General features: G+C 54.2%; 406 protein-coding genes (2 of these 406 cut by a window edge). 221 read left to right on the top strand and 185 right to left on the bottom strand.

What is annotated here, in order from left to right:
• Positions 1-2,935 carry the 5' portion of a PAS domain-containing protein gene (locus OLTU_RS27705; protein ID WP_218110322.1) on the bottom strand. 254 nt of this gene lie to the left of the window's left edge, so only the first 2,935 of its 3,189 coding nucleotides appear in the window; it begins with the start codon at positions 2,933-2,935; its stop codon lies off the left edge, out of view.
• A gap of 276 nt (positions 2,936-3,211) precedes the next feature.
• Between OLTU_RS27705 and OLTU_RS27700 the strand changes: the two genes are divergently transcribed.
• On the top strand, positions 3,212-4,423 hold the full coding sequence (locus OLTU_RS27700; protein WP_141735969.1) for a sensor histidine kinase: 1,212 nt from the start codon (positions 3,212-3,214) through the stop codon (positions 4,421-4,423).
• Here OLTU_RS27700 and OLTU_RS27695 read toward each other — a convergent pair.
• On the bottom strand, positions 4,386-5,279 hold the full coding sequence (locus OLTU_RS27695; RefSeq protein WP_141735968.1) for an alpha/beta fold hydrolase: 894 nt from the start codon (positions 5,277-5,279) through the stop codon (positions 4,386-4,388). The two genes, OLTU_RS27700 and OLTU_RS27695, sit on opposite strands and share 38 nt — an antisense overlap.
• Before the next feature lie 211 nt (positions 5,280-5,490).
• On the opposite strand from OLTU_RS27695, the gene OLTU_RS27690 reads away from it, so the two are divergent.
• Complete coding sequence (locus OLTU_RS27690; RefSeq protein ID WP_141735967.1) at positions 5,491-6,423, top strand: macrolide 2'-phosphotransferase; 933 nt, start codon at positions 5,491-5,493, stop codon at positions 6,421-6,423.
• 7 nt (positions 6,424-6,430) lie between these two features.
• On the opposite strand, the gene OLTU_RS27685 is transcribed toward OLTU_RS27690, so the two are convergent.
• Positions 6,431-7,024, bottom strand: coding sequence for a hypothetical protein (locus OLTU_RS27685; RefSeq protein ID WP_141735966.1), 594 nt, complete (start codon positions 7,022-7,024; stop codon positions 6,431-6,433).
• Positions 7,025-7,191: 167 nt separating this feature from the next.
• Between OLTU_RS27685 and OLTU_RS27680 the strand changes: the two genes are divergently transcribed.
• A complete protein-coding gene (locus tag OLTU_RS27680) occupies positions 7,192-7,827 on the top strand; it encodes a hypothetical protein (protein WP_141735965.1) in 636 nt (211 codons plus the stop codon).
• On the opposite strand, the gene OLTU_RS27675 is transcribed toward OLTU_RS27680, so the two are convergent.
• A complete protein-coding gene (locus OLTU_RS27675; RefSeq protein ID WP_176737021.1) occupies positions 7,824-8,600 on the bottom strand; it encodes an alpha/beta fold hydrolase in 777 nt (258 codons plus the stop codon). The two genes, OLTU_RS27680 and OLTU_RS27675, sit on opposite strands and share 4 nt — an antisense overlap.
• A 149-nt stretch (positions 8,601-8,749) precedes the next feature.
• Here OLTU_RS27675 and OLTU_RS27670 point away from each other — a divergent pair, with 149 nt between their 5' ends.
• A complete protein-coding gene (locus OLTU_RS27670) occupies positions 8,750-9,319 on the top strand; it encodes a GNAT family N-acetyltransferase (protein ID WP_141735963.1) in 570 nt (189 codons plus the stop codon).
• On the opposite strand, the gene OLTU_RS27665 is transcribed toward OLTU_RS27670, so the two are convergent.
• Positions 9,283-9,672, bottom strand: a complete 390-nt coding sequence (locus OLTU_RS27665) for a DoxX family membrane protein (protein ID WP_141735962.1) — start codon at positions 9,670-9,672, stop codon at positions 9,283-9,285. The two genes, OLTU_RS27670 and OLTU_RS27665, sit on opposite strands and share 37 nt — an antisense overlap.
• A gap of 89 nt (positions 9,673-9,761) precedes the next feature.
• On the opposite strand from OLTU_RS27665, the gene OLTU_RS32545 reads away from it, so the two are divergent.
• Both OLTU_RS32545 and OLTU_RS27655 read left to right on the top strand, forming a co-directional pair.
• Positions 9,762-10,058, top strand: a complete 297-nt coding sequence (locus OLTU_RS32545; RefSeq protein WP_218110321.1) for a DUF4105 domain-containing protein — start codon at positions 9,762-9,764, stop codon at positions 10,056-10,058.
• 433 nt (positions 10,059-10,491) lie between these two features.
• A complete protein-coding gene (locus OLTU_RS27655; protein ID WP_141735960.1) occupies positions 10,492-10,926 on the top strand; it encodes a hypothetical protein in 435 nt (144 codons plus the stop codon).
• A gap of 69 nt (positions 10,927-10,995) precedes the next feature.
• Here OLTU_RS27655 and OLTU_RS27650 read toward each other — a convergent pair whose 3' ends face one another.
• From OLTU_RS27650 to OLTU_RS27640, 4 genes are all read right to left on the bottom strand, one after another.
• Positions 10,996-12,072 carry an RICIN domain-containing protein gene (locus OLTU_RS27650; protein ID WP_176737020.1) on the bottom strand — a complete coding sequence of 359 codons (1,077 nt, stop codon included), beginning with the start codon at positions 12,070-12,072 and terminating at the stop codon, positions 10,996-10,998.
• A gap of 179 nt (positions 12,073-12,251) precedes the next feature.
• The gene (locus tag OLTU_RS32540; RefSeq protein ID WP_218110320.1) at positions 12,252-12,854 is read right to left on the bottom strand and encodes a hypothetical protein; all 603 of its coding nucleotides are present in this window, start codon (positions 12,852-12,854) and stop codon (positions 12,252-12,254) included.
• 105 nt (positions 12,855-12,959) lie between these two features.
• Positions 12,960-13,343 (bottom strand): DoxX family protein, encoded by a 384-nt coding sequence (locus tag OLTU_RS27645; protein WP_141735958.1) that lies wholly within the window; start codon positions 13,341-13,343, stop codon positions 12,960-12,962.
• A 46-nt stretch (positions 13,344-13,389) separates the two neighbouring features.
• Entirely contained in the window at positions 13,390-14,280 is an 891-nt protein-coding gene (locus OLTU_RS27640) for a sigma-70 family RNA polymerase sigma factor (protein ID WP_141735957.1), read from the bottom strand.
• Between the two features lie 382 nt (positions 14,281-14,662).
• Between OLTU_RS27640 and OLTU_RS27635 the strand changes: the two genes are divergently transcribed.
• The 3 genes from OLTU_RS27635 (at position 14,663) to OLTU_RS27625 (ending at position 16,381) form a co-directional block, all read left to right on the top strand.
• Positions 14,663-14,923 (top strand): hypothetical protein, encoded by a 261-nt coding sequence (locus OLTU_RS27635; protein ID WP_141735956.1) that lies wholly within the window; start codon positions 14,663-14,665, stop codon positions 14,921-14,923.
• 140 nt (positions 14,924-15,063) lie between these two features.
• Positions 15,064-15,678 carry a hypothetical protein gene (locus OLTU_RS27630; RefSeq protein ID WP_141735955.1) on the top strand — a complete coding sequence of 205 codons (615 nt, stop codon included), beginning with the start codon at positions 15,064-15,066 and terminating at the stop codon, positions 15,676-15,678.
• A 100-nt stretch (positions 15,679-15,778) separates the two neighbouring features.
• Positions 15,779-16,381, top strand: a complete 603-nt coding sequence (locus OLTU_RS27625; protein WP_141735954.1) for a hypothetical protein — start codon at positions 15,779-15,781, stop codon at positions 16,379-16,381.
• Positions 16,382-16,441: 60 nt separating this feature from the next.
• Here OLTU_RS27625 and OLTU_RS32535 read toward each other — a convergent pair whose 3' ends face one another.
• The gene (locus OLTU_RS32535; RefSeq protein WP_218110319.1) at positions 16,442-16,642 is read right to left on the bottom strand and encodes a hypothetical protein; all 201 of its coding nucleotides are present in this window, start codon (positions 16,640-16,642) and stop codon (positions 16,442-16,444) included.
• A gap of 137 nt (positions 16,643-16,779) precedes the next feature.
• Entirely contained in the window at positions 16,780-17,388 is a 609-nt protein-coding gene (locus OLTU_RS27620) for a hypothetical protein (RefSeq protein WP_141735953.1), read from the bottom strand.
• Positions 17,389-17,685: 297 nt separating this feature from the next.
• Here OLTU_RS27620 and OLTU_RS27615 point away from each other — a divergent pair, with 297 nt between their 5' ends.
• The gene (locus tag OLTU_RS27615; protein ID WP_141735952.1) at positions 17,686-18,153 is read left to right on the top strand and encodes a hypothetical protein; all 468 of its coding nucleotides are present in this window, start codon (positions 17,686-17,688) and stop codon (positions 18,151-18,153) included.
• Between the two features lie 86 nt (positions 18,154-18,239).
• A complete protein-coding gene (locus OLTU_RS27610; protein WP_141735951.1) occupies positions 18,240-18,923 on the top strand; it encodes a hypothetical protein in 684 nt (227 codons plus the stop codon).
• Between the two features lie 274 nt (positions 18,924-19,197).
• Here the strand turns inward: OLTU_RS27610 and OLTU_RS27605 are convergent, their stop codons facing one another.
• Positions 19,198-19,806, bottom strand: coding sequence for a hypothetical protein (locus OLTU_RS27605; RefSeq protein WP_141735950.1), 609 nt, complete (start codon positions 19,804-19,806; stop codon positions 19,198-19,200).
• A gap of 601 nt (positions 19,807-20,407) precedes the next feature.
• On the opposite strand from OLTU_RS27605, the gene OLTU_RS27600 reads away from it, so the two are divergent.
• From OLTU_RS27600 to OLTU_RS27590, 3 genes are all read left to right on the top strand, one after another.
• Positions 20,408-20,620, top strand: a complete 213-nt coding sequence (locus tag OLTU_RS27600) for a GNAT family N-acetyltransferase (protein WP_141735949.1) — start codon at positions 20,408-20,410, stop codon at positions 20,618-20,620.
• A gap of 460 nt (positions 20,621-21,080) precedes the next feature.
• A complete protein-coding gene (locus tag OLTU_RS27595) occupies positions 21,081-21,824 on the top strand; it encodes a hypothetical protein (RefSeq protein WP_218110318.1) in 744 nt (247 codons plus the stop codon).
• Entirely contained in the window at positions 21,824-22,879 is a 1,056-nt protein-coding gene (locus tag OLTU_RS27590) for a nucleotidyl transferase AbiEii/AbiGii toxin family protein (RefSeq protein ID WP_141735947.1), read from the top strand. Before OLTU_RS27595 ends, OLTU_RS27590 begins: the two co-directional genes overlap by 1 nt.
• Positions 22,880-23,112: 233 nt before the next feature.
• Here the strand turns inward: OLTU_RS27590 and OLTU_RS27585 are convergent, their stop codons facing one another.
• Complete coding sequence (locus tag OLTU_RS27585; protein WP_141735946.1) at positions 23,113-23,553, bottom strand: nucleotidyl cyclase domain-containing protein; 441 nt, start codon at positions 23,551-23,553, stop codon at positions 23,113-23,115.
• 198 nt (positions 23,554-23,751) lie between these two features.
• On the bottom strand, positions 23,752-24,213 hold the full coding sequence (locus OLTU_RS27580; protein WP_141735945.1) for a hypothetical protein: 462 nt from the start codon (positions 24,211-24,213) through the stop codon (positions 23,752-23,754).
• Positions 24,214-25,108: 895 nt separating this feature from the next.
• Here OLTU_RS27580 and OLTU_RS27575 point away from each other — a divergent pair.
• A complete protein-coding gene (locus OLTU_RS27575) occupies positions 25,109-26,272 on the top strand; it encodes a hypothetical protein (RefSeq protein WP_218110317.1) in 1,164 nt (387 codons plus the stop codon).
• Positions 26,273-26,317: 45 nt separating this feature from the next.
• Here the strand turns inward: OLTU_RS27575 and OLTU_RS27570 are convergent, their stop codons facing one another.
• The 3 genes from OLTU_RS27570 to OLTU_RS32530 are packed head-to-tail and all read right to left on the bottom strand — an operon-like array spanning position 26,318 to position 29,275.
• Positions 26,318-27,532: a WD40 repeat domain-containing protein gene (locus OLTU_RS27570; RefSeq protein WP_141735943.1), complete on the bottom strand. Its 1,215-nt coding sequence runs from the start codon at positions 27,530-27,532 to the stop codon at positions 26,318-26,320.
• On the bottom strand, positions 27,510-29,114 hold the full coding sequence (locus OLTU_RS27565) for a hypothetical protein (RefSeq protein ID WP_141735942.1): 1,605 nt from the start codon (positions 29,112-29,114) through the stop codon (positions 27,510-27,512). Before OLTU_RS27565 ends, OLTU_RS27570 begins: the two co-directional genes overlap by 23 nt.
• A complete protein-coding gene (locus tag OLTU_RS32530; RefSeq protein ID WP_218110316.1) occupies positions 29,090-29,275 on the bottom strand; it encodes a hypothetical protein in 186 nt (61 codons plus the stop codon). Before OLTU_RS32530 ends, OLTU_RS27565 begins: the two co-directional genes overlap by 25 nt.
• 48 nt (positions 29,276-29,323) lie before the next feature.
• On the opposite strand from OLTU_RS32530, the gene OLTU_RS32140 reads away from it, so the two are divergent.
• Entirely contained in the window at positions 29,324-29,482 is a 159-nt protein-coding gene (locus OLTU_RS32140; protein ID WP_176737019.1) for a hypothetical protein, read from the top strand.
• Here the strand turns inward: OLTU_RS32140 and OLTU_RS27560 are convergent.
• Positions 29,456-29,920 (bottom strand): VOC family protein, encoded by a 465-nt coding sequence (locus tag OLTU_RS27560; protein ID WP_141735941.1) that lies wholly within the window; start codon positions 29,918-29,920, stop codon positions 29,456-29,458. The two genes, OLTU_RS32140 and OLTU_RS27560, sit on opposite strands and share 27 nt — an antisense overlap.
• A 373-nt stretch (positions 29,921-30,293) precedes the next feature.
• Positions 30,294-30,953, bottom strand: coding sequence for a hypothetical protein (locus OLTU_RS27555; protein ID WP_141735940.1), 660 nt, complete (start codon positions 30,951-30,953; stop codon positions 30,294-30,296).
• Positions 30,954-31,262: 309 nt separating this feature from the next.
• Between OLTU_RS27555 and OLTU_RS27550 the strand changes: the two genes are divergently transcribed.
• The gene (locus OLTU_RS27550; RefSeq protein ID WP_141735939.1) at positions 31,263-31,640 is read left to right on the top strand and encodes a VOC family protein; all 378 of its coding nucleotides are present in this window, start codon (positions 31,263-31,265) and stop codon (positions 31,638-31,640) included.
• Between the two features lie 657 nt (positions 31,641-32,297).
• Complete coding sequence (locus OLTU_RS27545) at positions 32,298-33,494, top strand: helix-turn-helix domain-containing protein (RefSeq protein ID WP_141735938.1); 1,197 nt, start codon at positions 32,298-32,300, stop codon at positions 33,492-33,494.
• Between the two features lie 203 nt (positions 33,495-33,697).
• On the opposite strand, the gene OLTU_RS27540 is transcribed toward OLTU_RS27545, so the two are convergent.
• Complete coding sequence (locus OLTU_RS27540; RefSeq protein ID WP_141735937.1) at positions 33,698-34,084, bottom strand: collagen-like domain-containing protein; 387 nt, start codon at positions 34,082-34,084, stop codon at positions 33,698-33,700.
• A 66-nt stretch (positions 34,085-34,150) separates the two neighbouring features.
• On the opposite strand from OLTU_RS27540, the gene OLTU_RS27535 reads away from it, so the two are divergent.
• Positions 34,151-34,855 (top strand): hypothetical protein, encoded by a 705-nt coding sequence (locus OLTU_RS27535; protein ID WP_141735936.1) that lies wholly within the window; start codon positions 34,151-34,153, stop codon positions 34,853-34,855.
• 105 nt (positions 34,856-34,960) lie between these two features.
• Here the strand turns inward: OLTU_RS27535 and OLTU_RS27530 are convergent, their stop codons facing one another.
• Both OLTU_RS27530 and OLTU_RS27525 read right to left on the bottom strand, forming a co-directional pair.
• Positions 34,961-35,386: a hypothetical protein gene (locus OLTU_RS27530; RefSeq protein WP_141735935.1), complete on the bottom strand. Its 426-nt coding sequence runs from the start codon at positions 35,384-35,386 to the stop codon at positions 34,961-34,963.
• Entirely contained in the window at positions 35,383-36,132 is a 750-nt protein-coding gene (locus OLTU_RS27525) for a helix-turn-helix domain-containing protein (protein WP_141735934.1), read from the bottom strand. Before OLTU_RS27525 ends, OLTU_RS27530 begins: the two co-directional genes overlap by 4 nt.
• Before the next feature lie 820 nt (positions 36,133-36,952).
• Between OLTU_RS27525 and OLTU_RS27520 the strand changes: the two genes are divergently transcribed.
• The 25 genes from OLTU_RS27520 to OLTU_RS27410 all read left to right on the top strand — a co-directional run bounded on the left by OLTU_RS27520 (position 36,953) and on the right by OLTU_RS27410 (position 56,019).
• Positions 36,953-38,845, top strand: coding sequence for a hypothetical protein (locus tag OLTU_RS27520; protein WP_141735933.1), 1,893 nt, complete (start codon positions 36,953-36,955; stop codon positions 38,843-38,845).
• A gap of 61 nt (positions 38,846-38,906) precedes the next feature.
• Positions 38,907-40,613: an AAA family ATPase gene (locus tag OLTU_RS27515; protein ID WP_141735932.1), complete on the top strand. Its 1,707-nt coding sequence runs from the start codon at positions 38,907-38,909 to the stop codon at positions 40,611-40,613.
• Positions 40,614-40,623: 10 nt separating this feature from the next.
• Positions 40,624-42,183, top strand: a complete 1,560-nt coding sequence (locus OLTU_RS27510; RefSeq protein ID WP_141735931.1) for a pre-toxin TG domain-containing protein — start codon at positions 40,624-40,626, stop codon at positions 42,181-42,183.
• A gap of 12 nt (positions 42,184-42,195) precedes the next feature.
• Positions 42,196-42,630, top strand: a complete 435-nt coding sequence (locus OLTU_RS27505) for a pentapeptide repeat-containing protein (RefSeq protein WP_141735930.1) — start codon at positions 42,196-42,198, stop codon at positions 42,628-42,630.
• A 48-nt stretch (positions 42,631-42,678) separates the two neighbouring features.
• Positions 42,679-42,918 (top strand): hypothetical protein, encoded by a 240-nt coding sequence (locus OLTU_RS32525; protein ID WP_218110315.1) that lies wholly within the window; start codon positions 42,679-42,681, stop codon positions 42,916-42,918.
• Between the two features lie 52 nt (positions 42,919-42,970).
• Positions 42,971-43,351, top strand: coding sequence for a hypothetical protein (locus OLTU_RS27500; protein WP_218110314.1), 381 nt, complete (start codon positions 42,971-42,973; stop codon positions 43,349-43,351).
• Between the two features lie 149 nt (positions 43,352-43,500).
• Entirely contained in the window at positions 43,501-43,656 is a 156-nt protein-coding gene (locus tag OLTU_RS32520) for a hypothetical protein (protein WP_218110313.1), read from the top strand.
• Between the two features lie 688 nt (positions 43,657-44,344).
• On the top strand, positions 44,345-46,573 hold the full coding sequence (locus OLTU_RS27495) for a hypothetical protein (RefSeq protein ID WP_141735928.1): 2,229 nt from the start codon (positions 44,345-44,347) through the stop codon (positions 46,571-46,573).
• A 351-nt stretch (positions 46,574-46,924) separates the two neighbouring features.
• Positions 46,925-47,416, top strand: a complete 492-nt coding sequence (locus tag OLTU_RS27490) for a hypothetical protein (protein ID WP_176737018.1) — start codon at positions 46,925-46,927, stop codon at positions 47,414-47,416.
• Positions 47,403-47,864, top strand: a complete 462-nt coding sequence (locus OLTU_RS27485; protein ID WP_141735926.1) for a hypothetical protein — start codon at positions 47,403-47,405, stop codon at positions 47,862-47,864. Before OLTU_RS27490 ends, OLTU_RS27485 begins: the two co-directional genes overlap by 14 nt.
• 464 nt (positions 47,865-48,328) lie before the next feature.
• On the top strand, positions 48,329-48,556 hold the full coding sequence (locus OLTU_RS27480) for a hypothetical protein (RefSeq protein WP_141735925.1): 228 nt from the start codon (positions 48,329-48,331) through the stop codon (positions 48,554-48,556).
• Entirely contained in the window at positions 48,553-49,452 is a 900-nt protein-coding gene (locus tag OLTU_RS27475; RefSeq protein ID WP_141735924.1) for a PD-(D/E)XK nuclease-like domain-containing protein, read from the top strand. The genes OLTU_RS27480 and OLTU_RS27475 overlap by 4 nt, the downstream gene beginning before the upstream one ends.
• The gene (gene bet / locus OLTU_RS27470) at positions 49,433-50,194 is read left to right on the top strand and encodes a phage recombination protein Bet (RefSeq protein WP_141735923.1); all 762 of its coding nucleotides are present in this window, start codon (positions 49,433-49,435) and stop codon (positions 50,192-50,194) included. The genes OLTU_RS27475 and bet overlap by 20 nt, the downstream gene beginning before the upstream one ends.
• Before the next feature lie 62 nt (positions 50,195-50,256).
• The gene (locus OLTU_RS27465) at positions 50,257-50,622 is read left to right on the top strand and encodes a hypothetical protein (protein WP_218110312.1); all 366 of its coding nucleotides are present in this window, start codon (positions 50,257-50,259) and stop codon (positions 50,620-50,622) included.
• A gap of 179 nt (positions 50,623-50,801) precedes the next feature.
• Entirely contained in the window at positions 50,802-51,248 is a 447-nt protein-coding gene (locus tag OLTU_RS27460) for a single-stranded DNA-binding protein (protein WP_141735921.1), read from the top strand.
• A 75-nt stretch (positions 51,249-51,323) separates the two neighbouring features.
• Positions 51,324-51,773 (top strand): RusA family crossover junction endodeoxyribonuclease, encoded by a 450-nt coding sequence (locus OLTU_RS27455; protein WP_141735920.1) that lies wholly within the window; start codon positions 51,324-51,326, stop codon positions 51,771-51,773.
• Positions 51,774-51,797: 24 nt separating this feature from the next.
• The gene (locus OLTU_RS27450; protein WP_141735919.1) at positions 51,798-52,721 is read left to right on the top strand and encodes a hypothetical protein; all 924 of its coding nucleotides are present in this window, start codon (positions 51,798-51,800) and stop codon (positions 52,719-52,721) included.
• Positions 52,690-53,052, top strand: a complete 363-nt coding sequence (locus tag OLTU_RS32515; protein ID WP_218110311.1) for a hypothetical protein — start codon at positions 52,690-52,692, stop codon at positions 53,050-53,052. Before OLTU_RS27450 ends, OLTU_RS32515 begins: the two co-directional genes overlap by 32 nt.
• 262 nt (positions 53,053-53,314) lie before the next feature.
• Positions 53,315-53,593: a hypothetical protein gene (locus OLTU_RS27440; RefSeq protein WP_141735917.1), complete on the top strand. Its 279-nt coding sequence runs from the start codon at positions 53,315-53,317 to the stop codon at positions 53,591-53,593.
• Positions 53,594-53,630: 37 nt separating this feature from the next.
• The gene (locus OLTU_RS27435) at positions 53,631-53,915 is read left to right on the top strand and encodes a hypothetical protein (protein WP_141735916.1); all 285 of its coding nucleotides are present in this window, start codon (positions 53,631-53,633) and stop codon (positions 53,913-53,915) included.
• 52 nt (positions 53,916-53,967) lie between these two features.
• The gene (locus OLTU_RS27430) at positions 53,968-54,468 is read left to right on the top strand and encodes a glycosyl hydrolase 108 family protein (protein WP_141735915.1); all 501 of its coding nucleotides are present in this window, start codon (positions 53,968-53,970) and stop codon (positions 54,466-54,468) included.
• 75 nt (positions 54,469-54,543) lie between these two features.
• Positions 54,544-54,729, top strand: coding sequence for a hypothetical protein (locus tag OLTU_RS27425; protein WP_141735914.1), 186 nt, complete (start codon positions 54,544-54,546; stop codon positions 54,727-54,729).
• 23 nt (positions 54,730-54,752) lie between these two features.
• Positions 54,753-54,965 (top strand): helix-turn-helix domain-containing protein, encoded by a 213-nt coding sequence (locus OLTU_RS27420; protein WP_176737016.1) that lies wholly within the window; start codon positions 54,753-54,755, stop codon positions 54,963-54,965.
• A gap of 227 nt (positions 54,966-55,192) precedes the next feature.
• Positions 55,193-55,528, top strand: a complete 336-nt coding sequence (locus OLTU_RS32135; RefSeq protein WP_176737015.1) for a hypothetical protein — start codon at positions 55,193-55,195, stop codon at positions 55,526-55,528.
• Positions 55,529-55,710: 182 nt separating this feature from the next.
• On the top strand, positions 55,711-56,019 hold the full coding sequence (locus OLTU_RS27410; protein ID WP_218110310.1) for a hypothetical protein: 309 nt from the start codon (positions 55,711-55,713) through the stop codon (positions 56,017-56,019).
• 354 nt (positions 56,020-56,373) lie between these two features.
• On the opposite strand, the gene OLTU_RS27405 is transcribed toward OLTU_RS27410, so the two are convergent.
• The 3 genes from OLTU_RS27405 to OLTU_RS27395 all read right to left on the bottom strand — a co-directional run bounded on the left by OLTU_RS27405 (position 56,374) and on the right by OLTU_RS27395 (position 60,598).
• Positions 56,374-56,991, bottom strand: coding sequence for a hypothetical protein (locus tag OLTU_RS27405; protein ID WP_141735910.1), 618 nt, complete (start codon positions 56,989-56,991; stop codon positions 56,374-56,376).
• 99 nt (positions 56,992-57,090) lie between these two features.
• On the bottom strand, positions 57,091-60,177 hold the full coding sequence (locus OLTU_RS27400) for a right-handed parallel beta-helix repeat-containing protein (RefSeq protein WP_176737014.1): 3,087 nt from the start codon (positions 60,175-60,177) through the stop codon (positions 57,091-57,093).
• A gap of 241 nt (positions 60,178-60,418) precedes the next feature.
• A complete protein-coding gene (locus OLTU_RS27395) occupies positions 60,419-60,598 on the bottom strand; it encodes a hypothetical protein (protein ID WP_141735908.1) in 180 nt (59 codons plus the stop codon).
• Between the two features lie 407 nt (positions 60,599-61,005).
• Between OLTU_RS27395 and OLTU_RS27390 the strand changes: the two genes are divergently transcribed.
• The gene (locus tag OLTU_RS27390; protein ID WP_141735907.1) at positions 61,006-61,755 is read left to right on the top strand and encodes a C1 family peptidase; all 750 of its coding nucleotides are present in this window, start codon (positions 61,006-61,008) and stop codon (positions 61,753-61,755) included.
• 345 nt (positions 61,756-62,100) lie between these two features.
• The gene (locus OLTU_RS27385; RefSeq protein ID WP_141735906.1) at positions 62,101-62,844 is read left to right on the top strand and encodes a restriction endonuclease; all 744 of its coding nucleotides are present in this window, start codon (positions 62,101-62,103) and stop codon (positions 62,842-62,844) included.
• 372 nt (positions 62,845-63,216) lie between these two features.
• Here the strand turns inward: OLTU_RS27385 and OLTU_RS32510 are convergent, their stop codons facing one another.
• Entirely contained in the window at positions 63,217-64,125 is a 909-nt protein-coding gene (locus OLTU_RS32510) for a hypothetical protein (protein ID WP_218110309.1), read from the bottom strand.
• Positions 64,126-64,704: 579 nt separating this feature from the next.
• On the opposite strand from OLTU_RS32510, the gene OLTU_RS27375 reads away from it, so the two are divergent.
• Together OLTU_RS27375 and OLTU_RS27370 are read left to right on the top strand one after the other, a co-directional pair.
• Positions 64,705-65,973 carry a hypothetical protein gene (locus OLTU_RS27375; protein WP_141735905.1) on the top strand — a complete coding sequence of 423 codons (1,269 nt, stop codon included), beginning with the start codon at positions 64,705-64,707 and terminating at the stop codon, positions 65,971-65,973.
• A 65-nt stretch (positions 65,974-66,038) separates the two neighbouring features.
• Positions 66,039-66,731, top strand: coding sequence for a hypothetical protein (locus tag OLTU_RS27370; RefSeq protein ID WP_218110308.1), 693 nt, complete (start codon positions 66,039-66,041; stop codon positions 66,729-66,731).
• A gap of 16 nt (positions 66,732-66,747) precedes the next feature.
• Here the strand turns inward: OLTU_RS27370 and OLTU_RS27365 are convergent, their stop codons facing one another.
• Positions 66,748-67,911 carry an AlbA family DNA-binding domain-containing protein gene (locus OLTU_RS27365; RefSeq protein ID WP_141735903.1) on the bottom strand — a complete coding sequence of 388 codons (1,164 nt, stop codon included), beginning with the start codon at positions 67,909-67,911 and terminating at the stop codon, positions 66,748-66,750.
• 501 nt (positions 67,912-68,412) lie between these two features.
• Between OLTU_RS27365 and OLTU_RS27360 the strand changes: the two genes are divergently transcribed.
• The 5 genes from OLTU_RS27360 (at position 68,413) to OLTU_RS27340 (ending at position 73,383) form a co-directional block, all read left to right on the top strand.
• Positions 68,413-69,066 (top strand): hypothetical protein, encoded by a 654-nt coding sequence (locus OLTU_RS27360; RefSeq protein ID WP_141735902.1) that lies wholly within the window; start codon positions 68,413-68,415, stop codon positions 69,064-69,066.
• Entirely contained in the window at positions 69,056-70,912 is a 1,857-nt protein-coding gene (locus OLTU_RS27355; RefSeq protein WP_369696395.1) for a terminase gpA endonuclease subunit, read from the top strand. Before OLTU_RS27360 ends, OLTU_RS27355 begins: the two co-directional genes overlap by 11 nt.
• Positions 70,913-70,928: 16 nt before the next feature.
• Positions 70,929-71,108, top strand: coding sequence for a hypothetical protein (locus tag OLTU_RS32505; protein WP_218110307.1), 180 nt, complete (start codon positions 70,929-70,931; stop codon positions 71,106-71,108).
• Positions 71,092-72,594, top strand: coding sequence for a phage portal protein (locus OLTU_RS27345; protein ID WP_141735899.1), 1,503 nt, complete (start codon positions 71,092-71,094; stop codon positions 72,592-72,594). Before OLTU_RS32505 ends, OLTU_RS27345 begins: the two co-directional genes overlap by 17 nt.
• A 438-nt stretch (positions 72,595-73,032) precedes the next feature.
• Positions 73,033-73,383: a hypothetical protein gene (locus OLTU_RS27340; protein ID WP_218110306.1), complete on the top strand. Its 351-nt coding sequence runs from the start codon at positions 73,033-73,035 to the stop codon at positions 73,381-73,383.
• Between the two features lie 127 nt (positions 73,384-73,510).
• Here OLTU_RS27340 and OLTU_RS27335 read toward each other — a convergent pair whose 3' ends face one another.
• On the bottom strand, positions 73,511-74,290 hold the full coding sequence (locus OLTU_RS27335; protein ID WP_141735897.1) for a S1 family serine peptidase: 780 nt from the start codon (positions 74,288-74,290) through the stop codon (positions 73,511-73,513).
• 929 nt (positions 74,291-75,219) lie between these two features.
• Between OLTU_RS27335 and OLTU_RS27330 the strand changes: the two genes are divergently transcribed.
• The 22 genes from OLTU_RS27330 (at position 75,220) to OLTU_RS27230 (ending at position 93,041) form a co-directional block, all read left to right on the top strand.
• Positions 75,220-76,626, top strand: coding sequence for an HD domain-containing protein (locus OLTU_RS27330; RefSeq protein ID WP_141735896.1), 1,407 nt, complete (start codon positions 75,220-75,222; stop codon positions 76,624-76,626).
• Positions 76,627-77,034: 408 nt separating this feature from the next.
• Complete coding sequence (locus OLTU_RS27325; protein WP_141735895.1) at positions 77,035-78,243, top strand: S49 family peptidase; 1,209 nt, start codon at positions 77,035-77,037, stop codon at positions 78,241-78,243.
• Positions 78,244-78,639: a head decoration protein gene (locus OLTU_RS27320; protein ID WP_218110305.1), complete on the top strand. Its 396-nt coding sequence runs from the start codon at positions 78,244-78,246 to the stop codon at positions 78,637-78,639. It begins immediately after the preceding gene.
• Between the two features lie 8 nt (positions 78,640-78,647).
• The gene (locus OLTU_RS27315) at positions 78,648-79,670 is read left to right on the top strand and encodes a major capsid protein (protein ID WP_176737013.1); all 1,023 of its coding nucleotides are present in this window, start codon (positions 78,648-78,650) and stop codon (positions 79,668-79,670) included.
• On the top strand, positions 79,646-79,957 hold the full coding sequence (locus OLTU_RS32500) for a hypothetical protein (protein WP_218110304.1): 312 nt from the start codon (positions 79,646-79,648) through the stop codon (positions 79,955-79,957). Before OLTU_RS27315 ends, OLTU_RS32500 begins: the two co-directional genes overlap by 25 nt.
• Before the next feature lie 93 nt (positions 79,958-80,050).
• A complete protein-coding gene (locus tag OLTU_RS27310) occupies positions 80,051-80,422 on the top strand; it encodes a hypothetical protein (protein ID WP_218110303.1) in 372 nt (123 codons plus the stop codon).
• On the top strand, positions 80,415-81,047 hold the full coding sequence (locus OLTU_RS27305; RefSeq protein WP_141735892.1) for a phage baseplate assembly protein V: 633 nt from the start codon (positions 80,415-80,417) through the stop codon (positions 81,045-81,047). The genes OLTU_RS27310 and OLTU_RS27305 overlap by 8 nt, the downstream gene beginning before the upstream one ends.
• Complete coding sequence (locus OLTU_RS27300; protein ID WP_141735891.1) at positions 81,048-81,236, top strand: hypothetical protein; 189 nt, start codon at positions 81,048-81,050, stop codon at positions 81,234-81,236.
• Positions 81,233-81,544: a hypothetical protein gene (locus tag OLTU_RS27295; RefSeq protein ID WP_141735890.1), complete on the top strand. Its 312-nt coding sequence runs from the start codon at positions 81,233-81,235 to the stop codon at positions 81,542-81,544. The genes OLTU_RS27300 and OLTU_RS27295 overlap by 4 nt, the downstream gene beginning before the upstream one ends.
• Complete coding sequence (locus OLTU_RS27290) at positions 81,544-82,413, top strand: baseplate J/gp47 family protein (RefSeq protein WP_218110302.1); 870 nt, start codon at positions 81,544-81,546, stop codon at positions 82,411-82,413. The genes OLTU_RS27295 and OLTU_RS27290 overlap by 1 nt, the downstream gene beginning before the upstream one ends.
• A complete protein-coding gene (locus tag OLTU_RS27285) occupies positions 82,391-82,795 on the top strand; it encodes a phage tail protein (RefSeq protein ID WP_176737012.1) in 405 nt (134 codons plus the stop codon). The genes OLTU_RS27290 and OLTU_RS27285 overlap by 23 nt, the downstream gene beginning before the upstream one ends.
• A gap of 124 nt (positions 82,796-82,919) precedes the next feature.
• A complete protein-coding gene (locus tag OLTU_RS27280) occupies positions 82,920-83,315 on the top strand; it encodes a hypothetical protein (RefSeq protein ID WP_141735887.1) in 396 nt (131 codons plus the stop codon).
• A complete protein-coding gene (locus tag OLTU_RS27275; protein WP_369696394.1) occupies positions 83,312-84,124 on the top strand; it encodes a phage tail sheath family protein in 813 nt (270 codons plus the stop codon). The genes OLTU_RS27280 and OLTU_RS27275 overlap by 4 nt, the downstream gene beginning before the upstream one ends.
• A gap of 225 nt (positions 84,125-84,349) precedes the next feature.
• Positions 84,350-85,447: a collagen-like domain-containing protein gene (locus tag OLTU_RS27270; RefSeq protein ID WP_218110301.1), complete on the top strand. Its 1,098-nt coding sequence runs from the start codon at positions 84,350-84,352 to the stop codon at positions 85,445-85,447.
• Positions 85,448-85,499: 52 nt separating this feature from the next.
• A complete protein-coding gene (locus OLTU_RS27265; RefSeq protein ID WP_141735884.1) occupies positions 85,500-86,015 on the top strand; it encodes a phage major tail tube protein in 516 nt (171 codons plus the stop codon).
• 108 nt (positions 86,016-86,123) lie between these two features.
• A complete protein-coding gene (locus tag OLTU_RS27260) occupies positions 86,124-86,444 on the top strand; it encodes a hypothetical protein (RefSeq protein WP_218110300.1) in 321 nt (106 codons plus the stop codon).
• A 219-nt stretch (positions 86,445-86,663) separates the two neighbouring features.
• Complete coding sequence (locus tag OLTU_RS27255; RefSeq protein ID WP_141735882.1) at positions 86,664-89,918, top strand: phage tail tape measure protein; 3,255 nt, start codon at positions 86,664-86,666, stop codon at positions 89,916-89,918.
• A gap of 71 nt (positions 89,919-89,989) precedes the next feature.
• A complete protein-coding gene (locus OLTU_RS33310; RefSeq protein WP_176737011.1) occupies positions 89,990-90,343 on the top strand; it encodes a phage tail protein in 354 nt (117 codons plus the stop codon).
• Complete coding sequence (locus OLTU_RS27245) at positions 90,324-90,587, top strand: tail protein X (protein WP_141735881.1); 264 nt, start codon at positions 90,324-90,326, stop codon at positions 90,585-90,587. Before OLTU_RS33310 ends, OLTU_RS27245 begins: the two co-directional genes overlap by 20 nt.
• 107 nt (positions 90,588-90,694) lie before the next feature.
• Positions 90,695-91,588 carry a phage late control D family protein gene (locus OLTU_RS27240; RefSeq protein ID WP_141735880.1) on the top strand — a complete coding sequence of 298 codons (894 nt, stop codon included), beginning with the start codon at positions 90,695-90,697 and terminating at the stop codon, positions 91,586-91,588.
• Positions 91,589-91,682: 94 nt separating this feature from the next.
• Positions 91,683-91,919, top strand: coding sequence for a helix-turn-helix domain-containing protein (locus OLTU_RS33305; RefSeq protein ID WP_369696393.1), 237 nt, complete (start codon positions 91,683-91,685; stop codon positions 91,917-91,919).
• Positions 91,920-93,041 carry a tyrosine-type recombinase/integrase gene (locus tag OLTU_RS27230; RefSeq protein ID WP_141735878.1) on the top strand — a complete coding sequence of 374 codons (1,122 nt, stop codon included), beginning with the start codon at positions 91,920-91,922 and terminating at the stop codon, positions 93,039-93,041. It abuts the gene before it with no gap.
• A 450-nt stretch (positions 93,042-93,491) separates the two neighbouring features.
• Here the strand turns inward: OLTU_RS27230 and OLTU_RS27225 are convergent, their stop codons facing one another.
• The gene (locus OLTU_RS27225) at positions 93,492-94,061 is read right to left on the bottom strand and encodes a hypothetical protein (protein ID WP_141735877.1); all 570 of its coding nucleotides are present in this window, start codon (positions 94,059-94,061) and stop codon (positions 93,492-93,494) included.
• Positions 94,062-94,246: 185 nt separating this feature from the next.
• Here OLTU_RS27225 and OLTU_RS27220 point away from each other — a divergent pair, with 185 nt between their 5' ends.
• Positions 94,247-94,828 carry a PilZ domain-containing protein gene (locus tag OLTU_RS27220; RefSeq protein WP_141735876.1) on the top strand — a complete coding sequence of 194 codons (582 nt, stop codon included), beginning with the start codon at positions 94,247-94,249 and terminating at the stop codon, positions 94,826-94,828.
• Positions 94,829-94,875: 47 nt separating this feature from the next.
• On the top strand, positions 94,876-96,084 hold the full coding sequence (locus tag OLTU_RS27215; RefSeq protein ID WP_141735875.1) for a hypothetical protein: 1,209 nt from the start codon (positions 94,876-94,878) through the stop codon (positions 96,082-96,084).
• Between the two features lie 133 nt (positions 96,085-96,217).
• On the opposite strand, the gene OLTU_RS27210 is transcribed toward OLTU_RS27215, so the two are convergent.
• From OLTU_RS27210 to OLTU_RS27190, 5 genes are all read right to left on the bottom strand, one after another.
• Complete coding sequence (locus OLTU_RS27210) at positions 96,218-96,808, bottom strand: hypothetical protein (protein WP_141735874.1); 591 nt, start codon at positions 96,806-96,808, stop codon at positions 96,218-96,220.
• Positions 96,808-97,716: a phospholipase D-like domain-containing protein gene (locus OLTU_RS27205; RefSeq protein ID WP_141735873.1), complete on the bottom strand. Its 909-nt coding sequence runs from the start codon at positions 97,714-97,716 to the stop codon at positions 96,808-96,810. The genes OLTU_RS27210 and OLTU_RS27205 overlap by 1 nt, the downstream gene beginning before the upstream one ends.
• 15 nt (positions 97,717-97,731) lie before the next feature.
• Entirely contained in the window at positions 97,732-99,096 is a 1,365-nt protein-coding gene (rsmB, locus tag OLTU_RS27200; protein ID WP_141735872.1) for a 16S rRNA (cytosine(967)-C(5))-methyltransferase RsmB, read from the bottom strand.
• 98 nt (positions 99,097-99,194) lie between these two features.
• Positions 99,195-99,530, bottom strand: a complete 336-nt coding sequence (locus OLTU_RS27195; RefSeq protein WP_141735871.1) for a LapA family protein — start codon at positions 99,528-99,530, stop codon at positions 99,195-99,197.
• Positions 99,531-99,783: 253 nt separating this feature from the next.
• Positions 99,784-101,541, bottom strand: coding sequence for a 30S ribosomal protein S1 (locus OLTU_RS27190; RefSeq protein ID WP_141735870.1), 1,758 nt, complete (start codon positions 101,539-101,541; stop codon positions 99,784-99,786).
• Between the two features lie 155 nt (positions 101,542-101,696).
• On the opposite strand from OLTU_RS27190, the gene OLTU_RS27185 reads away from it, so the two are divergent.
• Complete coding sequence (locus tag OLTU_RS27185; protein ID WP_176737010.1) at positions 101,697-102,812, top strand: DUF3108 domain-containing protein; 1,116 nt, start codon at positions 101,697-101,699, stop codon at positions 102,810-102,812.
• 17 nt (positions 102,813-102,829) lie between these two features.
• Here the strand turns inward: OLTU_RS27185 and OLTU_RS27180 are convergent, their stop codons facing one another.
• Positions 102,830-103,723 (bottom strand): DnaJ C-terminal domain-containing protein, encoded by an 894-nt coding sequence (locus OLTU_RS27180; protein WP_218110299.1) that lies wholly within the window; start codon positions 103,721-103,723, stop codon positions 102,830-102,832.
• A gap of 131 nt (positions 103,724-103,854) precedes the next feature.
• Here OLTU_RS27180 and OLTU_RS27175 point away from each other — a divergent pair, with 131 nt between their 5' ends.
• The 4 genes from OLTU_RS27175 (at position 103,855) to OLTU_RS27160 (ending at position 109,096) form a co-directional block, all read left to right on the top strand.
• The gene (locus tag OLTU_RS27175; RefSeq protein ID WP_141735868.1) at positions 103,855-104,331 is read left to right on the top strand and encodes a hypothetical protein; all 477 of its coding nucleotides are present in this window, start codon (positions 103,855-103,857) and stop codon (positions 104,329-104,331) included.
• Positions 104,332-104,427: 96 nt separating this feature from the next.
• Positions 104,428-107,094 carry an ATP-binding protein gene (locus OLTU_RS27170; protein ID WP_141735867.1) on the top strand — a complete coding sequence of 889 codons (2,667 nt, stop codon included), beginning with the start codon at positions 104,428-104,430 and terminating at the stop codon, positions 107,092-107,094.
• 85 nt (positions 107,095-107,179) lie between these two features.
• Positions 107,180-108,238 carry a COX15/CtaA family protein gene (locus OLTU_RS27165; RefSeq protein WP_141735866.1) on the top strand — a complete coding sequence of 353 codons (1,059 nt, stop codon included), beginning with the start codon at positions 107,180-107,182 and terminating at the stop codon, positions 108,236-108,238.
• Positions 108,239-108,418: 180 nt separating this feature from the next.
• The gene (locus OLTU_RS27160; protein ID WP_218110298.1) at positions 108,419-109,096 is read left to right on the top strand and encodes a hypothetical protein; all 678 of its coding nucleotides are present in this window, start codon (positions 108,419-108,421) and stop codon (positions 109,094-109,096) included.
• Positions 109,097-109,110: 14 nt separating this feature from the next.
• Here OLTU_RS27160 and OLTU_RS27155 read toward each other — a convergent pair whose 3' ends face one another.
• From OLTU_RS27155 to OLTU_RS27140, 4 genes are read right to left on the bottom strand one after another with little or no spacing between them, the layout of a single operon-like run.
• A complete protein-coding gene (locus OLTU_RS27155) occupies positions 109,111-109,878 on the bottom strand; it encodes a phytanoyl-CoA dioxygenase family protein (protein WP_141735864.1) in 768 nt (255 codons plus the stop codon).
• Positions 109,879-109,902: 24 nt separating this feature from the next.
• On the bottom strand, positions 109,903-112,440 hold the full coding sequence (locus OLTU_RS27150; RefSeq protein WP_176737009.1) for an ABC transporter permease: 2,538 nt from the start codon (positions 112,438-112,440) through the stop codon (positions 109,903-109,905).
• 13 nt (positions 112,441-112,453) lie between these two features.
• Positions 112,454-113,122 carry an ABC transporter ATP-binding protein gene (locus tag OLTU_RS27145; RefSeq protein WP_141735862.1) on the bottom strand — a complete coding sequence of 223 codons (669 nt, stop codon included), beginning with the start codon at positions 113,120-113,122 and terminating at the stop codon, positions 112,454-112,456.
• Between the two features lie 37 nt (positions 113,123-113,159).
• Complete coding sequence (locus OLTU_RS27140) at positions 113,160-113,783, bottom strand: arylesterase (protein ID WP_218110297.1); 624 nt, start codon at positions 113,781-113,783, stop codon at positions 113,160-113,162.
• Positions 113,784-113,920: 137 nt separating this feature from the next.
• Here OLTU_RS27140 and lysA point away from each other — a divergent pair, with 137 nt between their 5' ends.
• Both lysA and OLTU_RS27130 read left to right on the top strand, forming a co-directional pair.
• Positions 113,921-115,159, top strand: a complete 1,239-nt coding sequence (gene lysA / locus OLTU_RS27135; protein WP_141735861.1) for a diaminopimelate decarboxylase — start codon at positions 113,921-113,923, stop codon at positions 115,157-115,159.
• A gap of 105 nt (positions 115,160-115,264) precedes the next feature.
• Positions 115,265-116,248, top strand: a complete 984-nt coding sequence (locus OLTU_RS27130) for a YhdH/YhfP family quinone oxidoreductase (RefSeq protein WP_141735860.1) — start codon at positions 115,265-115,267, stop codon at positions 116,246-116,248.
• Here the strand turns inward: OLTU_RS27130 and OLTU_RS27125 are convergent, their stop codons facing one another.
• The 4 genes from OLTU_RS27125 to OLTU_RS27110 form a co-directional block, all read right to left on the bottom strand.
• Positions 116,249-116,656: a hypothetical protein gene (locus tag OLTU_RS27125; RefSeq protein ID WP_141735859.1), complete on the bottom strand. Its 408-nt coding sequence runs from the start codon at positions 116,654-116,656 to the stop codon at positions 116,249-116,251.
• 30 nt (positions 116,657-116,686) lie between these two features.
• Positions 116,687-119,299, bottom strand: coding sequence for an aminopeptidase N (pepN, locus tag OLTU_RS27120; protein ID WP_141735858.1), 2,613 nt, complete (start codon positions 119,297-119,299; stop codon positions 116,687-116,689).
• Positions 119,300-119,330: 31 nt separating this feature from the next.
• Entirely contained in the window at positions 119,331-120,740 is a 1,410-nt protein-coding gene (locus OLTU_RS27115) for a CFI-box-CTERM domain-containing protein (RefSeq protein WP_141735857.1), read from the bottom strand.
• Between the two features lie 159 nt (positions 120,741-120,899).
• Positions 120,900-121,919 (bottom strand): MBL fold metallo-hydrolase, encoded by a 1,020-nt coding sequence (locus OLTU_RS27110; RefSeq protein WP_176737008.1) that lies wholly within the window; start codon positions 121,917-121,919, stop codon positions 120,900-120,902.
• Positions 121,920-122,345: 426 nt separating this feature from the next.
• Here OLTU_RS27110 and rpsP point away from each other — a divergent pair, with 426 nt between their 5' ends.
• The 3 genes from rpsP to trmD are packed head-to-tail and all read left to right on the top strand — an operon-like array spanning position 122,346 to position 123,844.
• Positions 122,346-122,615 (top strand): 30S ribosomal protein S16, encoded by a 270-nt coding sequence (gene rpsP / locus OLTU_RS27105; RefSeq protein ID WP_141735855.1) that lies wholly within the window; start codon positions 122,346-122,348, stop codon positions 122,613-122,615.
• Positions 122,616-122,621: 6 nt separating this feature from the next.
• Entirely contained in the window at positions 122,622-123,152 is a 531-nt protein-coding gene (gene rimM / locus OLTU_RS27100) for a ribosome maturation factor RimM (RefSeq protein WP_141735854.1), read from the top strand.
• Positions 123,149-123,844, top strand: a complete 696-nt coding sequence (gene trmD, locus OLTU_RS27095) for a tRNA (guanosine(37)-N1)-methyltransferase TrmD (protein WP_176737007.1) — start codon at positions 123,149-123,151, stop codon at positions 123,842-123,844. Before rimM ends, trmD begins: the two co-directional genes overlap by 4 nt.
• Here the strand turns inward: trmD and OLTU_RS27090 are convergent.
• Together OLTU_RS27090 and OLTU_RS27085 are read right to left on the bottom strand one after the other, a co-directional pair.
• Positions 123,841-125,196 (bottom strand): class I SAM-dependent methyltransferase, encoded by a 1,356-nt coding sequence (locus OLTU_RS27090; RefSeq protein ID WP_141735852.1) that lies wholly within the window; start codon positions 125,194-125,196, stop codon positions 123,841-123,843. The two genes, trmD and OLTU_RS27090, sit on opposite strands and share 4 nt — an antisense overlap.
• The gene (locus tag OLTU_RS27085; RefSeq protein WP_141735851.1) at positions 125,189-126,331 is read right to left on the bottom strand and encodes an ABC transporter substrate-binding protein; all 1,143 of its coding nucleotides are present in this window, start codon (positions 126,329-126,331) and stop codon (positions 125,189-125,191) included. Before OLTU_RS27085 ends, OLTU_RS27090 begins: the two co-directional genes overlap by 8 nt.
• A 132-nt stretch (positions 126,332-126,463) precedes the next feature.
• Between OLTU_RS27085 and OLTU_RS27080 the strand changes: the two genes are divergently transcribed.
• The 5 genes from OLTU_RS27080 to galE are packed head-to-tail and all read left to right on the top strand — an operon-like array spanning position 126,464 to position 132,505.
• Positions 126,464-127,087 carry a methyltransferase domain-containing protein gene (locus OLTU_RS27080; protein ID WP_176737006.1) on the top strand — a complete coding sequence of 208 codons (624 nt, stop codon included), beginning with the start codon at positions 126,464-126,466 and terminating at the stop codon, positions 127,085-127,087.
• Between the two features lie 2 nt (positions 127,088-127,089).
• Positions 127,090-129,018 (top strand): NAD-dependent DNA ligase LigA, encoded by a 1,929-nt coding sequence (gene ligA / locus OLTU_RS27075; RefSeq protein ID WP_176737005.1) that lies wholly within the window; start codon positions 127,090-127,092, stop codon positions 129,016-129,018.
• A 7-nt stretch (positions 129,019-129,025) separates the two neighbouring features.
• The gene (locus OLTU_RS27070; RefSeq protein WP_141735848.1) at positions 129,026-129,868 is read left to right on the top strand and encodes a prephenate dehydratase; all 843 of its coding nucleotides are present in this window, start codon (positions 129,026-129,028) and stop codon (positions 129,866-129,868) included.
• Positions 129,869-129,906: 38 nt separating this feature from the next.
• Complete coding sequence (locus tag OLTU_RS27065; RefSeq protein WP_141735847.1) at positions 129,907-131,490, top strand: thioredoxin family protein; 1,584 nt, start codon at positions 129,907-129,909, stop codon at positions 131,488-131,490.
• A gap of 22 nt (positions 131,491-131,512) precedes the next feature.
• Positions 131,513-132,505 carry a UDP-glucose 4-epimerase GalE gene (gene galE / locus OLTU_RS27060; protein ID WP_141735846.1) on the top strand — a complete coding sequence of 331 codons (993 nt, stop codon included), beginning with the start codon at positions 131,513-131,515 and terminating at the stop codon, positions 132,503-132,505.
• A 4-nt stretch (positions 132,506-132,509) separates the two neighbouring features.
• On the opposite strand, the gene OLTU_RS27055 is transcribed toward galE, so the two are convergent.
• From OLTU_RS27055 to OLTU_RS27020, 8 genes are all read right to left on the bottom strand, one after another.
• Entirely contained in the window at positions 132,510-134,225 is a 1,716-nt protein-coding gene (locus tag OLTU_RS27055) for a phosphoethanolamine transferase (protein ID WP_141735845.1), read from the bottom strand.
• Between the two features lie 117 nt (positions 134,226-134,342).
• Positions 134,343-134,906: a hypothetical protein gene (locus tag OLTU_RS27050; RefSeq protein WP_218110296.1), complete on the bottom strand. Its 564-nt coding sequence runs from the start codon at positions 134,904-134,906 to the stop codon at positions 134,343-134,345.
• Between the two features lie 127 nt (positions 134,907-135,033).
• Positions 135,034-135,918: an N-carbamoylputrescine amidase gene (aguB, locus tag OLTU_RS27045; RefSeq protein WP_141735843.1), complete on the bottom strand. Its 885-nt coding sequence runs from the start codon at positions 135,916-135,918 to the stop codon at positions 135,034-135,036.
• 17 nt (positions 135,919-135,935) lie between these two features.
• Positions 135,936-136,994 (bottom strand): agmatine deiminase family protein, encoded by a 1,059-nt coding sequence (locus tag OLTU_RS27040; protein ID WP_218110295.1) that lies wholly within the window; start codon positions 136,992-136,994, stop codon positions 135,936-135,938.
• Between the two features lie 159 nt (positions 136,995-137,153).
• Positions 137,154-137,558, bottom strand: coding sequence for a hypothetical protein (locus OLTU_RS27035; RefSeq protein WP_141735842.1), 405 nt, complete (start codon positions 137,556-137,558; stop codon positions 137,154-137,156).
• 21 nt (positions 137,559-137,579) lie between these two features.
• Positions 137,580-139,940 carry a RelA/SpoT family protein gene (locus OLTU_RS27030; RefSeq protein WP_218110294.1) on the bottom strand — a complete coding sequence of 787 codons (2,361 nt, stop codon included), beginning with the start codon at positions 139,938-139,940 and terminating at the stop codon, positions 137,580-137,582.
• Positions 139,941-140,594 (bottom strand): guanylate kinase, encoded by a 654-nt coding sequence (gmk, locus tag OLTU_RS27025; RefSeq protein WP_141735841.1) that lies wholly within the window; start codon positions 140,592-140,594, stop codon positions 139,941-139,943.
• A 35-nt stretch (positions 140,595-140,629) separates the two neighbouring features.
• A complete protein-coding gene (locus OLTU_RS27020; protein WP_141735840.1) occupies positions 140,630-141,550 on the bottom strand; it encodes a YicC/YloC family endoribonuclease in 921 nt (306 codons plus the stop codon).
• Between the two features lie 161 nt (positions 141,551-141,711).
• On the opposite strand from OLTU_RS27020, the gene OLTU_RS27015 reads away from it, so the two are divergent.
• The gene (locus OLTU_RS27015) at positions 141,712-142,197 is read left to right on the top strand and encodes a hypothetical protein (protein ID WP_141735839.1); all 486 of its coding nucleotides are present in this window, start codon (positions 141,712-141,714) and stop codon (positions 142,195-142,197) included.
• 5 nt (positions 142,198-142,202) lie between these two features.
• Positions 142,203-143,222, top strand: a complete 1,020-nt coding sequence (locus OLTU_RS27010) for a hypothetical protein (RefSeq protein WP_141735838.1) — start codon at positions 142,203-142,205, stop codon at positions 143,220-143,222.
• Here OLTU_RS27010 and OLTU_RS27005 read toward each other — a convergent pair.
• Positions 143,179-144,081 carry an alpha/beta fold hydrolase gene (locus tag OLTU_RS27005; protein WP_176737004.1) on the bottom strand — a complete coding sequence of 301 codons (903 nt, stop codon included), beginning with the start codon at positions 144,079-144,081 and terminating at the stop codon, positions 143,179-143,181. The two genes, OLTU_RS27010 and OLTU_RS27005, sit on opposite strands and share 44 nt — an antisense overlap.
• An 89-nt stretch (positions 144,082-144,170) precedes the next feature.
• Here OLTU_RS27005 and OLTU_RS27000 point away from each other — a divergent pair, with 89 nt between their 5' ends.
• The 7 genes from OLTU_RS27000 (at position 144,171) to OLTU_RS26970 (ending at position 150,704) form a co-directional block, all read left to right on the top strand.
• On the top strand, positions 144,171-144,614 hold the full coding sequence (locus OLTU_RS27000) for a hypothetical protein (protein WP_141735836.1): 444 nt from the start codon (positions 144,171-144,173) through the stop codon (positions 144,612-144,614).
• A 101-nt stretch (positions 144,615-144,715) separates the two neighbouring features.
• Positions 144,716-145,654, top strand: a complete 939-nt coding sequence (locus tag OLTU_RS26995) for a serine/threonine protein kinase (RefSeq protein ID WP_141735835.1) — start codon at positions 144,716-144,718, stop codon at positions 145,652-145,654.
• Positions 145,655-146,139: 485 nt separating this feature from the next.
• Complete coding sequence (locus OLTU_RS26990; protein ID WP_141735834.1) at positions 146,140-146,736, top strand: hypothetical protein; 597 nt, start codon at positions 146,140-146,142, stop codon at positions 146,734-146,736.
• A 38-nt stretch (positions 146,737-146,774) separates the two neighbouring features.
• The gene (locus OLTU_RS26985; protein ID WP_218110293.1) at positions 146,775-147,869 is read left to right on the top strand and encodes a WD40 repeat domain-containing protein; all 1,095 of its coding nucleotides are present in this window, start codon (positions 146,775-146,777) and stop codon (positions 147,867-147,869) included.
• 298 nt (positions 147,870-148,167) lie between these two features.
• Positions 148,168-149,166 carry a hypothetical protein gene (locus OLTU_RS26980; protein ID WP_141735832.1) on the top strand — a complete coding sequence of 333 codons (999 nt, stop codon included), beginning with the start codon at positions 148,168-148,170 and terminating at the stop codon, positions 149,164-149,166.
• Positions 149,088-150,134 carry an RNA-guided endonuclease InsQ/TnpB family protein gene (locus OLTU_RS26975; RefSeq protein ID WP_141735831.1) on the top strand — a complete coding sequence of 349 codons (1,047 nt, stop codon included), beginning with the start codon at positions 149,088-149,090 and terminating at the stop codon, positions 150,132-150,134. Before OLTU_RS26980 ends, OLTU_RS26975 begins: the two co-directional genes overlap by 79 nt.
• A gap of 216 nt (positions 150,135-150,350) precedes the next feature.
• Positions 150,351-150,704: a hypothetical protein gene (locus tag OLTU_RS26970; protein WP_218110292.1), complete on the top strand. Its 354-nt coding sequence runs from the start codon at positions 150,351-150,353 to the stop codon at positions 150,702-150,704.
• Between the two features lie 22 nt (positions 150,705-150,726).
• Here the strand turns inward: OLTU_RS26970 and OLTU_RS26965 are convergent, their stop codons facing one another.
• The 3 genes from OLTU_RS26965 to recD2 all read right to left on the bottom strand — a co-directional run bounded on the left by OLTU_RS26965 (position 150,727) and on the right by recD2 (position 156,572).
• Complete coding sequence (locus OLTU_RS26965) at positions 150,727-152,187, bottom strand: hypothetical protein (RefSeq protein WP_141735829.1); 1,461 nt, start codon at positions 152,185-152,187, stop codon at positions 150,727-150,729.
• A gap of 539 nt (positions 152,188-152,726) precedes the next feature.
• Positions 152,727-154,328, bottom strand: coding sequence for an ArnT family glycosyltransferase (locus OLTU_RS26960; RefSeq protein WP_218110291.1), 1,602 nt, complete (start codon positions 154,326-154,328; stop codon positions 152,727-152,729).
• A 27-nt stretch (positions 154,329-154,355) separates the two neighbouring features.
• On the bottom strand, positions 154,356-156,572 hold the full coding sequence (gene recD2 / locus OLTU_RS26955; RefSeq protein ID WP_141735827.1) for an SF1B family DNA helicase RecD2: 2,217 nt from the start codon (positions 156,570-156,572) through the stop codon (positions 154,356-154,358).
• 269 nt (positions 156,573-156,841) lie between these two features.
• Between recD2 and hpf the strand changes: the two genes are divergently transcribed.
• Positions 156,842-157,255 carry a ribosome hibernation-promoting factor, HPF/YfiA family gene (gene hpf / locus OLTU_RS26950; RefSeq protein WP_176737002.1) on the top strand — a complete coding sequence of 138 codons (414 nt, stop codon included), beginning with the start codon at positions 156,842-156,844 and terminating at the stop codon, positions 157,253-157,255.
• Positions 157,256-157,366: 111 nt separating this feature from the next.
• Positions 157,367-157,954 carry a molybdenum cofactor guanylyltransferase gene (locus tag OLTU_RS26945; RefSeq protein WP_141735825.1) on the top strand — a complete coding sequence of 196 codons (588 nt, stop codon included), beginning with the start codon at positions 157,367-157,369 and terminating at the stop codon, positions 157,952-157,954.
• On the opposite strand, the gene OLTU_RS26940 is transcribed toward OLTU_RS26945, so the two are convergent.
• The 7 genes from OLTU_RS26940 to polA all read right to left on the bottom strand — a co-directional run bounded on the left by OLTU_RS26940 (position 157,944) and on the right by polA (position 166,677).
• Positions 157,944-158,594 carry a hypothetical protein gene (locus tag OLTU_RS26940; RefSeq protein WP_141735824.1) on the bottom strand — a complete coding sequence of 217 codons (651 nt, stop codon included), beginning with the start codon at positions 158,592-158,594 and terminating at the stop codon, positions 157,944-157,946. The genes OLTU_RS26945 and OLTU_RS26940 overlap by 11 nt on opposite strands.
• A 109-nt stretch (positions 158,595-158,703) precedes the next feature.
• On the bottom strand, positions 158,704-159,618 hold the full coding sequence (locus OLTU_RS26935) for a DMT family transporter (RefSeq protein ID WP_141735823.1): 915 nt from the start codon (positions 159,616-159,618) through the stop codon (positions 158,704-158,706).
• Positions 159,619-159,625: 7 nt separating this feature from the next.
• On the bottom strand, positions 159,626-161,032 hold the full coding sequence (locus OLTU_RS26930) for a M16 family metallopeptidase (protein WP_141735822.1): 1,407 nt from the start codon (positions 161,030-161,032) through the stop codon (positions 159,626-159,628).
• Positions 161,029-162,384: a M16 family metallopeptidase gene (locus OLTU_RS26925; protein WP_218110290.1), complete on the bottom strand. Its 1,356-nt coding sequence runs from the start codon at positions 162,382-162,384 to the stop codon at positions 161,029-161,031. Before OLTU_RS26925 ends, OLTU_RS26930 begins: the two co-directional genes overlap by 4 nt.
• 66 nt (positions 162,385-162,450) lie before the next feature.
• Positions 162,451-163,170 carry a hypothetical protein gene (locus OLTU_RS26920; RefSeq protein ID WP_141735821.1) on the bottom strand — a complete coding sequence of 240 codons (720 nt, stop codon included), beginning with the start codon at positions 163,168-163,170 and terminating at the stop codon, positions 162,451-162,453.
• Positions 163,151-163,924 carry a twin-arginine translocase subunit TatC gene (gene tatC, locus OLTU_RS26915; protein WP_218110289.1) on the bottom strand — a complete coding sequence of 258 codons (774 nt, stop codon included), beginning with the start codon at positions 163,922-163,924 and terminating at the stop codon, positions 163,151-163,153. The genes OLTU_RS26920 and tatC overlap by 20 nt, the downstream gene beginning before the upstream one ends.
• Before the next feature lie 20 nt (positions 163,925-163,944).
• Positions 163,945-166,677 (bottom strand): DNA polymerase I, encoded by a 2,733-nt coding sequence (gene polA, locus OLTU_RS26910; RefSeq protein ID WP_141735819.1) that lies wholly within the window; start codon positions 166,675-166,677, stop codon positions 163,945-163,947.
• 129 nt (positions 166,678-166,806) lie between these two features.
• Here polA and OLTU_RS26905 point away from each other — a divergent pair, with 129 nt between their 5' ends.
• Together OLTU_RS26905 and OLTU_RS26900 are read left to right on the top strand one after the other, a co-directional pair.
• Positions 166,807-167,271, top strand: coding sequence for an EVE domain-containing protein (locus OLTU_RS26905; RefSeq protein ID WP_218110288.1), 465 nt, complete (start codon positions 166,807-166,809; stop codon positions 167,269-167,271).
• Positions 167,272-167,288: 17 nt separating this feature from the next.
• The gene (locus OLTU_RS26900; RefSeq protein WP_141735817.1) at positions 167,289-167,921 is read left to right on the top strand and encodes a 2'-5' RNA ligase family protein; all 633 of its coding nucleotides are present in this window, start codon (positions 167,289-167,291) and stop codon (positions 167,919-167,921) included.
• Here OLTU_RS26900 and OLTU_RS26895 read toward each other — a convergent pair.
• The gene (locus OLTU_RS26895; protein WP_141735816.1) at positions 167,906-168,595 is read right to left on the bottom strand and encodes a hypothetical protein; all 690 of its coding nucleotides are present in this window, start codon (positions 168,593-168,595) and stop codon (positions 167,906-167,908) included. The two genes, OLTU_RS26900 and OLTU_RS26895, sit on opposite strands and share 16 nt — an antisense overlap.
• A gap of 236 nt (positions 168,596-168,831) precedes the next feature.
• Between OLTU_RS26895 and OLTU_RS32130 the strand changes: the two genes are divergently transcribed.
• Complete coding sequence (locus OLTU_RS32130; protein ID WP_176737001.1) at positions 168,832-169,149, top strand: hypothetical protein; 318 nt, start codon at positions 168,832-168,834, stop codon at positions 169,147-169,149.
• A gap of 23 nt (positions 169,150-169,172) precedes the next feature.
• On the opposite strand, the gene bioA is transcribed toward OLTU_RS32130, so the two are convergent.
• Genes bioA through bioB form a run of 3 tightly spaced genes read right to left on the bottom strand, consistent with a single transcriptional unit; the run spans position 169,173 to position 173,331 of the window.
• Positions 169,173-171,161: an adenosylmethionine--8-amino-7-oxononanoate transaminase gene (bioA, locus tag OLTU_RS26885; protein WP_141735815.1), complete on the bottom strand. Its 1,989-nt coding sequence runs from the start codon at positions 171,159-171,161 to the stop codon at positions 169,173-169,175.
• Positions 171,158-172,309, bottom strand: coding sequence for an aminotransferase class I/II-fold pyridoxal phosphate-dependent enzyme (locus tag OLTU_RS26880; protein WP_141735814.1), 1,152 nt, complete (start codon positions 172,307-172,309; stop codon positions 171,158-171,160). The genes bioA and OLTU_RS26880 overlap by 4 nt, the downstream gene beginning before the upstream one ends.
• The gene (bioB, locus tag OLTU_RS26875; protein WP_141736880.1) at positions 172,309-173,331 is read right to left on the bottom strand and encodes a biotin synthase BioB; all 1,023 of its coding nucleotides are present in this window, start codon (positions 173,329-173,331) and stop codon (positions 172,309-172,311) included. Before bioB ends, OLTU_RS26880 begins: the two co-directional genes overlap by 1 nt.
• A 203-nt stretch (positions 173,332-173,534) precedes the next feature.
• On the opposite strand from bioB, the gene OLTU_RS26870 reads away from it, so the two are divergent.
• From OLTU_RS26870 to OLTU_RS26850, 5 genes are all read left to right on the top strand, one after another.
• Positions 173,535-174,437 carry a MotA/TolQ/ExbB proton channel family protein gene (locus tag OLTU_RS26870; RefSeq protein WP_141735813.1) on the top strand — a complete coding sequence of 301 codons (903 nt, stop codon included), beginning with the start codon at positions 173,535-173,537 and terminating at the stop codon, positions 174,435-174,437.
• 9 nt (positions 174,438-174,446) lie between these two features.
• A complete protein-coding gene (locus OLTU_RS26865; protein WP_218110286.1) occupies positions 174,447-174,875 on the top strand; it encodes an ExbD/TolR family protein in 429 nt (142 codons plus the stop codon).
• Between the two features lie 15 nt (positions 174,876-174,890).
• Positions 174,891-175,757: a cell envelope integrity protein TolA gene (gene tolA / locus OLTU_RS26860; RefSeq protein ID WP_141735812.1), complete on the top strand. Its 867-nt coding sequence runs from the start codon at positions 174,891-174,893 to the stop codon at positions 175,755-175,757.
• A gap of 21 nt (positions 175,758-175,778) precedes the next feature.
• Positions 175,779-177,206, top strand: coding sequence for a PD40 domain-containing protein (locus OLTU_RS26855; protein ID WP_176736999.1), 1,428 nt, complete (start codon positions 175,779-175,781; stop codon positions 177,204-177,206).
• Between the two features lie 251 nt (positions 177,207-177,457).
• The gene (locus OLTU_RS26850) at positions 177,458-180,325 is read left to right on the top strand and encodes a 7TM diverse intracellular signaling domain-containing protein (protein WP_141735810.1); all 2,868 of its coding nucleotides are present in this window, start codon (positions 177,458-177,460) and stop codon (positions 180,323-180,325) included.
• On the opposite strand, the gene OLTU_RS26845 is transcribed toward OLTU_RS26850, so the two are convergent.
• Complete coding sequence (locus OLTU_RS26845; RefSeq protein WP_141735809.1) at positions 180,309-182,963, bottom strand: 7TM diverse intracellular signaling domain-containing protein; 2,655 nt, start codon at positions 182,961-182,963, stop codon at positions 180,309-180,311. The genes OLTU_RS26850 and OLTU_RS26845 overlap by 17 nt on opposite strands.
• Positions 182,964-183,098: 135 nt before the next feature.
• Positions 183,099-183,725, bottom strand: coding sequence for a glutathione S-transferase family protein (locus tag OLTU_RS26840; protein WP_141735808.1), 627 nt, complete (start codon positions 183,723-183,725; stop codon positions 183,099-183,101).
• A gap of 362 nt (positions 183,726-184,087) precedes the next feature.
• Here OLTU_RS26840 and OLTU_RS26835 point away from each other — a divergent pair, with 362 nt between their 5' ends.
• The 3 genes from OLTU_RS26835 to OLTU_RS26825 are packed head-to-tail and all read left to right on the top strand — an operon-like array spanning position 184,088 to position 190,063.
• Entirely contained in the window at positions 184,088-185,431 is a 1,344-nt protein-coding gene (locus OLTU_RS26835; RefSeq protein ID WP_141735807.1) for a hypothetical protein, read from the top strand.
• Positions 185,432-185,463: 32 nt separating this feature from the next.
• On the top strand, positions 185,464-187,572 hold the full coding sequence (locus OLTU_RS26830; protein WP_141735806.1) for a choice-of-anchor J domain-containing protein: 2,109 nt from the start codon (positions 185,464-185,466) through the stop codon (positions 187,570-187,572).
• A gap of 13 nt (positions 187,573-187,585) precedes the next feature.
• Entirely contained in the window at positions 187,586-190,063 is a 2,478-nt protein-coding gene (locus OLTU_RS26825) for a DUF8508 domain-containing protein (protein WP_141735805.1), read from the top strand.
• Between the two features lie 24 nt (positions 190,064-190,087).
• On the opposite strand, the gene OLTU_RS26820 is transcribed toward OLTU_RS26825, so the two are convergent.
• From OLTU_RS26820 to OLTU_RS26795, 6 genes are all read right to left on the bottom strand, one after another.
• Positions 190,088-191,575 (bottom strand): ATP-binding protein, encoded by a 1,488-nt coding sequence (locus OLTU_RS26820; protein WP_176736998.1) that lies wholly within the window; start codon positions 191,573-191,575, stop codon positions 190,088-190,090.
• Between the two features lie 243 nt (positions 191,576-191,818).
• A complete protein-coding gene (locus tag OLTU_RS26815) occupies positions 191,819-192,613 on the bottom strand; it encodes a M48 family metallopeptidase (RefSeq protein WP_141735803.1) in 795 nt (264 codons plus the stop codon).
• A 19-nt stretch (positions 192,614-192,632) separates the two neighbouring features.
• Positions 192,633-193,646, bottom strand: a complete 1,014-nt coding sequence (locus tag OLTU_RS26810) for a ketoacyl-ACP synthase III (RefSeq protein WP_141735802.1) — start codon at positions 193,644-193,646, stop codon at positions 192,633-192,635.
• An 18-nt stretch (positions 193,647-193,664) separates the two neighbouring features.
• Positions 193,665-194,393, bottom strand: coding sequence for a beta-ketoacyl-ACP reductase (locus OLTU_RS26805; protein ID WP_141735801.1), 729 nt, complete (start codon positions 194,391-194,393; stop codon positions 193,665-193,667).
• A gap of 162 nt (positions 194,394-194,555) precedes the next feature.
• Entirely contained in the window at positions 194,556-195,536 is a 981-nt protein-coding gene (locus OLTU_RS26800) for a GGDEF domain-containing response regulator (protein ID WP_141735800.1), read from the bottom strand.
• Between the two features lie 36 nt (positions 195,537-195,572).
• Positions 195,573-198,074 (bottom strand): HEAT repeat domain-containing protein, encoded by a 2,502-nt coding sequence (locus OLTU_RS26795; RefSeq protein ID WP_141735799.1) that lies wholly within the window; start codon positions 198,072-198,074, stop codon positions 195,573-195,575.
• 93 nt (positions 198,075-198,167) lie between these two features.
• On the opposite strand from OLTU_RS26795, the gene OLTU_RS26790 reads away from it, so the two are divergent.
• Complete coding sequence (locus OLTU_RS26790; RefSeq protein ID WP_141735798.1) at positions 198,168-199,199, top strand: hypothetical protein; 1,032 nt, start codon at positions 198,168-198,170, stop codon at positions 199,197-199,199.
• 312 nt (positions 199,200-199,511) lie between these two features.
• On the opposite strand, the gene OLTU_RS26785 is transcribed toward OLTU_RS26790, so the two are convergent.
• From OLTU_RS26785 to OLTU_RS26770, 4 genes are all read right to left on the bottom strand, one after another.
• Positions 199,512-202,436: a BamA/OMP85 family outer membrane protein gene (locus OLTU_RS26785; RefSeq protein ID WP_141735797.1), complete on the bottom strand. Its 2,925-nt coding sequence runs from the start codon at positions 202,434-202,436 to the stop codon at positions 199,512-199,514.
• Between the two features lie 9 nt (positions 202,437-202,445).
• Positions 202,446-206,768, bottom strand: a complete 4,323-nt coding sequence (locus tag OLTU_RS26780) for a translocation/assembly module TamB domain-containing protein (RefSeq protein WP_141735796.1) — start codon at positions 206,766-206,768, stop codon at positions 202,446-202,448.
• Between the two features lie 73 nt (positions 206,769-206,841).
• Entirely contained in the window at positions 206,842-207,822 is a 981-nt protein-coding gene (locus OLTU_RS26775) for an ATP-binding protein (RefSeq protein WP_141735795.1), read from the bottom strand.
• 9 nt (positions 207,823-207,831) lie between these two features.
• On the bottom strand, positions 207,832-208,659 hold the full coding sequence (locus tag OLTU_RS26770; RefSeq protein WP_141735794.1) for a tetratricopeptide repeat protein: 828 nt from the start codon (positions 208,657-208,659) through the stop codon (positions 207,832-207,834).
• 265 nt (positions 208,660-208,924) lie between these two features.
• On the opposite strand from OLTU_RS26770, the gene purD reads away from it, so the two are divergent.
• The 5 genes from purD to OLTU_RS26745 all read left to right on the top strand — a co-directional run bounded on the left by purD (position 208,925) and on the right by OLTU_RS26745 (position 213,874).
• Positions 208,925-210,229: a phosphoribosylamine--glycine ligase gene (gene purD, locus OLTU_RS26765; RefSeq protein ID WP_141735793.1), complete on the top strand. Its 1,305-nt coding sequence runs from the start codon at positions 208,925-208,927 to the stop codon at positions 210,227-210,229.
• Between the two features lie 40 nt (positions 210,230-210,269).
• Entirely contained in the window at positions 210,270-210,734 is a 465-nt protein-coding gene (locus OLTU_RS26760; protein WP_176736997.1) for an AIR carboxylase family protein, read from the top strand.
• Positions 210,727-211,350 carry a Maf family protein gene (locus tag OLTU_RS26755; RefSeq protein WP_141735791.1) on the top strand — a complete coding sequence of 208 codons (624 nt, stop codon included), beginning with the start codon at positions 210,727-210,729 and terminating at the stop codon, positions 211,348-211,350. Before OLTU_RS26760 ends, OLTU_RS26755 begins: the two co-directional genes overlap by 8 nt.
• 142 nt (positions 211,351-211,492) lie before the next feature.
• Positions 211,493-212,332, top strand: a complete 840-nt coding sequence (locus OLTU_RS26750) for a hypothetical protein (RefSeq protein WP_141735790.1) — start codon at positions 211,493-211,495, stop codon at positions 212,330-212,332.
• A gap of 165 nt (positions 212,333-212,497) precedes the next feature.
• A complete protein-coding gene (locus OLTU_RS26745) occupies positions 212,498-213,874 on the top strand; it encodes an MATE family efflux transporter (protein WP_141735789.1) in 1,377 nt (458 codons plus the stop codon).
• Here the strand turns inward: OLTU_RS26745 and OLTU_RS26740 are convergent.
• Both OLTU_RS26740 and OLTU_RS26735 read right to left on the bottom strand, forming a co-directional pair.
• Entirely contained in the window at positions 213,871-214,194 is a 324-nt protein-coding gene (locus OLTU_RS26740) for a hypothetical protein (protein WP_141735788.1), read from the bottom strand. The two genes, OLTU_RS26745 and OLTU_RS26740, sit on opposite strands and share 4 nt — an antisense overlap.
• Position 214,195: 1 nt before the next feature.
• The gene (locus OLTU_RS26735) at positions 214,196-214,912 is read right to left on the bottom strand and encodes a hypothetical protein (RefSeq protein ID WP_141735787.1); all 717 of its coding nucleotides are present in this window, start codon (positions 214,910-214,912) and stop codon (positions 214,196-214,198) included.
• A 287-nt stretch (positions 214,913-215,199) separates the two neighbouring features.
• Here OLTU_RS26735 and OLTU_RS26730 point away from each other — a divergent pair, with 287 nt between their 5' ends.
• Positions 215,200-215,940 (top strand): DNA/RNA non-specific endonuclease, encoded by a 741-nt coding sequence (locus tag OLTU_RS26730; RefSeq protein ID WP_218110285.1) that lies wholly within the window; start codon positions 215,200-215,202, stop codon positions 215,938-215,940.
• Here the strand turns inward: OLTU_RS26730 and OLTU_RS26725 are convergent.
• Positions 215,937-216,467 (bottom strand): Mpo1 family 2-hydroxy fatty acid dioxygenase, encoded by a 531-nt coding sequence (locus OLTU_RS26725; RefSeq protein ID WP_141735786.1) that lies wholly within the window; start codon positions 216,465-216,467, stop codon positions 215,937-215,939. The genes OLTU_RS26730 and OLTU_RS26725 overlap by 4 nt on opposite strands.
• Positions 216,468-216,737: 270 nt before the next feature.
• Between OLTU_RS26725 and OLTU_RS26720 the strand changes: the two genes are divergently transcribed.
• From OLTU_RS26720 to OLTU_RS26710, 3 genes are all read left to right on the top strand, one after another.
• Positions 216,738-217,955, top strand: coding sequence for a coproporphyrinogen-III oxidase family protein (locus OLTU_RS26720; RefSeq protein WP_218110284.1), 1,218 nt, complete (start codon positions 216,738-216,740; stop codon positions 217,953-217,955).
• A gap of 111 nt (positions 217,956-218,066) precedes the next feature.
• Positions 218,067-219,551 (top strand): aminotransferase class III-fold pyridoxal phosphate-dependent enzyme, encoded by a 1,485-nt coding sequence (locus OLTU_RS26715; protein WP_141735784.1) that lies wholly within the window; start codon positions 218,067-218,069, stop codon positions 219,549-219,551.
• 125 nt (positions 219,552-219,676) lie between these two features.
• The gene (locus OLTU_RS26710; RefSeq protein WP_141735783.1) at positions 219,677-221,593 is read left to right on the top strand and encodes an LVIVD repeat-containing protein; all 1,917 of its coding nucleotides are present in this window, start codon (positions 219,677-219,679) and stop codon (positions 221,591-221,593) included.
• Between the two features lie 9 nt (positions 221,594-221,602).
• Here the strand turns inward: OLTU_RS26710 and uvrC are convergent, their stop codons facing one another.
• From uvrC to OLTU_RS32495, 3 genes are read right to left on the bottom strand one after another with little or no spacing between them, the layout of a single operon-like run.
• The gene (gene uvrC, locus OLTU_RS26705; protein ID WP_141735782.1) at positions 221,603-223,468 is read right to left on the bottom strand and encodes an excinuclease ABC subunit UvrC; all 1,866 of its coding nucleotides are present in this window, start codon (positions 223,466-223,468) and stop codon (positions 221,603-221,605) included.
• The gene (gene uvrB, locus OLTU_RS26700; RefSeq protein WP_141736877.1) at positions 223,465-225,498 is read right to left on the bottom strand and encodes an excinuclease ABC subunit UvrB; all 2,034 of its coding nucleotides are present in this window, start codon (positions 225,496-225,498) and stop codon (positions 223,465-223,467) included. The genes uvrC and uvrB overlap by 4 nt, the downstream gene beginning before the upstream one ends.
• 28 nt (positions 225,499-225,526) lie before the next feature.
• Positions 225,527-225,748 (bottom strand): hypothetical protein, encoded by a 222-nt coding sequence (locus OLTU_RS32495; protein WP_218110282.1) that lies wholly within the window; start codon positions 225,746-225,748, stop codon positions 225,527-225,529.
• A 200-nt stretch (positions 225,749-225,948) separates the two neighbouring features.
• Between OLTU_RS32495 and OLTU_RS26695 the strand changes: the two genes are divergently transcribed.
• From OLTU_RS26695 to OLTU_RS26660, 8 genes are all read left to right on the top strand, one after another.
• Positions 225,949-226,497, top strand: coding sequence for a cytochrome c3 family protein (locus OLTU_RS26695; protein ID WP_245676885.1), 549 nt, complete (start codon positions 225,949-225,951; stop codon positions 226,495-226,497).
• A 61-nt stretch (positions 226,498-226,558) separates the two neighbouring features.
• Entirely contained in the window at positions 226,559-229,801 is a 3,243-nt protein-coding gene (locus tag OLTU_RS26690; protein WP_141735780.1) for a 4Fe-4S dicluster domain-containing protein, read from the top strand.
• A 32-nt stretch (positions 229,802-229,833) separates the two neighbouring features.
• Positions 229,834-231,171 (top strand): NrfD/PsrC family molybdoenzyme membrane anchor subunit, encoded by a 1,338-nt coding sequence (nrfD, locus tag OLTU_RS26685; RefSeq protein ID WP_141735779.1) that lies wholly within the window; start codon positions 229,834-229,836, stop codon positions 231,169-231,171.
• 15 nt (positions 231,172-231,186) lie between these two features.
• The gene (locus OLTU_RS26680; RefSeq protein WP_141735778.1) at positions 231,187-231,708 is read left to right on the top strand and encodes a DUF3341 domain-containing protein; all 522 of its coding nucleotides are present in this window, start codon (positions 231,187-231,189) and stop codon (positions 231,706-231,708) included.
• A 13-nt stretch (positions 231,709-231,721) separates the two neighbouring features.
• Positions 231,722-232,255 carry a c-type cytochrome gene (locus OLTU_RS26675; RefSeq protein WP_141735777.1) on the top strand — a complete coding sequence of 178 codons (534 nt, stop codon included), beginning with the start codon at positions 231,722-231,724 and terminating at the stop codon, positions 232,253-232,255.
• 12 nt (positions 232,256-232,267) lie between these two features.
• On the top strand, positions 232,268-233,527 hold the full coding sequence (locus tag OLTU_RS26670; RefSeq protein WP_141735776.1) for a hypothetical protein: 1,260 nt from the start codon (positions 232,268-232,270) through the stop codon (positions 233,525-233,527).
• A 245-nt stretch (positions 233,528-233,772) separates the two neighbouring features.
• Complete coding sequence (locus tag OLTU_RS26665) at positions 233,773-234,867, top strand: RNA-guided endonuclease InsQ/TnpB family protein (RefSeq protein WP_141735775.1); 1,095 nt, start codon at positions 233,773-233,775, stop codon at positions 234,865-234,867.
• 248 nt (positions 234,868-235,115) lie between these two features.
• Complete coding sequence (locus OLTU_RS26660) at positions 235,116-235,358, top strand: hypothetical protein (protein WP_141735774.1); 243 nt, start codon at positions 235,116-235,118, stop codon at positions 235,356-235,358.
• A gap of 32 nt (positions 235,359-235,390) precedes the next feature.
• Here the strand turns inward: OLTU_RS26660 and OLTU_RS26655 are convergent, their stop codons facing one another.
• Positions 235,391-236,401 (bottom strand): HDOD domain-containing protein, encoded by a 1,011-nt coding sequence (locus tag OLTU_RS26655; RefSeq protein ID WP_218110281.1) that lies wholly within the window; start codon positions 236,399-236,401, stop codon positions 235,391-235,393.
• 190 nt (positions 236,402-236,591) lie between these two features.
• Here OLTU_RS26655 and OLTU_RS26650 point away from each other — a divergent pair, with 190 nt between their 5' ends.
• Entirely contained in the window at positions 236,592-237,275 is a 684-nt protein-coding gene (locus OLTU_RS26650) for a MiaE family protein (RefSeq protein WP_218110280.1), read from the top strand.
• A complete protein-coding gene (gene pepQ, locus OLTU_RS26645) occupies positions 237,200-238,510 on the top strand; it encodes a Xaa-Pro dipeptidase (protein WP_176736995.1) in 1,311 nt (436 codons plus the stop codon). The genes OLTU_RS26650 and pepQ overlap by 76 nt, the downstream gene beginning before the upstream one ends.
• A 1-nt stretch (position 238,511) precedes the next feature.
• Here the strand turns inward: pepQ and OLTU_RS26640 are convergent, their stop codons facing one another.
• Entirely contained in the window at positions 238,512-239,234 is a 723-nt protein-coding gene (locus OLTU_RS26640; RefSeq protein WP_141735771.1) for a hypothetical protein, read from the bottom strand.
• 214 nt (positions 239,235-239,448) lie between these two features.
• On the opposite strand from OLTU_RS26640, the gene OLTU_RS26635 reads away from it, so the two are divergent.
• The 7 genes from OLTU_RS26635 to OLTU_RS26605 all read left to right on the top strand — a co-directional run bounded on the left by OLTU_RS26635 (position 239,449) and on the right by OLTU_RS26605 (position 247,362).
• Positions 239,449-239,712: a hypothetical protein gene (locus tag OLTU_RS26635; protein ID WP_141735770.1), complete on the top strand. Its 264-nt coding sequence runs from the start codon at positions 239,449-239,451 to the stop codon at positions 239,710-239,712.
• A gap of 31 nt (positions 239,713-239,743) precedes the next feature.
• Complete coding sequence (locus tag OLTU_RS26630; RefSeq protein WP_218110279.1) at positions 239,744-241,801, top strand: gluzincin family metallopeptidase; 2,058 nt, start codon at positions 239,744-239,746, stop codon at positions 241,799-241,801.
• Positions 241,802-241,922: 121 nt separating this feature from the next.
• Entirely contained in the window at positions 241,923-242,297 is a 375-nt protein-coding gene (locus OLTU_RS26625; RefSeq protein WP_141735768.1) for a hypothetical protein, read from the top strand.
• A gap of 2 nt (positions 242,298-242,299) precedes the next feature.
• Complete coding sequence (locus OLTU_RS26620; protein WP_141735767.1) at positions 242,300-243,244, top strand: sulfite exporter TauE/SafE family protein; 945 nt, start codon at positions 242,300-242,302, stop codon at positions 243,242-243,244.
• A gap of 93 nt (positions 243,245-243,337) precedes the next feature.
• Positions 243,338-244,567, top strand: coding sequence for a hypothetical protein (locus OLTU_RS26615; protein ID WP_141735766.1), 1,230 nt, complete (start codon positions 243,338-243,340; stop codon positions 244,565-244,567).
• Positions 244,568-244,570: 3 nt separating this feature from the next.
• The gene (locus OLTU_RS26610; RefSeq protein WP_141735765.1) at positions 244,571-245,359 is read left to right on the top strand and encodes a hypothetical protein; all 789 of its coding nucleotides are present in this window, start codon (positions 244,571-244,573) and stop codon (positions 245,357-245,359) included.
• A gap of 77 nt (positions 245,360-245,436) precedes the next feature.
• Positions 245,437-247,362, top strand: a complete 1,926-nt coding sequence (locus tag OLTU_RS26605) for a methionine--tRNA ligase (RefSeq protein WP_218110278.1) — start codon at positions 245,437-245,439, stop codon at positions 247,360-247,362.
• A 32-nt stretch (positions 247,363-247,394) separates the two neighbouring features.
• Here OLTU_RS26605 and OLTU_RS26600 read toward each other — a convergent pair whose 3' ends face one another.
• A complete protein-coding gene (locus tag OLTU_RS26600) occupies positions 247,395-248,417 on the bottom strand; it encodes a VWA domain-containing protein (RefSeq protein WP_141735764.1) in 1,023 nt (340 codons plus the stop codon).
• Positions 248,418-248,711: 294 nt separating this feature from the next.
• Here OLTU_RS26600 and OLTU_RS26595 point away from each other — a divergent pair, with 294 nt between their 5' ends.
• The 5 genes from OLTU_RS26595 to OLTU_RS26575 all read left to right on the top strand — a co-directional run bounded on the left by OLTU_RS26595 (position 248,712) and on the right by OLTU_RS26575 (position 256,361).
• Positions 248,712-249,920, top strand: a complete 1,209-nt coding sequence (locus OLTU_RS26595; RefSeq protein WP_141735763.1) for a hypothetical protein — start codon at positions 248,712-248,714, stop codon at positions 249,918-249,920.
• A 22-nt stretch (positions 249,921-249,942) separates the two neighbouring features.
• A complete protein-coding gene (locus tag OLTU_RS26590) occupies positions 249,943-251,091 on the top strand; it encodes a hypothetical protein (RefSeq protein ID WP_141735762.1) in 1,149 nt (382 codons plus the stop codon).
• A gap of 144 nt (positions 251,092-251,235) precedes the next feature.
• Complete coding sequence (locus OLTU_RS26585) at positions 251,236-252,558, top strand: hypothetical protein (protein WP_141735761.1); 1,323 nt, start codon at positions 251,236-251,238, stop codon at positions 252,556-252,558.
• A gap of 166 nt (positions 252,559-252,724) precedes the next feature.
• Positions 252,725-253,663: a hypothetical protein gene (locus OLTU_RS26580; RefSeq protein WP_141735760.1), complete on the top strand. Its 939-nt coding sequence runs from the start codon at positions 252,725-252,727 to the stop codon at positions 253,661-253,663.
• Between the two features lie 4 nt (positions 253,664-253,667).
• On the top strand, positions 253,668-256,361 hold the full coding sequence (locus OLTU_RS26575; protein ID WP_141735759.1) for a putative PEP-binding protein: 2,694 nt from the start codon (positions 253,668-253,670) through the stop codon (positions 256,359-256,361).
• On the opposite strand, the gene OLTU_RS26570 is transcribed toward OLTU_RS26575, so the two are convergent.
• From OLTU_RS26570 to OLTU_RS32125, 3 genes are all read right to left on the bottom strand, one after another.
• Positions 256,344-257,249 carry a M48 family metalloprotease gene (locus OLTU_RS26570; protein WP_141735758.1) on the bottom strand — a complete coding sequence of 302 codons (906 nt, stop codon included), beginning with the start codon at positions 257,247-257,249 and terminating at the stop codon, positions 256,344-256,346. The two genes, OLTU_RS26575 and OLTU_RS26570, sit on opposite strands and share 18 nt — an antisense overlap.
• Before the next feature lie 140 nt (positions 257,250-257,389).
• Positions 257,390-258,262 (bottom strand): helix-turn-helix domain-containing protein, encoded by an 873-nt coding sequence (locus OLTU_RS26565; protein WP_176736994.1) that lies wholly within the window; start codon positions 258,260-258,262, stop codon positions 257,390-257,392.
• The gene (locus OLTU_RS32125; RefSeq protein WP_176736993.1) at positions 258,252-258,779 is read right to left on the bottom strand and encodes a hypothetical protein; all 528 of its coding nucleotides are present in this window, start codon (positions 258,777-258,779) and stop codon (positions 258,252-258,254) included. Before OLTU_RS32125 ends, OLTU_RS26565 begins: the two co-directional genes overlap by 11 nt.
• Positions 258,780-258,927: 148 nt before the next feature.
• On the opposite strand from OLTU_RS32125, the gene OLTU_RS32120 reads away from it, so the two are divergent.
• Positions 258,928-259,413: a GreA/GreB family elongation factor gene (locus tag OLTU_RS32120; RefSeq protein ID WP_176736992.1), complete on the top strand. Its 486-nt coding sequence runs from the start codon at positions 258,928-258,930 to the stop codon at positions 259,411-259,413.
• On the opposite strand, the gene OLTU_RS26550 is transcribed toward OLTU_RS32120, so the two are convergent.
• The 4 genes from OLTU_RS26550 to OLTU_RS26535 form a co-directional block, all read right to left on the bottom strand.
• On the bottom strand, positions 259,414-260,574 hold the full coding sequence (locus OLTU_RS26550) for a DUF1615 family protein (protein WP_176736991.1): 1,161 nt from the start codon (positions 260,572-260,574) through the stop codon (positions 259,414-259,416).
• Positions 260,575-260,663: 89 nt separating this feature from the next.
• A complete protein-coding gene (gene pdeM, locus OLTU_RS26545) occupies positions 260,664-261,323 on the bottom strand; it encodes a ligase-associated DNA damage response endonuclease PdeM (protein WP_141735753.1) in 660 nt (219 codons plus the stop codon).
• Positions 261,236-263,779 carry a ligase-associated DNA damage response DEXH box helicase gene (locus OLTU_RS26540; protein WP_141735752.1) on the bottom strand — a complete coding sequence of 848 codons (2,544 nt, stop codon included), beginning with the start codon at positions 263,777-263,779 and terminating at the stop codon, positions 261,236-261,238. Before OLTU_RS26540 ends, pdeM begins: the two co-directional genes overlap by 88 nt.
• Before the next feature lie 182 nt (positions 263,780-263,961).
• On the bottom strand, positions 263,962-264,567 hold the full coding sequence (locus tag OLTU_RS26535; RefSeq protein ID WP_141735751.1) for a hypothetical protein: 606 nt from the start codon (positions 264,565-264,567) through the stop codon (positions 263,962-263,964).
• Between the two features lie 87 nt (positions 264,568-264,654).
• Between OLTU_RS26535 and OLTU_RS26530 the strand changes: the two genes are divergently transcribed.
• Positions 264,655-265,332 carry an endonuclease III domain-containing protein gene (locus OLTU_RS26530; protein ID WP_141735750.1) on the top strand — a complete coding sequence of 226 codons (678 nt, stop codon included), beginning with the start codon at positions 264,655-264,657 and terminating at the stop codon, positions 265,330-265,332.
• Positions 265,333-265,373: 41 nt separating this feature from the next.
• Here OLTU_RS26530 and OLTU_RS32115 read toward each other — a convergent pair whose 3' ends face one another.
• Positions 265,374-265,658, bottom strand: a complete 285-nt coding sequence (locus OLTU_RS32115) for a hypothetical protein (protein ID WP_176736990.1) — start codon at positions 265,656-265,658, stop codon at positions 265,374-265,376.
• A 76-nt stretch (positions 265,659-265,734) separates the two neighbouring features.
• On the opposite strand from OLTU_RS32115, the gene OLTU_RS26525 reads away from it, so the two are divergent.
• Positions 265,735-267,435, top strand: coding sequence for an outer membrane protein assembly factor BamB family protein (locus OLTU_RS26525; protein ID WP_176736989.1), 1,701 nt, complete (start codon positions 265,735-265,737; stop codon positions 267,433-267,435).
• Between the two features lie 30 nt (positions 267,436-267,465).
• Here OLTU_RS26525 and OLTU_RS26520 read toward each other — a convergent pair whose 3' ends face one another.
• Positions 267,466-268,116: a DUF4142 domain-containing protein gene (locus tag OLTU_RS26520; protein WP_141735748.1), complete on the bottom strand. Its 651-nt coding sequence runs from the start codon at positions 268,114-268,116 to the stop codon at positions 267,466-267,468.
• 252 nt (positions 268,117-268,368) lie between these two features.
• On the opposite strand from OLTU_RS26520, the gene OLTU_RS32110 reads away from it, so the two are divergent.
• Entirely contained in the window at positions 268,369-268,536 is a 168-nt protein-coding gene (locus tag OLTU_RS32110; protein ID WP_176736988.1) for a hypothetical protein, read from the top strand.
• A 33-nt stretch (positions 268,537-268,569) separates the two neighbouring features.
• On the opposite strand, the gene OLTU_RS26515 is transcribed toward OLTU_RS32110, so the two are convergent.
• Positions 268,570-268,860 carry a hypothetical protein gene (locus OLTU_RS26515; RefSeq protein WP_141735747.1) on the bottom strand — a complete coding sequence of 97 codons (291 nt, stop codon included), beginning with the start codon at positions 268,858-268,860 and terminating at the stop codon, positions 268,570-268,572.
• A 15-nt stretch (positions 268,861-268,875) separates the two neighbouring features.
• Entirely contained in the window at positions 268,876-270,804 is a 1,929-nt protein-coding gene (locus OLTU_RS26510) for an acyl-CoA dehydrogenase family protein (protein ID WP_141735746.1), read from the bottom strand.
• A 145-nt stretch (positions 270,805-270,949) separates the two neighbouring features.
• On the opposite strand from OLTU_RS26510, the gene OLTU_RS26505 reads away from it, so the two are divergent.
• Positions 270,950-271,303 carry a hypothetical protein gene (locus tag OLTU_RS26505; protein ID WP_141735745.1) on the top strand — a complete coding sequence of 118 codons (354 nt, stop codon included), beginning with the start codon at positions 270,950-270,952 and terminating at the stop codon, positions 271,301-271,303.
• Between the two features lie 15 nt (positions 271,304-271,318).
• Here the strand turns inward: OLTU_RS26505 and OLTU_RS26500 are convergent, their stop codons facing one another.
• On the bottom strand, positions 271,319-272,200 hold the full coding sequence (locus OLTU_RS26500) for a ribonuclease H-like domain-containing protein (protein ID WP_141735744.1): 882 nt from the start codon (positions 272,198-272,200) through the stop codon (positions 271,319-271,321).
• 857 nt (positions 272,201-273,057) lie between these two features.
• Here OLTU_RS26500 and gltB point away from each other — a divergent pair.
• The 3 genes from gltB to OLTU_RS26485 all read left to right on the top strand — a co-directional run bounded on the left by gltB (position 273,058) and on the right by OLTU_RS26485 (position 279,665).
• Positions 273,058-277,590, top strand: a complete 4,533-nt coding sequence (gene gltB, locus OLTU_RS26495; RefSeq protein WP_141736874.1) for a glutamate synthase large subunit — start codon at positions 273,058-273,060, stop codon at positions 277,588-277,590.
• Complete coding sequence (locus OLTU_RS26490) at positions 277,583-279,031, top strand: glutamate synthase subunit beta (protein WP_141735743.1); 1,449 nt, start codon at positions 277,583-277,585, stop codon at positions 279,029-279,031. The genes gltB and OLTU_RS26490 overlap by 8 nt, the downstream gene beginning before the upstream one ends.
• Positions 279,032-279,203: 172 nt before the next feature.
• Positions 279,204-279,665, top strand: coding sequence for a hypothetical protein (locus tag OLTU_RS26485; protein WP_141735742.1), 462 nt, complete (start codon positions 279,204-279,206; stop codon positions 279,663-279,665).
• Here OLTU_RS26485 and OLTU_RS26480 read toward each other — a convergent pair.
• Positions 279,565-281,232: a bifunctional aminoglycoside phosphotransferase/ATP-binding protein gene (locus tag OLTU_RS26480; protein WP_176736987.1), complete on the bottom strand. Its 1,668-nt coding sequence runs from the start codon at positions 281,230-281,232 to the stop codon at positions 279,565-279,567. The genes OLTU_RS26485 and OLTU_RS26480 overlap by 101 nt on opposite strands.
• A 205-nt stretch (positions 281,233-281,437) precedes the next feature.
• Here OLTU_RS26480 and OLTU_RS33000 point away from each other — a divergent pair, with 205 nt between their 5' ends.
• The 3 genes from OLTU_RS33000 (at position 281,438) to OLTU_RS26465 (ending at position 284,085) form a co-directional block, all read left to right on the top strand.
• A complete protein-coding gene (locus OLTU_RS33000; RefSeq protein WP_141735740.1) occupies positions 281,438-282,055 on the top strand; it encodes a LysM peptidoglycan-binding domain-containing protein in 618 nt (205 codons plus the stop codon).
• 144 nt (positions 282,056-282,199) lie between these two features.
• The gene (locus tag OLTU_RS26470) at positions 282,200-283,555 is read left to right on the top strand and encodes an adenylate/guanylate cyclase domain-containing protein (RefSeq protein WP_141735739.1); all 1,356 of its coding nucleotides are present in this window, start codon (positions 282,200-282,202) and stop codon (positions 283,553-283,555) included.
• An 11-nt stretch (positions 283,556-283,566) separates the two neighbouring features.
• The gene (locus OLTU_RS26465; protein WP_141735738.1) at positions 283,567-284,085 is read left to right on the top strand and encodes a hypothetical protein; all 519 of its coding nucleotides are present in this window, start codon (positions 283,567-283,569) and stop codon (positions 284,083-284,085) included.
• A gap of 16 nt (positions 284,086-284,101) precedes the next feature.
• Here the strand turns inward: OLTU_RS26465 and OLTU_RS26460 are convergent, their stop codons facing one another.
• Positions 284,102-284,878, bottom strand: coding sequence for a hypothetical protein (locus OLTU_RS26460; RefSeq protein ID WP_141735737.1), 777 nt, complete (start codon positions 284,876-284,878; stop codon positions 284,102-284,104).
• 226 nt (positions 284,879-285,104) lie between these two features.
• Between OLTU_RS26460 and OLTU_RS26455 the strand changes: the two genes are divergently transcribed.
• The 8 genes from OLTU_RS26455 (at position 285,105) to OLTU_RS26420 (ending at position 297,698) form a co-directional block, all read left to right on the top strand.
• Positions 285,105-285,839: a C39 family peptidase gene (locus tag OLTU_RS26455; protein WP_176736986.1), complete on the top strand. Its 735-nt coding sequence runs from the start codon at positions 285,105-285,107 to the stop codon at positions 285,837-285,839.
• Positions 285,817-287,280, top strand: a complete 1,464-nt coding sequence (locus OLTU_RS26450; RefSeq protein WP_141735736.1) for a RimK family ATP-grasp domain-containing protein — start codon at positions 285,817-285,819, stop codon at positions 287,278-287,280. The genes OLTU_RS26455 and OLTU_RS26450 overlap by 23 nt, the downstream gene beginning before the upstream one ends.
• Entirely contained in the window at positions 287,277-288,512 is a 1,236-nt protein-coding gene (locus OLTU_RS26445) for a carboxylate-amine ligase (protein ID WP_218110277.1), read from the top strand. The genes OLTU_RS26450 and OLTU_RS26445 overlap by 4 nt, the downstream gene beginning before the upstream one ends.
• On the top strand, positions 288,499-289,227 hold the full coding sequence (locus OLTU_RS26440; protein WP_141735734.1) for an N-formylglutamate amidohydrolase: 729 nt from the start codon (positions 288,499-288,501) through the stop codon (positions 289,225-289,227). The genes OLTU_RS26445 and OLTU_RS26440 overlap by 14 nt, the downstream gene beginning before the upstream one ends.
• 106 nt (positions 289,228-289,333) lie before the next feature.
• Positions 289,334-293,026 carry a response regulator gene (locus OLTU_RS26435; RefSeq protein WP_141735733.1) on the top strand — a complete coding sequence of 1,231 codons (3,693 nt, stop codon included), beginning with the start codon at positions 289,334-289,336 and terminating at the stop codon, positions 293,024-293,026.
• 11 nt (positions 293,027-293,037) lie between these two features.
• On the top strand, positions 293,038-296,520 hold the full coding sequence (locus OLTU_RS26430; protein WP_141735732.1) for an ATP-binding protein: 3,483 nt from the start codon (positions 293,038-293,040) through the stop codon (positions 296,518-296,520).
• Positions 296,521-296,734: 214 nt separating this feature from the next.
• Positions 296,735-297,103, top strand: coding sequence for a hypothetical protein (locus OLTU_RS26425; RefSeq protein ID WP_141735731.1), 369 nt, complete (start codon positions 296,735-296,737; stop codon positions 297,101-297,103).
• A gap of 112 nt (positions 297,104-297,215) precedes the next feature.
• A complete protein-coding gene (locus tag OLTU_RS26420; protein WP_141735730.1) occupies positions 297,216-297,698 on the top strand; it encodes a hypothetical protein in 483 nt (160 codons plus the stop codon).
• A gap of 20 nt (positions 297,699-297,718) precedes the next feature.
• Here the strand turns inward: OLTU_RS26420 and OLTU_RS26415 are convergent, their stop codons facing one another.
• The 5 genes from OLTU_RS26415 to OLTU_RS26395 all read right to left on the bottom strand — a co-directional run bounded on the left by OLTU_RS26415 (position 297,719) and on the right by OLTU_RS26395 (position 307,326).
• On the bottom strand, positions 297,719-298,459 hold the full coding sequence (locus OLTU_RS26415; RefSeq protein ID WP_141735729.1) for an SDR family oxidoreductase: 741 nt from the start codon (positions 298,457-298,459) through the stop codon (positions 297,719-297,721).
• Between the two features lie 39 nt (positions 298,460-298,498).
• Positions 298,499-299,323 (bottom strand): nucleotide excision repair endonuclease, encoded by an 825-nt coding sequence (locus tag OLTU_RS26410; RefSeq protein WP_141735728.1) that lies wholly within the window; start codon positions 299,321-299,323, stop codon positions 298,499-298,501.
• 4 nt (positions 299,324-299,327) lie between these two features.
• Complete coding sequence (locus OLTU_RS26405) at positions 299,328-303,725, bottom strand: ATP-binding protein (RefSeq protein WP_176736984.1); 4,398 nt, start codon at positions 303,723-303,725, stop codon at positions 299,328-299,330.
• Positions 303,726-303,817: 92 nt separating this feature from the next.
• Positions 303,818-305,965, bottom strand: a complete 2,148-nt coding sequence (locus OLTU_RS26400; RefSeq protein WP_141735726.1) for a TonB-dependent receptor family protein — start codon at positions 305,963-305,965, stop codon at positions 303,818-303,820.
• Between the two features lie 8 nt (positions 305,966-305,973).
• The gene (locus tag OLTU_RS26395; RefSeq protein WP_218110276.1) at positions 305,974-307,326 is read right to left on the bottom strand and encodes an imelysin family protein; all 1,353 of its coding nucleotides are present in this window, start codon (positions 307,324-307,326) and stop codon (positions 305,974-305,976) included.
• A gap of 223 nt (positions 307,327-307,549) precedes the next feature.
• Between OLTU_RS26395 and OLTU_RS26390 the strand changes: the two genes are divergently transcribed.
• The 4 genes from OLTU_RS26390 to OLTU_RS26375 all read left to right on the top strand — a co-directional run bounded on the left by OLTU_RS26390 (position 307,550) and on the right by OLTU_RS26375 (position 311,827).
• Entirely contained in the window at positions 307,550-308,551 is a 1,002-nt protein-coding gene (locus tag OLTU_RS26390; RefSeq protein ID WP_141735724.1) for an extracellular solute-binding protein, read from the top strand.
• Complete coding sequence (locus OLTU_RS26385; protein WP_141735723.1) at positions 308,548-310,173, top strand: ABC transporter permease; 1,626 nt, start codon at positions 308,548-308,550, stop codon at positions 310,171-310,173. The genes OLTU_RS26390 and OLTU_RS26385 overlap by 4 nt, the downstream gene beginning before the upstream one ends.
• Before the next feature lie 3 nt (positions 310,174-310,176).
• Positions 310,177-311,250: an ABC transporter ATP-binding protein gene (locus tag OLTU_RS26380; RefSeq protein WP_141735722.1), complete on the top strand. Its 1,074-nt coding sequence runs from the start codon at positions 310,177-310,179 to the stop codon at positions 311,248-311,250.
• A 109-nt stretch (positions 311,251-311,359) separates the two neighbouring features.
• Positions 311,360-311,827, top strand: a complete 468-nt coding sequence (locus OLTU_RS26375; protein WP_141735721.1) for a globin family protein — start codon at positions 311,360-311,362, stop codon at positions 311,825-311,827.
• Positions 311,828-311,861: 34 nt separating this feature from the next.
• Here OLTU_RS26375 and OLTU_RS26370 read toward each other — a convergent pair whose 3' ends face one another.
• Positions 311,862-312,287: a CBS domain-containing protein gene (locus OLTU_RS26370; RefSeq protein ID WP_176736983.1), complete on the bottom strand. Its 426-nt coding sequence runs from the start codon at positions 312,285-312,287 to the stop codon at positions 311,862-311,864.
• Between the two features lie 306 nt (positions 312,288-312,593).
• Between OLTU_RS26370 and OLTU_RS26365 the strand changes: the two genes are divergently transcribed.
• On the top strand, positions 312,594-313,376 hold the full coding sequence (locus OLTU_RS26365; protein WP_176736982.1) for a serine protease: 783 nt from the start codon (positions 312,594-312,596) through the stop codon (positions 313,374-313,376).
• 27 nt (positions 313,377-313,403) lie between these two features.
• Here OLTU_RS26365 and OLTU_RS26360 read toward each other — a convergent pair whose 3' ends face one another.
• The 3 genes from OLTU_RS26360 to aceB all read right to left on the bottom strand — a co-directional run bounded on the left by OLTU_RS26360 (position 313,404) and on the right by aceB (position 319,315).
• Complete coding sequence (locus tag OLTU_RS26360) at positions 313,404-316,061, bottom strand: 7TM diverse intracellular signaling domain-containing protein (protein ID WP_141735718.1); 2,658 nt, start codon at positions 316,059-316,061, stop codon at positions 313,404-313,406.
• 347 nt (positions 316,062-316,408) lie between these two features.
• Complete coding sequence (gene aceA, locus OLTU_RS26355) at positions 316,409-317,698, bottom strand: isocitrate lyase (protein ID WP_141735717.1); 1,290 nt, start codon at positions 317,696-317,698, stop codon at positions 316,409-316,411.
• 18 nt (positions 317,699-317,716) lie between these two features.
• The gene (gene aceB / locus OLTU_RS26350) at positions 317,717-319,315 is read right to left on the bottom strand and encodes a malate synthase A (RefSeq protein ID WP_218110275.1); all 1,599 of its coding nucleotides are present in this window, start codon (positions 319,313-319,315) and stop codon (positions 317,717-317,719) included.
• Between the two features lie 395 nt (positions 319,316-319,710).
• Between aceB and hflX the strand changes: the two genes are divergently transcribed.
• Together hflX and OLTU_RS26340 are read left to right on the top strand one after the other, a co-directional pair.
• Positions 319,711-321,036 carry a GTPase HflX gene (gene hflX, locus OLTU_RS26345; protein ID WP_141735716.1) on the top strand — a complete coding sequence of 442 codons (1,326 nt, stop codon included), beginning with the start codon at positions 319,711-319,713 and terminating at the stop codon, positions 321,034-321,036.
• Positions 321,033-322,382, top strand: coding sequence for a glucose-6-phosphate isomerase (locus OLTU_RS26340; RefSeq protein ID WP_141735715.1), 1,350 nt, complete (start codon positions 321,033-321,035; stop codon positions 322,380-322,382). Before hflX ends, OLTU_RS26340 begins: the two co-directional genes overlap by 4 nt.
• Positions 322,383-322,420: 38 nt before the next feature.
• On the opposite strand, the gene OLTU_RS26335 is transcribed toward OLTU_RS26340, so the two are convergent.
• The 5 genes from OLTU_RS26335 to mdtD all read right to left on the bottom strand — a co-directional run bounded on the left by OLTU_RS26335 (position 322,421) and on the right by mdtD (position 329,364).
• On the bottom strand, positions 322,421-325,015 hold the full coding sequence (locus OLTU_RS26335; protein WP_141735714.1) for an ATP-binding protein: 2,595 nt from the start codon (positions 325,013-325,015) through the stop codon (positions 322,421-322,423).
• Between the two features lie 30 nt (positions 325,016-325,045).
• Positions 325,046-326,017: an ABC transporter substrate-binding protein gene (locus OLTU_RS26330; protein WP_176736981.1), complete on the bottom strand. Its 972-nt coding sequence runs from the start codon at positions 326,015-326,017 to the stop codon at positions 325,046-325,048.
• 142 nt (positions 326,018-326,159) lie between these two features.
• Positions 326,160-326,906 (bottom strand): outer membrane protein OmpK, encoded by a 747-nt coding sequence (locus OLTU_RS26325; RefSeq protein WP_141735712.1) that lies wholly within the window; start codon positions 326,904-326,906, stop codon positions 326,160-326,162.
• A gap of 190 nt (positions 326,907-327,096) precedes the next feature.
• On the bottom strand, positions 327,097-327,789 hold the full coding sequence (locus OLTU_RS26320) for a hypothetical protein (RefSeq protein WP_141735711.1): 693 nt from the start codon (positions 327,787-327,789) through the stop codon (positions 327,097-327,099).
• 156 nt (positions 327,790-327,945) lie between these two features.
• On the bottom strand, positions 327,946-329,364 hold the full coding sequence (mdtD, locus tag OLTU_RS26315) for a multidrug transporter subunit MdtD (RefSeq protein WP_141735710.1): 1,419 nt from the start codon (positions 329,362-329,364) through the stop codon (positions 327,946-327,948).
• Positions 329,365-329,472: 108 nt separating this feature from the next.
• Here mdtD and OLTU_RS26310 point away from each other — a divergent pair, with 108 nt between their 5' ends.
• Positions 329,473-329,922: a hypothetical protein gene (locus OLTU_RS26310; protein ID WP_141735709.1), complete on the top strand. Its 450-nt coding sequence runs from the start codon at positions 329,473-329,475 to the stop codon at positions 329,920-329,922.
• On the opposite strand, the gene OLTU_RS26305 is transcribed toward OLTU_RS26310, so the two are convergent.
• Both OLTU_RS26305 and OLTU_RS26300 read right to left on the bottom strand, forming a co-directional pair.
• Positions 329,917-330,486 (bottom strand): NUDIX hydrolase, encoded by a 570-nt coding sequence (locus OLTU_RS26305; RefSeq protein WP_141735708.1) that lies wholly within the window; start codon positions 330,484-330,486, stop codon positions 329,917-329,919. The genes OLTU_RS26310 and OLTU_RS26305 overlap by 6 nt on opposite strands.
• Positions 330,487-330,646: 160 nt before the next feature.
• Positions 330,647-331,102, bottom strand: coding sequence for a hypothetical protein (locus OLTU_RS26300; protein ID WP_141735707.1), 456 nt, complete (start codon positions 331,100-331,102; stop codon positions 330,647-330,649).
• A gap of 159 nt (positions 331,103-331,261) precedes the next feature.
• On the opposite strand from OLTU_RS26300, the gene OLTU_RS26295 reads away from it, so the two are divergent.
• The 8 genes from OLTU_RS26295 to OLTU_RS26260 all read left to right on the top strand — a co-directional run bounded on the left by OLTU_RS26295 (position 331,262) and on the right by OLTU_RS26260 (position 340,715).
• A complete protein-coding gene (locus OLTU_RS26295) occupies positions 331,262-332,233 on the top strand; it encodes a hypothetical protein (RefSeq protein WP_141735706.1) in 972 nt (323 codons plus the stop codon).
• A gap of 238 nt (positions 332,234-332,471) precedes the next feature.
• Complete coding sequence (locus OLTU_RS32995) at positions 332,472-333,815, top strand: collagen-like domain-containing protein (RefSeq protein ID WP_218110416.1); 1,344 nt, start codon at positions 332,472-332,474, stop codon at positions 333,813-333,815.
• A gap of 222 nt (positions 333,816-334,037) precedes the next feature.
• The gene (locus OLTU_RS26285) at positions 334,038-335,219 is read left to right on the top strand and encodes a glycosyltransferase family 1 protein (protein WP_218110274.1); all 1,182 of its coding nucleotides are present in this window, start codon (positions 334,038-334,040) and stop codon (positions 335,217-335,219) included.
• Positions 335,203-337,389, top strand: coding sequence for a dTDP-4-dehydrorhamnose reductase (gene rfbD, locus OLTU_RS26280; protein ID WP_141735704.1), 2,187 nt, complete (start codon positions 335,203-335,205; stop codon positions 337,387-337,389). The genes OLTU_RS26285 and rfbD overlap by 17 nt, the downstream gene beginning before the upstream one ends.
• Positions 337,390-337,399: 10 nt before the next feature.
• Positions 337,400-338,548, top strand: coding sequence for a UDP-galactopyranose mutase (gene glf / locus OLTU_RS26275; protein WP_141735703.1), 1,149 nt, complete (start codon positions 337,400-337,402; stop codon positions 338,546-338,548).
• 69 nt (positions 338,549-338,617) lie between these two features.
• Positions 338,618-339,802 (top strand): hypothetical protein, encoded by a 1,185-nt coding sequence (locus tag OLTU_RS26270; protein ID WP_141735702.1) that lies wholly within the window; start codon positions 338,618-338,620, stop codon positions 339,800-339,802.
• Complete coding sequence (locus OLTU_RS26265) at positions 339,799-340,533, top strand: ferritin-like domain-containing protein (protein WP_141735701.1); 735 nt, start codon at positions 339,799-339,801, stop codon at positions 340,531-340,533. The genes OLTU_RS26270 and OLTU_RS26265 overlap by 4 nt, the downstream gene beginning before the upstream one ends.
• Positions 340,530-340,715 carry a hypothetical protein gene (locus OLTU_RS26260; protein ID WP_141735700.1) on the top strand — a complete coding sequence of 62 codons (186 nt, stop codon included), beginning with the start codon at positions 340,530-340,532 and terminating at the stop codon, positions 340,713-340,715. Before OLTU_RS26265 ends, OLTU_RS26260 begins: the two co-directional genes overlap by 4 nt.
• Positions 340,716-340,730: 15 nt before the next feature.
• Here the strand turns inward: OLTU_RS26260 and OLTU_RS32100 are convergent, their stop codons facing one another.
• Complete coding sequence (locus tag OLTU_RS32100) at positions 340,731-342,065, bottom strand: family 43 glycosylhydrolase (RefSeq protein WP_176736980.1); 1,335 nt, start codon at positions 342,063-342,065, stop codon at positions 340,731-340,733.
• Positions 342,066-342,146: 81 nt separating this feature from the next.
• Complete coding sequence (locus OLTU_RS26250; RefSeq protein ID WP_141735699.1) at positions 342,147-342,707, bottom strand: hypothetical protein; 561 nt, start codon at positions 342,705-342,707, stop codon at positions 342,147-342,149.
• 257 nt (positions 342,708-342,964) lie between these two features.
• Here OLTU_RS26250 and OLTU_RS26245 point away from each other — a divergent pair, with 257 nt between their 5' ends.
• The gene (locus OLTU_RS26245) at positions 342,965-343,435 is read left to right on the top strand and encodes a hypothetical protein (protein ID WP_141735698.1); all 471 of its coding nucleotides are present in this window, start codon (positions 342,965-342,967) and stop codon (positions 343,433-343,435) included.
• On the top strand, positions 343,435-344,220 hold the full coding sequence (locus tag OLTU_RS26240) for a pirin family protein (protein WP_176736979.1): 786 nt from the start codon (positions 343,435-343,437) through the stop codon (positions 344,218-344,220). Before OLTU_RS26245 ends, OLTU_RS26240 begins: the two co-directional genes overlap by 1 nt.
• A gap of 4 nt (positions 344,221-344,224) precedes the next feature.
• On the opposite strand, the gene OLTU_RS26235 is transcribed toward OLTU_RS26240, so the two are convergent.
• From OLTU_RS26235 to OLTU_RS26195, 9 genes are all read right to left on the bottom strand, one after another.
• On the bottom strand, positions 344,225-344,653 hold the full coding sequence (locus OLTU_RS26235; protein WP_141735696.1) for a hypothetical protein: 429 nt from the start codon (positions 344,651-344,653) through the stop codon (positions 344,225-344,227).
• A gap of 18 nt (positions 344,654-344,671) precedes the next feature.
• Entirely contained in the window at positions 344,672-345,607 is a 936-nt protein-coding gene (locus OLTU_RS26230) for an SPFH domain-containing protein (protein WP_141735695.1), read from the bottom strand.
• On the bottom strand, positions 345,604-346,506 hold the full coding sequence (locus OLTU_RS26225; protein ID WP_176736978.1) for an SPFH domain-containing protein: 903 nt from the start codon (positions 346,504-346,506) through the stop codon (positions 345,604-345,606). Before OLTU_RS26225 ends, OLTU_RS26230 begins: the two co-directional genes overlap by 4 nt.
• Before the next feature lie 14 nt (positions 346,507-346,520).
• Positions 346,521-348,494, bottom strand: coding sequence for a SulP family inorganic anion transporter (locus OLTU_RS26220; RefSeq protein WP_141735693.1), 1,974 nt, complete (start codon positions 348,492-348,494; stop codon positions 346,521-346,523).
• A gap of 72 nt (positions 348,495-348,566) precedes the next feature.
• A complete protein-coding gene (locus OLTU_RS26215; protein ID WP_141735692.1) occupies positions 348,567-348,887 on the bottom strand; it encodes a hypothetical protein in 321 nt (106 codons plus the stop codon).
• Positions 348,888-349,077: 190 nt separating this feature from the next.
• Complete coding sequence (locus OLTU_RS26210; RefSeq protein WP_141735691.1) at positions 349,078-349,800, bottom strand: hypothetical protein; 723 nt, start codon at positions 349,798-349,800, stop codon at positions 349,078-349,080.
• 10 nt (positions 349,801-349,810) lie between these two features.
• A complete protein-coding gene (locus OLTU_RS26205) occupies positions 349,811-350,929 on the bottom strand; it encodes a hypothetical protein (protein WP_141735690.1) in 1,119 nt (372 codons plus the stop codon).
• A gap of 111 nt (positions 350,930-351,040) precedes the next feature.
• Positions 351,041-352,318: a hypothetical protein gene (locus tag OLTU_RS26200; RefSeq protein ID WP_141735689.1), complete on the bottom strand. Its 1,278-nt coding sequence runs from the start codon at positions 352,316-352,318 to the stop codon at positions 351,041-351,043.
• Between the two features lie 102 nt (positions 352,319-352,420).
• Positions 352,421-353,335, bottom strand: coding sequence for an ImmA/IrrE family metallo-endopeptidase (locus OLTU_RS26195; protein ID WP_141735688.1), 915 nt, complete (start codon positions 353,333-353,335; stop codon positions 352,421-352,423).
• A 285-nt stretch (positions 353,336-353,620) separates the two neighbouring features.
• On the opposite strand from OLTU_RS26195, the gene OLTU_RS26190 reads away from it, so the two are divergent.
• The 5 genes from OLTU_RS26190 (at position 353,621) to OLTU_RS26170 (ending at position 358,312) form a co-directional block, all read left to right on the top strand.
• Positions 353,621-354,412, top strand: coding sequence for a motility protein A (locus OLTU_RS26190; RefSeq protein WP_141735687.1), 792 nt, complete (start codon positions 353,621-353,623; stop codon positions 354,410-354,412).
• 3 nt (positions 354,413-354,415) lie between these two features.
• Positions 354,416-355,081: an OmpA/MotB family protein gene (locus OLTU_RS26185; protein WP_141735686.1), complete on the top strand. Its 666-nt coding sequence runs from the start codon at positions 354,416-354,418 to the stop codon at positions 355,079-355,081.
• Positions 355,082-355,187: 106 nt separating this feature from the next.
• A complete protein-coding gene (clpS, locus tag OLTU_RS26180) occupies positions 355,188-355,523 on the top strand; it encodes an ATP-dependent Clp protease adapter ClpS (RefSeq protein WP_439956698.1) in 336 nt (111 codons plus the stop codon).
• Between the two features lie 18 nt (positions 355,524-355,541).
• Positions 355,542-357,824 (top strand): ATP-dependent Clp protease ATP-binding subunit ClpA, encoded by a 2,283-nt coding sequence (clpA, locus tag OLTU_RS26175; protein WP_141735684.1) that lies wholly within the window; start codon positions 355,542-355,544, stop codon positions 357,822-357,824.
• A 47-nt stretch (positions 357,825-357,871) separates the two neighbouring features.
• On the top strand, positions 357,872-358,312 hold the full coding sequence (locus tag OLTU_RS26170) for a hypothetical protein (protein WP_141735683.1): 441 nt from the start codon (positions 357,872-357,874) through the stop codon (positions 358,310-358,312).
• A 76-nt stretch (positions 358,313-358,388) separates the two neighbouring features.
• Here the strand turns inward: OLTU_RS26170 and OLTU_RS26165 are convergent, their stop codons facing one another.
• The 3 genes from OLTU_RS26165 to OLTU_RS26155 all read right to left on the bottom strand — a co-directional run bounded on the left by OLTU_RS26165 (position 358,389) and on the right by OLTU_RS26155 (position 361,068).
• Complete coding sequence (locus OLTU_RS26165; RefSeq protein ID WP_141735682.1) at positions 358,389-359,360, bottom strand: class I SAM-dependent methyltransferase; 972 nt, start codon at positions 359,358-359,360, stop codon at positions 358,389-358,391.
• A gap of 95 nt (positions 359,361-359,455) precedes the next feature.
• A complete protein-coding gene (locus OLTU_RS26160; protein ID WP_141735681.1) occupies positions 359,456-360,475 on the bottom strand; it encodes a hypothetical protein in 1,020 nt (339 codons plus the stop codon).
• A 179-nt stretch (positions 360,476-360,654) separates the two neighbouring features.
• Positions 360,655-361,068, bottom strand: coding sequence for a DoxX family protein (locus tag OLTU_RS26155; RefSeq protein ID WP_141735680.1), 414 nt, complete (start codon positions 361,066-361,068; stop codon positions 360,655-360,657).
• Positions 361,069-361,274: 206 nt separating this feature from the next.
• On the opposite strand from OLTU_RS26155, the gene OLTU_RS26150 reads away from it, so the two are divergent.
• Positions 361,275-362,348, top strand: a complete 1,074-nt coding sequence (locus OLTU_RS26150; protein ID WP_141735679.1) for a glycosyltransferase family 2 protein — start codon at positions 361,275-361,277, stop codon at positions 362,346-362,348.
• An 8-nt stretch (positions 362,349-362,356) separates the two neighbouring features.
• On the opposite strand, the gene OLTU_RS26145 is transcribed toward OLTU_RS26150, so the two are convergent.
• From OLTU_RS26145 to OLTU_RS26135, 3 genes are read right to left on the bottom strand one after another with little or no spacing between them, the layout of a single operon-like run.
• Positions 362,357-363,265, bottom strand: coding sequence for a diacylglycerol/lipid kinase family protein (locus OLTU_RS26145; RefSeq protein WP_141735678.1), 909 nt, complete (start codon positions 363,263-363,265; stop codon positions 362,357-362,359).
• Positions 363,266-363,279: 14 nt separating this feature from the next.
• Positions 363,280-363,978 (bottom strand): hypothetical protein, encoded by a 699-nt coding sequence (locus OLTU_RS26140; protein WP_141735677.1) that lies wholly within the window; start codon positions 363,976-363,978, stop codon positions 363,280-363,282.
• 4 nt (positions 363,979-363,982) lie between these two features.
• Entirely contained in the window at positions 363,983-365,008 is a 1,026-nt protein-coding gene (locus OLTU_RS26135) for a fatty acid desaturase family protein (RefSeq protein ID WP_141735676.1), read from the bottom strand.
• A gap of 54 nt (positions 365,009-365,062) precedes the next feature.
• Between OLTU_RS26135 and OLTU_RS26130 the strand changes: the two genes are divergently transcribed.
• Together OLTU_RS26130 and OLTU_RS26125 are read left to right on the top strand one after the other, a co-directional pair.
• Complete coding sequence (locus OLTU_RS26130; protein ID WP_141735675.1) at positions 365,063-365,734, top strand: fatty acid desaturase CarF family protein; 672 nt, start codon at positions 365,063-365,065, stop codon at positions 365,732-365,734.
• A 9-nt stretch (positions 365,735-365,743) separates the two neighbouring features.
• Positions 365,744-366,835 carry a sterol desaturase family protein gene (locus OLTU_RS26125; protein WP_141735674.1) on the top strand — a complete coding sequence of 364 codons (1,092 nt, stop codon included), beginning with the start codon at positions 365,744-365,746 and terminating at the stop codon, positions 366,833-366,835.
• Positions 366,836-366,981: 146 nt separating this feature from the next.
• Here OLTU_RS26125 and OLTU_RS26120 read toward each other — a convergent pair whose 3' ends face one another.
• From OLTU_RS26120 to OLTU_RS26115, 3 genes are all read right to left on the bottom strand, one after another.
• Positions 366,982-369,762, bottom strand: a complete 2,781-nt coding sequence (locus OLTU_RS26120; RefSeq protein ID WP_141735673.1) for a M16 family metallopeptidase — start codon at positions 369,760-369,762, stop codon at positions 366,982-366,984.
• Positions 369,763-369,890: 128 nt separating this feature from the next.
• Positions 369,891-370,016: a hypothetical protein gene (locus OLTU_RS32990; RefSeq protein ID WP_281181251.1), complete on the bottom strand. Its 126-nt coding sequence runs from the start codon at positions 370,014-370,016 to the stop codon at positions 369,891-369,893.
• 108 nt (positions 370,017-370,124) lie between these two features.
• On the bottom strand, positions 370,125-370,865 hold the full coding sequence (locus OLTU_RS26115) for a DUF475 domain-containing protein (RefSeq protein ID WP_218110271.1): 741 nt from the start codon (positions 370,863-370,865) through the stop codon (positions 370,125-370,127).
• Between the two features lie 252 nt (positions 370,866-371,117).
• On the opposite strand from OLTU_RS26115, the gene trpS reads away from it, so the two are divergent.
• The 6 genes from trpS to OLTU_RS26085 all read left to right on the top strand — a co-directional run bounded on the left by trpS (position 371,118) and on the right by OLTU_RS26085 (position 379,144).
• Positions 371,118-372,131: a tryptophan--tRNA ligase gene (gene trpS, locus OLTU_RS26110; protein WP_141735671.1), complete on the top strand. Its 1,014-nt coding sequence runs from the start codon at positions 371,118-371,120 to the stop codon at positions 372,129-372,131.
• On the top strand, positions 372,103-374,274 hold the full coding sequence (locus OLTU_RS26105) for a DUF455 family protein (RefSeq protein ID WP_141735670.1): 2,172 nt from the start codon (positions 372,103-372,105) through the stop codon (positions 374,272-374,274). The genes trpS and OLTU_RS26105 overlap by 29 nt, the downstream gene beginning before the upstream one ends.
• A 77-nt stretch (positions 374,275-374,351) precedes the next feature.
• Positions 374,352-375,830 carry a leucyl aminopeptidase family protein gene (locus OLTU_RS26100; RefSeq protein WP_141735669.1) on the top strand — a complete coding sequence of 493 codons (1,479 nt, stop codon included), beginning with the start codon at positions 374,352-374,354 and terminating at the stop codon, positions 375,828-375,830.
• Positions 375,827-376,924, top strand: coding sequence for a monofunctional biosynthetic peptidoglycan transglycosylase (mtgA, locus tag OLTU_RS26095; RefSeq protein ID WP_141735668.1), 1,098 nt, complete (start codon positions 375,827-375,829; stop codon positions 376,922-376,924). The genes OLTU_RS26100 and mtgA overlap by 4 nt, the downstream gene beginning before the upstream one ends.
• Positions 376,925-376,927: 3 nt before the next feature.
• Positions 376,928-378,145, top strand: a complete 1,218-nt coding sequence (locus OLTU_RS26090) for an NAD(P)/FAD-dependent oxidoreductase (RefSeq protein WP_141735667.1) — start codon at positions 376,928-376,930, stop codon at positions 378,143-378,145.
• Between the two features lie 12 nt (positions 378,146-378,157).
• Entirely contained in the window at positions 378,158-379,144 is a 987-nt protein-coding gene (locus tag OLTU_RS26085; protein WP_141735666.1) for an isopenicillin N synthase family dioxygenase, read from the top strand.
• On the opposite strand, the gene OLTU_RS33300 is transcribed toward OLTU_RS26085, so the two are convergent.
• Entirely contained in the window at positions 379,141-380,229 is a 1,089-nt protein-coding gene (locus tag OLTU_RS33300; protein ID WP_369696392.1) for a type IV pilus twitching motility protein PilT, read from the bottom strand. The two genes, OLTU_RS26085 and OLTU_RS33300, sit on opposite strands and share 4 nt — an antisense overlap.
• Positions 380,230-381,447: 1,218 nt before the next feature.
• On the opposite strand from OLTU_RS33300, the gene OLTU_RS26075 reads away from it, so the two are divergent.
• Complete coding sequence (locus OLTU_RS26075) at positions 381,448-382,320, top strand: EamA family transporter (RefSeq protein WP_141735665.1); 873 nt, start codon at positions 381,448-381,450, stop codon at positions 382,318-382,320.
• Here the strand turns inward: OLTU_RS26075 and OLTU_RS26070 are convergent, their stop codons facing one another.
• From OLTU_RS26070 to OLTU_RS26055, 4 genes are all read right to left on the bottom strand, one after another.
• Entirely contained in the window at positions 382,321-384,210 is a 1,890-nt protein-coding gene (locus tag OLTU_RS26070) for a bifunctional homocysteine S-methyltransferase/methylenetetrahydrofolate reductase (protein ID WP_218110269.1), read from the bottom strand. It abuts the gene before it with no gap.
• Between the two features lie 189 nt (positions 384,211-384,399).
• Positions 384,400-385,413: a tetratricopeptide repeat protein gene (locus OLTU_RS26065; protein WP_176736976.1), complete on the bottom strand. Its 1,014-nt coding sequence runs from the start codon at positions 385,411-385,413 to the stop codon at positions 384,400-384,402.
• Positions 385,414-385,441: 28 nt separating this feature from the next.
• Positions 385,442-388,444, bottom strand: coding sequence for a tetratricopeptide repeat protein (locus OLTU_RS26060; RefSeq protein WP_141735663.1), 3,003 nt, complete (start codon positions 388,442-388,444; stop codon positions 385,442-385,444).
• Positions 388,445-388,603: 159 nt separating this feature from the next.
• Positions 388,604-390,349 carry a hypothetical protein gene (locus OLTU_RS26055; RefSeq protein WP_141735662.1) on the bottom strand — a complete coding sequence of 582 codons (1,746 nt, stop codon included), beginning with the start codon at positions 390,347-390,349 and terminating at the stop codon, positions 388,604-388,606.
• Between the two features lie 159 nt (positions 390,350-390,508).
• Here OLTU_RS26055 and OLTU_RS26050 point away from each other — a divergent pair, with 159 nt between their 5' ends.
• Genes OLTU_RS26050 through OLTU_RS26035 form a run of 4 tightly spaced genes read left to right on the top strand, consistent with a single transcriptional unit; the run spans position 390,509 to position 392,749 of the window.
• Positions 390,509-391,258: a motility protein A gene (locus OLTU_RS26050; protein WP_218110268.1), complete on the top strand. Its 750-nt coding sequence runs from the start codon at positions 390,509-390,511 to the stop codon at positions 391,256-391,258.
• 10 nt (positions 391,259-391,268) lie between these two features.
• Positions 391,269-392,066, top strand: a complete 798-nt coding sequence (locus tag OLTU_RS26045) for an OmpA/MotB family protein (RefSeq protein ID WP_141735660.1) — start codon at positions 391,269-391,271, stop codon at positions 392,064-392,066.
• Positions 392,059-392,376 carry a hypothetical protein gene (locus OLTU_RS26040; RefSeq protein WP_141735659.1) on the top strand — a complete coding sequence of 106 codons (318 nt, stop codon included), beginning with the start codon at positions 392,059-392,061 and terminating at the stop codon, positions 392,374-392,376. The genes OLTU_RS26045 and OLTU_RS26040 overlap by 8 nt, the downstream gene beginning before the upstream one ends.
• A 10-nt stretch (positions 392,377-392,386) precedes the next feature.
• Positions 392,387-392,749, top strand: a complete 363-nt coding sequence (locus OLTU_RS26035; RefSeq protein ID WP_176736975.1) for a YkgJ family cysteine cluster protein — start codon at positions 392,387-392,389, stop codon at positions 392,747-392,749.
• Here the strand turns inward: OLTU_RS26035 and OLTU_RS26030 are convergent.
• The 9 genes from OLTU_RS26030 to OLTU_RS25990 form a co-directional block, all read right to left on the bottom strand.
• Positions 392,707-393,573, bottom strand: a complete 867-nt coding sequence (locus OLTU_RS26030) for a hypothetical protein (RefSeq protein ID WP_218110267.1) — start codon at positions 393,571-393,573, stop codon at positions 392,707-392,709. The two genes, OLTU_RS26035 and OLTU_RS26030, sit on opposite strands and share 43 nt — an antisense overlap.
• A 153-nt stretch (positions 393,574-393,726) precedes the next feature.
• Complete coding sequence (locus tag OLTU_RS26025) at positions 393,727-394,914, bottom strand: hypothetical protein (protein WP_141735656.1); 1,188 nt, start codon at positions 394,912-394,914, stop codon at positions 393,727-393,729.
• Positions 394,915-395,541: 627 nt separating this feature from the next.
• Entirely contained in the window at positions 395,542-397,110 is a 1,569-nt protein-coding gene (locus tag OLTU_RS26020; RefSeq protein WP_176736974.1) for a carbonic anhydrase, read from the bottom strand.
• A gap of 120 nt (positions 397,111-397,230) precedes the next feature.
• Positions 397,231-398,217 (bottom strand): phosphoribosylaminoimidazolesuccinocarboxamide synthase, encoded by a 987-nt coding sequence (locus tag OLTU_RS26015; protein WP_141735654.1) that lies wholly within the window; start codon positions 398,215-398,217, stop codon positions 397,231-397,233.
• Positions 398,218-398,314: 97 nt separating this feature from the next.
• A complete protein-coding gene (gene rodA / locus OLTU_RS26010) occupies positions 398,315-399,460 on the bottom strand; it encodes a rod shape-determining protein RodA (RefSeq protein WP_176736973.1) in 1,146 nt (381 codons plus the stop codon).
• Positions 399,435-401,387, bottom strand: a complete 1,953-nt coding sequence (gene mrdA / locus OLTU_RS26005; RefSeq protein WP_141735652.1) for a penicillin-binding protein 2 — start codon at positions 401,385-401,387, stop codon at positions 399,435-399,437. Before mrdA ends, rodA begins: the two co-directional genes overlap by 26 nt.
• Positions 401,384-401,953, bottom strand: a complete 570-nt coding sequence (locus OLTU_RS26000; protein WP_141735651.1) for a hypothetical protein — start codon at positions 401,951-401,953, stop codon at positions 401,384-401,386. Before OLTU_RS26000 ends, mrdA begins: the two co-directional genes overlap by 4 nt.
• Before the next feature lie 2 nt (positions 401,954-401,955).
• Positions 401,956-402,801: a rod shape-determining protein MreC gene (gene mreC / locus OLTU_RS25995; protein WP_218110266.1), complete on the bottom strand. Its 846-nt coding sequence runs from the start codon at positions 402,799-402,801 to the stop codon at positions 401,956-401,958.
• Positions 402,802-402,985: 184 nt separating this feature from the next.
• Positions 402,986-404,020, bottom strand: coding sequence for a rod shape-determining protein MreB (locus OLTU_RS25990; RefSeq protein WP_141735649.1), 1,035 nt, complete (start codon positions 404,018-404,020; stop codon positions 402,986-402,988).
• Between the two features lie 338 nt (positions 404,021-404,358).
• Between OLTU_RS25990 and OLTU_RS25985 the strand changes: the two genes are divergently transcribed.
• The 3 genes from OLTU_RS25985 (at position 404,359) to OLTU_RS25975 (ending at position 407,434) form a co-directional block, all read left to right on the top strand.
• Complete coding sequence (locus tag OLTU_RS25985) at positions 404,359-405,948, top strand: peptidylprolyl isomerase (RefSeq protein ID WP_176736972.1); 1,590 nt, start codon at positions 404,359-404,361, stop codon at positions 405,946-405,948.
• Positions 405,949-406,037: 89 nt separating this feature from the next.
• Positions 406,038-406,919 (top strand): NAD(+)/NADH kinase, encoded by an 882-nt coding sequence (locus tag OLTU_RS25980; RefSeq protein WP_176736971.1) that lies wholly within the window; start codon positions 406,038-406,040, stop codon positions 406,917-406,919.
• Positions 406,920-406,951: 32 nt separating this feature from the next.
• Positions 406,952-407,434: a hypothetical protein gene (locus tag OLTU_RS25975; RefSeq protein WP_141735646.1), complete on the top strand. Its 483-nt coding sequence runs from the start codon at positions 406,952-406,954 to the stop codon at positions 407,432-407,434.
• Here OLTU_RS25975 and OLTU_RS25970 read toward each other — a convergent pair.
• Together OLTU_RS25970 and OLTU_RS25965 are read right to left on the bottom strand one after the other, a co-directional pair.
• Positions 407,413-410,604: a PAS domain S-box protein gene (locus tag OLTU_RS25970; protein WP_141735645.1), complete on the bottom strand. Its 3,192-nt coding sequence runs from the start codon at positions 410,602-410,604 to the stop codon at positions 407,413-407,415. The genes OLTU_RS25975 and OLTU_RS25970 overlap by 22 nt on opposite strands.
• Positions 410,605-410,644: 40 nt before the next feature.
• Entirely contained in the window at positions 410,645-410,944 is a 300-nt protein-coding gene (locus OLTU_RS25965; RefSeq protein WP_141735644.1) for a YfiM family lipoprotein, read from the bottom strand.
• A gap of 189 nt (positions 410,945-411,133) precedes the next feature.
• On the opposite strand from OLTU_RS25965, the gene OLTU_RS25960 reads away from it, so the two are divergent.
• Entirely contained in the window at positions 411,134-411,583 is a 450-nt protein-coding gene (locus OLTU_RS25960) for an SRPBCC family protein (protein ID WP_141735643.1), read from the top strand.
• Here the strand turns inward: OLTU_RS25960 and OLTU_RS25955 are convergent.
• Both OLTU_RS25955 and OLTU_RS25950 read right to left on the bottom strand, forming a co-directional pair.
• Positions 411,569-412,744 carry a TIGR03862 family flavoprotein gene (locus OLTU_RS25955; protein WP_141735642.1) on the bottom strand — a complete coding sequence of 392 codons (1,176 nt, stop codon included), beginning with the start codon at positions 412,742-412,744 and terminating at the stop codon, positions 411,569-411,571. The genes OLTU_RS25960 and OLTU_RS25955 overlap by 15 nt on opposite strands.
• Positions 412,741-413,925 (bottom strand): KamA family radical SAM protein, encoded by a 1,185-nt coding sequence (locus OLTU_RS25950; RefSeq protein WP_141735641.1) that lies wholly within the window; start codon positions 413,923-413,925, stop codon positions 412,741-412,743. Before OLTU_RS25950 ends, OLTU_RS25955 begins: the two co-directional genes overlap by 4 nt.
• 59 nt (positions 413,926-413,984) lie before the next feature.
• On the opposite strand from OLTU_RS25950, the gene OLTU_RS25945 reads away from it, so the two are divergent.
• Entirely contained in the window at positions 413,985-414,626 is a 642-nt protein-coding gene (locus OLTU_RS25945) for a Maf family protein (RefSeq protein ID WP_141735640.1), read from the top strand.
• Here OLTU_RS25945 and nth read toward each other — a convergent pair.
• Together nth and OLTU_RS25935 are read right to left on the bottom strand one after the other, a co-directional pair.
• The gene (gene nth / locus OLTU_RS25940; RefSeq protein ID WP_141735639.1) at positions 414,603-415,265 is read right to left on the bottom strand and encodes an endonuclease III; all 663 of its coding nucleotides are present in this window, start codon (positions 415,263-415,265) and stop codon (positions 414,603-414,605) included. The two genes, OLTU_RS25945 and nth, sit on opposite strands and share 24 nt — an antisense overlap.
• 25 nt (positions 415,266-415,290) lie before the next feature.
• Positions 415,291-415,572, bottom strand: a complete 282-nt coding sequence (locus OLTU_RS25935) for a 2Fe-2S iron-sulfur cluster-binding protein (protein WP_141735638.1) — start codon at positions 415,570-415,572, stop codon at positions 415,291-415,293.
• A 305-nt stretch (positions 415,573-415,877) separates the two neighbouring features.
• Between OLTU_RS25935 and OLTU_RS25930 the strand changes: the two genes are divergently transcribed.
• Both OLTU_RS25930 and OLTU_RS25925 read left to right on the top strand, forming a co-directional pair.
• The gene (locus OLTU_RS25930) at positions 415,878-417,395 is read left to right on the top strand and encodes a leucyl aminopeptidase family protein (RefSeq protein WP_141735637.1); all 1,518 of its coding nucleotides are present in this window, start codon (positions 415,878-415,880) and stop codon (positions 417,393-417,395) included.
• An 18-nt stretch (positions 417,396-417,413) separates the two neighbouring features.
• Positions 417,414-418,754 (top strand): hemolysin family protein, encoded by a 1,341-nt coding sequence (locus tag OLTU_RS25925; protein WP_141735636.1) that lies wholly within the window; start codon positions 417,414-417,416, stop codon positions 418,752-418,754.
• Here OLTU_RS25925 and OLTU_RS25920 read toward each other — a convergent pair.
• From OLTU_RS25920 to OLTU_RS25910, 3 genes are all read right to left on the bottom strand, one after another.
• A complete protein-coding gene (locus tag OLTU_RS25920) occupies positions 418,751-419,977 on the bottom strand; it encodes a linalool dehydratase/isomerase domain-containing protein (RefSeq protein WP_141735635.1) in 1,227 nt (408 codons plus the stop codon). The two genes, OLTU_RS25925 and OLTU_RS25920, sit on opposite strands and share 4 nt — an antisense overlap.
• 45 nt (positions 419,978-420,022) lie before the next feature.
• A complete protein-coding gene (locus OLTU_RS25915; protein WP_141735634.1) occupies positions 420,023-420,661 on the bottom strand; it encodes a plasmid pRiA4b ORF-3 family protein in 639 nt (212 codons plus the stop codon).
• Positions 420,662-420,958: 297 nt separating this feature from the next.
• Positions 420,959-421,273 carry a DUF2288 family protein gene (locus OLTU_RS25910; RefSeq protein WP_141735633.1) on the bottom strand — a complete coding sequence of 105 codons (315 nt, stop codon included), beginning with the start codon at positions 421,271-421,273 and terminating at the stop codon, positions 420,959-420,961.
• A gap of 157 nt (positions 421,274-421,430) precedes the next feature.
• Between OLTU_RS25910 and OLTU_RS25905 the strand changes: the two genes are divergently transcribed.
• The gene (locus OLTU_RS25905; RefSeq protein ID WP_141735632.1) at positions 421,431-421,628 is read left to right on the top strand and encodes a hypothetical protein; all 198 of its coding nucleotides are present in this window, start codon (positions 421,431-421,433) and stop codon (positions 421,626-421,628) included.
• On the opposite strand, the gene OLTU_RS25900 is transcribed toward OLTU_RS25905, so the two are convergent.
• The 3 genes from OLTU_RS25900 to OLTU_RS25890 all read right to left on the bottom strand — a co-directional run bounded on the left by OLTU_RS25900 (position 421,618) and on the right by OLTU_RS25890 (position 424,109).
• The gene (locus OLTU_RS25900) at positions 421,618-422,433 is read right to left on the bottom strand and encodes a lysophospholipid acyltransferase family protein (RefSeq protein ID WP_141735631.1); all 816 of its coding nucleotides are present in this window, start codon (positions 422,431-422,433) and stop codon (positions 421,618-421,620) included. The two genes, OLTU_RS25905 and OLTU_RS25900, sit on opposite strands and share 11 nt — an antisense overlap.
• A gap of 16 nt (positions 422,434-422,449) precedes the next feature.
• A complete protein-coding gene (locus OLTU_RS25895) occupies positions 422,450-423,169 on the bottom strand; it encodes an HAD family hydrolase (RefSeq protein WP_141735630.1) in 720 nt (239 codons plus the stop codon).
• Positions 423,170-423,260: 91 nt separating this feature from the next.
• Positions 423,261-424,109, bottom strand: a complete 849-nt coding sequence (locus OLTU_RS25890; protein ID WP_176736969.1) for an ABC transporter substrate-binding protein — start codon at positions 424,107-424,109, stop codon at positions 423,261-423,263.
• 221 nt (positions 424,110-424,330) lie between these two features.
• Here OLTU_RS25890 and OLTU_RS25885 point away from each other — a divergent pair, with 221 nt between their 5' ends.
• The 4 genes from OLTU_RS25885 (at position 424,331) to OLTU_RS25870 (ending at position 429,436) form a co-directional block, all read left to right on the top strand.
• A complete protein-coding gene (locus OLTU_RS25885; RefSeq protein WP_141735628.1) occupies positions 424,331-424,948 on the top strand; it encodes a hypothetical protein in 618 nt (205 codons plus the stop codon).
• An 86-nt stretch (positions 424,949-425,034) separates the two neighbouring features.
• On the top strand, positions 425,035-427,725 hold the full coding sequence (alaS, locus tag OLTU_RS25880) for an alanine--tRNA ligase (protein ID WP_141735627.1): 2,691 nt from the start codon (positions 425,035-425,037) through the stop codon (positions 427,723-427,725).
• A gap of 5 nt (positions 427,726-427,730) precedes the next feature.
• Positions 427,731-428,504: an exodeoxyribonuclease III gene (locus OLTU_RS25875; protein WP_141735626.1), complete on the top strand. Its 774-nt coding sequence runs from the start codon at positions 427,731-427,733 to the stop codon at positions 428,502-428,504.
• Between the two features lie 11 nt (positions 428,505-428,515).
• Complete coding sequence (locus tag OLTU_RS25870; protein ID WP_141735625.1) at positions 428,516-429,436, top strand: LysR family transcriptional regulator; 921 nt, start codon at positions 428,516-428,518, stop codon at positions 429,434-429,436.
• A gap of 2 nt (positions 429,437-429,438) precedes the next feature.
• Here the strand turns inward: OLTU_RS25870 and OLTU_RS25865 are convergent, their stop codons facing one another.
• Positions 429,439-431,223 carry a DUF885 domain-containing protein gene (locus OLTU_RS25865; protein ID WP_141735624.1) on the bottom strand — a complete coding sequence of 595 codons (1,785 nt, stop codon included), beginning with the start codon at positions 431,221-431,223 and terminating at the stop codon, positions 429,439-429,441.
• A gap of 135 nt (positions 431,224-431,358) precedes the next feature.
• Here OLTU_RS25865 and OLTU_RS25860 point away from each other — a divergent pair, with 135 nt between their 5' ends.
• The 3 genes from OLTU_RS25860 (at position 431,359) to OLTU_RS25850 (ending at position 435,031) form a co-directional block, all read left to right on the top strand.
• Positions 431,359-431,967, top strand: coding sequence for a hypothetical protein (locus OLTU_RS25860; RefSeq protein ID WP_141735623.1), 609 nt, complete (start codon positions 431,359-431,361; stop codon positions 431,965-431,967).
• 292 nt (positions 431,968-432,259) lie between these two features.
• A complete protein-coding gene (locus OLTU_RS25855) occupies positions 432,260-434,356 on the top strand; it encodes a S8 family serine peptidase (protein ID WP_141735622.1) in 2,097 nt (698 codons plus the stop codon).
• Between the two features lie 69 nt (positions 434,357-434,425).
• On the top strand, positions 434,426-435,031 hold the full coding sequence (locus OLTU_RS25850; RefSeq protein WP_141735621.1) for a hypothetical protein: 606 nt from the start codon (positions 434,426-434,428) through the stop codon (positions 435,029-435,031).
• Here OLTU_RS25850 and OLTU_RS25845 read toward each other — a convergent pair.
• Positions 435,018-435,869, bottom strand: coding sequence for an EamA family transporter (locus OLTU_RS25845; protein WP_141735620.1), 852 nt, complete (start codon positions 435,867-435,869; stop codon positions 435,018-435,020). The two genes, OLTU_RS25850 and OLTU_RS25845, sit on opposite strands and share 14 nt — an antisense overlap.
• Positions 435,870-437,891, bottom strand: a complete 2,022-nt coding sequence (locus OLTU_RS25840; RefSeq protein WP_141735619.1) for a HEAT repeat domain-containing protein — start codon at positions 437,889-437,891, stop codon at positions 435,870-435,872.
• Positions 437,892-438,077: 186 nt separating this feature from the next.
• Between OLTU_RS25840 and OLTU_RS25835 the strand changes: the two genes are divergently transcribed.
• From OLTU_RS25835 to OLTU_RS25820, 4 genes are all read left to right on the top strand, one after another.
• Positions 438,078-438,395 (top strand): thioredoxin family protein, encoded by a 318-nt coding sequence (locus OLTU_RS25835; protein WP_141735618.1) that lies wholly within the window; start codon positions 438,078-438,080, stop codon positions 438,393-438,395.
• A gap of 61 nt (positions 438,396-438,456) precedes the next feature.
• Positions 438,457-440,265, top strand: a complete 1,809-nt coding sequence (locus tag OLTU_RS25830) for a DUF885 domain-containing protein (protein WP_141735617.1) — start codon at positions 438,457-438,459, stop codon at positions 440,263-440,265.
• A gap of 85 nt (positions 440,266-440,350) precedes the next feature.
• Positions 440,351-441,685: a sensor histidine kinase gene (locus OLTU_RS25825; RefSeq protein WP_176736968.1), complete on the top strand. Its 1,335-nt coding sequence runs from the start codon at positions 440,351-440,353 to the stop codon at positions 441,683-441,685.
• A complete protein-coding gene (locus OLTU_RS25820; protein ID WP_141735615.1) occupies positions 441,686-442,990 on the top strand; it encodes a sensor histidine kinase in 1,305 nt (434 codons plus the stop codon).
• Here OLTU_RS25820 and OLTU_RS25815 read toward each other — a convergent pair.
• From OLTU_RS25815 to OLTU_RS25735, 17 genes are all read right to left on the bottom strand, one after another.
• On the bottom strand, positions 442,972-444,969 hold the full coding sequence (locus tag OLTU_RS25815) for an ATP-binding response regulator (protein ID WP_176736967.1): 1,998 nt from the start codon (positions 444,967-444,969) through the stop codon (positions 442,972-442,974). The two genes, OLTU_RS25820 and OLTU_RS25815, sit on opposite strands and share 19 nt — an antisense overlap.
• 147 nt (positions 444,970-445,116) lie before the next feature.
• The gene (gene hppD / locus OLTU_RS25810) at positions 445,117-446,142 is read right to left on the bottom strand and encodes a 4-hydroxyphenylpyruvate dioxygenase (protein WP_141735613.1); all 1,026 of its coding nucleotides are present in this window, start codon (positions 446,140-446,142) and stop codon (positions 445,117-445,119) included.
• Positions 446,136-446,609 carry a thioesterase family protein gene (locus OLTU_RS25805; protein WP_281181249.1) on the bottom strand — a complete coding sequence of 158 codons (474 nt, stop codon included), beginning with the start codon at positions 446,607-446,609 and terminating at the stop codon, positions 446,136-446,138. Before OLTU_RS25805 ends, hppD begins: the two co-directional genes overlap by 7 nt.
• Positions 446,602-447,477, bottom strand: a complete 876-nt coding sequence (mtnP, locus tag OLTU_RS25800) for an S-methyl-5'-thioadenosine phosphorylase (protein ID WP_141735611.1) — start codon at positions 447,475-447,477, stop codon at positions 446,602-446,604. The genes OLTU_RS25805 and mtnP overlap by 8 nt, the downstream gene beginning before the upstream one ends.
• A gap of 5 nt (positions 447,478-447,482) precedes the next feature.
• Positions 447,483-449,960 (bottom strand): Tex family protein, encoded by a 2,478-nt coding sequence (locus OLTU_RS25795; protein WP_141735610.1) that lies wholly within the window; start codon positions 449,958-449,960, stop codon positions 447,483-447,485.
• Positions 449,961-449,993: 33 nt separating this feature from the next.
• Complete coding sequence (gene ndk, locus OLTU_RS25790) at positions 449,994-450,407, bottom strand: nucleoside-diphosphate kinase (RefSeq protein WP_141735609.1); 414 nt, start codon at positions 450,405-450,407, stop codon at positions 449,994-449,996.
• A 280-nt stretch (positions 450,408-450,687) separates the two neighbouring features.
• The gene (locus OLTU_RS25785; protein ID WP_141735608.1) at positions 450,688-450,927 is read right to left on the bottom strand and encodes a hypothetical protein; all 240 of its coding nucleotides are present in this window, start codon (positions 450,925-450,927) and stop codon (positions 450,688-450,690) included.
• A gap of 88 nt (positions 450,928-451,015) precedes the next feature.
• Positions 451,016-451,525, bottom strand: a complete 510-nt coding sequence (locus OLTU_RS25780) for a hypothetical protein (protein WP_141735607.1) — start codon at positions 451,523-451,525, stop codon at positions 451,016-451,018.
• A gap of 210 nt (positions 451,526-451,735) precedes the next feature.
• Positions 451,736-452,290, bottom strand: a complete 555-nt coding sequence (locus OLTU_RS25775; protein ID WP_176736966.1) for an acyl-CoA carboxylase biotin carboxyl carrier protein subunit — start codon at positions 452,288-452,290, stop codon at positions 451,736-451,738.
• A gap of 14 nt (positions 452,291-452,304) precedes the next feature.
• Positions 452,305-453,813: an acetyl-CoA carboxylase biotin carboxylase subunit gene (locus tag OLTU_RS25770; protein ID WP_218110265.1), complete on the bottom strand. Its 1,509-nt coding sequence runs from the start codon at positions 453,811-453,813 to the stop codon at positions 452,305-452,307.
• 11 nt (positions 453,814-453,824) lie between these two features.
• Positions 453,825-455,411: an acyl-CoA carboxylase subunit beta gene (locus tag OLTU_RS25765; RefSeq protein WP_141735605.1), complete on the bottom strand. Its 1,587-nt coding sequence runs from the start codon at positions 455,409-455,411 to the stop codon at positions 453,825-453,827.
• A gap of 11 nt (positions 455,412-455,422) precedes the next feature.
• Entirely contained in the window at positions 455,423-456,166 is a 744-nt protein-coding gene (locus OLTU_RS25760; protein WP_141735604.1) for a hypothetical protein, read from the bottom strand.
• Between the two features lie 90 nt (positions 456,167-456,256).
• Positions 456,257-456,958 (bottom strand): TrmH family RNA methyltransferase, encoded by a 702-nt coding sequence (locus OLTU_RS25755; RefSeq protein ID WP_141735603.1) that lies wholly within the window; start codon positions 456,956-456,958, stop codon positions 456,257-456,259.
• Complete coding sequence (locus tag OLTU_RS25750; protein ID WP_141735602.1) at positions 456,955-457,863, bottom strand: hypothetical protein; 909 nt, start codon at positions 457,861-457,863, stop codon at positions 456,955-456,957. Before OLTU_RS25750 ends, OLTU_RS25755 begins: the two co-directional genes overlap by 4 nt.
• Before the next feature lie 90 nt (positions 457,864-457,953).
• Positions 457,954-459,477 carry a sigma-54-dependent transcriptional regulator gene (locus OLTU_RS25745; RefSeq protein ID WP_141735601.1) on the bottom strand — a complete coding sequence of 508 codons (1,524 nt, stop codon included), beginning with the start codon at positions 459,475-459,477 and terminating at the stop codon, positions 457,954-457,956.
• On the bottom strand, positions 459,474-460,958 hold the full coding sequence (locus OLTU_RS25740) for an ATP-binding protein (RefSeq protein ID WP_141735600.1): 1,485 nt from the start codon (positions 460,956-460,958) through the stop codon (positions 459,474-459,476). Before OLTU_RS25740 ends, OLTU_RS25745 begins: the two co-directional genes overlap by 4 nt.
• On the bottom strand, positions 460,951-461,373 hold the 3' portion of the coding sequence (locus OLTU_RS25735; RefSeq protein WP_141735599.1) for a hypothetical protein. Its footprint extends 198 nt past the window's final position; the window shows 423 of its 621 coding nt (coding positions 199-621); its start codon lies beyond the right edge, outside the window — the gene reads right to left on this strand; the stop codon is at positions 460,951-460,953. The genes OLTU_RS25740 and OLTU_RS25735 overlap by 8 nt, the downstream gene beginning before the upstream one ends.

The raw sequence follows: 461,373 nt of genomic DNA, 5'->3' as shown, positions 1-461,373 counted from the left end.
GGTCGAATTCGGAACTCAAGGCTTTCTCGATCGCCTCCTCGCCGTCATTGGCCACAGCCACGGTGGCCCCATAAGTCTTTAAAACCCGTGACACCAAAAACTGATTGTCCGAGGAGTCGTCAGCCAGAAGCACTTTAACGCGAGCGAGGCGCTGCTTCTGCCCCGGTTTGTTGGGAACGCGGAAAGGTTCGCTTTCCTTTTTCACCAGGCGTTCCGTAAGCCGCACCGGAATCCCGCCCACAAATGTCATGATAAAGGTGCAGCCCTGCCCCTCATGGCAGTCGCTGATCGTGATATTGCCGCCCAGCGCGTTGGCGAGCCGCCGCGAGAGCACAAGGCCCAAACCCGTTCCCCCATATTTTCTGGTTGTGCTGTTGTCCGCCTGAACGAAAGGTTCAAACAGCTTCTCCTGCTGGGAGGACGTCAGGCCGATGCCGGTATCCCTCACTTTGATCTCAAACTGCGCGCGATCCTGATCTTTCCATGCAGAGGCCACCTGGATACCGACACTGCCTCTGGTGGTAAACTTCACGGCATTGCCGACGAGGTTGATCAGAATCTGCCGGATTCGGGTTGGATCCGATATGATACGGCGAGGGGTATCGTCCTCGATGCCGAATTGCAACTCGATACCCTTCTGCCTGGCTTTATCTTCAAAAAGATTCATGACCTCCTGGATAAGGTCAACCAGGGAAAACTCAATTTCCTCAACATCAAGCCGTCCCGCCTCGACCTTGGCCAGATCCAGGATGTCATCGATAATGCGAGTCAAGGCCTTGGCATTGCGCGAAATGGTCTCGACGAACTGTGTCCGTTCCTCGCGAGCAAGATCCTCGTCCTTCAGGAGATCCGCAAAACCGATAATCGCACCCAAGGGTGTTCGGATTTCATGACTCATATTCGCCAGGAACGAAGTTTTGGTTGCGTTTGCCGCTTCAGCGGCTTCCTTGGCTTGTAAAAGAGATGCTTCAAGCTGCTTGCGTTCGGTCACGTCCATCACAATGCCCGTAAGAGCATACGGGTTTCCTTGAGAGTCATCAAGCAATCGCGCGCGCGAGATGATGAAGCGAATGTTGCCCGCGGAATCAAAGATGCGGAATTCATCGGCGTAGTCCTCCCGGTTTCGCAGACACCTCTCGAGAACCATGAAGCGCGCTTCCTGGTCGTCAGGATGAATATGCGTTTCAATGAATTCCGCAAGATCGTCCGCTGGAACCTGCATTCCGAGTATGGCCGCTGTGCCTTCCGAATAGGTGATCTTTCCTGACGCCAGATCAAGGTACCAGGCGCCCATTCCCGCACCCTGGAGAGCTGTTTGAAGCTTGCTTTGGGCCGCCTGCAGTTCATCGGCCAGCATTTTCTGATCATGGATGTCCGTGTTCGCACCGACGTAACGAATCAAGCGGCCGTTCGCATCCCGGATAGGCACGCCGCGTACCAGATGCCAGCGATACTGTCCATCGGAGCCGCGCCTGAACCTCTGCTCCATGTGAAAGGGTTGGCCTGCAGCCACCACCTCGTACCAAAGTGCATTGGTGCGCTCGACATCATCCGGATGCATCGGAAGCGTAGCGGGATCATCCCAGCGGGTCCCGCGGGGAAGGCCCAAATATTGGTACCACCAGGCATTGTACCAATCCACGAAACCATCCGGCGTCGCTGTCCAGACGATAACCGGCAAGGCATCCGCCAGCTCCCGGAAATTCGCTTCGCTCCGGACGAGCTGTGTCCGCGCCAAAACCTGAGCGGTGACTTCCGAGCCCAATATCATGATGCCGTCGATGGTTCCGCTTTCATCCCGTCTTGCTGCGTAAGTAACATTGAAATAGCGGATGCGGTCGCCCACCGTTACCGGAATTTCGTGCAGCAGCGCGGTCTCTCCGGTGCGGAAGACTCTATCCAGGATGCCGTGCACTTCCACGGATTCCGGTTGGGCCTCGTGCACGCTTTGGCCCGTCGCATCAAAGCCAAGGGTCTCGATGTGAGCTTCATTGACAAATTCAAAAACGTGGTCCGGTCCCTTCAGGATACACACCACCTCCGGCGACAAGCGAAAGAGATTGCGAAAGTTCTCACGCTCGTTTTCGACAGCCGCTTTGCTTTTCTCGATCGCGTGTCGGGCCAGAGTTTCTTCCGTCACATCAATGACAATCGCCAGGATTCCTTGGATTGTGCCATTGGACGCAACATAAGGATGATAACCAAAGTTGACAAAGTGCGTTTGCATTTCGCCGTTTTGGTCAGGGATATTGAGGGGCATGGCCTTGCCGATCCAGGGTTTGCCCGTTTTATACACCCTGTCCAGTATGGGAATGAAGGGCGACGCTTCTTCCGGTCGGAAGGCCTCCGCCACGGTTTTGCCTACAACCTTGCGGCCGACAAAGCGTTCATAGGGCTCATTGGCGAGCACAAAACGATGGTCGGGGCCCAGCATGATCACCATGGGAATGGGTGCCTGCATAAAGAAGCCGTAGAGGTCTTCCCGTGCCCATTCCACTTCGCGGCTGAGCTTCTGAGCCTTCTCCTCGGCCAGAATCTTGGCCGTAACGTCACGGAAGATGACGACGACGCCTTTGATCTGGCCCGGATTATTGCGGATGGGAGCGGCACTGCCCTCAATGACAAACTCGCGGCTGTTTTTTGCGATAAGGACAGCAGGTCCCACAAGATCGACAGGTTGACCTTCTCTTAAAACGCTTTCAATCGGGTTTTTGGCCGATTCACGGCTTGTCTGATTTATGATTTGAAAAATCTGCAAGGCATTGCGGCCTACGGCTTCATCAAAGTTCCAGCCAGTCATTCTTTCGGCAGCCGGGTTCATGAAGAGTATGATGGGATCCGCCGCCGCGGACGTTGCTATCACGGCGTCGCCAATACTGTTCAAAGTGGCAGAAAGCCATTCCTGACCTTCAAAAATATTTTCGAACGCATTCATGCCGATACGGATATGAGGCGATTCCATTGAAGAGTCCATGTCACCTCGCTGCGCAGATTTAACTGACTGATTGCGGCCGGCACGGGGCATCATCCACCAGGCTTTCGCTGGCTATTGCAATCTTAAGGCCAACCGTAATCGATCCGAGACTGCGCCCCCCTGAGGGGCGAGTCCGACTGTTCTACCAGGTATGAGTGTTTTATGCCAGCTTTTGAAGAATGACGGTTCTAGCTTTTGCGCTCCCTTCACTCTATTATCGCCCATGGAGGGCTATCCATGCAGAGCGACAACAGTCACGAGCGCGTGCATCAAGGACGCGAAAAGACCGATAAGAGCCTTTCCGTTGAACGAAGCAGGGCGGATCAATCGTTGGATGAGGCCTATGGTGCCGCTAAAAAAAGAACGGATGGATCCGTCCGTGCCAAACGAAACGCGACGGATGCTGAAGTCGATAAAATAAGAAATGATGTCGATAAGCAAATGGAGTCAGGTCCGCCGGAAACTTCGCAGGATCAGGCACCCCAACGCTTCATTACGAATGACCAATTGGAAAATGAACGACGACATGCCGATGCCACCATCCGTACCGAGCGAGCTCTGGTGGATTCCGTGATAAGTGCGGAACGCCATCAAATCAAGAGTGACGAACATGCCATCCTTCGCGAGGAACGCGACGTGACGGATAAGGATCTCGCATCGGAGCGCTTTCAAACAGACTCCTCTTTTCAGGATAGCGCTGTCCTGCTGTCGAACGAACAGCAGGCCCATCAGAGGACGAAAGCGGATCTTCTGACGCGAGATGAATTCCTTGCGATTGTGAGCCATGACCTACGCAATCCGATTGGAACGATTCTGTCCTGTTCAGACATGCTTCTGAACCACCCTTCCTCTCCGATAGTCAGCAGTGAGGGGAAAAAATGGATTGAGATCATAAACCGCAATGCCGGGACTGCCATTCAGATGATCAACGATCTCCTTGACGTCGAACGGATGGCTGCAGGCCGGTTGGAATTGCACATGGAGAAACATGATGTGGGCGAGCTCATCCGGCAAGCGGTTGAGAACTTCGCCGACAAAGCGGCTGCCAGGCAGATCCAACTTGAATCCATCCTCCCCGAGGGATCCAGACTGGTTTCCTGTGATCGGGAACGCATCAAGCAGGTGGTGTCCAACCTCATGGATAACGCCATCAAATTCACAAGAAAGTTCGGCGTGATTACTCTGGAGCTGCGAAATAAAGAGGACGGTGATCTGGAAATTTCCGTCAGTGACATGGGTCAGGGTATTCCCGAATCCATGAGAACCGAAATTTTCGAGCGCTTTTTCCAGCTTGGCAACAGGGAACGAAGCGGATTGGGCCTGGGCCTCTACATTTCCAGGAAAATCATTGATGCTCATCAGGGCAAGCTTTGGGTGGAGCCCCGAGCGCAAGGCGGCAGCCGATTCACGTTTACCTTGCCAGAGCAGCCCGACCTCCCATTGACCTGATCCGGTCCCTATCGACCTGAGCCGGTTGAATGAAGGATTCGTCAAGAAATTCCAAGACCTTTTCCGCAAAAAGATCAGGCTTTTGATAATGTGGATAATGGCCGCAGGTTTCAAACAGGAACACGCGAACGTTGTTCACGCAATTTGCGAATACCGTGGCATGCCGGGCTGGAATGATCGCATCCATCTTTCCCCAGAGAAGCAGGATCGGTGGTAGATCCGCCACTTCATGAACGCGATCCGCATAGGTTCTTCGCTGTCCTTGCCAATCGACAAGGTCACGGACCGTTCGGGAAAACGCCCGTGCTGATCCGTTTATCGAATTGACCCGGCTCAGAAACCTGATGTCCGCGCGCTGGCGACCATCCCGTGCCAGTTGCAGGGCGATCCTTGTCCCAATTTCCATAAAGGGCTGGCCGAGTCGTTCCACCAGCAGCGGAACCGCAGCCAGCCGCATGACGAATGAGATTTCACGACCCAAGCCTCCAGGTGAAACCAGAACCAGGCGGCGGACGCGCTGTCGGCAATGCAGCAGCATCATTTGCGCGAGACCACCACCAAAGGAATGTCCGACAAGGTCCGCCACGGTAATGTCAGCCGCTTTCATCCATTCCGACATGATCCACGCGTACCAGCTGAGCTCGTAACTGGCATCCGGTCTCTCAGAAAATCCATGGCCAGGAAGATCAGGGATATAAACCTGGCGATCCCGAGCCAGAACAGAACCAATATGCAGCCAGGTGTAGCTGCAGTCATTCAATCCGTGCAGCAACACAACGGGAGGACGACTCGTCCTTGCGCCCAGCACAAGCGTGTGAATTTTTACTCCATGAATGTCCAGGATATTCTTCTTCATGACGCTGCCCTGCCTATCCTACAGCCAAGGGATCCCTCTTGCAGTATGCACCTCTCCCGGCAGCTTGTCGATTCCGGCTTGAAACGGCCTCAACAGGGGATGCCTTGCTCGGCCTTTTGATCTATACTGGCGAACGAGCTGTACAGGAGAGGGCATGGGGGCAGCATGAGAGCAAACAGTTTACGTTTTGAACCAAATAAGGAAAATCATCATGATCCAGGATATTCCGTCGCTACTCCAACGCGCTCAGAGCTATGGATTGAAACTGATCACGGACAAGAAGGAATTTGACCAATCCGGTCTGGACTTTCTTGTTCTGAATGCTCAGGACGAAAACGGTGTGGAGTGGATTTTAAGAGCTCCACGGCGCCCGAACGCGTATCAGGGCAGCATCAATGAAGCGAAAATTCTGAAACTGCTGGGCCCACGATTGTCCGTCGCCGTTCCCAACTGGAAAATCCATGAGGTTGATCTGATTGCCTACCCACGGCTGCCAGGGACTCCGGCGTGGACCTATGACCCTCAGGAAGGGCTTCGGTGGAATGGTCTCAACGTCAGCGGTCCGCAGGACACGTTTATGGAATCGTCGGCGCGATTTCTGGCCGAGCTTCATCGGGTCGATAAGAAGGACGTTCTTGCAGCAGGCGGACGCCAGGTCTCCATTCCTGAGACGCGCAGCAAACTGCTCAAAGGCTGTGAAACAACCCGGAACTTCCTTCAGCCGTCGGAAACTGTCTGGCAGCGCTGGATGCATTGGCTCCATGAAGACTCCTATTGGCCGAATGAGGCCGCCCTCGTGCATGGAGACCTTCATCCTGGTCACATGCTCCTTGACGATTCGTTAAGGTTGATCGGCGTCCTTGATTGGACCGAAGCGGAGATTGCCGATGCTGCCGTGGACTTCGGGGTTTTCTTCGGGTGCTTTGGAGAGGAGCAGCTGCGGAAACTGCTGGACCTCTACGCGCAGGCCGGAGGGACAACCTACGATAGGATGGCCACGCACATTATGGAGCGCTGGGCAGCCAATGCAGCTTTTACGGCTCAATGGGGAATGGACAACAATCAGGAGGATGTTATGAACTTTGCCAAACAGAGGCTGGCCGGTCTTGAAGCGGAGATGCTCGCGGAGTCCGGCCGCAATTAGGAGCTGATCATCTCGGTTTTTTTCCCCGGGGGTCTTGGCCAGCGGGAGGGCGCATTGTCTTGGAATCCATGAGAATGGGCGCTGTGATATCCATTGTGCCCTTCTCGGTATCGTAGATCTCCACCATGACATTCGCAAGGCGGTATTTCCCAAGATTCACCTGCCAGCTGAAACCGATCGGATCATCCATCGGTATATCCTTGCTCACCAGCGAAATCTTTTCCTTGGCTGTTTGCACATAGTAGGTCAACTGCCAGCTTTGTGGTGGCGCCATTCTCTGCTCCAATTCATCCTCAAGTCGGCATAAAGCTGTGGAACTCGAGCCTTTCTGCTGTTCCAGGCATACAAGGAAAGCTCCTCCAATGGGAACAGGTTCAATGGCAACCGCGTTCTCCACCTCTTCATCGGTGGATTCTTCGGTGAATGTATTTTGAGGATTTTCTTCCGGACTATTTTTGGAATCGGTATTGGCGTTGGCGCGTTTGCCGTCCGCGCTGAGTATATCTTTGGTCGTAAGCGGGAGTTCGGTTTGTGCCTGTTCACAGCCGTGGCCATATGCTGCAAAACACAGGATCATAAATATCCGGCTGGCGTTTTTCACGTGTTGGCTCCTTGGCTATATTTACTTATCGGTCAGGGTGCAAAACTTTCCAAGTTGCATCGGCAAGTTTTTGGAATTATACGAGTATCCAGCGAGCATTCCAAGACCGCAAAGCCGTTGCCCGAAGTCTGCAGGCGGGGGGCGGCAGGTACAGGAAGGATAAACGTATGCGTTTCACATTATGCCTCAGCGTATTTTTTCTGCTTTCCCACGCAGCTGAAGCCGCCATCACCAGGCCTCAGTATGACAGCATCATCGTCGAGACCCAGAACCGTCTCGGCCCCTGGGTTCTGGAAAGTTTCGGCAAGGAGCTACTGGTCACAGGGGACTGGCCCAAGGATTACTCCCCGACATCGGCCGGGGGCAGCTTTTATCATAAGGACGGCAAATGGGGTATTCACATCGTGGGCTGGGTCGCCCGGAGTCCCGAAATTTATCGGGATGGGATGCGGCTCATCTATTGCCATGAGCTTGGGCATCATGTGGAAGGCGGCGGAGCTGAGGTCGAAAGCGACTACTTTGCAACTTCATCCTGCGCACCGGTCGTCTTTCATCCGGAGGACCCGCTGGATGAACTCAGCTCTCTGACCGACGCTGACAAGGAGGATTGCCGGAGCGCCCAGGACCCACAGTACTGTGAAAGGGTCATGAACGCTGTCAATCAAACGAATGAGTTCAGAGCTGGGCTCTGGAGGTTGCAGGGAATCTTCACCGAAAGCGAAATCGCAGAGACGGTGGCCTGTCGACGGAAGGTCTCCCTTCATGGAGTGCTGGGCCTTCCCATCATTCCGTGCAAGCACTAAAGCTCGGCAAGGGTTTCCTGCAGGAGTTGATTGAAAAGTTGGGGTTTCTCCATCATAGGATAGTGACCCACGCCGTTCATGACTTTAAAATCAAAACTTCGAAAATACTTGCGATTCGCTGCCGCGTTTGTGGGTCTCATATCGGAATTGATCGCGCGCACGGGAACGCTGACTTCAGCCGCCTGCGATCGAATATCCGATCGATAAAAGGGTTCCAGCACAGCGATGGCATGCTGGGGATTGACGCCCAGCATTTCCTTTTTAAGGCGCTCGCGAACACCCTGGGGTGAACCCGGGACCAGGAGGAACTGGGCCAGGGCCTGTTCCATGGTGGCTTGATAGTTTGTGTGCAAACCCTGGATCATCGGCTGAACATCTTCAAAACGCGGCATTCCATCAAGATCCAAAAGCGTGTCGACCAGAATGATCGACTTCACGCGGGTTCCCAGTAGAAGTGAAGCGGCAATCACGTTGGAACCGGACATGGAGTGCCCAATGAGATGGCAGGCTTTCAGCCCGGCATCCTGAACAACGGCTTTGATGTCTTCAGCAAAGCCATCAATCGACCAGACCTTGCGATGTTTCCCGGAACGCCCGTGTCCTGCCAGATCCATCTGCGCGATCTGATATGTGGCTTCGAAAGCCTTTTTTTGCTCATCCCACCAGTGACCGTTGCCAAGCCATCCGTGAACAAAAACCAAAGCCTCGCCGCCCTGACCGGACAGCTCGTACGAGATCACAACTCCGTCGTGGGACGACACCGACTTTTGCATAAAATACCTCGCAAAGGTTTTGAGATCCATTAAACACGGCCGTGGCTGCTTCATCAAGCCATTTGATAAGGAACTCAGGCGCTCACTATGGTATTTCATGAAGAGGAATCAGTGTCCGTTTAAAATACGAACTTTCAAGGGAACATGCCATGCCTACTATCCTTGGGCCGACGCTCACAACCGATCGACTCATTCTGCGTCCGCCGGTCTATGCTGATTTTGAAGCCTGGGTTGCGTTTGCAGCGGATCCGGAAGTGAATCGATTTTTAGGTGGTGTTCAGGATCGAGCTGCGGCCTGGCGGGGCATGGCTACGATAACAGGCGCCTGGCCCCTGATGGGATTCTCAATGTTTTCTGTTATCGAGCGAACCAGTGGTCGATGGGTCGGACGCCTTGGACCCTGGCAGCCCGAAGGATGGCCAAGCACCGAGATCGGCTGGGGACTGGCCCGGGAGGCCTGGGGCAAGGGCTATGCGCTCGAGGGTTCCTCTGCCGCCATCGACTGGGCCTTCGCGGAACTGGGATGGAAGGAGGTGATCCATTGCATTGATCCCCAGAATGTCCCCTCACAAAATCTTGCGAAGCGCCTGGGTTCCACCTTGCGAGGACCCATTCAGCTGCCGCCTCCGATGGACACCTGGCCCATCGAAGTTTGGGGTCAGACCAAAGAGCAATGGGGGATTCATCGGCGAAACAGCGTCTTGACAACAGGCGAGTAGGGTTTCGCAAAAAAGGCCAGATAGGCTAACAGGAAGCCAATAATCAAAGCCAAGGGCAGTCCGCTGGGCGCCAGGAACGCATGAACGAATATGATGTTCACAACAATCGGCGCCAGGACCACAAGAGCCAGGGGAACAAAGAAGCCTGAAAGCAGCAAGGCACCACAGATAGTTTCGGTGGCTTTAAGAAGTGTGAAAAAATATCCCGAGGCCATGAGGCCTTTGTTAAAAGTCTGGAGGCGCTCGGGCAAATCATCTGGCGGCGGGACTAGGTTCAAAAGCCCGGTGATCCCCCCGAACAGGAAAACCAGACCCAGGAGCACACGTGCAATCAGTGGAAACTTTGCTTTCATTGGGCTTCCTTTTTTATTGTTCTTCAATATTTGACAATACTTGATGGTGGATGGCTAGACCATATGGGTATTATTATGCATAAATCGCTATGAATACTCTGGCGAAATTCATTCCTGCCCTCTTCCTGGTGGCTCGACCTTTGTGGGGAGCATTTGAATACAAACCTCCAGATGATGTGAGTCAGGTCAAAATTTTCCTGCAGACTTATGATGTAGGCGACGCGATATATAGTCGATTTGGGCACAATGCGTTGCGAATTGCAGACCGCTCGCAAAACCTGGATATCGTCTTTAATTGGGGGACGTTTGATCCATCAGATCCTGTCACGTTCGCTTTCAATTTTTATCAGAACAGGATGCGCTATACGTTGGGGACTTTTCCATAGTTCAGAGCGAATCGTCCGGTTTTCTTCTTGCTCGGCCTGGCCATCCTCCCGTCCCACAGCGATGGGCCTAGGAAGCAAACTCAAAGGTTTCATCATTTTTCACTTAGCTGTCACTGCCGGGTTGTTAGTTTTTTCGGCGCTGGGGATGATCGAACAAAACTTGAACCGAATGATCCGGGGCATGCTCCCTCCGTATGTCATCAGTTTGCTTTTGGTTGCCTGCTTTGATCGTGTGGTTGACGTGAAGCGTTATGATTCCTGATATAAAATGCGGCGAAAATACGCTGTCGTCGGCGACTTTAGTCAATCCTGCCGTAGGATGGTCTATTTATTGCTAGAAATTTATAGCAACGTGCTGCCTGCGCGCCATATGAGCAGCCGTGTGTATGAGGCAAGGGATGCCTCATTTCCGCTCACCAAGGAGGGTTCTCTCATGGCAAAGGCAAAGCAACGGCCAGGACAACCGCAAGCTCAAGCGGATGACAGGGAAGAGTCAGCGAGGCCATCTGACCAGGCGACCTCAGACGATAGCTCAACCGATGAAATAGCAGCCAGCATGAACACCGCTTCCAGCGATGAAGCGATCGGACAGGGCCGCAAGGTCTCTACGGCAGGCGAAGATTTGCCGGCTTCAGAACTGCGAGCTGACATTGCATCAAGCCGCCGGGGAATTGACGATGAAATATCCCTGCGTGATGAACTGAAGCCAAAAGACGGGTCGACGATAGTGACGGCAGACGCTGGTGAGAGCGACGAAGAAAATGAGATGCCAACGGGCTTGCCTAAAAAACAAGGCTTTGAAGATTACAATCCAGCTGCCCGTCCACACACCGGGGGTCCAGGTCCAGACGTTACCGCTCAACCATGACGTCTCGCGGAAACGAGAGGCGTGCGGACTTTGGGAAGGGGGCGCTGGATCAGGTCAGACGCGCCCCTCTCAAAGCTCTTCCAGCTTCCACAATTGCCGGCTGAAGTTTTGGCAATCGCCCAGGAATGCTGGACCACCTTGTTTGGTCGCTGCATTCAGATAGGTGGATTCGAAGCATTTGTTATTTGCTTCCTGGAATTGGGTCGTCATCTGGAAATATCCATGGCCTCCCTGAGGCGCGATTTTCCATTTCTGGCCCGAAACGTTTTGACAATCAGCCATGAATGCTGCTCCATCGGCTGTCGAGCCTGATACCTTATTATTGCCTTCGAGGCATTTGTTGGCGCTTCCAAGAAATGCATTGGTGATCCTATAGTAACCATCAGGAGTCGCGACAAAGAACCAGGCCTGCCCGCTTACAGCTTGACAATTGTCCATGAACGAAGCCCCTTTCAGGGCAGCCCCTGCTGCGAGCTGATTGCCTTCCAAACACTTATTGTCCTTTTCCATGCTGAAATTTTTAAGGCGATAGAATTTGTCCGAAGCGATCGCAGGATTGGGATTCAGAACCGCAGATTCGGGGGCGCCGGCTGCATCCGCGACCTCACCAAACCAAACGTGGGCATAACCATGATAAATCCCTACACCCATCGCCTGCCAGGTTCCTGTCCAGGGTCCCTGATTCAGAATCACATCATTGTGCGGGCCGCTGCTTTTCCAGCCATTCAGAGCCGCTTCGGGCGTCAGACTTCCCCCGGCGCCTGCCGAGATCTCAAACCCGTTGGAGGGATATGACGTCAGCTCGCGCGGTTTGCTCCACATGAACTCGCCTTCTGGGCCTGTGAAACATATCGGAGACCAAGTCCCCTTATTCGACCAGCTATGAAGGTCGCAAGGCACTCCATTGGCGCCAGTACCGGTATTTGGGTGATTCGTGGCTATATCCCAGGTATGGATCTGGGCCACGCGACTCAGCGATGTCGACAGCGGAACAGCCGGCAAACCCTTGCTCACTCGATATTCATTGATGAGTCTGGCCAGCGTTTGCTCTTCAGCCGTCAGGCGAACACCGGCGAAAGCCGATCCTCCCCAGGCTGCGAAGACAACACTGAATGTGCAATAAAGCAGCTTCGATCGTTCCAACATCTTCATCCTCCCTGAACATTGATGCATGAACCAGGCAGGAGTTTTAAGGGATCTTGCAGCTTTCCGCAATGAGAGTCATCACAAGGCAAAAAGGTCCTGGGAATAATTGCCAGGACCTTTTGGGGTGAGTCTTAATTCGGGGCTGCTCCGTGATAGTCTCCAGTCAAGTATGAGCCAAATTACTGTGCTTGAAGGGCATCATGATCTCCCGGTTCACAAGCCGTAGACTCCCAATCAGGGAATGTCGAGCAGACTTGAGTATCGATCACACGTATGGTCCGATCTGGATTGGTATAACATGTAATAGCATCGCCACACAGCCCACCCTCGCGCACACAACCTATGACAACCATTTCGCGCGTGACCACATTGCGAGCGGATCGCAAATAGCATTTTTGATCCGAGCTGCATTCACTTGCGGTGGAGACATCACAGGGATTGAAAAATGGAATTTTTTTCTCCGATTCCGTGCAACCGACTTCTGTCCAATTTTCGAACAAGCAACTCTCCTCGCTGACAACTCGTTGCCCGGAAGAATGCGTAAAACATGAGACCGGAGCATGGCAACGTAAAGCCTCGGAAAAAGCGTTAAGGCAACCCAGAAAGACATTTTCCTTGGTCGTGACATCGATCCCGCTTTTAGGAACGCAATTCGGCGCAGTTTGACAAGTTTCAGCGGTCTGATGTTGATTGCAGCTTTTAGGGGATTCAGACGATTCTGTTGAATCGTTTTTCTTTGTACAGCCAAGCAAAAAGACGACTGCAAGGAGTAGTTTGATCAAAGATTGCCCTTTCAACGTTCAGAAAATTGTCGATCGCCTGCGGTTATGCCGCAACCTTCGTTATCGACCCTGGCCCGGCAACATCCATGGAAAGGAAAACGAGTATTACGAACCGCCAATTACAAAAGGCTGCAGCACATGCCTGCCATAAGCAACAAATCCGGCAAACACAGCAACCACCAGCCAATAGATCACAGGCCCGAACTCCTTGTGACCCGAAGCAAAATGCAAGCCAGTAAAGAGCAGCATTTCCGCAGCAATGCCGAGAGCTGCGAGAGGGACCAGGATACCCAAGGATTTATTGAAGACGGGAAGAATCAGGGCGAGGCTGCACAGAATCTCAAAGACGCTCAGAGACAGCCAAACTCCTTGGGGAATGGCTTTCAGCGATGGCATGGTCTGCTCGGCGGAGTTTTTGAACTTCCATACGGCTCCCATGATGGTATGCAGGGCGAGAAGAACTTGCAGGATCCAAAAGAAAATATTCAAGGTTCACCTCCTAAAAGATTTGAGGAACACGACCGCTCAAACGAGCCTAGGACTCGATCAGCTCAATTTCGGTCTTCGCCAGGTGCTGAGGGTCCATAATCACGTCGATCTCGGTAATCAACCCATCACGAACGGCAAAGGCAAACACAACACGAGGCTTCGCCCCTTGCAGCCAGGTTGCCCCCTCGAAGCCATCGATAAATGCCAGCTGGGCACCGGCGGCCTTGCCCTTGAATGTTTCAGCAATGGTCCTCGGATTGCGCATTTCAGGCTCGAAGGCCGGTGCACCACGACTTTGATTTGCGGTCGTGATTTTGATCGCAGCTGCATCGGCACGCAGTATGATGTCAGGATCCAGCAAGCTAAGGAGGGCTTCAAATCTGCCCTCACGGGAAGCGGCGAGAAAAGCCGAGACCACCTCGCGCTGCCGTGGGCTGTCAGCCTGAGAAGTGGTCCGCATGCCTCGAACGCGTCGCCTGGCACGGCTCGCCAGTTGCCTCGCAGCCGCAACGGAACGATCGACGATCGGGGCGATTTCGTCGAAGGAGAGATCGAAGAGGTCGTGCAATACGAACGATACCCGCTCAGCTGGGGTCAGACTATCCAGGACGATGAGCAAGGCTGGGCCGACAGAATCAGCAACCAAAGACTCGTCTTCCGGATGCCCGGCTCCAACATCAGGTACGGGCTCGTCAAGTGGAGCTTCGCGCTTGGCCTTGCGTGAGCGCAGGAAGTCCAGGCAGACTCTGGCGACCACTGTTGTCAGCCATCCGCCTAGATTCTCGATCTGTTCGGTATCGGAGCGGCTCAGTCGCAGCCAGGCCTCCTGAACGGCATCATCAGCTTCGACAGGTGATCCCAGCATGCGGTAGGCCACTGCCTTCAGGTGGGCGCGATTGTCCTGGAAGCTCTTTGCCAACCAATCGTTCTTGTCCATGGTGGTGTCCCTATTCCTTGCCTATGGTCCCTAAGGGGACGTTCCCAAGCCTGACGAATCCAGACTCTGAAACGTGACAAACCTTACGGTCGTTTATTCTAACATAGTGAAACTATGGGAAAGTTAAAATATTATAATGGGGGGCGGGGCAGAGGAATTTAGCTGCGAGGTATAAGTTCAGTTAGAGTTGAAATTTGCAGTGGTTGTCTTAAGGTTATCCAGGCCAGGTTTTCAAATCCCATGTCCGCGAGGTTAAAAGTTGTAAGTCCCGCCATGCCAGACGAAAGTGATAGGTCGAACGACGGGTTTATTGGCAGGCGCTTTATTCCGCCAGTAAACTCTGTCCTGGATCTGTTCCTGATCATCTGAAAAGGATGGGTTTATGAAATATGGTCTTCTGGACAACCTCAAGTATGTTTTGGCTAGCACCAGTAAGCGCGATCGCCGATTGTTGGTGCTTTGCTTGGCCTTTTTCCTGTTTCTTATTGCAGCAGGAATAGGGGCCAGCATAGCGTTTAATAAACCTATTCAATGGGGCATCGTCAAGGAGCAGGCGTTTATTCTGGCTTTTATAAGCGTTTGGTTTCTGCTCTTGCAGACTTTGAGTGCCGTTGGCGAACTTCGGAAGAAATACAAGGACTGACTCCTATTGCATAATCGGGGCACCCGATGAATGGGTTCTTTTTCTCTTTGAACCCCTAGTAACTAAGTCAGGTCACGTTTGAGAGTCAAGATTTTTTGCCAAGAGACCGATCTAAAGTTCTGTTATGAAGAGGAGTTGCCATGGGATTACTTAAATATGCTAACGTAGGCGCCCCTCTCATGTACTTAATTCTTTGCGCGTGCGGGAGGGATGAGACCAAACAATCCCTTCAGGAGCGGTTCGAAGCAGTCTATGGCTATACTGATTGTAAGGATGCGATTATAGGCACCGCATTGACTCAGCAAACATGGATCACGGTATTTCATACATACTCTGGTGGTTATCTTCGCCAAATTGAAACGACGTTTCTCGACGAGGAGTGCAGGTCCTCATACACCTCTCTAAACCGCTGGGCAACATACAGTATTCTAAGCTCCTCAAATGAAGCGAGCGGAGAGATACATTTGGAGCTCAAGACCCGAAGGATCTTATCAGGTACCAATGAGAATGCTCCTCCAGAGCTTCCTGGGATAGCAGACGTCAATTGCAATGTAGAAATGGGAACCGATATTCGCAAAGAGGAATGTAAGACCTATTTTGATGCTACCAGTTTTGTCCCTCGCTATGTAACTTTAATCCTAAGTGCTGATGGTCTGCAGCCCTTCAAAGATATCGACACCGTAGGCACTACGGAGGAGGCACGTAGCACAGAACTCGCTCCATACGTCTTGAACGTTCTTGATCCGATCGATTGACCGCCGCCAGGTTGTCTGTTTACAAGTTTGGTTCCCCTGAGATCTTTGGTCTCTAAGGTCATATACCGATCAAAAATTTTAGAGGCCGAGAGGAGAGCTGATGTCAATGCATACCCTGGTTCCGGTATTATTTTTGTGCTTATGGATTGCAGCTTGCGGAGATGATGAGGTGGAGCCACAATCTTTGCAAGAGCGGTTTGATGCTATATATGGTTATACGGATTGCACAGAGGTGACGATTGGCACCGCGCTGATGCAACCAACATGGATTAGAGTCTTTCATACCTACTACGGGGGGTATCTTGACCAAAAGGAGACTACCTTTCTTGATGAGAAATGCAAAACAGTGTTTACCTCAGTAAATCGATGGGCATCGTATCAGATCTTGAGTTCCTCAAACGAAGAAACAGGAGAGATATATTTGGAAATTAAGACCAGAAGGATTCTTGCAGTAACAAATGAAAATGCTCCACCGGAAATGGTCGGAATCCCTAAGGCTAATTGCAATGTTGAAATGGCTGAAGACTTCCGGAAGGAAGAGTGCAAGCCGTACTTTGAGGCCAAACGCTATGTGACCTTAAACCTTTCAGTTGAAGGGCTGCAGCCATTCAAAGATATTGATAGTGCAGGCACAACTGAGGAGACTAGAAGTACTGAGTTGGCCCCATACACTTTAGGTGTTCTTGATGCGATTGATAAGTAGCGAGGGTTCCCTGTCATTCTCTTCCGTTGATTAGTTGAATCTCCTGTGCCACTAGGCTTTCTACAAGTGGAAAGCCAAATACGGTGGGCATGCAGGTGTCTGAAGCGCAGAATTTCCAGGTGCCGTCTTATTTATTTCCCAGATATCAGGAAGGTCTTCCCCTTCGTTCATTTGAAAAATGAAAGCTATACCAGAATAATCGGGATCTGCATCGTCATTATCTATCAATATTTCGACATCAGCATCCTTGATTGAATGCATTGGACGGGATATCTTGGGAACTTTTTCTTCTTCTTTGCCACACGCGACGATACCCCTGGATTCGACCAGAGGGCGCCCCTATCGAGGCTGAATCAAAGCCCTAGGTAAGGCAGGGTCTTAGTATGAGCTTGGCGCGCTTACTTATCGATCGGATCAAGAACGCTCAGAACATACGGAGCCAATTCTGTGCTTCTTGTCTCCTCGCTAGTGCCTGCACTGTCTACGTCTTTGAAGGGCTGCAAGCCTTCAGCGGTCAATTTTGAAGTCACATAGCGGGTGACAAACTGGGTGGAATCAAAGTAGGTCTTACATTCTTCTTTTCTTATGTCTTCTGCCATCTCAGCATTGCAGTCTATCACTGGAGCACCTGGCTGGAACTTTTCATTGATGCCTGATATGATCCTTCTGGTTTTTATTTCCAGTAGTATTTCCCCTGTGTCCTCGTCTGAGGAATCCAGAATTTGATATGATGCCCAACGATTGAGAAAGGTAAACGTTGTTTTACAGTTTTCATCCAAAAAGGTTGTCTCAGCTTGGTCTAGGTAGCCACCATGGTAAGTGTGAAATACTATCATCCAAGTTGGTTGCGCTAACGCCGTACCAATTTCCACCTCCTTGCAATCCGTATAGCCATAGACTGCTTCGAATCGCTCTTGAAGGGACTGCTTAGTCTCATCATTGCCGCACGCACATAGCATTAAGCATATGAGAGGGCGTCCCGCTTTCGCATATTTTGATAAAGCCATCACAACTCCCCGTTATCTTCAAACAGAGGATCGGTCTTTTTGTCAGAAATCCATAGTATGAAAGTAAGTTTAGTATTAGCCATTGATTTTAATATCTTTATCGGGTCTGTAACTTTTCCCATGAACGTGATTTTATGGCAGAATTATGAACAACATTGCCGAAAATTTTGTCTATCCAAATTCTGGCAGTTTGAGAGCAAGTCAGGTATCGCAGATTGTGACTACGGAGTCGATCTTGTAAAAAAGCCAAAAAAACAAATTTGAGGTTAACTGATGGCAAGCGGCAGGACGGGGAGGATGAGAGCGTTATTCGTTTCGATTCTGATTTGGAGTGACACCGCATTGGCTGGCGAGTTTGGAGTCTGGGGAAGAGTCACGTCCTTTTCCAAAGGAGAAACTTGGGTTACATATGGTGTGCTGTTGAAAGACTACTATACAGCGGCAGTAACCCACACTCAGGACGGCAGCGCTGTGGAGTTCGGACTCGCATATGAGTTAGGCCGCTTAGGGATGACCACGAATATGGTTCATCTTAGCGCTGGTCATATCGCACAGATTGTTGACATCAAAGAGGCAGGAGGGCCGCGAAAATTCAACGGCCGCTACAGCATGTTATCCTTTAATTATTCGATATTCTTTGCCGGGGCCAGATTGGTCGAAAGAGATATCGATAGCGATTTGGAGCAGAAGAGGGGGCGAGTCGTAAAAAAATCTATTAGTGACTTTTTCCTCGGCGTTGGGATGTTTTTTAATCCCAAAGATTAGCTACTGGCAATGTAAGGGATTTAAGTGCGACTACAAGAACGCGCCAAGAGTATACAATTGCTTCAAAGAGGAGTGAACTCCATTCAATGAGAATGCTGATTTTGATGAAGCTTGGTTTGGCCGGACTGTCCTTAGTAAGTTCAAACCTGTTTGCGTTCGAGTTTGCTCCGACTATTGCAGTCCGCCTGTCAAAGGATCTGAAAGATTCAAGACTCACGCATAATTTTTCGGTAAACGCTGAATTAGGAGGATTAGACAGAGAAAGTAGCGAAGGTTTTGGTGTTGGCCTGAATTTTGGGGCACAAAGACTTGATATCTCAAGAATCAGATCCACGCTCTCTTCTGAGATTGAAAAGGATAATCCCTTTTTGAATGCTGATAATGAAACGATGAACCTGCAACAGTATGGTATAGCTTCCTCATATTATGACGGAAGCACTACCTACAGTGCGATCCTTGGCAAAGGAGGATACATTGGCCCTGGAGCCGGTACAGCACATGACCATAGGTTCTTTCGTGCTCTCATAGGATACTCAATTCTTCATCCATATTTGAATCCTCTCGATATTCTGTATAACAAAGATAAGTCAGCACCTGCAAAAGGCCGATTGGAATTCAACGCTTCTCTGGAAGCCGGATCGTCCAGTTCCAGGCCTTGCATTACGATTCAGGAGTGCCAGTCAAATCCAAAAATACAGGATCGAGTCCGCTATATTACTTTTCAGATCGGCTTAGGATGGATTATCCATTCTGCCGGTGTCTATAAATGAAAGTAGTCATGACTTTAATCGAATGATCAAACGGCATTGGTTCAGTGGTTTCGAATGCAAGAGAATTTCGCAACTTTCATTGGCTTTCGATAAATATCTGCAAGGCCTGCAACGGCGTAGTGCCGATCCAGGTCCGGGACACATTCAGCAGTCTGATAGGTACATGAGGTCTGAACGGAGTTCACGACGGCTGCACTTGCTATAAAATCAGTAGGGCCGTGTGCGATCCCTGCCTAGATGATTCAGTATAGACCTGCCGGATCTTGCGATAATGCTATTTATCAATCGGATCAAGAACACTCAAAGTGTATGGAGCCAACTCCGTGCTTCGTGCTTCCTCAGTGGTACCAGCACTGTCTATGTCTTTGAATGGCAGAAGACCTTCGGCGGCAAGGTTTAGTGTCACGTAGCGCCTAGTCCCAAAGTAAGGCTTGCATTCTTCTTTTTCTAGGTCATCTACCATCTCAATATTGCAGCTGACGTGTGGTATCCCAGGGAGTTCTGAAGGTGCATTCTCGTTTGTATAAGATAAGATCCTTCGGGTCTTCATCTCCAAATGTATCTCGCCAGTCTCCTCATTTGAGGAGTTCAGAATACTGTATTCCGCCCAACGATTTAAAGAGGTGTATGAGGATTTGCATTTCTCGTCTAAGAAAGTCGTTTCTGTCTGGCGAAGATACCCACCAAAGTAGGTGTGAAATACCGTGATCCATGTCTGTTGAGTCAATGCAGTGCCAATTATGGCTTCCTTGCAGTCAGTAAAGCCATACACTGCTTCAAGGCGCTCCTGAAGGCTTTGCTGCTTAATATCATCTTTTCCGCATGCGAATAATGATAGAAATATGACAGGAACCCAAGGTAGCGAATATATAGACACAGTCATGGCAGCTCCTCATTAATCCCAGGAAGAAATTATTATGGATCGGCTCTTTCTGGTTATTGCTTGGTTAAATTTCCTTTGTCATAGAATACCAGCAATTTCAATGTATAGTGTTCGAGGGCTCGTGGATCCGTGACTGTTACCTTTGGAAATATTTTCAGCATTCGACATTCGAAAAGTGTCGTCTTACTGACCCATTTCGATTCATCACCGCTTATCAACGTCAGCGTCTGGAGTTGTATCGAACTCACGAGTATTGCCGTTGGGCAAAGAAGGGCAGGGAAACACGCCTGTTCATGACCAGTGCAGCGTCCTGAAATGACGATTCTCCAATTTAAAGGCCCATTGTATATTTATAGAATCAGTAAGGTGCGGAACTTTATCACCGCGGTAGATGTCTAATACACTGGGATGTGTTATTACGAAGTTGAATAGCAAACCAGCTAGATTTGCCGATAAGGATATTGAGTGATGGATATTACGTTTCGAAGGTCGGATGAAGTTGACAAGGAATATCTAAGAGGATTGCATAGACGCTGCTACTACGATGTCGTGAGTCGTCAGTTTGGTCGATGGGACGACGAAGTTCAAGCCCGGCGATCACATGTTTCTCATCGAGATTCAAATTGACGCGCCTTATCAAGGGAAGGGAATCGGTACGCAGCTGATTAAAAAAGTCATAAATGAAGCGAAGGTAAAAGACTTGCCCCTCAGGCTGCAAGTCTTGAAAGAAAACGATAAGGCTAGAAAACTTTATCTCCGACTGGGGTTTCGTCAAGTGTCAGAAACAGAAACGCATATCGTGATGGAGATCTAACACTGAATAACACGTCGGTTGGCAACTACATGGTCAAATGTGGAAGCGACGGACAAGTCGCCATCCCCAAAGCGGCGAGGGCTTCACCCCGAGCCCTTATCCGCGCAGCGAGAGGTCATGGCTCTTAATCGTATTGAAACCACCCTTTTCAATTTGTGGCGCATCCCATGCCTGTGCATGAATTTCAATTTGTCTGCCACTGAACCCAAATCTGGATCTGTGAAGTCCTCAGAAAATGTTCTTGTTCCGCGATTTGTCCCTATGGCGAGCTGCTCCAGCTTAAGGACAGAAAGATTGAAATACGCATGAGTCACTATGATCAATTGACTGCTCATGGTCTTCGATACAGATCGTATCGTGCAGGTATTATTGTTTTTTCTTATATTCAATGAAATCAGTAAAGTAAGTCGCATTTTGTTAAAAAACGACCCTGTACTTTTGTTACAAAAAAGCCGATAATATGCTGGAATACTTCGGAAGTTTGAGGTTAAAAATGAAGGTCCTGGCGTCGCGAATAATCCTGAATGAGATCAAAAAGATGCCTCCAGGCAGGGCATTCTCATGGCGCGATTTGACAGGACTGAGCTTGGATGAGCCGAGAATTCGAGCTGAGCTGGCTAGACTCGCAAAGCGGGGTGAAATCACCCGGGGTGGCCGAGGAGTCTATTATGTGCCCTCCGAAAGCTGGGTGGGACCGGTTACGCTATCCGATGAGCAAGTTGTTTCCAAGCTCTTGCAGCAAAAACGGGAAAGTGATCACGCGGTTTTTGGTAATGATCGCAATGAGATAAACCGGCTTATCCCGACGGGAGGCACCCTTTTTTATGAAATGGGGCTTACAACTCAGGTTCCGGCTCGGAAGGAGTACAAGTCATCGTTCGCATATAGCAGTCCGACGCTTCTCGTGCGTCAGGTGCAAATGGAAAAGTATAGAGATTTGAGTGATACCGAAGTCCGAGCCTTTCTTGGCTTGATTGGACTCAAATCCATCGCCAATGAAAACTTTGAGGGAGTTCTTCAGGGGTTCTATGAATTCCTGCTATCAGCGCACATCACTTGCCGGCGCCTTCGGACCATAGCAGCTCTTATGGGTGGGCTTGATGGCCGGCGTGCACTCACCAATCTGGAAATTTTCGAGTCGTTTTTGTCGCGTAGTAAGAGATCGATTTTGGAGAAAGAACCGTTGTGGGACAAGGAGGATTGATGCCAAGCCAGAGCTTTTCCAGTTTGCTTGCAGATCAGGCGTTTCTGGCTTCGGTATCACCGATTTCAGCAGCTTTGAGTTTGCCACCTGAGATCGTGTGGAAGGATTTCATGGTGTTTGCGGTGCTCAAGGAGCTTCTCCAAGGGAAGCTTCCGGAAAATCTTTCGGATTTACCATCGAGGCTTGTATTCAAAGGCGGAACCTCCCTCTCCAAGGCTTATGGCCTTATCGATCGGTTTTCAGAGGACATCGATCTAGCCTTTTTGAATTGTTCCGCGGATGGGGTTAAGCAACTGGGGAAGGCCGCTGCGGACGGCTATCTGAAAGGCATCGAAGGATTCATCGGCACTTTTCCCTTTGTCAGGTCCACGGCCAAGGTCCAGTCCACCGAACGCAAGCGCATCACAACCTGTGAGTATGTCCGTCCAACAAATGTTGGTTCACTCGACTCTTCTGCGGCACCCTATCTGAAACCGCATGTTCTTTTGGAGATGGATTTCCGAACTGAGCCTTTTCCGACTCTGTTTCTTCCGATCGGCTCCATTCTGGGTGATTACCTGAAAAACGCGAATCCACAGGTCTATGACAAAAATGAAGTCCTACATCCGTTCGAGATGCGGGTCATGGATTACAAGAGAACGTTGATTGAGAAAACCCTGGCAGTCCTGACCTGTATTTCGAGCTTCAGCAATAGTGATGGAAGAGAACGCTTTTCGGTAGCTGAGCGGGAGCGCCATTTTTACGATATCCATAAGCTCTATGAGCGCTTCAGAACTGAGGGTCATTCCTTCGGTCAGGAGATGCTGGGGATTTTCAAATCGTCAGTTGAATCGGACCGAAAGATCTTTCGCACGTTGAACTATGAGATTTCTGATCAGGGCTTGCCTTTGGTCTCTCAAAAGCTGGAGGTCGTCAGTTCTGCCTCATTTCGTGCTCATTACGGTCAGGTGTATTCAGCCTCACCGATATACTATGGAACCCGCCTTCAGCCCGAGAACATCCTGGACGGGGTGTTGGATTACTTGGGTCAACTGAAAGTCTTCTTCGGAGAGTGATGATAGTTTCTTCCTCGATCCGGTAGGGTCTTGCGTCACACGATGGGATGACCTTGCCCATACGCGAGCGAACAATTCTGGTGTTGGCTTTTTGCCGATGTCCTTTTGAGTTCCGATAGTCAGCCTTTGATTTTCAAGGAACCGCAACAAAGAGAGAACCCTGTGAGCAAGCTACTCATTATCCTTTTATGGCTTTGTTTTGCAGACCTAGCCTATTCTTTGGATTTAGGTAGCTATCGCCTGGAAGGGTTCAAGGGCTGGGACGGCAGGGAAGATATTCTTGGTTTCAATAACGACTGATGATTCGGAATAAAGTATATTCTCTCTGCGGAGGGATCATCGCGCACTTTAAAATCGGTCATGTACAGGTCGAGGCACTCAAACTTTATCCGATACTCTTCAGTCAAAGAGAAGAAGAATCGTTCCTGAACGATGATCATTGATGTTTTGTCTCTCGATTTAAACAATTCCTTCAGCAAGGCCTCGTAACGGGTTGCCAATATGATCGAATTGCCGAAAAGATCGTATTCTCGGGTGCCCATTTCTGGATAAAATCCCTTAATATCGCCAAGTGCCATGCCGATTCCGAAGTAAACAGGTCGAGGATAATCAAGTTTCGCAAACTCTTCCTCAAAGATCCGCTGGAAATCCTCGAAGGCTCTCTCCTCGCTCAATGGTCTGCTGTTTTTCGAGAATCTACTGGCTGGTACGCCTCGAGGAGCATGTTGAGTACTACCTGCCCCGCTAGCGATCGAACGCTACCACGGTGGACGACAATTTCTATATGTTATATAAACCCCATCCATAGCCGATTCCGGACTTTCCGGAACAATAGTTCCCCCGGAAGAGGAATTTTCAAGATTCGATAGGACTTAGCGCACACGTCTATCGTTTTTTCCGGAATACGATAGTAAGGATATACCTCCCTGATAGAGACTGTCGGTTAATAAATGCTCATCCATATCCTTCTGATCAGCCCAGACCAAGCAATCGGACCCCGACAGCTCATCACGAATGATCAGGATCTGATCATTTCGAATGGCACGGACAAATTCAAGTAATGACAATTCATAATATTTTTCGTCATCGAGATCATGAATGGTCACCGATCCATGAGTGTGCAAATTCCCAAAGCCAACACTGGGTTCGCCATCACACATCCAGATGACGAGTGCAAGGTCGCGATTCCCTGCCGGAGCTATGGAAAACATGATCTCCCCGGCTTGATTTGGATCAGGAATTCCGTAAGGCAGAAGTTCAGGGCTCTGCTCTTGCACAAGCTGATAGAACGCCTGGGATTCTTTTGAAAGCTGTTTGAGTCCTTCTGTTTCCATGCATGTCTCACTAAGGTGGTGATCTTCACGATTTGTGCTGGCCGTCAGCAGTCTATATTGGAGGCCGGGTATAGTGAACATTATACTCTAGATCCCCGAAACTCCGGCTGGTCGATCTGAATCGGTTCGGCCCATGTCCTTGGCACATCGCTAGACCAGACCTTGTGGATGGAAGTAACCCTCCTCATACTGTTGCTGGCAGCATCGGTGCTCAACGTAATGAGTCTAAGAGACCAAATTTGTGAAATGACACACCGTAACAGACTTGTAGCTCAAGCGGTGTAACATCAAGGATGCTTTACACTGCGTCAGAATAAAACATTTTCCCGGCACCTGTAGGTAGGCTCTTATACAGTCTCTTGACGACAGTCATCGGAAGGTCCAAATTTCCAAGTTTAGAATTGCTAAGTCGGATGCCAGGTTTCCACCTTTTATCGAGATCATGCTGCGTGCTGATAGTTGGTCTTGCCCTTAATGCTGACGTCTTTTAAGCTGGTATGATGCGCTGGCGCTTGTTTGTCATAGAGTTCGTCGCAATGTAACCAAGGTTAGGAGCTGCCATGAGGCTTGGGTGGATACTGCTTGCTTTAATATACGTAGGAGCCAGTGTACTGGTCTTCCTAGGGCTTGACCACCTTCCTATCCTTGATCTCCCTAATCATACTGTTCGCCAATTTATTATGTCCTCCTTACTTTCCAACGAAGCCAGCCACTTTGCAGACCGATTCTGGGTTGATTGGAACCCCATGCCTTACATTATGGGAGATCTCCTGGCTATCGCCTTCATGAAATTCTTCAGTGCAAACACAGTCGGTATATTCATGCTCATCCTGGCTTTTTCAGCAATTCCTACTGGTGCTGCCCTCTATTTGCGGGCCATAGGGCGGACTTGGCTTTGTGTTCTGGTCTGTTTACCATTCTTGTTTTATTTGTCCTGGAATCGCATTTTTTCTTTCTTGGATACACCCACTTTCTCTTGTCAATCGGGATGGGTCTTGCCTTATTGGCCATTGCTGAGAAGATTTTAAGAAACCTGCCTAAACCACCAGTACTCTGGCTGCTGCTCTATGTGTGTGGGACGATAACTCTGTATCTAACCCACTCATACGGACTTGCCGTCTTTACGATAGCTGTGACGATTCGAATGCTCTGGCTCCCAAGCAAAGACAGGCGCTCCCTTGTGATTGCGTGCTTTCTCGTTTTTTTGCCACCTCTGCTTGTTGGAATTCAGAAGCTGGCAAACCCTTCATCAATTGAGACGTTTTGGACTTACTTCGCCCCCCGGACTGAATTGCTCAATCGCTTCGAGGAACCATTCTTTCGGTTCGAAAAGCCTTTGGATCGCGTATTTGCGCTGGCTCACCTGATCACGTTGCTTATCCTCGCTCGTACGTTCCGATCCCAGTCGTTCTCTTCCAATGAGTTTCGATTCCACACGACCCTTTTTGCCTGCTTCATCCTTCTGTTTCTTAGTCTTCCTGTCGGCTCCATGAAAGCCTGGGATGTTGATACGCGAGTGTTGCTGCCAGCCATGGTGTTTCTTGTTTTTGCTCTCACCCCGGCGCAAAGCGCTAGGATAGCAAAATTTTCTGGACCTGCTGTAGGTGTCTTTCTGCTCACTTCCTTAGTGGCGGCCGTGCAGCTTGTTTTTTGCGAGCAAAAGTTAATGCAGGCGGATTCCCGCCTGGAAGGTCTCATGGAAGTTCTGGCTATAGTGCCGCCAGCTCAGAAGCTTCTCATGGTTGATGCGGATTCATACCGCTATGATCCGACCCCCCATCAGGTGAGTTGGTATGTTCTTGAACAGAAAGGAATGATTCCTTCTCTATTCAGTGCAGAAACCGATGCTCCATTCAGCTATTTTCACGTGAAGGAGAAGCTTCCGACACCTCCATCCAAATGGTACCTGGAGGGCAAGTTCCACGAATTTTTGCAACATCTTCCGACTTACGACTTTGTCATAGCGAATCGACCATTGGTTCTCCCACCCGAGGTTGCTTCCCAGTTGCGCGTGGTTGTGGAAAACGAGTCGGGTGCCCTCTATGAGCGCCTGAGGTGACCAGGATCATCAAAGTCGGAAATGGGTAACAGTCCAGGAGGTGTGTCAGCGGCAAGGAACTTTGCCTGATGTCTCAAGTTTGGTCTTTTTCAAACTGCCATCCCACGAGCCGCTCCAAATATGGGTCTTATCAAAAACCAAGGAAGTAATCCGGTCGTCATGCGCGATATGCTGTACAGGTTTCCCATCAGCCACGCGATAAAGAAAGGCTTCGCTGTTTTGACCAACAGCGAGGTATTGACTATCTAAAGAAAAGACGGGAGGTGAAGCGAAGCCCGTTTTCGAACAATATAGTTTGAACCGCCGCTTCGCCTCCAAGGCAATCAAAACGGTTTCTCCCGACCATAGACTCAAAGCCAAATATTTGGAGTCTGGCGAGAAGCTCATGTATTCACCGACTGTGGGTAGATCCAACACAAAATACTCTTCAAGGCCCGTAATCTCGCCTGAGGAACCTGGAACGGATTGGAAAATCCTGAGCTTATTGTCGGCAGAGAGAACGGCAAAAAACTTGCCATCCGCCGTTAGGTCAACGCTCCAAACCCAGCCTTGGGTCGTAACCTCGGCCAGGAGAGCGCCCGTCTCTGCGTGATGAATTTTGGCTGTCTTATCAGCCGCTCCACTTATTACATAACGATCACCGCCGGCGAAGCCGGCAGAGGGAATCCAGTCGTTTGCCGTAAGCGTATAGAGGGGCATTTCCAAATTTTGTCTTTGAAAAACGAAAATCTGCCGGCTGAACATGGCTAGAATTTTGTCGTTCCTCTGATCAAACGTGACCTTCCTGATTGAGCGCAAGTCTGGGTTGAATTTAGCAATGAAGTTTAGCTCGTGTCCCTGCCGAAGGTCAGTGATCTTCGCAGTTTTATCATCTGATCCTGAGAGGAGCCATTGACCATCCTGGGATAGATTCACGAAATTGACATTCCTGTCATGACTGACCCGGCCGACCAGCTCCATTGTTGTCCCATCAAGCACAATCGCATCTGCGTTGGATGATGGCGATTGCTCATCGAAGATGGTAGCGGCTGCAACATGGCCGCTGCCTGCGATGCTTAGATGCTTTATTTTCTTACCGATGAATTTGCTCGCCGACTTATCCCGTGCTCGGTATAGAGATAGGCTCTCTGCGGCGGAAGCGATGAATGCTTGGTTTACATCGCTGACAAAGCCAATTCCAACAATTTGCCGTTGATCATCGAAAGATTTGAGTATCTGTCTGTCCTGAAGAGACAGTTCAACTCTGGCTTTCCTCTCCACCAGGAATGGAGAGACCGAATTCCAGGCTTCTCACGCCACTTCCCGATTTGAATCGAAAGACTTCCAATTTCTTCGGTTCATTCACCAGCCTGTGATGGAAAACAACTTCGTTGCAGTTATAAGCAAAACTTTTGGAGTCGCTCGCTATGGCAATGACGTTGATTGTGCCGATTGCGCAACTATCAATGAGTTGAGCTTTAGGAGAGGAGGTTAGATTTACCTTATATATATTGCGATTGTCGGTAGCCACAATTGCAGTTTCTTCTCGGGAAGAGAGCTGCAGGAAGCGAATCGTTTCGTCTGGAACAGGCAGCTCTCTCTCTTTGAGGCCTGTCTGAAGATCGTACCAAGCCAGCATTGAGGAACCTGTCACAGCCAGTATCTTGTTCGCTGAATTTAGAATCCTAAATGAGCCAAGAGGTTCCTCGATTCGGATCTCGTGGTTTGTAAGGAGATTGAAAATCCGCATATGGTCTTCGAAAAGAAGAATGACGTGGGCTCCATCGTTGGATACTTCAGCTGCGACAATACCCTGGATCCCTTTAAACGGCCCTGTCTTAGGAAGGAAATTGCCGTCCAGGACGATAATTTCATCCTGCTGATTGACGATGACCATGTATTTTTCATTGCTGCTTTGGCTAAGCAATCTGATGCCGCCTTTGACATAGCGGCGAACACCAAAATCAACTGTGAATTCTGATCGCGCTACCTGGCCCGCTTTACTTTCGATCTCGATGACAACCCGATTATCTCCCGAGAGTTCAGGCATTGGCGTCAAAATGGACCATATGCTTTCATTTGTCTGAAACGGGACATATGCCTCACGTTTTACGGGGGTGAGGCCATCCATGGCATGATAAGCCAAGCGTACCTCTTGTAGGGGAAGCGAACTCTGAATTGCGAATTCCAAGTTTCTCCTGCCGTCAACCTCGACATAAATTCCCTGAAAGAAAGTTGTTTGATTGATGGATACGAGCGTGGGAAGGTTAGGATCCACGATAAAATTACAAGTTGGAGTCACAAACTTGCTGCCCAGGTAATCGCTCACTTCAAGCTGTAGTGATAATTCTTTATTGTCACTGCGGAATAGGGCGCGATTTAGGTCAATAAAGAACTGGTGTCGACCCTGAATATCCAGATTTACATTTGACAAAAGCTGTCGTGTGTCACCACCTGGAATAATCAGGTTGACTAAGAAGCCAGCGGGCTTGGAGTGGCCTGGAACATCGAAGCTAAAGTTGTACTCTGGTGTTTTGAGGTAGATTGAGCTGGTCGAGGCTGGGCAGAAGCTTCCAGCGAAGTTTTTTTGCAGCTCGACATTCTCACTTACGGGTGTAAAAGGCTCCAGGTCAATTCCCTGAATTTCCTCCGCCTTACTCTGAGGTAATTGGACGAGAACCTTTGCATGAATTCGGTCCTTGTGGACCTCAACCAGCTCGCCGTCGACATTGGACGGTAAGGTAAAGCAGGCATTCGGAGTGAGCTGGTTCTTAAGCGAATGACTGTTTAGACTGAGTTCTCCAACATCCTGGTAGAATAGGGATTTGCCTTGGAGTCTTAACTGAAAATGCCTTTGACCCATGAGAAGGTTTTTGGGCTCAGTACCACACTCAAGCGCAATTCTGTCCAATCGATTATTGATTCTATGACTTCCACGGCACGGTTCACGATCTGACTCACTTCCTCGCGGCTGTCACACGAAATCGCCATGAGCACGCCTGTTTCACTGTCAGTGTTGCTCATGGGCTTCGGAGAGAACTCCTTGAATTTCGGGTGGGTCAGAAGCATCGCATGGATCGAATCGCTGAACACCAGGCACGCGGCAATGTCGTCGGTGAACTGCACGGATATAGCGTGCAGATGAAGCGCACGGGGCAGCCCTTCCTTTCTCCTATAGTCGTACGGGAAGCGAAGACCTTGGCTTTATTTGCCGTCAAACGCCTTTTGTAGTTTGACGATATCCAACTGTTTCATGCTCATCATGGCTTCCATCATGCGAGCGACCTTCTCAGGATTCTTATCTGATGCCATCTTTATGAATGCGGCGGGGACAATTTGCCAGCTAACATTCCACCGGTCCTTGAGCCAACCGCAGTGGGACTCTGTTCCGCCGTTTTCGATGAATGCTTTCCAGAGGCGGTCAGCATCGGCGTTGTCATCGCAGATAGCCATGATGGACGCGGCCTCTGTTTGCTTAAACATCGGTCCCCCGTTTAGAAGCATGACCTCGTGCCCAGCGAGATTTAAGGTGACAGTCAGCGGTTTTCCATTCTGCTTTATTGTTTCTGTTACTTTGGAATTCTTAATAAGCCCTGCGTAAAACTCAGCTGCTACCTCTGCCCCAGTATCAAACCACAGGCAAGTTTGTACTTTAATGTTGGTACCCATAAATTCTCCTCAATAGTTGTTTGTATGAATGTCACCATTTGGTGTCACGCCTTAGAGCACTTGAGCAGCCAGGAGCAGTCATACTATAGCACGCGCTGATAAACGTAGTGAATAGTCTACACTCGCAACCCGGTAGCCATGAGGCAGCCCTGCCTCTCCCCCTATAGTCGTACGGGAGGGTTGGAATAAGACAACGTATTGAAAAAATATTTTATTAAATTATATTGATAACTTAGATGGATCTTCTGAAGCCTTTCGAGACAGCGCCACAACAAAAAAGAAAGGCAGCCGTAGCTGCCTCATTCAAATCAATCTGAATGTGGATTCTATTATTCCACTGATTCAGAGCTGCGTTCTTCGGATGCCTTTAGGTTTAGTTGCTTCCCTTGGCTGAGTTATCCGACTGAATTTCAAAAGCATCGTTCAAGTTGCTTTCGCCTTTCTTGGTCTCAACCCAGTTCCCTTTTTCATTAAAGTAACCCTGAGCTTGAGTCTTCTTACCTGGGAGGCCAGCTTTATTCCGAGCGATTTCAAGGTCCATCTGACACTGATCATTTTGCTTGGATAAGAGCTTCGTCATGGCTCTCAAAGATTTATCGTATGAGCGGGCGTTTTTAAGTTTATGAATGAAAGAGGTTTTTTTCACTACCTTAAGACTTCCGTCTTCAGTTTGACCAAATTCTTCAGTTGTGTCAGTTTCTGCTTGCAAATTGTCTATATCAGGGAGATCTGGAATTTTCCCATTTCCTCCTAACCTCTTATCTGCAAGATAAGAAAGGCATTCCCTCAGCTCCCCATGATAATGATTGGCTTCATCTTTCAGTCTCATGTTGACCGCTTCTTGTATATTAAGCTCATCTTGAGCCTGCTTTTCTTCTTGCAGAATGGCAACATTATCGTTGTCGAGCCCGAGTTTGGCTGAGCCTACCTGCCCTTTTACCTTTAAATCTGTATTGACGGTTTTTACTGAATCTGAATCTGATGCGCACGACGTTAACAATATGAGGCCTGATATCAAAGCTAATTTTTTCATCTGACCATCTTCCATTGAGGCTAGGGTTGACTGATGCAGGGGGACTGTGTGTATCCACTATTCGAAATTATTTCGGTCACAATCAAATAGAGTCGGCAATGGAAGATGGAAGTTGAGGAAGCATTGGAGAACGCCGAAACGTCTGCAGGAAATGCGCTTTAATTTAGATTGAAAATGAGATTAAGAGAGTATTGTGTTGGCAGGATATCTCTAGTTCCCGGAAGGCATTCCAAATATCCAGCGCAAAATCTTACCTAATATCCATTTCCTGACAACTTCATTATGATATCTTTCAAAAAGGAGACCAATATGTTGGAGAACAGAGAAGCAAGCGCAAACATCGCGGTCAAGAATCTTGATGTGGCTCGTAAATTCTACGAGGATACTTTAGGCCTTGAAAAGGTCGCAGCAGAGGGTCAGGAGCTCGTTGTTTACAAGAGCGGCCGATCCACAATCAACGTCTACCGCTCCGACTATGCGGGGACAAATAAGGCAACTGCCGTAACGTGGGATGTAGGTGAAGAGATCGAATCTGTAGTCCGTGCGCTGAAGGATAAAGGCGTGCGCTTCGAACACTACGAAATGCCTGGTCTTAGGCTGGAAGGTGATGTCCACGTTGGTGATTCCATGAAAGTTGCATGGTTTAAAGACCCGGACGGCAATATCCTCAACATCGTGAACCATTGATTATCTGAGTTTTGGCTGGCGAGGAACTTGCCTGTCGCTCGGCACCTTTTAGCATCACCATATCCTATGGTAGACCTCAAGGAAATCCATGAGGAGGATTGTGCAGCTCAGAATCAAGGCGCAAGGATCCCTTCTTCCATCTCAGACCGCAACAATGCGCTGGTGATGGGAATGCGGAACGGGGCTGACGGAAACTTTCGAGGATTCAGGTTTCAGCTGGTGAGAGAGCGATCGCGGCAGGATTCGAAGAGGAACACACTTTTCCAAATTCTTTTTTTGAATCGCGATTTTAACTTGCAATAACAAAAACTTGTCTGCCGTTTTACCTTCCCCATTTTACTCCTGCATACTCTGCTTTCCTCTAGCAACTGTTCCCTCGATGTTCCCTCGAACGCAAAAAAATGCGCTGCTGCAAACTATTGTGGCTCAACAACTTGCAGACTTCGTGAAAAAATTCGATTTGAAAATTTTTTGGTTACACATATCGTGTGAGGAAGTTGGCTTTTTGGTGGAGACAGAGGATTGCAGCCTCTATCTCCGGGAACCCGGAGCCTGGCAATAACGACAAAGCAGACCCCGACGCTCCACTTGGAGATTAGTACGGACACGTCCGCTTTTCAACACCTGCCGGTCTCCCTCATGGAATGAGGGATAATCATGTCACAATTACACAATGTTTTCCCGATAGGCCACCGGGTCTATCAAGGCGGTCGGTATCTCCGAGCGTTTGACCACGCACATGATATAGATCACTACGAACACTCCATTTTGACGTTCCTGGGCTCGCTGATGCCCTTCGACAAAACATTTGTGGATCATCCAGCTTTTCCGTCGATCCTGACAATTGCAATTTCAACAAAAATCAGCCAATCGACGGTACGCAAGAAATTGCGGACTCTTCAGCAAAAAGGCTATCTGAAAGTTGAGGCGTTTCGTTTCCTCAACGAACGTGGTCATTTTCAGCAATCATCAAACAATTACTATCTTTCAAGCCTCGCATTCGATTTCTACGAATCAGTGCTCGTGAGCAAGAACGAGTCTGTGGCGATTCGCAAGCGCGTAGTCGGCGAATCTTTTTTAATTCCTGCCCAAGAGCCCACCCCTTCACCATGCGAAGGGGAGTGCTTTTCCTTCACGGACAGTCCCCGTTCCGAGACGGTGCCTAATTCCTTTCCTGAAAGCCCAATTGATGACCAAAAGGAAATCAGTTCTTCCGATAGTCGAAACCGATTTGATATGAAACGAGAAGTCGACAGCATCGTCCGAGCTTGGGAAGAACTTGTTAAGACACCTGTTTCAAAGGGTGATAAGGAGAAGTTTTACCGTGAATACGTGAGAATTAATGGCAACGAAATTTATTTCATGGAGAAGCTTTTACCTATAGCTTCCGATCCCTATATCGCCGAGCGTGCCAAGAGCATCAATTTTCTTTTTAGCGGCATTGACTGTGCACTTCGAAACCGGGCGGAAATTATTCAAAAGGCGACGCATGCGCTAAATAACGTCCAAACTAACAGTGACCTTGACCATTTACTGAACGAAATACCTGAATTCATCAGAAAAAAATCACATAACTTTGGCAAGGTCTCTGATGTAATTGTTCAGCATCTACTTCAGGATCCAATCAATTCCGCCAAAAGCAGATTGGGCCAAGAGACGAATCCCCGGCTTCCCACTAATGCAAGGGAGCTAAGGGCCGAGATTAAGCGACTTGTCGAGGCAAAAATATCTGACCAGCAACGGCGAGAGTTGGTGACTATTGAAAGCGCCATCTCACGATTGAATTTCGGACAATGCTTGGATCTCTATAACCGCTACTGCAAAAAGCACTCGGTAACGGAGACGGCACAATGAACGGCCAAGGTCGCAAAGCCCGAAACGACAGATATTATCAGGCCAATAGGGATGAGATAAATCGCAGGCGTCGGGAAAAGCGTCAACGCGAGAAAGAGCAGCGTCTGTTGGGGAACCCACAGCTTAAACTTGTGGATTGCTCAGCGCCATACCAAAGAGGATCAGCGTCGGTCCATGGAACGGTATTGGAACCTAGTCAGAGTTCAAACTGTGGGTTGGTATGCTACCCCGATCAGGCGTCCAATTTTGGTCAGACACCCGACCAGACCCGGGCGTCCGACCAGACCCGGGCGTCCGACCAGACCCAGGCGTCCGACCGGACCCAGGCGTCCGACCGGACCCAGGCGTCCGACCGGACCCAGGCATCCGACCAGACCCAGGCGTCCGACCAGACCCAGGCGTCCGACCGGACCCAGGCGTCCGACCAGGCCCAGACGTCCGACCAGGCCCAGGCGTCCGACCAGGCCCAGGCGTCCGACCAGGCTCAGGCGTCCGACCAGGCTCAGGCGTCCGACCAGGCCCAGGCGTCCGACCAGGCCCAGGCGTCCGACCTCGATCTGGCTTCCGGTTCTGGTCAGGGGTCGGACCACGGCTGGTCACCAATGGGTATTAATTCCGGAATTGCGCTAAATTTTGACAGCTTGGAGAGGCCTGCCATGGAATTTGCAAGGTTTGAATCCCCGAATATCTTTCATCTGCCTGTCACGGCTAATCCTGCCAACGACACGAAAAAGAGCGAGGCAAGACGGAGTCTGATGACCCCACTGGTTGCTTTCCAATTGATAGTGACGATAGGACTGTCAGTCCTGGCCTCGTTTCTTCAATTCGAGTTCTATAGGGAGCACGACGTGCTTCCTGGGTATGCGTGGCCTCTTGCTATTGCGGGCTCGGCAGGCATGCTTTCATTGGCGACTGTCAAATTCGATGGATTCTGGACAGATCTTCCCCGAAAAGTTTTGTACTGTGCCTGCTATATCTTCATGGTGATTTCGTCCTCCTTTCACGTTGCAAACGATGCATGGAATCGTGTGGCAAAATTGCCAAATGAAGCACTGTTAACAAATAGTACCCTTGCACCGGCTCAAGAACTTGGATTGCAAGCTGTAGTTGATGCTCTCAAGTTGGCAACCAAAAATCGGGCGTGGAATGCAATGGAGACCCTTGGCGCGGAAGTGTCAAAGCAGGCCGCGGCTCAACCCTCAATTTCCCCAGCCAAACCACTAGGAGTTTCCCAAGACCTGATGATATGGATCGGAGCGGCAATCACCTTGCTTTTACGAGCACTGCTTGAAGGCATCCAGGCTATCAATGCAGTCGCCCTGCGAAAATACTTCGGAAGCAGGCTCCTTACCAAAGCATAGGGTTGGTACCTTAGAATGTCGAAACATATAAAGGGAAAGGAGCATAGACGCAAGACGCAAAAGGCGACCATTGAGCCGCCTTTGGACAATTAAATAACATTTCGATCACTTGACTTCACTGCGAACGGCTTCACGGCGGTCGCGAAGTATCAGCTCACCAGCCCTGTCGCTGTCTTCGATTCGGTAGGATCTTGCAGCTGTTTCTGGTGTGCCAATCATTTCGGCGTCAATTGTTCGGCTCTCTGACGTCAGTAATGCATCAAAGTCAGCGGAAGAAATTGAAAACGCCTGAGGTTGTAAACTCGAACGTGTCACAAACAAGCTGGAATCAAGAGATCGATTCACCCCAAGCTTGATTGCGCCTGACTCATTCAGAAACAATCCTGCCCCAGGCAGTTCAGTCGCCTTGAGTATTTGTTCAAGCGTCTCCTTAGCTGGAGGCCCACTGCCGCCCGAACTTCCACCAGCAATTAAGGGCCGGCACAACAAAACTTCTGCAAAGCAAATCGCTACGGCAACCTTTATTTTCATGGCTGAGCCTCGCTGGATTCTTTGGTGGAATGCACGCCGCAAAGGAGCGTGAAAAGCATAACAAGGGACCCCTGGTACTCCGGATTCCGAGATATTTCCTGGAGTTTGGTGTTGGCCTCAGCTAAAGCATCATAAGCTCTTGTTGCGCCAGCCAAATTTAAACCCATTGCAAGGTTCCTCATTAGACATCCGGGACTTTGGGTGTCAATTGATTCCAAATTTAGTCTTGCAATATCCTTGATCAGGCCAGTCGGCAGATGAATTATCTCGTTTGAGAATGCCTGCAATTGATCATCAGGCCCAACTTTGACCGCGCCTCGCTCTATCAAATCGTCAAGCACAATGGAACCGCGTCGACCAAACTCGTTCGTAACATCCAGGCGTTTTTTAGGCAATCCTTCCGACACGAAAATAAACACATCATATGTGTCCTTTGAGTCGGCGATGTATTGCATTGTTGCAATATCCCTGTCCGTCTGGCTTTTGGCAAGACCATTATTTGCCATCTCTTCAATTTCTCTGGGGAAAAACTTTGTAAGTGAACTGAGACAATTTTCAGGGTCAAGATAAGAGATGATTCTTATCGCATCGAAAAACTCAACGCCCCTTTTCTTGCCCGAATGAATGCGATGAATGGTGGTATAGTCAACGCCAGTGTCCTGGGAGACCTTACGAAGGCTGGTGTCCCGCTCAGACAAAAAAGATTTAAGTTTTGACCTAATATATTCTGACGCAGTAGAGGCCATAAGTGATCCCACTATTATTTACAATCCCTTAAGCCTTCTTTTTAGGAACAAACCCATGCCCGGTCAACTTTTTGTTAACAGGATTGGTTAAGAATACTGAACCGGCAACACAAAGGCGGATTTAGCAAACTGCTAATTTCTGATGTCACCTTGACAGTTATGCTAACTGACTTTCAAAAACAATCGTAACATTCTCAATCCTTTTCCATTCAGCAGTCACAACTGTTTAGAAAATTAGGATTTGGCAATTGAAGAACTTTGCAAAGTGAATGCATTCGCCCTTGCCCCGAAGTTTGGAGCATTGCTATTCCTGATTCGTCGCAACGAACTGCGGCGTGAGGCAGGGAGGATTTTAATCGTGACGATATACTATCGTTCAACGTGTCCCAATGAAAAGCGCCTACAAAAATCCGATCATTATCTCCGCTTTCTTCAAAAACTCTCCGCTGAACAGCGATGGAGAGCCCCGCTTTCTTCAACAACGCTTTTCTCTCGTCTCAAAATCTCTCGGCATTTTCTTTACTATGCAATGAGTAGGTCAGGCAGATTTTCGATCATGGATTCAGGTCGGCTAGGTATCAAGGCCAGTTTCAAGCGCCCTTGTGATGCCACTGTGCAATCCCACCGCAAAGGCGATTAAATTTTTGAGGAGGGGCTTCGTTTTGAAGCCCTTCCTGATCAATTAGCAAAGGAGACTTTGATGTCAAAGGTAGATTTTCTTGACATGAAGGCTATCCGCAATCCCATAGCAAGTAGCTGGATTGATGTGAAATATAATAGTTCACCTAAACGAAAACCCGATTAAAACTGGATGTTTACCATGAAACACCAAGCAGTAGGGACATTTCTCTTTTCCTGGCTACTTGTAGCATCAGCAGCCATTGGTTCAAACATGGGCAAGGCTGAACCTGTCCAGTGGCCCGCAGGTGTGAATGTTTGCCAGGGTGTATGGTCGTACAAGGAGTATCAATCTTGCGAGGATCTTACTCATGGTCCAGACCTCGCACGACCAATAATTGCGGAAAAAGATGGGGCCAAATGTGGCTATGAAAAAAAGCAGAATTCCTGTTGGCATGGCCGAGAACACCAACCTCATGACTTTATTGATACAGGCAATGAACGTTTGCAAAGACACTCAAGAAATTGGACTTCTCAGGACTTGCAGGCGCATTGTGAGAAAAAGGCCCGCGACATCCAACTGGCTCCTCAGCAGCACCTGGGTACAGTTACCGTTCTTTCATCAAAAATATATGGGAAAATTTGTGCTGAGATGGAGGGCCGTGAATGTATGCTGTGGACTTTTAGAGCTGATGTCCAATGCCGCATCAATTTCGATCATCAGATATATGGCCCGAGCGATGAATGCGGTTCCTATATTGATGATCTGACAAAGCCTAAAACATGTGTGGTTGGATATCACAATATCAATAAGCGATCGAGTGCCTGCAATTCGCTGGATCATAAGACTGGACGGTTTATGAATGCCAGTGACCTTATGAAGGTGGAGTGGCGTCATGGCTTCTCGTGCTCTACTAGCGATGATCTGCCAGCGGAGTCTGCTGAGCAAGTGCAAAAAAAGTACGCTTTCCTCGTCAAGAAAATTCAGGAGACCCAGGACACTTCGCACCTGGATTTCGATATTCTGACGAAAACCCTATCAACACTGCTGGCAGAAAGATCTCACCATCTTGATGAGGCCCAAATTTCCTATGCAACCAAAGTTGCTTCCAAAGAGATCAAGGTTTCAAAGATGTCGGATGGTTCAGTTTTTGACGTGTCAAAGGACTGTGCAGGAAACGGATCTGGACATTCAAGGTTCTGCCCGAGCAAGAGGGTAGTTTTCGATTTTGGTGATATTTCACATTTGCCTCGTATTACGTCCTATACGTCCATGGCTCACAGGCTGAGGTACAGCTTTCCATGCCCAGTTAATACGGGGCAGCTTTCCGTCCGACTTATCGAAGGCGACAATGAATTTTCTCTTGCACCAACAGCTGACGGCTCTGTCCAATCAACAAGCATTGTTTACGTGCAAGGACAGCGACCGCCACAGATCGAAATATTAGCTGATCGAAATGCCCTTTTCCCGGATTCCTGCCGTCTGATCATCCAAGCGAGCAACCTCGATCTTGACCCGACACTTCTTCTCTCGTCAAGCAACGATCTGATAGACAAAATCAGAATGCTGTCCGGCTTCAAGGTCGAGCTTGATAAAGCCAGTCAGCTCCCTGAGAGGTTCAAAACAGTGCAGGCCCTTAAGGATGATCTGACGAACCGGATTGTTGAGGACATCTTCAAATGCCAGGACCTTGCGATGGCGGTCGGTCGAGACCCCGAACCTATCTGTCCACTGAATGACGACCCGACATGGGCATGCAGGAACGACAGCCATCCGGAAGAAGGTGAACTTGGAGTTGTGATCAATCGGATTCGGGAGAATTCCTGTCTTTATCGGGACCTTCAACAGGGACTTCCTGAGACTGTGCCATGCGGTACGACAGGCGGTTCGTCCGGAAATCAGTGTCTGGCAGGCATCCAAAAGATTGCTTCCATCGCCGAGCAGGAGTATCAAAAATCCCGAAGTTCAGCGGAAGAGTTGATGAAATCCCTCGGCAAGGAAAGAACACGCATTGCCACCAAACAGCCGGAACTCGAAAGGAAGATTGGTATCGTTGTCGACTCCTTGAGCAAGGGACTGGCTCAGACCAGATAATGGCTGATCTGACCGACCTTGTCAGCATGAGCAAGGCGTTAACATTTACAGAGAAAGTGCCATGAATAAATATAAGCAGTTACTCATTGTTCTCACGATCTGCGGTCTTTCCGGCGCATGGAAGACCAACTTCAAGCTGACCAATAAATTCCTTGGCGACAGCAGTGATAAATACCCCGCCAATGAAAAGGACTATGCGTATCTTTTTTGCGAAACCGGCGAAGGTGCCGATAACTCCCAAAAAGGAAAGGCTGACTGGAGAAGATCAAAGGCCCACGATTACTGTTGGAACGAGCACAAGGGAAGTGACGATACTGTCTGGAGCGGCTGGGAAAGAAGCAGACTCATGAGAGGCTGCAAATCCCAGCTCAACTTTTTTGGCAATAAGATCTACCGCTGTTACGACATCACAAAAGACCCTGAGTTTTCTCAGATCGAGCAGGCACTGGTTGCTGAAAAAAAGCAGGCTTATGACGAGTGGCTGACTATTTACAACGCGAAGGTGGATGAACTTTATAAGGGTGCGAATCAGACTTACGGTGATGTCGATGTTGAGCTGAAGGCAGCCCAGGAGAAGGAGCAAAGGGCCAAAGACGCCAAGGAGAAGATGGAAAAGGAAGCTGCTCTGGCCAAGAGGTCGATTGACGAGCTTTCGGCAAGGCATGCCCAAATGGACAAACTTCTTAGTTCTCTTGTAGGACAGTTTGATAGCGGCTGGGCGTCTCTTCTTGCAAGGGTTGAGAAGCTTGAATCCGACATCAAGGAGGCAAACTCTCAGATGGCAGCTTTTGGTACACGGCTGAAGGCCAGCGATCAGAGTCATGCCTCCATATCCGCCATTCAGAGTGAAGCGGCTTCTGTTCTCCAGAAATCATATTCGGATCTCTGTAAAGGTCTTGAAATCAGCAAGGACGTGGAAACATTGAGGACCCAGGTTGCTTATATGAATAGGCTTGTGGATCCAATTCTGGCGGATGCTGAAGCAGTTCACATACCAGAATCATTCTCCGAATCAAGGGCCAGCATGCTTGGAAGGATCCAAAGTCTTTACGACATCCCTGGAAAACGTGATTTCATTTTTGATTCAAGCTATGACGTGCTGTCTGAGAGACCACCTGTCTGTGACGATATCAATGCATTCCTCACAGATTTAGGGAAAGCTGCGGCTTATGCCAAGCGAGTTGAGGAAATCAAGAAGACGACGGGTGTCATCGCTGATTTCGAGGCTGCCGTCAAGCAGATCGAAATTGAGAAGGAAGCGGAAGCTCAGTATCAGGCTGCTCTTCTCGGAGCGCGTGACATCGAAGCTCGGTGGGTGGAACTGCTCCAACGCGGCAGAGTATTAGAAGCCAGAACCATCATTGACAATCTTGATCAGTCGCTGACCCGGATCATGTCTTCACCCGAGCTGCTTCAATCCCATGCTGATCTCAAGAAGCTTACAGATGAACTCAATAAATTCAAAGCGAGGATTCTCGAAGAGGCTGGCTACAGGCTTTCTCTGAACGGAGCGCATACGCTCATCTCAATAAGGCTTCGTCAGATCAAGGTCGCCATCATGAAGCTTGAAATGAAGTCCCGGCAGAAGCCGGCTCTCAATGCCGTATGGTCACTTCAAAAGCAGGAGGTTTTGTCTGCCTTCAATACCAAACCGGGGCAGGATATCTTCACTCCTGTCTTTAAGGATTGGCAGTCTCTTTTGGAATACGACCAGATGATTGATCGCGTGGCTGCGTCCATGGATCAGCTCCTTGCTTACAATCCATGAGGACGGGTACATGATCAAACTTATCAGCTATCTCATCATTTCAATACTTCTGGCAAATTCAGCTGTTGGACAGATCATTGTTATAAATCCTGGCGACCGACCAACCAGGCCGCCCATCGAGCCTCCGGAGTCAGACCATCCAATTCCCGTGCGGCCGGACCCGACCAAGCCGGGTGGCGGCGATTTTGATGGCAAATTCTATGAATATTGCGGCCCATCCTGGCTTGGCTATAAGTGCAATTTCATGCGCAGTGATGCCATTTCGCGGATGCGGGACGAATCGAATGCCTATAAGACCAGGAATCTGGATGCCCATCAAAAGAGGCTGAACGAGGAGACTGAGAAGGTCGAGAAGGACCTTGCAGCACTTAGGGAGGGTCTCGGCAGCCCAAATTCGCCGGCTGGAATCAATATCAAGGCCAAGCGGGATGCTACGGTAGCCCACAATGCCAGCGCAGAAGACATAAATGATTCGACCCTTGAGCTGCAGATCACAGCGGCCAAGGAAATTAGCTCCAGTGTTGATATCAGCTTTGGCCTTGCCTACAAGGAGGACGATAGGAAGGAATACGAACCCGAGGCCAAAAAAGTCAACCTTCTCATTGCGGATCGCTTCATCCAGTCAAAGATAAAAAGTGAGCAAGCCCGGGCTGATGCCATTGAAGCCCAGATCCGAAATGGCGTGTATTCCAACAAGGAAGATCGTCTTAACCTGGTCAGAGGCGGTCGTGCCGCCCTTGAGATATCGGCACAGAGCCTTCAGCAGGGTGACACCGCAAAAAGTAATTTTGCACTCAAAGTTGGTACCGCATTCCTCGATACCGCCATCAGTGTGACACCAATCCTTGGATGGGCCAAGGATGGTTGGGAGGCAGTGACTGGGAAGAATCTGCTTACCGGAGAAAAGCTTTCTGGTTTTGAACGGACCATGGCCGTTGTAGGGGTACTTACTGCAGGAATTGGAAGCAAGCTCGCCATAGGTGGAAAGGCCGCGGTTCTTATTGACGTTCTCAGGGCAGGTAAACCAGCAGAAGAATCAGCAGAAGTTGTAAAGGCAGGTTCCTATGCTGCAGAGATAGCCGGAGCGGCTGTTAAGGTTGGAATCAAAGACAAGAAAACCATTGATGAAGTTGCCGCAGCTGTTAAGGATGCGTTGCCCTGTGCCGTAGCTGTCAATTCCTTTAGGTCAATCCTTTTCAGCCTTATTGAAAGTACAGCCTATGCATGTCCACATGGAAGCAATGAGGAAGAGCTCATAAGAGTTCTCGAAGCAGCTAGTAAGTGGTCTGTGCCAGCTGACGATCTTGCGCGAGTGGCGAATGGGGCTACACACGTTTTTGGTCCGAAGAGTCTGGCAAAGCACAAAATGGAAGGGTTCTTAGAAAAATTTGGCGGAGATTCGATAGGTGCATTTAAGTCACTTGAAAACGCGGCTCAGAGACTTGCCGATGATGGCAAGATTCAGGGCTTGTTCCGTGATGTAGTAGTTAATGTGAAAGAAACCGATGTAACAGTGAGAGGCAATGTCATTGATGGAGTGGCTAAGCTGAGCACCGCCTTTATTCCTTAAGGAAGTGAAAGCATGATATATCAATACAAGAATGATCCTTGCAAGAAGCTTGTTTTTTCTGAGGATAGAGATTTGCAGCTAAAGATTTCAATGGTGCATTTCACTGAAGAAATCGAGATTAGGGACTGCATTGTCAGAGATTTTGAAGTCTTTGGGGTTTACTGCATCAGAGGACTTTCTGTTCGAAATACGACTTTTGATTGCGAGATCATTTGGCAATCGGGAGGCCACAATACTCGACCAATTGTATTTGAAAACTGTGTCTTCAAACGTTTTGTGGATTTTGAAGACTGTGATTTCGAGGATGAATTCATTCTTAGGAATGTCACTTTTATTGAAGGCACCAACCTCCTGGGGAACAAGGGCACTCCTGTCGAAGTTTCTTTTTCCAGGTTCCCGCTTCTGGATAACGTAAATGGAACTCTTACTATCGATTCATTTAAATGAAGCTGGTCTGTGAAATTCTAAAGAGCGGGCAGTGATTATTAAGATCAAATGATCTTTATTTTTATGGCGTTGGCGGGCGAAGCTTCCTCGCAAATCATAGTCATAAATCCTGGTGACCGACCAACCATGCCGCCCACCGCTCCTCCGGAGGCAGACTATCCGATTCATGTACAGCCGGATCCGACAAGTTCGAGTGGTGGCGATCTTGAAGTCGAATTCTATGAAAATTTCGGCCCTCCTGAATCGCTACAAGTGCAATTTCATGCGGGACGAGCCCAACGCCTGTAAGGCCAGGAACCTGGAAAAGCTCAGACGCTCACATTCCAATTTCAGGGAAAAAATGCAAGTTCTTACGAATACTGATATCGCGTTGCTAAGTTTCCCCGATACTCAGGTTCTTGAATTTAGTTTGGACATGAACTCTAAGAACTTCTCGGTTAGATGCAGTGACGGTTACCTGGATCTACCAAGCCAGGGGACAGAGCTGTCTCAGGTACTGCTAGAAATCACTGGTTTCAGCGAGATAACCATAAATGAATTAAGTGATGACCAGTTGCAGCTGATTCCAAGGTGTACGCCAGATTTCGCATTGAAAGATATCTGTGAATTTTCTGCCAAAGAGGGTGAGATTGGGCTAAAGGGCTTTTCGAAGGAGCGAGGATACTGGACGGAATACTCGATTTCTGGCGGTTCACTCAGAGCATATGCGGCCAAGTCCTAATTGCTCAGCTATTGCATAGAATATAGGTTGTTCCAGAGGCAGTTTTTCTTACGGGTAGAATTTCCAGCGCTGAAGGCAAATCTCTTCAAACTGCCAGGAACTTTCCCTCACGATGAATCTCTCAGGTGCAGATGGTACCCTAAATTCGCATGGAAAAAGCTAGTGAAGGGATGAGTGCTGAGCAGAGCGCAGCAATCCAGAAGGTACTCAAGGCCAAGATTGACTATGGCACACTCCGGCCTTTTGAGATGTCGGTTCACAGAAAAGCCAAAGTCGCTATTGATAACGACAGCCGAAAAAGTTGAAGAACGCGAATACTTCTTTGACTAGTCCAAGTAAAGTTTGCTTGCCATCGGATAAGCAATCCGCAAGTTAATAAAGCTATCGTCACCAAGCGTATTCATACAGCGGCAACCTCTTCAGCTTGCCGCTTTCCACATATAAGCCTTCACCATAGAGATTTTCCGGTGCTCCTACCGACAGGATTTAGTTGCCGAACAGCCCGATTTTTGGCGCAGAAACACCGGAGCCAGCGAAATATTGCAGTTTTATAATTTTTTTTTAGACTTAACAGGAAGGGTCAAGACTGTATATTCTGCGAGACAGGGCACTGAACAACAATGCAGTGCTTTATCTCAAACTTACAAACGAGGAGTTGATTCGTGAAGGAGTTGATTCGTGAAGGAATTTATCCGCAGTAGTTAAAGAAAGCGTAAGGATAGCGAGGGTCCATCTGGGCTGTTAGCACAGCCCTAGATGGGGTCCCGCAAGGGACGGGCAAAAAAATCTGCAACAGCTTTTTTATGGCCCGCCTCCGCATCCAACGCAATCGAAAAACCCGGAAGAAAAAATTAAATCAGTGTGGTTAGTAACTGATCCCAATCAGCATGCGCCTCATGAACGCGCACGCTCAAATTTCCACATAAGGGCTCTAGATGGTTGAACCCGAAGTTCTCACTGAATTTCGATCGTTGAAAAAAGAGGTGGTAAATTATGACCAGCCTCGCTGAAAAAATCACTTATTCAAATCGTCCTCATTTTGATTTCACAATTGACAATACTGTCCGCCGGATTCGGGAGCATGCCTTGGCCCTCGATCGCTGCAAGCGGTACACGGAAATTCCGAAACTATCGTTCTTATGCGAATTGATGCCAATCGAATGGACCGTATTCGCCTACTACTATTCCCTGGCGCCCAAAGACCATCCCAGCGAAGTGTCTGCGGCTGCCCATCTCAAGATTGGCAGGACAACTCTGGTGAAGACGCTCAGCTCCCTCGCGGAGCGAGGCATGGTTTTCTTTGACACATATACACGCTCGAAACTGAAAATCGTAAACATAGCCCATCCTGACTTTTGGTGTCGGCCTAGCCGCCTAGCACCTGCGTCCAGCAATTGTACCGATCCTAGAACCCATTTCCCTCGGCAGTTTGAAAGGCGCCCCGAACGCGTAAATGAGGCCAAGGAACTTTCTCACCGGCCGGGCAACCACGTGCGTCTGCCATATCTACTTTTCCAGACGCTCATCCACCCAACTGCGAAATATATCTATGGCCTATTCTGTTATCTTGACATAAACGTCCACCCGACCTTGAAGGAACTGGCGTCTTCCATGGGGTGTTCGACAAGGACGACCTCGACGCACATAGCTGAACTTGAAGACTGCCGGATGATTTATTCCCAAGCACGGGAGCCGAAGAAATTCGGAGATCATACCCGGTACTATCATCATTTGACAGATGTTGCGTTGTGGCGAACAGCCAAAGCTGGCTTATGGTATCGAGGTGGCGAAAACTCTCTGATTGCCCGACTCGACACGAATGGATTTGCGGATCATGAGGCATTGATGCCCGGGCACGACCTGGAAGAATTCAGACCGCTACCAGATACATCCCGATTGATTCTTTGGGATGCGCTGCGGCCGGAGTCGTCTCAGGTCCGTCGAGACATCGGGTCGGCTGACCAGGTGCGGCAGATATCGCCTCAGGTCCGGCAGGAGTCGTCTCAGATCCGACAAGAAGAACTGCGGCAGGAGTCGTCTCAGATCCGGCAGAAGTCGTCTCAGATCAGGCAGAAGTCGTCTCAGATCCGGCAGAAGTCGTTTCAAGTCATTGAAGAATCATGCTCTATCCTATGCCCTTCAATGATTCCAGAGGGAACAGACTTTGCTAAGAATACTAATATAAGAAATGCAAATAATAAGAATACCGTTGGTAATTACGCGCGCGCGGAGCGGTGGGCTCCTGTTGCTTCGAGTTTTCATCCAAGGCTGATCAACATTGCACAAGCCGGCGCGATAGTCTGGAAGGAGCGAGATTACAAATACGATCGGGCTCTCTGGAACTCGGCGGTTGAGCAGATTGCGATTGAACGTGGAGAGACCGAGGCAATTCGCTTCGTCAGCTTCGTGAAGTCAGCGTTCAGGGCCTATGGAAGAGAATTCCCGTATACCCCGCAGCTCATGAAAGAATTCCTCGACACCTTTCGCTCGGGCAACAGTTGGTCAGTCATCCTTGGACCTAGCTACCAGGATCCCGAGGAAGAGAAATCCGCTCTTGAGGGAGAAGTCCAAAATCTATTGCCAGACGCACAGACTGCGCTCCTGATCGAAGCAGAAATCACGGAGCATGATCGGTCCTCTCTGGACCATGGAGAAGCTCCGAACACGCAAAGCTCCTTCGAGATGGTGGGGCCCCGCTTGGGCTGCTCGGCTGAGTCGAGCGAGGGCACCGATTCCCTGGCATCTGCAGACATGGGAGAGCCATGCCAACCAGAGCCGGAGGACAACACCCCGACCACCGATTATCAACCCGCATTAAACGCCGAGGCTGATCCGGATCCCGATCCATCCCCTGCCATGAGGCCGAGTGGCACCCAACAGCGTGTGCGAGTGCAAGTCACTCACGCAAACCTGCTCGATCTGCCAGCGGTGATGACACGCCCGATGGAGCTGGCAAATAGCATGGATACAAGCAAGGTGAGCGAAAAAAATTCGACAGCGCAAGCACAAGAATTTCCTTTCGACACTGCGAGCGAAAAAAAATCAGCACCGCGATCACTGAGACGAATCGAACTTGAGAAGGCCGCTTCGATTCTAACAGTAGGACTGAAGAGTCAGGCAAGCTTTCAACGCGGATTCGCGAAACTCACTGATGATCAGCTTTACGACAATCTTCTGCATATGTTCGGCGTCGAACGTGTGCAAAAACTGGTTTCCGATTGAGGGAACCTGCAAGGGTATTCGGCTTCCCCATTTCGCCGAATCGACCTGGGAACTGCGGTTCGTTCGATTCGCTCAATTTAGCTGATACGAGCTTATGTGAGCTATCCGGAGCTGTCCCGAGCTCATGTGAGCTAATGATAGCCGAACCGCGTTTCGCCCTATCATTTGCGATATTTCGTCACTGATCACGTTGGTTTGAAATATTCAAAAGCTTTGACCGAGGCGGGTCACTATTTTTGCCCGCAAACCTTTTTGAGGAGAGAAAGCTGCAATACGGAAACCTGCCCATAGTCGATATATCCAAGTAGCTTTTGTCGGCAAACAGCGGCTCATTTCCATTCTGAGGTGTGTATGATTTACCGAGTTTTACGCGAATTTTCTTACTCCATGAACCGGGACAATGTCCCCTTAGCACGCCAGGAACCCGAAGCCGACGAGATTCCAGAGTCAGGCTACAAACGTTTGAGAATGCGTCCTATACCAAGGCGAGTGCAGGGTGAAGCGATCAGCACGTTCAACCAGGCTCATGGGCGCAAGACGAAGAAGTCGGACCTGGGCCAAAGCACCAACCCATTCTCTATGACGCAAAAGACGACACCAAGCCAGAAGGCAAAGACATCGAAATCCACGGCAGCCGTGGCGCGCATCCTTGACGTTGGAGATCGACTTGAAATCAAAGGTAAGGAGGCAATTCTGACCAAGGTCGGCACCACAAAGTTTGAAGTACTCCCGATCGGTTGCAAGAAGACAAAGAAATTCAAGTTTTCGGAATTCCCTCATTTCACCATGCGTCAGCATAAGATTTGGATCGTCAAGGAGGAGGACAAGCATGCCGCCGTCTGAACAAGCAGCGCTTGGCAGTAAGCCCTTCTCTGGCTTTGTGCGAGAAGCCCAGGCACTGGGATATGCCCCTTTCATTCAGCTATCGCCGCTCGAGTATATGGCGATTCTGGAAATCCATGGCAAGTGGGCCTTTAGGGAAATCCTGCCCCGCCTGTCGGATCCTGCTCAAATCCACCGGGGCTGGGCGGTGAGATTTTTGGGTGCTGCTGCAATGCTGTCCCAGGAGGAGCTGGCGGCGGCTTCGGACCTGCATGCGTTCGTCATCTCGTCGCCAGGCTTGCTGTTGCGTGATAAGCATCGCCGCTCGTTCTGGAAGGCCTTTTTCAAGGTCTATAAGCGTATGAAGCGAGCGCACCGGAATCTGCCGGAACTCCTCTGCGTGATATATCGAGCTGATCTTGACCGCTGGTCCCATCTTCTCAAAGAGCGTCAGCGGGCTTCCAATTAGAGGTCGAAGGCAAGAGTCAGCAAGGAGAGCCTGAAGCAGCCATCCACACCCAAACGCTCTGAGCCTATTATTATCCGAAAGGTGAGAGATGCATGATATTCGAGGACGTTTGTCGGGAATTTTTTGCTCTTTTGCAAAATTTATTTTCGCAAAAAATGACGATTTCTTTTGATGAGTTAAAACCGCGATAGTATATTCGCATCAGTGAACGGCGGATGGGTGAGACGCCAAAGCCATGAATATCATCCACCACGTGGCCTCCAGCGGGAGGCTGCATCCCAAGTTGCAGAGGAGAAGATATGAAAAAATTTTCAGTACGAGCGACTGGATGTCCCGTAAAAGGGCACTCTGCAACATACGCGCCTCCCCTGGATACCGGGGGATGCGTTTTTCACTCTGAGGTTCAATGACGTCCGTAAGTCTTACTCTTTCAGATGTCTGCGCCTCGAGGTGGAGGCCGGACCATGAGTATCTACCGAGTAACTCTTTCCGATTTGGATCTGGTCGATGTTCCAATCGAGGCCAGAAGTCCATGCCAGGCAGCGATCCGGCTGCTGACAAAATCCTGCAAGAGCGGCTTCGATCTTGACCTTCAAGACGAGGCTGAGGTGGTCGTAACAGATCGCCAGCGCAAGAAGCACTTCTTCGAGGTGGTCTCGACGAAACCTTTTCGCGTCAAAGCACAGGGATGAACAACGTGCAGTCTGGGATCTATCCGACCCTCGATATCGAGGCTTATCATCGCTCGCCCGGAATTTCCAAAACCGGGCTCGTAAAACTCGACGAAGCCGCCGCCGTCTATCGGTACGCTATCGATCATCTCGGCGACGAGAGCGAAAGCAAAGCCCTGCGGATCGGAAAAGCCCTGCATTGCAAGATGGAAGGGACCTTTGAACATCTCTATATCGACGGCCCGGATGCAGCGCGGAATACCAAGATCTGGAAAGAGTTCGAGTCCAGCCACCCGAACAAGGTCTGCCTGCAGCCGGACGAAGTTGAGGCTGTCGAAAACATGAAAAAGGCGGTCGACGCCTATAGGCCTGCGCAGACCATCCTATCGCAGCCGGGCCGCAACGAAGTTTCGTTCTACTGGATCGACCCGCGCACAGGATGCCTCTGCAAGTGCAGACCTGATTGGGTGTCGGCAGATCTGAAGACCGTCGTTGATTTCAAGACCGCCCGGGAAGTGTTGCATCACGAATTTCAGTCTGATGCTTACAAGCATCGCTACTTCGTATCGGCGGCGATGACGATCGATGGCATTTACCGAACCACCGGCATCAAACCGGAACGCTATATTTTTCTCGCCGTTAGATCCACACCTGTCCATCTGGTGGCGACCTACGATGCGACGGCGGATGAAATCGCTTTGGGACGCGGATTCATTCGCCGAAACCTCTCCTTCCTTCGGCGCTGCCAGGCAAGTGGATCCTGGCCGGGGCTCCCCGAGGAAATCCTCCCTCTGGGGTTGCCCCGCTTCGCCCCGAAGCCCGCAGCCGAGGACTACGAGATCGATGAACGTATGGCGGACGAAGAACTGATCGCTCAACTCGAAAGGGAATTTGAAAATGTTGCCAGCGGTTTCTAATCGCGACGAAATCACACCGGAACGCATCGCATACTGGACTCAGCACTATACGAAGGACGCGACACCGGAGGAAAGGGATCATTTTGTTGGTGTCTGCCGAACCAGGGGCCTGAACCCGGAAGCCCGCCATATTTATTTCATCAAGGTGGGTGGCCGGGCCTCCATCGTCCTTTCAATCGACGCCTACCGGCTGATCGCAGGACGCACCGGAGCTTATGCCGGCATCCTGCCGGCGCTCTTTGAATTTGCCGCCGACCATTCCGGGAAGCCGGTGAAGGCCACTATCACGGTCCAAAAGTTTGTGCAGGGGCAGGTTCGGGAATTCAGCGCAACCGCGTACTTTTCCGAATTTTACAAAACCTCGCGTGACGGAAAGAAATCCCTCTGGGACACAATGCCACTGACGATGCTTGAGAAATGTGCGGAAGCCAAGGCCCTGCGTAAGGCATTCCCTGAGGAACTATCGTCCTACTATATCCGTGAGGAAATGATGGAGGCCGAGGTAGAACAACCTGCAGTGCTTCAATCGTCCCAGCCAGCGCCTCGTCAGGTCACAGACATCGTCGTAACCAGCGATCCGAAGGTCAAGGAATGGATCCAGAAGAAGCTTCAGCAGGCATCGGTGCCCGAGGACGAGTGGACTGACATCATCGATGCCCTCAACGGATATCCCAAAAACGAGCTGCTTATGCAGCTGAAAAAGATCATCGCCGATCGGGTGTCACCCCACGCTGAAGGCTGAAAGCATCGACATCGCCGGCACACCAGCGGTGGCTGAATATTGTTTCTCAACAAGGAGTCTGTATGTGTGGACAAATGAGATCAGAAAAACCATGGACGGCTGACATCCAATTCTTCGGCGATTTCCTGCGAGCCGATTCGCCTTTCGACAAGGAATACAATCACAATGCATGGTGGGCACTTCAGCAATTGGAAAAAGGCCGCAAGGTGCGCAAGCGGGACTGGCCCCGTGGGCAGTATGCATTCTTGCTCAACCAAGCAGGTGACCTTAAGGGCAATACCTGGCAGGTGGACAATGATGCACTGAAAAAGCTGCTCGGTCGTCCCTTCAAACCAGTCATCATGCTGGCGGACGCCGATGATCGAATTTGCGAACCACTCGCAGAGATTCGGAACCTAACGACTGACAATTGGGCTCTTTATGAATAGCCCAATCAAATGGTTCCGGGAATACCTGGAGCGTCCCCGCTGCCCGATCTGTCGAAAGCGGATGCGCCCAGATGAGATTAAGTTCAAGTTTGAAACGTGTTCTCCGGTCTGCTTCCTCGAAGCTCAACAGCTGATGATGGTGGCCGCCATAGCCGGGTTCAACCCGTGGAAGGCAGGATCTGAGCAGCGTTAACAAGGCAATTCTGGTTGGTAACCTGGGCAAGGATCCGGTGCTGACCTTCACGCACACCGGAACAGCGGTCTGCAAGTTTTCTCTGGCGACGACTGACCAATGGACCGACGAGAGCGGTCAGCGTCACCAGAAAACTGAATGGCACAATATCGTGGTCTGGAAAAAGCAGGCCGAGAATGTTTCCAGGTATTTGACGAAAGGTTCACCGATCTACCTGGAGGGAAAAATTCGGCATCAGTCATGGGATGCGCAAGATGGATCCAAACGATACTCAACCGAAATACATGCCGACGAAGTCAAGTTCCTCGGTACAAGGCGTGAAGAGTCGCCGCCTCCTGATCAGGTCTCGGGTGGCAATCGAGGAAGTGGACGCAATCTCAGAATTGAAGGTGAATTCGGCAATCAGGATTTCCCAGCGGACATTCCATTCTGAAAAAGGAGCCCGACCTCAAATAGCAGCCGGGCACAAGTCAACGTCAAGCAACAGAGTGTTGATACTACGAAGTTTATCATACCAGTCGAGCCGGAAGGCAAGAAAGAAGCGAGGAGGACCCGAAGTGGGCATGTTTTCAAGCACCCGGATACCAGGAAGCGAATGGACGAGATCGCAGAGTTCATCCGTGCCCAATACCAGGGCGATCTGCTTCGCGGCCCGCTGCAGGTCCTCATCGTCGCTATCAAGACCAGGCCAAAGTCCAAGCCAAAGGCCGTCTATGTCGATGTCAAACCTGACGCGGATAACATCTGGAAGCTGGTCGCCGATGCTGCGACCCAATCAGGTGTCCTATGGGGTGACGATTGCCAGATCGTCGATGGCCGCAGCATCAAGCTCTATGCGCCGCCGGGTGTTCCTGGATGGATCGAGCTTTACGTCAGACGGCACCCTGCCGCTGCCAACGCAAGGCAGGCAGTTCCGGTATCGGGGCAAGCTCTGTGGGAAGCTATGTGCGCAGCATGAAGAGAACCACGAAGGAGAGAAGCAATGACTAATTCTGCACTCGTCCCCCCAGCGCAACAGTCCTCAGGCGAACCTGGCGAGCTGGTTGATATCAAGGTCATCCCGCAGGAGCTATTCGTTCAAGGCCAACGATCGATCATCAATGTGATCAGAAGCGGCAAGACTGAAGGTCTCACTGTGGGTCAGGTGGCTGACATGGTGAATATCAGCGAACGAAACGTCTGGAAGCACATTTATAGACATGCCATAACTACAGCCCCTCTGGGACAGCACTCATTGCGCGGTTTGAAAGACGCGGGCGTGGTTCTTATTCATGCAAAACGTGCCGCGTTTGTTCCAAAGTCCAGCGTTCAGCAGCTTCTAAAGCTCATAAACACACCCGAATCCTGGGCGATCTATTACCAGCTTTGGAATAACTCGGCGCGATTGACCGAGCTGGAATTACAGCTGGCGAACGCGGAAGTTTCGCGAGATGAGGCAGTCCAACGTGCTGTGCAACTGGAAGTGGAAATGAGTGAGCTTCGAGCGCGACTTGAGGCGGCAACCCATGCCTTGTCGCTGGGGGAGAATCGCAAGAAGCCAAGGTTTGAGATCAAGTTCCACCGCCACGAAACTACCGACATATTCAAAAACCCCGTGGTTACAATCGAACGGACTAAAAAGTCTATTAACGAGATGAATCCACACGAGCGCAAGCATTTCAGAATGCAGCACGGAACACGGTCGCTTGCCGGTACAGCAAAAATGCTTCTTGATGAGTCCACTGCGAGCGACGTTACAAATGAAACTCTTCGCCACAGCGCAGTGATCATGCAAGCAGGGGTACTTGCGTACCAAAACACGCTCATGCCAGACGAAGGGAGCCTGTTCGCTTTGAATAAATCGAATCCAATGACTTTTCTCAATGACATGTTCCATGTCGAGAGGGTTTTTAATGAGGCTAATTGATCACATCCGGAGTAGCGATGCAGCAGAGATCGAACTATTTTCTTCGGCGCGACAGCTCGGAGTGTCAGCCAAGGTCATACGAAACCAACTCAAAACCTGGAGAATGAACGTGAAAAAAACTGCCACGGGCGAACTTTTTGTTCCCAAAGCGGGGCTAATCAAACTTGTCAAGGTCATGGACACACCCGAGTGCTGGGCTGCCTACAATCAGCTTTGGGATGATGCACATGAACTTGCCAGGTTGCGCCCACAAATCGAAATGAAGGACCGCAAAATCGCTGAACTTGAAGCGCAGGTCGCTCGCCTCTCTGCAATCGATCGTGAGGTCTGAAGACTGGACCTGAATCCTGACTTATTGCAGTCACTTGCCGCCGGAGCCTCGGGCGGTATCCCGCTGACCGTGCTTCTCATCGGTTCTTTGAAGAGTCTCCGAGAGAGCTTCGACAAGGTCAAAGATCAGGTCGAATCGCTTTCCACCAGGCTCATGAGGCTCGAAACGCTCTATGATCTTACCTACAAAGGCGAGGTTCAGGATCTGAAAGCCAGCCTGGCAAAACTCGAATCATATATCCACGAAGCAAGAGGAAAAAGGAATGATGACATTTGACCAAATTGAAGATGCTGCTGAAGACCACGAAAACCTGAGCATAGAGCAGCTGGACGGTCTTGAGACCGAAGACCTGCATAGGATGCTCTCGCAGCGTATCGCCACCGAAGCGGAATTGACTGACAGCAAGAAATCGTTCACGAGTTCGGCGAACGACTTCCTTAAGAAAATTCGATCTGATGTCCGGGCCATAAACCAGGAGATCCAACGCAGAAACGAAAGGAGCCTGCCAAACCCGACGTTTGCGCTTGAAGGCGCCCCCTGAGAATCACTGATGAACATGAACAACTTTCGGAGAATTTGTGACAGAAAAAACAGGCATTAAGGATACGCTGGATTTCGTTAACCTCGGTTTAGCAATTGCAAAAGCCCTGAAGCGTCAGCTTGGGGATGGCTTTCAGCTTTCGGATCTGGCATCGCTTGCACTCACATCGGATTTCCAGAAGACATTTTTGGAAGCTGTGAGCGGAGCCGGCAATGTACCAGCCGAGGTGCAGGATCTCTCAGGTTCAGAGGCCATTGCTCTGATCCGCTTTGTAACCGACAAGGTTGCAGACTACCTCGAGGACCAGCCAGCGGCAGCTTGAAAACACACCAAGGGAGCCCTTCGGGGCTCCTTCTTGACAAGGGGACACACGCATGAAGACATTCGACGAAATAATTGACTTCATCATCGACAACATCGAAGGTGGATATGCCAACATCCCTTGGGATAAGGGCGGCGAGACCAATATGGGGATCAGCGTCAGGGCTCATCCCGAACTTAAGGGACGCATCAAGGATCTGACTCGGGACGAAGCGAAGGAAATCTATTGGGATGAATACTGGCTGCCTGCCGACCTTCCAAGCTATCCGGAGAAAGCGCGTCTGGTCGTCTTTGATGGTGCGATTCATCACCCTCGTGACAACCCGCTCATCGTTCAGGAAGCTCTGAACCTTATTGGATTCAACGTGAAAAAAGATGGCATTGTTGGTCCCATTACCAAATCGGCGTTGCAAAGGCTGCAAAAGAAAGATCAGCTTCGGTTCGTCTCCGCATACTGCCGGATGCGGCACGAATTCCTTCGCACCCGAAGAGATTATCCAAAAGCCAGGAACAGCTGGGACAACCGTGTATATCTGACCTGCGCGGCGTCCTGATAAGATAGGGTGGGGGATCGCTCCCACCCCTGAATGATGGAAGATATGAAAATTCAACAGTAATCGAGGAAGCGAATGCGAACCGATCTTAGAAACCGGCTTTTGGCCAACATCCTCATCAATCCGGAACCCGAGCCCATTTTCACGTCTCGCGGACGCCGACTGACTGTCGGCAGCATGGTTTCACTGGCTATCGCAATGGCGGCAGCTATGGGGCTGGTGATGCTCCTGATCTCAAAAATGCATGTGGTGCTTCGCTGATCGCGGGGCGGGTGGGGGAAAATTTGAAACGTCTGCGAGAGCAAAAAGGGTATTCGATCAGGACCACTGCGCGGCTTGCCGGGTATTCGCCCGGACACCTTTGTCTGATTGAACAAGGCAAGCGGTTGCCAAACCGCTTTTCTCTGACATGCCTACTCCAGGCACTCTCCGCCACCGACCAGGCTGCGCGTCTCGGCGCGCTGCTGATCGAAGAGCAGATCGAGCGCCTATGCTAAGTATCGTCGTCGACATCGATGAGCAATGGGCCGCCGATCGGATCCAGATTGAGAGGGCGCAGGTCGCCAAAGCATTAACCGCGACTGCGCGTCAGGCCGCCGACGATATCCGTCAGGATATGCCCACGCGATTTACGCTCCGAAATTCCTGGGTTCAAAAAGGGATCCGGGCGGATTCCGCCAATCGGTCGACTCTGACCGCGAGGGTGTATGACGTTGACCCATATATGGCGAAGCAGGAGGAGGGCGAGACCTGGGAACCTGACGGTCATGTTGCTATCCCATCCTCCGCTCGCCCGTCGAAATCCTCGCCGATTCCACGCATGATGCTGCCAAGGGCGCTCCGCAGCCGTCCCGATGTTTTCAAGGCAGATTTTTCGACTGATGGAAAATATAAACCGTTCCCGCTGGTCGGACTGTTCCAGCGCGCCGGCAAGGGAAAGCTGCGGGTGTTATACCTGCTGAAGGATGAGAAACACACGAAACCGATCTGGAATTTCTCTGACCAGGTGTCCAGATCTGTGGACCGCAATTTTGAACGGGAATTTGAAAACCAAGGGTGAGCTCAGGGCGGTAATATAAGCCGCTCTGAGTGAGCAGAGGCTCATAAAAAATTGGAAAATGTTCCTCAACAAATCGCAATAATAGATTAGGACTGTCGTCTTTTAATTGCTTGCCTAACACTTCCAAGAGCAGGACCATGATGCACAAATTCAAGACAGAGGTACAAGTCAGGAGCGAGACTTTGGCTACGATCGAGGGAGCGATTACCAGAATGTCACTCGCACTCGAAACAGCTAAAAAAATTGAGCCAAACAATCCGGCGTTGCAACGGCGGCACTGGCTGCTGAAACGAGCGCTTAACCGAATCGAATTTGAAATGCTGATCGCTCTTGGGGGAATTGATGAAGATCTGGAACTTCTGGATGCTGAAATAAGATCTGAATCCGCGCAGCTTGCAAAGGTCATCCAATTCAAGGCAAACGCGGCTTTCCCCCCTGCTGCAAAGAAGCAAATCGGCAACATGAAAAAGGAGAATGTATTAGAACAATAACCTGCTGTGTAATCGGAGCGGGAGCGCTTGCTTAGTGGCCTGGATCTTTTTTCCGGGTATGGAGGCCTCTCACTTGCCCTTGTCCCATGGGTTAGACCGTCGCCTACTGTAAAATCGAGCGATATCCCGCCGACTCAGCGGTCAAGGGCGATGCCGCATGGACCATCATCTCTCAAGCCCGGACCCTACCGCAAAGCATCTGTTCCCACCAGGATGGCCAACATGCTCAACCGCAGGGACTTTGCATCCTGGATGACCCAGCCGTTGGTCTCTTGACCCATTTGCTGGCAAAGGCACGACGGAAAAAGCCGCATGGAAGGGCAATGGCGCTGTGCCGGCGCAAGATGGGCGCTGTTATTTGTCAATCGGATCAAGAACGCTTAAGATGTATGGAGCCAGCTCTGTGCTTCGTGTCTCCTCAGTGGTGCCTGCCGAGTCAATATCTTTGAATGGCTGAAGACCCCCTGCAACAAGGCTTAAAGTGACATATCGACTTACAAAACTGCTAGCGTCAAAGTAGGTCTTGCATTCCTCTTTGCGAATATCGTCTCCCATCTCAACATTGCAGTTGATGTCACTTACGCCAGGCAGTTCTGGAGGAGCATTCTCGTTCGTGTATGAAAGCACTCTTCGGGTCTTGATCTCCAAGTGTATCTCTCCTGTCCCTTCATTTGAAGAGCTCAGAATGCTGTATGTCGCCCAGCGATTTAGAGAAGTGTATGAGGACTTGCACTCCTCGTCCAAGAAAGTTGTTTCTGTTTGGCGAAGGTAGCCTGCAGCATACGTGTGAAATACTGTGGTCCAGGTTTGTTGAGTCAGTGCAGTGCCAATAGTTGCGCCTTGGCAATCAGTGTAGCCATAAACCGCTTCGAATCGCTCTTGAAGGGACTGCTTGGTCTCATCTTCTCCGCATGCGCACAGCATTAGGCATATGAGGGAGGGGCCTGCTATATCGTAATTAAATAATGCCATTGCAACTCCTCTTCAAATCCAAGACTAATGATCGGCCTTTTTGACAAAAATCTTAACTCCGATACGCCGATTGTGCTAGTCAATGAATTTCATTCCTTTCTACTTTTTGCACAAGTAGATATACCTGCCTCCCGCACCAACATTGAGATCAAAATCGATCCACTGATGGTCATCTGCGCACTGGTTACCAAAATCGCGGCTTGCATAAGTGTATAGGCTTGTTAAGGGTTTTATCGTTCCGTCCAGAACTGAATCTATATTCTTGCAAAGAAAGATATACCAGCCTCCGGCACCGTTATTCAGGTCGAGGTGGTCCTTTGTGTATCCGTTAGGACAATCAGCGCCGGCTGGACCACCAACTATTTGAACATCAGTAACCATTTTAACGCTCTTGTCAGACTTGCCACAGAAATAAATGTAGTCGCCTCCGGCCCCTTCGTTTAGATCGCCTGATAATTGTTCATATTCAGGAGGACAACCGCCTATTGCGGAGATAACATCGATATATCCGAACGGCAGGAGTTCTGGGGGCAATTCGGAGATGACTACACCACATACCGAAGTTTCGTCCGTAAACAAGTTTCTGACTTTAAAATTGAATTCCCCCAATCTATCTATTGTTCCTTGCCATTGATTATAAGACACTTGAGCAAATGCGACTCCCGGGGAGTTTAAGCCGTCTTCGAGTTTGAAATATGGATCTACGTCGTGAAACTCCGGCTGGTCCCACGAGTCAATTGTCAATGTCAGTTGATCGGGTTTGCCAGTAACCATACAATGGGGCTGGCGGACAACCTTCTCGAGCCATTGCTGATAGAAGAGTTGCTTCTTTTGTGCCGCTACATAACAGCCCCCGTCTGGGCAGAGGGGACCAACTGCTCCTGAATTTACCGCTGTGGCTAATGTTCTCGCTGAGTAAACGCAAGCTATTGACGTGGCATTTTTTACAAGCACGGTCTTGAAGACTTCGACGATCGTCCCAAGGACGTCTCTTACCGTTTTGACCTTAATTTTCTTTCTAGTATAGAATGGGTTACAAGTTTTCAACAAATCTGCTGTATAGTTTTGGTTGCAGCTGTTCCAAGCATCGCGGGATAACGCTTCAACGCTCCATGATTGAGTTCTGAATGTGTAATAGCATCGATCATGTCGATTGCAGACTTCCGCAAAATCCGGAAACATCTGAGGAACTGCCGATCCCACCACGCTGCATCCATTTGGGGCCTGTGCCCAGGGATAGTCCATGGCTATACGATCGGCAGCGCTCCCTTCATAGCGATCTTCCAGTATTTTTGGACGTGCATCATTTACGGGAAATCTCAGGGGTTGTCGTGGTACTGTGCTCGGGTCATGTGCAGGCCACCTTGGGTCGCTGAACCCATACGCATATGTGGAGAAATGGAAGATATAGCCAATAATAACCTTTGCCTCTTCATCGTGGATGGTGCTCGTCAACTTCCAGGTATTGGAGTTCGGGTCAAATTCTTTCAAATAAACCTTTGACGGGTCAGAGATCCCAAGTGATGCCAAAATCTCATCGTCATATTCAAACATGACTTCCACGGGGGTTTCAAAAGTCTTTCCACTGGGACCAAATTCGTATGCCATGCCAGGAATAAGCGTGTCAGCATCAACTCCGGATATTTCCTGAGTTGCCAAAGACCTTACGGAGATGTCTGCAGCGTTGCTCGATGCGGACAAGGGCAGAGTGATCCTCACGTTGTCATCAGAGAACAAGAATTTCTCTTGCTGCCCAAGCATATCGGAATCAATCGTTTGGGGTATCGCTTCTGATTCGACAATATTATTTTTGTCGTTTATTGTCATGAAGAGATCATAGTTTCCAAGGTTAGCTGTGCTTTTTCCTGAAACGGCAGTTCCTCTGTTTCCGATGATCGTATTACTGGATAAAAAATATTCATCGGCAATTACTTCTTCAGGTTTGTGCCCAACCACATAAACTCCGTATCCGCTTCCAGACTGCCCGTTGTCAACGATCGTGTTGAATTCTACTACAACTCTTAGATCTTCACTTAGAGAGACCCCGGTGATTCCGTTTCTCTCGATGCGATTGTTTGAGATCAGAACGTTCGATCCTACACCCTTGTCAACAGCAAGGCCGTATGCACTATTTTCCCAAATCTTATTGCCAATAATCTCGATATTTTCATTCAGTTTATGGATATCTATCCCACTCCCGGAGAATCCTGTGATAGTGGACGAAATAATTTTCACATTCTTATTGTGTGGGCCAACGTGGATTCCGTCCACTCCTCCTTTTTCTCCGTATACCTTGAGGTCGCTAATGATGATGTTGTCATTTAGAGACTGAGAGCCTTGCAGCATAACCGCATGATAATCTGGCAAAGATGGCATGACCGCGAGTTTCGAGAAAACTAAGTTTTTGCTCTTCTGTAAGTGGATGGAATCCACTGTCACGTCACAATCAGTGGTGATTGCAACATCATTAGCTTGAGAAATATGTAAGCGCGCCCCATGAGCTTGGTGCCCTAGAAGAATGATATCGCGAGGACTGGCATTAGAGAGTGCCTCATCAAAGCTGGAAAATGTCCCTTTACTCGGGATAGCTGCAAAATAGTTACATTGCGAAAGCTGTGACGATGCAAGAGTGATTCCGCTGGAATCGTTTTTCTTTGTGCGAGCAAAAATGTTCTTCCCGTTCTCAGTGGTCAAGGGAAATGGCTGGTCCGTGTAAAGCTGAATGCTAAAGAATTCCCCTCTGGAAGTAAAGCTGCTTCGATCAAGTACGCGCCTTATGCTTTTGCTGATTACTCGAATTTGTTCGCCGCCGTCCATTTCCAGTATCGCTACCGGCCATTTTTTGAGCCTAATTTCCAGGTATTCGTAGCTTCCGCTGGGAATCCAGACTTTTTCTATGGCATCCTGGTCGCTAAGATGATCATGAAGATTATGTCTTCTCTTCAAATTTGGAGTAAGAATTGCCTTCACTTCTTCTTTATTGTTAACGGCTACAATGTCTTCTATTTCGAATTCAAAATCGATTATGTTTCGCTTTATTGGAGTTCCGAAATCAACGAGACCGGAGAAGGGGAAGGCATATATGCCACTTGCCCCTTGCACTGCGCCAGAATTAGAACTGCCATTGTTAGAACCGCAGCTGGAAATTGAGAGGGCTAGAAAAGAAAGGAAGCAGAAGGTTCTCATGTTATCCCCTGTGAGCATGGTCCAACTCTAGATCATGGTCAGCAGGGTCCAGACGGCGAGATATAAATGATCTCTGGCCGATAATGTAATAAATTCGGGTCGAACTTTGCCTAGTTTCAGTTAATTTTTCTTGTCAGTAATTTCATCACAATTACAGATACATAAAAGCAGAAAGCTCCGTGCGAGTCGTGCGTTTCGCTTTCTGAAAAATTTAGGACTATTACTTGGCATTAACCTCAGTTTAAATACCAACTTCTTGCAATGCTTCACTAATTTCTAGAAATGCGCCCTTCAAACATGTGTGTTCATCAGGATCCTGGGCAAGTGATTCTGCATGTGTTGGGCTTACTCTTCGAACAATTCTGGCAAGTGCTTCTGCCCAGCTTCGATAAAGATATAGGTTTACTTCTACGTGATCCATGGATACCTCCGAATTTTTTCTCACACCCCTGATTATCAACCCCTGGATAAGTATTCTAGGCATTCTCGTGCCACCAACCCTTATGCTTGGCGAAGACCTCGATTTTGTGTTCGGAGTCTCGAGCGCAAAGACGAACAGTCTTTCTTTCGAGCCTATTTGGTGAACCGCTGAACCCAGAATTTGTCGAGTAGCTCATGGGTGTGCCCACAAGGCGGATCGCATCAAAGCTCTGGGCCATGCCGTTGTGCCGTCGCAGGCGTGCGAGGCATTCCAAAGCTTGATGTTCACGTCAACTCAAAAACACAAAGGATATTGTTCACTGCTTTGTAAACATCATGGTTCTTCGCTTTTACGGTCAGCGCGGGTTATCCTCCAAAAGCCCGATAATGGGCTTTTAAAGGAATTTGATGACCGAAAAAAGAAAGCTCGGCTGGTTACCTGACACTCCTGATGAACGCGATCACCGCTTTACCTCCAAAAAAACTGCAGAGAGTTTCCCTGAAATAGTTGACCACAGAAATCGCTTTTTCCGCGCCTGGGAACAGGGCGATCTCGGCTCCTGCACGGCGCAAGCTGCTGGCGCGGCAGCGATGTTCCTCGATGTGTACGACCGTGATATGCCTGTGGTCGTGCCCGCAAGGCTTTTCATCTACTATGCGACCAGATCGCTTGAGGGGACTCAAAAGACCGATGTTGGCGCGACCATCCGCAACACCGTCAAGGCCATCGTCACCTGGGGGTATCCACCTGAAGACAAGTGGCCCTATGACATCGATAAATTCGCAGTCAGGCCTTCAGATGACGTTATCGCGATAGCTGCGAAAGAGCGGATCAAATCGTATCAGCGGCTTGGTCGCGACCTCAATCAGTTCCGGGAAGTAATCAATGAAGGCTATCCGATTGTCCTTGGATTTTCTGTCTATTCGTCGATGTATGGACGGAGCGTGAAGAAGACTGGCCATATTCCAGTGCCCAAAGCTGGCGAAAAGCGCGAAGGTGGTCATGCGGTGCTCGTCGTTGGATATGACGATGCGAAGCAGGCTCTGATCATCCGCAACAGTTGGGGCGAGGACTGGGGCGAGGAAGGGTACGGCTATCTTCCATACCGGTTTATCGAGGATCCGAAGCTATCCGGCGATTTCTGGACAATTCGCTGAGGCTTCATGCTCCCTGGCTGGCGACTGCCGGGAAGTAACCCGTAACGCTCCCTTAATTTTCAAATGGCTGCTCATTTTGAGAGGTCAGTCCTCACCGCTTCCGTGAAGCGCACGGTGCTAGTAACGGATTTGCCGGGGCTTGAAACCCGCCACGCTAGGGCTCGTATTCAAGCCTGCACCTATATTAGGAAGTTAGCTGGTGGAATCGAGCCTATACAGTTAACAAAAGATCAGAAAAAATCTATGATGTCAGCTACCTATGCTGTATAATAGCCCGTGACAGTGCTTGAACTAGGCTCGGATCCTTTTGAATTTTAAGATCAAATTTCGGGAGGAGAGGGGGGTATGGATTTCGCTTTTTCGTCTGACAAAAATATACGTTTGACGGCATCTGACGCAAATATACATTTGAAGGCATCTGACGCAAATATCTCAGGTTCGTACGAGTGTATAATATGTAGGGCGAATCTGATACTTGTAGGGTCATCATCTAGGATGGTCAGACCACACTTCAGAACTCCGCCGGGTGAGTTCCATAGCGAACAATGCCCTTATGGATCAAAATTTAGTTTAAACCTTGATACACCTGAACCTCCAAGCTCACTTTTGGATAAGCAGGCTGATAATATTTACGTTGTTAGCCACCGTGTGACTTTGAAAATCATTGAAATGTTTGCTCACAATCCTGACAAGCTTAAAACTATGGACAGGCGCCATTTTGAGGAACTAGTGGCCGAGCTATTTTATGGATTTGGGTACAAGGTCGAGCTAACAAAACAGTCTCGTGATGGCGGCAAAGACATTATTGCAGTATCTCATGGTGAGATTATCAAGCAGAAGTACCTTATACAATGCAAGCGCCCTAATCCAGGTAATCCGATTAGAATTGGGGTCGTAAGGGAACTTCTTGGTACCAAGGCTGATGAGCAGGCAAACAAGGTGCTGATGGTCACCACCACTTACTATACTAAAGACGCATGGTCGTTAGCAAGACGACAACCTATTGACCTTCAACTTCATGATTTCGATGATTTGGTATCATGGCTTTGGCAATATCTGAGGATTAAGCGGGGAGGCCGACTACTATAAGGCAATCCCGAAGTATAAATATTGCCCTGTGTTTGGGTACTTTGGCGGGATGAAACGGCTGCTTATGTTAATTCCCAGGGCAGTATGATCTCGTAAGCCGATGTACGTTGAGCAGCAGCCGACGGAAAGACCAATCAGAACTGGCAAGGCGTGTAACCAGCTTACCGCTACCAGCCTCTGCCGAGTCATTAGGTAAAAGGATGCCGTGTCATCGGTACGCTTTTGGTATCAGCGCACCGAAAGCATACTTCGATGGCCAACTCATGTAGACCCGAAAAATTGTCCGGGGCAGGTCTTAACCTGCTTTCAAGCTTGTATGTCATCGGCGCGCAACCAAAGGGTACCGCCGAAGGCCAGCTTATCTACAGTGCTTCAGTAGGAGACCCAGATCAATTCGTCCACAAAGCAACAAATTAACCGGGAATCATCTACCCGAAAGTACCGTCTGTCTGCTGAGTCCTGCTCACCGATAAAGAAGAGCCACGCTTTTTTCTTGGTACCCGCTGCTTCCTTTGCCTCCTCCAGTCGGCCTTCGAGTTCCTTTTGCAGGACCGTCCTTTTCGCTTTGCTCCAATCGCTCCAATCTACAATCACCTTATGACCATCGATCAGCTTTTTGTTTTCCCGTAATCCGGCGTCGAGTGAAATCTCAATCGAGTTTTCATCTACCTTGAATTTGCTCCAATGCAAGGGAGCATAGAAGATTTTCCTGGAAGGATATTGTCCCAGACCTTCCCATGGAATTTTTTTGAAGGCCGAAAGGTAGCTATGGCCATCAATGCCTGGAATAGATAGGCTCTGATCACGGTTATGTGGGTAATTCAGAAACGCACGGCAAATGTGTCGAATTGTCCCTACTGTGCGCCGGGAATTTCCAGACGATTGGCTTTCACCGTCGCCTTGGTGATCCCTTGCCGCTTTCGTCCTGCCTGCACTCCCTGATACGGCGGCCTCGCTGTCGACTACTTCCCGGTGAACTTTCAAGACAAGCCTTGCTGGACAGGCAGCGAAGTTTTTCTCATCGCGAGTATCAAGCCGCTCTCGCCGTGCCTTGGAAACGAGCTTTTGCGCACCATCAATGTCACAGTCTGGGTGATGGTTATGCCCCGGCCATGTCCTGAAATAAGGTACCCGTTTCTCCGGAATCGCGTGATTCAAGAGGCATCTGCAAATCTCAGCCGGGCAAACAAACTTAAACGCAGTGCGCAGCCCTACATACTCGGGCAGGTCAACCGCTTCAACTTCGGCATCTCTGTTTGCTTCATCAAATGCCCAGTCCATTGGACGCTCCCTCTACAGGGTTCCTTTTCCGCACATTCTTGCGACGAACGGTTTGAAAAGCAAGCTTCTGAAAACTTGCATTTTTTAGGTAGCTTTTGGAGCCATTGGTTCCATGTCCGGCCACCTCATAAGATGTCCCTGGCCCAAGGGTAGCTCCAATCCTAAGCTGCAAGCAAAGGAGAACTATCAATGCTGAACCCTAATATCCAGAATCCAGAAACCCAGGTACGAATGCTGCTCAAATCGATCGAGCTGCGGACAGAATGTGAAGACTGTGGCAAGTTGTCGTTCGAGGTAATGCTGATTCAAGGCTGTCCGTACTGTGCTAGAAACAGAAAAATTCCCGCTGACTATCCTTGATGACGAACTGAGGTATCCGATTGCTTCTGCGCTGCCGACAGACGATCGGCATGCTGCAATGTTGCCGGTTCCGCCTATGGTACATCTATAACTGAAAGTTGGTCGGGCTGGCTCTGGCACGCCAAAGATTGTAAGATGCTGCTGGAATGGCTGACGTGAGGCTCCTACGCTTTTCTTTCAAAGCAAATCAGCCAGATCCGAACTGTTATAGGGCATAATATGCAGAATCGAAAGTTTTCCGCTTGGTCCGGCCCACCAAAGGCACCCATCGAACTGGTGCAATGGTGGACAAATGAAGCATTGAAGGTAAATCGCGAACTCGAACTATCTCCAAATATTGTCGAGGAATCCGCATCAATTGTTTATGGCGCGATGTCTTTCGAATGGTTCGAAAAAGAAATACGGAGACCCAGGCAGGCTCCCGTGCCACACTCGAATGTGCACCCTTTGATTCATTGGTTTGAGGTTCCCAACAATTTCAACGTCTGCTCAATCGTGGAGTTGGCTCGATGCTTGAAGAAACTTCACACAATATCAGGATTCTCCACCATCATTCCAAATTTAAGAGACCCCGAAGGCTTTGCTAGTGCCTTTCTTCAGTTGGCCAAAGCATTGCGATTTCAAAGTATGGGAGTCGAAAATCTACTTTTCGAACCGGATACTGACAACGGGCGCAAAGGCGATATCCTATTCACCGATCAAGGTCAAACAATAGTTTGTGAATGCTTTGTACCAAGATTCCGCAGAGAAAAAGCCCGCGAGGAGTTCGTCCGCAATGCGTCTAAGGTTGCATTTGAAGCAGCTAAAAGACGCGAAAAGCGCGTAATGTTATTGGTGAATTTAGAAAGACAGGTTGAAGTCAATAACCAGTTTATCGCGGAAGCCAGAAAGAAAATCATAAGCGGAATCGAAAGAGTAACAAAGGACGAAAGTGTAGATTTGGCAGTAGATGGCTGCGAAATTAAAATCATCGAATTATCCGACATGGAAGAGGAAAGAAAGCTCTGCAGTGTTTATCAAGAATGGTCAACAGCTGGAATAACTGTCGGCATGGTAAAAAAGCAGGATATCGAGTCTATACGTCGCGGACATCGAGTGCCGTCCGCAGACAAAAGCTACTTCCTTATAAGAGATCCTGACAATACCACTATCGAAGAAGTCTTCATAGACCTTGCGGAAAAAGTTAGAAGGAAAGTTGATCAGGTAAGGCTGCAGTCCGACAACGCTCGGGGACTTATGATCGTCGAATCTCCTCTTGCTAGGCCGGATAACCAATTCGTATCTCGTGAGAACAGAGACATTCTTAGAAAGAAAATCCTGGATAAGTATGAACATGTGGCCGGAATTCTTTTTTCAGATCGCATCACGACTGAAAAAAAGAGAGCAATATACTCAGGTTTTCTTATGTTTCGATCGACTGACGATGCGATGATGAACTTTTCGGACCGTTTGAATTCTGTCGAACAATCGCATGTCCATTTGGAATAACTGTGAGGTTCCCATTGAACTCTAAAAAAGACCTACTTGGATCGATAGAGAATGAGCCACGTATCATGTGTCTGCTAAAAGCAGGCAAAAAAGAGCATATGGATATGCTGGCTGATGGAAAAATTCGCTGTAACAGTCTAAATTATTTCCGCTCCATAGAGAACAAAGGGCGAGCCTTTCATGACGGAGATGAAGGACTGAAGGGTGTTTATCAATCTGACAAAATTACCTTGAAGATCACCACGAAAGATAAAGTACATGTCATAGATTCCAGCAATGGGCTCACAGGAGTGGTTAAATTTTCAGTGGGATTGGACTGCACCTGCTTTTGCATGCACACGATACATGCAGGAGAGTGGAGCCACAAGCAAATACCTGAAACTGATTTGGAAGCTTTCAAGAATTCTGTTGCAGTTCCAGATTCCTTAGCAAAATTCGGTGACCACGTTTGGGTAATTTTCGACCACGAAAAATTCAAAGAAAGACTTCTGATCGCTGTGGATCGTGAGAAGTTAAATATAGAAGCGGGTCTCGTATCCTACGTAGATTTTTCCTCGGCACATGGAATGGTGCAAAGCGACAGAATTGGATTCGTCAAATCTAGCGAATATGCCGATGAACGAGAGTTTCGATTTATCTTTTCTGGTCGTAAAATGGGGAGTCCATTCGTCTTGGACTTGGGATCACTGCAGGATATATCCAAAGTCATGCCTCTCGATGATTTCAAAAGGAATATGAAAATCGAATTCCGTGACTGATTTGTAGGCGAGTGGGCTAGCGGGTATCAAGCCGCCCTTCAAATCCGCAGGCGTGCCAGAGAGAATCGATCATTGGTTTGATGCAAGTTGGTGCTTGTCCGTTCGCACTTGTAAGAAGATCCAAGTCAAATTTTTCAAAAATCAATTCCGGCAGAATTAATACTTCGCGGTCGATTGGGTCAACGGGATCATGTTTCCAGTAACCAGTAGGAACCGAGATTGATAAGCCTTTTACGTGCAATAGAGAAGCAATACAAACCATTGGAGGTTCCACCTGCTTCGATGACAGAAATTTAAAAGCAGTGGAAAACATCCGCACCAGTGTTCTTTCAACAATATACGCGCCCAATTCCCCACCTCGCATCCCATAAAACAGCTGAGACATTCCCTCCAAAACTCCATTTGAGAATGCCTGCAAATATGTGCTTGTAGGAGCATGGCCGGGAAATGTCAGTAAGCCATCAAAATTCCGACGAGTGTTCCATCCGCTATCCAATCCTGGAGGCTGAAGAATGGAACTGTCCGAATTTTGCTGAAACTCAATTCGTCTGGGTAGGCGCGAAAATGCTTCGTATGGGATGCAATGAACAACAAGCGTTGGACCTGCTTTTGCAGAAACCGGCATGTCTCCCGCATATGCTTTGCCAAGTCGGTCGGTATGGAACTGTTTGACTTTTGTTGTAATTCCTTCGGACGTTAGGATTGAATCTCGAAGTTGGGCAGTGTCCATCCTTTCACAACCGCCACTTGTCCTAAAATAAAACAAGCCAGACTCGCGTATCATGTGAGGTTGAATCCAACTTTGTGGAATTGAAATAACCAGCAATCCGGAGTTCGGATCAGCCGGGTTCATAACTTCATAAATGGTGATTCCAGGTATCTTTGGGTCGCATCCAGATGAAAGCCAGTTTAGGAAAAGTTCCTTTGTCTTCGACAAATCGCCCAGAGAAAACTGAGCCATCCGGTCGGCGCAGCCAAGCTTCTGGCCTGCAACGCGGGCCTCTTCAATGCCGAAAACGATCCTTCCACCGATGGAATTTGCCATCGCTGACACGTCCTTAAGAAATTCCTTTCGCTCCCTATCATTGGAAGGGGGCAGAGCGCCTTTGAATTCCAACGTTCGTCCTTCCATTTCGCGACTCGTTACCATTCTGCTGAGCTCATCAAAGGTAGTTGCCATGCAGCGCCATCCACCAGAATATATTTGGGTATTCTGCAAAGAATCGCACAAACGTCTTGCGTCTGCATCAGTTATCTGATCCAATATGCGCTGGAACGATTCTAAGCAATTGAATGTTCAATGACGCTGGGATCAAAGAACAGAGGAAGATTTTTCCAACGAAGTCAATCACGATAGTAGTCATAGAATCATATTCCTTCCCTATGCAGAGTGCACGCTTTGTTCAGAAGAGATCACTCTCAAAAGCAGCACTGCTATTAACAAACTGGCTGCGCAATCAATTAAAATGTTGCATTGCAAGAAATACAAGCGATTCATATGATGAATCTATTGTCACACAGGGATTTGGGGCGGTAGCAGCTTCAAACCTTTGTCTACTATGGGTTGTGGTGTTTTGGGTCCTTCCGGCACCACAAGGCTTCTGCGGTTGACGATCAACCGCCCTCTTTTTTTAGATCAAAATTGCATGGCCTAAAGTAAAATAAAAATTCCTCCTGGGCCTTGACTGACAATGCTTCCGAGCGAAGCAATTTTAGGAATATTTCAAGAAAGGATCATCTGAAGAAGACCGCAAGTGCCTCTGAATTGGCCGAAATCTTCGGCGTAACACCCTCCGCAATCAGCCAAGGCGTAACGTCCGGACGCCTTTCGAAATCCGTCCTCAACGCGATGAAAAACCATCGGCGCTTTGAAATCTACCGCGCTGTCCTCGAATGGGAGAATGGGCGGGACGCAAGCCAAGTCCGTGATCCGGCGCTTCAAAAGCCGACAGAGCCAGCCAGCACCAACTTTCCCGCAATCGCAGAAAGCCGCCAGGCATACGAATACTACCAAGCCATGAACGAGCAGATCGCCGCGCTCAAAGATGCTGGCAGACTCGTTGATCTGGATCTTGCCCAGCGCGAGGTGTTCCAAGCCGCCCGCCACATGCGCGACCGTCTGCAGGAAATCCCGGAAAAGATGCGGTTCAGCTTCCTGTCGAGGGGCCTCAGCGACGACGACACCGATGCGCTTGTCAAGGAGCTCTCGGAAGACATCTACCAAGCCCTCCTGCATCTCGCGGCCATGGACATAGGCCAACTGCGCGAGGCAGCTCTTTCTGAGCCCCTCCGGCGCGTTTCAGATAGCGTGATCGGCGTCCTCGCTGCGGATTGAAAAATTCGGTCTTCGTGAGACAATCGGCGGCGTCCTCTCTTATCTAGCTGCTGGCATCCGCCCGATCCTGCGCGTCGGGATCAAGGAATATTGTGAAAAGAATCTGATCCTGCCAGAGGATACGCCGCGCCCGGGCCCCATCAGATTTGACGACACATGGTACATGGTCGACATCCTGCGCGATCTCGAGGACGACAGCGGGGTGGAAGAGGTGCGCGTTCGCAAGGGCCGGCAGCTTGGTCTGACGATCCTGTCCACCGCATGGCTGCTGTGGGGGGCGACAGTATCACCTGCGGCCGCGATGGTCGTATTCCCAACCCGCGACTCGAAGCAAAAATTCAGCAAGCAGAAGCTCTCCCCAATCCTGCGCCGCTGCAAGGACCTGCAAGGCAAAATTGGGGAGGTTAAGCAAAAAGAGCGCGACACCCTGGATATCAAGACTTTCCCGGGGGGCTTCATCAATATTGCCTCGGCGAAGTCCAGCAGCGAGCTGCGCAGTCAATCCGTACGCCGGTTGATCCTGGACGAGCAGAGTGCATACGACCCCGATTGTCAGGGGGAAGGCGACCCCTCAACGATCGCTCTCGGTTGCACGAGTACCTACCAGAAAACCCGCAAAATCCTGCGAATGAGCACGCCGACCATCAAAGGCGTGTGCCCCATAACGCGGGATGTCGAGGACACCCAACAGCTCAAGTACCATGTCCCTTGCAGGGGCTGCGGTACGCTCGGCGTCATCGAGTGGGACCACATGAAAGGCCCGCCAGAGACCGCCAGCGGCGAAACCGAGTGGCATGCGCAGTGCTGCGGACATCCCCATCGGAACATTGACAAAGTTTTCCTGATCCGCAACGGCCGATGGATCGCAACTGCCGAGGATAGATCGGGCGGCCGTGTGAAGGGCTACATTCTCAGCGCGCTCTATGCGGCGCCGCAATTTTTCAGTTGGGACGATGCCTGGAATCTTTGGGTAGAGGCCCTGAAGGATATTCAGAAGCTCAAAGCCTTTCACAATAATGTGTTGGGTGAAGCCTGGGAAGATCCGGCAGATTCCATCGACATCAAAGGAGTGGAAAAGCTCCTTGAAGACTCTGACGGCACAATGCTGGATCCAGGCATATTTTTGCTGACATCTGGTATTGATGTGCATCCCCAGCATTTGGATTATGTGATCAGAGGCTTTGGCGCCGAACAGGAAAGCTGGCTGGTGGACTACGGTGTAATCCATGGAGACGCCAACCAGAAGGACACCTGGGACAGGCTCATGATGAAGCTTGATCGCCGCTGGCCGCATCCACTTGGCTTTGATTTGGACGTAACCGCTGCCGCATTCGATACGGGTGGTGCGAACACGCAAGCTGTTCACGATTATGTTGGCCCGCTGTTCCATAGGAATTTTATCTGCATTAAGGGGATGCCGGGAGACGCGACTCCAGTTATCGGCCGACAGACACTGAACAACGAGTTCGGGGTGCGGGTGTATCCGGTAGGCGCCAACACCACCAAGGCTCGGGTTTTTGCCCAGATCGCACACTCAATCAACCAGGTCAGGCTCTTCGAGGAGAACAAAATCTCGACCCCATACGGACCTGGGTTCTGCCACTTTCCCCGCTGCTTCTGGGATGACCCCGAAAAACGTCACTTCTTCACCCAGCTCATTGCTCCAAAGACTCGTCACAAGGCCGTGAACGGTGAATGGCGAACTGTTTACCAGACAACACAGGGCGTGGCTGACCACGCATTTGATTGCTTCCGATATGCGCTCGCAGCCTTCTACTGGCTCGGGACCGACATCGACCAACTAGCAACATATCTCACACAGGAGGCGAGCCGCGATCACGCTTGAAGATCGTCTTGAATCGGTGGAAAAGGCCATCGAAGCCATCGAAGCTGGTGGCCAGCAGGTTGAAATCGAAGTGAGCGGTGATCGGCGCCGCGTTCACCGCGCTAATCTCAAGGATCTCTATCTTGAACGGCGACGGCTCCTCATGGCCATTCGGCGACAAGGCGGGGAAGGGGTGAGTCATGCCGTTCGCGGTTGAAAAGCTCACGAAGCCATCCCTTTTCCAGCGCGTTATTGGCCGGTTCATGGCCTCTTCGAGCCATGGATATCCCAGGGTCGAGGCCCCATACCGCTCAACCTCACGGGCGAACCCAGCCACCCAGGAGTGGAATCCTCCATCATCCAGCGCTGATGAGGCGCTGCTTCCGTCGCTCAGCGCGCTTCGGGACCAGTGCCGGCAGCTCGATCGGAACGAGTCTCTGGCGCGCGGTGCTATTGAAAATTACACGACCAATGTCATTGGCGATGGACTCCGTCCACAGGCACGCATCGACCACGAGCTTGCTGGCATCTCTGAGGTGACCGCCCGGGCTTTCGAGCGGAAGGCTGAAAAGCTGTTTGAGATGCACATGGGAAAAGTCACTGCGGATTTCCATGGTCAGTCGACGCTGCAGGAGATAGAGCAGCAGGCATTCCGCAGCACGATGCTGGATGGCGACTGCCTCGTGATTCGCAGATACAGAGAGCGGCCGGGCGCGATCCTGCCGATCTGCCTCCAGCTCATCGATGGCGCCAGGATTCAAAATCCCTCGTTCGCCAGTGCCAGGGATGTCGAGATTCGGGAAGGGGTAGAATTCGACAAGTCTGGTGTACCGGTCGCTTATCACGTTGAAACAACGCCGCGAGGCATTCGTGTAGGACCTGGGGCCGTCCGGGTGCCGAGATTCGACGATGAAGGGATCCAGGTCGCGCTCCATGTCTTTCGCAAGCGATTGCCGGGTCAGAGCAGGGGGGAGCCATTCCTAGCACCGGTTGTTCAAAAATTCAAGCAGCTCACTGATTACAGTGAAGCCGAGATCCTGGCTGCTGCAATCAACGCGTGCTATACGGTCTTTGTAACCACCGAGACCCCGGATGTTTCCGCTCGCCAGAAATCGGCCATTCCCGAAGCCTTGCGACCCCATCAGAAGCGTCACACTGAGAAATTCGGTCCAGGGATGATGGTGGAGCTGTTGCCAAATGAAAAGGTGGACAGGTCCGCACCAGGCCGACCCAACCCCAATTTTGACCCGTTTGTCCAGGCAGTGATTAAACAAATCGGCATCGGCCTGGGGCTGCCGTATGAGGTCTATACCCAGCACTTCCAATCGAGCTACTCTGCGGCGCGTGGGGCGATTCTCGAAGCTTGGAAATCATTCAAGGTCTGGCGATCCTGGTTTATCGAAGCCTTCTGCAAGCCAGTCTGGGAATGGTTCATTGATGATGCTGTCCGCGCAGGTTTACTCGAAGCACCAGGGTTCGATAATCCGTTTACCCGGCAGGCATACCTCGCAACCCAATGGACTGGAGCTGAGATGGAGTCGATCGACCAGTTGAAAGAATCGAAGGCAAACGAGGTTGATATAAAGAATGGCACCCGATCTCGAAGGTCAATTGTCGAGAGCCAGGGACGTGATTTTGATAAGCATTTAAGAGATTATCGAAACGAGGAAATCTTACTTGGCCAGAATACCGGAAAAGGCTAAAACGAATTCTAGGTATTAAAACACTGATTCTGAAATCATACGAAATAGCAAGAAATATCGCCGAATTCTCCATTTTCCGGTTCGGCAGTCGCTTGCGCGACATTAAATGTGACATCCAATCCTGCCAAGCGACAGAATGTTAGCGACAATGTTGACTAAGCCGATACACTTCTACGCAGCCGGTGATAAATTGAAGTTTGTCCAGCAAAATACCGAAACTGCATCCATGATTGGGCATATCCCATTATCTTTCGAGAGGGAATTATGGGGTCGATGGAAATTGGTGTGATAATTATGATTTTCGGTATGCCGGCCCTAGGGGTTGTGCTTCTACTAAAATTCATTAAAGCAGGATCGAAAGCGTATAACAAGGGCAAACTTGAAGCCGAGGCGGAACACAGAAGAGAAAAGGACAAACAGGTTTCCTGAATTTCATAGATGCTTGAGCAACACAAATCACTTCTTGTAATCAAGCATGCCACTATCAATAATGAGGCCCGTATGAAAAGCCAGAGCTTGGCAATATTTGTTTTTTTTACGTCAACGCTTTCATACTCCACAGCCGTTTACCCGTTCGGAAATGACCTAAAAGTCGTCATGGAGCAATGCGATAATGGAAAGAATTGTGTTGAATATGCTCGGTTCAAGTCGCGCCCCGTTTGCGAACAATTCGTCAATCTTCTGCAAATCCAAGCATCACAGGAATTCTTCCGCGACCTCAATCGCAATGGCTTTGCAACTGCATATAAAGCTCTTCGGATGTATCAATATCAATGCAAAGGAGATTGAACAGCATGAGAATCAGGAAACCTTACGATGGGAATTATTGTTGAGAACTATAGGGTGTGCAGATAACATAATTTGCATTCGCTTAAATAAAGTCTCAACTGAACAGTACAATGCACGAGGAAATTGCTTATTCACTTGCAATTTCATCACGAACATTCTCCAGCTTCTCTTGCCGCCAATCCCCCATTTGTTGTACTGAAGCCCAAGAGATTGCTGATATTCCAAACACATCGTTTCCGCCCGAAAGCGGGCCGACAAATTCACCTAAACTATTCCAGACTCCTCCCCCAGACATCCCAGCTCTTGAACTCAAGTACGCTAATAAGAAATTCCTTCTGCTTTGCTGCTGCCAAGGAAGAGGGCTGAAACGTAATCCAGCTAAGTCATCTCTTGAATATTCCCATATTACATATTCGACAGGACGATAGGAGGTAGCAAACTCAATTTCTTCAAATTCCTTGCCTTCGATGGGACCAAAAGCCACAATACCAATATCTCCAACTTTCGAAAGCCTGTAGTTATGGGCAACAAGATCGTTCGTCTCATCACGAATATAAACTGCATCTCGAATCTGGTGCTTGCTTACAATGACAACGGCAGCTCCATCATCAGACCACCATATAGTTCCGGAGCCATGAGTCCATCGACCATTGCTATCCTTTACCACAATTTTTACTGCGCGATGGGCTTCTAATTGGTAGCATTGATCTTCATCTCTTAAGCAAACCTTGTCAGGTGAAAGGATCTTCTCACGTGCGACAGTGTCGCTTTCAGAAGCAATGTCAGATTTCTTCCTAGATGCCTCAGTCTTCCATTCCTCGATATCTCTATAAAAATAGATGTAAGTTCCGACAAATAAAATGCATAGTCCAGTAGTAATAGATCCCAGAAGATCCTTCGGCTTCATATCGACACTCCAACTGAATCAGAGTTTTGTGCTGAATGATAGTCATGCATACATTCTACAATTAATGCAAAAATCGGGGCGTTCTTGAGTGCTCTGAATAAGCAGATTTTCCAAGCAGATAGAGACGAGTCTGCTCGAGATTGACGTCAACATTGCTAACGCCTGATGACAGAGATGTCACCTGGTTCTTACACAAAGTAATAATTGATCATGTGAACCATTGTTTTCGAAAACAGTGTTTTCTGGCAACATAAGCTAGCCGTCCTCACCTGAACCATAACTGAGGTCAGTCTTGAGACCATAGTTCCTATTGCAAAGAGCCATGGGACAATCGAATCGCTGAGTAAAACTCGGCGAAACGTAACGCAATTTGATCAAGTCCCAGCTTCCGTGAGGTGATCGGCGTCATTCCGGTTCGCGGTCCTCTTTTCAAGCGCACAAATCCCTTTTTTGAGCATTGTTGGGCGAACTACTTGGGTTGAGAGGCTATCAGTTAACGTCACGCATTCTCGATTGCCTTGCAAATAGTCTGAGAATAGATCATTACCGGTGCTGTGCGCGCAGGTTTGCTCGATGCGCCAGAGTTCGATGATTTCGCTTGCCCGGCAGGCATACCTCGCAAAACAATGGACCGGGACTGCGATGGAGTCGGTTGACTCGCTAAAGGAATCGAAATCCAACGAATGCGAAATCAATAATGGAATCCGGTCTCGACGCTCGATTGTAGAAGGTCAGGGGAGGAACTTTGATAAACATTTGAGAGAATTGCAGAGTGAAAAGATGATATTCATAGAGGAAAATTAGACCTTGAAGTAATAATTTACATACAGCGTGATGCCTGCTGTATCCATAACTAGCAGATAAAATGCTCTTGAGGAAACGATCTCGGTTTCCGATGTCAGCAATGAATTGGAAACAAGGAGCCCTCGATGGTGAAATTAATCAGAGACAGTATACACGGTGATATCGAGATTTCAGACAATGCCGCTAAGGTCATCAAAATGCCTCTCTTCCAGAGACTCAGAGGTATTAAGCAGACTGGACTTCTCTACTTGGTGTACCCTGGCATGCAGCACAGTAGATTCGAACATTCTTTGGGCGCATATTGCCTCGCCAAGAGGAATTTTGAAAATTTTCTCACAATCGATTGGGATCGATTTAGTGGCATCAAGGAGGATATCGGGGATATATCGCTCAAAATCGGCACCACAAGAAAAGCAATGGAGAAACTTTCAAAAGACGCTGACTACTGGCGCGACATCTTCGAAATTTCTGCACTCATTCATGATGTTGGCCATGGTCCTTTTTCCCATACATTTGAGGATGCAAAGCTCCTTAAAAAGGAGAATTTCGTTTTTGCAAAAGCAGAAGAAGAACTTACTCACCTTGACTTCACCATCATAAAATTTCTTAAAGAATCCAATTCCTTCAAACATGAAAACATATCGCTCCTGTATTTGAACGAAATAGCACGGGAATTAGGCTATTCCAAAGAGACTACTCAGGATATTGCGATGATGATTCATCCAAAGTACCGCAAGGAAATGCTCATAGATTATTTGACGAGCAACCATTTTGAAGAGAAGCGGGCCATTACTCTTCTGCTGTCGATATTTATCAGTGGCCCCTTCGATGTTGATAGAATGGACTACATGGTCAGGGATTCATTGATGGCAGGCGTAAACTATGGGAAGATTGAGCCATCCCGATTCCTGAGATCATTGGTTCCCGTTTTGACTTTACGTCACGGGGTATTTAATGTTGGAATCGTTTCTCAGATTAAAACACTGCACATTATTGATCACTTCTTTGTGAACCTTAACTCTCTGTACAAGATTCTTTACTATCATCCATCCGCACTACGAATATCGTATGAGTTCACGGAAGCATTGAAACTACAGCAGGATGAACTTGTTCAGAAGACGAATATATGGACGCACCGAACGCTCGATGAGTCTGAATTTCTGCAGAAGTTCCTTGATGCGCGGCTGAAAAAATTTGTAGATGAAATTTTCACGAGGCAGTGCAAGGCAGAAGATCCAAAAGTCGCGTTTGAATTATCTAGTTTGGCCTCAGCAGAAATGAGGCAAACAATAACACAAAAGTCCAAATATGTGACAATTCCCATTCCAGAAAGAGAAATAGTGAAGGACGTGAATGTCATCTACATTGCGGAAAAGTTCAAACTTGCGTCAATGGGAGAATTCAAGAATTGGAAAGATCTTTCCATTGTAGCGGGCGCAGAGAACTTCAAGAGCGACGTGATGTGGAGAAATGATCTATTCACCGAACGCTTGGCACAAATCAAGCAAGAATTGATGAAGAAAGCTTCTTGAAAAAGGAAGTCTCGCGATAGGCCCTGGATCAGCAAAGCGCTGATCCATCCAACGCTCTAAATGTCTAGGTACCAGTGAATTTGAAAGAAACCTTGCTGCGGAGCCATTGTGGCTTTTTGCTTCCCTGACCACATTGAGGATTTCGGAGCAGAGCAGCGTATCTGTCATTTGGTCCCATCTTCGGAAATCACTCTGTATGGCACTGATTCTATTAGACTGCATACTTGGTCTTGCCCCTAAATTGAGGGCGACACTTTTAGCATTTTCGTCAAGATCTTGCCAGCGAAAAGCTTCAGTTGGATTGACCGAAATTTAGATGTGCTGTTTACAGCTCAGTAAACGCCCAGAACCTTGATAGAACAGCTGTCGCCGAGTTATGGTCTGGATGTGTTAACTGTGGGGTTAAACGTGTCCTTTGCTCTGAACTACGTTACCGAATCAGCCTGGGCCATCACTGAGGCCGCGCTGGGAACAATGGTATCAATTGCCCAGAGTCACGGCGGTATCGAATCACTTGAGAAAAAAATCGGCGAGAGGCCAGGGAACCTGGTCAAGTCCAGCATTCGCGGAGGAGTGGGAATCATTCCGGTGCGCGGCCCGCTCTTCAAGCGCGCTGGACTCCTTGTTGACCATTGCGGGGCGAGCAGCTACGAGAACATCCTTCGGGATTTCCACGAAATGCTCGCTTCGCCCAAGGTCCAAAGCATAGTCCTCGATATCGACTCGCCAGGCGGTGAGGCATCGGGCTGCAGTGAGTTGGCCGATCATATCTTTGCCGCTCGCGGTCAGAAGTCGATAATCGCTTACATCGGTGGTACCGGTGCGAGCGCAGCCTACTGGATTGCCAGTGCCTGCGACAAAGTCTACGCATCCGATTCCGCAATCATAGGCAGCATCGGAGTCCAATCTGTCCTTAGATCTGACAAAACCGATGGCGAGCTGAAGTTCGTCTCAAGTCAATCCCCAAAGAAAAATCAGGATCCGGGCACAGAGGCGGGCGCCGCTGAAGTACAGCGGGTCATTGATGGGCTGGCGGAGGTCTTCGTACAGAAAATCGCCCGGAATAGAGGCGTAAGCCGCGCGGTGGTCATGGACCGATTTGGGCAGGGTGCAGTATTCGTCGGCGCGGAAGCTACCACGCGAGGCATGATCGATGGAAATTCGACGCTCGAAGGCGTCATTGAACAAACTGGAGAACATAAATTGACCCAGGAAATAACTGCAAGTTTCATTGCAGAAAAGCACCCAGCAGTGGCCGCGGAATTGATCGAGATCGGAGTGCAGCGCGGGCTTGCAGCCGCAAAGGCCAAGGTTGATCGTGAGGCCACGATTCGCCAGCTGGCAGAGGGGCAGGTATCTGACGAATTTTGTCAGAGCCTTATTGACAAAGAGAATTTGTCCGCGCAGGATGCCGCCGTCCAGATCCTGCTGGAAGCCAGACGAAGTGAAGCACCAAAGCATCGGCCGAAGGAGGATCCCAGGTTCACATTCGATCGCAAGCTCGTGGCTCTCGATATGCCGGCTGCTGATGCATCCGAAAAAGACAAGATTGATGCCCAGCAGGACGCCGCGATTGATCTTGCGAAGCGTTCCGGTCTGAAGTTCAAAGGAGCCTGATTGCCCTATTTCGATCCGTCCTTCAAAAAGGTTTCATCCTGGAAACCAGAATTTATTCATCAAGGCAATTGGCCTGTACGTCGAGACTCGGTGACGATTGAGAAAGGCCAGGTCCTAAACGCCGGTTCGATCCTCGGCAAGAAAACAGAATCACAGAAATGTGTGCTCAGCGCAGCAAAGGCTGCCGATGAGACAGCAATTGCAGACGGAAGCGAAAAGCCATACGCGATCCTGCAAGTTGATGTCGATGCGACCACCAAGGACATCGTTGCTCCAGTCTATCTGGCCGGTGCTTTTCTTGGGCTCGACCTAACAGTCGGCAACGGGCACACCCTGGAAGGCATCAAAGATGAACTCCGACTGCTATCGATATACATTGAAAAGGGAGAAGACTGAGCCTGTCATTGATCTACTCGACTTACTATCTCAACCGCCTGGTTGAAAAGCTTGTACCGAAATCCCGATATTTCCTGGACCGCTACTTTCCCACTGAGGTCCAAAGTGACAAAGAGGAAGTTTTCTTCGATGAAGCCGATGGCGAAAAAGCTGGCATCATGCCCTTTGTCCATCCGTTGGTCGAAGCACCGATGCTTCGAAGCCAGGGTTACAGGACCAAGTCCTTTAAACCCGCATACATGAAGGAAAAGGTCGATCTCAAACCCGATCGTGGTTTTCATCGGCTCGCTGGCGAAGCGTTTGGCGGCGAACTCACCCCAATGCAGCGTGCAGAGCAGGCCCTGCTCCATGACGTCAATCGCCTTTACGAGCGTCACAGAAACCGTCTGGAACTCATGGCGGCTGAAGTGGTCAAGTCTGGCAAACTCACAATCAAAGGAGAAGGTATCGATGCGCTGCTTGACTTCGGCCGCAACTCAAACCTCACCAAGGTACTCGGTGCGAAAGGCTGGGCTGATAACACTGCGATCCCCTCGATGACGAAGTGGCTGGAAGATCTTCAGCGGGAAGTCGCGGGCCTGAACAATAATCAATCGCGGCCGCGAACCTGTGTCCTTGGTTATGATGCATGGGACATTTTCCGCAACCGTCCTGATATCCAAAAAATGCTTCCGGAATACATCCGCGGCGCCGAGCTGTCGATACCGCAGACTCCGGGTGAGTCTTCTTTCGAGCAGCTCATCTACAAGGGCTATTATGGGAATGTCCATTTCTGGGTGCATGAAGGCAAATCGGACGACGGTCAATTCTATATCAAACCGAAGCAAGCTCTCTTCACCTGTGACGAAATCAGGGGCGTGAGGCATTTCGGGGCAATCCTTGATCTCAAGGCAGGCCTCAGAGCGCAGCCGATCTTTGCCAAGTCCTGGGAGATCGAAGACCCGAGCGTGCGATTCGTGATGTTGCAATCCGCACCCTTGCTTGTGACCTATGATCCGAATACGGCTTGTCTAGTCGACGTGGCTGCATGATTCCGGAGCTGGAATCAGCATTCAGTACACCTGAGACAGAATTCAAAGGGGTGTTCACTGAACTGGATGCTAACGCTCCTGCCAATGACCCGGGCCTTATCACACGAGCCGCTCGGGTCATGGTGGATGCCAGCGCTGCTGAGGGGGTTCACGCTGATTCAATCGTCACGCACCTCGGGACCGGAGCGCGATATGCGATCAAAACCCGAATACTATCTGGCGTCGGTATTGTGCAGCTCGATCTCGAGCGAATTGTGGATCGAAAAACATCGGAGCGTAATTTCTAGGTGCTTATCAAGGTTCGATCGGAGTTCGAGAAATCGCTGAAAAAAGCCATGCCGGAATTCAGGCGATTCAGCGCCAGAGTATCCAGGCTTTCGATGGAAGATCTGCCTTGCCTGAACGTCTACTTTCACCGTGACATGCTCCTTGAGCAGAAAAACCTCTACGACTTCCGCGAGGTCTTGTTTGTGGTCGAAGCCTGCACCGTCGCAGGCGATGATGCGGAAGCGGACCTGGTCGAGATATATGAGCGCATCCGCACCGCGATTGAGCAGAACGAAGGCTTTCAAAAGACCGTTGCCGAGTGCGTCTTGCACGATATCGACTTCGGCCACGAAATGATCGGAGAGAAGCGCTTAGCTGCTTTGGAATTGACCTTTCACGTTCGGTATCAGAAGCCGTCCTGGCAGCCAACAGGTCCAGGAAATCCCATCGAAGTCTATATCAACGGGGACAAGCAGGATGCTTGAAATCGCCGTCGCGGACATCATGCGCCGACTCGAAAACCTCCTGCGGCCGGGAACAATCGCGGAAGTGGACCACGCCAAAGCAAAGGTCAAGGTCCGCCTGAGCAGCGAGCATACCACCGGCTGGCTATCCTACTTCGCACGCCGGGCTGGCAATACCATCAGCTGGGATCCGCCGGAAATCGGTGAGCAGGTTCTGGTCCTTAGCCCTGGTGGTGAGCTGGCAAGTGGTTTTGCGCTCACTGGCATCTACTCGGGCTCCAGGCCCGCGCCCTCGAAATCCGGGGACCTGCACTTGGCCCGGTACTCGGATGGTCTCGAATGCAGCTATGACACAAAGTCAAACACCTTGGTTATTCAGCGGGAGAAGGATCTCAACATAAGGGTGAAGGCAACACGGATCGATTTTGACACGAAGAAGGCGAGCATTCGCAATGAGAAGGGCGAGCTCATCGCCCTCGTCTCGCAGGGGTTGAAGTCTGTCGCGCAGTCACAGACGGCGACGATGATGGGACCACAGAAACTGCTGCCAGCAGCCACTGAGCTGATTCCCATTACCCAGAACCTCGATTCGTTCACCGATGCGGCTGATGATCCCAGTCCCCCACCTTCCCCCGTAGGCGGCTGAATGGCTCTTAAAGGCACAGAAAAGGCGCTTGCCGACGCGATGCATGCTGCAGCAACCGGAGCAGCCGGAGATCCCAGGAAAGCCTGGGAGGCGGTAGCAAAGGCCATCAGTGACCATATAACGGCCTACGCCACCGTAACCGGCACGACACCCAATGGGGGACCTCTGGTTGAGGGGCGTGTCACATGATGGGAATGGATGAGCGCCTCGGGACGCTGATCCAGGGAGAAACATGGCTAAGGCAGGCCGTCCGCCGCGCTGTCCGAACGCCGAAGGGATCCAGGCCGATGGTTCGCTGGTTTGGAACTTCCTATCTCGCTCAACTCGATCGAGCGATCACGGAGGCCTCGGTCCTGGAACTGACAGGGGACCTGGCCGACTCAATCGAACGGACAATTCCAGGCACCACCCTGCGAACTGTAGTCAATCAAAGAAACGGTGAAGAGCTGGAAATCGCCTTCACAGTTGGAACACAAAACATACGAATAGGAGTTTGATGGCAGATCTGCCAACGATCGTAACACCAATCTCGTTTGACGAAACCTTTCAGAAAAAACTGCAAAGTTTCACCGAGAACTACCAGAAGGAAGTCCCTGAATTCAAAACCCCAACGCCCGCAGACCCTCTCTATCACATCCTCGTCGAGATTGCCCTCAGCGAGCTGATCGGGTCCGAGCGGATTTCACAGGCCGGGTACGCGCAGCTGCTGAAGTATTCCAAGGATCTTGAAATCCTCTTCAAATCGAAGCTCAGACCTGGCGAGACATACGAGGAATTTGTCGAGCGAATGGTCAACAGCCTATCCCTTGTTTCCACTGCTGGAACAGTTGCACAGTACAAAGCACTGACCTTCCTGTTCGGGCGGGTGAGGTATGAGGAAGGGAAGGAAAGCAAACTCGCTCGAGTCAGAGGAGCTTATGTCGAGTCTGCAGGTGAAGGTCAACTCCTGATCCATATCCTGACAAATACGGATCGCAAGGATCTGAACGACAAGGTCCTGGAGGCTCTCACAGAAACTTTCTACAGCGAAATGGTCAGGCCAGTTCTCGACAGAGTGACATTTCAGATGGCCAATTCCATCCCTGTTTCAATTCAGGGGACGATTTACCTGAAGCCAGGGTACACGAATGACTACAAGGCGACGGTTGAAGATACACTTAGAAAACGATGGAATGAAGAGCTAGCACTGGGATGGCAACCAACCACAAGCTGGATCGTGAAGGAACTTCATCAGCTTGGGGTCAAGTCGGTGATCCTGACCAACCCGGTGACCGATACCATTGTTCCAAATAAGCAATATGCTTCCATCAAAATGCTGGAGCTGAACTATGTTGAGGCCACGAGTGATCGAAGCCGCGATTCGTAATGTCTTCCCGGAATTCGATGTGAAACCAGTGTTGAATGTGAGGTTGAGGACGGATCCAGAAATTCAGGAAGCCATACTTTGGGAGTACGGCCTGATCGAACTTTTGCCTTATGCAGTCAAGCCAGAGACGCTGAGGACCGAAGCTCTTGAATTCATCCGAACCCGTGGGACTCTGCACTCGATCCGCATGGCGCTCCGATGGGTAGGCTTCCCTAAAATCGAGTTCAGCAGGCTGTCCTGGTATGAGTATGAGGTCGATCCAGGCGAGATCCCAACAGACCTGCAAATTGATGCCATCAAGGCCGCCCTGGCAGTTTCCGTCCAGGCGCGTGGGCAACTAAGGAGAATCTATCACGAGGATTTTGAGGTGAAGTACGGCTGACTCTTATGTTCATGGAATTGTAATTCAGGAAAGCACGGGCGAGATCCGCGCAGTCACATCCCCCAGCCAGTCGATTGTTGGCATCGTCGGCACTGCCGATGGCATAACAACCCTTACGGATGAAGTGCCAAAAGCATTCTTTAAGAAAAAGGAAGCCCTCGATGCATTGAAGCCACCTGAGGGCAAAGAGCCAGGCTCGCTGTATTTTGCTGTGCTTGGTGTCCATGACCAGGCTGAAGACGTCATTGTCCTCGTCAAAGCAAAATCCACCAGCAATAGCGACATGGAAAGCGCTGTGAAAGCTCTGCTGGATGCAGAAAGTATCACTGGGTACAAACCCAAAGTCTTCATTGCTACCAAGCTGGAAGACGATAGAGCAGCGCCGACCAATCCGACGGACCCGGTGAACCCAACGGACCCGGTGAACCCAACGGACCCGGTGAACCCGCTGAATCGGGCAAGCAACTCGCACGCCCATAGAGTACGAACAACAGCTTCAAGGAATCGAGGTGACGAATAGCCGAAACAACGGCCGCAAGTACGACAACTGACCCCGCAGCAACCCCAGCTGCAGATATTCCAAGAGACACGACGGCCAACTCCCTTTTCACAGCGATGGCAACCGTTGCGAAAAAGCTGGGTGCCATCGGGATCTTCGATGTCCCGGGCAAAAGTGAAGATGCCCTGGCTTTTCAGACCATGAACAACAGCGACAGAATCTATCTTGTCTGGCCGAGAGTAAAGGTCTCATATGATGACAAGATCAAACCAGTCCCGGCGAGCCCTTACGCTGCCGGGGTGCTGGCAAAGATTAACTTCTGGGAAAGTCCATCAAACCAGCCGATCAACGGAATCCTGGGAACTGAATATGCAGTATCATTTTCGCTGGATGACGCTACATCTCTTGGCCAACTCCTGAACTCGAAGCATGTTGCTACGGTTGTCAGGCAGGACGGCTTTCGCTTGTGGGGAGCACGGGGTGCAGGTGACTTCACCAACCTCAAAACCCATCAGATTCAAAAGGTCAGAATTGCCGACGCAATCCGCGAAGCGATCCTTTCGAGTCATCGATGGGCAGTAGCCAAGGGCATCACCGCCAACTACCTGAAGGCTGTGCAGAACAGCGTTAAGACATATCTCGACGATCTCAAGAGTAAAGGGGCAATTGCGGGCGGAGACTGTGTTCCTGACGGCGAGCAGAACACAACCGCCAACCTCTTCCAGGGAAAAGTTTACTGGAGGTATTCGTTCACGCCGACTCCAGTCGCCGAAACTTTGTACTTCATCGAAGAAATCACTGATTCCTATCTCACTAAAATTGGAGCCTAATCTATAAATTCAATTCGACTGATTCTGATTGCAATTCCTCTCTCCTTCGCCGCTGCCGTCGCTGCACAACAGCAAGAACCAATCTTTTCGGAAGACACAAACCCGAAGTTTGATTCCATCTACTACCTCGACAACATCAGCAATACCACCCGAGATGCAGACCTCGTTCTGCGGGTAAACCGCAACGCCCCGTTCAACTGTACGAAAGCGACTTGCCCGGCTTCCGTGATCATCAACAATAAGACCGGAGCAGTAAACATAACAGCGCCGACCAAAGTCGGCTCCCTTTATGTTGGCAGCCGTCAAGTCATTGATGCCTCAGGGACGTGGCGCGGAGATCCAACAGGCCTCAAGGGAGAGAATGGCAAGGATGGAAAGGACGGGTTCGACGGCAAAGACGGTCGCGATGGTAAGGACGGCGTTAATGGAGTCGATGGTCGCGATGGAACCAACGGCAAAGATGGAGTGAGCTGTAGGATTGAGGGAACGGACCTTGTCTGCGGGGACACAAGGAAGCCTCTCGCCGATCTGAAGGGAGCCGATGGCAAAAACGGCATCGATGGCAAGAACGGCGAAAGTTGCAAGATAGTCGGATCCGACATTTTCTGTGGCGATACCACGCTCCCGCTCTCCGACCTGAAGGGTATTGATGGCAGAAACGGTGTCGACGGGAAGAATGGAGAGCCCTGCACGATTGTTGGAACGGACATCGTCTGCGGTGATACGAAGAAGCCCTTCGCCGAACTCAAGGGAACCGATGGCAGGAATGGAACAGACGGCAGGAACGGAGTCGATGGCAAAAATGGGGAATCGTGCAAAATTATCGGCACCGACATTGTCTGCGGGGACACCAAACAGCCCCTTGCCGATCTTAAAGGTTCGGATGGAAAGAATGGAGACAGCTGCAGGATTTTCGACACCGACATCGTCTGCGGAACAACCAGATATCCGCTTTCATTGCTCAAGGGTGATAAAGGCGACGGCTGCCAAATCATCGGAAAAGAGATTGTGTGTGGATCCACGAGATACGCGCTCGATAAACTCAAAGGGGAAAAAGGTGATAAAGGAAGTTTTTCATCCTGTCAGTCTCGCCAATATCAGCAGCCCATAAATCTAACATCCAGCACAATTTCCGCTGAATGCCAAGCTGGCGAGATAATGGTGAGCGGTGGATGTTACTTAAGTGATAACGGTGAAGATATCTACTTACAGACATCAATTACATTCCCAGAGGAAAACTTTCACCAATGTATATGGAAGGTGAAAGGATCAACAAGCCCAAGCACCACGATTATGGCAGCGGCTGTGTGTTGCAAAACATGACGTCTGCGCCCTGTCTATTGCTCTGTTATTATCAACTTCTAAAGGGATCTGATTGCGTTTTCCAAAGTTCCTGCACAATTTCAATGTTACCTTCGGCATTTCTGATTTCAGTGGCATCTGTGAAGAGGTAACACTACCAAAGTTAAAATACAAAACTGAAGAATGGCGAGGGGCAGGTATGTCCGCTCCTCTCGAAATCGAAGTCGGTCTCGAAAAGCTCGAATGCACTTTCAAGTTTGGGGAACAGACGCTTGAAGGCTACCTCAGCGCCGGCATCAACTTCTCGGGGATCATGACAGCCAATATCACCGGATTTATGAAGGGCCAGGACGGCTCTTCGGATGGCATGGATTGTATCCTTCGCGGTTGGGTGAAAACCGTAGATCCCGGAACATGGAAAGCTGGCGATATCAAATCGTCCACCCAGACTGTGGAAATGGCTGTTCAAAGCTGGCTGATGACTCGGGGTTTGGTCCCGCTTCTCACGATCGATATTGTCAACGGCGTCCAGTTAATTGGCCCAAGCGATCAGCATGCTTCCGCTCGTCAGCGATTGAATCTCGGCTGACCTGAGCCCTCTCATTCCAAAAAGGAGAGTCCTAGACTGATATATAATCTCGTGTTTCCGATTGAACTCAATGGTCAGACATTCCGAACAATTCGCCTCTCTGACTATATGAAAACCCGTCATCAGCTTGCCTTTGCCGAAGTGGAAAAGCTGCGTAAAAGTGCGGCTTCCGATGAGGGCGCTGAACAAAATAATGAAGGCGAAGACGATGACGTCGATGAGGACCTTGAAGCGCGTGCTTCCGTAATCCTCATGGCTTCATTTTGCGAAGATCTGCCTCAAGAAGCGGTCCCGGAAATCTCGCTCGACGATCAGATCCCTATTGGTCGGCACATTGAAAAGGTGACAACCGAATATGCTCGGCGTCAAGGCAGACCTCAGCCCCCAAAAAAGGGGAAGCCCAGGCCGTCGATCCCGTCACGACGCTAAGGCGTGCGATCGCGGTCATGTATCGGCGTTATGGGTTTAGTGCGACTCAAACGCTGGACATGGCCATGACGGAATTCGACGCCTGGCTTGAAGCGCTTTGCGATGAAAGTACCGACCATGACCCTGGTGAAGCAATCACGGAGCGAATGAGCGGTCAGGAATTTTCACAATCCGGCAGTTGGGAGGCCATCCGGCCTGGGTAATAAACAAGTCAGTGTAATGATCAGCGCTGCTTTCGATAGCGCATTCAAAAGTACCTTTTCCTCCGCAGATCAAAAAATCAGATCCCTTGGTTCCACCCTGAAAGGTCTTAAGTCATCGGCGAATGACCTGAAGGGTCTGAAGCAGGCCAGGGAGGAGATCAATCGTCTCACTGGAGCCATTGGAACCAAGAGAGCCGAATACGACAAGGCTGCTGCTGCTACGCTGGCCGCGAAGGATGCGCTTCAGGCTCATCAGGACAAGGTGCTGGCTGCTAAGGAGGCCAACAATAGGGCCAGGGCATCCTGGAAGGAAATCAATCGGGAACTGAAGGAGGCCAAAGCCTCGCTGAAGGCCGCTGAGGGTCCAACCGATCACCTCGCCAAGCGGGTTGCATACCTCAAGCAGAAAACCGACGAGGCTAAAAAGGCTCAGGAGCAGACCAAGGCCGTACTGGTGTCAAATCAAGGTGCGCTTGCCGCCCACGCAAGGGAGGCAGGAAAAGACGGCAGAAGTGTTGAAAAGCTCGCTGTCATAGAAAGGCGCCACGAGTCCGCGCTCAAGGCAACTGAAACGCAACTTGAACGCACGGAACAGAGAGCAAGGAACTACACCGAGAGTCTAAACAAGGCTGGACATGGCACTGAGAACCTCGTCCGAACTGAACAAAGGCTTGAGCAGGCCATAGCCCGAAGGTCCCGTCAGATGGCTGCGGCTGAACGCCAGCAGATGATATCTGAGAAGGCCGGCTCTTTGCGTTCCGAAGCCAGAACCCACCTCACCGACGCTGTTGTAGCTGGGTATTCATTCATCAAGCCCATAAAGCTAGCCGCAGACTTTGAAGCTGCAATGATCAGGGTCAAAGCCATGGCTGGTGCCAATGCAGATGAGTATAGGCAGCTCACGGCAGAGGCTCGGCGGCTGGGCGCTGAAACCATATTCTCAGCGACGCAGGTCGCCTCGGCTCAAAATGAGCTGGCCACAGCCGGCTTTAAGACCAATGACATCCTCCGGATGATGCCCGACCTTCTCGGGCTCGCTGATGCGAGCATGAGTAGTCTGACAACCACCGCAGAGATATCGGCAGCCGTGCTTCGCGGATTCAATTTGGACGTCTCGGAAATGGGGCGGGTAGGGGATGTCCTCACGGCTGCTTTCACGTCATCTGCATCAAGTCTGGAGACCCTCGGGGAAACCATGAAATATGTTGCTCCTGTTGCCGCTGCGGTTGGAGCCAGCCTGGAGCAGGTTTCGGGCATGTCATCCATACTGAGCAATGTAGGCATAAAAGGCAGCCAGGCCGGTACTGGGCTGCGGACACTCTTCCTTCGACTTTCAGCGCCACCAGCAGCTGCGAGGAAGCTGCTCAAGGAAATGAATATCTCGACTGAAGACGCAGCCGGCAATATGCGCAATGTCATGGACATCATCCACGATATAAACCTTGCCCTCGAAGGCGCCGGTTCTTCCAAACGTGCGAAAGCCTGGAAGATTTTTGCAGGCGAAGAGCATGCAGCCACAGGTATTGCCCTTGGTCGAGCTGAGTATTCAGGGTCGCTACAGCGAGAGATCAAAAATTACGAGTTGGCACCCACATTCAACCTGGTTGGAAAGAGCCTCGTTAAGATGCCTGATAGCCAGCTGAAGGAAGTTGCCAAAGGTCTTGGGGTCAAATTCAACCGCGCCCTGTCCGAGACAGGCATGACTGGAGTCCTGGCCAAAGCATTCAGCAACGCCAAAGGCAAGGATTTTGAAACCAAACTTCAAACCGTTTATCAGTCGCTGAAGATTCAACCCAGCCTTGCCGATATAAAAAAAGAAGAACTTAATGTTACTGGTCGCAAGGCCGAAGCTGCGCTCAAAAAACTTCATATTAGCCCATTTGATTCCTATGCAGGCGGCGTGAAATCCAAGGAAGACCTCACAGCAGAAGTATCAGCCGCGATTTCGAAGCTGCCTAAGAATGAGCAGCTCAAATACGTCGAACTGTTCTTCTCGCGTACCCGCAATGAGGTTCGCGAGCTGGCCAAGGAGTTTCAAAAGGCAGGCCCGAACTCAGACAAACTGGTCCAGGCACTTGGCAAAGTCAACTCGGTGGACAAGACAAGGAAAGAGCTGAGCGGATCAGCGCGGAAAGCCTGGGAGGATTTCAAAGGGGATATCGAAGGCGCCGGCATTGCCATAGGAAATTCCGTTCTTCCGATGCTCAAGGACTTGGGTGCATGGCTCAAACCTATTGGCGAAGGCTTCGGCAAATGGCTGGAGACAAATCAGGAACTGGTCAAGAAAATCATGGTTGTTGTGGGCGGAGTGTTTGCCTTCAATGCAGCGATCGGGCTGGCAAAATACTCGCTTTCGGGTCTTCTCAGCATAGCGTCAGGAGTTATGAAAGTCTGGAACGCTGGCAGCTTTGTCAAAGGTCAGCTTCTCGATAAACAGTCCGGAACCCGTAAACTATACAGGATAGCACGCATAGGCGGAAAGAAGGGCTGGCGCGCAGGGAAAAAGGCTGGTGGCTTTCTCATGAAGCATGGCACCAGTGCCTGGGGTGTCCTCAAGAAAGCCGGACCTGCTATCCTCAGCTGGGGTCCCAGGATCGGCAATGTCTTCGCCGCCGTTCGTACCTCGATGATGGCGTTTGCTGCAGCAAACCCGGTCCTTCTGGGTGTTGTCGCTGCCGTGGCGCTTCTTGCAGCGGGCGCCTACTATGTTTACAAGCACTGGGACACAATCAAGCCGAAGCTGATTTCTCTCTGGTCAAGCACAAAAACTTATTTTTCAAAAATTTGGGAAAACGTGCGAATTGCCTTCAAGGCTGCCTGGGACTTTATTATGAAATACTTTGATTGGGTGCCGCTGGTTGCAATGATCAAGCACTGGTCACCAATCGTGGACTTTTTTAAGGGAATCTATGAGAAGGTGAAACCCTATATTGAGAAGCTGTTCCCGTTAGATGCCAAGGTAAACATCAAGGGAGAAACCGATAATCTTGATTCAAATAAAAGCAGCTCATGGTTATCCAATCCGATCGAATTTTCGACAGAAAAGTTCAAAGTTGATACGCCTCGACTTCCGGAAGCCACAAGAATGGCGGCGGCCAGTTCCACTCGCTCCTATTCGCAGCGGGCCGCTGTTACCGTAAACGCACAGATCAGTGTCGAGGGTGGGAATGCCGCTCCAAAGCAGGTTGCACAGAGCCTGGTTGGTGAGGTGCGCTCGGCCTTCTCAAACTTGCCATCATTTGACCTTTTTGATCCGGTGGTGGTGAGCTAATCGATATCATCCCGGTTTTCAAGGAACAGGTTTTTGCGCGATTAGGTTCGTTCACATTCAAGCTCAAGACTTTGAGTCCAGACAGGGTTGATCGCGAGACACCATTCCGATGGGCCGACCAGGAACCCATTGGGTTCCATCCGATTTCATCGTTTCTAGGGCCGGACAAGGAAAAGCTGACTCTGAGTGGGGTTCTATACCCTGAATTCTCTGGGAAGTTGGATCACCTGAAGCAACTTCGGGATCTGGGCGCCACGGGGCAACCGCAGCGCTTGGTTTATGCAGACACTCAGCTGGGGCAGAACATGGGATTTTGGAAAATCAAATCTATCAAAGAGAACCGCTCGATCTTTTGGGGCGACGGCGTCCCGAGAAGGATCGAGTTCACGATCGAGTTGGAATCTTATGCGCAGCGTGCAACTTAAGGATGGAGATGATTTGGATGAGATCTGCTGGCGGGAGTATGGGGAACTGCCCGGCGCCCTCGAGGCGGTTATCGCAGCCAATCGGGAAATTCTGTCGATGGTTCTGGTTGATGACAAGGGGAAAGCCACGCCTCTCGTCGACAACTTTGGACGGGTGAGCATGTTGACAAAGCCTGAGTTCATCGTTCTGCAGGACCTGCAGCGCCCGACAGAGATTACAAAATCCGAGAGAATTTTTGATTGAAACCAAATTTTCGGATCAAGACTGCAGGGAAGGATCTCACAGAAGCAATCAGAAATCGTCTGATCAGGCTATCGGTAAGGGACGCGAGCGGAATCAGGAGCGATGCCATGTGCCTTGAGCTTGTGGACGATCCACCGCTTGCTTGGCCTTCGGACGGTCAGGTCTTTGATGTCGCGATGGGGTATGAGGACGAGCTTGTCGACCTGGGATCATACGCGGTGAAGCACATTTCGTGTTCAAGGTCGCCGCCAATCTTGAAGATCGAATGCGCAGCCGTCGAGCAGAACGCGAGCCTAAAGAGCCAGAAGTCGCAGGGTTGGGATTCAGTATCCCTGGCTGACATCGCCTCAACGATTGCGAGGCGGAACGGCCTCAAGCCTGCAGTCGCGTCAGAATTTTCTGAGATTAGGATTGAGCATGAAGACCAGACGGAATCAGATATCGCCTTTCTTACCCGCCTTTGCCGACGCTATGATGCGGTCGTCAAAGTTTCGTCAGGACACCTGTCGCTTACAAGCACAAGCAGGGGGAAGAAGGCCAGCGGGGAATCATTCAGCCCGATCGTGTTGACAGATTTCGTCCGGTGGGAATACTCGGGCGATCAGACAAAAAAATATAGCGGCGTCCGCGCATATTGGTGGGACGAAGCAGCAGCTGAGAAGCAGTATGTTTTGGTTGGGAAACAGGGTGTTGTACTCGATCTCGATTTCAACAGGGGATCTGCGGACGCTGCTCGCCGTGCAGCCGAGACAAAGTTTCGCGAGGTTGTGCGAGAAGGAAGGACCTTTTCTTGGACTGTTCCTGGAAATCCTGAGATCGCGTCGGAACGCATTGTATTCGCAAAAGGTGCCCGCGAGGGGGTCGATGGGGAATGGACAGTAAAGAGTGTCGACCATGTGCTCGATCAGGGAGGCTTTCTGAGCATCGGGGCTTGTGAAGTAGATGGGAATAAAGAATCTATCGAATACCTATCAACTGAATCAGAAAGCGATTCAGATTGAAATCACTCAAAGTTGCAAAATTTGACAGGGGGAATGATTGAAAAGTCCTATTGCAAAGGCTGAATTAATCAATAAATCATATAGTCGGAAGGCGATGTCTTCCAAGCAGATGACAGAAGAACCCAAAGGACGTACGCTCTTTGACAATTTAGAACATGATCAACTACTGACTGCCGATGATTTGGCTGAAAGGCTGAGTATCTCGGTGAAGACAGTCAGAAAGTGGCGATATGAGCGAGTATTACCACCTGAAACGATGGTGAAGCTTCGCCATCAAGTCAGGTATCGATGGGGAATGGTTTTGCGGTGGCTCGAATCGAAAGGAATGTAGATGAGCATCCACAAGACTAAAGCCGGTACTTATCGAGTTCGTTGGCGTGAAAACGGAAAGATGCAGTCGCGAAATTTTCCTAGAAAAGTTGATGCAGACCTGTTTGAGGCAAAATTGACTGTTGGCATAAAGCCAACAGTAGCCGAAGCAGGATCCTATTGCACTGGGATAAAGTTTTCACAGTTTGTAGAAACGTGGTTGCATGACCATGCACAGGTTCATAAGACGCCTGCTGCTGTAATCAATGACCGTCAGGTACTGCGCGATTATTTGCTCCCGCGATGGGGCAAGATGGATTTGGCGGAAGTTACAAAGCATGACGTGGTTAAGCTGCAAGGCTCCCTGACAGCGGAGGGAAGGTTAAGTGCGAAGACCATAAATAATATCACTGGGCTGACTAAGAAAATTTTCAATGATGCAGTGAAGTGGGACATGTTAAAGACCAGCCCTGCTAGCGGCGTCGATTTAATACGCCTGCCAGAGCAAGATTTCGACTTTTGGACATTTGAAGAGCGAGATCGTTTTCTAAGCTGGACAAAGGATAATGATCACGATCTCTACGAGATAGTTGCATTCGCACTCAACACCGGATTGCGAAAAGGCGAACAGGAAGGCCTGCTGCGGAACGCAATTGACCTTGAAAGACGGCAAATCATCGTCAAAAGGAAAGTGTGCGAGAAAACCCACCAATTGCAAGAGTTCACAAAAGGCAAGAAGATCCGCCGTATTCCGATGAATCAGATTGTCTTTGACATTCTTAAGAAGCGGGCGGCGCTGCCAATGGATGCTCCTGTCTTGCCCTATGACTACCACCATATAGTCAAGCGAAAGATGGAAGCGCCTATGCGTGCAGCGCAGGTGTCGCGTATCACTTTCCATGATCTTCGGCACACTATTGCTTCTCATCTTGCAATGATGGGGGTAAGTGCGTTTGTCATTAAGGAGCTGCTGGGGCACGCCAATATAGATACAACGATGCGCTACATGCACTTGGCACCAGATCATTTGGATGGCGTCACTGATATTCTGTTGGGCGTGAAAGGTATCAGCAGCAAGAAATTTTTGACACCCTCAAAGAATGCAAATGAGCTGTTCGAGCAGCTTGAATTGAGGCATGCATAAAACGGGGTGTTCCCTTTTTGTTCCCTCGGGAATTTTTTACTGCAGATTATTAAGTGATTTTAGTTGGTTAGAGAGCGATCGCGGCAGGATTCGAACCTGCGACCACAGGATTAGCGTACACACTTCGACTTTCGTCGCCCCCGAAGGGTTCGTGGTCTGGACTATACCTTCACCGTATCCGAAGACTTAGGTGCACCCCGTCTAGTCTCTACACCTTCCTCGTTGCCAAGGCTTGGCTCGGGATTGCCAGGGACATGGGTCCGAAGGGTTCCCCGAATTTGAGGTGAGCAGCTCATCATCTTTCGATCATGAGAGTCCTATTTTGGGCCTGGGCCCGGCTATCAAATCCTGTGCTCTATCCAACTGAGCTACGCGACCGTTGGAGCCCGCATACTATCCATTGTCACCCCTTTGGTCAACACCTTCAGGGGTTTTCCCGCGTTGGTGCCATTATCGCATGGCGAGGCGGGTCCAGTAGCGCGCGGTGGCGGGGGGGGGGTGTGCCAGTTTGTGACCCAGGGTCCGGCTTTCCGTGCCGCCGATTTGTTGGATGGCATGGAGGATACGGAACTGGACGTAAAGGGGGTCCTTGCCCTTCTTGTTCTGCTGGACGGCATAGGCTGTGGCAAGGAGCCGCAGGGCCGGGGGGTGGCCGGTGCCGGCAAAGCGTGTGCCCATGGCACTGGCGGATTCGGCGCGAACGACGAGCGCGCGGTCGAAGAGAGCCCATTGCAGGATATGCGCGCAGAGCTGCGAGGAGCGGCGTGTGCAGACCTGAACCCAACCCGTTCGCCATTCCCAGCTCAGTGTCTCAAAGGTCAGGCCGTGGCCCCTGAGGCCCTTCCATAGAGTGTTATGTTCGGCCTCGCTCATTTTCATGAAAATTTGCCAGTCCTTTTTCTCAGGACTCCGGGTCCAATTCCAGCTGGAAGGCGTTGCGGCATACCCCATCCAGGATCCCGAAATGAGGAGCAGAATTAAGCCCATTTGGTAAAACTTGGCAAAACCGCCTCGCACCATGTTTCCACTCCATCTTAATGATATATGGTAAGTCTCCAACATTCCGACCACTTTTTCTGTAACTTTAAGCTTGGTCTAAAGCGCTTTGGCTAAAATGCCGATCCCCTTTCATGGCCCTACCGTTATTCCCTGGGGGGTTTTCAGGGTGCCCAAAGCCGGGCACCGCCCGTGTTTGAGGAGTCGCTATGAGCGAACAGGTTTGGTATCTCTACCAAAATGGACAGCAGGTGGGACCTTTTGAAACTCAACAGGTTTCACAGTTGTTCCTGAATAACATGATCGCCAAAGATGGCTACATTTTCAAGGTGGGTTGGAAGGATTGGCGACCCATTGAAGAAGGATATGAAGCCCTCGGGATTCCCAATCCCAACGGTTCTGCGCCGCTGACGCAGGAAGAGTACAAGAAGCAGGTCGAGAAACGCCTTGAGGGCGCTCCACGAGCGACGATCAATGGTCGCGTGGTGGTGCATAACAACGGTCAGCTGACGATTGGTCAGGGCGTGAATATCTCGGTCGGTGGCATTTTTGTGGAAACAGGTGACCAGATCTTCACGATCGGGGAATCGTTGAAACTGTCCGTGCGCTGTGATGGTCTTCCCAAGGCGTTTAACGCGGAAGCTTCCGTCATTCGCTTCAATACGGACACTCGTTTTCCTGTGGGCTACGGACTCAAATTTACCAAAATTGAGCCGGTGGCGCAGACCAGCATCCAGCAGTTGGTGGACGACGCCAACAGACGTGGGGATCGCGGTCGTTTTGTGAAGTGATGCAGTCTATTTAGAGGCGCTGCAAACGTCGAGAGAGAGGGAGAGGTATGTCGGAAGTTGTCCAGGAAAATTCCAGCAGTTGGAAAACGGTGGAATCTTTGGAGGAAGCCAAACACCTGGTGGATCTGGGAGCCCTTCTGGTCTGGAAGGACTTTAAACAATTGCGCAAAGTACTGGATGACAACCAGTTAAAAGAACTTGTGCGCTACTGTGCAGGTCGTTTGTCAGAGCGGGTGGAAAGCCGTCTGCCGGAAGAGATTCTCATTGAAAGCCTGCTCGTCATGTTCGCGAACTGCCAGAACGAGGATATCCTGGTGGCGTTCCTTCAGGAAGTGCTCGAGCAACCCAACCGCCTCGAAGCCTGTACGACTCTGGTCGAACTGGCGATCACCGCGGAAGTCTCTGATGCGGAGCATTCCGAGGAAATCTTCGCGATCGCGGTGGCCTTGATCTGTGAACTCGGCAACATGGTTCGCCAGTTCCAGCAGGAAAACCCCAGTGATATGGGTGTGCCGGCGATCCGACTTCTGGATCGAATCTCGACCTATCTTCTGTCGGTTAGCAATAGCAACGACAACTGCATTCGGCTGAGCCTGCTCCATTACTTCGGTACCATGGAGAAGGGCAAGGTCAACAAGGTCGGATTCAACCGGATCATGGGCCGCTTCGGTCACACGGTTCTGGAACATCTCTTCACGCTGCTCTTCAATAAGAAGACGGAAGCGGTGGCTCTGCAGTTTCTGCTGGAAAATATCCCGCACATTCTGGAAGCCGATGATCATGCCCAGACCATCCTGCAGGAGACCTGGAAGCATTATCTTCTGAAAAAGCCCGAGCGCTTTGCACTCTTCATCCAGGCGCTGACCCAATATCTTCTGGCCATGTCGGATGAAGAAGCCCGAATCTGCCGCAAGACCTATCTGCAGCATCTGGCTCTTTTGCTGAAGAAGGTGGCGGAAGTCGATCACCGTGAACTCGGTCGTGAGATCCTCGGTGCGATGGCCAGCTTCTCACGCGAGCCCTTCTTCAAGGAACTCGTGCCGATGATCGTCCGCGATTCGTCGATCCGTGATTCCTTCCGGTCCCTGGTGGCGAAGATGGCCAATACCTCGGACGTGGAATCGGTGCTGGAAGAGGCGGATTCGTTCCGTTCCTCGAAACGCGGTCGGAAGCCGAGTTTTGCCAAGACCGATAAGACTCGGGTGATCTATCAGGTGAAATTTCTGGGGACGCAGCAGACCGCAAAGGCGTCGTAAGCCGTCCGCTGAGTCCACAGCAGACCACCCAGGCCTCATGAGCCGTCCGCTGTGAACTCAAGTCGACGGCAAATCAAAAAGCCGCTCCGGTTCCATCCGTGAGCGGCTTTTGTTTTTCAGTCATGGCGCGGAATCAGGGAGCCTCAGGTGTGGCCTCTGCCGGCGCGGTTTCAGCTGGAGCGGCTTCCGCGGCCTGCACTTCCTCAGGCTGCTCAGGCTCGCTGCCACCTTCACCAGGCTTGATCTCATCCCCAAGGATAAAGTCGATCGAGGTTTTCTTTCCCAGCACATCCTGAATGTACCAGGCGCCATCCCGCTTGACCACCGACACCGTGTTCTCCGTCGTGGTCGTCGGCGCGTTTTCCAGCTTGACTCCCTTGTCGGGACCGAGGTTGCGATAGCTCAGATAGAACGTGATCTCGGTTTCACGCGGCGTGCGATCGCGACGTTCGACCACGGAATAGCGGTCGAGCTTGAAGTTCTGCTTGATAAAGGCGGAGGTGATCACATCATCCGAAGCACCTTCCAACGCGCCTTTCAGATTGCCTGTGGTCAGCTTCAGCAGCTCCTGTTTCTGACCCACCTCGGTCATGTTCAAGGAAATATCGAGGTAAGCCTGCACCACCTCCTCGGGAGTCATGGACTCGCGCCCGGAACTGCACGTCCTGGTGCAGCCGATGAGAAGCAGGAAGCTGAAGAGGGACACAAGACGGATCTTACGCATTAGGGGTGCTCCTCCGGAAATTGGCCTGTCGGTGCGGGATTATCTGGACTCACAGCTTCGACCGGAGTCGGCGCTGTCGGTCCAGGTTGGGTGCCTCTGTCCGCAGGGACAGGCGGATTCGGTGCAAGGGGAAGGATCGGCGGATTCTTCTGCCTGATATCGCGGTTCTTTTGCCAGACTGGAATCCGAGGTAATTGCGTGGGCACACCTTCCGGAGGACGTCTGGAAAGAGACGAACGATCGTAATTATAGGACCCATCGGGTTCCCCATCGTATCTGGAAACCGGAGTTTCCTCAGCGACGGGTGAAGAGCGACGGCTTTCCGCAGGACGATTGCGGGAACGACCCACCTGCATCTCAGGCCGCACGACAGCGGGCACAGGATATTCCAGGGTATCACGGAACCAGCTGACGAAATTTTTCACATCAGCCGGGGAAGCCTGGGCAATCTGAGCTTGTCCAATGTGTGCGAGTGAGTTGAGGTCGCGGTTGATCGTGTAAAGCTTTTGATCCACAAACACCAGAGTCGGCGCAACAAAGCCATGCTCCGGGCGCGTGAAAACAGGAATATCCTGCGCTTTCAGATAACTGAGGCGCGAAAGATATTGATTCTGTTTGCTGCGACCCAATAACACTTTGACGTCAACCTTTCGGTATTTTGCCAAAAACAGCGCAGAAACCACATCACCATCCGTAAGATAGTCCGTGATCAGCCAGACGCGTTTTTTGCTGGAACCTATGAGCTCCAAAACATTATGACGTAATTCATCAAAGTTTGCAGTATTTTTGAGGCTAAACCCCGGAACAGGAACCGGGGCCTGCGGTGCATGGATCGCTTCTTCGGAAGCGGAAAAGCCCGGCTGCGTTAAAGCACAGAGGGCGAGGAAAGCTGGCAGCAGACGATGCATGTTGTCCATCCGTTGTTATTTTTTGCGGATGATGAAAGCCCCGAAACCATCCATATCGTCCTGATTGCCCGCGTAAACCGCAAAGAGCTGTTCACGCGTGACATACTTCTTGTAGTAGTCCGGCAGACGGGGCAGCGGAGATACAACCTCCATTTTATCACTGAACTGGTCGACGAGTCTCTGCAGATGCTCCTCGGTCTCCTCGGATTCAAAGGAACAGACCGAATAAATCAGCTCCCCACCGGGTTTCAGAAGTTCGAGCGCGTGCAGAATCATGTGCCATTGCTGTTCGGCCAGCGGAGCCACGATCTCGGGCTTCTTCTGCCACTTGCCTTCGGGATGCCGACGCAGAACGCCCAGGCCGGAACAGGGCGCATCCAGCAGAATCTTATCGAGATTATTTTCAGGCTTCCATGTCAGGAAGTCCTCCTGAATCCACGTGACCTTGTCATGACCCAGGCGATGCATGGTGTCGCGAGCGCGATTGTACTGATCCTGATCCTTTTCCACGGCGAGCAGCGTGATTTTTTCGGCACCAAGTTCATAGACATGGGAGAGTTTGCCGCCAGGACCCGCGCAAACATCGGCCAGGACCTCACCCTCGGCAGGGGCCACGAGGTAACCGATCAGCTGCGAGGCTTCATCCTGAATCGTGTAATAGCCGCGACCAAAGAGGCTTTCGACGCCGGTCTCGGGGGAACGGTCCAGGTGGAGAGCCGAGCGCAGAGGACGGCGGTCACTCCTGGTTTTCTCTTCGCGCAGAAGGTTGTCCTGCAGCGTGGCGGCCTGTTCCACAGGAGTTTTCAGGGCATTGATCCGCACGGTCACCGGAGGCGGCTGATTGTTGCTCGCCAGCATCTGCTCCATGCGTTCAAAGCGAAAACGCTTGTACCAGCGATCGACCAGCCACTGGGGATGGGCAAACTGAAGAGCCAGGTATTCACGCGGCTTGGCGACCTTGTCGGGCTTGGCAAAGTATTCGGCGCGCCGTGCGATCTGCCGCAGAATGCCGTTCACAAAGGTGCAGGCATTGTGCTGACCCTTCTTGCGGATGTATTCCACGCTTTCGTTGACGGCGGCACGGTCGGGCACCCGGTCCATGTAATAGATCTGATAGGTCCCGCAGACCAACGCGGCGCGGATTTCCGGGCTCGACTTTTCGAGGTCGCGCTTGGAGGTGTTCTGCAGAATCCAGTAAAGCTTGGAGTTCCAGCGCAGACTGCCGTAGAGAATCTCTTTGATGAAATTGCGGTCCAGGCGCTTCAGCTTGCTTTCATGCTGCGCATACACTTCCGCCAGAATTTTTTCCGGCTTCTTACGATTCTCCATGACGGCGACAAAAGCGTCATAGGCTATTTCACGGGCAAGGGATAGGCTCAAGTCAGGAAACCTCCTGAAAAAGAAAAGGGGCAGCCGCACGAGGCTGCCGCCTGGATATATAGCAAGGCTCTGGTGAAAACCCTATGAGGGATGTTGTCTCAGAGCGAGGGTTCGTGATGCGGGGTGGTGTCGGTGTCGTCTTCCAAAAAACGGCTGACACGGCGGTGGGGTTCCTGATGAACGCGGGACAGGGCGCGACGGCTTTGATGCACTTCGAAGGTTTTCCGAAAGAAATCATAGCCGAAAAAGACCGCAGCAAAGAGAGCACCGAAGATGAAAGACGCCAGGAATGCCAGGAAACCGGCCACCCGGTATTCCCCAAAATAGGGAACATTGACATAGACTTTGTCCATGTTCAGAAAACCAAAATACCCACCGTAGCCAAGGAAGATCAAGACCACCACGAAGCTGATCAAGCGGCGCAGATAACTCATACCTGGTTACTCCCGACGAGTACAAAAGAAAAAACGGGCCAGTTGATTGTAACTGGGCCCGTTCTAGCTATCAAGGGCTGCTCTTGGCCCGATATTGCGTAACTCAAGCCTGGAAGTTGCCGCTGCCCATGGCCACAGGTTGACTCAGGCCGGGCAGCCTGTGAAGCCTCCGTTCCGACCAGCGGTCGTTCGGGAGGTCAGGGTGGCTGCTTGTGCCATCAGGTTGGACCGGATGACCCAGGCAGCCGAATCATTACTTCTCTTGCTCTTTAGCCGCTTTGGCCTTCGCAAAAGCATCAGCCAAACCGGTTTTGGGTTCGACGTTGCTGATGTATTGACGAAGTTCGTCGCCTTGCAGCTGACGGAGCAGGGCTTTACGGGAAAGCGAGAACTTGCGCTCTTCGCTGTCGCTGGAGAGAACGACGAACTCAACAGCGTCGCCTTCTTTCACAACGTCTTCCACTTTCGTCACGTTCTCGTCAGACAGTTCGGAGATATGGATCATACCTTCGACGCCGGGAGAAAGTTCAACGAAAGCACCGAAATCAACAACCTTGGTCACGCGGCCCTTGCCTTTGGTACCGGCCTGGAATTCGCGCGAAGCTTTGACCCATGGGTCATCGCCGAGTTGTTTGATGCCGAGAGAGAAGCGCTCGTTTTCTGCGTCGATTTGCAGAATCTTGGCTTCCACTTCATCGCCTTTCTTGAAGAGATCACCAGGATGGTTGATCCGCTCAGTCCAGGAGATGTCGGAGATATGGATGAGGCCGTCGATGCCGTCTTCGATGCCGACAAAGATACCAAAGTCAGTGATGTTGCGGATTTTGCCGCGAATAACGTCACCTTCCTGATATTTTTCTTTGACGATATCCCAAGGATTGGGCTCGATCTGCTTCATGCCGAGGCTGATGCGGCGGTTTTCAGTGTCCATGGCCAAAATGACCACTTCAACTTCGTCACCGACCTGCACAACCTTGGAAGGATGCTTGATGCGCTTGCTCCAGCTCATTTCGCTGATATGGATCAAGCCTTCCACGCCCTGCTCCATTTCGACAAAGGCGCCGTAATCAGTCAAGCTGACAACAGTTCCTTTGGCGCGTGAGCCGACGGTGTAGCGCTCAGCCACAGTAAGCCAGGGATCGTTTTGCAGTTGCTTGTAGCCAAGAGATACGCGCTGACGGGCTTCGTCGTACGAGAGGACCTTGACTTCAATTTCCTGACCCACTTCGAACATCTGGGAAGGATGGTTGATCCGGCCCCACGACATGTCGGTGATGTGAAGAAGGCCATCGATGCCGCCGAGATCGATGAAGGCACCGTAATCGGTGATGTTCTTCACGATACCCTTGAGAACAGCGTTCTCTTTCAGGTGCGACAGAGTTTCGCTACGCAGTTTTTCGCGATCCTGTTCCAACAGTACGCGACGGCTCAAAACGATGTTGCCGCGCTTTTTGTTGAACTTGATGATCTTGAACTGGAGCTTGGCGCCGATCAGCTTGTCGAGGTTGCGCACAGGGCGCAGGTCAACTTGCGAACCAGGCAAGAAGGCTTTCACGCCGATATCAACCGACAGACCACCCTTGACGCGGGCGATCACGCGGCCTTCGACGATTTCGCTCTTCTCATAAGCGTCAGAGATGCGATCCCAGGCGCGGAACATTTCAGCACGTTCGCGGCTCAGAACCATCTCGCCATCGTTATCTTCGAAGGAGTCAAGGTAGACTTCCACGACATCGCCTTCCGCAACGGAAAGCGTACCATCCGGCTGCAGGAATTCCGACTTGGGGATTTCGCCTTCGGATTTGTGGCCGATATCCACGATCACGGAGTCGTCTGTAAAGCGAACGACGCGGCCGCGAACGATCGAGCCTTCTTTCACTTCGCCCGTATCTGCTGAATTCAGCATATTGGCGAATTCTTGGCTTTCGCCCTTTTGATGGTCGAAACCGGTATCCTCATCCTCCCAGTGGATGTTGCCGATACCTGCAAGCTTGGATTCGTGTAATTGCATAAATGTGGTTAACTCCTAAATTGTCCGCCCATCGGACATATTTTTTTCTCAGAGCTTGAATCGTTATCACGCGGGTCTATAAAAGTCAATGAAAGCACGCTAAGATGAGGGCTGCGACCAGAATCCCCTGGCGCAGCAGCCTACAGGAACACGGGATGACGTTAGCCACCAGCACCCTGCGATGTTCATACTATCTTGTCTTAATACTCTCCCTCGGCCGACCCGGCATCGCTTTCCCCGCTGAAACCGTCCCTGCTTCCAAGGAAGCGGCAGGGGCCGTGTCAGATGCAGCCAAGGCGACCAAAGCGGAATGGTTGGCAAAACCGCCAGGTGCGGAACCTGCGGCCCATGCCAAATCCTCAGCCGGCGCGAAACAAACGGCCGAAGCCAAAGCCACCCCAGCCGCCGCAGCCCCTGCGTCAAAGCCGACGGAACCGGCTGTCGTGCCCGAAGGCGAGTGCCCTGAAAATCCAGAGCCTGCTCCCAACTGGCCCCGGGCGGATACCTACAAAGGCATGCCGTTTCAGCCAGGAGAGGAGGCCCGCTACGTCCTGAAGTACGGCCTCGTCAAAGTCCACGTTGGCTACGGCTTTCTGCGGGTGCAGCCCCCCACCAAACACACCATGCCGGTCGCCAAAAAGAATGGGACCGTGATTTCAGAACCGCGCTGGCATCGCGTGTTTACAGCCGAGGCGTATACCGGCGACTGGTATAAAATGATCTTCGCCGGTCATGACAAGATGCAGGCCTTTTCACGTCCCTGGGATTTTGGTGTGACCAAATTCTACATGAGCCAGGACGAAGAAAAACCTTTTGTTCGGCGCTATCACGCTGAAAAATGGCTCGACTTCGATCATGTCACATGCAAGGTGCACGAGCGCACGGTGGATCATAAGAAAAAGCGGGAAAAGACCGAGGAACATTTTCTCCAGCCAACCGCCGATGATGCTTTGGGCGCGCTTTTCAAGCTACGGACTTTTGATTGGCAGCTGAACAAGACCGAACGTATTCTGGTTTACACTTCGGAAAAAAACTGGTGGCTCGAAGCCACACCGATTGCCGTGGAAACGGTGAAGACGGAAGTCGGCAAGCATAGAGCCTATAAACTTACGGTGAAGACTTATCTCGGCAAGGAGTTGCAGCAGCGTGGCAAACTCTTTGTGTGGATCGCAGCGGATCATCCCAACCACCCGATGCTGCGGGTGGAAGGGGAGGTGACCTTCGGGTCCATTTATTTGGAGCTGGATCGCTTTACGCCCGGCGCCGCGTAATCAGGGATGGGGCTGGATTACAGCCCCGCCTCGGCCAGGGTCTCAATCGCTTTTTTCTGTTCCTGCGACAGCTCGCGTGGAATTTCCAAATCCACGACCGCGAAGAGATCATGCTGATGGCCCTGCGGATCGGTGAAGCCCAGTCCACGCAGACGAATCTTCGTGCCGGCCTTCACCCCAGCGGGGACCTTTATTTTCTTCGGGCCTTCCGGTGTATTCACCATCTTGCTGCAACCGAGGAAGGCCTCCGATATTTTCAATCGGAGCGGCACTTCGATATCATCCTCGACACGTTTAAACTCCGGATGATCGGCCACCTGTACGACGATGAAAAGATCGCCAGGAGGGCCTCCGGTTCGTGACGCGGCCCCGCGTCCGCTGACACGCAGGCGGGCTCCGGATTTCACGCCTTTGGGAATGCGCACGGTCAACTCCCGCTGGGTTCCATCGGTCAGCGAAAAGTTCACCCGCCGCTCGGCACCGTTGAATGCCTCCATGAAACCGATGGCGAGCGGATACTCCACATCCTGCCCTTTTTGAGGTCCACCAAAACCTCCGCCGCGACCAAAGCCACCACCCGGTCCACCACCGAAGAAACTCGAGAAGAAGCTGCCGCGACCGCCGAGTCCCATTTCCTCAAAAATGGATCCGAAATCCGTTCCGCGGAAAATGTCTTCCGTGCTGTACTGCTGATGAAAGCGCTGATCGCCAAACATGTCGTACTGCTGGCGCTTTTTCTCATCCGATAGAACGGCATAGGCCTCATTGATCTGCTTGAACTTTTCCTCGGCCGCCTTGTCCCCCTGATTCCGGTCAGGGTGGTATTGCATGGCGAGTTTCCGATAGGCCTTCTTAATCTCGGCCTCGTTAGCCGTCTTCGGGACGCCTAATATTTCGTAATAGTTTTGCACAGTTAACCCCAAAAATGGACAGCCCAAGTTCCTTTATAAAGATGAGGCCAGGGACGCGAAAGTCAAGTCCCGATCCCAAGGCTGTGATAAAATCGTCATGATCGGAAAGAATCCGCACAAGGACGAAAGCATTGCGAAGCATCACCGTACAAGGTTGTCTTGGCCTCGCCCTGGTTGCATGCACCTTGGGTGGCCTCGGCTATGTCAGCTACCGTCAGCTGTCGATCCGTGGCATGCAGGCCGAAGCCAGGCTCCTGCTCAGCTATATGCAGACCCTGCAAAACGTTTATCACATCGAGCATGGACAATACGCGCGTTTTGATCAGTCCTACGGCGCTCCGCTGCAGGGCAAGGATCACTGCGAACAGCCGGAAGGCGCCGCGCGCCTGGGGTTCATCCTCCATGGCTGTCACGACATCAAATCCCCGGCGCCGCGTTATGCCTATCGCAGCCTGCCGCAAGGCAAGGACCGGCCCAGCTATCGGTTGGAAGCCGAGGGTGGCACCGACGCCAAAGGCCGCAGCCTGATCTGCTTTACGCCTGACGATCGGGAATTTTGGGTCGCTGAACAAAAAAAGGGCGTCGTGGCTGTCCAATCATGCTGGTAAGGTCCACGCGCCTGGTTCCTCGCTGACCAAAGTTCAACTTCCCATGCTTTTCCGCCGAAAGACCCATTTGGACCTTCCGAATGTAAAAAGGCGGGCATGAGCAAAAGCAAGCAGCCGCAAATCAAAGCTCCCAGCAGTCTGGGTTTCGTCGCCGGAACGTTGATTATCTATGCTTTTGTATCAGCGATCTGGGTCTTCATGCTGGGTGAAGCCGTGATCCGCATTGGAGGTCTGCTCCTGAGTTTTGGAGTGATTGTCCTGGTGGCGCGCCGCTGGTGGGAACGCCGCCTCGAAGCCTATGACAAGGCCCAGGAGGCCGCAGAAGCCAGGGAGCTTGAGGCGCCTCTTATCTCGATGTCAGCGGATCTGCAGAAATTCGTGGTCGAAAACCTTCGCTTTGCCGTCTTCAGTGTGGATGCCCAGCTGCGCATTCAGCTTGAAACTCCGGTCTTCCCCAAAAGCCTGGGCCCGGTCGAGGATCTGGATGGGCGGGATCTGATCGAGATGCTCGGCCTCGTCACGCGCTTGAATCAGGACGAGCTGCAGATGCTGAAATTTCAGCTCGGCCATGCCTATGGTATGAACCGGATTCAATGGACCGCCACGGCCTTCAGCCTGCCTCAGGAAGCCCAGCTCAAACGCGGCCCGACTGCCTTTGCACGCCTCAGCTATGTTCCGGTCTATGCGGAAGAAAAACTGGTCTGCGTGCATCTGATCATGCAGGATATCAGTGAAATCAAAGAGCGCGAGGTCAAGGCGGAGCAGCAGCGCAAGGATATGGAAAAGTTCTTCGCCCTTCTGCAGGTGTCCGATTCCCTCTTCGAACTTTTCATGAGCGAAACACGGAAACTCTTCGAGGACATCAAATTCGATCTCAAAACCCTGCGGGAGAAGGCCGGACCGAATCCCATCGATACCGCCAACCGTATGTTCCGTGCGGTTCATACGATCAAAGCGAATGCCAAGCTTTTCAAGCTGACGTCGATCCAGGATGTAGCCCATACGGTGGAGCATTATCTGGAGGAGCTCCGGACCGGCAAGCGAAGCTTCACCCCTTCGGTGCTGGCGGAGTTGACCCAGAAAATCATGGCCATCAGTGAAGAGGTCTATTCCTATGCGAGCTTGCGCAAGGAAATTTTGAACAACTCGGAACGCAGCTCGGCCTTCAACCTGAAGTATCGCGTGCAGTGGATCCGCTCCCTGATGAATCAGTTCGCCTCGATCCTGCGGGATCCGAAGTTTGAGCAGAGGCATTTGAAACTGATTCAAAAGGAATTCGGCCGGGCTCTTTCCAGTTTTGATAAAGCCTCGCTGCGCGAATATCTGCGCGGCTACAATCAGATGCTTATGGAAGTGGCCGCCTCCATGGGCAAGGAAATCCAGGAGATTGAAACCGATCTGGAATACCATCACTTTGATTCCAGCACCCTGGCCCGGGTCAATGATATCCTGCTCCACTGCCTCCGCAATGCCATCGATCACGGCATTGAAATGCCTGAAGAACGCGTCGCGGCCGGCAAAGCACGGAGCGGACTGATCCGCCTGCGGACCAAGGAACAGGACGGCCTGGTCAATATCGAGCTGAGTGATGATGGCCGTGGTCTGGATATCGCGCGGATCAAGGCCAAGGCGATCGAGATGGACCTTGTGTCCGCTGAGGTCGCCGACCGCATGACCGAAAAGGAAATCGTACCGCTCCTTTTTCACACCGGGGTCTCCACCGCCACAACCGTGACGGAAATCTCCGGACGTGGTCTGGGCATGGACGTGGTTCGCGATTATGTGCAGGGTCTTGGGGGCAGTCTTTCCCTGAGTTTTGTGAAAGGTCAGGGCACGACCATATCCTTCTGGATTCCGGCGGCCTCGGAGGATTTCATATCCCCTCTCGGCATTCATGATCTGCATGATGTGCTCGATGAAGTGCAGCGTGACTACCTGCACTATGCGCAGGATCGCTTTGTGTTTGAGTACAATGACCTCGGCCGGATTACGATCTTTACGGATAAGATCAGCCTGATCGAAGTTCTGCGCCAGATCCTGACCGATCTGCATCAGCGCTGCCCGACCGGCTGCCGCATCCAATTCTCGGTGGAAGAACACATGGGCCGCCGTCGCGTGGATAGCTTTGTTTTCTATCGTATCAAGGCCACTCTGCTGGGCGATGACGTGCCCCACGACTGGGCCTTTGAGAAGGACAGCAAGGCGATGGAGGCTGCGGGCACCATGCTGCGCAAGAACGGGGGTTCCCTTTATCTGCGTCAGGCTCAGCAGCTGGAGATCAACATTCCATCGAACATTCCCGTGCGCTTTGCTCAGTATGAATTCAAGGTTCTGATTTTCACCAATCACCTCGAAAACCTGCAGTCGCAGATCAACAACTTCTTTGACAAGGTCATGGGCGGCTGGGTGTTTAAATCCTATCTGCATCCCTTTGATGAAGCCACCCTGCAGGAGATCAAAGGGGCGGCCTGCCTGGTCCTGCTGGACAGCGCCATGGTCAAGTCCTACATCGATACCCGCGAGGAAAACGATCGCAAGAAGGATGGTGTGGTTCTCTTCCCCGAGGAGGAGCTCGACATTGATGCCTTGAACGGTTCGGCCATTCTTCCGGAAAATATCCTCTTTGTTCCGCCCTCCTTCGACGAGAAGCATTTCCATCGCTGTCTGGCAGGGGTGATTTTCCGCCGTTTCCTGAAGGAAATGGTGCGTGATCAAACCGGCATGAGCTATCGCGACAAGGACCTTCTGACCCGCGCCTCTTGAGCCGGGATGCCATCAATTGACAGGCGTTGCTCCCCGAGGTATGGATGAAGCTCCTCAGTGATGCCCAGGCTCCAGGAGATCCGCGATGGCTCAAACGCAATCAACTACAGGCATTCGTATCTGGCTCTTGATCACTGCCTTCATGGTTTTTTCCATGGTCGCCATCGGTGGCCTGACTCGATTGACGCGCTCTGGCCTGTCCATCGTGGAGTGGAAACCCATTTCCGGCATTTTGCCACCCCTGACCGAGGAAGCCTGGCATGCTGAGTTTGAGAGCTACAAGCAGTACCCGGAGTATCAGAAGATCAACCAGGGGATGCAGCTTGAGGACTTCAAATTCATCTACTATTGGGAATATGGTCACCGACTTTTGGGTCGTCTGATCGGCTTCGTTTTTGCGGTGCCGCTTCTGGTCTTCGCGCTGCAGAAAAAGGTGCGGGGGACGCTGGCTTTCAAGCTGGTTATGGCTCTGATTTTGGGCGGAGCGCAGGGTGTGCTGGGCTGGTGGATGGTCAAGTCGGGACTTGTGGATCGACCGAGTGTGAGCCACTTCCGTCTCGCCGCGCACCTGCTTTTGGCCCTGTTTCTGATGTGTTTTCTTTATTGGGTGGCCATGGATTTGCGCGCGCCCTTGCGCCGGCATCTGAATCAATCCCGCCTGAGGCCCTTGAGCATCGCCTTTCTTGGACTGGTCAGCCTGCAGATCTTTTATGGTGCGCTGACCGCGGGTCTGCACGCCGGTCACATGTATAACACCTTTCCCACCATGAATGGACTCTGGATACCCCAGGGTATTGGTTCCATGGGGCCGGTCCTGGATTTTCTGGAGAATCCGGTGACCGTTCAATTCGTGCATCGCTGCCTCGGCTGGCTGGTTCTCTTCAGTGCGGTGGGTCTGTATGTGATGAGCCGCAAGGAGGATTACCTGAGCGCACGGCAGAAATGGAGCTTTCAGGCTTTGCTCGTCATGGTTCTGGTGCAGTTTGCGCTCGGCGTTTTCACCCTGCTTTATAGGGTTCCCGTGGCTTTGGGATCACTGCATCAGATCGGTGCCTGCATCCTTCTCCTTTTGACGGTGAATGCTGTGCATGCCATGCGGGAAGCCCGGGTGGGTACACTTTCGCTGGTCCGTCAGGCCGCTTGAGGTTCGATTCTTGCAAAGACGAACTTGAACCATCCCGGGCTCTGACTCAGGATGGGCAGGAGCTGGTCGGGGCCATGAATCGACCGGCATCTGAGCAACCCTGAGGCCTTTTCAATGCCCTTATACGACGCCCATCTTTGCCTGCAACGGCCGGCCGATGACGCTCTTCTATGGCGTTTCATGGATCTGGCCCGATTTATCGCCATGCTTCAGTCCCATCAGATTTTTCTGTGTCCCATTACGCAGTTTGAAGACAAGCATGAGGGACTCTATCATCCCGAGGCTTATACCATACTGGATGACCCAGAAATCAGAAAGCGCCTGGAATCTCTCGGCACGGACTCCTGGTTTTTGAAGGAGTGCATTCAAGGCTCGACGCGCTGGCGGGAACGGCTCAGCGCCTGCTGCTTCCATCAAGGATCATCCGATTCCGAATTCCTTTGGAAAATCTATTCCGACGCGTCCTATGGCATCGCCTGTACCATGACGGTCGGCGAGCTTCTGCAGTCCCTGGAAGGCAATGACCAGTATTACGCGCTGGCCAGTGTTTACTACAGCGACCTTATTCTCGATCCGCTCTTTCAGTATGACTCCGAGTACATGCCCGGGCTTGTGAAGCGGCCGCAGTTCCGTTACGAGCAGGAGGTCCGGCTTCTGCACAGTGCGGATGAGGTGAACCCGCGTGGGACCTATCTCAACATCGATATCCGCCGGTTCTTTCGGAACGTGATCGTCAGCCCCTACGCTCCGCCCTGGTTTATGGAGTCGATCAAAGGGATTTTGAATCTTCTGAATATTGAAGCCACGGTGCAGAAGTCAGGACTATTTTTGCCTCATGCGATCTTTCGCTCCCAGTAGGCGCTTCCTCACCATCAGCTATGTCCCAGCGCTTGTTTAATGGCCAGTTCCACAGGTGAACACTCGGCATGGGGACGCTGGATGTTGACCGGATCCTTGGGAAAAAGCGGGGGCTGGGCCATGATGCGTGGCACGCGACCATGGTGGGCTTGCGCGGCATGAACGAGGAGAGGATGGCAGAGATAAACCGTGCCGGCCGGTCCGGTCGCCAAAGCCTCGGGACAATGATCCGTGGCATCAAGCCGGTGCGCGAGTTTCATAAAGGCCAGGCCGTCCTCTCCAAACGGTTCCAGGATGCGCGCTACATCCTGATGTGAGCCCACGCGCAGACGGGTCGGAGCATCCTTTTCGCTGACGTCCGAGAAGAGAAAGAGCATAAGAAGGGCGCGTCCCTTGGATTGGACATTGATGCGCCAGGAAAAGTAATTGTTCGGGTTGGGACCTGGGAAACTTGCATCCACATGCCAGCCATCATCCTGCGGCGCTTCCTCATGGGGAAAGCGAATGGGAAAGGAGCCTAGGCTGGAGCGCGGAGCCCAGCGGCCTTTTCCCACGAGGCTGTCAAAGGCCTGATGAAGTTTCGGTGTGTTGACCGCCTTCACAAACGGTTCCTGCGTGTATTCGCCGAGCCGGATGACCGGCGCTTTCCAGGTGGCAGGATCCTCTGTGCAGCCTGTGTCGCGCCAGATGATGGCGCGGACCTCGTCTGCCAGCGACTGAGGAAACGCATCATCGATTCTCAGAAAACCGTCCCGGATGAAACTCTCGACTGCTGCGTTCATGCGATTTTCCCTTGCGAAAGAGGATTAATCCTCGACATAGAGCACAGGCTTTTCACCCAGGATTCTGCGGGTGGCCACATAGCTGGTGATCAGGCAGACCGCGATCAGAGCCAGGGTCACCAGCACCGGCACAGCCAGCGAAGGCTGCCAGAGGCCTTTGAAAATGATTTTACCAATGATAAAGGAAGCGGCCAAACCCAGAATGGATCCCAGCACCGCCGCGCCTGCTCCAAGCCAGCCAAATTCCTTAAGCGTCGCCTGCAAAATCACCTTGAAATCCGCACCCAGAATTTTGAGGAGATTGCTATCCCAGCGGCGTGCCAGCGCCTGATTCTGGGCGATCGAGAAGATCACCGCGTGCCCTGTCAGTACCGTGAGCCATCCCATCACAATCAACACCAGCGACATCTGCTGAACCAGTTCGCTGATCTTGGCGACCAGTTTTGTGACATCGATGATCGAAACATTGGGGTAGGCATCCACGATCTTTTTCTGCAGTTCGAGTTTCCTGTCAAACTCCAGCGACGGCAGAGTCATCAGAAATGTTTTGGGCGCATCATCGATTAGACCGGGTTGCACCACGAGGAAAAAGTTCGGCTGAAAGGTATTCCACTTCACGCTACGCAGGCTCGTGATCACGGCGGAAACGGGAAGCCCCTGAACATCAAAAGTCAACGTATCCCCAAGCTTGACGCCGAGACGCTCGGCATAGCGCTGTTCAATGGAAAGCTCGGCGGGTTTGCCGGAATTTTCCTGGTAAGGGCCCTGGAACAGGGCGCCTTCCACGATCTCTTCCGATTCGGCCAGAGTCGTGCGGTAGGACAGGTTCACGCCGCGGTTGCGGGAACGCTGCTCCTGTTCCTCCTCACGGGTCACAGCGGGATCATTGGCCCTGCGCCAGGGCTGGCCATTCACTTCACTCAGGCGCGCCATGATCATCGGGGCCATCGCCTTGGGTGTCACCTTCTCGGCGCGGACCAGAGCCTCCAGGGCTTCCGCCTGATCCTCCTGGATATCGAAAAGAAAAAGACTCGGCAGCGCGTCCCCATCCGGTCTTTGCAGTTCGGATTGGATGCTGTGCTGAATCTGGGGAATGAGATTGATCAGGGCCGCACCAATGCCGAGGGCAATAAAGGAATTGAGGGAATGGCTTTTTTGCGAACGCAGATAGGTGATCGCCAGACGTGAGCTGAGGGAACCCTTCCGGGCTCGCAAAGCCAGAAATTTCAGTCCCGACCAGGCGATGAAGGCAAATATTAAAGCGAGTCCGAGAAGGGTGGCGCAGAAGAGAGTGCCAACCTTAAAGGAATGCGCCTGCCAAAGGCTGAGGCCATAGAAGGCGACAAAACTGGGCAAATAGCTGATCCAAAGAGCAGCGGTCCACAGCCGATCCCCGCCGCCGAACTCCTGAAAGAGCACGGAAGGATTCAGTTTACGGATTCTTAACAGCTGCGGCAGACAAACCAGAATGGATCCGAAAATGCCGAGGGCAAAGGCCAGAGCCAGCGAGGACGCACCGACCTGAATCGCAAGGGGGACAGGCGTCAGAGTTTTCAAAAGGCCCGAGGCCAAAGGAACGAGGAGCATACTGACGAGGCTGGCCAGCACAGCACTGACGGCTCCCAGAAGGGTGAGCTGCAGGATATAAAGCATCATCGCTTTTCCATGAGTCAGCCCGATGCTGACCAGCGTGGCAATCGCGGTCTGCTTGCGATCGAGATACATGCGGAAAAGATAGGAGGCTCCCATCGCGGCCAGAGCGAGAGCCACCAGCGAGACCAAACCCAGATAATCGGAGAGATAGGCGAGCATGCGGCCATTGTCCTGACCGGCCTTGTCATAGGCTGTGACCCGCACGCCGGCATCGGCGATGGCCTGTTTAATGTTCTGTTCGACCTCATCCAGAGAGGCGGAGGCCGGGAGCTGGATCAGGTGCGTGTGCCGGGTCGTGCTGCCGAACTGGATCAATCCGCTTTGCTCCAGCGTATTTTTTCCTACATAGATGCGAGGAGCCATCGAGGCTCCGATCATGGCCGCTGAGCTATCATCCTGAATCACATCGTCAATCACGAAATCGAGCTTGCCGATGCGGACGGTTTCTCCGGGGTTCACATCGAGCTGGACCAGAAGTTCCGGGACCACCCAGACCTTGGGTGCGGTGAGAAGTTCAAGCGGCTGATGGCCTTTGAAAATCCCCTTTTTTTCCAGGGTCAATTGCCCATAAAAGGGAAAACCCTGATCGATGCCTTTCAGTTCCACCAGCACGCTGCGTTTGGGGCTCGTCACCATGGAATAGAGGGAGAGAACCTCGATCTGTCTCGCACCTTCAGGCAGAGCAGCGGCCAGCTTTTCCGCTTCGTCAGGGCGCAGCTCCCGCCTGGCGGAAACAGTGAGGTCCGCAGCCATCATGTTTTTCGCCGAGGATTGCAGCTTGTCCTCGAAGCTGCGTTTCATGGCATCAAGAGCGATGAAACCGGTCAGGCCCAGGGTCATATTCAAACAGAACAGCAGGCAAAAACGCGGGCTGTTGCGCAGTTCACGAAAAGCGTAACGGAGCAGCATGGAGGTTCCTTGCTCAAGTGGTTTGCAGTTGACCCTGAACCAGAGGCAGACGTTTTTTGCAGCGGGAGGCAAGCTGCATGTCATGGGTCACAAGGATAAGAGTCATACCGCGCTGGCCCACCGCATCAAAGAGAAGGTTCATCACCTTTTCCCCGGTGGCGGTATCGAGGTTGCCGCTGGGTTCATCCGCCAGAAGAATACGCGGCTCCACGACAAAGGCCCGGGCGATGGCCACGCGCTGGCATTCACCGCCGCTGAGCTGCTGGGGCAGATGCCTGGCCCGCGCGCCGAGGCCCATGAGCTGCAGGGCATCCATGGCCCTTTCTTCGGCGTTGGGCATGCCCAGAATATCCAAAGGCAGCAGCACATTCTCCAAGGCTGTGAGGCTGCGCATCAGGTGAAACTGCTGAAAAATAATGCCGATGGAGCGACCGCGGAAGCGGGTCAGTTCATTTTGATTGAGGCGGCCCAGATCCTGGCCATCCACGTGAATCGCGCCCTGCGAGGGTTGATCCAATCCAGCCAGTAGTGAGAGCAGTGTGGATTTTCCCGAACCTGATTGACCAACGATAGCCACCGTGTCCCCGGCTTCGACCTCAAAGCTGAGATTTTTGAGCACAGGGATCACGGTTTCACCCTGTTGAAATTCCTTTGATACCTGCCTGACTTCAACCAACGCCATAGAGGGTCCTATTTCCAAGAGTTCGTTCCATTGGTCATCACAGAAGTTCTTTGACCTTGGGATAAATGAGCTTCAAAACCTGTTCGTAGCCTTTTTCATTGGGATGAATGCCGTCCGGCTGATTGAGTTCCGGCTTGCCGGCGACGCCTTCCAGAAGGAAGGGGATAAAAGCGGGTTTGTACTTGTCCTTCACCTTGGTGAAGCTCGATTCAAAATCCTTGGGAAACTTTTCCCCGTAGTTGGGTGGTGCCTTCATGCCGAGCAGCAGAACCTTGATGCCCTGCGCCTGAATCATTTCCATGGCCGCGCTCAGGTTCTTATGCGTCGTGGCGGGATCAATTCCGCGCAGTCCATCATTGGCCCCGAGAGCATAGATAATCAAATCAGGTTTGCCGCGCTTGAGGTGGAACTTCAAGGTTGAGATGCCAAAGGCTGTGGTGGCGCCGCTCGATCCGGCGTTGATGACTTTGACTTTGGGATGGCCGTCCGCCTTGAGCTGGGCTTCGAGCAGGGACGGCCAGGTTTTTTCCGGGGGAACCCCAAGACCAAAGGTCAAAGAATCGCCAACAGATAGAATGACAGGCTTGGCGGCCAAGGGACTGGCGGCAGTGCCCAAAGCCACGCTGACCAACAGGATGAACCTTCTTAAAAGAGGCAGCATGAACATGTCTCCACATTAACGTTTTGACCTTGTCAAAGGCCCCCGCTATTATCACCAACGCCAGCATGCGGATCCATCACTGATTTCAGTAAGCGACGCACAACCCAAGCCCCTTGTGCCTTTGCAGGAGACACGAAATGTCAGCATTCCACGACCGAAACGGCCAGGCCTACTGTGAGGACCTTGCTCTGTCCACCATCGCCAAGGAAGTGGGAACGCCCTGCTACGTCTATTCCAAGCGCAGTATTCTGAACCAATGCAGCAGTATACTTTCAGCCTTTTCGACTTATCCTGTGCTGGCCTGCTATGCGGTGAAAGCGAATGGCAATATTTCGATATTAAAGGAAATATTCAGGAGCGGTTTCGGCGCAGACATTGTGTCCCAGGGCGAGATGGAGCGGTCGATGCGGGCGGGTGTGGATCCCAAAAAGATCGTGTATTCCGGTGTGGGCAAACGCGCGGATGAAATCACTGCCGCTTTGCGCACAGGGATACTGGCGTTCAACGTGGAGTCAGCGGCGGAGCTTGAGATGATTGCGACGCTCGCCGCGGATCGCGGCATGGTCGCGCCTGTGTCCCTCCGAGTGAATCCCAATATCGATGCCCGCACCAATCCGAAAATCACCACCGGTCTCTTCAGTACCAAATTCGGCCTGGCTGAGGCGGAAGCCAAAGCCCTGGCGGAGCGGGTGCGTCAGTTGCCTTCCCTGCGTCTGGTTGGAGTTGGGTGCCATATTGGAAGCCAGATCGTCGATGTGGCCCCGCTGGCGGAAGCTGCGATGCGGATGAGTCAGTTTGCGGTTGGCCTACGCGAGCTGGGGCATGAGCTGGAATTTATCGACCTCGGTGGTGGCGTTGGGATTCGATATAAGGAGGAAGCGCCGCCGTCGATGGAGAGTTATGCAGCGGCTGTGCTTGGGGCTGTGAAGCCCACCGGGTTGAAACTTTTGATCGAGCCCGGCCGTCTGGTGGTGGGGAATGCGGGCATTCTGCTTTGTTCGGTTCTGCTCACCAAGCGGACGCCTGAGAAAAACTTTCTCATCGTCGATGGGGCCATGAACGATTTGATCCGGCCGACGATGTATGACTCGTATCATGCGATTCATGCGGTTAAGACGGCAGCCGGGCCTTTGGAAAAATATGATGTGGTCGGACCGATCTGTGAAACCGGAGATTACTTCGGCAAGGATCGCGAGCTGCCGGCCTGCGTTCCCGGGGATTTGATTTATCTTGCCAGTTCCGGAGCCTATGCAGCCTCCATGGCTTCCAACTACAACAGCCGTCCGCGCGCGCCTGAAGTTCTGGTGGACGGGAGCGAATATCGTGTGATCCGGCGGCGGGAGTCGCTCCAGGATCTTTGGGAGTTGGAGCTTTAGGCCAGAGAGAAGAAACTTACCATAACCGATTCAGGTCCTTGTCATTCCCGGCCTTTGCTCCTAATCTGCAGAACGTTGAAAACTCACGTCAAGCAGGGGGAAACCATGACATTTCGTGCATTGCGCGTTCTCAAGGATGGTGTGAATCAAAGCCAGCTCGTCTCCATGGAGCTGGACCAGCTGGCTCCGGGCAATGTCCTGATCGAAGCCGCCTGGTCGAGCATCAACTACAAGGATGCGCTGGCCATCACCGGACGCGGCAAAATCCTCAAGACCTATCCGGCCAACCCCGGCATCGATGTGGCGGGTGTGGTAAAGGAATCGGATGATCCGCGCTATCCCGCGGGCATGCCGGTGCTCGTGACCGGCTGCGGCCTTGGTGAAAATCAGGACGGAGGACTTGCGCAGTATGTGCGTGTCCCGGCCGAGTGGGTGATTCCCCTGCCTGGGGATCTGAGTCCACGGGATGCCATGATCTTTGGAACAGCCGGTTTTACGGTCGGCATTTGTTTGCATCGCCTGCTGCTGAATGATCAAACCCCCGACAAAGGCCCCATGGTGGTCACGGGCGCAAGCGGGGGCGTGGGTTCGCTGGCCGTGGCGATGCTGTCCAAACTGGGTTTTGAAGTGGTGGCGGTGAGCGGCAAGGTGGAACAGAAGAAAGCGCTGTTGGAGCTAGGTGCCGCGAAAGTCCTAAGGCCCGAGGAATTGGAACTGGGCACGCGACCTTTGGAAACGGTTCGTTTCGGAGGTGCGATCGACAATGTCGGCGGCAGCATGCTGGAAGGCATACTGCGGCATGTGAATCTTTGGGGCAATGTGGCCTCGGTGGGGCTGGCTAGTGGCCATGAATTTTCAGCGACTGTCATGCCCTTCATCCTGCGCGGCGTCAGCATTCTGGGCATTAGTTCCGCCAACTGTCCGCGTCCCCTGCGCGAGGAGATCTGGAAAAAGTTGAGCGGGGCGTGGAGACCCAGGTCGCTTGACGTTTTTGTCAACCGTGAGATCGGTCTTGATGAAGTTCGCGAGACCGCCGAACAAATGCTGAGCCGGCAAACGACCGGCCGCACATTGGTTCGGCTTCGATAATCAGCGCAGGGACTTTTGCAGGCGCAGGAACTTGGGGCCGAAGCGGTCGGAGAACTCCAGACTCAACGCCTCCCCATCCTGCTCGATGCCATGGATCTCAAAGTTCATCACAAAGAGTTTGCGCTCAGCATAGAGCTGCAAAAAGCCCTTTTGATAGGACCAGGTACCCCAGCCGTCGCCCAGGCGCTTCAGATGGTAATGAAAGCGCCCGTCCTTATACAGCTGCAGTTCAATCGGATAGCTTTGATCCTCCAGCACAATCCGTGAGCCTTCGTCCTTCTCATTCATCAGCGGCTGGAAGAATTCCTGATCCTTTTCATAAACCTGATAATTCCGCTCCGCCTTGTACAGCGGTTGGCAGCCCATCATCAGCAGGCAGACGAGAAAACCAGTCCGAAAACGCAGCATGTTTGACATCCTTTTGCAAGTTCAGTCCTATTACGCGAGCGACTTGGAAACGATCTCGAACACATCCCGTGACAGGCCGTCCTTCGCCGCAATCCTTTCAAGATGCTGCCGAATCTGGCCCTGACGCGAGCTATCAAACTTCCTGAAGCGACTCAGCACGGTCGCCAGCACCGCGGCCACCTGCGGGTTCGTGGCATCGATCCGCAGAATGTAGTCTGCGACAAGCGCATACCCTGCGCCGCTTCGATGATGGAAGCCGTAGGGATTGCCCTTGGTGAAATGCCGGAACACCGAATAAATCCGGTTGGGATTGTGGATATCGAAATCCGGATGCGCGAGCAAGTCTTTGACATGCTGCAGAACATCCGGATGCTGGGAACTCGATTGCACCTGGAACCATTTATCAATGACCAGGGCATCCCCTTTCCAGCGGCTATAAAAGTCCTGAAGCGTCGCCTCCCGAAGCGGTGTTTTGAGGTGCACCAGGGCACTCAAGGCTCCAAAGCTGTCGGTCATGTTCGTGGCCGTCCGGTAGTGCTCGTGAATCAACTTCAGAGTCGTTTCAGTCGGATAAGCGGCCATCAGTTGCAGGCACGCATTATTCAGATCGCGACGACCGATCGCCTCCTTGCCGGTTTTATAGCTGATCTCCCGCGTCCTATTATAGCAGGCCAGAAGCTCCACGGCACACTGTTCTGCAAGTTGCTGCAGGAGCCAGCTGCGGGCCTGGAAGACGGCTTCCATGTCCGCGTTCTCTTCGCGGTTGATGATATAGTCGGTCGTCGGCGCCTGGATCGACATCGCCACCAGCCGCGGATCCACGTCCGAATCATTCAAAAGCGCACGGAAGGCCGCGACATACTCCGCATCCAGGGCCTGTATCGTGCCTTTGGCCTTGCCCAGAATGGTTTGAAGAGCCAGCGTTTGTCCGGCTTCATAGCGATTGAACGCGTCCGTATCCGCCCGCAGCAGGATATGGAGTTCCGCCCGATCCAAATGAGCATCCAGGATCACGGGTGCCGAAAAACCGCGCAGAAGGGAAGGAATCGGCTGCTCGCTCACATCCTGAAACACAAACTCCTGTCGCATTTGATCCAGCAGAACCAGATGTTCATGCGCCTTGCGCCCCAGGTAGGTGGTTTCCAGCGCCTTGCCGCTGGCGCCCAGGAAGGCCAGACGCAGGGGAATCAGCTGGGGTTTTTTCGAACTCTGCTCCGGCGTGGTCGGCAGAGTCTGCTGCACCGTCAGGGTCAGACTGCGGCTGGCGGCATCGTAACGCCGCTGCACATCCACCTGAGGCGTGCCGGCCTGTTGATACCAGAGTTTGAACTGGCTCATGCTCTGTCCCGAAACCTCCTCGACCACAGCCAGGAAATCCTCAACAGTGACCGCCTGGCCATCGAACTTCGCGAAGTAACGATCCATGGTCCGGCGATAAACGTCCGCGCCGATGATCGTATGGAGCATGCGAATCACTTCCGCCCCTTTATGATACACCGTCGGGGTATAGAAGTTATTGATCTCGATATAACTCTCCGGACGCACGGGATGGGCCATCGGTCCCCCATCCTCCGGAAACTGTTGCTCACGCAGAAGCCTTACATCGGTCACGCGTTTGACCGCGCGTGAGCCTTCATCCGATGAAAATTCCTGGTCACGGAAAACGGTGAGACCTTCCTTGAGACTCAACTGAAACCAATCCCGCAGCGTTACGCGGTTGCCGGTCCAGTTGTGGAAATACTCGTGCCCCACGACACCCAGGATCTTCTCGAAATCCTCGTCCGTGGCGGTTTCGGTGCTGGCCAGGATGTACTTCGAATTGAAGATATTCAGGCCCTTGTTTTCCATCGCGCCCATGTTGAAGTCGCTGACCGCCACCACCATGAAAAGATCGAGGTCATATTCCAGACCATAAACCTTCTCATCCCAGGCCATGGCCCGCTTGATGGCATCCAGGGCAAACGGCGTTTTCGGAAGATTCACTTCCTCCACATAAAGATGAATATCCACCTTGCGACCGGATTGCGTTGTGAAATCTGCGCTGGCGCGGCTCAGTTTGCCGGCGACCAAAGCGAAAAGATAGGAAGGCTTGGGAAAGGGATCATGCCACACCGCATAGTGTCGGCCGTCCGGCAGCGGGCCTTGATCGATCAGGTTGCCATTCGAAAGCAGCACCGGGCAGTGCTCCTTGGAACCCCGGATGGTCGTGACATATTCGGTCATGACATCCGGGCGATCGAGGAAATAGGTGATGCGCCGAAAACCTTCGGGTTCACACTGCGTATAGTAATTATTGCGCGAGAGATACAGCCCTTCATAAGCCAGGTTCTCGCGTGGATTGATATGCGTGACCAGCTCCAGCTCGAATTCATCCGGCAGGCTGGAGAATTCCAGATGCTGAGGACTGGAGTCGAGAGTCTTCACATCCAGTGGTTTTTTGTCAAGAAAGGTCTCGACCAGAGTGAGTTCAGAACCTTCCAAACGCAGAGAGTGCGGCTGCCCAGGATTATGCTGATAGCGGATGGCGGAACGCACCACAGTCTTATCAGGGTCCAGGTCGATTGTGAGTTTTACACTCTTCACCCAGTAGGAGGGCGGCCTATAATCTTTTAATAATACAGCTTGTGGTGCTTCGGCTTTCATAGAACTTTTCCGATACATTCTGGGAAATAATTTAAAACGACGCTCTTAGGGAACGACGACGAAGAAACAGGAGCAGGAACGTGGCCGCCATGGCTGAAAGAGTCAGCATGAGCGAAGGACGTTCACGCCAGGATTCGATGATGATCACCGGCAGCCAGAGAGCACCACGCGTGGCGGTCCGCAACGCCGGATGAGCCGCGATAAAATCCGCCAGCGGAGGACTGAGGCTGTAATAAAGTTGAACCAACTCCCGACCGAAGCCGGTCACCATAAGGACGTGATCGCGGAACCAGCGCAGGGTATTCAGATGAGGATCCAAAGGCGAGCCGTAGGCTGCGGTTGCAATAAAGCAGCGCGGGTCTTTGATCTTGGGTGCCGGTCCACCGCCCAGTTCACTGAGCATGATCGCATCGGATGGCTTGGCGATGAGACAGCGCCTCTGCAATCCATCGGGCTGGGCCTGCAGAACCAGGGCATAGGTGGTTTCATTGTTGAGGTCGGTGATGGAAATGTTGCCGGTATTTCCTGCTGTGATCACGTTGAACCCGGCTGCCGTGACATCAGCGGCTTTCATGTAATAAGAGTCAGCGCCTGTCGCTCCCGGGCAGTCCACCTCACACGCCGTCTCGCTTTGCCGCACGATTTGACAGGCATTGTTGAGTTTGGTTTCTGCGCCCGGGTCGGCTTCATTGTAGGTGTTTAAAGGAAGGTTCAGGATATTCCAGCGAGCCTCATCCACGACGAAGGCAATCGCGCCATCAGGTGGCGCCATGGAGCCGTCGGCAAGATTCAGCTGTTCATCCTGATTCCAGATCGCTGTGATGGTTCCCTTGGAGGGACGCACTTCGAAGGATTCGATCACATCATTGGCGGCAACTGCCAGCTTGGGCTTGATTTCCGCATCCTTATAATCCGTCGAGCTGGTGTTGGTTCCAGGGAGAAGTCGCACGAGGATAAAGGTATTATCCGTTGAAAAGGGCTTCGACGCCGGGGCCGTCAGCTCGATCGTCACGTGCAGATTGCGAAAGGTTTGGGTGATATCGTTGACAGGAATCTCGAAGAGAGGACTGCCGTTGGGAAAGCTGGCCGTATATTCATTGCTCAGCTCTGTGATGGGTGTGGTGTCGAATTCTGAATTGGTAAGATAACGTACTTTGAGAATCGAGGGACCCGCGGTGCACTTCTTTCCCGCTTCTTCAGCCACACAAATATCCAGATACTTCGTCAGGGAACGGATGCCGGAATCCGTATCGGCACTGCCCATCTCGTAGGTCGTCAGGTCCTGAGGCGAAATATTGTTCAGCGAGAAGGTTACGGTGACCTTGGTATAACTCCCGCGCTGTAAAACGGCCTTCGCTGATTCCAAACCGATATCGGCGTATCCGTTCTGCGACGCAAGGGTCAGCAGGAAACTGGTAAAAAGTAAGAATTTTCTAAACACGTGATGATCTCTCGTTGAAGGGGGAAAATCCGACTCCACGCATCATCTCCAGGAAGGCCTTCTTCTGTCAAGCTTGGAGGGGCGAATCAAGGACTCAAAAGACAGAAAGCTGATTCCCCGTGCGGAAATCAGCTTGTCTTCTGCGTCTCATGCATTTTTTCAGGGGGATTTGCGGTATTTCGGCAGCTGATGCCGCGGAGTCAATCGGGTCAGATCGAATTCCAGACCATCATAGGCCAGTTGGATGCGAGGTCCTTCCGGCTGGCCGAGGCTGACCCAAAGGTCCTTATGAAATTCCATCTGTTTCTGACAGTGATTCAGCGCCTGCTGCAGCATGCGCTCTTCCTTGGCTTCACTGGCGCGTGGATCATGATGGGTCATGATGATGTTGCGAATGCCTTCACGCATGGCCAGATCCACGCCAATGGGAGGCGAGCAGTGCCCCCAATCGTAGCGGCTGGCCAGTTCATCCATCTCAAATTGACCATCAAAAACCAGCAGATCCAGGTCCTGATAGAACGGCAGATCCTTGCCAAGAGCTTCGGGCGTGAGGCGTTTATATTCTCCATCGACTCCGAGCAAAAGCGAGCAGCCGCCGGCATCGAAGCGATAACCAAACGAGCCGCCGGGATGGTCCAGAGCCATGGGAGCCACGGTCATATCATCGAAGGTGACCTGCTCGTAGATTTTGATTTTCCGGAATTCCACAGTTGCGCCCAATTCCTCCCATTTGACGGGAAAATTGATGCCGTTGAACTGAATCTTGATGAACTCCGGCGCGTGGGGATGCACGTGGTAGATAATGAGTTTGGTGCCTGGAATATAGATCGGCACAAAAAACGGCAGACCCATGATGTGATCCCAATGGAGATGGGTCAGAAACACGGTGAATTCCGTTCGGCCCTGGGCCATCACCTCCGCTGAGGAATCGGCGAAACCGGTTCCCATATCGACGAAGAATCGATGATTTTTATAGATGATTTCATTGCACGAGGTGTTGCCGCCGTACACCAGAGGATGCCCCAGATCACCATCGCGCAGCGCGTTACGGAACTCGCTGATGGTGCTCAAGCCGGCCTTCTCTGCGCGTTTGGCGTAGACATCGACAAGATTCACAAAAGTGTCATGGGTAATCGCGCGCGGCAATGAACCGCGGGTACCCCACATGCGTAGCTTCACGGATTTCCCCGACAATGAAAGTTCACTGAATTCCATCTTATCAAAATGGCCAGGAGGGTGCCATATGTCGGAAATCTGACGGTTTAGGGCGGGTGCCATATGTCGGAACTGTCGGTTTAGGGCGGGTGCCATATGTCGGAACTGTCGGTTTAGGGCGGGTGCCATATGTCGGAACTGTCGGTTTAGGAAGCGTCCATCTGTCGAATCGGACGAACCCGCGACGCTTTCCCGTAGTCTCTGGCGGACTCCCGGCGGCCGCAACCCCAGTCAAACGCCGTTCTGACGTCTGCGCGGCACGAAGCATGGAAATTTGCTCTGGAAAGTCCCGCCGATCTTTGTTATAGCAAGTTTCCTTAAACGAAGACACGGCTCGATGTCTCCAATCGGCCTGTGCAGGAATTAAGCTCATCGGAGAATGGAGTAGGAATGCTGACCTTACGTTTACAGCGACACGGCGCCAAACATCGTCCCTTTTACCATATCGTTGCCACGGATTCGCGCAATGCTCGCGATGGTCGCTTCATTGAAAAACTGGGCTACTACGATCCAACGCGTGAGCCTTCCATTATGGAAGTGAACACCGAGCGTCTGTCCTACTGGTATGGTCGCGGAGCCAACGTTTCCGAGGCTGTTGCCAATATTCTGCGCCAAAAGAAGATCGTTCTTGAGCGCGCCAAGACTCATAAGCAAGCCTAAGTTAGCGTGAAGAACGCCTGGCTTCAAATCGGCATCGTGGGAAAGGCTCAAGGCCTCCGCGGTGCTTTTTTTGTTGCTCAGCGCGATGAGGATCTGCCGGAAGGTTTGGATCGCATCGTGGTGGGCTCGGATCCGGACAAGGCCAGAGCCCTGACCGTGGTGGAAACCCATCGCTCGGGCGGCCGTCCCGTGATTCAATGCCGTGAAGTGACCAGCCGTGAAGCCGCCGAGTCGCTCAAGATGCAGCCGATCTGGTGTGATCGCGCGCTTGTGCCCTTGGAAGAGGAATCCGAATATCTTTGGTCGGATCTGGTCGGCAAGGCCGTGCTGGATGCAGAAGGGCAGCGCCTCGGTCGCATTACGGCCGTGGGGAATTTCGGAGCCAGCGATGTCGTGCGCATTGATGCCGATGATGGGCGATGGATTGAAGTGCCCTTTGTCTCGGCTTATTTCGACATGAATTTCCAAAGCGATTCCCCCGCATTGCACCTGACTGTGCCGGCGGAAACCTTCGCGGAAACCTGGAATCAAGCGTGAGTCGCAACCTCTCCTTCATCAGCATTCATCCGCAGTTTATCGAAGCCTACTTTCGATTCGGTGTTTTCAAAGCCGCCACACGTTTGAATATTCAGCTGCATTCCATCAACCTGCGCACCCATGCGGTCGACAAACACGGGTCGATCGACGACAGCCCCTTTGGAGGGGGTGACGGTATGGTGATGCGCGTGGAACCCTTGGCGGCTGCCGTCCGCGCTCTTCCGAAACCGGGCCGCGTGATTTATACGAGTCCCAGTGGTCGCCTTTGGACGCAAAAGGATGCCGAACGTTATGCGGCGTTGGATGAGGATCTGACCTTTATCTGTGGACGCTTTGCCGGCATCGATCAACGCTTCGTGGATGCCTTTATCGACGATGAGGTTTCCATCGGGGATTTTGTTGTGTCCGGTGGGGAGCTGCCGAGTCTTTTGATCGCTGATTCCATCCTGCGGCAGGTGCCGGGCGTGCTGGGCAACGAACGCAGCGCACCGGACGATTCCTTCGGCAGCGGCATGCAGGGGATGCTGGAATATCCGCTTTATACAAGGCCGCTCGAATATGAAGGCCACAAGGTTCCTGATGTGCTCCTGTCCGGTGATCATCAGAAAATCAAAGTCTGGCGTGAAGCCGCGGCTTTGGAAAAGACCAGAAAACTCCGCCCTGATCTTTTAAAGAATCCTTCGAAAAATTAAAGACACTGGGCACGCCGCAGACGTTCGCTGATCAATGGCAGTCGCGCCATCGGCAACTTCCTTGCGACCAGAATGTGTTCCAGCCGTCGCTGCAGTTCGGGAATATCACGCAACAGTCGCGCCTCAGGAAATGCGGGCGCTTCCATGGCCTTTTGCATGGGAGCATGCAGCAGTTTTTGCAGTTCCCGACTTTGAAACTGATCGGGAAACAGAGCCCCGAGACGACTGAGCCTTTGCAAGGCCAGAGGTTCCACATGGCGAGCCCAGCGATCCAGAAAGGAACTGTGACCCTGAAAATTCCGGGTGAGAAACGCCTGCCAGAGATTCCAGAGCTGAAGCCTGCCCAGACTTTTTGTTTCCGCATAACGCTGCCAGGCCAGAGGCGGGCCGCTGCGTCTGAGACTCAGAGGAGCCGGGCTGATCAGGGCTTCCCCCGTTGGGCCGGACTTTTTATAAAGATAAAACTCCAGATTGTTTTCAAAACGCAGATCATCGATGCGGGCCTGCAGCGCGTCCTGAGCCGGCATATCGAGCAAGGGATTCGCGAGATCATCCAGCTCCGCATAGCGGTCCATCAATCCCAAAGGCACGAGCCCCGCATCCTCCACGGCCCTGAGCCAGAAGTCCAGACCGAGGCGCGCTTCCCGCTCATGAAAAAAAGCATCCACCAGTCTTGCGGGTTCCCGAATGACCGCCTGCATCCCTTCGAGTCGTTCCTGAAGCGCGGGCAGATGTTTTTGAAAAAGTTTGAGGAGCTGGACCGCTTCCTGAAGATCGGTCCTCTGATAAGCGGAAAGACCGAGCAGTGCAAAAACCCGGGAAAGCTCGAACAGCCACTTCCGGGCGCGACTGTTATAAACCATGATGCGCATGGTGCCGCCCGGTGCGAGAGCCCGGCCCAAATTGGAAAGTCCCTGCGAAGGATTGGCCAAATGATGGAGCATGCCGTAGGCATCGATGTGAAGGAAGGGCGTTCCCAGGTCGACCGCCGTCTTTTCAAGATTCACCTGACGAAAATCCACGGGCCGGAGCATCAGCCAGGATCGAAGCCGAGCCTTGCGCAGACTTGGGCGCGATAGATCCACACCCACCAGGCGATGGGCTCGGGGTTCCCACTTGCCGATGATCGCCGCCTGAACATCCCCGCAGCCGGCAACCAGAACACGCCTGATCCCAGGGCTGACGGCAGTCTGTCCCATTTTCTGCTGCACGAGCCTTTGCGCAAAAAGCGAACCGCTGGAATAAGCTTCCTGCCAGCGCAGGGGAATGAAGAGGCTGTAATTCGGATAAGGAAAGGCCTCATACATGCCCTGCACGGCTTGATTGATGGCAAGAACAGCCTGCTCACTCATCCAGCATGACTCGCGACATCAAACGGGCCTGACCACCGGTCGTAATCATGACCGGATAAGGCCGCAGAAAAACATGATCCTTGCCGAAAAGTCCGGCTCCATAGATGCTCGGAAAACGCGCGCCTTCAAAGGCTTTTTGCAGCTCCGACGTCTGGCCCGACTTGGCGATGACAAAGGCCTGCAGGGCCGTGCGCACCGCATCATACCCAAGGGCGGCGAAGATATCCGGCTTCTGTCCAAAAGCTGCTTCGTAATCCGCCGTAAAACTTTGCACACCGGCTTGCGGATCGTTGTTATGGAAATACGAGAAATAATACTGACTGCCGAGGTCACCCTGTTTATAGAGGTCGGCATGATCCCAGCCGTCTCCACCCAGAAACGTGGCTTTGATACCGGCCTTGCGTGCTTCAGCAAGCACGCGGGGCACACCCCGATAGAAGCCGGGGAAGACCACAATATTCGGCTGCGCACTGGCAATTTTGGTCAGCACGCTGCGAAGGTTTTCCGTGCCACCTTCCGTCCACTGCCCGAGCACCTGCCCACCGCCTTGGGTAAAGGCTTCCGCAAAGGCTTGACTGATGACCTCGCTGTCCGGAGAACGGGCATCGAGCAGAATCGCAGCCCGATCCCGACGCAGGGTTTTCAGCGCAAAATCGGCCAGAATTTGGCCCTGCCGTTTGTCGGTCACACTCGTGGAATACACATAAGGATAAGCGGTCAGATCATCTTCCGAGCCGCGTGGCAAAAGCAGAAGGCTTTTGGTCTTGCTGCTGACAGCGGCAATTGCCTGGTTGGCCACGTTGCTCAAGGATCCAATGAGGATATCGGCCTTTTGCTGCTGAACCAGGCGAAGGGCGGCCTTCTCGGCCTCGGAGGCCAGCCCATGATCATCCGCCGCTATCAAAGCCACCTTGTCCGCGAGCTGCGGATTTTCTTTGCGAAATTGAGTCAGGCCCAGCTTGACTCCCTGCGAGAGCGAGTTGCCATAGGGCGCAAGCGGCCCGCTGCGTGGATGCACGAAACCAATGCGATACTGCACCTGGTCCTTGGCGGGTTTGGCGAACAGTGACGACATCGGAGAACAGATAATCAGGGCGCACAGCATCGCCCAGGGGGTTGGATTCCAGACTTTCACAAAATTTCCTTTTCTGGCAACGTGACCCTTGCCTCAGCGCTTGGATGCAAGGCTACCCGCATTCCCATGCAGGGAAAAGCTGCAATTTACTCTGAGACTATATTAAGTCAAACGGACGCTCGCGAGGAAGTTATGACACAAAACCAGGTGGAAAAGATTGAACCCTGGAGGGAACGCTGGTTGATCGGACGAACCGGCTGGGATCAAGGCCGCCCGCATCATGAGCTGGAACGCCTTCTGCAGCAGGCCACGCGGGAAGGTCGTCTGCCCGCCGGGGCCCGGATATTTTCGGCAGGCTGTGGCCGGGCGCATAACGAAGCCTGGTTGGCCGGGCAGGGTTATCAGGTCGATGCGATGGATGCCGTGCCGGAAGCCATCGAAGGAGCGCGGGCCCTTTACGCAACGCAGTCCGGTCTGAACCTGGCCGTGGCGGATGTCTTTGCGGCGAACGCACCCGCGGCGGCCTATGATGCCGTTTTTGACAGGGCCATGCTCTGTGCCATCCAGCCTGAACACCGCGCGACCTATATTCAAAGGATCACCTCCCGACTGAAGCCCGGTGGCCTTGTCATGGCGATCCTGTTCCGTCGCACCCGAACCCCGGAGGGTCCGCCTTTTGCTGTGGATGAAGCGGAAGCCCAGCGGCTTTTCGCGGATCAATTCGACCTTTGCCATGCGAGCAGCTGTCCGCCTCCGCCCAATCCCCAGAACGTTCTGGAGGAATGGCTTTGTATCTGGCGCAAGAGGAGTCTTTGATCATGTCCCCATCCGCACAGAAACTCGATCGCGTGGCGGAGCTGGCCGCTGCGATCATGCATCACAAACGCCTTTATTATGCGGGCAAGCCGGAAATCGCCGACGCCGTTTACGATCGTCTGGAGGAGGAGCTTCGTTCGCTGGACCCCGATCATCCGGCCCTCCTCTATGTGGGCAGCGCCCCCAGCAGCAGCGGGTCGAAGCGCCAGACCCATGATATTCCGATGCTCTCGCTGAATAAAACCTACAAGGAGGAAGACCTCGCCGCCTGGATGGGGCAGGAAGCCATCGTCGGGACGCCGAAAGTCGATGGCAACTCCTTGAGTTTGATCTATCGTCAGGGTGTTTTAGTGATGGCCAAGACCCGCGGGGATGGACGGGTGGGCGAGGATGTGACGGATAAGGTGCGGTGGATTCCCGACTGCCTGAAAAAATTGGATCGGCCGGTGGATCTTGAGGTCCGCGGTGAAGTCTACTGCACCACGCATCAGTTTGCAGGTCTCGTCCAGGAGATGCTCGATCGTGGTCTGGAGCGACCCAACAATCCGCGCAATATCGTGGCCGGACTTCTGGGGCGCAAGGTGCATGTGGATCTGTGCCGGTTCTTTAATTTCTTCGCTTTTGAGGCGCTGGGTCCGGCTGTGGAAAAAATCGCCACGGAGATGGAAAAATTCGACTGGCTCGGCCAGCGGGGATTCCGCGTCCCTTCGCATAAACTTTTGCAGAGTGCCGAGGATATTTCGCAGTACCTGGGTGAAGTGAAACGCTGGATGGAGGAAGGCGAAATCGCCTATGACGGAGCGGTGTTTTCCTATAACCGTCTGAGTCTGCATCAGCAGCTTGGCAGCACGGGACATCATCCGCGCTATAAGCTTTCCTTTAAATGGCAAGGACAGACCGCGATCGCGGTGATCGATGACATCATTTGGGCCACCTCGCGCCTGGGCATTATCACGCCTGTGGCTGTGATTGAGCCGGTAAATCTGAGCGGCGCCCGCATCACCAACGTCACGCTGCATAATGCCGAGCATGTGAAAGCCTATAACCTGAAAAAAGGGGATCAGATTGAAATCGTCCGCTCGGGTGAAGTCATTCCGAAGTTCCTGCAGGTGGTGGAGGCGAAACCCGGAAACCACCGCTGGCCGGAGCAGTGCCCGTCGTGTCGCAGCAAGGTGGAATTCGATGGGGTCCGGCTCAAGTGCGTGAACCAGGATGATTGCCCCGCCCAGCGCTCGGGTTTTATTTTGAACTGGATCCGGGCGGCCGAGATTGATGACCTGAGCGAAAAGCGCCTCGAGCAGCTGATTCAGTGCGGTCTGGTGGAGCACGTCGCGGATCTTTATCGGCTGACCGAAGAGGATTTTCTGAAGCTCCCGGCGACCAAGGAAAAGATGGCCGCAAAACTTTACAAGAACATCCAGTCCACCTGCAAGCTGCCTCTGGCCCGATTTTTAAATGGCCTTGGGATTGAAGGGGCCGGGATGCGGACCTGGGAAAAGCTCCTGGAACATTATCCCAGCCTGGAGGCCATCATGGGCATGACCGTGGTGGAGCTGACGGAAATCGAAGGCTTTGCCCAGAAATCCGCGGAACAGATTGTGCACGGTTTGAAAGTCAAAAAACCGGTGATCCAGCGTCTTCTTAAGGTCGGCGTGCAGCCCCAGGCTCCCAAACGCAAGCATGCCCCTGGCAGTGGACCTTTGGCCGGCAAGCAGTTTGTGATCACCGGGGCCCTGTCGCGACCGCGGGATGAAATTGAACGCGCGATACGCGAGGCCGGTGGCAAGACCGGTTCCAGCGTTTCAAAAAATACCTTCGCGCTCGTGACCAATGAAACGGACACGGGCTCGTCGAAAATGAAGAAGGCCAAGGAGCTTGGAATTCCTATTTGGAGTGAAGACCAGCTCATGGCCTTGATGAAAGGAAAGTAGGAAAATCATGGCAAGGATCGTCGGATTTCAGGGTCTGCCCGGTGCATACAGTGAACTGGCCATACTGCAATACTTCGGCAAAAAAGCAGCCCTCCGATTTAAACCCTTGCCTGCGTTCGAAACCGTATTTACCGAACTCACCAAAGGTCGCATCACGGACGCGCTCCTGCCGGTGGAAAATTCCCTGGCCGGAACCATCCATGAAAACTTCGATCACCTGGCCCGCTTTCCCGTGCAGATAGCGGGTGAGGCCATTCTCCGCATTCAGCACTGCCTGCTGATTCCACCCGGCACGCGCGCCGCCGATGTCACCACAGTGATTTCCCATCCGCAGGCTCTGGCGCAATGTGCACACTATTTGCGCGAACGTGGCCTGACGCCGCAGAACTTTTTTGATACGGCCGGAGCTGCGGAACATTTGGGTCAGCATAAACCCCCACACACCGCGGCCATTGCCAGTCTGCAGGCCGCGAAACTTTATGGGCTCAAGGTGATGGCGCGTGACATCGCCGATCGTGGTGAGAACTACACCCGCTTTCTGCACATACAAAAGAGCACGAAAAAGCCGGATAAAAAGCCTTTGAAAGTTGGGCGCATGATGAGCCTGATCCTTCTCCATTCGGGTGAAGGATTTGCGCGCATCGGTCCACTTTGCGGGATTCTGCAAAGCCTTGGTATCGAGCTTGTGCATTGCGAAGCACGACCGACCAAGGATGCCGCCTGGACCTACTTTTATTTTCTTGAAGTCGCGGCCGGACCGGGGCATCCAGCCTGGGATTTGGCGCTGAAAACCCTCGCTTCGATGACGCGGACGCTGAAAGTGCTTGGCAGTTACGCCTCACAACGCTAACCTAAAGAACCTTTTTTCATCAACTCGAGGAGTTCTGCATGAAACTGACTCAGATTGCGCCCTTTATTTTGCCCCTGGGGCTTCTGTTGCATGCCTGCGCGACCACGCAAAAGGCGGAGAATGAAGGAAAGGAACAGAAGGAACATGTCTTGCAAGGTCAACCGCAACCAGGCATCTGGTTTCAAGGCCGTCCCGAAGAGGCCTTTGCCAAGGCCAAGGCCGACAATAAACTGGTCTTTGTTTTTTGGGGTGCCGCCTGGTGTCCTCCTTGCAATGAACTGAAGTCGGAAGTTTTTTCGAAGCCACGCTTCGCAGAGCTGATGAAGAATTTTGTCCCGCTCTACCTGGATGGTGACACCGATCTGGCCCAGGTCTGGGGTGAACGCCTGTCGGCCTCGGGTTATCCCACGGTGCTGGTGCTGACAGCGGATGGTCGTGAACTGTATCGTCTGAGCACCAGTCTGAATGAAGAGGAATTCCACGCTGCCGTGCAACCTGTTCTGAAAAACAACCAAAACTTCGCTGAGGCGTTTTCCCGTCTCGAGAACGGCGATGCCAAAGGTGATGACTGGAAGGTGCTGGCCTACACCAGTTGGGATCAGCTGCCTGAAGGCCGCTACACCGGCGATCGTCTGCTGAATGCAGCGAAACGTGCAGCTGATAAAGTCCCTGCGAACATGCCGAAGGAAAAGGCGCTGTTTGCCGCCAACCTTTTGAATCTGGCTGTCCAGCAAAAGGATGACGAGGAATCCGCCAATGCCGTGTCGGATATCAAGATGGAATCCAAGCGTTATCTGGATGCGATCTTTGCGAACAAGGACTCGATCCAGGCCGCGCGTTCCTTTATCAACTATAACGCCAAACAAACGGCGGAATTCCTTCATGGCAAGCCCAAGGGCAAGGCTTATGAGGATTTGAAAAAACGCTGGCTGAAAGCTGCGACCGCGATCGCGAACAATGCCGACAACTCCGTGGATACCCGGCTGGCCGCCTGGAATCCGGCGATTGAGTTTCAAAAGCTGGAAGCCCCCAATGCTCCCGTACCGGCGAAACTGAAGGCCGATGTTCAGGCTGCTGCCGCGCAAGCTGATAAAAATGCCAAGACACCTTATGAACGTCACGCTGTGGTGTCCACCGCAGGCTATATGCTGCGGCAGGTCGGTGACGTTGATGGCGCCCGCAAGATTTTGGAAGCCGAAGCCGCGAAGAGCGATACGCCCTGGTACTATTACAGCAGCCTCGCGTCCCTGGAACAGGAATTGAAAAATGACAAGGCCGCACAAGGCTGGGCTGCCAAGGCCCGTGAGTCAGTCGTGGGACGCGCGAGCAAAATCCAATGGATCACCAATGACATTATCCTGAATGCCAAAATCAAGAATGAGGACCAAAAGACCTACATGTTGAACCTTACCAAGGAATACTACGACACGGCCACCAGCCTTGATGATGGTTTTTCAGGACGCAATTGGACGCGTGCAAAAAAGGTGAGTGATTCCCTGAAGGATTGGCAAAAAGATCCCGCCTTCACCGCATTATTTTCCACTTATGAAAAGAAATGCAGTGGACTTGAGAAGGAAAGCCAGAAAAACTGCCAACAGCATTTTGCTGAGCTGAAAAACTGATACACATACTTAAGGGGTGACCATGCGTTTTCTCGTTATAGGTGGTGCAGGATATATCGGTTCCCATTTTGTGTGGGAAGCATTGCGGCAGGGACATAGCTGTGTGGTGTACGATAATCTGAGTCGCGGCCATCGCGCATCGGTCCCCCGCGAAGTCAAACTCATCCAGGCGGATTTGCTCGACAAGGAAACCCTACGGGCCGCGCTGCGGGAGGATCACTTTGATGGGATCTTCCACTTCGCGGCCTTTGCCCTGGTCGGCGAATCCGTGACGGAACCGGATCTTTACTACGAAAACAATGGGGAAGGGGTGCGCTGTCTCCTGAACGCCATGCGTGCGGAAAAATCCACCGCGGGCCTTGTGTTCTCGTCCACCTGCGCGATCTTTGGAACGCCCGAGAAGGTGCCGATGCTGGAACATGATCCCAAGGTTCCCATCTCGCCTTACGGCCGCTCCAAGCTGGTGGCGGAGTGGTTGATCGAGGATGCCTGTCGCGCCTATGGTCTCAAGGCGATGGCGCTGCGCTATTTCAATGCCTGCGGAGCGGATCCCAGTGGTGAGATCGGTGAGGATCACCAGCCGGAAACGCATCTGATTCCCAATGTGATTCTGTCGGCGGTAGCCGGCAAGGAACTCTCCATCTTTGGCAATGACTTTCCCACCCGCGATGGAACCTGTGTCAGGGACTATATCCATGTTTCCGACCTGGCGGATGCGCATATCAAAGCCGCTCAGCATCTGCATACTCTGAAGCCGGGCACCTTTGATGTGGTGAACCTCGGAACCGGGAAGGGCTATAGCAACCTGGAGATCGTGCAGGCAGCCGAGCGCGTTCTCGGTCGGAAAATTCCTTACCGATTTGCCGAGCGGCGTCCTGGCGATCCGGCGGAACTTTATGCCGATAACACGAAGGCCCGCCAGGTGCTGGGTTATGTCAGCCGTTATTCCGATCTGGATACCATCATCCGGACCGCTCTGGTCTGGCATGAAAAGCATCCCAAAGGTTTTTCCTGAGATTTCATTTTCTGAGATACGGCGGGCGTCCCGGTGATGACGCGGAGCTCGCCCGCATCGTGCCCCGATCGGGCAGGAACTGTTCCGAGAAAATATTGTCACGATCATCAAACGCATCCGACTGCAGACCGAGCAGTCCGGCGATGGATGGTGTCAGCTGAAAGGTTGAAAAAGGCCGCTCCGCATACCGGCGCCATTGCGCGAGTTCATCCGCACAGGTTTGCGCATAGGCGCGGGAAAAGCCGACGATGACGGGAACCTCCCGCATGGCAGGCGTAACGCGATCCTCGCTATGCCCTGCGAAGTTATCCGTGTTGTAGACCTCCTCGCCGTGATCCGAAAAATAAAAGAGCAGGCCCTCGCGATCGGACGCGTTGAGACGATCCATCATCTCACCCAGCACACTGTCCTGATAGGCGACGGCATTGTCATAGTGATTGATGATGGCACGGGCTTTCGGGTCGGTGATGCCGGAGTCCAATGCCAGATCGTCGGTATTTACAAAGAGAGCTTTTTCCTGGGGATAGCGCTTTTCATAGATAAAATGCGTGCCCATGAGGTGCACGAAGATCATGTGTTTTGTGTCATCGGCCTGCGAGGTCGCAAGCAGTTCATCCAAAGGACCCAGCACCTTTTCGTCCAGACTTGCGCTGTTATCCGCTTCCCCGGCGCTCGATACGTCCTGGTTGACGAAGATCGTCCGGTCTGCGGTGCGGCCGAGTTCCACGATGAAATTATCACCGAAACCGCTGGGCGCCTGGTTGGAAATCCAGGTCGTTTGATAACCGGCGGCCCGCGCGATTTCGATCAGAGTCGGGCCCTGACATTCCAGGGATTCCATATGAAATCCGGTGGCGCAAAGGGCACCGATGACACCTTGCAGGGTGCTGGCTATCGGAGAGATGGCATCAGGAAACACGATCAGTTGATCCTGGAGCGATTCCAGGGCGGGTGTCGTGAGCCGCTCATAGCCGTAAATTCCCATATGCCGGCGCGTTGTGGATTCACCGATCACAACGATCACAATTCCGGGGGTCTGTCGGCTGGTTTGTAGCTTGAGATTCTTCTGCCATTCAACCCTCTGACTCCAGAAGACCCGGGCCTTTTCCCGGGCTTTCGTGATGCCCTGATAACGGGCCATCGTCGTGAAGAGGCGATCCACATAAGCGAGCTCATGGAAATCGTGAGCGACCTGCTTCAAGTTCCAGTCTGATTTCTGCAGACTCGGCAGCGCATAAAGAAATGACAAAGCCAGGCAGGCGAGGCTCACGGCCAGGGTTCGCGGCTGCATGGCTTTCCGATAGTAAGCGAGGAGCGGAAGCGCCAGGCTCAAAACCAGACCGGCACTGAGGGCAAGCCGGGTTCCATAGAGAGCCAGAAATTCGCTGACTTCCTGCGCGTTGGATTGGACGGTCGTGGAAAGTGTGATGATGCTGACCGGGCTCTTGAACAGGGTCATGTTCATGATATTGCAGAGAGTCGAGATGGAGGCCAGAACGAGGACGCTCAGACCAAGGCTTCGACCCAAACGGCCCGGCATGGTGGTCAGAGCTGTCTGCAAAAGAATAAGGCTGATCAGGATCAACCAGCTCGTGGTATCCAGGTGAAACAGATGATCCAGCGACGCTTTGAAAAGCACCGGACCAGCGTGGATGCCGAAGGCCGCCAGGAGACTGACGACGAGATTCCCGATGGGTTGATTCCAGAAACGAGGTCGCACGGTATCCTCAGAACATACTGGTGGACATAGGTTCTGAGGTCATAGCGGGAAATTTGTGACGGTGCTGCCCTGTGATTGCGGGTTTTGCAATATTTGTCGGCTTGAACCGGATTGCGCTCAGAATGCGAAACCCACATAGAGATTCGGCATAATCAGATGTGTGCGTCGGGCCGCGCGATCGACATCGTCGTTCCAGCGATCGATATCCGATTGCAAAGCCGGAGTGGGGTACTCTGTTTTGTATTGCCAGCGGAGAGGTGTGGACAGACCAAACCATTCACCACCGATAAAAAATTTATTGAAGCTCCATTCATTGCCTATGGAAAAATGCGCATGAGTCGCTTCAATTTCAGCTCTCGCGTCGGCATCAAATCGATGGAACTCGCTCCAGAAGATGCGATCTGTGTATACGGCTCTGCGGTGATTGACACCCAGGGACACGTAAAAACTATTGGCTGTGAACATCTGGTATTCGACTTTGTAGACAGTATTGGAATCACTGCCCTGTTCGAAATCGTTTTGGCTGAAATTAATATCGAGGCGGGCGTCATCAGGCAGAAAGATCCCGATTCCGGCACCAATACCGTTGTAACCGAGGTGCCCCTCAATCATCCAGGTTTTTTGTTCCCGTATGGCGAAGCTGGGTTCGGCCAGGGCCGGGGCGCTGGCCATCAATACCATAAGTAAGGAACATTGCAATGGAATTTTCAATTTGGCCGCCTCCGAGTTTGTTACTTTTCGGTAAGATGAGGCGCGGCCTTGAACCCTGACACTAAGGTTTTGGAACCCTTCTTCAATTGACACAATATTACGAGGGCCGGGATTGCCCATCGAGAGTCAGAAGACCCCGATAAAGATCCGGCCGACGGTCGCGGAAAAAGCCCATGCCGGCCCGGAATGTGCGGGCCGCGGCGAGATCCAGTTCTGTCTGCAAAAGGCCTTCATAGTCCGCCTTGCGTTCGATCAGCTTGTCACCACGGTAGTCACAGATAAAACTGTGGCCGTAGAAATCACAGCGGCTCGATTCAAAGGACTCCGTCCCGATGCGATTGGCGGCTGCCACATAACAGGAGTTGTGCACCGCGTGCCCGATCATGGCTCTCTGCCACATATCGGGGGTGTTCGGTGTTGCGACCTGATCCGCGGGTTCCGAGCCGATGGCGGTCGGGTAAAGGAGCAGGTCCGCGCCCTGCAAGGCCATGGCGCGGGCGCATTCCGGGAACCACTGATCCCAGCAGATGCCCACTCCGATCGAGCCGTAACGGGTGTTCCAGGTCTTGAAACCGGTGTCACCCAGGTTGAAATAATATTTCTCTTCATAGCCCGGGCCATCCGGAATGTGGCTCTTCCGGTAAACGCCCATGAGGCTGCCATCGGCATCGATCATGGCGAGGCTGTTGAAATGAGCCTGACCCGCGCGTTCAAAAAAACTGACGGGCAGCACGAGCTTGTGAGCCGCAGCGAGTTTCTGCAGACGTCCGAGAAAAGGATGTCCGTCCACCGGATGCGCCCAGGAGAAAAACTCCTCCCGCTCGAGCTGGCAGAAATAATGGTTTTCAAAAAGTTCCGGCAAAAGAACCACCTGGGCTCCGTCCTGCGCGGCTTTTTGAATATAACTCTCAGCCTTGGCCACGTTTTCGGCCAAATTCCGGCTGATGCTCATCTGGACCAGGGCCAATTGCAAACGACTCATGAGTGGATCCTCCCGAATCAGCTGCGCGGCTGCTGCTGCGTCAGACAATGAAAACTTCCGCCGCCGCTTATGATGTGACGCGACGCGAGACCAAAGACCTGATGCTGGGGAAAGGCGCGGCGTAACACATCCAGAGCGGGCGCATCCTGGCGGTCGCCATACTGTGGCACCAGCACGGCGCCGTTGGCTATATAAAAATTCGCATAAGTCGGCGGCAAACGGGTGCCGTCCTCCAGAAACAGTTTTTCCTCGGGCAGAGGCAGCTCGATCACCCGCAGATTGCGGCCATCCTTGAGGCGCGCGCGGCGCAGGATTTCCAGATTTTCCTGCATCCGATCAAAGTTCACATCGGTGCGATCGCTGGTGACTGAAGTCAGAACGGTCGTGCTGTTGGCAAATCGAGTGATGGTATCGATGTGCCCATCCGTGTGATCGCCTTCCAGGCCATCCTTCAGCCAGATCACCTGATCGATGCCGAGATATTGGGACAAAAGTTTTTCCAGATCGGCCTTGCCGAGGTCGGGATTCCGCGTCGGCGTGAGAAGGCACTGCTCGGTCGTCAGACAGCTGCCTTCGCCGTTGATTTCCAGCGAACCGCCTTCCATGATGTACGGCGCATCAAACCTTGGCAGCTGCAGGATCTCCGCCAGGGCCAGCGGCACCTGGTTGTCGCGTTCATAATCGTATTTGCCGCCCCAGGCATTGAAGCCCCAGTTGACAAAACTCAGAGCCGGTGCAGTCGCCGGGCTGGTCTTTTGTTTCAAAAGAAAGAGGGGACCGTTATCCCGCATCCAGACATCATCCAGAGGAATGCGATGCAAGGTCAGGTTCGACACACCCTCAAGAGCCGCTTTCGCTGTGGTTTCGGCTTCTTCATCCCGTACGAGGAGGTGGACCGGCTCAAAACGGGCCAGGGTCTTCACCAGCATGCTATATTCCTGACGCACCTGAGTCAGGTGGCCGAACCACATTTCCTCATCAAAGGGCCAGCTCATCCAGGTCGCGCTGTGGGGCGCCCATTCTGCTGGCATGTAAAGACCAAGATCACGCGGAAGACCGCTTAAAACCTGGGACATTTTTGGAACTCCTCGCGGGCAGACTCAAGTTTCAGAACAAGGTCTATAGAGCGAGTTGGGATGGCTTGCAAGGTCCAAATAGGCAGGGAGAGGAATTCTGGCCCTGGGATGACGTCGTCACCATCCAGGAGCCAGGGTTTGCGCCGATTGCGCATCCAATCAGGATTTTTTCCACTCGAGGCTGCCCTTATGCACCTGAGGAAAGCACTGTGTTTTGTTGATATCGCAAACAAAAGCCTTCATGGTGTAATCGACCTTTCCAGCCGTGGCGGCCCCATCGAGTTCAGCTTTGATTTTGAACCCTGGCAGGTTTTCATCAAAGCCCTTGGATTCGTAAATACCGTTTTTGGTTTCCAGCTTCAATCCCTGGGTATTCGTAAGTTGAATGTTCCAGTGCCCGTCCTTGCTGATCACCATGTCCTTATTAGGCACGATTTTGAACTCGAGCTCGACAGTTTTGTCCTTGACAGAACTTTGAGCTGCCACATCGGACTTCTTCGCGAAGCCCGTGAGGAAGAAAAAGCTGGTGGTAAGCAAAGCAGCAGAAGTCAATTGTTTACGCATGAAAACCTCTCAAATGAAACGTCAGTGCATCGACGTAAAGCGGCCGCGACGCAAAGCCCTTTTCTTGACGATATTTTTTCGATGAACGGTCAGGACCGATGGAAGCGCTTCCAGCCGTGAAATCACGGTCTCCAGATGAGCCAGGTTTTTCACGCCCAGTTCAAATTCGAGCAAGCCCGTGAGATCGGGATCAATCTTCACCTCGGCCTTGTGCACGTTGGCTCCGTTATTGCTCAGGACGGTGGTCACCTCGGCCAGCACACCAGGTTTCTCCTGGGTTCGCAGGCTGATCGAGCAACGGTGATAAGCCGTCTCCACCTGGGCCTTGGACCACTCCACCTGAATCTTGCGCGCCGGATCCATATCGAGAGCACGCGGACAGGTGCTCCTATGAATCGTGACGCCACGACCGCGAGTGATAAAGCCGATGATGGGTTCCCCTGGCAAAGGCGAACAGCATTTTCCGAGACTCACGAGCACATCATCATAACCTGAAACAAGAATGCTGCCATGCGAAGTTTTCACAGGCTTGTCCGGCTTCGCCGGCTGGTCGAGCCCCTGCCTTGTGATCTGCTCCTGGATGGTTTCCTTCGGTTCCGGTGCCGGCAAGGCCTTGGTCAGGATCTCCTTGGGATTCAGGCGGCCGTAGCCGATCGCAATCAGCACGTCCTCCAGGTTGCTCTCGCGAGCCGCCTTCACCAGTTTCTGAGCGTCGCCGGATTTCTCCAGCTCGTCGAGCGTCATGCGGCGCTTTTCCAGCTCCTGGACCAAAAGATCGCGGCCGAGCTTGCGGCTTTTTTCCCGCTGCTCGCTGCGCAGAAAGGAACGAATCTTGTTCCGCGCCTTGGAGGTGACGATAAACGTCAGCCAGTCCTTGCTCGGTCTTTGGTGGGGCGAGGTCAGAACCTCGACGATATCCCCGGATTTCAGGCGTTTTTTGATTGGCGACATCTGGCCGTTGACCTTGACACCGATACATTTCGTTCCGACGTCACTGTGCACCGCGAACGCAAAGTCGAGCGCCGTTGCGTTTTGAGGGAGCGACAGCACATCACCCTTCGGTGTGAAGACGAAGATCTCCTCGTCGAACAGGTCGACCTTGAGCGCTTCCAGAAATTCATCCGGATCCTTGAGCTCGTTCTGCCATTGCATGATCTGCCGGAGCCAGGAGAATTTCTGGGCGTCGTTCGCATGAACGCCCTTATCCTTGTCCTTATAGGCCCAGTGTGCGGCCACACCGTATTCGCAGGTCTCGTGCATCTCCTTGGTGCGGATCTGGATTTCCGCCGGTTCGCCGTTGGAGCGAATCACCGTGGTGTGCAGCGACTGATAAAGGTTGGCCTTGGGCATCGCAATGTAATCCTTGAAACGCCCGGGCATCGGCTTCCACATCGCATGCACCACACCAAGGGCTTCATAGCAGTCCTTGATGGAGGGCACGATGATCCGGAAGGCGAAGAGATCATGAATGTCCTCGAATTCCAGATGCCGCTCGATCATTTTCTTGTAGATCGAAAAGAAATGCTTGGGTCGACCGTAGACCTGAATCTCGGTGAACCCGTACTTGCGCAGCTCCTTCTCCAGCACCTCTTTCACTTCGTTGATATAGGCCTGGCGCTGGGACTTCTTCGAGGAGATCTTGCGGCGGATTTCCTGATAGACCTCGTACTTCAACGTGCGGAGGCAAAGGTCTTCCAGTTCGCTCTTGATGCCGTAGATCCCGAGGCGGTTGGCCAGCGGCGCATAGATGTCGAGCGTTTCCTGGGCGATGCGCTTTCTTTTCTCAATGGCGAGGTTATCCATCGTGCGCATGTTGTGCAGACGATCGCAGAGCTTGATCAGAATCACGCGGAGATCCTTGGCCATGGCCACGATCATCTTGCGAAAGTTTTCCGCCAGTTTCTCTTCATTCGAGCGGAATTTGATTTTGCTGATTTTGGTCAGACCATCGACGAGGTCACGGACCTCGGTGCCGAAAAGCTGCTCAATTTCCTCGAGGGTGGCATTGGTGTCCTCGACGGTATCGTGCAGGATCGCGGCGACGATCGAGGGGGTATCCAGCTTCAGGGTGGCCACGATACTCGCCACAGCCAGGGGATGGGTGATGTAAGGCTCACCCGAGGCCCTTTTCTGCGGCGCGTGGCATTTGGCTGCGTATTCATAAGCCAGCTCGATCGGCTTTTTGTCGATCTGGGGCATGTAGGTTTCGAGGCTCCGGAGAAGACCTTGATATTCTTCCTCGGGAGTTGTCAGGGTCTTGAGCGGCAATGTGCTGTTAGGATTGGGTATTTCTTTTTTTATTCGATCCGTTGTCATGCTTTCGACCTGGCCCGGAACCGCATTGATTTCGCGACCTTTGGATGGTTGCCGGGCTACTGACATTCAGCCGCCCAGTTGCTGCTTAAGTCCCTTTATCCAATCGGCAGTTTTGAACTCTTCATTGAGTTTCTCACAGAGAAGCAATCCTTCCTGCTGTGCCCTATGTTCCGGTTTATCACTCAGGACCAGGGTTTTCAACTCGCCAAAGGCTGTTTCGAGGTCACGATTGACCAAAAACACATCATAATCCTTGGCGTTTTTGATTTCGTCCATGGCATTTTGAAAGCGCAGCCAGCGATGCGAAAGGTTATCGGATCCCCGCGATTCCAGCCGATGCCAAAGGTCTTTCAGGGACGGAGGCAGGATGAAGATGCTGAAAGCGTTGCGCAGGAGAGGACGCGCCTTGCGCCAGCCCTGGACGTCGATTTCCAGCAGAGGATTTTTTCCGGCTTTTTCAATGCGTTGCAGTTCCTCGATGCTGGTGCCGTAAAGGTTGCCATGGACCTCGGCCCATTCGATGAAAGCCTTGTTCTGAACCATCGCTTCGAATTCTGCCCGCGAAACAAAATGATAGTGGTCGCCTTCCTTTTCCCCTTTGCGCGGTGGCCGCGTTGTGTGACTGATCGACATCTCCAGCTGGGGACACTCTTTCAGAAGCCGGCGATTGAGAGTTGTTTTCCCTGCACCTGATGGGGCGGACACCACAAATACTGTCATGGTTCGAAGATACTCCTGCACAAGCTGTCTGCAGCTTATTCGATATTGGCAACCTGTTGACGAAGACGCTCGACAGCCTGTTTGAGGCTCAGCGAGTGCTGGGCAACCTCAAGCTGCGTGAGTTTGTTCGAAATGGTGTTCACCTCTCTATGCATTTCCTGACATAGAAAATCCATCCGACGGCCCACTTCCTCACCGCCCTGGAGCAGCCTTTTGAATTCCACTTCGTGCGCGCTGAGACGCGTCAGCTCCTCTTCAATATCGGAGCGGTCCACCAGCAGCGCCACCTCCGCGAGCAGACGCTCCTCAGGCAGCATGCCGGAGATTTTCTGTCCCGTCTCCTCCAGGGAGCTGAGCAGGCGATCCAGGCGCTTTTTGTAATTGTCGAAGAGATGCTTCTGGATCACCTCGCGTTTGGCAACGATGGCCTCGCGATCGGTCTGCATGCCTTCGAGTATTTTCCTGAAGGCCGGTTCCAGCGCCTGGCCTTCGCCCTTGCGTTGGATCACGACATTGGCCAAAGCCTTGTCCACCGCAGCAAAGATCCCGCTCTCATGGGCCCGCACCTGCTCCTCGCTGCTCACGGCAAACTGATTTTCGAGCACGCCATCAAGGCGCATAAGTTCATAGGCACTCAAGGGCTTGAGCGTGATGCCGGCGGCCTGGGCCAGGGTCTGGCTGGTCGCCACGTAATGAGCCACGGCTTTGGCATTGAGTTGAGGCAAACCCGCAGCTCGATCATTCGGCACGAGATCCAGGAAAACATCGACCTTGCCGCGCAGAATTTTTTCTTTCACGCGATGAATCAAGGCCGGTTCCAGAGCAATCAGACTGCGCGGCATTTTGATTGATATGTCACAAAAGCGCGAATTCAGGGTCCGAATCTCGCAGCGGTAGGTAGTGGTGGGACTGGTTGACTCGCCACTGCCAAAGGCTGTCATGCTTTTAAGGCTCACGATGACTCCATGGGTGATTCCTGAGGGCGAGAATCGCAAAAAAATCTCTTACATTCGATCAACTTTTGGAAAATACCCGCCTGGAAGGCTTTGTTCAACCCATCTTTCGGCTGGCGACGGGGTGTTTTCCCGCTGGTCGAATGGGGCCGTTTTGAGGTAGCATGGACCAAAGAGGCTTTTACGGCCTGGGTTTCAGCAAAAAAGAGAGCCATGTGGTCAGCTTCAATTTGGTCTTCCATGTCGCGTCTGCGCTCGCTTGTGTGCTTCTCATCTATGCTTTGCTAAGACTGCAGGGCCTGGTTCGATTTCACGGGCAGCTTTGGCAAAGCCTGGATCCCGCACGCAAGCTTGTTCAGCTGGATTGGCCGGCCTTGTTTCTGCAAAAATTCGGCCGGGCGCTGGACATTGCTGTTGAAGGCAGTCCGGACAAAGGGCAACCCTGTCGGATTCAAATGGGACCTTGGGTGGCTGCGCATCTGGAACTGCGCTTCACACGGATATTCTGGAAGTCACCCGAGGAGCTGTTGGTGGAAACGCACCGCCCCGATGCGACCGGAACATGGTCGCAAAAGCTGGAAGACGCTCTGGGTGGTGCCGTTCGTGTTCAACTGCAGAGCTTTGCAGTTCAATCAAATCAAGGAGTGTGAGAACGATGGCGGGAAAGTGGAGCCGTCTTTTGGTGGTGATGTGTTGGGTCGGGGCTGTGGGCTGTCAAACCCTGAATTCCGGGGCGCCTACGGAAAAGCCTCAGATCACCCGGGATATGAAACTTGACGAAGCCTATCGCCAGGCGGTGGCTTATGGCAATGACACGCTCCAGGCCTTGCGCGAGCTGGCTCGGGATCGCAATCAACTGGCTGAACTGCATCGCCTCGCGGAAGGCGATCTGCTCAAGGAACATGATAATCTGCCTATCCCCGTGCTGCTGAACATCGCGCATGTCTATCGCATCTCGGGCACCACGATGAATCCGGAGATTCTGAATCGCCTGGCCCGTTCACGGCAGGATGCGGTTCGTCGGATCGGCTGGCGGATGGCCGCCACCCGCCCTTCCGCGGACGTGGCTCGCATGATCGAGTCGCTCCTGAGTGAAGCGCTCACCAAGGGAAGTGAAGTGGAGATGCTGGTGCCGGATATGGCGCTGGCCATTCAGGAAAACGGCAACAAAGGCGCCTATAGCTTTCTCGTGCTCGGTCTGATGCAACAGGGGGCCCCGGAGTATGCGAACGCCATGCTCGCTCTGGATCCCAGACGCGCCGCCGGACCTTTCATCGACTATTTGAGCAAGGCCGATTTTGAGGATCTGCGGCAGTTGCATCAAAAGACGGTCAATCTTCTGACCTGTACGGTGATCTTCCGCTTCTTCTCGGAAAATCCTCTGCCTTTGAGTCATCCCAATGCTTCCATCATCTTTCAGTATGCGGTCTCGCGCAATCGCGGTCTTTCGGAAATGGCTTTTGCGGTTCTGGAAAGGATTATTCCTGACAACCGCCAGGCTTTGGCTGTGCTGCTGTCGCGGCAGCCGGTTCCCGTGCAGATTGCCTTCATCGAAAGCTCGCAGCGCGAATCGACAGCCAATATCCGCCTTTTCCTCGACAATATGAAGGAAGTCGCGCAGCAGAAGGAAGTTATCGAGGAACTGAATGCGCAGCAGGGTGCGGTGGAGAGGTAAGCCAGCGGAGTATGATCGTCGATGCCGCCAGGGGCAAAAGAAAATGATTCGCGCCTGACACAAGCTGACAGGACGCGGACAGCTCCTGCCCATAAGCCGCTCTCGCGAGTTGATCCCGGGTTCCATAGAGCAACAGCGTCGGAACCTGGATCGCCTGAAGTTCCGCTCTCCCATCCGTCTTATGCAGAAGGCGCTCTACAAACTCGGGGTAGCTCATGCGAAGGCTCGGGTCCAGGCGAATCGGAAAACGCTTGCGGCGGACCGAAGCAAAGGCGGGAAAGCTCGCATCCCATCCATAGCGCCTGAACTGCTGCCACCAGCCTTTCTGTAAAAAGCTCAGAGCTTCGATCACCATAAAAAGGGAAGTCAGGGATACCCGCTCAGGGAGAGCCATCAGGACGAGCGCGCGCCATGGCTTTGGATCACGGGCCACCAGCCGGAGCGCGGCCAGTGCCCCCAGACTGTAGCCGATGGCCTCCCGCTCCGAACACTCGGGACAAAGTCTGGCAAGAAGCTTCGGAAGAAAAGTCCCCGTGCGCGCGAAGGTCGATTCATTGAGAATGGTGGTGCTGCTGCGGCCGTGACCCGGCAGATCAAATGTGAGCACGGCGCGTCCGCTTTTCAAAAGATCAAGGATTAAATTTTCCCAACAGAACAGCGCATCATTCCCCGTGCCATGAAAAAGCACGGTACACACCCGGGTTTGCGTCTGGGCCGGGCGAAAGAAATGAAATCTGGTTTGTGACTCCGCATCCGGATCGTGGCACAGTCCTTCTGTGTAGGAAGCGCCCAGAGTGTCGAGCTCGGCTTGCAAGGCTTTGGGCAAAGGTGTTCCCGTTTGCAGCACGATAGGATTCAAGTTCAACAATCTCCTGCTTTCCTTGGGTTGACGAAGTCAACGTTCCTCGATAGCCTGATCAATATATTATTAAAGGGGCTTGGCTAGCAATGGAGCGATGTACCGGTCCGTTACTTGAAGATTATCTGGCAACATACGGCTGGACGTTTCGCAGCATCGGCGCTCACGAATGGATGACCGGATTCCAGGGCCAGGATCGCTCATTCCCTCTGCGCATCAATCTTACCGATACGTGGATTTCCTTTCATATCGAGCCCTATCTGGGGCTGGAAATCGATTGGGAAAGCTGGCCGGAAATCGCCCGCTGCCTTTTGGAACTCAATGGCCGCAGTTCCATGGTCCGTCTCAGCCTCTGTGAGCAGGGCCGCATTGAAATGGGCCTTGAAGTCTTTAATAAGCAATTTTGCTATGAATCTTTCTGCACTTGCATCGGTCTTCTGGGATTCTATGCCGATCACTTCTATGACGAGATCCTGGGGCGCCTCGACAGCCTCGGCTACAAGTATACGGAAGGTTTGAAACTTCTGACCTGATTGCCCCAAACCACCAATGACCTGCGACGGATGACCCTTTAACTTCACTCGGAAATCTCCGATAGGGACGGTGAGATAATCCGTGCAGGAGCAACAGGTCCATGTCGTCACCGGATCCCGTGACAAAAATTGGGCCCTACGTCGTCGAATACGAGGTGGGAGCAGGCGGCCTCGGGCGCGTCTTCCGTTCAACCGATCCCAGGACCGGTCGGGCTGTTGCGGTCAAAATTCTGCATGATCGTTATCAGGAGAGCAGAAAGTTCCTCGGGATTTTTCATCGCGAGCTGCTGATCGTGGCCCGCCTGAAGCACAAGCACATCGTGGAATATATTGATGCGAGCTTTAATCCACCCCACTGCTATATCGTCACCGAATTCATCGACGGCTGGTCGCTCTACAAGATGATGCGACACTTCGGAAAGCTGCCTCCCCTGGTGGCTCTTTGTGTGGCGATCGATATTCTGCAGGGGATCGACTATCTGCATCTTCACGACACCATTCACTCCGACCTTTCCAGTCCCAACGTTCTTATCTCCAATACCGGCAAAGTGCTGCTGACTGACTTTGGTCTGGCGTGCAATGGGGAAGTGGAAAACTACAAGAACTACATGGTCGGAACCCCGGGCTATTATTCACCGGAGCATGTGGTGGAGTCCTCGATTTCACCTCAGTCCGATCTTTACTGTGTTGGGCTTCTGCTCTTTGAAATGGTGACTGGTGAAAAAGCGGTGAAGGCCAGCAAGAAACGCGATGAGATTCTGTCCTCGATGAAGAATATCGACTTCTCGGCCATTCGCTGTGATGATCGTCGCATGCAGTCCATGCTGCGCCATCTGCTTAAGAAGGCTTTAAAATTCAAACTCGGCAGCCGGTATAAAAATGCGGAATCGATGATCGTGGATGTCTACAAGATCCTCAAGAAGTTTGATATCCGCTATTCCCGCTATGCCATCCGCCAGTTTCTGGCTGACGGAGAACTCGCTGCGCCGCTTCCGGATAAGTATGTCCAGGATATTTATGCGGGGCATGAACGCAAATAGAGTTCAATTCTGTCTTGGTCCCGGCGACTCTGAGTTAACACCAATACTTTGTCATGAACTTCCGATTTCAGGCTTGCAGGGAATAGCCTTGAGCAGCTGAAAAGTGCCAGCGTGGCCTACCCCTATCATTTCAGTCCTTGATCCACGATTGAGACACCACATACCCGGAATTCTTGTCAGACCAGAAACGTCAGACCCCATATCGATTGGCTTTCATGGTCTTCGTTGAACAGAGCAGAAGGGACAGCTGATGGCTCATCCTTTTAAGTGGCAATTTGCTTTTTCAGCCTCCCCATGTAGTATGCCGTCCAGATCTCGCCCAAGCTGAGCAGGCAAGGAATGTATCTATTTGAAAAATAAGATAAATTTTGTCTATACATGGGATAGTCATTGTGGTATATCCCATGCGCAAGGTCAGCAATTGGTGGCAATCATAAGGCGACTCTGCTCGCAAAATGACGCCTAATGTTTAGCAGGACGTATCAATGAACAAGATATTGTTATTTCTGACGATCTTCTGCACTCAAATCGCTTGCCAGAAGCTGTCTGACGCCTTGGATTCGGCTGTTTTGAGCTGTGGTCCGTCGATTGACTCAGCATTGTGGATCAAGGTCCATCCAGGGGATGGCCTATCCTTGCCCTCTGACCTGAAGGCTGTTGGATTAAAGCCGTCGTCAGCTCTGCCTGAGGCATTGAAGATGACCGAGAAGGGCTGTGTTCAGGTCGACGAATTCCATGAGACAGTTGTTATCAGTTCAGCCTTAACTAAATTTGGCGCCGTATATGGCAAGAATCAAAGTGATCGTGATATCAGATTAAAGAATATCGGTGATTTAAAGACCGCTCGGCACTGTGAATCTGAGATTTTTACCAATAAAAAATTGCTTCAACTGCCCTTGCATTTCACTCAAGGTGGAGATGACTTGCTTCAAAAAGCTTTTCGAGTTCAAGTTTCCATTCAGGAGGCTTCGCAAGAGAAGAGCTTCCAGCTTTTGTCGCCATTCGCTTTGATGAATCCGATAAGCATTTCGTGGTTGGCAGGCAGGATAACCACTTGGGAATATACGCGGTCGATAGTTTGATTCCAAGTTTAAAGACAAATCTGCCCTACACAAGCTCCTTGAAACAAGCCCGCATCGATGCGAAGAGCGAGTTGGTGGTGTCGAGCAGTGAGAATGGACAGATCGATATTTGGAACCTGCGTGATGGAGGGATGCAGCACCGATCAATTGCGGCCCATGAGGGTCAGATCCTGGATCTACGCTTGGATGAAAAGGGCGAGTCCGTGCTGACGGCAGGCGCTGACCAGAGTGCAAAACTCTGGAATGTGTGGACAGGCGACCTGAAAACAAAGCTGGACCATGAATCAGCGGTAAGCAATGCTTTGTTTTTGAAAAATTCACCCTATATCGTGACAGGAAGCGGCGATCATACCATAACTGATGATCGAAGAGATGTGAGGGAAATTCGTCTTTGGGACATGACAGGCCAGCTTCTGGCGAGCGACCGATCGTTTTCGGGCGCTGTACGGGATATTGATGAACATCCGAGCCTTAACCTGATAGCTGTCCTCGAGAAAAAACTCCACGTCTATCGCGTCGACGCGCCTGGATCACTAATTAAGCTTGCTGAATTCAATGGCGAATTTTTGCACAGCGTGAAATGGCTGAATCAAATCGAGAGTCAAAGCGAACCTGAACTGGTTGTCAGTGATGGCAATGCCATATCATTGTTGCGCCTCAAAAATACCCATCTGCATCTTATATTTTCGAACAAAGTGGAAACAACGATCCGTAATATCGAAGTCAGTTTGGGTGCTTCGTTGATAGGTGTGGGCGACCATAATGGTAATCTTAAGCTCTTTGCTCGAGATGGCTCTCTGAAGTTCAGCAGGAATTTTGGCACTCATGCTATGGCCTCCCTTGCTTTCGATTCTAAAGGATCCCGCCTTGCATTTTCCATCGGCTCAGGAAAATTTGCGCTTCTCGATGTGAATAGAGGAACGATACAGACCCTCAACGCTCATAGTTCTGCTGTCAAGTCCCTCCAATTTACTGAAGATGGGCGTCTCTTATCTGCGGACGAGACGGGCTATATTCGTCTATGGTCATTCAACCAGGAGCAGCTGCTGCGGGATGCCTGCAGATTTATCCGAACGTCTTTGAGCACGCTGGCTGCTTATCAAAATCTTTGTGAAGCAGAGTATCTGGAATAAATTTGACTTTTTTCTGCATTTTCGTGGCTGGTAGCTGCTAGATGGTTATTCCCGCTCAGACATATCAGGCACCAGCTGAAGCGCTGGATGTTCCAATGTCCTTTCCGACTCTCGCCGTTATTCTGTCTATCGCTCACCGTTAAACCCTAGTTAAGATTCATTATTCATGGCTGAAAACGCTTGAACCCTTTGCAGGGCAAGACTAAGGTGCGACAAGACATGTGCAGCTGCTCTTGTGTTGTCATTTTAGTGTAGTTCAGCCAAAGCGTGAGCCAATAAAGGACCAAAGGTGCTAGACATGAAGAGAAACACACTTATATCTCTTGCACTATTAACCATGATGTCGGGAACGGCCTATAGTCACCAGATTTTCTATGCAGAGTGTGACGACAGCGTAAGCGCGGAAGCCGCCAGGTCTGAGTTTACCGCCAAAAAGACCGAAGAGCTTCGTGCCGGTCCTGGCGGTATCATAGGTTCACGAGGTCCGAGCGTCTCGGTCGATGCCGTGAAGTGTTACTCTGACCAGCCAGAGATGCAGGATTTAAGGAGTGAGCATCCCAATACGCCCGAATCCGACCGCGTTGCAGCGATGACTTTCTGCAAAATGGGCGGCTATAAAAATCCAGCTGATTGTGCCTCAGACATACTGAACAAAGGGCTTGCTGATTCGGCCAGGGGATGTATGGATTCCGCAGCTGCACAAGTCAAGAAATTGGCAATAAACCCAATCGCACATCAGGTGGACGGTGGCGGCCCAGGGACGGCGGGTATATGGCATCAAACCTACGCACACTCGAAAGAAGTCGGTTGGCACAGGCACGATTGGTCACACGAGGCACAAGACTATGCAGGCACAAAATATGCAGTTGCAAAAGTTGAATTTGAGAGAAAACTGAGGGAAACGAATTCCTGGACTGTTTCATCAGCGACGACAACTGGCACTGATGTCGGTGTAAACGGAACTGTTGGTGTGAGTGGTGGTGTTGCGAGCGTTGAAATTGGTGGAAGCGCGGGCGTCAACGGTAGTAGTGAAAAGGGAACTTCCACAGAGAAGGGACCGCTGACGCAGAAAGAAATAAATGCAGTGCGAGAAAAATATTACCAAAAGGCGGCGTTAAGCCCCTGGCTTCAGCCAGGGGGATATAAGCCGCCGTTGCCCTGCGGAGCTGGGCAACACTTTTTGCTTTTCTTCTCACAGGTTGTCGCTATAACTGAAGCATGGCAGCGAAAACGATTAAAATTCGTATCAAAGATTCAACGAGCGCCAGGCATCTCAAAAAGATGGCGAACGCGGTGAATTATGTATGGAATTATTGCAACGAAACTTCGCTCTATGCGATCCGCTATAACAATGATTGGCTTTCCGGTTTCGATCTGCAAAAACTCACCAAAGGCGCTGGGAAAGAGCTGGGTATCAATTCGACCACGATCCAGGAAGTATGCTCAGAGTATGCCTTGCGTAGAAAGAAAGCCAGGAAGCGGAAGCTTCGCTGGCGTGGCAGAAAGTCTCTTGGTTGGATTCCCTTCAAGAGCACAGGCATATCCTTTAAGGACGGCATGGTCCACTATGCAGGGCATGAGCTGAAGCTGTTCCAGCCCGAGCGCCTGCCTGCCAAAGGCGGGTATGGATCGGGTGAATTCTGCGAGGATTCGCGTGGCCGCTGGTATCTTTGCATCTCGGTCGAGTATGAAGTTAAAGCACCCGAAGTCTATGCCTCGGTTGGCATAGACCTTGGTCTTAGGTCAACGGCGACGCTATCCAATGGCCAGAAAGTATCCAATGGCCGCTACTATCGAATGATGGAGCGAAAGCTTGTCAAGGCCCAGCAGGGAAAGAAGAAGCGGCAGGCCAAAGGTATTCATGCAAAGATCAAAAACAAGCGAATGGATGATCTGCACAAGGCGTCAACCAGGATTGTGCAGGAAAACAAGGTCATAGTTGTCGGCAATCTCTCTGCAAAAAAGCTGGCCAAAACGAAAATGGCCAAGTCCATATATGATGCCGCTACGACGATGTTCAGAACAATGCTCAAGTATAAAGCGAGTGCGCGTGGGCGTTGGTACGTGGAGGTCGATGAGGCCAACACAACGAGAACCTGTTCTGGCTGTCGAGCAATACCAGCCAGCGCTCCGAAAGGAGTGAAAGGTCTCTCGATAAGGGAATGGGTGTGCTGCGAGTGTGGGGCAATCCACGATAGAGATATCAACGCAGCGCTGAACATTCTCCGTATCGAGTGCGATACGCTAGCGTCTGAAGTGCGCTAGGAATCCCCCGGCTTTAGCCGTGGGGAGGGCATCAAAAGATTGGTTATGATAACCCACAATTGGGGGACGTAAACCCTGACATCTACTGCGAGAGAAGTTCCCCTGATTGCATAACAGGTTCTGGCAAACCTTTGAAGAACAAGAGCTACCAGCCTGAGACTTCCAAGAAAGAGGAAAAGCCGAGCAAGGCAGAGTGAAGCTCTTCGACTCCATCTCATGAATCGTCTGAAAATAACTCTCACAAAACTCCTGGCTCCTCATCAAATGATGGCGATGTTGGTGGTGGTATTAAAATGTCAGATGGCGGCACTTGGGCTGGTGAGCCGTCCAAGCCCAGCGATGGAAGCGTGTGGGCAGACTATGGCCAGGACGAACTGGGCGGTGACCCCATGGCCAAATGTATTTTCAATGCTCATAAAGAAAAAGCCAATGAAGGCAGCGATAAGACTTACGATACCGCTGGATCAAAGAAGCGCGATGCTGAGGCTCTGCTTAAGAAAGGTAATTGTGACGAGTCGTACTATGGACGGCAATACTGCGCTGACTGGAAAAAGACGTTTCAGCTTTTAAACCTCTCCAATCAAGCTTTCAGCTATGAATGGAGATTCTCTGCATTTGGGCGTTCGGCGCTTCCCTGGTCTTGAGGGCTCCGGGGCTCTTGCTGAAACCTACTTTGCCTTTTTCCCGATCTCTCCAGGGAAGACGCCACTTCCCGGTTTCCACGCTTGCAGTCACCTTTGAGATTCTCTGAGGGCGTTCCCGCTGCAAGGCTGCCGGGAAAGGACAAGGTTTTATGTCCCACAGCAGCTGATCGGGCCGCAGCCAGATCCAGCGAGGAATTTATGATTTCCTTGCGACCCTTTTTCTGAACCTGATTGTGCGTAAAACAGCCGAGAAAGGCCGAGAGAATGTCACGGGGAAGAACAAGTCCACATACCCTGCACGCGTGCGTGCGTTCCCTCAGTTCTTTCTTTCTCACCTCACCACATAGGCAGGTCTGTGACAAACGCGTCTGGAAGGTGTTGATCAGCTCCCCACGGCCTCCGAGCTTTTCAGCTGTTCGGAAGAGTGATGCCTTGAGGCTGGCCGGGGCGGATTCTCCAACTGATTTTCCATAACGTTTTTGAAGAGCCTTGTAACTGATATCCTCAAGCTTGACGACGGAGCCAAGCTGCATGATCTCATGCGAGAGATGGCCCTGGATGCATTTTCTGAAGGCGGCGATCCTGCGCTCAATGTCCTGCTTTTTTCGGGATAGTTTTCGATATTTTTCCGTTCGGCTGAGCCGAGTCCCTTTTTTAAGGACGCCATCCTGGAAGGCCTTCTTATTATTGAGACGCAACGAGCGGGACATTCTGCGCTGGATGACTTTGGATTCCGCGATCAATCCCTTGAGCCAGTCTGATACGATCAGGCGTTCATAGGAGACAATGCCATTGGATATGGCGATCTTTTTGGGCCCGAAATCAACGGATACATTCTGTCCGCGAAAATCCTCGCCAAAGCGGGCCGCAAGCCGGACCTTGTGCTTTCTCTCCTTTTCCGTATCCCGATAGGCTTCGCCTTCCAGACAGATCTGCACAAACCAGCGTACTCTTCCACCAATGCTTCTTTTAAAAACCTGGCTGTTTTTGATCCTGCAGCCGAGAGCGTGCCGGTGCCAGGGATTCCGCCAGTCCATTTTCAGCAAATATTCTTTTTTGCGGAAGACCAGCAGCACCGTTTCACCCACGACTTTTATTTGTGGGCTCTCCTTGTTGGATGAGCCTCTGAGGGAAAAATCCTGACCCTTGCTCTTGAAACGGCAGCGTTTGGCCTTGCCAAACATTTTACGCTCCACCGCCCGGAAGGCCCTTTTGCCAATTTCCTGGGCGACCTTGGATGGAACAAAAAGATCAAAGTCAACACTGCCGGTTCTGAGTTTTGAGGCAAGGGAAACCGCAGCAAACTCCGTCAGTCCATATTCAATCCGGAGTTGGGCAAAGTCGGCCTTCCTCTTTGGATCAGACTTATTGAAAAGAAGAGTATCCCTGTACTCTCTGCTATTCTTCATCCTGGCGAGCTTCTTAAGCAATTCTCCCAGCACGGCATTGTAAAGTTTGCGGCCATGTTCCTCTGATTGACTTAGCGAACGAAAGCCGTCAGGTGATGACAGCAACTCCGTCTCGAAAACAAAACTTTTGCTCGTACTTCTTGCCAATGCTCCCCTCCAGCCAGACAAAAGTATTGGAACCTCAAGGTTATGGCAAGAGCAAAAAGCGAAATAATCTCCGATGATGGGAGAATGATGTGTCCTCTGACCTCCAGCCAAACCCGTCCGATTCCTCACTGGTTCGGGACGGATTATGGTTGGAGTACGTCGGACGCCTGATCGATAAGCCTATTTTGCCAGCAGGGGAAAAATTGGAACGTCCTGGGTATCTTCACTTTGATCAGGATAGCGAGCCTGTAAGGCTTCCTTCCTTGTTGGATGGTAAGGTAGCAAATCCCGATACTCAAGAGCTTCCCACTTTCAAGCCGTAAACCAATCGAGCCCCAGTCCAAACCTCTGGGGTTTCATCCTTTGTCCAGTCACACGCCGCCTGCTTGCGCTCACTCCACTGCAACTTTATAACGGCCAAGGCTCCAGCGATGCACCCGCTTCTGACAGGGACGGGTATAAATGGAGCTGGAAAACGCGACCGTGGTTTTCAGACCGCCATCAAAACAGTCGAGCACTTCGGTGAGTTCAATCAGCTCCGCCCCTGGAATTCTTTCCGGTATGAAGTTATCCATCAGAAGATAGAATTCACCCGCTCTCTGCAGCTCCTCCCAACGCCAGGGATTCATGGCTTCCCGGCGGATGAGTTCGGACGTGCGGGCCACTCCGGGCCACTGCTGAACCTTGAGATCGGGCGCGTAGAAAGCGAGCTGGCTCACGTTCTGATAGGTGTCCACGAGAACCGGAGCCGGCAGCGTTTGCAGATACGCGCTGAGTTCCTGGTAACCATGGGTTTCCTTCAGGATGCGGTCCTTGTGCGGTTTGGTTCCTGGCAGGGGATGATGGTTGTGCAGGGTGAGGAGCAGTGTGATCACAAGATTGATCGCGGCCCCGATGAGGATGGCCTTGTCTGAAAAGCGATAGCATTGCGTCAGGACGATAGCAGCTCCGACCAGATACATCGCGGGCCAGTTGGCTTCGATGAATTGAAAGGGACTGAGCAGCGCAAAGAGCCCCACCGGTACCAGAGCCGCCGCCCAGGCCAGGGCCTTCAGTTCGGGCTTGGGCCAGCTGGAGGTGGCTTTCTGTTTTTTAAAGATCGCTATAAGAATGGGAACAAGCAAAAGACCCCAAAGCCCAATCTGCCCCCCGATATAACCGAAAAAATTGTTGATGCGTTTGAGCCAGAGAGGTTTCGGTGGCTTCGGCTTTTTGATTTCATCATCAGGCAGCTTGAAATAATTGGCCAGCCGGGCTTCCACGCCGTCCTTGGGAGCTTCGACGGCCGGGGGTAGATCCGTGCCTTTTTGCATATCCACGGTGTAGACGCTCATCAGGCCGCGACCGAACTGAAAGCGCAGAGTGATCCAATCATTTTGCTGAAGCCAAAGCAAATGAGGCAGCAGAGTCAGCACGCAGACGAGGCCGCCGAGGTAAGGCCAGGGCCTCTTGAGATGATGGGGCCGGGCCAGGAGACCGATTAAGAAGACTGGACCGATCAGGGCCATCGTATACTTGCCCATGAAACCCAGGCCTGTGAAAAAACCGGCGCTCAGCCATCGTTTGGGATTGTCGTCGAGCGCCGCTGCGGCTTCATGCAGAGCCAAAATCCAGCAGAAGATCATCGGGATGTCAGGGGTTGTGATGTAACCCTGAATCACAGCCGCTGCGCTACAGCTCGCCAGCGCAAGGGCCTGCCAGAGACGCGAGCTTTCCTTGAGTCCCATCCGACAAAACAGGCTGAAGAGCACCGGCAAGGCGAGAAGGCTGAGCAGAAACGTCCCGAGTCGCGACATCAGGGCTGAGCCCGGAACGAGGTTGCCGGCCGCGGACAGAAAAGCCACGAGAGGCGGATGATCAAAGTAGCCGCCATCGAGAAAGCGGCTCCAGAAAAAATAATAGGCCTCATCCTGCGCCGGCGGCAGCCAGATGGCATTGACGAGACGGGTGAGGGCCAGAGCCACAAATAAAATAAGAAAAGCTGTGCGAGGCAACGCAGCGGACAAAATGTATTCCTTCCGTCAAAGTTGGGGCAGTCGGCGGATGAGGCGGTGAATCAAATTAGTCTGACGCTTCAAGCTGGTCTGTGTGCGTACGGCCTGGCTTAAAGCCCCGGGCGTTCCCACGAGGATGGCGAGCCGTCGGGCCCGGGTCAACGCGGTGTAGATCAGGTTTCGCTGCAGCATGATAAAGTGCTGCATGCTCACGGGAATGATCACCACGGGAAATTCACTGCCCTGCGACTTATGGATGGTGATCGCATAGGCGAGTTTCAAATCGTAGACCTGATCCTTGGCATAGGTGACCTTGCGGTCCCCAAAGTTCACCAGGACCTGGCCGCCGTCGAAACCGGCATGTTCAATGAAACCGATATCACCATTGAAAACATTCAACTCGTAATTATTGACCGTTTGAATCACCTTGTCCCCGGGCCGGAAACTCGTGGTCTCGGTTTCCAGCTTTTCACCGAACTTTTGCACCGGATTCAAAAGGTTCTGCAGCTCTTCATTCAGGACGCCTGTGCCGAGCGGCCCCTTGTTCATCGGGGTCAGGACCTGCACATCGCGCAACACATTATAGGGCGTTTTTTCCGGCAGGGATTTGGCCAGAAGCTCCTTGATGGCTTCCTTCACCGCCTCCGGATCGTTGATGGTCAGAAACTGGCAATCACTGGGACCTTCCGGAAAGACTGGCGCTTCCCCACGGTTGATGGCGTGAGCCATCTGCACGATGTGGGAACCCGCGGCCTGACGGAAGATGCGACTGAGTTTGGTGAAAGGCACGACCCCGGATTCGATGATATCGCGCAGCACGTTGCCTGGCCCGACGGACGGGAGCTGGTCCACGTCCCCGATAAAGATCACCTGCGCATCATCCCTGACCGCGCGCATGAGCGAGGCGGCGAGATGCACATCCAGCATCGAGGCTTCATCGATGATAATGACCTGAGCTTCCAAAGGTGTGACTTCATCCCGGAGAAAGCAATGCTCTGTGGCCGACCATTCCAAAAGACGATGAATGGTCTTGGCGCCGATGGCCGCGACTTCCGAGAGCCTCTGCGCGGCGCGCCCGGTGGGTGCGGCCAGAGCCACCGACTTGTTCATTTTGATGAGCAGGCGAATGATGGCATTGGCCGTCGTTGTTTTGCCCACGCCCGGGCCGCCGGTCAGGACAAAGACCCGGTTGCTCACCGCCTTGCGCACGGCATCCAGCTGTTCCTCCGAAAAGGAGGCGCCTGACATGCTGGCGTAATTTTGCAGCCAGCGGTCGATCCGTTCCGCCTGATCGCCCATATCCAGGCGATGGCGCAGAAGATCGCTGAGTTTCTCGGCCACCCGTGATTCCGCCTGAAAGGTGCGGGCCAGGTAATAGATGTCGAGCGTGGCCCCATCATCAAGGATGGATTCATCAAAGACCAAAAGACCTTCATCGATCAAACCAGCCAGAGCATCTTCCATCAGCTCTTCGATGCGCGGCTGCGGCAAACGCAGAAGCCGGCTGAGCCCCTCGGCCATCTGCAGGCGATTCTGATAGCAGTGCCCTTCCTCTTCCGCCTGTTCCAGCTGAAAAAGAATCGCGGCGCTGATCCGGGCCGGGGCGTCCAGATCCAGGCCCATCTTCAGAGCGATTTCATCGGCGGAATGAAAACCGATGCCATCAATATCACGGGCGAGCCGATAGGGATCCTGTTCCACCACCGTTCGTGTTTCATCGCCATAGCTTTGCAGGATGCGATTGATAAAGTTGGGGCTGATGCCGATTTCGGTCAGAAACATCTCGGTATCGCGGTGGCGTTTTCTTTCATTCCACGAGGCGATGATCTGTTTTTTCTTTTTGGTGCCGATGTTCTCCACTTCCATGAGCCGTTCCGGATCATGGTCGAGCACATGCAGGGTTCTAAGTCCAAAGTGATCGACGATGCGTTTGGCGGTCACCTCGCCGATGCCGCGAATCAGGCCCGACTTGAGATAACGCAGAATGCCTGAAACGGAAGCCGGATGACTGGCTGAATAACGGGCAACCTTGAACTGGCGCCCATATTTCTGATTTTCCACCCAGCTCCCCCACATCTGGTAGGATTCCCCCACCGAGATGCGGCCAAACTGGCCCGTGGCGGTGACCATGCGGTCATCACTTTCGAGGCGCAGGCGAACCACGGACCAGCCATTTTCCAGATTTTGGTAAGAGATTTTCTGCAGTTCCCCCTGCAGAACCTCTCCGGACTCATGATCGCTCACCCGTGCACCTTTTTTTGGAGGGACCTTTCGACCTAGGGGGTCGTTCTAGTTTTTTAAAAAAAATTCAGAAATTTCGCAAGTTGTGCCTCATCCCGAGCTTTTTTTGGGGGCCCAGGAAGGAGGCAGCTTTAGGGCCTTCATCCGTTCGGCCCATCAGCCGATAATAAATGTAAGAGCGGAGAAAAGGATTTCTTACCTCAAGGAAATCCGGGGTTTCCCCCCAGAGGAAGCCCAGCCTCCGCATGCAACCCGTTTTTGGAGCCCAGCCTATGCAGTTTCGTTTCTCCTTCAAACACATGGAAACCTCCCAGGCACTGCAAAACTACGCAAAGGAGAAGATCAAAGTCGAGGTGGAGAAATTTGTCACCAAACCCATCGAAGCGCACGTGACATTTTCCGTGGATCGTCATCAGCATCAGGTTCTCTGTTCGCTGGCTGGTGGCGATGGATTTACAGTGAACGTCGAGCATGCCTGTGCCGACATGTATGGTTCCGTCGATCATATGATTGACAAGATGGTGACGCAACTCAAGAGGAAGAAGGAAAAACTCAAGGATCATAAGCAACATCATAAAGCACCAATTCCCTTTGGTTCGCTCGCAGTGGATGATGAATACGAAGCCGCGCCAATTGATGCTGCTGACATCGTGAAGTTTGAAAGAGTCGCCAAACAACGCCGTTAACCTCAGGCCGCAGCGCAAGCTGCGGCTTTCCCGAACAATATCCAGCCTCTACCGAGCCTTCATTGACCTTTCTCACCCCGAGCGTTATCGAACAGACCAGGAGGAGCCGTCATGAACACGCCTCAGGTCAAGGGACTTTTTCTGAGCGGCGGTCAAAGCCAGCGCATGGGTCAGGACAAGAGCCTTCTCTGTTATCGGGGGCACGAGACCGAGATCGAGCGCTGGAAAAGACACTTTGATGAGCTCGGTTTGCCATTTCATTGGAGCCAGCGGCCTCATCAGTATCCAGCCACGCTCTTCCCGTCCATCACGCGTCTTATCGATCAGAATCCGGGGGCCGGTCCTCTGGGAGCCTTGATCACAGCGCATCAGCATGATCCGGAAGCCGCCTGGCTGGTCCTGGCCTGTGACTGGCCTCTGCTCGAAGGCACGGATGTCGCGCGGCTTCTGCAGGCAAGGCACCCGGATTTTCCGGTCACCGTCGCGATGCATCAGGATCGGCGGCAGCCGCTTTTTGCGCTCTATGAGCCGGTTTTTCTCGCCCAGGCGGCGGTGGCCTGGCAGGCCGGAGAGCAGAGCTTGAACCGTCTGCTGCAGGCAGCGGTGGCCTGGGAAGTTTCAGGCTGGGAAGCGGAAAGGTTTCTGAATGCCAATGATCCCGACGCGCGCGCGCAGGTGGAAGCGTGGGTCAGGCGTTAGGCTTCTCATAACCTTCCTCATCAAAATGTCCATTGAAGCAGGTTTCCGTTTCCATCTTGGTGTAGAAGAGTTTCTTGCAATAACAGCACTGATACTTGGCATCCATGCGGACCCATGGCTTGGGAAAGTCCGCCTTCGTCCGCTGCTGGCTGACAGGCGCGTCCGCTTCCAATGGCGACTCAACGTCCTCCTGAACGTCATCCACCTGCTCCACCGGATCCTCTTCCGGTGCCTTGGATTTGGCAGGGCGGACCGGCATTGTCTTCATGGCCACAAGACGGATGCGCGAAGGACGATGAGTCGGCGCTTCAATCGGCAGATCATTCAGAAGCTGCTCATGGACATGCAGTTGATTGCGATCACCCTGACAGCGACGCGCGCAGCTGAGCGCCTCGGATTCGTCCTTGTAATCGCGGCAACAGAAGTGACAACGAAAGACCACATGGCGGCCGTTGAGTTTGCGCAGAACCACAGGATAAAGCTGCTGCACATCAAACCAGCAGTGATTGAGGCAGTTGTTGGCTTCGACTTTGCTTTTGTATTCGCTGCGGCAGATGCTGCAGACAAAAAAATCATCGCGGCAGATCACCTTGCGGATCACTGGCAGAATCAAGCCCGAACTGGTCAAATGACGGCCCATAGAATACTCCGATGGGTTCCATCGGCAGCCTCGGGGAAGTCTTGAGAAAGTGATTAAAATCGTGCAATAAAATGAATAAAAACAGTATATTATCCATGTATGGGCCAAGTTAACGCAGGCGATGAGCCTCCCAATAGGGCAGAGCCAGACCAAAAATAATGACGAGGGTCATCCCAAAAAGCGAAACCGGTGGAATGGTTTCCTGCAGGAACACATAGGCCAGAACACCGGAAAAAAGAGGAGCCGAATACTGCAGCGGGGCCACCTGGGTCGCTGGGGCAAGGCGAAAGGCCATCGTCAAACACTGCTGAGCGGCGACGGCAGGAACAATTGAAGCGATCAGCCAGGCCCAGCCTTGACTGGTTTTTGGAAAGTGTGTGTCCAGAATCAGAAGCATCAGCGCACTCAGAAGGGTTCCCGCCAGACCGAGGCTCAGCATGATCTGCTCGTTGCGCACCCGCTTGAGCATGCGAATCGAAAAATAGGCCGCGGCCGAGAGCGGGCCACTCAACATGGCGATCAGAACATCCTGAAAGGCAATGTTCTGCGCCGACCCTACGTTGATGCCAAGACCCACCAGCGCCACACCCGCAAAGCCGACCAGAAGGGCCACACCCCGCGTGCGCGTCACCGCCTCATGACCCATGAGCAGGGCCAGGACCGTGACATAAAGGGGACTGGAATTGGAGAAAAGCGAGGCCATGCCCAGCGGAATATGCAGAACACCATAGTAATAGGCGCTGAGACTCATCACCCCGGCTGTGCCCCGCGCCCAGATCCAGAAATTTTCCCGCGGCTCCAATTTTCTGGCGGGATATTTGCGCAAAAGAGCGAGACAGAGCAGAGAGAGGGCCAGCGAACGCAGCAGCATCGGCTCCCAGGGGGTCAACTTAAAGGCCTCACCTGAGGCCTGGGCTTCCCCGCGTTCGCTCATGCGGATGAGCAGGATATTGCTGCTGAAACAGAATTGAGCCAGCAGCATGTAAAGAAAGGCCCGCAGCGGGCGATCGGCTTTTATGTCCACGATAGGATCACAGACGCCCTTCCTGGGCTGAGACGATATCGGTTTTGATCACCGTCCCGTACTTCGTCGCAATGTTCTGAATCTGGGAAGCCTGGCCGATCATGAGGATGTTGAGATTCTCTGTCGGGAAATGCTTTTTGATCAGTTCATTGGCTTTGGCCACGGTCAGGCTATCCACTTTTTCTTCGAAATCATTGATGACAGCATCCGGGAGATTGTAAATCCACATCTCGATGAGCAGATTGCTCAGGGCTGACGAGGTTTCGTAGCGGGGTGGAAAGAGACCTTTCACATAGGCCTTGGCGGAGTCCAGCATGGACTGATCGACGCCTTTTTTGACAAAATTCTGATAGGTTTGGATCGCCATCTCCAGGGTCCGGCCCGTGGTATCCGTGGCGGTAAAGGTGGAGATGGAAAAGGTTCCACCATTCCTGAGGCCTTCAAAGCGACTGCGGGCTCCATAGGTCAGGCCGGATTTCACCCGCAGCTCCTCGTTCAGCAGCGAGGTAAAACGTCCGCCGAGTATGGTATTCACCACCTGCAGCGGGATCCAGTCCTCGTTGCCGCGTTTCACTCCGGGGCCACCGATCCGAAAGGTGGTTTCGTGGGAATCCTTCTTATCGACGAGCAGAACCTGTGGGTTCTTGTCCGCTGCCTGGATATCGGGAACGCTGGATTTGGCCGGAGCTGTTCCTGCCGACCAGATGGCAAAGTTCTTCTCAATCAGTTTTTTCATGGCCGGGATTTCAAAGTCACCCACCACGCTGATGGCAGCCACTTCAGGTCGATAGGCGCTGGCGTGAAACTTTTGCAGGTCTGCACGCGTGAGTTTTCCAATGCTCGATGGCGTTCCGGATACGGGCGAGCCGTAGGGATGCTTTTCGAAGACGAGGCGGTTGAAAAAATCATCCGCCACCTGGTTGGGGCTTTCCTTGGCCTTTTTCAGCTCGGAAACCGTGCGTTCCCGCAGTTTTGCGACTTCCTTTTCAGGAAAGGTTGGGGTTCGGAGAACTTCACTGAAGGCCGGGAAGAGTTTCTCCGCATCCTTGGCCGCCAGAGAGAGTTGCACGGCCGTGTAATCCTGGTCGAGCGCGGAACCGTAGTAGGCTCCATGGAAATCGAAGAGCTCTTCGAGTTTATCCTTGCTGTAGTTTTTGGTGCCAAGCTTCAAGGCATCGCCGGTGAAGGAAGCCAGTCCATACTGTTTACCATCCGCCGCACTGCCGGCTTGAATGCCGACCGTCACATGCAAAAGAGGAACCTCCTTCTGCGGCATCAGATAAACCTTCATGCCGTTCGGCAGAGCGTAGGTTTCATAGGCGGGCAGCTGAAAACCCTGGGCCTGGAGGCGACCGGCAAGGGTCAACAGGATCATCGCTGCAGACGCAAGGAAACGTCCCAATTTAGGACTCATGTGCGATCCTCCTTTTGGTAACGGTAATCGGCGGGTTCCTTTTTATCCTGCACGCCCACCGTGCGATTTTTCTTGAGGAAGTAGGTGTTTAGCACGCGGGTGATATCCGCGGGCGTGACCTTTTCATAGGCGCCAGCGGCTTCGAAAAGTTTTTGATAGCCCCCGTGAAAGACTTCAAAATCACCGAGGAGCTGCGATTTCCCGTTGATGGTTTCCATGCGACGGTAAAGATCAACCACCTTTTTGTTCTGAGCCTTTTGCAATTCCTGGGCGGTGACCGGTTTGGTCTTCATCTGATTCAGCTCGCTGAGCAGCAGGCGTTCCATCGTTTGGGGATCCTTGCCTTCCAGCCCGGAAATAAAAATGGCAAAGATGGTGGGATCAAAGGCCTGCGGCAGATCCGACGCCACACTGGAGGCGATGCGTTTCTCATCGACCAGAAGTTTGACGAGGCGCGATGAAGGACCTCCGGTCAGAATTTCCGTCAAAAGATCGAGCGCATAAAAATCAGCATGCCTGGATTCCGGCACATGCCAGGCCACCATCACCTGGGGGGCTGTGGTCGATTCCTTGATCACAAAAACCCGTTTTTCCCCGTGCTGCGGCGGCTCCTTGGTGCGGACCTCGGGAACCTTCTCATTCCCAGGGATCACTTCGATTTTTTCGGCCAGAAGTTTTTTCACGGCGGCCGGCTTGATCGCTCCACTGATGACCATCACGGCATTGCTGGGGGTATAGTAGGTGCGGAAATAGCGTTCGAGGTCCTCGCGGGTCCAAGCTTTGATGTCGGATTCAAAACCGATCACCGGCCAGGAATAGGCATGGGCTGCAAAGGCCGCGCTTTTCACAGTCTCATAGAGTCGTTCCCAGGGATCGTTTTCGAGGCTGGTCGACCGCTCCGACAGCACCACGCCGCGTTCGCTTTCCAATTTTTTATCATCAATTTCCAGATTCGCAATGCGATCGGCCTCGAGATCAAAAACGGTTTGGAGGGCCGAGGCTGTGAACCAGTTGGTATAAACAGTCACGTTTGCGGTCGTGTACGCATTGTTCGAGCCGCCGGAGGCTTCCATCACCTTGTCAAAGGATCCGGGTGGGAAGTTCTTCGAGCCGTTGAACATCATATGCTCGAAAAAGTGGGAAAGACCCGTAATCCCCGGAACTTCGTTGCGGGAGCCAACTTTCCAGAAGGTATACATATTTGCATTGGGGATCGAATGGTCTTCGAGCAGCAGGACCTTCATGCCGTTTTTCAACTGCACAACCTCGACATCGCTGCTTTTCATCACTGCCTGGGCGGAACCTGCAAAGCTGCAGAGAGCCCCCCACACGGCATAGTGCCAAGCTTTCACTGAAACCTCCTTGTGACCAAAACTCCACGAGTTTTATGGCAGAGGAGGACCGGCAGGAGCAACTGATTAAATACCGAGCCAGGATGTGACTGACAGAAACGCCAAGGATCCCCGCCAGTGGTCATTGAGTCCCAGTTTTTCTCCGCCCAGGATGAAGGTCGCCTGCATCTCCGATTGAATGGGAACGCTGAGTCCCAGACTGAAGACCACACCTTCATTCCGCGTCATGATCCATTCGGGCTTGTGACCCTGGGGCCGGGGTGGCTTCCAGAAGCTATAAAACAGGGCCGGCTGGACGAAGATCCAGCGGCTGCGGACCACCCAGCTGCCGGAGTTTTGACCACTGCTGAGCAGCCGGTCCTGATAGGATCGTGCGATCCATTCATTGTATTCGAGACCCAGCTCCACACCCCAATCCCCGTGCGGCTTGCGCAGGACCTGGCCAGGCATGGTATGGCCGGCGCGAAAACGAAAGCCGGTGCCAATAAAGTCGAGCGGTGGACTGTCGGGCAGACGTTCTCCATTGGGCCCGAGCATCACGCTGAGCTCGACGAGGCTCCACCAGGATGGACGCACCCAGCCGCGTCCCACGTCGATGTAAGGGGCGAATGCATTCACCTGAAAATCATGACTGGCTTTGATATTGAGATGACGGGTACTGGTGCCGATGCTCCAGGCATGTTCGCGCGGTGAGAAGGACGTGGGCGCTGTCTGAGCGGCCGCTGCCAGGGGCAGCATACAGCCCAGCAGCAGCTTGCAGAAAATGTTAGGGATTGAGAGTTGCATTGCGCTTTTTATCAATGATTTGAATGATGAAAATGGAAAGTTCATAGAGCAGCCACATGGGAAAGGCCATGATCAGCTGACCGACAGGATCCGGGGTCGGGGTGATGATGGCCGCGGCGATAAAGAAAGCCACCAGAACAATACGGCGGTTTTTCTTGAGCGACTCGGCACTGATCACGCCGACCATGGACAGCACGATCAGAATAATAGGCGTTTCAAAAATAATACCGAAACCCAGCATGAGAAGAGTGAGCAACGACATGTAGTCGCTGACGGTGATGATCGGTGTCGCCACGTTCTGACCCAGACCAATCAGATATTTGAGCGACCAGGGAACCATGAGCAGGTAACAGAACGCCACGCCGGCGACAAACAGGAGGACGGCGGAAACGAGAAAGGGCAGGGCCCACTTCTTTTCGTGTTCATAGAGCGCTGGTTCCACAAAACGCCAGAGCTGGTAGAGCCAGATCGGGCAGCCGAGGACCATGGCCACAAAGAGTGCGAGCTTGCACTGGGCCATGAATACATCCATGGGGCCGGTGAAGTGCAAGGCATTGGAGTCCTTGGGCAGAACGGCCACCAAAGGCCCTTTTAAAAAATTGAGAATGTGTTCTGAAAAATAGAAGGCGCCGACAAACAGAATCAGGATCGCCAGGACGGACTTGAAGATGCGCGAACGCAGTTCGTCGACATGCTCCAATAGGCCCATGACCTTGAGATTATCACCACGCGATGTTGCTTCTTGACCGTCCAACTTTCCCTGTTCTGTCATCTTCAATGCGCCTCTAGCCAGTTATCGCCAAATCCGACTTCAACTTTTAAAGGAACGCCGAGGTCCATGGCATGCTCCATCGCATCCTTGATCAGATGCATGACCGGCTCGACTTCCGTGCGTGGACATTCAAATACCAATTCATCGTGAACCTGAAGAAGCATTTTAGCATGGTATCGTGATTCCTCCAGCTTCTTTTGGACCTGGATCATGGCCTTTTTGATAAGGTCCGCGGCGCTGCCCTGCACCGGTGAGTTCACCGCAATATTCTGCGCATTCGCCAGTCCAGCCCCATCCTGGCTGTTGTTGATTTCCTTGAGCGGCCGGCGGCGGCCCAAAATCGTGCGTGTGTACTCGTGCTCGCGCGCAAATTGGATTGAATTTTCAATATAACCACGAATCCGTGGATAACTGGTAAAATATCGATCAATAAATTCCTTGGCCTCTTTCATGGTCACTCCGGTTTCACGAGCGAGGCGCTGCGGGCCCATCCCATAAATGATGCCAAAGTTGATGGCCTTGGCCTGGGACCTCTGATTCGGAGTGACGTCCGACGCCGGAACGCCCAGGATTTTGGCGGCGGTCGCGGTATGGATATCCAGGCCCTGGGCAAAGGCCTCTTTCAGGTTCTCATCACCGGCAAGCGCAGCCAGAATGCGCAGCTCGATCTGCGAATAGTCCGCCGAGACAATAACCCAGTCTTTCTGAGATGGTCGGAAGGCCTTGCGAATTTCGCGACCGGCTTCGGACCGGATCGGAATGTTCTGCATGTTGGGATCCGACGAACTGAGGCGACCGGTGGCCGTTCCGGTCTGATGAAAGCTCGTGTGGATCCTGGTGGTGCCCGAATGGATCAATTGCGGCAGGCTGTCGACATAGGTGTTCTTGAGCTTGGTGACCATGCGATAGTTCAGCAGCGCCTTGGGCAAGGGGTGGCCTTCCATCTGCTCCAAAACAGAAACATCGGTGGAATAGCCTGATTTTGTTTTTTTGATGCGCTTCAGGCCGAGCAGCTCATGAATTTTCAGTTTTTCGAACAGGATGACCTGCAGCTGCTTCGGTGAGTTGATGTTGAACGTTTCGCCCGCAGCCTTGTAGATTTCCTTTTCCAAAATCGCGGCCTGGTCCGCCAGCTTATTGGAAATTTCACTCAGAATATCCATATCCACATTGATACCGCGATGCTCCATTTGCGCCAGAATCGGGACCAGAGGCATTTCGATGGTTTCGAAAATGGTGGTCAGCTCCATGGCCTCAAGCCTGGGTCGCAGCGCTTTATAAAGCCGCAGCGTATAGTCCGCGTCTTCACAGGCGTATTCGGTGAGTTTATCCAAAGGCGCGCTCAGCATCGAATTGTTCTTGTCCAGGATCTCCGACGTTGGAATCTTGCGATAATGGAGATAACGCAGACAGCAGTCATCGAGTCCATGACTGCGTTCGATCGGATCGATCAAATAAGCCGCCATCATCGTGTCGGCGAGCGGGCCCTGCACCTTGATGCCGATATTGGTCAACATTTGAAGATCGAATTTTTGATTGTGCCCGATCTTGAGCACACCGGGGCGGCTCAGAACCTGCGCGATCACGCTCTTCACCTGTTCTTCAGGCACAAGGCGATGGGATTCGTGCAACGGCACGTAATAGGCTTCCCCGGTTTCCACGGCAAAGCTGGCCCCGATCGGCACATCGGAGCAGCGATCGAGACCGGTGGTTTCGGTATCAAAGGCAATCGCATCCGCGTGGTTCATGATCTCCAGAAAATTTTTCAGTTCCGCTTCCGTGCGCACCAGCTGGTAAAGGTGCGAGGCCCGTTCCGCCACCTGCGCGGCGGTCAGCTCCGTGCTCTTGGGCAGAGTCTGCAGACGCTTGCGCACGCGATCCACGTACTGTTTGAATTCCAGTTCTTCCATCAAGGCCAGAAGCTCGGGGTTGGCCAGGGCGGTGTCGGGGTTGCAGCGCAGTTCACCGAGATCGTGATGCAGCACATGCTCGGTATGAATGGTCACCAGCTGCTTCGACATGTAAGCCATGTCCTTATTGGCTTCCAGGCTTTCCCGCTGACGTTTGTTGGAGATCTTGTCCAGGTTCGCATAGATGCCATCCAGCGAATGAAATTCCTGGATAAGTTTGGCCGCACCCTTGTCGCCAATGCCGGGCACACCGGGAACATTGTCGGACGCGTCGCCGATCAGAGCCAGGATGTCGATAACCTGTGAGGGCTTGCAGCCGAATTTTTCAAAGACGCCCTGCAGTTCGCAGACGGCATTTTCCCCGCCTTTTTTCGGCTGGAGAAGGCTGATGTGAGGGCCGACCAGCTGCATGAAGTCCTTGTCGCCCGAGACGATATAGCAATGCAGCTGCGGCGAAGCCTTCTGCACGACCAGCGAACCGATCAAGTCGTCGGCTTCCAGACCTGGCTCTTTCAGGATGGGCGCCTGCATGGCTTGAAAAAGCCGGAATAATAAGGGAATTTGGGCCGCCAGCTCCTCGGGCATCTCTTTCCGATTGGCTTTATAGGCCTCGTAGAGTTTGTGACGAAAGGTTTGCTCCTTGCTATCGGTGGCAAACACCAGGTAGTCTGGTCTTTCCTTTTCAATGAGGCCCCATAAAAAAAGCAGGGAACCGTAGACAGCATTCACGGGTTGACCGCTGGAGGTGCTCAGCGAACGAATGGCATAAAAGGTTCGAAAGGCCATAGCCATGGTATCTATGATAAAGAGGCGCTGTTTACTCATATCAGGAAATCCTTGGGAATGAATGTCTTGCACTTGGCAACGTACAGGTTTATCTGATTTTCGAGCCGTCGGGTAGACGCCTTTTCTGCATCCAGGAGGTGAATGTCCTTGTCCGCTAAATATTGGCTTATGAAAACCGAACCCGAAACATTTTCCTGGCAGGATCTTTTGCAGCGTCCGGGCCGTCGCGAATCGTGGGAAGGCGTACGCAATTATCAGGCGCGCAACTTCATGCGTGACGAATTTGCGGAAGGTCACGAGGTTTTTATTTATCACAGCAGCACAGGGGAACCCGGCATCGTCGGGGTGGCCCGGGTGGCCCGCGCGGCCTATCCGGATCCCACAGCCCTGCGGCCCGATTCGCCGTATTTTGATCCCAAATCAGCGGCCGACGGCAAATCCCGATGGGTCATGGTGGACGTGGAAGCCGTATCGTCCTTTGCCGAACCGATCACGTTAAAAGCCCTGCGCGAGCATCCCGAACTTCAGGAGATGGCCCTTCTGCAACGCGGGCAGCGTCTGTCCATCCAACCAGTTCGGCCGCAGGAGTGGAAGATTATTTGCAAAATGGCTAAACTGATTCCCATCGCTTGATGTTTTGGGAGTTATGAATGAAACCATTTGCCATCAAGGCTTCGCTGCTCCTTCTGAACCTGGTTCTGATCAGCTGTCAGCATACAGAAACACTATCCCCCACGCCGCCCCGTGCGGATGCGACCATCCGCGTGGACCCGCAAGTCCATGAGACGCATAAGCTTCGTTGGACGCCCTTGAGCCTCTATGTGGGCATGAATGTGCCTTATGCGCCGATTGCAGCGGTCAAAAAAGAGGTGGAAAAACGGGAAGGCGTGCTGTTGCAAAGCCGGGGGGAAGCCCATATTACAGTCATCTCGCCATCGGAGCTGAGCGCTCTGCGCAGTCGCCTGAGCCTGGAGCAGATCAATGGCACGATGGCAAAACTCTCGCTGCAATCCATTCCCTTTCAGCTCCACTGTCTTGGCAAAAGTCAGCTGAAGGAGGGCGAGCGGCGTTTGGCGGCTTATTATCTTTTGGTGCAGGCGCCTGGCCTGCTGCAGGTCCGTGAGAAATTGCGCCAGCAATTTGCAGCGGCGGGCGGGGACAAACAGGCCTTCGTTGTGGAGGACTATCAGCCTCACATCACGGTCGGCTTTACCGAACGCGATCTCAATCCGGAGGATGGGGTGAGCAAGGATGGGAAAAGCTGTGTTTACAAGGTCGAATAAATCTTCATCTGCACGCCAATTTTGAAACTCAACGCTTCGTAATCGGCCGACTGCGGCAGCGGTTCTTGCAGATCGGCTCCGGTTCCACTGGTCAGCGTCAAAAGATTGCCTGGTGCGACATTCTCGCGGTTCAGGCGCCCGGATGCAGCATCCCAGCTTTGGTCTGCGTCAGCCCACTGGATGCCTGCCAGGAAGGACAGGCGCTCGTTCATGGAGCGGGTGACCAATATTTCATGGCGCATGGCCCTTTGGGTCATGTCGGACAGGTGGAGATTCTGCGTGCTGGTCGGGGTGGAAACGTTCCGATCCTGGGTGCCTTTTCCCGTGGCGAAGCCGAGGGTGTAGGCCAGATTCCATTGGTCCGTCAAGTCATAATCAAGGTGCAGGCCGAGGCCGATGGTGCGCGCCTGATAGCTATGAAAGAATGTGCTGCCGTCCTCTTCACGAAACACGGTCCAGCGTTGTTCGGTAAATTCCGCTCGTGGCCCAATCGACCAATTACCGCCGTCGTAAAGAACCATATGGCAGCCAAGTCCAAGACCATTCAGGGAATCGAGCTTCCCTTCGCTGCTGGATCCGCCCCCCACAAAGGGCGCAAGATCACAGGAAACTTCGTTCGTTTTGGAAACCTGAGTATTCAATGCGGCCAAAGCCAGTGCTGCCATCCAAACCATAAATAGGTCCTACCCCTTGAATTTCTAGCGAGACTTGGTTTACTAAAGATTCAAGGGCGAGTCCAGATCAAAAGGCAGCTTTGACGCATCAAGATACAAAGATCGTTCTCAGACATTTTGACCTACGTGGGCGGTTTATCCCAAAGCGCGAATGCCTATGCTAAGATTCGAAATGGAGACGGGACAGTCTCCCCAGCAATCCACTCTTTCTAAAAAAATTGATTGGAGAACCAGCATTGTTGTGGAAAGTCTATAACATTGAAACCGGTAAAATCATGAAGGCGGGGTTTGAGTCCGAGGATGACGCCAAGGACTGGTTGGAACAGCGTTTTGAAGACCTTGCTGATGAATATGCCGTGGAAGAAATGGATCAGGACGAGGAGGACGATTGGCGCGAAGCCAATGAAGAGGACGAAGAGGCGGTCGTGGCTCCCGTTGTGGACGATGACGTGGATTATGCCGACGACGACGATGAGTACCTGGATGAAGATGACGAGGAATCCGATGAAGAGTCCCTCGATGAAGTCTTTGAAGATGAAGATGATGAAGACTGATTGATTTCAGACATTCGCAGCCATCACTCGGCGCCATTCTCACGATGGAGATCGCCGAGTGTTCGCTCCATCCGCTGCAGCGCATCCCGCACTTCCCCCGCTTGAATCGACAAAGGTGGCACAAAATACATGGTGTTGCCCAGGGTTCGCATGAGCAGACCATGGCGCCGGGCGATGGTGGGAACCTTTTGCGCCAGCGGATGAAAGTAATCCCCGGCGCCGGAACCCGGCAATTCAAAGGCAAGGATGGCGCCCAGGGCCCGCGGGGAGATAAGCCCCAGGTCCTGGGCCCGCCGCGCGATCCAGTTCCGGGTTTCCGTTTCCATGGCAGCCACGCGATCCAGAATTTTTTCACTGCGATAGATGTCGAGGGCCGCGAGCGCCGCCGCACAGGCCAGGGCACTGCCAGTAAAGGTGTGGCCATGCAGCAGAGCCTTGGACCCATCCTGATCCAGAAAACTTTCAAACATCGCTTCGGTCGTGAGCGTCACAGCCAGAGGCAAAGTCCCACCGGTCAGCCCCTTGGCGATACAGACGATATCGGGCTGCAGGCCGGCGCGTTCAAATGCAAAATAGGAACCGACGCGGCCCATGCCCGTGAAAACTTCATCGAGAATCAGCGGCAGAGCATATTCCCGGCAGAGGCGGCCAAGGGTTTGCAGCCAGGTCAGGTCCTGAAAATTCATGCCCGATGCGCCCTGCACCCAGGGTTCAATGATCACACCGGCCAGCTCATGCCCGTGGTTTTGAAACATGGCTTTCAATTCATCGAGGCCGCGCGCCAGGGATTCCGGTCCTTCCGGACAGATCGGTGAAGCGTGGGAGGTCACAGGCGCAAGACTTTTTCCGGCAAAAAGATAAGGGGAAAAGGCCTTATGAAAACCTTCTGAGGCCCCGACCGACATGGCTCCGAAGGTGTCACCGTGATAGGCACCTTTAAAGAAGAGAAAACTCTTTCGATGATAAATGCCGCGATTCTGCCAGCTTTGAGCGACCATTTTCAAGCCGACTTCGACTGCGCAGCTGCCGTTGTCCGAATAAAACACGCGGGGGAGCTGGCCCTGGGAAAGCTTCACCAGCTCCTTCGCCAAAAGGCTCGCCGGTTCGTGTGTCGCGCCGGCAAAGATGCAGTGATCGATTTTTTGATGCTGACGGGCAATGGCCGCGCCGACTTTGGGATGACCGTGACCTGTGGAATTGGTCCACCACGAGGCGCTGGCATCGATCAGTTTTTCACCGCTCGCGGTTTCCAGATAAATGCCCTGGGCCTTCACGAGCGGCAGAGGATCCGGTGCGGTCTGATGCTGGGTATAAGGATGCCAGCAATGCTGCCGATCATAGGCATACCAGGCGGCAGGATCCGTGGTTTGGTTTCTTAACGTGACGGCATCGAACAGTTCCTCCGCGGCCCTGTGCCATGCGGCGGAAGGTTGCGTGAGATCCAGCCAGGGAAAAGGAATAAAACGCTGATCCGGTCGCATGCGCTTGAGGCTTTGGAGATTGGCCTCATGCGCCGGTCCATTGATCACCACGGCGAGGACTTCAATGCCGGCAGCATCCAGGGCTTCCAGCGTTAAAAGGGTGTGATTGAGCGTGCCGAGCCCACTGCCGGCCACCACCACCGTCGGAAGCTGCAGCATGCGGATGCAATCGCGCCAGGTTTCGTTTTGCTCATTCAGTGGAACAAGGAGTCCACCGGCGCCTTCCATCAGAATATCCGCGGCAGGATCCAGCGCCGCGCCGATCGCTTCCACCGTAGGCGCCTCCCGCACCGCGGCTTGCGCCGCCTGATCGGGAGAAGCGGGCAGGGGATAGGACCAAACGCGTCCCGCATAGGGCTGGACTGCGGGGCAAAGACGCTCCACCTGATCGCGGTCGATCGAGTCCCCACCGGTCTGCACAGGTTTCCAATAATGCAGCGGCTGACCACGCCGGGCGGCTCCGACCAGCAGGGCGGCGGATATGATGGTCTTGCCGACATCGGTCCCGGTTCCCGTAACAAAGAGTTTCATGCAATGATCCTTTGAGCCAGTTCCGTCAGAACTTCTTTGATCCGCTCCTCATCGGCATCCGAAAGACCGGCATGCAGGGAGAGACGCAGGCGGCCGCTGCCCTCGGGAACAGTGGGAGGACGAATGGCCCGGGCCAGAACCCCGCGTTCCGCGCAAAAATTCTCCGCGGCCAGGGCTGCGCTTTCCGGTCCGAGAATGATGGGAATGATATGGGAAACGCTGCCACCTTTATTGAAGCCAAGCGCTTCGATATGCCGATGCAGACGTTCGACCCGGGCGGCAAAGGCTTCCCGCTCTGACGTCAGACCTTTCATGGTCCGGATGCTTTCCTGAAGAGCGGCCGCCAGCCAGGGCGAAGCCCCGGTGGTAAACACAAAACTGCGTGCGGTATTGATCAAATGATCGCGAAGCCAGGCCGGCCCACAGATGAAGGCTCCACTGCCGGCCATGGCCTTGCCGCAGGGATTGACGGAAATATAATGGGAGTGATCGACACCCTGGGCCGCCATCCAGCCTTCACCCTCAGGTCCATAGACACCCAGGGCATGCGCTTCATCGACGATTAGCACAGCCTCATAACGCTGAGCGAGCGCACTCAGTTCCCGTGCCGGACAAAGATCACCGTCCATACTATAAAGGGATTCCACGACGACGAGCTTCAGCTGCGCCGTTGACTTTTGCAGCAGACTTTCCAGATGCCCCAGATCATTGTGCCGGAAGATTTGTTTTTGTTCGGGTTTAAGTCGCGCCAGACGCATCCCATCGATCAGACTCGCGTGATTCCATTCATCCGAAAAATAAACGGCATCGCCGAGGTGCAGGGCGCTCATCAAGGCTTCATTGGCGGCATAACCGGACGTGAAGAAAAGGGAGCTGGCCGCACCTTTCCATGCCGCAAAAGCCTCTTCGACTTCAGCATAAATCGGGTGTTCGCCGCCAAGGAGGCGACTGGCCCCAGAGCCCGTTGGCCACGGAGCTGCTGCAGCCCGCGCCCGCGCTTGAAACCCGGGGTCCTCGCGCAGGCCCATGTAATCGTTGTGCGTGAGATCAATCCCGCTGTCCGGATCCACGGGTCGCAGGCGGCGCCTTCGGTGCAAGGCGTCCAGCTTTGCGAGTCTCACCTGGATGAGATCAGCGAGCTTTTTCATCAGGGAGCCGCCTGGCAGGCAACCCCGTCGCCCTTTCCACAGCTGGTGTGTTCACGCTCGGGTGAGCCGGCCTCCACAGGTTTCAAACCAAGACGCTGCAAAAGGGAGCGATCCCGATCCTCGCCCGGGTTGGGGGTGGTCAGCAGTTTATCGCCGGTAAAGATCGAACTGGCACCGGCCATAAAACAAAGGGCCTGAGCCTCATCGCTCATCTGCGTGCGACCCGCGGACAAACGGACCCGACTGGTCGGCATGATGATGCAGGCGGTGGCAACGGTTCGTACCATTTCAAAGATATCGATATCCTTTTCGTTGGCCAAAGGCGTGCCTTCGATCTTCACCAAAAGGTTGACAGGAACAGATTCCGGATGCGGACAGAGCTGGTTCAACTGATGCAGGAGTCCAACACGGTCGTTTTTCGTTTCGCCCATGCCCACGATACCGCCGCAGCACACGGTCATGCCCGCTTTGCGGACGTTATCCAGTGTGTTCAGCCTGTCCTGATAGACGCGCGTGCTGATAATGTCGCCGTAGTATTCGGGCGAGGTGTCGAGGTTATGATTGTAGGCATAAACGCCTGCTTCGGCGAGCTGCTGCGCCTGCTCTTCATCGAGCATGCCGAGGGTCGTGCAGACTTCCAAGCCTAATTTGCGTACCTCGCGCACGGCTTCGAGCACCTTCTCGAACTGGGGGCCCTTTTTCGGGGGATTCCGCCAGGCGGCGCCCATGCAGAAGCGGCTCGAACCGTTGTCCCTGGCTTCCCGGGCGGCAGCCACGATATCGTCCACGGGCAGAAGTCCATGCGCGGCCACATTGGTCGCGTGATGGGCGCTCTGCGGGCAGTACGCGCAATTTTCCTTGCAACCGCCTGTTTTGATCGACAGCAACGTGCTCATCTGAATTTCATCTGGAGCGTAGTAGCGTCGATGGACACTTTGCGCCAGATACACCAGGGTGGTGATTGGCAAATCATAAATCGCCTGGATTTCCTCGCGTGAAAAATCATAACGCGGTTCGCCCAAGGCCAATTGTTCCAGGTCCAACATCCAAAAACCCCCTCTTTTGATCCTCTCCAGGGCCTCATTCTTAGTACAATTTATGGGTGTTTGCGAGAGATATTGGCGAAAACGGTGCAACGTGGTAGCAATCTTAGCTCCTAAGTGATGACAGGTACGAAACGGCGATTGTAGTATAGTAGAAATGTCAAAATTACCAATCGGGAGTCATGCGCCAGATGTTGAATTTCGCACTGCACCGGATTTTTCGCATCGTGACAGGTTTAAGTTTGGTTTTCATGCTGAGTCTGGGATCAGGAGCAGCTCTAATGGCGCAGGGTGCGCCGGTCACAGATGCAAGCAAAGCCGGTGACGTCGCGGGTGAGACCGTGACGGAAGTCGCCGATTTTGGATCGCAGTCCATCCTGAGCCAGGCCTGGCGCAGTGGTATCGTCGTCTTCACCGTGCTCGTGGTCCTGATCTCCTTCTCGGTGATCAGCTGGGCGATTTTTATTTGGAAACTGGTCATTCTGAAGAAACACACCGCCACCAGCGAGGCGTTTATCAAGAATTTCTGGGAAAGCCGCTCGCTGAATGATCTGAACAGCCGCCTGGGCGAGTATCCTTATAGTCCGGCCAAGGAAGTCTTCCGGACCGGCTATGCTGAGCTGGTTCGTGGCAGTCAGCTGAAGGAGCATGCGACCCAACCGCAGCTGGCGATCAACGCGGCGATTGAAAACCTCAATCGCTCCCTCAGCAAAGCCAAGCGTATCGAGCGAAAGAAACTCGAATCGTATCTGTCTCTGCTCGCCATCATCGCCTCCTCCGCACCTTTTATCGGCCTCTTCGGAACAGTTTGGGGTATCATGGGATCATTTGAAGGGATTGCGCGGTCAGGTTCGGCCAGTCTCGCGGCGGTCGCCCCTGGTATTTCGGAAGCTTTGATCGCCACGGCCTTTGGTCTTTTGGCGGCCATTCCCGCTGTGATTGGCTTTAACGCGGCCAATAACAAGATTCGCAATCTGGTTGGTTCCCTGGATGGGTTCTGCGCTGACTTTTTGAATATCGTCGGTCGCTATCTGGTCAGCGAGAAAAAGGGTGGAGCGGCGGCTTCCACTCATTCACCCCTGTGAGGCGCTCTCATGGATTTTAAATCATCCCAGTCTGATAATGAGGAAGAGAGTGGGCATATGGCCGACATCAACATCGTGCCTTTGGTCGATGTGATGCTCGTGCTCCTGATTATCTTCATGGTGACGGCTCCCCTTTCCATCGGGGGCATTAATGTGGACCTGCCCAGCAGCAAGGCCCGCAGCCGTGATATGTCGGAAGATCGCGTGGTGCTGTCGATCAACTCCAAAGGCGAATATTTCATCGAGAAAATGGAAGTTCCCGCCGGGGTGCTGGATCAGCGCCTGAAGGAGCTGTACCAGCAGCGCGAGAAGAAGGACCTGTATATTCGTGCGGACAAGACCGTGGTCTATGGTCGTGTCGTCGATGCCATGAGCGCAGCCAAGCTAGCCGGAGTGACCCGCATCAGCATGTTGACCCAGGCCCCCACTAAACCATAATCACGAGGGACGCCCTTGGCACCGATCAGTGAGTCCGAAAACGAAGCCATGGCGAGAGACTCCCGCTCGCTCATGATTTTTATCGGTATATCCGTAGCCGCCCATCTGATTGGCTTCATCCTCAGCTTGTTCGACATTTTCGGCCTCCCTCAACCGGCCCTGGAAGAATGGAGCATAGACACCGAACTCCTGAATGAAATGGAAATGGGTTCGGCGCCCAAAACCGTGATTCCCAGCGCCGAAAAGGCCGAAGAGGCCACCGTGCCCACCAACCAGCTCCCGCAGCTTCCCAAAACCGTGACGATCAAGGAAAAGATCAAGGAAGAGGAAGGGGTGATGGAGGAGAAAAAAGACGAGAAAATCGAAGAGGGCAAGAACATTACCAAGGACGCGGAGGAGGACGGACAATCCATCGTCAAGCCTGACGCTGCCGTCAAGCTCAAGAAATCCGAAGCTCTGGAACGCCTCGTCCGCGAAAAACTGAAAGAGCAGCAGAAAGAGGAAACCAAGGAGCTGAAGACTCAGGAAAAATCCGACCTGGCTCAGATCCGTGATGTCCTGAAAAATGCCGGTGTGACCCAGAGTGCCGGCGGGATCGTGGCCATAGCCGAACACAATCGCTACCGTGCCTATCTTGGAGCCTTGCTGAAAAGAAATTATGCCATGCCTTCCACCTACCAGGTGACCAAAGCGGATATGTTTGCTGTGTTGAGTATCGTGATCAATGTGCGCGGTGAGCTGATGAACGTTGAAGTGTCCACGAGCTCCGGGGATTCCGTGTTCGATGACTACTGTATGCAGACCGTGCAAAAATCCACGCCTTTCAATCCGCCGCCGAAGGATATGGCAGGGGAACCCATTGCTGTGAAATGCAATCGCTGAACCATGAGGAGTTCGAAGACAATGAAGCGTCTGTCCGTCGTACTATTTGCCCTTTGGACGGTGCTGTCCACGGCCTATGGAGCTGAACCCAGCAGCCAAATGACGATCAATATCGATAATCCAGCCTTCCGCAAGCTGGTTGTGGCGATTCCAAAGATTCAGGTCGCCGGCCAGGTGCAGAGCCCCCAGGGAAAAAAACTGGCCGAAGAAGGGTCGCTGGAACTGGTGCGTCTTTTGCAGTTTTCCGGCTTTTTTTCAGCCCTGGCCGAAGGAGCCTATAGCGGCGCCTGGGATCAGTTCGCCAAAGCCAGGAAGACCACGGAATCCGCAGCCTGGATCACCGACAGCAAAGGCTTGAGTGGGGAAGAGGTGGTGCAGTGGCGCGCGCTCGGCGTGGAATCCCTGACCATGGGAGCTCTGACGGAAGATCCCCAGAAAGGTCTGACACTCTCCTTTAAAACCTTTGATGTGAATCGCAGCAAGGAAATTCTGGCGAAGCAGTTCACCCATATCACCGATTACAAGGCTTCGATTCGACAGTACGCGGACTTCCTTTTGGAAGCCTACACCGGAAAATCCGGCATCTTTAATTCCAAGATCGCTTTCGTCGGACGCCGCACCAAGGCCTCGAGCAAGCAGATCTTTGTTGCCGACTTTGATGGCTCCAATATCACGCAGATCACCGATGGCGACGTGCCTCACCTCTCGCCCATGTGGAGTGCGGATGGGCGTTACCTTGTCTACACATCCTATGAAACCAAGTCCCCTGATCTTTTTGTTTACGATACCACGACGCGCACCAAACGCCGGGTGACCAGCTCCCCTGGTCTCGACAGCGGAGGCAACTTTGCACCCAATGGCAAGGTCATTGCGCATACGAGTTCACGCGGCGATGATACGGATATCTTCACCATCACTCCGGCCGGTTCCGATCGCAAGGTGCTGCTGGAAGGATCGGGACTGGATGTGGATCCCAAATTTTCCCCAGATGGCAAGTGGCTGGCCTGGGTTTCCGGTCGCTTCGGCAATCCTCATATTTTTGTGGCAACCTTGACCTGGAACGGCGACACACCCAAGATCGCTGGCGACAAACGCCTGACCTACTCGGGCTGGTATAATGCAACCCCGGCCTGGACGCCGGAATCCGATAAGATCGCCTTCGGTGGTTATGATCGCGATATCGATCGCTGGGACATTTTTATCATGAATCCTGATGGCACGCAGCTCGAGCGTCTGACCCTGAAAAGTGGCGACAGCGAAAACCCCAGCTTTTCACCCAATGGTCAGCTGATCGTCTTTCAATCGAACCGGATCGGAAGCTCGAATGCCAAGGGGCTGAATGCTCTTTGGATCATGAATCGGGATGGCAGCAATCAGCAGAAGCTGGATGTCAGCGGGCTTTACGATGCCCAGACCCCCAACTGGTCCTCCAACCGGCGGGGTCAGTAAAGTTCCGGCGCCTGCGCGACCCTTCCGCCGGAAAGTGCAGCGAAGCTCTGCGGCAGCCGCCGCAACCCTTCCGCCGGAAAGTGCAGCGAAGCTCTGCGGCAGCCGCCGCAACCCTTCCGCCGGAAAGTGCAGCGAAGCTCTGCGGCAGCCGCCGCAACCCTTCCGCCGCTTCCTTTTTTAAGAGATAATGAACTGACAGCCTCGCTCCCTGCGGGGCTTTTTTTCAGAATGTGTTATCTCCAGGAGCCGCTATGGGTTATTTTCGGCGGTTATGGCTGGTCTGCTTATGCCTTGGCAGCCTGATGGCGGCACGGAGCGAGGCGGGCCAGTATCGGGAAGCCCGGGCTGGTGTTGTGGACCTGGCCGATTGGAAAGGTGAATTCACGCTGGCCCTGACCGGCGAATGGTATTTTTTCCCCCATGAACTGCTCGAGCCCAGGGATTTCCTGCATAAAATTAGGGATCCCTCCTTTCAGTCCCTCTATGCAACCATCGGCCAGTCCTTTCCCGAGTCCTCGGCAGGAGGTGAAGACAACCGCGGTTACGCAACCTATGTGCTCCGCATCAGGAATTGGCCGACCCGTCTGGCTCTTGGAGTTTTCGGAATCGATGCCTATACCTCGTCGCGAACCTGGTTCTTTGGGCAGGATGGCCAGGGAACTGATCAGCCGGTGCAATCCCTGGGACAGGTGGGAACGAGTGAAGAGGCGTCCGCTCCCCAGATCCGGACGTCCAACATGGAACCGCTGCTTGCCGTGGAAGAGCAGGATTATTTTTTCCTGATCCAGGTCAGTAATTACTATCATGCCTGGGGCGGCCTTTGGGAGCCACCCCAGGTCGCATCCATTCGGGTTGTCAATGCTGAGGAAAAGCAGCGGGAGCGCCTTTCTTTTTTCGTGGTGGGTTGTCTCATCTTCGCGGCCGCCTATAGTTTCAGTCTCTTTAGCCGTCGTCCGGAGGATCGCGGTTCGCTCTATCTCGGTTTCATGGCTGTGGTCCTGGCCTTTCGCTCGGCCTCGGTAAACTTTTTTCCAGCCACTCTGTTCGGTAGTTATTTTCTGGCTTATGCGGTGGGTTTGAAAGCTCTCTACATGATGATGATGCTGGTCCCTATGCTGGCCGGGCAATTCATTCGTTGCTATTTTCCGCGGTACATTCCTCCGCGCATCCATCAGAGTCTGGTGGTCTTCCTGAGCCTTGCTTCCATTTTCTTCGCTGTGGCCCCTAGTCAGATTTTCACTTACCTTGGCACACCCGCACAGGTCATCGGCATGGTCTCAGGCACCTTCTACCTGCTCTGTGCAGTACGTGCCTTCTTCGCTGGAGAAAAAGGGGCGAGCCTGGTGATTCTGGGATCCACGGCCGTTTTCATTGGAGCTCTTTTCGATATTCTGGCGGAAAAGGGCTATCTGCATGTCCCCCTCAACGTGATCAATCTCGGCTTTGTCGTTTTCATTATGCTGCAGAGCCAGATCGTGGCCGTTCACTTTGCCTATGCCTTCCGTCGGGCCGAGCATCTGAGTCGTGAATTGAAATCTGAAGTGGATCGGCAGACGCGCGATATCAAATCCATTCTGGATAGCATTCAGCAGGGAATTTTCACGCTTGTGGGTAACGGCTGGACGATTGGCAGTCAGTTTTCAGGCCATTTGAAAAAGATCGTAAGGAAGGAAGCCATTGCCGGCGCCGGTCTTGAGGATATACTCTTCAATCATTCGGACCTGAACGGTGATACCAAATCGCAGACCATGGCGGCCTTGAATGCAGCCTTGGGCTCGGACCCCATGGTCTTTGATCTGAATGCGCATTGCCTTGTCCCGGAGCTGGGCTTTACCCCGGAAGGGACGGACCAGGTCCGCACGCTGGAGCTGGAATGGACACCGATGGTGGATGCCAGTCAGTCGGTGGACAAGATCCTTGTCTGTGTGCGGGATGTCACCGAAATCCGCTCCCTCCAGCAGAAGACCCGGGAACAGGAAGAGGAACTTGGCATTCTGCAGGAAATTCTAAAGATTCCGGAGGAACGCTTTCAGCGCTTTATTCAAAAGACCGAGGAATACCTGCGGCAGAATCGGCAGCTGATTCTGAACGCCGGCAGCTACCGGAAGGCCGATATCGTTCGCAACCTTTTCATGAACATGCATACCATCAAGGGTACGGCGCGGACCTACTTCCTTCATGCGATCTCAGCCGCGAGCCATGATGTCGAGCAATATTATGCGGCTCTCCAAAGAGAGGAAGCGGCCTGGCACGAAGATCGCCTTTTGAATGATCTGGAACGCGTGAGTTCGCTCGTCCAGCGTTATGAACAGGTGGGCCGTGATAAACTGGGCTGGGCAGCATCCGACAAGGTTTTACGGCTGCCACGCCGTCGCCTTCTCGATGGTCTCGATCGCCTTTCCACGTTGCATGTTGAGCCTTTAAGCGAGGAGGGCGGGAAAGCTCTTTCCGACGTGGAAAACATCCTGATGGAAAGCTGCTACAGTCCGATTCAAACCATCCTAGAGGACGCCTGCAAGGGTGTCGATTCCCTGGCCCGTGACCTCCATAAGCATGTGCCGGATATCAAGATCTCGCCGTCCAGCGTGATCCTGCGCGATGATGGGGCCGATCTTCTGCATAGCATTCTGATTCACCTGGTACGCAATGCCCTCGATCACGGCCTCGAAACTGCGGAGCAAAGAGAGGCGGCTGGAAAATCCCCACAGGGCAAAATCCAGATCGAGATCGAGGAGCGGGGGAGCGATCTGGTTCTTTATTTCAGCGATGATGGACAAGGCCTGGATCTGGACCGGATTGAGCACAAGGCGCGGGAATCCGGTTTGCTCCAGCCTGGACGCCGTTATGCGACGGAGGAACTTGCCGATCTGATTTTCCAGTCGGGCTTTTCCACCAAGGAAGCGGTCACGGAAGTGTCCGGACGTGGCGTCGGGATGGATGCGGTCCGTAATTACCTGGAAAGTGCGGGTGGGGAAATTTCTCTGCAGCTCTTCGACACGCATGGGCCCGCCAAAGGACTGGCTTTCCGTTTCGAAATCATCCTGCCAACCGCGGTCTGGTGGAGTCCAACCCGCCGTCACACGCAGAGTCAGGTGATGCCGCTCAAGCAACCTTGTTGATGACGCGATCGGAGATTTCATCCGGTATGCGAACCCTGAATTCGCAGCCATGGCCCTTGCGGCTTTCGACCTCGATATGACCGCCGAGCTGCTTCACGGCATCCAGCAGCGAAGCCATGCCCACCCCACGCCCCGAGACTTCTGAGACCGATTCCGCAGTGGAAAATCCTGGAAGGAATATCAGGTGAGCTTTCTGCTGCTCCGAGAGGCTATCAAAGGCTTCCGGGGTGACGAGATTCTTTTCGATGGCGACATCGCGGATGCGATCCAGATCAAGACCCGCCCCATCGTCCTGTATGGTCACCAGGAGTTCACCGGCATGACGCCGGATGGCGAGTTCGATACGGGCCCGGGGATTCTTCGGCGCCCGTTTCTCCGGAAATTCGATGCCATGGTCGATGGCATTACGCAGCATATGGGACAGATTGCTGATCACGCTGGTCAGCTTTTCCGGATTCACCAGCACATCACCGCCGTTGACATGGATGTCGACCTCCTTGCCCAGTCGCGCCGCCAGCCGGCTCGTATGAGTAAGCATGGCGCCAAACAGGGAACGGATAGGCACGAGCTTCACTTCCTGCACCCAGACATCGAAGACGCGCTGAATTTCACTTGGGGCGCGCATGATTTCCAGGATCTTGTGCATATTGTGGAAGGCCTGGAAAGGAACGAGCACACCCTGGCTGCCATCCATGCTGGGATCGAGTCCGATCAGGTCCTGATAGGAGCTCATGAACTGATGAATCCTGCTCGCGATTTCCTCGAGCTCAGCGGGCCCGATGTTTTCAAGATCCTCGGTCGTATGGATATACCGGGCCACATCATCCAGACCGTAGGTGGCAAAGTTGCCTTTCAGGGTATGCAGCACCATCCGCAAACGGTTTTCATCACCTTGTTTCAGGGCCTCACTGGCCAGTTTCAGCTCGCGCATGGAGTCCGTTATGAAAGTCTGGAAAGCGAATTTGTCCTGCAGAATGCTGAGAAGGGTTTGATTGATCCTGGCATCCCTTTCCGCTTTCACGAGTTCGGTGACTTCGGTGATGGTAAAGAGGATGGCGTGGACGGATGCATCCTCATCGCGCACGATGGAACCCTGCAGCGACAGCACACGCTGATCGAGGGTGATGCGGCTATGAATCTGGCTCAGGCTCACTTCATCCGGCAGAAGACCGGAAAAGACCTGGGAAACGGCCATCTGAAAGTGGGGCCGCTCCCTGTCGTTGAATTCCAAAAGATCGTGCAGTTTCTGTCCCACGGTTATGGGGCGACCGATCAGGTCCTGACAGGACTTCGTGAAGCCCTCCCTGACCGCCAGATCCGGTCCGACCAGCAGAAAGCCGGCCTTGACATTGTCGAGAATGATGCGAATGGTTTGGGTGCGATCCTTGACCTTTTTTTCCAGATCATCGTTGAGACGTCGAATCTCGAATTCGGCGTCCTTGATGCGATGGAAGGCGCGGGAGAAACGCTTGGAAATCAGTATCGCCTGGAACAGGATAAAGAGGAAGAGACCCATATGCGAAAGCGTGGTCGTCCTCATGAGATTGTGATTTTTGAGGATGTCATTGCCTATGGTCAAGATGAAAATACCAAAGCCGAAGGCGATCAGAATCGCGCCATCACGTTGCTCGGGTTTGGCACAGGCCAGGCATTTCACGAGATAGCTTGAGACGAGCAGTATGCAGATTTCAAACGGAATGAGCAGAACCCCATGCTGATACAGAGGGAGAACGCCGACGATTACGGTATAAATCAGTGAAGCGACGATAACGAAGTTCACGACCCTTCGGGAAATACTCCTGTGGAACAGGACATAGATGAAATTGCAGCAGGTGAGCGAGGGCACACTGATCCCCCAGTATTCGAAGCGATACTGCCAATGGAAATCCGGTTGATCAAAAATCTCATACAGAAGCAGGCCTTCCGAACGACAGATGGTCCGGATGCCGATCCAAAGACAGAACATGCCGAAGAGAAAGGGATCAATCCGTTCGCGACGCAGCGCAAAGAGACTGAAATGGTAAAAGGCCATGATGAAGATCGCGCCCACGACAAAGGCGTCGCGTATTTTGGCAGCCGCATGTTTCATCGTGATTTGAGACGTGTATCCAATCGTAATTGCCGTGGAGGAGCTGAGGAACTGATAGTTGGAATAACCGGAGATTTGGATCACGATATCGAGCTCGCGGGCCTCACCCTGCAGAACGTGCGTCACAGGCCGCAGCGCGGGCTTTTCGTCGGCGATGCTGGTTCCCACCCGACCCGGATTGGAGATCTGTTCCCCGTTGATCCAAATACGGCTCGCAGAGCGCAGTTCCGGAAAGAAAATCGTATAGCGCCAGGCCGGTTCCGGCAGGCGCACCTGCATGCGGAAGGTGCCGTGGCGCAGCTCACCGAACTTATGGTCTTTTGGAATGATGGCAATCAGAGAAAGTTTACGCGGAGGTTCCCGCGCTTGAATCTCGGCCGGGGTGAGGAGTTCGGCCGGATAGAAATCCCAGTCCTCGGTAAATTCATAATTGGACGTGCCAAAGGGAAAGAGGCGGAGGTCGGTTTGAGCGAACGGCGTCCCCGCGCGCGCCACTTCCATAAGGAGGGCCACGATCACGCTGAAGAGCAAGTTAAGCAGTCGAAGCATTCGCTCTATCCTGTCACGTTTTCGTAAATGTTATCGGACGGATAGAGGGAAACCTTAGAGGTATCTGCAGATGGCTTATCCCCTGAGAAACAACAACGTTCCTCAGGAACTTTTGGAAAGGACCAAAGGCCGTGATCAGCCTTCAGCCTCCTTTTGGGCAGCCTGAATCCACTCCTGCATCGCCGGCAGTTTCGCGACGGTTTCCACATAGCCCTCGATGGCGCCGGTGAGTGGGATGGAATAGGTCGTCATGCGGGTGGTGACCGGCGCATACATCGCATCCGCGATGGAGAATTTGCCAAAGAGGAAGGGTCCACCCGAGCGGTTGAGGCATTCATTCCAGATTTCAAATACGCGTTTGAGGTCGCCCTGCGTATCGTCATTCAAAGCAGGTGTCGGCAGGCGTCTCTTGACATTCATCGAGAGCTGCTGGCGCATGGCCGCGAACCCGGAGTGCATTTCAGCGCTGACACTGCGCGCCAGTGCACGATCCTCGATTTTGCTCGGCCACAGTTCCTTCTCAGGAAAGAGCTCACTCACATATTCGGCAATGGCCAGTGAATCCCAGATGCGGAGCTCTTTGTGGATAAGGACGGGCACACGGCCCGAGGGGGAATACTGGCGAATCTGTTCACGCGTCGAAAGCTGGTTCAAAGCGATGACCACTTCCTTGAACGGAATGTTGGCCTGTTTCAGCACAAGCCAGGGACGCAGCGACCACGAGGAGAAAGTCTTGGAACCCACTACCAATGTCATATCCATGTCGAGCCCTCCTATCGTTGGTTTGGATTAAATAGGGGAACCGAGGCTTTGTCCAGTGTCAGCTTGGATTTTTTGTCCCGGATTGCGACGCAGAACTGACCCGCCATTGATCATGCTGGAGGTCCGGTTTTTTTCTGTGCCATTCGTGCCATAGCCGTAATATACAGAATTTTTGGATAGATGGCCTGAGTTGAACCCGGGTATCGAGAAAACGAAATCTTTACAGTGAATTTCGGCTTATTCACCACGGCATGAATATACGCATTTTCCCCATGATATTGATTGACCTCCTGCCGGAAAAACGATATCCCCCGTTGGTCATTTTGACAAAACCGGACAGAGTAGTATCAGGGGAACAGGTCATGAGATCACAACGATTTTTGATGCCGGCTTGCCTTCTATTGATCGCAGGTACAGCACAAGCGCAGATCGAAACAGCTCCAGTTCAGACCACCTATTTGGAGTACTTGCGCTATCAGCAGTATGTCCATAGCGCCTCGGAAAGCACCCAACTCGGTGAGGAAACACTCTTTGATGCCCTGGTGGGATATCGACTCACCGAAGACACGTCCTTGAAATTCCGCCTTGATATCGATCCCAACCGCGGATCGGTCGACAATAAGACCTCCAAACTCAACCTCCGCCTCCTTCACCACTATGAACAATTTGATTTCCAGGCTGACCTGCTTCTGAATGGCGACGACAACGGTCGCGGCGCCACTACCCTCGGTCTTGACCGGACTTCGAAATATTCCTGGATTTCCTATACCCCGAACGACACGATATCCGTGCGTTTCTATCCTTATAACTTCGGAACGGAAATTGGCCGCGAATTCCGCACCTGGGACGTGGCGCGCGTGTTCCAAATCGAAGGCACGCCAGCTTACATTTCGAACCTGCCGATTGAAGACGAAACCATCGGCACCAAAACGCTGCCAGGCCTTGAGCTGCAGTGGAAGCCCACAGAATCACTCGTGGCCTATGTTGGTGTAGGTTCGGCGGGTTTTCACTATCCCGCAACTCCTGGCTTCACCATCGAGGAGAATGCTTCGTCAGAACGCTGGAAAGTGAAGGAGGACCGCGGCTACAAGGCTGGTCTTCATTACAATACGGCGGACACCCTGGCGCTCGTTGAATACGCCACGCATTCCAATAGCACCGCCGCCGGCTCGATGCTCGAAGCCGCCTGGTCGCTCCAATTGAATCAAAAATTTGGCCCCGCCATCGTGAACTTTGAGCGGACCTGGACCAAAGCCGCGACCAACGCCTGGCGCCTGAATCGCGATATGACCTGGTTCCATGATATCGCTCCCTTCCGCCCTGTTTACAGCGATTACTATGGCAACCGTCAGGATTGGCTTGGCAAGGTTGATGCTGCAACCATGATCAAGGCTGGATATAATTTCGGCGCCATCACTCCGTTTTTGGCTTATAAAATGATTGGCAAGTATTTCATAGATCGTGAACGTGAGTCGGCTCATCGTCTCAGGACATCCGATGAAACCGCCTCCCATGGTGGTCTCAACATGCTGGTGGTCGGCGCGGATTACACGGCTGGCAAATTCAACTTCCGCCCCGAAATTGAGTTCATGCAGGCGGAAAATGCGGTTTTCGGCAATCGCACCGATGTTCGCGAAGACCGCGTTTTGAGTGAATTGAACAAAGAAGATACCGTGGTAAAACTGACGACGACCTATCACTACTGAGACATCGCGAATAGCCGAACAAGGGGCTCCTTATGAAAACGATTCGAGTTATGAGTTTAGCTCTTGCTCTCGTCTGCTCCCCGATTCTGACCAGCTGTTCCGATGACAGTAAGAATCGTCAGGCCGAGGCTGAGCAATTTCAAGCCATTGAAGACCTGATCGCCGCGGTGCACACCGTGGAACAGGATTTCGCGCAAGGTTTCCTTTTGAAGGATGCCACGGAGCGTGACCGGACCGAACTGAAACAGAATCTTTATGATCTCAAGATTGCCACCTATCGCCTCAGAAACAATCCTTATGATTCCGATGCTCTGGCTCACCTCTATCAGGCCTTCATGGTCTACGATAAACTCAATCTTTTGGAAGACGACCGGGCCCGCCTCGGCGGTCTTGATGTGCAGCTCCGCGCCACGCTTGATGCGGTGGCCACCCTGCAGGGCAAGACTCTGGAAGGTATCGAACGCCCGCTGTTCCAAAAGTATTTCAACCTGGAATTGGCTCCCTTTGCGGCGACCAAAACCTGGCGCATCGACGGTACACGTGACAAGAAATATGTGATCGGTGACGGCAAGGCCACGGCCTGGCTGCTCTCGCCCCGCATGGACTTGAGCCAGGTGGGAAGCCCTGCCTTCATGGTGGATCAGGCGATCAACGAACGCGGACTGCCGTTCCTTGACGGTGTCATGTACCTCGTTTCGCAGGACTATGTTTCCGGTGATCCGGAGCAGGCGACCTGGGAATCGATCAAGATCAATTCCATGCCCGACGGCAGCAGCTACAACTATCGGAAGAGCGAGGCGGTCAGCCTGAGCGCCTATGCTGGCAAAAAGATCGTCATCGCCTTCAAACTCGATGGCGAGAAACTGAAGTTCATGCCGGGCACGGCGAAGTCCGCCTGGCAAATTTCCAGTTTTACCCTTCTGGGAACCGGCAAGGTCAACTATGAGCAGCTGAACCTCGCAGGCTCCGGCTCCGGCAACGGCGGCAACAATGGTGGGGAAGTGGCCGGACCGGCCCGTGATCTGCCTCTGCCTTACGTCAAGAGTTTCCGCGATAATGCCTTCACCAACTTTGCCGTTGCCTCGTCGGCTTCAACGTCCGAGGCTAAAGGTTGGACGATCTATAAGTACACCTCGGGTGATTCCTGCTGTGCGAAAGTCGGCGGCAGCAACACGACGAGCTGGCTTTTGAGCCCGCGTTATGACCTGAGCAAGGTGCAGAACCCGCAGTTCTTCTACCGCCAGGCTATCACGAGGGAACCTGAAAATGATGATGTGATCAGTGTCCTCATCACGACGGATGAATCGCTGGCCGATCTTTCGAAAGTGAAATGGGAACGGGTCACCTTTACCAAAAAACCGAAGTACGATCCCAAGTATGTCTTCGAAAATACCGAGATGATCGATTTGAGCCGTTATGCCGGCAAGAAAATCGTGATCGCCTACAAGTATCAGCTGGGCGAAACCTCGAGCTGGCCGATCTGGGAAATCGATTCCATGCAGATCCTGGGCAGTGGAACCTTGAGCCATGATCCGGTGACGGTTGGATCGCTCGGCGATGATGCGCCGGTGGTCCCGACGCCCGAACCTGAGCCGACCGTGCCGAGCCTTTACAAGAAGGTGTTCAAGGACACAGGCCTGACCGATTTTGCGGTGGAAACCACCCAGGGTCTGGCTGCCAATGGCTGGAACGTCTTTACCATTCCCAACCGACCTACGCCCTGCTGTCTGAAGGTGGCCGGCAGCGAATTGACGAGCTGGCTCGCCAGCCCCCGTTTTGATCTGACGGACGTGAAAAATCCCCAGGTCTGGTTCCGCCAGTCCATCGCCAAGCTGGAACCTGCCGCGACGGATGTCATGACGGTTTGGGTGACAACTGATGAAAACATCACGAGTCTGGCGACGGCTCAATGGGAACCGCTGACGGCGATCAAGGTCCCGGCCTATACGGACAAGTTTGTGTGGGAGAATTCTGAGACTTTTGATCTCAGCCCCTACGCCGGCAAGAAGATTGTGATTGGATTCCGTTACCAGTCTCCGGTCATCAACAACTGGCCAACCTGGGAACTTGATTCCTTGCAGCTTGAAGGCAACGGCACCTTGAAAATGGAGCCGGTGGTTTTGACTCCATCGGCCGGTTGAAAAGGGATCCAACATGAAAGCTATGCAACGTCTGACAGCGCTTCTGCTGATGCTCGGATCCCTCTCCTGTGTGGAGCAGGCGGATCCGCGCGCTGATGCGCCGATCCTTATCGATACCAGCGATCGCTTCCTCGGCTCGAATCTGGCCGGGAATCTGATCACGACCGCGATGCAAAAAGAGCTGGATGTGGACATCGTCTTCTATCCCAGCGATTATCTGCCCTCGAATGGCTATGCGATTCTGAACAAGGACCTCACCGAGGAAGAGATCGATCAGCAGCTTCTGCCGATCTATCCTTCCGGTGACAAGGATCTCTTCCGCGTGGGCACCCTGCGCGGATCGGATATTCGCGAGTTCATCCTGAATCGCAGCAACAAGTTCTACCGCGTGGACCTTCAGGTCGCTGGCGTGGAGTACAACGTTCAGTATGAAGGTGGTCTGCCCACCATCTACCAGGTGACCAGACCGCATGGTCTGCCGCTGGATGATGACGCCAACTACCGCGTGGCCATCAGCAATGAGGCTTACTTCAGCCCCTTCCCGGGCTATCGCTACGGCAACGGCTTTGAAAACATCTTCCAGTTCGAACCCGATGATTATTCAGCCAGGGATACTCTGAAAGCGTATCTGCAAAAGCTGAAGAGTCTTCCGCTTCTGAACGAGGAACGTGCGACCATCCGGATGCACACCCGGGGTGTTGTCGAGGGCGCGGTGTCGATTCCTGAACTTCAGGGCGAAGCACATCTTTCCCCTTATCGTGGCAAAATCGTGACCACCCAGGGTGTGATCACGGCTGCAGCCCCGATTGAGGAAGGAGCCACGGAACTCTACATCCAAACGGAAAATGATGACGGCAATCCTTTGACCTCGAATGCCATCAACGTGTATCTGACCGGTTCCCGAACCGATCTGGTGGCCGGTGTGCGGGTTCAGGTGACGGGCACCGTCTATGAAGTCATGACCGCTCAAGGTCTGACCCGGACGGCGATTCGCGAGGTTACGGATATTTCCATCCTGGAAACGGGTCTTCCCCTGCCCGAACCGGTTTCGATCGGTCCCGGTGGACTGCAGGTCCCGAATGCTGTGGTGTCCAGCTATCGTGGCAACATCAACCAGAAGGACAAGCTCAATCCCGCCGATGGTCTTGATTTTTGGGAAGCCCTCGAAGGCATGCGCATTCGTCTGGTGCGACCCGAGGTGGTCGGCTTCCGCGGCGGCAAGGAAAAGTATGATGACAACAAACGGTATCTGACGCTCTTTGTCCGTCCCGAAGGAGCCAGCCCGGTTGAGCAGCTGTCGGCTGCCAATGGTCTTCTCTACAATCCTTTGGCTCAGGACTTTAACCCGGAAGTGGTGCGGATTTCCGATCATGAATTGGCACCAAATGTTCGGCCTGAGTATGCTTTCAACGTCGGGGACAAGTTCTCCTATGACCTCGAAGGCATCCTGAGCTTTCAAACCAACACCTTTGGTGATGGTGAGTTTGCCATGTTCGTCACTGGCACCTTTACGGCGACGTCGGACCTTAAAAGCCTGGATGAGCGGCCCAAAACGCAGCTTCAAGGTGATGCCGATCACGTGACGATCGGGACGTTCAACGTGGAGAACCTGTCGGGTATTTTGGAAAGCCGCATCAAGCGGATGGCTTTGGCGGTCAGTACCAACCTGGGATGTCCGGATGTTCTCAATCTTCCGGAAATTCAGGACAACAACGGTGTGGACTTCGCGGAAGGATCCGCTGCGGACATTACCCTGAGTTCGATCATTCAGAATATCAACTGTCCCGGTTCCGACTATCGGGCTCTGAATATCGATCCCGTTCCCAACTCAGACGGTGGCGAGCCGGGTGGCAACATCCGTGTGGCCATGATTTACAATGCGGCCCGCATTCAGTTTGAACGCGTGGGCAATGCCGGGCCTCTGGACGATACCTATGTCGTTCAGGGCGGCCGCTTGAATCAGAACCCAGGTCGTCTCTTTCCGAATGATGAAGCCTTTATGCGGACCCGTAAACCCCTGGTGGCCGAGTTCTCGTTCAAGGGTCAAAGGTTTTACGTCATTGGCGTGCACTTGAATTCCAAGTTGGGCGACAGCAGCCCCTGGTCGATCGAACAGCCGGTGATCTTCCGCTCCGATATCGGACGGTCGAAACTCACCGGTCGCATCAATCGCTTTATCGCGGACCTGCTTTCTCAGGACCGCAACGCGAAAATTCTGGTGGTGGGTGACTTCAATGCCTATTGGCACGAGGCCTCCATGAGAATTCTGGCCGGCGATTATATGCAAAATCTGATGACCTATGGGAATCTGGTCCCTCAGAATATGTGGTATACCAGCAACTATGATGGCAATGCGTCAGCGATCGACCATATTGTGGTGAGCAAGGCCCTGCTCCAGCATGAGCCGGAACTGGACATCATTCACCTGAACTCGGACTTCATGGATAAGATCTCGGATCATGATGCTCTGGTCGCCCGCTTCCGCTTCTAAACCCTTCGTTCCATGGCTGGCGCTTCACCCTGCGGAGCGTTCAGCCACCGCTAGATCCGGCACGAGGCGCGCTTTCTTCAGATAAAGATGGAAGGTCGTCCCGTGCTCTGACGGATTGATTTCCGCCGATGTGCTCTCGACCTGAATCCGACCGCCATATTTTTCCACGAACGACTTCACGATGGGCATGCCAAAGCCAGTCCCTTTTTCGCCAGCAGTTCCGGGCCGGGTGGTCTGACGTGTGGGATCAAAGATGGCCTGAGCGATTTCCTCGGACATGCCGACGCCGGCGTCGATGATGGAGACATGAACCAGCTCGTCCTCAACCTGCGCCACGATTCGGACTTTGGAGCCCGGGAAGGAGAATTTCAGGGCGTTGGAGACGAGGTTGTTGAAGACATGATTGCTCAGGGATACGGGGTCGGCAAAGACGCCGATGCCATCCGGCAGCTGATTTTCAATTTCCAGGCAGATTTGCTTTTCCGTCAGACGGTCGCGGAAGATTAAATTCAGGTCATCAAACATGCGCTCCAGGTTCACCGGCGCAATGGTGATATTGCGTTTCCCGGAATCCACAGCCTCCATCTCGCGCACGTTGGACAGGATGTCCGCCATGAGCTGGGCCGCACGGGAGAGCGTTTTATATTTGGCCTGTTTCTTCTCTTCGGAAATGCGGTTATTGGCAAAGAGCTCCAGCAACCCCGTGATCAGAACCAGGGGATTGGAAAGGTCGTGACAGAGAACGCGGAGCAGGGTGGCCTTGGTTTCGGCCGTCCGCGTCAGAGCCTGCGTTTTCTCTTCGACCGTATGCTCCAGTTCCACTTTGTGCTTTTCAATGGTCTGGATCTTGTCCAGGATCTCATTGTTCTTGTTGTTGATGCTCTGCACCATCACATCGAGTTCATCCTCCCGGGCCGACCGGCGTTCCAGTTTGAGAGGCTGGGACTGATCCTTGGATTCCAGGTAACGCACGATATGGATGAGATGCCGTGTGATGCGTTTGCGAAGCAGGAAGATCACATAAACGGCCAGCAGGAGTGTCTTCAGAATATTGGTGATCAGAATGTTCAGCGAGAGGCCGTAGGTTCGCGAAATGACCGCGTCCAAACTGAGGCTGATGGTCAGAGTTCCGATCGCGATCGCGCTGTGGTCCTGGTTGGTGAAGGCGACTTCCACCTCGCGGGTGAGATAGCGTGAACCCGATTTCTCACCGAGGGAGCTTGTAAAATCCGAATCATTGGCTTTGATTTCAACATAGGCCACGTCCGGCAGACTCTTGATACCAGCCAGAATCAGACGTGCCTGGTCCTCATCAATTTGCCAGAGGGCGGCGGCCACAGCGGGAATGTAACTGCTCTCGATCAGTTCAAACCGGGATTTCACCCGATCCACATCCTTGCGGTATTCGATGTAGATCTGAATCACACTGGCCAGCACAGCAATGCAGGCACTGACCACAAAAATGTGGATGGCTGTGCTGTTGCCCAGGCTCTTCAGAATCTTCTTGCCCATGCCGGTTCCAATTCCCAATCGTACAAAAGGCGACACCTTCTGTTCGGTTTTCCTTATGGAATTTTTAGGGCGCCACCCGTTGACGGCGACCGGGGGGATCTTAGGGGCTGCTTCAAGGTGAGGATAGTAAAGAAATTTTGAACGGATTTTCCAATGTACCAAAAGGTTCTGGGGGGAATTTTTGTCCATGACGTGAAACGCGCCCAGGCCGGAGGCCGACCTGGGATGCGATTGTCATCTGTTTTAAAAGCTTTTCGTGGCGCTTCGCAGGGGAGAGTTTTGATAAATCTGGAGAGCCTCCGGCATGTGCTGGTTCAAAGCCTTGGCACGACGGATCGGATCCGGGTGCGTGGACAGAATTTCAGGCGGACGACTGCCGCTCTGAGAGCCCATGCGTTCCCAAAGTCCGATCGCCTCCCGCGGATCAAAGCCAGCTTTCGCCATATACTCCAGACCCACACGATCCGCTTCGGATTCGTGATAACGACTGAAGGGCAAGGCCACACCAAACTGAGCCCCGATGCCGAGCAGGCCGGCAATCGTGTTCTTGTACTTCGAATCCGAAAAGGTCAGGGAAGCCATGGTCATGCCCATCTGCATGACCATCTGCTGACTCACACGCTCAGCCGAGTGCCTGAGCGTGGCATGAGCCACCTCATGGCCGATCACCGCCGCGAGAGCCGCATTGTTTTTGGCCACAGGAATGATGCCGGTGTAGACCGCGACCTTGCCACCTGGCAGGCAGAAGGCATTGATCGTCTTCGGATCATCAATGACCGTGAATTCCCACTCATAGTCCACGCCACTGGCCTGAGCGATGCGTCGACCGATGTCAGCCACCGCAGCATTCAAGGCCGGGTTTTTGGAGATTTTGGATTTGGCCAGCATTTCCTGGTAGGCCTGCTCACCCATGCTGTTCATCTGGCTGTCCGAGACCAGATTCAGCTGGCTGCGGCCGGTTTCAGGTGACGTCACGCAAGCGACCGCCGTCCCTAAAATCGCCGCGGCCACAAAGCCAAAAACGAGTTGTTTGCCCATCGTGTGTTTCCTTGCAGTATCAAATTTTTTGCAGCAGTGCGGATCCCCAGGTCAAGCCGCTGCCGACCACGGCCAGGACGATCAAGTCGCCTGATTTGAAGCGATCCCAATGCATCGAGAGGACGGAAGGGGCTCCGGCAGCGCCCTGATTGCCCAACGCTTCCACATTGTGCAGATGCTGGTCGTCGCTGAAACCCAGGCGTTCCGCGGCCGAAGTCACCATGCGAAGATTGGCCTGATGACCGGTGAACCAGGTGATGTCTTTTGCGGTCAGCTGATTGCGTTCCAGAATGCTGTGGGTTGTTTCCAGGGTCTTGGAAATCGCAAACTTCTGGACAGCCTTGCCGTTCTGCGAGAAGCATTCGCTGTCAGGAATCTTGACCAGATCATGACCGCTCGGATCGGATACGATGATGGTATCGATAACCCTGAGCGAGCCGGGCTTAGGCTGATCCGAAATGATCGCGGCCGAGCAACCATCGCCGAACAGGATGCAGGAATTGCGATCCGTAAAATCCATGCGCAGGGAATAGCGCTCGGGATTGAAGATGGCAATTTTCCTGTGAGCACCGGATCGAATCAGATTTCGGCCCAGATGCAGATTCAGCACGAACGAGCTGCAGGCGGAGTTGGCGTCAAAGGTCAGGCAACTGAGACCCAGACGATCCGCGATCGTACTGGCGTTGGCCGGGATATCGAAATCCGGAATGGACGTCCCACAGATCAATGCATCGATCGCGGTGGGATTCAGATCAGGATATCGCTTCCGTAGAAGGGCCCAGGCCGGTTCCGACATCGTGGCGATGGTCATCACCCGGCCTTCGCTCCGCAGCTGCTCCAGCGTTTTTTCGCCGCGACGCAGAGCCCGGATATCGTCCTTTTGCAGGACGCTGCGACGAGCCTGAATGCCGGTTCGTTCCTCGCCCCAGGCGGAATCCGAGCCGATATCAAGCTCTTCAAAAAACGCGTTATCAACCACCGTCTCAGGATGGTAATGCCCCAGGGCGTGGATATATACGGCTGAATCTGTCATCGGTTACCGTTCCTTTTATCAGTTGGTATACATCCCGCCGTTCACATGCAGCGTCGAACCCGTGATGTAGGAGGCGCCATCCGATGCAAGAAAGCAGACGCAGGCTGCAACTTCATCCGGACTGCCGAGGCGTTTGAGCGGCACCTTGCCGAGGATCGCTTCCTTGGCTTCTCCCGGCAGAGCATCGGTCATATCCGTTTTGATAAAGCCAGGAGCCACGCAGTTGGCGAGGATGCCAAAGCCCGCGAGGTCGGCGGCAATGCTTTTCGTGAATGCTGTGATCGCGCCTTTGGAAGCGGCATACATGCTTTGTCCGGCATTGCCGGTGTGACCCACAACGGAGGTGAGGTTGATGATGCGACCCGTTTTTTGTTTGATCATGTGCTTGGAAACAAATTTGGTCAGGTTGAAAACCGACTTCAAATTCACGTCAAGGATCTGATCAAAATCGCTGGGCTTGGCAAAGGTGATGAGCTGATCAATGCTCATGCCCGCGTTGTTTACGAGAACATCGATACGACCAAAGGCATCCTTCACCTGCTTGGCGAGATCCTTGCACTGTTCTTCGCTGCTCAGATCGGCTTGAAAAATCTTCGAGCCTGGCATGCTATCCGCGGCTTCTTTCGCGAGGTGTTCCTGCGAACGGTAATGAATGGCGACCAAATAACCCTGTTTGGCGAGGGCTTCGGCGCAAGCGCGGCCGATACCGCGAGAGGCTCCGGTCACAAGAGCTACCTTTTGTTCCATAATGACATCCTTCAGGTGAGTCAAAAGTCAAAAAATCCCCATTTTTTGCAAGGATTAGGTACCATTTTTCTCCCCCTTGGACAACAAGGATGCATAAAGCCTGCGTTTGACAGGCTTTTTATGGTGTTAAATTGTGCACTATGGAATGGCCGGGAAGGGCGGTCAGGACGCGGACTTATGTTGCTTGGATTGCTTCTGGAGGGCCACAACCATGTTCTTGCCCTGCTCCTTGGCACGCAAAAGGCTGCTGTCGGCGGTGCGCGTCAGTTCCTCAACATTTTGCATATTTTTAGTGCTGCCCTCGAAGGTGGCGATGCCGAGAGACAGCGTGACCTGAACACTGTGATGGCCGTTGTCGTAGGTATGCTCGGCGACTTTGGCCCTGAGACGATCGGCCACGATCCAGGCGCCCTGCAGATCGGTTTCCGGCAGGACGATGATAAATTCGTCACCCCCGTAACGAGCGGCATAGTCAATATCGAGGCGAATGGAATCACTGATTTCCTGGCCGATCTGCGCGATCACATAGGAACCGGTGAGATGATCATAAGCATCATTCACCCTTTTGAAATTATCGATGTCGAGCATGATCATCGACACGGACTTTTGATAGCGTTCCGCCCGCTTGAATTCATTACGGATCTGCCGGGCCATGAAACGCATGTTGTAAAGACCTGTCAGCTCATCGGTGAGCGAGAGCTTTTTCAGGCGCTCATTGGCCCTTTGAAGCTTGGCGTTGACGTCACTGAGTTCCTTCATTGTGGCCCGAACCCGCAGAGCGGACTTGACCAGAGCCTTGATCTGGAAGATGACCTGGGCCTTGCTGCCGAAGGCATCAGCACCGTAAGTGAGGCTCTTTTCGATGGACTCCGGATCCTGGCTGGCGGTGATCATCACGACACCGATGTAGTCCCTGAGCGGGCGGGTCCGGAGGACCTTGCAGATATCGTAGCCGGATATGCCGGGCAGGTTGATGTCGAGGACCACCACATCGGGCTTGAGCTGCTCGATCACACCCAGGGCTTCCTCTCCGGAGAGCAGGGTTTCCAGCTGGAAGCTGCGACCCAGACACTTCTTATAGGTCAGCACGTCCGCAGGATTGTCCTCGACGATCAGAACCACGGGTTTTTCTTTGCTGTTCATGGGAGTCTGGGTTCTCCAACAAGCGGCGTTTCAACTTTAGCCAATCTTTCGAATGGTGCCCTTGGCCACATGGCTTTCCAATCCATCGGAAATGATGAACATCCCTTGAATGATGGAGGCCGTGCTTTTCCAAATACTGTCCAAATTATTGCTGGCGTCCGGATGAAATCCCTCATGAGCCGCACGGTTACGGAAATCCTGGAACACGTGCAGTTCCTTGCAAAAGTGCAGCAGCTGATCCTGGGACATGTTGGTAATATGGAAAAGTTTTCCCAAACCATAGCGACAGTCATGTCGGGAGAAGCAGATAAAGAAGATGGCAAAGGCCTTGAGGCCATCCAGGGTGAAACGCTTGCCTGGCCGGAACTGACAGATCGCCCGCAGCATCTTGCGAAGTTTGAAGCGGCTGAAGAAGGGGATCGTGTTGATGATCGGCAGATGCTCAATATAGCCTTCGAAGTCATCCATCGCGGAAGGAATGGGACGGGCATAGCCGATGACGTCGAGCTTGCGTTGCAGGATGCCCTGCCTGATCAAATCTGAACAGTGCTGCTCGAATTTCTCGCGGAAGCTGAGCTCCAAAGCCTTGTACTGCATATCGATGGCCGGACTCAGGTCGATGGTGCCCAGGTTGTTGCCGGCCTGCTCAACCTGCAGATGGAAGAACTGGGCGGTGCGCAGGGCGCGTTTGACTTCACTCGACAGCTGCTCGTAGCGATCGATTTTCTGCGACAGGAGTTTGTCCAGATCGATCGTGGTGGGCTGCTGCGGCAGGCTCGTATTTGTGGGGCTGGGTTTGATCTGATCCTCGACGACCAGAAGACTGGAGATGGCATCACGCAATTCGATCAGCATGCTATCGCGCATGGTGCGATAGTTGAGATCGTTGAGCGCGGAACGCAGCTCCGCCTGCAGGTGACTGACATCGAGTTCGTGCAGGAGCTGGGTGATTTCGAGCTGCAGGTTGGCGCTGACGTTGGGACGGGTGAGGAAGGCCACCAGTTCCTGGGACGCCCGCACCGTACCGATGCCCTGCAGGGCGTAGATCACCGAACGCAGCACCGGCTCTTCCGAACTGCGGATGAAATCAAGCAATTTCAAGGCGGCTGCATCCGAACCATGGAAGCGGCCGAGGGTATCGATAAAACAGATCTGGAAAAGATCCGGGGCCTGTCGCGCCTTGGTGGAGAGCGCCTCGATCCGATCGGCAGACGGATTTTTCCAGGCCGCGATGAGGGAGGCCCAGAAATCATCGCCTTTGGGATCGGGCAGTTTTTTATCATGATAGGCGATCGCAAAGAAGGTATGGCGGCTGGCATCCTGAGGCGGAAATTCCTTTTCCCAAAGGCCGAGGCCTTTGACTTCGCCGGATTTGTCCTTGTTGAAGGCGGCCAGCATCTGCTGGCGCTCGTCAAAGACCTTGCCGAAGACACTGGCGCCACCGGCTTCGGCATTCAGAAGAGCTGAGTAACGGGGCAGAAGACTCGTGAGGATCTCCGCCGCATTGGGGACGGTCTGCAGCACTTTTTTAAGATGGTCCAGCACCTTGAGCTGGGCATTATAATCAAGGAAGGGGCCCACCACGTTCAGGGCGAGGACCAGCACCTCGGGACGGTTGTTGGTGATCAGCATGTCCTTCAGAATTTTCGGCTGAACACCCGCGAAGAATTCCCAGCTCTGTTCCGAGATGGTCGGGAACTTTTTTTCCGCCAGCTGCTCAAAGAGCCAGCAGAGGATCGGGGCTTCGATATGATGGCGATCCCAGATGCTGGGCCAGTTGTCCATGATGGTGGCTTCGTCCGTCGCCGTGGGCTGGCGGCCGATCAGCTGATTCAGGGTGGAGAGTTCCTTTTCCCAGCGATTGCCTTCATGATTCGCATTCATGAATTGTGACCAGATGCCGCTAAAGGATTGATTGACCTTTTGTGCCTTGGCCCATTGCGGATCATTACGGAAGACATAGGCAAGAAAGTAAGGCAGCGTTTTTTCCGCCACCGACGAGGCGTGATAGCTGCCCTCGATGCCGCGTTTCGCCAGATTGAGGACGCGATCGGAGGCAACCCCGAACTGCAGCGCGCGGAAACAAAGCAGGGAGATGAACGCGGCGGACATATCCTCGAGGCCGTCCATGTCCACGAGCTTTTGAATCAGGGGAAAGCCACCGCCGAACCAGGCAAGATCAAGCAGGGTGTAACGCATGCGCTGCGGGGTCAGCGGGGAAAGGCTGAGAGGCAGCGTGCGATGCCACATGATGCAGTCGGTGCGCAGGGCCCATTCCCAGAGAGCGGCGGAAGCCACGTTCTGGTCCCAGCGCATGAGCTGGCTCGTCAGATAATCCTCGAATGCCAGCCGTTGTTTGGCGCTCGTACTCCGTAGAATGGCGATATGTTCATCGGCATTCAATTTCAGCTTGAGCAGATCGGCGCTCAGGGAGATCGGCATCCACATATTCTTTTCGCGCAGGGTTTGCAGGATGCGCAGACGATCCTCGGCATGGGCACTATGCAGATAGCTGTCGACCAATTGGGCTTCTTCCATCGGAGAACTCCGTGTCCGTGACGTCACCGGAATACTGTACAGTATGGCTCCATCCATCTTATCATGAAAACATAGCTCCATTAAGGGTGGTACATGGAATTCGCGCAAGCCTTGCGGCTCTGGATGGCGATCGCCCTGCTCCTGAGCTCTGCTTTGCGGCCGACTTTGGCTGCAGATAAAAAGCCGGCCAGGGTTCTGCCATTTGACCAACTTAAACATTACCAGGTGGCTTTGGAAAAAGGCCTTTACGCGGTGTATCGCGAGAAGGATATGGTTTTAACCAGTAGCCGAACGGCGAAGTTTTACCTGAAGTCCCAATACAATGAGACGGCCAAGGAGCAGGATCTGGGCTTTGGCAGTTTGCATGTCCCTACGGATAAGAGTGAACGGGTGCCCTTCCCGGAGAATGAAAGTGAAAAGCGGATCCGTGGCATCCTGCCTCTGGGGCCGCACTGGTTTTTCCTGGACGCCGAACGGCGGCAGTTTGCTCTGTGGCATCACGACAGGAAGATCTGGTTGCGGCCAGCCGATATCATCCTCGATCTGGCCAAACCACCTCGTGATCCACGCGGGGAACCCACACGCAGCGAAGTGGCGGAATTGCGACGGGGTTTTACCCGGGCTTTTTCCAGAGTGCAGCAGGACAACAACGAACTTTTTGGGGGACTGGCGCCTATCCCCAGCTTTTGGAAGGACCGCGATGGGAGCCAGTTCCTGATGCTGCTGCGGGTTCCGGGAACGCCTTTGATGACCGTCCGCTGCCAGGGCCGCAATATGGACAAGTGCCAGGCGATGCGGGCCTGCTTTATTCACGGCCTGCCCAGTCATCTGGTTGAGGAACTTTACGGATTGGCTGTGGATCCGGTCCGCAAGGAACTTTTGATCGGCAATCCAGGTGAACGCCGGATCATGCGTTTCAAAGCACCCAGCTGCTATCACATTGCACATCTTAGGACTCGGGATGATATCGGATTGCCTGAACAGCTGAAGGATCTAAGCAGTCTATTCATCGATGCCGATCGCAATCTTTGGCTGACAACGCTTCGACCGGATCTTTATAAGAGCGCCTCCTTGTTTCGCTTTGATGCCTCGGTCTGGGCTCCTGAACCCACGCCTGCAAAATGATTTCATGACCTGCGCCGCACGAGGGCGGGATGGGGAAAGACCTGCGCCATCCCGCGGCTTCATTTGAAATTTCTCAAACGAATGAACGATTTGCACATGACTTTGACCTTGCAATGGTCGAGCGAATCTGCTCTACTGAACCCATAATTCAAAGCAAAAGTGAATCCAGCTTGATACGCTGCGAGACGAGCGCAGACCTATGCGGTCTTGTGGTGCGGGGGCGAAGGATGGGGGACTTCGGGTCGGTCTCTTTCTCAGAATGGGAAAGAGCACCGGCCTGCAGGTGAACGGGGGGCTCGCGCCCTGCGTTGATCAGAAGGTGGCGCCCACATTGATGCCGATCACCGCGCCGCGCAGTTGTCGATAGTTGCTGTTGCCTCGGGGATAGGGGCAATCTTCAGCATTATTGAGACAACGTCTCCAGGGCCAGCCGACCGAGATATTGGCGGAACCAAGCGGTGTCAGCAGATTACCGGCTATGCCGTAGGACAAATAGTTTTTTGTCCAAAGGTACTGCGGGTGGCGGATTAAGTCGTCCAGCTGATAGGGTTCGTTATCATAGAGTTCGGGGGGCTTGATCTCGGCTTCCGCGGGAGCCTTGGCGAAGTCCTCGCGGATCAGACGCTCCTCGGTCGGTGAAAAGAAGCTGTTGTTCGCATCAAAAAACGTCGTCAACGCAAACGTATCCTGCACCAGCTGATAGCGGAATTCCAAACGCTGCGACGCAAGACGCGACCCGCCATAGAAGTTGTCTCTTGTCTCAATCACACCGGTTTTCTCATCGCGTGTCGTGCTGGTCAGGACCGGACCCAGCGTATTCTCCCGAAAGCCACGATTGGTTTCAGGACCTCCGCTCAGAAGGCGCTCCGAAGTGGGCAGGACGTTGGGCGCATCACGGCGCTTGATATTGTTGTAGCTGGTGTAACTCGTGCCGACGGCCAGCACAAAATTCTCGAAGAACTCGTGATAGACGTTAAAGCTGAACGACCACTTGTTGTATTTGATGTCGCCACCAAAGACAAAGTCGGCGAGGCTGAGTTCGGTGGCCAGACGAAAACCCCGCGTCGGCCAGCCGAGGTTGTTCCGCCCATCCGTGACATGACGCAAACCAATTTCCCGAACCTGAAGGATTCCAGGCTCGATCAGCGTCGCGCGTTTGACCCCTTCCTCCGCCTCGACACTGACTTCCTTATAAAGGGAGAAGAGCGACAGATCCGTGCGCGGTGCAAAATTCCGCAGGCGATGGCTGGCAATGGCTTCCGCAGCGCGACTGACTTCCCATGACGTGTCGCGTGCCAGACCCTGGTGGTTGAAGGTCAGCGTGCCATCGACAGGGAAATTGAAGAGCCAGGGTTCGATATAACCGACACCCACGTAACGACCCAGCAGGGTTTTGTCGGCCAGGGGCGTCTGGCTTTTTTCCTCGCTCAGGGTGCCCTTGCTGAAAATCTTGCGGCCGCGACCGCCGATATTATTGTAGGCGCTCTCAATGGTGAACCGCATGCCGTCACTCAAGCTCCAGCCGGGTCCGAAGCTGACCGTACCGGAACGGGCCTCGCGGACGATGACGGTATAAGGGACGGTGGTGTCACCGGAACTGGTCTTGGTTTCGCTGGGCGTGATACTGACCGAACTGAAAAGCCCGAGATCCACGAGCGCCTGACGGCTTTCCTCGACCTGTTCCGGATCAAACCAGTCACCCTCTTCAAAGCGGAGTTCACGCGTGACCACATCCGCATCGGTTTTAACCAGGCCTTTGACCGAGATCTCACCAAACTTCGACCGCGCCCCTTCCTGAATATTCAGCACGACCTTGGTTTCAACATCGCGGAACTGGCGGTTCTGCACCAGCTCCAGATTCATTTGCACCTGGAGGTAGCCGACGCTGCGATAGGCCTGGCGCAGAACTTTTTCAAAGTCGATGAGATGCTGCCAGGCGAGAGGCTCCTTTTTATCCACCACGAGCATGGATTCGATGACATCGGTTGGCAACGCCTTGTTGCCGGTGACGACCAGGCCATCATAGAGCCGTCGTTTGCCTTCCCGCACAACATAGACGAGTTTGACCTCACCTGTGCTCGGATTTTTGATCACGCGTGGGTCAAAAACCTTGGCATCCCAAAAGCCGCGTTCCTTGTAAATGGCCTGCAGGGTTTCGCGGCCTCTTTGCGCCAGATCCTGACTGAAGATGGGCTGGTTGCTGAGACCGGCCGTGAGGCCCATGACATCGGTCGCCTCCTCCTGCGTCAGGGCATTGAGGCCTTCGAACTGCACCTCGGTCACGAGATACTCGGGACCCGGACGGACCTCGAATTGATATTCAATGGTTTCCGTGTCCGGTGTGTGGGGCGGCAGCTGGCGGATTTCCACATCATCATAGCCCTGCGCTTTATACTGACGCATGATTTCGGAAGCCATGGCATCGGGATCGGTAATGGAGGGATCCACGGCATTCAGCTCATCCCCAAAAATCGTGGATATCAGGCCGACGGATTTGATGGGACTGATGATGCGAACCTGAATTTTCTTGCCCAGCGTGCCCATGATTTTCAGCGTGGCCGTGTTGGTGCGGGGATCAAAAACAAGGTCGGGACTTTGGATACGCTGCTGATTGTAGCCGGCGTCGACAAGTTCCGCTTCCAGCTCGGTGAGTCGATTGCGAATTTCATCGGCCTCACAGTACATGCCTATGCGATAGGGATTGTCGATGCCGGGTGGCAGAGGAAAGCTGAAATCGATCCGGGCGATGGTACAGGGCCAGCCCTCGTCGATCGCGGCTTCATAGAGAATGCCACCGCGATGCGGACGCTCGGCAATCTGCACCTTGGCCAGATAATAACTGTGTTCCTTGAGGACCTTGAAGATTTCCTCCTGAAGCTGCTTACGCACCTCCTGGGTATTGGTGAGGCCCACATATTTGTTCACCTTGTTTTCAACCGCCAGACGGATGCTGCGGGTCAGACTGTAGATGCGCACTTCGCTGACGGTGTCCGCGCTGATGACTTTGATGAGGATGCGGTTGCCAGCATCCTCGGCGCTGACCTCGGCCATGGGTTCAGCCAGATTGATGGCTCGGAGGAGATTGCTGAGATCCTCAGGCGTCTGGATATCGGGGAAATCGCGCTGCAGGTCCTCGACATTCAGGCGCAAGGGACGGCTGCCAGGCGCAAATTCCCAGGGCTTGGCCCATGCAGGATGGGCCAATAGGATGCCGAGCATGAAAATTAGAAAACGCAAACGCCTCTCCTAGTCGAAGCCAAAACGGAATTTTAGATCAAAACCCGTATCGGCTGGAAGGGCCTTCTGATCATTCGTCTCCCGGCTGGTGGTCTGGTCCAAGCTGCCGGAAACGGAAATGCCTTCATGCAGCACATATTCCAGGGAAACCTTGGTATTCGCCGCATCATCAACCTGCAGGACCGCGCTCAGATTTTCGCCAAGACGAATGGGAAAGTTGATCCGGGTCACCGGACGCTGTCCCTGCTCGGGCAGATACGAATCAAAATAAACCTCGCGAATCACGGTCTGTCCCGACATGTCGAAGAGCTTTTCAATCGGTTCCTCGGCGAAGGCGGCAAAGAAACTGACCAGCTCATTGATCGAAGCGCTTTCGGCGCTTTGCGCGGTGGTTTTGTTGGTCTGATCCGGAATTCGGCCCGTACTGATCAGGATCAGAATATCGAGGTTGGTGATCGGGGAGCCGTCATCACGGTTGGCCGGATCCACACTCAGCTGAATGCGAGGCGTATTGAGGTGGCCATCCACCATGACTTCGACCGTATAAGGGTTCACGGTCGCCTCGCCCACGATATCCAGCCTCGGGTTGGGTGGCGAGATGGGTTCATCAAAGGAAATGACCGCCTGACTGATTTTAAAGGTCCGGCGATAGTTGAAAGTTCCCCGATCGGCAATGATCTGTCCGGTGAGAAGGGGCTGCATCTCCGTGCCCCGCACCCGCATATCGGCGGAAAGAAGCGCTTCCAGACTCTTGTTTTTGATGGTGATGGAACTGTCGGCCACGACCCCGATGTCGAGGTTGACGAACGGTGTCTGTTCCGATCCCACACTCGCGGAGGAGTTGAGTCTGGTTTCATAGAGGGACGCCACGATCTGTTTTCTGAGATCGAAGTTGCCGATCGACTGCAGCCGATCGATCTCCAGATTGCCGCTCAGATTCAAAGGCAGCTTGTGGCCGGTGACGGCAAGTTTGCCACTGAGTGTGAGGTCGGCTGTTTTCAGCACGGGAACGCTCAGGCGATTGAATTCCATGCGATTGAGGTCGATATTCAAACGCGAGGCTTCCGGGCTCGAACCATTGAAATTCAATTGCCCAGAAACGGTCATGCTGCCTTCGCGACCCTTGTTGGCCTTAAATTTATTGACAATCACCCGGTCGTCCTTGATTTCCACGTCCAGAGCGACGCTGGTCAAGGCCGGTCCATAGTCCACAAGACCGATGGAGACAGCCTGCCAGTCCTTGACGTTGAAGGGATCCAGGCGTTTTTCCCGAAGTTTGATCGAAAGGTCCGGCTTGCTGAGCGAGCCACGCAGATAACCATCGATCAGAATTTCACCACGCGCAGTCTCGATCACGTTGCTGAAGTTTTTCAAAAGATCGAGTTTGACCGAACCGTGCACGGACAGGTCCAGCTGATCAGGCAGCCTGTTGTCGCCGGCCTCAAAGCTGAGATCGAAGTATTCGCCTTGCAGACGCAGAGGCTTTTTTTCTGCCAGCGTCCAGCCCTGTGGACTGATTTTCAGTTTGATGGGATCGTCGCTATTGAGTTCGACCGATGAGGTGCGACTGCCGAGGTTGCGGAAGAGTTTCGAACGCACGCGGTTGAGAACCAGCTCACCCTTGGAACCCCAGAAATTGCTGAGTTCCCCCTGCATGGTCCACTCGGCCGTGAGATAGGCGAAGTTGCGCGGATCCTCGGCGAAGAAGGAGCCGATCAGGGCCCGGATATCCATTTGATTGAAATAGAAGTACCAGTCATAGGGCAGCGAGGATTTGCCGAAGTCAATATTGAGGCGACCGACCAGGGCATTGCCCGAGTGTCGGAGTTCCGGGATATGCAGCTTCCAGCCATCGACAAAGCCCGCGAAACTGAAGGAGGAGATGGGAATGCCCCAGACATAGGGCTGCTCCAGACCGCCTTCCACTTTACCCTGCAGATGATCGATCGGCCCTTCCAGCTCCGCTTCCAGTTGAATCTGACCACCGAATTTCTGCTCAGCGAAGAACGTGCCGACGTAGGGAAGACTGGTGAGGTGATTGATCTCCTGTGCCACCTCATTGGTGCGATACGTTTTGAGATTCTGATTGATGGTCTTGATGCTCAGGCGGACCCGATCTGCAGGTCGAATGCCAAGCTGGTGCAGAATATGCTCCGCTGCCGCGTTCCCACCGCGTCTTTGAATGTCGAGTGAGGTCCGGGCTTCCAGCTGATCGAGACGCGCATAGCTCTTGCTCAGCGACCAGTGCTTTTCATCACTGCGGATCGTCCCTGAGGCTTCGCTGATCAGCTCCTCCTCCTTCCAGGTGAGTTCATTCAAACTGAAATCGAGATCGCCCTGCCAGATAAAGGGTTCCAGCAGGGGACCGCTCATGGCCCCGCGCAGGGATGGGAAGCCGATGCGGAAATTTTCCACGCCGAAGGTTTCTTTCAAGCCGGCCGCCAGGAATTCGGGCGGAATTTTTTGAGCGGTGACATTCGCTTTGAAGACATAGGGCGCGCCGATGCCCATCTCAAAGGCATCGACAGCCAGAGCTCCCTGATCGGCGAGGCCCACGTAGAGATCATCGATCTGCAGCAGACTGCGCTCTATATCGAGTTTGTAGGAGGCCTCGAGCTCTCTCATATCAAAGCCCCCGATCACCACATTCTTTCCGCTGGCTCGACCGCCGATCGTCAGGTGATCATAAGGGCCACGGATGCGCGCCTGGACCTTGGCGAAACCCTGAGCCGACAATTTGGTGAAGTGCTCCAGAAGCGGTGTGTCGAGTTTCGGTGTTTCGATCGTAAAGTCCATCCCGCGTTCGGTGGAGAAGAAGAATTTGCCACCCAGATTCACCGGCGAGCCGCCTTCGGTGGGAAGGCTCTGTTCGCGGCCCAGCGATTTCCAGCATTGTCCCTCGCCCTTGCCAATCGAGAGCGCCTCGGCATTGATATGGAGCGCGGTTTGGAACACACAGGTCGGCGCTTCCATATAGCGTTTGGGCAGATCCGCGACAAAGGGCAGGGAGATTTGCGAGAAGCGGGCGGGACCGGTGATATGCATCGCGAAAGGCAGCGCTTCCCCGTAAAGTTTGATTTCCGGTGAATCCAGGAAGGCACTGAAGGCCGTGAAATCATCGATGCCGAGCACAGACATCAGTTCACCAAACGCCAGATTCTTCGGTTCGATATTGAAACGGAAGGGGACTTCCTTGGTGAAACCGATGAAGCCGGAGCCTGCGGCGAGTTCCTGGCTTCCTTTCCTGACATGGGCCTTTTCGAAGGTCATGCCCTGATCGGTGATGTTGAAATCGAGCTGCGAATCGAGGAGTTTAAAACCAAAGAGCTCGGCCGATTGCGATTGCCCCTTGCCATCGAGACGCCAGGAAAGTGCGCGGTCATCCAGCGGAACATGAAGCTGCAATTCCGTGCTGCCAAAGAGCGGGCCTGCGGTTTGATCGATGCCAAGGTAGCGCCCGAGTATGCCGATATCCGCGCGTGTAACCTGATTGTCGATGCGTATGAGCAAACCCTTCAGCTGGCGCGCGTTTTTATCCTGCAATGCTCCGCTGCTTTTTTTCAGTTCGGTTTCATAGACCACGCGCACCTGGCCTTTGGCCTGCAGATCCTCGGATTCCAGGAGAAACTTTTGTGAAAGCAGTTGGTCATTCTCCTGCTGCAGATCGAGCTGAAGGCCGAGATCCCGGACCACATCGGATCCATTCAGGGCGAGATTGCTCCGTTTGAGCTGGACAGCAAGGCTAAAGTCCTCCCAGGTACTGAAGGCGAAGTCCATATTCAGACCTTCGAGGCGCAGGGAAAGAGCATCCGGCGCCTCGGGCTGGCTGCCGGGAATCTTCAGGTTGATCATGGCATTGCCGATGCGCACGTGTTTCAAAGGCAGCGTGACATCCAGAGGCCAGGGGGGAAGCTCGGATTTTTTGTTCCAGTCGGGAAACTGTTCGATGCGAATCAATTCCTCGATCGGCGGCAGAGGCAGGCTGATCCGCGGTTCATTGATTTCAATCGCAAGCATCTCCGTCTGACTCAGAGCCAGGGCGAGTAGCGAGACACGGACCTGCAGATGGGCAATCTGGGTGAGGGTCTCCTCGGTTCCATCCGCCTTCTTTTGCAGGACTTCCACACCATAGATATCAAAACCCGGTGGAATAAATTTGGCGTTGATCGCTTCAAATTTAATGGAAAGATGCGTGTACTGTTCGAGCTTCTCATTGATCGCGTTGCGTATGAGGCCATGCACATACGGATTGTCGATCAGCAAATTGCCGACGTAGGCCAGTGCCACGAGCACACCGACGGCGATTATCAGCTTTTTGAAAGCTTGAAACACAGTTGCTTCGATTATGAGAGCAGCTCAGGAATGGAACCCGGGCTGTTGACGTTATTGGATCCTGGTCATGATCTCAGGACTCTTCCGGATCATGACCTCCGCCTGACTTATAGTAAAGAGAATTCAGGTCGAGCGTTGGCGTCACGGCTCCGCCAGATTTTCCGGTCTGGGGCGTGGGCTTACGGCGTCCTGATGCGGGTTTCGTCGGTTTAGGCAGTTCGGTGCTGGGCTCCTCCGCCAGACCTTTCGACCAGCCAAAGTATTGAACTGCGGCCTGCATTGTTTCTGCAACGATCACCCGCTGATCGCGCAGAAAGGCTTCCATGAGAGCGCCTTCAAGAAGACTCTCAAGCCAGGCAAAGCTGAGTGGTGCCTGCGCCATCAAATAGTTGTGCGCATCCGCTCCAACAACTTTGGCTGGCAATCCTATCTGATCCAGCCGCCAGTTCAAGTAGGGAATGATGTCATTCCGTGAGAGGGCCTGCATGTCGGCAAGGAGCGCCAATCGATGCTGACAGCCTTCTGTCATCTGAATCACCCGACTGAGACGCGGATTGCCGATCAAGATGAAATTCACGTGATTGGCCGCAATCGACTGCACCTGGATCAAAGCCAGAATTTCATCGAGAGCTTCCGGTTCCTTGAGCTTATGCGCGTCATCAATGATGACGGTCAGAATTTTTCCATGCAGACGCGATTGCTGCAGACGTGCCAGCACGGTGCGATTGCTGCTGGTCGCGGGATCGAGGCCGAGATATTGGGCCAGTTTGGGCAGCAGCCAGCCGCTGCCCTGCTCCGTTTGCAAAAGCGAAAAGAAGGCCACATCATGCCGGTCCTGATCCACATTGTGATAAAGCCAGCGGGCGAGCGTGCTCTTGCCATGACCGGGAGGGGCTGTGATGACAAAGAGAGAAGCGGCGCGCTGCAGGGTCAGAAGGAGACGCGAGCAGATGATCTGAGTCGACTCCTGCCAGTAGAGGCGATCGAGGGCGACGGGCTCATTCCATGGCAGGTTTTTCCAGCCCCAGAACGCAAGAAATTTTTTGCTATCCATATCCGCCCCTCAGCTCGCAGCTTGTTTCCATTTGTTTTGAAACTCTTCAATCAAGGGCACCTGATGCATCACCGCTTTCTGAAAGCGATCCTTATGACCTTCGGCATAGAGGCAGCGGGCCAGGAAAGATGAGGCCTGCTTGCGGCAGTAGTCTTCGCGCACGAGAGCTTCCAGGAGGGGAATACAGTCCGTGATCTGATTCAGCATCAAATGGGCTTGAATCTGATCGGCAAACAGCATGCGAGGGTTGCCATGATTCTTTCGGGTCGCCGCGATGATTTTGAGCGCCGTCTCGGGCATGGCGGCCCGCATGTAAAATTCCACGAGGTTGACGATGATTCCGATATTGCGCGGATGTTCCTTGAGCGAGGTGAGCAGGAGTTTTTCCACGGTTTTGAAGTCGGATTGCTTCATGAGAATCTGAGCCATGCAGGGCGTGACCAGGGGCTGCAGGTCCGGATCCTCTTTCAGATTGCCGATCAGTTTGGAAAAGAGCAGATACTGCTTTTCCAAAAAGAGCCGCCGGGCCTGATAAAGTTTGCGCAAACTCCCCTGACTCCAGCGACGAATCAGCCATTCAAAGCTGCCGATAAAAGCGGCCGGGTTGAGCGGAGCTTCCACGATCTCCGGCGCGCCGATGTCCTTGATGAGAGCTGTCTCCAAGCGGTGATCAGGATGGGTGACCACGATCGTGGGCGTGATGATCGCGATCGGTTCCACGATCTGGGCTCGCAAAACGAAGGAGGCCGGCAGATCGGGGGTGTCGTGAATGATCAATACGGAACACTTCCCGCTGGAAATGGCCCGGAATGCATCAAGGATCCTTGGGGTCTTCACGGAAAATTCCCAACTCCGCCGCTCGAGACGCGAGGTCACCTCATCGGAAAACGTGGAAGGGTTTGCCGAAAGCAAAGCGATTTTAGGATTGTCCCAAGATGCTCCCTGCACCTGAACCATGGTGAAACCTGTCTATATTGTGAGAAACGCGCGCTTTCTTCCATTATACCATTGGGCGGGCGAGCTTGTGAGTGTTGACAGAGGGGGGCCAGGCCGCTAAAAGTGTGGACGCATCCGCAAAAAACCCAATTGAGGAAAACATATCATGAAAGTACTGCTAGTTGGCTCAGGCGCTCGCGAGCACGCTCTGGCTTGGAAATTACGTCAATCCAAGCTGGTTGATGACCTCCTCATCTGGCCTGGTTCCGCCACCATGGATGTGTTAGGCGCAAGGTTGCCGATGGGTTTGGACGCTGGAATGGCTGATGTTGCCCGTCTGGCTCGCAATATGGATGTTGATTTTGTGGTCGTCGGTCCCGAGCAGCCCCTGGCGGATGGTTTTGCCGATGCCTGTGCGGAATTGAAGCTACCCTGTTTTGGACCGGTCGCCGCTGCAGCTCAGCTGGAATCCTCCAAGGCCTTTGCCAAGGATGTGATGCAGGCGGCCGGGATTCCGACCGCGGCCTTCGCGGTGGTTCAGGGTGAGGCCGCCTGCCGGAAAAAGGCCGAGGAATATCTCGCCCGGTCGGGTGGGGCTGTCATTAAAGCCAGTGGTCTGGCCTCGGGGAAGGGTGTTTTTGTCTGTCAAAGTCAGTCTGACATAGACGAAGGCCTGAAGCGCCTCTATCAATCCGGAATGGCCAAGGCTGCCGAAACCGTCGTGATAGAAGAGGTTCTGGTCGGACGGGAATGTTCCTTTTTTGTTTTCCTCGGCGCGGGCGAACCCACGGCGCTGGGTTTTGCCGTCGATCACAAGCGTCTCAAGGATGGCGATGAAGGTCCCAACACCGGAGGCATGGGCTGTTACACGCCTGTGCCGTGGCTGCCAGCCGATGCGGGTGATACGGTGATGCAGCGCGTCGTGAGGCCCTTGCTTGCGGAATTGAAGAAGCGCGGCCTGAGTTATACGGGCTGCCTTTATGTGGGCCTCATGTGGAGTGACAAGGGACCAGCCGTGGTCGAGTTCAATGTGCGTCTCGGGGATCCCGAGGCCGAGGTGCTGGCTCTTCACGATCAACGCGACTGGGCCGAGCTGATTGCGGCCAAGGTGGGGCTGATTCCTGATAACAAGGAATTTGAAGCTGCGGCGGCGCAGAATGCAGGCGCCTCGGTATGCGTGGTGCTGGCCTCGCCGTGTTATCCCTATGGTGAAGGCACACCGCAGCGCTTTGAAGTGCCGCGTGAAGTTTTTCAAAACAGCAGTCATGACAATCAGGTGTTTGCCGCAGCTGTCCGTGAGGAACAGGGGCGTCTCATGACCGGTCGCGGTCGCCTTTTGACGTTTGTGTCCCATGGCAAGGATTTCGTGGAAGCCAGGCGTCATGCTTATGCGCATATTAAAAAAATCGCTGCACACTGGCACGGGGTCCAGTATCGTCATGATATCGGCGCCGGCCTCGTCGAGGGATAGGGCTGGTGACACCAACGCCGGTCTCGTGGAGGGTTGGAGCGTGCAAAAAATTTTGATTCTGTTGGCCGCCGCTGCGGATGACAAGTTTACGGCGGAAGGTCAGGCGCTGCTGCGTGACTTCCGCGTGTCCTATCAGTTGCGCGTGGCCGCGGCGCAGGTGGCGCCCGATTACGTCCGTGAGATCGTCACGAATTTTCACAAGGACGGCGGCCGCTTGATTCTTTGTGTGGCTCCAGCGCAGGATCGTCTCGCGTCCCTGGTCTCCTCGCTGGTCGTGCTGCCGGTTCTTCACGTGGTGGCTCAGGAGGGAACCGCGACGCTGGATCAGCTCCCCGGTCCCATTCCCACCTTCGGTCACGGTTTTATCCACGCGGCGCATTTCGCTTTGCAGGTGCTGGCACTCCATGATCCCGAACTTTCGCAAAATCTGCAGCGCCACCGGCATAGTCTGGCGGCACGCATGATCGCAGCCGATCAAAAGCATCAGGTGATCTTCGATGCCTAAAAACAATCACGCGATCTTTGAACACTTTCCCTGGCAGCTGGTGCTCGCAAGCTCGTCGCCCCGACGTCAGGAACTTCTCCGTTATCTCGGCCTCCCCTTCACCACTGAGGTTCCTTCGATTGAAGAAAAGCGGCGCGCGAATGAAAAACCGGACGCTTATGTTCAGCGAAATTCCCGGGAGAAAGCCCAAATTGTTTATCAGAATCTGCCGCATGATCAGCCCTGGGCCGTGATCGGTTCGGATACCATCGGTGTGCTGGACGCTGAGGTCCTCGAAAAACCGCTGGATGCTGAGGATGCGAAACGCATGCTGGCCCGCATGTCGGGACGTCCGCATAAGGTTCTCACCGGCCTCGCCGTGGTTTATGGCCTGGGCCCCACGCCTCGCGTGGAGACGCGTGTGGTTGAAACCGAAGTGTTTTTCAAGAAACTGACCCCGGAGGAAATCGCCTATTATGTGGGAACCGGCGAGCCTTTTGATAAAGCAGGTTCGTATGGAATCCAGGGCATCGGCGGATTTCTGGTGGAACGGATCAGCGGATCCTATTCCAATGTCGTGGGTCTGCCCCTCGTGGAACTGACAGAAATTCTACGCCTTCTGCCGGCACCGATCTGAACTGTCCAAATATTGAACAGTCTGATTTCTTTCTTTCTCCATCATAACAGCAACTTATGTTTATGTCGTTTTGGCAAGCCCCTTGCAACCCAGGGGCTCGTGGAAACTGTTGCTCTTATTCTGGAACGGAAGGACCTCTCTCATGGCAAAGAAAAAAAATAACAATCCGTCGGCCAAGACCGCTCTGCCGGGGGTTCCGCCAACCCCGCGCAAGAAAGCAACACGAAAACCCAGAGCCAAGGCCGCTGCGAATAGTGAGTTGAAGAAAACAATTTTGAGCGCTCCGCGGGCTGTGAAACTGGAAGCTGCCAAGAGCTTCATGCGAACCACAGCTTTTACCCTTCAAAACAAGGTAAGAACCGCCATGACCGACCTGAGCAAGATCGAAGAATCCAGCAAGACTCCCAGTGCGCGTCTCGGTTTGAGCTATAGTTCCTCGGTGCAGCCCACGTCGAGCGACTCGTTTTTTAGCAAGCCTTTTAATCGCTTCAAGATCGCCTTTCTTACCATGCTGCTCGTCGGTGGCATCGCGGGTTCCTTTTATTTTGATCGCGTGATCGAAGGATTTAAAAGCGTCGGTAAGACTGTGGAAAATGTCGCCTCGGACAAGACCTGGGTTGAAGGCATGCTCTCGCAACCGAATGGCGTTCCCGAAAATAATGACAAGGATGGAACGCTCATGCCGCCCCGTATGATGGAAGAAACCGTGATTCCCGTGGTTGAGGAAGCGGAAGCCCCTGTGGCTCCAGCGGATACCACGGATGTGCTGCCGACCGAGCCTATGTCTGCATCCGAGACTCCAGCCGCAGTGCCGGTTCCTACTGAGCCAGCAACCCCAGCGGCCAAAGCTGCAGCTCCGGAAGTCAAGGCCAAGGCTCCGAAAGCGGTCAAGTCTTCGAAAAAGAGCAAGGCCAGCAAAGGCAAGGCCAGCAAGTCCCGTAAAGCCAAAGCCAAGTCGAAAGCCAAGGCCTCGACCCGGTAAAATTTCAGGATCCATCCCCCATTTTTCGTCAAGGCGTTCGCAGGATTGCGAGCGCTTTTTCATTTCAGTGGGCGAAAAGTGTCCTCACCAGGGCCTTTTTCGCAACCCAGAGGCCATACGTTTGTGTATAATGGGGCTCCTTTTGTAGGCGCCCTTGGAGACGTTATGGACCTGACCCTCATGCCTCGATCCCATCGCTGGAAGCATCTCTTGAAGCTGGCCTGGCCATTGATTGTGGCCAATAGTTTCTGGAACCTCCAACTCACGATTGATCGGGTGTTCCTGGGGCAGTATTCCACCGAAGCTCTGGCCGCTGCAATGGCCGTGATGGGCGTATTCTGGACGCCGATGGCTCTTCTGCAGCAGACCGCTGCGTATCTGATGACCTTCGTGGCTCAATACTTCGGGGCGAGGGAAAACAGAATGATCGGCCCTGCCGTCTGGCAATCGATTTATCTCAGCGTCGTGGGAGGTCTTCTTTTTCTTGGGCTGATTCCGACTGCCGATTTTATTTTTACCCTGGTCGGGCATTCGGAACAGGTGAAGGCCCTCGAAATCGAATACTTTCAGGCCATGTGCTACACGGCTCTGCCCACGGCGCTGGTGGCAGCGGCCAGCAGTTTCTTTTCCGGTTTGGGCCACACGCGCGTGGTGATGTGGATCAATGGTGTGGGACTGGTGGCCAATGTTGTTTTTGATTATCTGCTGATTTTCGGGCATTGGGGCTTCCCTCCCCTCGGCGTGGCCGGAGCCGGCTATGCCACCGCCCTGGCCACCTGGTGTTCCGCGATCTATGCACTCTATCTGCTGTTCCAAAGAAAAAATGAAGGGGAGTTTGCCATTCGCTCCCAGTGGATGATCCGCTGGGATCTGATGAAGCGTTACCTGCGCTTCGGCCTGCCGAGTGGTTTGCAGTGGGCCTTGGAAGGGCTGGCGTTTACCGTGTTTTTGATTGTGGTGGGACGCATGACCCAAGGTGATGCGGCACTGGCTGCGAGCGGGATCGCGGTCACCGTGATGATGCTGGCCGTGCTGCCACCCATGGGGCTGGCTCAGGCTGTGTCGATTCAGTTGGGGCAGCATCTGGGTGAGAAACGGCCGGATCTGGCCGAAACCTATACCTGGAGTGGTTTACAGCTGGCTTTCATGTATATCGTTCTGGTGGGCACGACGTTTCTTGCGTTCCCGCAATTTTATCTGAGTTGGTTTCATAACTCCAATCAGGCAGCCCTGTGGAATGAAGTTAGTATCATTGTCCCCTATATTCTGATGTTCGTGTCCCTTTTCATCTGTTTTGACAGCATGAATCTGATTTTTTCGTTTGCGCTGAAGGGCGCGGGCGATACCCGCTTCGTGACGCTCGTGGCTCTGACGGTGCCCTGGCCTCTTATGGTGCTGCCGACCTGGATCGTCAAGGATTGGGATGGAGCTGTTTATTGGGCCTGGGCGGCCGCCAGCTTTTTTATCATTTTCCAATCCTTCATTTTCCTGGCGCGTTTCCGCGGCGGTCAATGGAAGTCCATGAGTGTTATTCACGACTAGGGGACGTCCCACGGAGTCGTGACCGTGATCTCGATCTGATCCGCCGCGAAGATATCGTGGTTGTGTTTCCACTTGATGTGAATGATCGTATTGCCAAACACAAGCTGCGCTTCCCCATGCGTGCAAAGTCGCATGATCAGCCGGCGGATAAGCTCCTCGTCGATCTTGATCGGAACCTTCAGGATGGCCTGAATCTCTTGAGTAATTTCGTCGATCAATCCGCCAATTCCCGTGCCTCCCGACATACCGCCGTTCACGTTCTGGGCCGTGACGGGACCGGAAATCATCAACGCGCACAAGATCGCCCACACATATCGCATTCTATACCTCATCATTCCGGGACATCACCTTGGTTGCTACGTAACTGGCTGCGATCATGATATCCCCTTCATGGGAGCGGGCGATCTGATCACATTCCATGTAGCAATCGAGGATTTTGTTTTTGATTAGTTCAAAGCTCTCGTTATTGACATTGTAAACCATATAACGCCGGACGGTCTGATCATTGGGCGGCAGCTCGGCAATATACTTGGCGGCCTCACTGCCCACGCGCTTGCTCTCGACATACAGCACGCTTTGGTTAATATTCACCCGGTAAACGCCTGGGGTTTTTTCCACCAGCACGCCTTCCTCGATCATCATTTCAAATTCCGCGATTCCAAAGGAGCCGAGCAGGGATTCGACCCGGCCTTTGGTGGCGCCGATGGTCAAACCCAAAGCCATAATCCAAAAGCTCTCTCGTCCGATGAGGCGGGCCATGATGTCCTGACCAGCCAGTGAGGATTTATCCGTCACACGTTTGTAGAAGGCCTTGATGGATTCGTTCTCTTCGAAATATTGCACGGTCTCGTCCAGAGTGGAGACGAGATTAAGAATAGCCATGGCATTTTCAACGGACGGCACCGATTCCCTCTGGAGGATGCGTCGCAGCGTTGGATACGGCACTCCAGAAAGACGCGTGAGAAGTTGAATTGTCCGGCGCGAACTGCTGGAAAGCCATCGTTCGATGTAGTCGACCAAAAGATCCGCTTTAGACATGATTCCCACCATTATTTTTGCGAGCTGCCTTCCGTAGTGCATCGTAAAAACGCCATGGGGAAAGGCCGGAGCAGAAATTCATCTCATTTGGTATCCAGAGAACTTACCTGATAGATAAAACGAAGGGAAGTTGAAGTCTTCTTATTCCGTACCAATTCTCATCAGAAAAAACATGCGATCTTAAAAAAAGATTATCCCCACCTTTCCAAAAACTTTTTTGTTCTGAACGCTCCGTCATATATACTTTCATCATAGTTCAATTAGATTATAATCCAAGGGGGAAGAACGTGGGTCTCAAACTCGGTATGATCGTTATTGTCTCGATCCTGAGTGGAGCGGCATCGGCTGCCCATGTCATAACCTTGAACAGGGATGCCTATTCTCTCACGTATGACTGCGATCTGCGGAGTGCCTTGCGTTATGAATACACCTTGAACAAAGACAAAGGTTCCGCATCAAGGCCTGGTTCGTTCTTTCTGGATCCTGATCTGCCATCCGGCTGCAAGAGGCAGTTCAGCACGCAAGCCTATGCCGCTGTCGAACCGGGCTGGGATCGCGGCCACCTCGTGACCTCCAATCACATGGACATCAATGCCACAGCGATGAAGCAGGCGAATTACATGAGCAACGTCGCACCGCAGGCGTCACGCTTCAACCAGGGCATCTGGGTCGAGGCGGAGAATGTTGCCGAATGCTATCGCGATCTCGCGCCGGTGCAGGTTGTGGGTGGTCTGGTTTACGAGGATGACTCCAATGATTATTTTTTGGAGTCCCATGGCATACCCACGCCGGAATATTTTTGGAAAGTGATTCTGACCCAGGATGCCAAATCCGGAGCCGCGAAGGCCATTGCCTGGCTCATTCCCAATGATGAGGATGTCGGGGATCTGGATGATTATATTCTGAGCATCCGGGAGCTGGAGGAGACGGTGGGCGCCGCCGCGGTGAGCATCCAGGCCAGCGCTGCTGTCAAGGCGATGAAACCAACGCGCACCTGGAGTCTGCCGGGAAACTGCAATCCCGGTTAACGTGTTTCGACATTTTTCTTGCCGACCCGGGTTTTGCCAACCCGGTTTTCGATTTCCGCGTGAAGTTCGGGGCGACCGCCCAGGGCAAAGACGAGTTCCGCGGCGACGAAGAGTGGGCCGATGATCAATCCCATCACATCATCGACGAAGGCCGGCTTTTTCCCCTCCCAGATATGACCGATCGTTTGAAAGATCCAGCCGACTACAAAAAGCGAAATGCCCCAGGTCAGCCAGGTCGTGGTTGAGCCCATGGCGAGGGGTGCAGACAGTTTCATCATGCCGACGAGTATAATGACCATGAAAAGGCCGAGCGGGATATCGAGCCGCAGGTAGTAAAGACCGACGACGATCGAAGCGAGGAGAGCCGGAGTCACAGGAATCACGGTATCCGTCATCCATAGGGGGCGTGACAGGAGCAGCACGATCGAGAAGAGGATCATGGGAATGCCGATCAAATGCGTACCGATGTTGCGGCGGTCCCGATGATACGAGGCATAGGTGGCGAGTTGATCTGTCAAGCTTTTCATGATTTCAAACCCCCATGGTGTTCTCCGGACTCAGGCACCGCGCGCCGTCAGCCGGGATCTCGCTGAAGAATTGTGTGACACGTATCTCTGCTTCGCTCATAACATTCCCTCTCAGGACGGACCATTGAAAATTTTCGTGAAAAAACAGTTGCATTTCATTCGTTAGCCGAGCAGTTTGGGCGCGGTGCTGGAGTCGGCACGTCGCGCACCGGACGAAGCGCGCGCATGAGTCAGTGCGGCGCGGACGGCAACCCCGGAAAGGACATCGATTTGAATCAACATCCCCTCGCGATCGGGCTTTATCTTCACATCCCTTTCTGCAGTCGCATCTGCCACTACTGCGACTTTGTGAAGACCGCGCGCTTTGCAGCGGATGACCCGGCTTCCTATCTTCGCATGGCCCAATCCTATGCAGAAGCCTGGGTAGAAGCCCTGCAGCGTGAATATCCGGCCGGGCTTGAGTTCCGGACGCTGTTTTTTGGCGGCGGAACGCCTTCCCTGCTCGATGCCGCCTATCGTCCCTTTATGGAAAGCCTCAGACCTTGGCTGCGGCCGGATGCCGAGATCACATTGGAGGCCAATCCGGAACATCTGACCCCCGAACGCCTGGATATTTGGGCCGGGCTTGGCATCAATCGCCTGTCCCTCGGCGTGCAATCGTTTCAGGCCCGGGGTTTGAAATTTCTGACCCGCGAGCACAGCCCCGACAAAGCCCGCGAGGCCGTGCGGATGGCCCGTGCGGTGCTGTCCAACGTGAATATTGATCTGATTTACGGCTGGGAAGGTCAGGATCTTGCGGACTGGGAGGCCGATTTGGATGAGGCCACAGCGCTGGACATTCAGCATCTGAGCCTTTATACCCTCACCTACGAAGGACGCACGCCCATGGCCCGACGCCATCGGCGCGGAGTTTTGGAAGCACTGCCCGATGAACGGCTGGAAGCCATGTATCTTATGGCATGTCAGAAGCTTCGCGCGCAGGGCTTTGCCCATGAAGAGGTTTCCAATTGGCACCAACCGGGCTTTGCCAGCGTTCATAATAGTATTTACTGGCACGCGGGCAGCTATCTGGGACTGGGAAACGGCGCTCATAGTTTTCTGAATGAGTATGGCAGTCCATGGGGAACCCGCTGGGCTCAGGACGCCAACCTTCGCTGGCTTCAGGAAGGCCAGGGACATTTACCGGCTGCGCCCACTGTGGGCGGCCTGTTGAATATGCCAGGTGTGCAGGTGGAAATCGAACGGGACGCACCCGAGTGGCTTCTGGAAACGGTTTCCTCGGGTTTGCGCACAGATAAAGGTATCAATATTAATGCAATATGCGTGAAAACTGGATATGATTTCCGGCCGAGACCCTCGCTTGAACACGCCCTCCGCCAAGGTTTGATGCAAATCGATGCGGATGGGATCCTGACTCTCAGGGAAGAGGAATGGTATCGGGAAACCGGTTGGGCACTCGAGGTGTCGCTCTCCTTTGTTGCCCCTTAAGCCTATAATATGGGTGAGCAAATAAAAGCTGGCAAAGACCGGTTCTCCGGCTGTCGATAGTGAACAGGGCCGCCCGGCGATCGCGGCCATCAGAACATTGAAGGAGTAGTCATGGAGCCAATGAAAAAACTGCAGGAGATGCGCCGCGAAACGGGTGAAAAACAGACTCGCGGTCTGGATGATCAGACCATCGAAGCGTTTCTGCGCTCGGACCCACGTCTGGTGGAAGCTGTTGAGGGAGCCTACACCGAATTTCGAAAACTGAAGGAGGAATTCGGGGCGAAACTGCAGATGAAAGAAGCGGAGTTGATTGGCTACATCCAAAGCGATTTCGTGAACTTTTATGAATCTGACGCCGTGAATCCCTATATCGCGCTGTATGCAGCCGGTCCCTGGCTCATCACCACGCACGGCGCGGTGCTGCATGATTCCGGCGGCTACGGCATGCTCGGTTTTGGACAGTCGCCCCAAAAAATTCTGGAAGCCATGAGCCGGCACCACGTGATGGCCAACATCATGACTCCGAACTTCAGCCAGAAGCGTCTGACCGAAAGACTCAATCGCGAGATCGGCCACAGCCGGACCGATAAAAAGCCGGTCTATGCCCGTTACCTCTGTTTGAACAGTGGTTCGGAATCGGTGACCGTCGCCGCGCGTCTTGCCGATTTGAACGCCAAAAACCTCACCGATCCGGGCGCGCGATATGCGGGCCGCAAGATCTATATGCTGTCGATGAAAGGCAGCTTCCACGGTCGAACCGAGCGTCCCGCACTGGCTTCCGACTCGTCGGCGAAGAACTATCAAAAGCTGGCCTCCTTCCGTGAGCAAAGACTCATGACGGTGGAGCCGAACAATATCGATCAGCTGCGCGCTGCGTTCGCGGATGCCGATAAAAAAGGCATCTTCATTGAAATGATGCTGCTGGAACCCGTCATGGGCGAAGGCAACCCAGGGGTTGGCGTCACTCGCGCGTTTTATGACGAGGCCCGTCGACTGACCCGTGAGCATGGAGCCCTCTTCCTGATCGATTCCATTCAGGCTGGTCTGCGCGCGCAGGGAACGCTGAGTATCTGCGATTATCCCGGATTTGAAACCTGCGAAGCGCCGGATATGGAAGCCTATTCGAAGGCGGTGAACGCGGGTCAGTTTCCCCTGTCGATCCTGGCTTTGAATGGTCAGGCCGCTGATCTTTATCAGCGTGGCCTTTACGGCAATACCATGACCACCAACCCGCGGGCTCTTGATGTGGCCTGTGCGGTGCTGGATTCCGTGACGCCTGAACTGCGGAAAAATATCCGTGAGCGCGGCAAGGAATTCCTGGATCGCTTCAATCAGCTGCGTGAGGAGTTCCCGAGCGTGGTCACCGGCGCGACCGGAACCGGTCTGCTCTGCGCTCTGCACCTGAATCCCGAAGGCTATAAGGTCGTCGGCAAACACGGTGTCGAAATCTGGCTGCGGGAGCAGGGTATCGGCGTCATCCATGGGGGTAAGAATGCTCTGCGGTTCACCCCTCACTTCCTGGTGAACTCGGCGGAAGTCGACCTTGTGATTGCGAAGATTCGCGAAGCGCTCAAGCGCGGACCGGTCTACGACTGAGGCCAGACAGGCCTTCCTTCACGTAAGGAAGGCCTTTAAGTTTCGATCCTGCCAGCCACTTTTCCTTTTTTCAAAGCACCGTTCTCCGCCAACCGATAAGAGATCAGCCTCAAGGAGAACGAACCTTGCGAACGCTTGACTTCTTTCTCTGCATCATGATAGTCGCCTGTAGCCCCAACCCAGGTGGTGGTCCCGGCGTTCCTGAGGAATGCTCCCAGGTGAGCTGCCCAACCTTTCAGGGCAGCAACGATCAAGCGCCCCTCCTGCATCTGGAACGCAATCATACCAATGCGACAGATATTCCCGTGAGCTGGAATGAAGTGCCGGGTGTCAGTGAATTCCAACTCGATCTGGCGAGCGATGTCGCGTGTCAGACGGTAAAAAAATCATTCGCAGCCAACGGTTTGGAGACCCACCTCATCGACCTTGAGGAAGGCGTCTGGTATCTCTGCCTCAAGACCAGGCAGGGGATGCACCTCGGCAGCGGCGGCCAGCTTCTGGTGGTCGATCGGCAGAGCCCAAAAATTGAAGGCGCAACCGAACAAACTCTGGTTTCCGGTCACCCGGCGACACTCACGGTTCAGGATCTGAGTGAAACGACCTGCCGCTGGACGACGTCCCATGCGCAGCTGACGATCAAGGAACCGAATCGTTTGCTCAGCCCCTTTGCTATTGAAGCCTCAGGCATTTATCCCGCGACTCTGAAGTGCGAGGACCTGGCAGGAAACAGCAGCACGCTGGCCCTGACTTTGAGCATCCAGACCGCTGACGCCTCGCTGGGCCCGGCTCCTCTGGATGTCACCGGGCTGGTGGCGACCCCTGCGATCAACGCCATCAATCTATCCTGGATGAACAGCGGTGGAGCGTCCGCGTTTTTGGTGCTGGCGTCCAGCGCGCCCATTACCGCGACGCCGGTGAGTGGCGTGTCTTATGCGGTCGGTTCCGTTCTGGATGGCGCGACCGTGAAGTCTGTGGGCAACGCCACGAGCTTTGCAGATACGGGTCTTTCCGGTAATACCAAACTCTATTACAAGGTTTTTGCCGCTTCTGCGACCTGGAATTATGCTCCCGGGGTCACGATAGAGGCGGCAGCTCTCAGCAATATGGTCTTGAAAGCAACGCTGACTCGCAACGGAATTCTGGCTTATGGTGAGGTAGTCGGCGCTCGCACGTCCGGCAATTATTCTTATATTTGCCGTGGCGAGTCCGGGCTCGTCATTGCCGACGTCAGCAATCCGGCCGCCCCGATGCAGGTGACGACGGTGTCCATGGGGAACAGCTCAAGCTCAGGCTGGTGCGCGGATGTGAGAATCGCTGGCAATCATGCTTACGTTGCCAACTGGGACAAGGGCCTGGTCATCATTGATATCAGCAATCCCGCGGCACCCGTGGTGCGAGGTTCCCTGGCCCTGACCAACGCCTCCGCCGTGCATGTGGACGGCAGCATTGCCTATGTGGCTGTGAGAAACAACGCCACGGGCGGTGGGCTGGCGATTGTGAATGTGGCGAGTCCCACAGCTCCCTCCCTCATCAGTTACACGGCCAGCAACGGTCACGGGACCGGCATCCACAAGACGGGAAATTATGTTTTTCTCACCCACCGGGACTCCGGCAGCTTCCGCGGGCTCAAGGTTTATGATGTGAGCGATCCGGCCTCGCCGTCTCTCGTGCAGACGCTCGAGCGGGCGTCCATGGAGAGCATCGACATTCGTGATAACCATGCCTACATCACCATCGGCAATGGCGGAATTGAAATCCTCGATGTGACAACACCCGCGAACCCCATCAGCCGCTCCACCATTGCCACGACGAATAACGGGTTCGTCCTGGGGGTCAGTGTGCTTGATAATTATGCTGTGGTCACCGACTATACCTTTGATGAGTTGTATGTGATCGATGTCAGCGACAAGACCGCGCCCAGCCTGGTGCGTTCGTATGGGGCCAATAATCCCCCACTCCATGTGCATGTCCAGGGCCGTTACGCCTATCTCACGGTGGAGGCGCGCGGCCTGGAGATCATCGAGCTGTTTCAGGTCCCATGACGCTGGGAATCAGGATCCGCTCTTGGATTCGCTATCTTCGGCATTCAAGGCGGTGTAGATATTCATCGCCACCTTTTCACTCACACCTTTGACATGCAGAAGCCGTTCGAGACTGCTCGACCTGAGTGCCTCGAGGCTGCCGAATTCCTGCAAAAGCCTGGTTTTTAAGGTCGGTCCGACGCCAGCGATATCATCCAGCACCGAGGCATGGGAAATCTTCTGCCGCTTTTTGCGGTGATAGGTAATGGCGAAACGGTGCGCTTCATCCCGAATGCGGGTGACGAGGCGAAAGACAGGGGTGCCCTCCTCCAGCTCGATCGGATCCTCGCGATCCGGCAGCACGAGGCGTTCCTTGGAATAACGTACAGCCGCCGAATCATCCCGCAGGCCCTTGTCGATCCGAGCCTTGGCCAGACCCACCAGCGGCAGGCCGAGCTGTGGAAAACGCTCGAGCACGTCCATGGCGGCCCGCACCTGGGGCTTGCCGCCGTCGATGATCATCAGATCGGGCAGATCATCATCCCGGATGCCGCGTTCGAGGCGGCGTTCCATCACCTCGCGGATGCTGGCAAAGTCGTCCGGTGCGCCCACCACGGTTTTGATTTCGTAGCGGCGGTAAAAGTTTTTCGCCGCCTTGCCGTCGATAAAGCAGACGTCCGAGGCCACGATCGCGGTGCCCTGGAGGTTGGAGATATCGATGCATTCGATGCGCCGCGGGGTGTTTTTCAAGTCCAGCGTTTCCTGCAGAAGCTGCAGGGCCACCTGACTCTGATCGTTGAGATAGCTGCTCTGTTCCCATTGATGCCGGGCGTTCTTTTCCGTCAGTTCGAGGATATCGAGCTCCTCCTTGCTGCGGGCCTTGCGGATTTCCGTTTTCGTATCCTGATTTTGGGTGATTACACTGGCCAGCCCGTCGCTGATGCCATCGGTCTCGCGCAGCAGAATCAAGGTTGGGACCAGACGGTTGCTGTAGTACTGCAGAATAAAGGATTCCAGCGCTTCCTGCAGGCTGCTGACAGAATCCTTGGTGATAAAGGAATCGCCGCCGAGCAGCGCCCGATTGCGGACGGTGCTGACCTGAAAGGAAAGAAAGCCCGGAGCTTCCACCAGCCCGAGGATGTCGGCATCCACGGTCTGATCGAGGATGGCCACCTGGGTCTGCGTGATGCTTTCAATCGCCTGGATCTGATCGCGGAACTGAGCCGCCTGCTCATATTTCTCGGCGACTGCGGCCTGCCGCATTTTTTTCTCGAGGTCCTTCTTCAAATCCCCGACGTTGCCTTCGAGCAGCGAAACCGCGCCGCGCATTATACTAATATAATGATCGCGCTCCACCGGCCTTGTGCACGGACCCAGGCAGAGCTTCATATGATAGTAATTGCAGGGACGGGGCGCCGCCTTTAACTCGTGCGGCGAGCAGCGGATCAGGGGAAAGATGCGATAGACCTGTTTCAGCAGCATCGACAGTCGCGATGAACTGCCGAAAGGGCCGATATAGTGCGCGCCATCCTCCTTGCGCCGCCGTACCTTTTCGAGGCGCGGCCAGGGATCATCGAAATGCACGCGGATATAGGGATATTCCTTGTCATCCCGCAAAAGAATATTGTAACGCGGGGCGTGGTGCCGGATCAGAGTGCGTTCCAGAAGGAGCGCCTCGACCTCGGTCTTGGTCAGCATGAGATCAAGATCGGCGATCTCGCTGACCAGAGCCCGCGTTTTATGAGTGTGCTGGCCGCCGCTTTGGAAGTAACTGGAAACCCGGTTCTTCAGATTCTTGGCTTTGCCGACGTAGATGATGGTCCCTTTCTGGTCCTTCATCAGGTAAACACCGGAATCCTGCGGCAGCTGCTTCAGCTTTTCTGCCAATTGAGTCATGTATCGGAACCACCCGCTTCATCCATGTAAACGAGGAGCGTATCCTTGAGAGCCGCGATCGTGTCGCGAATTTCAGCAGCCTTTTCGAATTCCAATTCGGCGGCCGCCTTCTGCATCTCTTTCTGTTTACGTTGTATCAGTTTTTCCAGCTCGCGAACCGACTTCACATTGTGCTCGCTGAGCAGTTTATCGGCCGCCACCTGCGGACGATGATGGTCATCGGTGCTCAGGCCATAGATTTCCCGCAGACTCTGCTGCATTTCCTTCTGGATGGTCTGAGGCGTGATGCCGTGTTTCTGGTTGTAGTCCATCTGAATGCGCCGCCGGCGATCCGTTTCGTCGATGCACTCGCGCATCGCCTGGGTGACGTGATCAGCAAAGAAGAGCACCCGGCCGTTGACGTTCCGCGCCGCCCGACCCACGGTCTGGATCAGCGAGGAACGTGAGCGCAGGAAGCCTTCCTTGTCGGCATCCATGATCGCCACAAGCTGCACTTCGGGAAGGTCGAGACCCTCGCGCAGGAGGTTGATCCCAATCAGGACATCAATGCTGCCCTTGCGCAGATCGCGGAGGATTTCACTGCGCTCGAGACTCTCGATATCCGAGTGCAGGTACTTCACCTTGATACCAAGATCACGGTAATAGGAGGTTAAGTCCTCGGCCATGCGCTTGGTCAGGGTGGTGATCAAGGTTCGACCACCGGCCTGGATGGTCTTTTTGATTTCAGTCATCAGGTCATCGACCTGATTGGTGATCGGCCGGATTTCAATCTTCGGATCGATGAGTCCGGTCGGACGAATAATCTGCTCGGAATATTTGCCCCCGGTCTGCTCCAGCTCATAGCGGCCTGGAGTGGCGGAAACGTGAATAATCCTGTCGGTCCGCTCCAGGAATTCCTCAAATTTCAGCGGCCTGTTATCCAGGGCGGACGGCAGACGGAAGCCGTAGTTCACCAGATTTTCCTTGCGGGCCCGGTCGCCGCGATACATGGCGCCGATCTGGGGAACCGTGATGTGGCTTTCGTCGATGATCGTGAGAAACTCTTTCGGGAAATAATCCAGAAGCGTCGGTGGCGGTTGCCCCGGTGCCGATCCGGTCAGATAGCGGGAATAGTTTTCAATACCGGGACAGAAGCCCAGCTCCTCGAGCAGCTCCACGTCATGCATGGTGCGCTGTTCGAGTCTTTGGTATTCGACAAGCTTGTTCTCGTCCTTGAGTTCCCGCAGGCGCACGCCAAGATCGTGAAGGATTTCCCTGACGATGATCCGCATGTCATCGCGCTCGGTGACATAATGCGAGTTGGGATAGATGGCCAGCGACTCGTGGCTTTTGACCTTTTTTCCCGTCAGCACATCGAAAACCGAAATGGCCTCGATCTCATCGCCGAAGAATTCCACACGCACACCCTGGTCTTTTTGATGAGACGGAAGGATGTCCACGACATCCCCGCGGACCCGAAAGGTTCCCCGCTGCAGGGCTGTGTCATTGCGTGTGTATTGGATATCAATCAGACTTCGCAAAAAAGTATTACGAGCCAGCTCGTCACCCTTTTTGATCTTCACGACGAGGTTCGCATAACTGGCCGGTGAGCCGAGACCGTAGATGCAGCTGACGCTTGCCACAATAATGACATCCTTGCGCTCGAAGAGCGATTGCGTGGCTGCGTGGCGCATCTTGTCGATGTCGTCGTTGATCAGCGCGTCTTTAGCTATATAGGTATCGCTGCCCGGGATGTAAGCCTCGGGCTGATAGTAGTCATAGTAACTGATGAAAAAGCCGACCGCATTGTTCGGAAAGAGGTCGCGGAATTCAGTAAAAAGTTGAGCCGCCAGGGTTTTATTCGGCGCCATGACCAGGGTGGGTAACCCGGTGCGCGCAATAATATTCGCCATCGTAAAGGTTTTTCCCGACCCGGTAACACCGAGCAGGACGTTGTGCTTCTGACGTTGACGAATGGATTCTGTAATGGCGGCGATGGCAGTCGGCTGGTCGCCCTTGGGGACGAGGCCCTCAGTCAATTGGAAGTCCATGCGCATCCCTTCTCCTGCCAGGACCGTCTCACGCCAGCTTGCGTGCGGTTTTGGCAGTGGGCCGATTCTCGCAAAACTTCTCGTCAAATAAAACTGTTTCTTGTTGGTAGCCAACACAGATCTGATTTAAAATCAGGGCTTCTTTTAGACTAGCACGTCGCGACGGCCGAATTACGGCTGATTTGGAACGGGTGAAACGGTCGAAAAATTTCAGCGAATTTCCAAGCACTGCCGAGCGAACAGCGTCCATAAAAGGATTGGCGCTACATGGAAATTATGATAACTAAGGCGGTCATATGACGATCGCCACTTGCGTGCGAGACGTAGCAATCGCTGCGGGTTTTTCGTGGCAAGAGACTCAGCATTAAGACTGAAGCCATCTTCGTCAACTTTTGAGTTTGCAACCGTCGATATTGATCTTTCCCGTTAAGGAGGCTGTCGTTGGCTACTGTGACTAAGACTCTCTCACCCTTAGCAAGGCTTTGTCTGCTGCTTGCACTGCTGATTCCAAGTGCGTGCGGGCGCGGCAACAAGTTCTGGACCAACTACTGGACGCCCGGAGATACGGTTGACAATGTCGGCTATCATCCCGAGCAGCCGATTGAATTTCCGCACAATCTGCATGCCGGTACCCGTCAGATCCCTTGCGAGTACTGTCACTCTTCGGCACGCCGCTCCGCGACCGCGGGAATCCCTTCTCTGAATACCTGCATGGGCTGCCATCAATTCGTTCGCACCGATCGGGATGCCATCAAGTATCTGAAGTCGAAGTGGGACGCGAAAGAGCCCGTGGTGTGGACCAAGGTTCACGATCTGCCGGACTTTGTGCGCTTTAGCCACCGTCCTCACGTTCAAAAAGGCATCGACTGCGCAGAGTGCCACGGTGATGTAAAGAACATGGTAACGGTGCAGCAGGCCAAGTCTCTGCAAATGGGCTGGTGTGTGGAATGTCACCAGGCTAACCAAGCTCCTATCGCCTGTTCGACCTGTCACTTCTAAGAAAGAATACATAAAGACTTTTACCGAGGCAGCGCGTCTCGTATCGAAAGGGAGTTGTTAGATGAGGAGTATCGATAGGGATCTCCGTGGACTGGAAGACAAGCCAGAAGTCTTTGCGCCGGACGATCAGCCATTCGAAAAACCCGCCAAGGAGTTTGTGCCGGGACCGTTCTATATGAACATTGAAGAGGTCATGCCCGAGCTCGGCGAAACTCAGGATCGCGCGGGACAGGGTGCAAGCAAAAAGCTGCCTGTTGATCGTCGCGATTTTATGCGCCTCTTCAGCGCAGGAGCCATGCTGGCAACAGCTGGTTGCGTGTACCGTCCTGTTGAAAAAGCAGTTCCCTACGTTGAGCAGCCCAAGGACTTCATTCCGGGCGTCGCGAACTATTATGCCACGACCATCGACCGGGTCGGCGTTGTGGTGAAAACCCGTGAAGGCCGTCCGGTCTTTATGGAAGGCAACCCTGAGCATCCCCTGAGCCAGGGCGGGATCAGTACCCTCGCGCTGTCGGAGCTGCAGGCTCTGTTTCATCCCGATCGTCCCACCGCTCCCAAGGTTCGTTTCGGCGATCAGATGACAGCTGTTACCTGGGAAGAAATCTATGAGGCTCTCGCGGCCAAGGTCAAAGCCTCCAAGAAGGTCGGTCTTCTGGTCAAGGGCGGCACCGGCCACAGCCTGCAATTCTATAGGGATTTCCTGAGAACGATTGGACAGTCGGAAGACAATGTTTACGTCTACGAAACCAACGCTCTTTATAATTCGATTTCGGAAGCGCATCGTCTGGCCTTTGGGGTGGACGGCATGCCGCGTTCCGATTTGCGCCGTTCGAAACTCCTGATCGGGGTCGGAACCAACTTCCTGGATGGCAACGGCGGCATCGCCCCGGTTTTTGAAAGCAAGAGCTGGGTCGTCGGTCACACCTTCCGCGCGGGTGCCAAAGGACGTTTCGTTCAATTCGAATCGCGTCTGACGGTTACCGGCGGCAAGTCGGACGAACGTCATGTGATTGCAGCCGGTGATGAGCTGGCAGTCACCCTGGCCCTCGTCGAAGCTTTGCTGAATCGTCCCGATGTCAAAGGTTCCGCTGGTGACAAAAACAATATCCGTGCGGTGGTCACAGCGCAAAAGGCCCTGATTGATGAAGTCAAGGCGCGCCTCAAGCTGGACGAAGCGCTCAATAAACTGGCCGGCGAAGCATTGGCCAAGAAATCTGTGCTGCTCGCGGGTGAATCCGCTGCTTTCGGCAAGAATGGAACCCAGGTGCAGTTGGCTGCAATCATGGCCAACGTTCTCCTCGGCGCCTATGCCGATCGCCTCCTCTACTTCGATCAAGGCTGGTTCAAGAATCCCGGCCGTCCGGGAGATGTGGCCCGCTTTATCAAAGACGCACCCACCTACGATATGCTCTTTGCCATCGATGTGAACCCTGCGTTCACCCTGCCGGCGACGACGGGAATTCATGATGCTCTGAAAGGCATCAAGTCCATCGTCTCGATGCAACCGATGCCAACGGAAACCTGCCAGTACGCGGAATTCCAACTCAACACCCATAATCCTTTGGAAGCCTGGGGTGATGAAGAGCTGGTGGCCGGCTTCTGGTCGATCCAGCAGCCGACTGTGCGTCCGGTGGCGAACAGCCGTCAGGCCGAAGACATTCTGCTCTGGACCGCCAGCAAATTCGGCAAGCCTGTTGGTCCCTATGCGGATTATCGCGCCTACCTGCGCGACAAGTGGACCCGCATCTATAAAGAATCCGGCATCAACAAGGACTTTGACACCTTCTTCAAAGCGATTCAGCGCAAAGGTTTCTTCGTCACGCAACTCAGCAAACGCGACATGCCGACGCTGAAGGATGTGAGCGCTGCGCTGAAGCCGGCTCCTGTGAATGCAGGCTTCAAGCTGGTCGCTTATCTTGATGCGAAACTGGGTGATGGTTATGGTGCCGACCGTCCTGTGCTGCAGGAGGCGGGCGATTCCCTGACCACCGTGGCCTGGGATACCTGGGTGGCGATCAACCCTCACAAGGCTCGTGAAATCGGCGTCAAATACAATGATGTGGTAACGGTGAAGGGACCAGGCGGTTCGTTTGAAGCCGCGGTTTATCCGATGCCAGGTCTTCACTACGATACCATCGCGGTGCCGCGTGGGAATGGTCACAAGCTGGCTACCAGCCGAGCGAGTGAAATGGTCGGTGTGGATCCCATGGTGGCCCTGGCCTTTGAAACCGATCCTTTGACCGGTGATATCGTGACCGCGGGTCAAACCGTGGAAATCACCAAAACCGGACGCTTCTATCAACTCTGCGCTCAGCAGAAGCACAACGATATCGCCAACCGTTTCGATATCATGCCGATTCTTCCGATGGCCCAGGCCGTCGCCAATGTTCGTAAGGAAAAAGACCTGGACGCTGTGCCGGATCTTTACCCTTCGCATGTGCCCCGTGAAGGTGATCTGCGTGGCAAGAGCTGGCTCTTCCCTGAGTGGAAGGCGAGCACCGAGTATCGCTGGGGTATGGCGATCGACCTCGAGCGTTGTACCGGTTGCGGTCACTGTACCATCGCCTGCGACCTGGAAAACAACGTTCCGCAAGTCGGTCGTGAGCAGGTCCTCATGGGTCGTCGCATGCACTGGATGCGCATCGACCGCTACTTCAGCGGCGCCGTCGACAATCCTGAAGTCAGCTTCCAGCCTGTGACGTGTCAGCACTGTAACCATGCTCCTTGCGAGCCGGTATGTCCGGTGTTTGCCACGACACATGAACCGGAAGGCATCAACGCTCAAACTTATAACCGCTGCGTCGGTACCCGTTACTGCGCGAACGCCTGTCCTTACAAAGTTCGTCGCTTCAACTGGTACACCTACAAGTGGAACATCATGGGCAAAGATCCCATGGACCGCAACCCACGCGCTCTGAACCCGGACGTTACGGTGCGGACTCGCGGTATCATGGAAAAATGTACGTTCTGCGTCCAGCGTATCCGTGATGCGAAGCACAACGCCAAACAGCAAAACCGCCTGGTGTTCGACGGTGAAATTCGCCCAGCTTGCCAGACAGCCTGTCCAACGGATGCGATTGTCTTCGGCAACCTCCTGGATCCGAATAGCCGCGTGTCGCGGGCCCGCAAAGACAACCGTGCCTTCCTCCTGCTCGGTGGCAAACCCGAGCACAAGGAATACGGTCTGAAGACTTTGCCGAACCTGAACTACATGGCGAAAGTGAAGCACGACGGGACAGAAGGCTTTGCGGCCGGCGATGGTCATGACCATGGCGCCGGGGCACCAGGGCATGGGCATCCTTAAGAAAAACGACGACATCTAAGCGGAGCATTTGGATGAGCGAGGACGTAAAGTGGAACAGGACGATCTCAGACGTCAATGATGGCATTCTTGCCAATCTGGGAAAGCCGCACCCAACCTATTATGTAGCTTGGGCCGGAGCTATCATCTTCCTTCTGATCGGGGCCATCACGTGGGGTATTGAAATTACCTACGGTATGGGTATTACCGGTAAGACCAGTCCCGTTTACTGGGGTGTCTTGATCACCGACTTCGTCTTCTGGGTCGGTATTGGTCACGCCGGTACTTTGATTTCAGCTATCTTGTTCCTGTTCCGCGCCAAGTGGCGGAACACAGTGAACCGAAGCGCTGAGGCGATGACGGTCTTCGCCGTGATCACCGCGGGTCTTTTCCCGCTGATTCACGTCGGTCGTCTGTGGGTTGCCATGTACTGGATCCCACCTCTGCCCAACACCAACAACGTCTGGTCGAACCTGCGTTCTCCCCTGGCCTGGGACTTGTTCGCGATCTCGACCTATCTGACCATCTCGCTCCTCTTCTGGTACATGGGTCTGGTGCCTGACCTGGCGTCGATCCGTGACCGTGTGAAAGGCGTTCGTCGCTTCATCTACGGCATCATGTGCTTTGGCTGGCGCGGCACAGCGAAACAGTGGCACCACTACGAAGCCGGTTACGGTTTCCTTGCGGCTCTCGCCACGCCCCTCGTTCTCTCGGTTCACTCCATCGTTTCGTGGGACTTTGCGATGTCCATCCAACCCGGCTGGCACACCACCATCTTCCCACCCTACTTCGTTGCGGGTGCGATCCTTTCCGGTTGTGCGATGGTGTATACCCTGCTCGTTCCGGTTCGTAAGATGTTCCGCATGGAAGAGTTCATTCGCCCCGAGCACCTGGAAGCTTGCGTGAAGCTGACTCTTCTGACTTCGACCATCGTGTTCTACGCCTACGCGATCGAATTCTTCGTCGCCTGGTACTCGGGCAACATCTATGAATGGGGTCTCTTCGAGAAACGTGCGATCGGTCCTTACGCCTTCTACTTCTGGGTCATGGTGTTCTGTAACTGTATTTTCCCGATGATCTGGTGGTCCAAGCGCATGCGGAACAACGTGGCTGTGTCCATGGTTGTGGCGGTCCTCGTCAACGTCGGCATGTGGTTCGAGCGCTATAACATTATCGTTTCATCCCTGGTTGAAGATTTCCTGCCCGGATCATGGGGCCACTTCCAGCCCTCGCTTGGCGATATCGGTCTGTCCATTGGTAGTTTTGGATGGTTTATGTTCTGGTTCCTGATCTTCTGCCGATTCTTCCCAATCGTGTCGATGTCAGAGTTGAAACTGATCATGCCCAAACCGTTAAGCAAGAAGCATCATTGATGAAGGTGGCTACCCATGAGTAAAAGACCCGGTGGAATCTTAGCTGTTTATCAATATCTGGATAATTTAGTCGATGCCATGAAAGCGGTCCAAGCCCGTCCGGATTGTGCAGGTCATGAAGTGTTTAGCCCGACCTCGTATCACGAGATCGAAGAGGCTCTGGATATGGGCCCCAGTCCGGTGCGCTGGTTTACGCTGTCGGGTGCCCTGACCGGGACCGTGACCGGTTTTGGTCTGGCCCTCTGGCTTGACTATGACTGGCCGCAGGTGGTGGGTGGTAAACTCGCCGGTCTGTATTCGGTGCCAGCCTATGTCGTGATCGGTTTTGAGCTGACGATTCTTTTCGGTGGTCTCATGACGATACTTGGCATGTTGGTGATGGGTCGCCTGCCGAACCCGAAGCAACGCATTCTGGACCCTCGCTTTACCGATGACCGCTTCGGCATCTTTGTGCCTAACGCGTCTCTCGACAGTGAGCAGGCCCGACTTCTGAAGCAGTTCGGTGCTGAAGAAATTCGTATCATTGAGTCGAAGTGAGGAAAGGCAAATCATGAAGCATCTGGCGACCAAGATCGCGTTGACAGCTCTGGCCCTCACCGGCGTCAGTGCCTGCAACCCCCATGGTCGGAATACGACCAAACTCCAGTACATGCCTGATATGGTAGACAACCCCACGGTGAAGACCCAGGAATCCTACCTGAATCCACCCGATGGTGCTGTCACGATCAACGCCATTTTGTATCCGGAAACCCCTGAACAGGCGGAGCAGGAGCTGCGCAATCCCTTCGGTGAAGGCGCACAGGTCAGCCGTGATGTGGTGACCAACGGCAAGCACATGTACGACACGTACTGCGCTGTCTGCCACGGTCTTGACGGCAAGGGCAAGGCTCTGCTGGGTGACGCTTATCCGATTCCTGTCCCCGATATCACGCGGCCTGAAATGGTCACGCGCAAAGATGGGTTCTTTTTCCTGAGGATCTCCAATGGTGGCACCATGATGCCGTCTTATGCCCATGCGATTTCTCCGCATGAGCGCTGGCAGCTGATTACCTATCTGAGAACCCTGCAATTGCAGCCGAAATAGGAAGAGGAACCCATGAGTATCGCCAAGGATCTATACAAGGAAAAAGAGTCACTTTTTCTGAAAGGCTCACCCACCCTGCGCATGCTGTCGCTGGTGGGAATTGGTATCGGCGTGATCGCAGCCGGGGCCGGCTTCTTCACGCAGCAGGGACCCCGTGTTTGGGGCTCGCTGCTCTTTAACGTCTTCTTCTTCTACTGCCTTGGCCTTGGGGCCATGGCTTTGGCGGCCATGCAGGACGTGATCGGCGCCACCTGGGGTCGCCCCATCCGTCGCGTGCAGGAAGCCTTCGGCGCTTTCGTTCCGGTCTCGTCCGTTCTGTTCGTGGTCTTTATCCTTGCCGTGATGTTTGACATTGGCGGCGCGGGCAAGGTGTACCGCTGGATCGCCGATCCGCACATGCTGGATCACTTCTGGGGCAAAAACATCTGGCTGCAGCCCAAACTGATGTATGCTCGCGTGTTCTTCATTCTCGCCCTGCTGACCTACCTCGTCATGTGGCAGCTCCGCCTGGGCATCAACCGTGACAAGGCCTGGTTAGACGGTCGCCATGAGGAAGCCGAAGATCTGGGGGAAGAAGTGCGCGTTAAGACCAAATATTGGAGCGCGCCCATTCTGGTTTGCTACGGCGTGGGTTTCACGTTCTTTGGCTTTGACGTGATGATGTCGCTGTCACCCACCTGGTTCTCAACCCTATGGGGCGGCTGGCAATTTGCGGTCATGATGCAGACTCTGATGGCTGCGCTGCTCATCACCATGTTTGCTTTGAAGTCGACCCGCGTGGGCGAGTTCATCCAAAGACAGCAGTTCCATGACGTCGGCAAGCTGATGCATGGTTTCACGATCTTCTTCGCGTACCTGACCTATGCTCACATCCTGACCTACTGGTACGGTAACGTTCCCGAAGAGACGGAATACTTTATCCATCGTTTGCATGGCCCCTGGCTGTGGTTTGTTTATGCGATTCCCCTGCTGGGCTTCGTGGTGCCTCTGTACCTCCTGATTCCGAAATGGGCCAAGTGGTCACGCACATGGACCATTACCATGTCCGCGATTATTCTTTTTGCTCAGTGGTTGACCTATCAGCTGATCGTTCAACCGGAAGTGATCAAGGGTGAGGATTTCCTGAAGGGCATCGGTCCTCTGCTGGAAGTCGGCATGTTCCTGGGTACGGCTGGTCTGTTTGTGATCACCTTCCTCTGGTTCTCCCGCCGCTATCCCATGCTGCCCGTGGCGGATCCCTTGCTGGAAGAAGCTGTTCACGGCGGACATTGATATCCTGAGTTTCAAAAACAAAAGAGCCGGCTTGATGCCGGCTTTTTTTTCGTCCTGTGATCCGGCGACCCGGGTGGCTGGTTTATCGACCAGGACCGTAATACTCCAACCATAATCCGTCCCGAACCGGTGAGGAAAAAGACGCGTTTGGTTGGAGATATAAGGGCCTCGGCTATCTCCCATCATCGGAGATTGACAGAGCCTGGGGTGTCCGGTTATAAGCCTCGAAGGCACCAGAGGAAAGTATGGTTCTGACCTATCGCTACAGGCTTAAAGACGGTAATCAACGAGATAAGCTAAAAAAGCTTGCGGGTCAGGTGAACTTTGTTTGGAACTTTGCCAACGAGATCATTCGCGAGAACTGGCGTCGATCACGAAAATACACAAGCAAAAATGATTTGCATGCACTGACCAAAGGCGCATCCAGGGAACTCGACATCAATTCGCAGACCATCCAGGCTGTGGCCTATGAGTGCCTGCTTCGGACACAGAAAGCCAAAAAGCGAGTTCGGTTTCGCACGGGGCGCAAGAACCTGGGCTGGATACCTTTCAACGGCCAAACAGCGAAATATTGTGGCGATTATATCACCTATCATGGTCTCAAGTTCCGTCTGTGGGAGCATAGAAAACTTCCAGCAGGAGCAGAGATCAAGACAGGATCGTTTGCCGAGGACTCTCGTGGTCGTTGGTATCTGAATCTGACTCTTGAGGTCGCAGATGAAATCGCGATGCTGCCTTTGGCTCCAAACCTGGATATTGGTATCGATCCTGGCATAAAGACAGTGCTGACAACGTCAGATGGCGAGAAATTCGAGCGTGAGAATCTAACGCGAGATTTCGAAGAGAAGCTGGCAAAAGCCCAGCGCCATAAAAAAAAGCGTCTCGCGAAGGCCATTCATGCAAAGATTAAAAATAAACGCCAGGACTGGAACCACAAGGCTTCCCATAGTCTTTCAAAGCGCTACAACACCATCTATTTTGGCGATGCCGATTCATCAAAACTGGCTCAAACAAGGATGGCCAAAGGCGTTCTTGATGCGGGTTGGTATCAGATATTTGTATTTCTCCAATATAAGTCCCTGAGGCGTGGAGGAATCGTGCTCAAAGTGAGCGAGAAATTCTCGACTGTCACTTGCTCGGCTTGCCTCTCGCGATGCGGTCCGAGTGGACTCAGTGGGTTGAGTATAAGAGAGTGGACTTGTCAGAGTTGTGGAGCGGTCCATGATCGCGACATCAACTCAGCCATATACATTCTCCGTTCCGGGCGTGGAACGCTGAGGGAGGAAAGGGTTTCGTTTTCTCCCAAGGGAAGCACCGACTATAACGCGATTAGCGTTTAGTTGGCGAGGACGTCACCCAATAAGGGTCCCGTGCATCCAGAAATAGCAACAGAAGAGTATGCTGAAATTGTATAACCACCGCATATCCCAGTCCTCCTTGCGCTTCGTTTCCTGACATCAAAGATCTTCAGGTCTTTCGGCAAAATTTTTTTAAAATCGAGCCAAGGAACTTATGATTTTTTTGGGAGGAAATTTTTGCCCTGATCTTCATGAGATAATGGGAAGAACCCAGATTGGAGGGCAGGTCCATGGCCGGAGCCTTTGAAGTCGCCACCCGTTCGGCGATTCGCGAAATTATTGTGGATGCTGTGCAGGAATCGAAGTTTGGTTATGTGATGTCACATGAGGCTTTGCAGCAGATCAGTGATCAGCTGTTTGATCTGTTCATCACGAGTCGGAATTTGAAAGCTGCAGGCGATCGGATGATTGCCCAGGGTCTTGTGCCAGGGATGAATCCTGCGGCCGGGAAGAAGCCCAAGCCGCGGTTCTGAGTGTGATGGTGAGGCTCGTCGGCGGCCGCTTCTCAGGCGGCCGTTCGGAATGCCATCATCTCTTCAACCAGCTTGTCCGCCGCCTGTTCATTCAGTCTGAATCGGGCACAGAAAGCTTTGTAAAGTTTCTCATCCATCTGGTTGGGCTCCAGCTGAATCCAGTGAGCCACCTGATTGGCCAATCCCACCACTTCGGTCAGTGTCAGAGGCACGGCATCGTTCACAACCGGCATCTTGTGATGGAAGGCGATCGCCTCGGTCACATGCTCGGGAAAACCCCAGAACATCGCCCCGATTTCACCGAGCACGGTGTGCTGAAAGCCGCCGTTGCGAACCTCGGCATCCGCCCAGGTTCCGAGCTTGGAGAGATCATTCAGCTCCGTGGCATATCGATCCGCGACTTCAGGCATGCACATGGCCAGCACGATCTTGCCAATATTAGCGACGCTTCCGGCGATATAAACTTCATCCGGGACAAGATCGAGTTTGAAATGTTTTCCCAGAAACTCGGCGGCGCGTCCCACGATGAAGTTATGTTCCCAGAAGCGTTCCGCGTCGAACACCTTGCAGTTGAGTTTGAAGGTTTTCAACGCTGCGACCAGCACGATATCCTTCAGGGCATTGATGCCGATGAAGGTAATCGCATGAGCCAGTGACTCGATTTTGGTGCCGCGCGTGGAGACGAGGTTATTGGCGATTTTCAAAACGTGCGTGGCCAGCAGCGGATCACGTTTGGCAACGGTCGCCAGTTTCACGGCCGAGGTGTTTTCATCCTGGATCAGAGTCTGGATTTCCATGACATGACTGGGAATCCGCGGCAGATCCTTAATATTGGGCAGCTGATTGAAGACCGACTGCGCTGCTCCACTCAGTTGTTTCGTCGGATTATACCAATCGTATTTGCCTTTGATGATCATATTGGTCGAATTGCAGGCACAATTGAACCACAGATGTCCCGAGTCACACACCCGCCAGCGCGAAGTGTTCTTCAGAAAATCCTCAGGCGCCATGAATTTGCGACCACAGGTATTGCAGGTTTTCAAAGGATTCGCGTTCATCCAGGCCTCGGGTTGACGGCTTTGAGTCTGTCCCGTTTTCGGAAAAAAAGTGGAATCGTTGAGAAAATGGCCTCGTTTTGATTTTAACATACTGATTTTACATATGTATTTTAAAAATGGATCTTCGCCGAGGCTCGATGTATAGCTAGAAGCGGGGTGAAACCAAGGGATTTTGATGAGCCTTGTTCTGGACAAAATGCCACTTCGCGAACCAACGCCGGCGGGCTGGTTCGAGGTGGTCATGCGTGATTTTCCGGCTTTTATGCAGGATCATGCCTCCTGCGAGCGTAAAGCTTCGGCCATGGCCATGTCGATGGTCAACAAATTTCCCGATCATGAGGCCCTCATTGAGCCCATGATCTGCCTTGCCAAGGAGGAATTGGCTCACTTTCACGAGGTCTATCGCATCCTGCACAAACGCGGTATTCCGCTCGCGGTCGATGAGCGGGATCCTTACGTTTCCGCCCTGCTTAAGCCAGTGAGACATAGCAGGCAGGAGTATTTTCTGGATCGCCTGCTGGTGGCCTGTTTGATTGAAGCCCGCAGCTGCGAGCGTTTTACCATCGTGGCTGCAGGTCTGGAGGATCCGGAGCTCGCCCCTTTTTATCAACGACTGGCACGCGAGGAAGCCGGACATTTCCGGGTTTTTCTGCGGCTGGCTCGTCATTATTTTTCTGAGCAACAAGTTTTTGATCGTTTACAGTACCTGCTCGATGTGGAAACAGCAGCGATGCTCGCTGTGCCTCTTCGAGCGGCGGTTCATCAATCAGGAGTATGTGCGCCATGGGTTTACGAGAACTCTTTCAAGACCATCTGCAAACCCTGCAGACAGAAACAGCCAAAACCCTGGCTGAGCTGAAGCTGGACGGCCTCGTGTTAAGCGCAGGAACCCCGGCCTGGTATTTTGAAGATGATCAGAATCCACCCTTTCGCAGCAGTCACCATTTCCGTCACTGGTGTCCCATGGAAGGATGTCAGCACGTTCTGCTGTTTATTCCGGGGCAGAAGCCTGAGCTGCGGCTTTATCAGCCGGCTGATTTCTGGCACGAAGCGAAGCCATTCGAGCCGGATTTTTGGGGTGATTCCTTTCAGGTGCAGATCATCAAGGAAGAGGACAAACTCTGGGAAGGCCTGGCGCAGGGACGCCGCATCGCCTATCACGGACCCGAAGTGGAAAGAGCCCGCAAAGCCGGATTGCTCGTGGCTGTGGAAGGACTGGTGCCGCGCCTTAACTGGCAGCGGCTGGTGAAATCTCCTTATGAAATTCAATGCCTCGTGGAAGCCACGCGGAAAGCGGCAGCAGGTCACAAGGCAGCTGAACGTGCGTTTCGTCAGGGTGGAAGTGAACTCGATATTCACTTCGCCTATATGCAGGCGGCCCGCAGTCAGGAGCAGGACCTGCCTTATGAAAATATTATCGCCCTGAACGAGAAGGCGGCCTATCTGCATTACGCGGCCAAGCGCGATGAAGTGCACAACGGCAAGGTTCTCCTGATCGATGCCGGAGCCACCAGCCGCGGCTATGGAGCGGATATCACCCGCACCTATGCGACCGAGGACGCGCCCGAGGAATTTCAGGAGCTGCTCACGGATATGACGACGCTTCAGGCCGGTCTGGTCGCGGCGATTACACCCAATATCCTGATGGGTGATCTGCATGTGCTGGCGCATCAGCGGATTGCTGAGCTGCTCATTCGTCACAAGATTATTCTGGACTGTGATGCGCAAAAGGCCATTGATCTGGGTCTTACGATGGCCTTCTTCCCGCATGGACTCGGGCATATGCTCGGCGTCTTTGTGCATGATGTGGGCGGCAAGCAGCTGGATCGCGAAGGGGCCGTCTCGGCTCCCGATCCGCGTTTTCCAAAACTGCGGACGACCCGTCCCTTGCAGCCGGGAACCGTGGTGACGATTGAACCCGGCGTGTATTTCATCAAGATGCTGCTCGATCCCATTCGTCAGGGACCGAACAGTCGGAATTTAAATTGGGCCTTGATCGATCGCCTGATGCCCTGTGGGGGCATTCGCATCGAGGATAACATTCACATTCACGATCAGGGGATACGCAATATCACGCGTGAGTTTCTGCCCTGATTTAGAACGGCTTCTGCACGGACAGTCCCACAGCCGGGGCTGTGCCCGCGCCCGCGGTCGGTTGATAGAACACACCGACCCGGCTTTCCCTCTCCTCCTCACGCAGATCCTGCACCAGGCTTGACGTGCCCTCCTCGTTGGAGGCGTTCCTGGTTCTTGGCTTCTTCCTCTTGCCGCTCGCTTTGCCCATCTTTCCAAAGGGATCAAAGACCGCTTCCACAACGCCAGCTGTATAAAGGGCAAAGAAGCCGATCAAAGCCATGTTCGCCTGCTGCTGAGCCTGCAGGGTGAATTTCTCGTTGGAATCGAGAAAGGAGACGATGGTTGGATCATTGCCGGCCGTGGCGGGATTCACACCACGCATGACGTCGGCAGCATCGGCGTTCGATGAACGCACGGCGTTGAGTCGATCAAAATACAGCAGAAGAAAGCCCGCCTGAGTCGTAGCCAGCGCTGTGCCCAGTATGGTCTTATCGCGTTCGAACTGACCTACGCCAAAGGGCAGAAGATAGGCGTAGGAGAAGTTTTTGAAGTTTTTCTTCTCGCTGCTGAAGCTCTTGCCTTTATTGCTTTTGGAAGAACGCCGTTCCGTGCGGGCGAGATCGGCTTGTTTCACCATCGGAATCGGGGTGGCTACGGGCGTTTGAGCGGCAGCGGTCTGGGACATCCCGAACGTCGTCACCACGAAGAGGGCAGCCATCCGCCGCCAGGTTTGAAACAGCATGTATGTTCCTCCTCAACTGTACAGAGTGACTTCCCATCGGGCGACCAGATGCTGACTTAAGCGGCAGAAGTTTCGGTTGGCGATAAAGTTGGGGAATTCGGGAAGTACCATGGGGAATAAGTCTTGAGAATTCTACAGATCGTAAGGAATTTTTAAAGGTTTTCCCCAGCGCTCCGACAACTCAGCTGGAAGCCACGTCTAGAGGAAAGTGGAAATGAAATTACGGCACGGCTTAACTTATTTCCTGTTGGTAATAGTTTCCAGCGCGTGTGGTTCATCCTGGAATCCTTCTGAAACCAATGAAAAACGCAAGAACACCGAGTCTCCGCGCCGTGCGGTGCAGTTGGAATATGCGGCGTCGCTGGAGCCGTCGGTGGATAAAAACGGTGTCCTGATCATTCCGGGCCAAAGGCTGGAACGCTGGTCAGGTCGGACCTTTGTTGGCAGCAGTGCTTATGATGTCGTGTCCGTGGATTGATGAGGGTGGGACGTTGAAAGTTTTTGGGTTCATGCTTGTGCTTTTGATCGGAGCCTGTGGCCGGGAGAATATCCGGCAGGCAGGACCGGAGACGCCCTTGGATGAACTTATGGAGCGGGGACGTTTTCATCGTTTCATGCCACGGCAGGAACCGGAAAGCCTTTCCCTGGTCGGACATGCCGCGGAAATTCATGCGGTGCAGCAGCTGGGGAATAGCCCTTATGCGGCGTGGATTCAATTTGATGTGCGCCTGATGCCCGATCTGGGGAACGCGGAATTGCAGGATCAGCTGGCGGATGTCGCGGAACGTTATGGATCGATGCTGAGTGATCTGGTGGTGCAGGAGTGGGTGCCGGCGGAACGGTTCATGCGGCGGGATGAAGGGCGTTTGTTTTTGAATTATGAGCGGAAGGTTCAAGGCCTGCCGGTGCGGGATAATGTGGTGCAGCTGGTTTTTGTGGAAAGGGTGCCGGGTCTTTGGCGGTTGAGTGAGGTGCAGAGTAATGTGACCGGTCCCGCTCCCGCTCCGCGGGATGACGGAGGAGATCGGGCCGACGGAGGAGATCGGGCCGACGGAGGAGATCGGGCCGACGAAAGTGCTGTCTGGCTCGAGGATCTGACGGGCCGCAGTGATCTTGTCGTCGAGCGCGTGGATCACGAATGGATCCCCTTTCTGGAGGAAGGCCGCTTTCTTTGGCAAAAAGGAGTCGTCTTCGAATGGAGCATAGACGGCGAACATTTCCAGGCAACCCTGCTGCCGGAAGAAGCCGTGTGGTTGGACGCCTGGCCGCTGGCGGTGCATGCCAAGCCTATTTTTACCCGAGCTTTGAAACGATCCTATGCCGAAGAGGGACCACGCGACTACCCCTTGTCCTTCAGCGCGGCCAATGGCCCCAGCGGAAATTTTGTGCTGGGTGCTGAAGCCTGGCTGCCGCCGGGATTCAAGCCATCCAGTGTGGGCCTGACGGGACCGCGTGCGATGATATTTGACAATCATGCGACGGATACTCTGACCCTCGCGGGAATTCAGGAGCAGGCGGAAAGTTTCTTTCTCCCGGATGATGATTCCAAGCTTGCCGCGGTCAATGCCTTCGTCGCTGTGCAGAGAATCAACCGCTATGCCCGACAGTTCCTGACCGACACGGACGCTCCCTTCCTGAGTCAAGCGCTGATCGTGAACGTGAATCTCGCCGAACAATCCTGCAACGCCTTCTACTCCCCAAGACAACAAAAACTGCTGCTCTACAAGGAAGGCAAGGGTTGCGCAAACATGGCCCTGCTTAACGATGTGATCTATCACGAATGGGGCCATGCCCTGGATGATCATGTCGGACGCAGCAGCGGGATCCGTGATCCGGCTTTCTCGGAAGGACTCGCCGACGTCGTGGCCGCGTTTTACAATAACGATCCGGCCATAGCCCCTTACTTTGTGTTTGATGATCCGTCCCCTATTCGGAATCTCAGCCATACCCGCGTCTATCCCGATGATATGGGGCCCATGCACCATGAAGGTGGCATCATTGCCAGCACTTTCTGGGAACTGCGGCAGGCTTTGATGGAACGCTATGGACCGACCCGGGGCGCGCATGATGCCGGCCGCCTCTTCTTCCGGCATCTGCTCGCGGTGGATTCCTATCAGGAAAGTTATGCCGCCGTTCTGCGGGTCGATGATGATGATCAGAATCCCGCCACGCCGGGACCCAATCATTGCCTGATCAATACGGTCTTTGCGCGCCATGGCCTCGCCACTGACGAACAGTGCGAGGATCCCACGGTCACCGTGAAGCCGGTTGCCAACGATTTGCATCTCGCTCTGCTGGATGCCGGACCCGAGGAGAACGCTGTGCACGTGCTGGCGTCCGCCCCGACGGCAGCCGGTATGGCCCTTTGCTTCGGCGCCCGCGCGCGCTGTGAAACCGACAGGACATCCTGGATTCCGCTGCAAAACATCGGACGCCATCCCGAACGCACCTTCTTCATGAGCCCCACCCCACTCCTTCTTCCCTCACTCACTTTGGTGACCCTCCTCCGCCTCCAGAACAATGGTGAGCTGCAGGACAGTCGTGAGCTGAAATTTTTTGCCAAATAGTCGCGCATCGTATCTGGTCATCTGTAAATTCGTATGGTAAAAAACCGAGGACTGGTATTTTCCGCGTTTTGTTATAAAGTACGTGGGCTCTGTAGAATTTGTTGTAAGGGAGTCATTAAATATGACGGAAGTAGCTCAGGAAAAGGAAACTGGAAAAAAAGGCAAAGCCGCTGCCGCTGCAGCTCAGGACGATGCCGCTGAGACTGCGGATAACCGCGCAGGAGCGCAGGCCGCGGGCAGCAAGAAAATCCGCCTGACTCTGGTTGAAGATGATAACGCTCCACTGTCTCAGTTCCAGACGGCTCTGAAAGATCGTGGTGTCAAAGGCGTTGAACTCAGTGACATCGTCACGGAAGCGCTGGCCACGGTTCCTCAGGAATGGTGGGATGCCAAGCTCGAAGAGCTGACTCCGTTTGAATATAAACTGCACGCAGCCCTCGGCAATCCGGAAATGCGCGCCAAGCTGATGTCTTTGCTTGATGGCAAGAAAGCCTAAGCTTGAGCGACTGGTTTTCATCCCTGCCGATTGCACCGACGTGGCTGGTCCTCCTCGGACTGGCTATTGGTGTATTAAGCGGACTTTTAGGTGTGGGCGGCGGCATTCTGATGACGCCGGCTCTGCACGTTCTCGGACTCTCCATGCCCGTGGCGGTGGCCACAACCCTGACGCAAATGGTCGGGGCTTCCCTTTCCGGTTCCATTAAACATCTGCGCAATAAAAATGTTTCCCTGCCTCTGGCGGTGATCTTTGGCCTCCCCGGCATGCTCGGTGTGCATGTGGGACGTCTGATCATGAGTGCCTGGGCCAGGGAAGTGCATGCCGATGAAGGGCTCTCCTGGCTTTATATGGGTCTCATGACCTATCTCGGTGTTTCCATGCTGCGTAAGTTACGTGGTGGACAGTCGGGAGAGGCCCGGAAGCCGATGCAGGGCTGGTGGACGCGCGGACCGGCTCTCACCCTGCGTGGACATCCCCATCCCATTCCCTTGCTCGCTCCCTCGCTGGTGGGTTTCCTTGTGGGTATTTTATCCGCCCTGACCGGTCTGGGTGGGGGTTTTTTCTATATTCCGGCCTTTGTCTTTTTAGGCGGCTGCAGCCTGAAGGAAGCCGTCGGCACCAGTCTTGCCACCGTTTTTCTCTCGAGCGTTTATGGGGCTCTGGCCTATGGGGCCGCGGGCCTTTCGAATATTCCGATCGCCCTGCTCCTGATGGTGGGAGCCATCGGTGGCGCGCAGCTCGGCGCTTCCCTCGCCCATCGTTCCCGCAATGAAAGCCTGCAGCTCCTGTTCGTTCTGCTGATTTTCGCCGCGCTCGGTTCGATGCTGCTCAAACGCTTCCACTGGGACACCGCCGCTCATATCCTGCTCTTTGGCAGCGGTCTTCTTCTGATTATGATCGCTCTCTTCAGGGTTCTCAAACCCCAGCGCAAAACCTCGCGCTGACCCCCGTTCAGACTGCAATTCCTGCCCATCCTGAAGCTTCTGAGCCCATGCTAGACTGAAAGCAAAGATATCTTCCTGTCGCGAGGTAGAGGCATGCTCGAGAACTTGGAATCGCCGTGGAAATATGTGGTCGCGGCCCTTATTTTCCCCATGTTTTTTCAGACTGATGTGTTTCAGTTCGTCTGGGGCGCCCAGGATCCGCTCAGCCTGGCCCTGGCCAAACGCATTCTGCTGCTCTTCCCGGCCGCAGCCATCGTCTTCTGCTGCTGGGTATCGGTCCCAAACATTGTCTCCATCATCGTGAGGCAAAACAGGCGGGAATTCATCTCGGCCTTTTTCCTGACCTGGTGGGACCTCGGCCGATCCATCTTTTATTTCTGGGGCGGCATCATTCGCTTTGTCCTCAACCTCTTTGGCTGGGCCTATGGACTGGTCCGCCTTGTGGTGACGGGTTCGCTCCTGATGGCGAAGGACCTCCTGCTCTTTCCCATGCGGGCCTTTGGTGAGGTCTCCAACACCAGCTTTCAACGCGGCATTCCCTGGCCGGCGATCATGATGATGGTCGTCTGGACCTTTGTCGAAGCCGCGATCTTTACCTTCGTGATGCATGACCTGGTCGTCAATGTGATGGAAAGCTTCAGCGACGGGGAGTTCCAGGGCGGCATCGCCCTGAGAATTGGCCTCTTTGTGGTCTTCACCTTCTTCGTGCTCGGCTCCTATGCGGTGATCCACACGCTGGGCCAGGCCATGAAGGAAAAACGCTGGGGCGCGGTGTTCGCCTATGCCGTCATTGAAATCATCGTGGCCGCGGTGGAAACCGTGCTCTTTTATCGTGAATTCGTCGACGCCCTGGTGCCCTGGTTTGCGCAGCATGCCGGCGATGATTTTGAACTCGGCATCATCGGAACCCTGGGCATCGCCTTCGCGGTCTGGTTCGGGATTCGTTGTATGACCTGGTTCCTATTCGGGGCCTCGGCCATTCCCATGCTGCTGGCGATGATTCAAAGAACCGGCATCGACATGACAGGCAGCGTGCGCAGCGGTTCACCGGCTGCGGGTAAAAATCAGAATCCCATGATGGTCTATATTCACAGCGCGATGACCGAATTTCGCGAGGAAATGGACTGGGTCCAGGCCAAAGGGGATTATGTTCTGAGTTCATTCCTGGTGCCGCCTCTGCAAATTTTGGCGGTTTGTATCAACTTTTGTACGCTTTTGATCGGGGGCAATCACCTCTTTCAACTGCCGTTCCGCAGCTTTCAGGACATCCTGGATACCAGGGACCTGATTGAAAAAGCTCGCCAATCGGTGAGAAAGGATTAAGCAATGAAACTTTCCCAAAAGCTCTTGCGTCTCTGGCTCGTTCTTCTGCTCTGTGGGCCCAGTCCCGCGATCGCAGATGATGATGACGACGACAAGGACACGCCCAAGGGCAACATGGTGATGTTCGTCGGCATGGATATCAGCGGATCCTTCAAAAGTCGCAAGTACTTCGATGATTCCATTAAATTTGCGGCGCACTATCTTTATGCGCATCTGCATGGCATTGGCGATCTGAAAGTGCCGGGCTCGCTGTTTGTGGGGCCGATCGGTGGCGCCACGGTGGATGAGGCCAAGACTTTTTTCCCGATCCAGACCTTTCAGTACAAAAAAATCGATGAGATCGAGAAGGAACTGCGGAAGATATTTCCCGCAAAAGTCACCAACAAGTTCACCGATTTCAACGCCTACTTCGATCAGGTGGCGACGTTCATCAAGAACCGCAAGCTCATGATGAAACCGACCGAGGTCATTCTCTTTTCCGATGGCATACCCGATGCCCCGACGCCCAAAGGCAAAACCAATTACAAGATGCTGGACCTGAAACCGCTCGAAAACCTGACCCGAAAAATGACGGTTCGGGTGCTGTATACGTCGGCTGTCACCGGCGACGCCTGGCAGAACGAAGTGCCGCGGAAGCGCGTGCGGGTTTGGACCCAGGATGACAAGGTCATGGCCCAGTGGCAGGCGCCGGATATCTTTTTGAAGGGCACGCCCTTTGAAAAGCAGGAGCGCCTTTTCAAGTGGATCAAGGACAACGTGGACTTTCCCGTCCGCGAAAAAAGAGTGAATTGAACGCCTGTCCTGGGCTATCTTGTGCGGGCAGCTCGCAGGGCTGCTACGCCGGAAGTCCCAGGAAAGGATAAGTCACTTTGAATACATCTCATCAGGAAGCGCGGGGCCCCCTTGACATCGAAGGGCTGAAGGCTCAGGTGGAACGCCCCAGTCGCGCGGTTGTTACTGCAGGTATGCCCTACGCCAACGGTCCTCTGCACCTCGGTCACCTGGCCGGTGCGCAGATTCCAGGGGATATTTACGCCCGCTGGCTGCGCATGCTGATCGGCGCTGAGAATGTGCTCTATGTCTGCGGTACGGACGATCACGGTTCCACCAGCGAACTGGCCGCCATGCAGGCCGGTAAAACCATCCAGGAATTCATCAGCAGCATCCGCGAAAAGCAGCAGGACACCCTCAGGCGCTATCATATTGGCCTTGATATCTATACGGGCACCTCACATCCGGACTGTTTTCCCATTCACAAGGAAACGGCCCAGGATTTTCTGCGGCGTCTCGATCGCAATGGAATGCTGAATAAAAAGGTCAGCCGGCAGTGGTACGATCCCAAGCTGGATCGTTTTCTGCAGGATCGCTTCGTGCGCGGTGAATGCCCGAATCCGAAGTGCGATAACAAGGATGCCTACAGCGACGAGTGCGATCGCTGCGGCAGCCACTATGATCCCACTGAATTGCAAAATCCCCGCAGTGCCTTGAGCGATGCCACCCCCGAGCTGCGCGATACGCTGCACTGGTGGCTTGATATGTGGCGCGTGTCCGAACAGCTGCGGGTCTGGGTGCAGGGCAAGGAAAAGAAATGGCGCAAGGCCGTCTTTACCGAAGTGATCGAGACCGTCCTGCCTTCGCTGCGGTTTGATAATACTTTCGAAGCCCAATACAAGGAAATCAAGGCTACGCTGCCGAAGCATAAGAGCAAGTATGCGGCCGGGAAAAAGGTGGCGCTGACCTTTGAGAATAAGCAGGACCTCGCCAGCGGTCAGGCCGAGCTCCATAAAAGCGGCATTCCCAGCGAGTTGATCGACAGCTGGGCGCATCGCTCGATTACGCGGGACGTGACCTGGGGCATTCCCCTGCCCGAGGAAATGGGACCGGAAACCAAGGGCAAGACCCTTTATGTGTGGCCGGACTCCCTGATTGCGCCGATTTCCTTTTCCAAGGTGGCGCTGAAGGCGAAGGGCAAGGATCCTGAAACCTACAAAGAGTTCTGGCGTGATCCCAAGGCCCGCGTGTATCAGTTCCTGGGTCAGGACAATGTGTTCTTCTATACGATCATGCAGGGTGCCCTCTGGCTCGGCACGCAGGATAATCCGGAGCGTTTGCCTCAGGACGGCGATTATCAGCTCACCGATATCTTCAGCGTTTACCATCTGATGGTGGACGGAGAGAAGATGAGCAAGTCGCGCGGCAACTTTTATTCCGGGGATCAGCTGCTGGATGAAAAGGGCTTCCATCCCGATCAGGTGCGGTATTTCCTGGCTCTTTTGAGTCTGCCCGAGAAGAGTTCAAACTTTGATTTTGAAACCTTCAAGGAGCGCAATCGCTTCCTGGCCGGCCCCATGAATGCAGCCTTTGAAAAGCCGATTGCGGCGGCGCATTCCAAGTTTGATGGGAAGGTGCCTGACGGTGTGCTGATGGAAAAGGTCCTGATGGAAACAACCAACATGGTGAAGCGCTATCTGCGGTCGATGGAACGGGCTGAGTATTCCACCCTGCTCTTTGCCATCGAAAACTATGCGCGACAGATCAATAGCCTTTTCACGCAGTTCAAACCGCATGACGACCGGCAGCCCGAGGAAAGCCGTCGCGATGCGCTGTTTTCCTGCTTTTATGTGCTGAAGAATATCATGATCATGCTCCATCCCTTCGTGCCGGACACCATGAACAAGGTGCGCGAGTCGCTGCGCCTTGGGCCTGAGGTCTTTACGATCGAGGAACTGGGGAAACCGATTCCTGCGGGACATGTGATTGGGGAGAAGCAGCAGTTTTTTCCAGTGGCGGATTGATGAGTGAAGGAGCCGGCAGGCTCCCTCAGCTTTCAGGAAGCCTTCCGGTCATGGTAAGTGAAGGCATGACCGTTGATGTCAAACTTTTGCCCGTCCTGGAGCTTTTGTTTTTTGTCGATCAGCTGACCATCCAGGTAGACCAGGCTTCCGCTAACCGGCTTCAGATAAACAGCTCCCGATAAGCCGATTCCGATCCTGGCCTGCCGCGTCGCCACCGAATGATTGACCTCGCCCTGGCTTCCTATTTTGATGCTTCTGCCAAACGGCGGGAGCCGAATCTTGGACAGATCGATGACGTTATCGCGGAATTTCGAATCGGGAACCAGCAGACCTCTCTTAAAGGCTGTCCGCTTGAAGTAAGCAGCATACCCCACGATGAGCAATCCGAACGCGACCGCAGCAGCAAGGGGCCATTGATCGGGACGGACCTCTTGCGTGAAGTTCATCCCGGTTTGGAGTTCGCTTTTGCCCACCAGGCGGCCTCTTTGGGAAGCCTGAATGGCCTCGGCCAGGCTTCTATCAACCTTGTCGAGTTCCACATAATAGACGAACCAGGGCTGATTGGAAGTTTTGGAAAAATACTTCTGGAAGAGCTGTTCGAAATTGAGCTCTTCCTTCCCCTTGAGATGCGGCGGCGGATCATGAATGCCGTCCGTATAGAGGACAATATCGACCTTGCGCTGGCTGTCTTTCGCCAGCAACTCCCGCGTCACGAGATCCAAGGAATAATCGATGACTCCCTTTAAATTGGTCCAGTTGCCCTTGGCCTGGATCGCATCGATCCTGCTATTCAACTCATAGAGATCACTATTGGTGCGGACGACCTGGGAGAGCTCAAACCTGGTCTCGCTGTCGAATGTGATCAGGGTGAACGTATCACCCTCGTGGTAATCAAAGCTGAGTTTCTTCATGGACTGCTTGACGTTATCCAGCAAGCCGTCCTTCTTCATGCTGCCCGAGGTGTCAACGATAAAGACCGTCGTCTTATTCTCCTGGCAGGCAAAATGCGAAAGGCCCAGGAAAAGACAGGCAATAAATCTAATCCGCATACTCATAAAAATGACCTTGTTCTCTTTCTGGAGATACCTGGTTCAACATAAAATTGCTATCGGCGCGGATTCTCGAATTTGTGAGGCTGTCGAACTTGTCTTATTTTATATAATTATTTCAATATGTTATATGATAAGTCATCCAAATAATCGTAAGGCCCTGCTTTCAGGCACGTTGATTTTTAATTTTGGCGCTATCACCAACCTGTATGCGGAAAATCCGTCAATTATCCATCCCTTGCCCCTAAAGTGAACATACACTTCACCGAAGGAGTTCTTGAAATACCTGGGAGAAATATCATGACCAACGATCGCCGCAACCGGTTCAATAATGACAACGAGGGAGACAGTGGTTTCAAGGATGCTCCCGTGCCCAATTCTGAAGATATGTTCGAAACGAACAATGCCGACTTCGAGGAAGATACGAGCAATCTTATCGACTTCTTCAAATACCCCAAAGAAAAGCGTAAGATTGCTGAGTTTGTCGAGAAGACTTACAAGGAATATGAGCGCGAGTCCGTCGAGAGACAGGTCTCCCGCGTCGAGAACGAGAGAAAGAGCAATGTAGAGGGTGAGACGCCTTACTACAAGCCTGGCCACATCGGTTCTCTCGTCTATGAATACATGAACATGGTGGGTGTTGAGTCAAGCTTCGTCAGCGGACTTCAGCACACCAAATCGTCCCTTACCAAATCGATCCAGCAACGCGTCGATGAGATCAACACGCTGCTCAGAGGCGTGGGTGGTTTCAATCGCCAGATCAAACCTTCCTTCTCCCGCTGTTCGGTGATCTATCTGGAGCAGGAAGACCCGCGGAACCATCACCGGGAACGCGTGATCTTCACGATCAACATCGCTGACTTTGAACTCCATTTGGCGATGGACGGCGGTGCGAAAACCGAAGTGCTGGAGGATGGCCGAACCCTGCAAAGATGGGTATGGGATGATGCAGTCAACAATCTTTCGACCATCGTCTCCAATACCGGCTTGAAGCCAAAATATGTGAAGAACGATAAAGAGACGTGTCATCTCTCGATGCGCCAGTACCTCGTGCCGCGCAACAAGAAGACTCCTGATGAATTCTTTGAATTCGACCTCAAGTACTGTGATGAGGATACCCGCAAAAAGCTCAAAGAAGATTTCAAGAAAGAGGCTGGATCCTACGAAACCAGGATCAAGAAGCTTGAGAAGAAAATCTACGGACGCTTCACCAAAGAGCGCACCCGTGAGGATCTGTCGGCTGAACTTATCCGAGTCAAGAAGGATTACGAATTTTTCCTGGCGACCCACCCGGACCCGGATCAAATGGATACTGGACTTATCTTTTCCATCCATTCGAATACGATGAAGGACTATTCCCTCACCAAGGATAAAATGCAGGTCATCATGACCAAATTCATCCTTTCTGTGAGTCGCATCGCGGAAGACCGGTCCATGGACAAGCAGCTGAGCAATCTACCGACACAGCGCTCAAAATATCGCGATTCTCTCAATGAAGAGTCGGCCTGATCATCTGAGGCAGGATACACTTATGAGCAACGACACCAAGCAGAACCAGGCGAAAGGCCCAACCGATCTCGATGAGGATATGAACGAGATCGCGGGGGCATTCGCCGAGTTCCTTCGGGATCCGACCAACAAGCGGCGCTTCCATCTCTTTCTCCTCGACTACTACAAAGAGCTCGAGACTGAGAAGGTCGATTCGATTATCTCCCGGTTGAATACCATGCGGGAGTCGGATCAGGAGCACCAGACGGATGTCCACGAGCCATCGAACATCAGCGACCTGCTGCAGGACACCTTCAGCATCAAGGAGGCCGAAGCAGCCTTCGTCGAGACGCTTGGTTTCGCGAAAAAGAGTCTGGATCGGGCGGCTGAAGGTGCGGCTCAGGAAATCCGGAATGCCCTGCATGAAGGTTCCGGAATCCACGAACAGGTTGCCCCATGGTATGCCAAGTACATCGCTGCCTATCTCCAGTTCCGGGATCATAAAAGGAAGCATCGCGATATGATGATCCTTTCGGTCCATATGCGGAAGGATGATCTGGACCCAAGCTGGTTCTCCAAAGACGGCTCGATCAGCGACTGTTGGGATCATGCGGTCGCAACCATGACCCAGATTCTCAATGATGGTGGTCTGAAGGTTACCTATGTGAAAAATGATAGGCAGGATCGCCTGCTCGTCATGCGCCAGGAATTGGTCAGCACGACCTCCCCTGATGAATATTTCGCGATCAGACTCGAATATGAAACCCCTGAGCGCCTCAAAATCGGCGTCGACAACTATGAGAAAATGAAACTGTTCTACCAGGAACGGGTGCATGCCCTGCAGCACAAACTGATGAAACAGACTGGTTCGGCCCAGCGGGACCAAATCGCCCGGGAATTAAGATCCGTACGGCACGAGCAGGATTTCTTCCTGGGTACCGTTCCTGATCCCAAGCAGCTCGGCGAGGGCATACTCCTGACCCTCGAACTCTCCAGCACCCAGGACTATCATCTCATCAGAAACAAATTGCAGATGATTGTGAGTACATACCTCGATCTGATGGTCAAAGACGACGGTGAACGGGGCCGCCTGGAAAGGCAAAAGCAGCGCCTCGCGGCCAATGAAGACGTAATCGAATACGAAGTGGATGTCGAACATCTTCGGCCGGTACGCAGGCGGAAGAGTAGTTAAGACACATGTGGTGAATAATATTAAGGAAAAATTAACCAAGGCCCATCAACCTAAAGGCAGAGCGAAGATCATCCGACCCTATCCCTGTAATCCCGTACAGGAGCCATGCTTCCGCAAAGTCTTTAGTTTTAAGGAGTATGTGACGTGACTGAGAACAAAAAGCGTTTTAACCTGGATGATGATCAGAGTAAAAGCGAAGGCAATGCTCCTGCTCCTGAGCAATCGCAAAAGAGCGCGCCAGCGCAAGGTGAAGAGTATGACGAGGATTACTATCACGATCCTTCGCACTCGACGCCTGACAAATACCGTGAAGACACTTCGAAGCTCATCGAATATCTCAAATATCCTGAGAACAAGCGAGCCCTGGCCGAATTCCTGACCCAGACCTATAAGGAAGTGGAGAAGGAAAGCATCGAGCGGGTGATCAACCGGGCCATCTATGAGCATAAGTGCGAACTGGAGGGAGCCAAGCCTCACCATAAGCCAGGCCACATCGGGCCGTTGATGTACGAATATTTGAACATGTGTGGTGTGGAGAACGCGTTTGTCAGCGGTCTGCAGCACACCAAATCTTCGATGACCAAAACCATCCAGCAGCGGGTCGACGAGATCAATACGCTGCTGAGGGGCGTCGGTGGCTTTAACCGTCAGATCAAAGCCTCACTTTCCCGTAGCGCGGTGGTTTACCTGGAGCAGGAAGATGCCCGCAACCCACACCGGGAGCGAGTCATCTTCACGGTCAACCTCTCGGATCACGAACTCAGCCATCCGCTGAACGAGGAATCCGGCACCATGGAGACCGAGGATGGGCGGACCCTTCAGCGTTACTCCTGGGACTTTGCGGTCAACAATCTTTCGGAGATCGTCTCCAATACCGGCATGAAGCCAAAGTACGTTAAAAACGATAAAAATGCTCTTGATTTTACCATGAGCCAATACCTCCTCTGTGAGGGCGAGGAAGCACCTGACGAATACTTCTCCTTCTCCATGCGCTACGTCAACGACCAGGCCAAGGAGAAAATGATTCAGGAGTATACGCGTAAAATTGCTGAGTTCGATAAAAAGATCAACGACCTCAGGAAGAAAGAAAAGGGCCTGCTGGTGAACCGGAAAAACCGGGATTTCTTCAAGGAGCAGGCTGATTTCCTCGAGGCGGATCGCGAGTTCTTCATCGGTACCCATCCGGATCCGCGGGAAGTCGATACCGGCATCCTCTTCTCCATCCATGCGAATACGATGAAAGACTATAATATTACCAAAGACAAGATGCAGGTTATCATGACCAAATTCATCCTCTCCTTGTCCAACATAGCCGTGGATAAGAGCATGGATGAGCAGCTCAATACCGAGTATTCAGCCAAAGCTCGTGAATACGGCGACGCGCCGAAGCGCAAGGAAACCAGGGCTCAGGGTAAGAGTCGCCGCGTGATCATGAAAGACGACCTCAAGAAGCCCAAGGCTTCCTGACCGCTCAGGTCTCACCGTCAAAGATTTGGCACTCAGTAGGAAGAGCGAAGGCTCTTCCTGGTATTCTCTGGACTGAACCCTTATAATAGGGTTGAGGATAGGTCCTCCATTCTAAAACTCAGGCACTGCGTTTGACTTGGTTACCCTTCGATATAGTGAGGCTGGCATGTCAGCACTATTCTGCTCGCTGGAAACGCTCTTCAAATACGCAAAGACCACCGACGATCTGAATAAACTCATCGCTGGCCTTCAAAAGATTAGCCGTTGCTGCGAAGGCATCAAGCAAGGCCTCAGTCTTGGCGATATCGTCAATGACCCACAGAATCGCAAAAGTCTGGTCTCGCTATTTGACAAGCAGCTGCCGCAGGCTCTCCTGGCGATTGCCAACTATTCACTTCAGGATCAGACGCAGGCCAGTAGCGTGCTCAACAAAGGGATACGTGCCCATCGTGGATCCTATCTCTATCGTGCGCTCGGTGGCTGGAAGCAGTTCCAGATCACCCTGGTTTGCACCATAGTGGATGACGACGGTCGCTTCGATGTCCGGTTGATCAATGCAGCGAGCCGGAGCGATTGGGAAAGAATGCAGGACCTGCCGGCTGGAACTCTGGTTTCGGTCTATCTGAAGACAGTCAAAGGTGAAGGCACGTTGGCCCAGGAATCGTCGGCGCTCGAGCGCGTCATCGAACTGCTGGATGCGGTCCAGTTCATTCCCGACGAGAAACCTGAGTTCAAGCCCGAACAGAAGGCCGCGAGAACTCGCCAGAACGTCCACAACCGCTCCAATGGCGTCAGCATCGACATGACCACACCCGTGTACAGCTTCGACGTCAAAGTCAATAAGCTGGATACCTTCGTGCATGCTGGCAATGCCAATCTTATCGCCAGAGTCATTCGGCAATACCCTGGCCAGGTGACGATGACGGTCATACGCGAGAATATCGAAAAAGTTACGGTCAATTCCGATTCCATTTGGGCCGCGAGCATCCGAAACGGTGAGACCATTCGCTATGAATTCTTCGGGCCCCAGCCACCCCATGAAGACTTTGTCAAGGAACTGGCACAGGCCACCAATAAATATACTCAGATGGACAAGGTAGGGTGATGACATGTCACAGCTGAAATTGGATAGTTTGGTTCACGCTGGGCTCGATGTCATTGGAACCTTCTTTTGGGCTCTGGATCATGGGACTCCCAAAGATTATCTCAAGGACTACATGGAAGCGGCCAAAGGTCGTAAATTTGGTCGGTTGAAGCAGATCAGCGAATTGCTTTACAACGACGTTCCGATGATCCCACGCAGTTTTGTAACGCCCAATACTGTGAAGCATCTGCGGAAAACTCCTCAGCAGAATTTCTTCATCGAACTCAGCGCCGTCCTGGATCGCTATGAAGCCCTGACCCAAAGGGAATTCGGCAGCAAAGAAGCTCCTCTCTTCATCACCGTCGAGGACAACTATGGCAACCAGGTGCGCAACCTTGGATGCAGCCTCGAGAACCTGGCAAGCCTCATCCATTTCTTCGGCAAACAAAAGGCCTTGACCATGTTTGTCGATATGATGGAAAGCTATACTGCGATTGTGCAGGGCCTGAGTCTCAACTTCAGAGAAATGTTCAACATGAAGTGGGATCGGGAAACGGGTGAAGATGACCTGATGAAGGTCAGCGAGGAAAGCTTCGGCGACTTCGTGATGCGGTATTACCGTGCGGCCAGCCAGCAGTCAAAGAAACCCTTTCCAGCTCAGAAGGAAATTCAGCTGGTCGAAGCTCTCCGGGCGTTTTGCTTCGCCAACGAGACGACAGCCAGGGAGATCTTCCTCGTCGCTCATATCGACTGCACCGTCTTCGGCAAATCCTCCGAAGGCGTGGCCTTCAGCCGCCATCCCTTTTCCGGGGAAAATGTGGTTTACGGAACTTATACAGCCGGAGCCTTGCAGCAGAAGGCCACGCTGATCAGCCAAAGCCAGCGGCCTGATCAGAATGAGATGACGCTGGAGAAGTTTGCTCCCGACTCCTTGCACACCATCAAAGGTATTTTGCCCAAAGTTGTGAAGACGCTCGGCTACGATGTGGAGGCCCATTTCGTTTCCAATGCCGAAGGTCAGGTCTACTTTGTTGATTTCAACAAGGCTGACTTGAGTCCCAAAGCGAATCTGATGTCGACGCTTACGCTCTATACGGAAGGCATGCTGAGCCCTGAAGAGGCGGCCTTGCGCATTGACCCGCAGGATGTCGAGGTCCTGCTCCACGACAGCCTCAGCGAAAAATCGAGAGTCGAGCTGGAAAGCTGCCAATCGAGAGGGTTGACGGTATCGCCTGGAACCGTTGCGGGTCACGTGTTTTTCAATACCAAGGATGCGGTCGCGTGGCATGAAAAAGCCAAAAGCGAAGGACAGGATGCCAGCGTTATCCTTATTACGGATGAGCTTCTGATCAAGGATACGGCTGGTCTGGATGTCATCAGAGGTTTGATCACCCGCAAAGGAGGGACCTCGTCCCATGCGGCTGTGGTTGCCAGAGCCAATGGCATTCCCTGCATTGTCGGTTTTGAGGGCCTGAACGTCGATCATGCGCGCAATGTGGTTCAGATCAATCAGCGGGAAATCACTCCCGGGACCTTGATGACCATGGAAGCCACGGACGAAGGCCGCCTTTATTTTGGACGCGGTGAACTGGCCAACAACGCGGATCAGCAAACGGTTATCAAGCTGACCGCGAAGCTCTTCTCCCGCGTTCTGCAGGAAAAGAAGGTGCCTTTGGAAGTTCGCGTCAACATCAATAAAGCCAAAGACGCCGAAGTTGGCCTGCTTTTCGGAGCCGCAGCCGTTGGGCTTTGCCGAACCGAGAATATGCTGATCCAGCCTGAAGCCCTGAGGGAAATCCGTCGCATTATTCTCCTTGATGATCCTGCCGCCTATGAAGGCAGTCTGCGCCGTTTGGAAGCGATGCAGGAGACCGGGTTTCGCGATATCTTCACGGTTCTGAATGGACGCGAAGCCAATATTCGCCTGATGGATATGCCGCTTCACGAGCTGATGCCGCATAATGAGGCTGAGTTTGCTGACCTTTTCCAATCGCTGCAGGACGTACCAGGGCTGACCAAGGAACAGATCAAAGCCAAAACCGCCACATTTCATGAATCGAACCCCATGCTCGGTCTCCGTGCCTGCCGCTTTGGAATTCTAAGGCCGGAAATCTATGACATGCAGATTCGTGCGATCCTCCGGGCTGCCTATCGCGTTCAGAGTGATGGCAAAGCCGTAGCTCCGGGCATCATGTTCCCTCTTGTGAGCAGTCCTCGGGAATTGGCCAGGATGCGGGCCCGGGTCTTTAAACTCGATGAGGACATCCGGCAGGAGCTCGGACTTTCTTATGAGGACCGCGTGCCAATCCGGGCAGGGACCATGGTGGAATTGCCTTCGGCCGCAGTGCAGGCCCAGCAGATTACACCGATGAGCGATTTCATCGCGTTTGGCACCAATGATCTGACTCAGACGGCCCTTGGCATTTCCCGTGATGATTGCATGAAGTATCTTCCTCTCTACGTTGAGGAAGGGATCTTTCCTGATCTGCCCTTCGAAAGACTGAACCCTGCGGTCAAGGAGCTGATTGAGCTCGCTGTCCATCGAGGACGCTTTGTCAGACGCGATACATCATTCGGCATTTGCGGCGAACAGGGAGCGGATCCGGATACCATAGATTTCTGCCTGGAAAACGGCATCAACTACCTGAGCTGCTCTCCCTATCGGGTGCTGCCTCTACGGGCCGCGATGGTGCAGAAGGTTTTAAAGGGTCTTGTCTGAAAGGCCCTGCACCAGCCTCATCCGTGAGTCCAAAGCCGGTTGCAGCGACAGCCCGCGCAGCCACCTGGGAAACGTCTGGCTCTGCAACTTGAACACATCCGAAAAAATCTCGGAACGCGGGGGATGATGAGGCGTAAGGTTCGACAGAAAAGTCGCATACGCTGACCTGCCAAAAACCCCAACAACCGCCTCATCCGCCCGCAAAGCACTCGAGCGACTGAACAGCCAGAACACAACCGCGCCTGGAAGCGTCAGCACCACAAGCAAAGCACAGGTCACGACCATCTCAACGCCTTGCGACGATGTCTGTTCCTCCTCAGTCTGCCGCAGGCTCGTACCCAATAGAAAAGCCAGCATTCTGGCAACATAAAGCGTAAACGCAAACAGCATTCCCTGCATGAGGGCCAGGGCTCGCAAGTCACCGCTCCTGTGATGCAGAAGCTCGCGACTGATCAGGATCTCCAGTTCCTCCAGACTGAGCTTCTGGACAGCACCTCGCGATAGCGCCAGCGTGCTGTTCTGCAGCCGCGGCCCCACGATATAAGCGTTGATCTCTTCGCCATTAAAAATCCCAAGCTCAGGCGTCCTGACCAGTTTGAGGCGTTCCTGCGCCTGATCGAGAGCCAGCTTCGCTTTTTCCAGATCCGGATCACTGTGTTCGGGCGTGAGGAGATCGACTTTCATGGCCCAGTCGGCGATGTGCCGAGCCATCAGGAAACAGCTCAAGCCTCCGACGACAGCCCATCCGGCCATCATCTGCCACACTTTCCAAGGATCGCGTTGCCATTCCACAAACCGGGCTTCCAGCGGGATGACTTTATACCAAAAGAAGAACATGAACATGATTCCGGCAAATGTCAGGGCCGGAGCAAGAATCTTTCGTAACATGGGATCTCCACCTGTCAGCGGTATCGAACGTGACAGAATTCACAGATATCTGATTTTTACGTCAGATTCCGAGTCATGAAAACAAAAAAGATAAACATTATCAAAATGTTACATTATTGCTGGAAAGTGGGAAATTTGTGCTAGGGCTCCTGTTGGCTCAATCGAAACTCGCTGGGCGTCATGCCGATTTTGGTCCGAAACAGTCGCGCGAAATAATTGGGATCCGTAAAGCCGACCTTGGCTGCGACAGCGCTGTTTGGCAAGGAGGAATAAGCCAGAAGGCGTTTTGCTTCCAGAAGACAGCGATCCTGGATGATCTTCTTGGGCGGAAAACCACAGGCCCGGGTCACACGCATGGTCAAAGCTTTGGGTGTCAGTCCCAATTTCTCAGCATAAAATTCGATGTTGTGATGCCGGACGTAGAAAGTATTCACCAGATCAAAAAAATTATGAATGACTCCGCTCGTCTCGACGGCAATGGCTTGCGCCGGAGAAAATCGAAAGATGAGAAAGATGAAGGTGAGAAGCCTGAGCTGCAGAATGTTTTCCCACTCCCGATGGCGCTCTTTCTGCTCCCGTATCATGTCACGGCAAAGATGCAGGACGCTTTCGAACTGATCATCGCTCGGGCGCAAAACGTCAGGAATAGCGTAGATTCGGGCCATGTGATCGTCGGGAGCCTGCACCTTTCGGATGGCGCTGAATTCAAATTCCACCAGAAAACCCCTGGTGTCCGAACTCAATTCCCAGGCATGAACCTGACCGGGCTTCACATTGAAAATCAGGCCCGCCTCAACCTCATGTCTATTGAAATCGATCTCGTGCCAGCCCTGACCTTGCTGAATAACGACCAACTGAAAAAAGCTATGTTTATGAGGGAAGGGAATCCTGGGATGGAGCCGGGTTTCCAGATCGTTGACCCGAATCATTTCCACCTTGCTGGGCAGCAAGGCGAATGCCCCCATGCCATGGAGGCTCAATTGCAGGCTGCGATCAGGTTTCCTAATGGACACTGGTTTTATCCAAGTCCTCCGGTCTGTTTTGAGCCTTTGCAATGGCCTGCAGCACCACATCACGGATCTGTTGGCGTTGCTGAGGTCCCACTTTGAATTCCCCCTCACAGGTTTGCAGCATGGCGTCCAGGTCCTTGGGATTTTCGATGCCCTGATTCTCCCGGAATTGACCTTCGATGCATTCACTCAGGCCCTGGGCATAGCCGCGTCGGGCCATTTCCTGCGTCAGGTTCATGAAAACGCTTTCGAGGTTGCTCTCGGGTTCCTCGACCTCTTCTTCTGTGATCGTCGTGTTCAGTTCACCATCAAGGCTTTGCTCACTGATGCCGCGTTCCGTGGCGATGGATTCCACTTCCTGCGCCTGGGTTTTGCTGACCGGCTCCGGCTGCTGCCCCTCCAGGATCTCCGACATCTCAGGTGGCTCCGGTTCCTCGCGGCCGCCAAAGAATATGGATGAAGCGGCCAGGATCATGGCCAATATCAGGACAAAGCCCAGCCCAAACTTTACGTGGTTCATTCCTTTCCTTCCTCCGCGCTTTCAGAATGTTTACCGCAATTTTGCAAGGGACGCTAGCACCGTCAAAGTTCCCACTTCAGCCAAAGTGATGCCATGGACAGAACCGACGCGATCCTGTAAAAATTCACCTTTCACATGGGAGAGGCCAATGTCCAAGCAGAAAACCCGGCTCGTGGAACAACTGATGCCTCTGATCGAAGAGGAAATTCAGGTGCTGCAAAAATCGCTGGACAGCGCCTCGGAAGCCGCCACCCATCCGGAAAGCAAACCGGAAAATAAATATGATACGCGCGGGCTGGAAGCCTCGTATCTGGCGGGTGCCCAGCGCGAACGGCTGCAGGAACTGAAAGCCATGCTCACGCTGCTTCAGACCATGGTGATCCGGAATTTCACCGAGCAGGATCGCATCGCCCCCACGGCACTCGTGGAACTGGAGCAGGACGGACGTCCTTCCCTCTATTTTATTTTGCCTCTGGGCGCCGGTTTCACCCTGCAATGGGAGGGGCGACCGGTTTTGGTTCTGACGCCTCAGGCGCCGCTCGGCCAGGCGCTGATGAACAAAACGGTCGGTGATACGGTGACCGTGAAAACCGATGCCAGCCGCAAGGAATATGACATCATCCATATTCTGTGATCAGCCCCGGGCACGACAGCTTTGATAACGCTGCTTGACCCGATTGGCAAACCAGGACGTGGAACGGTTACGCGCGAGTTTCGGTGAGACCAGTTCCACATCGGGTACCCGAGCATAGGGAGGCTTGCGCCTTTTTTTGGCCTCCCAGACTTCGCGTACCTTTTCCCAGGTCTCCGTGTCTTCAAAATCCGCGCTTTTTTCCTTCCGCGCATCACGGCGGATGGTCCAGGCTGAAACATCATGTTTTTCACCAAAGGCGAGCATGGCCTTGAGGCTTTCCGAATCGATATCTTTCGGTTCACCGTCCTCGTCATAAACAAGAAGATCCCCGTCCAGGGCGAGTTTTCGTCCGGTGAGATCGCTCAGCATGGCCTGAAACGCAGCATTGCGTGAGGCATACATCCCTACATTGAAGTCGGCAAAGCGATAGATAAGGTCATCATAGGAAGCCGGATAATCGATAAGGCGCGCCGTGCCCACACGAATGCCGCCCATGCGCGTGTAAAGATACTCGCGCAGCTGCTCGTCGGTCATGGACTTCAGGTCCTCAAGATCACGCGCATACGAAATTTTCACCTGCATGGATCCGGCCGTCGTCACGGGATTCAGGTTTTGCAGCGAGCCCTTGCCCAGGATCAGGGAAAGGCCCGAGGCGATGGCATAGGGACCCGGCATGCGTTCCCGATAGGCGTTGGCCATATCACGGAAAAAGCGATCGAGATCGCGTTCGGTGCGCAGTTTATTGATGCGCTGATGAAAAGTTTGCGAGCTGCCCGGCGCCTTGCCCGACAGAAGCGTATTCAGAGCCGGTTCGGCAAGTGGACCCAGTTTTGCGAATTTTTTTCGCAAACCTTCGCGGACGATTTGGGGAAGGTTGGGCACCACGGGATCGGTCTGATAGCCGGATTCCTGTTCAATCACAGCAATAACGGCACAGACACGTTCCGCCGTCAGCTCCCGATCGATCGCACGAATGGCGAAAGCAATATCATCCGCCCAGCCCACCCGATCCGGCACATGGGCCGGAATCCGTTGCACGATGTTCTCCGTTGTCAGTTCAGGCGTCGTGGGCTCGATGAGCCCATCAGGGCTGGGGGACACACAGCTCAAGAGGTGGACAGATAACAGGATAATGGCGAGGAAGGCATGGATGTTACGCATAATTGTCTTTCTCTGGTCCATTCCACAGGGTCGCGGCTCAAAAACCTCCCCCATCTGACCCCAGGCGGGCTCCAGAGACAACGAATTTTTTAATGAGCCGCGGCATTTTGCAGACAAAAGACCGCCGGCCCGGTAATGGCGAGGATGCTGTCCTGCCGCCCGGGACGGATCGGAGCCCCACCGGTGAAGGAACCAAAGGAAGGCAGAACGCCGCAATCCGCCTGCAGCCAAAAGCAGGGCAAACGCATGCGTTCCTTGCGTGAGCCGACATGAACAACAGGGTGCAGATGCCCGCACCAGGTAAAGGTGGACGGCTCGGATTCCGGATGATGACGGAAGAGAAAGGGGCCATCGGCATAGGGTTCGGTGGCCACCTCCATCTCCCACGCGGGAGGCAGAGTGAAATGGCGATCATGATTGCCGCGAATAAAAAGAATTTCGGTGGAAAGGGATCGCCGCCAGCTGCGCACCGCTGCATCCACGTCGGGTGTGAGACCCTCGGCGCCGTGCATCAGATCACCGAGCAGCACAAGCCGTTCGATATGCAGGGTGTCGACCAGGAACTTCAGCCGCTGCAAATCCTCATGCAGAATCGCACTGCTGACCGGAATGCCGGCCATTTGAAAAATCTCAGCCTTGCCCCAGTGCAGATCGGCGACCATCAGTGTTCGTCGCCGAGGCCAGTGGACGGCCTTTTCGGGGAGGAACGCGAAGATCTCGCCACGGATTTCCCGCTCGACTGTTTCCATGAATTTTTGATCCTTTCGATGCGATCGGCCAGTTGCTCCGAGGAAATCTGCGCGCTGACCCGTTCCATATAAAGAGGAAAGGCGAGCGGGGAAAAGGTGCGGGTGTGCTCAAAATGAAGGGGCGTGTTCTGCAGCTTCAAAAGAACCTGATGGAGGCCCTCGCAGTTGAACTGCTCCTCCATCACCTCAAGTTCCGCCTGCCTGACGAGAAGATTCCCCGGATCAAAACGCCTGAGCACATCAAACAAAAGTCCGCTGCTGCTTTGCAGCTGTCTTTGACTATGCCGACGACCCGGCAGATTTTGATGCACGAGACCGGCCACGCGCGCGATGCCACGGAATTTACGCCGTGCAAGTTCCGTATGATTCAGAGCGGACTCCAGATCCTGATACATGTTTTCCGGGCTTAAGAGCCCGCTGATCAGATCGTGCTTCCATTCCACTGGAATGGAACAGACGATTTCCAGTCCATAGTCATTGCTCGCCAGGGAAAAGGTCGCAGCCAGCACCCGGCTCATGCGATAGACGAGCAGCATGCCAAGACTTTCATGCACGGACTGGCCTTCAAAGGGGAACAGAAAGAAATGCTGGCCCTCACGGCTTGTCGTGATTTCCGCGAGGATTTCCCGCGCCTCCGGCCAGGCCGAAATCCTTTTTTGCGTTTGACGCACAGCGTCCAGGGCGGACAGGTCCGGATCCTCGCTGAGATCCTCGGTACGCGCCAGCTCTTCCACGACTTCGCGCATAAACGGACTGAGCAGCGGTGACCAGGGCAGCCTTTGCCCAAACCAGCTGGGAATCAGGCCCTCTCCTGCTTTTTTGCTGAGCCTTGTGAAAACGGTGAGATCGGCAATGCTGACAACTTCCATCCAACGGCCGGCATAAAGAAAACGATCTCCCTTATGCAGACGGGCCGCGAAACCTTCCTCGATCGAACCGAGAGTGCGACGCCCCAGTTTCACAATCATGCTGGAATCGGAGAGGATGGTTCCAATATTCTGCCGATGCCTTTGCATGATGCGGCGATCCTTGACGATGAATGTGTCGTCCTCCAGCACCACACGACAGTATTGAGGATAGGCCTTCAGCACCTCGCCGCCTTCCACCACAAAACGCAGCACCCAGTCGAAGTCCTCGCGCTCCAGGGCCCGGAAACCATAGGCCTGGCGGACTTCATCATAAAGCGCATCGGCCTGAAAACCTCCGCCCATCGCACAGCTCACCACATGCTGGATCAACACATCCAGAGGCTGCTCCCGCGGTTTTCTGGGTTCGATGAATCCCGCCTGCAGGGCCCGGCGACAGGCGGCGAATTCGATCAGTTCCAGATTATGGGTCGCCACCAAAAGCAATTCCGAATCCCGACCCGGGGCATGGGCGGAACGTCCGGCGCGCTGAATCAGACGACTGATGGATTTTGGGGAACCGATCTGCATCACGCGATCGACTTCCGGAAAATCCACACCAAGATCCAACGATGACGTGCACACCACAAAACGAATGAGTCCTTCCTTGACGCCGCGTTCCACCTGCTCCCGCGTCTCTGGATCCAGGGAACCATGATGCAAGGCCAGACGATCCTCCCACTCGGGGCGTATCATGAGCAGACCCTCGTGCCAGCGTTCCGCCTGCGACCTTGTATTGGTAAAGATGAGTGTGGAAAACGCCGGATCCAAAATCTCCGCCACCTGCGGCAACATGCGGAGACCGAGATGCCCCGCCCCGGGAAGACGATCCTCACCCTTGGGCAGCAGTGTTTGCATCCGAATGGTACGGGGGGGAAGGCCGGTGATCAAAAGAGGCTGCGAACCCATGCCACAGGCGGCCAGCGCGGCCTCCTCGTGATTGGGCAGGGTCGCGCTAAGCGCCCAGGTCTGCGCGTCGGGACAAAGACCCCGCACCCGGCTGAGGGAAAGTTCGAGCAGCGAACCCCTTTTACTGGAAAGAAGTTCATGCCATTCATCGATGATAATGCCTCGCAGGCTGCCAAACAGCGAGGCGGTATTGTCCTGGGTTAAAAGCAGAGCGAGTGATTCGGGAGTGGTGATCAAAATTTCCGGCAGCTGCATTTTCTGCTGCCGGCGTCGGGCGGCGGTGGTATCACCGGTCCTGGTTTCCACGCGCAGATGCAGACCGAGATCCACACAGGGTTTGTGCAGGGCCTGCTCCACATCACGCGCCAGGGCTTTTAAAGGAGAGATATAGAGGAGCCGCAGACCGCGCTGCCCATCACCGAGTTCCGGTAGAAAACCAAAGAGCACGGCATAGGTCTTCCCGCTGCCGGTCGGCAATTCCAAAAGCCCATTTTCACGCTTTTGAATGGCCTCCCAGGTCTGTCTTTGATGAGGCAAAGGCGTCCAGTTTTGGGTGGCAAACCACTGCTCACGCCAGGACTCACCTTCGGTGCGTGTCCAAAGCCTGGCTTCAGGATTATGAGAGGTCCTGCGTACGGCCATCGATCAACTCCCGGGCCCGTTCGAAGGTATCCGCTTCATTCAGCTGCGAGAATAAGCCTGGTCTGTGGAGGTGTCAATGCGATTAAGGACAGGTGAAATCCCCCGGAGGACTCTGAAGTCCTCGCGGGGCAAGCTTCACTAACACTGATACCGACACATCGACCTCCCGCATCTGCGGTCGATCATACCTCAACGAAATGAGAATCGGGTAATAGTCCCTGGACGCTGCGGTAGTAGCACTTCACGCCGAGCTTTTTGCAGAAGGAAACAAAGTTCTGGTGATACCAATGAGTTTTCACCGCGGTTTCAAAATTGCGATTCGATTCCTCCTCGTCAATTTTGTCCGTTTCCCCAAGCCGGGACTCATCAATTTTGATCGAGAAATGAGTGCCCAAAGGCTCGCGGAACTGCGGTCCTTCCAGGCCTTCCGCACGTGCCTTCTCTTCCATCTCCAGACGCTTCTGCCGGCGCCGCAGCACGCTCTTGCCATAATCTTCCAGAATGGTCATCACAATGCGCAGAGCGTTGGGAGATTCCTTCAGCCAGCCCAGCAGCGTCACGCGACCTTTGGCTTCCCCGTTGGGCAGCTCCTGCACCACGAGGTTGAAGCGGACACCGCCTGAGGTCTGGATATGCGTTTCTTTGTCTTTTTTCAGAATGATAAGATCGCAGTTTTGGTAACCCTTATACCAGTAGCGGCCACTTTTGAGTTGGTGGTCACCCAGCACGAATTCAGCATTGGAGAGAGCCTTTTTAGCAAGGCCATTTTTTAGTACGAGCGTCGTCATGGTTGATTGCCTCTTTCCATTCGGGTTCAAGCGAAGGAGACCCCATTCTAGCCATAAAAATTTATGGTGCAATCAGGAAATGCGATCATGGAGCAATCCCATACAGCATCTGAGAAGCTCGCAAAATTTTCTCTGAAGAAGGCTCTGCAGCTGGTGGAGATCGCCGTAAAGCCCTTCCCCAAGGCGGCCCTCTTCGAGTTGGCGGAACGTGGGTGGAACACAACCTTCCAACAGGTTCTGGCCTGTATGATCTCGGTCCGTACTTTGGATGAGGTCACCATACCGGTCGCCGAACGTCTTTTGACGCGGGCGCCGACACCCGATCGGCTACTGGAACTGACAGTGGAAGAGGTGACCGAACTGATCCAGGAATCCACCTTTGCCGGAACGAAGGCGCACAACATGCTGGAAATAGCCCGCGTGGCCTGGACGCGCTACGGGGGTGTACTGCCCTGTGAGGAAGCGGTGCTGCTGGCCCTTCCAGGCATTGGTCCCAAGTGTGCGAACCTCGTTTTAGGCATCGTGGGCGGGCAGCCTAAGATCGGCGTGGATATTCATGTGCATCGGGTGATGAATCGCTGGGGCTACGTGCAAACGACCACGCCGGAAAAGACTTTGCGTGTTCTCGAAGAAAAAATTCCAAGGGCAACCTGGATTGAGGTCAATCGCCTGCTGATGCCCTTTGGCAAACACATCTGCACCGGACGCAGGCCGCATTGTCCAACCTGTCCTGTCCTGCCGATTTGCCCGCAGATCGGAGTATGAGTCCGAAGCGAGGCGAACCACGCTCCGGAAAATATCGGGACTCAGTGAGGAGCGGCGGACTGCTGCCTTTCCGATCGCTGGCTGGTGCTGCTGCTGCCGCTGCTTTGCAGCATGTCTGCCAGGTGATCCTTGAGTTCAATCACCATCTGCCGATCCTGCTCGATGACACGATTGAGCATGTCGATGCAGGGCTGTGAATTCTGCTGCTCCGCATCACGCAGGTATTTTTCACAGGCTTCCAGACCTTCCGCTTTATTGTGCAGAACACTGACAAAGTCATACAGAAGATTGTCGATCGGACTGGCAGGCTTTTGTGAAGTAGCCATGGTTGATCCTTTCCATAATGTTGCTGTTGGTATATCTGCTGCAAAGAGGATGCCGACACACACTATGGAGGAAACCATGTTCAAGTTCCCGTACATCGTTCGACCGATGCTCCTGTCCCTGACCTGTCTCAGTTCAACCCTCGCAGCCCAGAGTCAATGGCCGTTCTGGGGCTATGACATCTCCAACAGCAAATTTCCGGCCGCCGAGAAAACCATCAGTCCGGTCAGCGTCAAAAATTTGCAAACGGAGTGGGTATTTGAAGCGCGCAGTAGTGTCTATGTGTTCCCGACCATACAGGACCACTGGCTTTACTTCACCGACTATCCCTTGTTTTCGGTGAGCAGCGTGATCAACCCGAAGGAGGATGGCGGCTGGCTCTATGCTCTCGATCGCCATACAGGCGAGAAAATCTGGGAGCAGAGTATTTATTCTTACAGCGGCAGCAAAGCCAACATCGTCTCGCGCAGCAGCCCGGCGATTTTTGAGGACATGCTGATCATCGGTGATGCGGTCAATGTCCGGACCGCGGCGCAGGCGTTTCATGAGGCGCGGGCCTCGATGTATGGGATCGATCGCTTCACGGGAAAACTCCTTTGGAAGACCGTGGTCGAAGAGCATCCGGCGGCTCAGATTACCCAGTCACCTGTGGTGCATGACGGGGTGGTTTACGTGGGGGTGTCATCCATCGAACTGGCCATACCCGGTGCGCTCGGGCCCCTTTATGCCTGCTGCAGTTTCCGCGGCAGCATGCTGGCGCTGGATGCCCGGACCGGGCGCATACTTTGGAAGACCTACACTGTTCCGGACAATCAGGGGCGCACGGATCAATTTTCCGGCGGATCCATCTGGGGAAGTTCACCCTCCATCGATCCTGAACGTGGCCTTGTTTATGTGGCTACCGGGAATAATTACGATGCGCCGCAGGCTCTGAAAAGTTGTCTGCAAAAGGCCGACAATGATCCCGCGCGGGAGGAACGCTGTTATGAGGAGCATGAACCCAAGGATAATTATTTTGATTCGATCCTGGCTCTGGACATGAAGACTGGAGCGGTGCGGTGGGTTCAAAAGGTTTTGCGTTATGATGCCTGGAACTTCGCCTGTCTCAGCAAGGTGATACCTCTGAATCCCATTACCCTGGCGTGTCCGAAGCCCAGCGGCGGCGACTTTGATTTCGGCCAGGCACCCATGTTGATTAAGAATGTGAAGTATCAGGATAAAACCGGGGACCTTCTGGTGGCCGGGCAGAAGACAGGACTTTTCTGGGCCTTCGATCCCGATCGTGACGGCGAGGTGGTCTGGGTCACCCGCGTGGGTCCTGATGGACTCTTTGGTGGGCATGAGTTTGGCTCGGCGACGGATGGACAGAGGATTTATGTCCAGATCACCAATTTCGAACACAAGGACATCGTGCTGACCGCCGGACCTTATCAGGGGCAGACCACACGCAATGGTTTGTGGGCGGCTCTGGATATTGCGAGCGGACGTCTCCTCTGGCAGATGCCTGTTCCTGGTCATGATCCTTTGGCGGTGGCCATGGGCCCTTTGTCGGTTGCGAATGGAGTGGTGTTTGGCGGTTCATTGGATGGCGTGATGTATGCGCTGGATGCCGCGACCGGGCAAATCCTTTGGAAGCATGAAACAGAGGGTTCGATAAATTCGGCCCCATCCATCGTTGATGGGGCGCTCTATTGGGGTAGTGGTTACCCTATAGGAACTGCAGATAACAAACTTTACAAGTTTGCCTATCCAGAAGCTTGTTCAGGTGATGGTTGCTGAGATAACTCAGCTTCCATCAGACGTCGTCGGTTATTCAATAGGCTGTTCAGGTGAGGGTTGCTGAGGTTGCTCCACTTCCGCCTGAAGCCTTTGCGCTTCGGCCAGATGTTTTTCCACCAGCTGGCGGGAGATGGCGATGGTGGCTTTCAAAGCGTCGTCGCTATTTCCTGCCTCGATCTGGCTATAGAGTTCCAGAGTTTTTTGGTGGCCCATAATCATGGCTTCGAGGAAGGCTGAACGGAATTCCTCCTGAGGTTTCTGGGCCAGGTTTTGGGCTTCCTGATCCATCATGCTTCCCACGAGCTGAGCGCTTTCTTCAAACTGGCCTTCCTCCAGGCTGATGCTCTTCACGTTGGCCAGTGTTTCGATCATTCTATTCATCCAGGCATGATCGCGGGCCAGTTCATCCGCATAGCGCTGCAGACCTTCATCCGGGTTTCTTTCATAAACCAGGTCAGCGATTTGGATTTCTTTTGCATTGCTGACGTAAAGCACTTGAATCACTTCACGGGTGTCCGAGACGTCCACCTGGGTCTCGGAGGGAACCTGATCAGGGGTTTGAACTTCCGGTTCGCCACCGGGTTGAGTGGGTTCGGCGGGTGCCGTGGGCTGCGCGGCTTGAGCCGTCAGACTCAGAAGGGACACAAAAAGACCTGTGCAGAATTTTTTGAAAACAGACATGATAGTCTCCTCAAAAGTGGTGGATTTATCCTTCAACGCTTCTCACCTTTCTAAAGGCATTTCTCGTTAAAATATATCCGGTGGATCTCCCATCAGCCCATTTTTTCACAAAAATGTTTCCGTTTTCGACGTGTAGCCGCCGCGCTTCAGCACGTATCCAGCTGACGACAAAGATTCCTGTGCGCGGGTTGAAAAGTGAAGAGTGGAGAGGATTTTGCAGGATTCTGAGCACGTTCAAGGAAGGAGAACACCATGAATCGCTTGACACATTGGATGGAATCCCTCTTCAGGCGTTTCGGCTGGCAGGGTATAGTTCCCAGCGGCGCGATGCCGCCGGATAATACCGAAGTATTTGATACAAAAAGACAGCCGGAACAATACGCAGAGTTTGAGGACGGTCGTCCCAATCGAATATCCTAAAGGAAATGCGGAGCCTGGACTCCGCATTCCTGCTTATTTGATGCCAGGGCCTGGACGCCGGTTGTACCAGGATCCAAAGTAGTAACGTATCACGGCAAAGAGCACGACAATCGCAAGGCTGACGCCGATACAGGCCATCAACGTATTGCTCATGCCCTCCGTGACTCCAACAAAGCTATAGGCTGTGGCATAGGTGGCACCGAGTGAAGCAAGGAACTGCAGGCCCAATATGACCGCAAAATTTTTCACCTTGAAGACGAAAAAGCAGACAAGCTCCACCAGAATGCTGACGAACATGGCAATAATCATCAAAGCCCAAAGCATGACAATGCTCCTTTTCTACACAGACTGTGTGAGTTCCTTGCCGAACACCCTTGGCAAAGGTTTGAGGTCTGGCCTGGCTATCTGCGGCAGCCCCGGAGACTCCTTCAGGATACGGGTTGCAAGATCCTTGCAAAGTTGATCATCGTTATGATGGATCTCATCGAAGAGCCTGTTGACGAAAAGGCGCCGGCTTCTCAGCCAGTAAAGAGCCTTGGGAAGATTGCTATCCCGTCCTTCGGAAATTTCTCCCTGGACGCGACTGGCGACCAATGCCATCACCGCGAGTTCAATGCCGATATCCACGACCCGTCCCAGCAGGAGCTGCTTGTATTCCATCGCCGCCCGATATTTCATCATCTGGTGAAAAAGAGTACGGGCCAGCTGTTTACTGTGGCGATCAATCCAGCGCAGGTGACGCGCGAGCTCCGGCTCAAAGCCAGGATAGGATCGGAAGAAGGATAGGAACGATCCGAACCAGAGTTTCATATACCAGACGGGATAGAAAGCCGCGCATCGGAGAAAGGCCTGCCTTTTCTCCTGCGATGTCGAGCGGCGGAGCAGGGCTCCCGCTTTTTGAAAATGGGGATCCACCGCCTCACGGGCCAGGAAGAGATGCATGATCTCCGTGGAACCTTCGAGGATGCGATTGACCCGGGTGTCCCGCATCCAGCGTTCCATGGGGATGGATGCTTCGCCGCGCTGCTCCAGCGAACGGTCGGTCTCATAACCACGCCCGCCGCGCAATTGAATGCCGATATCCAGGGCCTTCCAGAATTCCTCGGTGGCCCAGAGTTTGGCGGCCGCGGCTTCCATGCGAATATCGACGCTGCCGGCATCGGAGAGCTGAGCGGTGTAGGCGGCCAGGCTGTCCATCGCATAGGCGACGCCGTTCAGATAAGCGAGTTTTTGCATGCCCGGTTCATGCTGCCCCACGGGCCGTCCCCACTGCACGCGGCTCTTGCCCCAAAGGTTGCTGAAGCTCGCCAGCTCATGGGCGGCGGCCGCGGACAAGGCAGGAATGCTGAGACGACCGTCATTGAGTGTGGCCAGGGCCAATTTCAAACCGCGGCCCACATCACCGACGACATTCTCTTTCGGGACTTTCACGTTATTGAAACGAATCAGACCGTTCTCTATGCCCTTCAATCCCATGAATTCGCAGCGGTGCAGAACCTCCACACCTTCCCAGCTTCCTTCCACGATAAAGGCCGTCACCTGTTTGATCGTCTGGCCTTTTTCCACGCGATCCGGCGTGCGCGCCATGACCACATAAAGGTCCGCAATGACTCCATTGGTGCACCAGAGTTTTTCACCATTCAGGATCCAGTATTGCCCATCGCTGGAAAGTTCCGCATAGGTTTGCACATTGGCCGGATCGGAACCCACATCCATTTCGGTCAGCGCAAACGCGGTGATTTCGCCACGGGCAATCCGCGGCAAATATTTCTGCTTTTGCTCGGCCGTTCCGAACAGCTTGAGAGGCTGCGGGACACCGATGGACTGATGAGCCGACAGCAGAACAGCAGTGGAAGTGCAGTATTTTCCAACCACCGCCAGAATTCGCATGTAATTCGTCTGCGAGAGGCCGAGACCACCATATTGCTTGGGTATTTTAATCGCAAAAAGCCCGAGTTTCTGCAGACCTGCATAAACGTGCTCCGGTATTTTGCCAACCCGATCGATTTCCGCGCCGTCGATATTATGGCGAGCCCAGGCATCGACTTCGCGGCAGATGGCATCACCGATGGCTTTATCCTCGGGATTCTGCAAGGGATAAGGAAAGGCCAGGGACATATCGAAATCGCCCATAAAGAGCGAGCCTATAAAGGACTTGGATTTCCATACCTCTTCCCGGCTGGCCTCGGCCACAGCCATCGACTGCTCTTCGGCCGTGGAACGTCGGGAACTTTCGACACGTGTAACTTTCGGGTGTTCACCTCTCATGACGGCTCCTTTCGCCTCGGTCTACCCTGGTCCTGCATCCTTCATTCCAAGATGGATGACTTGAGGCTTTTTAGGCATCCTTTCGGATGTGGCTTGGAAAATGCAGACCTTCCTTTTAGCTGCCACTCCCAGCCCGGAGGACTTTATGAGCGGGTTTCTTTCATCGCTTGTCTGGCGCGGAATATCAGAATGGCTCGTGGTGCATCACGATATTGACCGCTTTCGGGGGCGCAAGGCCGTGCTGGCAATTATGGCCACCGATCGCAATCATCCGGAATTCCAAAAGGCCAAACAGAATTTTGCTGATCTCAAGGCTGCGGACGACCTTGTGCTGGTGGCTGAAGATCATCCCAACGGACCTTTGCATGATCGTTTTCACTGCAAGCCGCAGGAATTTTGCTTTGCCCTGATCGATCGCGAGGGCAATGCGGTCATGCGGGGCGATCGCGTGCCGAGTCTGCAATCGGTCCGCGCGCGGCTGTCGATGGAGCACGCCTGAACACACCGCATGGTGTCAGGCCGTAGGTCCTGTTTCACGGGTGCGCAGCAGCTGATAAATGCGAGGGTCGATGCGGGTTCTCAAGGGGGGAAGCAGGGTGCTTTTCATTTTGGGCAGATCAAGCTCCGGATGAAGGTCCACCTCACGATTGTAGGCGTCCACCAGCAGCGGCTCAAGAATCAGCACATCCTCAGCATTGTAAGTCAACAGCGTTTCAAGAGCGCCGGGCTCGGCTTCCTCATGGAGGCGCCACAGCCGGACGGCATCGTAGCCGTCGAGATCCATGGAACTTCTTTGATGCAGATGGCTGCTGGTTTTTTGAATGGCCTTGAGTCCGCCCTTGAAACCCTGACGCCTGAGCCAGGGACAGAGATCAATATGGGCCTTTTCCATGGTCAGGCCGAATTCGGCGCTTAAGAAAGGCAGGTCATAGGCCGCGCCGTTATAGGTGCAAAGCAGGGCGGCCTCATCCAGGATCCAAATCAAAAGATCACGTTTGCGATGGTATTCATATTCCTGATGCAGCGCGCCGCGGAAAAAGAAGGCAATCGCTGTTGATTCTGCCGCAGGAGGCATGCCGCCGTTGGTGGCTTCAATATCAAAGTAGGCCAGATCGGAAAAGCCACCGGGAATGAGACGCCAGCGTTCGTGACCCGGGAGAGCACGATCAAAATAGTAAAGGTCACCGCGTTCCCAGGCCGCCAGGGAAAGTTCCAACGAGTGCCGCACATCATCCAGCCGTTTGGCCTTGAATAACTGTGGCGCCCGATCCAGGAGTTGTTCCCAGTCGGTGATGCCGATTCTCCAAAGGTGTCGCTCGGAGCGCGGGCCGACCCCTTTCAGATGGACAAACGTGCGTCTGAGAAGCTGGTGATGTGCGATGGAGTGTGACGTCATGTGGCGATTCCTATCCGAGTCTCATGCGGGCTCTGCATACTGCGGTGACTTTTTAACAAAAATTTCCCTACCAATGGGAAGTTTTTTAAGCATCCGAATTTTCGCTTTCTCGTGGTCGGCTATGCAGGCCCCGTAGCAGAGCGTTTCGGAGCAAATCATCCCAAGGACTTGAACCCGGGAAACACACAGGCGTGTAGTAAACTTACGAGAATTTGAGCCGAACTGGTCGGGAAAGTTACCAACGAAATACGCATAATGCTGAATAAAGTTGGGTTATATGAAAAATAAATGCATGAAATTCGCGTTTAAATCAGCGAACATTTGCGCCTTTCCGAGGGCTTCCTTTTCGTGTCAAAAATGGCGGTTTTATAAATCATGAATACCTGGAAGCCTTCAAAGACGCTTTACTTCCTATAGTATTAAGGGAAACCGACCAGACTGTGAGCGAACATTACACGTGACGAATATGGTCTTGCGATCCCAATATTCCTGTGGTTATACTCCGAGCCGAATACGACACCACATAAAGTTTTATGCGCAAACGCTTGAATAACGCACAAGGGACGGAACTCCCCACGAAGAGGAGTGAAGATGCAGCGGTCAGGACCCAACCATAACGCTCAACGCCTCGCGTCGACGTGCTGGTCCGTGGTGCGCCTGATCCTGCAGAACTGCGCTCAAATTCACTGGGATGTTGCTGCCGTTTTCCGCGAGTCCATGGTTCGACTGAGTAAACCCCTCCCTGGATAGAATGCGTCCGCGTTCTTCCACAATCCGTTAATTCTTAACTCGCTCACAGATTGAGGTGCCTTATGTCACAGGAAAGGTTTGAGCAGGCTTGGCTGGACGATCCCCGCATGGTGCAACGTGATGCCTGTGGCGTCGGTTTCATTGCCAGCATCAAAGGTCATAAATCGCACAAAATCGTGACTGAGGGCCTGGAAATCCTGCGAAGAATGGATCACCGCGGAGGTCGTGCCGCTGATGATCTGACCAGTGACGGTGCAGGGCTTCTGACCCAGATTCCCCATGAACTCTTTCAAGCGATCGCTCGGGAGGCCGGAAAAGCCCTGCCTGCGCCTGGCGCTTACGCGGTGGGTTTCTTTTTTCTGCCCAAGGAACAGGATGAGCAGCAGCACTGGGCGGGACGGATGGACGCCTTGACCGCGAAATGGGAGCTTGTGCCTCTGATCCAGCGTGCCGTGCCGGTTGACAATCGTGTCCTGGGACCCATTGCCGCCGGCAATGAACCGGCGATCACCCAATGGGTGTTCACCGATGCCAACACCAAGGCCGCCTCCCCTTTCACCTGGCGCCTTTATATGCTGCGCAAGGAACTCGAAGAGGAAGGCCGGGCCCGCTATGGCATCAAGCAGCTGCGTTTTTACTGTGTGAGTCTTTCCACAGAAACCATCTGTTACAAAGGACTGATCCTGGCCAAGGATCTGGCCCATTATTATTTGGATCTGCAGGATGAACGTTTCACCGCGGCCTTTGCCATGGTGCATCAACGCTTCAGTACCAACACGATGCCCTCGTGGCCGCTCGCGCAACCCTTCCGCACCATCTGTCACAACGGTGAAATCAACACGCTGCGCGGGAATATCAACGCGATGCACGCCCGCTCCAAACTCTTGAAAAAAGCCGGTTTGGAAGCGGATCTGGCGGCCATGGGACCGATCTGCACACCGGGTCTCAGTGATTCCGCCATGCTCGACAATACCATTGAATTTCTGGTGAATACCGGGCGGCCTCTGCCGCAGGTGCTCACCATGTTGATTCCCGAGCCCTGGGACTCCCATACGGAGATGGAGCAGGCGCTGAAGGATTACTATGAATACCATTCCTATTTGATGGAACCCTGGGATGGACCGGCCTTTATCGGCTTTGCCGATGGGCACAGAATCGGCGCGATTCTGGATCGCAACGGCCTGCGCCCTGGACGTTACTGGGTCACGCTGGATGGTTATGTGATCATGGCCTCGGAGGCCGGCGTACTCGATCGGCGTCCTGAAGAGATCGTGCATAAGGGGCGCCTCAGTCCCGGACGCATGTTCCTGGTGGACATGAAGCAGGGTACGATTGTTCCGGATCATACCATCAAGCAGAGCCTCGCCAGCCAAAAACCTTATGGGAAATGGCTGCAGGCCCACCGGCGGCATCTTTATGAGCTGCCCGTTCCGAACTTCGCGGCCTATCCAGCGGAAGATGAATCCGCGTTGCAGCAAAAACTTTTGGCCTTTGGTTATACCAAGGAGGATCTGCGCATGATCCTTGCCCCGATGGCCAATGAAGGCAAGGAGCCCGTGGGTTCGATGGGCAATGATGCGCCTATCGCTGTGCTCTCCCAGCAGCGCCCGCTCCTTTACAACTATTTCAAACAGCTCTTTGCTCAGGTCACCAATCCTCCGATCGATGCGATTCGCGAGGAAATGGTGACGTCACTCGCATCGCATCTCGGCGGCGAGTCGAACCTGATCGACGAAACGCCGGAGCATTGTCATATGCTGCGCCTCAAGCAGCCGATTCTCAGTGACCTTGATCTGCAGCGCCTTGAATTCCATGGGGATGCGCGCCTGATGGCACGGAAGATTTCCACTCTGTATGAGCCGGCCCAGGAAACCCTGGAGGCTGCCGTCGCCCGCGTGCAGGAAACGGTTGCCACAGCCATCGCGGAAGGCTGCAGCGTCATCATCCTCTCCGACCGCGAGGTGGATGCGCAGCGGGCCCCGATTCCAGCCCTGCTGGCCACGGCTGCGGTGCATCATGATCTGATTCGCCGTGGCTTGCGCATGAAGGCCAGCCTGGTGGTGGAAAGCGGAGAACCTCGTGAAGTTCATCACTTTGCCCTTCTCATGGGGTATGGTGCCGCCGCGGTCAATCCCTGGCTCGCCCTGGCTGTGATCGCCCAGCGGGCGGAAACCCATGGCTTTGATCCGAACAAGACGGCCGCGACCCTGCAGGGGAACTTCATCAAATCGCTCGGTGATGGTCTTTTGAAAATCATGTCGAAAATGGGCATTTCCACGCTCCAGTCCTATCGTGGAGCGCAGATTTTTGAGGCCCTCGGTCTGAACCAGGCCTTCATTGATGAATATTTCACCTGGACGCCCACGCGTATTGAAGGGGCCGGCATCGCCGACTTTGATGCCGATACCCGGTTTCGCCACCAGAAAGCTTATGGTCCGCGTACCGTGTTCAGCGCCCTGCCTCAGGGCGGTCAGTATCACTGGCGTCGCGATGGGGAAGCCCATCTGCATCATCCGGCGATGATCGCCGGTCTACAGCAGGCGACCCGCATCAATAGCCGCGAGGAATTCAAAAAATTCTGTGCCACCCTTGATGCGCAGTCCCAGCAGTATCTGAATATCCGCGGCCTCTTGAAATTCAAAAAGGTCCAAAACCCTGTGCCCCTGGATGAGGTTGAGCCGGCCGCATCCATCGTGAAGCGTTTTGCCACCGGGGCGATGAGCTTCGGTTCCATTTCCAAGGAAACGCATGAAACGATCGCGATCGCCATGAACCGTATCGGTGCCCGCAGCAACTCCGGCGAGGGCGGTGAGGATGCCGACCGTTTCATTCCGGCTGCCAATGGCGATCTGCGGCGCAGTTCGATCAAGCAGGTGGCCAGTGCGCGCTTTGGTGTGACGAGTCATTACCTCATCAATGCCGATGAACTCCAGATCAAGATCGCCCAGGGTGCGAAGCCCGGTGAAGGCGGCCAATTGCCTGGTCACAAGGTGGATGAGGAGATCGCCCGCGTGCGCCACAGCACCCCCGGGATCACCTTGATCTCGCCGCCGCCGCATCATGACATTTATTCGATCGAGGATCTCGCTCAGCTGATTTTCGATCTTAAGAATGCCAACCGTGACGCGCGGGTCAGTGTGAAGCTCGTGTCGGAAGTCGGCGTGGGAACCGTTGCCGCCGGCGTGGCCAAAGCCAAGGCCGATGTGATTCTGATCGCCGGTTATGAAGGCGGCACAGGCGCAAGTCCCATTTCCTCGATCAAACATGCCGGTCTTCCCTGGGAACTCGGCCTGGCGGAATCGCATCGCACGCTGGTGGAAAATCAGCTGCGAGGGCGCGTCGTCCTGCAGGCCGATGGCCAGATGCGAACGCCGCGGGACCTGGCCATCGCCGCGCTCCTCGGAGCCGAGGAATGGGGCATCGGCACAGGTGCCTTGATCGTGCTCGGCTGTATCATGATGCGCAAGTGCCATCTGAATACCTGTCCCGTGGGCATTGCCACGCAGGATCCGGAACTGCGGCGCAAGTTTCATGGTCAGCCGGAACATCTGATCAATTACTTCTTTCTCCTCGCCGAAGGTCTGCGGGAAATCATGGCTGAACTGGGTTTCCGCAGCGTGGCCGAGATGGTGGGTCGGGTCGATCTATTGGAAAAAATCGCCGACCCGCGCACCGATCGCATCGACCTGCGGGCCATACTCGATGCACCGGCTGCTCCGATGGAAGCACCACGTTGTAACACGACGCGTCAGAATCATGAGATGGAAAGGACACTCGATTATCGTGTGCTCCTTTCCGCCTGTGAGCCCGCTCTGATGCAGCGACATCCCGTGCAACTGGATTTGCAGGTTGCCAACACCGATCGTGCCGTGGGCACCATGCTGTCGAGCGAAATCTCCCGGCAGCATGGTGGCTATGGTCTGCGCGATAACAGCATTTATCTGAACTGCAAGGGTTCCGCGGGACAAAGCTTTATGGCCTTTGGCGCCAAGGGTATTACCGCGGTGCTGGAAGGTGAAGTGAACGATTACTGCGGCAAGGGTCTTTCCGGTGCCAAGGTGGTGGTCGTGCCGCCCGAGGAAAGTGCGATCATGGCGGAAAGCAACGTGATCTGCGGGAACGTGACCCTTTATGGAGCGACCTCGGGTTTCCTCTATATTCGCGGTCTTGCCGGTGAGCGTTTTGCAGTCCGCAACAGCGGAGCGCATGCGGTGGTGGAGGGCCTCGGCGATCACGGCTGTGAGTATATGACCGGTGGTTCCGTGATTGTGCTGGGCCGGGTCGGTCGCAACTTTGCCGCCGGCATGAGCGGCGGTTATGCCTTTCTTTACGATGCCGATGGTGCCTCACAAAAACGCATCAACACCGAAATGGTGGAGGTTTCTCCGCTGCAGGATGAGGAGGATGAATCCTTTGTCCATCGTCAACTGCAGGAACACCTGCGCCTGACCCGCAGTTCGGTTGCGGCGCATATTCTGGAAAATTGGAACCAAGAGAAATCGCGATTCCTGAGCATTGTTCCCAGCGCGTATCGGGCCTTTGTGCGCCACCAGCAGCGCGACCACGTGCAGCCGTCGATGCGCGTGGTCGGGGGCGACAACCTTAGGGCGATCCTGGAAGAAGGAGCCTACCATGGGTGAAGTGAAAGGGTTCATGACGTATGCACGAGCGGTTCCGGCCCGTGAGCCGACCGCTCTGCGCTTGAAACATTATCGGGAATTTGTGGAGCCGATCACGGACGAGGAGCTGCGGCAGCAGGGGGCTCGCTGCATGGACTGCGGTGTTCCGTTCTGTCATCACGGTTGTCCTTTGGGCAATGTGATTCCGGAATGGAATCATCTGGTGTCCGAACAGGAGGAGGAGGCCGCGCTGCAGGCCTTGCTGGCGACCAATAATTTTCCGGAATTCACCGGACGCATCTGTCCGGCTCCCTGTGAAACGGCCTGTGTCCTCGGCATTCACGAGGATCCTGTGTCCATCGAAGCCATTGAAATGGCCCTGGCGGACAAGGGTTTTGCCCGGGGCTGGATCCGTCCTGAACCGCCTGCCGTTCGCACCGGAAAAAAAGTGGCGGTGATCGGCAGCGGGCCGGCGGGGCTGGCGGCAGCGCAGCAGCTGAACCGTCAGGGGCACTGGGTTACCGTTTATGAACGGGCCGATCGTCCCGGTGGACTTCTGATGTATGGGATTCCGGATTTCAAGCTGGAAAAGAGCAAGGTGCAGCGACGGGTGCAGCTCCTCGAAGCGGAGGGCATCAGCTTTCGCTGCGGTGTGAATGTCGGGATGGATGTGAGCATGGAGGATCTGCGCCAGGAATACGATGCGATTCTTCTGAGTCATGGCGCCACGAAAAAACGCGACGTCGTCATCCCCGGCCGTGAACACAAAGGCGTTTATTTTGCCGAACAGTTTCTGACTCAATCCACGCGCCGCGTGCTTGGGGATAGGATTGCGGATGGGGAGCCCATCCTTGCCACGGGCAAGGATGTGATCGTGATTGGTGGTGGTGATACCGGCTCGGATTGCGTCGGCACTTCGAATCGTCAGGGCGCGCGTTCGGTGACGCAGTTTGAAATCATGCCGATGCCGCCCAAGCTCAGCAAATATCCGCGTGCGCAGGAGCGTCCGCAGGAAACGCCGTGGCCGTATTGGACGCATATGCTGCGCACCTCGTCCTCGCATGAAGAGGGCTGTTCACGGCACTGGTCGCTGGAATCGGTGCGTTTTGAAGCGGATGGCGAAGGAAATCTTCAGGCGCTGGTGACCCGTGAGCTGGCCTGGTATACTGACGAAAAGGGCCAAAGAAAATTCGAGCCGGTGCCTGGCTCGGAAAAACGCTGGCCCGCCCAGCTCGTTTTGATTGCCGTCGGCTTTGTTGGGCCGGATCCTGCAGGTCCGATTGAACAGCTCGGCGTGTCGCTCAGCGAGCGCGGCAATATCAAGGCCGATGACCTCAGTTACGCAACCAACGTCCCGGGCATTTTTGCTGCGGGTGATGCGCGGCGCGGTCAGTCGCTTGTGGTCTGGGCCATTGCCGAAGGACGCAAGGCGGCGGAAGCCATCGGTCGTTACCTTGAATAAGGCCTTGCGCGGGTCGCGCCACGCGCGGCCCGCTATTGACCGTCGTATGGATAAAGATACTGCGTTGCTCGGTCGGCTGCGCTGCTCATTGGCCTGATGCCAATTCCGCTGCTCGCCTCCCTCCCGCCTTGTCTCTTTATCCATACGACGGCCAATAACAAAAAAGGTGCCTATGAGCCCTTCCAAAACCACCTATGAAGATCGATTCTCAGGGCGCACGCGTGCCATTCTTCTTACGCTGAACAATATTTTTCTCGACTCGGGCCAGGATATCCGCACCAAACATATGTTCGGGCATAAGGCCTTTCTGCTGAAGGGACGGCCGTTCATTCTGGTTGGTGAGTGGGCGCGCGATGAGGATCCCAAGGCCGGCCTTGTGCGCATGAGTTCCCGCGGCAAGGACGAAGCCACCGTGATCGTGATTCCACCCGATGAGGTCATGGCCTTGGACATACGCAAGCGCTTTGGAGGCCTTTATTTTGCGCCCGATGGCACGCGGCTTAAATATTGGATCTCGCTCAGCGGTCCCTGGCTCACGGAGGAGGAAAAGATTCTGCCTCTGGTGAATCAGCTTCTGGACGCTTATGAGAAGATGCCGGAGAAGACCGGGGTGCGGCCCGGGCGCCGCGTTTAACGTCCAAGGCCTCCCTCAAGGCCGGGACGACAGCCTGATAAACCTTCCGCAACTCCTTCTCCAGCGGTTTTTCGGTATTCACGCGCACCAGCGGATAACCTTCAAAGGTCCAGTCACCTTTTTTCTTCTGCTCTTTGTATAACTCCGGACGCACTTCCGAAGGTGAGGCGTCCGCCTTCATCCGCTTGGAAATGCGCGCGACGGCTTCAGCGTCGGAGCATTCGCAAAGAACGATCACATAAGGCCGGCCTTCACGCCGCAAAGGTTCCACCACGGTCTCAAGATAATGCGGATCACTGAATGAGGCATCGACGATCACGTTCATCCGGGCCTGAAGCTGCTCCAGCATCCTGTCCCGCAAAACTTCATAAATTCTGAGCCGCGATTCCGCGCTGTAATGCCCCTCGCCATACCCGGCGGCCTCCGGACTTGGGCCAAGGACCTCACGGCGGATCTGATCGCTTTCCCAATGCACCGCGCCGAGGTTCTGCCGGATGGCTGTGGCCACCGTGGTTTTTCCTGAACCCATGGCTCCAGCCATCAAAAACGTAAACGGTGGCATGACCGCCTGCAGCTTCTGTGTGGCCCAGGATTGATAGGTGGCAACCTGCTCCAGCGTGGCGGCCTGTTTCGCGCCGGACTCCTGTTCCGCTTTCAGAAGTCTGACCTTGGCCCGGACCAGGGCCCGATAGGATTCGTAAAAGGCCAAAAGCTCACGCGGCGCATGGTCCTGCAGCTGCTCCAAAACCCTGAGTCGGAGCGTGGCACCGAGTTCAGCATGGCCCATCACCGCGCATTCCATCGCGAGAAAGGACAGCTCATCCGCTTGATCCAGAACGCGGAGATCGTGGTTGAATTCGATGCCATCGATCAGGGCCACCTGTCCTTCCAAAACGATATGCTCCGGACGCAGATCCCCGTGACCTTCAATCACATGTCCCGCTTCCACTCGCCCGAGCATCCGATCACGATGCACCTGCATAAAAAGATTCTGACTGGAGCAAAGGGACAGCCAGGGATGCGGATCCGTGTTCACATGCAGGGCCGATTCGTAAAGACTGCTTCGATTCTCGGCGATGAGTCCCTGCAGACGTTGCCAGTAGGCAAAGGGATCGATGGCCACCAGCGGGGCCTTGCGATAGCAGGCGGCAAGAAATGTGATCAGCCGCTCCCGATCCGCTTCCGAAAAATTATTGTGAAGAAGGCGCTGATCCATCAGGCGGTCATCCGGAATTCGCCGCATTTTCACGGCATATTCCACCACAGGGCCAGGACCGTTGAATTGCAGCGACCCTTCGTCATTCTGGTTAATGCTCACGACGTCCTGATAGATATCCCGTGAAAAACGGCGGTTGAGATCCAGCTCCGCACGACAGGCGGCATGCCGGGCCTCAAGACTGCCGTAATCCAGGAAGGCGAGCGTGAGCGGTTTTTTAATCTTATAGGCCCACTGATCGGTCAGATAGACTTCAGATATATGCGTTTCGCGGCGCTCCACCTTCTGCGTTGGATCCGGATATGAGGCAGGCTCACTGAGAAAGGCCTGCACGGCACGATCAGGTTTCATCATTTCTCCCTCACGGATCTTGCCCGTACGTTGTCCCAGAATAAGGAATACGCCTCGGAAGTACCAGCTATTCCGCCCGCTGCATGAAAGATCTGATGTCGTTCGTGCCGCTGGATCACCAGGCATGGCTCCTGCATGACCAGGGAACCATCGCCGCGGCAGGAGCTGTTGGGAATGGATTCCCACGACACGAAAGGAGATCTGTATGGGCCTTTTTGATTTCATCAAGGAAATTGGTCATAAGGACAAGGAAACTGATAGGGACAGGATGCAGCAGGATCTGATGGCTGCTGTGACCAAGGCCGGTCTATCGATTCAGAATTTTCAAATCAAGTATGATAAGGGTCTGGCCACGCTCAGCGGTGTGGCTCTGACGCAAAAGGATCTGGAACTGGCGCGACTCATCGTGGGCAATCATCGCGGCGTCGACAAGGTGAACGATGATGGCCTGCGGGTGGCTCCCTATGCTCCAGGTCATACGGTGCCGGAGACGCCGCTGGTGCTGAATCCGAATGCTCCCCGACCAGGAGCCCAGGCGGCCCCCGCGAGCGGTGGCGGCACGGAAGCTCCGGCCATGATGGTGACGGTGAAAAAAGGCGATACCCTGTCGAAGATTGCCCAGCAATATCTGGGCAACGCCAATCTCTATCAGGCGATCTTTGAAGCCAATCGGCCGATGCTCAAAGACCCGGATGAGATTTTCCCAGGTCAGGTGCTGCGCATTCCTGCGGAATTGAAATCGCCAGGGCAGGCGCAGATGCAGAATCCCACCCCGGGCCAGTTCCCGGCTCAGGGCCCATCCAGCACCCACGCGCCCATGTAAGCGTTGGCGTCAGGCGACAGAATTCGGTGCGCCGCTCCATTTTCCCCGGAACGGTGCCCGCTTCCTTACTTTTTCGTCACAGGCCTCAAGAAAAGAGTTGAGTTCCTGATCAGGCGACCGATTCCAGAATATCGGAGGTCGGGTATGCATATTCCTTTTTGGTTGGCGCCCAAGGTGGTTCGCGAGACGGGTTCACCGGAGATTCTGAGGGCCTGGTTTCAACATGAAAATGATTTCTGTCGGCGTCAGCTGGCTACGAGTTTTATAGGGGTCGGTCTGCTCATCCTCGGATTCATACCTCTTGATATGCATCTCGGGGACGTGAACCCGAATTTGACCTATGTCCTGCTCCTGCGCGGCATCCCTTCTTTTCTGTTTCTTCTGGGCGGTCTTTATCTGCGCTTCGGCCATCGGTTCGGCGGCGAGCAGGCTTTCCTTCTGCCCAAGGTCTACGGGATTGCCCTGGTCGGAATCCTGACCGCTCTTCAATATTGTTATGCTGCGGATTTTCCCGATCGCGCGCGTTTTTACCCGCCCCTGATCGCTGCGTTTGCTGTTTTCACGCTGCGGGTCGATTGGTTTGAAGCGATCCTGATCTTCGCCATGCAGGTCTGGGTCTGGATGCTCTTTTCGGAATGGAATGCGAACCTCATCGTGCGGGATATCAACTATCAGCTCTTCGGCTGCGTGCTGGCCTTGCTGTTTCAAAGGCGCATTGCCTATGAAGCGGCGAATTTTGTGAGCGAGGAAAAGCGCAGGATCATCGAACGCGAAAACGCCATGCTGCGTCTCAAGCGGACGTCGATGCTGCTGCAGCGCTTTCTGCCGCCTGATGTCGCGCGTGATATCATCCAGGGTGGTTTCGATTTCAACGCCCGGCCGAAGAAGATGACCGTGACCATGCTCTTCTGCGATATTGCCGACTTCACAGGGCTGACGGAACGGGTGTCGCTCGAACGTTTGGGCGAATTCCTCAACCGCTATTTTGCGGCCATGACCGAGGTGACCTTTGCGCACGGCGGCATGATCGATAAATTCATCGGCGACGGTGTGCTGGCCATCTTTGGTTTCCCCGGTGAGCTGTCCCCGGCGGAACAGGCCCAAAAAGCAGCACAGTGTGCGCGCGAGATGCTGCAGATGCTGCCGCTGGTGCAGAAGGATATCGGCGCGGAATTTGAGCAGGCGCCGGTCAAGGTTCGGATCGGCATTCATCAGGGTGAGGTCATCATCGGCGGATTCGGGGGAGAAGCCCGAACCGATTACATGGCCCTGGGCGCCACACCTTTGATGGCGCAAAGGCTCAAGGCCTCGGCGTCCGAGGGCGGCATCCTCGTCTCCGAATCGGTGGCGGAAGCCTTGACTTATATGGATTGCGAGGACTACGGCGAACGCATGCTGCGGGGCATCGGACCGCGTCGCGTGTTTCAACTGCAGGCCGTCCCGGAGGATTCACTTCACGGTATCGGACGCGGCGGATTTCGCGATAAAATGGCCGCCTAAGGAGGTGGTTCATGCGTTGCGGCCCCTGGCTTGTTTTCTGTTCCTTTTTATCGACAGCTCTTTATGCGGAAGCCTTCGTCATCCCGGCGGAAAACCGGGATCAGTCGCTGAAGGCCACGATCGCGGACTTCGATCCCAAAGCCCAGCGTCTTCTGACAGCATTGGAAAAGGGCGGCTTTGCTGATGTCCAGGATCTGTTCTTTCCCGAGCCGGCCTTTCTGCAGCTGAAGGCCATTGCCAAACCCGCTGATTATTATCGACAGCTGGTCAAATGGTATGAACAGGATTTCGCTCGCGAGAAAGCGCGTTTCAAGAACCGCGGTCCGCTGGTTTTCAAGGCGATGAAAGGCGGCTCCTGCAAGTGGAAGGCTGCTCAAACGGAAGCGAACTCCATTCCCTACTGGTCCTGCTATAAGCGGAAAATTGAGCTGACGGTCGGCGGGCAGCCCGAAACGATCGAAGTGCGTGCGCTCATCAACTGGGGGCGGCAATGGTACATCACCCATCTTGGTCCCATTCCGAAGACGTAGGCCACTTTCCGTCATCTCAAATTTTTAGCATCAACGAAAGACCGGTGGTATAACCGTAAATAAAGGACCGCTGATTTCGGTCCACGAAGGCGATCGACCCATACTGGGCCGACGTGAAGATGCCGAAGGAGAATCCTGGAAGCAGATTAAACTGATAATTCCCCGTGATCGACAGGCGTCCGCCGGAGACAAGGGAGTCGTTCACGATCGCATAATTTTGTGCCGCATCGGAACGGATGGATTTTGTGATATAGCGGGAACGCAGTTTGCCACCGAGAGCATGATCATAACTCATGGTCACCAGGGCCTGACCCCAGCGATTGAAATTTCGCAAAGCGCCGGCTTCCAGGATCAGGGAGTTCATATGAAAACTTCCCTCGGTGCCACCGGCCTTGCTGAGCGAGCTGCCGGCTACGCCAACATCCAGATCCTCAAGTCCAATGCCGAGCACAAAGGAGCGGCCACGAAAGGGCAGGAGCATGGAGGCCACGGTCCGCAGTTGTTTGACGCTGCCGTTGGCATAGGTTCCGCTTACGGGCTGCCCATCTTCATAGGTAACAGGGCTCGCCGCCTTGGGCAGAGTGCGCTCGCCGTTGGCTTCCAGAGTAAGTGAGCCCATTCCATAGTTGATCGAGAGTTGAAAGACCTGAGTCTGGCTTTCACCGCTCGTCTCGGCTGGTGTCTCTTTGGATCCCCATTCGACGGAGGCACCGGCGCTGGTCGCGGGGCTGGCCGCTGGAGCGGACATGCCGGACGCTGGGACGAGCAGGATACCGATGCAGAGACTACGCAAAGCCCTCTCCTCATTGAATGGGGACTATCGACGGTGTCGGAGGAAACCGCGAAAACTTGAGATCGGTATTTTTGTGCTGGTCGCGATTTCCTGCATCCGCGTACAATGGTTCCGAGGACCAGGAAATTTTGCCTTTTTCCTAAAGGCTGCTGCTCTCAACTTGCCCGGTTGACGTTCCGATGGGGACACAGTATTTCCAGGGTATAGGGCTGCTGGAGGAACCTGTATGGGCCAACTGAAGAAGAAGATCAACATCCGGAAGCAGCCGGATGATGTGACCTGTGGGCCGACCTGCCTGCATTCCATCTACGAGTATATGAATGACAAGGCGGCCCTGGAGCAGGTGATCAAGGAAGTGCCCATGCTCGAGACCGGCGGGACCTATGCCTCGCGCCTCGGCGTGCATGCGCTCAAGCGGGGCTATCAGGCCGAGATCTGGTCCTTCAACCTCAACATTTTCGATCCGACCTGGTTCAAGTTGCCTCCCGCTGAGTTGTCTGAGAAACTGAAATTACAGCGTCTCGCCAAGAAGCAGAGGAACCTTCGGACGGCCAGCGACGGTTATATTGAGTTTCTGCAGGAAGGTGGCATTCTACGCTTCGACGACCTCACGCCTGAACTCCTGATCAACCTCCTCAAAGGGCCACGGCCTGTGATTGCGGGGCTGAGTGCGACCTACCTTTATCAGAGCCCGCGCGAGGATCCCATGACCTGCAAGTACAACGATATCAAAGGCCGTCCTTCCGGACACTTTGTGGTCCTGACCGGAATCGACGCGGAAGCCCGGAATGTGCATATATCCGACCCTTATTTCCCGAATAATTTATCCGATCAAAATACCTATACGATTTCCATCAGCCGCGTGATCTGTGCGATCCTGCTCGGTGTGGTGACCTATGATGCCAACCTACTTCTTATACAGAGGAAAGACGCTCCCCATGAAGAACCTCATCGTAGTTGAATCGATTGATGAATGGCCCAGGCGGCTGGGCGACTTTGAGGTTGTCAGCGATATCGATTACTTCGTGGACGAAGGCTTTCAGAATATTAAGAATTATCGAGTCTTCAATCTCTGTCGGTCCTATCGCTACCAAAGTTCCGGTTACTATGTTTCGCTGTTGGCCGCCGCGCGGGGACACAAACCCATCCCTTCCCTCAGCACCATCCAGGAAATGAAGACCAAAGCCTTCGTCAAGATCACCTCCGAGAATCTTGATGATCTGGTGCAGAAGTCGCTGGCCGATATCAAATCCGACAACTTTGAACTCAGCATCTATTTCGGCAAGAATATGGCCCGAAAATACGACAAGCTGAGCAACGAGCTGTATAAGTACTTTGCTGCGCCCTTGATTCGCGCCAAGTTCGTGAAGAAGAACAAGTGGCTGCTCAGTTCCATCGGACCCATCAGTCTGAAGGATGTGCCGCATTCGCATCAGACCGATCTGATCGGCTTTGCCGAAAGCTATTTCAAGTGCGGTTCGCAGCGGAAGCAATTGAAATCGGCGCGCTACAGCCTCGCCATCCTGCGCAATCCCAAGGAACAGTTCCCGCCCTCCGATGACAAGGCCATCCAGAAATTCATGAAGGCCGCCCGTGAAATGAACATGGAGGTCGACATCATCGGCCCGGATGATCTGCGCCGCCTCGCCGAATACGACGCGCTTTTCATTCGGGAAACGACCAACGTGAATCACCACACCTTCCGCTTTGCGCAGAAGGCCAAGGCCCTCGGTCTGGTGGTGATCGATGATCCTGAATCCATCCTGCGCTGCACGAACAAGGTGTATCTCGCGGAGCTTTTGAAGCGGCATAATATTCCGACGCCGAAGACGTTCATGATCCATAAGAAAAACCTGGATCAGATTCTCGACAAACTGCCGGTGCCCTGCGTCCTGAAGCGCCCCGACAGCAGCTTTTCCCAGGGTGTGGTGAAGGCGGAAACCCACCAGGAAATCCGCGAGAAGGTTTCGACCATGCTCGATGATTCCGATCTGATCATCGCCCAGGAATTCATGCCCACGCCTTTCGACTGGCGGATCGGCATCGTCGACAACAAGCCGCTCTACGCCTGCAAATACTATATGGCCCGCAACCACTGGCAGATCTATCATACCGACAAGGCCGGCGAGCTGGATTATGGTCATTCGGAGACCTTCCCCCTGGAGGAGATCTCGCCCAAGCTCCGCATGCTGGCGGTGAAAACGGCCTCCGTGGTCGGGGATGGGCTTTATGGCCTTGATATCAAGGAAAAGGACGGCAGGTTCTATATCATCGAGGTCAACGATAATCCCAGTATCGACGCCGGCGTCGAGGATCGTATCATCAAGAATCAGCTCTACGAAGAAATCATGCGGGTCTTTATCAAGCGATTGGACCGCAAAACGAAAGGATATACCGAGTGAGCCAGACCCTGCGGCTTTTTGAAGGCTATGGCATCGAGTTGGAATATATGATCGTCGATCGCCAGACGCTGCAGGTGAAGCCCATCTGCGATCAGCTGATCCAGGCGCTGTCGGGCGAGATCGTCAACGAGATCTCTCTCGGTCGTATCAATGTCTCCAATGAACTCGTACTGCATGTCGTGGAATTCAAGGGCAACGGCCCCCAAAAGGACCTCGTGCGGCTGGCCAGTTCCTTTCAGAGCGAAATCCAAAGAGTGAATCAGGTTCTGGAAAAATGGGATGCCTGCCTGCTGCCGACCGCCATGCATCCAACCATGGATCCGCTCAAGGAAACGAAGATTTGGCCGCACGGGCAGAACACCATCTATGAAACCTATAACCGCATCTTCGATTGCAAGGGCCATGGCTGGTCCAACCTGCAGAGTGTGCACATCAACCTGCCCTTTGCTGATGACGCGGAGTTTGCGCAGCTGCATGCCGCCATTCGCATCGCCCTGCCGCTGCTGCCGGGCCTTGCCGCCAGCTCGCCTCTGGTGGAAGGGAAAATCACGGGAATTCAGGACAATCGCCTGAACTTCTATGCTCAGAATCAAAAGCGTATCCCCTCGATCATCGGTGCCATCATTCCAGAAGCAGTTTTCTCGCAGAAGGACTACGAGGAAAAAATTCTGCAGCGCATTGAACGCGATATCAAGCCTCATGACACGGAAGGCATCCTGGAAGGGGAATGGCTCAATTCCCGCGGGGCCATCGCCCGCTTCGATCGCAATGCCATCGAAATCCGGGTGCTCGATATCCAGGAGTGTGTGGCGGCGGATTTCGCGGTGATCAGCCTCGTCGTTTCGCTGGTGAAAAGCCTGGTCGATGAAATGTGGCTCTCCCTTGCCGAGCAAAAGACCGCGCAGGAGCTGGAGCTGCAGAAGACCTTTCTCGGCGCTCTGCGGGACGGCGGAGCCTTCGTGGTCAAGGATCCGTTCCTCTTGCGCTGCTTTGGGCAGAAGGAGCCCCTGGCTTTGCAAAAACTCTGGCAGAATATTTTCGCCCGTCTCCATGAGAAGGATTATCAGGTGAGGCATTTCGCAGCGGAGGCTGATGCTCTGCTCCAGAAGGGAACCTTGAGCCAGCGCATCATCAAGGGCCTTCCCGCTCAGCCGACTGTTGCGGAGATTCATCAGACCTATCGTGCCCTCGCGGACTGCCTGAACGAAGGACGGTTTCATGGCCAAGGCTGACGACCCAGGTCATTGGTCTGTGCTGATCACCTGTGAGCATGCCGGGCATCAGGTGCCCGCGGCTTTTCTGAGGCGCATGTCCAAATCCCAGCAAAAGGATCTTCTCACCCACAAAGGCTGGGATCCTGGGGCGCTGGCCATGGCCCGTCACGCTGCGGTCGCACTGGAGGCGCCGCTGCTCTATACGAAGATTTCCCGCCTGCTCGTCGACTGCAATCGTTCCCCGCAGCATCCGCGTTGTCTCGGGCCGGCCTTCCGCGACCTGGATCCGGCGGAACGAAATTTCATTCAGGCCGCCTGGTACTGGCCGCATCGCAATGCGATTGAAGCTGAAATTCTACGCATCCTTCAGTCTGGATCGTCCGTCCTGCATCTGGCGATGCATAGCTTCACGCCGGTCCTGGATGGTGAGAGACGCACGGCGGAGGTCGGACTCCTTTATGATCCCGCGCGTCCCTGGGAAAAGATGTGGTCGGATGCCCTTCTGAAGGAAATGAAAAGCGAGTGGCCCACATGGAGGTTGCGCCGCAATTATCCTTATCTTGGAACGTCGGATGGGTTGACGACCTGGCTACGCCGACACTATGGTCCCCAGGAATACGTGGGGATTGAGATCGAGTGGAACCAGGCTCTCTTCACCCGTAATCTTCCCGATGCCCGCATGAAGCGGGGTCTTGTACGCAGTCTGCGCAATCTCTTTTTACATTTCAGTTAAGCCTGAAAGCTCCACTGATAATATTGAAATATTCCAAAACCCACTACAAACCATCGCCAACTTACCGATACCACCTGTATTACTCACTTGGGTCAGGGCAGGGACGATGCAGCAGCTCGCACGAATGGTTTTCAGGCTCCTTTGCATGTTATCACCAGTGTGCCTCTCTATCCCCTATGTGGCAGCAGCTGAGAATTCCGTCATTGAGTTAAACGATGAGATCCTGGACGGAAAGCCCGTAGGCAGAAGCCTGAGATTTCTCAAGGACCCTGATGAGCGGTATTCTATGGATGATTTGCTGCATCCCTCACCCGAAATTGAGTCCCAATTCTTTCAGGTGGATAAAGATAGTCCCAACTTTGGCATTTCCGACTCCCCAGTCTACTGGGCGAGATTCGAGGTCGAAAATCCAGGCCCGGCGCGCACGGTCTTCATTGAGTACGATTACCATCATGCGGACTTTGTTGACTTCCATTATCCTCAAGCGTCCGGCGATTATGCTATCCAGAGTGGAGGGGATCGGGTCGAATCGATCGACGCGCTCATGCGTTTTATGTTTGCCCCGGCTTTCAAGATTACCGTCCCACCCTCCCGCTCCGTATGGCTCATGCGGGTCAAAAGTCAGGGCTCCATCCCCTTTCGCGTCCTGATCAAAAGTGAGGCTGTCTTTCAAGAAACTACGTTCATCAGATCCTTGATGATCTATGGCGTGATGGGTGCCATAGCCATTATGGTCTTCTATAACCTGTTCCTTTCGTTTTCCCTCAAAAGTCGTCCCTATTTTCTCTATTCGGTTATGACCTTTTTCTCACTCCTTTCGTATGCCATATCATCAGGCCAGACCCAGCTCATCAGCTCCCATCCCTTGCGCGATTATATGGCCAACGAGGGATACAGCATCATACCCTGTCTGACATTTGCCTTTGCCTTGATCTTTTCGAGTTCCTTCCTGGATCTGAAAAAGATCAGCCCAGGATTGCACAAAACTTTCATGATCATGTGCGGACTATTCGTGGCTGTCGCGATCCTTGTTCATTTCCACCGCCGACCCGCAACCATACTGCTGACAACGCTGATGTATTTGGCCACATGTATTGGATTGGCCTCCAGCGGCCTCTATCTTTCGTTTCGGCGTTACAGGCCAGCTTATTTCTATACGGTGGCCTGGTCCAGCCTCCTCGGCTCACAGATCATCTATAACAGCGCGATTCTCGGCTTGGTGAAGATCAATGTCCTGACCGAGAATGCGCATTATATAGGAGGGGTCGTGGAAGCGATCCTCCTGTCCCTGGCCCTTGGCGCAAAGATGAATGATGAGCAGCGGCAGGCATCCCAGACGATAACCCAGCTCAACCAGAGCCTGGAGGAAAAAAACGAAGACTTGCGAATATCCTTGGAAATCGAAAAGAAGGCGCTCGAAAGGGAGCAAAAGGCCAAGGTTAAATTGGATCGCTTCAGCAAGAACCTGCAGGCTGAGGTGGAGCGACAAACGGAAGAACTCCGAAGCCAGCATGAGATACTCCTCAGCCAAAAACAGGAACTGATTGAGATGGATCGACAGAAGACAACATTCTTCCAGAATATTTCACATGAGCTGCGCACGCCTCTGACGCTTATGATGTTTCCTCTTGGACAGCTCTCGAAGGAAATCCCTCATCACAGCGGGATTGGGATGCTGAGCCGGAACACCGAGAGGCTCCACCGCCTTGTCAATCAGATCCTTGACTTCCAGAAGATTACATCGCCCGATTATCAGCCCACAAACCATATCCCCGTCGATGTCCTCTCAATCCTCAAAGCCTGCGTCTCCTATTTCGAAGAGGCCAGCACCAGCAAGGGTGTCAAAGTAAAGCTCGATCATGCTGGGCATGAGCGCATCGTTGTGAAGGGCACGGTCGACTATCTCGAAAAAATCTTCTTCAATTATCTTTCCAATGCTCTGAAATATGCTCCATCAAGCAGCACCATCCTGGTGGAAGCGGCGCTCCAAGATGAAAGGGCTCGTATTGCCATCAAAGATCAGGGCAAAGGCATACCGAAAGAACAGCAGAGCACGCTGTTCAAGGCCTTCTCGCAGGTCGCTGATGGATCACAGCAACGCTTCGACAGTACAGGACTGGGACTTGCTCTCGCCCGCGAGCTGGCGACTGCCATGCAAGGGGAGGTTGGTGTTGAATCGGAACTCGATCGGGGCGCCACGTTCTGGCTTGAACTCCCGATCCATGATGTTGAGAAGCCGATCGTTGATGTCCTCTTTGTCGACGATGAACCTGCCGTCAGATATCATATTGAAGACATTTTGATGCGCGGCGGGATCGCGACCATAGAGACAGCCGAATCGGTCGTCACAGCGAAAGATATCCTCAACCGCAAGCGCGTTCGCTGCCTGATTACCGATGCGAATATGCCCGGTGCGGAGGACGGTATTGACCTGCTCCGCTATATCGCGAAAGTCCAGCCGGATTGCAAAAGACTGATGATCACCGGGACAGATTCCAACGAGCTTCTGACAGAAATCGTCAATGCGAAACTGGTCGAACGCTTTTATAGGAAACCCTTCGACATCGCGCAGATACTTCCTGACCTTCAGCAATGGATACGGGAAAGTCCGGTCAAGGACGACGTGACAACTGAAGACTCCGGCGAGGGTTTCAGCCGACTGAGAACACACATGACACTCAGCCATGAAGAGAACGACTCCAGCGATTCCCAGGACGCACAGGAGGGAATGCCGGAGGCCCCCCTGGTCCTGGTCATTGATGATATCGCCGATATGCGAAAAATTATCCGGGAGGTCCTGCAGGATCAAGGCTACCGGGTTGCAACGGCAGGAGATGGTCTGGCAGGAATCGAAGCAGCCCAAACCCATCAGCCTGACCTTATCATCACGGACTGGATGATGCCGCGCCTGTCGGGTCCTGAGCTGATCCAAAAGCTCAAGCTCGAAAAAGACCTCGGGAGTATTCCAACCGTCCTCCTCACGGCCAAAAACGACCAGGAAAGCAAACTGCAGGGCACTCAGATTGGCGCCAATGCTTATCTGGGAAAACCATTCGACAGACTTGAGTTGATCAGTACAGTTGAAAACCTCTTGCAGCTGAAGACCAGGGAGCGGGAGATCCAGAAGCTCAATCAGTATTTGACGGATAAGGTTCTGGCCAGATTCCTTCCACCCCGTATCATCGATGATGTCCTGACAGGAAAACTTTCACTGGACTCTTCTCCGAGTATCAAGAGCATCACAGTGATGTTTACCGATCTCTGCAGCTTTACCAGGACATCCGAAACCCTTGGCGCCAATAAAATCGCACGCATCCTGAACTCCTATATGGAGAGGATGACTCAAGTGGTCTTTGAGTATGAGGGCATGATCGATAAGTTCATCGGCGATGGGATCATGATAGTCTTCGGCTATCCCATTGAACTTCCCTTTCATGAGCAGATCCAGAGAGCCATGGCCTGTGCCCACAAAATGAACGAGGCTCTCCGGGAACTTAATAGAGAATGGGAAGCCCAGGAGCTTCCCCCCTTCGTGATGAAGATAGGCATTCATAGTGGCCCCGCAACTGCGGGTATATTCGGCGGCGCCCAGCGATCCGAGCTGACCGTGATCGGTCCGACCGTAAACATGGCGGCGCGCATCGCAGCGGCGGCTAATGCAGGCGAGATACTTTTCTCCGGCTTTGTTCGGGATTGTTTGAGCGAGAGTGGTTGGGAGGCTGCCGGCACCGTTGAACTCAAAGATTACGGCAGCACGGCCTTGTACCGATCCAACCAAAATGCTCTTAAAGCGGCCTAGGAGGGAATTCCATGCGCCCCATCAGATCAACCATCCTCCCGACAGGCCTGAAAAATCTTTGGGCAGGGCTCTGCGCTCTCCTGCTATTTCATGGCGAGCTGGCTTTTTCTTCGGTGGATGGACAACGGCAGGAGCTGGCCACAACTCTGCTGTCTGAAACCATGAAAGGTCATGTTCCAGGCAAAGCGCTTTATATTTTTGAAGACAGGACGAAAAGTCTTTCCTACGAGGAAATTCAATCCGGGGCTTGGGATAAGGAATTTATCCGTTCGAATACAGATAGACCAGGCTTCGGATTTTCCAATTCAACATTCTGGATCAAGCTTTATCTCGAAAACCCGCTGCCGAGGCAGCATACCATATTCCTCGAATTCGCTGCTCCCCTCGTTGACCATGTTGAGCTGTTCTATGAGAATCCAATGGGTGAGACGATCATTGAAAAGCGTGGGGATCGAGAACAGCTTCCCCTTGAACAGGATCGTCAACCCAACCACACCTTCAAACTGGACTTGTCACCAGGAAAACATCTGTTGGTCTTAAAGGTCAGAACGGAAGGAAGTGTCAAGCTGCCTTTACTCCTCTGGACCGAAAAGGAATTTTCACAGCATACAGAATGGCGAAATTACTCTCTTTGCTTCGTCTATGGCATTTTCTGTGTGATGCTTGTTTACAATTCCTTCCTTGCCGTTATCCTCCGAAGCATGCCCTATTTCTTCTATGCAGTCTTCACAGCATTCAATATCATTAACTACCTTTGCGTTCAAGGGATGCCGCTCACTCTCTTTGAGGGCCAATTTGCTTTTCTTATGTCAGACTACTTCCTTGTCATCTGGAACGGCGTCTTTACATTTGGTCTTCTCTTTAGTTCATCCTTTCTGAATCTCAAAGAGCGCCTTCCTCGGGTTGACAAAGTTTTTCGCTTGCTGATCTTCTTCCTCTTGTGTTTCCTGCCGCTAGGATTCGTGTCTTATCATTTGGGAATCACATTACAAATGACAGTCAGCATCCTATCTCTCATCGTCCTCGCGTTTGCCAGTATTTATTCGACGATGAAGAAATACCGCCCGGCCTATTTTTTTACGTTGGCCTGGGGCATCCTCATAATTTGCGTGCTTGTCGACAATTTAAGTTCTGCGGGTTTACTGCAGATCTCTGTTGATACGGCCAACTTGACTTTTATCGGAGGAGCTATCGAGGCCACCCTACTCTCTCTGGCACTGGGCGATAAATTTCGTACCGAACAACTGGAAAGTCTGGGCAGAATCGAAGCCCTCAACCTGGATCTGAAAGAGAAGGAAGAGGCCCGCACGGTCTTCTTCCATAACACCTCTCACGAACTCAGAACCCCCCTCAATGGCATCATAGGATTTTCCGATCTTCTGATCGCAGGGCATTTGGGCACCCATTTGAATGACATCCAACCCTATGCGGAAAAAATCAGGAACCTGGCCAAATCCTTGAAGATACAGGTCAACACCATTCTGGATCTGGCCAAATCCAAGCGCGGGGAACTCAGACTCGTCCCTTCCTCCGTCGAACTCAAGGAACTCTCGGAATACGCCTCTCTGCTTGCGGAGGGTTTACTGCTCAAGTCGCGCAACGCGAGTTTCGATCTCCATTTCCAGGCGGACCAGGCGAACGCAGGGCCCTTCGTCACCGATCGGGAAAAAGTCCTGACCATCATCAGAAATCTTCTGGGTAACGCCTTTAAATTTTCTCAGCAGGGCACCCCTAACACGGTATCGCTGTCCCTAAGCTTGAATCAGGAGCGAGCCCTGGTCATTGTCGTCGCGGACACAGGAATCGGGATACCTCCTGATCAGGTGGATTCCATTTTTGCTGAGTTCAAACAGGTCCAGGGTGATAGCCGCCGGGCATACGAGGGAACGGGTCTCGGTCTGGCCATGGTGCGCAGCATCGTGAACCTCATGGGGGGTAGGATTGACGTTACATCGAAGATCGACGCCGGCTCCCGTTTTGAAGTGGCTCTGCCGGAGCAAAAACCTGGACTCGTACTCGAAAGCAAGGATGAGCCAGAAGTCGCCCGAGGTGCTCCTGAATTATCGTTCAAGGGCAAGCAGGTGGCTTTCGAATCCCGCCCGGCCAAGGTTCTGCCGGGCAGCTTCCAGGAAGCCAAAACCGTACTGATTATTGATGATAACGAGGTCAATTGCGAGGTCATCCAGGAAATTCTGAAATCCCAGAACTATCGGACAGAGGTTGCCTACAGCGGCAAAGATGGTCTGAACAGGATCCAGGATCGGAAGCCTGACCTCGTCCTACTGGATCTTATGATGCCTGAGATGTCAGGCGAGGACGTCCTGCTCAAAATACGGAAGGACGAGACCCTCAAGGATCTTGCCGTCATCCTCGTGACAGCCCGAGCTTCCAGTGATGACAAGCTCTATGGACTCGAGCTCGGAGCCGATGATTATCTTGCCAAGCCCATTGACGGCGAAGAGCTGATACTCAGGGTCCGCAACACTCTGGCCCGCACCGACCTGATCCGAGCCGAAGAGCGGCTGTATCGAGCCGAGAAGATGGCCGAACTTGGCGAACTCATGAGTGAACTATCCCATGAGATCTCGAACATTATCCTGCCGATGGGCGCTGAAAATCAGGAAGAGAAAAACTCCCGCATAAGGATCGTCCTGAGCAAGCTCCCGCTTCGCGCGAACTCCTGGCCGTATTGCATCGAGGCCATGTGTACTCAGCAGGAGGCCGCGGACAGCAAACAACGCGAAGCCAAACTCCTGATGCCGGAGGGAACTCCTCTGCCCCTAATTCCTCTCCGCGTCATTCGTCGGCACATCAGCAGGTTCGCCCTTGACTTCGAACTGATCAGACAGCAATGGGAGGAAATTTTGGGTCTGCAGCCGCATCAGGTGCTCGAGATCGAGGGCGTGCTCTCGCTGCTTCGCAGCCTCAGCATGATGGAAACGGCTGGATTACGCGGCTCCCGGCTGCTCCATTCGGTCCTTTCCTATTCAAGGGAGAATCCAGGCGAGACTGTGTGCAATATGGCTGCTGTTGTGGAAAGCAGTTTATGCCTCATGGAGAGGAGGCTCCACAAACATGACATCACGATCGACAATCGTATCGACGTTGGCAGGACCTTGCTGGCCAGTCCCAGTGAAGTCAGTCAGATCATTCTGAACATACTAAAAAATGCAGTCGACGCACTGGGCGCCTCGGCCGCCGCGCCGCGAACGATCGAGTTGGTGGAATCCGCGGATTCAGGCGAGGATTCGATTGTCTATACCATTCAGAACAACGGGGGTGAAATACCGGCCGGGATTTTGCCTCGCATCTTCGATAAGGATTTCTCAACCAAAGGCAGAGAGGGCAACGGCATAGGACTCTATGTTTCAAAACGCCTGGCTGAGAAAAATCACGGCAGCCTGCGCGCCGAATCAGCTCAAGGAATGACCCGATTCCATCTGACTCTCAAGCTCAGCAACCCAGGTGCCCAGTCCAAGCGAAAAACGGCTTAAAGCCAGGTGGGCCGGCTTGACACTTCCAGCGTCAGTCCTTCCGATTCGAGGGCCATGGCTCGTTGGCTTGGGTGATCGAAGTGAAATTTTATGAGTCTGATTTTTTCCCCTGTCTCGTCTTAATCTGCAATAATGGGCTTGTATGAGAGGTCCTGTTCCTGTAGATGGTCGTTCTGGGCAAACGCCCACAAGCCAAGGGTTTCAGGGGAAAATTATGCACACACGTCAAGCCATCGCTGCCATTCTCGGTCTCATGCTGATGACCAGCGCGTGCTCTTCGGAATTGGAGGAAGCACAGCCGCTCGCGATTGGAACGACTGGCAGCGACGCGGCATTTTCCTATTATGATCAAGGTGAAAGCCAGGATCGGGTGGTCACCGCCCAGGAAATCCTTGAGGGTGAAAAGCGCTTCGGCGCGACCGCCGTGACATCACTCGGCGTGGCCCGCCAACTGGTGTCTGACTACGATTTTGATGGCGACGGTGCTTTGGATAATCTTGAATTCACTGGACTTGTCCACGCCCGGGTCCTGTCGGGCGTCCTCTACAATCCGCACTGGACCAATCCCGGCCAGAGCCAATAAAGCTGAACAATGACGAATCCACCCAGGGAGGTCGCAAACCCAGGCAACGCGCCAAAAACGGTGTGTGCTAGGGTTGCGGCGAGTTTGATGTCCCCAGGTGGAGAACCCTTCGATGACCCAATCCATGAATTTTCTTCGCATTATCCTTCTGCTCACACCGGCCCTGCTCGTGCTCGGCTGCGGAGCCCCGACCCTCTCCAAGGATCATATCGAACTGGATCCCGAGGTCGCAGCCCAGGTGAAAGTGATCAATATGGAACACTTCCGCGGCCATTGGCTCATGGACAGCGACAACCGCAAAGGCTATCTCGAATTGAACGAGGATGGCTACTACATGACCGTCGAGGACAGTGAAGGCCAGCTGCGAGCCGGTGACTCAGGCTCCGTCGATCACTTCAAGCCCGGGCTCATGATCGTGCATACCGATCGCCCTGAATGTGTGAGAAAAGGGAAGATCACCTTTCTCAAAATGGACCGGGCGGATAACACGGTGCGACTCCGCGATTACCGCGATGATGCCTACGCCCTGCCCCTCGTTGCGATTGAACCACGTGAACGCCTGCGCATGATGAATGAGCTGGGCTGCGTGCGGTGAACCAGGGCCACCCTCTGGTCCTATTCCTCGTAGATCATTTTCCGCGTCATGCCCCCATCCAGAACAAAATTTTGTCCCGTGATGAAACTCTTCTTGTGATCCACAAGCCAATGGATGAATTCCGCGATATCCTCCGGCTCGCCCACCCGGCCGGCGGGATGCTGCGCGTGATCACTCGATTTCAAGGGCTCCTTTCGCTTCGTTTCCGCATCCCGCGTATCAATCCAGCCCGGACTGATGCAATTCACTCGTACCTCAGGTCCAAGGCTGATGGCCAGAGCATGTGTCAGCGCCACGATTCCGCCTTTGCTGGCAGCATAGGCTTCCGTGTCCGCCTCGGACTGCAACGCACGGGTGGAGGCAATGTTCACGATCGAGCCGCTTGTCTTTTTTAGACTGGGCGTGCAGAGTTTGCTGAAAAGAAAATAGGAACTGAGATTGGTATCCAGGATATCGTGCCATTCCTCATAGCTGAGCTCGGTGATGGGAACCTTTTTGAAAACACCCACATTGTTCACCAGCGCCTGAATATCCTTCCACTCACGCAGCATGCGCTCCACCAGCTCACGGGCCGCCTTTTCATCGGCTGCCAGACCCTGCACGAAAAGAATCCGGCCTTCCCGTTCCTGACCCTTCAGGTCTTCCGGCAAGGGATTTTTATCCATGATGCCGACCTGCCAGGCGGCGTCCAGAAAACGTCGGGCTGTGGCCAGACCGATACCGGAAGAGGCCCCCGTGATAAGGACTGTCTTTTTATCCATGGTTGTTTCCTCAGACAAAAGGAAAGGGCGACGACAGGCTTAGGGCAAAGCAAGAAAAATGCCGTCGCGTTCCTCCTGAGGAATCATGGAAACATCCCGACCGTGATGATCCAGGGCCTTGCGCAGGCGCACCGCTTCATTCAGATAAAAGCTTCGCAGATTTTTAAGATGACCCTGCACCAGCTCCGCATGACGCCGGGCACCCGGTTTTTCGAGGAGAACGGCAAAGAGCCGGGCCATGGCCTCGGGTGATTCCCCACGGAAAAGGCTGTTCAAAAGACCCGTCCATTCCGGATCAACCTGGCGCAAGCAGATGATGCGCGTGTAAGGAATTCTGCCGAAAGCGCTGCGCTGGGCGGGATCATCATGTCCGATGTAAACGAGAAGCTCAACCAAAGCTTCAAACGCCGCGCCCGTGAGATCACGTGACCGAAACGCGCCGAAGAGTTGAAAACCATGCGACTCCATGGTTTCCGGCTGGGTTGTATAGCAAAGGGCCAATTCCCGCGGCGACTCCGGCGCCACCCGAAAACCAAGATAGGGATAGAGGAAGGCGAAGGCCCCGACGATATTGAACATGGGGCGGTGCTTTTGTATCAGCTGATTCTCCAGCAGCAGCGCCTCGGTTTCCGAGGCGCAGATTTGGTACTCGAGCGTGCTCGCTTTCCGCACAATCAAACGCATCTTGCGCTGGGATTTTTTCGCGGTAGCCAGCCGATACTGTGAAAGTCGCCGCCGCAGGCTTTTCGCCTTGCCCACATAAATCGGTTCCGCCTCGGCATTGCGAAATACATAGATGCCAGCCGCGTCAGGCGCCGCGCGGATAAAATCACAGCCCCATTTTTTGTCGAAGTCAGCGTTCATGCCCTTACTGTAGCTCAACCGGCTGGGATTTGGGAAGGCGGAAGGAAAAGGTCGAACCCTCACCGGGCTGACTCGTGAACCCGATGTGACCCTGGTGGGCCCGAACAATTTCCAGCGCCAGGAAAAGACCGACTCCCATGCCGCCATAATCATGTTCGGTTTCCGCATGCGCTCGATAGAAACGCTGGAACAAACGCTCCTGGCGCTCGAGAGGAATGCCGATGCCATGGTCCTGCACGCAGACCACCACCGCGTCCGCTTCCTCGCGAATATCGAGAGCGATGTCCCCGCCTTGGGGAGAATACTTGATGGCATTTTGCAAAAGTATGGTGAGCACCTGGCTCAGGCGCATGTGATCCCCGCGCACCACGATCGGCGCCTCCGAGCTCTGGGCATAAGTCAGCCGATGCTTCGGCGCGGTGACGGCCAGGGATGCGAGCAGCTCCCGACCGAGCGACTGAAGATCCACATTCTCCAGCTGCAGCTTCAACTTCCGCATCTGAAAGACGGCGACATCCACCAGGGTGGTCACGAGGGATTTCAGACGTTGAAAGCCTTTTTCCATGCGACCGATGCAATCCTCCAGCGCTTTATCCGGAGCCCCTTTCTTTTTAAGGAGCTTGAACATCTGAAAGTAGCCGTGGACTATCAGAAGAGGCGTCTTGAGTTCATGAGCCATGGCCCGCAGAAACTCATCCTTCAGCTGATCGAGTTCCTTGAGTTCGGTAACATCGCGGTTCACCACCACCGCGCCCTGAAGCTCTCCCTTGGAATTGCGCAGCGGCGCCGCGCTCATCCGCAGAAAGATGCTGCGACCGCTGGTCAGCTCGCGTATGGAGTATTCACCGTTTCTCAGCGTTTCGCCCCGCAGGGCCTGGGAAAGAGGCAGCTCCTCAAGAGGAACCCTTTTTCCTGTCGCATCCCGCATATCCAGGAATTCCGTGAGCCGGGCCCGATCCTGAAGTAGACCGACATCCTCCTCTTTTAAACCGAGAATCCGCAGGGCGGCTTCGTTGATCAGGGTGATCCGGCCTTGACAATCCGTCACCAGAAGTCCATCGGCCATGCTTGCGAGCGTGGTCCTTAATTTTTCCTCTTCACTCCTGAGCCTGGCATAGAGGTGCGCGTTTTCAATGGAAATGGCCGCCTGTGAAGCCAGTATCTCCAGGGCGGTGAGCTTATCCGCCGTGAAGGCTCCGACCACAAGCTTATTTTCAAGATAAATGAGTCCCACGAGGGACCGGTTGCGGACGATGGGCAGACAGAGTATTGAGCGCTGTCTCTGGGTTCGCAGACATTCATCGTAGGCAAAGGCATGCGGCTCACGCGCATCCGCGATGACAACCTTATCGTGGCTGCGCCGCACGAAATTCAGGATGGCCTGCGGGATTTGCAGGAATTCGCGAGCCGGAAGGGAATTCAGCGTCTGCACGGATAGCTCGGTGTCCACAGTCTGCGCCTCGGCTTCGACGACGAGTTCACCCTGCCGGACGAGGATAAGAAAGCCGCGCTCGGCTCCGGAGGCCTCGACGAGAAGACGCATGAGCGTGGCGCTGAGCTCCGCCGGATCGATGACACTGGAAATACTCTGCGTGGCACGCAGAAGCGAAACCGTATCGATATCAATGGGTCCTGCTGCCACATCCGGCCGCGCCTTGTCATCCTTTAACCAGGGAAAGCGACGTTCCAGCTCCTGCACTTTGCCACTGGCACCCCATTCCTGATAGCAGCGTTTGGCCTTGCCGCTGTATTGCTCCGCAAACGCTTGAAATCCAGCCTTTTCATAGTACCGTGCAGCCAGCTCCAGGCTGATGCCTTCCACCTGAATGAAATGTTGGGCGCGGGCCTGTCGAATGGCTTCCTCATAGCACCGCATCGCGGGCAGTTCCTCACCGTTCAAACGATGAACCTCCGCCTGCAGGAGCTGCGCCTTGTGTCCAAAATTCTCCGGGCAGTGGCCGGCCCAGCGCTCGAAGGTATCGCGATAGTCCAAAAGTTCCTGAAACCAGCTGTCCCGCTGCGCATCAGTGCTGTCCGTGCAGGCCGTCGCCAGCGTCAGCGCATGATAAAGATGATGTTCGGCTTCCTCCACATGACAGGGCGAAGCCCAGCGCCAAGGTCGTGCGGCTTCGCCGCAGGCCAGGGCCTCGTCCTGGCGTCCGAGAAGCCAGGCAGCCTGCAGCTTCCTTGTCAGATGCCAGAACTTTTTCATGGCCATCTGACTGGCAAGGATGCGCGCCTCGAACACCTTCTCATCGAAGTCCTCGGCGCATTCATTGGGATTGCGTCCCTGCAGGGTGAGAATCAGGCGCTGCTGACCTGTGATGATATCCAGAATGGGTTGAAATGAGCCGGTCTGGACGAGCTTCCGCGCTTTTTCCGCTTCCGCATAAACCCTGGAAAGGGGCTCGCCAACCGCAAGAAGAGTGGAAACCAGATGGTTGCACCCATAGCAGGCTCCCACGAAATCTCCGACCTCCCGCGCGGCCGAAAGCGCGGAGCGCACATAAGGAATATTGCTGCGCAGTGGCTTCGTCCAAAAGTTCACCACATTGCCGAACATCACAAAGATGCGAGCCTTCCAGGTGTAGGCTCCTTTATGAGCCAGATCATAAGCCACCTTCCCGAGGCGCCAGGCCTCTTCATACTGCCCAAATGATGAACCGAGGATCGTCGCAAAGTAGGCATAAGCGGAGGCCGTCGCATCGCAGCTGCCATGCTGAATGCTGAGGATGACCATCCTGCAGTAAAGCCAGGTGGCTGTGTTCAAGGACATATGGATGGTGACAGGCAAGGCCGCGGCCATTGTATCAAGCGCCGCCCTGTCCCGAAGATCCTGGATCGGCGGCAGATCACGGAGCGATTCGATCGGGCGATTGCCGAGATTTTGTCGAAAGGAGGCGTAAACGTTCTGCACGTCCTCGTCGCCCGGATTCACAGGAAAGTCGATGCCGAGGATGGCAAGACCTCGCTGGCAGTGAAGGACGGCCTCCTGCATCTTGCCTTGCGTGGTATTGACTTCGATCAGCAGGCGATGAATGCGCACCCGATCCAGATCCGTGAGGGCGGGTTTGTTCAAAAGCTCATGGAATTTACGCTCCGCGACGTCCGGCTGCCCACAGCGCCAGGCGCATTCCGCCCGCGCCAGCAGCAGAGCGAACGTCAAGTCCCTGTCCTTGATCCAGGAATCATCCGGCAGGAGCCCGATTCCAAAGCCGCTGTATTCCAGAGCCGATTCGTTGGCTGCCGAGGCGATGGCCTTCTGTGTTCCGTCCAGACTCAGACGCGCCACCTGAAGCCGCTCCTCGGGATCGATCAAAAGGTCCTGTGCAGCCTGATAGTGGCTGAGGCTATCGAAGACATAATCATCGCCGGTCCCCTCCGGATCCGCAAAGAGCCTTGCAATCAGAAGATGGACCCGTTTCTGTTCCTCAGGGCTGGCGAGAGCATAGGCCGCCTGCTGCACCCGATCGTGAAGAAAACGATAATCCCCCTCGGTCAGGAGCAGAATCCCGTCCTCCAGCGCCGGTTCCAGATCCTCGATGGAGCATTGATTCCACTGGCCCAGACGCGCCAGGTCCTGGAATTTACCTTCATTGCCGAGGCAGGCCGCATACTGCAAAAGTTTCTGCGTTACGGGCGGAAGCTTGCGCAGTCGGGAAAGAATGAATTCAATCACATTGTCCGTATGGCCCTGGACGTGGATGGCTTCAGAATCCCACGTCCACGCACAGACACGCTCCAGGGCTTCGTGCAGGCGGTCCCGCTCCTCCTGGCGACCGTAGAGTGTCGAGGCAATCTGCAGATTCTGGGGAAAGTCCTGCCGACCGAGCGGGAAACCGGCATCAAGGATCTGCAATGTGTCGCGACAGACCTTGAGATCATGAAGGAGCCCCTTCGCCGATTGATAGCGTTCCTTCTGATCCTTGGCCAGAAGCTTCAGAACGATGCGGCGCAGTGTGGGCGGCACATGCCGCTCCTGTTCCGTAGAAAAAGCCGCCGGGCGTGCGAGGTGACTGTGGAACCAGGCAAGCTCATCACGTGCGGTAAAGGGCAAGGATCCGGTCAGCATCTGATAGAAGATGACGCCAAGCGAATAGAGATCCGACCGGTGATCCGGCTCCTGGTTTCGGCGGCCCATACTTTCAGGAGAGAGATAAGGAAGGTTCTGCTGCGTGATGGTGCGACCGCTCCCAAGTGGGATGATGACAGTCTCGCCCGTGTCGCGCTTCAAGGAAAAGGCCGCAGGCGTCAGCGATCCATGCACAGAGCCGGCTGCATGCCACTGAGCCAGCTCAGTGGACATCGCCAGCGCTCGCTTCAAAAATTGAGTCGGTTCCAAAGGAGCTTCGTCAAGAAGAGCCCCCGTTTCAGGATAGGATGGAGCCTTTGTATCTGACACGGGAATCCTCATCAGACCGTGGTCAGCATCCTGGCATTCTAATTCTGCCTGCGGTTAGCGACAATAGCATAAAACCGCAGGCCCGGGACATCCTAAAACCTGGCTTTGGCTCCGAACACGAAGGCCTGGGGCTTGCCAGGTCGCGCTCCAAAGGGCCGGAAGGAAGCGATCACTTTTTCATTGGTGATGTTATCGGCCGTGGCATAGAGCTCATAGGCTTCGGCCAACGTCAGGCTGAGCGAAGCATCGAGTATGGTGGAGGCTGGCAGTGTCTCACGGCCCTGAGCCAGAGCCTGGTCGTAGGATTTGCTCTGATGCTTCCACTGCAGATGAAACAGCACCGGTTCCCAGCGCACGCCGGCCTGAATACCGAGCTGATGCTGAGGCACATAGGGAATGGGATCACCCTTCTGAATGGTGCCAATACCCCAATCGCTCAAACCCGAAACAAAGTTGCCGTCAAAACTGGCTCGCGTGAGCGTATACTGCAGGGCCGTGGGGAATTCCAAAGGTCCGGCACGTAACTGGTGTGAAGCGGTCAGTTCGAGGCCATAGATCAAGGCCTCGCCTCCATCATAGCTGATGTCTCGCGTGGCATTGCCACAACCTTCCGAAACGCTGCAGGTGCCTTTGATATTGCGGTAATCATTCCAGTAGCCGATCAGATCCACGAGGGTTCTATCCCGCATGAAGCGGAAGCCGGATTCATAGTTGATGCTTTCCTCGGGCTTGCCACTGCCCTGATCATCCGCTGCCGCGAGACCCATGCCGCGATACACGCCGAGCAGCCAGCCGAGATTGCTATCGATCTGATGAAAAACCCCGATGCCTGGCATCGTCGCGGCACGTTTGTTGGTGAAATCAGCATTGGCCGCCGAGTAATCATCCTCTTCAATCGTCACCCATTCCTGCCGAACGCCCCCGCTGAAGCGCCAATCGCCGACCGTGTAGGTGTCCCACACAAAAGCCGACCAGGCCTCGGCCATGATCCGATCCTGGGCGCCGACCGCCGTGGGTTCGCCACTGGGAGTCAGATGCCCTTCGGTCATGACAAAGGTATCGCTGGTGTGATCATGACGAATGCTGTCCTGATGCAGACGCAGACCCCATTCCAATTGGTTCGAGGTCGCATCCGAAAATTTCCAGAGATACTGAGCATCCCAGTTGATGCCGCGACTGTAGTAGCTGCGATGATTGTTCGCCTGCAAAACGAGATCGCCGGTGCCGAGGGAATCACTCACGCCGCGGATCACATCATAAATGTGGGCGTTCTGCCCAATCGGATTGGTGAGCACCGAGCGGATGTCGAGGGATCGATCGCTCATGCCATCGAAGCGTTTCCACAGGCGATCAAAGCCGTGATTGTAAAGTGTCAGACGACTGAGCCAGGCATCGGTGCGCAGCTCATGACCGAAGGCCAGGGTCCGGTGACCATTCCTCATCTGATCGCGTTCCGAAGCGGCATAACGCTGATAGGGATCCGCTTCGAAATCAGCCTTGGTCAGACCAAGATAACTTTCATCGGAAAGTTCATCAGACCAGCCGGCCTTCAAAAAAAATTCCTGATTGTCGGTCAGCTGGTAGGTGAGTTTTCCGAAAAGATCACGCTTGTGAAAGCCGGTGTCGTGACCGTTGGTCAGCGTTTTAAAACCGTCGCTTTCCATCTGCGCGCCCAGAATCGACCAACCCCAGTTGTCCTGCGTTCCGCCCATGCTGGCCACGGCCTTGCGAAATCCAAAGCTGCCCTGAGCGACTTCCACCTGGGCGGCGAAGGGATCCACCGGAATACGCCGGGAGATAAGGTTGATGGCGCCCCCCACGGTTTGCGGACCATAGCGGACAGCCGAAGAGCCTTTGGTCACCTCGACATTTTCAATGGTGGTCATGGTGGGAACATAGTAGGCAGCCGGCGCTGCATAAGGTGCCGGACCCGAAGGAATGCCGTCCTCCATGATGAGGATCTTGCGGCTGCGATGCGGGGCCACACCCCGCATGCCAATATTGGGCCGCAGCCCAAAGCCATCCTCTTCCTGGATTTGCACCCCGGGCACCGTTTTCAGCACCCGGTTTAAATCCGTGTATTTGTAGGTTTCCAGTTGCTCGACCCCGATGACCGTCGTCGAACCCGGCTCAAGAAACACGCTGCTGCCGTGAACAGTCATGGTTTCCTGGCTTTGTTCCTGAGCGAAGAGTGCAGGTGCTAAAAAGAACAGAACGACATAAGGCATCGGGTCGCGCATGAGTCCTCTCAATGATTGTCCCTGATGGGATCAGCCGGTACGGTCAAAGACAGTATGCGACTGTATTCGTTTTTTAAAACCCCCGAAATGTCATTAATACTTTTCCGCAGCTGACACAAGAGACTGATTTGGGACTTCGTGCAGTCCTCCTGATTTTGCTGGGTAATCAGCGCGGGAAGGCTTTCGTTTTGCGAGGCGAAATAGCTCATAAGGTCGCGCGTGATCGCTTCCGAGCGTGTGGCCACCGCCTCGTCGCCGACTTCGCGGACCAGGGCGGCAAATCCGCCAGGCCGTTTCCTGCTCGCGTCCTCAAATCCGTACATCAGGTCCGTGAAGGCCGCGATATTCGCCTGAATGGCCTCCTTTGAAATCTGGCTCCGCGGGAATTCCTCCGCGCCCGTACAGGGCACCGGGCTGCTCGGACAGAACATGATGTCATGACCGGCTGGAGAGGCAAGCTTATAGTTTTTGACGTCGGTGTCGAGATAGAAAAGATTTTCGTAAAGGCTCTGCAGGGCCGCTTTTTCCTTGGGCGCATGACCGATGACGGTCGTGAGATAATTGCTGCCTTCCGAACCCCAGACCGTTTGAACCGTCTGAGCGGAAGCCTGCAATTCAAGAACGACAGGTTTCAGATAAGCGCAGCGGGCCTGAGCACGCGCTTCCGGAGACATGGCATTCCATTCCTTGGTGACGGGATGGGAGGCGGTACAGCTGGACGCGAGACTGTCCTCGTAGAGGAGATATTCAATGGCCTGCAGTCCCTTCCGATCGGTTTGAATGGGCAATGTGTAGGCGGGATCCTTGCTCGCCTTGAGCACCTCATCATCAATCCCGCAGGTTTTCGCCTCCTGTGGCCAGCCATAGATCCCTTTTTTCAGTTTGCGTCCATCCGCAGCAATGGGACCAACCTGGAAGACTTCGAGTTCCTCCCAGCGCAGCATTGCATTCTTCCACGCCGCCCGAACCGGAGTCCGATCCGTTGCGGTGGGATCCGCGCAGTAGCTCGTGATCGCCTCACTCAATTTCACGGTCGCCTGAGAAAAGGCCGCTGTTTTGCGGGCGATTCCATCCCCCAGGTTGCGAAAGAGATCGCTCTGATTCATGCGCAGACCACCGACGAGATTCCCCGGAACCGGAGCGACGTCTCCTGGATTCTCCCCACCATCGGGAGTTGGATCCGTGGGTATGGGCTGGGGCTGTGTCCCCACGGATGCATCGGGTTCACCGGCAGGTGGCGGTGTCTTGTCTGAATCTGAGTCCTTGCCGCAACCCAACTGCATTCCAGTCGCCAAGGCCAAACCGAGGAAAACTTTGAAGCGCATATCAACTCCGACGATGTTCAAGGTTTTTTCAATCAAGACATCACCCTTGATGCCAACGGCAACTTAACACCATTTGGGGAAGCTTTAACATCCCAGTGGAATTCTGCAGAATGCGACGGGAGACAGAACACGAGAAGACGGAGTATGTCAACTTGCGAGTTATTTTCACCCTGAGGGGCTTATCTCAGGTTGAATGACGGGTGTAGACTGAAGTAAATAATGATTCCCAATATTGATTGACCCAATGGGGGACTACTAAATGACATGGAAGCTTTGGCCCGCAGTTCTTTCCATCTTTCTCAGCCCTCTCGTGCAGGCGGCGCCTGATGCCACGCTCACGGTTTACTCCGAACGCAAGGAACATCTGATCAAGCCGGTCTTTGACGCTTACACGAAAAAAACCGGCGTCAAAGTCAAGTATTTGACCGACAACACGGCCACACTCATTCAACGCATCAAGGCGGAAGGGACGAAGAGCCCGGCCGATATCCTTTTGACTGTCGATGCCGGCAACCTTTGGAGCGCGGCGCAGGCGGGGATCTTTGAGGAAGTGAAAAGCGAGAGCCTGCAGAAAAATGTTCCCGCCCACCTGCGCGATCCCGGCAACCGGTGGTTTGGTCTTTCGCAGAGGGCCCGGACCATTGTTTACAATCCGACCAAAGTCAAACCCGAGCAAATCAAGAGCTTCGAGAATCTTGCGGATCCCTCTTTCAAAAAACGCCTGTGCCTGCGTTCTGCGAAAAAGGTTTATAACCAGTCTCTCGTCGCCATGCTGGTTGCGGAAAAAGGCGAGGCCCCTGTGGAAAAAGTGGTGAAAGGCTGGGTTCAGAATCTGGCGGCACCGGTGTTCCAGGATGATACCGCGGTGATCGACGCCGTGGCAGCTGGACAGTGCGATGTAGGCGTCGTCAATACTTACTACTTTGGGCGTGCTCTTGAGAAAAATCCCAAACTTTCCGCCAAACTCTTCTTCCCCGCGAAGGAAGCCGGTGGCGTTCATGTGAACGTATCCGGGGCCGGTGTTTTGAAAAACGCGCCGCATAAAGCCGAAGCCGTGAAATTTTTGGAATGGCTGGCCGGCCCTGAAGCGCAGGGACAGTTCGCACAACTCAATCACGAGTATCCGGTGAATCCCGCTGTGAGCCCTTCCAGTTTCGTGCAGTCCTGGGGTAAATTTGATGCCATGCTGATCAACATGGCAAAAGCCGGTGAGCTTCAGGAAAAGGCCATCAAACTCATGGATCGAGCTGGTTACAATTGACGGAAAATATCCGACACAAGTTCGCAACAGCCAGCTGGCGATACCTGTCCTACGGTATCGCCGCTTTGGTTTTGGCGCCCATTCTGGTGGTGTTCGCATCCTGGTTGATGCCGATCGCCACGGAACATTGGGACCATCTGCTGGAATATCTTTTGCCCTCGCTGCTTTGGCAAACGGCCGTGCTGCTGCTCGGGGTCTGTGGCATGACCCTGGTGATCGGCGTGAGCCTGGCCTGGCTCTGCTCGCAGTACCGATTTCCAGGGGTGGCTCTGCTGCGCCGCGGTCTGATTCTGCCCTTTGCCATTCCTGCTTATGTCAGCGCTTTTGTCTTTGTGGGCATGATGGATTACTCAGGTCCCGTGCGCACCTTGATTCGCCAGGTGTTTGGGGGTGACGGCCTGGTGCCCGAGGTGCGGTCGCTGCCGGGTGGCATTCTCGTCCTGGCCCTGTGCCTCTTTCCTTATGTTTATGTTTTCAGCTTTGATGCCTTCACGACTCAGGGCCGGAGCAGTCTGGAAGCGGCACGTTCCCTCGGTGCCTCGCCGCTCACCAGTTTTTACCGGCTGGCGGTTCCGTTTGCGCGACCCTGGATTGCGGGTGCGCTCTGTCTTGTCGCTTTGGAAGTCCTGAATGATTTTGGAACGGTGTCCATCATTGGGGTGAACACGTTCACCACGGCGATTTACAAGGTTTGGTTTGGTTTCTTTGCGCCGGAAACGGCCGCGCAGCTCTCCACTTTTCTCGTGACGCTGGCCTTTCTGATTTATTATACCGAGCAGGGCACGCGGCGCCGGCACCAGTATACCTCCAATCATCCCAATCGTGCCTATGAACCCTATCGGCTGCGTGGCTGGAAGGCGGGACTTGCCGGTTTCTATGCCTGGCTGATCTTTGGGCTCGCCTTTCTGATTCCGGTGGTTCAGCTCATCATCTGGGTTGTGCAAACCGAGAGCTCCATCTTCACCGAGGAAGTGTTTCAGCCGCTCTATCGTTCCATCATCCTCGGCACCTGCGCTGCGACGCTGGCCTGTTTTTTTGCGCTGATCGTGTGTCTGGCCAAACGCTATCTTCCCATTGAAAGTTTGCGACGCAGCCAGCAGGTCTCCCACCTGGGTTATGGAATTCCCGGTTCCGTGATGGCCATCGGCTTCTACCTCGTGGTGGTGAAACTGGATCATGCTCTGGTGGATTTCCTGGAACGGGCTTTGGATTATTCGGGTGGGCTGATTCTATCGGGCACGATACTGACCATGGTACTGGCCCTGGGCCTTCGTTTTCTGGCCGTGGCCAGCTCCTCGGTGGATGCGGGCCTGTCGCGGATTTCCGTGCGCCTCGATGAAGCCGGACGGCTTTATGGAGTTTATAGCTGGAAGCAGTTTGCCCTGATTCACTGGCCGCTTTTGAAAAGAAGTTTTGCCTCCGGCTTCCTGCTGGTCTTTGTCGATGTGATCAAGGAAATGCCGCTGACCCTGATGACAAGGCCCTTCGGCTGGGACAGCCTTTCCGTTCGTATCTATAGCCTCACCAGTGAAGGGGAATGGGAACGCGCGGCGCTGCCGGCTCTCCTTCTGGTGGTGATTGGCACCCTGCCCCTCTTTCTTTTTCAGCAAAAAAGGAGCTGACCCATGGCCCGGGTGGTTCTGGAAGTTCATGACGTTCAACACAGCTACGGCGCGCAGAAGGTTTTGCAGGCGGTCAGCCTCTCCATTCGCGAGGGAAAAATCGCCTGCCTACTGGGAGCGAGCGGCTGCGGCAAGACCACACTTCTGCGCTGCATTGCGGGATTTGAGGAAATCTCGGACGGCAGCATTGTGCTCAATCAGAGGCTTGTCAGCAGCCCGGATCACTTTGTTCCGCCTGAAAAAAGACGTATCGGCGTGCTGTTTCAGGACTATGCGCTCTTTCCTCATATGACCGTGGGACAAAACATCGCCTTCGGCATCCGCCATCTGCCGCAACAGGAGAGGCAGGCCAAGATTCGGCATCTTTTGCATTCGGTGGATCTGGATGCCTATGAGAATCGCTACCCGAGCGAACTTTCCGGAGGCCAGCAGCAAAGGGTGGCCCTGGCCCGCGCCCTGGCCCCTGAGCCGGAGCTTCTGCTTCTGGATGAACCCTTTTCCAACCTCGACCAGACGCTGCGCGAGCGCATGAAGCATGAACTTAAGGTGCTGCTCGAATTCTTTGGCGTCACGGCTCTGATCGTTACCCATAACCAGGATGAGGCCTTTGATATGGCCGATGAGATCGGGGTGATGGCTGACGGCCGCATCGTGCAGTGGGGCTCAGCTTATGATCTTTACCATCGTCCACAGAATCGGGCGGTCGCCGAGTTCCTGGGCACAGGCGCCTTCCTGCCAGCCGAAATCACGCCGGAGGGCTGTCTCGAATCCGAACTCGGCGAGCTGGTCTGTACCGATGATATCAAGCCTCTCGTCGGGCGGAAGGTAGCCGTTCTTTTGCGGCCTGATGATATCGTGCACGATGATGCGGCGCCGATGCGGGCTCTGGTCAAGCGCGTGGCCTTTCGCGGCATGTATCGCATCTACTATCTGGAATTGCCGAGTGGATCCGAAATTCATTGCTTTACCTCGAGCCATCACGAGCAGCATGAGGTGGGTTCACGGATCGGCATCCGACTGGATTTGAAACATGCGGTGATTTTGGATCGGGATTTGGCCCTGGTTGAGGAAATTTAAGCCAAAACGGCCGTATTTTGTAATCTTACCCAAAAGTACAGGTAATTTGACCTTCCTGCTCCGGGCAAAAGCCGATGGGGGATTTATCGCCCTCATTTGGAGCTGTCTCATGGAACTCAATATCAAGCTCATTCAGGAAACATTCGAATTGGTCAAACCCCGAGCCGAGGAGTTTGCCAATCGCTTTTATGCCAATCTCTTTCAGGATTACCCGGCAGCCCAGGAGCTTTTCCGCTCATCGAATCAGGAGAAACAAAAGCGCCTCCTGGTCGCTTCGCTGGTGCAGGTCGTTCACAACCTGGAGAATCCCGAATTTTTAGGTGAATATCTGGGTCGCATGGGCGAGCGGCATGTGGCCTATGGCACCGCCGATGAGCACTTTGAATGGGTCGGCCACAGTCTGCTGAAAACCTTGCAGGAGATGCTGGGAACCGAATGGAACCAGACGGTTCATCAGCAATGGGCGATGGCCTATGATGTGGTCGCCGCGCTGATGCAGGAAGGCCTGACCCGTGCAAAAAGCAAGGTCGTGCCCCTGCGCAAGGCGGAACCGAAAAATCTCAAGAAGGTCTCCTGATGGAAAAAACGGAGCCGCACGACCTTTGGTTCCGTCAGCCTCCTCTCTCTCGCCGCCAGCGTGTTTGAAGCACTTCCGCCAGGGCATGCAGAGCATCTGTATCCGTGAAGATTCCCACCAGGCTGCCATTCTCCTGAATAATCAAAGCTGTTCCTATGCGTTGCTCCGCCATATGCGAAGCCACGAAATCGAGGTTTGTATCCGGGGTGACACAATATGGATTCCGTGCCATGACAGACTCAACTGTGGTGCTGTCCAAATCCACCGCTTGGAAGGAATTCAGAAGCTGAATATCCTGAGCCGAGATCAGACCAATGGTTTTATTTCCGGTTTGTACAGGCAGATGACGGATCCTGTATTCCTGCATGAGATCGCAAGCCCTGGCCAGATTATCATCAGACTCGACCGTGTAAGGCATGGGTGTCATGTATTTCGAGACCGGTGGCATGTTGTTGATCATGATGCACTCCCCTTTCTCCTTTCCCTGTTTCTGTATTGAATTTAGCAAAGCCCATACCAGTAAAAAACCATGTAACGCCGCAAACGCTTGTGCCAGCTGGTGCAGACGGCGTGTGGGATCCTGCATGTGCGTGGGATTTGAACGTGAAGAACGTCTGTGTACAGCAACGATGATTCATGCAGGAAGAAAAATTTCAGGGCAACCCGCTGATTTCCCTCATTGTAAATTTTTCTAAATTCGCTTTGGCAATCATTCAAAATAAGTATGGGGGAGGAACCTACAGGAAAACATACAGGAGTATACGCAATGATCGGAAGTCTCAGGAATCTTTTGCTTGTTACACTGACTGGCTGGACAGTCATGGCGGGTTGCGGCGGCGAAAAGGCTCAGGAAGCAAAGAGTCAACTTGACATCGTTGGCGGCAGTTCGGTCAGTTCCTCGCTCTACAATCAGTACTTTACCTCCATCGTTTCCTTGCAGTACGGCGGACAGCACTTCTGCGGCGGGACGCTGGTTGCATCCAACAAAGTCGTGACCGCAGCCCACTGTCTGGCAGATTTCAGTTCGAGTCAAATTAGAAATAATCTGCGTATTGTGATCGGTGCACGTGATTTGCGCTCCACCAGCGGCGCGGAACGCTTTTCGGTTTCCAGCTATAGCATCAACTCACGCTACAATGCGTCGCGCTCTCAGAATGATACCGCGACGATCACCCTCAATGGCAGCAGCTCCCATACGCCTGTGGAAATCAACCAGTCGGCGTCGTTCCCAGCTGTTGGCTCCACTGTATACGTGGCAGGCTGGGGCTCAACCTATGAAGGCGGATACGGAACGTCTGTACTCAAGTATACAGCCGTTAAAACCGTTTCGAACTCGAGCTGCGCTCAGGCCTATGGTTCGGACATCTATGATGGCAACATCTGCGCCTACGCGTCGGGTACTGATTCCTGCCAGGGTGATTCCGGTGGACCTCTCTATACCTACGATGGCGAAAAGATGACTCTGGTGGGTATCGTGAGTTGGGGTAATGGCTGTGCACGTCAAGGCTATCCTGGCGTTTATGCCCGGACTTCGTACTTCAACTTCTGAGAAGATGCTCCCTGCGTTTCGGTTCCACTAGGAGACGGAGCGCAGCGTCCGGGGTCTTGGTACGAAGATTTCAAAGCGGCTGCCTTTGCCGGGTTCGCTCTGGATTTCCAGGGTTCCCTGACAATGATCCACCGCTGCGAAGAGAGCTTCCATGCCAATGCCCCGGCCGGCAAAGAGCGAGACCTTGTCCTTGGTGGAAAAACCACCGCGACTGATCCGGCCCACGAGTTCGCCGAGAGGCATCTGACTGAGATCCCCTTCCACGGGCCAGCCCCGGTTGATCCATTCCTTTTCCCAGACCTTGCGATCGAAACCCTGACCATCGTCATAGCAGCTGATGGCAAGACCCTCCGGCAGCTCGCGGAAATCGAGACAGATAAAACCCTGCCGCGGTTTATGCGCGGCTTCCCGATCGTCCTCGATGCCATGGACGATGGCGTTCCGCACCACATGCAGGAGCTGTTCGATCAGGGCCTCCTCAGCTTCTGAATGAATCCGGACCTCGCGATCGAGAACCCGAAGTTCCACATCCTTTCTGAGCTTTCTGGCGACAACCCGTGCATCATTCAACATGGAATGCAGCACCGAGCGCACAGGTTTGGCGGCGACGTCGTGAACCCACATCTCAAGCTCCTGCCGCAGCGGGGGAGTGCAGCGCGTGCGGGCGATTTCCTGCAGGGATTCCAGCTGGGCATCGGTCACCCGTTTCTCATGACTGACAGGGCCCCAGGGTGTTCGCAGGAGGCTGGCGTAGCGCGTGAGGAACTTCTTGAACTGTTCCTCCAGCGCCTCGATCTCGGTGCTGCTCAGCGCGCTCTGGTCCTCCAGTTGATGCAGGAAGCGGGCGATGTCCTGCAGCTGGAAGACCAGGCAGTTGCCTTTCAGCGTGTGTAAAATGAAATGCACCTCGCGGCTCGCAAGGCTCTGCGAATCGGGCTGCAGATCCTTGAGCTTCTGCACCGCCTCATGCGAATAGGCCACGAACTGACGGAAACCTTCGATGTCGCGCAGAATCTTGAGCAGGCTGCGATTTCTTTGCGCTTCGATCTTACGCTTGCGCAGCTCGGTGGCGTCCGTAATGGTCAGGAGCACATGCTGCAGCACACCCTGCTTGTCGCGAATGCCCGCGGCCTCGATATGCAGATATTTGCCGTGGGACAGGACATGCGAGGGCAATTGCCCCAGGGTGGCTTCGACCGGCATCTGATCTTCAAAGACCTGCGTCAGTGCCATGCGGAATTTTTTCTCCACACTGCTCCTGAGATGCAGGACCTTGATCAGATTCTGTCCTTCCTGCAGGGATGCCCCGAGGAAGCCATGACAGGAGCGGGTGAAGCCCGGTATGATGGTGGCCCCACGGTCGATCATGAGAAAGCCGCTCGCCACGTTATCCAGAATCGTCCGAATGGTTTCCGTGCGTTCATCCACCAGAGCTTCCACCTGCACCAGATGCTGCTGGAGCTGCTGGTTGAGCTCATGGATGGTGCGATCCGCTTTGGCCCGGAGGAAGTTGATGCGATCGCCCAGGGCCAGCGACATCAGGATGCCTTCACAGGCCATGCCTGGCAGGTTCCCATACTGAATGACGAAGGGATTATGGACCACGCCTTCGTAGCACAAGGCCAGCAGGATGTTATTGATGATCATGAAGAGCCAGGCGAAGGAGTAGGCAAAGGCCGGTCGATAGCCCCGCAGGACCGCCACCGAACTGCTGCCCATCATGATGAAACTCCCCACGATCAGATTGGAGGAGAGGATCTTCACATGCACGTTGTAGCTGATGATAAAGGTCAAAGGCGCCATGAGAAAGCTGAAGGCGATGAATGCAATGTAAATCCAGCGGAACACCGGCATGTGCTCCCGCATATTCAGAAAGCTGAGGGTGACCAGAAACGCGGTGGTATAGGCGAGCGCGGCCATGAATTGAAAGCCGACGTTGCTGGCCATGGTTCCGATTTCCCCTGGCAGGATTGTCAGCCAGACGCCCTGAACGGAAATCTGTGTCATGGTCATGCAAACGAGAAAGAGCGTATAGAAGAGGTAGGTCGTGCTGCGAAAGGAGATGGTGAGAAAGACATTATAGAGAATCAGAGTGAGCATGACCCCGAACAAAAGAGCGAGGATGGCACTGTCCTGCATCTGAAAGTGCCGCAGCGCATCCATGCGCGACAGGTACAAGGGGAACACGCCGGATCCCCTGGTTTGAACCTTGATATAATAGACATTGGAACCGGGAGTCACCTGCAGTTTGAAAATGGGCATGCGATAGTCCGCGGTGCCGGCGCGCGGGTGATTGTCGCCCTTCTTCTCACTCTGCCAGTTGCCGGCGGCGTCTTTCTGGAAGAATTCCATCTCATCCGTCATGGGATAACGGCTGCTCAGATAAATCGACTCCGAGTGATCGTGGGGATTGTTCACGACCAGGCGCATCCAGAGATTATTGGTGATGAAGCCGCGCGCAGGCAATTCGTGGTCCGAGGGTTTGAATTCGTAATCATGCAGGCCCTGAAGAATTTCCGTGTCCGGCACTTCCTTGGTGCGTTCCCAGAACGTCACATAGCGACCGATCAGGATGGACTCATCCTCGGGCAGCATGGGCAGCTCGAGCACAGGCTGCACCGCGGCCAGGCCTGTGCTGGTCAGAAGACCAAGCAGCAGAAAGATTTGTTGGAACAGGGCTTTCAAAACTATGTGTCCTTTACGCAACCGATCATTTTCGCTATCGGAATCACGGCATCGCGTTAAAGGACACAATCAACCTTGCCCGACTTGTATGGATCGCCACCCGGTAAGCGTTCGGAATGCATAGGATATCAGCCAGAAAATGCCAGGGGAGCGCATTCTTACAGCCCAGTATGAAACAAAAAAACCATGGTCAGACTCGAAGGCCTGACCATGGATCTCAAGATGGGGGAGCTATTTGCCTTGTCCCTGACGCTCCCGAATAATCGTCGGCTAAAGGTCAGTAAAACCGCGATCATTCCCGGGCAGCGTCGGGACGCTGCCCTACCCAGGAAAAAAAGACAAACGTCTCAGTGCTTGAATTGCTCTTCCTCAGTTGAACCCTTGAAGGCGGACGTGGAAGACTTCCCGCCTGTGATCGTCATCAGCACGTCATCGAAGTAGGCGGTTCCCACTTCACGCTGATGCTTCACAGCCGTATAGCCATCCTTTTCCTTCTGGAATTCGGCGCGCTGCAGATCCACATAGGCGCTCATGCCGCGTGTCCGATATTCGCGAGCCAGATCAAAGGTGTGATAGTTGATCGAGTGCCATCCGGCCAGCGTGATGAATTGGAATTTGTAGCCAAATTCAGCAAGGTCGGACTGGAAGCTGGCGATCTGGTCCTTATTGAGCTTGCTTTCCCAGTTGAAGGAAGGCGAACAGTTATAGGCCAGCATTTTGTTCGGATATTTTTCCTTGATGGCCTGGGCAAAAGCTTTGGCTTCACCAATATCCGGAGTCGAGGTTTCAAACCAGAGAAGATCCGCGAGTGGCGCATAGGACAGACCGCGTGCAATGGCGGCGTCGATGCCTGGCTTGATGCGATAGAAACCTTCCGAGGTTCTTTGACCCACGATGAACGGAGCATCCGCGGGATCGATGTCGGAGGTCAGAAGCGTGGCACCGAGCGAGTCCGTCCGGGCGATGAGCAGAGTGGGAACACCCAAAACATCCGAGGCCAGACGCGCCGCCACAAGGTTATTTTTGAATTGCGAGGTTGGAATCAGAACCTTGCCGCCGAGGTGACCACATTTTTTCTCGGCCGCCAATTGATCTTCGAAGTGAACGCCGGAGGCTCCCGCTTCGATCATGGCCTTCATGATTTCGAAGGAATGGAGGTGACCACCGAAACCGGCTTCTGCATCCGCGACGATCGGGGCGTACCAGTAATGATCCGACTTGCCATCCTGTTTGGCGATCAGGTCAGCGCGCGCCAGAGCGTTGTTGAGGCGCTTGACGAGCATGGGCACGGAATTCGAAGGATAGAGGCTTTGGTCAGGATAGGTCTGACCAGCCTGGTTGGCATCCGCCGCCACCTGCCAGCCGCTCATGTAGATAGCCTTGAGGCCACCCTTCACCATCTGCACCGCCTGAGCGCCGGTCAAAGCTCCCAGAGCGTGGATGTAAGGCTCATCCTGCAGAAGTTTCCAGAGACGCTCGGCACCAGCCCGGGCCAGTGTGTGCTCAGGCACGATGCTCGGACGGAGCTTGAGAACCTGCTCGGCGGAATAAGGCCGTTCGATGCCCTTCCAGCGAGGATTCTCTTTCCAGTCTTTTTCCAATGCGGCAGGACTTGCGTAACTAGCTGCGTTTGTCATGTGGCTCTCCTAGGTTTTTTATCGCGCCGTATCAAGCAATTGATAAGCTGGGAGAGTCAAAAACTCGTTGAAATCCTTCGCCAGCACCAGACCATCGAGCAACTCGATCACTTGCTTGTGACGGTCCTTGTCCGGACCACCCAGTTTGTCGAGTTCCTCATTGCGGAACCTGCTATAGAGTTCAGGAGTCAAGACTCTGCCATCGTCCATTGAAGCCTTATGGTGAACCCACTGCCACAATTGGGCCCGGGAAATCTCCGCAGTCGCTGCATCCTCCATGAGGTTGTAGAGACCGACGGCACCGAGACCATTGAGCCAGCAGTTCATATACTGTATGGCCACACGAATGTTGTGCCTGACTCCTTCTTCTGTAATCCGGCCACCGGGGATGTGGGTGTCGAGGAGTTTTTTCGCATCGGGAATCACATCCTCACGCAGCTTGTGCTTCTGGTGAGGCCGATGGCCGAGATACTCATCGAACACCCTTTGGGCGACCGGGACAAGATCCGGGTGGGCAACCCAGGTGCCATCGAAGCCGGCTTCGGCTTCCAGCGTCTTGTCTTCGGTAACCTTGGCGATGGCGCGCTCGTTGACCGCTGCATCTTTCCTGCTTGGGATAAAGGCCGCCATCCCCCCGATAGCGTGCGCTCCCCGTTTGTGGCAGGTGCGGACCAAGAGCTGAGCATAGGCGCGCATGAACGGAGTGTTCATGGTCACCTGGGATCGATCGGGCAATATTCTGTCCGGTCTTAGGGCGTGTTTTTTGATCAGACTGAAAATATAGTCCCAGCGGCCTGCGTTGAGGCCGGCCGCATGATCCCTCAGTTCATAAAGAAATTCTTCCATCTGGAAGGCCGCATTGATGGTTTCAATCAAACAGGTCGCGCGAATGCTACCGCGCGGTATCTTCACGTAGTCCTGGGCGAAGTTGAATACATCATTCCAAAGCCGGGCTTCCAGGTAGCTTTCCATTTTGGGTAAATAAAAGTAGGGAGCGGACCCACGGATTCGGCGTTCTTCGGCGTTATGGAAGAAATAAAGACCGAAATCGACCAGACTCGCTGAGAGGGGTTCCCCATTGAGGGTGAGGTTTTTCTCGGGCAGATGCCAGCCGCGAGGTCGAACCACGAGGGTGGCCCGTTCGTCGGCGGGCTTCATCTGATAGCTGCGACCATCGTCACTGGTAAAGCTCAGTCGGTCGCGAATCGCGTCCTGAAGATTCACCTGGCCCTGCATGACATTCATCCATGTGGGTGATTGTGCGTCTTCAAAATCCGCCATGAAAACTTTGGCGCCGGAATTCAAAGCATTGATCACCATCTTCGCATCGGTCGGACCTGTGATCTCCACACGCCGATCATTCAGATCCTTGGGCGCACCGGCGACCATCCATTCCGCCTCGCGGATGCCTGCGGTTTCGGGAAGGAAATCCAGGTCCTGCCCCGCATCCAGCCGGGCCTGACGTTCGTGGCGTTGAGCCAGCAGTTCCCGCCTTGTGGGATTAAAACGCTCGTGCAGTTCACGAAGAAATGCGAGAGCAGGATCTGTCAACACGCGATGGAGATAGATGTCGGGTGTGTTCTTCTCGAGGACCAGACCTTCAATTTTCAGGTTCATCGATGATTCCCAATCTTCTGCGGTGTGCGAATGTTCGGAGCATAGAGGCGACAAGCGTGGACTGTCAAGCAACTCGCCGTTTCTTTCAAAAAAATTTTTTTTTTGTAGGATAATGACGAGTTGATGTGTGATTCAATGCGTGTTCCCTACAAGTCTTGTCCTTTTTTCTCGTAAAGTTTCAGATGAGCAAACAACAGTGAGTCGAGAACACGAGATTTCTTTTTACTGACGTTGCATGCGCGGAATCGAATTTTCATTTCTTCACAAAAGCGGCTTGTGTACGCTGAAAATCAAACGTGTCAACAGGGCGTGATGCGGCTACAAAACAACTGTTCTCAGGAAAGGCTTGGGTGTAGCTTGGTGAGCGAAACCTTTCGTCAGAAGATGGAGGACGTTTGGAAGACAATCTTGAAACCAGTCTCACCGGCAATGAAAAGGCTGTCATTGTCGGTGTTCTCCTGCCAGGGGACTTGCCTGAAAAATTGGATGAACAGCTGACCGAATTGCAGTCGCTCCTTGACACTTTGGGAGTGCAGGTCACGGGTCGCATCGTCCAAAAGCGCCAGAAACTCACCCCAAATTGCTACATTGGTGTCGGGAAAGTTCAGGATATCAAGGATTTGGCGGCGTCCACCCAAGCCAAGCTTGTGGTGTTTGACCATGCCCTCTCACCGCCTCAGGTCCGTAACCTCGAGGAGATGACCCAATGCGTGGTGCTCGATCGCACGGGCATCATTCTGGAAATTTTCTCCCGTCACGCCCGCACCAACCAGGCCAAGGCTCAGGTGGAAATTGCCAAGCTTGAGTACCTGCTTCCGCGTCTGTCGGGTGCCTGGTCTCACTTCCAGCGGCAGCGCGGCGGTGGATCGCTCCAACGCGGCATGGGTGAAAAACAGATCGAAATCGACCGGCGCCGGGCGCGGGAACGCATTGCCCGTTTGCAGAAGCAGCTGGAACAGTTTCGTAAGGAAAAAGCCACCCAGCGGAAGTCCCGGTCCAACGAGCTCAAAGTGGCTATCGTCGGTTATACCAATAGCGGCAAAACGACACTTATGAAGGGGCTCACCAAATCCCAGGTCGCCCCCAAGGATGAACTGTTCGCTACTTTGGAAACCAACATCAAGACCATCGATCCGCGCACCAGACCAAAAATTTTGCTGTCGGATACGGTCGGTTTTATTCGCAACCTGCCCCACGGTTTGGTCGCTTCTTTTCGCACGACACTCGATGAAGTGAATGAAGCGGATCTGCTTTTGCATGTGGTGGATGTCAGTTATCCCCATTACGAGGACCACATTCACGTCACGCGTTCCGTCCTGGAAGAGATGGGCGCGGGTGACATTCCACAGATTCTGGTCTTCAATAAGGTCGATAAGCTGAACGATCCGATTCTGCCGCGCATTCTGCGGGCCGCTTATCCAGGCTGCATCGTGGCCTCAGCTGTTTCGGAAAAGGATGTCCTGAATGTGCGCGAGCATATCTACGCCTTCTTCCGCAAAAACCTTTTGACCTTTCGGCTGTCGATTCCGGTCGATAATCACAATGCCCAGTCGATGGTCTATCGAAACTGCCTCATCATTGAGAAGGATTATGATGAGGAGGGCGACCATGTCCTGTTTCATGCGCAGGCGACCCGGGCGACGCTCGCCAAGCTGCGCAATTACATAGTTTCTGTTGAGGACGAATCGTTTCTGACTGACAAAGTGGAGAGTGAACCATGAGCTACATTAAACTGAATACCCGCTTCCTCGGTGACGGACTCGAGCAGCAGACCGCCGCTCTACAGAAATCAGCTCAGGAACACCTGCAGCGTTTGAACGATAAATCCTGTGTGGGATCCGAGTGGATCGGCTGGTACAACTATCCCAAGACTCGTGGTTTTGAGCAGGAAGAGAATATTCGTCAGTTCGTGCAGAATCTCGATGTCACCTATGACCTCGTCCTGGTCATCGGCATCGGCGGTTCCTATCTCGGCACCCGGGCGGTCACAGAAGCCCTTTTGCATACGTATCAGGGGACCTTGCGCGACAATCGTCCCATGATCGCCTTCGCCGGCCACCATGTTTCGGAAACGCAACTCGTCGAGGTGCTGGAGCTGCTCGATAAAAAGCAGCCCGTGGTGAACGTCATCAGCAAGAGCGGAACCACCACCGAACCGGCCGTCGTTTTCCGGGTGGTGCGCGATTACATGGAAAAGCGTTTTGGCAAGGAGGAATCTGCGCGCCGCATTATCTGCACCACCGATGCGAAGGAAGGCGCCTTGCGTCAGGTGGCCGATCAGGAAGGTTACGCGAGTTTTGTGATTCCCGATGATATCGGCGGACGCTTCAGTGTGCTGACGCCTGTGGGCCTTGTTCCCCTGGCTCTTTTGAAACTCGACACCAGGGCCTTGATGGAAGGTGCCGATCGCCTCTTTAGCGAACTGGGTCAGGAGCAGGAACATCCCGCGCTTCGTTATGCCTCCGCCCGCCTTGCCGCCTATGAGCAGGGCAAGCGCATTGAGATCCTCGCGAGCAGCAATCCCAAAGTCAGTCACATCATTGAGTGGTGGAAACAGCTTTACGGGGAATCGGAAGGCAAACAGGGCAAGGGCCTTTTCCCGGCCGGGCTCACCTACACCACCGATCTGCATTCCTTGGGTCAGTATGTGCAGGACGGAGTGCGAAATGTCCTCGAAACCTTCCTGAGCTTCGAGCAGGATGTCCCGCGACGCAATGGAGTCGAGCAACGCATTCGCGTGCCGGTCCAGGCGAGCAAGCTGGATCAGCTGAATTATCTGGAAGGCCGTTTCCTGGGTGAAGTCAATCGCGCTGCGATGCAGGGCACGATGATGGCTCACTTTGATGGCGGTGTTCCCTGCCTTGGCCTCACGGTGCCGGAGTTGAGCGAGCATGGCATCGGCGCGCTCTTTGCCTTCTTTGAAGTGGGTTGCGCGATCAGTGCGGCAATGCTGGGTGTGAATCCTTATGATCAGCCGGGCGTTGAAGCCTATAAGAAAAATCTGTTCGCGCTCCTCGGCAAACCGGGAACGGAAGCTCTGGGAGCGCGTCTGCGGGAACGACTCTAAGGAATCAAGTGCCGCGGCAGGGGTTCCCTGCCTCCGGCTCAGGCAATGCGGGCTTTTCCAGACTGCGATGCCGCCCCAGGCTTGGGAATGTGAATTTCAAATTTGGTGCCCTGCCCCAGGCTGCTGGAAACGTGAATGGTGCCCTTGGCCTCATGAATGGCTTCCGCCACAGCTGCCATCCCCACACCCCGACCCGACACATCGGTAACCGCTTCCGCAGTGGAGAGTCCGCCGAGGAAGATCAGCTGGCAACGATCATCATGAGACATTTGTCCGGCCTGGCTCGCGCTGATCAGGCCGCGTTCCACCGCTTTCCTGAGCACGGCATCGCCATTGATGCCACGGCCATCATCCGTAATTTCGATGCGCCAAGCCTGATCATCCGCTTCAAAGTGCAGCCTGATCATACCGGTTTCCGGTTTTCCCTGACGCTCCCAGGGAGCCTCGATGCCATGATCAATGGAATTCCGTATGAGATGCGTCAGCGACTGAAGGATAGGCATCATGATTTCGGCTTGCATCGTGGTCTGACCACCCTCAATCACCAAATGAATGTTCTTGCCCAGGCGCGCGGCCAGCGCTTCCGTATAGTCCTGCAGAGGCCCCAGCAAAGCCCGGGCCGTCTTTTGCTTCACACCCGACAGCCAGGTGTCAAAGGCCTCCACAGCCTCCATGAGATTCCTGGCCTTCTGCAGCTGGCTGCCAAGCTTGTCCAATTCATTTTTATGGATTGCAAGGATTTCGCCACTGTCATCATCATCGAAACTGAGTTCCAGCGTACTCTGATGCGTGCTGAGGAAGTCCCGCAGAGTCGTCTCGATCAGGCTGATGTCCGCCTTCTGGATCGCCACCTTCTCTTCGATTTGATGCGTGATTTCCGCGGCCTCCCTTAAACCGAAGGAGGCGGCGTTGCCTTTGATGGTATGCAGAGCGCTGCGCATCCGGTCCTGATCCCCGTCGTCGGCAGCTGTATAACCCTGTTTCAGGAGGACTTTCATTTCAGCCAGGAAACTGCGGAAGGCATCCTTGTTCTGAATGATCTTGACCAGGGCCCAGTTGGTCTGGCTCTCGATTTCAGCTTTCTCCAGCTTGGTGGCATCCACGACAGTATAGAGAATGCCGGAAACCTCATCCCCGCTGCGCAGGACACTGCCCTGCAGAGCCAGCACCTTATCGCCCAGGCGGAAGCGCTCCGGTATTTGCGAGAGGGACACCTCCGAGGGGAAGACGTCGCTGAAGACCTGATCCAAAGCCACGTCCACATGGTCCTGCTTTTTCCCTTTCAGACCGAGAGCGGCCGAAAGTTTCATTCCGGCTTTCAGCTGAGGACCAAAGAGATCCAGGCAGGACCGTGTGAAGCCTTCCATAATCTGCAGCCTGGCATCGACGATCAGGAATCCACTTTTCACATTGGTGAGGATCGTTTGAATGGTGCGGGTTCGCTCCTCGACCATCTTTTCCAGATTCTGGTTGATGGAGGTGAGTTCCAGATTTTTCTGTTCAATGATGGCCTGGGAATTTTTCAGCTGATCCGTCATCGAATCGAAGGCCTGGCCCAGGACCCCAAATTCATCATGGCTCGATAGTTTGACCTTGTGATTCAGATCACCCGCACCGATGATCTTCACACCTTCCAGCAGCCTGAATAGAGGCGTGGTGAAGATGCGCGAGATGGGAAGGACGAAAATGCCGGCGACCACCACGATGCCACACATAAAGAGGATGATGAAGTTTTTGAGCGTGCTGATATTGCGATAGACGATGGCTTCATCCACAAAGACGGCGACCAGGATCCCCGTCTCCGCATTCCGCTGAAGACCCACGATCTTGGGGTTCCAGCTGTCCTTCCAATTGGTCAGCCGTGTGCTCGCTTGCTCGGGTCCCAGCCGAGCCTGCAGGGTCGTTCCCTGATTGAGATCGGCCGGGCTCATAAAGGTCGGTGTGATCAGGGCGCTGCCCTTGGCGGCATCAAACACCTGCACATAGCGGCTCTGATCCTGAGGCTTGCCGTCGATTTTCATCGAGAGGGCCACCTCAGCCAGCTGGGATATTTCTGAAAAGCCGCTGACGATGCCCACCGGTGTGGCCTTGTCCCAGGCCGAATAGATCGGAGCATGGGTCCAAAAGCCAACGATGGCTTGATCGAAAAGCGTGAAGGAGCCTGGTGCACTCTGCATGAGCTGTCCCTGCCGCGCTTTTGTCAGTTCAGCGGAAACCTCCAGGGATTTGCCCACCCAGCTGCTGCCTGGCTCCTGGGTGGCGACAATATTGCCATTGATATCGGTGACGATCAGATAGCGATAAAGATTCTGAGTGCTTACGGTTTCCTTCAGGATCTCGGCAATCGCGATGACTTCCGTGCCGGGGCTGGCGCCAGCGGCATCATAGAATTCAGTTTTTTCGCTTAATAGCTGCAGGTTGCGGCTGACGAGCGCAAAGGTTTCCGTCAGCTGCTTGGATAGATCCGCGGCCAGGACTTCCACATTCAATTCGTAGCGCTGCGAGAGGTTGCGTGCGAAAAAATAGGAAACGACGCCCACGATCAACGAGGGAATCAAGGCAAAGCTGATCAGGATGACCGCGAGCTTGATTTTAACGGACAGGCGATTCACGGGAGCGTCGAGTTCTTTCATGGGCGCACAACTCCTGCAGGGTCTTCGCCATTATTTGGCGATGGGCCTATGGAAACTTTCGTAGGATACGGGCTTGTTCAACTGCTTGCTGTCCTTGAGTGACGTCTGGGCAAAATCAAAGGTGGCCTTGCTTAGTTCGCCGATACGCTCCGGACTGATGTTATAGAGCATCAGTTTTTTGACTTCCTTGAGCATGGTCAGTTGATGCGTGCGGGTGGTGCCCGTCTTGGCCTTTTGGGCTTCGGCCATGATGAGGTCCACAGCTTCGTCGGCATGATCGAAGGCATGGAGCCAGCCCTTGATGCTCGCCTTGACAAAGCCCTGGCAGAGCGCGGGATCTTTTTTGCAGGTCTCGGCATGAGCGTAGATGCCATCCTCAGGAATGTTGAGGCCGAAGTCTCGATAATGAAAGGTGGTGAGATCGGCCTGTTTTACTGATTCCAGCATCAAGGGATATTCGTTGTACGAGGTGGCCGAGGCGACGTCCAGCTGGCCCTTCAGGAAATCCTCGATGGAAAATTTTTGGCTGACGAGCTTGGGTTGGACTTCATATTTCTTGAAGAGCAACTGCGGCAACAGGGCAAAGAGTCCAGGCCAGATGCCGACCGTTCGATCCTTCATTTGTTTCGGTTCGGTAATACCGCTTTTTTTGAAGGCCACCAGCATCAGACCGCTGGTCTGAAACATCTGGCCGATGTTGACGATCGGCGCGCCCTTGGAGGCTGCCGTCAGACCCCCGAGCAGCCAGTCGGTGCCGAAGGTATCCTTCTGCCCGGCGACGTTATTGAGCGCGATGATGCCCGGGCCACCCGCTCGGATTTCAAGGTCGATGCCCTGTTCCTTATAAAAGCCCTTGGCCTGGGCCACATAATAGCCAGCGAATTGAGCCTGGGGCACCCACTGGGGGCGAAAGCTGGCTTTTTTCAGAGGGGCGCTGGCCTGCACAGGGAGCGCTCCACACAGCAAGGCGACGAACATCGAAAAGCGAAAATTAAGACCCATTTTATGCTCCCTTATGATCCATCCCATGATCTATCGCATGGGAGGGGGCAAACTTTAGGGTCTTTGGCTGTTTCCGGGGAATGCATTCAAAAAAGTCTGAAAGGCGGGTGTGAGGCAGGGCCCGGGCCCTGCACCGAGAGGCTTAAAACTGAACCTTCACCAGCAGCTGAGGCAGGGATTCGTTGGCATCCTTTACGCCCAGTTTGTTGGACCAGTATTGATATTCCAGACCCACGCCGAGTTCGGGCGTAAGCCTGGCCAGTATCGCGGGCTGGGTCAGGAGGTTGGCTTCGCTTAGGCCTGTTGTTTTATCGCCCTCCTCGGTTGCGTAGTCGACGAAGCCGGCAAAATCCCAGTCGATGCCTGCCTTGAACGTCATACTCCAGACGATGGTGGCCTGAAAGCTGGTGCCTTCCAGGTTGCGGTCATCTCGAATATAAAAATTGGTCTGAAAGAAATTGAGACCGGGAAGATTCAAGTCAACCGCCGCACCATAAAGGTAAACAGGAAAGCCATTGGTCGCATTATATTGCGTGGACAGAAGGACGTCCGCAATCAGTCCGCCATACTCCACGCCCAGGGTTTTCTTACTGCTGATGCGCGGCGCATATTCAAAGTAAACGGAAGGATTGGGATTGGACTGGCTGGGGCTGCCGGCATCGACAAAGAAAAAGTTATCCCCATATTTCCAGCCGTTGGCATGCTCGACCGTCAGGAGGTCCTGGTCGAACTTCCGATCGGGGCTGTTTTCCGGCACGAAGGGATTCACATAGTCACTGCCCTTGAGGTATTGAACGTTGGTGCTACCCCATTCGAAGGCATGCAAGGGGCCGGAGCCACTGATGACGAGGACAAGGCCGAGAGCCATGGATGGAAAAGACTTCTGCATCAAACAATACTCCTATAAGAAAGGCTAAGCTTCCGAGTTGCGCCCGATTCAGTTTTTTTTGCTTGCCATAACAATATCATGACTCTTCGCAGGGCCATAAGGGATTTTATTTATGTCGCGAGGCTATGCGGAGGTCGAAGGGAGGATGGGATGCAGAAAATGAAAAGGGGCCTGAAACGGCCCCGGCATGTCAGCCTTTGCTTTTACCATTATTCCGGGACGAGCCTTTGTCATTGTCGTCGTCATCGTCGTCCTTGTCGTTCGAGCCGTCCTTGCCACCCTTGTTCCGATCGCGGCAGTCCTTGGCTTTTTTAATTTTCTCACGGCAGTCTTTCAACTTTTTCTCGCAGTCAGCTTTCTTGGACTTGATGACGTCCTTCAGATCATCGATCAGATCCTTGGCGCGGTCACAGTCACCCGACTTGATCGCGTTGATGATCTCCTGGATGATCTGGCATTTTTCTGAACACTGGCCTTGGCCCTTGTCCGTATCCTTGCCTTTGTCGGTACGGGGATCGCTGTCCTTGCCCGAACCTTTGCCGGAATCCGAACCTTTGCCGCTATCCTTGGAATCGTTATCATCCTTGTCATCGTTGTCGTCCTGCGGCTTGTCGCCGAGGTCAGGCAGCTCCTGCTGCACGCCGGCCAGCATGTTGCCAACCACGGACGAGTAGCGATCGGATTCACCGGAGAGTTCTCTCAGTTCCTTTTCGAGACGCGCGGCTTCTTTTTCCAAAGCGGCGATCTCTTCATCTCTCAGGGCATCAGGATCAGTCTGAACCTGCACCTGAGGTGTCGCAGCATTTTGTGGGGATTGCGTTTCAGATTGACCACAGGCTTGAAGTATTCCAACACAGACGAAGAGTTTCAGCATCAGTTTCATAACGACAATTACCTCCAGAAGGAACCAGGCCAAATCAGGCAGCTGCCCCCTTAATGCAAGCGCTTTGCCGCATTTTTATCCTTGATAACTATCTAAAATAACTAATATTTATTGGGATCCAGATGTCAGCGAAAGACCGAGCTGTCAGGAGGCTGGTCAGCCCATTTCCATCTCCACTTCATCGCTGCGTTTGTCCTGACCTCCGGCATCCGGCTCCAACTGCCAGAATATGCTGGCGGAAGCGGCAGTGACGAGGCCTACACAGACAAAAGTGATCTGAAAGGCCCGTAGCAGGTCGGTGGGCGTATCCGCTCCGATCTGCCGGGAAACGGCGGCCAGCAGGCCTCCCGCTCCGGCGACACCGAGCGACATCGACAGCATCTGGACCATGGATAAAAGGCTGTTGCCGCTGCTGGCCAACTCGGTTTCGAGATCCTTGAGACAGATCGTATTCATCGCTGTGAATTGAAGGGAGTTCACCGCTCCGAAAATGGAGAGCTGAACATAGCGGAGCCACTGCGGATGATCCGCACCAAAGAGGGCAAAGCTCGCCATGCAGGCTCCGACGACCAGCGTATTGCTTATCAGAATGCGCCGATAGCCATAGCGATCAATCATGGGCTTGCCGAACCTTTTCACCAGCATTCCGGTCAGGGCGATCGGGATCATCATCATGCCCGCTTCCGAAGGCGTCAGCTTCAGGCCCACCTGGAGCATGAGCGGCACCAGAAAGGGCATGGCCCCGGTGCCGATCCTTGCGAAGAGATTGCCCAGGAGTCCGATCCGATAACTATCCGTGGAAAAAAGTTTCACAGGAAAGAGCGGAGCCGGATGCTTCAGGGCATGCAGCCAGTATGCGGCCAGGCTCGCGAGGCCAAAGATCAGGACGACAAGTCCATAAATTCCCCGAAAGCCAAATTCAGACATGCCCTCCAGGGCAATGGAGATGGACGCCATGCTGAAGGCCAGCAACAAAAATCCGGACAGATCGAGCTGCGGTCGTTCCGCACTGCGAAAGTCAGGCATGAATGGGAGCGCGGTAAAGCAACCGATGATGCCGATGGGAATGTTGATAAAAAAGATCCAATGCCAGGACGTGTATTCCACAATCCATCCGCCGAGTGTGGGACCGATCAACGGGCCGAGCAGACCCGGGATGGTGACAAAGGTCATGGCTCCTAGAAATTCACGACGGGGAACGGCCTTCAAGACCGCGAGCCGTCCCACCGGCAGGAGCATGGCTCCCCCCGCTCCCTGGAGGGCACGCGACGCGACCAGTTCATTTAAACTCGTCGAGACGGCGCAGAATAGGGAGCCCAAAGTAAAAACCAGAATGGCCCCGAAAAAAGTTTTGCGCGTCCCAAAACGATCGGTGATCCAGCCGGAAATCGGAATGAGCATCGCCATCACCAGGGAATAGGCGATGATCACCGACTGCATGCGGAGAGGACTCTCGCCCAGATCACGGGCCATGACAGGAAGCGCGGTATTGACGATGGTGGAATCCAGGGTCTGCATGAAGAAACCGACCGCCACCAGCCAAAGCAGGGGCCGATGCGATGTGGATTCCGCCATCTTTAAACCTCACATTTTGATGTACACAACCTTCACCCCATACCTCTGCGGAGGGCTTCATGTTATGTTGCTCTCAGGTCTTAAGGCTTTTCAAGGGGGAATAGCTCCATGGAACAAAAGAAAAAGAGCGTCATTGATAAGGAAGAGCAAACCGCAGAAGATGAAGCCACGATCTTTGCCGAAACCGCCCATATTCGGGACCGTGATGAATTTGTGCTGGACGGCAACCGAACCGTGCAAGGTGGTTCCGCCACCGATATCGATGATGAGTGGGATCCCGCCGATGGAGATAGGCTGACCGGAGTCTCGGATCAGAGTTCGGAAGCCGTTGATGCGCAACTGCATCAAACCTCCCGCATCGCTCAGGATGTCCGTGAAACCCATGATCACAGGCAGCCGACTGTGGCCAAGCCGATCGGCGCCGATGACAATTACGAAGAATTGAGCCATGAGGAACTGATGAAGTATGCCGATGTTCTCGGCATTCCGGATCGGCAGAAGGTTCCGCGGATGACCCTGATCGGTTTGATTCGCGAGCAGACCCGCGCCGGACTATGAGTGCAGCGCGGCGGTTTTCAGCATCCAGGCGGTGAGGCCCCAGACATGATACCCCAGAGCTGGAAAATAAGGGGTATCGCGCCAGAGGCCGAAGACATTAAAACGTAAATTCTGCATGGCCTCGGGGGCGAAACTGGGCCAGGGCAAAGCGAAAAGTTCAGCGACTTCATCCTCGTTGGCGGCCAGCGTTGACAGATTCACATGACTGAAGCCGACGATGGGAACAACCGCGCGACGATCGAGGCTGGGCAGAGGCGGCAACATCCCGAGCACTTCCACGGCGTCGGGCGGCAGACCAATTTCTTCATGTGTTTCCCGCAGGGCCGTGATCACAGGACTGGCATCGCCGGCTTCGCGGCGTCCTCCGGGGAATCCTATTTGACCCTTATGCGTGCGCACCAGGGTCGAGCGTCGGGTGAAAACAATGCGGGCCGGAGCCTGGGGCTCGGGATCGGGAATGAACAGCATCAATACCGCTGAGGCTCGACTGTGCATATCAGCAGGCCAGCGATCCAGGGCCGGCTGCAGATGGCTGACACGCGGCAACATCGCTGCACTGGGCATGGCAGAAAACCTCCTTGCGGCTATCTTTTTACCTTAGCCCGGTCTGTCTGCCGATGCAATGTGTCAGGCCAGCCCGCTCGTCACGGGTGAGCGGCTTCTTCGGTCAGGCCAGCCCGCTCCTCACGGGTGAGCGGCTTCTTCGGTCAGGCCAGCCCGCTCGTCACGGGTGAGCGGCTTCTTCGCTATCTCTAATGACTCGCAGTTTAGGCTTGCTCGTGGAAGGCAACTTCGTGAGCATGGCGATGGCATCCTCGAGCTGTGATAAAAAGCTGCGCTGATCCGCAATCGCCTGTTCCACAGTCTCGGCTCCCATAATTTTGCAGGCATCGCGCACCACGCGGTCCGCATAGGCGACCTGCTGCAGGAGCCCGGTTTTCAACTTGGATTCAAATAATTCGATGTCGATCCTGTGCTCGGTCAATTGGTGAACGAGTGCCTGTTCGGAGCTGAGTTCCCAGAGGAGCGCGCCGACCTTGCGAAAGCGCCAGCGCAATTTATCATCGCGACGCCACTGGATTTCGTAGAGCTGCGTCCCATCGAGGGTAGGCAGCTTCCAGTACATCCGGGGGTCGATGCAGGCCAGGTCCATGAAATTCAGCAGTTTATCCAACAACATAGTCCACTCCGCAGAAGGAACGACAGCTACTACGCCTAGTGGGCGTGCTTGCAAAGAAGTTGCCAAGGATTCCTGCAGGCTTTTAAATGGGTTAAAGGCCCATTGGGGTGACACCTGTTAGGGTTCCTGACAGGGAGCTACGTTGAGAAAGGCTATGGAATGAAATTTTTGAAGTCCTGGGGCCTCGTGTTGGCCATGGGAAGTTTGAGTTTGACCTCTTCGGCTCTGGCCATTCCGCGATTGCAAATCGAGAATCTGCCCAAGCCACAATTTGAAGAGCCGGAGATGGCGCCACCGGTTGAGGAACCGCAGTGGCCGGATCAGGACGAGGAGCCTGTGGTGGACGATCGTCCTCTGGCGCGGGCCACAACGCCGGAAAGCACATCGGGTTCGCCCCCAACGGATTCCAATGAACTGCCGCCACCCAAGCTGCCGAAAAAAACCACGTTCACCGATGCCGAAATCAAAGCCGAATGTCGCAAGTTCGAGGGCAAGTACATCGCTTATTATGATCGTGTCTTCAAGGTGGAAGGTTGCAAGCGACGCGAGATCATGCCGGACGATGATGAGCGGAATCCGATCCTGAAAGGTCGTCGCGTGATCGGCGTGGAAAATATCACGATCGCGAAAATTCCCGAAGGTCCGGCCCTGGGATCCTCGCCGAAGGGAAAAAAACCGAACTGCGCAAAAATCGAAGGTCGCTATATCATCTCGCGCGCTTCAGACGTTTTCTATGTGGAAGGCTGTAAAAAGCGCCCCTTCCCGGACTGGGATACTTACGCGGATCACGCGGCGAAGCACCCCAAGAAATCCCAGGACGTTCTGGAATTGCCGGAAGAGGAATTTCTCGCGCTGCCTATCGGCAAGGAATTTCCTTCGTCCTTGAATGATGAATATAAAAAGATGCTGGTCATGGAAAAGAACGTGGACGTTCTGCCTTTGGATGAAGCCTGCAAGGGTTTGAACGGCACCTACCTGTCCTACTACTCAAAAATCTATAAGATTGAACGCTGCCGCAAACGGGAGGTCGATGCGGAGCGTTTCCTTCTCCGTTTTCCCAGCTATCGCCTGCGGGAGATGACTTCGGAGCAGTGGGTATCCATACCAACCGGTCAACGTCTTAAACTCTGACGCCTTTCGAATCCTTACCAAAACCCCAGCGGGAATCAGGAAATTTGCCAGTCGCCACGGCTGGTTTCCCCCTAAAATCGCTTGGGGAGCCCCCAAGCCATACCCCCTCATCCAGCCAAAAAATCTTTGCAGGTTCCGGAATAGACGGCACTTTTTTTCGTGTTCTCAAGTTCCTGCCGCTGGAGCCGATCGTGTTGCGGGACTCATGCAAACCCAAGAGTTAGAGAAGAGGGGACCAATGAAACATCCAGTGAAAGTGCACCTTGCGTGCACCGGGCCGGCTTTTGCCTTCGCATTGCTGCTGCTTGGCTGCGGCATTCCGGAGGAAGAAGTCAAACGGAGAACGACACCGGTTGTGGTCCAGGGACAGGATGCGAACCCCGAGACCATCACCGATAACAGTGGGTCTCCCGCAACGGGCAAAGCAGACGAAACTGGAACCACGCCGGGCGGCACGCCTGATTCCGGTACGGACGATGGCAAGGAAGATCCCGGGCAGAACACTGAAAATCCTGGGCAGAACCCCGGACAGAATCCCGGTGAGGATCCGGGGCAGAATGATCCGGGTCAGAACAATCCCCATCCGCCCGTCAACGATTACGATGGTGCGGCCTATGTTTATATCGAAGCGGACTGCTACTGCTCGCGCAAGCAGGACGTCTGTTCCATGCTCAACTGGTTTGAAATTTCCATCCTCGATAAAAACACGAAACAGGTTTTGTGGGGAGCTGAGGGACATAAAGTTGTGATGCATAACAGCTGCAACTTCATGACTGTCCTTGGCAAGGAAATCAAACTGCCGAAGGAGCTTTTGGCTCGGCCTGCCGGTTCCATGCTCTTTCATTTGAAGAACGCTGCTGAAGAGCAGATCGTGCCCTTCTTTGCCCCTTTCCACTATGGTCGCGTGGGTCTGCAAGGACCGAAGGGTGATCGCGGTGGAGTGGGTCCTGCTGGTCCGATGGGCCCGCAAGGTGAAAAAGGCAACACCGGAGCCCAGGGTCCTCAGGGCATGCAAGGACCCAAAGGCGATAAAGGCGACAAGGGTGATAAAGGCGATCGCGGGGACCAGGGTCCACGCGGTGAAACCGGTCCCAAAGGTGATAAAGGGGATCGCGGTGACAAGGGCGATAAAGGTGACATGGGTGCCATGGGTCCACAAGGTCTGCAAGGCAACACCGGACCTCAAGGACCGCAGGGTCCACGCGGTGAAATCGGCCCGGTCGGTCCGCAAGGTCTGAAGGGTGATGTCGGTCCCATGGGTCCACAAGGTCCGCAAGGACTGATGGGTCCACAGGGTCCGAAGGGTGACAAAGGTGATACGGGTATCATGGGTCCACAAGGTCCCCGTGGTGAAGTTGGACTTCAGGGACCCAAAGGCGACAAGGGCGATACAGGCCCCGTCGGACCTCAGGGTCCTAAAGGAGATATAGGCTTGACAGGCCCCGAAGGTCCTGTTGGTCCGAAGGGTGACATGGGCGATCCGGGTCCACGCGGACCACGGGGTGAAACAGGACCGCAAGGTCCTGAAGGACCTCAAGGACCGCCCGGCCCACAAGGGCCAGCTGGCCCAGCGGGAGGCTGAAAGCCTTTCCATCTTCCTGGAGGAGCGAGTGTCTTAGGCTTTGCCCCAGGCCGTCAGGCTTGGGGCTTTCTGTATTATGGCTTTATGACGATGGGTGAAGAATACGCGTTGCCATATCCCTACTCATCCCCTGCTCCCGGTGTAATCAACCTGCGTTTCCAAGGCGTACATGCGAACGGTATGCCTATTGCAATTGTGCAGCCTTGAAACGAGGAGTTGAGAATGAAAAACCAGATGAATGCCTTTGACAATATCACGAAACCCGATCTGATCTGCTTTTCGCATTTGCGTTGGAACTTTGTGTTTCAACGTCCCCAGCATCTGATGACTCGCATCGCGCGTGAACGTCGGGTGTTCTTCTTCGAAGAACCTATATTCACCGACGAATCCGCACCGCGCCTGCATGTGCATCAGGACGGGGAGAATCTTTACGTGGCGACACCGCATATTCCCCATGGCCGGGATGAAGTGGAGTTGAACGCCACCATGAAAGAACTCCTCACCACGATGATGGAATCGCATGAGATTGTCCACTATTTGAGCTGGTACTACAGCCCCATGCATCTCAAGCATTCCTATCACCTCACGCCGGTCGTGAGCGTCTATGATTGCATGGATCAATTGGCGAACTTCAAGTTTGCGCCTCAGGAGTTGCCGCTGCTCGAGCAAAGCCTGATCAATAAGGTCGACATGGTGTTCACGGGAGGCTTCAGTCTGTATGAAGCGAAAAGACACTTGCACCGCAAGGTCTATCCCTTCCCCAGCAGTGTGGACACGACGCATTTCGCAAAGGGGCGCATCACTCGCGAGGACCCGTCCGATCAGGCGTCCATCCCAGGCCCCCGCTTTGGTTATGCCGGGGTCATCGATGAGCGCATCGATATCGAACTCCTCGATCAGGTGGCGGCCGCGCGTCCCGAGTGGAACTTTGTGATGGTCGGGCCCGTGGTCAAAATCGATCCGGCATCGCTGCCGCGCAGACCCAATATTTTTTATCTCGGCGGCAAGCCCTATGAACAGCTCCCGGAATACCTTGGGGGATGGGACATTGCCATTCTGCCTTTCGCGCGGAATGATGCCACCCGTTATATCAGTCCGACCAAAACTCCAGAATACCTGGCGGCAGGTTGTCGCGTGATTTCAACCTCGATCCGCGATGTTGTGCATCCCTATGGCGATAAAAATCTGGTTTCGATAGCCGATGATGCGGCCACGTTTATCGCGAAGGCTGAAGCCATCCTTGCCGATCGTCAAGGCTACGATGCCTGGCTGGAGCGCGTGGATCAATTCCTGGAGCAAAATTCCTGGGATAAAACTTACGCGGATATGTGGCAGCTGGTGCAGGGGCAGTACATAATACAAAACGTCGTCCAACCGAGTGCGGTTTATGGAACACAAGCTTGAGCTGTGGGCAGGTGTGGAATGCACCGCCAACCGCGTCCAGGACACCTACTTTGATCAGATCAAGTGGAGTGGTCATGATGCGCGGCCCGAGGATCTGAGGCGATTTGCCGAGCTGGGCATCCGGACTCTGCGTTTTCCCGTCCTATGGGAACGCTGCTATCGGAGTTCGGGTGGCTTTGACTGGTCCTGGGCGGATGAGCGGCTCGCCCTGGCTCGTGAGCTGGGGATTGAACCGATCGTGGGTTTTGTCCATCACGGCAGTGGACCTCCGTCCACCAACCTGCTCGATCGGGAATTTCCAAACAAGCTGGCGGATTTCGCCTCGCAGTTTGCGCAGCGTTACCCTTGGGTTAAACGCTATACGCCGATCAACGAACCCCTGACCACCGCGCGATTCAGCGGCCTTTACGGGGTTTGGTTTCCGCATCATCGCAATGACCGCAGCTTTCTGCAGATGCTTCTGCATGAGTGCCTCGGCATTGCGCAGGCGATGCAGGCGATTCGTCAGCATATTCCGGAGGCCGAACTGATTCAGACTGAGGATATGGGTCGCATCTTCAGCACCCCTTTCCTCGCTTATCAGGCGCGTTTTGAAAACCGCCGGCGCTGGCTCAGTTTTGATCTGCTCTTCGGTCGTGTCACACAGGATCATCCCCTGTGGGATTACATGATGGAATATGGCATCGAGGAAAAGCAATTGCTGATGCTGAGTGAGAATCCATGCCCACCGGCTGTTCTGGGCATCAATCACTATCTGACCAGCAATCGCTTTCTGGATGAGCGTTTTGAATTCTATCCGCCCCACAGCCGCGGCGGCAATACCCGGCATCGTTATGCCGATATTGAAGCTGTGCGCGTGGGTGGCGAATGCATCTATGGGCCGAAGGAGCTTCTGCGCGAAGTCTGGCAACGGTATCGCCAGCCTTTGGCGATTACCGAATGTCATGTGGGCTGTACCCGCGACGAGCAGCTGCGCTGGCTTTATGAAGTCTGGCAGTCCGCTCATGAATTACGCGCGGAAAACGTCGATATTCGGGCGGTCACGGTCTGGAGTCTTTTGGGTTCCTTTGATTGGAACAGCCTCGTGACCCGTGCGGACGGATACTATGAGTCCGGCGTCTTCGATATTCGAGGAGGCCGTGAGCCGCGTCCCACGGCCCTGTCCAAGCTGGTGAAGGCCATCAATCAAGGGGAGGAGTTCGATCATCCGGCTCTCGATACCCTCGGCTGGTGGCATCGGGCGGATCGGGTGCTCTATCCCACTTCGGTTCCGGACGTCGGCATCGGTCAGCGTCCGAGCAGTATCCTGCGGCCGGACAGGTCGCGGCAGATACTCATCACAGGCAGTCCAGGAACCCTGGCCACCGCCTTTGGTTTTATCTGTGAACGCCGCGGCCTCAAGTATCGTTTGCTGAGTCACAGGGATCTCGACATCGCGGACTATCAGGCAGTCCAGGCCTGCCTCAGTGAGCTGCGTCCGTGGGCCGTGATCAACGCCGCCGGCTATGTGAAGGTGGATGAAGCGGAGAAAAATCCAGAGGCCTGTTTCCGCGCGAATGTGCAGGGAGCCCAGGTGCTCTCGCAGATCTGTGCCGCGATGGGCATTCAGTTTCTCACCTATTCCACGGACCTGGTCTTCGATGGCCAACAGAATAATCCCTACAATGAACGGGATTTCACGGCGCCATTGAATATTTATGGTCAGTCCAAGGCGATGGCGGAAAGTCGGGTGAACGAGGCCCATCAGGAGGCGCTGATCATTCGCACCAGCGCGTTCTTTGGGCCCTGGGATGAGTACAACTTTGTGATTCAGTCCTTGCGTCAGCTGTCGCGCGGACGTGAAATCGGTGCCTTCCATGATCAGGTGGTTTCGCCCACCTATGTGCCGCATCTGGTGGATGCCAGCCTGGATCTTTTGATGGATGGCGAATCAGGAATCTGGCACCTCGCCAACAATGGTGTCATGAGCTGGTTTGAATTCGCCTGTGAAGCCGCCAGGCTTCAAGGCCTGGATACGCAATTGATTCGACCGATCGATTCGGCGAATGTCCTGCATATGGCCCGAAGACCAAAATTCAGTGCACTCGGGAGTGAAAGGGGGCAGCTTCTGCCCAAACTCGACTCTGCCCTGGATCGATTTATGACAGAATGCCGTGTGGCGATGAGATAGGGGATGAAGAATGACAAAGAAGATTGCGATAGCCGGGGCTGGATTTGCAGGGGCTGTGGTGGCCAGGGAGCTGGCCGCAACGGGAAAATATAAAATTGTGGTATTTGAATCGCGGCCGCATCTCGCCGGGAACTGCCACACGGAACGTGATCCCGCCACAGGCGTCATGGTGCATCAATATGGACCTCACATCTTCCATACCAGTCGTGAGGATGTGTGGGAATATGTGAACCGCTTTGCGAAGTTCGGTCCTTATACGAACCGGGTCAAGGCGGTCACAGCCCGTGGCGTTTTCTCGCTGCCAATCAACCTTTTGACCATCAACCAGTTTTTCGGCAAGACCTTTGATCCCCGTGAAGCCCGGGAGTTTATCGCCTCCCTCGGTGACGCTTCGATTGAAGAACCGAAAACCTTTGAAGATCAGGCCTTGAAATTCCTGGGCCGCGACCTGTATGAAAACTTTTTCTACGGCTATACGAAAAAGCAGTGGGGCGTCGAACCCACCGAACTGCCGGCCTCCATCCTGAGCCGTCTGCCGGTGCGCTTCAATTACGATGACAACTATTATACGTCCCGTTATCAGGGCATCCCGGTGGAAGGATATACGGCCATCATCGAGAAAATCCTCGATCACGAAAACATCGAGGTCCAGCTTGGAGAGAAATTTGATCCGAACTTCAAGGATCAGTTCGATCACGTGTTCTGGAGTGGCCCGATCGATGCCTACTATGACTTCGCGCTGGGCCGCCTCCAGTATCGCAGCCTGCAGTTTGAGCGTTTCGATGCCGACGGGGATTATCAGGGCAACCCGGTGATCAACTACTGTGAAGCGCGTATTCCCTATACGCGCATTACGGAACACAAGCATTTCGCGCCATGGGAAACTCATGAGAAGACGGTCTGTTTCCGCGAGTACAGCAAGCTCGCGGAACCGCATGACACTCCCTATTATCCCCTGCGTCTGCAAAAGGATAAGGAGCTGCTCCGGAAATATATGGACAGGATTCAAAGGGAACCGGGCATCACGTTCATTGGTCGCCTCGGCACCTACCGCTATCTCGATATGCATGTCGTGATCGGTGAGTCGCTCGATCTGGCGAAGACCTGTCTCGAAAAGAGCATGGCGGACTGGCCCAAGTTCAGCGCGAGTCCTCTGTAAAACGCCCGGGTTCTGGCACGATGTCTGCAGATTTGTCGAGACGCAAATGACCAGACATTGGAGGAACCTATGGGAATGAAATTAGAGGAAAACCGAGGTTATCCGTTGGATAAGCAGCTACGGTCCTGGAAAGATATTGTGGTCGAGCCCATCAGTAAACTTGATGACGACGCCATGACTCGTGTGCGGCAGATCCTCATGAACGGGATAGAAATCGAAGCCTTGCGATTTTCCCATGCCTGCTTTCGGATGAATCCTGAAATCCAAAAAGAACTCGCCATTATCCGACGGGTGGAGCAGCATCAGGCGACAACCATCAACTGGCTGACCCCACCCGATCAATCGCCACTGGAAACGACGATCGCTTACGAGCAGGTGGCCATTGAAGTGACCGCTGCCGTCGCCCAGCGGGAACCTGATCCTTATCTGGCCCAGGTTTATCGCTTTGGTCTGCTCGAGGACTTCGATCACCTTTACCGGTACTCGGCGCTGATGGATCGCCTTGAAGGCAAGGATGCGAACTCCATCCTGCAAAGCTATACGGATATCCTGCCCGGCCGTCCCACGATGGTCGAGCACCGGCATCCGGTGGATGATATTCGTACACCGTATGAAAAAAGCAGCGCGCATCCCTTGACCAAGCTGCATGCGTTGACGATCATGGCCGGTGAATTCCAAACCCACGACTACTACATGAACGTGGGCCCGCTCTTCTCGGATCCCCTGGCCCGGCAGCTCTATGCCGAGATCGCCTCCATCGAGGAACAGCACGTCACCCAGTATGAGTCGATCGCTGATCCAACCGAGAACTGGCTCGAAAAGTGGCTGCTGCATGAGGCCAACGAAGTTTACAACTACTATAGCTGTGTCGAGCAGGAAACCAACCCCCGGATCAAGGCCATCTGGGAAAGATTCCTCGATTATGAACTCGGGCACCTGAATGTGGCCATGGATGTGTTCAAAAAAATCGAGCGTCGTGACCCGATGTCGGTGATTCCTTCCGTTCTTCCCGATGCCCTGCCCTACCAAAGCAACCGCAACTTTGTGAAGGGTGTGCTGTCTGCGGAGATCAATCTTTCCGCCAATGGAGTCACCTTCGTCGATCGCAGCCAGGAGCAGCAGCGCTCCATTCAATACCGTGCTCAACTGAATGCTTCGGGATCGCCTTCCGAGGCGGTGGCCAGCAACTACCGCTGGACTCCCGGAACTGAGTTGACCCGATCCACGTACGCCATGGAAGGAGCTGTATCATGACTCATCTGGAACCCACGCTTGGCAGAAATCGCACCGGCAGTCAGATGTCGCCCCTCATGACAGCTGCCATGCTTGAATCCTCGAAGGACTTCCCTTGGGACGAGATGGAAGCGTCTCTGGATACACCGGAAAAGATTCGAATGGACTACGTGAAGGACGCTCACACCATTGGCTCCATTCCCGTGCCGATGACTCTGAAAGGTATGGCCAAGACCGGTTATGAAAAGGTCAAAGGTGAGAAACCCGAGATTCTGGTCGACAAGCTGGGTGAACGCCTGGCCTTCGAACGCACGGGCGTGCGGCTTTATCGGGCTCTGATTCGCAAATGCGAAGCCGATCCCATGCGGGATCCCAGGGTGGATCTCCTTCGTCTACAGGAGATCTGTAATTCGGAGCTGGAACATATGATGCTGCTGAAGAAGGCCATGGAGGATGTGGGCGCGGATCCCACCGCCATGACACCTGGCGCGGATACCATGGCCGTCGCCTCCATGGGGCTGGTGCAGGTCTTGAATGATCCGCGGACGAGCATCTCGCAGTGTTTGGAGGCTATTCTGATTGCTGAACTGGCGGATCAGGACGGCTGGAACCTTCTGATCGAACTCACCCGTGACATGGGCGATCAAGATCATTTGGCTCAATTCCAAAGAGCCATGGCCGAAGAGGAGCAGCATGTCATCGATATACGCATGCTTCTGAAGGAACTGACCATGGGGAAAACCAAGCTATGAAGAGCCTGCGTTCTGTTCTCCTTCTGTCTCTTGGCTTCAGCATGCAGCACTGCACGGATGTGCCACCCTCCGAACGTCATCAGACGCGCGCCCAGGAGTGTCTTCCTCCCGGCGATCCGGCTTATGACATGAATCTGGGTGAGCCCAAGTGCCCGAATCCGCCCCTGACGGATCCGAACTGAAGGGAAAGGGAGCCTTCAGGCTCCAGAGGTACGGATAAAGCCAGTGGCTTCATCATTCTGCAAGGTGGGCCAGGGCGATCCGAAAATGGGATCGCCCGACTCATCCCAGAAAAAGGGCTGCATCCGCACATGGCGGTTCCATCCCGCTCCACTATGTTTGGCTGCGTGATAAACTATCCAGTCATGCCCTTCATATTCGATAAACGAGGCATGGCCGGGTCCAAACACGCGATCGGTTCCAGCGAAGACGGGTCCCCGCTTTTTCCAATTGCGCTTCTCCAGGACATTTCCGCCCTGAAACGTCAAAAGACCCAGCTGATAATGGTCGGTCCAGCTGCCACTGGCTGAATACACGATGTGCAGACGCCCGTGCTTTCGCAGAATTTGCGGCCCTTCATTGACATAAGGCGGCCCGCCGAGCTTTTCCCAGGGGAATTCGGGGCAGGAGATCATGGTGCGGTCATGACCCACAGGACGGATCAGAACCTTGTCGATCTTGACCTTGCCAATCCCTTCCGCGAGGCGCAGCACGTTGCAGCCCTGGACCAGTTCGATCGTTTCAAAGTGAGTCTGCCAGTTGCGGTTGCCCGTCGGCGTATAGTGCAGACCGAGATGACTCTCATCGTTGATCTCAAGCCGCTGCATGCCGGTTGCGGTGCACGAATAGAGAATTTCCAGGCTATAGGAACCGGCCTCTTCCGCCGTGACTTCCAGATTGAGCAGGGTTCCGGTTTGCCGCCTGAGGGGCTTGATTACGGGGTTGGGAACGGTCTGCTCCACCAGCGTCCAGGGATTCTCCATCCGGGCGATATAGAGGTTCTGCTGGATATTGGCATGTCCGTCCCAGCCGGACCAGACGAAGTAACGCTGGCCGTCATCCATTTCAAGGACAGTACCATCAATCGCCCAGCGATCTGTCGACGGTGAAATCTGGCCTTTGAAACGGAAAGGGCCGGTCGGGCTGTCGCCTTCCAGCACATACATGCGATGCGTGTGATTGTTGCCGTCAGAGGCCGCAAAGTACACGTACCAGCGGCCATCCAAATAATGAAGTTCAGGCGCCCAGGTCTCGTGAGAGTACGCCTGACGTTTGGGAGCGCGCCAGATCAAATGTTTCTTGGCCTTGGCCAGCCGCGTGGGGCAGGAGGCGTAGCTCACGTAGATGGATGATTTATTGTCAGAGAAGCAATAGTAATAAAGCTCGTCTTTTTGGATGATCCAGGGATCGGCGCCGGTCTCGATAATGGGATTACGGAATCGCGTTTCGTCGAAACGGAAATCCTGCAGGAGTTTGGGATCCACCACTCTTGTCCTCAGCACGATTTGATAACGATGAGCAAATCGTAGCATGGTTTTTTGAGCGGATCCAGGTACATTTCCCCATAAAACAGGGGAAAATGGGGGGCTTCCCCAGGGGGAAGCCTCATCTTATTAGCGTGAGCTGCTAGTGACGGCCTTGTAAATGTCCGACTCGTCATAGGTGGTGGGGCGTTTTTCCAGAGTGGAACCATCCTTATCCTCGGTCACGGCGCCGAAGACAATGCCGCCTTCCACTTCTTTCACGCGATCATAGGTCACGCTGTTGGCGGCAGGAATTTGCGTGCCGCCACAGTCAAGGCCTGCCACTTCATGAGGCACGCCGGCTTCCCAACTGGCGATGCCACAGAGCTGAGAGGTGGTGAAGCTCTCGGCAACACGAGCATCAAGCGCGGTCAGTTGAATCGAGGCCGAGGTGAAATCAACGGCGCCATCGGCCGCGATCGTGTAAGGACCCTGGAAGGTGAAGGAGTAAGCAGCCGCGGAGCAAGTCAGATCACCGTAAATGGTCTGAATCTGCGTCGCTGTTTCCTTTTCGAAGTTAATACTCCGGCCGACCGAAAGGCCTTCGTCTTGAACCGGCCAGCAGTCGGCTTGATAGAGACCTTGAATGTCAGCCATCGCCATACTGCCAACACAAAGAGCACCCAGGGCGAGAAGTTTCGAGAAGAGCATGATTTCCTCCATACGCGTGAATTTGAGAAACGTATTTGCACCGGAGCATAGACAGCGTTGCTATTTTTGGTCAATGCGAAAACGCTCAACAGAAAAGATTTCCGTCTGTCCGTTTTCAGCAACAGCGCAAAACATGGGAGTGGAAAGAGTTTCAGGATGAGCTAAAGTTGGCAACAGGGATTTCGCTTGTCTCGGCTGACTTGGGAAATTACTCTGACTGTGCAACGTGACCCGCTCCATGCAGGCAGGAGGACAGGATGAGCTTTTTTATCAGTGCTCTGGTTTTGATAATGCTCGCGTTTCTCTTTGTCTTTCTCGGCGTTGGCTTGGCGCTGATTCTGGGAGTGATCCTCGTGATCGCAGGCTTGTTCGCGGCGATCAATTTTATTTTTGATGGCAGTGGATTCACCGGCAAGGAGGTTCCTCAAAAATTCAATGAGTGCCTCCTGGAGGAACCGCCCGAGGAATGTCTTCAGGATTGGACGACCTGGGATCAGGACAAACTGGAGGTGATAAAAATTTTGGCAAAGCAGGTGCAGAATGATCTTGGCGTGCGCGGCGCCAGTCGTTCCACGGAGTATATGGCGGAAACGCAGAATGGTCAGCAGTCGGTGCGCATGGAACTTGTCACCGACTATGAAAAGAAAAAATCCGTTCAGGAACATTACCTCCTGATCAAAAAGGATGGTGAGCTCCGGATCGCCGAGCTGAAATGGGACTATCAGTAATGGGAAAGAAAGTTCGGCCTCCGCAGTATTTCACCCGTGTGCTGTCTCCTGCGGAGCAGGCCTGTGGAAGTTTTGATCAGGGTGCGATCACCGAACAAAAGATGATCGGCTTTGCCGGCGAGGGTTCCGCCATTCATCGGATCGGCCCCCTTTACTATTGGGCCTGGGCTCAGGCGGATCGAATCGCAGCTGTGGAGGCGCATCCGCATCGCGGTTTTGAAATCCTGTCCTATGTCCTGGAAGGAGCGATCGAACATCGGGATACGCTCGGCCATCGCTCCCGCATCGACGCCGGTGGTCTGCAGCTCATGCAGACTGGATCGGGAATGGAACATGAAGAGCACTTTGTTCAGACTCCAGCCAGGAGTCTTCAGATCTGGCTCGATCCGCATTTTCGTCAGGAGGTGGGAGTTCCACCCCGCTATCTCTCCTGGAGCGCCGCACAATTTTCGCAGGAGGGGGCCGCCACGAATCTTTTGGGCCGGCAGAGTCCGGTCTCACTCGTCACGCCGGATGTGACAATGCAGGATCTCAATCTTGCGGCGGGTACCCATGCGGATGGGGATGTAGCAGCCAACATGGGTTGGGCTGCCATCGTTCTGAAAGGACGGGGAAGCTGGCGGGTCGGGAATCAGGACTTTGTCATCGGCGCGCGGGATTTTCTCGTGCATCAGGCGGAGCATGAAACACGGTGGGAGGTGAACGCGCACGAGAATCTGCGCTTGATCTGGCTGCGCGTGCCTCTCGTGCTGCCGTATCCCCTCTTTCCCAAACCGCGCTCGTGAGATCTTACTTATCCTTGCTCTTGCCTTTGGCCAGAGGCGGTTTCACAGGAATCTTTTTCAGCCGCACCTGATTGTCCACGAGGTTCAGCACCACCGTGATCGCCTCGCCCCAGTCGGTGGAAAAGGTTGCGGTGCGCTCGGACACCAGGCGCGGACTCACCGCCTTTACCGAGCAGCTCCATTTTCCAGGATTCAACCAAAGACCATCATTGTAATAACGATCACCCCAGTCGTGGATGATCTGCGCCCCGGGGGCCAGGGTCTGCTCGGGGAGAACGATGTCCAGCGCGGACACCGAAATATTCCGGCAGCTGAGGGTCATGGGAGCCTGCGCCTCATTGCGCAGAGTCCACCGGGTCGCGTGCGTGGATCCCTGGGCGAGGCTGCTCGCCAGGATTCCCCATAAGACTGTGATCAATCCCATCTTTCGCATAAAATCCTCCTTGTGCGGTCAACTCTTGTGTTCGTCTCTCTCCACGGCGTGCAAACCCGACGCGCGGTTGCCGTGAATCGGAATATGATCGAAGATGTTGGGTACGGCCATGGCTGCATCCAAAGCCTTTATTTCCTGATCCGCAAAACCGCGGAAGGCCACGGTCCGTTGCGGCTTCATCAGGGAAAGCTCATACAGTTCCCGATAGGCGCTGAGCAGCTCCTGATTTTTTCCGAGCCTGGCATAAGCGCTGCCAACCGCGAGAGCATACTGACCCTGGGCCTCGGCCACCAGACCGGCGATCGTGGCCGAAGTTTCCGCATCCAGCTGCGCGGCCTCCAGGCGCCCGGCTTCCTCGATATCGACCCTGGCCTTGTCAAGGCGGGCGGCGACCGTATCAAAGAGCTGCTGCGCGACATCAGGCAAAAGACTGAGCTTGCTGATAAACACCAGCTCAATTTCCAGGCCCCAGCGCGATGTTTCCTCCCGAATATCCTCTTTCAGAAGACGACCCAGTTCGCTGCGGTTGCTCAGAATCTGCTGGAATTCAAAATTGCCGAGGATCGACGCGGTGGAGTTGGTTAAAAGACTCTGCAAAGCCGCCTCAAAATTGTCCACGCGGAAGAGGGCCTTCTCAGGAGCCGCAATCGACAGCTCAATCCACACATCGATGACCACGGTGGTCCCGCTGCGATCATTGACGTGGATTTCCTCATAGTGACGAAAGTCCCGCTTGAGCGAGATGGGTTTCACCTTGACCCAGGGCCAGGCGCGGCGCGGATACAGGTGAAGGCCGGGTTGATCCAGGGTTTTTTGCCAGCGCCCGAAGGTCGTGACTATCGCGGCGGTTCCATCCTCGACCTGGATGGTGAACTGTTTGAAGAGAAAGGCTCCAAAAGGAAGCAGCAGGAGCCCACCCAGAAAGCTCAGGACGATTGCGAGTTGAATGGTCATGACGGCCTCTTGATATAGGAGATTCGGGATTCAGCCAGAACTTCGTTGCGGCGACGTTCGACATAAAGATCGAGCGTTCCATTTCTTTGGAGCTCCACGAGCAATCCTCCCATGGTTCCAATTTCATCCTCCACAGCGCGCGCTCGCGCCCGGGCAATGGCGAGACCCTTGCGGGCGGCCAGGAGTCTTTGTTCGCACTCCGCTTCGGTCTGGGCCAGAAGTCTTTGCGCTTCGCTTTGAGCATTCATCACACTGTTGAGGGAATGCGCGAGTTCATCCGGCGGCAGAATATCGGTGAGGTCCACACCATCGAAGCGGACTCCATAACGATCCCCGATCTGGGCCCGGCAGAATTCCTGAATATGCTGATTCAGAAGACGCCGATCCCGGCGGATGGCGGCATACGAACCGACCCGCACCGGCAGATAGGGCAGCTGCTTCAAATCGGTCGGAGCCTTGGTCTCCGGCTGATCGAAGTTGGCGATCTCGTTGCGTAGAAGACAGGTGAAAAGACCCTTCACATGCTCGACCGGACGTTCCATCGAAAAAAGATAGTGATGCAGATGCGCGGCCTGTGGGGTGAAGCGCAGTTTGGAATCGAGCCGTAGCATGGTGCCGTCGGACGCCATCGCGGTCGTTCCTCCCTGCTCACCCGAGAGGTCAATCATCTGTTCCATCATCGAAACCTTATGCACGGTCTGCCAGGGCCATTTCCAATGCAGGCCGGGGCCCAGGGTTCGGAGCTGATCTTCGCGGCCATCCACATGCAGGGCCTTGCCGCAACTGACCAGAACACCGACGTGCCCTTCCTGAACCTGAAAAAGACAACGACTGGCGAGATAAACGAGGTACAACAAAAAACCACAAAATAGACTGACAAGAATTTCACCTGACCACACGATAGGTTCTCCTTTTAAAAGCGATCCACCCAGGAACGTTGTCCGCTCACGACAGCGACTTTGCGCCGGACGTGATTCTGCTCCTGATGATGCCGGCGATAGGCCGACACCAGACCCTTGTTCACGTCAACCACGTCCTCATTGAAATGCCGATGGGCATCCGTCACCGGTGGCAATTGATCGGCTTTCGCCTGGGAATCGACCACCGCTCCATGCGGCACATAGCGACCCGCTTCGATCTCCACACCGACGACGATGGCGCCTATCCCGACATAACAATGCGCTCCCACCACCGAGTCATGCACCACGGCCTGAAAGCCGACAAAGGAATGATCACCGATGTAACAGGGCCCATGGATCAGAGCCTGATGGGCCACGGAAACCTCTTCACCGATGAAGACGGCCCAGTCCTCACCCGCAACGTTCACCCACTTTTCCTTCAACGCATGAATCACCACTCCGTCCTGAATATTCGAATTCGAACCAATGAAGAAAGGGGAGCCTTCATCCGCCCGCACCGAACTTTCCGCTGCGATGTGGACATGCTCACCCAGGACGACCCGGCCAATGACCGAAGCCTTCTGGTGAACGAAGGACGAGGCGGCAGGCTGGGCTCTTTCCCTGATCTGGGAGAGCCAGTTGCTGCCGGAGGCCGCGGGATGATAGTGCGCCGGTCGCCGTTGACTCTTTTCAGGATTTTTGATCACAGCCCGTCGGCCTTGTGCCCCCGCGGGACGCGGCCCTGCGGCGCTTTCTGATTTTCCAGCCCGCCAATGACTGAACCAGGCCACCAGAATGCCCAGCACCAGCCCGAGCATCAGATGACCGGTCAGAGTTCCAACAGCGGTCAGAAGAAAGGCCAGAGCCTGCACGCGGTCCTTGTGCCAGTAATGAGCCAGCGTATGAACTTCGATCAGGCGCATGCCGATGACGCAGAGCAGACCGGCCAGCGCAGCGAGCGGAATCAGAGCCATGGTTTCATTCAGATACAGAATGGAAAAAAGCAGGATCGCACCATGCAGAAGAGCACTCAGCCGGCTCCGGGCTCCACATTGCACATTCACTGAGGAACGAACCACAACGCCGGACACAGGCATCCCACTGACCAGACCGGACCCGATGTTGGCCAGGCCCTGGCCGAAGAGTTCCAGATCCGGCATATGCGGTTTGCGTGCTTGCGCCAGACGATCGATGGCCTGTGCGGACAGCAGCGATTCAATCGCAGCCAGCAGGGCCAGCGGCAGGGTTGCGAGGATCAAACTCAACCACCTGTCGGCGGCGAGGGAAGGCAGAGCCGGCCAGGGCAGGAGGGCCGGTATGGTTCCGACCCGATCCAGCTTCCAATTGAGTTGGACCGACACCGCGGTAATGATGGCAATCCCGACGAGCGCCGCCGGAAAACGTTTGAAGGGTTTGCAGGTCGTGACCAGAAACGCCACGAAGAGCCCACAGACCACGGCCAGCCATGAGACCTCGTGCAACCAGTCCGGCCTCTCCAGCATCACCGCGATTTCAAACACGGTGTAGTTGAAGCCAAGAAATTCCGGAATCTGATTGTCGAGCAATTTTAAACCGACACCGGTGGTAAATCCTGCCAGCACCGCTTCCGGCACGAAACGCATGAAACGCCCGGCTGACAGGGAACAGAGCACAATCTGGACAGCACCAATGATCAGGCAGGCGGCCGCGACACCGACCGCTCCATAATCCTTTGTGATGGAAAGCACCATGATATTCAAGGCGGCGGCCGGTCCGGTGACCTGCAAGGGGGCACCACCGAAGATGGCAGCGATGCCTCCACCGATGGCGCCAGCCAGAAGACCGGCACTCGGCGGCAGCCCGGAAGCCACTGCCAATGCAATGTTCAGAGGAAGAGCGACAGCGGCCACGGTCACCGCTGCGATCGTGTCCTGAGGCAAAGAGGAACTGCGAAAAACATCGAGCCAGCTTTGCTTCCAAAAAAGCAAAAGCGTTTGGAATTTTTGCATAAGAAGCCCACTGCTGAAAAATTTCAACCCATGCAAACGTAAACTTTTAAATTGAATGCAATACGATTGCTCTCAACAGAGCATGGGCAGGCATCTTGAGGCCAGGGGCGCAGGAGGGTTGGCGATGAGAGTGAGTGAACTTAAAACGCGATAGAGTCGCACCAGGAAGACAGGTGACGTGAGATCATGAGGGAATGCAGGGGCCCGCGCAGTTTTTTTATACGCGGGTTTTTGTGCCATGAGCCAGGCAACTCCGGTCGCCTCAACTTCGGATTTCTTATGCTCGCAGGCCTCCGGAAAGCCGCTGTGGTTATGCTGTACAAAGCATAGCGGTCCAAGAAAGAGCAGCATAAAAATGAATGTTCTGCGAGCCAGTACTGCGAATAAACTCATCAACCGCATCCACGCAGATCAACAAAGATGTGAGTGCAGATTCTGACATGCGTGTTGAATTCTTGTCAACCTGCCGTTTATAAAAATTGAATGAAGAAGGAAACCCATACAGGAGAATGCCTTGCGGGGACCCGGTAAAATACCGGGCGTATTCTTTTCATCACTTAAGAAGATTAGAGAGGCGACGCCACTAAAAACGCCAGATCACTTCGATGAGATCCACATGCGGAATGCCCAGCTGCCCGACCCGCTTGCCAATGCGTTCGAGCTCACGCTTGGTCAATTGATAGGACCCCACCTGTTGCATGAGTTCATCGACCAGTGGATCTTCGGGCACACGGCTCGTGAAATCCGAAGTGACCAAAGCCGGAATCATGTAGCCGAAACCCCAGCTCAACGTCAGCCCACTCTTGAAATGTTTGGTGATGCCGACCTTGGGGGTCCAGTAAAGACTCCGGATGAGCAGGGAACCCTGGATATCGGTGGTGAAATTCACCTGATCCTGCGTGAGGGTCACCGACCGGGTGCCATCGATCTGAATTTCCTGATAACCCCCGGCCACCTGCCAGTAGAGAGGATGACGTTCCGAGGGTTCGCTGCGAAAGCGATATTCCAGGTGCTGCATGCGCAGCTTGATGTCCCGAACGCCACGCCCCGGCGCGATATTTTTTTCAAAGAGACCGAAGGAACCCATGTGGCTATCACCCTTGGGCCTTATATAACCGAATCCGATGTCGATCGGATGCGGTATGCTGATTTCCGTGACAGCCGCCCAGCCTGGTCGGAGACGCCGGGCTTTTTCCTCGGGCGTTTCCACGGGCGGAGCCTCCTTTTTGGAGGGCGTTCGGCTCCGACTGATGGCAGGTTCCGCAAATCCAAACGCAAGAATGATCAGGATCAACCTAAGTCGCATGGTTCGCCCCTTACTGACGGAAAGTGCTATTCAGCAGCGCATAAACCCAGAAAAAATCCACAGCCGGAAAGGTTTGATTTTCATCGGCACAGGGTTGCCAATCGTCACTGTTTTGATCCCGTTGCCAAAGATAGAGTTCACAGCGCTGGGCACTGCCGGGCAGGGCGTTTGTGGGGAAATATTTTTCATTGAGCAAAACATCCGCAGCCAGGGTCCCATCACCGTCCGTGAAGGCATGGTAAATCGCCTGAAAGAGGGCGTTCTGCGGTTGGGTGCTGATCTGAGTTGCGATCAGATCAAAATCGGTATCGATCAATCCTCCATAAAGGGATGATTTCAGAATCAGGCGCAGGGCCATCAGATGCGCCTCAAAACCGGCGAACTTGCGACCCAGCTCGGGAAAGTAACCGCGGTTGGCCGAGGTGCGGCCATTCAAAATATAATCGAGTTCACTGTAAAGACTCAGAAGACTCGGGCTCATCGTCGCGGCACCGGCGAGCTCCTCGCCATCAATGGCATCACCGAGGACGCCCTTGTTCTTCAGACTGAATTGGAGCAACCGATCCACGGCTGCGCCATCACCCGTCTGCCACAGGGCGAGACTCAGGCCGAGCAGCATATCCCGACTGATTGAGCTGCGGCTTTGTCCGGTCGGGTAGCAGTTATGGTCCGCGGATCGATACCAGCGGCCTGGCTCCGTGGATGATTCCGCCTGGGCGACGTCCTGGTTCAACCCCGATGCCACTAAAAGGGAGGTGAACAAAAGACCATCGCAGCCGGCGACGAACCCGGCCTTGTCGAGAGCGCCGGTATAAAGCCGGCGATAGGTTTCAAATTTGGCCGCAAGCTTCTCCTGCCGGGCAGCATCCACCTGCAAAGGTTGCCACGCGTAGTCCGGCCCCTGACGGTTCATCACGATCTGAATGATGCGAGTGAGATTCGGTGAAAGATCCTCGCCGCGCTCAATCTTGGCGCGAATGATCTGCATCATGCGTTCCGCTTCCACATCGGACACGGAATAGTTCGCACTTTTGTTGACATTCTCAACTTCCGTGGAGTTGATAGCCCGTGTTTCACGACAGGCCGCCGCCAGAGCCAAACATGCCGCCAGGATCATGATTTTTTTCATAAATATAGTCCCCCGTTTGCTATCGGCAGAAAACGGAGAACATTCAAGGGAGGTGCTTAAGGGATGTGATTTCAGTGGGTTAAAGGGCAAAATTTCACCGGCCCGGGCGCTTCATGAGGCCAATTCTGCCAGCTGTTTGAGCTTATCGCGGTCGGGCACAACATCCTTTTGCTGCGTTTGGTAGGCTTCCAAATGCTTCAGACATTCACGCGCTTCAGCGGAATGGGGGCGCGCCCGAATGCAGGCCTCGTAATAGGTATCCGCCTGCATCCACACAAAGACGTGCCGCAATTTTTCGCTGGTCCTGCCGGCCAGCTGAAAGCCGCGTGCCTTGAGCGCATCCGGTTCCTGGCTCGCCGCCAGCTCATTGAGGATCGACATGGCCCGCAGGTATTCGATCGTGCCGAAGTTCCGACCCTTGTTCCCCAGCTGATCGCCCTTGTCGGCAATCTGCTGTGCCCGGTTCAGAAGCACGGTGCCGCTCCGTTTTGGTGCCACGTTTTCGATGGTCCAGGCCTTGGCAGAGTTCCGCCAGGAATTCAGCATTTCCTTTTGCGCGGAATCGGAACTGGATTCCTCGCGCAGGGCGCTGCTCATTTCCAGGGTGATATGCGCATCGTTCCGCACCCGGATGGTGATGGCCATCAAATTTTCCACGGCGCCTTCCCAGATCCCCGGCCGGGACGTCCGAAATTTTTTATCACTCAGGACCTTTTCATAGGCGATCATGGCCTCGTCATACCGTTTGATGGCGGCATAGTACTCCGCCTTTTCCAGTTCACTCAGACTCGCTGGAGGTTCGGTAAATTGGAGGATGCTGCTGGCCTTGGTCTGGCCCGGATGCCAGGGTACGGTGTAATGCGTAATTTGCCGGAGGAGATAGCGTGCGTATTGCCAGGTTCCGGCCGTGACCGCCGCTTCCAGACGCAGAAGCTGTTTGGAAAGGTCAAACGTCACGTAACGCATCACCGGATCGGAGGCCGTGGTTGTCAGGAGCGGCTGCACCTCGTTCGCGATACCCTTCAAACTCTTGAGAGCAATCATGATGCGATTCTTTTCCGTCGCGACCGGATCCTGCCAGGCGCCAAGGCTCAGGAGGACGATCGCGAGGCCATCGGCATATCTTTGCAGGGTGGCTTTGGGATCCTTGTTCGCCGAAGCGGTGGGCGCCATAGCCGGAGCCTTGGTCGTCGGCATCGCCGGGGCTGCTGTGGTCGGGGCCGCTGGCGCAGGAGCTTTGGGCGGCAGCTGCCGCACGCCGGGTGGCGAGGGAGCCGGCGTCTGATCCGGTTTGGGCATCGCAGCCGGAGCCGGCTGCTGGGACCAGGCGATGTCTGAGACCAGACCCAATAATAGAGATAGAGTCAGGCTGAGGTGGCTTTTCGCCATCTTATCCTCCCTTCCGCTGGATCAAATTGTAGGCACCGGGAAATCTGGCACCCACAAACAGTCTAACGGAAGCCCGGTTCTGACTCCAGCTGGAAAGACGGATCAAATTTCAGCCGATTTTTCCAAAATCTCCTTGAGGCGACCGTTCATGAAGGTCTTGGACATCCAGAAGACATCAGCGAGCTGGGCAACAATATCCTTGGCGGCATCAAGATTGGCCAGTTCCTTGCGAATCAAATAGGCAGGGGTCAGGAGCTTGGCTGCGAAAAGATTCGCCTGAACTTCGGCTATGTAAGTGGAGTGCTCGGTGTTGTCGGCGGGTGGCGTGACACTGTGTTTTTTCAGGAAGTAGGCGGCCATGGCTTTCGCGATGCGATAGCGAATGTAGGGTCGCATCTTCACGTCCATGGGATACTCAATCATGATCCGGCCCGGCTCCGGTTCGAGAACCGTAATGGGCTCTTCATTCTTCTCAGGATTTTTGTCGACGGCACGCATGGCGAGTTCGGGATAGGCGGCGACGATCTCGGGCAGGTAGAGCGGCGCTTCATGAAAGTTGATCGTCTCATGAATGCTCCGCACGATCCGGTTGATTTCCGGTTCGTTGATCTCAAACTGCTTTTTGAATTCGAGTTCCTTATCGCGACCCCAGGTGTTGGCGTTCCGCCGGTAGTATTCTTTTTTTGCGGAATCCAGGACCTTGGGGTCCGGGGAAAAATCACCATAACCCGTATATTCGTAGAACGCTTCCCATTCGGTCATCTCTCCGGAAGCGACATCCACCACGAGCCGCTCATCCACACCGAGGTGTTTGGCGATCGACTTCATGGCCTGAATCGAACGGATATTCTTTTTGCCTTTTTTCCAGTGACTGCAGTCGGCGGGATCAAAACCGAGGATTTGCCCGACGTCCTGATCAATCACGCGAATGCCACCGAATTTGTGATCGAGTACCTTGCGACAGAATTGAAAGAGATTGGCTGAATGGGGGTATTTGACCGCCATATCCTTTTTCATGCAAGGCACCCTCCCGGAGTACGACATATTGCAACGCAGCGGTGGACCCACCGCGGCAGCCGTTTGACATAACTATCTTCTCGTCTATTTCACCATGTTTCTCTTTTAACATCGAATATGGGGTCGGTCAATCTAGGTATTGAGATATAAACAAAGGAATTTTATAGCTTCTGACACTTAAGTTTGGGCTATTTATACCTGGACGTGGGCAAAGCCTGCTGACTGACAGTTCAGGAGACCCTGCCTAAAATAAAGATAGGGTTCCCAGGGAACGGAGGTCCTCGCGTGTCCCTTATCTTAGGTATCATCGGCATTGCCTACAGTTTGTACTTTGCAGCGACGCATCCGGCTACGTCGTTTCATGGGTATTTGGACAAACCCAGTATCGTCCTGCTTGGAATCATGCCCCCCAGCGTGATGCTCCTTTCGCATGGGCTGCGCGACTTCGCAGTGGGTTTTTCGATCCTGGCCCAGGCGCTCTTCCGCGTCCAAGGGCGTACGGAAAAAGAAGTGATCGAAGTCCTGACAAAGTCCTCGGCCCTTGTGCGGTCAGAAGGCATAGGCTCGCTGATGAAGGTTCGCAATCAGGTTCGTCACCCCCTTTTGCGCGATGGGCTTTCCCTCATTGTGAATGACTTCACGCTCGAGGAAATTCGTCACAACATTCAAAACAAGATCAACGCCCAGCAGATGCGGATGTCGCTGGCGAATAATCTTTTCGATAACCTGGCCCGCCTTGCTCCCGGCATTGGTTTGATAGGAACCGTGATGGGTCTCATTTCCATGATGGCGAATCTGAAGAATCCGGAATCCATCGGCAGCGGCATGGCCATGGCGATGATCACCACCTTCTACGGGCTGATTCTAGGCAATATTATTTATGCACCCTGTGCTGAGAAGATCCAGCTGGAGGCGGAGAAATCCCTGCAGATCGACCTCATGGTGCTTGAAGGTGTGCTCTCGCTCAAAGGGAAAAAATCCAGCATTCACATGCGCGATATCATGAGTACCTATACGCAGCGCAAACAGTCGCCGGGCTCGGCCGCTCCCGCGTCGAACCCGCAGCTGAAAAGGTGAAGCATGGCGGAATTCGAAAGCTCGGGACCCCCGCGCATCAAGGTCAAAAAAAAGGAAGCTCTCTGGCTTGCCAGTCTCACCGATCTCACCTTTATCCTTATGGCTTTTTTCGCTCTGATGCTGTCGATGTCCAAGCCCGACCGTCAGCAGTACGATCAGGTCGCCAGTGCGGTGCAGGCCCAAAACCCGGCCGCAGAAAAAGTTGCCAATCTTACGGTCGTCGCTGAGGATTTGGAAAAGGCCATCAAGCAGCTGAAGCTGGAAGAGGATATTCGGGTCCGCATCGATCTGAACGGTCTGCTCCTCGAATTCAGCGAAAGGCTGGTTTTTCCCTCGGGTTCAGCCCAGGCCAGTCCCGCCTTTGCCAATACCACCGACAGGATTTTACGCATCCTGTCGCAGGCTCCCGACCGCTACGTTGTCACGATCGAAGGCCACACCGATGATCGGCCCATTCAGTCAAAATTTTTTAAATCCAACTGGGAATTAAGCGCGGCTCGCGGTATTACACTCTTGAAACTGCTGCAGGGACACGGTCTGGATGAGAAACGGATGAGAATTCAGGCTGTGGCTCATACACAGCCAAAAGTACCGGTTGAAGGAAAATCAGGACAGTCCTTGCAAGAAGCGCGTCGCGCCAACCGCCGGGTGGTTATCCGCTTGGATTGATCTCTTTCTAATTATGTACCCCCCCTTGACACCCCCCTGTTCCTACTTACCTTCTATCAAAGGGAAGTCTGCTTCGGGTATGATGAGTGGAGAATCCTTGTCGGAGTTGAGGAGAGAATCGGACATGGGCGGAAAACCAGCTGGAGAGAATGATACCAGCATCATACTGAAGGAAAGAGTCCTCACACAAAAACCTCGCCTTTACGGGGTTTATTTGTTGAACGATGATTATACACCGATGGAGTTTGTGGTTCATATTTTAGAAAAATACTTCAACAAGGATCACGCGGCGGCCACCGATCTTATGTTAAAAGTCCATAACGAAGGGCGTGCTCTCTGTGGTATATACCCCTATGAGATTGCCGAGACGAAGGTAACCTTGGTGACCGAAGAAGCGCGGCAAAACGGGCACCCTCTTCAGTGCGTCATGGAGAGGGCGTGAAAGGAGTCGGTTATTAGCATGCTTAGCCCAGATCTCGAAATAAGTTTGAATTTAGCGGTGAGTGAAGCAACACGGCGTGGGCATCCCTACGTAACTGTCGAGCATATTCTCTATGCTCTTCTCCACAACGCAACGGCCCGCGAAGCGATTGAAGCTTGTGGGGGCAGCATCGACAATGTCCGCCGTGATTTGGAATCATTCTTTGAAGAACACATTGACAACAATTCCCTGCGCTCGGGTCAACTGCCCCAGCCGACCATCGGCTTTCAGCGGGTGATCCAGAGGGCTGCGCAGCATGTGCAGTCAGCAGGCAAGGAAAAAATCCAGGGTGCGAATGTCCTGGTTGCCATTTTTTCAGAGAAAGATTCGTTTGCGGTCTTTTATCTGGAAAAAGAAAAGATCACACGTCTTGATGTGATCCAGTACCTTTCGCATGGCGTCAGCAAGAATGCGGATGAGCCCGGTGACTCGGAGGAAAATCCTTCGCGATTTTTACCCGGGCAGTCGGAAGATGAGGGCGAAGCCCCGTCCAAGGATCCGCTGGGCAAATTTGCGGTCGACCTCGTCGAGCGGGCCCGTCAGGGCAAGATCGATCCTTTGATCGGCCGTGATTTTGAGCTGGAGCGTATCATGCAGGTGCTTTGCCGCCGGCGGAAAAACAACCCCCTCTTTGTTGGGGATGCCGGGGTCGGTAAAACAGCGTTGGCCGAAGGTCTGGCGCTACGCGTGGTGAACAATGAGGTGCCCGAAGCTCTGCGTGGGCTGAAGGTCTTCTCGCTCGACATGGGCTCTTTGATAGCGGGTTCGAAATTCCGCGGTGACTTTGAGCAAAGGCTCAAAGGTGTGATCAAAGCCCTTCAGAAAACTCCGAAACATGTGCTCTTCATCGATGAGATTCATACCATCATCGGGGCGGGTGCTGTAGGCGGTGGTGCTCTGGATGCGTCCAACATTCTGAAGCCGGCTTTGGCATCAGGTGATGTCCGCTGCATGGGTTCGACCACGTTCAAGGAATATCGCAACCACTTTGAAAACGATCACGCCCTGGCGCGACGTTTCCAAAAGATCGATATTGAGGAACCTTCTCGCGATGATGCGCTGAAGATTCTGAAAGGCATCAAAGGCCAGTATGAAAAGCATCATGGCGTGCACTATTCCCCAGCGGCCCTGCTGGCAGCTGTGGATCTGTCGTCACGTTATATCACCGATCGCAAGCTGCCGGACAAGGCTATCGATGTGATTGATGAGGCCGCTGCGGCTGTCGCTCTGAAAGGGGCGAACCACAAAGGCAATCGAACCATTACCGCCGAGATGGTGCAAACCGTTGTGGCGAAGATGGCTCGTATTCCGCTGAACAAGGTCACCGTTACAGAACGGGAGTCCTTGCGGGATTTGGATTTGCGTTTGAAGTCCAAGGTCTTCGGTCAGGATCGAGCCATTGAAGCTCTGGCTTCCTCCATCAAGCTTTCACGCTCCGGCCTGGGGGATGAAGATCGGCCGATCGGTTCGTTCCTGTTCACCGGACCCACCGGTGTCGGTAAAACCGAGGTGGCGAAGCAGTTGGCCCGAACTCTGGGTATCGAAATGATTCGCTTCGACATGAGCGAGTACATGGAACGGCACTCGGTGTCCCGTCTGATCGGTGCACCTCCCGGCTATGTCGGTTTCGATCAGGGTGGTCTTCTGACGGATGCCATCACCAAGAATCCGCATGCGGTGCTTTTGCTGGATGAGATTGAGAAAGCTCATCCGGATATGCAAAACATCCTGCTCCAGGTGATGGATCATGGTACCTTGACTGATAATAATGGCCGTAAGGCAGATTTCCGTAACGTGGTGATCATTATGACCACCAACGCAGGCGCGAAGGAGTTGAGTCAGCAGTCCATTGGCTTTGACAAGGGCACGAAAGCCCGGGCCGAAGGTCAGGGTCTGTCGCGAGCGGTGAAGGAAAGCTTCTCGCCAGAATTCCGCAACCGTTTGAATGCCATCATTACCTTTGGCCCCTTGCCTCAGGACGTGGTGCAGATGGTCGCGAAGAAATTTGTTGATGAACTCAACGATAAACTGGCGAAGAAGAAAGTCACGCTCGACTTCGATCAGGAAGCCATCGCCTGGCTGGCGACGAAGGGTTATGACGAAGCCTATGGTGCACGACCCATACGCCGTCTGGTTGAAGAGAAAGTGAAACAGCCGCTGGCTGATGAGCTTCTGTTCGGCGAGATGTCGAAGGGCGGCGTGATCCACGTGTCCGTCAAGGATGATGTTCTGCACTTTGCTTTCAACAAAAAAGCGGGATAAACCCACGCTCGGGGCTGTCCCGTGTCCACGGAGGGGGAAGCACAGGCATGAAGAAAGCACGCGAACTTCTGACGTTGATCCGGGATATGCCGGGCAAAAAAGTGGTGACTCTAAGCATACTGCTCGATGATGAGACTTCCGATTTTGTGTTTGATGTCAGTGAAACGGGCAGCGTGGGCTACCATCGCGATCATCGCAAACAGCTTTTGACTCTGCTCGATTACGGCATTCACAATTCGGGCGGTCTCATCATAAGACAGTTCACAAATCTGTCTTATGAAGGTCGTTCCGCGGACGGGGATGTCGTCCGCTTCCCTTACAAATTGATTTACGCCATCTTCCTCGGCAACGGCGACTATTTCCCCCTCAGCAAGGCGGAAACGGAAGACGTGTGCTGCACCGATGCCCGCACCGGTCATCGTTTGAAACGGGAGGAAGGCGTCATTTATCGCGGCTGGCAAACCCAACGTCAGGCAGCGGTTCAGTAGTCCAACCATCGGCGTCGAGGGAAGCATCGCTGGGATAAGTTCCGGCGATGCTTTCCGCGCGTTGATGAGTCCTGGATCACGAAATCACAAAAAGCCGATGCGGCGTCTTACCCTCGTAATCGATGGGAGTTGATGTGTCGGTCAGGTCCTCTATGGATCCCGCCTTCACGCGACTGAAGTCAGGCTGAAAACGCTGATGATTGGTCGAGAAATAGAGCTTCCCACCCCGCCTTAAAACAGCCAAGGCTTCATTGATCAGGTCCGGATGATCCCTTTGAATCTCGAGCAGCTCCTGCCCGCTGCGGGTCGTGGAAAACGACGGCGGATCGAGGATGATGATATCCCAGCGGCGTCCCTCACGGGCGGCGGAACGCAGGAACAGGCGGGTTTCCTCGGCCACGGCGCTGTGCCGGTCGAGGTCATCCAGTTCGTTGAGCTTGAAATTGTCCCAGGCCCAGTCGAGATAGTTTTCCGACATGTCGACCGTGGTTGTGGAGGCGGCTCCTCCTTTGGCTGCATAAACGCTGAAGGCGCCGGTGTAAGCATAGAGATTCAGAACGTGCCGGCCCTCGCTCTCGCTTCTCACCCAGCTGCGGGTGAGGCGGTGATCCGCGAAGAGTCCGGTGTCGAGATAATCATCAAGATTCACCCAAAAGCGCAGATCCCCTTCCCGCACGACGAGGCGCTCGCCCTTTTTTTCCAGCCTTTGATAACGAGCTCCATCCTGGGGACGGGTTTGTCTTTGCCGCATATGCAGCTGGTCAGGGGCCAGGGAAAACTTCTCACGCAGCGCCTGGCCCAGGATGTCGAGATAGGGCAGGCCCGCGGTCTGCTCGCGCACATACTCCCCGAGCACGAGGTGGCCTTCGTACCAATCCACCACGGCGCGCACCTCAGGGATGTCGCGATCATAGATGCGGAAGACACCGATGTTCTGTTTTTCAAAACCTGGGCGCAGTTTTTTCCAGACCTTATGAGCCCGGTTGGCTAGCATTTCGGCATGTTTTTCCAGGGTGGCGGTATCATAGGCTTTGGGGGAAAGGCTCATGGGGCGCGTCCTTTGTGAAGGCTCTCTCGGCGCCCCAAATTGCCATTTTATGCGAGGAATATCAATGCCGAATCAGAACGGAATTCACCGACGCCTTACGGTTTGGCGTCATAGTTGACCTTCAGCTCCATGCCCGGTGCCACGACCACGGTGGCCGCCAGAGTCACCAGCCGGTTGGTCGCATCATAGGTCCAGGCCTCGCGTGGCAGGACATTCCCGCCGAAGGTGACGACGAGTTTTTCGGCGTCGATCGGTTCCTTGGACAGCTGAATCGATTGGCTGCGTTTTAAAACGTCCTTGGTAAAGCGATCGATAATCACGGTCCAATCCGGCGAGCAGATGTCGAGGATCGTGCCCCCGGTCTGCGTCGCGAGCGTGATATACTCCTGACCCACGGCTGCGATTTCGCACACGCCGACGGCCTGAGCCGAAGTTGGTGTTCCAATCACACCACTGACGGTGGCCTTCCATTTATTGGTTGGATCAAAATCCTTCGCCGTACTGCCAACCGTCGTGCCATTGTCATCGGTGATCACCAGCACTTCCAATTTCGCTTCAGGGCGTAAGGCCATAGGCGGATTCATGGGCGTGCCCTGAACGGTTTGATAGCGCGCGGCGTAAGCTCCTGAGAGCAGTTGATTCACATGTCTCAGCGCATCATGACTGCCAATCTCCTGGGGAATAAGGGCAACCTTGGTGGCATCCACTTCAGGCGGAAACGGGAACGCGGGTCCTGTCGGAGGAACCACGACTTCGTCATCGTCGTCATCTTCCTCTTCGCGGCCTGCGATAAGATGAATCTTCGGATCCAGGCTGCCTTGCTGCAAGGCCAGGATCATCTTGTTCAAATTCGTGGAAACGGCCGCACGCTCTTCATCCATGCTGCCGCTCGCATCAAGGGCAATCACCAGATCCACATTCTTGGAAATGATGATGCTATCGGTCAAAGCATTGGGTCCGGAGACGCCAACATCAACATTGCCATTCCCATTGCCGGTTTCAGGGGTGCTGCTGGCTACCGTTTCGGTGGCGCTGGCGCCTTTGAAACCGGATTTGTTACAAGCCACTAAGCCAATGATCAGGACAAGAGTAATCCACACGCTTTGCATCTTCATATGACCTCGCAGTCCAGGGTGGTGCCTTGCCAGCGTTATCGGTTGTTTGCAAAAAAAAATTGAGGGATTTTTATAATGGCGGGTAATTTTTAAGAATAGTGCTTAAAAACAAGGGGTTACAGGTGGCAGTTTGGTGCACGATTTTGTCAAAATCGGCAAACCAACCGCCAGTCCCGGTGTCAGCGGAAGATGTTGTGGTCGGCGGAATAACGTCCCGGTCCCGAAAGGATAAAGAGCAGGGCGATCGCGAAATAGACCGAAGCCAGCTCATAGGAAGCTCCGGACCCGACAAAGGGGTCGCCCCGCACCATGGAATGGAAATAAATGGCGACGGCCATCGTGCACGCAATGCCCAGCGAAGCGAGTGGCATCAGCAGACCCAGGACCCATGCCAATCCGCCTCCAAATTCCGAGATCGCGGCCAGGGCTTGCAAAAATCCCGGAACCGGAGCGTCAGGGCCCATCCAGCCGAACGGAGCCTGAATTTTGGCCCAGCCGTGGATCATAAAGGCAACGCCGGCCAGAAGCCTGACAAGAAGCAGGCCGCGGGACGTTCGATCCGGGACTGCCAGCGGTCGAAAAAATTTTTTCATCAGGGGGATCCTCCTTGAATGAATTGATGCCTGCTCGTTATGCCTGAAGCCGTGGGGAGGCAACAAGGTTTTTGGGGCGGGATCAGGTTTTTTTCTCAACCGCAAGGCGTCCGTATGATAGATTTGCAAGTCCGTCCTGTGCACTGACGGACAGCGTTCTGGGGGTATTTGACTACGATGCGGAACGATTGGAAGGGGATTCCTGCATGATTCCAGGTTTGCTTGGAGTCCTTGGTCTTGTGCTGCTCATTGTCAGGATGTGGCCGCGACCCTTCCATCCCTGCATGGTGGAGCCCGACAGCTGGCCGCTGGTTTCCATCATCGTGACGGTATGCAATGACGAGAAAAAGATCGGGCGCCTTCTGGATTCTCTTTGCAGCCTCGATTATCTCCACTACGAAGTGATCGTGGTGGACGACAGCTCCGCGGATGATACGCTCGTGATCGCCCGGAGGCACAAGGTGCGATTGATCCGCGGCACCAGGCGACCTGAAGGCTGGAATGCCCAGGCCTGGGCCTGTTATCAGGGGGCCCAGGCGGCGCGTGGTTCCTATCTTCTTTTTACGCATGTGAATACGGTGCATCACACCACAAGTCTCAGGCGGGTGATGTATGAACTGCTCCATGGCAGGGCGCAGGGTTTGTCTGCACTGCCTGAGTATGAACTTCCGCGAATCTGGACCAGGCTTTGTGGGCCTTTTCATGTTCTTCTTCTGGCGCTGACCAATCCCTATGGGAAACCACGCTCCGGTCAGACGTTTGCCAGTGGATCCTACCTTCTTCTTGAACGCAGCATTTACGATCGCATCGGCGGCCATATTCGAGTGTGGGCCGATGGAGTGGATAACACTCCCTTGGTCGAAGCTGTGCTGACGGAAGGAGGGCGTTGGAAGGTTTACACCGGACCCACGGTTTTTTCCCTGCGCCTGGATGAATCCCTGGCGGATTTCATCCGCGGCTGGCGGCGACATATTCGTGCGGGCTTCGCCTTCCGTTCCTGGAGCACGCCTTTTGAAATTACTCTTTTATTTGCGGCGGCCACAGGTGAGGGACGTTGGAAGGAACCGGATGGCTGGTTCATCATGCTTATGACCTGGTTTGTGCTCTGGCGCGCCCAAAAAAATCTCGGTCCATTTTCCCTTTGGGGCCTGCTTTTTCTGCCGTTCTCCCTGGTGCTTTTTTGTTCCGTATCCATGCTGGGACTTTGGGATCGGCTGCTCAAACGCTTGCTGTTCTGGAAGAAGCAGGTTTATCCGGCTCCGGCCGTGGAGAGCCCTTGATACGACCTTCACCAGGTTTTGAGACGCACGGCGCCTGGAATGATTTGCACGCGCAGGGGCAGCACGCCCAGCGGTTCACCGTCGAGGTCGAGAAGCACCTCCTCATCACTGGTCAGCTCCGCCCAGGTGATATTTTGGGTTTCGACTTTGGGATGATTCATATGCTGACCTGAATAAAGCAGCGGCGTATTCAGGAGGCCTTCCATGAGATTGACATCACCCAGAATCACGAGTTGAAACTTGCCATCATCGAGCTGAGCATCCGGAGCGATGCGCATGCCACCGCCAAAGTATTTTCCATTGGCAATCGCCACGACGCGCACCACGCGTTCTCCCAGGTCCCCCCGATCGGTTTTGATACGCACGCGACGATTCCTGTAGCGGGCCAGACCTTCCACGGTGTTCAGCAAAAAGCTGAGCCGGCCTCCCAGCTTCGTCCATTGCGTGGCCATCAGCTGATCGACAAATCCACTGAGGCCGCAGCTCGCGATATTAAGAAAATATTTCTCCACAGGCTTGTTATCATGATCGACGAAGGTCAGACGCCCGATATCAATCGGCGTGATATTATTGACTCCTCGATTGCGAAAGGAATCGGCGTGCGCGAGGCTCCGATGAAAATCGCAACCCGTACCGGCCGGCCAGATGGAAAACAGCGCCTCAGGGCGGGTCGGTTTGCCATTTTGAAAAAATCCTCCCAGGACCTCGGTGGCCGTTCCATCTCCACCCACCGCATGAATATGCTCATACCCATCGAGCAGCCCCTGGCGTGCCAGCACTTCGGCATGACCGGCGTGCTCGGTGAAGGTCACCTTGAAGGTCCCGACCAGTCGGCGCAGACGGCGCTCCAGCTGAGGCCAGTCGCGATCCGATCGGCCATTGCCTGCCTTGGGATTCACTATAACGAGAGTTTTCATGCGTTGGTTCCCATTCAAAAATTAGGGGTCATGGCACTCTTGAGCAGAGCATAACCCTCAGCTGTTTGTGAGCGGTAGATCAAACCATTGTCGAATTTTTTCACGGTGACGTCGCCATCCGGCGCCTCCTGGACCATGACGTGAAGGCGGCGCTTTTTACCCTGGAACTCGATGCTTTCCTCATGAAGACCGCGACTCGTGACCGGGTCGATTTCCAAAGTCAAAGGATCGAGCGAGCGTGTGCTGCGGGTGTGACCAGGAAGTAAAATGGCTTCCGGTCGAATCAGGCGTGAGATCAGATTACGGACTTCATCAAACGCTGCGGCCGCCAGGGTTTTCTCCGATTTTTGGCTATTGATTTGGCTGCTGATGTGCCAGACATTTTCTTCGCGCCGTCCCTGCACCTGCTGATGGATCGTTTTTTGGAAAGGCACGTCCTTGAAATAATTCACTTGGAAGGAGCGGAAGGATTGGCCGTCGTGTGTGAAACTATTGTGATCCCGCAGCGTCACCTTCAGAAAGAAAACCCGTGCATCCACATCCATTTCACTGTTGATATTCCAGAGTGGGCCGTCCCGGGTGATCGTGAAGCTGTACGTTCCTGCCGGGTGGTCGCTGTTATCGAAAAGTTCGTAGCGAAAGACTCCGGAGTCCGGGACCTGGCTCCAGGCCGTTCCCGCATGCAAGGCCAGAATGAGGATGAGCCATCGCATGACGCTACCTTTTCGCAATGTGGCTGAAGTGGGCAGCAATGGAGCGGACCGCCTCGGCAAAGGAAACGCGATTATAAGGGATTTGCTCGGCTTCAAAAGCGCTCTCCACAATCCTTTGAACGCGGCGCAGGCGAAAGGAAGGGATCTGTGGGTAGAGATGATGCTCGATTTGAAAATTCAATCCACCGAAGAACCAATCCATGCTCCCGGGATTGACAACAGTCCGGGATGTCACAGCCTGATGTTCGAGGAAGCTGAAGGCGTCCGGATTTTCAATCAAAGGCATACCGACATGATTCACCCAGAAAATCGCAGCGAGATAAGGGCCAAGGATAAAAAGAGGCAGCGTGTAAGCGAGAAGCACGCGGCCGAAGGTTATATCAAAGGCGATCAACGGGAGAGCCCACCACAGACTGAAATGAAGTCCCAGCACTGCAAGGTCGAGCGCAAACTTTCGGGGTTCCCGGAGGACACCCCATTGCGAAAGATGGCGCTGGCTATGAGCAAAAAACAGAGAAAGAAACCAGACGGAAATCCCCTGGCAGCGGGTCAGAAAACGCCCCAGAGCATTCTTGCGTCGCAGGGAGTCCTCGGTGAGGGAAACCACGAGGTCAACATCCATGTCCGGATCCTTGGGCTCATGCTGACAGAACTGATGATGAGTCCGGTGCCGGGCGTACCATTCCGCAAAAGCCAGACCGGTGACCACGGTCATACAGAACTGGCCCAACGCAGTGTGAACGAAACGCGAGCGCCCCAGGGACCCATGCCCCGCGTCATGCCCTAAAAAGGCAAATTGAGCCAGAACGAACGCGAGGATGCAGCAGGCCGCCGCGACCTGCCAGGGGCTGGTCCCAAGCCAGGCCCAGCCGAGGCTGACACTCCCCAGCAAAGTCAGCAGTGGAATTTTCCAGAGCAGGACTTTGGTGGCAGGCGCATGGAGTTCCTCCTCCACGACCTGGCTCAGCATCGATTGCCACAGCGCGTGAGAACGCCTGGGGTCCATTCCGGGTTTTGCGATCGACTGCATCGTGAACTTCCTGCGCGGTTACGTTTCGTTGATCCTTATTCCAGGATATACTGAATGGAGAATTTACCCAAGGGAACCCGGACGATGCTGGTACGCGGCTTCGAAATCATTGGGCTCGTCAGCTTTTCCTATCTGCTGGGCGCAGCTTTTCTGCAGCTTCACGATTCAGGCTGGCCTGCGGGCCTGGGCTGGACGCTTCTGGCCCTTCCCTGCGCCTATTACCTGGCGGACCTTTTCACGGGGTTTGTGCATTGGGTTTGTGATTCCTTTGGCTGTGAAACGACGCCCATCTGGGGTCCCATGCTGGTCGGACCTTTTCGTCGTCATCATCGCGACCCTTTGGAGATTACCCGCATTTCGCTGGTCGAGAATCTCGGTGCCTCGGCGATAGCCGGCAGTCTTGCGCTGATCGCCCTGCATCCAGGCGAAGGCAGCCACGGTTTTCTGTGGCATCTCTGGCTGCTGTTCCTGTTCTTCAGTTTTCTTTCGAATCTCTTTCATCGCTGGTCGCACTGGCCAAGATCCGCGTGTCCCCGCTGGCTCACGCTTTTGCAAAAGTATCAAATCATCCTGCCCCATAAGGCCCACCTTCTGCACCATGGACCGCCTTTCCGCACCAATTATTGTATACTCTCGGGCTGGGCCAATCCCTTGACCAATCGGATCCCCTGGGCCAGGATTGAGGCTCTGGTTCTGCGCTGCGGCATTCCCACGAATTTTGATTAAGGACATGCGGTGAAGACGCCTTTTTTCAACAAGCTGGCCTTTATCGGATTTTATCTGGCCGTCCTTTGCCTGCTTTCCGTCCTCGCCTTTCATTTTCCGGAGTATCTGTCGAATCCGCAGCTGCGTGATGCTTATAATGTCGACTATCTTCGGATCGTCCTGTTCAGCAGCCTTTATCTGTCCTTTGGCATGGGGCTGATCGCCCTTCTTTTAGGGCGAAAAAAGGGACTCGCGCTGGCCGCAATTTTGGTGTCCGCCCTGGCCACGGTGCTGGGCGGAGCCGCAGTTGAGGTGCAGGTGCCCATTCAACAAAAGCCGATCTACCTGAGCCTTGATCTCATCATTCTCGATCTTCTCGTGATGTCGATCCTCTTTGTGCCTTTGGAACGGATCTTTTTCTTAAGGCGCCAGCGTTTTCTGCGGGAAGGCCTGGCTACGGATTTGAGTCATTATGCGCTCAATCACCTTTTGATGGGCGGGGTCTTTGTTCTGATCGTATGGCCGGGAAACTGGATTCATGAGCACGTGTTTCAGAACCGCGTCCCCCAGTTCACCCAGCAGATGCCTCTGGGACTGCAGGTGCTGTGTATCCTTTTTATTGCGGATTTCGCCCAGTATTGGATTCACCGATACTTTCACAAGCGTCCACGCTGGTGGCAGTTTCACAAGATTCATCATTCCACTTTAAAAATGGATTGGCTGGCGAGTTCGCGCCTGCATATTGGGGATGTGATCGCCACGCGCGCCTTCAGTTATGTCCCGATCGTGTGTCTCGGTTTTTCTCAGGCCGCTGTGCAGCTTTATCTGCCGATCGTCGCAGTCCAGGCTCTGTTTGTGCACAGCAATGTGCGTTTTCACTTTGGTCCTTTGCGCTATATCGTGACAACCCCTCTTGTCCATCACTGGCACCATAGCAGCGATCCCAGAGCTCTCGACAAGAATTTTGCCGTGACGTTTTCGATTATCGATGTGATGTTTGGAACTTTCTATTGCCCGCGTGTTTGGCCGGAAGCCTATGGGCTTTATCAGGAGAGGATATCGAACAGGTTTCTGAGGCAGCTGGTCTATCCCTTCGCTGGGCAGCTGCGGCGCAAGGCCTGACGCGGAGACAGCCCGGACAGCTGCGGCGCAAGGCCTGACGCGGAGACAGCCCGGACAGCTGCGGCCGCAAGGCCTGACGCGGAGACAGCCCGGGCAGCTGCGGCGCAAGGCCTGACCCGGAGGTCAGACCCTGGCTTCGGAAGGGATTACATCGTAGCCTTGGCCACTTCGGTGGCCGCTTTCTTATCGAGAGCCGTAATCACGGTCATCTGATCCGGTTTCACCACGTCCTTGAGCGCAGCGTTCACGGCAGCCAGATCCACCTTGGCGATGGCCTCGTCGAGCTTGATATCAAAACTTAGGTCGCGGCCCAGCTCCATGTTGCTGGACAGAACTTCGACGATGCTCGCGTCGCGCATCAGGGCGTTCTTTTTGGATTCCGCATAGGCCTGCTTGGCGTTGGTCAATTCCTCAGCCGTGACACCATCCTTCTGGAATTTGATCAATTCCTCGCGAATGGCCGCGACAGATTTCTCGACATTCTGCGGAGCGCAGATCGCATAGGCAATGAGGTAGCCCAGATCATTCTGCTGATCCGCACGGATCAGACCGCCCGCGCCATAGGACAGACCTTCCTTCTGACGAAGACGTCCGAAGATACGCGAGGTACCGCCCGTGCCGAGGATATTGCTGGCGATGCGCAGAGCCGGATAGTTGGGGTCCGTATCCTTGAGCGCCAGGGCTTGCACCACACTCACATTCGCACCTTTTTTGTCAGGTGTATTGAAGGTGATGACGCCCGCTTTCACCGGCTGGTGCTGGTAAGTGATCGGCTGGAAGCCCTTGGGTGAACGCCATTGACCGACGCTGGCCGTCAGCTGCTTTTTCAGTTTCTCGGCATCCAGATCACCGACCGCCACGAACTGACCGGAGCTGGCGCCGACGAGTTTGCTGTAAACCGCCTTCACGTCGTTGACGGTGAGTTTTTCAACCAGCTTGATTTCCTCCTCCAGGGTCGGGATGTAACGCACATCGCTCGGAGCCACACCGGCCAGAGTCCGCATGAACTCACGGTTGGTCAGGTCACCCGGATCCAGCGCCGATTCCTTCAGTTGGGCCAGGTATTCCTGCTTGACGAGCTGGAATTGCTGAGGATCGAAGGAGGGCTGCATCAGAATTTCCGTGGCGAGATCGATCGCCTTGTCGAGTTTGGGTCCAACTGTGGTGCCGGAGAAGACGATCTTGCCCGGATTGTCCAGCGACCAGGTCGCGAAACCGTTGAAGCTGGTTTTGGTGAGAGCCAGCTGATCGTTCAAGGCCAGGTAATCATGTTTTTTGGTGCCGCGAAGCATCACGCGCGGCAGAATGTGGAGCGCCACCAGGCGATCCTTGAGGTCGGCTTCACTGCCCACATGCAGATCAAAGCGGAAGCTCACCGGAGCGCCGCGGGATTTTTTGGGCGTCAACGCCACCTTCATACCGTTCGGCAATTCGCTGTACTGCGTGCGCTTTTGCACGTTGGCCAGCGTGGGCTCAAAGAATTCACCAGCCGCCACTTCCGTGCGACCTTTGTAATCCTTCAGGGCCGCCATGACGTTCACAGGAGTCGTCTCAGCAACCTTGTCGAGATTTTTGGTTGGAATAAACAGGCCGACCGTCCGGTTGGAAGGCTTCAGATATTTCAATGCGCCCTGCAGCTGAGCCAGGGTCAGATTATCCACGCGATCGCGGTTGAGGAACATCAAACGCCAGTCACCGCGGCTGAACCATTCACTCAGGTAAATGGCGATCGAGGCGCTGTCGGTCATCGCCAGATCAAAGGAACGGCTGAAATTCGCCTGGAAGCGGGTGACATCAGTTTGGGTGAACTGGGATGGCTTCAGTTTATCCAGTATGTCCTTCATGCGTTTGGCCACAGCGTGAGGGTCCTTGCCCTTGGCCACCTTGGCGACAAAGACGATGACACCTGGTTCCGCCAGCTGCAAGGCATCAGCCTCGATTTCCACGGCATGACCTTTTTCCACCAGCTCCTTGTAAAGAAGGCCGCTGGGCTTTTGCGTCAAGGCCGAGGTCATGGCCTGGACAGCTGGAAATTCGGGATGACTGCCGGCCACGGTATGATAGGCCAGACCCACGGCGGCCTGATCGCCGTTGCGCTGCAGCGTGACAGTGCGCTCACCTTCCTGCACGGGTTCCACGGTATAGGTGGGAATCAGCGTGCGGGTGGGTTTTGGAATGGGACCAAAATATTTATTGATCAGAGTCAGCGCTTCCTTTTCATCAAAGGAACCGGCAACCACCAGCAGCGCATTATCAGGCTGATAGTATTGCTGGTAGAATTCCTTCAGACGAGCCGGCGGCACCTGCTCGATATCGCTCTTGTTGCCGATCGTGGTGCGACCATAGCCGTGCCACTGATAGGCGGCATTCATCATCTGTTCAAAGAGAACGCCGGTGGGATCATTCTCGCCGCGTTCAAATTCGTTGCGAACCACGGAGAATTCCTTGGCCAGTTCCTCGGGAGCTATCTTGCTGTTCACCATGCGATCGGCTTCCAGCGCCAAGGCGAATTCGAGGTTGCCATTGCCGGCGGGCAGGGTTTCAAAGTAATTCGTGCGATCGAAATAGGTCGTCGCATTGAATCGCGCGCCGCGATCCTGCAGCTGCTTCCAAATATCCGGACGCTCAGACGTGCCCTTGAAAAGCATGTGTTCCAGAAGGTGAGCCATGCCTGCTTCACCGTAACCTTCATGACGCGAACCCACGTTAAAGGTCAGGTTCACCGTCACGCGTGGCTTCGAGGGATCCGGAAAAAGTACGACCTTCAAACCGTTGGTGAGCTGATATTCCTTCAGTCCTTCCACTTCCGTCACGCTTTTCACACCAGGAATCGCGACGATTTCCGCCTTGGCAGACGGCTGCGCCGCGCTCATGGCGAATTGGCTGGTTAAACCCAGGGCCAACCCGAGAGCAATCTGTTTGATCATCTTTGTTTCCTTTTCGGCAGAATAGAGAAAGCTTCTTGCCTGTAGCTATAGCGTGTTTGCTTGAAGATTTTGATGAGAATCTCAGCGGTCCGAATATTTTTTAGGAAGGAAGGCGCTGGCGCGCCTCGTCAGCGCGGGTGAATTTCCCCAGAGACCCGGTCGGATTCATGGCCCTGTGCGATGCTTTCCCGCAAAAGGCCAACCAGAAAGGCCAGGATAAAGATGCCGGCACGCAAAATCTTGTGGGAGGTCATGGAGTCTTCCTTCTCAGTCCAAAGGCCACCAGGGGCATCGGGGCCCCTGGTGTCTTTCGGTTGAGAAGTAGCGCGAAACGAGGGCAAAGATTGCCCGGTTGGGGAAGATCAGTGGCTTTCGTGCTTAAATTTCTCAGGAAATTTATAGTTATAGAAGATGGCGCCACACAGAATGGAAATCATCACCGGCAGGAAGATGCCTTCCGGAATGTGCAGTCCGACCATCGGAATCACCAGGCTGCCCAGCTCAATTTTGTTAATCTCCAGAAGCACTTTCAAACCGGCGATACCGACCAGAACAAAGGCGGTTGGAATGAGGATGGGGAAGCGTTCAATCAGGCGAATGAAGTAGGACGCGGCCACCCGCATCATCAAAATTCCTATGATGGCACCGGTAACGAGCACCCATGGTTCCTTGGATACGGCGAGAGCCACGGCCACCGAGTCGATGGAAAACATAAGGTCCATCAGCTCAACCGCAAGAATGGTTTTCCACACAGCCTTCCAGCCCGCGCGCGGCACCACCTTCTGTCCGGTTTCATCCGGCAGACGGAATTCATGCGCTTCCTTAACAGGTTCTGACTTCTCCTCCGCTTTCTTCAGGAAGAGTTCATTCACCGCGAGCCATACGAGATAAGCACCGGCCAGGAATTTGATCCATTCATGCTCCATCAAGGCGACACCGACGAATACAATCCCAACCCGCATAACATAGGCGCCCCAGATCCCCCAGAGCAAAGCATGCCGCCGATCCTCGGGGTTTTTCAGGCGACCGCTGACCAGGGCAGCCAGCGCGAGAGCGTTATCAAAGCTAAGAAGCCCTTCCAGAATGGCCAGCTGCATAACCATTCCGATGTGTACGGCGGAGATTTCCAAGATTTTATCCTCAATTTGACACAGTAGATGCAGTTCATGAGCGTTTCATGAAAAATTTCCATCATACTTTAGGCGATCACTCATGGGTACGCAATATTAGGCAAGGCTTTGCCGTGGCCGGGGTCGTTTTTTGCCTCGGGAGGACGCTCAAAATGCCGGGAATGCTGGCGGTTTTCGTGCAGAATCAGTATATCGTCTTGAAACGTTGTCGCGAAAGGAAACTGCATGGCCACTCCTGCACCGAGCAAAAAAGTCATTTTATCCGGAATTCAGCCGACCAATCGTTTGACCCTGGGCAACTACCTGGGCGCCATCAAAAATTGGGTGAAGCTCCAGAAGGACTTTCATTGCCACTATATGGCTGTTGACCTGCATGCCTATACCGTGCGTCAGGATCCTGAGGCTCTGCGTAACAACACCTACACAGCGATTGCGATTTATATCGCATCCGGCATTGATCTGGAGCATTGCACGCTCTTTGTTCAGTCGCATATTCCGCAGCATGCGCAGCTCGCGTGGCTGCTCAACTGCAATGGTTACATGGGCGAACTCAGTCGGATGACGCAGTACAAGGACAAGAGCAGCAAGGCCGGAGCCAATATTCCGGTGGGGCTCTTCACCTATCCGCTGCTGATGGCGGCGGATATCCTGCTCTATGATACGCACCTTGTTCCGGTGGGTGATGATCAGAAGCAGCACGTGGAACTGACCCGTGACCTGGCGCAGCGCATGAACGGTCTTTATGGTGACGATACGTTTGTGGTGCCCGAGCCCTATATTCCGCCAGTGGCCGCCCGGGTGATGGATCTTTTGAGCCCCACGAACAAAATGAGCAAGAGTGCGGTCAATGAAAATGGCAGCATTTTCCTGACCGATAGTCCGACGGATATCGAAAAGAAATTCAAACGGGCGGAAACGGATTCCGGCAAGGAAATTCGCCACGATCGTCAAAACAAACCCGGCGTCAGCAACCTCATCGATATCCAGGCCGCCATCACCGGGGAATCGATTGCTGCGATCGAAGCCCGTTATGATGGGAAGATGTACGGACATCTGAAGGTGGAAACCGCCGAGATCGTCAAACAGGAGCTGGGACCCATTCAGAAGCACGCTCAGGAACTGCTGGCCGACAAAACGGAACTCGATCGTATTCTGAAGCAAGGGGCCGAGAAAGCCCGCGCCAAGGCCGAAGTAACTCTGCGCCGCGTGCATGAGCGTATCGGCTTCATCATGTCTTGATCAGGAATGGGAACGCATGGACATCAGCCTGATAGCGGAACGCATACTCTTCGGCAACCGGCTGGAGGATAAGCTGCTGCTGCCGGAAACCTGGACCGACGTCAGGCCTGGTCCGGCGATCGGCATCCCGGCTCAGCCCGGCCGGCCGGAGGCCCTGAGTTTTGCGCCCAGGACGGAGCGCGTTCCCTTTCCCCAGACGCGTGACCTGGTTGATGATCGCACGCGCGGCATCGTTCTGCATTTCTTTGCCAATCATGAGCTGCTGGCCATTGAAATCATGGCGCTGGCTCTCCTGCGTTTTCCGGATGCCCCGGCTGCATTTCGTCAGGGGCTGATGCAAACCATTGCGGAAGAGCAGGGTCACCTGCGGCTTTATCAGCAGCGCATGGAATCCCTTGGGGTGGAACTCGGTGCGGTTCCCGTGAACCAATTCTTCTGGGATTGCCTGCGGACCATGCAAAATCCCCTGGATTTTGTGATCGGGATGAGCCTAACCTTCGAGCAGGCCAATCTTGATTTCGCCCGTTACTATCAGCAGGCCTTTGCCCAACTCGGCGATACGGAAACAGCCGCGATTTTGCAGCAGGTTTATGACGATGAGATCGGTCACGTCAAGCATGGCGTGAGCTGGCTCAATCGTTGGAAGGAACCGCAGGAATCCCAATGGCAGGCCTATCAAAAGCGTCTTAAGTTGCCTTTAAGTCCAGCCCGGGCCAAAGGTCCTATTTTTGATATCGAAGCGCGTCGGAGGGCCAACTTGAGCGAAGAATTTGTGGAACAACTCGATGTCTTTGCGGGCAGCAAAGGAGGCAAACTCCCGGCGCTGCATTGGTATAACGCGGACTGCGAACTGGAACTCGCGCGTGAAAGCACAGGTTACAGTCCCAATCAGGGCACGCGCAAGGTCATGGGGGAACTCATGACCTGCATGATGTTCGTGGCCAAACCAGGCGATGTGGTGCTGGCTCACAAGGCCCCGTCCGCCCGCTGGCTGAGTCGCATGCGCGAACTCGGATTTGATCTGCCTGAATTCTGCGAACAACCGGAAAGCTCGCGCGAGCTGCGCCGCCTCATTGAAGCGCGCCGCTGGGAGCGCCTGACCCCTTGGGGCTGGACGCCGCGCAGTCTGGATATGGCGCGGATCCTGGATCCCGGTGGACAAAAACCTTTGCCGATTGATCTGGCCGCCGAAGGTTTCTGGCAAAATCCCTGGATGGAACTCTTTCGCAAATCGGCTTTGCCGGCTCTGCGACGCGATCTGCGGCAGCAGATATCACCGAATGATGAGGTGCTCTGGGGACCCGCGCCGGCGGATGGGGCGCTTCTGCGTGATATGACCGATGTGCTCATGGCCATCGGGCAGCTGCATGAGCAGTTTGGAACGCCCGCTGTGATCAAGAGCCCCTATGGTTTCGCCGGCTCCGGCATGCTGCGGGCTTATCCCGGTCAGGACCTCAGCGAATCGCAGATCGGCTGGATTGAGCGCCAGTTCAAACTTTATGGTGCAGTGCTGATCGAACCCTGGCTGCAGCGTATCGCCGATATCTCGGTGGTCTGGAGCCCTGAAGAGGAAGCGTTGAGCAGCTTTGTCTTTCATACCAATGCCAAGGGCCAGTACAAGGGCCATTCCTTGCAGCCCGTCTCCTACGCACTCGACCAGGAGCTGCGCGGCATGATGTTTGCGTCGAAGCAGGGACAGGAGGCTGCCTACGAGCGCCTTCTGGAAGTGGCGGGCCTCGTGCGCAGCCGCCTGCAGGAGCGCGGCTATCGCTATGCAGCCGGCATTGATACCATGCTTTACCGCTGGCGTGATCGCATCCATCTGCGGGTGCTGGGTGAAGTCAACTGCCGCATGACAATGGGTCATATTGCGCGGGGACTGCGCAAACGGGTGTCAGGTTATCAGCCGAGTCTTTGGCAAACGATCACCGCTCTCGAAGCGCAGAGCAAAGGTTGGGCGAAGCTGACCGATCTGGCCAAGGCTCTGCAGGATCAGCATCCGATTCGCACCAAACAGAATGCGGTGGAGCAGGGTATTTTCTTCACCAATGATCCCTATCAAAGCCAGTACGTGCTCGGGGTCGTGGCGGTTGGCCGGGATGCGATCGCAGCCTGTGAAGGCATGGGAGCTGATGTCACGTAAAATTGTGATGGACCAAAGCCGGGTCCTCCCGGCAAACTGAGATCGACGCAGGTTGCATTAGGATAGGGAGCAGACAGGTGTTGAATCGCAAGTCAGTCGCAGATGGATATCCGGAACAGGATCACATGGAAGATGGACTGCTTTTGGTCTTGACCAGCCCGGGCCGTCCCGTGAGTCCATGGATTGACGAGCTTAAAAAACAGGCGATTCCCACCCTGCAGCGTGAAATCCACTATGCGAAGCTGCATGTCGGCTTCAAGGATCCGCGCCGGCCCTATGCCGTCGTGGAATGGACCGAGACCGGCCGTCATACCCTGGAGCGCCGCTGGGTGCTGGCGCAGTTTCATCGGTCTCTTCGCCAGCAGTGGCGGGTCAAAAAACTTTGTCTCTTCCTTGCCGCGTCGAGCGAACCCGTCCAGGAACTGATGCTGGCCGAGGATGCCTTCCTCGCCGCCATGCAGCCCAATGATCAGGGCAACGACTGGGCGCGTGTGGATATTCTGAGCACGGAACCGGACCAGCTGCAAAAAAGCGATCCCTACACCGCATTGCGTTGGGAGGCCATGCAGGGCTACCGGCATTGGATCAATGAAAATCCGGATGAACTGACCTCGATTGAAATCGGCAACCGCCTGCGGAAGTTCGCCAGCGAACACGGCTGCGAATTTCGCGAAATGGGTCCTGAGGAGCTGCGGCGCGAAGGGCTTAATTTGCTTCTGGCCGTGGGTCAGGGCGCGCAGCGTTCGCCGTCACGCCTTTATATCGCCACGCATCAGGCGCATAAATCGGGCAAGCCTTTGATGCTCATCGGCAAGGGCATCACCTTTGATACCGGTGGCATCAACCTGAAGCCCTTTGAGAGCCATGTCAATGCCATGAAAAATGATATGGGCGGTGCCGCGCTGACGGCCCATCTGTTTCAGGCGCTGGTGAAATCCGGCTATGATGGCCCTCTCGTGCTGGTGATTCCGTCCTGTGAAAACGCCATCGATGCCAATGCCATGAAACCTGGTGTGGTGGTGAAAAGCCACAAGGGTCTCGATGTCTTCATCGAACACACTGATGCGGAAGGTCGCTTGATTCTCGCCGATGCGATGAGTTACGCGCAGAGTCTTTTCAAACCGGGTCTGACCCTGATGGCGGCGACGCTCACCACGGCTTCGCTGCGGCAGTATTCCAATTATTTTACCGGCGTCCATTTTGCGTCCGAAGAGCTGCAAAAACTTTTGCATCAGCGCGGCCAGAAATGGGGGGAACGCTTCAGCTGCTGGGAGGAGTTTTTGCCCTTTAAAATGGCGAACACCACCAAGGCCGCAGACCTCACGAACATGGGCCGCCTGGCCTCGCATGCGAACATCGGCGGTGGTTCCAGCGTCGCCGCGCATTTTCTGAGGGAATTCGCCAGCCATCCGCTGGTGCACTTTGATATCTTCTGCAGCTGCTGGAACTGGAGCGGCGACTATCCGGGTGTGGCGTTTGGAGCGACCGGCGCTCCGTTCAATACCCTTTTTGATGTTCTGCGCCATCACGGTCAAGAGCTGGCGGCGGTCCGATGACCGAGGAAACCCCTGCGCCAGTAACGGAAACGGAGGAAAAACCCTCCCGTTTTTCCTGGCTGAAGTCCATCACCTGGTCCTGGCGGCGCGCGCTGCTGGGACTCCTTGCGGGCGTTTTGCTCTTTGAGGGCATCGCCCTGATCGTGATCTGGCCTGACTGGGATGCCCTGCGTCAGGGCAAGGTTCCTGAGTCCGCTTTGATCAAGGACTACATCGAACAGCGTGCGGAAAATCCGAAACTTCCCCGGCTGCAATGGACGCCTTTGCAAAAGCCCCTGCCGCAGCGGGTGAAAAAGGCCTTTATCCTGTCGGAAGACAGCCGCTTCTACGAGCATGGCGGCGTTGACTTTCAGGCCATCCGGGACGCGATCGATTATAACTGGCGGCATGGCAAAGTTGTACTGGGCGCCAGCACCATTTCCCAGCAGACCGCCAAAAACATGTTCCTCAGCCTCTCGCGCAATCCCTTGCGCAAATTTCACGAGTTGTTTTTAACCTGGCTTTTGGAATACAAGCTAAGCAAAGCCGAGATCCTGCACATCTATTTGAATGTCGCAGAATTTGGTTTGGGTATTTACGGGATCGAAGCGGCCTCCCGTCATTACTATCATACAAGTGCCTATAACCTGACGACGGCGCAGGCGGCGGAATTGGCTGCCAGCCTGCCTAGTCCGAAAAAGCATAATCCGCGGACCCGCACCCGGTTTTTTACAAGGCATGTGGCGCGCCTCTCGCGCACGCTGCAGATCGTGGATCAGTACGCGGCCGAGCAGGGGCAAAAGCCGGCAGCGGAGACGCCTCTGGTTTCTGACGAACTGGCGAAGAAACTGCAGGAACTGCGTGAGTTGAATGACGAGGACGGTGAAACGGTGGAAACGCCGCTCTTTCCCACGGACACGACGGTCGAGGAAACTCAGGATGAGACACCCGAGGACACAGGGGATGTAACGGCCGGCACGCCGATCGTCGAGGAACCCCTGGTCCCTGATACACCCACGCCCGAACCGACTCCTGATCCAACTCTCACGGCCACTCCCACGCCGACACCGGATGCTGAACCGCTGGAGGAAGACTTTCAAATTCCATTGGAGTGATTCATGTCCGGCTACTCGCATCCTTATTGGCTTGAAGTTCCCGCATTGAAAGGCAGTCTGGAGAAGCCTTTGGATGCAGAAATTGTCATCATCGGCTCCGGCCTATCCGGAGTCAGTACCGCCTACTGGCTTCAGGAAAAAGGCTATTCCAACCTTCTTTTGGTGGACTACGAGCCGGATACGGCGGCGAGCTTTCGCAACTGCGGGCATATCCTTTATGGAACCGTGGAATCGATGCAGGCGCTGGTGGCCCTGCATGGCGAAGACATTGCGCGGCAACTCTGGGCGCTGTCGATCGACATCTGCCATGAGGTGCGGGAAACAATACTGCGGCATCAGATTCAGGCCCATTACCGGCAGGACGGTTATCTTGTGATCGCCATCGATGAGAGCGAGGATCGCGAGATTCATCAGTCGATCGAGCTTTTGCGCAAGAATGGTTTTGCCAGTGAGTATGTGGACCAGGCAAAGCTGCAAAAACTGGGCTTTCGCAATATCTTTGGCGGCCGCTTTGAACCCGGTTCCGCCCAGGCCCACCCCACTCTCTTCCGCAATGGCCTTCTGGAAGTGTGTCTGAAGCGCGGTCTGCGTTATCATTCGGGCGTGAAGGTCGAATCCGTCGAAGAAACCGGCGACAGGGTGCGGCTCAGGACTCAGCCCTGGGGCCATCTTCATGCTGATGCTGCGGTGATTGCCGCCAATGCCTATTCCCCTTTGCTTTCGGGATTTTTCGAACGGCATCGGCTGGTGGAACCCTTCCGTGGGCAGATCATCACGCGCCGGCCCTTTAAAAACCATCAGTTTCCGGTCCGCTATCCGCATAGCTTTGATCACGGCTATGAGTATGCGATCATCACCGAAGACAATCGCCTCATGATCGGCGGCTGGCGCAATCGGACCGAAGGCGGCGAGCTTGGGACCTATGAGATCAACGTCAATCCCCTGGTCGAACAAGGCCTTCAGGAGTTTGTGAACACTCACTATGACCTGACTGAAAAGGTGGAATGGGAATTCTCCTGGTCGGGGATCATGGCCGCATCGAAGACCGGTTTCCCCTTTATTGGACCGACCGACAGCCAGCGGATCTTCACCTGCTCCGGTTACACAGGACATGGCTTTTCCTGGGCGCACGGTTCTGCGAAAATACTGGCAGACATTATCAACGGCGATCCGGTGCCGGAGATCGTCCGGGAAAAATGCAATCCACGCTTTTTCATGTAAGGCGCAGCCACCATGCAGGACTTTACGAGCATTCCGATTGTTGACCTGAGTCAGGACAAACAGAAGGTGGCGGCTGCCGTTCGGAAGGCCTGCTGTGAAAGTGGCTTTTTCTATGTCATCAACCATGGCGTCGATGAAGCTCTCCAGACACGTCTGGAGCAGCTGTCGCACCGTTTCTTCCAGCAGGATGAAGCGACCAAGATGCAGATCCGCATGGCCCTGGGTGGCAAGGCCTGGCGCGGCTATTTCCCGGTCGGTGGGGAGCTGACCTCGGGTCAGCCTGATATGAAGGAAGGGCTTTATCTGGGCACGGAACTGCCTCGGGATCATCCCAAGGTGAAGGCCGGCGTCCCTTTGCATGGGCCCAATCTTTTTCCGGCGCTGCCAGGTTTCAAGGAAACCATCCTGGAGTATATCGAAGCTGTCACGCAGCTCGGTCATCGCCTGATGCAGGTGATGGGACTCAGTCTGGGCCTGGCGGAGGATTACTTTCAGCAGCATTATACGCGGGATCCTCTCATTCTCTTCCGCATCTTTCATTATCCGCCGGATCCGAACCCGCAGAACAGCGCCAGCTGGGGTGTCGGCGAGCATACCGATTATGGTCTTCTGACGATCCTCAAGCAGGATGACTGCGGTGGCCTGCAGGTGAAATCCCGATCGCGCTGGGTGGAGGCGCCGCCGGTGCCAGGATCCTTTGTCTGCAATATTGGGGATATGCTCGATCGGATGACCCGAGGACTTTACCGTTCGACTCCGCATCGGGTGAAAAATCTCTCCGGCCGCAATCGCTATTCCTATCCTTTGTTTTTCGACCCCGGCTTTGATACCGAGGTCAAGGCCCTGCCTCTGGCCCAGGTGATTCGCGATGATTCCGAGGAGCGCTGGGACAAGGCGAACGTGCATGCCTTTCAGGGCACTTATGGCGACTACATTCTGAGCAAGGTGTCGAAGGTTTTTCCGGAATTGAAAGAGGACGTGCTGGAGAAGAATTCCTAGGCGGTCTTCACGGAAGGATCGAGGGTGATGCCTTTTTGCTGAAGCATATTGGCAAAGGCTTCCTTTTCCACGGCCTTGGCATAGGCATCCCGCGGATCCACGACGCCTTTGCTGACCAGAGCCATGAGCGCATCATTCAGGGTGCAGTTGCCCTTGGCCTTTTGCGTTTGCATGTGGTTCTGCACCATGTGCGTATTGCCTTCGCGGATCAGACTGGAGACCGCCTTGTCGACGATCAGAATTTCCTGAGCTGCGATGCGACCGCCGCCTTTTTTCTTCACGAGAGTCTGTGCCACAACCCCTTTCAGGGATTCCGCCAGCATCACGCGCACCTGCTCCTGCTGCTCGGCCGGGAACTGATCGATCAGACGATCGACAGTGGAAATCGCGGTATTGGTATGCAGGGTGCCGAACACCAGATGGCCCGTTTCGGCCGTTTCGATGGCGATCGCCACCGTTTCCAGGTCACGCATCTCGCCAATCAAAATGATATCGGGATCCTCGCGCAGGGCAGCCCGCAGCGCTCGCGAGAAGGATTGCGTATGCTTATGCACTTCCCGCTGGTTGACGAGACAGCGCTTTTGCTTATGAACGAATTCGATGGGGTCCTCGATCGTGAGGATATGATCGCTGCGTGATTCATTGATCAAATCCACCATGGCCGCCAGAGTCGTCGATTTCCCACTGCCGGTCGGTCCGGTGACCACCACAAGACCCTTGTGCAGTTCACAGAGTTTGCGAACGGCCGCTGGCAGATTCAGGTCATCGGCCGTGAGAATTTTGTCGGGTATCTGCCGCAGCACAGCGCCCACACCCATCCGGTTGCGGAAGACGTTCACACGAAAACGGGCGAGTCCGGGTACTTCGTATGAGAAATCCGTATCGCAGGTGCGTGCGAATTCCTGTTGGTTTTTGGGCGGCATGATCGGCATCAAAAACGAGCGCATCTGCTCTTCGGTGAGCACGGCTTCACCCATGCGCACGATTTCGCCATCAATGCGGAGACAGGCCGGCTCCGTCAAAGCCAGATGCAAATCCGAAGCGTGCTTCGCCACCATGTGTTCGAGGATGGCATCGATCGGCAAACGCCCCTTGCGTTCAATGGTTTCACCGGGAATGCTGGCACCGAAATGGATGAGGGCCGGCTCGTCGTCGATAACCTTGCGCGGCATGCTGCTTTCCGTGGGTTCCGGTGACGATGGACCGCCCATGGGCAGATGAATCGCGGCATAGGTGTTGGTGAATTCACTGGGCGCGCGCGACAGCGAATGAATGGACTGATTGAAATGATAGTCTTCCGCGTCCGTGTGTTCTTCCTTTTGAAAGCCAGGACGCGCTGGCTGCGGTGCTATCGTGCCCGGGACATGGGAGCTGATCACAGTATTCTGTGCGGGTTCCGCAGCTTTCAGAGGATTGCTGTCGGTTCCTGTCCCTGTTGCAGTGCCAGGCGATTCGGCAGCAAAATCCACGGGTATGGGTTTTTCAAAACGCGGTTTGGCTGGTGTGCCACTGGCCTCACTCACCGCAACCGGCGGCACGGGCGGAACGGTTAAACCCATGGCGGGTGGCGGTGGACTTGTCGCCACACTTTGATCGTCGGAACGGAGGAGCGAGGCGATCGGCACGCCCTCGCTTGTGCCCTGTCCTGTGACACCCGCCATTGCAAAGTGCCCAGGCTGTTGTGATGGTGGAAACGGGGGGGCCTGCTCGTCCACGGAAATGGGTTTGGGAGCGGGCCTGACGGTTTGGGCCAGCAGTTGATTCTTGATCTGCTGGTACAGAGCATTGCCTTGCGGCGGAATAAAGGCAAAGAGTCGCGCAACGTCTCCCGTTGCCGCGAGCAACTTCAACTCTCCAAAATTCACGATCGAAAGCACACCCTCGCGGACCTGAGGTGCTGCAGGCTGATTCATCGGCAGGAGTGATTCGATCAGGTTTAAAATTTCCTGACGCGATTGTTCCGGCAATGGTGCCACGGGCCGTTCGACGGCGAACATCAACAGCTGCGGCTTCTGGGCTTCTTCGAAGCGTACAGCTTCCGCCTTGTCGAGGATGGCTTGTTTGAGAGCTTTCTTGAAGTTCTCCATACCCTTGCCTTTGGGAAGATAGTCCAGGTCCGGAATTTCTATCGGCGTGAAATCACCGCGCTCAAGCCTTTTCCAAAAGAAAACTGACCCTCGACGGCGGCTGGTGTGTCCTTAACATTTTGAAATCACAGAACAAAAAAACTCCAAATCCGGAAACCTCAAGTATTTCTGTCCATTGCCGTAAATGGGGAGGATCCATCATGGAGGATCAGGACCTTGGGCTGGTTTGCGCTTGCCATCTGTTGCATGATCTTTTGCAGCTTTAAATCAGTGCTGGCCAAGAAACTTTTGCATCATCTCGAGCCTTCGAGTTTTTCGTTTTTCGATCAATTCTTCACTATGATCTTTGTTCTTCCCTTTTTGCATGCGCGCAGCCTGGCTTCGCTCGATACTGACTTCTGGCTGATGCTGGGAGCGAGCGTGGTGCCGGCCATGATGGGGGTTGTTTATCTCAGCAAGGCCACCAAACATGGGCAGATGTCGGATGTGTCGCCCCTGCTGATTTTCCTGCCGGTGTTCGTGGCTCTCTCCGGTCCTCTCCTGAGTGAGGATGCGCTCAGTTCCCAGGCCTGGACCGGCATCGCCACGGTGGGAATCGGTGGCTATCTTTTGAAACTCGAAGTCTGGCGGCGGCCCCTGGATCCTTTGATACGTATCCTCACGGACCGTGCCTCACGTTACGTCTGGGTCACGGTCATCCTCGGCGTCTGGAGCACCCAGATTCAGAAATGGATGGTGCTCGCCTATGATGCCGGCACCGCTCTTTTCTTTACCACGCTCGGCGTTTTTCTCTGTCTGGCGCCTCTTTCCTTCCGCCATGCCGGAGGCGTGCGCAACCTTTCCCGCGAGGCCGGCCAGGCCTGGAAACTTCTCATCATCCTCGGTCTCGTGTCCGCGATCTCGGCCTGGTCACAGTTCGAGGCCTATGATGTCGGCGGCGATGTCGCCACGGTCCTCAGCATCAAAAGGCTGAGTGTGGTCTTTGTCAGTTTCTATGGATTTACTGTGCTGCGGGAGAGTATGAACCTGCCCAAGGTCATCGGCATCGGCATGATGACCCTGGGCGGTGTGGTGCTCTATTACTCGTAATTAACGACCCAGAACTTCGAGCGCCAGCTCCACCTTGCCAAAGGGCGCGGAGACCTGGAAACCCTGCACCGAGGTCCCGAGTTCCTCGACCATGCCGCGGGCGATTTCGATACCGACCTTGCGGGCATCTTCGGGATTTTTGGGAGCCGCCATGCGTTTCATGATCTCATCGGGGATGAAGACGCCTGGCACTTCGTTGTGCATGAACTGAGCGTTGCGGAAACTCATCAAAGGCCAGATGCCGGCGATGATGGGAATCTTGATGTTGTGCTTGTCGATGTATTCGAGCAGACGATAAAGAGCCCTGAGGTCGAAGACAGGCTGTGTAATCGCCCACTCGGCCCCGGCTTCCACCTTGTAAGCGAAGCGTTTCATTTCATAGTCGAAGTCACGATGCACAGGATTCACCCCGACCCCGATGGACAGCGCGGTGGGTTCACCGATGGGACGCGAACCGAGGTCCATGCCACCGTTCAGACGCGAGACCATGTTGGTGAGACCAATGGCATCGATATCGAAGACGCCGGTGGCGTTCGGATAACTGCCCATCTTCGGCGGATCACCCGTCACGAGCAGCATGTTGCGCAGACCGATCGCATGCGCTCCGAGCATATCGGACTGCATGCCGAGCAGGTTGCGGTCGCGGCAGGTATAGTGCAGCACCGTTTCGATGCCGACCTTCTGCTCGATCATCACAGCCGTCAGGATCGCACTCATCCGCGCGCTGGCACGCGGGCCATCAGGAATGTTGATCGCATCGATACCGGCATCCTTCAGACGCGCGGAGTTATCGAGGATCTTTGTCGGCACCACGCTGGCTGGCGGCAGGAGTTCAACGCTGGTCACCTGCTGCCCATGCGCGAGTTTCCACGACCAGCGGGATTTCTGATCGAATGGCACCGGGACACAGTGTGCGTTGTGTTGGGTTTTGGTTTCTTCCGCACCTGCAAATTCCATGGATACGCGCGGCCGTTGGATGACCTCCGCGGCGGCATTCATCGCGCGCTGATGACGGAAGGTCTGGGACATCGCCTTGATATGCTCCGGCGAGGTTCCGCAGCAACCGCCGACAAACTGCACCCCAATCTGCAGAAAGTGTTTGGTGAATTCCGCCATATACTCGGGCGTGCACATATAAATCAAACGCCCATCCGTCTCCTTGGGAAGACCGGCGTTGGGCTGCACGATAAAAGGAATATTCAAATCGGGAAACAGCTTCTGAATTTGCGTCATGAGCGGCTGGGGACCCACGGAGCAGTTGAAACCAACGGCATCAACACCCCATTCCAGAACCTTTTTCAAAGCCCATTCAGCCGGTGTTCCCACCGGGGTCTGCCCTTCGGCGCTGACTGTGATCTGGGCGATGAGCGGGAGTTCCGGAGCCTCCTGTTTGGCAGCCTGAATGGCCTGTTGCAGCTCACTGATGTCGCCAAAGGTTTCGAGGCAGATCAGATCCGCACCGCCTTCCTTGAGACCGCGAATTTGTTCAGCAAAAGCCTCACGGGCTTCCTGAAAGCTGGTTGGGCCCCAGGGTTCAATCCGCACACCCAAGGGTCCGACGGAACCGGCCACGTAGGCCTCCCGACCGGCCACTTCCCTGGCTAATTTGGCCGCAGTTTTGTTGATCAGAACCGTCTGGTCCTGAAGGTTATGCTTGGCCAATTTGAAGCGATTGGCTCCCCAGCTGTTGGTGCTGAGCACCTCGGCGCCGGCCTTCAGATAGTCCCGATGCAATTCCAGAATGATGGAGGGACTGGAGAGGTTGGCGTCCTCAAAACAACGGTTGATGAAAATCCCGCGATTATAAAGTTCGGTCCCGGTGGCTCCATCAAAGAGCAGGGGAATTTTTTGCTGAAGGACGTCTCGAAAAGATTTGGGCAGTTCCATCATTCCATTCCTGGTGGCGTGCGGCTCCTGAACCCATGCGGGCATTTGAGCCAAGGTGACATGAATTGCACACGATTTTGCTATCGTAATGCAGAATGGACGGCTTGGAAAGAGAAGTTGTCAGACATCAATGTGAAAAAAGGGTCTCGCCAGTGAGCGAGACCCCGGAAGGGAAGGAGTATGAGCAGACGCTTATTCAGCGTTGATCGCCTGTTCCAGATCATCGGGCACAAGGACAGGTTCTGAAGCCGCCTTTTTCGTAGCCTGGGTCGGCTTTTCCCGGGCAATCGCGGTATCTTTCGGCTGGCTGTAAACTTCAGCCTGGATACGACGAAGCAGGAAGTTTCCCTTGCGCTGCATTTCAATATTTTTAATCTCAGGGTCTTCGACCAAGGCAGTCAAATGGGTTATGGCAGCCTGCTTATCATTGCGTCCATAACGGGCGACGAGGCCCAGATAGAAAAGCGCGTAAGCACTATGCGGATCGCGGCTCAGAATTTCGTTGAACACCTCTTCGGCCTTCGCGAAATCGCGCAGACGGCTGGAGGCGATGCCGTAACCCATCATGGCTTCGGTGCAGTCGCCACAGCGGGGACGTACAGCCTGAAAGATATCACGGGCGGCTTCCGCGTTGCCCATTTCAAGATTCAAGTGGGCGAGGTTCAAACCGCTTGCAATCTGCTGACCGGAACCATCAAAGGCTTTTTCAAAATGCTCCTTGGCCTTTTGAAAATCCTCGAAGGTCGCTCCGGGTTTATTCATCGAGGCGAGACCGAGAAGGTTGTGCACTTCCGGATTGCCGGGATGATATTGATCCAGGAGATTGGCGTAATAGGCCGCCATGCTGTAGTTCTTTTTCATCGCCAGACCAAGCGCCAGAACCGTCAAGGCCACCTCATCCTGAGGATGATTCTGCAGATAGACGCGGGCGTCGGAGACGGCCACATCCCATTCCGCAGCCCCGAGAGCCGCATAAAGTCGGATATGCTCGCTCTTCGTACTGTTGCGGATCTGAACCCAGTTGTCACGATTCAGTTTGCGCATGATGGTATGACCGCTGGTCTGGTGCACGATGGGCGCCTTGCTGTAGGCCAGCGTGGAAGCGCCACGGCGAGCCCCAGAGCTCTGGGTCGAACCACCGGTGGTGGTACAGGCCGGGAGGGCCAGTATACCGAGTCCAAGCATCAGGTGTTTCAATTTCAACATAAGACTCTCCTTCCAGTTCTTTCCAAAATCATTCAACATCGGTCTTCACAGGCATCCACTGCACATAACCATCGCCGATGGCGCCGTGGCTCCGATCCAGATTTCCAGCCGAACTATTCACCACAATCTCCTGCGACCAGACGGGCAGCGTATCACCCTTCTCGGAGATGCCGAGAGCGATGGCGTCAGCTTCCGAAGCGGTCTGCGTGATGACGTTGATGATGGCCAGCTTTTGCTTCTCAAACTTCGTCACGATGCTTTCATCCAGAGTCTGAGGAATGCTCAGATTCTCGATGGCGCTCAGACTGTGACGGGTGGTTTCCGATAGGCGGAGCATGGCGAGTCCACAGTAAGTGGAGGTGCCCGCCGCACAGACCTTCTCATAGGACGCCTTGGTCTTCAGGAACACAGCGTACTGGGTCTGCAAGGTGTTATAAGGATCGGTCTGCTCCAGGTTGAAAATCTTCTGTTTGGTTTCTTCCGCTTCCTTGTCGGCGAGGACAAAGCGGGTCAAAGCCAAACCTTCAGCCGCATCGCGACTCTGGATGCCGAGGCCGCTCAGCTGCGCTTCCAGCTGACGCAATTTCGTAAAGTCACTCCGCGCTGCCGCCTGACGGGCTTCGAAGGCCAGCACTTCAGCGACCACGGAAGGATTGTTACCTGACAGTTCGCGAGCCTTATTCACACCCCAGTAGGCATGCTTCGCTTCGCCATAGCGTTCCTCGATATGCATCACCGCGAGAGCGGATTTGATCTGCTCCTGGCGGCTGACCTGGGAATCCTCAACGTGAGCCATATGCACGCGCACGGCATTCCCATAGAGCTCACGACCGAGGTAGAGGTCGACCAGCGTCATGCGAATCTGCGGAGCCTTGGTGTCACGAGCGTAACGATCCACAAAGCGCTGATAGAAGAAGATGGTCTGCTCTTCCCAGGCCATGGGGATGGACCAGCTGCCACCCAGAAGGAGGGCATCATGATCGAAAGGACTGGCCGGATACTCATTCACGAGAGCAAAGAGCGTCTCCACGGACTGAGGATGCTTCTCGTCGTTATGATAGGCTTTGCCGAGGATGAACATGCCTTCGGGGCGACGGAAATCGCTGCGATAGGACTTGATAAACTCGGCGAGTTTCATTGTGGCTTTTTCCCAGCGACTGCCGGCAAAGTGTTCCTTGCCTCCTTCAAAGAGGGCATCACCCAGGAGCGCCACAGTATCGAGTCTCTTATTCTGATAGATCGGAGTCAGCTGGGCCTTGATGGCAAGACGGGCCATGTCCTCCAGATTCTGCCACTGGCGGCCTTTCTTATAGGTTTCGAGCATCATGCCCGCTGCAAGCTGCGCATGGGGACCTTGGGCATTCTTTTGAAGAGCCGCCGTCCAGATGCCGTAAGCCTTGGTTGCCTGATTCAGGTTGATATAAAGGAGACCCAGGTGAGCGAGATCATCCCAGCTGCCTGTGGCCTGCACACGTTCTTCAAACATTTGGGCGAGGACCTGGCGAGCCGGAGCGGCCTGCTTGCTGGAACCCGACCAGGGAGCTTTTTCCGTCCATTTGGCCAGAATGCGTTGGGACTGCATCGCCAGCAAAAGAAATTGCTGAGCCTGAGCGGGCTGACTGGCCGCTTTCAATTCCATGAAAACGCGCACGGCTTCGGCATGCTGATCGTTCAAAGCATAAAGGCGACCGATATCGGTTTTCAAAGGAACCTTTTCATTTTCCAGCGCTTGGCCATTGAGATAGACGTTGGCCACAGCGATGGCTTCCGCTTTGGTCCGACGATCGCTGCGGGGTCTCTTACCCTGACTGATCAACTGCACAATGAGATTGCGATGGCGCAGGCGCACGCTTTCAGCAGCGGCTTTGGCGGCTTCCTGGTTTTGACCCAGGATGCCATCCGTTTCATACATATGCTGGAAGCTGATCAGAGTTTTCTGATAGGCTCTCGCATTTTTACTGCTGCGATACTGAGCCGCTTCCAGATCCAGGATGCGATCGGCGACCTGCACCAGGCGGGCCTGGCCTTTGCTCGCTTCCATCAGAGCGCGATAATAACGAAAGGCTGGTTGCAGATTTCCTTTCGCGGACGCCTGCAGGGCCTGACGTTCCGTTACAGCCTTGGCCACTTCCGTATCACGGTTGATTCTCAAATTCAAAGGCGCCCGGTTCCAATCGGCCCGTGAACCTTCCTCGCGGGTCCAGATGTTGGCGGCATAGGCCAGAACCGTTTCACGATCACGACGGCTCAGGGATTTGGTGGCGGCGGTGGCGCGATTCAGATGAACGCGATAGGCATCTCGATTGCGAGCCGCTTCAGCCCGGGCGAGAAGAAGGTTGCCCGACACGATACCGGCAGCGCCCAGGCGGGTGCTCACGCGCGCGATTTCCCGTTTGGCCGCTGCATCATTGCGCTGGGCACGGGCCGCGGCCACCATGAAGTCCACGCGAGCCTGAAGGCCTTTGCTCAGCTGCTTTTTGACCTTGAGCAGAGCATCCGGCTTTCTCGTTTCACCATTTAAATATTTCGCGACCATGGCATGATAGATGGCATGCGCGCGGCGGGTCCGGCTCTCGCGGGCAAAATCCGTGGCGTAGCGAATCAAGGCGGCGCGGGCTTCCCGCAGCTTCTGCTCGGGGGCACCGTAGTTGCCTTGAACAGCTGTCAAGCGACCAGCCTTCAGGTCTTCAAAGAAATAAGCGAGCAGTGCCTGGTTTTTATAGAGATCAGACAAAAGTTCAAGGCGACGGTTGCCCTTGGCCAAAGCCAATTCACGCGTCTGGGCATCCACTTCCTCGATCGCTCTTTGGACATAAATGTCATCGGTCAGGCGGCGCGAGGCCAGCTCAGGATCACGCAACGCGAGATCAAGCACGGGCAGGTCCGAGCCACTGGAAGGCAATGGGATCAAAGGATTGAATGGGCCAGCCATCGCGATCGAGGCTGACAAGGACAGATTGAGCCAAAGTATAAGTCTCGTGAGAGTTCCAAACAGCTTTTCCACAACAAGCTCCACAGCAACAACTTCCATTCCGGTCCACCAGAGACGGGCTCAGGCGCTTTTCATCCTGCAAAGAATGGCCCAGACGAGCGGAAAGGAAAGAACTCTGATTTCGCGTCATTGGCCAGAGGGGGACCGCCGGCTGTGGCTTGAATTGTCAAGAAGATGGACAGGGAAGGGGGAATCCGGCTACTCGGAATCCTCAGCCGGGCGGCTGTGCTGTTGTTGGAAGATGCGAAGTTGTTCTGTGATATTGCCGCCCTGTTCCTCCTGGGAGGGGCGGAACAGGATAATGAGGACAAAGATGATCACGAAGCCCACGATGGTCCAAAGCGCAATTTTGATTTCGCGTGGAATGCGGAACGGCGCCGGCTCACGGGGAGCCTTGTTCGGAACATACTCTTCGGCTGACGGATTGATTTCAATGGCGGTTTCGGGCTGCGCTTCCTTAAGGGCCTCCGGCTGCGCGGCTGGTGACAGAGCCGTAGCCTCGGCGACCGCAATCCTGCGGCGCGCCCCCATGCTTTCCTCAATTTTTTGCTCGAAGTAGGCAATGAGGTAGTCCTTGAGTCGCCGTCTTTCCGCCTGCCGGATATCCACCAGCAAGCCGTCGATCTTATAAGGGAATTCCTGAAGGTTCGCGCGGGCATGATCGTGACAGCTGGTCACCTTGAAGGCGACGCTGCGGCCCAGCGTGTGATGAAAGAGCGGGGCCTCCAGTCCACAGATTCCAAAGCGCCCCAGAGGCCAGGCGATGGCCAGTTGCGCGGCATCGGGATGCAGGCGGGTCAGACGCGCGGGAACCATCACATGGGCGAAGGACATCCGGTGGTTTTTCGGAATGTAGGTAACGCCGACCTGCGTAGGGCCGGTCTTGCCCGTCTGCTGGATCAGATACTCATCCAGATTCGTCGGTAATTTGGCTGAACGCAGAAGACGGAAATTTTTTGAAATATCTGCGAATGGTTCCTCGATCCCCTGCGGCCCGACGATAAGAATCGGCACATCGGGACTCAAATAATCGAGCATTTCCTTGAACGCCGCACGATTCGGTCCCATGCACATGCGGTCTTCGATGATGATGATGTCAGGCCCGATAAAACGCGGCTCATGAATCATATTGGTCTTGTTCAAGGCTATGGAGACCTGGAACTTTTGCGGATCCAGACGGCGGAGCAGATCACGCCGCAGCTCAGGAGCCCGAATGATGCCGTAGATTCGAATGGGAATCACGCGTGGCTGCTGCCGGAAAAATTCCTTGAGCACACTTTTCTTATCCTGATGAATTTTGGCCACTTCCCAGCGGCAGAGAAGGGCATCGGAATAACGAAAGTGCAAATGCGTCTTATGATGAGCCATGACCTTCAGCGTCAAATGCTTGACGCCCATCAATTCAGCCAGGCCTCCGCCGAGCGTGAGGATGGTGCCCACCGGCGGCGTGAGGCGGCTTTCCAGCCACAGCTCCCTCTCATTCATCCAGGCAATGCGCGCGGGAATGTGCAGGGAGGAAATATTTTTCATCGTCACCTGCGGATAAGGATCCGCCATGTCCGCCGCCTGCCCCGAGGCGGCAAACGAGTAACGTCGAATCCAGAGGTCGGGGCTTAAATCGATCGGGATAACATCGCGAAAACCAAGGGCAATAGCCCTTTTCACGATTTCGTTTTGATGGTGCGAGATGGACAGGATAAAACGCACGCCGGCATACTCGGGATGCGAGGTGAGGCGACCCAGTAGATCCAGATTTTTGCCATCGAGGATGCCGTCGTCGATCACAATCGTGTTGAGTCGCGTCGCAGGATAGGTGCGTGCCAGGGCTGGAAAGTCCGGCAAAACCTTGACTTCAACCTTCACCTTTTTGAGAATATCAATTTTCTCCTGCATCGCAGGATGCGCTGTTGCGCTGATCCAATAGATTTCCCGACCCGATGTCATGGCGATCTCCGCACTCCAAGCCTTCCTTCCTTTCGGTAAACTTCACTCCCAACATGAGCCGCGGCGCTCTTTGTACAGTCATGACACACTATGCTAGAATAAAGAAAACAACTCACTTCGACCCAGAAAGTAGGGTGGGCAATGGAACTTACGAGTATCTTGGGCCCGATCGTCGCGATTGGTTCCCTGGTGGCGGGTATCCTGCTGAAGCATGCCGCCGACCTGATCCCCCAGATCGTCTGGAATCCACCTTCCGTGGCCATTGTTATCGGCGGGACGATCGGTGCGCTGATGGTTGCTTATCCCATGGATGATTTTATCAAGGCCTTCAAATCCGTAGGCATCTTTCTCAAAAAGGGTGAACCGGATCGTGCTGAAATCATGGCTCAAATTATCGATCTCGCGCAGGTTGCGCGTAAGGAATCCATCCTGGCTCTGGAAAAGAAGCGGGATGGCATCAGTTTCCCTCCACTCCGCAAAGCCGTGAAGCTCGCCGTTGACGGTACGGATCCCGCGGTTCTTCAGGAAACTCTGGAAACCGAGGCTCACTTCGAAATGGAAGAGGCCGAGGTCAACGTGAAGTTCTGGGAAGATTTCGGCGCCATCGCCCCCACGATCGGGATTCTTGGTGCCGTTATCGGGCTGATGAAAGTTATGAACTCCCTCGATAAACCCGAGGAAATCGGCCCCGGTATCATGGTTGCGTTCGTGGCAACGCTCTATGGTGTGGGTGCGGCGAACATCTGGGGTATCCCCGTTGGGAAAAAACTGAAGCGCAAGGCGGTACTGCATCACTACGCCTTTGAAATGGTGATCATCGGCATCGATGGCATTCTGTCCGGTCTGAACCCCAAAATCATCGAAGAACGTTTGAAGGTGTTCACAGGCGGACACGACGAAGAAGGCTGAAGGATAACACTTGGCTAAGAAACAAAAGTGCCCCGAATTCGAAAACCACGAACGCTGGCTCGTGTCCTATGCGGACATGATGACCCTTTTGTTTGCGGTGTTCGTGGTTCTTTACGCCTTGAAAAAGGAAGGGGCCAGCGAAGCCCAGATCCAGCAGGCCGCGGTGTCGATTCAGGAATCCTTCAACGATGTGGTGGAGGATATTCCGGAGGTCAAACGCGTCGGCCCCACCGAGCAGGGCTTCGGCATTTTTGAACATCGAAAAGGCGATCGTATTCGCCCGCCCATCGTGACCAAATTTCCTTCAGCAGATCGGCAGACCAAGGTCATCGACGCGGAAATGCAGAAGGTGGCTGAGATGATCAATCTGCGCCTCTACGGCAAGGAAAAGATCCGCGAGCTGGAAAAGAAGGGGCAGGAGCGCATCGTCTCGGTGCAAAGGGACCATGATGGTTTTCGGGTCCGACTGCTCGCCACGCATTTTTACAAACCCGGCGCCTATCGCGTCAATCAAAAGGCGATCAGCGATCTGAATCAGGTAGGCCGCATCCTCAAGGAACTGGGGCGTGATATCACGATCGAGGGCCATACCGATTCCGTTCCCCCTCGGGGCGAAATGTCCAACTGGGAACTGTCCAGTCTGCGCGCCTCCTTCATCGTTCGTCATTTCATTGAAGAGTTGAACTTTTCCCCTGCGACGGTCGCCGCCGCAGGTTATGCGGATACAAGGCCGATTGCCAGCAATTCCACCGAGGAAACCCGAGCCTTGAACCGGCGCATCGAAATAAAGGTGCACTACAATGAGTAAGCTCTGGCTCAACCTGGGTTTTCTTGTTCTGCCGCTCCTGGCCGGCTGCGATCCCTATCACAAGGAAAAGTGCGAGTGGTACCTCGTACCGGAGCCGGACCACATCGGCCTCGTGGAACCGGGTTGGGTGTCCCTCTGTGCCCGCAATTTCGTCATCAACAAGCAGCGCTGCTATCTGAAAAGCACCCTCGAGTTTGCCAAGGAAGTGAACGGCAAACTGATTCGCCTGTCCTCCCTCAAGATAGCTGAAACGGGGCCCTATCCCCGTGAAATTTTAAGCGTGAAGACCTGCAAGCCTGACAACAAATAAGGAAGGTGTCGTGAGACGCAACAGTGGGGATGGAGAGCCACAGAAGGGGCGCTCCTGTGGGACCTGTACGTTGTGCTGTACGCAATTGGAGATTGAATCCAAGCCTGGGTATTCCACCCGCCTCGACAATGCCGAAGACATTGCCAAGCCTGCTGGACAGCGTTGCTCGTATCTGACGGCACGCGGCTGCAGCATCTATGAGGTGAGGCCTCTCGTGTGTCGGCAGTTCGCCTGCGACTGGCTGCTCGGGGAAAAAACATTCGGACCCGAAGACTCCCCGATGAAAACGGGGCGCATTGGGGTCCGTGGTGTCACCTTACATTTTCAAAATCACAGACAGCCGCAGATACGACGGTCACCGATCCGCGGATAGGCGGCCGGGTTGGTGTCCTCCTGGTCAAAGACCACGCGACCGTTGGCTTCCTCAAAACAGCCAATTCCACGGCCGTTCGTGTCGCCAAAGCGGAAATCCGCCGTGCCACGAATCTTCACGAAGAGGTCATGGCAGGCCTGCTCATTCGCATCGGTATCAAGATCCTCTCCGTTGCCAAACTTGGAGGTGATATAGGGATGCGGTGCAAGACCCGCTCGTGAACAATACTCAGTACATGAGGATTCCACCGGCACAAAGCAGACGCCATCCACAAAGCTTCCGCCAAGGCAGGTCGGCGCCGTGCTGGTCGTCGGTGCGGCCGGAGCCTCAACCGGTTTGGGCGGCGGCAAAGGTGCAGTTTCAATCCGCACATTCTGGCCCGCAGCATTCTGATAAGTAAAGCCATAAATACTGTTCCGCGCCACGCTCGTCAGAGTGATCTTATCCGCGCCGCGGAAGGTGAAGTTCACGTCCCAGTCGGCAAGATTGGAGGCCACCGTCTTATCAATCGTCACGCCATACGGAGAATCCGCGGGCAGACGAATGTCGTAACGATTCCAGGAGTCCGGCGTATTCAGCACCCGCACACCGTCGGCGGTGGTCGTCATACATCCCACCTGAACGTTGTCATCCTGAACGTTGAATGGTGAACATTCCACAAGATATCCGGGCACTCCCGTGCCTGATTCCGTCGGCCGATCGCTGGCTTTGGTATCTGGATCCAGACCGATCGCCTGGCTCGATTTTGATTTTTCAGTCAGGGAAAATGAATTCTGAGTGCACGCCTGCGTCGTGAGCAGGAGCGCGAGTCCTAACAACCGCATCGTCGTCAATGTTGCAAACACTTGCATGGGCCACCTCATGGTCACCGGATCGGCATTTTGTGCGCGGACCTTGACAAGAAATTTTAAGTTACGAAAATAATTGATACTTACTTTCCACAGCGGGTGCGGAGAAATGGCTACGGGAAGAGAAACTCAGCTTTTTTGGAGCCAGTTCACTTCGAGCAGGTCGGCGGCAAGACGCAGGACATCCGCATCCCGGCCTTCGCTGAGTTTGAGGCTTATGGACTTGTATTCATAGAAGGCAATGGCGGCGAGCTGATAGTGACGGCTCCGGTAAAGCCAACGGGCGAGTGCATTCCAGACGAGGATCTCCTGATCAATATAGTAGAGGCCCGAGATCTTGGGCAGGATCTTCTTGATATCCATCAGCCGCTTGGCGAAAGGGATGTCGCTGTCGTAGGCTTCTTCGAGTGACTGGGTAATGGCAAAAAGCTGCGCATTTTTCGGGGATTCCATGATCCGCGAACCGACGAGGCGGCTGATTTTGGGCAGACGCTCCAGCCACTGGGTTTTCTTATGGCCGGCGGCCCAGAGATAAAGTTCCAGCTTATAGGAACTCGAGTACTCGGATTTTTGTTTGCGCAAAAGGCTCATCATCTCCGTCAGGTCACCGGAAAGACTCGCCTGCAGACAGGTCTGCTCCCAGGTCAGCTCCTGACGACAGCTGGCATCGTGGATCTCAGGTTCAATGCCCTTGGCCTTTTCAATGCCGGCCTCAAGCTGCCCGGAAATCCGCAGTGATTTTACAATCCATACCCGAATGGTGTCGGTGACCTTGGGATCATCGCAGTCCGCCAGGGCCCGATCCAGAAAATGGAGCGCGAGCGAGGCGTTCCCGAGGCGCAAGGCATAGATGCCCATGCCGAGGTTTTGCCGCGCGGTATGTTCGGGAGGCATGATGGCCATCTGCGCCGCCAGCTGGCGTTCCCAGAGAGCCTGCAGGATTTCACTGTTCGAATGATGAATATCGCTAATGATGGTGTGCAGTTCGGAATAGAGAAAGGAAACCTGGGTATGCCCTGGTTTGACCCCAGCGACGCGGAGGATGGCCTGACCGAGGTTGGAGAGGTCCTGGATCTGCCGTTTGCCCAGCCCACCGTAACGATCGTGATGCACGAGGGCCGAGACGATAAAGACGAAGCGCCGCAGCAATTGATCCGAGTCCTCGGCCGACTCCAGAAATTGAATCTGTTCGAGGATATAGTTCAGACGCTCGGCTTCACCGGATTGCTGGAGGATCTGGTCCAGTTCAATCTTGATGGCACGCTTCGTCTCGTCGATCGCGCTTTTTTTCCAGCCTTCCCGCCCTTTACGGCTCATGCGTCTGGCTCCAGATTTTTTTCATTTCGTGCTTAAGTCGGACGAGGTGGGGGTCTTACTTTATGAAGAAAATTGGAAGTCAATGAAACTGCAAAGGAATTCCTGTGAAACCGGACAGGCTCCCACGGGAAAGCTAAAACGCAAAAACACGCTGGCGGAAAAACGACTGTGATTCTCCTCTTCTAGGATGAGGAGTTGTGAATTTCGGGCAACGCATGACGCCGTTTCTTTTGATCAGCTGAAATTTTCCCTGTTATTTCAAGGACCACCAGGGGACCACCGGTCAGGGTCTGATCCCGCTGGACAGCCGTGGACCGTGGGGTGCACACGGAACCTGCGAAAATTGCTGCAGGGCACCGAACGGCACAAAGCGTGAAATAACCTAGGCAAGGGTTACACATGCACGCTAGGTCTTCCCAGAATACTGGGAAAATATGGAAGAGGACTTGTTATGAAGAAGGAGTTCTGCATACAGTTTTCATGTTTCTAGGATCTCGTGACGTCATCGTCGTCGCAGCGATGACGCTCAGTCGTCCCCTATCTCGGTGTAGTGGTTTCTTCAGGGGTGCTTCATCCTCAGCCTGCGTCGCATCAGGCTGAACTCATGGATGAGGCACCTTATCCTTTTCAGGGTTTGCGATAATTCAAAGGCTGAGCCGGCCGCGCATTCATCGGATATTTCCGTTTAAAACGATCGATCTGCTCCTGAGACAGCTTCAGGTTTGCATGCAGAATATTCCAATTCACATTCTCCGTGCAAGGAGGTGTGGTGAGGGATCCGGTATAATGAAAGGCCGTGAGCGAAGTCGGCAGGAGTCGGCGCAGGTCGAGCGTCATGTTATAGGGTTTGATCGGTTCCTTGGTTTTCACCGGCATATAATCCCAGACGGTTTCATAACCATCATGAAGCCTGCCGGGATTGATAAAGGCGCCAATCACCGCCAGCTGCCCTTTATCGTTCGTATGCACGAAGTGCACTTCCATCTGATAAGGACGATTTTCCACAAGGTGCTCGCTGGGCGCATGGAAATGGAACTGCTTTAATTCGTAGCGCAGCCCACCGATCGTCGCAAAGTTCCCGCGTTCCACATTCACCTGAACGGTGTGGCCGTTGTCGATGACCTGGAACGTGCTGCGTTTGTAGTCGAGTTCAATCGCGTTGCGAACCGGCCATTCATTCAGAATATTGATGGGACTTTGCTCCAAACCTGTGCTGCAGGTTTTAAAGGCGTCATCCATCGCGGCCCAGTGCTCAGGTCCATGTTCACCCACATAATCCCAGTGCGGAGCGTCATGAGCCTTGGCGGCGAGCGCGATCTTATGCTTGCTGGTCTTGGCAGGTTTGTGGGTCCGGGGAGCCGGTTGCGGTCTTTCACGAAGCCTGGCTTTTTGAGTTTCCGACAGCGTGCGTGGGGCATGATCCGCTTCAACATGCCTGTATCCCGTGGCTTCACGCTTCAACACGCGATGCACCGTATCCTCCGCGTCCTCTGACTCACGAGATAAGGGCGCATGAGCGGAAAGTTTCATGCCTGCGGCTGCGCGAGGTTCGGGTTCATGGGTGATGGTGGTTTCACTTTCCAGGTCCTCGGATTCATGGTCGGAAGGTTCCATTCCATGCACGTCCTCTTCCATGAATTCCACTTTTTTAGGATGATGGCTGCGACGATTTTCGATGGCCACATCATGCTGCAACGATACAGATCCGGGTCGCAGCAAAGGATAAAGGCTGCCAAAACCCACCAGAAAACCGGCGAGCGTGGTGGTGAGCAGAGCGGGTACTGGCTTTTGATGATAAAGAAGAGCCGCCATCAGGGAAAAGCCGGTGATGACCAGACCACCGAAACCACACTGATGAACGAGCTGCATGCGACTCGTCACGTCCTCACCGGGAACGAGGAGTGGCAGCGACACCGTGGCGACGAGGTAGGCCCAGAGGCCACCGGTGAAGAAGAAGGCGGTCAGGTTTTTGAAGAGGCTGTCGTGCAACCTTCGCCAAAAAAAGCAGAGAGCCAGACCGAGACCGATATAGCCGAGTGTCGTCGCCTGAATCTGCTGGTCAATTCCCGCCAGGGCTATGGTGGATTTAATGCCTTCCAAGGCAAAGATCACGATCGCAAAGAGAACACTCATAATAATATAAGTGGGTGTTCCCTGTTCATGCTGCGGATGGTGATCGGAATGACCCTTCGCCATTTCATGTACTCCTTTGACGGGCGGTAGCCCGCTTGTGGGGGGCATCGGAGGCTTTGCCAAGGAGTTTAGAAAGCTCCCCCTTACTCTTGCGTAAGGGAGTTCACGCAGCAGCTCCGGCTGTCAAACACGGGGTGTTTGGCTCAGAGGGCCTGCGCTCATAAGCGGGCGACCTGTTAGAGTTTCTGCCACCTGGAGATAGGTTTCCGCCAGAGTCAGGAGGCGGCTCACCGGAACGTGGGGAACGGTGCCCTGACCGCTGAACCCCAGCTCCAGGAGATAACGTCGGACCGTTTCCTTGTCGAGCATCTCCGGGGCATCCCCGCGACCGAGGTTGGTTTCATAACTGGATTTCACCCAAAGACGCGAGGAATCCGGAGTATGAATCTCATCGATCAGGCGGATTTGTCCCGATCCATCCCGACCAAATTCATATTTGGTATCGACCAGGATCCAGCCTTTTTCCGCATATTTTTGCTGACCAAAGCGGAAGAGCTTCAAAGCCATTTGGGAGATCTCCACCCATTCCTCACGCGTGCAAACGCCCTGCTGCACCAGCTGCTCGGGGGTGGCGTCTTCATCATGCTCAAAGGCGGCAGCCTTGGTGGTCGGTGTGATGATGGGCTCGGGCAGGGAACGATACGGTTCCAATCCTTCCGGAAGCTTTTCCCCACAGAATTCCCGAATGCCCTTTTGATAGGCCCGCATCATACTGCCGGCCATATAACCTCGCACCACGACTTCCACCTTGTACGGTGTGCAGCTGATGCAGCGTAAAACGCGTTCATGCGGGCGTCCCAGAAAATGCGTGGGCACGACGTCAGCCGCCTCCTCCAGCCAGTACTGGGAAATTTCCGCAAGGATGGTGCCCTTGTAAGGGACGAGACCGATGAAGCGATCGAAGGCCGACAGCCGATCCGTGTGATAGATCAGAAGATCGTTTTCCGTGCGAATCAACTCCCGCACTTTGCCTGCATAGACCGCTGGGTATTTCTGTTCGAATTCCTTTTTTTCCGACTCGGAAAATCCCTGGTAAGCGTGTTCGGTGACGGCTCGGTCCGGGTCGCTGCTATGAGCGATTTCTTTGAGCAATTCGCGAATGGGCTTCACGTGCGGTCTCCTTTGATGGGTGCGCTACTTCCCTATCAGAAGAGAAGGCGCCACACAAACCGCTAAAACAGCGTGGACGCCCAACCTGCGGGATAAATTAGGATTTTCTGCCGCCCAGATTGTTGCGATTGATCGAAATCAAAAGCCCGATGGCCGTGCAGACGGTGAGCATGGCCGAGCTTCCATAGGAGAAGAACGGCAGGGGGATCCCGACGACGGGGAACATGCCCATCACCATCGCAATATTAATGGCGAATTCGAGAAAGAGGAGCGAACCCAGGCCGATCGCCAGAAGACCCGAAAAGGTATCCTTGCTGTGCTTGGCAATGTCGAGGGCGATGTAGGTGAGAAGACCGAAACCCATAAAAATTAAAACGCTGCCCCAGAAGCCATGTTCCTCGGAAAACACCGAGAAAATAAAGTCCGTGTGCCGTTCCGGAAGAAACCGCAGATGGGCCTGGGTTCCCTGCATGAATCCCTTGCCGAAGAGTCCCCCACTGCCCACGGCGATCAAGGATTGCAGGGCGTGATAGCCGGTATCCTGGGGGTCAAGGTTCGGATTCAGGAGGTTCAGAATCCGCAGTTTTTGATAAGGCATAAGGAACATGTTCCAGCCTACGGCCGCAACAAAAGGCAGGGCCAGCAGCACGGCCGCGATCGAGCGGATATCAATACGGATGAAGGCCAGCTGACAGACGGCAATCAAAAGACAGACGCCGGCGGTTCCGAAGTCAGGCTGAGCGAAGATCAGCGCAAAAATAAGGCCCATCACCGACAGCAGAGGCAGGAGATCGCGCAGACGATACGGTGAATCCTGACGATTGGACGAAAAATAACGGGCCAGCAGCACAGCCATCGCGAGTTTCGCGAATTCTGAGGGTTGAAAGCTGAGAGGGCCGATCGAAATCCAGCGCTGCGCTCCACCGGCGACGCGACCGGTGAAGAGGACGATGACGAGCAGGACGCATATGAGAGCGACAAACCAGTAGGTATAAGTCGCGACCTGCTTGATGGAAACAACCCAGCCGAAGAACACAAAGGCACTGAGCGTGATGACAAGGTTTCTGGTTTGCGCCCAGAAAAATCCGGCCCCGACGCTGGCGCTGTAAAGATTGATCAGACCGATGCCGAGCAGGCCGCAAAAGAGCAGGATGAGCAGAGTGATCTGCGGGCTGTTGGGTTTTTTCAGGTCGCCTTCCGGGAGAAGGAAAACGCCATCAGAATGTTTTCTCTTGCTTTTCATGCGGATGAGCCTCGGCTGCTGGTTTTGTCTGGATGGACTGCATGTCCTTGCTGGCGGCCGCGATCGCGGCTTTTTCATTCTTCAGACGCCAGTAGGCTTCAATAATCTTGCCGGCCACCGGAGCTGCCGAACGACCGCCACCACCTACCATATCGTTCTGGCTTACAATGGCCACGGCGATTTCAGCATTTTCCACCGGAGAAAAGGCGGCGAACAAGGCGTGCTCTTTCCAGTTCATCGAGACGTCCGTCTGGTTGCGGTTTTTCTTCAAGCTGACGACCTGAACCGAGCCGGTTTTGCCACCCACCGTAGTCCCGGGAACGTTGGCATTCTTACCGGTGCCTTTGGGATCCATGACAACCGCCATCAGCACGTTGCGCATGATCTGGAAGGTCTCCGGTTTAATCTCCGCCACCTTGCGAATGAGTTCCGGCTGATGCTCATAAACAGTTTCGCCCACATGATTGGTCACGCGATTGACCACATAAGGACGCCAGACCTTGCCCCCGTTGGCGATGGAGGCATAAAGGTTGGCCATCTGCATCGGCGTGATCAGGTCATAGCCCTGACCGATGGAGATGTTCGGCGTATCACCGGCTGCCCAGGGGAAGCGATGCACGAGCATCTTCCAGGCCGACGTGGGAATCAGACCAGGTCGTTCCATGTTCAGCTTGATGCCGAGCGCCTGACCCAGACCCAGGGCCTTGGCATATTTGGCGATGCGATCCACGCCGAGTTCGACACCAACCTGATAGAAATAAACGTCACAGGACTTCATCATGGCCATCTGCAGGTTCACCGTCCCGTGACCGTGCCGCTCGTGGCAGTAAAAGCGGCGATTGCCCAGTGTGAAGTAACCAGGGCAGTGATAGGTCTTATGAGCATCCACGACCCGTTCTTCCAAGGCGGCCATGGCCACCACCGGTTTATAAACCGAACCGGGAGGAAATTCACCGCCAGTGGTTTTATCGAGCAGAGGCTTGAAGGGGTTTTCCGTCAGACGGCGCCAGTCCTCATTGGACAGGCCGCTCTGCATGGTGCGTGGATCAAAACCAGGTTCACTCAGGGCGGCGAGAATTTCCCCGTTCTGCGGATTGAGCACCACGACCGCCCCGTTTTTTCCGGCGAAAGCATCGCGTGCCGCTTTTTGCAGGTCCTTGTCCATGGTCAGTTCCAAATCCGAACCTGGAATGGCCGAGACGCTCGGATACTGCCAGCCGTTTTCCTCGAAGGATTGGGTCTGCCGCCCGAAGGCATCGACCTGGATCAAGCGATAGCCGCGGCGGCCGCGCAGGTATTTTTCCCAGCGGGCTTCCAGGCCCTGCTTGCCGATGAGGTCACCCAGCAGATAGGGGTTATCCGGGTTCTGGGTGTTCAGAATTTCCATCGCCTTGGGATCAATCTCCCGCAGGTAACCGATCACATGCGGCGGCACATCGGGACCATAGTCACGCCGCGGGGAAACCCGAACCTCGATGCCAGGCAGGAAAATCTTATTGGCTTCGATGATGGAAACTTCATGCTGCGACAGGTTGCGTTTCAGCGTGATCGGCAGAAACTTCGGCTGACCCTGGGCCATTTCCAGGCGATGCTCGAAGCGCGCGCTCGGCACATGCAGAAGGCGCGACAGGATCTTGAAGGTGGTATCGCGGTCCGACACGTACTGGGGAATGAAGACGAGATCAAAGAAGGGCGAATTGCCGAGCATGACGTCGCCATTGCGATCATAAATAATTCCACGCGGCGCCGGGATTTCAATGCGGCGCACACGGTTGCGTTCGGAGATGTCCTTGTAGTATTCGCCCTTATAGATCTGGACGTACCAAAGGCGAAATAAGAGGCCGCTGATCACCCCAAGGATCACAAGACTCGCCCACATGAAGCGGGATTCGATCAGCAGACTTTCCTGTTTATGTATGCGGGTCATTGCGGTACCGGCTCCTCGGCATCAATGGTCATCCATTCGCGGGAAAGGTACATGCCGTAGCTGACAGTCACGAAGAAACGGACGACCTGCTGCGCTATGTATGTCGGCTGATGGAGTGAGGCCGTTTGCAGAAAGTTGATCACAAAAACTTCAAAAAGGATCACCCACAGGGCGGCCAGGGCATAGGACACCAGCCACGGCGTTTTGTAACGCCAGGACAGAGCGGGCCGTACCAGAAAAATCACATTGGCCAGGATCCAGTAGGCGCAGATATAAAGTCCGGCAGGGACCGCCAGACGGGTTTCCAAAATCATCGCGCCGATCAGAGCCAGGATATGTCCCTGCAGGGGCCTTTGCCGAATGAACGTGATCACCAGCCAGGGCGTAATGAGATCGAGATAACCAAGCGTGCCAAAGAGATAAGGCAGGATCGTAATCTGGATAAAGCTGATGATCAGAAGAAAGACGATATCCTTGCTCAGGCTGCCGGTGTTGGGTCGGGGCCGCCAGGTTCTCAACGTGCGACGCGCACGGGTCAAGGCATCACGGCGCTCGAGGATGTCCATGTTCAGCCACCCTTTTGCTCATCAAATGGTTTGTCCAGCCAGGATTCTCCGGCCGTTTCGATAATCTTCTGCAATTCCTGATCGTGATTTTCCAGCACGATCACTTCCTCGATCCGATCGAAATCGGTCCAGGGTTCCACGGTAATGGTCTGGGAGATATTATCGGATTCATAGCTGATACGCACGACTTTACCGACCGGCAGACCCTTCGCAAAACCGCCGATGATTCCTGACGTGATCAGGGTATCGCCGATGCGTACTTCGGCCCGTCGATTCAATTTCAAGAGGGCGTGGGTGTCGGCACCTTTCAAAACGCCCCGCACCCGGGTTCTCTGCAGCAGCACGTCGAGGTTAAAGTTGGCGTCGACCAAAAGATGCACGTCAGCAAATTTTTGTCCGGTACGAATCACGCGGCCGACCACACCTTCGGCGGTGACCACCGGCATGCCGACCTTGACTCCATCGCGCTTGCCCTTGCTGACCCGCAGGGTTTTGAAACTTGGATAGCTGCGCGACCCGATGACTTCCGCCACCAGATGCGCCCCTTGAAAGTGCTGGGTGAAACCCAGAAGGTTGCGCAGACGGGCGATCTCCTGCAGCTTGTCTTCGTAATCCAGAAGCTTGGTCTTCAGGACCGCGATATCCGACTTCAGCTGTGTGTTTTCCTTGGACACGCCGGTCAACGCAAAATAATGATTCCAGACGCGTCCGACGAAGCCGCTGCCATTGTCCCAGACATATTCAAAAGGATAAAGGATCTCCTGCGTCACGAGCGTCAGGGTTGAACCCGTGCTCCAGGGACTCAGGGCTGAGGAGAAAAAGACGAACGGCGACAGAAGCGATGCCACCAGGACTAACCGCCAAAAAAATCTGGCCTTGCTTTTCGCCATGGACACAAACTCCAGGATCGCGTCGGATGGATACGTGGGTGAAGGAAAGGCTCAGGGGAAGCCCACTGAGCCTGCAGCCGGCAAAGATACTTCATGAATCGGTGGGCTGTCCGGCTCGCCGTCCGATCGAATGGACCGCTGCTTAACGCAGGGCCACATTGCTCAAAATGTCGATTTGATCCAGCGCCTTACCGCTACCCAGTACAACCGCCGTCAAAGGATCTTCAGCGATCATGATAGGCAATCCGGTCTCTTCGCGCAAAAGAATATCGAGGTTTTTGATGAGGGCGCCGCCACCGGCGAGAACAATGCCTTTGTCCACGATATCAGCAGCCAGTTCAGGGGGAGTTTTTTCGAGGGCGATGCGAACCGTTTCCACAATGGTATTGACGGGTTCAGCGATGGCTTCACGAATTTCCTCGGAGGCGACTTCGATGGTCTTGGGAATACCAGCGACCAGATCGCGACCCTTGACGTGCATGGTCTGAATTTCATCATCAGGATAGGCCGTGCCGATGGCAATCTTGATTTGCTCGGCGGTCCGCTCACCGATCAGTAGGTTGTACTTTCTCTTGAGGTAGTTGACGATGGCTTCATCCATCTTGTCTCCACCGACGCGCACCGATTTGGAGTACACAATACCCGCCAGCGAAATCACGGCGACCTCGGTGGTTCCGCCGCCGATGTCGACAATCATGTTGCCGCTTGGTTCGGAGATAGGCAGGCCAGCACCGATCGCAGCGGCCATGGGTTCTTCAATCAAATGAACTTCACGTGCACCAGCAGATTCTGCCGATTCTTTAACAGCGCGTTTTTCCACTTCTGTGATGCCGTAAGGTACGCAGATGATGATACGAGGTTTCACCATGGTCCGGCGATTGTGGGCTCGCTCAATGAAGTAGCGCAGCATGGCTTCGGTAATTTCGAAGTCTGCGATCACGCCGTCTTTCATGGGGCGCACAGCAACGATCGAACCGGGGGTCCGGCCCAACATGTCCTTAGCTTCCTTGCCCACTGCGAGTATCTTTTTACCTCCGCGAACGTCCCTTTGCACAGCGACGACGGAAGGCTCGTTCGTCACGATGCCTTTGCCTTTGACATAAACAAGAGTGTTGGCGGTTCCCAGGTCGATAGCCAAATCATTCGAGAACATTCCAGCCAACCAGTCGAAAATCATCCCCTATCTCCTGTTTCCTAATAAACGATTTCTGTCTGCAGCTTATTATTAAAGCACGTTCTTGCGCATCCTCCAAACAAAGAAAGGGCCTGATGTAAAAAATTTCGAGATCTTCTGAGCCAGCGCTGTCTTCGCCCCGAGACGCCTCCGCGGGTCTTCAGAATTGCCACTGCTTTGGGCAGAGGAAACGCGTGGCGATGAAGCCACAAAAACCGTGCAATCCACTTTAACGACCCTCTCTGACTATGGTAATGGTAGTAGCTTAGTTTGTGCGCATGGGTAAATTGCGTCAAAAAGTACAGAATCAACTCTCAGCGTTGGGGAAAAAGGGGTCTAGGATGCTTAAGTGGAAGAGAACGACGGACTTGGACGCCAAGTCGATTACGAAGTCTTGGCAGTCTTATACCGTTTTGATTTTAGCCATGGGTGCCATGCTGTTCTTTGGCGTGTGCCAGCCCAATGAGGGCGGTTTCATGCCCCCCAGCGGAGCGGCTGCTTCGGTGGATGGCATCAAAATCAGTTCGCTGGACTTCCGTCGTCTGCACAGCAATATGACAAACCAGTATCAGCAGCAGTTTCGCGATCAGTTCGATCCGGTGGCGATGGGTATTTCTCAGCGTGTGGTCGATCAGCTGGTCGACTCCACGTTGCTGTATGTGGAAGCCACCAAAAACGGTATCTACGCCACGGACGAGGAAATTGAAAAACTCATCGTCGAAGGGGAATACTTCAAAGGCGAGAAAGGAACCTTCGACCCGGAACTTTTCAATCGTTATCTGAAAAGCCAGGCCCATACGGAGGAATCCTTTACGGAAGAAATCCGCCGTAATCTTGTCGTCAATAAATTCCGCTCACTGCTTTCGAGCACCTACCGCCCTTCGGAAAAGTTCGCCGAGATCAACTACCTGATGGACGAGTCCAAGGTGAACGTCGAATACCTCCGCCTGGATCCCAATACGATTCCGGTGACCATCAATCAGGCGGAAATCGACAAGTTCATGAAAGAAGGCGGCGAGGCCAAGGTTAAGGACTACTACGAAAAAAATAAGAGCGAATTTAACCAGGACAAGAAGGTCAAGGCTCGTCATATCCTGATCGCATACAAGGACGCCCGGGCCGCTGCCGGTGATGCCACCAAGCGCAGCAAGGACGAGGCCAAGGCTCTGGCGCAGAAAGTGGCGGCCGAAGCCAAGGCGAAGAGCGGTGATTTCGCAAAACTGGCGGAAAAATATACAGATGATCCCAGCGGCAAAACCAAGGGCGGTGACCTCGGCTTCTTCAAACAGGATCAGATGGTCAAGGAGTTCTCGGATGTGGCCTTTGCCATGCAGCCGGGTTCGGTCAGTGGTGTGGTCGAATCACCCTTCGGCTTCCATATCATTAAAGTCGAAACCGTTCAGGAAGCAAAATCGGTGACGCTGGAAGAGGCGCAAAAGGAAATTGCGGAAAAACTGGTCGCCCGCGATAGAAAACCTGAGATCCTGGCCGAGAAAGTCAAGGCTCTGCAGGCTGCCCTGAAAGAAGGCAAAGGCGCGGACATGATGAAGGAATTGGGTGTGAGCTGGAAGGAAACCGGTGACTTCAATATGGGCTCACGCGTGATTCCCGGTGGACTCGGTTCCGACAAATCGGTTCGTCAGGCTATCGCCTCCTTGAAGAATCCGGGTGACATGACCCCGGAAGCGGTCAATGTGAACGGAGCGATGTACATTCTGCGACTGAAGTCCAAAACGCCGGCTGACCTGTCCAAGCTGGACGCAGCGAAGCGCGAAGAGTTGGTCGAGTCGGCCAAGTTTATGGAGGCGTATCCACTCTTCAACGCATTGACCAGTCAGATTCGTAAAAAATACGAAAACGATGGAAAAATTTATAAGAATCCGGAATTTGTCCAGTATGATGCTTTGCTAAGCGGCAAAACGGAAGACTAGGTGCATAGTTCCCACGGAAGCTCTGTGGTATCCTGTCAAAAAGTCTGCGACAGATGCCCGGAGCTTTTTTCATTGAAGCGAGTCCATACATGACCAGGGCTTTAATTATTCGAAAACCTACGAATCTGGAGCAGCATCAGCAGCTTCAAGCGCAAAGCCTTGTCGTCACCACGGATCCCGACTATTTGCAGCTGGCCACCCGGGCTCACGACGAGCACTATGCCTGCCTCGCCCAGTTGAAACAGAGCCTGCAGAAACATGGGATCGCCTTCCAGGAAGCCAGCCGCGGCGACAACTGGCCTCAGGGTGAGTTCGATGTCGTCATTGCCCTTGGGGGTGATGGCACGCTGATCACGGCCAGCTATGGATTGCGGCAAGGAATGCCCCTGATCGGGATCCGTTCCTCGTCCGCCAGTGTTGGTTTTCTCTGCGCCGGCGACCAGGACAATGTCGATGAGGTCATCCAGCATTTTATCGAAGGCCGCCTGACCTATGTCGAACGCCAGCGCCTCAGTGCCCATATCACGCGGGCCGACGGCCATCAGGAAAATATTCAAACCCCAGCGCTGAATGATTTTCTCTTTGCAGCGGCCAGTCCCGCTGCGACCACCCGCTATCGCATTGGCTTTCAGGGGCGGGTGGAATCCCATCGTTCCAGTGGTATCTGGATCGCCACGGCCACCGGCAGTACCGCCGCCATTGGAGCCGCAGGGGGCGTGCCCATGGATGCGGGGGATCAGCATCTGCAGTTTCTGGTGCGCGAACTTTATCATCGCAAAGAGGAAGGCCTGGTGGTCACCCACGGTTTTGCCGACCCCACGCAGGATGAATTCTGGATAGAAAATCACTGCCCCGCGGCCATCCTCGCCCTGGACGGCGAAAAGCAGGTCATCAAAATTCACTTTGGCGATGTGATTCGATTCGCACACGCGGCCAGGGTTCGGGTGGCCATTCGTCCCAATTCCGACTGATTCAGTTATACTCAGGTGAGGAGGATCCACACATGAGTTTCCGTCGCATCGCGATCATGTCCGGATTTTTGTTCGTGGCCTGTAAAACCGTTCACCGGGAGGCGCCTGAACCTGCGGCCGCGGTACCGGTCGCGCCAGAACCGGCTCCCGAGCCCAACGACCCTATTCCCCCTTCACCAGCCCTTCAAAATACCCCTAACCTTGTGACTCCTGGAGCCTACGAGGTTTTGATTCGTCGTGGTCCCGGCGCCCGCTGCCCGACAGCACTGGAGCTGGATGATGTCACGCAGGCTGTTCGGGCCATGGGTGCCGATACTGTTCAACTGGTGGAAGAGGATTTGGAATATATTCGCAAGGTCGGCACCCGCACGGATCGCGATGGCATCAACTCCTGCTGCAATCAAATGGAGCAGCTGGTGCAGGATGTCGAAATCATGAATGAGGGCAAGGACGAGGCGGTCCCTTACATTGAGAAAATCCGTCAGCTCACCGCTCAGCTTTGTCCGCCCGGCTGAGACTCCCGGTGCGGCGCATAGGGAGCCAGCATCGAGATCAGCGCATCGCGATTGACGGGTTTGGTGATGTGATTGGTAAAGCCTGCCTCGAGGCATTGCAGCCTTTGTTCCTTTAAGGCATGGGCGGTCAGCGCAATCACGGGCAGCTGATAACCCTCGCGCCGCAGCTCCGCCACGGCTTCAAAGCCGTCCATCACCGGCATCTGGATATCCATCAGCACCACATCATAATCCCGGCTGTGAATCTTCTCGATGGCCTCGCGCCCGTTGTTGGCGAGGTCTGCCCCACAGCCAGCCATTTTCAAAAAGCGCTGCACCACAATCTGATTATCCATTGAGTCTTCGACCAGCAGCACCTTGAGGCCATCAATGCGCGTGCTGGCGGCCGCCTTGGGTTTCGAGGGGGAACGCTGCAGGTTGTTCTGTGAACTTTGAAAGAGGACCTTGCTCGTGCGGCCCGGATCAATCGTAATGGTAAAGGTGCTGCCGACCCCGGGCGTGCTTTGTGTGAGTTCCAAATCCCCGCCGAGTCCAGCCGCCAGTTTTTTGGAAAGGGTCAGCCCCAGTCCGGTTCCCCCAAATTTACGGGTGGTGGAAACATCCGCCTGGCTGAAGGGTTTGAAGAGTTTGCTGGCCTGATCGGGACTGATGCCGGGACCGGTATCGGTCACGATAAAGGCCAGCTTTGTGGATCCGTCTGGTTTGGCCACTGTCTTGACTTTGACTTCAATCGAACCTCGCTCGGTGAATTTCAAGGCATTGCCGACGATATTCATCAGAATTTGCCTGAGACGCAGGGGATCGGTTTCAATGGACGCGGGAATCGGTCCTTCCGCGGAAACGATCAGACTGATCCCTTTTTCCACAGCCTGCAGATGCAGCAGCGTGGTGATGTCGGTCAGAATCTCCTCGATGGGCACCTCCTGCCGTTCAAAGTCGAGTTTTCCGGCTTCAACCTTGGACAGATCGAGCACATCATTGATGATGTTGGAAAGAAGCTCGCCATTGCGCTTCAGAGCATTCACATAATTCAAACGTTCCGAGGTGCTGACCCCCTGGCTCGCCAGCAGCTCGGAGTAGCCGAGGATGGCACCAAGCGGGGTGCGGATTTCATGGGACATGTTCGCCAGGAAGGCACTTTTCGCGGCATTGGCGGCATCCGCCGCTTCCTTGGCAATCCGCAGGTTTTCCTCGTAGGAACGCTGATCGGTGATGTCGGCCAGCACGGTAATGACGCCGCGCAGGAGACCGGACCCATGGCTCAAGTCCGGAATGCAGATCACATGGCAAAGACGGGGGCGGTCGTGACAGGACAGCTCGATTTCGAAGGACAGCTTTTGTTCGGGCGTGCCGGCAAACAGGGGCTGCATTTTCTGTTGAACCTCGGAACCCAGGACATCCTGAACCGAACGGCCGTGCACGGCCTCCCGTCCCAGGCATTGCCACTGCAGCCAGGTGTCATTGGCAAAGAGGACGTTCTGCTGCCGATCGAAATAAACAATGGCATCCGGCAGGGCGTCGGTGATGGTTCGGATTTGATTGGCGCTGTGCCGCAGCTCCTCGGTTTGTTCGGCCACCTGACGTTTCAATTCCTGCTGCAAAAGGAGCTGCTTTTCATCCGCCCGCCAGCGGTTGGTGATGTCGCGGGTGATGATGGAATAACCCTGAACCTGTTCCTGACTATCATAGATAGGGGTGATGATCACGGTCGCATAGAAGCGCGAACGATCCTTGCGCAGACGCCAGCCTTCCTCTTCAAACTTGCCCACCGTTCGGGCAATTTCCAGTTCGCGGGTTGAGGTCCCCTGTTCATTGGCTTCGGCCGGATAAAAAATCGACACATGGCGCCCGAGCACTTCAGGGGCCGTATAGCCTGTGAGTCGCTCGGCGCCACGGTTCCAGCTTAAAATACAGCCCTGCGCATCGAGCAGGAAAATCCCATAGTCCTTGACCGAATCCACCAGCTCGCGATAACGCTCCTCGCTGATCCGGGTTTTTTCCTCGGCCTGCTGACGTTTGACAAAAAGAGCGAGCCGATTCGTGAGATCCTGCAGAACCTCACGGATTTTTTTATCCAGGGCCCGCGGATGCGATGTGAGAAATTCAGTCAGGTACACGCGATCAGGACCCACGTCGATGCGCAGTTGCAATTGATGGGCAAGCAGGGAGCCAGGCACAGCCATGGCCTGCACCAGGACTTCGGCGTGAGAAGGCAGTATGGGTTCCTTGCGCCTCGCATAGGCTGCGGCAAAGTCCCGAATCACAGAATCCTCGGCTCGCCAGGTATCCTGGAGCGTGAAGGTCTGGGTTGCGCCCTGTCCGCTCCAGATTGCGGCGAATTCCCAGCCCATCCGGCTGCAGGTGATTTGAATAAAACGATGCAAGGCTTCATCAATGGCCTTCGCATCCACCAGAGCCTTGGTGACTTCGAGCTGAGTTTCCCGCAGGGCTTCCGCCAGGAGGTGTTCACTGGCATCGTGGATAAAGATTCCAAACGAATGATCATGACCCGACTCGGCCGGCGTCGCATTGATGTCGGTGGGGATTTCCTGGCCATTTTTCAAGAGGATATTCATCCGATCGAGCTTCAGAAAAAAATCCCTGGGACTTTCCTGGCTGTTTTGTAAACGGGCCGGTATGAATTTCTCGATGAATGAGGAGCCGATCAATTCCTCCTCCTCCCAGCCCGTCAGGAGCACCATTTGCCGGTTGCAGAAGGTGATGCGGCCTTCGGCATCGACCGCAACAAAAGCATCCATCGCGGAATGCAGGATCGTGCGGTAACGCTGCTCCGCCTGCTCGAGTTGATCGATGCTGGGAAAGGCCAGCGCTTTGGGCATCAGATAATAAAGAGCCACGGCTGTGGTGACGGAAATGATGGCGGTGGCGGCTTTAACCAGGCCCTGGAAAGCATAATAAGGCATCCAGACCGTGATGACACCCATGGCATGCGTGAGGCCACACACGGTGATGAACATGGCAAAAAGCACGAAGATCCAATTGAAACGGAGATCGCGGCGCTTGCGGACCAGGCTGATAAGCAGCCAGGGAATGGCAAGGTACGCGACACCGATGAAAAGGTCAGAGAGGACATTCAGCCAGAGGATATCATGACGCCAGAGGTAGCATTGACCGTGAGGCATGAAGTGTTCGGTGTTGAAGAAGTTCATAACAGATGCTCTCCGATAATCTTCGGAATTCCGAACGCGTTCAAAAATTCCACTGCAGAAGGTTCCCTGTGATAACGCCTAAAACGTTGGCCACAAGATCCTGCTGGTCGAATTCACGTCCGCGCTGCCGATCCGAAATTTCCTTGAGCAGGCCAGCAGTGAGCACGAAGCCTGATGACCAGCCACGACAGGCTGGAGAAATCCCGGAACTTCCCTCCATGGCCTGACAGGTTTTCATGGTCGCCTCGACTGCGACAGAGGATAACCCGAAATGTGCGGCCTTGTCTGTTGGCAAAGTTTCAAGATTCATGGCGGTGGCCTGGGAAGCCATGAGCAGCAAGCCGGCTGTCCACCACCTGTTACAATTTTCATACAGGGACAATTGGGATGGCACAGCCTTCCTTCCTCTGCAAGGTTAGTTTTTCGCATCCTCCTTGATTGGCACAGAAGACTTGTTTTGTCCATGAAGGAATCACAATGTATCATGGAAGGAACAGGCTTTTTCGTTGTCAGGACAAGGTGATCGAACATGGCAAGCTCCACGAATGCTTTGACAGTCAGGTATACGATCCACGCTCCGATTCAGGAGGTCTTTGCCGCCTGGATCACGCCGCAACTCCTGCAGCGTTGGGGACCGGAGCGCGCCGTGGTGGATGCCAAGGTCGGGGGTCAATTCCGCTTTGAAACACGTGCCGAGGACAATCCCAAGGAGCTGCATGTGGTCACGGGGGAATACAAACAGCTGGAGCCCGCGCATCTCCTGGTCCAAACCTGGGTCTATGAAGGCCCGATGGCGCCTGGCACCAAAGTGGAAACCCTGGTCACCGTCAACTTTGCAGAAGTGGCACCGCGTATTGTTGAGTTGCTTGTGACCGAGGAAGGGCCTTCGCTCGCCGACGAGGAGTCGCGTGAGACGGCGCATGAGGCCTGGATGGAAGCTTTGAAAATGCTGGAGATCGTGTGCTCAGCCAAAGGATAGATGGTCGCTGATCCAATGACCCTGCGCGACGCAGGCCTGGATCAAAAAGCCGCCGGTTGGGGCGTCCCAGTCGAGCATTTCTCCGGCACAGTAAACTCCCGGCAGGGATTTCAGCATCAGATTTTCGTCGAAATTCTCCCAGGCGAGGCCACCCGAGGCTGAGATCGACTCACTCAAAGGGCGCGGCCGCTCCAGTTCCAGCGGAAAATTTTTGATCACATGCGCGAGCCCCGGCACATCCCGGATCGCGGCGGCCGGCGCCTTATGAAAGAGCAAAGCCTTGCTGCCTGGACTCAGCTGCAAAAATTTTTGAGCGCGCCGCATGGGTGAAAGATTTTCCCGAGTCTTTTGCAGGCGCTGAACGATCTGTTCCTCGGTCAGATCCGGCTTGAGATCCAGATGCACAAGGCCGCTCATGCCGGCAAAGTATATCGGCGTTCCTTCCAGTCCATACTGTGTGATGACAAGATCACCCTTGCGTTCGCCGCGTGCGGAGATGAGACGGATATTCTTGATCGGCTGGCCTTCCGCTTCCTGAAGAAAGGCGGCGGGCCATGCCACTTCAAAACCGGTATTGGAGGGCTCAAAAGGCTTAAAAACAAGGCCTTTGCTCGTAAACATCGCCGGCCAGGCCAGGCTCTCCGCCGGCTCATAGCTGCCGCCACCGAGCGCAAAAACCAGAGCATCGAAGGTGCCCTGACTTTGCTCCTCTCGCCAAAGCTCCCAGCCTGCTGCCGCACGGCGAAAATCCGTGATCGGTGTATTCAGCGTGATCGTCACCCCGAGCCCTTCGAGGCGCCGTTTCCAGTTGCGCACGAGAAGCGCTGCGTGCATCGTTTCCACAAAATAACGTTGGCTTGTGCCGAGAAAGGTGCCGATGCCTAATTTTTCCTCGATAAACTGCAGCCAGGCCTGAGGTCCAAAGGCCTTCAGGCAGTCCTGCCAATGCGCGGCCGGACCCGTGTAATGCTTTGCAAAAAGATCGAGCGGCAGACTGTTGCTGACATTCAGCCCCGATCCCCCGGCGATATAGAGTTTCCAGGAGAGGCCTTTGCGCTTTTCAAAAAGAGTCACCGCATGACCCGCGCTGGCGAGTCCATCAGTCGCCATGAGGCCGGCCGGTCCGCTGCCGATGACAGCTATGCGGCGTGCGTCCTTCAATGGAAGACACCCACTTCGCGCCAGATTTCGCCCCGGATCGTCTCCAAAATCAGATCCTCTCCGTCGTGACCCAGCACATAGTTGTGATTGATCGGCACCTTGCCGGATGGTGTATCGAGCGCATAGGTGGGAATGCCAAGACCGGTGATATTGCCCCTTAGCGATTTCATCACCTCGAGGCCGCGGCGCACCGAAACGCGCAGATGCTCAGTGCCTTCGACAGCGTGCGGATGAAACACATAGTAAGGCCGCACGCGAATCCGAAGAAGCCCACGGCAGAGGGCCATCATGCGTTCCGGGGAATCATTCACGCCGCGCAGAAGCACGGCCTGATTGCCCACAGGGATGCCGGCATTCACAAGATTGGCCACCGCCTGGGCCGCTTCCGGCGTAATTTCCTCGGCACAGTTGAAATGCGTGTTCACATAAATCGGATGATACTGAGCCAGCATACGGGCCAGTTTCGCCGTCACGCGATAAGGCAGCGTCACAGGAGTACGGGTTCCAAAGCGAATGATTTCCACATGAGGAATCGCTCGAATCCGCTGCACGAGCTGCTCCAGGGCCTGATCCGACGCCATGAATGCGTCACCACCGGTAATCAGAACATCGCGGATGGCCGGATTGCTTGCGATATACTGGATGCCGTTATCAAGGATTGTGCGGTTGAAATGGAGGCCCACTTCGTCGTCGCGTCTTTTGCGAAAGCAATAGCGGCAGTAAACCGGACAAAGCTGGGCCACACAGAAAGCCACACGATCCGGATACACATGCACCACTTCCCGAACCGGCGAATGGGGAACTTCTGAGAGAGGATCCGCCACGCCGAGGGAATCTTTCAGTTCCTCGACCCGCGGCAGCGCCTGCAGGCGAATCGGGCAATCATCTTCACCGGCTTCGATTTTGGGGAGCATCAATCCCATATAGTAAGGCGTGATGCCGGCATTGAAAAGCTTCTGCAGCTCCGAAAAACCACGTTCTTCACTGGTCTTTAATTGCAGAACGGACGCGGCCTGCGCAGCATCCGTCACCTGATGCTTCATTTGCCAGCGCCAGTTGATGAAACTGTGCGGGCTCACAGCGAAGCGTGCGGCGGTCCTGGAGGTCAAGGATCCGGGATCGTTCGCCAGAGCTAAAAATTCTTCTGGGATCAATTGAGATGCGGTATCCTTGGTTTCCATATCCGTCCTTCTATGTCGTAGTGGCGTTTCCGCGTCGCCGCATTGTATAGGAGCCAGCGTTGAAGATCAATCGTCTCGTCTTAGCCTCGACCTCGCGTTTCCGGCGGGTTTTGCTGGAGCAATCGGGGATCCAGGTGTTCGGAATCGCGCCGCAATGCGATGAAGATGCTATCGAAGGTGCCGACCCCTTGCAAACCGCGCGTTTGCGGGCTGAAGCCAAAGCCATGAGTGTGGGCATCGTCCATGAGAATTCCATCGTCATCGCCGCCGACCAGGTCCTGGAATTCCAGGGGCGGGCCTTTGGCAAGGCCGAGGATGAAGATGAAGCGCGGCTGCGTTTGCGGGAATTCTCCGGTCAGGTGCATCGTCTGCACAGTGCCTTCAGTCTCGCGTATTACGAAGCCGATCGGCCTTCGCCGAAACTTTTGTCCTCGGAGGTCATCACAGCCACTCTGGGCATGCGCACGCTGACATCCGATGAATTGGAAGCGTATCTGCGCACGCGCGAATGGGAAGGCTGCGCCGGCTGCTATCAGTATGAAAACAAGGGCGCGCAGCTTTTTGATTGGGTGGACGGCGATCATACCACCATTATCGGTCTGCCGGTTCTGGCCCTGCTCAGGGAACTGCGCAAGCTCGGGATCAATACCCTGACCCAGCCGATGGGGCCCTGGGACTTAGAGCCTACGCCGGACGCTTGAGCTGGGGCAGATCTGATTCAAAACGCAGCGCTCGCATTCCGGCACGCGAGCCTTGCACACATAACGGCCCAGCAGAATAAACCAGTGATGGGCCGCCGGCAGATACGAGGGCGGCACCAGATCGAGCAGAACCATTTCGGCTTTTTCTGCCGCTTTTTCCTCGTGAAGACCCAGCCTTTGGGTCACGCGAAACACGTGCGTATCGACCGCGAGCGTCGGATGGCGATGGAGTTCGCCGAGAATCACGTTGGCCGTTTTCCGTCCGACGCCCGGCAAAGCCTCCAGCTCCTCGCGGGTCTGCGGCACACGACCCTGATATTTCTCCATCAGTATCGCTGTAAGTTTGGCGACATTTTTCGCTTTCGTGGGCGCGAGCCCGATCGAACGAATGCGCTGTAAAAATCCCTGCTCACCCCAGCCGAGCATCACCTCGGGCGTAAAACCCTGCGCGTAAAGCGGTTCCATCACCTTGTTCACCTGCCTGTCGGTGGCCTGCGCGGACAGCACGACCGAGACCAGCAGCTGATAATCGGTGAAATAGATCAGTTCGCAACGCGGATCAGGATTTTGCTCGCGCAATTTTTCCAGAATTTGGATGACGGCTTCGCGACGGCGAGCGAGGGAGGCAAGGCGTGGCACAAGTATCCTCCCTGGACTGTCTTGCTTATTCGGAAACTTCCAATTTCACATCGCCGAACACTTTGCACTGACAGGCGAGGCGTTCGTTCGGTTCAGCGGCCATGGTTTCAAGGAAATCCTTCTCATCATCCTGGATCGGGCTGATGTTGTCCGCGCCCTCGATGATCTTGACCATACAGGCCCCACAGGCGCCGTCACGGCAACCGAAGAGTATGGACGTATCGTGCTCTTCGCACATGTCGATCAACGCATAGCCGTCTTTGACTTCCAGCGTGAGATTGTCTGTTGTTATGTGTACTTTTGGCATATAATCTCCTGTTGGCGAGCCATCACTCTCAGTGTTCGCTATTGGGAACCTCAATATAAGAGCGTGGCCAAAAATGTCTATCACTAATCAGAGGAAATTTCAGGAAAAATCCTGATTGTGTCCAGATCAAAAATAATCTATTTATATCATGGGGTTAAGATTAAGATGAGACACCAAAATGAATGCCGGGATCGGGTGCCTGGCCTTTCATGACGGGCATGTGAAGAGAGTTACCAAGCGCCCCATGAACTGCTAAATTAGGTGACTTTCATTTTACAGTCTGGTGAGTCAGGAGCAAACAATAAATGAATCAGAACAAGAGCGGTCCCGTGACCAGCCTCGTGGGTTGGAATATGAAGAGTTGGCTGGCGCAAGCTGTCAGCGCTTTGGATGAGAGTGATGTGGAACTGGTGTACTGCGGTGGTGAGGTCCCCAAGGACCGTTGCCTGAGCTTCGTCAAGGATACGATACCCGCCTGGCAAAATCGTGTGGCGAATTTTGATGAAGGTGAACTGTTTGTTCTCAGCGGTCAGCAAAGACCGGTGATTCTGATGCGGCCGAAGTCGCCCACGGAAGCGCAGAAGCGTGATGGTGGCCTGCTGGCGCCCAGCGCCTATGGTCAGGCGCGTGATCTGGTGGGGCGTGCGGTCTCGGAAGCGCGCAAGCTCAAAGCGCAGAAAATCAATGTCCGCTTTGAATCCTGTCAGGATCGGGAAATCCTCGGCGCCCTCGTGGGTCTGGAACTGGCGGCCTATTCCTATAAGCAGGCCGTGGCGGCTCAACCGGCGGCTTTGCCCGTCCTGGGCCTTGCGGTGAAAGCCGAGCTGAAAGAGGAAGCCCAGGCGCTGGCCATGGGGACGAACGTGGCGCGTCACCTGGTGAATTCCCCGCCGAATCTTCTGAATCCTGAAACATTTGCCGGCGCCATCCGCGATCTCTTTAGCGAGACGCCTGGCATGAGCGTCGACATCTGGGATGAGGCCCGCCTGCAAAAGGAAAACATGGGTCTTCTGCTCGGCGTCGGTCAGGGCTCGGAGCAAAAGCCCCGCCTCGTGCATCTGCGTTACCGTCCGGACGGCAAAACGGAAGCCCCCCTGGCGCTGGTCGGAAAAGGCATTACTTTTGACTGCGGTGGTCTTGATCTCAAGGATCCTGCTGGCATGCGCCTCATGAAAAAGGACATGGGCGGTGCGGCCGCAGCCGTGGGCGCTCTCTACTGGATGACACGCAGTGGCTTTGCGCGTCCGCTTGATGTCTATATCCCGTTGGCGGAAAATGCCGTTTCCGGGCGCTCCTATCGACCCGGCGATATCCTGCGGGCAAGGAATGGAATGACGGTTGAAATTCATAATACCGATGCCGAAGGGCGCCTGATCCTGGCCGATGCGATGGCTGTGGCCGCTTCCCAAAGCGGAGCCGACAAGCCCGCGGCCATCATGGTCGTGGCAACGCTGACCGGTGCGATCAAAATTGGTTTGGGATCGGATGTGGCCGGCTTCTTCAGCACCGACGAAGCGCTGGCCCAGGTTATCAGCCAGCGCGCACAGGAGTGGGGCGACCTGATGTGGCGGATGCCACTCTTTGATGGTTATCGCCCGCGTCTGGAAACCAATGTTGCGGACATCAATCACTGCGCAACCGGCTCCTACGGAGGTGCCATCACCGCGGCTCTGTTTCTGGCGGAATTTGCCAAGGGCTATCCGTTCTCGCATATGGATATTTATGCGTGGACGGACGGCGAGCGCGGTGCTCTGCGTGAGGCTGGCGGCAGTGGGCAGGCTGTTCAGTGCCTGGCCGGTGTTTTGCAGAGTTTTGGTTTATAACGGAAGAGGAGATCGATTTTGGATTCCATCGTGTTCGAAGTTCTGGTTATCCTGGCCTTGATTCTGCTCAACGCCTTTCTTGCCATGTCCGAGATGGCCATCGTTTCTTCGAACAAGGTGCGACTCCAAACCCTGGCCAATCAAGGCAAGGTGGGAGCCCGCGTGGCTCTTGCGCTCATTGAAGCGCCCTCGGATCTGCTCGCTTCGGTCCAGGTCGGCATTACACTGGTCGGAGTGCTGGTCGGTGCCTTCGGGGGCTCGACCATTTCCGCAAAGCTGGCCTTCTGGATTGAATCCGACATTCCCCTGCTTGCGCCCTGGGCTGATGGCATCGGCCTCGGCGTGGTCGTGGTGATCTCTTCGTATTTTTCGCTGATTCTGGGTGAACTCGTTCCCAAGCGCGTGGCTCTGACGAATCCGGAACAAACTGCGGCCTCCGTGGCGCGTTCCATTCGTCTTTTGTCGGCGATCTCCAGGCCGGCGGTTCGCTTTCTCTCCTTTTCCACGGAATGGTTTCTGCGCATTCTCGGTCTGGATCGGGTCAAGGAACCTCAGGTGACGGAAGAGGAAGTCAAACTCCTCGTCGAGCAGGGTACGGAAGCCGGGATCTTTGAACAGGGCGAGGAGACCATCATCAAGCGCACGCTGCGGCTCGGCAGCCTGTCGGCGGGTGATATCATGACCCCGCGGACCAAGATTGAAAGCTTCGATGTCAGTGACAGTCTGGATGAGATTCTGGAACGTGTGATGGAAACGCGTCACACCTATTTTCCCGTGTATGACGGCCAGGTGGATAACCTGGTCGGTTTGTTATCGGCCAAGCGCATGCTCTATGCGATCGCGAAAAATCCCCAGACCTGGGACATCCGCCAGTGCATGATGGAACCCATGATGGTGCCGGAATCCGTTTCGGTGCTGGATGTGCTGGAAAGCTTCAAGGAAAAGGGGGCGCACGTCGCCATCGTGATCGATGAATACGGGGGCATGGCCGGTATGCTGACCATGATCGACATGATGGAGGCTTTGGTCGGAGCCCTGCCTCACGGTCCCCTGGCGAACGAGTCGAAGTTGAGCCGTCGCGAGGATGGTTCGATACTGCTCGACGGCATGACATCAGTGCATGAGTTTGAAGAGATCTTCGAAGTCGACTTCTCGCACTTTACCGAGGGCGAGGATATCCAGACCATCGCCGGTCTGATCATGAAGCAGATGGGCCGTATTCCGCGCGAAGGCGATGTGATTCTTCTCGATCACCTGCGTATCGAGGTCGTGGATATGGATGGCCGCCGCGTGGACAAAATCCTGGTGCACCAGCCGCAGCCGGAGCATCAACGGGTGGTGGAAGCCGAAGGCGGTTAAAAGGTTCGTGTTTCCATAAGATCGAAGGCTTGTATCGCACTGATTTCCGGCACAGGGGGCAGCGCTTCAGGCTGTGGCCAGGTGTGATCCAGTATTCTCTGCCAGCCGACATGCAGTTTGAACGACAAAACCAGGCCGTTCAGCATCGTGTTATTGGCGGTGCCGTATCTCAGATAGCCCCGCTCGGTGTCCTGATGCAAAAAGCCGCCGAGATCCACCGTATTGCGCAGCCTGCCGAACAATTCCTGATCACCAAATTCCTTGGCAGCCAGCATTCCAAACAGAGTCGCGAGGCGTGAGGGACCTCCGTGGCGCGACTCCCGCACCGCTGCAAAAGGCCCGTATTCGCGCACGAAGATTTTCTTCCATTTCGGGTAAATCTTCGCCTGGTATTCCTTATCGAAGGGTCGCAGCATGACCATGGTCCAGGCATTGGTCGAGCCGCTCAGATAGGGAATCGCAAGGTCATGGGAGGGATGATAGGCTTCACGATAGAGGCCGGTTTCCGGATCGATGAGGCGCTCCCGCACGAATTGCATGACCTCGGCGCCTTCGTACTTTGCGTAGGGTGTTCCATAGATGCGATCATAAATTTCCAGGCTGAGCAGGCCGACGGCATTGCATTGCACGAAATAGCGGTCGGGTTCACAGGCCACGCCGCGGTATGGGCCTTCCTTGGATTGCTCGATCTCCTCAACAATTTTTTGCGTGAGCCAGGTGAATTCCTTCGCATAGCGGTCGGAGCCGGTCATCAGCTGATAGAGGCCGTACATCAGGTTCAAGTGGCCCTTGTACATAAGGTTGTCTTTGCAGATGGGATCGTCGCCGAAACCATGGCGCTGCCAGTCACTCCAGACTTTTTTGGCTTTCATTTTGTGGATCATCACCGAAAGGTAATAAGCCGCCATGGGGGCTTCGTCGGGCTTGATCATGGCCATGGACGGCATGCCGTAGGCCAGGAAAGCAATGGCATATTTCCACTTATCCTGCTGGCTTTCGTCCCAGCCTTTGAATTCTTCGCCCGTGGCTTCCATTTCCGTATAAAGCTGGCGAACATACTGCCACTGGCCGACTTCATCCTTCTGGATTTTGCGGTTCCCAGGAGCCTCAAAGTACGCTTCAACCTGCGGGAAATTGTGAATGCGAAAGGCAAGGGTCAAAACCAGGCCGAGACCTATCAAAACCAGTCCCGCCAACAGTTTCAAGATACTTTTTGCCTTCATGCAGGGTCCTTTGTGCGAGGGTAAGACCCCCGAATCTCGCACAGATTACCGCATATTTCCATCCAACATTTTCTTAATTTGAGCGTTGGCCTGACGTAGATTGAACTGCTGTGGGTCAAAGCTCTGCGTCAGGCTCCGCAGGGCTTCGGCGTGTTGCGGGTGGTGTGAATCCTGAAGCGCTTCGAGCAATTCCTCGTAACCCAGCGAGCCGCCACAGTCCTCGGGCGGCCCGTGCCGCGCGCCGTCCGTGCAGACAGGAAGGAGGTGTTCGCGGGTTTTGTTCTGAACCTGTTCAATCTTGATTTTATGCATCCAGTTATCGCCCATGTCGTAGACATAGCGGAAACTCTTGATTTGCCTGTGGATGAGATCACGCAGCTGCACCGATCGACTATCACCTTCCTCCTCGGCTTCATCGAAATCAAAAGCGGCGGCCCGTGAAGAATAGACCTCGCCCTGCTTGACGATGAAACTGTGCAGGTGACTGTTCTTCCAGCCGAAGGCGCCCTGGATGATCAGGTGCAGTTCATGCAGGTTGATCGCATCGCTGACCTGCAGCCGGCGCCAGATCTGGGGTTCGATATCGGAGAGACTGATGTGCAGGGTCACCTCCTGTTCCTCGTTCGGAACAAGTCTGAGAGCCACATCACCTCGCTTCTTCTGCCTGTTGGGATCCCCGTGCATCAGCCGCGCTCCTTGTGAAGATCAGTCATCATCCTGAACAGATAATTTAACCAATCCTGGTGGCGAATTCCGCTGGAAAAACGTTTTGGTATCGTATGCTTAGGGCTGCCCGCTGGTTGAGTGTACACAAATAAACTGAAAAATACGCCCAGGTTGGGACTTTGTCGCAGGTCGGGCACAGGGAAAAGAATTTTTCAGAGTATTCCGATGCGCCCGCCATCCTTCCTAGGCTGCTAGTGTTTCGCTGCGCGGACGCGATGACAATTCCCAATCTCACCCACGAAGCAGTCGCAGCGGTCAGACCTGGCGATTTTCCCTGGTCTGAATCAGGATGAAGGGGCTGATCACCAGCATGTCAAAGCTCGCGTTCGCTCTGTGCCAGGATTCAGCTTCCTCGGCGGAAGGCTGCTCCAGTTGTTTTTGACGGATGGCCTCCTTTACCAATTCGGTCGCATCGTGATGCAAGGCCAGCGCCGCGTCCAGAAGGTCCCAAGGGGGTCGGACGACATACACACGCCCAAATGCAAAGTGACGCACAAGGGCCGACCAGGGCGCGCTATCAATCTCGGCCGCAAGTTTTTGCCGCAGTTCTTCCTGAGGGTTCTGGCTCATGGCCTCTCCTTATAGGACTCAAAAACGTGGGGGCTAATTTGCGTCGGGAAAGCAGCCTTGTCCAGCCCTTCCTGCCCTTCCTGACTGATGGGAAAACCAGGTCTTGTCTTTTCACGGGGCTGGCCTTTGAATCAGTCCAGGGCAGGAGGAGGTGACTTTGCAGAAAGTGTGCAGAAACTGCGATCTTGAAAAGGATGAGCGGGAATTTTTTGTCAGCCTCAAGACGGGCCGTCTTGAGGATGTCTGCAAATCGTGCAAGCGCGAGCTGAAAAAATCCCCCGGCGCCCGCGCCTGGGCGAAGACCAAAAAGCGCAGGGAGCCGCCGGATCCGCTCGCCGACAGATTTAGTGAGTGACGGAATTCTGCAAAGCCCAGGCAGTAGCCTTGGAGGCACCCGAGGCGGCCTGCATAAAGGCAGCTTCCACGGTTAGACGTCGTGCTTCCAAACGTGCTCTGATGCGTTCAAAGGCAGTATCGCGCATGGCTTCTGCGCTTGCAAACTGATCCGGGTACAAAACATCGAAGACTTCGATGCCGACCTCACGCTTGCCGTCCCAGGCTGGATAATCATGAATGGCGGTCAGGGCCATCGGCAGCTTGAATTCCTGCGCAATGATAAAGGCGCCCAATTTGAATTCCATGGGTTCACCGTCCGTTTTGTTGGAAGCCCCTTCCGGGAATAAACCGAGGGCATGACCTTCGCTAGCCTTGGCACGCAAGGCGTTGAGAGCGGCCTTGCGGCTATCCTTTTCCTCGCGCTTCACAAAGATGCTGCCACTCAGAATCGTGGCCAGACCGAGGAGCGATCGCTTCAGTTCAACTTTGCCAATGTAGGTCGGACGGGAGAACAGGGAGACGGTATAGATGAGGTCCATGCGGCTCAAGTGATTGGCCACGATAATATACTGGTTCGGCAGCGCATCGATAGCGATGTTCCGCGAAAAACGCATCCCGCGGTGGCTGGCGATGATCAGGCGTGAGAAATGTTTTGCCACAAAACGGCCGGTCAGGTGCGAGGCAAAGCGGGCCTTGGGTCCCAGGCGGCAGGCCAGCAAAAGGAAAGGGGCCAGCAGCACATAGGTCAGGTTGCAGAGCAGAGCCACCACAAGACTGCTGCGGTCAAAATCCTTGATACGGCCCTCAATGGGATTCATTTTCATGTGTGATCTCCAGGTGTCAGAGTTTGTTGGGAGAGCGACCCGGGCCCTGGGAGGCCTGTGATTCGCGGAGTATTTTCCATTGGCGGCGCAGCGCTTCCTTCTGCAGATCGGCTTTCGGTTCAATCACAACGGCATCATCGCAGAAGTTCAAAAGCGGGAGGTCAGACAGAGAGTCGGTGATCGCCAGTCGTGCCGTGGGCGTCAGACCCGCCGCGCTTTCATAGGCCTGAATCCTGTTTACCTTCTGGGCCTGAATATTGGCCTGCCCCTCGATGCACTGACATTGCCCTTGGGCATTATATTGCAGCGAGGCGGTGAGATAGGTCTCGATCAAGGGCTCCAGACCGCAGACTCGCATCGCAGGCTGAATCACTTCCTGCAGACTTCCGGAGACGAGCACGATCCGATGGCCTTGAGCGGCCAGCTCATGCAGAAGGGCAATCGCGTGGTTGTGAAAAACGTGGCTCTGTTTTTTCTGCCAGAACGCTGCGGCACCGGCCGCGATATCGGCCCGGGTGAGGCCTCGATAAAGGCGATAGGTCACGGCATCACGGGCCGATTCGGACACCTTATGCAGAATCAATATGAGGGGAAGCGCAATCCAGGCCAAACCCCAACGGATCAGCGACGCCAGGGACCGCTGGCTTGCCAGCTGATGCTGGTGCACGGCAACCAGATAATGCAGGGAGTTGGACTTGACGAGTGTTCCATCGAAGTCGACGTAAACAAGGTGCATGGATGTGGGTGCCTCGCGTGCCAGGCGCGCTGAGATAGCGCGAACCGATCATGAAGAATTACCTATGCACGAAAGACATGTCAATGATTAATCAGGAACAGCGCCGTGCCCCGGCCAGGGTCTGGACCAGTTTGGTCACATGGTGGGAGACGGAATAGAGCTGCCGCTCTGGAATGATGATCAAACGGCCCGCCTTGACGGCTCTGAGATTCTGCCAGGCCGGCCTTTTCAGAAGTTGCGACTGAATGTCTTTCTTCTGCGCGGGATCCCCGGCGGTCACGACGAAATCGGGATCAAGTGTCGCCAGCACCTCCTGACTCAACTGCGCCCAGCCACTGAGCTTGAGACGCGCCGCCAGATTAATAAAACCGGCATGCGCGGCGGCATCGTGAATGATGGTGTCAGCTCCGGGAACCGTATCATAGCCGGAATACTGCAGAAACGTAGGGTCACCCTTGGGGCAGGCACTCCGGGTCCGGGCGGCGGCCAGGGTCTTTTGCATCTCCTGAACAAGGGCTTCCGCTTCCTTGACCGTGCCTGTGACCCGACCGATCATGTGGATATTGTCCTGAATATCGGCGAGGCTGCGAAAGTTTTCCTGCGTGATCACCTGCACGCCGGCGCGTTTCAATTGATGCTGGATCTCCTGGCGATTGTAGCTCGCAAGGATGGCCAGATCCGGCTTTAATGCCACCAGGGCTTCCAGGCTGTCTCCCACCCGACCCTTGATCGAAGCCGGAATTTTTTCCAGATGGCTGTAATTTTTATTCTCAGAAAAGATCGAAACGGCAACCAGACGATGCAGTTCGTGCCGCCGGCTCAGGATCTCAAACAGGATTTCATCGGTTCCCACCGAAGCCGACACAATTCGCTGCGGAGCGGCGGCCCAGCTGCGACAGGTCATCAGCAGGAGTCCCAGTATCAGTAGGAAACGAAGCATCCTCAGCCCTCCGCATGAAGGTATCCCCAAGGCCTCGCATGCTACTCCTCTTTCCATCGGGGGACAAGAATGGTCTGGAATCCTCCGCGTCGGGATCCGAACGCCATTTATTTACCCACTGCATCCTGCCCTATTCATGGGGCTATCCCGGCTTTCTTGAGTTTTAGACAAGCCGAGCCGATAAAAAAACAGGTCCCTATCCCAACGCAAAAGGTTGAACGATGCGTCTGCATGGTCGGATTTTATTGCTGTTTCTTGTCGTCTCTGGCCTTGCGTGCCGTGGCACGCAAAGGGATCAGTTCTCGCGGCTTGAAGGCGAGCTGCGGGAGACCTTTAACGGGCCGGATGAAGACTGCCGGAAGCCCCGTAATATTGACCCTCAACTCCAGAGCCTGCTCGACGACTACGCGACGGATGCGCAAACCCTTGGCCCTCATCATTATCCCCTCGCGCGGCTGGCTCAGATCCGGACTCTGGTTCTGGTGCCGCTCGGTGCGGGTGAACTGCAGAATGATACGATGCGTATGGGTTTGAACCGTCGGGTGGAATGCTACGACGGGGAACGGGCCTATCATATTTACATCGTTGATCCCACGACAACCCCGGATCGCCATCGCCTGCGCGGACGCCATATGCTCCGGCAGGTCGTTTATCATGAATTGGCTCATACCTACTTCGATCACTACAACGATGATCCTTCAGCCAGTTCCACGGAAGTGGGAATCATGGCGGCCATCACCGACGACCGCGGCCTGAGTGACGACGAAATGGAACAGCGCAAATTTGAGCTGTTTTCCGCGGAGTCCGATTACCTACTTCACCTCCCGCCCCGCGATTGATCACAAGCTCATTCCGGATTACACTGACTTCTCTTGTCAACGGCCGATCCGTATTGACGGTGTAAGACATCCATAGGTATATACGCATGAAAGTAGCCGAAATTCGTTCCCGATTTCTCAAATTCTTCGAAAAAAACGGCCATGCCGTTGTGGAAAGCTCCTCGCTGGTTCCCCATAACGACCCAACGCTGCTCTTCACCAATGCGGGTATGGTTCAATTCAAGGATGTATTTCTCGGCAAGGATAAACGTCCCTACACCCGCGCAGCGTCCGTGCAAAAGTGCGTGCGTGCCGGCGGCAAACATAACGACCTTGAAAACGTCGGGTACACGGCCCGTCACCATACGTTCTTTGAAATGCTCGGCAACTTTTCCTTCGGTGATTATTTCAAGACCGATGCGATTCGTTTCGCCTGGGATTTCATTACCCAGGAACTGCAGCTTCCAACCGATAAACTTTACGTCACCGTCTTCCGTGAGGATGATGAGGCGGCGAAAATTTGGGAAAAGCAGATCGGTGTTCCCAAGGAACGGATCTACCGCTTCGACGAGAAGGATAACTTCTGGTCGATGGGTGAAACCGGCCCCTGCGGTCCTTGCAGTGAAATCTTTGTCGACCGTGGCGCGGCCCACGGCTGCGGCCGACCTGAGTGCGCCATGGGCTGCGATTGCGACCGCTTTATGGAATTCTGGAACCTGGTTTTCATGCAGTATAACCGGGATGCCGAGGGCAATCTGCATCCTCTGCCGAAGCCTTCGGTCGATACCGGGATGGGGCTCGAGCGTATTGCTTCGATTCTGCAAAAAACGGAAACGAACTACGAGATCGATAGCTTTCTGGAGATCCTGCAAAAGATCGCCGGCATGGTGGGCCAGACCTATGATCCCAAGGCCAAGGACAACTTTCCTTACCGTGTGATCGCCGACCACGCCCGCGCCACCACCTTTTTGATCACCGATGGTGTGATGCCTGCCAACGAAGGCCGTGGCTATGTTCTGCGGCGCATCATCCGCAGGGCCATCCGCTATGGAAAGAAAATCGGGCTGGATAAACCCTTCCTCCACAAGGTCTGCGGTTTCGTGATCGAGCAGATGGCGGACGCCTATCCCGATATCAGGGAAAAAGCCGCCTTTATCTCGCGTGCGGTGCAGGCGGAAGAGGAACAATTCTTCAAGACTCTGGAACGCGGCCTGGCCCTTTTGGATGAAGAGATGGCCCAAGCCAAGGCCAGCGGTAAACTGTCGGGTGACGTGGCCTTCAAACTCTACGATACCTTCGGCTTCCCGGTGGACCTGACGCGCGTGATCTGTCAGGAGAATGGCCTGACGGTCGATGAAGCGGCTTTTGAAAAAGCCATGGAAAAGCAAAAATCGCAGTCGCGCGCCCACTGGAAAGGTGCCGGGGAAGCGACTGTCGATCACTATTATGAGGATATCGCCCAGGAACTGGCGGAGCGCAACGTCCAGATCAAGTTTGTCGGTTATGATGCGCTGCAGGCCCATGGCCGTTGCCTGGCCATTCTGCAAAGGCATGGTCAGGAAAAAACCCGCTTGGAAACGGCGGCGATGGCTTCGCCGGATGTCATTCTGGAGGCCGTTTTTGACGAAACACCTTTCTATGCGGAAAGCGGGGGACAGGCCGGTGACAGGGGACGCGTGAGCGGTCATGGTTTTGAGGGCGAAGTGATCGACGTACTGAAACCGGCCGAAGGTCTGGTCGTCGTTCATATCAAACCCCACAAAGGCATGCTGACCATCGGCGAATCCTATCAGCAGGAAACCGATCAGCAGCTGCGGAATCTGACGGCGCGCAACCATACGGCCACGCATATGCTGCACTGGGCGCTGCGGAAGGTTCTCGGCACGCATGTGAAGCAGGCGGGCTCACTCGTCACGAGCGATCTTCTGCGTTTTGACTTCAGCCACTTCCAGGCCCTGACCGAAGCTGAGCTGACGGAAATCGAAGGGCTGATCAACGATCGCATCTTCAGCGAGCAGGAAGTTCGCAAGGATGAAATGGAAAAGGAGGAGGCGGTCGCCGCCGGAGCCATCGCCTTCTTCGGCGAAAAATATGGCGATCGGGTGCGCGTGGTCCGGGTCGGGGAATTCTCGACCGAACTTTGCGGCGGAACCCATGTTGATAATACGGCCGAGATCAACCTGTTTGTGATCGCCCAGGAATCCTCGATTGCCGCCGGTGTGCGTCGTATCACGGCTTATACCTCGCAAAAGGCCTTTGAATATCTGAAATCCCGCGAGCAGGAAAGCCGTGTGGTGCGCAATAAACTCAAGGCCGCCAGCCTTGAGGATGTGACGAGCAAAATCGATAAGCTTCTGCAGAGTGAACGCGATTTGAAAAAACAGATCGAAAAATTGCGCGCGCAGGCCCTGGCCCAGCAGATCGATACGATTCTGGAGGAGTCCCCGATGGTGCAGGACACCCGCGTGGTGACCTTCCTTTGCCCCGAGGATGATCAGGGCGTGAAGACCCTGCGTGATCTGAGCGATCAGATTCTGCAGAAGGCTCCCAACACGGTCGTTGTGCTGGGCATGAGACAGGACAGCGTGAACAAGGCCTTCCTCCTCGTGGCCAAAGGCAAGCAGGTGCCGACGGGTTTCTCGTCGCAGGAACTTCTGCAAAAACTCGCCCCCGAAATCAACGGTCGCGGCGGTGGCAAGGCGGATATGGCCCAGGCCGGTGGTGATAAACTGGACGGTCTGAAGCTGGCCTTGAACAAGGCTCGTGACCTTGCGCCAGCGATGTTCGGGAAGGGTTGAGACGCGTGAGTACGACCAAGCTTATTTCGTGGAATGTGAATGGACTGCGGGCGATTCTGAAAAAAGGCTTCATCGAGTTTTTCGAAAGGGAAATGCCCGATATCCTGTGCCTGCAGGAAGTCAAAGCCACCCAGGATCAGATTGAGGTCGACTTCCCGGGTTATGAAATCTTCTGGAATGCAGCCGAGAAAAAAGGCTATTCCGGAACGGCGATCTATACCCGCTACCGTCCCCTTGATGTGAAATACGGTCTGGGGCTCGATCATCATGACAAGGAAGGCCGGGTCATCACTCTGGAATTTGACAGGGTCTTCGTGGTGACCGTCTATACGCCGAACGCTCAGGATGATCTGCGGCGCCTCTCCTATCGCACCGAACAATGGGACCGGGATTTCCTCGCCTATGTGAAATCCCTGGAACACAAAAAGCCGGTGATTTTTTGCGGGGATTTGAACGTCGCCCACAAGGAAATCGATCTGGCGAATCCGAAGGCCAATGTGAAATGCGCAGGCTTCACCCCCGAGGAGCGGCAGGGTTTTGACAATATCGTGGCGGCCGGCTTTGTCGATACATTCCGGCATTTCAACCAGGAACCGAAGAATTACACCTGGTGGAGTTATCGCACCAACGCCCGGGCCCGCAATGTCGGCTGGAGAATCGATTACTTCTGCGTGTCCGGTGTTCTGCGGGAACACCTGGTCGCCGCCTCCATCCTCCCTGATGTGATGGGTTCGGATCACTGTCCGGTCAGCATCATCGTCAAGGATCTGTTTGAATAAGGGAAAAGCCGGTGACACTCGATCAACTGCTCGTGCTCAGCAAGATTGCAGAAACCGGCAGTTTTCGAGCAGCCGCCGGAGCCCTGCATCGGGCCCAGTCCGCCATCTCCTATGCCATCAAAAATCTCGAGGACGAGCTGGGCGTGGAACTACTCTGCCGCGATCAGTATCGTCCAACCCTGACGCCGGCCGGTGAGGCCGTTCTGCTCAAAGCCCAGCGGGTGCTGGCGGGAACCGAGGAAATCACGGAACTCGCGCGGCAGCTGAAACAGGGCGATGAACCCTTCGTGAACCTGGCCATGAGCGCCATCGTTCCCTTGGGTCCGGTCATTCCCGCTCTCAAGGATGTGGGTTTACGGAAGCCGCATCTTACGCTCAACCTTCGCGTCGAAGTTCTGGCCGCTCAGATCAAAGTGCAGGACGATCAGGCGGATCTCGCCATCTCCGAACTCATGCCGAACAAGCCAGGCATCGAGGGACTTGAGAAACATGCTCTGGGTCAGGTTCGTCTGCTGCCCGTTTGCGCACCCGGTCATCCACTGGCAGCCGAGAAAAAACGCCTGAAGGAAACCGATCTGCGCACGCACACGCAGGTGATTCTGCCCAGCACGGATGCAGCCACCCGGGATGTGCGCGCGGGCGTGATGGAAGGCGCCGTCACCTGGAGTGTCAGCGACTTTGCCAGCAAGCGGCATCTGCTCCTGGGTGGGCTCGGCTGGGGTCTGATGCCCCTGAGTCTGGTCGATGAGGATCTGCAGACGGGACGTCTGCTGGCGCTCAATGTGGAGCCTTATACGGATTTTTCCATACCGATCTATCTGATGCGGAAGCGGAAAAAATTTCAGGGTCCCTGCAGTGAACTGATGTGGAATATCCTCGCCGCCGTCGACCTCAATAGCATCAGCTGGATCGGCGACCGCGAGGACGGCTGATATCAAATGCCGTAACGGGCCCGCAGAAGTTTCAGCGGGGGTGCTCCGGAACCGAGCAGTTGATCATGGAAGGCCTTTTCCTGGAATCCTGGCTGTTTTTCCGCAACCGCCCGCATGGCTGCAAACTGCTGATAGCCGTAGAAATAGGTCGTGAGCTGCACACTGGAAAGCTGCACGCGCCGCCATTTGCCGGCTGCTTCGGCCCGTTCCTGATAGGTCTCTTCCATAAGAAGACGCATGGCTTCGTCCTCACTCATATTCTGCGTGTGCACACCGTAATCCAAAAGCGTATTGGCAATCGCGCGGGCCAGAAGTTTGAGCTGCACAATCCGGATGCGCGGGCCGCCGAAGCCATGGCGTGCCATGACCTCCTCGCTATACATGGCCCAGCCTTCCGCATAGGGGCCGTTGCCAAAAATGGCCCGCAAAGGATGTTTGGTTTTCACCGCGTGCATCGCCTGCAGACAGTGGCCCGGCACCGCCTCATGCAGCATCAACTCGATGAGCATGCTCTTATTGTATTCGCGATAAAACGAATCCCGTTCGGTGGCCGAAGGGGGCTCAATGGCGACGAAGTTTTCAAAATTTTCATCGAAAGGACCTGAGGACTGACTGTAGGCCCCCGCGAATCCGGCGTTGAAGGCAGGCATTTTGATGACCTTGCACGTTTCATCCGGAATCGTGAGGATCTCCTTCTGCCGGATGAAGGCCGTCGCCGTTTCAATGGCCCCTTCAGCGTCCTGAAACAGGGTGTCATCGGTCGGCTGTTCCAGGGCCATGCGATCGAGCACCGCGCGCACGAGTTTTCTCTGCTCCCTGGGATCCTTGCTGACCCGGGCGGGTTTGCCCAGCATCTCCGGGCTCAGCTGGAGGGCGACCTGATACATATCCGCCAGCGTGCGATCCAGAGCGTCCCGTGCGGCCTTGGCAAGCGCCTCCGGTCGAATGCTATCGGCCAGATCATACTGCATCTTGCGGGCGTAAAGCTCCTTGCCCAAACGGAAGTCACGGTTGCTGCGTGGCAGGACCTCCTTTTCCAGGAAGGTCTTGAAATCCTGCAAAGCCGTCCGGGCCGAGGACGCCGCCTGATTCAAGGCCCTGGCCTGATCCGGGACCCCTTCCACCAAAGGCTTGATTCCGCTCTGACAAAGTTCGAGCAAACCGTCTGTTTGCAGGATGGCTGTCTGCGTATCCAGCCTCGTGGGATTTTCCAGACGTTCCCGGGCCGCCGCCACGATCGTCTCCACCCCCTGCAGGCGTTTCGTCAGAGCCGCAGCCCGGGCGGCCGGCGTTCCATATTCATGGGAAATCAGAGTGTCCAGGCCAAGGCTCAGGACACCGACGTAGGCCATCGCGGAATAACGGAACGGAGCCAGGCTTTCCATTTCGAAGAGACGGGCTTCAACTTCATTGGTCAGTACGGCTGCATCCACCTGATAGTCGGAACTCAGCTGCTGTTTATCGGTGGCCTTCAGGATCTCATGGTATTTTTGATAGAAGGCCTGGCGGCGCGCCTCGCCCGCCTGGCTGAAATCCCCCCATTCGGCATCACGCCGATGATCACCCAGTGAGCTGGCCATCACAGGGGCGAGGGCCAGGTATTCTTCAATAAAGGTCTGACTGAGTTTGGCAAAAGCCTGGTCCGCTGGATTCAGGGAAGGCTCGGACACAAGCTGTGGGCTTTCACTTTTGGGAACGGATGTACACGCCAACGGTCCAAAGGTCAGAAGGGCCAGGCTTAAGGAAGCGCAATAGAGACGTGAAATGATTTTGGGGCATTCATTCATGGGGCTCGATTTCCTTGCACGTGGATTCCTGTTTTCCTGTGACTACACGATGGGGGCAGGCGGAGCAAGGGAATTGCCAACAACAGTCATGATGTCGCACAATAGTCAGGATTCCTTGTATGAAAGGATAGGCGCATGCGTATGATACCTGGTCTCCTGCTCGTCATCAGTTTCCACAGTGTGCACGCAGAAGAAGGAACATTGGGCCTCATGCTGGGTGTGAAGGCCGGTATGTACCATACCAGCGGCAACCTCTTTGCTGATAAAACTCTGCAGGGAGGAGGCCTGACCTTGAAGTTGATTCCCGATGACTTCGGGCAGGCTGGTGATCACGTGTCCTGGGCCGGCGGCATCGGCTGGATGCTCTCGCTTGATATCGACAACCTCAGCGGTCGCTCGCATGCGAAGACCCAGTCGCCTTTCGCAGCCGCGGAGGACATCCAGCTCGCCTGGACTGTGGTCGTGGTTTATGCCTGCTCATTCACGCAGCACATCGCTCAGCTTTGTCTTGGTTTGCCTTTTTCCAATACTCTCTATCTTGAACAGAATCTCGGTGGAGAATCCTTTAATTCATTCACCATGGGGAACAAAAATCCGCCGATTTTTTTGAATTTGATCAGCGCGCACAAACCTTTTCATTTCGGTGCGCATTGGAGCAGCAGTTATTGGAATCCCACCTTCGCCGGAATGCATACACATTTTAATTTGATTCAGACGCAACTCTTTGCGGGCTATGTTTTTTAAAGCTTTTTTTCGCAAATACCAATTTCGATCACTCTTTGGAAAACCCAGGATTAAGGTAAACAACCCTAAGAATTCCGCGGAAAATCCTTAAAATTTCTAAACGCTGCAGACCGGACCGCCGCTTTACAGAGACAGTCTTATCGCTCTATAATCGAAATTACAGCAACCACATAAACCAATGCGGATTCCTTTTCGGAAGCGCCAGTTGCATCCTTCCAGTTTCTAAAACACGGGCAGTGGTGTCGCACCTCGCGGCATTTGGCATATCCATTTTTTAAAACAAAGGACAGACATGAAGTCTCGCTCGACAAGGGCCTTGCGGCCCCTTTGGGTCATGATTGCTATCCTGGGTTGCGCAAAGGTGCCACAGAAACTGAAGCTGGAGCATCCGCACAAGGAAAACGAACTGATCCTCACTGTACGCTCCGGTGAATCCTTACAAGTCGATGCCCTCCTTCGCTCTCACACTTCCGCCAAAGTCGAAATCCTGAATGAACGATCCATGGTCGTGCGTTTCCCTCAGGGAGAAGCGGTTGATCTGGAAGCGGTCGCTCAGGACCTGGCGGCTGATCGCCGTGTGCAGGCGGTGGAAGCGAACCTGATCTATCGTCTTGATGAGCGCGTTCCCAACGATCCCGATTTCAATCGGCTCTACGGTTTGCGCAACGACGGAGCATCCGGGGGTGTGGTCGGCGCTGATATCGGCATGACCAAAGCCTGGGACTTCAGCACCGGCAGCGCTTCGGTGCTGGTCGGTATCATCGATAGCGGGACCGATTACAATCATCTGGATCTGGCCGACAACATCTGGAAAAACCCGGGTGAAACCGGTCAGGACTTCAACGGTCAGGATCGCAGCACCAATGGGATCGATGATGATGGCAACGGCTATGTCGATGACTGGCATGGCTGGGACTTCTTTAATAATGATAATGATCCTATGGACGACAACAGCCACGGCACGCATGTCGCCGGTACCATCGGTGGCCGCGGCAACAACGGTCGCGGTGTTGTGGGTGTGAACTGGTCGGTGTCCATGGTGCCGATCAAGGTATTTTCAGGTGCCGGGGAGAGTTCAGCGGATGTCCTGATCAAGGGGATTGATTACGCCACCAACCTCGGTGTGGTGGCCAGCAACAATAGCTGGGGCGGCGGCGCATACTCGGAAGCCATGCTGGCTGCCATTCAGCGCGCCAACGAAAAGAATATCCTTTTCATTGCAGCCGCAGGCAATAACAGCAGCAATAACGATGCGGTCGCGCATTATCCTTCCAGCTACGATGTGCCCAATATTATCGCGGTGGCGTCCACCGATCGGCGGGATGCTCTCTCCTACTTCTCGAACTTCGGGGTGAAATCGGTGCATGTGGCGGCTCCAGGCTCCGACATCTGGTCGACCATTCCTAACAATGGTTATGGAACGAAAAGCGGCACCTCGATGGCCACGCCGCATGTCACGGGACTGGTGGCCCTGCTCAAGGCTGAATATCCTTCCCTGAAGGCCCAGGATCTGAAAAACCGCATCATCGGCGCCACTCAGTTCGTGCCGCAGATTCAAAACGCGGTCAAATTCGGTCGCATCAGCGCCGCCAGTGCGCTCGAAAACGATAGCCTGGCTCCGGCCGCTGTTCAGGACATCACGATTCTGGAAACCGGCGTCAAGGATCTGCGTGTCAGCTGGAAGGAAAGCGGTGACGACGGTGACGATGGTCAGGCCAGTCGCTATCTTGTGCGTCTGGCCGCGGAACCCATCCTCGATGACAACGACTGGGAGGCTGCTGCGAACATCGCCGTTTCTGAAGTGGTTCGTCAGGATGGAACAGTAACGGCTCGCATCACGGGTCTTGACTATAACCAGTCCGCTTTCCTTGCCGTGCGCGCGGTGGATAACGTCGGCAACCTGAGCGCCGCGTCTGACAGCGCAGGTTTCACCCTGAAGCCTGTCGCGGTTCTTCTGACGGAAGATGCGGTCAGCAACACGAACTGGTTCCAGCTGGGTGGCACCTGGTCGCTCGCCAATAAAAATGGACTTTCGGTCCTGACCGATAGCGCGACCGGATCCTATCAGAATAACATCGACATTGCCGCAGAAACGGTGGACTTCCCCTTCACCGATAGCGATCTGATGCTGGATGTGAAAAACCGTTATCAGCTCGAATCCGCTTATGACTATGGCTATGTTGAGTTGAGCAAGGATCAGGGGCAGACCTGGATTGAGTTGAAGAAACTGACCGGTTCCAGCGACTGGACCACCCTGTCGCTGAGCTTGAAGGATGTCCTCCAAGGTGCAAGCGTCTTCCGCATTCGTTTCAGGCTGAAATCTGACTATTCCATTACCTATGATGGATGGGATATCGATAGCTTTCAGGTAGTGGGGCGTCAGCTCTAACGAACCGGCTCATGCTACAATGAGGGAAGCATCCAGGATGCTCTCCTCATTTTTTTTGCCAGGTAACGCATGAAATTCTTTATTTTTCTGATGCTTGGGATCAGTTCCAACTCCCTCCGGGCGGCCGAGGATGCCCGCCATGACATGCGCGAACACTGTCGCTCCGAGGTCAGTGGCACGCTGCTCAATGCCTACAATGATGTGGATTACCTGCAGGGCCTGATCGCGCAGGGTGAGCAGAAAATCAAGGATGCCAAGGCCCGTCAGCTGGTTCTGGATCTGCAGTATCAGCAGCTGCGTAAAAGCAATAAGGGTCCCATACCGGCCTTTGATTTGGATGAGAAGGTTCTGGCTTTGCGATTTGAAATCGAAACCCTGCGCGATCAGGTGCGCGAGGCCGAAAAGCATCTGGCGGAGAACCGGCAGGAGCTCGATAAGCGAGAGGCCTTTCGCAAGAGTTTCGAAGCTCTGGTCCAGCCTGTCTTTCAAGTCGTGCGTTCGAAGAATTCACCCCCCGGTGCCTATGACTTTCGCCTGGAATACCGGCATCCCTGTGGTCCCTATGAAATGCTTTGTCCCCTGCCCCAGGATCATGCCAGCAAACTCAGAACCATTGCGGAAAAGCTCAAGCGACCGCAATGGTGTGAGCGTTATGCGCAGCTCATGCCTCCTTGATCTCGGGCGAAAGAAGGGTGCAACCGGCGGAAGCCAGCATAATGCAGCCCATGGCCAGACCCTGCTGCAGATTCAGGGTTTCCTTCAGAAAGAGAAGCCCCATCAGAGCGGCAATGGCCGGCTCCAGACTCATCAGAATCCCGAAGGTTTTGGTCGGCAGATGCTTAAGGGCCGTCATTTCCAGGGAATAAGGCAAAGCACTCGAAAACACGGCCACGATCAGACCCATCCACCAGACCTGCATCTGTAAAAACTGTTCATTCACATAAAAAGCACCGACCGGAACGGTCACCAGCGCCGCGACCAGCATGCCAAGTGCCGTGGCGGTGCCGGCCGGAATCCGTCGACCCATGCGCTGGCCAAAGATGATGTAAAGCGCCCAACAGAAACCGGCCCCAAGCGCCAAAAGAAGGCCGATCGGATCCAGGGCATCGTGTCCTGTGATGGGAGAAATGAGAATGATGCCCAGGGCCGCAAGCAGCACCCAAAGAAGATCCTGCCTGCGTCGCGAGGACACCAGGGCCAGACCCAGCGGTCCGGTGAATTCCACCGCGACCGCGATGCCCAGGGGAATGCGTTCCAAGGACAAATAAAAGAGAAGGTTCATGATGCCAAGCGACGCTCCATAGGGCAGCACATGCAGCCAGGCGGATCGATCCCAGTTGGCCCGCCACGGACGCCAGAGGGCCAGAAGAAAAATCGCCGCAAGGCTGGTCCGCAGCAGGGTGATGCCGGCCGGATGGACGATGTGAAAAATCTGTTTGGCAAAGGACGCTCCAAATTGAATGGAGGTCATCGCCACCAGGAGAAGCACAATGGAGAGCGTCGCGCGTGACATTCATAAACCTCGAAAAGGCTGGACGGTGGCCTTGATGATTTTATCGCCGAGTTCCAGTCGATCGACGACATCCCGCCCATCGATGACCTGAGCGAAGACCGTATAGGCTCCATCGAGTCGGGTATTGTTGCCGAGGTTGAAGAACATCTGTGTGCTGCCGGTATCCTTGCCCGCGGTCGCAATGCCAACCGTATAGGGAAGGTGCGGGCTCATCGACACCTCATCGCGAATCAAACCCTCCCCGCCTTCGCCATCGCCGCGGGGATCACCACCCTGCACCACCCAGTGCGGCACCACCCGATGAAAGTTCAAACCATCATAAAAACCTTTTTGAGCCCACTGCACGACCTTGGTGGCTGTCACCGGAGCATCCTTCAGCATCACCAGCCGCACGCGGCCCTTGTCGGTGTCGAGGATGATTTCACTCTCGAGAGCCTTTTGTATATCCGTCAGAGCTGGTGTGGCCTCGTCCACCCGATGATTATGCGGCAGCGGTTTTTCCAGGGGTTTTCCCGTTATGTTCTGCCAGGCCTCGGCGGCTTTCACCACTACATTGCGGACGGGATGCTGCAGGTATTTTTCCACCAGGGGCAGGGTTGCAGGATCCTGGAACTGGGCGAGAGCGCCCATGAGATTCTCCTGCACAGGATAATCCGCGAGCGCCCATTTTTCCTCGGATGCTTTGATCAGCAGCGGCAGCGCATCCTTCCAGCCGAATTTTCCGGCCGCATCCATCACAATGCTGGTGATCACAGGATCATGACGTGCGAGCTGCTTGAGCATGACCGCCTTCAGGCTGTCATTCATCTGGTCCTTGCCGCGCTCCCGGAGGACATGGAGTGCGGCTCCGGCGATAAGGATGGACGGATTGTCCGCTTTGTTGGCAAGGATTTTTAAACCTTCCGCATCGAGCTGGGGCAGCAGCGTGATCATCTCCCTTTGCACATAAACATCGGGATGCTGGAGTCCTTCCAGAATCAAAGTGCGCCTGGCATCAGCTGGGAGCTGCGGCGCCAGAGCCAGATACGCTTTGCCCTGCAGCCAGGGGGAAGGCTGGCTTTTCGTCATCGCCTGCAGAGTTTGCGGCACGACACCGCTGAGATTTTGAAACGTGGCCAGCGTATTCAAGGCTGCCGCTCGCACGATCGTCATGTCCCGCCCTGCGGCTGCAAGCAAAGCCTTGAGCACGAAATCCTGCGGCGTTTGACCGGCCAGACTCTGGGCCGCTTCGATGCGAACGTTGTGCGATTCCCCTTCCTGAAGAAGCTGGGTGAGAAACCGGGCGGTGTTTTCAGTTTTATGACGAGCCAGCGCTTTCAGAGCAATGGCCCGGGCCTCGGGTTCCCGTGCGCCGGTGATGGCTGCGATCAGAGCCTGTTCCGGCAGACGGCTGATGTCGCCCTGATAACGAGCCAAAGCCCAGGCGGCTGCGATGCCAAGGGGCGCCTGACTTTTCATTTGATTCATGAGCAGGGACAAGGCCTCCGGGCTGACGTCCCATGTTTTTGCATCCGCCGCCAGAAAGAGAAAGCAAAAACCCATGGCCAGACCGGATTGGGCGACCGGATGCTTTTCCTGCTGCAAGGCGGCTTCCAGGATCGGCAAAACCTCGGGCACCTGCAGGCGGCCGAGAGCGGCATACAACTCCGCCCGAACCGCAGGCTGCGATTCCCGTGCGAGACGACCCTGCAAAGGTTTCAAACTCTCCGCTTGTTTGATGAGACCCAGGGCAAACGCTGCGTGCCGCCGCACGGTGGCCTGTGAACTCGCGAGATGGGGCTGCACCAGCGGGGCGGCACCCGGTTCACCGATGCGACCCAGGGCCAGCAGAGCGCGCGCGGCCAGCTCTGGGTCCTTTCCCTTCAGGGCTTCCTGCAAAAAAGGATGACGACCGTCACGCTGATCCTCGATTTCAATAAGCTGATAAAGTTCGGAGTCCAAGGCAGGTTTTCCTTTTGACGTTGCATAGCTTTTCCCAGGCGCCAGGAACGCCAGGGCTGCGAGCAGTATCCATGGTTTCATGCGAAACTCCTTAACGATAAGGTATACGGAACTGATCGGCAGACTAGCGGAAGGTCCTCCCTTTGCAAAGCCTCAATCCAGAGGCCGACCTCTTGTCCGGTTGACGTGGTGCGCGGCCTCCACCTTGTAAGGCGTCCGGCGCTTTGTTAAGGTGTCCCTTGAACCTGGTCAACGAGGAGAAATGCCATGGAAGCCTGGACACCTGATGATTTGAAAGCACACCTCGATAAGGGCGAGCGCGTTTTTTTGAAACTCTGGAAACGCAGCTGCGGCATCTGCAAGCTGTCGACACCGGCGACCGACAAAATGGAAAAGGAAAATGAATACCAGATGACCTTCGCCAAGATCTGCGTCGATGATCATCCGGAGATGATGGCCGTCGCCGGCACCGAAGTGCTGCCGGTCTTTTTCGTTTTTGATCAGAAAAAGAAGAAGGGCATGTATACCGGATTCAAAGGGGTCGACAAGCTGCAGGAGTTTGTCGCGGAGTCGCTCAAGAGTTAAGCATCGGAGCCGACCGGCTCCGATTCCACTTACCAAAGCAGGATTTTTTGCGGGAGTCCCTATGCACCGAAAGCTTCGAACGGGTTTGATCGCGCTGAGTCTCATCGTTCTGGCCGCCTGCCAGACCCCATCCCAGCCGCAAACGGAAACGGAACGATTGAATGCTTTTTTCGAAAGAGCCTTCCAGGAGAATCTGGCCCTCTCCCCCCAGCGCATGACCGCCCTCGGCATCAAAAAAGAGTATGATCGCTTTGACGATATATCTGACGCGCGCAACCAGAAGCGCATGCAGCTGGCCGAGAAAAATCTTGCTGAACTGAAGACCTTCGACTTTGACAAGCTCGACAAGGAAGCTCAGCTGAGCTATCAGATTTTTGAAAGGCAGATCGCCGATCAGAAGGCGGCCTTTCCCTTCCGCTTTCATAATTTTCCGGTGAATCAGATGTTCGGCGCCCAGGCTGAGGTGCCCTCGTTTTTGATCAACATGCATCGCATCGATAATGAAGCCGATGCCCGCGCCTATATCAGCCGCGTGCGGGATACCCGCCGCCTCTTCGGGCAGCTGCGGGATAATATCAGCGAGCGGGAAAAACGCGGCATCATCCCGCCGAAGTTCGTCTTTCCCAAAGTGCTTTCCGATGCCCGTAATGTGATCACAGGCGCACCCTTTGATCAGGGCAAGGAACCTTCAGCCTTGCTCGCCGATTTTACCGCGAAGATAGGAAAAGTGGAATTGGACACGGCCACCCGGGAGGCACTTCTTAAGGATCTGAACCAGGCGCTGGTCGGTGATCTGCAGCCGGCCTATCAGGATCTGATCACGTTGATCGAAGGGCTGGAAAAAAAGGCGTCGACTCGCGTCGGAGCCTGGACGCTGCCGGATGGAGAAGCCTTCTATCGGAATCAATTGCGGCAGATCACGACCACCCATCTCACGGCGGATGAAATTCATCAGCTGGGTCTTGCGGAAGTGAAACGCATCCATCAGGACATGAATGCGATTCGCGAGAAGGTGGGGTACAAAGGCAATCTGAAGCAGTTTTTCGCGCATCTTCTCCAGGACGATCGCTTCTATTATGAGCAAAGCCCGGCCGGCAAGGAAGGTTATCTTCGGGATACGCAGGCGATGATCGATCGCATGCATGGTGAGCTGCCCGAGCTCTTCGGCCTTCTGCCGAAGGACAAGCTTCAGGTCAAGGCCGTGGAACCCTTCCGCGAAAAAAGTGCGGAAATCGGTTTTTACAACAGTCCGGCCATGGATGGCAGTCGTCCCGGCATTTTTTATGTGAACCTCTGGGATATGCGGCAGGTGCCCAAGTATGAAATGGAAGCCCTGGCCTATCATGAAGGTGTCCCGGGTCACCATCTGCAGCTTTCCATTTCCCAGCAGCTGAAGGGTCTGCCCAAATTCCGGCGCTTTGGTGGCTTCACCGCTTTTATCGAAGGCTGGGGCCTCTACAGCGAGTATCTGCCCAAGGCCTATGGATTCTATAAGGACCCCTATTCCGATTTCGGTCGCCTTTCCATGGAACTCTGGCGAGCCTGCCGGCTGGTGGTGGATACCGGCATTCACGCCAAACGCTGGACGCGCGAGGAGGGCATCCGTTTTCTGAGCGAGAATACGCCCGCCGACGAGGGGGAAATCATCAAGGCGGTGGAACGCTATATTGTGATGCCAGGTCAGGCGACCGCCTATAAGATCGGCATGCTTAAAATTATGGAGCTGCGGAAAACGGCCGAGGAAAAACTGGGTCAAAAGTTTGATATCCGCGCCTTTCATGACCAGATTCTGAAGAACGGACCCCTGCCCCTGGACCTTCTGGAGAAAGAGCATCTGGCCTGGCTTGCCACACAAACCCGTCAGGGTTGAGTCCGGCAAGATTTGCCTCCGTAGTTTTGTGAAATCACGCCGATCCTCCTTGCAGCCGGACCTTGTCCGGTGGCAAAGGATGGGAATGAAATTTCTAAACTCCATCGTGGCTCTGCTCGACCGACTTCTTTCGCCTGAACTGCGGAGGATGGAGATGCGTGATCTTTTTCGCGTCCGGTTTTTGGCCTTTGCCATCCTCTTTCTGATCCCCTGCGGCTTTATTCCCCTTTTCTCATCGCAGGTTCGCGAAAGCACACACTCGACCGCCCTTGGACTGGTGAACCTTGTGGTTTGCCTGATCCTGCTCGGCAGCCTCCGGCGGCAGCAGCGCTATGGTCCCCTGGCCGCGTTCTTCGTGCTGTGGATCCACGCCTTTTTCATCTTTATGGTGGCTGCGACGCCTTCGCTCTTTTCCCTGGTCTATCTCTGGTCGTCGTATTTGATCGTGATCAGCTGCTTTCTCTTTGGTCTGCGTGGGGCCTTTCTCGCGTCCTTTGGCGTCATCGCCAGTTCCGTTCTCAACATCCTTTATCGTCACCATGAAGGCTCACCCTGGTTGGCCATGACCCAGAACGAATACATCATACAGATTTTTCTGCAGCTCACGGCTTCGACCCTGCTGACCGCCGCCGCAACCGGTGTTTATGAATACCTGCGTGATGTCAGCGATCAGCATCAGACGCGGCAGCGTTTGCTGACGGCGAGGCATGCGCATACGGGGGCCGTGGGTGAGCTGGTGGGACATGTCGCCCATGAGGTCAATAATCCCTTGGCGATCCTGCAGGGGAGCGTCACACGATTGCGCCGTCAGCTGGAGCGAAATGAGTGGTCTCACGAGGCTCGCAAACTCTTATCCAATATGCACCGCAGCCACGAGCGCATCATTCGCGTGCAACAGTCCCTGGCTATTTTCGCCTCCGGCAATCAGCATGAACCTTTTGTGAATGTCGACGTTCGCAGCATCCTGAAGGATGTTCAGCTGGCCATGAAGCCTCAGGCTCAAGCCCAGCAGGTGGATCTGGATTTCAACGACCAGGCGGCCGGCAGCACCCTGCGTTGCCAGCCGCACCAGCTGGTTTATGTGCTGTGCTGTCTCATTCAAAATGCTCTGGATGCCTGTCGCGAACATGCGAATCCTCGCATTGTGGTGGACGTCCAGGTTATCGACGCACTGCTCCATTTTTCTGTAACGGACAACGGCAGGGGCATCGACCCGGCTTCCCAGGAGCGGGTCTTTCAGCCCTTTTTTACGACCAAATCGGGGGGGCATGCTCAGGGACTCAGTCTCAGCGTCAGCCGCGGCATCCTCTCGAGGCACGGCGGAGAAATTCAATTTTCCAGCCAGCCCGGAGCGACCCGCTTCACCTGTATGATTCCCCGGGATCATCTGACCCTCCAGCGTTTGCGGAAAGGAGCCTGAATGGGTGTGATCCTCAGCTGTCTGGAATCCATGCTCGATGCCACCATTCATCCGCACAACCGCAATCAGGGCGGCATGACCCTGCTCCGCAGTCGTATGCTGAGCCTGAGCTGCATCATGACCGTTCTCACGTGCATCATGATTTTCGCAGTTATCGTGCATTATGATCGGCTGGATTTGGGCATCTTTGCCCCGCATCTGATGATGGGACATGGGATTCTGTTTTTAAGCCTGAACCGCTGCTTTCAGCGCAATGTTGAAGTTGCGGCGGTTTATTTGATCCTGCTCAGCGTGTTCCTGGCTGTCGGCATTCTTTTTCAGGCCCAAAGCATCTCGGCCACGGGTTTTCTCTGGTTTCAGGTCCTGATTGTGCCGGCCTTCCTTCTCTGTGGCTGGCGTTATGGTCTTGCGGTCAGCACCGTGATCCTCCTGGTGGCCTTGGGCACCTTGGGGTTCTGCCTAAAATTCGGAACGGCTCTGCCTTTCGGTGGGGATCGTGAGGTCGGCGTTCGGTCCATGCTGATGACGGCCATCTTCGTCAACGGACTGACCCTGACCATGGTGGCTATTTACTTCCGCCTGCTGCATCAAAGCGAAAGAATCAGTCAGGAGCAAAGGGAATGGGTACAGCGCACCGCGCGGATGCAGGAGCTTCTGCAGATGTCGGGGCATTTTGCTCTGAAGACCAACGGACCGCTCGATGTCCTCGGCACGGCCCTGCATAACCTCGAAGAGCCTCTCAAGGACAGCATGCAGCCGCGGACGCTTCTGGACTTACTCGAACCGCTGGAATCGGGCATTCAAGATCTCGCCGACGTAGCCCGGAGTTTCAGCCTCTTCTCCCGACGTTATCTCGAGGAAGGCCTCGAACAGACCAGCATCAATGTCGTTCTGCAGCATGTGGATACGATCTATAATGTGGGATCCGCTTTACGGCTGGCCCGACTCCACTGGCAGAAGGCGGCGCCGGATATCCTGATCCATACGCAGACCGCCAAGCTCGTGATGCTCATCGTCAGTGTGCTGCGAAACATTGCGGCTGAAGGAGGAAGTCAGTTGCAGTTGCACATGGAATTGCAGACGGATGGGTTGCAACTCTTCCTCAGTTATCAGATGGCGCCTTTCACCGGCCGCGACCTGGAGGAAGCGGATGTCCATGTGCTCTTTGATCCGGAGTTGACAGGGAGTCTGATTCAGGAGCTTTGCAGCGAACTCGGGGTTGAGTTGCGTCGGCGGCAGGAAGGTGAAATGCTGCTCTGTGGATTGAAACTGAAGCAGGCCAAAAGTCAGGCGCGTTTCGCCTGATCCTGCTCCTCAACCGGCCGACTCCGCTTCTCAATGGTCTGCAGCACAGCCTCGACAGCCATGGGCTTTTCAAAAAATTGATCGGAACCCATGGCGAGGGACAGCTCCTTGTTGTGATCCATGCCCTCCCCGCTGACTGTGATAATCAGACAGTTCGGATCCTGATCACGGATGCTTTGAATCACCGAGTAGCCATCAATGTCCGGCATTTTCAGATCCACCAGGATCACGCTCGGCTGCTTTTCCAAATAAACCCGTAGTCCACTGCGCGCCTTGGTCACAGTGATGGTCTGCATGCCGGCGGATTCCAGAATCTCCCGCACGAAGCCAGCGTATTCCTCATCATCATCGATCACCAGCACGGGGCCAGCCGGCAGGATATTCAGATGTTTTACCTTTTGTGGCTCCCTCGTATCTCTCTTATGCGGGAACGTAAGGCTGAAGGTGGTGCCAAGCCCAGGGGCGCTGTCCACGGTCAGGGTCCCGCCCAGCATTTCACACAGGCGCTTCGTGACCGGCAGGCCGAGACTCATGGTGTAGACCGATTCCCAGGAATCATTCTGGATGCTTTCAAGAGGCGAGAAAATGCGCGACAGTTCCTGCTTGTCCATGCCGCGCCCGGTATCGCGAATATCGATCGTAAAGAAGCGCTTGCCCTTCTGGATGATGGAATAGAAATGCAGGCTGATACGGCCCTTGCTGGAGTAACGCACGCAGTTCCGCAGAATGTTCATGCAAACCTGCAAAAGGCGGCTCTCATCCGCATACACCATGCCGAAATTCTTTTGACAGAAGCATTCCACCTGGATCAGATGCGGCGCGGCGGTTTTTTCGGCCATGCGCCGCAGAATCTGCATGAAGCGTTCGGCATCAAACATGGTTTCATGGGGTTTGAAACCCTGACCATCGAGTGTGCAGACGTCCAGAAGATCATCCACCAGAGTCATGAGGTACCAGCCGGCGCGATTGACCTTATGCAGATCATCGCTCAGCAGGGTCTGATTGCTGCTTTCGAGTTCATCGACCAGAAGTTCACTGTAACCGATGATGGTGTTCAGCGGTGTCTTGAATTCATGCGAAAGCTTGGACATCAGCTGGGACTTGGCTTGCGCCACACCCTGGGCAAAGGCCTCGGCGGAGTTCAAACCCTGGCTGCTCTGCGATTGATTGGCCGTGGGCAGGGAACTGACCGGACGGGTCATCTGTTTCAGAATCGTATGAGTCAGAAAGGGAAGCGGGACGAGAAAGGCCAGCGCATCGTTGAGATTTTGCGTCAGAAGCAGCTGGACCTGCAGCGACTCGGGCCGTGAAAAAAGAAAGAGGAGCTGATTGATGAGCTGCAGGGTGGCCATCCAGGCCAGAGTCAGCATCAACGGTTTCTGCTTTTCCCAGGCTATTTTCCCAAGGAAGGCCACGTTGAAAATGGCCGTGAGACAGGTGATGCCCACCATGGTCTGCAGATGTTCGACAAACACGCCGAGGCGCAGATCGAGGACCTGCAGCCCGCAAAGACCGAAGGCCAGCATGAGCGGCATGAGCCAGAACCGGCGGCCTTCGCCCACCCGGTGAGGCTGATGAAATCTCAAGGCGAAGATCGTAACAAGGCAAAGCGCAAAACTGCGCGTGAAGGCATTGATCTGTTCGCTGTGCAAAAAGGCAGATGCATCGTTGTCAGTTTCCTGCAAGGAGACAAGACTCAGTGCATCGAAATAAGCCGCGAGCAGAAGGCATGGGATTAAACCATAAAGGGTTGTCCGTTCCGAGGCCGGGCCCGGAATCCTTGAAGCCAGAAAGAGCAAGGCCAGCAAAGGCAGGGCCAGGACCGGGCTTAAAGCCAGAGCCAGAGGCAGCATCGACGCCGGTGACCAGAGCGGCAGGCGACTGGAGGCAATGGTCAGATAAACAAGCGTGGGAAGCAGAGACGCCGCCATCAGGCTGGTCAGCAGAACCAGGCTGCGGCGTGTAATAGGTGAATCCACGTTTTCCACTCCCGACATTGTCTCTTCCTGCTCCCATTGATACGTCAATATTCAACTCTTGAATGTATCGGAAAGTGGCACCTGATTTTGAGTGAAAATCAAAAAAGCCCGGTCCAGGCCGGGCTTTCTTACCAATTCATAAGGATATTAGAGCACGCCGCGACGTTTTTGATCGCGTTCAATGGCTCGGAACAGGGCCCCGAAGTTGCCGTCGCCGAAGCCAAGATTATTGTGTCTTTGAATGAATTCAAAGAAGATCGGGCCGATGACGTTTTCGGTAAAGATTTGAACCAGATACCCGCTCTCATCGCCATCGACGAGCAGGTTGTAATCCTGGATCTTTTGCTTGTCCTCTTTCAGGTTGGGCACGCGTTTGAAGGCCATATCATAGTAATCAGCATCGATGTCGAGGGTTTTCAGACCTTCATCCTTCATCTTATCCATCACACTGATGATATTGGAGGTTAAAAGGGCAATGTGTTGAATACCTTCACCTTTGTACTCGTTCAGATACTCATTGATCTGCGATTTGGCTTCCGTTCCTTCATTGATGGGAATACAAAAGGAGCCGCAGGGTGAACGCAGGGCATAGGATTTCAAACCGGTCTGCTCACCGCGGATGTCGAAGTAGCGAATCTCTTCGAAGCCGAACACTTCCTTGTAGAAGGTCGCGAGCGGTTGCAGCTGACCCTTGTGCACATTGTTGGTGAGATGATCGACCAGAGCAAAGCCCTTGGATGGAACGACATCAGGCTTCTCGAGGTCGACAAAACCCAGGCGTTCCCAGCGATCCTTGGCCGTATGGAAATCGACGAAATAGATCAGGCTGTTGCCAACGCCCTGGATGGCCGGCAGATCGTAATCGGATGTTTCCGCGCGTTTGGCGCCACGGGACACAGCCGCTTCAAGAGCCGCCTTCGCATCCTTCACGCGCCAGCCGGTGGATGCCGCGCAAGGGCCATGCAGTTGATTGAATTGGACGGCAAAGGAACCGGGTTCCGTATTCACCAGGAAGTGAATATCGTTCTGCCGATAGTAATCGATTTTTTTGGTCTTGTGACGCTTGAGACGCGAAAAGCCCAGCTTTGTAAACAGCTGGTGCAATTTTTCCGGCTGCGTGCTGCTGAATTCGATGAAATCGAAACCCGTGATGCCTGTTGGATTGTTTACCATGGGGGTGACTCCTCGTCAGTGGTTGGTTCTGATCCTGCTGCGTTACGATTGTGCGATTGAAAACGTTCGAGAATCACATCCGGCATGCGGATGGGGCGGTTCTGAGCATTCAAGGCCACGATCGTGACCTGGCCCGAGACGAGCAGACGCTTTTGACCTTCGGCGTCCACACGATAGGCATTCTGTTCAAAAGGAATCGCCGGGGAGCGGGAGTATTGTCCTTCCGAAACGATCAGAACCTGATCGCCATGCTGCGCCGGAGCCTTGTATTCGAGCACCACCTTGCTGACGACAAAATGCATGCCCTGATCAAACAGTTCCTTGAGAAAGCGAATCCCGATCACATGCTCACGGGCGCGCTCAAAATATTTGAGGTAATTGGAATGATAGACGAAGCCCGAGAGGTCGGTGTCTTCGTAATAGACCGGAAATTCCACCTGACCCCGGATTACGCCTGATTCAGCCAAGATATTTGCCATAAAGCAGCGCCAGATCCTTTTTCCTTTGCGCCGGAATGAATTCCGGTGCGGTCAAGATTGCGTGTTTTGCCGCTTCGAAAATTCGGCTTTCATGTAAATCAGGAAGGATTGCGAGCACTTCCTTGATCACATGGTTGGCCTTATCGGTGTTGGCCCGTAAAACGGCAAGGACGACGTCAACCGTAACGTCAGCTTCATGCTCGTGCCAGCAATCATAGTCGGTGGCCAGAGCCAGCATACCGTAAGCCATTTCCGCTTCGCGCACAAGCTTGGCTTCCGGGAGTGCGGTCATGCCGATGACGACCGGTTTCAGGGTGGCGCGATAAAGATGCGACTCAGCCCGCGTGGAGAACTGCGGGCCTTCGATACAGACATAGCCGCCCCCGGCGTGAACATGCGTGGTCACCCGGCGCGCGGCGGTTTCAATCCAGCCCCGAAAATCAGGGCAGAAGGGATCAGCGAACTCCACATGGCCGACGATGCCGCCGCCAAAGAACGTGGAGGGCCGCACACCCTTGCTGCGATCATAGATTTGATCGGGAATCACAAGATCACCGGGCTGAATATGCTCCTGCATGATGCCGACCGCGCTGACGGCCAGCACATGCGTGACGCCCAGGGATTTGAGCGCGTAAACATTCGCCCGGTAATTGACTTCAGACGGGAGCCAGCGATGGCCCCGTCCATGTCGTGGCAGGAAAAAGATCGTTCTGCCGTCGATGGTGGCTTCGATCACATTATCGGATGGCTCGCCAAAGGGCGTTGGGATGCTGTGTTCTCGAACCCGTTCGACACCGGCCATTTGGTAAACACCCGATCCACCGATCACACCCAACTGCACTTTGACTTGCGACATGCCTGTTATTTCCTTTGGTTAAATTTGGCCAGAAGGTCATCCATCGTGTAGGAAGGCTGAGGCGCCTTGCTTTTCGCGCTGATGCCGCCCACCGAGCGACCCGAATCCGAACGCGGTTTCAAAGGACTGCGCTTGTCGCCACCGTTCTGCGCGCGCTGCGGCTGTCCACCCGCCACAGCTTCCGGACGTGCGGCTGCGCCTTGGCCTTTGGGAGCGGCATTCAAACGACGGCTAAGACCAATCCTGCGCCGCTGCAGATCGACTTCAATCACGCGCACATCCACGACATCACCGACCGACACCACTTTCGAGGGGTCGTCGACGAACTGATCGGCGAGTTCGCTGATGTGAATCAAACCGTCCTGATGCACACCGATGTCGACAAAGGCGCCGAAGTTGGTGACGTTGGTCACCGTGCCTGGCAGGGTCATGCCGACTTTCAGGTCTTCAATTTCCGAGACCTCGTCGGAATACATCAGACGGGCTCCGTCTTCACGCGGGTCACGGCCTGGCTTCAGAAGTTCCTTGGCAATGTCCTTCAGGGTCGGCATCCCGTAACGCTCGGTCACGTATTTTTCCAACGGAATCGTTTCCACCAGGGTGCGATTGCCGACGATTTCATTGATGGCCTTGCCCTGATCGGCCGCGATTTTCTCGACGATCTCGTAGGCTTCGGGGTGAACCGCGGAGTTGTCCAGCGGGTTCGGTGACTCGGGGACGCGCAAGAAACCAGCCGCCTGCTGGAAGACTTTGGGACCCAGGCCGAGGACGTTCATCAGATCCTTGCGGGACGCAAAGCGGCCTTCCTTGTCACGCCTGGCGACGATATTTTTCGCCACCGTGCCGCCGATACCGGAGACATAACTCAGGAGTTTATAGCTGGCCGTGTTGAGGTTCACACCCACCCGGTTTACGCAGCTTTCCACGACTTCTTCCAGACTCGTTTTGAGTTTGGTGACGTTGACATCGTGCTGATACTGACCCACACCGATGGAACGGGGATCGATCTTCACGAGTTCAGCCAGAGGATCCTGCAGACGGCGGGCAATGCTCACCGCGCTGCGGATGGTCGGATCGAGATCCGGGAATTCCTCGCGGGCGATATCCATGGTCGAATACACTGAAGCGCCGGCTTCATTCACAACCAGACGTTTTACGTCCTTCAGATCATTTTCTTTCAACACAGCAGCGATGAGCCGCATGATCTCACGGCTGCCGGTTCCGTTGCCAACAGCCACATAGTGGACATTGTACTCGCGGATCAGGCGCAGAATTTCTTCCTTGGCCCGTGTCGTCTTATTGGTTTCCTTGTCACCCAGGTCGGTGAGCAGCGTGGTGTGGGTCAGCAGTTTGCCTGTCTCGTCCACCACAGCGAATTTTGAACCGGTCCTGAGACCAGGATCCACCCCAAGGACGCTTTTGCCCGGAATGGGTGGCAGCAGCAGGAGGTTTTCCAGGTTTTCCGAGAAGACGCGAATCGCTTCGGTTTCTGCGGTCTGCTTCAGCTGCAGACGGAGTTCCGTTTCGATGGAAGGGCTGATCAGACGACGGTAGGCATCTTCCACAATGCTTTCCACCCAGGCCTTCACTTCGGGACTCATCCTGCGATCGGCGATGACCTTGGATTTCAGCTCGTGGGTGATACGGCCGACATCGACATCGATCGCAACCTTCAGAACCTTCTCGGCTTCGCCACGGCGCACAGCCATCACGCGGTGCGAGGCAGCCTTGTTGATCGGCTCCTGATAGTCGAAGTAATTTTGATATTTCGACGGATCGGTTTTCTTGCTTTTCTTGTCCTTGCCGACACCAGGGGCTTTCTCAGCGGTCAGGTCTTCGGCTTCAGCACCTTCAATTTTCTTCGAGACCAGAACGCCGGTTTCCTGGGAGATTCCCCGGACCAGGGCCCGCAGTTCCGCTGTTTCCGCGATTTGCTCGGCATAGATATCGGCAGCACCGGCCAGAGCCGCCTTTTCATCGGCCACTTTCAGGGCTGGGTCGATGCTGGCATCGCTGGCCGTGACGAAAGGCTTCGCCGCTTCCAGAAGATTGGTGAGCACGGCGGATTCAGCCAGGATTTTTTCCAGAAGAGGCTCAAGACCTTTTTCGCGAGCGACCTGAGCGCGTGTGCGGCGCTTGGGTTTGAACGGCAGATAAAGGTCCTCGAGCTCCTGCTTGGTTTCACACTTTTCAAATTTGGCCTTGAGCTCCGGGTATTTGTCCATCAGCTCGGGGCTTTTTTTGCAGTGCTCTTCCACCACCTTCAGGTATTTCTGTTTGTTGCTTTCGAGTTCCGTCAGGTAGTTGAAGCGTTCCCGAATGTCTCTCAAGGCAACTTCATCCAGACTGCCGGTCATTTCCTTACGGTATCGGGCCACGAAGGGGATTGTGCACTCCTCATCGAACATGAGTTTGACTGAGTTATGGACTTGAAATTCCTTAAGCCCGAGTTCCGATGAAATTTTGCCAATAAGATTGACCATAGGGATCCGCTCCAGAAGATTCACAAAATGGTTTCAGCAGATTTCGCTGGATGCAAAGAAGAATGCGACTTCGTTCTTCGCAGCTTCCGGCGAGTCCGAGCCGTGCACTGTGTTTTCGCCGATGGATTTGGCGAAGTCTTTACGAATCGTGCCCGCCGCAGCTTGCGCTGGGTTGGTAGCGCCCATGATATCACGGTTGCGCTGGATCACGTTCTCACCTTGCAGGGCCATGACCACAACGGGGCTGCGCGTCATGAATTCAACCAGCTCTCCGAAGAAGGGGCGCGCTTTGTGCACAGCGTAGAAAGCTTCAGCCTGAGCGCGTGTCAGTTGCAGTTTCTTGATGGCAGCAATGCGAATGCCCTGATCTTCGAATTTGCTGATGATTTTACCAACAAGGTTGCGTTCAACGCCATCAGGTTTAATGATCGAAAGTGTAAGTTCCAAGTTAGACTCCTCTCGCCTAAGAAAGAATTTCTCAATGTATCCTAAGATAGGAAAAAAACGCAGATAATCATACTTGAAGGTTGAAAATAGGCAAGGGAGACGAGCTTTTTACCGCGCTTTTTGAAGCATAGTTGGCAGGGGTATGGTTAAAATTGGCTTGTTTTGCAGATTTTTGTGGGCTTATTGACACCCAAGAGGAGAATTCGAGTCCAGCGGCAGTTCAGACTGTCGGTCTCATGGGACAGCCGCCGGGCTTTCTTTTCGAGCCATGATTCTGTGCTTAATAGCACTTCAGCTGGCCTTCGATTTTCACAACGCGCGAGCCGCCCGTTTTATAGCATTTCAGAATTGCTCGTTTGTAAGCCTTTTCCTCGGTGGGGTTGATGGGCTCAGACCCGCCTTCATTGCCGGACGAACCCGATCCTCCGCCGCCGCCGCCACCGCCGCCACCGCCTCCGGTTTGGCAGGCACAGAGAATCAGACTAAACACGAGCATAGGACCAAAAACCAAGGTGCGCATGGGAGCCTCCTTAGGACTATCACTCTTCCATTGTAACAGGCCTTAAGAAGCGCGCAGCGGGCAGAAACTGCCGGCAGATGAGGGGCGATCAGATGGATTTCTCCGTGGCGGTATAGTGCAGCGCCGTGGTGAGATTCTTTTGCATCACAAGCTCTTCCTGATCGACCTTGATCAAGGCTTCAAAATAAGGGGTCAACGCCGCTGACTTTTCATCATACAGGTTGCGCACGATCAAAAGCAGGTGACCGGCTTCCTCGGCGGCCACTGCATAGCGACCTTCCTTGAGGCTCTCCCGCTGACTTGGTTCGTGGCATGCGGCATCGCTATAATAGTGCCGGGCAAAGGTGGTGGTGGCGTCGGCTGCAAAACGCAGGGTTTCCCGATAAAAGCCATCCTTGTCGCTCAGGCAGGTCGAGGTGAATTCGCGATCGAGAAGCGGCGCGGCGAGTTCCGCAGCGAAGGCCATGGGCCTTGTTTCGAGGTGATGAGGTGCGTCGGCTGCAGGTGCCCGTTCGGACGACCCCCGCAGGGAAAACAAGGCCGCAATTCCTAACAGGAAGGCGGCCATGAAAAGGGTGACAGGGACTCGTGCTTTCATCCAAGGCTCCAACATTCACAAAAAGCAGAATAACGCGGGCGATATGAGGACGCCATGAGCCCGAAGTATATTGCATTTATTTGCGCGAAATTATTATGGCGCACGAAGGCCGGACAGGCACGGTGGGATCAATAAACTAGCGAAATTTCGTAAATTTTTTATGGGCAGGACCAGCCTGGAGCCCATTTCGCTCCAGGTCCGCCTTGGGTTTCAGGACCCGATATGCACCAGGACCTGACCGACCGCCACCTGCGCTCCGGCCGCCACCTGCACGTCCTTGACCGTGCCGGCGCTGCGCGAAAAAATTTTGTTTTCCATCTTCATGGCCTCGATCACCAGGACTTCATGGCCACGTTCGATCACCTGACCCGGCTCCACCAGGACCTTGAGGACCTTGCCCACCATGGGCGAGCGGATCACCTCGCCGCTGACACCGGCTCCGGCCTTGCGTCCATTCATTCCGGGGACCTGAATGCCAACCTCGCCTTGAATGATGCGGGCAAAACCCGAGGGTCCCCCGACATATTCCACGAGCACCTCGGTAAAGAGATCACCCGGAAAACGCTGGGTTTTCGCCGAACGATATTTCAAAGGCACTTCCGGATGCCGGGGGGATTGCCGCACGAAAAGCGTGCGCATGCCTGGTTCCCAGCAAATTTCGAGGGTCTGTGAGCCGACCTGTGCCGGACTCCAAATACCTGGCGTCAGCTGATCCGGCAGCGAAACCTCCGACCCGGCACTCTCATTCTTATTCATCCACTTCATGAGACTTCCTTCCGTTAATGCCGACAGGATTCGTGACGTGCGCGCAGCTGCCACTGCGAAGGACCGCTTGCGGTCGTTCCGCGCCGGCCATCGGCCTTCACCTGAGCCTGGAATGCTGTGAAAAGCCGGCTCCATTCATCATCAGCCGGGCCGCCTTTTAAAGCGGCTTCGATTTCCTTCTGATGCAGGGCCAGAAATCCGGTATCGAATTCCCCGGAAACAAAGGCCGGATGCTTCAGCACCACCTCATGAAATTTCGCGGTCGTCGGCACACCATCGCATTCAAATTCCGCAAGCGCCCGCAGCATGCGTTGAATGGCTTCATCACGATCCGCACCGTAGCTGATAAACTTGGCCACCATCGAATCGTAATCGGAAGGAATCGTGTAGCCCGCATAAATATGCGTGTCCACCCGCATGCCGGGTCCGGCCGGCAGATGCAGATGCGTGATCTGGCCTGGATTCGGCATAAAGTCCTGAGCCGGATCCTCAGCGTTGATACGGGTTTCGATCGACCAGCCACGGATTTGAATGTCATCCTGTGTCAGGCGCAGTTCGCCCGTCGCGGCCACGCGAATCTGCTCCTGAATCAGATCCACACCGGTGATCATTTCCGTCACCGGATGCTCGACCTGAATGCGCGTATTCATTTCCATGAAGTACGCGCGATCGGGTGATTCGCAGATGAATTCCACCGTGCCGACGCCTTCATAGTCGGCAGCGAGCGCCGCACGCACCGCGATCTCGCCAAGGCGCGTCCGCTGCTCCTGGTTGAGAAAGCGGCTCGGGGCCTCTTCGATCAATTTCTGGTGGCGTCGTTGCACCGAACAGTCGCGTTCGAAAAGATGGACACCGCGTTTGCCATCGCAGAGCACCTGAATTTCAATGTGTCGAGGATTGCTGACATAACGCTCGGCAAAGACGGTCCCATCCCCGAAATAGGAGAGAGCCTCGCGCTTGCAGGCTTCAAAGGAATCCTTCAGCTCCGCGTCCTGGCGCACGATACGCATGCCGCGTCCGCCGCCGCCGGCTGCCGCTTTCAGAATGATGGGATAACCGATTTTTTGCGCCAGCTCCTGCAACTCATCCAGGGAGCCCAGAGCCCCGTCGCTGCCGGGCACGGTGGGGACATTGTGCTTTTTCATCAAGTTTTTGGCCTGAACCTTATCCCCCATGAGGTGCATCGCCTGATCCGAAGGGCCGATGAACTTGACGCCCATTTTGTTCACAGCCGCACAGAACGCGGCATTTTCCGAAAGAAAGCCATAACCCGGATGCACGGCGTCGGCACCCGTCAGGCGAATCGCTTCGAGGATCGCATCCACGTTCAGGTAGGTATCCTTCGAGGCCCGCCCGGGCAGGTGAATGGCTTCGTTCGCATACTTGCGATGCAGGCTGCCGGCATCCGCATCGGAATAAATAGCCACGCTGGGGATTTCAAGATCACGCAGCGTTCGCATGATCCGCAGTGCAATTTCCCCGCGATTGGCAACCAGAACTTTGTTAAACAGAGGCTTTTTCATGGCGTTTTCTCTTAGAGGGGGATATTGCCGTGTTTGCGTTTGGGCGTTTCCACCCGTTTGTTCAAACTCGCCTTGAGGCCATCCAAAAGATAGCGCCGGGTTTCTTCGGGGAAAATCACGCAGTCGATGTAAGCGCGATCGGCGGCTTCATATGGCGTCGCGAACTTCGCCGAATAGGAATCGACCAGCTGCTTGCGGGTTTCATTCGGATTCGCGGCGCTCATGATCTCGTTCCGGAAGATGATGTTGCAGGCGCCTTCGGGGCCCATCACCGCGATCTCCGCCTGGGGCCAGGCCAGATTCAAGTCGGCCCCGATATGCTTGGAGTTCATCACATCATAGGCGCCACCATAAGCCTTGCGCGTGATCACGGTCAGGCGCGGCACGGTCGCTTCACTGAAGGCATAAAGAAGCTTGGCGCCGTGACGGATGATGCCGCCCTTTTCCTGATCGGTCCCGGGCAGAAAGCCAGGCACATCGACGAAGGTTAGCAGCGGAATATTGAAGGCATCGCAGAAGCGCACAAAGCGGGCGCCTTTCACGGAAGCATCGATATCGAGGCAGCCGGCCAGGTGGTAGGGATTGTTGGCCACGATGCCCACCGAATGACCGCCGAGGCGGCCGAAGCCGATCAGGATATTGGCGGCATACTCCTCGCGCAGCTCAAAGAAGCTGTCCGGATCCAGAACCGTGCCGACCACCTCGCGCATATCGTAAGGCTGGTTCGGATTATCCGGCATGATCTCCCGCAATTTTTTCTGGGCATCCGCGATGCGGCGCTCGGTGTTGGGATCCTGATCCAAAGGCTGGAACGGGGCCGTTTCCAAATTATTGGATGGCATATAGCTCAGCATTTTGCGCAGCGAAAGCAGAGCATCCCCTTCCGAGGGGAAACGCAGATCGGCCACACCGCTGGTTGCCGTATGAGTCTGACTGCCGCCGAGCTCTTCAAAGGTCACCTCCTCCCCGGTCACCGTTTTGATGACTTCCGGACCGGTGATGAACATGTGACTCGTGTGATCGACCATCAGCGTAAAGTCGGTGATGGCAGGTGAATACACCGCGCCGCCGGCACAGGGGCCCATGATGAGGGAAAGCTGAGGGACCACACCCGAGGCCTGCACGTTGCGATAAAAGATATCGGCATAACCGCCGAGGCTCGCCACTCCTTCCTGAATGCGCGCGCCACCGGAATCGTTGAGGCCGATCACCGGGGCTCCGTTGCGCACGGCCATATCCATGACCTTGCAGATTTTTTTGGCGAAGGCGGCGCTCAGACTGCCGCCAAAAACGGTAAAATCCTGCGAGAAAATATAGACAAGGCGCCCTTCAACGGTGCCAAAACCTGTGATCACGCCGTCGCCCAGGATGCGTTTTTGCTCCATCCCGAAGTCCTGGCAGTCATGAGTGACAAACGCGTCGAGTTCCGTGAACGAACCCGCGTCGAGGAGCTGATGAATGCGCTCGCGTGCGGTCATCTTGCCCTTTTTATGCTGGGCCTTGATGCGATCCTCGCCGCCGCCTTGAGCCACTTCGGAACGCAAGGCGTTGAGGCGGTCAAAGGCCTGCTGCCTTTTGGTTGGAGGTGTATCGAGCATCTGTTTATCCTTCAATTGGTTTGCCGACCTGGGAATTCGAGCCAAAGATCGGGTATGAACAGGTTGCGATAGAATTCCTCAAGGTCAGGCAGCTGATCCGCGGCTCCCTTGTCCTTGGGCAAACGGGTTTCCGCCTCACGGCCACCGATCCAGATCAATTCCCCGTTATTGGTGTCGATCAAAAGGAGAGCAATCTCGGCCCGCCGGAAATTGAAGATGAGACCGCGGTCGTTCAGGGTGCCTTTGTCGGCTTCGACAATGAGAGGCAAGAGGATGGCATCGGACTGCGAGGCGCTGCGACTGAAATTGGTCAGCCAGGCTCGCCAGTCAGGGCGCGGGGCAATCACCTCGCGATAGTAACTCGCCGGGTGCTGACATGACTCGCACGCCTGTCCCGGACGGAACCAGAGTTCGTCGATCTTTGTGAGGAGATCCGGCTGCTGGCTCTGTTCCAGGAGTTTCAGCACCACCCGTGGACTGATGCCACGCATGTAAGGCTGGCCATCAAAACCCTCCAGCACATACTGATCAAATTTTTCACAGAGGGCTTTCACATCCTCCGGCGGAAGCTTGAGCTCCGGCTGATCGACAAAGCGCGCACCCTGGGGCCACGGACGGCAGGGCACCACCGCGATGCGGGCCGGTATGCGGGCCAGTTGTTCCGCCTGTACGCCGTATTCACCCGTTTCCGGGGTCACGCATTGCGTCTGAATGAAAGCAAAAAACAGAAGAATAAAAGCGAGGCAGCGTCTCAAAGCATGTTTCCTTTCGCGCGTGATCCTCTTTTGACTTGTCTCAACAAGGTTTATCAAAAGCCAGGAAAGGGATCCAGCGAAAGAAGGACATCAGCCTGAGCTTTGCTCGCGCAGGCGGGCCAGCTCGTCGTCGGGATTGTGGCTGTGACGGCAGATCCATTGATCGAGCAGACGCTTTTGCGCCGCAGCATCGAGCAAAAATTTGTCCTGAGGAAGTTCAACCCGTCCGCGTTCGGTCAGGCTGTGCAGGGTCAGGGCCGCGGACACCGAGATATTGAAACTTTCCACCATCCCATACATGGGGATGGTAAAGCGATAATCCACATGATCCTGCCAGGCCTTGTGCAGACCCTCGCGTTCGTTGCCGAACACCACGGCCAGGGGCTCATCCAGCGGCAGTTCCGCCAGCGGCATCGAAGTTCCCGCAGGATAGGCTGCGGCCACTTTGAAACCACGTTCCCTGAGTCCTTTGAGGTAAAGGCCGAGATCCGTGAAACGGCGAACCTCAAGCCATTGATCAGCGCCACGGCTCACGGTCGAGATCTTGCCGAATTTCTGGTAGAGATTGACCTGGTCGCAGCAAAGGATGCCAAAGGCTTCCGCCGAGCGGAGACAGGCCCCGACATTGTGCGGATCGAAAACATCCTGAAGGACGAGACGCAGGTGCCGCGTTCTTTGACTGGCGACCCGCTGCATGCGTTCACGGCGTAAAGGACTGAGCCTGGGACTCAGGAGTTCCCAGGCATCGTTGGGATAGTGCACATCTTCAAAGTTGTTGCGCCAAACACTCATGATTGATTGACAGCTTCCGGTGTACGCACCGCCGCCACCGGTCCATGATCGATCGCCGCTGCGACCGCAGCCGCTTCAGCTGCTGCGGCTTCGGCCCGCGTTTCGATCACGAGGCTGGCCCCGATTTTTTCCAGAGCTTCCCCGACCAGACGGCCGATGCTTTGGGTTTGCAGTTCAGCATCCAAAGGCTTTTGCAGGATATGACCTGCGAAGTAACGCAGAGCGGTTTCCCAGTTCTTATTGCGTTCCTCGGCCAGCTCACGCAGACCGCGCATGCTGCCGTAGAGTTGTTCGAGACGCATGACCTTCTGTTTGTAACGCTGCAGCTCCTCGGGCTTGATGCGCGGAGCTTCCTCTTTCGCCCGGGCCAGCTGGCTTTCCAGCTGCTGCTTTTCGCGGCGGGCCTGCTGCGTCTGCTGCTGGGCTTCGCGCACCTGCTGACGCAAAATTTCCAGCGCCTGACGGGTTTTTTCCTCGCCTTCCTTTTGCAAACGGGCGTTTTCATCCTGAACGGATTTCTTTTCACGAATCGCTTCGGCCAGCTGCTGAGTCAGCACCTGAACCTGCTCATCGAGATGCTCGCGCTGCAGAAGGAAACGCTTCTGCACATCCTCCCGCTCCGTTTTCAGTTTGTTCCATTCCACGGTGCGATCCGAAAGCTTTTGCTTCGTATCTTCCAACTGCTTGTCAGCCTGGACTGACTGTTGCCGATATTTGTCGGCGTTGTCCTGAGCATTGCGGAGCCCCTGCTCCAGCTGCTTGTTCTGTTTGCTCAACGCTTCCAGACGGCTCGATACATCAGCAAGCACGGCCTGGCTTTGCGCCAGACGGTTGCGACTGAAGACGGCGAAGCCGAGACAGGCAAAGGCAAAGATTAAAGCCAATGTGGGGATGAGTTCTGTCATTACCGATTAACCTCATAAGTCGGACAAAATAATCTCCAGCTTTACGTAATTTGTGCTGGAAACACAAGCGATCCTTGCTGCTTTGACCTGTCAGTCACTCACTATGACATCCCTTTGGATGCCATATTTTTTCATCAAACGGTGCAGGTAGGCCCGCTCCAAACACAGCACCCGCGCCGCTTCGCTGACATTCCCTTTGGCCCGGCCGAGGATGAATCGAATGTAACTGCGTCCCAGGTTCTGATGCAGCTCCTCCCAGGGCACAATTGCGGTTTCATAAGCGAAGCTTTCCTTGTTGCCGGCGTTGGCCGCCGCGTCCTCGCCAGGACTTTCCACCGTTTCGGCGCTTTTGACGCTGGGAGGCGGCAGACTCGGGCTGCCTTCCAATTTGGCTTTCGCTCCCCGCAGGCGGGCGACGAGATCCGGGATGTCCTCGATTTCCTCGCTTTCGCTGAGGATGACGACCCGTTCGAGTATGTTTTTGAGCTCCCGGATATTGCCGGGCCAATGATAGGCGGAAATCTGATCCATGGCCTTGGGGCTCAGAACCCGCGAACCGATGGAATGCTCTTCGCAGGCCGCCTCCAAAAAGTGCTGGGCCAGGAGTTTGATATCATCGCCGCGTTCGCGCAGCGGGGGTGACTTCAGGGTGACGACGTTCAAACGATAGTAAAGGTCCTCGCGGAAGGTGCCGGATTCAATCATGCCTTCCAGATCGCGATGCGTGGCTGCAATCAATCGCACGTCCACATGAAAAACCTTTTCGCCACCGACGCGACTGATTTCGCCGCTCTGCAGAACGCGCAAAAGTTTGGCTTGCACGTTCAGATCGAGTTCACCGATTTCATCCAGGAAGAGGGTGCCGCCGTCGGCCTGTTCAAAGAGACCTTTTTTGGTGCGAATGGCGCCGGTAAAGGCCCCTTTTTCATGACCAAAGAGTTCGCTTTCCACAAGGTTTTGCGGGATGGCCGCGCAGTTGACTTTCACCAGCGGTTGATCGCGGCGTTCCGATTGCCGGTGCAGACTTTTGGCAATCAGTTCCTTGCCGGTGCCGCTCTCACCGAGGATCAGAACCCGGCTGTTGGTGGCGGCCACCTTGCTGATGATCTTGCGGAGCTGCACGATGGGTTCACAGGCGCCCAGAATCTCCTGGCCCCGCAGAACCTCCTGCGAGAGTTTTTGATGCGCGGCCTGAATTTTATGGAAGTCGAGGCAGCGGCTGAGACTCACCAGAATGCGTTCGGGTGTGAAGGGTTTCTCGATGAAATCGAAGGCGCCCATCTGGGTGGCCTGATAGGCTTCCTTGACCGTGCCTTCCCCTGAAATCATGATCACGCGCGAGGCAAAACCATGGTGACTGAGCAGCTTCAGAAAATCGAGGCCGCTGCCATCCGGCAGACGAATATCGAGCAGAATCGCATCGAAGGGCGGAGGATTTTGCGGGCTGATCTTGCCAACCTTAATAAGAGCTTGTGCGTATGTTTCCGCCTCGATGACCTGCGCGCCCTCTTCGGTCAGAGCCAGACGCAAAGCCGTCCGAATATTGCGATGATCATCGACGACCAGGACTTGTTTGCCGCGGATAATATCCTTGCTCGTGGCAGTATCACTCATGATGAAAGAACCTCGGTATGATGTTCGCTGGGTAATTGAATGCGGAATATGGTCTGTCCCGGCTGACTGGTGACGGTGAGTTCACCCTGATGGTCCATCACAATTTTTTTGCAGATGGCCAGACCCAGGCCCATGCCGGGATTGGGGCCTGTGTGCTTGGTGGTGTAGTAGGCTTCAAAAATCCGACCGAGGTCCTCCTCACGGATGCCCGGTCCATCATCGACGACACTGATCACATAGGATCTGCCGGTCAGCTCCAGCTGCAGTTGAATATGGGCTTTCCGATCGGCGCTGGCTTCCGCAGCATTCTTGATCAAATTCATGAGGACCTGCTTCATAAGCTGACTATCCATCATGATCGGAGCCGAGGCAAGCTTTGTTTCCAGAACCAGGTCATGCTCAGGAAAGGCCGCCTTTTCCAGTTCCAAAAGCTGCTCACAAAGCCTGAGCAGGTCGGCCTCCTCCCAGGTCGGATCGGGCAGCCGCGCAAACTGAGAGAAATGATCCACCATGCGCCTCAGGGCATTCACCTCTTCGTGAATGATCTGCGTGGCCTCATCCAGCAGCTGCTGAAAGGCGGGATCCTCACCCTTGTATTTGCGCTGCAGCTGGTTGACCATCATCTGGATCGGCGTCAGGGGATTTTTGATCTCATGCGCGAGCTTGCGAGCCATGGTCTGCCAGGACGCAAGCTTTTCCAGATAAAGCGTCTTGCGTCGATTGAGTTCCACTTCATCCGCCATGGCATTGAACTGCACGGCGATCACCCCCATCTCACCGGATAGATCCCGAGGCAGGCGAAAGCCGGGATCCTGTTCCGACCAGCGGCGAAAACCCCGCAGGACTTCCTGCACATTGCGCACATAGCGGCGGACGAGCCAGACCAGAACGAGGCCGACCAGCGAAAAGGTGCCGATCAAAATCAAACCGTTGGTCAGGAGAAGACTCGGGGCTATTTCCTTGTCCCAAGTGGCTTCGATCAGCTCGTATTTTTGTTTCACCTGCTGCACGGTTTCAAAGCGATGCCGCACCTCCGTCAGGGGCACCGACACGAGATAACGTCCCACCCGCAGCTCCGTGCGGGTCAGCCAGGCCAGTTCGGGGCTTTCGATTTTTTCCCGCAATGGTTCGATCCGGATGCCATCAATGGGCGCGAGGCTGTTGATATCCGCCTGCATCAAAAGATCGCGAATGCGGGCTTCATCATAGGCGCTCAGGGGCTTTTCATCGATGATGGCGCGCATTTCGAGGAGCAGCGTCTGGCGTTTGGAGGTGTCGAGTTCCTTCAGTGAATCCATATAATCGCCGAGGGCCTTGGCCAGATCCTCGTCATAGGACATATCCGCGAGGCTATGCAGGGCCTGCCGAATGCTGTTGAGGCCACTGACGTAGCCGCCCAGAATAATAAGAATGGCCAGCGCCGCGGCACGCACCACGGTCGTCTGATACCAGGCCAGATGCAAACCCTTGCGTTCAGCCACGGCCTGCCCCCTTGGTGACGGGCTTGTTTTTCTCCGCCTCCGAGGTCAGCGGTGGAATCACAAGGATGGTCTGCGTGCTCTCGCTGAGTTTCAGATCACCGAGCATGTGGGAAAACAGTCCGCGCATCACCCCGGACTGCTGTTGAATCAGCCAGCTGCGCACGTCCTGAGCGAATTCATTGGAGACCTGCGAAATATCGAGCCGCACTTCAAGCCGTGCTCCCTGGCTGGCGATCTGGGCAATGTTGCTCTGGCTGCTAATATCCGCATGCAGGCAGAGATCGGTGTACTGCTGAAAACTTTGCAGGGAATTCTCCTTGCGCCTTTCAAGAAAGTGGAGGAGTTCGAACTTTTCCTCCCAGAGATCAAACTTGATCGTGCATTCGGAGATGAAGACGAGGGAACGCCGGGCTCC

It is taken from the genome of Oligoflexus tunisiensis (assembly GCF_001748245.1).
Classification (GTDB): Bacteria; Bdellovibrionota_B; Oligoflexia; order Oligoflexales; family Oligoflexaceae; genus Oligoflexus; species Oligoflexus tunisiensis.
Note: the sequence above shows the minus strand (reverse complement) of the source record. Positions and strands in the feature narration are given on the sequence as shown.

Excerpts from the sequence above, each read along its gene's own strand:
- OLTU_RS27700 (WP_141735969.1), top strand. The coding sequence starts at position 3,212 with ATGCAGAGCGACAACAGTCACGAGCGCGTGCATCAAGGACGCGAAAAG.
- OLTU_RS27695 (WP_141735968.1), bottom strand. The coding sequence starts at position 5,279 with ATGAAGAAGAATATCCTGGACATTCATGGAGTAAAAATTCACACGCTT.
- OLTU_RS27690 (WP_141735967.1), top strand. The coding sequence starts at position 5,491 with ATGATCCAGGATATTCCGTCGCTACTCCAACGCGCTCAGAGCTATGGA.
- OLTU_RS27680 (WP_141735965.1), top strand. The coding sequence starts at position 7,192 with ATGCGTTTCACATTATGCCTCAGCGTATTTTTTCTGCTTTCCCACGCA.
- OLTU_RS27675 (WP_176737021.1), bottom strand. The coding sequence starts at position 8,600 with ATGCAAAAGTCGGTGTCGTCCCACGACGGAGTTGTGATCTCGTACGAG.
- OLTU_RS27670 (WP_141735963.1), top strand. The coding sequence starts at position 8,750 with ATGCCTACTATCCTTGGGCCGACGCTCACAACCGATCGACTCATTCTG.
- OLTU_RS27665 (WP_141735962.1), bottom strand. The coding sequence starts at position 9,672 with ATGAAAGCAAAGTTTCCACTGATTGCACGTGTGCTCCTGGGTCTGGTT.
- OLTU_RS32545 (WP_218110321.1), top strand. The coding sequence starts at position 9,762 with ATGAATACTCTGGCGAAATTCATTCCTGCCCTCTTCCTGGTGGCTCGA.
- OLTU_RS27655 (WP_141735960.1), top strand. The coding sequence starts at position 10,492 with ATGGCAAAGGCAAAGCAACGGCCAGGACAACCGCAAGCTCAAGCGGAT.
- OLTU_RS27650 (WP_176737020.1), bottom strand. The coding sequence starts at position 12,072 with ATGTTGGAACGATCGAAGCTGCTTTATTGCACATTCAGTGTTGTCTTC.
- OLTU_RS27640 (WP_141735957.1), bottom strand. The coding sequence starts at position 14,280 with ATGGACAAGAACGATTGGTTGGCAAAGAGCTTCCAGGACAATCGCGCC.
- OLTU_RS27635 (WP_141735956.1), top strand. The coding sequence starts at position 14,663 with ATGAAATATGGTCTTCTGGACAACCTCAAGTATGTTTTGGCTAGCACC.
- OLTU_RS27630 (WP_141735955.1), top strand. The coding sequence starts at position 15,064 with ATGGGATTACTTAAATATGCTAACGTAGGCGCCCCTCTCATGTACTTA.
- OLTU_RS27625 (WP_141735954.1), top strand. The coding sequence starts at position 15,779 with ATGTCAATGCATACCCTGGTTCCGGTATTATTTTTGTGCTTATGGATT.
- OLTU_RS32535 (WP_218110319.1), bottom strand. The coding sequence starts at position 16,642 with ATGCATTCAATCAAGGATGCTGATGTCGAAATATTGATAGATAATGAC.
- OLTU_RS27620 (WP_141735953.1), bottom strand. The coding sequence starts at position 17,388 with ATGGCTTTATCAAAATATGCGAAAGCGGGACGCCCTCTCATATGCTTA.
- OLTU_RS27615 (WP_141735952.1), top strand. The coding sequence starts at position 17,686 with ATGAGAGCGTTATTCGTTTCGATTCTGATTTGGAGTGACACCGCATTG.
- OLTU_RS27610 (WP_141735951.1), top strand. The coding sequence starts at position 18,240 with ATGAGAATGCTGATTTTGATGAAGCTTGGTTTGGCCGGACTGTCCTTA.
- OLTU_RS27605 (WP_141735950.1), bottom strand. The coding sequence starts at position 19,806 with ATGACTGTGTCTATATATTCGCTACCTTGGGTTCCTGTCATATTTCTA.
- OLTU_RS27600 (WP_141735949.1), top strand. The coding sequence starts at position 20,408 with ATGTTTCTCATCGAGATTCAAATTGACGCGCCTTATCAAGGGAAGGGA.
- OLTU_RS27595 (WP_218110318.1), top strand. The coding sequence starts at position 21,081 with ATGCTGGAATACTTCGGAAGTTTGAGGTTAAAAATGAAGGTCCTGGCG.
- OLTU_RS27590 (WP_141735947.1), top strand. The coding sequence starts at position 21,824 with ATGCCAAGCCAGAGCTTTTCCAGTTTGCTTGCAGATCAGGCGTTTCTG.
- OLTU_RS27580 (WP_141735945.1), bottom strand. The coding sequence starts at position 24,213 with ATGGAAACAGAAGGACTCAAACAGCTTTCAAAAGAATCCCAGGCGTTC.
- OLTU_RS27565 (WP_141735942.1), bottom strand. The coding sequence starts at position 29,114 with ATGGGTCAAAGGCATTTTCAGTTAAGACTCCAAGGCAAATCCCTATTC.
- OLTU_RS32530 (WP_218110316.1), bottom strand. The coding sequence starts at position 29,275 with ATGAGCAACACTGACAGTGAAACAGGCGTGCTCATGGCGATTTCGTGT.
- OLTU_RS32140 (WP_176737019.1), top strand. The coding sequence starts at position 29,324 with ATGGATCGAATCGCTGAACACCAGGCACGCGGCAATGTCGTCGGTGAA.
- OLTU_RS27560 (WP_141735941.1), bottom strand. The coding sequence starts at position 29,920 with ATGGGTACCAACATTAAAGTACAAACTTGCCTGTGGTTTGATACTGGG.
- OLTU_RS27555 (WP_141735940.1), bottom strand. The coding sequence starts at position 30,953 with ATGAAAAAATTAGCTTTGATATCAGGCCTCATATTGTTAACGTCGTGC.
- OLTU_RS27550 (WP_141735939.1), top strand. The coding sequence starts at position 31,263 with ATGTTGGAGAACAGAGAAGCAAGCGCAAACATCGCGGTCAAGAATCTT.
- OLTU_RS27545 (WP_141735938.1), top strand. The coding sequence starts at position 32,298 with ATGTCACAATTACACAATGTTTTCCCGATAGGCCACCGGGTCTATCAA.
- OLTU_RS27535 (WP_141735936.1), top strand. The coding sequence starts at position 34,151 with ATGGAATTTGCAAGGTTTGAATCCCCGAATATCTTTCATCTGCCTGTC.
- OLTU_RS27530 (WP_141735935.1), bottom strand. The coding sequence starts at position 35,386 with ATGAAAATAAAGGTTGCCGTAGCGATTTGCTTTGCAGAAGTTTTGTTG.
- OLTU_RS27525 (WP_141735934.1), bottom strand. The coding sequence starts at position 36,132 with ATGGCCTCTACTGCGTCAGAATATATTAGGTCAAAACTTAAATCTTTT.
- OLTU_RS27520 (WP_141735933.1), top strand. The coding sequence starts at position 36,953 with ATGAAACACCAAGCAGTAGGGACATTTCTCTTTTCCTGGCTACTTGTA.
- OLTU_RS27515 (WP_141735932.1), top strand. The coding sequence starts at position 38,907 with ATGAATAAATATAAGCAGTTACTCATTGTTCTCACGATCTGCGGTCTT.
- OLTU_RS27510 (WP_141735931.1), top strand. The coding sequence starts at position 40,624 with ATGATCAAACTTATCAGCTATCTCATCATTTCAATACTTCTGGCAAAT.
- OLTU_RS27505 (WP_141735930.1), top strand. The coding sequence starts at position 42,196 with ATGATATATCAATACAAGAATGATCCTTGCAAGAAGCTTGTTTTTTCT.
- OLTU_RS32525 (WP_218110315.1), top strand. The coding sequence starts at position 42,679 with ATGATCTTTATTTTTATGGCGTTGGCGGGCGAAGCTTCCTCGCAAATC.
- OLTU_RS27500 (WP_218110314.1), top strand. The coding sequence starts at position 42,971 with ATGCAAGTTCTTACGAATACTGATATCGCGTTGCTAAGTTTCCCCGAT.
- OLTU_RS32520 (WP_218110313.1), top strand. The coding sequence starts at position 43,501 with ATGGAAAAAGCTAGTGAAGGGATGAGTGCTGAGCAGAGCGCAGCAATC.
- OLTU_RS27495 (WP_141735928.1), top strand. The coding sequence starts at position 44,345 with ATGACCAGCCTCGCTGAAAAAATCACTTATTCAAATCGTCCTCATTTT.
- OLTU_RS27490 (WP_176737018.1), top strand. The coding sequence starts at position 46,925 with ATGATTTACCGAGTTTTACGCGAATTTTCTTACTCCATGAACCGGGAC.
- OLTU_RS27485 (WP_141735926.1), top strand. The coding sequence starts at position 47,403 with ATGCCGCCGTCTGAACAAGCAGCGCTTGGCAGTAAGCCCTTCTCTGGC.
- OLTU_RS27480 (WP_141735925.1), top strand. The coding sequence starts at position 48,329 with ATGAGTATCTACCGAGTAACTCTTTCCGATTTGGATCTGGTCGATGTT.
- OLTU_RS27475 (WP_141735924.1), top strand. The coding sequence starts at position 48,553 with ATGAACAACGTGCAGTCTGGGATCTATCCGACCCTCGATATCGAGGCT.
- bet (WP_141735923.1), top strand. The coding sequence starts at position 49,433 with ATGTTGCCAGCGGTTTCTAATCGCGACGAAATCACACCGGAACGCATC.
- OLTU_RS27465 (WP_218110312.1), top strand. The coding sequence starts at position 50,257 with ATGTGTGGACAAATGAGATCAGAAAAACCATGGACGGCTGACATCCAA.
- OLTU_RS27450 (WP_141735919.1), top strand. The coding sequence starts at position 51,798 with ATGACTAATTCTGCACTCGTCCCCCCAGCGCAACAGTCCTCAGGCGAA.
- OLTU_RS32515 (WP_218110311.1), top strand. The coding sequence starts at position 52,690 with ATGTCGAGAGGGTTTTTAATGAGGCTAATTGATCACATCCGGAGTAGC.
- OLTU_RS27440 (WP_141735917.1), top strand. The coding sequence starts at position 53,315 with ATGATGACATTTGACCAAATTGAAGATGCTGCTGAAGACCACGAAAAC.
- OLTU_RS27430 (WP_141735915.1), top strand. The coding sequence starts at position 53,968 with ATGAAGACATTCGACGAAATAATTGACTTCATCATCGACAACATCGAA.
- OLTU_RS27425 (WP_141735914.1), top strand. The coding sequence starts at position 54,544 with ATGCGAACCGATCTTAGAAACCGGCTTTTGGCCAACATCCTCATCAAT.
- OLTU_RS32135 (WP_176737015.1), top strand. The coding sequence starts at position 55,193 with ATGGCGAAGCAGGAGGAGGGCGAGACCTGGGAACCTGACGGTCATGTT.
- OLTU_RS27405 (WP_141735910.1), bottom strand. The coding sequence starts at position 56,991 with ATGGCATTATTTAATTACGATATAGCAGGCCCCTCCCTCATATGCCTA.
- OLTU_RS27400 (WP_176737014.1), bottom strand. The coding sequence starts at position 60,177 with ATGAGAACCTTCTGCTTCCTTTCTTTTCTAGCCCTCTCAATTTCCAGC.
- OLTU_RS27395 (WP_141735908.1), bottom strand. The coding sequence starts at position 60,598 with ATGGATCACGTAGAAGTAAACCTATATCTTTATCGAAGCTGGGCAGAA.
- OLTU_RS27390 (WP_141735907.1), top strand. The coding sequence starts at position 61,006 with ATGACCGAAAAAAGAAAGCTCGGCTGGTTACCTGACACTCCTGATGAA.
- OLTU_RS27385 (WP_141735906.1), top strand. The coding sequence starts at position 62,101 with ATGGATTTCGCTTTTTCGTCTGACAAAAATATACGTTTGACGGCATCT.
- OLTU_RS32510 (WP_218110309.1), bottom strand. The coding sequence starts at position 64,125 with ATGGACTGGGCATTTGATGAAGCAAACAGAGATGCCGAAGTTGAAGCG.
- OLTU_RS27375 (WP_141735905.1), top strand. The coding sequence starts at position 64,705 with ATGCAGAATCGAAAGTTTTCCGCTTGGTCCGGCCCACCAAAGGCACCC.
- OLTU_RS27370 (WP_218110308.1), top strand. The coding sequence starts at position 66,039 with ATGTGTCTGCTAAAAGCAGGCAAAAAAGAGCATATGGATATGCTGGCT.
- OLTU_RS27365 (WP_141735903.1), bottom strand. The coding sequence starts at position 67,911 with ATGGCAACTACCTTTGATGAGCTCAGCAGAATGGTAACGAGTCGCGAA.
- OLTU_RS27345 (WP_141735899.1), top strand. The coding sequence starts at position 71,092 with ATGCCGTTCGCGGTTGAAAAGCTCACGAAGCCATCCCTTTTCCAGCGC.
- OLTU_RS27340 (WP_218110306.1), top strand. The coding sequence starts at position 73,033 with ATGCTTGAGCAACACAAATCACTTCTTGTAATCAAGCATGCCACTATC.
- OLTU_RS27335 (WP_141735897.1), bottom strand. The coding sequence starts at position 74,290 with ATGAAGCCGAAGGATCTTCTGGGATCTATTACTACTGGACTATGCATT.
- OLTU_RS27330 (WP_141735896.1), top strand. The coding sequence starts at position 75,220 with ATGGTGAAATTAATCAGAGACAGTATACACGGTGATATCGAGATTTCA.
- OLTU_RS27310 (WP_218110303.1), top strand. The coding sequence starts at position 80,051 with ATGGAAGATCTGCCTTGCCTGAACGTCTACTTTCACCGTGACATGCTC.
- OLTU_RS27305 (WP_141735892.1), top strand. The coding sequence starts at position 80,415 with ATGCTTGAAATCGCCGTCGCGGACATCATGCGCCGACTCGAAAACCTC.
- OLTU_RS27300 (WP_141735891.1), top strand. The coding sequence starts at position 81,048 with ATGGCTCTTAAAGGCACAGAAAAGGCGCTTGCCGACGCGATGCATGCT.
- OLTU_RS27295 (WP_141735890.1), top strand. The coding sequence starts at position 81,233 with ATGATGGGAATGGATGAGCGCCTCGGGACGCTGATCCAGGGAGAAACA.
- OLTU_RS27290 (WP_218110302.1), top strand. The coding sequence starts at position 81,544 with ATGGCAGATCTGCCAACGATCGTAACACCAATCTCGTTTGACGAAACC.
- OLTU_RS27260 (WP_218110300.1), top strand. The coding sequence starts at position 86,124 with ATGAAAACCCGTCATCAGCTTGCCTTTGCCGAAGTGGAAAAGCTGCGT.
- OLTU_RS27255 (WP_141735882.1), top strand. The coding sequence starts at position 86,664 with ATGATCAGCGCTGCTTTCGATAGCGCATTCAAAAGTACCTTTTCCTCC.
- OLTU_RS27245 (WP_141735881.1), top strand. The coding sequence starts at position 90,324 with ATGCGCAGCGTGCAACTTAAGGATGGAGATGATTTGGATGAGATCTGC.
- OLTU_RS27240 (WP_141735880.1), top strand. The coding sequence starts at position 90,695 with ATGTGCCTTGAGCTTGTGGACGATCCACCGCTTGCTTGGCCTTCGGAC.
- OLTU_RS33305 (WP_369696393.1), top strand. The coding sequence starts at position 91,683 with ATGTCTTCCAAGCAGATGACAGAAGAACCCAAAGGACGTACGCTCTTT.
- OLTU_RS27230 (WP_141735878.1), top strand. The coding sequence starts at position 91,920 with ATGAGCATCCACAAGACTAAAGCCGGTACTTATCGAGTTCGTTGGCGT.
- OLTU_RS27225 (WP_141735877.1), bottom strand. The coding sequence starts at position 94,061 with ATGGTGCGAGGCGGTTTTGCCAAGTTTTACCAAATGGGCTTAATTCTG.
- OLTU_RS27220 (WP_141735876.1), top strand. The coding sequence starts at position 94,247 with ATGAGCGAACAGGTTTGGTATCTCTACCAAAATGGACAGCAGGTGGGA.
- OLTU_RS27215 (WP_141735875.1), top strand. The coding sequence starts at position 94,876 with ATGTCGGAAGTTGTCCAGGAAAATTCCAGCAGTTGGAAAACGGTGGAA.
- OLTU_RS27210 (WP_141735874.1), bottom strand. The coding sequence starts at position 96,808 with ATGCGTAAGATCCGTCTTGTGTCCCTCTTCAGCTTCCTGCTTCTCATC.
- OLTU_RS27205 (WP_141735873.1), bottom strand. The coding sequence starts at position 97,716 with ATGCATCGTCTGCTGCCAGCTTTCCTCGCCCTCTGTGCTTTAACGCAG.
- OLTU_RS27195 (WP_141735871.1), bottom strand. The coding sequence starts at position 99,530 with ATGAGTTATCTGCGCCGCTTGATCAGCTTCGTGGTGGTCTTGATCTTC.
- OLTU_RS27190 (WP_141735870.1), bottom strand. The coding sequence starts at position 101,541 with ATGCAATTACACGAATCCAAGCTTGCAGGTATCGGCAACATCCACTGG.
- OLTU_RS27185 (WP_176737010.1), top strand. The coding sequence starts at position 101,697 with ATGACGTTAGCCACCAGCACCCTGCGATGTTCATACTATCTTGTCTTA.
- OLTU_RS27170 (WP_141735867.1), top strand. The coding sequence starts at position 104,428 with ATGAGCAAAAGCAAGCAGCCGCAAATCAAAGCTCCCAGCAGTCTGGGT.
- OLTU_RS27165 (WP_141735866.1), top strand. The coding sequence starts at position 107,180 with ATGGCTCAAACGCAATCAACTACAGGCATTCGTATCTGGCTCTTGATC.
- OLTU_RS27160 (WP_218110298.1), top strand. The coding sequence starts at position 108,419 with ATGGATCTGGCCCGATTTATCGCCATGCTTCAGTCCCATCAGATTTTT.
- OLTU_RS27155 (WP_141735864.1), bottom strand. The coding sequence starts at position 109,878 with ATGAACGCAGCAGTCGAGAGTTTCATCCGGGACGGTTTTCTGAGAATC.
- OLTU_RS27150 (WP_176737009.1), bottom strand. The coding sequence starts at position 112,440 with ATGCTGCTCCGTTACGCTTTTCGTGAACTGCGCAACAGCCCGCGTTTT.
- OLTU_RS27145 (WP_141735862.1), bottom strand. The coding sequence starts at position 113,122 with ATGGCGTTGGTTGAAGTCAGGCAGGTATCAAAGGAATTTCAACAGGGT.
- OLTU_RS27140 (WP_218110297.1), bottom strand. The coding sequence starts at position 113,783 with ATGCTGCCTCTTTTAAGAAGGTTCATCCTGTTGGTCAGCGTGGCTTTG.
- lysA (WP_141735861.1), top strand. The coding sequence starts at position 113,921 with ATGTCAGCATTCCACGACCGAAACGGCCAGGCCTACTGTGAGGACCTT.
- OLTU_RS27130 (WP_141735860.1), top strand. The coding sequence starts at position 115,265 with ATGACATTTCGTGCATTGCGCGTTCTCAAGGATGGTGTGAATCAAAGC.
- OLTU_RS27125 (WP_141735859.1), bottom strand. The coding sequence starts at position 116,656 with ATGCTGCGTTTTCGGACTGGTTTTCTCGTCTGCCTGCTGATGATGGGC.
- pepN (WP_141735858.1), bottom strand. The coding sequence starts at position 119,299 with ATGAAAGCCGAAGCACCACAAGCTGTATTATTAAAAGATTATAGGCCG.
- rpsP (WP_141735855.1), top strand. The coding sequence starts at position 122,346 with ATGCTGACCTTACGTTTACAGCGACACGGCGCCAAACATCGTCCCTTT.
- OLTU_RS27090 (WP_141735852.1), bottom strand. The coding sequence starts at position 125,196 with ATGAGTGAGCAGGCTGTTCTTGCCATCAATCAAGCCGTGCAGGGCATG.
- OLTU_RS27080 (WP_176737006.1), top strand. The coding sequence starts at position 126,464 with ATGACACAAAACCAGGTGGAAAAGATTGAACCCTGGAGGGAACGCTGG.
- ligA (WP_176737005.1), top strand. The coding sequence starts at position 127,090 with ATGTCCCCATCCGCACAGAAACTCGATCGCGTGGCGGAGCTGGCCGCT.
- OLTU_RS27070 (WP_141735848.1), top strand. The coding sequence starts at position 129,026 with ATGGCAAGGATCGTCGGATTTCAGGGTCTGCCCGGTGCATACAGTGAA.
- OLTU_RS27065 (WP_141735847.1), top strand. The coding sequence starts at position 129,907 with ATGAAACTGACTCAGATTGCGCCCTTTATTTTGCCCCTGGGGCTTCTG.
- galE (WP_141735846.1), top strand. The coding sequence starts at position 131,513 with ATGCGTTTTCTCGTTATAGGTGGTGCAGGATATATCGGTTCCCATTTT.
- OLTU_RS27050 (WP_218110296.1), bottom strand. The coding sequence starts at position 134,906 with ATGGTATTGATGGCCAGCGCCCCGGCCCTGGCCGAACCCAGCTTCGCC.
- aguB (WP_141735843.1), bottom strand. The coding sequence starts at position 135,918 with ATGAGTCGTTTGCAATTGGCCCTGGTCCAGATGAGCATCAGCCGGAAT.
- OLTU_RS27040 (WP_218110295.1), bottom strand. The coding sequence starts at position 136,994 with ATGTCCCAGGTTTTAAGCGGTCTTCCGCGTGATCTTGGTCTTTACATG.
- OLTU_RS27035 (WP_141735842.1), bottom strand. The coding sequence starts at position 137,558 with ATGCGTAAACAATTGACTTCTGCTGCTTTGCTTACCACCAGCTTTTTC.
- OLTU_RS27030 (WP_218110294.1), bottom strand. The coding sequence starts at position 139,940 with ATGTCAGTAGCCCGGCAACCATCCAAAGGTCGCGAAATCAATGCGGTT.
- gmk (WP_141735841.1), bottom strand. The coding sequence starts at position 140,594 with ATGACAGTATTTGTGGTGTCCGCCCCATCAGGTGCAGGGAAAACAACT.
- OLTU_RS27015 (WP_141735839.1), top strand. The coding sequence starts at position 141,712 with ATGGACCAAAGAGGCTTTTACGGCCTGGGTTTCAGCAAAAAAGAGAGC.
- OLTU_RS27010 (WP_141735838.1), top strand. The coding sequence starts at position 142,203 with ATGGCGGGAAAGTGGAGCCGTCTTTTGGTGGTGATGTGTTGGGTCGGG.
- OLTU_RS27000 (WP_141735836.1), top strand. The coding sequence starts at position 144,171 with ATGGAGCGATGTACCGGTCCGTTACTTGAAGATTATCTGGCAACATAC.
- OLTU_RS26995 (WP_141735835.1), top strand. The coding sequence starts at position 144,716 with ATGTCGTCACCGGATCCCGTGACAAAAATTGGGCCCTACGTCGTCGAA.
- OLTU_RS26990 (WP_141735834.1), top strand. The coding sequence starts at position 146,140 with ATGAACAAGATATTGTTATTTCTGACGATCTTCTGCACTCAAATCGCT.
- OLTU_RS26980 (WP_141735832.1), top strand. The coding sequence starts at position 148,168 with ATGAAGAGAAACACACTTATATCTCTTGCACTATTAACCATGATGTCG.
- OLTU_RS26975 (WP_141735831.1), top strand. The coding sequence starts at position 149,088 with ATGGCAGCGAAAACGATTAAAATTCGTATCAAAGATTCAACGAGCGCC.
- OLTU_RS26970 (WP_218110292.1), top strand. The coding sequence starts at position 150,351 with ATGAATCGTCTGAAAATAACTCTCACAAAACTCCTGGCTCCTCATCAA.
- OLTU_RS26965 (WP_141735829.1), bottom strand. The coding sequence starts at position 152,187 with ATGAAGAATAGCAGAGAGTACAGGGATACTCTTCTTTTCAATAAGTCT.
- hpf (WP_176737002.1), top strand. The coding sequence starts at position 156,842 with ATGCAGTTTCGTTTCTCCTTCAAACACATGGAAACCTCCCAGGCACTG.
- OLTU_RS26945 (WP_141735825.1), top strand. The coding sequence starts at position 157,367 with ATGAACACGCCTCAGGTCAAGGGACTTTTTCTGAGCGGCGGTCAAAGC.
- OLTU_RS26940 (WP_141735824.1), bottom strand. The coding sequence starts at position 158,594 with ATGGGCCGTCATTTGACCAGTTCGGGCTTGATTCTGCCAGTGATCCGC.
- OLTU_RS26930 (WP_141735822.1), bottom strand. The coding sequence starts at position 161,032 with ATGAGTCCTAAATTGGGACGTTTCCTTGCGTCTGCAGCGATGATCCTG.
- OLTU_RS26920 (WP_141735821.1), bottom strand. The coding sequence starts at position 163,170 with ATGCAACTCTCAATCCCTAACATTTTCTGCAAGCTGCTGCTGGGCTGT.
- polA (WP_141735819.1), bottom strand. The coding sequence starts at position 166,677 with ATGAGTAAACAGCGCCTCTTTATCATAGATACCATGGCTATGGCCTTT.
- OLTU_RS26905 (WP_218110288.1), top strand. The coding sequence starts at position 166,807 with ATGAAAACCGAACCCGAAACATTTTCCTGGCAGGATCTTTTGCAGCGT.
- OLTU_RS26900 (WP_141735817.1), top strand. The coding sequence starts at position 167,289 with ATGAAACCATTTGCCATCAAGGCTTCGCTGCTCCTTCTGAACCTGGTT.
- OLTU_RS26895 (WP_141735816.1), bottom strand. The coding sequence starts at position 168,595 with ATGGTTTGGATGGCAGCACTGGCTTTGGCCGCATTGAATACTCAGGTT.
- bioA (WP_141735815.1), bottom strand. The coding sequence starts at position 171,161 with ATGAAACTCTTTGTTACGGGAACCGGGACCGATGTCGGCAAGACCATC.
- OLTU_RS26880 (WP_141735814.1), bottom strand. The coding sequence starts at position 172,309 with ATGAAAAAGCTCGCTGATCTCATCCAGGTGAGACTCGCAAAGCTGGAC.
- OLTU_RS26870 (WP_141735813.1), top strand. The coding sequence starts at position 173,535 with ATGCGCCAGATGTTGAATTTCGCACTGCACCGGATTTTTCGCATCGTG.
- OLTU_RS26865 (WP_218110286.1), top strand. The coding sequence starts at position 174,447 with ATGGATTTTAAATCATCCCAGTCTGATAATGAGGAAGAGAGTGGGCAT.
- OLTU_RS26855 (WP_176736999.1), top strand. The coding sequence starts at position 175,779 with ATGAAGCGTCTGTCCGTCGTACTATTTGCCCTTTGGACGGTGCTGTCC.
- OLTU_RS26850 (WP_141735810.1), top strand. The coding sequence starts at position 177,458 with ATGGGTTATTTTCGGCGGTTATGGCTGGTCTGCTTATGCCTTGGCAGC.
- OLTU_RS26845 (WP_141735809.1), bottom strand. The coding sequence starts at position 182,963 with ATGCTTCGACTGCTTAACTTGCTCTTCAGCGTGATCGTGGCCCTCCTT.
- OLTU_RS26840 (WP_141735808.1), bottom strand. The coding sequence starts at position 183,725 with ATGGATATGACATTGGTAGTGGGTTCCAAGACTTTCTCCTCGTGGTCG.
- OLTU_RS26835 (WP_141735807.1), top strand. The coding sequence starts at position 184,088 with ATGAGATCACAACGATTTTTGATGCCGGCTTGCCTTCTATTGATCGCA.
- OLTU_RS26830 (WP_141735806.1), top strand. The coding sequence starts at position 185,464 with ATGAAAACGATTCGAGTTATGAGTTTAGCTCTTGCTCTCGTCTGCTCC.
- OLTU_RS26825 (WP_141735805.1), top strand. The coding sequence starts at position 187,586 with ATGAAAGCTATGCAACGTCTGACAGCGCTTCTGCTGATGCTCGGATCC.
- OLTU_RS26820 (WP_176736998.1), bottom strand. The coding sequence starts at position 191,575 with ATGGGCAAGAAGATTCTGAAGAGCCTGGGCAACAGCACAGCCATCCAC.
- OLTU_RS26815 (WP_141735803.1), bottom strand. The coding sequence starts at position 192,613 with ATGGGCAAACAACTCGTTTTTGGCTTTGTGGCCGCGGCGATTTTAGGG.
- OLTU_RS26810 (WP_141735802.1), bottom strand. The coding sequence starts at position 193,646 with ATGACAGATTCAGCCGTATATATCCACGCCCTGGGGCATTACCATCCT.
- OLTU_RS26805 (WP_141735801.1), bottom strand. The coding sequence starts at position 194,393 with ATGGAACAAAAGGTAGCTCTTGTGACCGGAGCCTCTCGCGGTATCGGC.
- OLTU_RS26800 (WP_141735800.1), bottom strand. The coding sequence starts at position 195,536 with ATGAACAGCAAAGAAAAACCCGTGGTTCTGATCGTCGAGGACAATCCT.
- OLTU_RS26795 (WP_141735799.1), bottom strand. The coding sequence starts at position 198,074 with ATGGAAGAAGCCCAATTGGTCGACAGCTATCTGCATAGTGCCCATGCC.
- OLTU_RS26790 (WP_141735798.1), top strand. The coding sequence starts at position 198,168 with ATGGAATTCGCGCAAGCCTTGCGGCTCTGGATGGCGATCGCCCTGCTC.
- OLTU_RS26775 (WP_141735795.1), bottom strand. The coding sequence starts at position 207,822 with ATGGATAGCAAAAAATTTCTTGCGTTCTGGGGCTGGAAAAACCTGCCA.
- purD (WP_141735793.1), top strand. The coding sequence starts at position 208,925 with ATGAAAGTACTGCTAGTTGGCTCAGGCGCTCGCGAGCACGCTCTGGCT.
- OLTU_RS26755 (WP_141735791.1), top strand. The coding sequence starts at position 210,727 with ATGCCTAAAAACAATCACGCGATCTTTGAACACTTTCCCTGGCAGCTG.
- OLTU_RS26750 (WP_141735790.1), top strand. The coding sequence starts at position 211,493 with ATGGCAAAGAAAAAAAATAACAATCCGTCGGCCAAGACCGCTCTGCCG.
- OLTU_RS26745 (WP_141735789.1), top strand. The coding sequence starts at position 212,498 with ATGGACCTGACCCTCATGCCTCGATCCCATCGCTGGAAGCATCTCTTG.
- OLTU_RS26740 (WP_141735788.1), bottom strand. The coding sequence starts at position 214,194 with ATGCGATATGTGTGGGCGATCTTGTGCGCGTTGATGATTTCCGGTCCC.
- OLTU_RS26735 (WP_141735787.1), bottom strand. The coding sequence starts at position 214,912 with ATGTCTAAAGCGGATCTTTTGGTCGACTACATCGAACGATGGCTTTCC.
- OLTU_RS26725 (WP_141735786.1), bottom strand. The coding sequence starts at position 216,467 with ATGAAAAGCTTGACAGATCAACTCGCCACCTATGCCTCGTATCATCGG.
- OLTU_RS26715 (WP_141735784.1), top strand. The coding sequence starts at position 218,067 with ATGGAGCCAATGAAAAAACTGCAGGAGATGCGCCGCGAAACGGGTGAA.
- uvrC (WP_141735782.1), bottom strand. The coding sequence starts at position 223,468 with ATGACTCAATTGGCAGAAAAGCTGAAGCAGCTGCCGCAGGATTCCGGT.
- uvrB (WP_141736877.1), bottom strand. The coding sequence starts at position 225,498 with ATGGACTTCCAATTGACTGAGGGCCTCGTCCCCAAGGGCGACCAGCCG.
- OLTU_RS32495 (WP_218110282.1), bottom strand. The coding sequence starts at position 225,748 with ATGGACGCTGTTCGCTCGGCAGTGCTTGGAAATTCGCTGAAATTTTTC.
- OLTU_RS26690 (WP_141735780.1), top strand. The coding sequence starts at position 226,559 with ATGAGGAGTATCGATAGGGATCTCCGTGGACTGGAAGACAAGCCAGAA.
- nrfD (WP_141735779.1), top strand. The coding sequence starts at position 229,834 with ATGAGCGAGGACGTAAAGTGGAACAGGACGATCTCAGACGTCAATGAT.
- OLTU_RS26680 (WP_141735778.1), top strand. The coding sequence starts at position 231,187 with ATGAGTAAAAGACCCGGTGGAATCTTAGCTGTTTATCAATATCTGGAT.
- OLTU_RS26675 (WP_141735777.1), top strand. The coding sequence starts at position 231,722 with ATGAAGCATCTGGCGACCAAGATCGCGTTGACAGCTCTGGCCCTCACC.
- OLTU_RS26670 (WP_141735776.1), top strand. The coding sequence starts at position 232,268 with ATGAGTATCGCCAAGGATCTATACAAGGAAAAAGAGTCACTTTTTCTG.
- OLTU_RS26665 (WP_141735775.1), top strand. The coding sequence starts at position 233,773 with ATGGTTCTGACCTATCGCTACAGGCTTAAAGACGGTAATCAACGAGAT.
- OLTU_RS26660 (WP_141735774.1), top strand. The coding sequence starts at position 235,116 with ATGGCCGGAGCCTTTGAAGTCGCCACCCGTTCGGCGATTCGCGAAATT.
- OLTU_RS26650 (WP_218110280.1), top strand. The coding sequence starts at position 236,592 with ATGAGCCTTGTTCTGGACAAAATGCCACTTCGCGAACCAACGCCGGCG.
- pepQ (WP_176736995.1), top strand. The coding sequence starts at position 237,200 with ATGGGTTTACGAGAACTCTTTCAAGACCATCTGCAAACCCTGCAGACA.
- OLTU_RS26640 (WP_141735771.1), bottom strand. The coding sequence starts at position 239,234 with ATGCTGTTTCAAACCTGGCGGCGGATGGCTGCCCTCTTCGTGGTGACG.
- OLTU_RS26635 (WP_141735770.1), top strand. The coding sequence starts at position 239,449 with ATGAAATTACGGCACGGCTTAACTTATTTCCTGTTGGTAATAGTTTCC.
- OLTU_RS26630 (WP_218110279.1), top strand. The coding sequence starts at position 239,744 with ATGCTTGTGCTTTTGATCGGAGCCTGTGGCCGGGAGAATATCCGGCAG.
- OLTU_RS26625 (WP_141735768.1), top strand. The coding sequence starts at position 241,923 with ATGACGGAAGTAGCTCAGGAAAAGGAAACTGGAAAAAAAGGCAAAGCC.
- OLTU_RS26615 (WP_141735766.1), top strand. The coding sequence starts at position 243,338 with ATGCTCGAGAACTTGGAATCGCCGTGGAAATATGTGGTCGCGGCCCTT.
- OLTU_RS26610 (WP_141735765.1), top strand. The coding sequence starts at position 244,571 with ATGAAACTTTCCCAAAAGCTCTTGCGTCTCTGGCTCGTTCTTCTGCTC.
- OLTU_RS26600 (WP_141735764.1), bottom strand. The coding sequence starts at position 248,417 with ATGAGTATGCGGATTAGATTTATTGCCTGTCTTTTCCTGGGCCTTTCG.
- OLTU_RS26595 (WP_141735763.1), top strand. The coding sequence starts at position 248,712 with ATGACCAACGATCGCCGCAACCGGTTCAATAATGACAACGAGGGAGAC.
- OLTU_RS26590 (WP_141735762.1), top strand. The coding sequence starts at position 249,943 with ATGAGCAACGACACCAAGCAGAACCAGGCGAAAGGCCCAACCGATCTC.
- OLTU_RS26580 (WP_141735760.1), top strand. The coding sequence starts at position 252,725 with ATGTCAGCACTATTCTGCTCGCTGGAAACGCTCTTCAAATACGCAAAG.
- OLTU_RS26575 (WP_141735759.1), top strand. The coding sequence starts at position 253,668 with ATGTCACAGCTGAAATTGGATAGTTTGGTTCACGCTGGGCTCGATGTC.
- OLTU_RS26570 (WP_141735758.1), bottom strand. The coding sequence starts at position 257,249 with ATGTTACGAAAGATTCTTGCTCCGGCCCTGACATTTGCCGGAATCATG.
- OLTU_RS32125 (WP_176736993.1), bottom strand. The coding sequence starts at position 258,779 with ATGAACCACGTAAAGTTTGGGCTGGGCTTTGTCCTGATATTGGCCATG.
- OLTU_RS32120 (WP_176736992.1), top strand. The coding sequence starts at position 258,928 with ATGTCCAAGCAGAAAACCCGGCTCGTGGAACAACTGATGCCTCTGATC.
- OLTU_RS26550 (WP_176736991.1), bottom strand. The coding sequence starts at position 260,574 with ATGCGTAACATCCATGCCTTCCTCGCCATTATCCTGTTATCTGTCCAC.
- pdeM (WP_141735753.1), bottom strand. The coding sequence starts at position 261,323 with ATGGAAACAGTCGAGCGGGAAATCCGTGGCGAGATCTTCGCGTTCCTC.
- OLTU_RS26540 (WP_141735752.1), bottom strand. The coding sequence starts at position 263,779 with ATGGCCGTACGCAGGACCTCTCATAATCCTGAAGCCAGGCTTTGGACA.
- OLTU_RS26535 (WP_141735751.1), bottom strand. The coding sequence starts at position 264,567 with ATGACGACGCTCGTACTAAAAAATGGCCTTGCTAAAAAGGCTCTCTCC.
- OLTU_RS26530 (WP_141735750.1), top strand. The coding sequence starts at position 264,655 with ATGGAGCAATCCCATACAGCATCTGAGAAGCTCGCAAAATTTTCTCTG.
- OLTU_RS32115 (WP_176736990.1), bottom strand. The coding sequence starts at position 265,658 with ATGGCTACTTCACAAAAGCCTGCCAGTCCGATCGACAATCTTCTGTAT.
- OLTU_RS26525 (WP_176736989.1), top strand. The coding sequence starts at position 265,735 with ATGTTCAAGTTCCCGTACATCGTTCGACCGATGCTCCTGTCCCTGACC.
- OLTU_RS26520 (WP_141735748.1), bottom strand. The coding sequence starts at position 268,116 with ATGTCTGTTTTCAAAAAATTCTGCACAGGTCTTTTTGTGTCCCTTCTG.
- OLTU_RS32110 (WP_176736988.1), top strand. The coding sequence starts at position 268,369 with ATGAATCGCTTGACACATTGGATGGAATCCCTCTTCAGGCGTTTCGGC.
- OLTU_RS26515 (WP_141735747.1), bottom strand. The coding sequence starts at position 268,860 with ATGCTTTGGGCTTTGATGATTATTGCCATGTTCGTCAGCATTCTGGTG.
- OLTU_RS26510 (WP_141735746.1), bottom strand. The coding sequence starts at position 270,804 with ATGAGAGGTGAACACCCGAAAGTTACACGTGTCGAAAGTTCCCGACGT.
- OLTU_RS26505 (WP_141735745.1), top strand. The coding sequence starts at position 270,950 with ATGAGCGGGTTTCTTTCATCGCTTGTCTGGCGCGGAATATCAGAATGG.
- OLTU_RS26500 (WP_141735744.1), bottom strand. The coding sequence starts at position 272,200 with ATGACGTCACACTCCATCGCACATCACCAGCTTCTCAGACGCACGTTT.
- gltB (WP_141736874.1), top strand. The coding sequence starts at position 273,058 with ATGGTGCAACGTGATGCCTGTGGCGTCGGTTTCATTGCCAGCATCAAA.
- OLTU_RS26490 (WP_141735743.1), top strand. The coding sequence starts at position 277,583 with ATGGGTGAAGTGAAAGGGTTCATGACGTATGCACGAGCGGTTCCGGCC.
- OLTU_RS26485 (WP_141735742.1), top strand. The coding sequence starts at position 279,204 with ATGAGCCCTTCCAAAACCACCTATGAAGATCGATTCTCAGGGCGCACG.
- OLTU_RS26480 (WP_176736987.1), bottom strand. The coding sequence starts at position 281,232 with ATGAAACCTGATCGTGCCGTGCAGGCCTTTCTCAGTGAGCCTGCCTCA.
- OLTU_RS33000 (WP_141735740.1), top strand. The coding sequence starts at position 281,438 with ATGGGCCTTTTTGATTTCATCAAGGAAATTGGTCATAAGGACAAGGAA.
- OLTU_RS26470 (WP_141735739.1), top strand. The coding sequence starts at position 282,200 with ATGCATATTCCTTTTTGGTTGGCGCCCAAGGTGGTTCGCGAGACGGGT.
- OLTU_RS26465 (WP_141735738.1), top strand. The coding sequence starts at position 283,567 with ATGCGTTGCGGCCCCTGGCTTGTTTTCTGTTCCTTTTTATCGACAGCT.
- OLTU_RS26455 (WP_176736986.1), top strand. The coding sequence starts at position 285,105 with ATGGGCCAACTGAAGAAGAAGATCAACATCCGGAAGCAGCCGGATGAT.
- OLTU_RS26450 (WP_141735736.1), top strand. The coding sequence starts at position 285,817 with ATGAAGAACCTCATCGTAGTTGAATCGATTGATGAATGGCCCAGGCGG.
- OLTU_RS26440 (WP_141735734.1), top strand. The coding sequence starts at position 288,499 with ATGGCCAAGGCTGACGACCCAGGTCATTGGTCTGTGCTGATCACCTGT.
- OLTU_RS26435 (WP_141735733.1), top strand. The coding sequence starts at position 289,334 with ATGCAGCAGCTCGCACGAATGGTTTTCAGGCTCCTTTGCATGTTATCA.
- OLTU_RS26430 (WP_141735732.1), top strand. The coding sequence starts at position 293,038 with ATGCGCCCCATCAGATCAACCATCCTCCCGACAGGCCTGAAAAATCTT.
- OLTU_RS26425 (WP_141735731.1), top strand. The coding sequence starts at position 296,735 with ATGCACACACGTCAAGCCATCGCTGCCATTCTCGGTCTCATGCTGATG.
- OLTU_RS26420 (WP_141735730.1), top strand. The coding sequence starts at position 297,216 with ATGACCCAATCCATGAATTTTCTTCGCATTATCCTTCTGCTCACACCG.
- OLTU_RS26415 (WP_141735729.1), bottom strand. The coding sequence starts at position 298,459 with ATGGATAAAAAGACAGTCCTTATCACGGGGGCCTCTTCCGGTATCGGT.
- OLTU_RS26410 (WP_141735728.1), bottom strand. The coding sequence starts at position 299,323 with ATGAACGCTGACTTCGACAAAAAATGGGGCTGTGATTTTATCCGCGCG.
- OLTU_RS26400 (WP_141735726.1), bottom strand. The coding sequence starts at position 305,965 with ATGCGCGACCCGATGCCTTATGTCGTTCTGTTCTTTTTAGCACCTGCA.
- OLTU_RS26390 (WP_141735724.1), top strand. The coding sequence starts at position 307,550 with ATGACATGGAAGCTTTGGCCCGCAGTTCTTTCCATCTTTCTCAGCCCT.
- OLTU_RS26380 (WP_141735722.1), top strand. The coding sequence starts at position 310,177 with ATGGCCCGGGTGGTTCTGGAAGTTCATGACGTTCAACACAGCTACGGC.
- OLTU_RS26375 (WP_141735721.1), top strand. The coding sequence starts at position 311,360 with ATGGAACTCAATATCAAGCTCATTCAGGAAACATTCGAATTGGTCAAA.
- OLTU_RS26370 (WP_176736983.1), bottom strand. The coding sequence starts at position 312,287 with ATGATCAACAACATGCCACCGGTCTCGAAATACATGACACCCATGCCT.
- OLTU_RS26365 (WP_176736982.1), top strand. The coding sequence starts at position 312,594 with ATGATCGGAAGTCTCAGGAATCTTTTGCTTGTTACACTGACTGGCTGG.
- aceA (WP_141735717.1), bottom strand. The coding sequence starts at position 317,698 with ATGACAAACGCAGCTAGTTACGCAAGTCCTGCCGCATTGGAAAAAGAC.
- aceB (WP_218110275.1), bottom strand. The coding sequence starts at position 319,315 with ATGAACCTGAAAATTGAAGGTCTGGTCCTCGAGAAGAACACACCCGAC.
- OLTU_RS26340 (WP_141735715.1), top strand. The coding sequence starts at position 321,033 with ATGAGCTACATTAAACTGAATACCCGCTTCCTCGGTGACGGACTCGAG.
- OLTU_RS26335 (WP_141735714.1), bottom strand. The coding sequence starts at position 325,015 with ATGAAAGAACTCGACGCTCCCGTGAATCGCCTGTCCGTTAAAATCAAG.
- OLTU_RS26330 (WP_176736981.1), bottom strand. The coding sequence starts at position 326,017 with ATGGGTCTTAATTTTCGCTTTTCGATGTTCGTCGCCTTGCTGTGTGGA.
- OLTU_RS26325 (WP_141735712.1), bottom strand. The coding sequence starts at position 326,906 with ATGCAGAAGTCTTTTCCATCCATGGCTCTCGGCCTTGTCCTCGTCATC.
- OLTU_RS26320 (WP_141735711.1), bottom strand. The coding sequence starts at position 327,789 with ATGAAACTGATGCTGAAACTCTTCGTCTGTGTTGGAATACTTCAAGCC.
- mdtD (WP_141735710.1), bottom strand. The coding sequence starts at position 329,364 with ATGGCGGAATCCACATCGCATCGGCCCCTGCTTTGGCTGGTGGCGGTC.
- OLTU_RS26310 (WP_141735709.1), top strand. The coding sequence starts at position 329,473 with ATGGAACAAAAGAAAAAGAGCGTCATTGATAAGGAAGAGCAAACCGCA.
- OLTU_RS26305 (WP_141735708.1), bottom strand. The coding sequence starts at position 330,486 with ATGCCCAGTGCAGCGATGTTGCCGCGTGTCAGCCATCTGCAGCCGGCC.
- OLTU_RS26300 (WP_141735707.1), bottom strand. The coding sequence starts at position 331,102 with ATGTTGTTGGATAAACTGCTGAATTTCATGGACCTGGCCTGCATCGAC.
- OLTU_RS26295 (WP_141735706.1), top strand. The coding sequence starts at position 331,262 with ATGAAATTTTTGAAGTCCTGGGGCCTCGTGTTGGCCATGGGAAGTTTG.
- OLTU_RS32995 (WP_218110416.1), top strand. The coding sequence starts at position 332,472 with ATGAAACATCCAGTGAAAGTGCACCTTGCGTGCACCGGGCCGGCTTTT.
- OLTU_RS26285 (WP_218110274.1), top strand. The coding sequence starts at position 334,038 with ATGAAAAACCAGATGAATGCCTTTGACAATATCACGAAACCCGATCTG.
- rfbD (WP_141735704.1), top strand. The coding sequence starts at position 335,203 with ATGGAACACAAGCTTGAGCTGTGGGCAGGTGTGGAATGCACCGCCAAC.
- glf (WP_141735703.1), top strand. The coding sequence starts at position 337,400 with ATGACAAAGAAGATTGCGATAGCCGGGGCTGGATTTGCAGGGGCTGTG.
- OLTU_RS26270 (WP_141735702.1), top strand. The coding sequence starts at position 338,618 with ATGGGAATGAAATTAGAGGAAAACCGAGGTTATCCGTTGGATAAGCAG.
- OLTU_RS26265 (WP_141735701.1), top strand. The coding sequence starts at position 339,799 with ATGACTCATCTGGAACCCACGCTTGGCAGAAATCGCACCGGCAGTCAG.
- OLTU_RS26260 (WP_141735700.1), top strand. The coding sequence starts at position 340,530 with ATGAAGAGCCTGCGTTCTGTTCTCCTTCTGTCTCTTGGCTTCAGCATG.
- OLTU_RS32100 (WP_176736980.1), bottom strand. The coding sequence starts at position 342,065 with ATGCTACGATTTGCTCATCGTTATCAAATCGTGCTGAGGACAAGAGTG.
- OLTU_RS26250 (WP_141735699.1), bottom strand. The coding sequence starts at position 342,707 with ATGCTCTTCTCGAAACTTCTCGCCCTGGGTGCTCTTTGTGTTGGCAGT.
- OLTU_RS26245 (WP_141735698.1), top strand. The coding sequence starts at position 342,965 with ATGAGCTTTTTTATCAGTGCTCTGGTTTTGATAATGCTCGCGTTTCTC.
- OLTU_RS26240 (WP_176736979.1), top strand. The coding sequence starts at position 343,435 with ATGGGAAAGAAAGTTCGGCCTCCGCAGTATTTCACCCGTGTGCTGTCT.
- OLTU_RS26235 (WP_141735696.1), bottom strand. The coding sequence starts at position 344,653 with ATGCGAAAGATGGGATTGATCACAGTCTTATGGGGAATCCTGGCGAGC.
- OLTU_RS26230 (WP_141735695.1), bottom strand. The coding sequence starts at position 345,607 with ATGACCATTCAACTCGCAATCGTCCTGAGCTTTCTGGGTGGGCTCCTG.
- OLTU_RS26220 (WP_141735693.1), bottom strand. The coding sequence starts at position 348,494 with ATGCAAAAATTCCAAACGCTTTTGCTTTTTTGGAAGCAAAGCTGGCTC.
- OLTU_RS26215 (WP_141735692.1), bottom strand. The coding sequence starts at position 348,887 with ATGAGTTTATTCGCAGTACTGGCTCGCAGAACATTCATTTTTATGCTG.
- OLTU_RS26210 (WP_141735691.1), bottom strand. The coding sequence starts at position 349,800 with ATGCGACTTAGGTTGATCCTGATCATTCTTGCGTTTGGATTTGCGGAA.
- OLTU_RS26205 (WP_141735690.1), bottom strand. The coding sequence starts at position 350,929 with ATGAAAAAAATCATGATCCTGGCGGCATGTTTGGCTCTGGCGGCGGCC.
- OLTU_RS26200 (WP_141735689.1), bottom strand. The coding sequence starts at position 352,318 with ATGGCGAAAAGCCACCTCAGCCTGACTCTATCTCTATTATTGGGTCTG.
- OLTU_RS26195 (WP_141735688.1), bottom strand. The coding sequence starts at position 353,335 with ATGAAAAAGGATATGGCGGTCAAATACCCCCATTCAGCCAATCTCTTT.
- OLTU_RS26185 (WP_141735686.1), top strand. The coding sequence starts at position 354,416 with ATGGCGGAATTCGAAAGCTCGGGACCCCCGCGCATCAAGGTCAAAAAA.
- clpA (WP_141735684.1), top strand. The coding sequence starts at position 355,542 with ATGCTTAGCCCAGATCTCGAAATAAGTTTGAATTTAGCGGTGAGTGAA.
- OLTU_RS26170 (WP_141735683.1), top strand. The coding sequence starts at position 357,872 with ATGAAGAAAGCACGCGAACTTCTGACGTTGATCCGGGATATGCCGGGC.
- OLTU_RS26165 (WP_141735682.1), bottom strand. The coding sequence starts at position 359,360 with ATGAGCCTTTCCCCCAAAGCCTATGATACCGCCACCCTGGAAAAACAT.
- OLTU_RS26160 (WP_141735681.1), bottom strand. The coding sequence starts at position 360,475 with ATGAAGATGCAAAGCGTGTGGATTACTCTTGTCCTGATCATTGGCTTA.
- OLTU_RS26155 (WP_141735680.1), bottom strand. The coding sequence starts at position 361,068 with ATGAAAAAATTTTTTCGACCGCTGGCAGTCCCGGATCGAACGTCCCGC.
- OLTU_RS26150 (WP_141735679.1), top strand. The coding sequence starts at position 361,275 with ATGATTCCAGGTTTGCTTGGAGTCCTTGGTCTTGTGCTGCTCATTGTC.
- OLTU_RS26145 (WP_141735678.1), bottom strand. The coding sequence starts at position 363,265 with ATGAAAACTCTCGTTATAGTGAATCCCAAGGCAGGCAATGGCCGATCG.
- OLTU_RS26140 (WP_141735677.1), bottom strand. The coding sequence starts at position 363,978 with ATGCGATGGCTCATCCTCATTCTGGCCTTGCATGCGGGAACGGCCTGG.
- OLTU_RS26135 (WP_141735676.1), bottom strand. The coding sequence starts at position 365,008 with ATGCAGTCGATCGCAAAACCCGGAATGGACCCCAGGCGTTCTCACGCG.
- OLTU_RS26130 (WP_141735675.1), top strand. The coding sequence starts at position 365,063 with ATGGAGAATTTACCCAAGGGAACCCGGACGATGCTGGTACGCGGCTTC.
- OLTU_RS26120 (WP_141735673.1), bottom strand. The coding sequence starts at position 369,762 with ATGATCAAACAGATTGCTCTCGGGTTGGCCCTGGGTTTAACCAGCCAA.
- OLTU_RS32990 (WP_281181251.1), bottom strand. The coding sequence starts at position 370,016 with ATGACCTCCCACAAGATTTTGCGTGCCGGCATCTTTATCCTGGCCTTT.
- OLTU_RS26115 (WP_218110271.1), bottom strand. The coding sequence starts at position 370,865 with ATGGTTATGCAGCTGGCCATTCTGGAAGGGCTTCTTAGCTTTGATAAC.
- trpS (WP_141735671.1), top strand. The coding sequence starts at position 371,118 with ATGGCCACTCCTGCACCGAGCAAAAAAGTCATTTTATCCGGAATTCAG.
- OLTU_RS26105 (WP_141735670.1), top strand. The coding sequence starts at position 372,103 with ATGAGCGTATCGGCTTCATCATGTCTTGATCAGGAATGGGAACGCATG.
- mtgA (WP_141735668.1), top strand. The coding sequence starts at position 375,827 with ATGACCGAGGAAACCCCTGCGCCAGTAACGGAAACGGAGGAAAAACCC.
- OLTU_RS26090 (WP_141735667.1), top strand. The coding sequence starts at position 376,928 with ATGTCCGGCTACTCGCATCCTTATTGGCTTGAAGTTCCCGCATTGAAA.
- OLTU_RS26085 (WP_141735666.1), top strand. The coding sequence starts at position 378,158 with ATGCAGGACTTTACGAGCATTCCGATTGTTGACCTGAGTCAGGACAAA.
- OLTU_RS26070 (WP_218110269.1), bottom strand. The coding sequence starts at position 384,210 with ATGATGGAACTGCCCAAATCTTTTCGAGACGTCCTTCAGCAAAAAATT.
- OLTU_RS26065 (WP_176736976.1), bottom strand. The coding sequence starts at position 385,413 with ATGTTGAAATTGAAACACCTGATGCTTGGACTCGGTATACTGGCCCTC.
- OLTU_RS26060 (WP_141735663.1), bottom strand. The coding sequence starts at position 388,444 with ATGGAAGTTGTTGCTGTGGAGCTTGTTGTGGAAAAGCTGTTTGGAACT.
- OLTU_RS26055 (WP_141735662.1), bottom strand. The coding sequence starts at position 390,349 with ATGACATCGGGTCGGGAAATCTATTGGATCAGCGCAACAGCGCATCCT.
- OLTU_RS26040 (WP_141735659.1), top strand. The coding sequence starts at position 392,059 with ATGAGTAAGCTCTGGCTCAACCTGGGTTTTCTTGTTCTGCCGCTCCTG.
- OLTU_RS26030 (WP_218110267.1), bottom strand. The coding sequence starts at position 393,573 with ATGCGGTTGTTAGGACTCGCGCTCCTGCTCACGACGCAGGCGTGCACT.
- OLTU_RS26025 (WP_141735656.1), bottom strand. The coding sequence starts at position 394,914 with ATGAGCCGTAAAGGGCGGGAAGGCTGGAAAAAAAGCGCGATCGACGAG.
- OLTU_RS26020 (WP_176736974.1), bottom strand. The coding sequence starts at position 397,110 with ATGGCGAAGGGTCATTCCGATCACCATCCGCAGCATGAACAGGGAACA.
- rodA (WP_176736973.1), bottom strand. The coding sequence starts at position 399,460 with ATGAAAAGCAAGAGAAAACATTCTGATGGCGTTTTCCTTCTCCCGGAA.
- mrdA (WP_141735652.1), bottom strand. The coding sequence starts at position 401,387 with ATGACCCGCATACATAAACAGGAAAGTCTGCTGATCGAATCCCGCTTC.
- OLTU_RS26000 (WP_141735651.1), bottom strand. The coding sequence starts at position 401,953 with ATGGACATCCTCGAGCGCCGTGATGCCTTGACCCGTGCGCGTCGCACG.
- OLTU_RS25990 (WP_141735649.1), bottom strand. The coding sequence starts at position 404,020 with ATGATTTTCGACTGGTTGGCTGGAATGTTCTCGAATGATTTGGCTATC.
- OLTU_RS25985 (WP_176736972.1), top strand. The coding sequence starts at position 404,359 with ATGCTTAAGTGGAAGAGAACGACGGACTTGGACGCCAAGTCGATTACG.
- OLTU_RS25980 (WP_176736971.1), top strand. The coding sequence starts at position 406,038 with ATGACCAGGGCTTTAATTATTCGAAAACCTACGAATCTGGAGCAGCAT.
- OLTU_RS25975 (WP_141735646.1), top strand. The coding sequence starts at position 406,952 with ATGAGTTTCCGTCGCATCGCGATCATGTCCGGATTTTTGTTCGTGGCC.
- OLTU_RS25970 (WP_141735645.1), bottom strand. The coding sequence starts at position 410,604 with ATGAACTTCTTCAACACCGAACACTTCATGCCTCACGGTCAATGCTAC.
- OLTU_RS25960 (WP_141735643.1), top strand. The coding sequence starts at position 411,134 with ATGGCAAGCTCCACGAATGCTTTGACAGTCAGGTATACGATCCACGCT.
- OLTU_RS25950 (WP_141735641.1), bottom strand. The coding sequence starts at position 413,925 with ATGGAAACCAAGGATACCGCATCTCAATTGATCCCAGAAGAATTTTTA.
- OLTU_RS25935 (WP_141735638.1), bottom strand. The coding sequence starts at position 415,572 with ATGCCAAAAGTACACATAACAACAGACAATCTCACGCTGGAAGTCAAA.
- OLTU_RS25930 (WP_141735637.1), top strand. The coding sequence starts at position 415,878 with ATGAATCAGAACAAGAGCGGTCCCGTGACCAGCCTCGTGGGTTGGAAT.
- OLTU_RS25920 (WP_141735635.1), bottom strand. The coding sequence starts at position 419,977 with ATGAAGGCAAAAAGTATCTTGAAACTGTTGGCGGGACTGGTTTTGATA.
- OLTU_RS25915 (WP_141735634.1), bottom strand. The coding sequence starts at position 420,661 with ATGCACGGGGATCCCAACAGGCAGAAGAAGCGAGGTGATGTGGCTCTC.
- OLTU_RS25910 (WP_141735633.1), bottom strand. The coding sequence starts at position 421,273 with ATGAGCCAGAACCCTCAGGAAGAACTGCGGCAAAAACTTGCGGCCGAG.
- OLTU_RS25900 (WP_141735631.1), bottom strand. The coding sequence starts at position 422,433 with ATGAAAATGAATCCCATTGAGGGCCGTATCAAGGATTTTGACCGCAGC.
- OLTU_RS25895 (WP_141735630.1), bottom strand. The coding sequence starts at position 423,169 with ATGCACCTTGTTTACGTCGACTTCGATGGAACACTCGTCAAGTCCAAC.
- OLTU_RS25890 (WP_176736969.1), bottom strand. The coding sequence starts at position 424,109 with ATGCTTCGTTTCCTACTGATACTGGGACTCCTGCTGATGACCTGTCGC.
- OLTU_RS25885 (WP_141735628.1), top strand. The coding sequence starts at position 424,331 with ATGCGTCTGCATGGTCGGATTTTATTGCTGTTTCTTGTCGTCTCTGGC.
- alaS (WP_141735627.1), top strand. The coding sequence starts at position 425,035 with ATGAAAGTAGCCGAAATTCGTTCCCGATTTCTCAAATTCTTCGAAAAA.
- OLTU_RS25865 (WP_141735624.1), bottom strand. The coding sequence starts at position 431,223 with ATGAATGAATGCCCCAAAATCATTTCACGTCTCTATTGCGCTTCCTTA.
- OLTU_RS25860 (WP_141735623.1), top strand. The coding sequence starts at position 431,359 with ATGCGTATGATACCTGGTCTCCTGCTCGTCATCAGTTTCCACAGTGTG.
- OLTU_RS25855 (WP_141735622.1), top strand. The coding sequence starts at position 432,260 with ATGAAGTCTCGCTCGACAAGGGCCTTGCGGCCCCTTTGGGTCATGATT.
- OLTU_RS25850 (WP_141735621.1), top strand. The coding sequence starts at position 434,426 with ATGAAATTCTTTATTTTTCTGATGCTTGGGATCAGTTCCAACTCCCTC.
- OLTU_RS25845 (WP_141735620.1), bottom strand. The coding sequence starts at position 435,869 with ATGTCACGCGCGACGCTCTCCATTGTGCTTCTCCTGGTGGCGATGACC.
- OLTU_RS25840 (WP_141735619.1), bottom strand. The coding sequence starts at position 437,891 with ATGAAACCATGGATACTGCTCGCAGCCCTGGCGTTCCTGGCGCCTGGG.
- OLTU_RS25835 (WP_141735618.1), top strand. The coding sequence starts at position 438,078 with ATGGAAGCCTGGACACCTGATGATTTGAAAGCACACCTCGATAAGGGC.
- OLTU_RS25830 (WP_141735617.1), top strand. The coding sequence starts at position 438,457 with ATGCACCGAAAGCTTCGAACGGGTTTGATCGCGCTGAGTCTCATCGTT.
- OLTU_RS25825 (WP_176736968.1), top strand. The coding sequence starts at position 440,351 with ATGAAATTTCTAAACTCCATCGTGGCTCTGCTCGACCGACTTCTTTCG.
- OLTU_RS25820 (WP_141735615.1), top strand. The coding sequence starts at position 441,686 with ATGGGTGTGATCCTCAGCTGTCTGGAATCCATGCTCGATGCCACCATT.
- hppD (WP_141735613.1), bottom strand. The coding sequence starts at position 446,142 with ATGGTAAACAATCCAACAGGCATCACGGGTTTCGATTTCATCGAATTC.
- mtnP (WP_141735611.1), bottom strand. The coding sequence starts at position 447,477 with ATGTCGCAAGTCAAAGTGCAGTTGGGTGTGATCGGTGGATCGGGTGTT.
- OLTU_RS25795 (WP_141735610.1), bottom strand. The coding sequence starts at position 449,960 with ATGGTCAATCTTATTGGCAAAATTTCATCGGAACTCGGGCTTAAGGAA.
- OLTU_RS25785 (WP_141735608.1), bottom strand. The coding sequence starts at position 450,927 with ATGCGCACCTTGGTTTTTGGTCCTATGCTCGTGTTTAGTCTGATTCTC.
- OLTU_RS25780 (WP_141735607.1), bottom strand. The coding sequence starts at position 451,525 with ATGAAAGCACGAGTCCCTGTCACCCTTTTCATGGCCGCCTTCCTGTTA.
- OLTU_RS25775 (WP_176736966.1), bottom strand. The coding sequence starts at position 452,290 with ATGAAGTGGATGAATAAGAATGAGAGTGCCGGGTCGGAGGTTTCGCTG.
- OLTU_RS25770 (WP_218110265.1), bottom strand. The coding sequence starts at position 453,813 with ATGAAAAAGCCTCTGTTTAACAAAGTTCTGGTTGCCAATCGCGGGGAA.
- OLTU_RS25765 (WP_141735605.1), bottom strand. The coding sequence starts at position 455,411 with ATGCTCGATACACCTCCAACCAAAAGGCAGCAGGCCTTTGACCGCCTC.
- OLTU_RS25755 (WP_141735603.1), bottom strand. The coding sequence starts at position 456,958 with ATGAGTGTTTGGCGCAACAACTTTGAAGATGTGCACTATCCCAACGAT.
- OLTU_RS25750 (WP_141735602.1), bottom strand. The coding sequence starts at position 457,863 with ATGACAGAACTCATCCCCACATTGGCTTTAATCTTTGCCTTTGCCTGT.
- OLTU_RS25745 (WP_141735601.1), bottom strand. The coding sequence starts at position 459,477 with ATGAGTGATACTGCCACGAGCAAGGATATTATCCGCGGCAAACAAGTC.